At 60.8% G+C, this 450384-nt stretch carries 440 protein-coding genes, 20 tRNA genes, 2 rRNA genes, 1 other RNA gene, 1 pseudogene and 2 riboswitches (1 of these 466 only partly in view); of the genes and pseudogenes, 194 read left to right on the top strand and 270 right to left on the bottom strand.

The genetic code is table 11. The annotated features are described in order from the left end of the window. Positions 1-759: the 5' portion of a penicillin-binding protein 1B gene (gene mrcB / locus ACB032_RS11650; protein WP_371137979.1), read on the bottom strand. 1563 nt of this gene lie to the left of the window's left edge; 759 of the gene's 2322 nt are visible here — the first part of the coding sequence; it begins with the start codon at positions 757-759; its stop codon lies off the left edge, out of view. Positions 760-1013: 254 nt separating this feature from the next. Beyond that, complete coding sequence (hrpB, locus tag ACB032_RS11645; RefSeq protein WP_371137978.1) at positions 1014-3461, bottom strand: ATP-dependent helicase HrpB; 2448 nt, start codon at positions 3459-3461, stop codon at positions 1014-1016. A 156-nt stretch (positions 3462-3617) separates the two neighbouring features. Here hrpB and thpR point away from each other — a divergent pair, with 156 nt between their 5' ends. The 8 genes from thpR (at position 3618) to panC (ending at position 10523) form a co-directional block, all read left to right on the top strand. Further along, the gene (gene thpR, locus ACB032_RS11640; protein ID WP_162517982.1) at positions 3618-4145 is read left to right on the top strand and encodes an RNA 2',3'-cyclic phosphodiesterase; all 528 of its coding nucleotides are present in this window, start codon (positions 3618-3620) and stop codon (positions 4143-4145) included. A 42-nt stretch (positions 4146-4187) separates the two neighbouring features. Continuing rightward, positions 4188-4931, top strand: coding sequence for a DNA/RNA nuclease SfsA (gene sfsA / locus ACB032_RS11635; RefSeq protein ID WP_101150632.1), 744 nt, complete (start codon positions 4188-4190; stop codon positions 4929-4931). A gap of 119 nt (positions 4932-5050) precedes the next feature. Continuing rightward, positions 5051-5500, top strand: coding sequence for an RNA polymerase-binding protein DksA (gene dksA / locus ACB032_RS11630; protein WP_005304459.1), 450 nt, complete (start codon positions 5051-5053; stop codon positions 5498-5500). 113 nt (positions 5501-5613) lie between these two features. Continuing rightward, positions 5614-6522: a tRNA glutamyl-Q(34) synthetase GluQRS gene (gluQRS, locus tag ACB032_RS11625; RefSeq protein ID WP_371137977.1), complete on the top strand. Its 909-nt coding sequence runs from the start codon at positions 5614-5616 to the stop codon at positions 6520-6522. 144 nt (positions 6523-6666) lie between these two features. Continuing rightward, positions 6667-8166: a polynucleotide adenylyltransferase PcnB gene (pcnB, locus tag ACB032_RS11620; protein ID WP_017411017.1), complete on the top strand. Its 1500-nt coding sequence runs from the start codon at positions 6667-6669 to the stop codon at positions 8164-8166. Positions 8167-8177: 11 nt separating this feature from the next. Next, the gene (gene folK, locus ACB032_RS11615; RefSeq protein WP_011707280.1) at positions 8178-8687 is read left to right on the top strand and encodes a 2-amino-4-hydroxy-6-hydroxymethyldihydropteridine diphosphokinase; all 510 of its coding nucleotides are present in this window, start codon (positions 8178-8180) and stop codon (positions 8685-8687) included. After that, a complete protein-coding gene (panB, locus tag ACB032_RS11610) occupies positions 8684-9478 on the top strand; it encodes a 3-methyl-2-oxobutanoate hydroxymethyltransferase (RefSeq protein ID WP_011707281.1) in 795 nt (264 codons plus the stop codon). Before folK (ACB032_RS11615) ends, panB begins: the two co-directional genes overlap by 4 nt. Before the next feature lie 187 nt (positions 9479-9665). Continuing rightward, the gene (gene panC, locus ACB032_RS11605) at positions 9666-10523 is read left to right on the top strand and encodes a pantoate--beta-alanine ligase (protein ID WP_206818761.1); all 858 of its coding nucleotides are present in this window, start codon (positions 9666-9668) and stop codon (positions 10521-10523) included. Between the two features lie 64 nt (positions 10524-10587). On the opposite strand, the gene ACB032_RS11600 is transcribed toward panC, so the two are convergent. The 3 genes from ACB032_RS11600 to ACB032_RS11590 all read right to left on the bottom strand — a co-directional run bounded on the left by ACB032_RS11600 (position 10588) and on the right by ACB032_RS11590 (position 12066). Next, positions 10588-11115: a rhodanese-like domain-containing protein gene (locus ACB032_RS11600; RefSeq protein ID WP_039214507.1), complete on the bottom strand. Its 528-nt coding sequence runs from the start codon at positions 11113-11115 to the stop codon at positions 10588-10590. 1 nt (position 11116) lies between these two features. Then, on the bottom strand, positions 11117-11539 hold the full coding sequence (locus ACB032_RS11595; RefSeq protein WP_371137976.1) for a MauE/DoxX family redox-associated membrane protein: 423 nt from the start codon (positions 11537-11539) through the stop codon (positions 11117-11119). Between the two features lie 119 nt (positions 11540-11658). Then, positions 11659-12066: a CesT family type III secretion system chaperone gene (locus ACB032_RS11590; RefSeq protein WP_371137975.1), complete on the bottom strand. Its 408-nt coding sequence runs from the start codon at positions 12064-12066 to the stop codon at positions 11659-11661. Positions 12067-12308: 242 nt separating this feature from the next. Between ACB032_RS11590 and ACB032_RS11585 the strand changes: the two genes are divergently transcribed. After that, positions 12309-14420, top strand: a complete 2112-nt coding sequence (locus ACB032_RS11585) for a hypothetical protein (protein WP_371137974.1) — start codon at positions 12309-12311, stop codon at positions 14418-14420. 72 nt (positions 14421-14492) lie between these two features. On the opposite strand, the gene ACB032_RS11580 is transcribed toward ACB032_RS11585, so the two are convergent. From ACB032_RS11580 to hpt, 6 genes are all read right to left on the bottom strand, one after another. Continuing rightward, complete coding sequence (locus tag ACB032_RS11580) at positions 14493-14750, bottom strand: DUF3343 domain-containing protein (protein ID WP_323884885.1); 258 nt, start codon at positions 14748-14750, stop codon at positions 14493-14495. Next, positions 14747-15529, bottom strand: coding sequence for an acyl-CoA dehydratase activase (locus tag ACB032_RS11575; RefSeq protein ID WP_371137973.1), 783 nt, complete (start codon positions 15527-15529; stop codon positions 14747-14749). The genes ACB032_RS11580 and ACB032_RS11575 overlap by 4 nt, the downstream gene beginning before the upstream one ends. A gap of 9 nt (positions 15530-15538) precedes the next feature. Then, positions 15539-16690, bottom strand: a complete 1152-nt coding sequence (locus ACB032_RS11570) for a double-cubane-cluster-containing anaerobic reductase (protein WP_371137972.1) — start codon at positions 16688-16690, stop codon at positions 15539-15541. A gap of 234 nt (positions 16691-16924) precedes the next feature. Then, entirely contained in the window at positions 16925-17698 is a 774-nt protein-coding gene (locus ACB032_RS11565) for an ABC transporter permease (protein ID WP_324004585.1), read from the bottom strand. Then, a complete protein-coding gene (locus ACB032_RS11560) occupies positions 17695-18612 on the bottom strand; it encodes an ABC transporter ATP-binding protein (protein ID WP_254201615.1) in 918 nt (305 codons plus the stop codon). The genes ACB032_RS11565 and ACB032_RS11560 overlap by 4 nt, the downstream gene beginning before the upstream one ends. A gap of 111 nt (positions 18613-18723) precedes the next feature. Then, on the bottom strand, positions 18724-19254 hold the full coding sequence (gene hpt, locus ACB032_RS11555; RefSeq protein WP_011707288.1) for a hypoxanthine phosphoribosyltransferase: 531 nt from the start codon (positions 19252-19254) through the stop codon (positions 18724-18726). Positions 19255-19454: 200 nt separating this feature from the next. Between hpt and ACB032_RS11550 the strand changes: the two genes are divergently transcribed. Then, complete coding sequence (locus ACB032_RS11550) at positions 19455-20069, top strand: TetR/AcrR family transcriptional regulator (RefSeq protein ID WP_011707289.1); 615 nt, start codon at positions 19455-19457, stop codon at positions 20067-20069. A gap of 74 nt (positions 20070-20143) precedes the next feature. On the opposite strand, the gene ACB032_RS11545 is transcribed toward ACB032_RS11550, so the two are convergent. Beyond that, positions 20144-20755, bottom strand: coding sequence for a flavin prenyltransferase UbiX (locus tag ACB032_RS11545; RefSeq protein WP_371137971.1), 612 nt, complete (start codon positions 20753-20755; stop codon positions 20144-20146). Next, entirely contained in the window at positions 20752-22122 is a 1371-nt protein-coding gene (mpl, locus tag ACB032_RS11540; protein ID WP_011707291.1) for a UDP-N-acetylmuramate:L-alanyl-gamma-D-glutamyl-meso-diaminopimelate ligase, read from the bottom strand. Before mpl ends, ACB032_RS11545 begins: the two co-directional genes overlap by 4 nt. 178 nt (positions 22123-22300) lie before the next feature. Between mpl and ppa the strand changes: the two genes are divergently transcribed. Continuing rightward, on the top strand, positions 22301-22831 hold the full coding sequence (ppa, locus tag ACB032_RS11535) for an inorganic diphosphatase (protein ID WP_011707292.1): 531 nt from the start codon (positions 22301-22303) through the stop codon (positions 22829-22831). A 25-nt stretch (positions 22832-22856) separates the two neighbouring features. Here the strand turns inward: ppa and ACB032_RS11530 are convergent, their stop codons facing one another. Then, the gene (locus ACB032_RS11530; protein WP_254197988.1) at positions 22857-23219 is read right to left on the bottom strand and encodes a hypothetical protein; all 363 of its coding nucleotides are present in this window, start codon (positions 23217-23219) and stop codon (positions 22857-22859) included. Positions 23220-23343: 124 nt separating this feature from the next. On the opposite strand from ACB032_RS11530, the gene ACB032_RS11525 reads away from it, so the two are divergent. From ACB032_RS11525 to ACB032_RS11475, 11 genes are all read left to right on the top strand, one after another. After that, positions 23344-24222: a hypothetical protein gene (locus ACB032_RS11525; RefSeq protein ID WP_219255656.1), complete on the top strand. Its 879-nt coding sequence runs from the start codon at positions 23344-23346 to the stop codon at positions 24220-24222. A 257-nt stretch (positions 24223-24479) separates the two neighbouring features. Next, positions 24480-25022 (top strand): YtfJ family protein, encoded by a 543-nt coding sequence (locus tag ACB032_RS11520; protein ID WP_011707296.1) that lies wholly within the window; start codon positions 24480-24482, stop codon positions 25020-25022. Positions 25023-25066: 44 nt separating this feature from the next. Then, positions 25067-25357, top strand: a complete 291-nt coding sequence (locus ACB032_RS11515) for a hypothetical protein (RefSeq protein ID WP_146061086.1) — start codon at positions 25067-25069, stop codon at positions 25355-25357. A gap of 35 nt (positions 25358-25392) precedes the next feature. Next, entirely contained in the window at positions 25393-25995 is a 603-nt protein-coding gene (locus tag ACB032_RS11510) for a DUF2796 domain-containing protein (RefSeq protein WP_371137970.1), read from the top strand. Positions 25996-25999: 4 nt separating this feature from the next. Further along, positions 26000-26689, top strand: a complete 690-nt coding sequence (locus ACB032_RS11505; protein WP_101616995.1) for an ABC transporter ATP-binding protein — start codon at positions 26000-26002, stop codon at positions 26687-26689. A 76-nt stretch (positions 26690-26765) separates the two neighbouring features. Then, a complete protein-coding gene (locus ACB032_RS11500) occupies positions 26766-28013 on the top strand; it encodes an ABC transporter permease (RefSeq protein WP_011707300.1) in 1248 nt (415 codons plus the stop codon). A gap of 29 nt (positions 28014-28042) precedes the next feature. Next, complete coding sequence (locus tag ACB032_RS11495) at positions 28043-28522, top strand: DUF3299 domain-containing protein (RefSeq protein WP_139706133.1); 480 nt, start codon at positions 28043-28045, stop codon at positions 28520-28522. A gap of 139 nt (positions 28523-28661) precedes the next feature. After that, on the top strand, positions 28662-29528 hold the full coding sequence (locus ACB032_RS11490; RefSeq protein ID WP_371137969.1) for a TIGR03899 family protein: 867 nt from the start codon (positions 28662-28664) through the stop codon (positions 29526-29528). A gap of 262 nt (positions 29529-29790) precedes the next feature. Next, positions 29791-31419 carry a PAS domain-containing methyl-accepting chemotaxis protein gene (locus tag ACB032_RS11485; protein ID WP_371137968.1) on the top strand — a complete coding sequence of 543 codons (1629 nt, stop codon included), beginning with the start codon at positions 29791-29793 and terminating at the stop codon, positions 31417-31419. Positions 31420-32017: 598 nt separating this feature from the next. After that, complete coding sequence (locus ACB032_RS11480; RefSeq protein ID WP_371137967.1) at positions 32018-32956, top strand: alpha/beta hydrolase family protein; 939 nt, start codon at positions 32018-32020, stop codon at positions 32954-32956. 181 nt (positions 32957-33137) lie between these two features. Beyond that, entirely contained in the window at positions 33138-33905 is a 768-nt protein-coding gene (locus ACB032_RS11475) for a hypothetical protein (protein ID WP_371137966.1), read from the top strand. Positions 33906-34082: 177 nt separating this feature from the next. Here the strand turns inward: ACB032_RS11475 and cysC are convergent, their stop codons facing one another. From cysC to cysG, 5 genes are all read right to left on the bottom strand, one after another. Next, on the bottom strand, positions 34083-34676 hold the full coding sequence (gene cysC / locus ACB032_RS11470; protein WP_371137965.1) for an adenylyl-sulfate kinase: 594 nt from the start codon (positions 34674-34676) through the stop codon (positions 34083-34085). Positions 34677-34821: 145 nt separating this feature from the next. Beyond that, positions 34822-36546: an SLC13 family permease gene (locus tag ACB032_RS11465; protein WP_371137964.1), complete on the bottom strand. Its 1725-nt coding sequence runs from the start codon at positions 36544-36546 to the stop codon at positions 34822-34824. A 4-nt stretch (positions 36547-36550) separates the two neighbouring features. Beyond that, positions 36551-37978: a sulfate adenylyltransferase subunit CysN gene (gene cysN / locus ACB032_RS11460; protein ID WP_371137963.1), complete on the bottom strand. Its 1428-nt coding sequence runs from the start codon at positions 37976-37978 to the stop codon at positions 36551-36553. Positions 37979-38002: 24 nt separating this feature from the next. Then, a complete protein-coding gene (gene cysD, locus ACB032_RS11455; protein ID WP_039214485.1) occupies positions 38003-38911 on the bottom strand; it encodes a sulfate adenylyltransferase subunit CysD in 909 nt (302 codons plus the stop codon). Positions 38912-39019: 108 nt separating this feature from the next. After that, positions 39020-40432, bottom strand: a complete 1413-nt coding sequence (cysG, locus tag ACB032_RS11450; RefSeq protein ID WP_371137962.1) for a siroheme synthase CysG — start codon at positions 40430-40432, stop codon at positions 39020-39022. Between the two features lie 197 nt (positions 40433-40629). On the opposite strand from cysG, the gene ACB032_RS11445 reads away from it, so the two are divergent. Further along, complete coding sequence (locus ACB032_RS11445; protein ID WP_011707311.1) at positions 40630-41550, top strand: SPFH domain-containing protein; 921 nt, start codon at positions 40630-40632, stop codon at positions 41548-41550. After that, positions 41547-42002 (top strand): NfeD family protein, encoded by a 456-nt coding sequence (locus ACB032_RS11440; protein ID WP_269384920.1) that lies wholly within the window; start codon positions 41547-41549, stop codon positions 42000-42002. The genes ACB032_RS11445 and ACB032_RS11440 overlap by 4 nt, the downstream gene beginning before the upstream one ends. Before the next feature lie 83 nt (positions 42003-42085). Here the strand turns inward: ACB032_RS11440 and ACB032_RS11435 are convergent, their stop codons facing one another. Then, on the bottom strand, positions 42086-42496 hold the full coding sequence (locus ACB032_RS11435) for a CBS domain-containing protein (RefSeq protein ID WP_011707313.1): 411 nt from the start codon (positions 42494-42496) through the stop codon (positions 42086-42088). 153 nt (positions 42497-42649) lie between these two features. Between ACB032_RS11435 and ACB032_RS11430 the strand changes: the two genes are divergently transcribed. Genes ACB032_RS11430 through ACB032_RS11420 form a run of 3 tightly spaced genes read left to right on the top strand, consistent with a single transcriptional unit; the run spans position 42650 to position 45862 of the window. Continuing rightward, positions 42650-44560, top strand: coding sequence for an ABC transporter ATP-binding protein (locus tag ACB032_RS11430; protein WP_371137961.1), 1911 nt, complete (start codon positions 42650-42652; stop codon positions 44558-44560). Next, a complete protein-coding gene (locus tag ACB032_RS11425; RefSeq protein WP_371137960.1) occupies positions 44553-45014 on the top strand; it encodes a DUF2390 domain-containing protein in 462 nt (153 codons plus the stop codon). The genes ACB032_RS11430 and ACB032_RS11425 overlap by 8 nt, the downstream gene beginning before the upstream one ends. Further along, positions 45008-45862 carry a 23S rRNA (adenine(2030)-N(6))-methyltransferase RlmJ gene (locus ACB032_RS11420; RefSeq protein WP_371137959.1) on the top strand — a complete coding sequence of 285 codons (855 nt, stop codon included), beginning with the start codon at positions 45008-45010 and terminating at the stop codon, positions 45860-45862. Before ACB032_RS11425 ends, ACB032_RS11420 begins: the two co-directional genes overlap by 7 nt. A gap of 50 nt (positions 45863-45912) precedes the next feature. Here ACB032_RS11420 and ACB032_RS11415 read toward each other — a convergent pair whose 3' ends face one another. Beyond that, on the bottom strand, positions 45913-46842 hold the full coding sequence (locus ACB032_RS11415) for a LysR family transcriptional regulator (protein WP_371137958.1): 930 nt from the start codon (positions 46840-46842) through the stop codon (positions 45913-45915). A 109-nt stretch (positions 46843-46951) separates the two neighbouring features. Here ACB032_RS11415 and ACB032_RS11410 point away from each other — a divergent pair, with 109 nt between their 5' ends. Beyond that, on the top strand, positions 46952-47551 hold the full coding sequence (locus ACB032_RS11410; protein WP_371137957.1) for an FMN-dependent NADH-azoreductase: 600 nt from the start codon (positions 46952-46954) through the stop codon (positions 47549-47551). A 97-nt stretch (positions 47552-47648) separates the two neighbouring features. On the opposite strand, the gene ACB032_RS11405 is transcribed toward ACB032_RS11410, so the two are convergent. Further along, the gene (locus ACB032_RS11405) at positions 47649-47855 is read right to left on the bottom strand and encodes a hypothetical protein (RefSeq protein WP_269384946.1); all 207 of its coding nucleotides are present in this window, start codon (positions 47853-47855) and stop codon (positions 47649-47651) included. A 186-nt stretch (positions 47856-48041) separates the two neighbouring features. Here ACB032_RS11405 and ACB032_RS11400 point away from each other — a divergent pair, with 186 nt between their 5' ends. The 4 genes from ACB032_RS11400 to ACB032_RS11385 all read left to right on the top strand — a co-directional run bounded on the left by ACB032_RS11400 (position 48042) and on the right by ACB032_RS11385 (position 52278). Continuing rightward, positions 48042-48404 (top strand): DUF2061 domain-containing protein, encoded by a 363-nt coding sequence (locus tag ACB032_RS11400; protein WP_226009378.1) that lies wholly within the window; start codon positions 48042-48044, stop codon positions 48402-48404. Between the two features lie 457 nt (positions 48405-48861). After that, positions 48862-50331 (top strand): DNA/RNA helicase domain-containing protein, encoded by a 1470-nt coding sequence (locus ACB032_RS11395; protein ID WP_371137956.1) that lies wholly within the window; start codon positions 48862-48864, stop codon positions 50329-50331. Positions 50332-50736: 405 nt separating this feature from the next. Next, on the top strand, positions 50737-51198 hold the full coding sequence (locus ACB032_RS11390; RefSeq protein WP_371137955.1) for an NUDIX pyrophosphatase: 462 nt from the start codon (positions 50737-50739) through the stop codon (positions 51196-51198). 258 nt (positions 51199-51456) lie between these two features. Further along, the gene (locus ACB032_RS11385) at positions 51457-52278 is read left to right on the top strand and encodes an alpha/beta fold hydrolase (RefSeq protein WP_371137954.1); all 822 of its coding nucleotides are present in this window, start codon (positions 51457-51459) and stop codon (positions 52276-52278) included. A 121-nt stretch (positions 52279-52399) separates the two neighbouring features. On the opposite strand, the gene putP is transcribed toward ACB032_RS11385, so the two are convergent. From putP to ACB032_RS11335, 10 genes are all read right to left on the bottom strand, one after another. Further along, positions 52400-53917, bottom strand: a complete 1518-nt coding sequence (gene putP / locus ACB032_RS11380; RefSeq protein ID WP_371137953.1) for a sodium/proline symporter PutP — start codon at positions 53915-53917, stop codon at positions 52400-52402. A gap of 290 nt (positions 53918-54207) precedes the next feature. Continuing rightward, positions 54208-55134: a L,D-transpeptidase family protein gene (locus ACB032_RS11375; RefSeq protein ID WP_016351926.1), complete on the bottom strand. Its 927-nt coding sequence runs from the start codon at positions 55132-55134 to the stop codon at positions 54208-54210. A gap of 187 nt (positions 55135-55321) precedes the next feature. After that, positions 55322-56563, bottom strand: a complete 1242-nt coding sequence (locus ACB032_RS11370; protein WP_024945798.1) for a mechanosensitive ion channel family protein — start codon at positions 56561-56563, stop codon at positions 55322-55324. 132 nt (positions 56564-56695) lie between these two features. Next, positions 56696-57895, bottom strand: coding sequence for an acetate kinase (locus ACB032_RS11365; protein WP_024945799.1), 1200 nt, complete (start codon positions 57893-57895; stop codon positions 56696-56698). A 174-nt stretch (positions 57896-58069) separates the two neighbouring features. After that, the gene (locus ACB032_RS11360) at positions 58070-58540 is read right to left on the bottom strand and encodes a YhcH/YjgK/YiaL family protein (protein WP_371137952.1); all 471 of its coding nucleotides are present in this window, start codon (positions 58538-58540) and stop codon (positions 58070-58072) included. 310 nt (positions 58541-58850) lie between these two features. Next, entirely contained in the window at positions 58851-59957 is a 1107-nt protein-coding gene (locus ACB032_RS11355; protein ID WP_011707330.1) for a 1-acyl-sn-glycerol-3-phosphate acyltransferase, read from the bottom strand. Positions 59958-60117: 160 nt separating this feature from the next. Further along, the gene (gene cueO, locus ACB032_RS11350) at positions 60118-61767 is read right to left on the bottom strand and encodes a multicopper oxidase CueO (protein WP_371137951.1); all 1650 of its coding nucleotides are present in this window, start codon (positions 61765-61767) and stop codon (positions 60118-60120) included. Between the two features lie 253 nt (positions 61768-62020). After that, positions 62021-62713: an aspartate/glutamate racemase family protein gene (locus ACB032_RS11345; RefSeq protein WP_371137950.1), complete on the bottom strand. Its 693-nt coding sequence runs from the start codon at positions 62711-62713 to the stop codon at positions 62021-62023. Between the two features lie 157 nt (positions 62714-62870). Continuing rightward, a complete protein-coding gene (locus ACB032_RS11340; RefSeq protein WP_017411093.1) occupies positions 62871-63461 on the bottom strand; it encodes a LysE family translocator in 591 nt (196 codons plus the stop codon). A gap of 124 nt (positions 63462-63585) precedes the next feature. After that, positions 63586-64182, bottom strand: a complete 597-nt coding sequence (locus ACB032_RS11335) for a LysE family translocator (RefSeq protein WP_016351932.1) — start codon at positions 64180-64182, stop codon at positions 63586-63588. Positions 64183-64299: 117 nt separating this feature from the next. Here ACB032_RS11335 and ACB032_RS11330 point away from each other — a divergent pair, with 117 nt between their 5' ends. From ACB032_RS11330 to ACB032_RS11310, 5 genes are all read left to right on the top strand, one after another. After that, complete coding sequence (locus tag ACB032_RS11330; RefSeq protein WP_371137949.1) at positions 64300-65676, top strand: PLP-dependent aminotransferase family protein; 1377 nt, start codon at positions 64300-64302, stop codon at positions 65674-65676. A gap of 42 nt (positions 65677-65718) precedes the next feature. Next, a complete protein-coding gene (locus ACB032_RS11325; protein ID WP_371137948.1) occupies positions 65719-66183 on the top strand; it encodes a hypothetical protein in 465 nt (154 codons plus the stop codon). A gap of 93 nt (positions 66184-66276) precedes the next feature. Then, the gene (locus ACB032_RS11320) at positions 66277-68343 is read left to right on the top strand and encodes a hypothetical protein (RefSeq protein WP_371137947.1); all 2067 of its coding nucleotides are present in this window, start codon (positions 66277-66279) and stop codon (positions 68341-68343) included. Beyond that, on the top strand, positions 68313-69038 hold the full coding sequence (locus ACB032_RS11315) for a DUF3142 domain-containing protein (RefSeq protein WP_371137946.1): 726 nt from the start codon (positions 68313-68315) through the stop codon (positions 69036-69038). Before ACB032_RS11320 ends, ACB032_RS11315 begins: the two co-directional genes overlap by 31 nt. Before the next feature lie 110 nt (positions 69039-69148). After that, positions 69149-70774, top strand: a complete 1626-nt coding sequence (locus ACB032_RS11310) for a hypothetical protein (protein ID WP_371137945.1) — start codon at positions 69149-69151, stop codon at positions 70772-70774. Between the two features lie 21 nt (positions 70775-70795). On the opposite strand, the gene ACB032_RS11305 is transcribed toward ACB032_RS11310, so the two are convergent. Beyond that, positions 70796-72109, bottom strand: a complete 1314-nt coding sequence (locus ACB032_RS11305; protein ID WP_029304843.1) for a sodium-dependent transporter — start codon at positions 72107-72109, stop codon at positions 70796-70798. 454 nt (positions 72110-72563) lie between these two features. On the opposite strand from ACB032_RS11305, the gene ACB032_RS11300 reads away from it, so the two are divergent. Continuing rightward, entirely contained in the window at positions 72564-73280 is a 717-nt protein-coding gene (locus ACB032_RS11300; RefSeq protein WP_371137989.1) for a substrate-binding periplasmic protein, read from the top strand. Here ACB032_RS11300 and ACB032_RS11295 read toward each other — a convergent pair whose 3' ends face one another. Together ACB032_RS11295 and ACB032_RS11290 are read right to left on the bottom strand one after the other, a co-directional pair. Then, positions 73281-74594, bottom strand: a complete 1314-nt coding sequence (locus ACB032_RS11295; protein ID WP_324017720.1) for a sodium-dependent transporter — start codon at positions 74592-74594, stop codon at positions 73281-73283. It lies immediately after the preceding gene. A 213-nt stretch (positions 74595-74807) separates the two neighbouring features. Then, entirely contained in the window at positions 74808-75647 is an 840-nt protein-coding gene (locus tag ACB032_RS11290; RefSeq protein WP_323901180.1) for a 2OG-Fe(II) oxygenase family protein, read from the bottom strand. Positions 75648-75855: 208 nt separating this feature from the next. Here ACB032_RS11290 and ACB032_RS11285 point away from each other — a divergent pair, with 208 nt between their 5' ends. Next, positions 75856-76419 (top strand): DUF2799 domain-containing protein, encoded by a 564-nt coding sequence (locus tag ACB032_RS11285; RefSeq protein ID WP_011707344.1) that lies wholly within the window; start codon positions 75856-75858, stop codon positions 76417-76419. Between the two features lie 56 nt (positions 76420-76475). Here ACB032_RS11285 and ACB032_RS11280 read toward each other — a convergent pair whose 3' ends face one another. Together ACB032_RS11280 and ACB032_RS11275 are read right to left on the bottom strand one after the other, a co-directional pair. Next, positions 76476-77297 (bottom strand): Cof-type HAD-IIB family hydrolase, encoded by an 822-nt coding sequence (locus ACB032_RS11280; protein WP_371137944.1) that lies wholly within the window; start codon positions 77295-77297, stop codon positions 76476-76478. Positions 77298-77599: 302 nt separating this feature from the next. Then, on the bottom strand, positions 77600-78841 hold the full coding sequence (locus tag ACB032_RS11275; protein ID WP_371137943.1) for an MFS transporter: 1242 nt from the start codon (positions 78839-78841) through the stop codon (positions 77600-77602). A 166-nt stretch (positions 78842-79007) separates the two neighbouring features. Here ACB032_RS11275 and ACB032_RS11270 point away from each other — a divergent pair, with 166 nt between their 5' ends. Further along, positions 79008-79628 carry a metalloregulator ArsR/SmtB family transcription factor gene (locus tag ACB032_RS11270; protein WP_011707347.1) on the top strand — a complete coding sequence of 207 codons (621 nt, stop codon included), beginning with the start codon at positions 79008-79010 and terminating at the stop codon, positions 79626-79628. On the opposite strand, the gene ACB032_RS11265 is transcribed toward ACB032_RS11270, so the two are convergent. After that, positions 79604-79819 (bottom strand): hypothetical protein, encoded by a 216-nt coding sequence (locus ACB032_RS11265; RefSeq protein ID WP_135318988.1) that lies wholly within the window; start codon positions 79817-79819, stop codon positions 79604-79606. The genes ACB032_RS11270 and ACB032_RS11265 overlap by 25 nt on opposite strands. A 117-nt stretch (positions 79820-79936) precedes the next feature. Between ACB032_RS11265 and ACB032_RS11260 the strand changes: the two genes are divergently transcribed. Continuing rightward, on the top strand, positions 79937-80413 hold the full coding sequence (locus ACB032_RS11260) for an Lrp/AsnC family transcriptional regulator (protein WP_005304871.1): 477 nt from the start codon (positions 79937-79939) through the stop codon (positions 80411-80413). Positions 80414-80489: 76 nt separating this feature from the next. On the opposite strand, the gene ACB032_RS11255 is transcribed toward ACB032_RS11260, so the two are convergent. The 3 genes from ACB032_RS11255 to ACB032_RS11245 all read right to left on the bottom strand — a co-directional run bounded on the left by ACB032_RS11255 (position 80490) and on the right by ACB032_RS11245 (position 81641). Further along, positions 80490-80807, bottom strand: a complete 318-nt coding sequence (locus ACB032_RS11255; protein WP_005304873.1) for a hypothetical protein — start codon at positions 80805-80807, stop codon at positions 80490-80492. A 145-nt stretch (positions 80808-80952) separates the two neighbouring features. Further along, positions 80953-81180 (bottom strand): hypothetical protein, encoded by a 228-nt coding sequence (locus ACB032_RS11250; RefSeq protein ID WP_371137942.1) that lies wholly within the window; start codon positions 81178-81180, stop codon positions 80953-80955. Between the two features lie 35 nt (positions 81181-81215). After that, positions 81216-81641: a MarR family winged helix-turn-helix transcriptional regulator gene (locus tag ACB032_RS11245; protein WP_016351946.1), complete on the bottom strand. Its 426-nt coding sequence runs from the start codon at positions 81639-81641 to the stop codon at positions 81216-81218. 142 nt (positions 81642-81783) lie between these two features. On the opposite strand from ACB032_RS11245, the gene ACB032_RS11240 reads away from it, so the two are divergent. The 4 genes from ACB032_RS11240 to chrA all read left to right on the top strand — a co-directional run bounded on the left by ACB032_RS11240 (position 81784) and on the right by chrA (position 85376). After that, positions 81784-82230, top strand: coding sequence for an organic hydroperoxide resistance protein (locus ACB032_RS11240; RefSeq protein ID WP_371137941.1), 447 nt, complete (start codon positions 81784-81786; stop codon positions 82228-82230). An 82-nt stretch (positions 82231-82312) separates the two neighbouring features. Further along, on the top strand, positions 82313-83317 hold the full coding sequence (locus ACB032_RS11235) for an NADP-dependent oxidoreductase (protein ID WP_371137940.1): 1005 nt from the start codon (positions 82313-82315) through the stop codon (positions 83315-83317). Between the two features lie 157 nt (positions 83318-83474). Next, positions 83475-83918 (top strand): NUDIX hydrolase, encoded by a 444-nt coding sequence (locus ACB032_RS11230; RefSeq protein WP_371137939.1) that lies wholly within the window; start codon positions 83475-83477, stop codon positions 83916-83918. 306 nt (positions 83919-84224) lie between these two features. Next, a complete protein-coding gene (gene chrA / locus ACB032_RS11225) occupies positions 84225-85376 on the top strand; it encodes a chromate efflux transporter (RefSeq protein ID WP_371137938.1) in 1152 nt (383 codons plus the stop codon). A gap of 80 nt (positions 85377-85456) precedes the next feature. On the opposite strand, the gene msrB is transcribed toward chrA, so the two are convergent. The 4 genes from msrB to malQ all read right to left on the bottom strand — a co-directional run bounded on the left by msrB (position 85457) and on the right by malQ (position 92496). Further along, positions 85457-85849 carry a peptide-methionine (R)-S-oxide reductase MsrB gene (gene msrB, locus ACB032_RS11220; protein WP_011707354.1) on the bottom strand — a complete coding sequence of 131 codons (393 nt, stop codon included), beginning with the start codon at positions 85847-85849 and terminating at the stop codon, positions 85457-85459. Between the two features lie 56 nt (positions 85850-85905). Next, on the bottom strand, positions 85906-88047 hold the full coding sequence (glgX, locus tag ACB032_RS11215) for a glycogen debranching protein GlgX (protein WP_371137937.1): 2142 nt from the start codon (positions 88045-88047) through the stop codon (positions 85906-85908). Beyond that, positions 88047-90224, bottom strand: coding sequence for a 1,4-alpha-glucan branching protein GlgB (gene glgB, locus ACB032_RS11210; protein ID WP_139750007.1), 2178 nt, complete (start codon positions 90222-90224; stop codon positions 88047-88049). Before glgB ends, glgX begins: the two co-directional genes overlap by 1 nt. A gap of 82 nt (positions 90225-90306) precedes the next feature. Continuing rightward, complete coding sequence (gene malQ, locus ACB032_RS11205; protein ID WP_371137936.1) at positions 90307-92496, bottom strand: 4-alpha-glucanotransferase; 2190 nt, start codon at positions 92494-92496, stop codon at positions 90307-90309. 346 nt (positions 92497-92842) lie between these two features. Between malQ and gap the strand changes: the two genes are divergently transcribed. Further along, positions 92843-93838, top strand: a complete 996-nt coding sequence (gene gap, locus ACB032_RS11200; RefSeq protein WP_029302200.1) for a type I glyceraldehyde-3-phosphate dehydrogenase — start codon at positions 92843-92845, stop codon at positions 93836-93838. Between the two features lie 115 nt (positions 93839-93953). After that, positions 93954-94820, top strand: coding sequence for a D-hexose-6-phosphate mutarotase (locus ACB032_RS11195; RefSeq protein ID WP_219255583.1), 867 nt, complete (start codon positions 93954-93956; stop codon positions 94818-94820). A gap of 69 nt (positions 94821-94889) precedes the next feature. On the opposite strand, the gene nadA is transcribed toward ACB032_RS11195, so the two are convergent. Continuing rightward, positions 94890-95963, bottom strand: a complete 1074-nt coding sequence (nadA, locus tag ACB032_RS11190) for a quinolinate synthase NadA (RefSeq protein WP_319898976.1) — start codon at positions 95961-95963, stop codon at positions 94890-94892. 140 nt (positions 95964-96103) lie between these two features. Between nadA and ACB032_RS11185 the strand changes: the two genes are divergently transcribed. Beyond that, positions 96104-98209: a methyl-accepting chemotaxis protein gene (locus ACB032_RS11185; RefSeq protein WP_371137935.1), complete on the top strand. Its 2106-nt coding sequence runs from the start codon at positions 96104-96106 to the stop codon at positions 98207-98209. Positions 98210-98258: 49 nt separating this feature from the next. Here the strand turns inward: ACB032_RS11185 and ACB032_RS11180 are convergent. The 19 genes from ACB032_RS11180 to ruvA all read right to left on the bottom strand — a co-directional run bounded on the left by ACB032_RS11180 (position 98259) and on the right by ruvA (position 110500). Then, positions 98259-98334: transfer RNA gene (locus tag ACB032_RS11180), tRNA-Val, on the bottom strand. 16 nt (positions 98335-98350) lie between these two features. Beyond that, positions 98351-98426 (bottom strand) — tRNA-Lys (locus tag ACB032_RS11175). 22 nt (positions 98427-98448) lie between these two features. Beyond that, a tRNA-Val gene (locus ACB032_RS11170) sits at positions 98449-98524 on the bottom strand. Between the two features lie 21 nt (positions 98525-98545). Then, positions 98546-98621 (bottom strand) — tRNA-Lys (locus ACB032_RS11165). Between the two features lie 48 nt (positions 98622-98669). Next, a tRNA-Val gene (locus tag ACB032_RS11160) sits at positions 98670-98745 on the bottom strand. Between the two features lie 31 nt (positions 98746-98776). After that, positions 98777-98852: transfer RNA gene (locus tag ACB032_RS11155), tRNA-Lys, on the bottom strand. Between the two features lie 174 nt (positions 98853-99026). Beyond that, entirely contained in the window at positions 99027-99836 is an 810-nt protein-coding gene (gene ybgF / locus ACB032_RS11150) for a tol-pal system protein YbgF (RefSeq protein ID WP_371137934.1), read from the bottom strand. 158 nt (positions 99837-99994) lie between these two features. Then, positions 99995-100519 carry a peptidoglycan-associated lipoprotein Pal gene (gene pal / locus ACB032_RS11145; protein ID WP_005304908.1) on the bottom strand — a complete coding sequence of 175 codons (525 nt, stop codon included), beginning with the start codon at positions 100517-100519 and terminating at the stop codon, positions 99995-99997. A gap of 49 nt (positions 100520-100568) precedes the next feature. Then, positions 100569-101894 carry a Tol-Pal system beta propeller repeat protein TolB gene (tolB, locus tag ACB032_RS11140; RefSeq protein ID WP_011707363.1) on the bottom strand — a complete coding sequence of 442 codons (1326 nt, stop codon included), beginning with the start codon at positions 101892-101894 and terminating at the stop codon, positions 100569-100571. Between the two features lie 94 nt (positions 101895-101988). Continuing rightward, positions 101989-103152, bottom strand: a complete 1164-nt coding sequence (gene tolA / locus ACB032_RS11135) for a cell envelope integrity protein TolA (RefSeq protein WP_011707364.1) — start codon at positions 103150-103152, stop codon at positions 101989-101991. A 5-nt stretch (positions 103153-103157) separates the two neighbouring features. After that, positions 103158-103604: a protein TolR gene (gene tolR, locus ACB032_RS11130; protein ID WP_011707365.1), complete on the bottom strand. Its 447-nt coding sequence runs from the start codon at positions 103602-103604 to the stop codon at positions 103158-103160. Further along, the gene (tolQ, locus tag ACB032_RS11125) at positions 103604-104281 is read right to left on the bottom strand and encodes a protein TolQ (RefSeq protein ID WP_211274729.1); all 678 of its coding nucleotides are present in this window, start codon (positions 104279-104281) and stop codon (positions 103604-103606) included. Before tolQ ends, tolR begins: the two co-directional genes overlap by 1 nt. Position 104282: 1 nt before the next feature. After that, complete coding sequence (gene ybgC / locus ACB032_RS11120) at positions 104283-104690, bottom strand: tol-pal system-associated acyl-CoA thioesterase (protein ID WP_011707367.1); 408 nt, start codon at positions 104688-104690, stop codon at positions 104283-104285. Between the two features lie 105 nt (positions 104691-104795). After that, positions 104796-105107, bottom strand: a complete 312-nt coding sequence (locus ACB032_RS11115; RefSeq protein ID WP_371137933.1) for a cyd operon YbgE family protein — start codon at positions 105105-105107, stop codon at positions 104796-104798. Continuing rightward, positions 105094-105210, bottom strand: a complete 117-nt coding sequence (cydX, locus tag ACB032_RS11110) for a cytochrome bd-I oxidase subunit CydX (protein WP_005304933.1) — start codon at positions 105208-105210, stop codon at positions 105094-105096. The genes ACB032_RS11115 and cydX overlap by 14 nt, the downstream gene beginning before the upstream one ends. 14 nt (positions 105211-105224) lie before the next feature. Then, positions 105225-106361, bottom strand: coding sequence for a cytochrome d ubiquinol oxidase subunit II (gene cydB, locus ACB032_RS11105; RefSeq protein ID WP_371137932.1), 1137 nt, complete (start codon positions 106359-106361; stop codon positions 105225-105227). A 12-nt stretch (positions 106362-106373) separates the two neighbouring features. Further along, entirely contained in the window at positions 106374-107930 is a 1557-nt protein-coding gene (gene cydA / locus ACB032_RS11100; RefSeq protein ID WP_371137931.1) for a cytochrome ubiquinol oxidase subunit I, read from the bottom strand. Between the two features lie 936 nt (positions 107931-108866). Continuing rightward, positions 108867-109877, bottom strand: a complete 1011-nt coding sequence (ruvB, locus tag ACB032_RS11095; RefSeq protein WP_011707371.1) for a Holliday junction branch migration DNA helicase RuvB — start codon at positions 109875-109877, stop codon at positions 108867-108869. An 8-nt stretch (positions 109878-109885) separates the two neighbouring features. Further along, on the bottom strand, positions 109886-110500 hold the full coding sequence (gene ruvA / locus ACB032_RS11090) for a Holliday junction branch migration protein RuvA (RefSeq protein ID WP_011707372.1): 615 nt from the start codon (positions 110498-110500) through the stop codon (positions 109886-109888). Positions 110501-110738: 238 nt separating this feature from the next. Between ruvA and ACB032_RS11085 the strand changes: the two genes are divergently transcribed. Both ACB032_RS11085 and ACB032_RS11080 read left to right on the top strand, forming a co-directional pair. Then, positions 110739-112748, top strand: coding sequence for a methyl-accepting chemotaxis protein (locus ACB032_RS11085; protein ID WP_371137930.1), 2010 nt, complete (start codon positions 110739-110741; stop codon positions 112746-112748). 135 nt (positions 112749-112883) lie between these two features. Next, positions 112884-114608 (top strand): proline--tRNA ligase, encoded by a 1725-nt coding sequence (locus ACB032_RS11080; RefSeq protein ID WP_324013821.1) that lies wholly within the window; start codon positions 112884-112886, stop codon positions 114606-114608. 86 nt (positions 114609-114694) lie between these two features. On the opposite strand, the gene ACB032_RS11075 is transcribed toward ACB032_RS11080, so the two are convergent. The 3 genes from ACB032_RS11075 to ACB032_RS11065 all read right to left on the bottom strand — a co-directional run bounded on the left by ACB032_RS11075 (position 114695) and on the right by ACB032_RS11065 (position 116602). Beyond that, complete coding sequence (locus ACB032_RS11075) at positions 114695-115372, bottom strand: SDR family oxidoreductase (RefSeq protein WP_011707375.1); 678 nt, start codon at positions 115370-115372, stop codon at positions 114695-114697. Between the two features lie 64 nt (positions 115373-115436). Then, positions 115437-116066 (bottom strand): TIGR04219 family outer membrane beta-barrel protein, encoded by a 630-nt coding sequence (locus ACB032_RS11070; RefSeq protein ID WP_011707376.1) that lies wholly within the window; start codon positions 116064-116066, stop codon positions 115437-115439. Positions 116067-116161: 95 nt separating this feature from the next. Continuing rightward, on the bottom strand, positions 116162-116602 hold the full coding sequence (locus ACB032_RS11065; RefSeq protein WP_011707377.1) for a copper chaperone PCu(A)C: 441 nt from the start codon (positions 116600-116602) through the stop codon (positions 116162-116164). An 89-nt stretch (positions 116603-116691) separates the two neighbouring features. On the opposite strand from ACB032_RS11065, the gene ACB032_RS11060 reads away from it, so the two are divergent. Further along, positions 116692-117441, top strand: coding sequence for an enoyl-CoA hydratase-related protein (locus ACB032_RS11060; protein ID WP_371137929.1), 750 nt, complete (start codon positions 116692-116694; stop codon positions 117439-117441). Between the two features lie 3 nt (positions 117442-117444). Here the strand turns inward: ACB032_RS11060 and ACB032_RS11055 are convergent, their stop codons facing one another. Continuing rightward, positions 117445-117873 (bottom strand): DUF2753 domain-containing protein, encoded by a 429-nt coding sequence (locus ACB032_RS11055; RefSeq protein WP_011707379.1) that lies wholly within the window; start codon positions 117871-117873, stop codon positions 117445-117447. 290 nt (positions 117874-118163) lie between these two features. Between ACB032_RS11055 and ACB032_RS11050 the strand changes: the two genes are divergently transcribed. Then, positions 118164-118829: a CatB-related O-acetyltransferase gene (locus tag ACB032_RS11050; protein ID WP_371137928.1), complete on the top strand. Its 666-nt coding sequence runs from the start codon at positions 118164-118166 to the stop codon at positions 118827-118829. A gap of 51 nt (positions 118830-118880) precedes the next feature. Here ACB032_RS11050 and ACB032_RS11045 read toward each other — a convergent pair whose 3' ends face one another. Beyond that, complete coding sequence (locus ACB032_RS11045; protein ID WP_011707381.1) at positions 118881-119588, bottom strand: ParB-like protein; 708 nt, start codon at positions 119586-119588, stop codon at positions 118881-118883. Positions 119589-119760: 172 nt separating this feature from the next. Between ACB032_RS11045 and ACB032_RS11040 the strand changes: the two genes are divergently transcribed. Then, positions 119761-121365 (top strand): ABC transporter substrate-binding protein, encoded by a 1605-nt coding sequence (locus ACB032_RS11040; protein WP_371137927.1) that lies wholly within the window; start codon positions 119761-119763, stop codon positions 121363-121365. 112 nt (positions 121366-121477) lie between these two features. Then, a complete protein-coding gene (locus tag ACB032_RS11035; protein ID WP_042064670.1) occupies positions 121478-121789 on the top strand; it encodes a hypothetical protein in 312 nt (103 codons plus the stop codon). A 54-nt stretch (positions 121790-121843) separates the two neighbouring features. On the opposite strand, the gene ACB032_RS11030 is transcribed toward ACB032_RS11035, so the two are convergent. From ACB032_RS11030 to ACB032_RS11010, 5 genes are read right to left on the bottom strand one after another with little or no spacing between them, the layout of a single operon-like run. Then, the gene (locus ACB032_RS11030; protein WP_011707384.1) at positions 121844-122263 is read right to left on the bottom strand and encodes a DUF4426 domain-containing protein; all 420 of its coding nucleotides are present in this window, start codon (positions 122261-122263) and stop codon (positions 121844-121846) included. An 18-nt stretch (positions 122264-122281) separates the two neighbouring features. After that, a complete protein-coding gene (gene yggU / locus ACB032_RS11025) occupies positions 122282-122581 on the bottom strand; it encodes a DUF167 family protein YggU (protein ID WP_011707385.1) in 300 nt (99 codons plus the stop codon). Then, complete coding sequence (locus tag ACB032_RS11020; RefSeq protein WP_017411214.1) at positions 122581-123132, bottom strand: YggT family protein; 552 nt, start codon at positions 123130-123132, stop codon at positions 122581-122583. Before ACB032_RS11020 ends, yggU begins: the two co-directional genes overlap by 1 nt. A gap of 40 nt (positions 123133-123172) precedes the next feature. Further along, positions 123173-123997, bottom strand: coding sequence for a pyrroline-5-carboxylate reductase (gene proC / locus ACB032_RS11015; RefSeq protein WP_371137926.1), 825 nt, complete (start codon positions 123995-123997; stop codon positions 123173-123175). A 58-nt stretch (positions 123998-124055) separates the two neighbouring features. Continuing rightward, positions 124056-124757, bottom strand: a complete 702-nt coding sequence (locus ACB032_RS11010) for a YggS family pyridoxal phosphate-dependent enzyme (RefSeq protein ID WP_323977338.1) — start codon at positions 124755-124757, stop codon at positions 124056-124058. 39 nt (positions 124758-124796) lie between these two features. On the opposite strand from ACB032_RS11010, the gene tapT reads away from it, so the two are divergent. From tapT to yaaA, 3 genes are read left to right on the top strand one after another with little or no spacing between them, the layout of a single operon-like run. Next, positions 124797-125831 carry a type IVa pilus ATPase TapT gene (tapT, locus tag ACB032_RS11005; RefSeq protein ID WP_011707389.1) on the top strand — a complete coding sequence of 345 codons (1035 nt, stop codon included), beginning with the start codon at positions 124797-124799 and terminating at the stop codon, positions 125829-125831. Positions 125832-125859: 28 nt separating this feature from the next. Then, a complete protein-coding gene (gene tapU / locus ACB032_RS11000) occupies positions 125860-126969 on the top strand; it encodes a type IVa pilus ATPase TapU (protein WP_011707390.1) in 1110 nt (369 codons plus the stop codon). 31 nt (positions 126970-127000) lie between these two features. Then, positions 127001-127774, top strand: a complete 774-nt coding sequence (yaaA, locus tag ACB032_RS10995; RefSeq protein WP_011707391.1) for a peroxide stress protein YaaA — start codon at positions 127001-127003, stop codon at positions 127772-127774. Positions 127775-127950: 176 nt separating this feature from the next. On the opposite strand, the gene srmB is transcribed toward yaaA, so the two are convergent. Continuing rightward, positions 127951-129174 (bottom strand): ATP-dependent RNA helicase SrmB, encoded by a 1224-nt coding sequence (gene srmB / locus ACB032_RS10990; protein WP_016351974.1) that lies wholly within the window; start codon positions 129172-129174, stop codon positions 127951-127953. Positions 129175-129302: 128 nt separating this feature from the next. On the opposite strand from srmB, the gene ACB032_RS10985 reads away from it, so the two are divergent. The 3 genes from ACB032_RS10985 to brnQ (ACB032_RS10975) all read left to right on the top strand — a co-directional run bounded on the left by ACB032_RS10985 (position 129303) and on the right by brnQ (ACB032_RS10975) (position 133183). After that, positions 129303-130013 (top strand): tRNA1(Val) (adenine(37)-N6)-methyltransferase, encoded by a 711-nt coding sequence (locus ACB032_RS10985; RefSeq protein WP_371137925.1) that lies wholly within the window; start codon positions 129303-129305, stop codon positions 130011-130013. A gap of 191 nt (positions 130014-130204) precedes the next feature. Continuing rightward, positions 130205-131512 carry a branched-chain amino acid transport system II carrier protein gene (gene brnQ, locus ACB032_RS10980; protein WP_011707394.1) on the top strand — a complete coding sequence of 436 codons (1308 nt, stop codon included), beginning with the start codon at positions 130205-130207 and terminating at the stop codon, positions 131510-131512. A gap of 393 nt (positions 131513-131905) precedes the next feature. Then, positions 131906-133183, top strand: coding sequence for a branched-chain amino acid transport system II carrier protein (gene brnQ, locus ACB032_RS10975; protein ID WP_065475653.1), 1278 nt, complete (start codon positions 131906-131908; stop codon positions 133181-133183). A 70-nt stretch (positions 133184-133253) separates the two neighbouring features. Here the strand turns inward: brnQ (ACB032_RS10975) and ACB032_RS10970 are convergent, their stop codons facing one another. The 3 genes from ACB032_RS10970 to zur are packed head-to-tail and all read right to left on the bottom strand — an operon-like array spanning position 133254 to position 134398. Next, positions 133254-133484, bottom strand: coding sequence for a hypothetical protein (locus ACB032_RS10970; protein WP_029304812.1), 231 nt, complete (start codon positions 133482-133484; stop codon positions 133254-133256). Positions 133485-133488: 4 nt separating this feature from the next. Then, positions 133489-133950, bottom strand: coding sequence for a chemotaxis protein CheX (locus ACB032_RS10965; protein WP_016351979.1), 462 nt, complete (start codon positions 133948-133950; stop codon positions 133489-133491). Then, complete coding sequence (gene zur, locus ACB032_RS10960; protein WP_029302181.1) at positions 133940-134398, bottom strand: zinc uptake transcriptional repressor Zur; 459 nt, start codon at positions 134396-134398, stop codon at positions 133940-133942. Before zur ends, ACB032_RS10965 begins: the two co-directional genes overlap by 11 nt. A gap of 138 nt (positions 134399-134536) precedes the next feature. Between zur and dusA the strand changes: the two genes are divergently transcribed. Together dusA and ACB032_RS10950 are read left to right on the top strand one after the other, a co-directional pair. Next, positions 134537-135523, top strand: a complete 987-nt coding sequence (gene dusA / locus ACB032_RS10955; RefSeq protein ID WP_371137924.1) for a tRNA dihydrouridine(20/20a) synthase DusA — start codon at positions 134537-134539, stop codon at positions 135521-135523. A 2-nt stretch (positions 135524-135525) separates the two neighbouring features. After that, positions 135526-135675 carry a hypothetical protein gene (locus ACB032_RS10950; protein WP_011707400.1) on the top strand — a complete coding sequence of 50 codons (150 nt, stop codon included), beginning with the start codon at positions 135526-135528 and terminating at the stop codon, positions 135673-135675. Between the two features lie 79 nt (positions 135676-135754). Here ACB032_RS10950 and ACB032_RS10945 read toward each other — a convergent pair whose 3' ends face one another. From ACB032_RS10945 to ACB032_RS10935, 3 genes are all read right to left on the bottom strand, one after another. Beyond that, complete coding sequence (locus tag ACB032_RS10945; protein ID WP_011707401.1) at positions 135755-136180, bottom strand: hypothetical protein; 426 nt, start codon at positions 136178-136180, stop codon at positions 135755-135757. 101 nt (positions 136181-136281) lie between these two features. Then, a complete protein-coding gene (gene hupA / locus ACB032_RS10940; protein ID WP_005305063.1) occupies positions 136282-136554 on the bottom strand; it encodes a nucleoid-associated protein HU-alpha in 273 nt (90 codons plus the stop codon). 58 nt (positions 136555-136612) lie between these two features. Next, on the bottom strand, positions 136613-136798 hold the full coding sequence (locus ACB032_RS10935; protein WP_130631666.1) for a hypothetical protein: 186 nt from the start codon (positions 136796-136798) through the stop codon (positions 136613-136615). 97 nt (positions 136799-136895) lie between these two features. Between ACB032_RS10935 and ACB032_RS10930 the strand changes: the two genes are divergently transcribed. Both ACB032_RS10930 and ACB032_RS10925 read left to right on the top strand, forming a co-directional pair. After that, on the top strand, positions 136896-137378 hold the full coding sequence (locus tag ACB032_RS10930) for an Rsd/AlgQ family anti-sigma factor (RefSeq protein ID WP_045525486.1): 483 nt from the start codon (positions 136896-136898) through the stop codon (positions 137376-137378). A 101-nt stretch (positions 137379-137479) separates the two neighbouring features. After that, positions 137480-137860 carry a PilZ domain-containing protein gene (locus tag ACB032_RS10925; protein WP_011707404.1) on the top strand — a complete coding sequence of 127 codons (381 nt, stop codon included), beginning with the start codon at positions 137480-137482 and terminating at the stop codon, positions 137858-137860. A gap of 71 nt (positions 137861-137931) precedes the next feature. On the opposite strand, the gene radA is transcribed toward ACB032_RS10925, so the two are convergent. Further along, the gene (gene radA, locus ACB032_RS10920) at positions 137932-139296 is read right to left on the bottom strand and encodes a DNA repair protein RadA (RefSeq protein WP_011707405.1); all 1365 of its coding nucleotides are present in this window, start codon (positions 139294-139296) and stop codon (positions 137932-137934) included. Positions 139297-139396: 100 nt separating this feature from the next. Between radA and ACB032_RS10915 the strand changes: the two genes are divergently transcribed. Further along, on the top strand, positions 139397-141775 hold the full coding sequence (locus ACB032_RS10915) for a PilZ domain-containing protein (RefSeq protein WP_371137923.1): 2379 nt from the start codon (positions 139397-139399) through the stop codon (positions 141773-141775). Positions 141776-141901: 126 nt separating this feature from the next. Here ACB032_RS10915 and ACB032_RS10910 read toward each other — a convergent pair whose 3' ends face one another. Further along, on the bottom strand, positions 141902-142807 hold the full coding sequence (locus tag ACB032_RS10910; RefSeq protein ID WP_029304809.1) for an alpha/beta fold hydrolase: 906 nt from the start codon (positions 142805-142807) through the stop codon (positions 141902-141904). 49 nt (positions 142808-142856) lie between these two features. After that, the gene (gene serB, locus ACB032_RS10905; protein ID WP_371137922.1) at positions 142857-143867 is read right to left on the bottom strand and encodes a phosphoserine phosphatase SerB; all 1011 of its coding nucleotides are present in this window, start codon (positions 143865-143867) and stop codon (positions 142857-142859) included. Between the two features lie 120 nt (positions 143868-143987). On the opposite strand from serB, the gene ACB032_RS10900 reads away from it, so the two are divergent. Both ACB032_RS10900 and ACB032_RS10895 read left to right on the top strand, forming a co-directional pair. Then, positions 143988-144596 (top strand): AhpA/YtjB family protein, encoded by a 609-nt coding sequence (locus tag ACB032_RS10900; protein WP_017411238.1) that lies wholly within the window; start codon positions 143988-143990, stop codon positions 144594-144596. Between the two features lie 53 nt (positions 144597-144649). Beyond that, the gene (locus ACB032_RS10895) at positions 144650-146896 is read left to right on the top strand and encodes a PAS domain S-box protein (RefSeq protein ID WP_371137921.1); all 2247 of its coding nucleotides are present in this window, start codon (positions 144650-144652) and stop codon (positions 146894-146896) included. Between the two features lie 69 nt (positions 146897-146965). Here ACB032_RS10895 and deoD read toward each other — a convergent pair whose 3' ends face one another. The 7 genes from deoD to ACB032_RS10860 form a co-directional block, all read right to left on the bottom strand. After that, positions 146966-147682 (bottom strand): purine-nucleoside phosphorylase, encoded by a 717-nt coding sequence (gene deoD, locus ACB032_RS10890; protein ID WP_011707410.1) that lies wholly within the window; start codon positions 147680-147682, stop codon positions 146966-146968. Between the two features lie 77 nt (positions 147683-147759). Continuing rightward, positions 147760-148968, bottom strand: coding sequence for a phosphopentomutase (locus tag ACB032_RS10885; protein ID WP_024945853.1), 1209 nt, complete (start codon positions 148966-148968; stop codon positions 147760-147762). 14 nt (positions 148969-148982) lie between these two features. Beyond that, positions 148983-150314 (bottom strand): thymidine phosphorylase, encoded by a 1332-nt coding sequence (deoA, locus tag ACB032_RS10880; RefSeq protein ID WP_257686171.1) that lies wholly within the window; start codon positions 150312-150314, stop codon positions 148983-148985. A gap of 109 nt (positions 150315-150423) precedes the next feature. Beyond that, the gene (gene deoC / locus ACB032_RS10875; RefSeq protein WP_371137920.1) at positions 150424-151197 is read right to left on the bottom strand and encodes a deoxyribose-phosphate aldolase; all 774 of its coding nucleotides are present in this window, start codon (positions 151195-151197) and stop codon (positions 150424-150426) included. Positions 151198-151588: 391 nt separating this feature from the next. Next, a complete protein-coding gene (locus tag ACB032_RS10870; protein WP_005305103.1) occupies positions 151589-151759 on the bottom strand; it encodes a XapX domain-containing protein in 171 nt (56 codons plus the stop codon). Positions 151760-151882: 123 nt separating this feature from the next. After that, positions 151883-153157, bottom strand: a complete 1275-nt coding sequence (locus ACB032_RS10865; RefSeq protein ID WP_011707414.1) for a NupC/NupG family nucleoside CNT transporter — start codon at positions 153155-153157, stop codon at positions 151883-151885. Between the two features lie 213 nt (positions 153158-153370). After that, positions 153371-154159: a TatD family hydrolase gene (locus tag ACB032_RS10860; protein ID WP_371137919.1), complete on the bottom strand. Its 789-nt coding sequence runs from the start codon at positions 154157-154159 to the stop codon at positions 153371-153373. 40 nt (positions 154160-154199) lie between these two features. Between ACB032_RS10860 and tppF the strand changes: the two genes are divergently transcribed. Beyond that, on the top strand, positions 154200-154817 hold the full coding sequence (tppF, locus tag ACB032_RS10855; protein ID WP_371137918.1) for a type IVa pilus pseudopilin TppF: 618 nt from the start codon (positions 154200-154202) through the stop codon (positions 154815-154817). Here the strand turns inward: tppF and ACB032_RS10850 are convergent. The 4 genes from ACB032_RS10850 to ACB032_RS10835 all read right to left on the bottom strand — a co-directional run bounded on the left by ACB032_RS10850 (position 154786) and on the right by ACB032_RS10835 (position 158855). After that, positions 154786-154968, bottom strand: coding sequence for a DUF5363 family protein (locus tag ACB032_RS10850; RefSeq protein ID WP_073351758.1), 183 nt, complete (start codon positions 154966-154968; stop codon positions 154786-154788). The genes tppF and ACB032_RS10850 overlap by 32 nt on opposite strands. Before the next feature lie 224 nt (positions 154969-155192). Beyond that, positions 155193-156545, bottom strand: a complete 1353-nt coding sequence (rlmD, locus tag ACB032_RS10845) for a 23S rRNA (uracil(1939)-C(5))-methyltransferase RlmD (RefSeq protein WP_371137917.1) — start codon at positions 156543-156545, stop codon at positions 155193-155195. 335 nt (positions 156546-156880) lie between these two features. Next, entirely contained in the window at positions 156881-158317 is a 1437-nt protein-coding gene (amt, locus tag ACB032_RS10840; RefSeq protein WP_016351995.1) for an ammonium transporter, read from the bottom strand. 452 nt (positions 158318-158769) lie between these two features. After that, positions 158770-158855 (bottom strand) — tRNA-Leu (locus tag ACB032_RS10835). Positions 158856-158998: 143 nt separating this feature from the next. Between ACB032_RS10835 and ACB032_RS10830 the strand changes: the two genes are divergently transcribed. Beyond that, the gene (locus tag ACB032_RS10830) at positions 158999-159520 is read left to right on the top strand and encodes an RDD family protein (protein WP_016352039.1); all 522 of its coding nucleotides are present in this window, start codon (positions 158999-159001) and stop codon (positions 159518-159520) included. Positions 159521-159714: 194 nt separating this feature from the next. Here the strand turns inward: ACB032_RS10830 and lptG are convergent, their stop codons facing one another. Further along, complete coding sequence (gene lptG / locus ACB032_RS10825; RefSeq protein ID WP_011707420.1) at positions 159715-160785, bottom strand: LPS export ABC transporter permease LptG; 1071 nt, start codon at positions 160783-160785, stop codon at positions 159715-159717. A gap of 141 nt (positions 160786-160926) precedes the next feature. Then, positions 160927-162039 (bottom strand): LPS export ABC transporter permease LptF, encoded by a 1113-nt coding sequence (gene lptF / locus ACB032_RS10820; RefSeq protein WP_005305138.1) that lies wholly within the window; start codon positions 162037-162039, stop codon positions 160927-160929. A 172-nt stretch (positions 162040-162211) separates the two neighbouring features. On the opposite strand from lptF, the gene pepA reads away from it, so the two are divergent. From pepA to pbpG, 6 genes are all read left to right on the top strand, one after another. Then, positions 162212-163720, top strand: coding sequence for a leucyl aminopeptidase (gene pepA / locus ACB032_RS10815; protein WP_011707422.1), 1509 nt, complete (start codon positions 162212-162214; stop codon positions 163718-163720). Between the two features lie 162 nt (positions 163721-163882). Next, entirely contained in the window at positions 163883-164338 is a 456-nt protein-coding gene (locus tag ACB032_RS10810; protein ID WP_371137916.1) for a DNA polymerase III subunit chi, read from the top strand. 65 nt (positions 164339-164403) lie between these two features. Then, positions 164404-167256: a valine--tRNA ligase gene (locus tag ACB032_RS10805; protein ID WP_371137915.1), complete on the top strand. Its 2853-nt coding sequence runs from the start codon at positions 164404-164406 to the stop codon at positions 167254-167256. A 186-nt stretch (positions 167257-167442) separates the two neighbouring features. Further along, positions 167443-168735, top strand: a complete 1293-nt coding sequence (locus ACB032_RS10800; protein WP_029302168.1) for a hemolysin family protein — start codon at positions 167443-167445, stop codon at positions 168733-168735. 18 nt (positions 168736-168753) lie between these two features. Then, complete coding sequence (locus ACB032_RS10795; RefSeq protein WP_371137914.1) at positions 168754-169419, top strand: DedA family protein; 666 nt, start codon at positions 168754-168756, stop codon at positions 169417-169419. Between the two features lie 139 nt (positions 169420-169558). After that, positions 169559-170386, top strand: a complete 828-nt coding sequence (gene pbpG / locus ACB032_RS10790) for a D-alanyl-D-alanine endopeptidase (RefSeq protein WP_011707427.1) — start codon at positions 169559-169561, stop codon at positions 170384-170386. A 362-nt stretch (positions 170387-170748) separates the two neighbouring features. On the opposite strand, the gene ACB032_RS10785 is transcribed toward pbpG, so the two are convergent. From ACB032_RS10785 to pncC, 10 genes are all read right to left on the bottom strand, one after another. Further along, positions 170749-170825 (bottom strand) — tRNA-Arg (locus ACB032_RS10785). A 28-nt stretch (positions 170826-170853) separates the two neighbouring features. Then, a tRNA-Arg gene (locus ACB032_RS10780) sits at positions 170854-170930 on the bottom strand. 99 nt (positions 170931-171029) lie between these two features. Further along, positions 171030-171106, bottom strand: a tRNA-Arg gene (locus ACB032_RS10775). A 3-nt stretch (positions 171107-171109) separates the two neighbouring features. Next, positions 171110-171202, bottom strand: a tRNA-Ser gene (locus tag ACB032_RS10770). A gap of 214 nt (positions 171203-171416) precedes the next feature. Then, on the bottom strand, positions 171417-171605 hold the full coding sequence (csrA, locus tag ACB032_RS10765; RefSeq protein ID WP_005305164.1) for a carbon storage regulator CsrA: 189 nt from the start codon (positions 171603-171605) through the stop codon (positions 171417-171419). A 93-nt stretch (positions 171606-171698) separates the two neighbouring features. Further along, a complete protein-coding gene (locus ACB032_RS10760) occupies positions 171699-172946 on the bottom strand; it encodes an aspartate kinase (protein ID WP_371137913.1) in 1248 nt (415 codons plus the stop codon). A gap of 16 nt (positions 172947-172962) precedes the next feature. Next, positions 172963-175587: an alanine--tRNA ligase gene (gene alaS / locus ACB032_RS10755; protein ID WP_371137912.1), complete on the bottom strand. Its 2625-nt coding sequence runs from the start codon at positions 175585-175587 to the stop codon at positions 172963-172965. A gap of 492 nt (positions 175588-176079) precedes the next feature. After that, positions 176080-176580 (bottom strand): regulatory protein RecX, encoded by a 501-nt coding sequence (locus ACB032_RS10750; protein WP_029304798.1) that lies wholly within the window; start codon positions 176578-176580, stop codon positions 176080-176082. A gap of 41 nt (positions 176581-176621) precedes the next feature. Next, on the bottom strand, positions 176622-177686 hold the full coding sequence (gene recA / locus ACB032_RS10745; protein WP_011707431.1) for a recombinase RecA: 1065 nt from the start codon (positions 177684-177686) through the stop codon (positions 176622-176624). Between the two features lie 79 nt (positions 177687-177765). Then, positions 177766-178257: a nicotinamide-nucleotide amidase gene (pncC, locus tag ACB032_RS10740; protein ID WP_106551743.1), complete on the bottom strand. Its 492-nt coding sequence runs from the start codon at positions 178255-178257 to the stop codon at positions 177766-177768. A 753-nt stretch (positions 178258-179010) separates the two neighbouring features. On the opposite strand from pncC, the gene yhhA reads away from it, so the two are divergent. From yhhA to ACB032_RS10715, 5 genes are all read left to right on the top strand, one after another. Beyond that, positions 179011-179229: a YhhA family cyclophane-containing RiPP gene (yhhA, locus tag ACB032_RS10735; RefSeq protein WP_371137911.1), complete on the top strand. Its 219-nt coding sequence runs from the start codon at positions 179011-179013 to the stop codon at positions 179227-179229. Between the two features lie 9 nt (positions 179230-179238). Next, complete coding sequence (gene yhhB, locus ACB032_RS10730; RefSeq protein ID WP_213393658.1) at positions 179239-181413, top strand: cyclophane-forming radical SAM/SPASM peptide maturase YhhB; 2175 nt, start codon at positions 179239-179241, stop codon at positions 181411-181413. After that, on the top strand, positions 181370-182380 hold the full coding sequence (locus ACB032_RS10725) for a hypothetical protein (protein WP_213393659.1): 1011 nt from the start codon (positions 181370-181372) through the stop codon (positions 182378-182380). Before yhhB ends, ACB032_RS10725 begins: the two co-directional genes overlap by 44 nt. After that, on the top strand, positions 182377-182895 hold the full coding sequence (locus ACB032_RS10720; RefSeq protein ID WP_213393660.1) for a GNAT family N-acetyltransferase: 519 nt from the start codon (positions 182377-182379) through the stop codon (positions 182893-182895). Before ACB032_RS10725 ends, ACB032_RS10720 begins: the two co-directional genes overlap by 4 nt. A 103-nt stretch (positions 182896-182998) precedes the next feature. After that, entirely contained in the window at positions 182999-183574 is a 576-nt protein-coding gene (locus ACB032_RS10715; protein WP_213393661.1) for a class I SAM-dependent methyltransferase, read from the top strand. 185 nt (positions 183575-183759) lie between these two features. On the opposite strand, the gene ACB032_RS10710 is transcribed toward ACB032_RS10715, so the two are convergent. Then, entirely contained in the window at positions 183760-185442 is a 1683-nt protein-coding gene (locus tag ACB032_RS10710; RefSeq protein WP_371137910.1) for a hypothetical protein, read from the bottom strand. 236 nt (positions 185443-185678) lie between these two features. Between ACB032_RS10710 and ACB032_RS10705 the strand changes: the two genes are divergently transcribed. Both ACB032_RS10705 and ACB032_RS10700 read left to right on the top strand, forming a co-directional pair. Continuing rightward, entirely contained in the window at positions 185679-186716 is a 1038-nt protein-coding gene (locus ACB032_RS10705) for a nucleoid-associated protein (protein ID WP_213393663.1), read from the top strand. Beyond that, a complete protein-coding gene (locus ACB032_RS10700) occupies positions 186688-187890 on the top strand; it encodes a hypothetical protein (protein WP_371137909.1) in 1203 nt (400 codons plus the stop codon). Before ACB032_RS10705 ends, ACB032_RS10700 begins: the two co-directional genes overlap by 29 nt. Positions 187891-189177: 1287 nt before the next feature. Here ACB032_RS10700 and ACB032_RS10695 read toward each other — a convergent pair. The 3 genes from ACB032_RS10695 to ACB032_RS10685 all read right to left on the bottom strand — a co-directional run bounded on the left by ACB032_RS10695 (position 189178) and on the right by ACB032_RS10685 (position 192418). Further along, the gene (locus tag ACB032_RS10695; protein WP_213393467.1) at positions 189178-189990 is read right to left on the bottom strand and encodes a hypothetical protein; all 813 of its coding nucleotides are present in this window, start codon (positions 189988-189990) and stop codon (positions 189178-189180) included. A gap of 185 nt (positions 189991-190175) precedes the next feature. After that, the gene (locus tag ACB032_RS10690; RefSeq protein ID WP_213393466.1) at positions 190176-190373 is read right to left on the bottom strand and encodes an AlpA family transcriptional regulator; all 198 of its coding nucleotides are present in this window, start codon (positions 190371-190373) and stop codon (positions 190176-190178) included. Between the two features lie 722 nt (positions 190374-191095). After that, positions 191096-192418 carry a site-specific integrase gene (locus tag ACB032_RS10685; RefSeq protein ID WP_081086464.1) on the bottom strand — a complete coding sequence of 441 codons (1323 nt, stop codon included), beginning with the start codon at positions 192416-192418 and terminating at the stop codon, positions 191096-191098. 213 nt (positions 192419-192631) lie between these two features. Between ACB032_RS10685 and mutS the strand changes: the two genes are divergently transcribed. Continuing rightward, entirely contained in the window at positions 192632-195187 is a 2556-nt protein-coding gene (gene mutS, locus ACB032_RS10680; protein ID WP_371137908.1) for a DNA mismatch repair protein MutS, read from the top strand. A gap of 93 nt (positions 195188-195280) precedes the next feature. On the opposite strand, the gene ACB032_RS10675 is transcribed toward mutS, so the two are convergent. Then, positions 195281-196879 carry a BCCT family transporter gene (locus ACB032_RS10675; RefSeq protein ID WP_011707434.1) on the bottom strand — a complete coding sequence of 533 codons (1599 nt, stop codon included), beginning with the start codon at positions 196877-196879 and terminating at the stop codon, positions 195281-195283. A 9-nt stretch (positions 196880-196888) separates the two neighbouring features. Continuing rightward, positions 196889-197416 (bottom strand): hypothetical protein, encoded by a 528-nt coding sequence (locus ACB032_RS10670; protein WP_011707435.1) that lies wholly within the window; start codon positions 197414-197416, stop codon positions 196889-196891. A gap of 163 nt (positions 197417-197579) precedes the next feature. On the opposite strand from ACB032_RS10670, the gene ACB032_RS10665 reads away from it, so the two are divergent. Continuing rightward, positions 197580-198059 carry a MarR family winged helix-turn-helix transcriptional regulator gene (locus tag ACB032_RS10665; RefSeq protein ID WP_011707436.1) on the top strand — a complete coding sequence of 160 codons (480 nt, stop codon included), beginning with the start codon at positions 197580-197582 and terminating at the stop codon, positions 198057-198059. 48 nt (positions 198060-198107) lie between these two features. Here the strand turns inward: ACB032_RS10665 and ACB032_RS10660 are convergent, their stop codons facing one another. Beyond that, complete coding sequence (locus tag ACB032_RS10660; protein WP_011707437.1) at positions 198108-198689, bottom strand: YjaG family protein; 582 nt, start codon at positions 198687-198689, stop codon at positions 198108-198110. 162 nt (positions 198690-198851) lie between these two features. Between ACB032_RS10660 and ACB032_RS10655 the strand changes: the two genes are divergently transcribed. Further along, positions 198852-199796, top strand: coding sequence for a D-2-hydroxyacid dehydrogenase (locus ACB032_RS10655; RefSeq protein WP_017411249.1), 945 nt, complete (start codon positions 198852-198854; stop codon positions 199794-199796). Between the two features lie 66 nt (positions 199797-199862). On the opposite strand, the gene mepM is transcribed toward ACB032_RS10655, so the two are convergent. Beyond that, the gene (gene mepM / locus ACB032_RS10650; RefSeq protein WP_016352056.1) at positions 199863-201200 is read right to left on the bottom strand and encodes a murein DD-endopeptidase MepM; all 1338 of its coding nucleotides are present in this window, start codon (positions 201198-201200) and stop codon (positions 199863-199865) included. A gap of 260 nt (positions 201201-201460) precedes the next feature. On the opposite strand from mepM, the gene ACB032_RS10645 reads away from it, so the two are divergent. Beyond that, positions 201461-202753, top strand: coding sequence for a LapD/MoxY N-terminal periplasmic domain-containing protein (locus ACB032_RS10645; protein ID WP_324013226.1), 1293 nt, complete (start codon positions 201461-201463; stop codon positions 202751-202753). Further along, entirely contained in the window at positions 202753-203694 is a 942-nt protein-coding gene (locus ACB032_RS10640; RefSeq protein WP_371137907.1) for a TAXI family TRAP transporter solute-binding subunit, read from the top strand. The genes ACB032_RS10645 and ACB032_RS10640 overlap by 1 nt, the downstream gene beginning before the upstream one ends. Here the strand turns inward: ACB032_RS10640 and ACB032_RS10635 are convergent. Together ACB032_RS10635 and znuA are read right to left on the bottom strand one after the other, a co-directional pair. Next, positions 203689-204363, bottom strand: a complete 675-nt coding sequence (locus ACB032_RS10635) for a transglutaminase-like cysteine peptidase (protein WP_201904132.1) — start codon at positions 204361-204363, stop codon at positions 203689-203691. The genes ACB032_RS10640 and ACB032_RS10635 overlap by 6 nt on opposite strands. Positions 204364-204448: 85 nt before the next feature. Continuing rightward, the gene (gene znuA, locus ACB032_RS10630) at positions 204449-205363 is read right to left on the bottom strand and encodes a zinc ABC transporter substrate-binding protein ZnuA (protein WP_371137906.1); all 915 of its coding nucleotides are present in this window, start codon (positions 205361-205363) and stop codon (positions 204449-204451) included. 94 nt (positions 205364-205457) lie between these two features. On the opposite strand from znuA, the gene znuC reads away from it, so the two are divergent. After that, complete coding sequence (gene znuC / locus ACB032_RS10625; protein ID WP_371137905.1) at positions 205458-206222, top strand: zinc ABC transporter ATP-binding protein ZnuC; 765 nt, start codon at positions 205458-205460, stop codon at positions 206220-206222. Between the two features lie 21 nt (positions 206223-206243). Then, a complete protein-coding gene (gene znuB, locus ACB032_RS10620) occupies positions 206244-207023 on the top strand; it encodes a zinc ABC transporter permease subunit ZnuB (RefSeq protein WP_011707445.1) in 780 nt (259 codons plus the stop codon). A 91-nt stretch (positions 207024-207114) separates the two neighbouring features. Here znuB and ACB032_RS10615 read toward each other — a convergent pair whose 3' ends face one another. Further along, entirely contained in the window at positions 207115-208032 is a 918-nt protein-coding gene (locus tag ACB032_RS10615; RefSeq protein ID WP_219305949.1) for a LysR substrate-binding domain-containing protein, read from the bottom strand. Positions 208033-208123: 91 nt separating this feature from the next. On the opposite strand from ACB032_RS10615, the gene ACB032_RS10610 reads away from it, so the two are divergent. After that, positions 208124-208981, top strand: a complete 858-nt coding sequence (locus ACB032_RS10610) for a DMT family transporter (RefSeq protein ID WP_371137904.1) — start codon at positions 208124-208126, stop codon at positions 208979-208981. A 10-nt stretch (positions 208982-208991) separates the two neighbouring features. Here the strand turns inward: ACB032_RS10610 and ACB032_RS10605 are convergent, their stop codons facing one another. Further along, on the bottom strand, positions 208992-209573 hold the full coding sequence (locus ACB032_RS10605) for a uracil-DNA glycosylase family protein (RefSeq protein ID WP_102987937.1): 582 nt from the start codon (positions 209571-209573) through the stop codon (positions 208992-208994). Between the two features lie 102 nt (positions 209574-209675). On the opposite strand from ACB032_RS10605, the gene rarD reads away from it, so the two are divergent. After that, positions 209676-210578 (top strand): EamA family transporter RarD, encoded by a 903-nt coding sequence (rarD, locus tag ACB032_RS10600; RefSeq protein WP_371137903.1) that lies wholly within the window; start codon positions 209676-209678, stop codon positions 210576-210578. On the opposite strand, the gene ACB032_RS10595 is transcribed toward rarD, so the two are convergent. After that, on the bottom strand, positions 210560-211267 hold the full coding sequence (locus ACB032_RS10595; RefSeq protein WP_371137988.1) for a substrate-binding periplasmic protein: 708 nt from the start codon (positions 211265-211267) through the stop codon (positions 210560-210562). The two genes, rarD and ACB032_RS10595, sit on opposite strands and share 19 nt — an antisense overlap. Before the next feature lie 55 nt (positions 211268-211322). Here ACB032_RS10595 and ACB032_RS10590 point away from each other — a divergent pair, with 55 nt between their 5' ends. Next, the gene (locus ACB032_RS10590) at positions 211323-211712 is read left to right on the top strand and encodes a GIY-YIG nuclease family protein (protein WP_371137902.1); all 390 of its coding nucleotides are present in this window, start codon (positions 211323-211325) and stop codon (positions 211710-211712) included. A gap of 343 nt (positions 211713-212055) precedes the next feature. Here the strand turns inward: ACB032_RS10590 and pspG are convergent, their stop codons facing one another. From pspG to ACB032_RS10570, 4 genes are all read right to left on the bottom strand, one after another. Beyond that, positions 212056-212274 carry an envelope stress response protein PspG gene (pspG, locus tag ACB032_RS10585; RefSeq protein WP_010636066.1) on the bottom strand — a complete coding sequence of 73 codons (219 nt, stop codon included), beginning with the start codon at positions 212272-212274 and terminating at the stop codon, positions 212056-212058. Between the two features lie 42 nt (positions 212275-212316). Next, on the bottom strand, positions 212317-212523 hold the full coding sequence (locus tag ACB032_RS10580) for a PspC domain-containing protein (RefSeq protein ID WP_017411260.1): 207 nt from the start codon (positions 212521-212523) through the stop codon (positions 212317-212319). A 2-nt stretch (positions 212524-212525) separates the two neighbouring features. Next, positions 212526-213188 carry a phage shock protein PspA gene (gene pspA / locus ACB032_RS10575; RefSeq protein ID WP_043127157.1) on the bottom strand — a complete coding sequence of 221 codons (663 nt, stop codon included), beginning with the start codon at positions 213186-213188 and terminating at the stop codon, positions 212526-212528. A gap of 206 nt (positions 213189-213394) precedes the next feature. Further along, positions 213395-214123, bottom strand: a complete 729-nt coding sequence (locus ACB032_RS10570; protein ID WP_011707454.1) for a 1-acylglycerol-3-phosphate O-acyltransferase — start codon at positions 214121-214123, stop codon at positions 213395-213397. Positions 214124-214299: 176 nt separating this feature from the next. On the opposite strand from ACB032_RS10570, the gene ACB032_RS10565 reads away from it, so the two are divergent. The 13 genes and pseudogenes from ACB032_RS10565 to ACB032_RS10505 all read left to right on the top strand — a co-directional run bounded on the left by ACB032_RS10565 (position 214300) and on the right by ACB032_RS10505 (position 224895). Next, positions 214300-214680: a hypothetical protein gene (locus ACB032_RS10565; protein ID WP_042064825.1), complete on the top strand. Its 381-nt coding sequence runs from the start codon at positions 214300-214302 to the stop codon at positions 214678-214680. A 54-nt stretch (positions 214681-214734) separates the two neighbouring features. Next, positions 214735-216777 (top strand): protein-disulfide reductase DsbD family protein, encoded by a 2043-nt coding sequence (locus tag ACB032_RS10560; RefSeq protein ID WP_371137901.1) that lies wholly within the window; start codon positions 214735-214737, stop codon positions 216775-216777. A 10-nt stretch (positions 216778-216787) separates the two neighbouring features. Then, the gene (locus tag ACB032_RS10555; RefSeq protein WP_371137900.1) at positions 216788-217543 is read left to right on the top strand and encodes a DsbA family protein; all 756 of its coding nucleotides are present in this window, start codon (positions 216788-216790) and stop codon (positions 217541-217543) included. Between the two features lie 32 nt (positions 217544-217575). Continuing rightward, positions 217576-217707: pseudogene (locus ACB032_RS10550) on the top strand (copper resistance protein); the annotation flags it as partial. A 3-nt stretch (positions 217708-217710) separates the two neighbouring features. Then, positions 217711-218238, top strand: coding sequence for a protein disulfide oxidoreductase (locus ACB032_RS10545; protein WP_371137899.1), 528 nt, complete (start codon positions 217711-217713; stop codon positions 218236-218238). Positions 218239-218517: 279 nt separating this feature from the next. Then, positions 218518-218802 (top strand): DnaJ domain-containing protein, encoded by a 285-nt coding sequence (locus ACB032_RS10540; RefSeq protein ID WP_005343121.1) that lies wholly within the window; start codon positions 218518-218520, stop codon positions 218800-218802. 23 nt (positions 218803-218825) lie between these two features. Continuing rightward, on the top strand, positions 218826-219368 hold the full coding sequence (locus tag ACB032_RS10535; protein WP_371137898.1) for a hypothetical protein: 543 nt from the start codon (positions 218826-218828) through the stop codon (positions 219366-219368). Between the two features lie 12 nt (positions 219369-219380). Next, the gene (locus ACB032_RS10530; RefSeq protein WP_201909733.1) at positions 219381-220148 is read left to right on the top strand and encodes a hypothetical protein; all 768 of its coding nucleotides are present in this window, start codon (positions 219381-219383) and stop codon (positions 220146-220148) included. 11 nt (positions 220149-220159) lie between these two features. Further along, positions 220160-221062, top strand: coding sequence for a hypothetical protein (locus ACB032_RS10525; protein ID WP_371137897.1), 903 nt, complete (start codon positions 220160-220162; stop codon positions 221060-221062). A 215-nt stretch (positions 221063-221277) separates the two neighbouring features. After that, positions 221278-221661, top strand: coding sequence for a hypothetical protein (locus ACB032_RS10520; RefSeq protein ID WP_371137896.1), 384 nt, complete (start codon positions 221278-221280; stop codon positions 221659-221661). Between the two features lie 634 nt (positions 221662-222295). After that, positions 222296-223783: a peptide MFS transporter gene (locus tag ACB032_RS10515; RefSeq protein ID WP_371137895.1), complete on the top strand. Its 1488-nt coding sequence runs from the start codon at positions 222296-222298 to the stop codon at positions 223781-223783. Between the two features lie 368 nt (positions 223784-224151). Beyond that, the gene (locus tag ACB032_RS10510) at positions 224152-224310 is read left to right on the top strand and encodes a DUF5993 family protein (RefSeq protein ID WP_005343116.1); all 159 of its coding nucleotides are present in this window, start codon (positions 224152-224154) and stop codon (positions 224308-224310) included. Positions 224311-224319: 9 nt separating this feature from the next. Further along, positions 224320-224895, top strand: a complete 576-nt coding sequence (locus tag ACB032_RS10505) for a disulfide bond formation protein B (protein ID WP_371137894.1) — start codon at positions 224320-224322, stop codon at positions 224893-224895. A 613-nt stretch (positions 224896-225508) separates the two neighbouring features. On the opposite strand, the gene ACB032_RS10500 is transcribed toward ACB032_RS10505, so the two are convergent. The 14 genes from ACB032_RS10500 to nudF form a co-directional block, all read right to left on the bottom strand. Further along, positions 225509-226567, bottom strand: coding sequence for a hypothetical protein (locus tag ACB032_RS10500; protein WP_371137893.1), 1059 nt, complete (start codon positions 226565-226567; stop codon positions 225509-225511). Then, positions 226567-227712, bottom strand: coding sequence for a hypothetical protein (locus ACB032_RS10495; protein ID WP_371137892.1), 1146 nt, complete (start codon positions 227710-227712; stop codon positions 226567-226569). Before ACB032_RS10495 ends, ACB032_RS10500 begins: the two co-directional genes overlap by 1 nt. 783 nt (positions 227713-228495) lie before the next feature. After that, entirely contained in the window at positions 228496-229317 is an 822-nt protein-coding gene (locus ACB032_RS10490; RefSeq protein WP_371137891.1) for a hypothetical protein, read from the bottom strand. Positions 229318-229393: 76 nt separating this feature from the next. Then, positions 229394-231688 carry a DNA topoisomerase IV subunit A gene (gene parC / locus ACB032_RS10485; protein WP_371137890.1) on the bottom strand — a complete coding sequence of 765 codons (2295 nt, stop codon included), beginning with the start codon at positions 231686-231688 and terminating at the stop codon, positions 229394-229396. 173 nt (positions 231689-231861) lie between these two features. Next, complete coding sequence (gene parE / locus ACB032_RS10480) at positions 231862-233772, bottom strand: DNA topoisomerase IV subunit B (protein WP_371137889.1); 1911 nt, start codon at positions 233770-233772, stop codon at positions 231862-231864. 114 nt (positions 233773-233886) lie between these two features. Further along, a complete protein-coding gene (locus tag ACB032_RS10475; protein WP_371137888.1) occupies positions 233887-235896 on the bottom strand; it encodes an FUSC family protein in 2010 nt (669 codons plus the stop codon). A 1-nt stretch (position 235897) separates the two neighbouring features. Beyond that, a complete protein-coding gene (locus ACB032_RS10470) occupies positions 235898-236764 on the bottom strand; it encodes an HlyD family secretion protein (protein ID WP_270813703.1) in 867 nt (288 codons plus the stop codon). Beyond that, entirely contained in the window at positions 236757-237026 is a 270-nt protein-coding gene (locus ACB032_RS10465; RefSeq protein WP_371137887.1) for a DUF1656 domain-containing protein, read from the bottom strand. Before ACB032_RS10465 ends, ACB032_RS10470 begins: the two co-directional genes overlap by 8 nt. A gap of 66 nt (positions 237027-237092) precedes the next feature. After that, positions 237093-237494, bottom strand: coding sequence for a GFA family protein (locus ACB032_RS10460; RefSeq protein WP_049046069.1), 402 nt, complete (start codon positions 237492-237494; stop codon positions 237093-237095). A gap of 37 nt (positions 237495-237531) precedes the next feature. After that, a complete protein-coding gene (locus ACB032_RS10455; RefSeq protein WP_371137886.1) occupies positions 237532-238155 on the bottom strand; it encodes an NUDIX hydrolase N-terminal domain-containing protein in 624 nt (207 codons plus the stop codon). 2 nt (positions 238156-238157) lie between these two features. Next, positions 238158-238745, bottom strand: coding sequence for a YqiA/YcfP family alpha/beta fold hydrolase (locus ACB032_RS10450; RefSeq protein WP_011707474.1), 588 nt, complete (start codon positions 238743-238745; stop codon positions 238158-238160). Positions 238746-238754: 9 nt separating this feature from the next. Beyond that, entirely contained in the window at positions 238755-239573 is an 819-nt protein-coding gene (cpdA, locus tag ACB032_RS10445) for a 3',5'-cyclic-AMP phosphodiesterase (protein WP_011707475.1), read from the bottom strand. Between the two features lie 26 nt (positions 239574-239599). After that, complete coding sequence (locus tag ACB032_RS10440; RefSeq protein WP_371137987.1) at positions 239600-240001, bottom strand: DUF1249 domain-containing protein; 402 nt, start codon at positions 239999-240001, stop codon at positions 239600-239602. A gap of 46 nt (positions 240002-240047) precedes the next feature. Next, entirely contained in the window at positions 240048-240689 is a 642-nt protein-coding gene (gene nudF, locus ACB032_RS10435; protein WP_016352088.1) for an ADP-ribose diphosphatase, read from the bottom strand. Positions 240690-240993: 304 nt separating this feature from the next. Between nudF and tolC the strand changes: the two genes are divergently transcribed. Next, positions 240994-242319 (top strand): outer membrane channel protein TolC, encoded by a 1326-nt coding sequence (gene tolC / locus ACB032_RS10430; RefSeq protein WP_024944694.1) that lies wholly within the window; start codon positions 240994-240996, stop codon positions 242317-242319. A 103-nt stretch (positions 242320-242422) separates the two neighbouring features. Here tolC and hldE read toward each other — a convergent pair whose 3' ends face one another. Continuing rightward, complete coding sequence (hldE, locus tag ACB032_RS10425) at positions 242423-243850, bottom strand: bifunctional D-glycero-beta-D-manno-heptose-7-phosphate kinase/D-glycero-beta-D-manno-heptose 1-phosphate adenylyltransferase HldE (RefSeq protein WP_024943164.1); 1428 nt, start codon at positions 243848-243850, stop codon at positions 242423-242425. A 305-nt stretch (positions 243851-244155) separates the two neighbouring features. Between hldE and lpxL the strand changes: the two genes are divergently transcribed. Both lpxL and ACB032_RS10415 read left to right on the top strand, forming a co-directional pair. Next, positions 244156-245079, top strand: coding sequence for an LpxL/LpxP family Kdo(2)-lipid IV(A) lauroyl/palmitoleoyl acyltransferase (gene lpxL, locus ACB032_RS10420; protein WP_371137885.1), 924 nt, complete (start codon positions 244156-244158; stop codon positions 245077-245079). Positions 245080-245231: 152 nt separating this feature from the next. Continuing rightward, positions 245232-245699 carry an energy transducer TonB gene (locus ACB032_RS10415; protein WP_102987919.1) on the top strand — a complete coding sequence of 156 codons (468 nt, stop codon included), beginning with the start codon at positions 245232-245234 and terminating at the stop codon, positions 245697-245699. 109 nt (positions 245700-245808) lie between these two features. Here ACB032_RS10415 and ACB032_RS10410 read toward each other — a convergent pair whose 3' ends face one another. Next, entirely contained in the window at positions 245809-246768 is a 960-nt protein-coding gene (locus tag ACB032_RS10410) for an inorganic triphosphatase (RefSeq protein WP_371137986.1), read from the bottom strand. Between the two features lie 169 nt (positions 246769-246937). Between ACB032_RS10410 and ACB032_RS10405 the strand changes: the two genes are divergently transcribed. The 3 genes from ACB032_RS10405 to ybaK all read left to right on the top strand — a co-directional run bounded on the left by ACB032_RS10405 (position 246938) and on the right by ybaK (position 249516). Then, complete coding sequence (locus tag ACB032_RS10405) at positions 246938-247618, top strand: TIGR00153 family protein (protein ID WP_005305357.1); 681 nt, start codon at positions 246938-246940, stop codon at positions 247616-247618. A 23-nt stretch (positions 247619-247641) separates the two neighbouring features. After that, complete coding sequence (locus tag ACB032_RS10400; RefSeq protein WP_371137884.1) at positions 247642-248907, top strand: inorganic phosphate transporter; 1266 nt, start codon at positions 247642-247644, stop codon at positions 248905-248907. 147 nt (positions 248908-249054) lie between these two features. Then, a complete protein-coding gene (gene ybaK, locus ACB032_RS10395; protein ID WP_029302130.1) occupies positions 249055-249516 on the top strand; it encodes a Cys-tRNA(Pro) deacylase in 462 nt (153 codons plus the stop codon). A gap of 48 nt (positions 249517-249564) precedes the next feature. Here ybaK and ACB032_RS10390 read toward each other — a convergent pair whose 3' ends face one another. The 4 genes from ACB032_RS10390 to ACB032_RS10375 all read right to left on the bottom strand — a co-directional run bounded on the left by ACB032_RS10390 (position 249565) and on the right by ACB032_RS10375 (position 252684). Then, positions 249565-250827 (bottom strand): DUF1479 domain-containing protein, encoded by a 1263-nt coding sequence (locus ACB032_RS10390; protein ID WP_371137883.1) that lies wholly within the window; start codon positions 250825-250827, stop codon positions 249565-249567. 222 nt (positions 250828-251049) lie between these two features. Then, positions 251050-251772 carry a GNAT family N-acetyltransferase gene (locus ACB032_RS10385; RefSeq protein ID WP_371137882.1) on the bottom strand — a complete coding sequence of 241 codons (723 nt, stop codon included), beginning with the start codon at positions 251770-251772 and terminating at the stop codon, positions 251050-251052. Continuing rightward, positions 251762-252199, bottom strand: a complete 438-nt coding sequence (locus ACB032_RS10380; protein WP_371137881.1) for a rhodanese-like domain-containing protein — start codon at positions 252197-252199, stop codon at positions 251762-251764. Before ACB032_RS10380 ends, ACB032_RS10385 begins: the two co-directional genes overlap by 11 nt. A gap of 17 nt (positions 252200-252216) precedes the next feature. Beyond that, entirely contained in the window at positions 252217-252684 is a 468-nt protein-coding gene (locus ACB032_RS10375; RefSeq protein WP_045788948.1) for an OsmC family protein, read from the bottom strand. 128 nt (positions 252685-252812) lie between these two features. On the opposite strand from ACB032_RS10375, the gene ACB032_RS10370 reads away from it, so the two are divergent. Next, on the top strand, positions 252813-254240 hold the full coding sequence (locus tag ACB032_RS10370) for a PLP-dependent aminotransferase family protein (RefSeq protein WP_371137880.1): 1428 nt from the start codon (positions 252813-252815) through the stop codon (positions 254238-254240). A 15-nt stretch (positions 254241-254255) separates the two neighbouring features. On the opposite strand, the gene ACB032_RS10365 is transcribed toward ACB032_RS10370, so the two are convergent. Beyond that, on the bottom strand, positions 254256-255149 hold the full coding sequence (locus tag ACB032_RS10365; RefSeq protein WP_371137879.1) for a LysR substrate-binding domain-containing protein: 894 nt from the start codon (positions 255147-255149) through the stop codon (positions 254256-254258). Between the two features lie 127 nt (positions 255150-255276). On the opposite strand from ACB032_RS10365, the gene ACB032_RS10360 reads away from it, so the two are divergent. The 4 genes from ACB032_RS10360 to ACB032_RS10345 all read left to right on the top strand — a co-directional run bounded on the left by ACB032_RS10360 (position 255277) and on the right by ACB032_RS10345 (position 258332). Further along, on the top strand, positions 255277-255678 hold the full coding sequence (locus ACB032_RS10360; RefSeq protein ID WP_011707491.1) for a CidA/LrgA family protein: 402 nt from the start codon (positions 255277-255279) through the stop codon (positions 255676-255678). Beyond that, entirely contained in the window at positions 255671-256360 is a 690-nt protein-coding gene (locus ACB032_RS10355; RefSeq protein WP_011707492.1) for an LrgB family protein, read from the top strand. The genes ACB032_RS10360 and ACB032_RS10355 overlap by 8 nt, the downstream gene beginning before the upstream one ends. A gap of 102 nt (positions 256361-256462) precedes the next feature. Continuing rightward, positions 256463-257377 carry a hypothetical protein gene (locus ACB032_RS10350; RefSeq protein WP_139390710.1) on the top strand — a complete coding sequence of 305 codons (915 nt, stop codon included), beginning with the start codon at positions 256463-256465 and terminating at the stop codon, positions 257375-257377. Between the two features lie 76 nt (positions 257378-257453). After that, complete coding sequence (locus tag ACB032_RS10345) at positions 257454-258332, top strand: hypothetical protein (protein WP_371137878.1); 879 nt, start codon at positions 257454-257456, stop codon at positions 258330-258332. An 82-nt stretch (positions 258333-258414) separates the two neighbouring features. On the opposite strand, the gene ACB032_RS10340 is transcribed toward ACB032_RS10345, so the two are convergent. Beyond that, positions 258415-259653, bottom strand: coding sequence for a multifunctional CCA addition/repair protein (locus tag ACB032_RS10340; protein WP_016352105.1), 1239 nt, complete (start codon positions 259651-259653; stop codon positions 258415-258417). Between the two features lie 272 nt (positions 259654-259925). Here ACB032_RS10340 and exeA point away from each other — a divergent pair, with 272 nt between their 5' ends. From exeA to mltC, 5 genes are all read left to right on the top strand, one after another. Next, positions 259926-261572, top strand: a complete 1647-nt coding sequence (exeA, locus tag ACB032_RS10335; protein ID WP_371137877.1) for a type II secretion system protein ExeA — start codon at positions 259926-259928, stop codon at positions 261570-261572. Next, complete coding sequence (exeB, locus tag ACB032_RS10330; protein ID WP_371137876.1) at positions 261572-262252, top strand: GspB family T2SS assembly factor variant ExeB; 681 nt, start codon at positions 261572-261574, stop codon at positions 262250-262252. Before exeA ends, exeB begins: the two co-directional genes overlap by 1 nt. Before the next feature lie 60 nt (positions 262253-262312). Beyond that, positions 262313-263374 (top strand): A/G-specific adenine glycosylase, encoded by a 1062-nt coding sequence (gene mutY / locus ACB032_RS10325; RefSeq protein ID WP_371137875.1) that lies wholly within the window; start codon positions 262313-262315, stop codon positions 263372-263374. An 8-nt stretch (positions 263375-263382) separates the two neighbouring features. Continuing rightward, entirely contained in the window at positions 263383-263655 is a 273-nt protein-coding gene (locus tag ACB032_RS10320) for an oxidative damage protection protein (protein ID WP_005305420.1), read from the top strand. Between the two features lie 93 nt (positions 263656-263748). Next, the gene (mltC, locus tag ACB032_RS10315) at positions 263749-264849 is read left to right on the top strand and encodes a membrane-bound lytic murein transglycosylase MltC (RefSeq protein ID WP_005305423.1); all 1101 of its coding nucleotides are present in this window, start codon (positions 263749-263751) and stop codon (positions 264847-264849) included. Positions 264850-264916: 67 nt separating this feature from the next. On the opposite strand, the gene ACB032_RS10310 is transcribed toward mltC, so the two are convergent. After that, the gene (locus ACB032_RS10310) at positions 264917-265297 is read right to left on the bottom strand and encodes a YgiW/YdeI family stress tolerance OB fold protein (protein ID WP_011707500.1); all 381 of its coding nucleotides are present in this window, start codon (positions 265295-265297) and stop codon (positions 264917-264919) included. Between the two features lie 237 nt (positions 265298-265534). Here ACB032_RS10310 and ACB032_RS10305 point away from each other — a divergent pair, with 237 nt between their 5' ends. Beyond that, positions 265535-266551 (top strand): SGNH/GDSL hydrolase family protein, encoded by a 1017-nt coding sequence (locus ACB032_RS10305; RefSeq protein ID WP_371137874.1) that lies wholly within the window; start codon positions 265535-265537, stop codon positions 266549-266551. A 59-nt stretch (positions 266552-266610) separates the two neighbouring features. Here the strand turns inward: ACB032_RS10305 and ACB032_RS10300 are convergent, their stop codons facing one another. Further along, positions 266611-267345 (bottom strand): ABC transporter substrate-binding protein, encoded by a 735-nt coding sequence (locus ACB032_RS10300; protein ID WP_043164613.1) that lies wholly within the window; start codon positions 267343-267345, stop codon positions 266611-266613. 233 nt (positions 267346-267578) lie between these two features. On the opposite strand from ACB032_RS10300, the gene ompA reads away from it, so the two are divergent. Further along, positions 267579-268637 carry a porin OmpA gene (ompA, locus tag ACB032_RS10295; protein WP_011707503.1) on the top strand — a complete coding sequence of 353 codons (1059 nt, stop codon included), beginning with the start codon at positions 267579-267581 and terminating at the stop codon, positions 268635-268637. An 85-nt stretch (positions 268638-268722) separates the two neighbouring features. On the opposite strand, the gene ACB032_RS10290 is transcribed toward ompA, so the two are convergent. The 3 genes from ACB032_RS10290 to ACB032_RS10280 are packed head-to-tail and all read right to left on the bottom strand — an operon-like array spanning position 268723 to position 272211. Then, the gene (locus ACB032_RS10290) at positions 268723-269292 is read right to left on the bottom strand and encodes a membrane integrity-associated transporter subunit PqiC (RefSeq protein ID WP_029304753.1); all 570 of its coding nucleotides are present in this window, start codon (positions 269290-269292) and stop codon (positions 268723-268725) included. Further along, complete coding sequence (gene pqiB / locus ACB032_RS10285; protein WP_011707505.1) at positions 269292-270938, bottom strand: intermembrane transport protein PqiB; 1647 nt, start codon at positions 270936-270938, stop codon at positions 269292-269294. The genes ACB032_RS10290 and pqiB overlap by 1 nt, the downstream gene beginning before the upstream one ends. Beyond that, a complete protein-coding gene (locus tag ACB032_RS10280) occupies positions 270931-272211 on the bottom strand; it encodes a paraquat-inducible protein A (RefSeq protein WP_011707506.1) in 1281 nt (426 codons plus the stop codon). The genes pqiB and ACB032_RS10280 overlap by 8 nt, the downstream gene beginning before the upstream one ends. A gap of 177 nt (positions 272212-272388) precedes the next feature. On the opposite strand from ACB032_RS10280, the gene hfq reads away from it, so the two are divergent. After that, positions 272389-272751, top strand: a complete 363-nt coding sequence (gene hfq / locus ACB032_RS10275; protein ID WP_011707507.1) for an RNA chaperone Hfq — start codon at positions 272389-272391, stop codon at positions 272749-272751. A 139-nt stretch (positions 272752-272890) separates the two neighbouring features. Here hfq and ACB032_RS10270 read toward each other — a convergent pair whose 3' ends face one another. From ACB032_RS10270 to dapA, 4 genes are all read right to left on the bottom strand, one after another. Continuing rightward, positions 272891-273481, bottom strand: a complete 591-nt coding sequence (locus ACB032_RS10270) for an HAD family hydrolase (protein WP_371137873.1) — start codon at positions 273479-273481, stop codon at positions 272891-272893. A 65-nt stretch (positions 273482-273546) separates the two neighbouring features. Further along, positions 273547-274650, bottom strand: coding sequence for an EAL and HDOD domain-containing protein (locus tag ACB032_RS10265; RefSeq protein ID WP_011707509.1), 1104 nt, complete (start codon positions 274648-274650; stop codon positions 273547-273549). A gap of 4 nt (positions 274651-274654) precedes the next feature. Continuing rightward, positions 274655-276295 (bottom strand): diguanylate cyclase, encoded by a 1641-nt coding sequence (locus tag ACB032_RS10260; protein WP_065475442.1) that lies wholly within the window; start codon positions 276293-276295, stop codon positions 274655-274657. 94 nt (positions 276296-276389) lie between these two features. Further along, entirely contained in the window at positions 276390-277262 is an 873-nt protein-coding gene (dapA, locus tag ACB032_RS10255) for a 4-hydroxy-tetrahydrodipicolinate synthase (RefSeq protein WP_060390637.1), read from the bottom strand. A 280-nt stretch (positions 277263-277542) separates the two neighbouring features. Between dapA and rsmC the strand changes: the two genes are divergently transcribed. The 9 genes from rsmC to ACB032_RS10210 all read left to right on the top strand — a co-directional run bounded on the left by rsmC (position 277543) and on the right by ACB032_RS10210 (position 282531). Then, entirely contained in the window at positions 277543-278571 is a 1029-nt protein-coding gene (gene rsmC, locus ACB032_RS10250) for a 16S rRNA (guanine(1207)-N(2))-methyltransferase RsmC (RefSeq protein WP_371137872.1), read from the top strand. Positions 278572-278720: 149 nt separating this feature from the next. Beyond that, entirely contained in the window at positions 278721-279938 is a 1218-nt protein-coding gene (glgC, locus tag ACB032_RS10245; protein ID WP_011707513.1) for a glucose-1-phosphate adenylyltransferase, read from the top strand. Further along, positions 279928-281388, top strand: coding sequence for a glycogen synthase GlgA (gene glgA, locus ACB032_RS10240; RefSeq protein WP_171279807.1), 1461 nt, complete (start codon positions 279928-279930; stop codon positions 281386-281388). The genes glgC and glgA overlap by 11 nt, the downstream gene beginning before the upstream one ends. Before the next feature lie 116 nt (positions 281389-281504). After that, positions 281505-281590 (top strand) — tRNA-Leu (locus ACB032_RS10235). A 55-nt stretch (positions 281591-281645) separates the two neighbouring features. Next, positions 281646-281731 (top strand) — tRNA-Leu (locus ACB032_RS10230). A gap of 44 nt (positions 281732-281775) precedes the next feature. Then, positions 281776-281861: transfer RNA gene (locus tag ACB032_RS10225), tRNA-Leu, on the top strand. A 45-nt stretch (positions 281862-281906) separates the two neighbouring features. Beyond that, positions 281907-281992, top strand: a tRNA-Leu gene (locus tag ACB032_RS10220). 71 nt (positions 281993-282063) lie between these two features. Beyond that, positions 282064-282149: transfer RNA gene (locus ACB032_RS10215), tRNA-Leu, on the top strand. Positions 282150-282258: 109 nt separating this feature from the next. After that, the gene (locus ACB032_RS10210; protein ID WP_016352123.1) at positions 282259-282531 is read left to right on the top strand and encodes a late competence development ComFB family protein; all 273 of its coding nucleotides are present in this window, start codon (positions 282259-282261) and stop codon (positions 282529-282531) included. Here ACB032_RS10210 and ACB032_RS10205 read toward each other — a convergent pair. Further along, a complete protein-coding gene (locus ACB032_RS10205) occupies positions 282526-282735 on the bottom strand; it encodes a hypothetical protein (protein ID WP_011707516.1) in 210 nt (69 codons plus the stop codon). The genes ACB032_RS10210 and ACB032_RS10205 overlap by 6 nt on opposite strands. A 299-nt stretch (positions 282736-283034) precedes the next feature. Between ACB032_RS10205 and nhaC the strand changes: the two genes are divergently transcribed. The 7 genes from nhaC (at position 283035) to ACB032_RS10170 (ending at position 291145) form a co-directional block, all read left to right on the top strand. Continuing rightward, positions 283035-284444, top strand: a complete 1410-nt coding sequence (gene nhaC, locus ACB032_RS10200; protein ID WP_371137871.1) for a Na+/H+ antiporter NhaC — start codon at positions 283035-283037, stop codon at positions 284442-284444. A gap of 106 nt (positions 284445-284550) precedes the next feature. Then, positions 284551-285474 (top strand): LysR family transcriptional regulator, encoded by a 924-nt coding sequence (locus tag ACB032_RS10195; RefSeq protein ID WP_118880324.1) that lies wholly within the window; start codon positions 284551-284553, stop codon positions 285472-285474. A 191-nt stretch (positions 285475-285665) separates the two neighbouring features. Continuing rightward, positions 285666-286811, top strand: a complete 1146-nt coding sequence (locus ACB032_RS10190) for an ABC transporter substrate-binding protein (protein WP_016352126.1) — start codon at positions 285666-285668, stop codon at positions 286809-286811. Positions 286812-286883: 72 nt separating this feature from the next. Next, positions 286884-287897 carry an ABC transporter ATP-binding protein gene (locus tag ACB032_RS10185; protein WP_029302107.1) on the top strand — a complete coding sequence of 338 codons (1014 nt, stop codon included), beginning with the start codon at positions 286884-286886 and terminating at the stop codon, positions 287895-287897. Then, positions 287894-288862, top strand: a complete 969-nt coding sequence (locus ACB032_RS10180; RefSeq protein WP_024944801.1) for an ABC transporter permease — start codon at positions 287894-287896, stop codon at positions 288860-288862. Before ACB032_RS10185 ends, ACB032_RS10180 begins: the two co-directional genes overlap by 4 nt. A 7-nt stretch (positions 288863-288869) precedes the next feature. After that, complete coding sequence (locus tag ACB032_RS10175; RefSeq protein WP_019840685.1) at positions 288870-289685, top strand: ABC transporter permease; 816 nt, start codon at positions 288870-288872, stop codon at positions 289683-289685. A gap of 29 nt (positions 289686-289714) precedes the next feature. Next, positions 289715-291145, top strand: coding sequence for a gamma-aminobutyraldehyde dehydrogenase (locus ACB032_RS10170; protein WP_371137870.1), 1431 nt, complete (start codon positions 289715-289717; stop codon positions 291143-291145). Positions 291146-291301: 156 nt separating this feature from the next. Here the strand turns inward: ACB032_RS10170 and ACB032_RS10165 are convergent, their stop codons facing one another. Together ACB032_RS10165 and ACB032_RS10160 are read right to left on the bottom strand one after the other, a co-directional pair. Further along, positions 291302-291634 (bottom strand): hypothetical protein, encoded by a 333-nt coding sequence (locus ACB032_RS10165; RefSeq protein ID WP_016352131.1) that lies wholly within the window; start codon positions 291632-291634, stop codon positions 291302-291304. Positions 291635-291969: 335 nt separating this feature from the next. Further along, positions 291970-292836: a DMT family transporter gene (locus tag ACB032_RS10160; RefSeq protein ID WP_050490575.1), complete on the bottom strand. Its 867-nt coding sequence runs from the start codon at positions 292834-292836 to the stop codon at positions 291970-291972. Positions 292837-292939: 103 nt separating this feature from the next. On the opposite strand from ACB032_RS10160, the gene ACB032_RS10155 reads away from it, so the two are divergent. After that, complete coding sequence (locus ACB032_RS10155; protein ID WP_039214000.1) at positions 292940-293398, top strand: Lrp/AsnC family transcriptional regulator; 459 nt, start codon at positions 292940-292942, stop codon at positions 293396-293398. A gap of 118 nt (positions 293399-293516) precedes the next feature. On the opposite strand, the gene ACB032_RS10150 is transcribed toward ACB032_RS10155, so the two are convergent. The 4 genes from ACB032_RS10150 to treR all read right to left on the bottom strand — a co-directional run bounded on the left by ACB032_RS10150 (position 293517) and on the right by treR (position 298425). Then, positions 293517-294122 (bottom strand): sugar O-acetyltransferase, encoded by a 606-nt coding sequence (locus tag ACB032_RS10150; RefSeq protein WP_371137869.1) that lies wholly within the window; start codon positions 294120-294122, stop codon positions 293517-293519. Between the two features lie 3 nt (positions 294123-294125). Continuing rightward, positions 294126-295787 (bottom strand): alpha,alpha-phosphotrehalase, encoded by a 1662-nt coding sequence (gene treC, locus ACB032_RS10145; RefSeq protein WP_371137868.1) that lies wholly within the window; start codon positions 295785-295787, stop codon positions 294126-294128. 68 nt (positions 295788-295855) lie between these two features. Then, on the bottom strand, positions 295856-297286 hold the full coding sequence (treB, locus tag ACB032_RS10140) for a PTS trehalose transporter subunit IIBC (protein ID WP_016352136.1): 1431 nt from the start codon (positions 297284-297286) through the stop codon (positions 295856-295858). Positions 297287-297477: 191 nt separating this feature from the next. Further along, a complete protein-coding gene (gene treR / locus ACB032_RS10135; protein WP_026080282.1) occupies positions 297478-298425 on the bottom strand; it encodes a trehalose operon repressor TreR in 948 nt (315 codons plus the stop codon). Positions 298426-298706: 281 nt separating this feature from the next. Here treR and ACB032_RS10130 point away from each other — a divergent pair, with 281 nt between their 5' ends. From ACB032_RS10130 to ansB, 3 genes are all read left to right on the top strand, one after another. Further along, positions 298707-299657 (top strand): AEC family transporter, encoded by a 951-nt coding sequence (locus ACB032_RS10130; RefSeq protein WP_371137867.1) that lies wholly within the window; start codon positions 298707-298709, stop codon positions 299655-299657. A gap of 318 nt (positions 299658-299975) precedes the next feature. Next, complete coding sequence (locus ACB032_RS10125) at positions 299976-300170, top strand: heavy-metal-associated domain-containing protein (RefSeq protein WP_024944793.1); 195 nt, start codon at positions 299976-299978, stop codon at positions 300168-300170. Between the two features lie 132 nt (positions 300171-300302). Further along, positions 300303-301361: an L-asparaginase 2 gene (gene ansB / locus ACB032_RS10120; RefSeq protein ID WP_011707533.1), complete on the top strand. Its 1059-nt coding sequence runs from the start codon at positions 300303-300305 to the stop codon at positions 301359-301361. 90 nt (positions 301362-301451) lie between these two features. Here ansB and ACB032_RS10115 read toward each other — a convergent pair whose 3' ends face one another. After that, positions 301452-302438 carry a sodium:calcium antiporter gene (locus ACB032_RS10115; protein WP_371137866.1) on the bottom strand — a complete coding sequence of 329 codons (987 nt, stop codon included), beginning with the start codon at positions 302436-302438 and terminating at the stop codon, positions 301452-301454. Between the two features lie 89 nt (positions 302439-302527). Next, positions 302528-302634: riboswitch (yybP-ykoY riboswitch) on the bottom strand. Between the two features lie 195 nt (positions 302635-302829). Between ACB032_RS10115 and ACB032_RS10110 the strand changes: the two genes are divergently transcribed. Further along, a complete protein-coding gene (locus ACB032_RS10110; RefSeq protein ID WP_010635988.1) occupies positions 302830-303417 on the top strand; it encodes a superinfection exclusion B family protein in 588 nt (195 codons plus the stop codon). A gap of 60 nt (positions 303418-303477) precedes the next feature. Here the strand turns inward: ACB032_RS10110 and ACB032_RS10105 are convergent, their stop codons facing one another. The 4 genes from ACB032_RS10105 to ACB032_RS10090 form a co-directional block, all read right to left on the bottom strand. Next, positions 303478-303936: a methylglyoxal synthase gene (locus ACB032_RS10105; protein ID WP_010635987.1), complete on the bottom strand. Its 459-nt coding sequence runs from the start codon at positions 303934-303936 to the stop codon at positions 303478-303480. A gap of 88 nt (positions 303937-304024) precedes the next feature. Further along, positions 304025-306130 (bottom strand): DUF885 family protein, encoded by a 2106-nt coding sequence (locus ACB032_RS10100; protein WP_371137865.1) that lies wholly within the window; start codon positions 306128-306130, stop codon positions 304025-304027. A gap of 202 nt (positions 306131-306332) precedes the next feature. Next, positions 306333-306812, bottom strand: coding sequence for a bacterioferritin (bfr, locus tag ACB032_RS10095; RefSeq protein WP_043160597.1), 480 nt, complete (start codon positions 306810-306812; stop codon positions 306333-306335). A gap of 142 nt (positions 306813-306954) precedes the next feature. Then, a complete protein-coding gene (locus ACB032_RS10090; protein ID WP_016352142.1) occupies positions 306955-307161 on the bottom strand; it encodes a bacterioferritin-associated ferredoxin in 207 nt (68 codons plus the stop codon). Between the two features lie 137 nt (positions 307162-307298). Between ACB032_RS10090 and ACB032_RS10085 the strand changes: the two genes are divergently transcribed. Together ACB032_RS10085 and ACB032_RS10080 are read left to right on the top strand one after the other, a co-directional pair. Continuing rightward, positions 307299-307610 (top strand): HlyU family transcriptional regulator, encoded by a 312-nt coding sequence (locus ACB032_RS10085; protein ID WP_282465060.1) that lies wholly within the window; start codon positions 307299-307301, stop codon positions 307608-307610. Then, a complete protein-coding gene (locus ACB032_RS10080) occupies positions 307607-309673 on the top strand; it encodes a tRNA(Met) cytidine acetyltransferase TmcA (RefSeq protein ID WP_371137864.1) in 2067 nt (688 codons plus the stop codon). The genes ACB032_RS10085 and ACB032_RS10080 overlap by 4 nt, the downstream gene beginning before the upstream one ends. On the opposite strand, the gene ACB032_RS10075 is transcribed toward ACB032_RS10080, so the two are convergent. Next, positions 309660-310379 carry an SDR family NAD(P)-dependent oxidoreductase gene (locus tag ACB032_RS10075; protein WP_371137863.1) on the bottom strand — a complete coding sequence of 240 codons (720 nt, stop codon included), beginning with the start codon at positions 310377-310379 and terminating at the stop codon, positions 309660-309662. The two genes, ACB032_RS10080 and ACB032_RS10075, sit on opposite strands and share 14 nt — an antisense overlap. A 206-nt stretch (positions 310380-310585) precedes the next feature. On the opposite strand from ACB032_RS10075, the gene ACB032_RS10070 reads away from it, so the two are divergent. Continuing rightward, on the top strand, positions 310586-311599 hold the full coding sequence (locus tag ACB032_RS10070) for a chemotaxis protein (protein WP_011707542.1): 1014 nt from the start codon (positions 310586-310588) through the stop codon (positions 311597-311599). A 60-nt stretch (positions 311600-311659) separates the two neighbouring features. On the opposite strand, the gene ACB032_RS10065 is transcribed toward ACB032_RS10070, so the two are convergent. Next, the gene (locus tag ACB032_RS10065; RefSeq protein WP_371137862.1) at positions 311660-312832 is read right to left on the bottom strand and encodes a nucleoside recognition domain-containing protein; all 1173 of its coding nucleotides are present in this window, start codon (positions 312830-312832) and stop codon (positions 311660-311662) included. A gap of 343 nt (positions 312833-313175) precedes the next feature. After that, positions 313176-313691 carry a ClbS/DfsB family four-helix bundle protein gene (locus ACB032_RS10060; protein ID WP_371137861.1) on the bottom strand — a complete coding sequence of 172 codons (516 nt, stop codon included), beginning with the start codon at positions 313689-313691 and terminating at the stop codon, positions 313176-313178. Positions 313692-313803: 112 nt separating this feature from the next. Between ACB032_RS10060 and ACB032_RS10055 the strand changes: the two genes are divergently transcribed. Continuing rightward, positions 313804-314052, top strand: coding sequence for a hypothetical protein (locus tag ACB032_RS10055; protein ID WP_371137860.1), 249 nt, complete (start codon positions 313804-313806; stop codon positions 314050-314052). A 27-nt stretch (positions 314053-314079) separates the two neighbouring features. Here ACB032_RS10055 and ACB032_RS10050 read toward each other — a convergent pair whose 3' ends face one another. The 6 genes from ACB032_RS10050 to plsY form a co-directional block, all read right to left on the bottom strand. Then, positions 314080-315423 carry a potassium channel family protein gene (locus tag ACB032_RS10050; protein ID WP_371137859.1) on the bottom strand — a complete coding sequence of 448 codons (1344 nt, stop codon included), beginning with the start codon at positions 315421-315423 and terminating at the stop codon, positions 314080-314082. Between the two features lie 259 nt (positions 315424-315682). Then, positions 315683-315758 (bottom strand) — tRNA-Asn (locus ACB032_RS10045). Between the two features lie 45 nt (positions 315759-315803). Continuing rightward, positions 315804-315879: transfer RNA gene (locus ACB032_RS10040), tRNA-Phe, on the bottom strand. 3 nt (positions 315880-315882) lie between these two features. Next, a tRNA-Thr gene (locus ACB032_RS10035) sits at positions 315883-315958 on the bottom strand. 52 nt (positions 315959-316010) lie between these two features. Then, a tRNA-Phe gene (locus ACB032_RS10030) sits at positions 316011-316086 on the bottom strand. 47 nt (positions 316087-316133) lie between these two features. Next, positions 316134-316796 (bottom strand): glycerol-3-phosphate 1-O-acyltransferase PlsY, encoded by a 663-nt coding sequence (gene plsY / locus ACB032_RS10025; RefSeq protein ID WP_016352149.1) that lies wholly within the window; start codon positions 316794-316796, stop codon positions 316134-316136. Between the two features lie 176 nt (positions 316797-316972). Between plsY and folB the strand changes: the two genes are divergently transcribed. The 3 genes from folB to ACB032_RS10010 all read left to right on the top strand — a co-directional run bounded on the left by folB (position 316973) and on the right by ACB032_RS10010 (position 318463). Next, positions 316973-317344: a dihydroneopterin aldolase gene (gene folB / locus ACB032_RS10020; protein ID WP_011707547.1), complete on the top strand. Its 372-nt coding sequence runs from the start codon at positions 316973-316975 to the stop codon at positions 317342-317344. Beyond that, positions 317344-317853, top strand: coding sequence for a 2-amino-4-hydroxy-6-hydroxymethyldihydropteridine diphosphokinase (gene folK / locus ACB032_RS10015; RefSeq protein ID WP_017409458.1), 510 nt, complete (start codon positions 317344-317346; stop codon positions 317851-317853). Before folB ends, folK (ACB032_RS10015) begins: the two co-directional genes overlap by 1 nt. Positions 317854-317974: 121 nt before the next feature. Then, positions 317975-318463: a YbaK/EbsC family protein gene (locus ACB032_RS10010; RefSeq protein ID WP_371137858.1), complete on the top strand. Its 489-nt coding sequence runs from the start codon at positions 317975-317977 to the stop codon at positions 318461-318463. 21 nt (positions 318464-318484) lie between these two features. Here the strand turns inward: ACB032_RS10010 and mdtD are convergent, their stop codons facing one another. The 4 genes from mdtD to ACB032_RS09990 all read right to left on the bottom strand — a co-directional run bounded on the left by mdtD (position 318485) and on the right by ACB032_RS09990 (position 323207). After that, a complete protein-coding gene (gene mdtD / locus ACB032_RS10005; protein ID WP_371137857.1) occupies positions 318485-319873 on the bottom strand; it encodes a multidrug transporter subunit MdtD in 1389 nt (462 codons plus the stop codon). Between the two features lie 61 nt (positions 319874-319934). Next, entirely contained in the window at positions 319935-321062 is a 1128-nt protein-coding gene (locus ACB032_RS10000) for a GTP-binding protein (protein ID WP_199268973.1), read from the bottom strand. 9 nt (positions 321063-321071) lie between these two features. After that, positions 321072-322466 (bottom strand): D-arabinono-1,4-lactone oxidase, encoded by a 1395-nt coding sequence (locus tag ACB032_RS09995; protein ID WP_371137856.1) that lies wholly within the window; start codon positions 322464-322466, stop codon positions 321072-321074. A 123-nt stretch (positions 322467-322589) separates the two neighbouring features. Then, complete coding sequence (locus ACB032_RS09990; protein ID WP_011707553.1) at positions 322590-323207, bottom strand: LysE family translocator; 618 nt, start codon at positions 323205-323207, stop codon at positions 322590-322592. 76 nt (positions 323208-323283) lie between these two features. Here ACB032_RS09990 and ACB032_RS09985 point away from each other — a divergent pair, with 76 nt between their 5' ends. Then, positions 323284-324192 (top strand): LysR family transcriptional regulator, encoded by a 909-nt coding sequence (locus ACB032_RS09985; protein ID WP_371137855.1) that lies wholly within the window; start codon positions 323284-323286, stop codon positions 324190-324192. Positions 324193-324196: 4 nt separating this feature from the next. Here the strand turns inward: ACB032_RS09985 and ACB032_RS09980 are convergent, their stop codons facing one another. From ACB032_RS09980 to ACB032_RS09970, 3 genes are all read right to left on the bottom strand, one after another. Beyond that, positions 324197-325771, bottom strand: coding sequence for an EAL domain-containing protein (locus ACB032_RS09980; RefSeq protein WP_371137854.1), 1575 nt, complete (start codon positions 325769-325771; stop codon positions 324197-324199). Positions 325772-325932: 161 nt separating this feature from the next. Then, positions 325933-328530, bottom strand: coding sequence for a bifunctional aconitate hydratase 2/2-methylisocitrate dehydratase (gene acnB, locus ACB032_RS09975; RefSeq protein WP_029302077.1), 2598 nt, complete (start codon positions 328528-328530; stop codon positions 325933-325935). Between the two features lie 228 nt (positions 328531-328758). Then, on the bottom strand, positions 328759-331017 hold the full coding sequence (locus ACB032_RS09970) for a patatin-like phospholipase family protein (protein ID WP_371137853.1): 2259 nt from the start codon (positions 331015-331017) through the stop codon (positions 328759-328761). A 237-nt stretch (positions 331018-331254) separates the two neighbouring features. Here ACB032_RS09970 and ACB032_RS09965 point away from each other — a divergent pair, with 237 nt between their 5' ends. The 3 genes from ACB032_RS09965 (at position 331255) to ACB032_RS09955 (ending at position 335268) form a co-directional block, all read left to right on the top strand. Next, a complete protein-coding gene (locus tag ACB032_RS09965; protein ID WP_371137852.1) occupies positions 331255-333162 on the top strand; it encodes a methyl-accepting chemotaxis protein in 1908 nt (635 codons plus the stop codon). A 133-nt stretch (positions 333163-333295) separates the two neighbouring features. Further along, positions 333296-334942: a methyl-accepting chemotaxis protein gene (locus tag ACB032_RS09960; protein WP_029304719.1), complete on the top strand. Its 1647-nt coding sequence runs from the start codon at positions 333296-333298 to the stop codon at positions 334940-334942. A gap of 143 nt (positions 334943-335085) precedes the next feature. After that, on the top strand, positions 335086-335268 hold the full coding sequence (locus ACB032_RS09955; protein WP_011707560.1) for a hypothetical protein: 183 nt from the start codon (positions 335086-335088) through the stop codon (positions 335266-335268). Between the two features lie 67 nt (positions 335269-335335). On the opposite strand, the gene lpdA is transcribed toward ACB032_RS09955, so the two are convergent. From lpdA to ampD, 5 genes are all read right to left on the bottom strand, one after another. Continuing rightward, positions 335336-336763: a dihydrolipoyl dehydrogenase gene (lpdA, locus tag ACB032_RS09950; RefSeq protein ID WP_017409445.1), complete on the bottom strand. Its 1428-nt coding sequence runs from the start codon at positions 336761-336763 to the stop codon at positions 335336-335338. A gap of 149 nt (positions 336764-336912) precedes the next feature. After that, positions 336913-338814, bottom strand: coding sequence for a pyruvate dehydrogenase complex dihydrolipoyllysine-residue acetyltransferase (aceF, locus tag ACB032_RS09945; RefSeq protein ID WP_371137851.1), 1902 nt, complete (start codon positions 338812-338814; stop codon positions 336913-336915). Positions 338815-338927: 113 nt separating this feature from the next. Continuing rightward, on the bottom strand, positions 338928-341588 hold the full coding sequence (gene aceE / locus ACB032_RS09940) for a pyruvate dehydrogenase (acetyl-transferring), homodimeric type (RefSeq protein ID WP_011707563.1): 2661 nt from the start codon (positions 341586-341588) through the stop codon (positions 338928-338930). A 79-nt stretch (positions 341589-341667) separates the two neighbouring features. Further along, the gene (gene pdhR, locus ACB032_RS09935) at positions 341668-342432 is read right to left on the bottom strand and encodes a pyruvate dehydrogenase complex transcriptional repressor PdhR (RefSeq protein WP_011707564.1); all 765 of its coding nucleotides are present in this window, start codon (positions 342430-342432) and stop codon (positions 341668-341670) included. Positions 342433-342707: 275 nt separating this feature from the next. Beyond that, complete coding sequence (gene ampD, locus ACB032_RS09930) at positions 342708-343280, bottom strand: 1,6-anhydro-N-acetylmuramyl-L-alanine amidase AmpD (protein WP_371137850.1); 573 nt, start codon at positions 343278-343280, stop codon at positions 342708-342710. Positions 343281-343426: 146 nt separating this feature from the next. On the opposite strand from ampD, the gene ACB032_RS09925 reads away from it, so the two are divergent. From ACB032_RS09925 to yacG, 9 genes are all read left to right on the top strand, one after another. Further along, positions 343427-343897: a TIGR02281 family clan AA aspartic protease gene (locus tag ACB032_RS09925; RefSeq protein WP_024944772.1), complete on the top strand. Its 471-nt coding sequence runs from the start codon at positions 343427-343429 to the stop codon at positions 343895-343897. A 5-nt stretch (positions 343898-343902) separates the two neighbouring features. Continuing rightward, entirely contained in the window at positions 343903-344760 is an 858-nt protein-coding gene (nadC, locus tag ACB032_RS09920) for a carboxylating nicotinate-nucleotide diphosphorylase (RefSeq protein WP_371137849.1), read from the top strand. Between the two features lie 322 nt (positions 344761-345082). Continuing rightward, positions 345083-345514 carry a prepilin-type N-terminal cleavage/methylation domain-containing protein gene (locus ACB032_RS09915; RefSeq protein ID WP_324013619.1) on the top strand — a complete coding sequence of 144 codons (432 nt, stop codon included), beginning with the start codon at positions 345083-345085 and terminating at the stop codon, positions 345512-345514. 3 nt (positions 345515-345517) lie between these two features. Further along, complete coding sequence (gene tapB / locus ACB032_RS09910; protein WP_029302067.1) at positions 345518-347224, top strand: PilB family type IVa pilus assembly ATPase TapB; 1707 nt, start codon at positions 345518-345520, stop codon at positions 347222-347224. 115 nt (positions 347225-347339) lie between these two features. Continuing rightward, the gene (locus tag ACB032_RS09905; RefSeq protein WP_252476355.1) at positions 347340-348581 is read left to right on the top strand and encodes a type II secretion system F family protein; all 1242 of its coding nucleotides are present in this window, start codon (positions 347340-347342) and stop codon (positions 348579-348581) included. Positions 348582-348603: 22 nt separating this feature from the next. Next, entirely contained in the window at positions 348604-349476 is an 873-nt protein-coding gene (locus ACB032_RS09900) for an A24 family peptidase (RefSeq protein ID WP_206818893.1), read from the top strand. Between the two features lie 18 nt (positions 349477-349494). Then, the gene (gene coaE / locus ACB032_RS09895) at positions 349495-350109 is read left to right on the top strand and encodes a dephospho-CoA kinase (RefSeq protein ID WP_371137848.1); all 615 of its coding nucleotides are present in this window, start codon (positions 349495-349497) and stop codon (positions 350107-350109) included. A gap of 37 nt (positions 350110-350146) precedes the next feature. Next, positions 350147-350869 carry a cell division protein ZapD gene (zapD, locus tag ACB032_RS09890; protein WP_024945431.1) on the top strand — a complete coding sequence of 241 codons (723 nt, stop codon included), beginning with the start codon at positions 350147-350149 and terminating at the stop codon, positions 350867-350869. Between the two features lie 9 nt (positions 350870-350878). Then, the gene (gene yacG / locus ACB032_RS09885; RefSeq protein ID WP_005305661.1) at positions 350879-351073 is read left to right on the top strand and encodes a DNA gyrase inhibitor YacG; all 195 of its coding nucleotides are present in this window, start codon (positions 350879-350881) and stop codon (positions 351071-351073) included. Between the two features lie 60 nt (positions 351074-351133). Here the strand turns inward: yacG and mutT are convergent, their stop codons facing one another. From mutT to ACB032_RS09785, 20 genes are all read right to left on the bottom strand, one after another. Continuing rightward, a complete protein-coding gene (gene mutT, locus ACB032_RS09880) occupies positions 351134-351547 on the bottom strand; it encodes an 8-oxo-dGTP diphosphatase MutT (protein WP_016352173.1) in 414 nt (137 codons plus the stop codon). A gap of 8 nt (positions 351548-351555) precedes the next feature. Beyond that, positions 351556-352740, bottom strand: a complete 1185-nt coding sequence (locus ACB032_RS09875; RefSeq protein WP_371137847.1) for a tetratricopeptide repeat protein — start codon at positions 352738-352740, stop codon at positions 351556-351558. Between the two features lie 74 nt (positions 352741-352814). Next, the gene (gene secA, locus ACB032_RS09870; RefSeq protein WP_011707576.1) at positions 352815-355535 is read right to left on the bottom strand and encodes a preprotein translocase subunit SecA; all 2721 of its coding nucleotides are present in this window, start codon (positions 355533-355535) and stop codon (positions 352815-352817) included. A gap of 59 nt (positions 355536-355594) precedes the next feature. Continuing rightward, positions 355595-356500: a M23 family metallopeptidase gene (locus ACB032_RS09865; RefSeq protein WP_016352175.1), complete on the bottom strand. Its 906-nt coding sequence runs from the start codon at positions 356498-356500 to the stop codon at positions 355595-355597. Positions 356501-356640: 140 nt separating this feature from the next. Continuing rightward, entirely contained in the window at positions 356641-357564 is a 924-nt protein-coding gene (gene lpxC, locus ACB032_RS09860; protein WP_011707578.1) for a UDP-3-O-acyl-N-acetylglucosamine deacetylase, read from the bottom strand. Positions 357565-357665: 101 nt separating this feature from the next. Continuing rightward, positions 357666-358817, bottom strand: coding sequence for a cell division protein FtsZ (ftsZ, locus tag ACB032_RS09855; RefSeq protein WP_005305686.1), 1152 nt, complete (start codon positions 358815-358817; stop codon positions 357666-357668). 40 nt (positions 358818-358857) lie between these two features. Next, a complete protein-coding gene (gene ftsA / locus ACB032_RS09850) occupies positions 358858-360117 on the bottom strand; it encodes a cell division protein FtsA (protein ID WP_005305690.1) in 1260 nt (419 codons plus the stop codon). Beyond that, a complete protein-coding gene (locus ACB032_RS09845; protein WP_017409434.1) occupies positions 360098-360850 on the bottom strand; it encodes a cell division protein FtsQ/DivIB in 753 nt (250 codons plus the stop codon). Before ACB032_RS09845 ends, ftsA begins: the two co-directional genes overlap by 20 nt. A gap of 97 nt (positions 360851-360947) precedes the next feature. Continuing rightward, positions 360948-362402, bottom strand: a complete 1455-nt coding sequence (murC, locus tag ACB032_RS09840) for a UDP-N-acetylmuramate--L-alanine ligase (RefSeq protein ID WP_010635950.1) — start codon at positions 362400-362402, stop codon at positions 360948-360950. Next, the gene (gene murG, locus ACB032_RS09835; RefSeq protein WP_029302060.1) at positions 362399-363484 is read right to left on the bottom strand and encodes an undecaprenyldiphospho-muramoylpentapeptide beta-N-acetylglucosaminyltransferase; all 1086 of its coding nucleotides are present in this window, start codon (positions 363482-363484) and stop codon (positions 362399-362401) included. The genes murC and murG overlap by 4 nt, the downstream gene beginning before the upstream one ends. After that, the gene (gene ftsW, locus ACB032_RS09830) at positions 363484-364665 is read right to left on the bottom strand and encodes a cell division protein FtsW (protein ID WP_016352178.1); all 1182 of its coding nucleotides are present in this window, start codon (positions 364663-364665) and stop codon (positions 363484-363486) included. The genes murG and ftsW overlap by 1 nt, the downstream gene beginning before the upstream one ends. Then, positions 364662-365945: a UDP-N-acetylmuramoyl-L-alanine--D-glutamate ligase gene (gene murD / locus ACB032_RS09825; RefSeq protein ID WP_017409430.1), complete on the bottom strand. Its 1284-nt coding sequence runs from the start codon at positions 365943-365945 to the stop codon at positions 364662-364664. Before murD ends, ftsW begins: the two co-directional genes overlap by 4 nt. A gap of 3 nt (positions 365946-365948) precedes the next feature. Next, positions 365949-367031, bottom strand: a complete 1083-nt coding sequence (mraY, locus tag ACB032_RS09820) for a phospho-N-acetylmuramoyl-pentapeptide-transferase (RefSeq protein ID WP_011707583.1) — start codon at positions 367029-367031, stop codon at positions 365949-365951. Beyond that, on the bottom strand, positions 367025-368380 hold the full coding sequence (gene murF, locus ACB032_RS09815) for a UDP-N-acetylmuramoyl-tripeptide--D-alanyl-D-alanine ligase (protein WP_323967657.1): 1356 nt from the start codon (positions 368378-368380) through the stop codon (positions 367025-367027). The genes mraY and murF overlap by 7 nt, the downstream gene beginning before the upstream one ends. Continuing rightward, positions 368377-369861, bottom strand: coding sequence for a UDP-N-acetylmuramoyl-L-alanyl-D-glutamate--2,6-diaminopimelate ligase (gene murE, locus ACB032_RS09810; protein ID WP_017409428.1), 1485 nt, complete (start codon positions 369859-369861; stop codon positions 368377-368379). The genes murF and murE overlap by 4 nt, the downstream gene beginning before the upstream one ends. Then, on the bottom strand, positions 369842-371596 hold the full coding sequence (locus ACB032_RS09805; RefSeq protein WP_011707586.1) for a peptidoglycan glycosyltransferase FtsI: 1755 nt from the start codon (positions 371594-371596) through the stop codon (positions 369842-369844). Before ACB032_RS09805 ends, murE begins: the two co-directional genes overlap by 20 nt. Further along, positions 371593-371907 carry a cell division protein FtsL gene (gene ftsL / locus ACB032_RS09800; RefSeq protein WP_005305726.1) on the bottom strand — a complete coding sequence of 105 codons (315 nt, stop codon included), beginning with the start codon at positions 371905-371907 and terminating at the stop codon, positions 371593-371595. The genes ACB032_RS09805 and ftsL overlap by 4 nt, the downstream gene beginning before the upstream one ends. A gap of 3 nt (positions 371908-371910) precedes the next feature. Further along, positions 371911-372849 carry a 16S rRNA (cytosine(1402)-N(4))-methyltransferase RsmH gene (rsmH, locus tag ACB032_RS09795; RefSeq protein WP_011707587.1) on the bottom strand — a complete coding sequence of 313 codons (939 nt, stop codon included), beginning with the start codon at positions 372847-372849 and terminating at the stop codon, positions 371911-371913. Next, the gene (mraZ, locus tag ACB032_RS09790) at positions 372850-373308 is read right to left on the bottom strand and encodes a division/cell wall cluster transcriptional repressor MraZ (protein WP_130631551.1); all 459 of its coding nucleotides are present in this window, start codon (positions 373306-373308) and stop codon (positions 372850-372852) included. A 240-nt stretch (positions 373309-373548) separates the two neighbouring features. Next, complete coding sequence (locus tag ACB032_RS09785; RefSeq protein WP_017409426.1) at positions 373549-373845, bottom strand: hypothetical protein; 297 nt, start codon at positions 373843-373845, stop codon at positions 373549-373551. A 257-nt stretch (positions 373846-374102) separates the two neighbouring features. Between ACB032_RS09785 and ACB032_RS09780 the strand changes: the two genes are divergently transcribed. Beyond that, entirely contained in the window at positions 374103-374957 is an 855-nt protein-coding gene (locus ACB032_RS09780) for a lytic transglycosylase domain-containing protein (protein ID WP_371137985.1), read from the top strand. A gap of 380 nt (positions 374958-375337) precedes the next feature. Here ACB032_RS09780 and lafU read toward each other — a convergent pair whose 3' ends face one another. The 10 genes from lafU to lafA (ACB032_RS09730) form a co-directional block, all read right to left on the bottom strand. Next, positions 375338-376285, bottom strand: coding sequence for a lateral flagellar motor protein LafU (gene lafU, locus ACB032_RS09775; RefSeq protein WP_371137846.1), 948 nt, complete (start codon positions 376283-376285; stop codon positions 375338-375340). Next, positions 376285-377142, bottom strand: coding sequence for a lateral flagellar motor stator protein LafT (gene lafT / locus ACB032_RS09770; protein WP_017409423.1), 858 nt, complete (start codon positions 377140-377142; stop codon positions 376285-376287). The genes lafU and lafT overlap by 1 nt, the downstream gene beginning before the upstream one ends. Positions 377143-377189: 47 nt before the next feature. Continuing rightward, positions 377190-377903: a lateral flagellar system RNA polymerase sigma factor LafS gene (gene lafS, locus ACB032_RS09765; RefSeq protein ID WP_043126889.1), complete on the bottom strand. Its 714-nt coding sequence runs from the start codon at positions 377901-377903 to the stop codon at positions 377190-377192. A gap of 7 nt (positions 377904-377910) precedes the next feature. Beyond that, on the bottom strand, positions 377911-378369 hold the full coding sequence (lafF, locus tag ACB032_RS09760) for a lateral flagellar basal body-associated protein LafF (protein WP_039213955.1): 459 nt from the start codon (positions 378367-378369) through the stop codon (positions 377911-377913). Positions 378370-378407: 38 nt separating this feature from the next. Continuing rightward, the gene (lafE, locus tag ACB032_RS09755; protein WP_371137845.1) at positions 378408-379496 is read right to left on the bottom strand and encodes a lateral flagellar hook-length control protein LafE; all 1089 of its coding nucleotides are present in this window, start codon (positions 379494-379496) and stop codon (positions 378408-378410) included. Next, a complete protein-coding gene (locus tag ACB032_RS09750; RefSeq protein ID WP_139388333.1) occupies positions 379487-379825 on the bottom strand; it encodes a LafX in 339 nt (112 codons plus the stop codon). The genes lafE and ACB032_RS09750 overlap by 10 nt, the downstream gene beginning before the upstream one ends. A gap of 123 nt (positions 379826-379948) precedes the next feature. Beyond that, a complete protein-coding gene (lafC, locus tag ACB032_RS09745; RefSeq protein ID WP_371137844.1) occupies positions 379949-380341 on the bottom strand; it encodes a lateral flagellar export chaperone LafC in 393 nt (130 codons plus the stop codon). Positions 380342-380395: 54 nt separating this feature from the next. Then, complete coding sequence (lafB, locus tag ACB032_RS09740; protein WP_254201383.1) at positions 380396-381679, bottom strand: lateral flagellar capping protein LafB; 1284 nt, start codon at positions 381677-381679, stop codon at positions 380396-380398. A gap of 114 nt (positions 381680-381793) precedes the next feature. Continuing rightward, entirely contained in the window at positions 381794-382657 is an 864-nt protein-coding gene (lafA, locus tag ACB032_RS09735) for a lateral flagellin LafA (RefSeq protein WP_171281668.1), read from the bottom strand. A 173-nt stretch (positions 382658-382830) separates the two neighbouring features. Next, positions 382831-383694, bottom strand: coding sequence for a lateral flagellin LafA (gene lafA / locus ACB032_RS09730; RefSeq protein WP_254201350.1), 864 nt, complete (start codon positions 383692-383694; stop codon positions 382831-382833). Positions 383695-383903: 209 nt separating this feature from the next. Between lafA (ACB032_RS09730) and fliB the strand changes: the two genes are divergently transcribed. Then, a complete protein-coding gene (gene fliB / locus ACB032_RS09725) occupies positions 383904-385067 on the top strand; it encodes a flagellin lysine-N-methylase (RefSeq protein ID WP_371137843.1) in 1164 nt (387 codons plus the stop codon). A gap of 57 nt (positions 385068-385124) precedes the next feature. Here the strand turns inward: fliB and ACB032_RS09720 are convergent, their stop codons facing one another. The 12 genes from ACB032_RS09720 to lfgB all read right to left on the bottom strand — a co-directional run bounded on the left by ACB032_RS09720 (position 385125) and on the right by lfgB (position 394909). Then, the gene (locus ACB032_RS09720) at positions 385125-386126 is read right to left on the bottom strand and encodes a hypothetical protein (RefSeq protein WP_171281670.1); all 1002 of its coding nucleotides are present in this window, start codon (positions 386124-386126) and stop codon (positions 385125-385127) included. Positions 386127-386147: 21 nt separating this feature from the next. Then, positions 386148-387047, bottom strand: coding sequence for a lateral flagellar hook-associated protein LfgL (gene lfgL / locus ACB032_RS09715; RefSeq protein ID WP_043126871.1), 900 nt, complete (start codon positions 387045-387047; stop codon positions 386148-386150). 10 nt (positions 387048-387057) lie between these two features. Next, positions 387058-388377: a lateral flagellar hook-associated protein LfgK gene (lfgK, locus tag ACB032_RS09710; protein WP_254201349.1), complete on the bottom strand. Its 1320-nt coding sequence runs from the start codon at positions 388375-388377 to the stop codon at positions 387058-387060. After that, positions 388377-388775, bottom strand: coding sequence for a rod-binding protein (locus tag ACB032_RS09705; RefSeq protein ID WP_254201348.1), 399 nt, complete (start codon positions 388773-388775; stop codon positions 388377-388379). The genes lfgK and ACB032_RS09705 overlap by 1 nt, the downstream gene beginning before the upstream one ends. A gap of 8 nt (positions 388776-388783) precedes the next feature. After that, on the bottom strand, positions 388784-389887 hold the full coding sequence (gene fgIL, locus ACB032_RS09700) for a lateral flagellar basal body P-ring FlgIL (RefSeq protein WP_017409408.1): 1104 nt from the start codon (positions 389885-389887) through the stop codon (positions 388784-388786). 8 nt (positions 389888-389895) lie between these two features. Continuing rightward, positions 389896-390567 carry a flagellar basal body L-ring protein FlgH gene (gene flgH, locus ACB032_RS09695; RefSeq protein ID WP_017409407.1) on the bottom strand — a complete coding sequence of 224 codons (672 nt, stop codon included), beginning with the start codon at positions 390565-390567 and terminating at the stop codon, positions 389896-389898. Beyond that, a complete protein-coding gene (gene lfgG, locus ACB032_RS09690) occupies positions 390567-391352 on the bottom strand; it encodes a lateral flagellar basal-body rod protein LfgG (RefSeq protein WP_371137842.1) in 786 nt (261 codons plus the stop codon). Before lfgG ends, flgH begins: the two co-directional genes overlap by 1 nt. A gap of 83 nt (positions 391353-391435) precedes the next feature. After that, positions 391436-392170 carry a lateral flagellar basal-body rod protein LfgF gene (gene lfgF / locus ACB032_RS09685; RefSeq protein ID WP_017409405.1) on the bottom strand — a complete coding sequence of 245 codons (735 nt, stop codon included), beginning with the start codon at positions 392168-392170 and terminating at the stop codon, positions 391436-391438. Between the two features lie 10 nt (positions 392171-392180). Next, positions 392181-393374 carry a lateral flagellar hook protein FlgEL gene (flgEL, locus tag ACB032_RS09680; RefSeq protein WP_371137841.1) on the bottom strand — a complete coding sequence of 398 codons (1194 nt, stop codon included), beginning with the start codon at positions 393372-393374 and terminating at the stop codon, positions 392181-392183. Between the two features lie 18 nt (positions 393375-393392). Continuing rightward, the gene (locus ACB032_RS09675; RefSeq protein WP_029304692.1) at positions 393393-394088 is read right to left on the bottom strand and encodes a flagellar hook assembly protein FlgD; all 696 of its coding nucleotides are present in this window, start codon (positions 394086-394088) and stop codon (positions 393393-393395) included. 3 nt (positions 394089-394091) lie between these two features. Next, entirely contained in the window at positions 394092-394517 is a 426-nt protein-coding gene (gene flgCL, locus ACB032_RS09670) for a lateral flagellar basal body rod protein FlgCL (protein WP_017409402.1), read from the bottom strand. A gap of 2 nt (positions 394518-394519) precedes the next feature. Next, entirely contained in the window at positions 394520-394909 is a 390-nt protein-coding gene (gene lfgB / locus ACB032_RS09665) for a lateral flagellar basal body rod protein LfgB (protein WP_005305804.1), read from the bottom strand. A gap of 51 nt (positions 394910-394960) precedes the next feature. Between lfgB and lfgA the strand changes: the two genes are divergently transcribed. The 3 genes from lfgA to lfgN all read left to right on the top strand — a co-directional run bounded on the left by lfgA (position 394961) and on the right by lfgN (position 396553). Further along, positions 394961-395761, top strand: a complete 801-nt coding sequence (gene lfgA, locus ACB032_RS09660) for a lateral flagellar basal body P-ring formation protein LfgA (protein WP_371137840.1) — start codon at positions 394961-394963, stop codon at positions 395759-395761. A 76-nt stretch (positions 395762-395837) separates the two neighbouring features. Next, positions 395838-396113: a flagellar biosynthesis anti-sigma factor FlgM gene (gene flgM / locus ACB032_RS09655; RefSeq protein ID WP_017782423.1), complete on the top strand. Its 276-nt coding sequence runs from the start codon at positions 395838-395840 to the stop codon at positions 396111-396113. Between the two features lie 2 nt (positions 396114-396115). Beyond that, complete coding sequence (gene lfgN / locus ACB032_RS09650; RefSeq protein WP_301271279.1) at positions 396116-396553, top strand: lateral flagellar protein LfgN; 438 nt, start codon at positions 396116-396118, stop codon at positions 396551-396553. Positions 396554-396556: 3 nt separating this feature from the next. Here the strand turns inward: lfgN and lfiJ are convergent, their stop codons facing one another. From lfiJ to rsmI, 16 genes are all read right to left on the bottom strand, one after another. Further along, complete coding sequence (gene lfiJ, locus ACB032_RS09645; protein ID WP_371137839.1) at positions 396557-396973, bottom strand: lateral flagellar protein LfiJ; 417 nt, start codon at positions 396971-396973, stop codon at positions 396557-396559. A 9-nt stretch (positions 396974-396982) separates the two neighbouring features. After that, on the bottom strand, positions 396983-398314 hold the full coding sequence (gene lfiI / locus ACB032_RS09640) for a lateral flagellar FliI-like assembly ATPase LfiI (RefSeq protein WP_106551620.1): 1332 nt from the start codon (positions 398312-398314) through the stop codon (positions 396983-396985). After that, the gene (gene lfiH / locus ACB032_RS09635) at positions 398307-398999 is read right to left on the bottom strand and encodes a lateral flagellar assembly protein FliH (protein WP_043163919.1); all 693 of its coding nucleotides are present in this window, start codon (positions 398997-398999) and stop codon (positions 398307-398309) included. Before lfiH ends, lfiI begins: the two co-directional genes overlap by 8 nt. Positions 399000-399011: 12 nt before the next feature. After that, positions 399012-400040: a lateral flagellar motor switch protein FliGL gene (fliGL, locus tag ACB032_RS09630; protein WP_017409395.1), complete on the bottom strand. Its 1029-nt coding sequence runs from the start codon at positions 400038-400040 to the stop codon at positions 399012-399014. Further along, positions 400027-401769: a lateral flagellar M-ring protein FliFL gene (gene fliFL, locus ACB032_RS09625; RefSeq protein ID WP_371137984.1), complete on the bottom strand. Its 1743-nt coding sequence runs from the start codon at positions 401767-401769 to the stop codon at positions 400027-400029. The genes fliGL and fliFL overlap by 14 nt, the downstream gene beginning before the upstream one ends. A 17-nt stretch (positions 401770-401786) precedes the next feature. Further along, positions 401787-402113, bottom strand: coding sequence for a lateral flagellar hook-basal body complex protein LfiE (gene lfiE / locus ACB032_RS09620; RefSeq protein WP_017409393.1), 327 nt, complete (start codon positions 402111-402113; stop codon positions 401787-401789). 12 nt (positions 402114-402125) lie between these two features. Then, positions 402126-403502, bottom strand: a complete 1377-nt coding sequence (gene lafK / locus ACB032_RS09615; protein WP_371137838.1) for a lateral flagellar response regulator transcription factor LafK — start codon at positions 403500-403502, stop codon at positions 402126-402128. 138 nt (positions 403503-403640) lie between these two features. Next, positions 403641-403728: riboswitch (cyclic di-GMP riboswitch) on the bottom strand. A 196-nt stretch (positions 403729-403924) separates the two neighbouring features. Next, on the bottom strand, positions 403925-406000 hold the full coding sequence (gene lfhA / locus ACB032_RS09610) for a lateral flagellar biosynthesis protein LfhA (RefSeq protein WP_026080271.1): 2076 nt from the start codon (positions 405998-406000) through the stop codon (positions 403925-403927). A 3-nt stretch (positions 406001-406003) separates the two neighbouring features. Beyond that, on the bottom strand, positions 406004-407140 hold the full coding sequence (flhB, locus tag ACB032_RS09605) for a flagellar biosynthesis protein FlhB (protein WP_039213938.1): 1137 nt from the start codon (positions 407138-407140) through the stop codon (positions 406004-406006). Beyond that, positions 407137-407919 carry a lateral flagellar biosynthetic protein LfiR gene (lfiR, locus tag ACB032_RS09600; RefSeq protein WP_017409389.1) on the bottom strand — a complete coding sequence of 261 codons (783 nt, stop codon included), beginning with the start codon at positions 407917-407919 and terminating at the stop codon, positions 407137-407139. The genes flhB and lfiR overlap by 4 nt, the downstream gene beginning before the upstream one ends. Then, on the bottom strand, positions 407916-408185 hold the full coding sequence (locus ACB032_RS09595; protein ID WP_146061452.1) for a flagellar biosynthetic protein FliQ: 270 nt from the start codon (positions 408183-408185) through the stop codon (positions 407916-407918). Before ACB032_RS09595 ends, lfiR begins: the two co-directional genes overlap by 4 nt. 1 nt (position 408186) lies before the next feature. Further along, positions 408187-408921 (bottom strand): flagellar type III secretion system pore protein FliP, encoded by a 735-nt coding sequence (gene fliP, locus ACB032_RS09590; RefSeq protein WP_017409387.1) that lies wholly within the window; start codon positions 408919-408921, stop codon positions 408187-408189. Next, positions 408921-409298 carry a lateral flagellar motor switch protein LfiN gene (gene lfiN / locus ACB032_RS09585; RefSeq protein WP_017409386.1) on the bottom strand — a complete coding sequence of 126 codons (378 nt, stop codon included), beginning with the start codon at positions 409296-409298 and terminating at the stop codon, positions 408921-408923. Before lfiN ends, fliP begins: the two co-directional genes overlap by 1 nt. A 7-nt stretch (positions 409299-409305) precedes the next feature. Beyond that, positions 409306-410181, bottom strand: coding sequence for a lateral flagellar motor switch protein LfiM (lfiM, locus tag ACB032_RS09580; RefSeq protein ID WP_029302030.1), 876 nt, complete (start codon positions 410179-410181; stop codon positions 409306-409308). A 227-nt stretch (positions 410182-410408) separates the two neighbouring features. Continuing rightward, positions 410409-410795: RNase P RNA component class A (gene rnpB / locus ACB032_RS09575), an RNA gene on the bottom strand. A 113-nt stretch (positions 410796-410908) separates the two neighbouring features. Further along, positions 410909-411742, bottom strand: a complete 834-nt coding sequence (gene rsmI / locus ACB032_RS09570; protein ID WP_011707588.1) for a 16S rRNA (cytidine(1402)-2'-O)-methyltransferase — start codon at positions 411740-411742, stop codon at positions 410909-410911. Between the two features lie 199 nt (positions 411743-411941). On the opposite strand from rsmI, the gene ACB032_RS09565 reads away from it, so the two are divergent. From ACB032_RS09565 to dolP, 4 genes are read left to right on the top strand one after another with little or no spacing between them, the layout of a single operon-like run. Next, a complete protein-coding gene (locus tag ACB032_RS09565; RefSeq protein ID WP_253627436.1) occupies positions 411942-413729 on the top strand; it encodes a penicillin-binding protein activator in 1788 nt (595 codons plus the stop codon). Next, positions 413650-414042: a YraN family protein gene (locus ACB032_RS09560; RefSeq protein WP_274277505.1), complete on the top strand. Its 393-nt coding sequence runs from the start codon at positions 413650-413652 to the stop codon at positions 414040-414042. Before ACB032_RS09565 ends, ACB032_RS09560 begins: the two co-directional genes overlap by 80 nt. Before the next feature lie 9 nt (positions 414043-414051). Then, positions 414052-414642, top strand: a complete 591-nt coding sequence (locus ACB032_RS09555) for an SIS domain-containing protein (protein WP_005305871.1) — start codon at positions 414052-414054, stop codon at positions 414640-414642. A gap of 4 nt (positions 414643-414646) precedes the next feature. Continuing rightward, positions 414647-415225: a division/outer membrane stress-associated lipid-binding lipoprotein gene (gene dolP / locus ACB032_RS09550; protein WP_043163936.1), complete on the top strand. Its 579-nt coding sequence runs from the start codon at positions 414647-414649 to the stop codon at positions 415223-415225. A 52-nt stretch (positions 415226-415277) separates the two neighbouring features. On the opposite strand, the gene ACB032_RS09545 is transcribed toward dolP, so the two are convergent. The 8 genes from ACB032_RS09545 to zapE all read right to left on the bottom strand — a co-directional run bounded on the left by ACB032_RS09545 (position 415278) and on the right by zapE (position 421451). Further along, on the bottom strand, positions 415278-415703 hold the full coding sequence (locus ACB032_RS09545) for a ClpXP protease specificity-enhancing factor (protein WP_017409380.1): 426 nt from the start codon (positions 415701-415703) through the stop codon (positions 415278-415280). After that, complete coding sequence (gene sspA / locus ACB032_RS09540; RefSeq protein ID WP_011707594.1) at positions 415700-416329, bottom strand: stringent starvation protein SspA; 630 nt, start codon at positions 416327-416329, stop codon at positions 415700-415702. Before sspA ends, ACB032_RS09545 begins: the two co-directional genes overlap by 4 nt. 87 nt (positions 416330-416416) lie before the next feature. Next, the gene (locus ACB032_RS09535; protein WP_011707595.1) at positions 416417-417151 is read right to left on the bottom strand and encodes a cytochrome c1; all 735 of its coding nucleotides are present in this window, start codon (positions 417149-417151) and stop codon (positions 416417-416419) included. After that, complete coding sequence (locus ACB032_RS09530; protein ID WP_011707596.1) at positions 417148-418365, bottom strand: cytochrome bc complex cytochrome b subunit; 1218 nt, start codon at positions 418363-418365, stop codon at positions 417148-417150. The genes ACB032_RS09535 and ACB032_RS09530 overlap by 4 nt, the downstream gene beginning before the upstream one ends. Positions 418366-418367: 2 nt before the next feature. Then, positions 418368-418958 carry a ubiquinol-cytochrome c reductase iron-sulfur subunit gene (gene petA / locus ACB032_RS09525; protein WP_011707597.1) on the bottom strand — a complete coding sequence of 197 codons (591 nt, stop codon included), beginning with the start codon at positions 418956-418958 and terminating at the stop codon, positions 418368-418370. A 295-nt stretch (positions 418959-419253) separates the two neighbouring features. Further along, a complete protein-coding gene (rpsI, locus tag ACB032_RS09520; RefSeq protein ID WP_005336286.1) occupies positions 419254-419646 on the bottom strand; it encodes a 30S ribosomal protein S9 in 393 nt (130 codons plus the stop codon). Positions 419647-419661: 15 nt separating this feature from the next. Then, on the bottom strand, positions 419662-420090 hold the full coding sequence (rplM, locus tag ACB032_RS09515) for a 50S ribosomal protein L13 (RefSeq protein WP_005336289.1): 429 nt from the start codon (positions 420088-420090) through the stop codon (positions 419662-419664). A gap of 266 nt (positions 420091-420356) precedes the next feature. Next, a complete protein-coding gene (gene zapE, locus ACB032_RS09510) occupies positions 420357-421451 on the bottom strand; it encodes a cell division protein ZapE (protein ID WP_166464200.1) in 1095 nt (364 codons plus the stop codon). 140 nt (positions 421452-421591) lie between these two features. Here zapE and ACB032_RS09505 point away from each other — a divergent pair, with 140 nt between their 5' ends. The 12 genes from ACB032_RS09505 to ACB032_RS09450 all read left to right on the top strand — a co-directional run bounded on the left by ACB032_RS09505 (position 421592) and on the right by ACB032_RS09450 (position 432470). Next, positions 421592-421972 (top strand): YhcB family protein, encoded by a 381-nt coding sequence (locus ACB032_RS09505; RefSeq protein WP_011707599.1) that lies wholly within the window; start codon positions 421592-421594, stop codon positions 421970-421972. Between the two features lie 81 nt (positions 421973-422053). After that, positions 422054-423415, top strand: a complete 1362-nt coding sequence (locus tag ACB032_RS09500; protein WP_011707600.1) for a Do family serine endopeptidase — start codon at positions 422054-422056, stop codon at positions 423413-423415. Between the two features lie 89 nt (positions 423416-423504). Then, positions 423505-424626 carry an outer membrane-stress sensor serine endopeptidase DegS gene (gene degS / locus ACB032_RS09495; RefSeq protein WP_011707601.1) on the top strand — a complete coding sequence of 374 codons (1122 nt, stop codon included), beginning with the start codon at positions 423505-423507 and terminating at the stop codon, positions 424624-424626. Positions 424627-424934: 308 nt separating this feature from the next. Further along, positions 424935-425297: a transcriptional regulator gene (locus ACB032_RS09490; protein ID WP_011707602.1), complete on the top strand. Its 363-nt coding sequence runs from the start codon at positions 424935-424937 to the stop codon at positions 425295-425297. After that, a complete protein-coding gene (locus ACB032_RS09485) occupies positions 425298-425663 on the top strand; it encodes a glycine-rich SFCGS family protein (protein WP_011707603.1) in 366 nt (121 codons plus the stop codon). Next, positions 425663-425959, top strand: a complete 297-nt coding sequence (locus ACB032_RS09480) for a DUF4312 family protein (RefSeq protein WP_011707604.1) — start codon at positions 425663-425665, stop codon at positions 425957-425959. Before ACB032_RS09485 ends, ACB032_RS09480 begins: the two co-directional genes overlap by 1 nt. Positions 425960-425999: 40 nt before the next feature. Further along, positions 426000-426776: a DUF4311 domain-containing protein gene (locus ACB032_RS09475; RefSeq protein ID WP_016352193.1), complete on the top strand. Its 777-nt coding sequence runs from the start codon at positions 426000-426002 to the stop codon at positions 426774-426776. An 11-nt stretch (positions 426777-426787) separates the two neighbouring features. Next, positions 426788-427438 (top strand): DUF4310 family protein, encoded by a 651-nt coding sequence (locus ACB032_RS09470; protein ID WP_371137837.1) that lies wholly within the window; start codon positions 426788-426790, stop codon positions 427436-427438. Positions 427439-427481: 43 nt separating this feature from the next. After that, positions 427482-428621 carry an amidohydrolase/deacetylase family metallohydrolase gene (locus ACB032_RS09465; RefSeq protein WP_371137836.1) on the top strand — a complete coding sequence of 380 codons (1140 nt, stop codon included), beginning with the start codon at positions 427482-427484 and terminating at the stop codon, positions 428619-428621. Continuing rightward, positions 428605-429720 (top strand): DgaE family pyridoxal phosphate-dependent ammonia lyase, encoded by a 1116-nt coding sequence (locus tag ACB032_RS09460; protein WP_219281039.1) that lies wholly within the window; start codon positions 428605-428607, stop codon positions 429718-429720. The genes ACB032_RS09465 and ACB032_RS09460 overlap by 17 nt, the downstream gene beginning before the upstream one ends. Continuing rightward, positions 429720-430460 (top strand): KDGP aldolase family protein, encoded by a 741-nt coding sequence (locus ACB032_RS09455; protein WP_043163957.1) that lies wholly within the window; start codon positions 429720-429722, stop codon positions 430458-430460. Before ACB032_RS09460 ends, ACB032_RS09455 begins: the two co-directional genes overlap by 1 nt. 105 nt (positions 430461-430565) lie before the next feature. Continuing rightward, positions 430566-432470, top strand: coding sequence for a transcription antiterminator (locus tag ACB032_RS09450; RefSeq protein WP_371137835.1), 1905 nt, complete (start codon positions 430566-430568; stop codon positions 432468-432470). A 15-nt stretch (positions 432471-432485) separates the two neighbouring features. Here the strand turns inward: ACB032_RS09450 and npr are convergent, their stop codons facing one another. The 10 genes from npr to ACB032_RS09400 form a co-directional block, all read right to left on the bottom strand. Further along, on the bottom strand, positions 432486-432758 hold the full coding sequence (gene npr, locus ACB032_RS09445; protein ID WP_005305943.1) for a PTS phosphocarrier protein NPr: 273 nt from the start codon (positions 432756-432758) through the stop codon (positions 432486-432488). A gap of 20 nt (positions 432759-432778) precedes the next feature. Next, positions 432779-433645 (bottom strand): RNase adapter RapZ, encoded by an 867-nt coding sequence (gene rapZ, locus ACB032_RS09440; RefSeq protein WP_011707611.1) that lies wholly within the window; start codon positions 433643-433645, stop codon positions 432779-432781. Positions 433646-433687: 42 nt separating this feature from the next. Then, positions 433688-434134, bottom strand: coding sequence for a PTS IIA-like nitrogen regulatory protein PtsN (ptsN, locus tag ACB032_RS09435; protein WP_005305951.1), 447 nt, complete (start codon positions 434132-434134; stop codon positions 433688-433690). 2 nt (positions 434135-434136) lie between these two features. Continuing rightward, positions 434137-434424, bottom strand: a complete 288-nt coding sequence (gene hpf / locus ACB032_RS09430; protein WP_005305957.1) for a ribosome hibernation promoting factor — start codon at positions 434422-434424, stop codon at positions 434137-434139. Positions 434425-434445: 21 nt separating this feature from the next. Next, positions 434446-435885, bottom strand: coding sequence for an RNA polymerase factor sigma-54 (locus ACB032_RS09425; protein ID WP_011707612.1), 1440 nt, complete (start codon positions 435883-435885; stop codon positions 434446-434448). Positions 435886-435950: 65 nt separating this feature from the next. Beyond that, positions 435951-436676, bottom strand: coding sequence for an LPS export ABC transporter ATP-binding protein (lptB, locus tag ACB032_RS09420; RefSeq protein WP_011707613.1), 726 nt, complete (start codon positions 436674-436676; stop codon positions 435951-435953). Between the two features lie 3 nt (positions 436677-436679). Continuing rightward, positions 436680-437207, bottom strand: coding sequence for a lipopolysaccharide transport periplasmic protein LptA (gene lptA, locus ACB032_RS09415; protein WP_016352198.1), 528 nt, complete (start codon positions 437205-437207; stop codon positions 436680-436682). Then, the gene (lptC, locus tag ACB032_RS09410; protein WP_011707615.1) at positions 437194-437754 is read right to left on the bottom strand and encodes an LPS export ABC transporter periplasmic protein LptC; all 561 of its coding nucleotides are present in this window, start codon (positions 437752-437754) and stop codon (positions 437194-437196) included. The genes lptA and lptC overlap by 14 nt, the downstream gene beginning before the upstream one ends. Further along, positions 437751-438305 carry a 3-deoxy-manno-octulosonate-8-phosphatase KdsC gene (gene kdsC / locus ACB032_RS09405; RefSeq protein WP_017409370.1) on the bottom strand — a complete coding sequence of 185 codons (555 nt, stop codon included), beginning with the start codon at positions 438303-438305 and terminating at the stop codon, positions 437751-437753. The genes lptC and kdsC overlap by 4 nt, the downstream gene beginning before the upstream one ends. After that, entirely contained in the window at positions 438305-439300 is a 996-nt protein-coding gene (locus tag ACB032_RS09400; RefSeq protein WP_371137834.1) for a KpsF/GutQ family sugar-phosphate isomerase, read from the bottom strand. The genes kdsC and ACB032_RS09400 overlap by 1 nt, the downstream gene beginning before the upstream one ends. 207 nt (positions 439301-439507) lie before the next feature. Between ACB032_RS09400 and mlaF the strand changes: the two genes are divergently transcribed. The 7 genes from mlaF to murA are packed head-to-tail and all read left to right on the top strand — an operon-like array spanning position 439508 to position 444028. Continuing rightward, on the top strand, positions 439508-440308 hold the full coding sequence (gene mlaF, locus ACB032_RS09395; RefSeq protein ID WP_011707618.1) for a phospholipid ABC transporter ATP-binding protein MlaF: 801 nt from the start codon (positions 439508-439510) through the stop codon (positions 440306-440308). After that, the gene (gene mlaE / locus ACB032_RS09390) at positions 440308-441087 is read left to right on the top strand and encodes a lipid asymmetry maintenance ABC transporter permease subunit MlaE (RefSeq protein WP_011707619.1); all 780 of its coding nucleotides are present in this window, start codon (positions 440308-440310) and stop codon (positions 441085-441087) included. The genes mlaF and mlaE overlap by 1 nt, the downstream gene beginning before the upstream one ends. A gap of 7 nt (positions 441088-441094) precedes the next feature. Next, complete coding sequence (gene mlaD / locus ACB032_RS09385; RefSeq protein ID WP_011707620.1) at positions 441095-441586, top strand: outer membrane lipid asymmetry maintenance protein MlaD; 492 nt, start codon at positions 441095-441097, stop codon at positions 441584-441586. 9 nt (positions 441587-441595) lie between these two features. Further along, positions 441596-442228: a phospholipid-binding protein MlaC gene (mlaC, locus tag ACB032_RS09380; protein WP_011707621.1), complete on the top strand. Its 633-nt coding sequence runs from the start codon at positions 441596-441598 to the stop codon at positions 442226-442228. Continuing rightward, positions 442225-442497, top strand: coding sequence for a lipid asymmetry maintenance protein MlaB (locus ACB032_RS09375; protein WP_016352203.1), 273 nt, complete (start codon positions 442225-442227; stop codon positions 442495-442497). Before mlaC ends, ACB032_RS09375 begins: the two co-directional genes overlap by 4 nt. Beyond that, positions 442497-442754 carry a BolA family iron metabolism protein IbaG gene (ibaG, locus tag ACB032_RS09370; RefSeq protein WP_005306001.1) on the top strand — a complete coding sequence of 86 codons (258 nt, stop codon included), beginning with the start codon at positions 442497-442499 and terminating at the stop codon, positions 442752-442754. Before ACB032_RS09375 ends, ibaG begins: the two co-directional genes overlap by 1 nt. A 17-nt stretch (positions 442755-442771) precedes the next feature. Beyond that, a complete protein-coding gene (murA, locus tag ACB032_RS09365) occupies positions 442772-444028 on the top strand; it encodes a UDP-N-acetylglucosamine 1-carboxyvinyltransferase (RefSeq protein WP_011707623.1) in 1257 nt (418 codons plus the stop codon). A gap of 85 nt (positions 444029-444113) precedes the next feature. On the opposite strand, the gene pmbA is transcribed toward murA, so the two are convergent. Beyond that, the gene (pmbA, locus tag ACB032_RS09360; RefSeq protein ID WP_135318854.1) at positions 444114-445457 is read right to left on the bottom strand and encodes a metalloprotease PmbA; all 1344 of its coding nucleotides are present in this window, start codon (positions 445455-445457) and stop codon (positions 444114-444116) included. A gap of 113 nt (positions 445458-445570) precedes the next feature. Here pmbA and yjgA point away from each other — a divergent pair, with 113 nt between their 5' ends. Beyond that, positions 445571-446095 carry a ribosome biogenesis factor YjgA gene (gene yjgA, locus ACB032_RS09355; RefSeq protein ID WP_010635921.1) on the top strand — a complete coding sequence of 175 codons (525 nt, stop codon included), beginning with the start codon at positions 445571-445573 and terminating at the stop codon, positions 446093-446095. Positions 446096-446181: 86 nt separating this feature from the next. Here yjgA and ACB032_RS09350 read toward each other — a convergent pair whose 3' ends face one another. The 4 genes from ACB032_RS09350 to ACB032_RS09335 all read right to left on the bottom strand — a co-directional run. Continuing rightward, positions 446182-449265: a transglycosylase domain-containing protein gene (locus ACB032_RS09350; protein ID WP_011707626.1), complete on the bottom strand. Its 3084-nt coding sequence runs from the start codon at positions 449263-449265 to the stop codon at positions 446182-446184. 217 nt (positions 449266-449482) lie between these two features. Continuing rightward, the gene (tmaR, locus tag ACB032_RS09345; protein ID WP_016352207.1) at positions 449483-449800 is read right to left on the bottom strand and encodes a PTS system regulator TmaR; all 318 of its coding nucleotides are present in this window, start codon (positions 449798-449800) and stop codon (positions 449483-449485) included. Between the two features lie 294 nt (positions 449801-450094). After that, a 5S ribosomal RNA gene (gene rrf / locus ACB032_RS09340) occupies positions 450095-450209 on the bottom strand. A gap of 83 nt (positions 450210-450292) precedes the next feature. Next, a 23S ribosomal RNA gene (locus ACB032_RS09335) occupies positions 450293-450384 on the bottom strand; the annotation flags it as partial.

Below are 450384 nucleotides of genomic sequence, written 5' to 3'. Positions count from 1 at the left end.
CACCGCCATGTAGGCTTCCTGCGCCTTGCGCCACAGGCTGCGCTCCCGGGTCAGGAAGAAGTTCTTGGCCAGCTGCTGGGTCAGGGTACTGCCCCCCTGCACGGTGCGACCCGCCAGCAGGTTGGCCGCCATGGCCCGCATGATGGCCACCGGCGAGACGCCGCCGTGCTGGTAGAAGTCGCGATCCTCGGTGGTGAGCAGGGTGATCAGCAGGCTGTCCGGCACCTCGGCGATGCGCACCAGCAGTCGGTCTTCCCGATCCTCGGTGTTGAGGCGATCGAGCAGCACCGGGTCCATCTGGGCGTAGCCGAGCTGACGCTGGTTCTCCAGCGACTGGATCCCCTCCAGCCGCGCGCCGTTGAAGGTGAGGCGCAGGCCACGGGCGGCATCGGCCCCGTCATGGAATTCGAATGGCCGGCGGATAAGCTCGATGCGGTTGCCGCTCACCGCATACTCGCCCGGGGTGTGGGGCTGGCGCACCTGCTTGTAGCTCAGCATGTTGAGCTCGCGCAGCATCTGGGCCTGGGAGAGGCGCTGGCTGGGATAGAGTTCCAGCGGCCGGCTGTAGACCATCACCGGCAACTGCCACTTCTCGCCGTCGAAGCGTTCACGCACCTTGGTATCGAGGTAGATGCCAAACACCACCATGAAGGCCGCTCCCACCAGGGAGAGCTTGAAGCCCAGCCAGAACAGCGTACGCCAGATGGTGTGTTTGGGCGCCGCCTTCTTGGGGGTGCGCTTGCGTCGTTGCGTTGCCATAAATCCTCTTTGCTTTCCTTTCTACTTGTTATGTCGCGTTCGCGAACGTCCGATCGGGCTTAACCAATTGGATCTGGATTCCGGGTTCGCTCCGCCAGACAGATGGATAGATGTCTCCCCCCTCATCCCCGGCCCTTCTCCCACAAGGGGAGAAGGGAGCAAACACCAACCTCGATCAGTTCCCTCTCCCTCTGGGAGAGGGCCAGGGTGAGGGTCATCTGCTGGAGTAGGGCTACGTTATTCCCTGCACCAACCTACATCCCCATCTTCTTCTTGGTGACCCTGGTCGGCATCGCCTCCAGCGGATTGTCCGGCCAGTAGTGGCGGGGGTAGCGTCCCTTCATCTCTTTTTTCACCAGCTCGTAGGAGCCGGCCCAGAAAGCGGCCAGATCGGCGGTGATCTGCAGCGGCCGCTGAGCCGGGGAGAGCAGCTCCACCACCAACGCCACCCGGCCATCGGCCACGCACGGGGTCGCGGCCTGGCCGAACATCTCCTGGATGCGCACCGGGATCACCGGCGCCTGGCCCGGCTGATAACGGATCCGCACCCGGCTGCCGGTCGGCGCGCTAAAGTGGCCGGGCAGCGCCTCGTCCAGCCGCTTGGGCAATGGCCAGGGCAGCGACTGGCGCAGGATGTCGCTCATATCGAGCTTTTTCAACTGCTCCAGCCGGGTCATACCGCTCACCGCCGGCAGCAGCCACTGCTCGAGGTCGGCCAGCAGGCTCGCCTCGTCCATGGCTGGCCACCCTTCATCGGGCAACCAGTCGCGGGCGCAGCGCAATCGGGCCAGCAACCCCTCGCTGGCATCATCCCAGGGCAGCACATGCAACCCCTTGCGCCGGATGCCCTGCAGCAGGCAGCGCCCCTTCTGTTCATCGGAGAGATCGGTCAGCGGCCGCTGGCTCAGCACCAGCTCGCCGAGCACCTGCTGGCGCTCGGCCCGCACCCGCTCCTCACGCTCGTCCCAGTCGAACCACTGGCGCTCGCTCACCAGCTCGGGCAGCTGGCGCACCAGCTCATCCAGCTCTATCGGTTCGGCGATGAAGATGCGGCTGCCGCGCTCGTTCTGACCCATCTCGATGGCAATGAGCGCCCCCTGCCCCTGACAGGGGTGACCTTCTACCAGATCGCAGCTCACCCCGCCACTGAGCTGATAGCGGCTGCCGCTGCGCAGCTTGCCGATGCGATCGGGCCAGGCGAGGGCGCACAGCAACCCCAGCCATTGCCCCTGAGCACTGGCGGGGCGGGCGCCGAGCAGCTCGAACCAGCGGGCTGCACTCTGGCGCAGGGCCCCCTGGCGGCGGTGGAACAGCACGGAGAGCCGCTCCGATCCTCGCAGATCTTCTTCCAGCAGCGCCACCAGGAAAGCCGCATCGGCGACAATCCCTGTCAGACCCTCGGCCTCCAGCTCGCGCGCGCGCAGCAGCATGCGGGCAAGCCGGGGATGGGTACCGAAGGCCGCCATGGCGCGGCCGGCCGGGGTAAGTTGTTGCTCACCCTCCGGCTTCATGGCGCCGAGGCTCACCAGCAGCCGCTGGGCACTGGCGACGGCGGCGGCCGGCGGCATGTCCAGCAGCGGCAGCTCTTCGACCTTGGCTCCCCACTGGGCGGCGTCCAGCAGCAGGCTGGTCAGCTCCTGGGTGAGGATGTCGGGCGGGCTCTGCTCGGCGAGGCGCTCCTGCACCTCGCTGCTCCAGAGCCGGTAGCAGACACCGGGGCCGAGACGACCGGCGCGGCCCGCCCGCTGGGTGGCGGAGGCTTTGGCGATGGGGCGGGTCTCCAGCCGGGTGACGCAGCTCTTGATGTCGAAGGAGGCGCGTCGCTCCAGCCCGCTGTCGACCACCACGGAGATCCCCTCGATGGTGAGCGAGGTCTCCGCCACATTGGTGGTGAGCACCAGCTTACGGCGCCCCGCAGGGGCCGGCTCGATGGCCGCCTGCTGGGCCGCCATGTCGAGGCGACCGTAGAGGGGGGCGAGGGTCACCTCGTCCGGCAGCCGCCCTTCCAGCCACTGCGCCAGCCGCTCGATCTCCCCCTGGCCCGGCAGAAACACCAGCAGGCTGCCGGCGTGGGCGGCCAGCGCCTCCAGTACCACGGCGCCGACCTGGGGCTCCAGCCACTGCTGGCGATTGGCGGGGCGATAGTGGTAGTCGATGGGAAAACCGCGCCCCTCCGAGCGAACCACCGGGGCCTCCGGCAAAAGCCGCTCCAGCGCCATGCCATCCAGGGTGGCGGACATCACCAAGAGCTTGAGGTCATCGCGCAATCCCTGCTGGCTCTCGATGGCGAAGGCCAGCGCGGTATCGGCGTGCAGGCTGCGCTCGTGGAACTCATCGAAGATGACCAGGGAGACGCCGGTGAGCTCGGGATCCTGCTGCAGCATCCGGGTCAGCACCCCTTCGGTGACGATCTCGAGCCGGGTGGCTGCGCTGGTGCGGCTCTCGCCGCGCACCCGCAGACCGATGCGCTCGCCCACCTTCTCCCCGAGCTGACGCGCCAGAAAGGCAGCGATGTTGCGCGCCGCGAGACGTCTGGGCTCCAGCATGATGATCCGTCCGGGCAGCCGGTTCTGGCGCACCAGCTCCAGCGGCAGCAGGGTCGATTTGCCCGCACCGGGCGGCGCCTGCAGGATCACGCTGGCATGGTTGTCGATGGCGGCAAAGAGTGCGGGCAGCACCGACACTATGGGGAGGGAAGACAAAGGGATCTGCACCTTCTTGTTGCAAGTCGTAAAGCGGCGCCTATTCTGCCACAGCCTGGCCGGCCACCGTGAGCGGATGTCGGCCGGCGAGACAGGATGGAGTGGCTGCCCTAGAATGGGCCACCCTGTCTGCATGAAAGAGGCATGCTCACCCGAATGGCCAAACTCTTCTTTGCCCTGCCCGCCGAGGCGCTGGCACCCGATCTCGTCGCCTGGCGCGACCAGCTGCCCTGGCCGGGTCAACCGGTGCCCGCCGCCAATCTCCACCTGACGCTGGCCTTCCTCGGCGAAGCGGATCCGCTCACCACCACCCGCCTGATGGCCGCCGTCGAGCGCCAGCACTGCCCGCCGCTCACCATAGCGCTCAATGAAACCGGCTGGTTCGGCCGCGCCAAGGCCGCCTGGGTTGGCCCGACGGAGTGGCCCAACGAGCTCACCGTGCTGGCCAGGGCGCTGCGTCGCCACGGTGAGAAGCTGGGGCTTGGCAACGGCGAGCAGGGCTATCGCCCCCACGTCACCCTGTCGCGCAAGGCGAGCGAACCGCCGGCGCTGCTGCCCGCCCCCGATTTCGTGCTGCAGGCCGACCGCTTCTGCCTCTATCAATCCCTCTCCACTCCGGACGGGGTGCGCTACGAGCCCCTCGCCTGCTGGCCGCTGCGGGCCAGAGAGAAAATGGCATCCTGACCGGCGGCCATGCCCAGACTCATCGATTAAGAGAGCCATACCATGATCTTCGATCCCCCCCTGCAATCCGGGCAGCTGATCTCCCGTTACAAGCGCTTCCTGACCGACGTGCAGCTCGACAACGGCGAGGTGATCACCATCCACTGCGCCAATACCGGCGCCATGACCGGCTGCGCCGAGCCGGGCACCCGGGTCTGGTACTCCACCTCAGACAATCCCAAGCGCAAGCTGCCCCACAGCTGGGAGATCGCCGAGAGCCCGGCCGGTCACTTCATCTGCGTCAACACGGCCCGCGCCAACCAGCTGGCTCGCGAGCTGATCGAGCAGGATGCCCTCGCCCCGCTGCGCGGCTATGCCAGGCTGCGCACCGAGGTGAAATACGGCGAAGAGAACAGTCGCATCGATCTGCTGCTGGAAGATGACCACCTGCCGGCCTGTTATATCGAGGTGAAATCGGTGACCCTGCTCGACGAGCGGGAGCAAGCCGGCATGGGCTACTTCCCCGATGCGGTCACCACCCGTGGCGCCAAGCACTTGCGTGAATTAATGGCCATGAAGGCGGCAGGCCACAGAGCCGTGCTGTTATTTATGGTTTTGCACTCCGGAATCGTGAGAATGCGCCCGGCAGCGCATATAGATCCGCACTATAGTCTGCTTATTGAGCAAGCAATTACGGCAGGGGTTGAAATTTTATGCTATCGACCCCATGTTGGGGTGCAGAGCATGGTGGCCCAAGATTTTATCCCGTTTGAATCTTGTCACCTGCTACCCGAGGGCAGCGAATAAATGTTGGAGTGGGTAACATTATTGGTACGGCTTGTTTGCCTCCAAGTTACCCTTCTGCTATAGATGTCGCCCTCAATTTATGGATGGCACGGGTAGCGTGCTGAATTAGGAGACAGGGCATGCCAACAGGCGAAAACAGGAAATCTCTGGGCCCCCTGGCCATTGCGGGTGTGGCGCCTTACCAGGAAAAACCGGGTGAGGAGTACATGAATGACCAACAAAAGGCACATTTTCGCAAGATCCTGGGAGCCTGGCGCAACCAACTGATGCAGGAAGTTGACCGCACCGTTGACCATATGAAGGATGAGGCTGCCAACTTTCCGGATCCCGTGGATCGCGCCGCGCAAGAAGAAGAGTTCGCTCTTGAACTGCGTACCCGCGACCGTGAGCGCAAGCTGATCAAGAAGATCGAGAAAACCTTGCTGCTGCTCGAAGACGATGACTTCGGCTACTGCGAACACTGCGGTATCGAGATCGGTATCCGCCGTCTGGAAGCCAGACCCACCGCCGACCTCTGTGTCGACTGCAAGACCCTGGCTGAAATCAAGGAAAAACAGATGGCCGGTTGATACCGACCTCTGGCATAACAGAAAAAAGGGAGCTCGCGGGCTCCCTTTTTTATTGAGCTTTTGGCCGGGCCGTCCCAGAATGCAGCCTCAATGTCCCGTTTGCCCGAATCCGCATGCCCGTGAATACCATCCCCTCGTCCCAGACCCGCCCTTATATCGGCCGCTTTGCCCCCTCCCCCTCAGGCCCGCTTCACTTCGGCTCCCTGATCGCGGCGCTCGGCAGCTTCCTGCAGGCCAGGGCACGGCAGGGACGCTGGCTGGTGCGCATCGAAGATATCGATCCACCGCGGGAGATGGCGGGGGCCGCCCCGCTCATTTTGCAGACGCTGGAAGCCCATGGCCTGCAGTGGGATGGCGAGGTGATGTACCAGAGCCGGCGCCACGGCCGCTATGACGAGATCATCGACCAGCTCTACCGGGCCGGCGATCTCTACTGGTGTCGCTGTACCCGGCGCGAAATCATGGCGAGCGGCGGCTTTTACAACGGTCACTGCCGCACCCTTGTTCTCACGGCGGAGGGTTGTGCCGCCCGCGTGCGCCAACACCACCCGGTGTACGATTTCGAGGATGGGCTGCAGGGCCGCATTGCGGTGCCGGCGGCGCTGGCCGAGGAAGATTTCATCGTGCGCCGGCGCGATGGGCTCTATGCCTACAACCTGGCGGTGGTGGTGGACGACATGGACTGCGGCATCACCGAGATAGTGCGCGGTGCCGATCTGCTGGAGCCGACGGTGCGCCAGATTGCCCTCTACCAGACGCTGGACGCCCCCGTGCCCGCCTGGGTGCATCTGCCGCTGGCGGTGCAGGCCGACGGCAACAAGCTTTCCAAACAGAATCACGCACCGGCGCTGGCACAGGACGAGGTGCGCCCGGCCCTGTGGCAGGCGCTGCACTTTCTCGGCCAGTGCCCGCCCCCCGAGCTGATGGCGAGCCGGGTGGACGAGATCGTCGACTGGGGCATCGCCCACTGGCAGCTGGCCCGGGTGCCTGCCAGCGAGAAGATCCAGCTGGCTGATTACTGAGTCGCGCAGGCAATTTTGGGTTGATTGAACGTAAATCGCCGCTGTTGGCCGTGATTTTACCGGGATGATCCGTTTCAAACGAGATCAATTGCCAGCACGGTTTTTCATTTGGTTAGGCGTGAGCTATGATAGGCCGCTATTTTTTTGGCCTCCCGTCAATTTGAAGTCATAACGAGGTGTACCATTTTTTCCCAGATCGCAAACTTTTGCCGCAAAGTGCTCGGCAAGGAAGACGGCGAGCAGTCGGCGGAGTCCCCCATTCCGGCCCGTGTCGCCGGACAACGTCGTACCTTGAGCCGTGACCAGCACCCGATTTCGCGCAAAGAGATCAGCGAGAATGCACTCAAGGTGCTCTATCGCCTGAACAAGGGCGGCTACGAAGCCTACCTGGTCGGCGGCGGAGTCCGGGATCTGCTGCTCGGGAAGACGCCCAAGGATTTCGACATCGCCACCGATGCGACGCCGGAGCAGATCAAGTCACTGTTCAGCAACTGCCGCCTGATCGGCCGCCGTTTCCGGCTGGCCCACATCGTCTTTGGTCGTGACGTGATCGAAGTGGCCACCTTCCGCGGTCACCACCATCAGGTCAATACCAGCAAACATGTGTCGGCCCAATCCGATGAAGGCATGCTGCTGCGCGACAACGTCTACGGCACCATCGAAGAGGATGCCGAGCGTCGCGACTTTACCGTCAACGCCCTCTACTACAGTGCCAAGGATTTCACCCTGCACGATTTCGAGGGCGGGCTGGAAGACTTGGCCGAGCGCAAGCTGGAGCTCATTGGCGATCCCGAGACCCGCTACCGCGAAGATCCGGTGCGGATGCTGCGCGCCGTGCGTTTCGCCGCCAAGCTGGACATGACCATCAGCCCGCGCACCGCCGCCCCCATCAAGGAGCTGGCGCCGCTGCTGCAGGATATTCCGGCGGCCCGCCTGTTCGAGGAAACCCTCAAGCTGTTCCTGGCTGGCGATGGCCTGGCCACCTACAAGCTGCTGCGCGAATACGGCCTGTTCCAACAGCTGTTCCCGCAAGTAGCGGCGCTGTTTACCCCGCACGGCAACTCGCCCTACGAGCAGTTCATCGAGCAGGCGCTGATCGATACCGACACCCGGGTCCGGGAAGACAAGCGCGTCACCCCCGCCTTCCTCTACGCCACCCTGTTGTGGGGCTGTGTCGAGGCCCGCGGCCGGGTGCTGGAGAACGAGAGCGGCCTGCCCTGGTATGACGCCTTCATGCTGGCGATCAACGAGGTGCTGGACAACCAGGTGCGGATCATCGCCGTCCCGCGCCGCTTCACCACCGATGTACGCGACATCTGGGCCCTGCAGCAGCGGCTGACCCGCCGTCAGGGCCGCCACCCCGAGCGGGCCATGGAGCATCCCAAGTTCCGCGCGGCGTTTGACTTCCTGTTGCTGCGCAACCGGGTCGAGCGCGGTCTGGGCGAGCTGGCCAGCTGGTGGGAACGCTACGTGGAATCCAATCCGGACGTGCGCCCGCAGCTGCAACGGGAGGCGACCCGCCGCCCGGCAAGCGGTGAGCGCGGTCAGGCCGGTGAGGCCCGCAGCAACGATGGCGAGAAGCGCAGCAGCAACAGCCGCAACCGTCGTCGCCCCCGTCGCCGCAAACCGAAAGCGGCCGAGTGACAACTGACGTGATGACCGAGGTCTTCATCGCCATTGGTTCCAACCTGTCTGACCCGCTCGGTCAGGCTCGTCGCGCCGTCGCCGCTCTGGCAAGGTTGCCGGGATCCGTGCTGGTGCAGGCCTCGTCGTTTTACAGCAGCCGCCCCATGGGCCCTGCTGACCAGCCGGACTACGTCAATGCCGTGGCCCGGCTCAACACCCGGCTGACGCCGCTGGCGCTGCTGGATCAACTACAAAGCATCGAGCTGGAACAAGGACGTGTGCGCAAGGATGAGCGATGGGGGCCAAGAACCCTGGATCTCGATCTGCTGCTGTTTGGCGATCAGATCATCAGGCATGAACGCCTCATCGTTCCCCACTACGGCATGAAGGAGCGGGAGTTCGTGCTGCTGCCCCTGGCCGAGATTGCACCCGCTCTGGTACTGCCTTGCGGCACCCCACTCGCAGAACTGGTTGCCCGCTGCCCGCACAATGATCTTGCCATCATTGCCCCCGGTGCAGACGAACAGGAGCCTCTATGAGCAAGATCACCACCACCAACCTGCTGAAGATGAAGCAGGAAGGCCAACGAATCACCGCCATCACCGCCTATGATGCCACCTTTGCCAAGCTGTTCGATGACGAGGGCGCCCACGTGCTGCTCATCGGCGACTCGCTGGGCATGGTGCTGCAGGGGGGTCAGGATACCCTGGGCGTCAGCATGGATGAGATGGTCTATCACACCCGTTGCGTGGTGCGCGGCACCACCAATGCACTGGTGGTGACCGACATGCCGTTCATGAGCTATGCCACCCCGGAGCAGACCTATCAGAACGCCGCCCGGCTGATGGCGGCCGGTGCCCGCATGGTGAAGATGGAAGGGGGCGACTGGCTGTGCGACTCCATTCGCCACCTGACCCGCAACGGCGTGCCGGTGTGTGGCCACCTCGGCCTCACCCCGCAATCCGTGCACGTATTCGGCGGCTTCAAGGTGCAGGGACGCGACGAATTCCAGGCCCAGGAGATCTACCGTCAGGCCCTCGAACTGCAGGCTGCCGGCATCCAGTTGCTGGTGCTCGAGTGCGTGCCCACTTCGCTGGCCGAGCGCATCAGCAAGGCGCTGCGCATTCCGGTGATCGGCATCGGTGCCGGCCCCGCCACCGACGGCCAGATCCTGGTGATGCACGATGCCTTCGGCATCACCTCCGGCTATGTGCCCAAGTTCACCAAGAACTTCCTGGCCGAGACCGGCGACATGCGCGCCGCCATCCGGCTCTATGTGAAGCAGGTGAGCGAAGGCACCTTCCCGGGCCCGGAACACTGCTTCAACTGATCCGATAGCGTGACGAGAGCGGGGGCCTGCGCCCCCGCTGCGCCCTCTGGTGCTGACTGAGCAACCCGTCTCTTGATGACTCATCCCAAGGTGACCTGCCGATGATGCTGCCCGTTGCCACTCCTCTCTTACCCATGCGGGCCCATAACGCCCGCCTCTCTTTGATCTTTTCGAAGGTGAACTGCTGATGTTGGTCGTTAACAACCCCGCCGCTCTGCGTGAACAGATCGGCCAATGGCGCCGTGAAGGGCTCACAATCGCATTCGTGCCCACCATGGGCAATCTGCATCAGGGCCATCTGACCCTGGTGAAAGAGGCGCACCACCACGCCGACAAGGTGGTGACCAGCATCTTCGTCAACCCGATGCAGTTCGACAAGGCCGAGGATCTCGCCAACTACCCGCGCACCCTGGAGCAGGACTGCGCCGCGCTGGAAGCAGCCGGGGTGGACATGGTGTTCACGCCGACCCCGGAGATCATGTATCCGCAGGGGCTGGCCAGCCACACCTTCGTCGAGGTGCCGGGCCTCTCCGGTCTGCTGGAAGGAGCGCTGCGTCCGGGTCACTTCCGCGGCGTCAGCACAGTGGTGACCAAACTGTTCAATCTGGTGCAGCCGGATGTGGCCTGCTTCGGCCAGAAGGATTTCCAGCAGCTGGCGCTGATCCGCAAGATGGTGGCCGACATGGCGATGCCCATCCAGATCGTCGGCGTGCCCACCGTGCGGGCCGAGGACGGGCTGGCGCTCTCCTCACGCAACGGCTACCTGACCGCGGCCGAGCGGGCCCTGGCCCCTGAGCTTGCGCGCACCATGAACTGGATCGCCGAGCAGATTGAAGCGGGTGACCATCACCTGCCCTCCCTGGTGGCCCAGGCCAGCCAGCGCCTCGACAAGGCCGGTTTTCGGACCGACGCCATCGACATCGTCGATGCCGCCACCCTGGAAGCCGCCACCGACCAGAGCGAGCAGCTGGTGATCCTGATGGCGGCGTATCTCGGCAAGGCCCGCCTCATCGACAACCGGGTGGTGACGCTGGCCCGCTCCTGAGCCGCAACGCCACTGACAACAAAGCCCGCATGTGCGGGCTTTGTTGTTTCTGAGCGTATCCGGCCTACTCGGCGGTGACCGGGTAACCCGCCCCTTTCCAGGCGAAGATGCCGCCCGGCACCCGATAGACCTGCTGATAGCCCTGGGTGACCGCCCAGGCGGCTCCGTTGTGGCTGCGGCCGCACTTGACGAAGCCGCAGTAGAACACCACCGGACGGGTCTTGTCGTCGCCCAACAGGGCCAGCAGCTGCTCGGGCGTGCCGCTCCCCTCGACGATCTGGCTCCAGTCATCGCCGGACTTGGCCTCCTTCACGAAGGCAAAATTCTTGGCCCCCTGGATGTGCTCCTTCTTGTAGGAGTCCTCAAACGGCATGGTGTCGATGATCACCAGCGCCTCGCCTTTATCCATCCGGGTCTTCAGCTCGGCCACGGTCAGCAGCTGATAACCCCCCTGCTGGGTCTCCTGGGAGAGCTGTACCGCCGCCTGCTCCAGCTTGGTCTCCTGCTCGAACTGGTTGTCGCCACAGCCACCGAGGGCAAAGCTGGCCGCAATCAGCGAGGCCATCAGGGTGCGGGATTGCAATCTCATCATGTCACTGCTCCTTTGGAACGGTAAAAATGGGGCGGGAGTGGAGCAGCAAGGCGCCCGCAAGCGTCAACAGCAGCAGATCCCGCAAGAGGGCCTGTGGCAGCGAGCTGAGATCAGCCCTGCCAAGACAGCCGCAAGAGATGTCGAGCCCGATGGCGATGCCATAGCCCAACACCGGAATAAACAGGGCGAGCAGCCCGATCACCAGCCAGAGTCCCCAGCGCCGGTTGGCGATCACCGCAAGTCCGGCGCAGAGCTCCAGCCCGATAAGCCCCCACACGGCAAGGGGAATGAACGGCGACCAGAGCAGGCCGAAGGCGCCGATCTGCTCGGCGAACAGCTCCGGCGCCGCCAGCTTGAACCCGGCGGAGGCGACGAAGAATCCCCCCAGCGCCAACCTGGCCAGCACCCGCAGATAAACGGTCACAGACCATCTCTTTATGGATACTCACCTATTCTGACAATCCCCGATTGAGCCGCAATGGTCTGACCACGAGAGGTGCGACAAATTCTGTTGCTGCTGGCGGCGTACCGGTAAAGCAGGCGTTACACACGGATACCGCCTGCTTGCCGGGCTGACGGTTCAGCCGCGTCATGCTGCTGCCGGTCGTGTTGGTGGGTCAGCAACTCGGCGGCGAGTTCGACGGCTCGCTCCAGCAAGATCAGCAAGCTCTCCGGCGTCAGGTGATCGAGCCACTCGCGAGTCCAGATGAGGGTCTCTCCCTGTTCTGTCTGATCCAGTAGAAAGGCAGGGTCGACACCGAGGTGGTTGAGCAGGGGGGTGTTGGGCATGGCGTGGCCTGGCAGCAACAGATAGATCACCAGATGCCCCTCATCTTCCGCCAACGTCAGTACCAGCTCTTCGTTGATGGCAAGGGTGGTGACGGACTGGTCGCGGGCGGGCAAGGGCAGGCCAAGTTCGGTGAAGAGAGCGGTGATGAGGACGTGATACATGGATGAACCTCTGGCAGGGGGAGAGTCACACCCTAAGTAGCTGGCCCGCAGCTGATTATCACCTGAAGCCAACTTTTTTTAGGCAAGAGTCGGCAGAGGGAGAAAGATGCCGGAATTGTGAGCAGACAGACATCTTTCGAGGGGTTGTCCGAATCCTAAAAAAGGTGGGCCAAGAGTGACAGGGGGCGTATTTGGGCTGGCGTAGGCTGGAGCTCTTTCCTTTCCAAGTTAGGATCACAGCCATGCCCGAGATGAGAATTGCGCCACAGGACTTGAATCCCGCTCGCACGTTACCCTGCGGGGGCGAACCGGCCCAGCCCGCGACCGCACATCTTGGCAACGCCAGATTGCGGCTGCTGAATGCCGGCGACCGCGAATTCGAGCGGGGGATCCGCCGCGGGATCGGACATGTGCAAAGCAGTGAGCTCAAGGCGGTCAGGCAGGCGGTGCGTCAGTACCAGAACGGCAAGAGTCCTTCACTGGCCGGGCTGGCGAAAATCGAGCAGGCGCTGCAATTCTGGCTCGACTCGGGCAAGAACCGCTCCCGCCAGCAGGATCCCGTGTTGCAGAAACTAGTCGATGACATCGCCGCCCGTCGTCAGACCCTGAATCAGGGAGGACGCGCCCCCTCGTTTCAGCTGTCGTGGCTCTGCAACGCACAGGGGCTGGTCAATCAACCTATCGAGAGCAACCAGCAGATCCGCCAGTGGTGCAGCGAGCTCGCCGGTCTGCAAAAAGTGGGGTCACATGATCTGTTCCACCACGAGCTGCAGAGGGGGATCGATCTGGTGTACGGGGTGAGCGAGACCATGACGGCGCAGCGACTAGAGCGTGCCCCTACACGGGAGGAGGTGATCGACAGCCACGAGTGGAAGACCTTCTGCGGCCTCTTGCGGGATCGTTTCCCCGATGAGTTGACACTCAAGCCGCAAGCCACCGCCGAAGAGAATGGCCTCGATATCCTGCTGACCCACAGCCAGCTGCTGGAGCTGGGCCACCTCAAGGAGGTGCTGGAACTCGGCATTGAACAGAAGGTGAGCCAGCAGGGGGAGATCGGATTGCTAAGAACCGAGCTGCTAACTGCGCTGGTGGATGGATTGGAGGAGCCTTGGCTGGCGCGTGAGGCGCAGGAGAAAGCGCTCTGGCAGGGGACGGCCACATCAGGCAAGCACTACCAGACCGGCGTGCGGGCTGAGCTCAAGAGCCCCCTCTCCGCTGCCAGCAAGGAGTTGAAACCGGGCGAACCGTTGAGCCAGAAGGCATTCAGCGGGCTCGGCCTGGTCAGCGCCAGCGCGTTGGTAGAGGCCTTCGCTAAGATCGAGATTGGCAAGTGGGAGGGGAGCCGCGATACACCGGTAGGAGCATTTACCGGCAAGGTGGCCCTGACGCAGGAGAACAAGGCGAGTGCCAAGGCGGAGCTGGTGGTGGGCAAGGCTGAAGGCTCATTGGCGTTCAATCCTGCACCCAAGATCGTCAATGATACCGAAGGGAAACGTTATACCCCGGGTCGCCATGACCTTAATCTGTTGCGCATCGGTGCCAGTGCCGAGCTGGTGAGCAAGCTGGGATTGTCGGCAGAGGGGAGCTGGACCATCGGCAATCTACTCAACGCCAAGCTGGCAGGCTCGGCCGAGGTGGGGGTCAACGCCAGGCTGGAGGCCGGGGCTGCGGCCATCATGACACCCAATGGGCCAGTGGTCAGCGTGACGGCGAACGCCTCGGCCTTTGCCGGCCTGAAGGCGGAGGGGAGTGCCCAGCTTAACCTGCTCAAGAGCCAGTATGCCGATGCCTACAGCCTCTCGGCCAAGGTCCGCGCCTCAGCCAATCTGGGGGTTGGCGCATCGGCCGGGGCCACCGCGGCCGTCGGGCCGGAAGGTGCCAAGTTCCATACCACCCTTGGCGTGACGCTGGGAGTGGGTTCCGATGTTAGCTGGGAGGGGGGCGTCAACGCCATGGCAACCAAGGCCTATGCGCTGGAGCTAGCCGCCCGCGCCATGACGAACTTTGATCAGCGCAAAGGGGAGCGGCTCGATGGACTGGCGATGGCGGCAGGGAATGAAAACCGTCTCCTCGAGCTCGCGCTGCGGATCGATAGCCGGATTAGCACCCTCGGCGGCCAGCTGGATGAACTGCAGCAGGCAGCCAGCGAGAACCGGATCCGTATGCAGGAGAGTCTGAGCGATCCCGATATCGCCGCTGGCCGCACCGCCATGGCGCAGGCCATCGACGATGCCTTCGGGCAGGATCGGGTCGATGAGCAAGGGGGCGTCATGGTGCCCGAGCGGGCTGCCGAGCGCAACGAGAAGCTTGCGCTCACCGCCCGGCTGCTGCGGGATCACGCCATCAAGGTGTAACTGTCCGTTCTGGCTGAGGACAAAAAAGAGGGGCTCCCGCGCGGGGCCCCTCTTTCATTCTGGTGTGTTACCTCAGCATGCAGGGTAGCGGGCCAGCTCCTGATAGTCGCCGTCCGCTTCGCAGCGAAAAACGGCGGCGGTTTCGCCGCACTGGCACCACTGCTGCCACTCCTCGGGCGGGCAGTGCAGGCGGATGGCGAGGCCGCAGCCGGCGCTGAGCCGGCGCGGTACGTCGCAGACCCGAAAGGCGTGGGGCTGCTGCTCCAGCCGCTTGCGCAGCCTGACCGTGCCGAGGGTGGAGTGGAACAGGTAGAGGAACTCTGCGTTCATGATTTGCCTCCCGTGCGGGCACGCGCACCGAACAGGGCCGCCCCCAGCGCACCGGCAAACTGGGCGTCCGGGTGGGTGGCCACGTCGCAGCCCAATCCTTGCGCCAGATAGTGGCGGAAGGTGGCGCAGTGGCTGACGCCACCGGTAAAGAGCACTGTGGGTCTGGCACCGAGGCGGCCGATGAAGTTGGCGCTGCGCCGGGCCATGGAGCGGACGATGCCGGCCAGGATCGACTCGGCGGGAATGCCCGCCGAGCGCAGGCTGATCGCCTCCGATTCGGCAAACACGGTGCACATGCTGCTGATGTCGTGGGGCTCGGCCCCTTGCAGCAGCTCGTCGAGCTGCTCGACCCGCGCCCCCAGGGTGCGGGTGATCACCTCGAGAAAGCGGCCGGTACCGGCGGCGCACTTGTCGTTCATCAGAAAGTCGGTGAGGTTGCCCTCACCATCGAGCTGGATCACCTTGCTGTCCTGGCCGCCGATGTCGATGACGGTGTGTACCGATGGGCAGAGCAGGCGTGCCCCCAGCCCGTGGCAGGAGATCTCGGTGACCCGCCGATCGGCGAACGACGCCAGATCGCGGCCATAACCGGTCAGGGTCAGATGGGGGCGCTCTGGCAGCGCGGCCGAGAGCGTCTCCCAGCCTTGCTCGATGGCGGCCAGCGGACGAAAGGGGGTCGGCACCAGAAAACGGCGGACGATGTGCCCGCCCTCTCTGTGGTCGAACAGGATCCCCTTGGTCGCGGTGGAGCCCGAGTCAATCCCGATGGTGAGTGACACTGCACCTCCTCACAGCATTTCGATAAAGGCCGCCAACCGGGTAGCCAGTTGTCCCTTGTCGGCGCTGGAGTAGTCGGTCTCCACCGCCATGTAGGGGATGCCGTGGCGATCGCGTACGTGGCGCTTGATGGCGAGCGACTCCACCGCATAGGTGTGACAGGCCTGCAGGATCACGTCGATCACCCCGTCCGCCTGATACTCCTCCACCATCTGGCTCAGCAGCTTCATGCGCTGGTGGTTGGGGGAGATGCAGGAGCAGCCGATGGCCAGATACTTGTCGGTCAGCGCATCGAACAAGTCGCCCTCCTCGCTGACGCACTGCTCGGTCGCCTTGGCGCCGGTGCAGTTCTCGTAGCCCACCACCCAGCCGCCGTGCTCCTCGATGAGGCGCACCACCTTGTCGGCGGCGCCACCGATAGGGCAGCCGGTGATGAGGATGCGCGGACGGGCATCGAGCCGTTTGCCCTCGGCGTACTCGGCCTTGATGCGGTGGGTCATATCCTGCAGCTCGCTGATGAGCTGCTCCTTGTCGAAGCGGAAGGTGGCGCCATAGACCACCTTGAGGAGGTCGGTGCCGCTCAGCGCCGGTGGATTGAGCTGGCCCAGCCGGTAGAAATCGGCCAGCGCGCGGCGCTCGCGGTTCTTCAGCACGATGGCGTCGCGCAGCGCCTGCTCGCTGATGGGGTTGCCGAACTGCTGCTCCAGCAATGCCTTGAAGCGAACGATTTCGCTGCGCCACAGGGTGCGGGAGGCCTCGTCATCGGCACGGTTGGGCAGCTGCATCACGTGCACTGGTTTGAACTCGGCCATGTACTCGTACATCTTCTTCTTGCCATCGCAGGTGGTTTCGCCCACCACCAGATCGGAGAAGTAGAAGTAGGGGCACTTGTCGGTCTTGCCGAAACCGTAGCTGCTCTTGATGAGCGGGCAGAGGTTGCGGGGCAGATCTTTCTCGGCCTCCTCGATGGTCTCGTCGCTGGTGGAGCAGAGCGATACCACCACGGCGCCGGCGGCCATCGCCACCTCTTGCGGCATGAAGGTGCAGTAAGTGCCGACCAGGGGGATCTGTCGCTCCTTGAGTGCCATCACGGCCAGAAAGCCCTGACGGCGGGCATCTGAAAAACTGTCGAAAATGGCTGGCAACTCGGTGATCAGTGACATAGGCGATCCTGCCCTGGTGAGAAAAAGAAGAGACGGAGGGCCTCCATGGTGCAGACCTTCCAACCGCGGAAATTATACCTTTGGGGGTAATCTGAAAATTGCGGTGGATCACAAGGTGCCGGATAAAACCTTGATAAGAGAGCGGTTATTGACCCTGTTCGAGAGGGAGCCAGCACAGGAGAGGTAAAAGAGGCGGCAAAAAAACGGGCACCCCAGGGTGCCCGTTGCATTGCATTAGTGGCGCAGCCCGGTGCCGCGGGAAATGAGCCACCAGGCCAGACCGTAGAGAGCCACGATGAAGCCGATGATGATGAGATAGGCGGTACCGAGCGGCACGTCGGAGATCCCGAGGAAGCCGTAACGGAACGCGTTCACCATGTAGATGATCGGGTTCACCTGGGAGACCCCCTGCCAGAAGGACGGCAGCAGGCTGATGGAGTAGAACACCCCGCCCAGGTAGGTGAGCGGCGTCAGCACGAAGGTGGGGATGATACTGATGTCGTCGAAGGTCTTGGCAAACACCGCGTTGATGAGGCCGCCCAGTGAGAAGAGGATCGCGGTCAGCAGCACGGTGAAGCAGACGCTGAACAGGTGGTGGATCTGAAGCGGCACGAAGAACAGCGACACCAGGGTGACGATGAGACCGACGCAGAGGCCGCGCGCCACGCCACCGCCCACGTAGCCGGCGATGATGACGTAGTTGGGCACCGGTGCTACCAGCAGCTCCTCCACGTTGCGCTGGAACTTGGCGCTGAAGAAGGAGGAGGCGACGTTGGAGTAGGAGTTGGTGATCACCGACATCATGATGAGGCCGGGCACGATGAACTCCATGTAGCTGAAGCCCCCCATATCACCGATGCGGCCGCCGATGAGGTTGCCGAAGATGACGAAGTAGAGGCTCATGGTGATGGCGGGCGGCACCAGGGTCTGGATCCAGATCCGGGTGAAGCGGCTGATCTCCTTGGCCAGAATACTCTTGAAGGCGATGTAGTAAGTGGTCAGGTTCATGCTTTTCTCCCCTCCTCGACCAGGGTGACGAACAGCTCTTCCAGCCGGTTGGCCTTGTTGCGCATGCTCAATACCTGCACCTGCTGGCTCGACAACTGATCGAACAGGCTGTTGAGGGACTGGCTCTTGTCCAGATCCACCTCCAGGGTGCGTTCGTCTTGCATGCGGCCGTTGAACTCGGGCACGTTCGGCACGGCGGAGCCCGGCGCTAGATCCAGCATGAAGGTCTCGCGGCCCAGCTTGCCCAGCAGATTCTTCATGCTGGTGTTCTCGATCAGGCGGCCCTTGTCGATGATGCCGATGTTGCGGCACAGCATCTCGGCCTCTTCCAGATAGTGGGTGGTGAGGATGATGGTGACCCCCTGCTCGTTGAGATCCTTGAGGAAACTCCACATGGAACGGCGGATCTCGATGTCCACCCCGGCGGTCGGTTCGTCGAGGATCAACAGCCTGGGCTCGTGCATCAGGGCGCGGGCGATCATCAGCCGGCGCTTCATGCCACCGGAGAGAGTACGGGCCGGCATGTCGCGCTTGTCCCACAGGTCGAGCTGGCGCAGGTACTTCTCGGCGCGGATCTTGGCCTCGGCCCGCGGCACGCCATAGAAGCCGGCCTGATGGGTGACTATCTGGATCACCTTCTCGAACTGGCTGAAGTTGAACTCCTGCGGCACCAGCCCGAGCTGGGCCTTGGCCTCTTCCAGGTGAGTGTCGATGTCGTAGCCGAACACCTTCACCTTGCCGGCGCTCTTGTTCACCAGCGAGCTGATGATGCCGATGGTGGTGGACTTGCCCGCCCCGTTGGGGCCGAGCAGCGCGAAGAAATCCCCCTGCTTGACGGTGAGATCGATGCCTTTAAGGGCTTCGACGCCCCCCTGATAGGTCTTTTTCAGGCCGCTGATTTCCAGTGCGTTCATTGCAACCCCTGTGATGGCGCATCCCATCTCGAGACAGAAAAGGCGGCCAAGGCCGCCTGCAGACAGAAAATGGCGCTCTGCCACCTCGCCCGTGATATTCCTGAACCTTGCTTACTCTTGCGGTACTACCTTGCCGATGAACTTCAGATTGCGGTACTTCTGGGCATAGTCGATGCCGCAACCCACCACGAATTCATCGGGAATGGAGAAACCGATCCAGTCTACCGGCACCTGCACTTCGCGGCGGGACGGCTTGTCCAGCAGGGTGCAGATAGCCAGGGATTTCGGCTCGCGCAGAGAGAGGATCTCACGCACCTTGTTGAGGGTGTAGCCGGTATCGATGATGTCTTCGACGATCACCACGTCCTTCCCTTTGATGTCGTCATCCAGATCTTTGAGGATGCGCACGTCACGGGTGCTGTGCATGCCGGAGCCATAGCTGGAGGCGGTCATAAAATCCAGGGTGATGGGCAGCTGGGTCTGGCGGCACAGGTCGGCCAGGAAGATGCAGGAACCACGCAGCAGGCCGATCATGACCACTTCGTCAGAGCCCTGATAACGGGCGGTGATCTCTTCACCCAATTTGGCGATCCGGGCGGCAACTTCAGCCTCGGAGATCATCACCTCGACAGTGTGTTTCATCACTTACTCCATAATGGCCAAAGCGAATTTGGCCGTTCATTAACGTCAAAACCGATGATTCTACCATTCAAGCCGAAGGGCGTCAGGCATACGTGATGCTTTTATCGGCTTATTTTAATTGATAGAGTTAGCAGGCCCTCGGGCATTATCGGTGACAATACTATAAACACCATAATCAATAACTATTAGATGAAAAAACTATGGAACCACGCGCAGAAATAAGACGTCGAACCCGGCTTTCGCCGGAGGCCCGACGCAATCAATTGATGGAATGTGCCATCGAGGTGTTCTCCCGTCGCGGCATTGGCCGTGCGGGTCACGCCGAAATCGCAGAACAGGCCAAGGTCTCGGTTGCTACCGTGTTCAACTATTTCAACACCCGTGAAGAGCTGGTGGATGAAGTGTTGGCCGAGATCGAACGTTTCGTGCATCAGATGCTGGAACAGGCCTACACCGGCCAGGGCCCGGTCAGCGACAGCATTCGCCGCCACGTGAAGCTGTTTGTCGACGCCGCCTACGATCAGCCTGACCACGCCAGCATCTGGCTGGAGTGGAGCTCATCGGTGCGGGAAGAGGTCTGGCCCCGTTACGCCAAGCTGCTGGACAAGGCACTGGAGCGCATTGCACCCCACCTGCAACGCGCCATGGATGCCGGCGAGATCCAGAGCGTGCTGTCCGCCCAGGACTTGGCCCGCTCCCTGACCGGTTTTGGTTACGTCATGATGCAGATGATCAATCAGCCACAACGCCCGGACCGGGAAGAAGTGACCGATTTTCTGTTCAAGTACGTGACGGCCCCGATCCAGGCAGCCTAACCCGCTCCGTCAAAATAAAGCGGCGCCGAACTGTTCAGGTCGGCGCCGCTTTTGTTTGTCCGCAATCTCTCAGCTCACCCTTTGGCGTAGCCCCAGCGGCGGGTCAGATCGTGCTCGATCTCCAGATGATCGAGGATCCTCGCCACCATGAAGTCCACCAGATCCGCGATGCTCTTTGGCTCATGATAAAAGCCCGGCGCCGCCGGCATGATGGTCACCCCGAGCCGCGCCAGTTTCAGCATGTTCTCCAGGTGGATCGCCGAGAAGGGGCTCTCGCGGGGCACCAGAATGAGCTGGCCACGCTCCTTGATCACCACGTCCGCCGCCCGCTCCAGCAGGTTGTCGGAGGTGCCGTTGGCAATGGCCGACACGGTCCCCATGGAGCAGGGACAGACCACCATCTGCCTGGGCGCCGCCGAGCCGGAAGCCACCGGCGAGAACCACTCCTCCTTGCCGCAGGCCACTATCTGCCCCTCCTTGGCGCCATATTGACGACAGAGATAGGCAGAGAGCTCTTTGGGCGAGCCGGGCCACTCCTGCTGCTGTTCGGTCTTGAGCACCACACGAGCCGCCGAGGAGGCGAGCAGGTAGACCCGATAATCCGCCTGCACCAGGCATTCCAGCAGGCGCAGGGCATAAGGGGCGCCGGAGGCGCCGGTCAGCGCCAGGGTGATCGCTTTGTTCATAGCTGGCCGTGATAGTCCTTGAGGCGGGCGATCAGCTTGTCATGAATGCCGCCGAAGCCACCGTTGCTCATGATCAGAATATGATCGCCATCGCGGCACTCGGCCACCAGTCGGTTGATCAGAGTTTCCAGATCGTTGAACACCTTGGCCGGTCGGGTCATATGGGCGGTCACCTCGCCAAGATCCCAGCCGATGTTGGGCGGCTGGAAGAAGAACACCTCGTCGGCGCCATCGAAACAGCCGGCCAGCTCCTCCTTGTGAACCCCCAGCTTCATGGTGTTGGATCGGGGCTCCAGCACCGCCAGGATGCGGGCCTTGCCCACCTTGGCGCGCAGTCCGCCAAGGGTAGTCTCGATGGCGGTGGGGTGGTGAGCGAAATCGTCATAGACGCTGATGCCGGCCACCTCGCCTTTGAGCTCCATCCGCCGCTTGGGGGACTTGAACTGGCAGAGGGCCGCAATGCCGTGCTCCACCATGACGCCGGCGTGGCGGGCGGCGGCAATGGCCATCAGACCGTTGTTGACGTTGTGCTCGCCGATGCACTCCCAGTGCACCTCGCCCTGCTTCACTCCGTCCAGCCACACCTCGAAGGCGGAGCCGTCGTCTGCCAGTTTGACCGCCTTCCACTGGGCATCGTCCTGACCCACCAGCTCCACTTCGCTCCAGCAGCCCATCTTGCGCACGGCAGCGAGGTTCTCATCCCCCTTGGGGAAGAGCACCCGGCCGTTGCTCGGCACGGTGCGCATCAGGTGGTGGAACTGACGCTGGATGGCGGCGAGATCCGGGAAGATATCCGCGTGGTCGAACTCCAGGTTGTTCATCACCAGAGTGCGCGGGTGGTAGTGGACGAACTTGGAGCGCTTGTCGAAGAAGGCGCAGTCATATTCGTCCGCCTCAATGACGAAGAAGGGGGCGGAGCCGAGGCGGGCGGAGACCGGGAAGTTGCCGGGCACGCCGCCGATGAGGAAGCCGGGCTCCAGCTTGGCGTATTCGAGCACCCAGGCCAGCATGCTGGCGGTGGTGGTCTTGCCGTGGGTGCCAGCGACGGCCAGTACCCAGCGATCCTGCAGCACGTGTTCCAGCAGCCACTGGGGGCCGGAGATGTAGGGCAGATTGCGGTCCAGCACATACTCCACACAGGGGTTGCCGCGGCTCATGGCATTGCCGACCACCACCAGATCCGGCGCCGGATCGAGCTGGGAAGGGTCATAGCCTTCGGTCAGTTCGATGCCCTGTTGCTCGAGCTGAGTACTCATGGGGGGATAGACGTTGGCATCCGAACCGGTCACCCGGTAACCAAGCTGTTTTGCCAACACCGCCAGACCACCCATGAAGGTGCCGCAGATCCCGAGGATGTGAATGTGCATACCGCTGCCTTTTCCAGTAAAGGGAGTGCGCATTCTAGCAAGGTGACGGCAATTTGGCAGACCCAAGCTGTGCGGTATCCACCAACTCTGTCGCAGTGGCCCTGAAATATGGTCATTTGACGCGACATCGCTATAATATCGGCCTGCAAACTTGACTCCAACACTCAAAGGAAACGTCATGAGCCTGAACCTGGTCCCGGCTGGCAAGAGCCTGCCCGACGACATCTACGTCATCATCGAAATCCCGCAGAATGCCGACCCGATCAAATACGAAGTCGACAAGGACAGCGGTGCCATCTTCGTTGATCGCTTCATGTCTACCCCGATGTTCTACCCGTGCAACTACGGTTACGTGAACGCCACCCTGTCTCTGGATGGTGATCCGGTCGACGTGCTGGTGCCGACTCCCTACCCGCTGCTGGCCGGCTCCGTCATTCGCTGCCGCCCGGTTGGCGTGCTGAAGATGACCGACGAATCCGGTGAAGATGCCAAGATCGTGGCCGTTCCGCACTCCAAGCTGACCAAGCAGTACGATCACATCAAGGATGTGAACGACCTGCCCGAGCTGCTGCGCGCCCAGATCCAGCACTTCTTTGAGCGCTACAAAGAGCTGGAAGCAGGCAAGTGGGTCAAGGTTGAAGGCTGGGGCGACAAGGCCGCTGCCGAAGCCGAGATCATCAGCTCTGCCGAGCGTTACGCTGCCAAGTAAGCGTATCTCTCGTGAAAAAGGCGCCTCAGGGCGCCTTTTTTATGGGCTGTTGCGGGCGCTGACCCGGCGTCACACCCGCAGGCTCCCCCTGGATATAGATGTCGCGCCCATCCTGTCGATAGGACCGATAGTAATCTCCTCCGCAGCGATAGCTGCCATCCTGATCGCTCATCAGCTCGCAGTTCACCGGCAGCACCTCCAGCCACTTGATGGCCTGCTGGAAACGCAGCCACTCCTGCCACTCATGCTCCCGCGCCAACTTGTCCCGCAGGGCAAAGGTATCCGCACTGGACATCCCCTGGTTGACGATGACCGGCCCCGCCGCGGCCGGCAAGGCGGCCAACAGCAGCAACAACGGTGTGATTCGCTTCATGACGGTTTCCTGCATGACTTATTTCCAGAATTAAATTAAAAGCCCGATCAATCTGTTATCAAAATCACAAATGCCAGACTCATCCAAAATCGGCCAGCTCACCTAGTTGTTTATTATCACCCTGAGCAGGATGCACATCATGAAACTGGCACAAGGTCTGTTGTTGAGTCTAGTGTTCGCGTCCATGGCCGGGGCCAACGAGGTCACCCTGAGCTGGCAGTGGCAATCGGCCGACGGCCAGCAGAAGCATCTGCTACTGAACACGGATGAGCGGGTCATCTCCGCCAGCCGCCACGAGATGAGCCTGCTCGATGCTTCCCTCAACTATCCGCTGGAGACCCTCTACTCCTACATCAGCCCACGGCTCTACAACAGCATCAATCTGATCAATCAGACCAGCCCGGAGACCGCCACCAAGTTTCGCAATCTGGAGCAGGCTTTCACCCTGCACGACGACAGCATGGAGTCGACCCTGTTCTGGCAGGCCTATCAGCAATATCAGGACGACGCCTTTTATCAGATGCGGGTGGTGCCCTGCGTTCATCCCGCCAATCGCAAGCTGCCCTGCGTGCGTCCCAACTATTCGCAGCTGTTCTACCAGTTCAAGGGCGACCTGAGGCCCCTGGCGAAACAGTTCCTGGCCAAGGATCTGGCCACCAGCATCGGCCTGCTGCAGGAGTGGCTGAGCGGCATTCCGACCCCGCCCGAGCAGATGGACCACTTCGCGCCGCCGCTGCAAGCCTTGCAGAGCAACAAGGCCGACAGCGACGAGAAGGCATTGCTGATGGCCAGCCTGCTGGCCGAGCTGGCCCCCCAGTACATGCTCAGCATCATCTACCCGAACATCAGCATCGGCAGCGTCTCGCCGGCCTGGCTGGCCATCACCGCCGACAGCGGCCTGAAAGGGGATACCGTGGTGATCGGCAACCAGCGCCACGTTCTGCTGACCGGCTCGCCCCTGCTGGCCCAACAGATGACCATGGCCAAGATCCCGCTGGTAAGCGAACCGCTCTACTGAACCCTCCCCCTCACCTCCTGTCTGGCTGCAGGCCGCAGCCAGACTCCTCAAACCAGTTGATAAGCAATTGATTTTTATCGACTGCGTGCCATCCTAGCCGCCTTTGCCAGCCAGGTCCCGCGCTGGCGGGCAGGCAAGCGGGCCAATCACACGTTTATTTAACACTTCTTAAACAGATCCGATCAGTTTAGGATGAGTACTGCCCCATTCCCTCAATGCAAAAATCGTTATAACATAACAAAAGGAGTGTCATCAGGATGAAACATCTCGTACTTACTCTGGCGCTGCTGCCAACGCTGGCTCTGGCTCACAACATCAAGGAGTCAGCCCAGGTGCCGCTGGTCAACATCAGCGACAAGGGTGAACTGGTTCTGAAAGAGAAAGAGATCAGCTATCAGCCCTGGCAAAGCAAGGTGCTGGCCGGCAAGGTCTTTCTGATCCAGCACATCGCCGGTCGTTCCAGCGCCAAGGAGCTCAACGCCCCCATGATCGAAGCGATCAAGGCGGCCAAGCTGCCCCACGACAAGTACCAGACCGTCACCATCATCAACAGCAATGACGCCATCTGGGGCACCTCCGGCTTTGTGAAGAGCAGTGCCGAGGACAGCAAGAAGGAATTCCCCTGGTCCGCCATGGTGCTGGATGCCAAGGGCATGGCCCGCAACGCCTGGGATCTGGCGCCGGAAAGCTCGGCCATCATCCTGCTGGACAAAGAAGGCAAGGTGCTGTTTGCCAAAGATGGCCAGCTCGATGCCAACAATATCGCTACCGTGATGGGGCTCATCAAGTCCCATCTCTAAGTCAGAGAGAAGGGGCGCTGATGGCGCCCCTTTGATAGGGGTCTATGGGTCGTACCAAGCTGAAAATCTGGTTGTTGCTGCTGGGCTGGTTGTGGTTGCAACCGGTGCTGGCACAACATCCGCTGGAAGCCGACCTGCCCGGCCACAACCACGCCTGCGTCCTCTGCGCCCTGCATCTGGATGGCAAGCTGGCACTCACCCCAACCCTGGTCATCCCGTCTTCACAAGTGGTCATCGGCAAGCTCGTTGATGCCGCCTTCCCCAAACCTCATGCCACCCCGTCAGGCCAGTGCCGCATTCGCGCGCCGCCACTGTTTCATCGCTTATCCGGCTAAATCCATTTTTCAATAAATTTTTCAAAGGATTAACGATGAAAGCAGTCACCCTGTTACTGGCGGCCGCCGCATTTGGCGTGCAGGCAAACCACGATGAACACGACGGTCACGGCCACGGCGCCCACGAGCACGGCCACGGCCACCTCAATCTGGTGCTCGATGGCAACCAGCTGATGATCGAGCTGCAGGCCCCCGCCGCCGATCTGGTGGGCTTCGAGCACGCCGCCAAGAGCGACGAGGAGAAGGCGCAATACGCCAAGGCCATGGCTCAACTCAAGCAACCCGACGCCCTGTTTCGCTTCGACCCGGCCGCTGGCTGCAAGCTGACCCAGCAGGAGCTGCAGGCCGCCAAGGAAGATCACGACCACGATCATGACCATGACCATGACCATGACCATGACCATGACCACCAGAAGTCTGACGGCAAGCACGACGAACACCAGCACGACGACGCCGGTCACGCCGACATGGGCGCCATGTACACCTACACCTGCGCTACCCCGGCCAAGCTGACCGGGCTGGAGGCCACCCTGTTCAGCGTCTATCCGAGCCTGGAGAAGCTGAGCGTGCAGGGTATCCTGCCCAGCGGCCAGACGGCAGCCGAGCTGACCCCCTCCGCCAACAAACTGAGCTGGTAACGCCATGAAAAATGCCGTGGTTGAGATCCGCGATCTGGCCTTTGCCTGGCCGGGTCACGAGGTTGTACTCGATCTGCCCGCCCTCACCATCAGCAAGGGAGAGCGGGTGTTCATCAAGGGACCGTCGGGCTCCGGCAAGTCGACCCTGCTCGGCCTGCTGGCCGGGATCCAGACCGCCAACCACGGCACCCTGGAGGTGCTGGGCCAGCCGCTGGCCCGGCTCTCCGGCCGTGCCCGTGACCACTTCCGGGCGGCCAATCTGGGTTACATCTTCCAGCAGTTCAACCTGCTGCCGTTTTTATCCGTGCAGGACAACGTCACCAGCGCCCTCACCTTCTCCCCCGAGAAGCGGGCCCGGCTGCAGGGCAGCCCGGCCGACGAGGCGCGCCGCCTGCTGCGGGAATTGCAACTGCCCGAGGAGGCGCTGCACAGACCCGTTCATGCCCTCAGCATCGGCCAGCAGCAACGGGTGGCCGCCGCCCGCGCGCTGATCGGCTCACCGCCGCTGGTGATCGCCGACGAGCCCACCTCGGCCCTCGATACCGACAACCGGGCCGCCTTCATCAAGCTGTTGTTCGAGGAGTGCGACAAGCAGGGCTCGACCCTGGTCTTCGTCAGCCACGACCCCTACCTCGAACCGCTCTTCCCGCGGGTGGAAAACCTGCAACAACTGAACAGGAGGGCCGCATGCTGATCCCCCTTCCTCACTGCATCGCCCCGCTCAACGCCAGGCGCCCCCATGCGGCACGACCACAAAACCGGAGGGCATCATGCTGAAACTCGCCCTGCAAAGCCTCTGGGCCCGCCGCCTCACCGCCGGGCTCACCCTGCTGGCCGTCGCCATCAGCGTCACCCTGCTGCTCGGGGTGGAGCGGGTACGCAACCAGGCGCGCGAGAGCTTCGCCAATACGGTGTCGGGCACGGATCTCATCGTCGGCGCCCGCTCCGGCCAGGTGAACCTGCTGCTCTACTCGGTGTTTCGCATCGGCAATCCCACCAACAACGTGGGCTGGGATGCCTATCAGGCCATCAAGAACCAACGCGGCATCGCCTGGACCATCCCGCTTTCCCTTGGCGACTCCCACAAGGGGTTTCGCGTGCTTGGCACCAATGGCGACTACTTCACCCACCTGAAGTACGGCCAGCAGCAGGCGCTGGAGCTGCGTGAAGGGCGAGCGTTCGACACCCCGTTCGAGGCGGTGCTCGGCGCCCAGGTGGCCGAGAAGCTCGGTTATCATCTGGGGCAGTCCATCGTCATCGCCCACGGCGCGGGCAACACCTCCTTCAGCCAGCACGACAACCTGCCATTCAAGGTGGTGGGGATCCTGGCACCGACCGGTACCCCCATCGATCGCACCATCCACGTGCCGCTGGCCGGCATCGAGGCGATCCACCTGGGCTGGGACACCGGCCGTCACAGCAAGAACGTGACCGCCGAGCAGGCGCTGGCCCAGGATCTCACCCCCAAGACCATCACCGCCTTCATGGTGGGGCTCAGCAACCGGATATTGGCGTTCCAGCTGCAGCGCAGCGTCAACACCTACCGGGGTGAGCCGCTGATGGCGATCCTGCCGGGGGCCGCCCTGCAGGAGCTGTGGAGCCTGATGAGCGTGGCGGAGACGGCACTGTCGGTGATCGCCGGCTTCGTGGTGGTGGCGGGCCTCATCGGCATGCTGACCACCCTGCTGGCCGGTCTCAACGAGCGGCGCCGGGAGCTCGCCATCTTGCGCTCTCTCGGCGCTGGCCCCGCTCACCTGTTCCTGCTGCTGGCGCTGGAGGCGATGGCTCTCACCACCGCCGGCATCGCGCTCGGGGTGGCGGTGCTCTACCTGGGGCAGGGGCTTGCCACCCCCTGGCTGCTCAGCCACTATGGCCTGCAATTGAGCCTGGGGCTGCCGAGCGCCCACGAGTGGCTGCTGCTGGGGCTGGTCTGGCTGGCCGGCATGGTGATCGGCCTGTTGCCTGCGGCCCGCGCCTATCGCTACAGCCTGAGCGACGGCATGAGCATTCGCGTCTAACCAGACGCCCATAAAAACGAGAAGGACAGATGATGAAGTGGAAAATTGTGGCGCTGCTGGCCGCCCTGCTGGCGCTGCCGGCCATGGCCGTGGAGTACAAGACCATCGACTGGGATGTGCTCATTCCCGCAGGTGAAAAACTGCTGCCGCCCCCCCAGGTGAGCCACGACGGCAATCTTGCATCGGTGCCGCAGCCGGTGGGCGGGGTCAACCAGAAGCTGGACAACCAAGCGGTGCGCATCCCGGGCTTCGTGGTGCCGCTGGAGGGGGATGCCAAGAAGATCACCGCCTTCCTGCTGGTGCCCTACTTCGGCGCCTGCATCCATGTGCCGCCCCCGCCTACCAACCAGGTAGTCTACGTGAGCTACCCCAAGGGGGCGCCGGTGGACGACCTGTGGGACGCCATCTGGGTGAAGGGCAAGATGCGCACGGTCAGCTCCAGCCACGAGATGGCCACCGCCTCCTACTCCATGGAGGCGGTCGAGGTGAGCGTCTACGAGGAGCAGTAACCAGCCACACACGGCCTCCCTCGGGAGGCCGTTTTGTTATCCGCGACGACCAGATCCCGGCCAGCCCCTGCCTGAGGGATTGCCCGCCATCCCGGTTGGAGTAACATTCAAGGCTAGACCTTGCGATCACGGAGCCAGCATGGCTGACCTGCCCCCGCCCAAGAAAGAGAGTTCCATCCTGAGCAGCCAGGAGCAGACCCTGCGCCTGGCCCGCAGCCGCGGTATCGACGGCATGCTCACTCGCAACAGCGACAGCACCTTCGAGCAGCGCGCCACCTTTCGCCAGCTGGCGGATCAGGCCGCCCGCCAGCGCAACCTGGAAGCCATCATGGTGATGGCCTCCCGCCACTGCGAGGAGACAGCCGCCGGCGGCGAGATGGACAGCGACTGGCTGACCCGCTTCCTGCAACTGGCGGAAGATATCAGCATGGTGCCCATGCAACAGCTGTGGGGCCGCATCTTCGCCATCGAGATCGCCACCCCGGGCCGCTTCTCCATCCGCGCGCTCTCCACCCTCAAGGAGATGACCCAGCGCGAGGCCCAGCTGTTCCAGCGCATCTGCTCCCTCTCCTGCCACTACGTGGGCAGCGACGAGCAGCGCCTGCTGTTGGGGCTGCACAAGGGGGCCAGCCTGCTCAGCCGCGCCCGGGTGACCCGGCTCGGCCTTGGCAAGTACCGCATCCCTTACAACGCCCTGCTGCAGCTGTTTGAACTCGGCCTGCTGCACCGGGGCGAGCTGGAGTCCGGCCCGCTGCCCGCTGACGGGGTGGAGCTGGAGTTCGGCGATCAGCGCTGGCGGCTGCAGCGCAAGCAGGCCAACATCACCCTGCTCTACTACCGGCTGACCCCGGTCGGCAACGAGATCGCCCAGCTGCTGCAGGAGCCGCCGCTGGAGGAGTACCTGCAGGATCTGAAAACCGTGCTGGTGCAGGGACTGCAGATCGAGACCATGATGCTGACCCCGCCCGCCGGACCGGAGCCTGCCCCGGTCGACCCTGCCCCCTGATCCCCTGGAGCCCGCCCCGGGCTCCGTGGTTTCGCACACCGCCGCAGCATCTTGCGAAATATCGACCAGCCGTTGCCAAAACGGTTCTCGAAATGCGAATCCTTCTCCATTTCGCTGCCAATAATTGCCCTCCTGGCTGAGCCAGGCTGACTCGTTTCACCTTCATCACCCGCTATTCATAAAATAATCATCAATCTCTGCGCGCTGGCTCATGACTTGCATTTGTCATACATCTTTCCAGCAACCCTGTTCCGGAGCCACCATGAGAATCAATCAACCCGTTACCCAGCGCGAACGCCTCTATCCGGAGCACCAGAGCCTGATCTCCACCACGGATCTGGAGAGCCGCATCACCTATGCCAACGACGAGTTTTGCCATATCGCCGGCTTCAATCTGGAGGAGCTGCAAGGGGAGCACCACAACCTGGTGCGCCACCCGGATATGCCCAAGCAGGCCTTCGCCGATCTCTGGCACCATATTCGGGCCGGCAAAAGCTGGATGGGGCCGGTGAAGAATCGCTGCAAGAATGGCGATCACTACTGGGTCAGCGCCTTCGTCACGCCGATCAAGGATGCCCACGGCAAGGTGGTGGAGTATCAATCGGTGCGTACCGCCCCCAGTGAGGAGATCAAGCAGCGGGCCGAGCGTATCTATGCTGGGCTGCGCGCTGACAAGGCCCCGCTGGCGCTCCGGCTGCCGACCTTCTCCCACACCCTGGCGATCGGGCTCTGCCTGCTGCTGAGCCTGACGGCCATGGTTGCGCTGGGGTATCAACAGGCAGCGCTCTGGCAGCTGGCCCTGGCGGCCGTACCGCTGCTGCAGGCAGCCATGATCACCCATGCCCTGGCCCGTCGCCTCGGCAAGCTCGACAAGATGGCCCGCAGCCGTTTCGACAACCCGCTGATGCAGTTGCTCTACACCAACAAGGTCGACAACATCGCCGCCATCGAGCTCGCCATGCTGATGAATCAGGCCGAGTTCAACGCCGTGCTGGCACGCACCCAGCAGACCTGCAGCCGGATCCTTCGTTCGGCCGAAGGCGATCTGCGCAATGCCGAGTCCATCACCAGCAACCTGCAGCAACAGCAGGCCGAGACCAATCAGGTCGCCACCGCCATCACCCAGATGGCCGAGTCAATCCACGAGGTCTCCCACAGCTCCACCGCCGCCTCCGGCCTGCTCGATGAAACCGCCGAGCTGTTCCGGGAGGGCAACCGCAGCGTGCAGGAGACCATAGGGGCGGTCGAGGGGATGCACAGCGAGCTCACCACCTCAAAAACGGTGATCCACACTCTGGCGGCACAGTGCCGGGACATCGACGGCATTCTCGATGTCATCAACAGCATCGCCAACCAGACCAATCTGCTCGCCCTCAATGCAGCCATCGAGGCAGCCCGGGCCGGCGAGGCGGGCCGCGGCTTCTCGGTGGTGGCGGATGAGATCAGATCCTTGGCCATCAAGACCCAGTCCTCCACCGGCGAAATCCAGAAGATGATCACCCTGCTGCAGGCCAGTGCAGGCAATGCCGAACTGGCGATGGAGAAAGGGGGGCAACTCTCCGCCAGCTGCCAGCAGAAGGCCTCCGCCACCGGCACCATACTGCAGCAGATCAACAGCATGTTGCAGCAGGTCGCCTCCGGCAGCAGCCAGATAGCCCAGGCCGTGCAGGAGCAGTCCCAGGTCACCGCCGATATCGATCGCAACGTGCTCAGCATCAAGACCCTGGCCGATGACTCAAGCCAAGGCAGCCAGCATGCCGTACAGGGCATCAACCAGCTGGTACGACAGCTGAGTGACCTGGATCGGCTGGTACGCCAGTTCCAGCAGCAGCCCGTCCCCCATCAATTCGACAACCCCAGACCCAGCGGCCAGGTAGTGCTGGCCCGCTGACCCCAAGACCGTGCGCTAACAACAAAAAAAGGCCCCTGTCGTCACCGGCAGCGGGCCCATTTATCTCTTGTGGATCATGCAGAGCTGACCGCATGGAGACACCCACCCCATCACTGGCCCAACCTTGATGCCCTCACCCTGGCATCTGTGCTGCGCCTCACTCAACAGCGTCACGGCCCCGCAGTTCATTCCCCCGTCCAAATGCGCAGCGAGCATTTAACAAACAAGGGCGCGGAGCTCCCCCATCGCTCGACCGCCACCCCATGCAGCTCAATTTATTGATCCTGCTCGAGAAAGCACTCACTCCCCCTTCCCTAAAAGGCTCCGTTCGGTAACATAACCATCAGATCACCTCTTGTCGGAGTCAGCCATGTACCAGACCAGAGCAACACCGCAGGGAAAGCGCAGCAGACTGGAGGCTGAAATTCAGGGGCGGTAGCCTTGCCCGATGAAATAGATAAACGAGTGGCAGCACAAATACATTCAGATACCAGGGAATGTGAGTTTTCAGCCGCTGCTATAAAAGCGATAAAATTATTCAAGTTGTCGGGTTATCGGATCATTAATAACTTCCATCTTATTACTGCCAGGGGCCAAAATGAAAATTCGAGCGATATTTTTACTTTTGCTCTTTTTGACATTCACTAGTAATGCTGAAGATATCACCACCCGCACAGCCAGCAGGTGGGATGGCTCGCCTATCTCCTATTATTTGGCCCAACATTCCCACGATGCAGAGACACTGCTGTTGATTCTGCAAGGCTCTGATTGCAACAGTGTGCTTAACATTGATTCGATACTTTCCGACTATAAAAATGTTTGGCCAGAAGCTGACCTGTTGTTAATCGAAAAATATGGCATTGATAGCAAATTAAAATACAGTACCGATCCGGCACGCAAGGATTGTCCTGCTCAGTACCTTGAAAAGGACAGCCCTGCGCAGCGGGTAGCAGATATCAAGGTTGTGCTCGATACCGTTCGAAAAGATGGTCAATATAAGAAATTAATTCTCCTGGGCGGCAGTGAAGGGGCTGTGATCGCCAACCTGGTGACCGCAGATGTTAACTATATCGATGCCACCATCGCATTTAATGGTGGTGGCCGCTGGTTTATCGATGACGTCTCACACAGCATCGCGGTAAAGCATAAAAACCCCGCAGCGGCGAGAAAAGAGGTCGATGACTTTAAAGGGTTTGCCGAGCATGTTCTTAACAGCAAACCCTTTGAGCTTGAGGTGAGCGGACATGGCTATCATTGGTGGCAGCAGATGCTCTCCATCGATCAGCTTGATACCCTGCAAAACATAAAATCTCCTTTGCTGATCATTCAGGGTGGAATGGATACCTCGGTATCACCGCAAAAAACAGATGAAATGATGCAGCGCCTTAAAGAACTCGGGAAGAACAATATCGAGTATCGGCGTTATGAAAAACTCGATCATGGATTGAAGAACAGTGACGGGAAAAGTCAGCGCAAAGAGGTCGTCAGCGATATGAATATGTGGTTAAAGTCGAAGTTAAGTAACCCTAACCAATAAACTTGGTGGGGCTGCCTGGTAAATCACCTCTTTATACTGGCGATAAGCCACTTATTAATACACTACTCTCTTTGCCATCACTTATTGTCGATTTATAACATAAAATGGAAAACCTAACAAAAAGCAATGCGGGCCACTTCGTGGCCCAAAAATTAAAAACTGGCCTCTTAAGGATAAATCTGTGTCAAAACTTAAAATGACTCTACTCGAAAACTCAGTGAGTTTTTTCATTGAATCAGTCAAAAAAGCAATTAATGCAGAAACTGCAACGCAAGATTGGAAGCTGGCTATATTTTTACTCGTGCAAGCAATAGAGTTAATCCTTAAGGAAAAACTTAAAAACACTCATGAAATTCTCATCTATAGCAATATTGATTCACCAAAAAATACTGTAGACTTAAATTCAGCAATTAATAGATTAGCAAAAATTGATAACATTACATTGACAGCTGCCGATAAAGAAACATTAGAAAGTGCGGCAAAAATTCGCAATCAGATCGTACATTTTGAGTTTGAAGTCCCACTAGAACAAATTAAATCGCACTATATAATCCTTATGGGTTTTTACACTTCATTCTGTAATTCTCATCTTGACGTTGATGTGCTTGCAGAGTTAACTACTGGATTACACAAAAAACTATTGGCATTATCTAAATATCTTGATGAATTAGAAGCAAGGGCAATGCAACGATTTAAGCATGAAAATATTTCATCTGCTTCAATCTGCCAATGCCCTGCTTGTCAGCGTGAAACATTTAATCTGGAAAATAGAAAGTGTTATGTATGTTCCATAGAAAGATGGACATACCAATGCATTTATTGTTCTAAATTATCAATCGAAGATAATTGGAGTGTATACATACCTTTCGAAGAAATACCTGGCAAAATAAATAGATTCAAAAACATCTGCCCTGAATGTGAAATACATGTTCACTTAGGGAAAAAGTGAATGTGTATCCTATGAACAAAATATTATAATTTTAGCTATTTAACATCAACGGATTACCGGTGGGTGTTTCCGTGTTATGTGACTTGTTCGCAACTTACCAAGGGAAATATTTGGTAGGCAATAAACCAGGGAGCAAACGCCCCCTTATTTATCAATATTCGGTGCAGACAATCGACCTTAATCGATCAAGCCCCGCTGCCGCAGGGCGGTCAGCAGCTCATCCACCAGCGCGGCGACCGGCTTGCCGGCGTTGAGCAGATGGATTTCCGGCTGCTCCGGTGCCTCATAGGCGGAGTCGATACCGGTAAAGTTGCGAATTTCCCCTGCCCGCGCCTTCTTATAGAGCCCCTTGGGGTCGCGCTCCTCACAGACAGCGAGCGGCGCATCGACAAAGACCTCGACAAACTCCCCCTCGCCCAAGAGACTGCGCACCAGCTCGCGCTCGGCACGGAACGGCGAGATAAAGGCGGTGAGCACGATAAGGCCCGCATCCACCATCAGTTTTGCCACCTCGCCGACCCGGCGGATATTCTCCTGACGGGCGGCGTCATCGAAGCCGAGATCGCCGCAGAGGCCGTGGCGCACATTGTCCCCATCCAGCAGATAGGTGTGCTTGCCTTGCGCGGCCAGCGCCTGCTCCAGTGCCCCCGCCAGGGTGGACTTGCCCGCCCCGGAGAGCCCGGTAAACCAGATCACCAGCGGCTTTTGTCCCTTCTGCTCGGCCCGGCTCTGTTTGTCGACGGCATGGGCATGCCACACGATATTGCTCATTCACACTCCTTGCTTGGCGCGCGCGCCTCAATGCTGAAACGGTCTGGCTCCTTGAGCTCAGCCTCTGGCCACTTGCCACAGACGGGGCCATGGTCGTCGTGTATTCCTATTTCCTGCAAGGTACCAGGCCCCCAGTTGCGGCGCCTTAAAACGGAAACAGCAGGGGCACCATGACGATCACCCCGATGCTGTAGGCCAGGGAGACCGGCAGGGCCAGCTTGAGATAATCCGGCATCTTGTAGTTGCCCGCCGCATAGACCATCAGGTTGGTCTGGTAGCCGTAGGGCAGAATAAAGCTGGAGCTCGCCCCAAACAGCACCGCCAGAATGAACGGCATGGTGGAGACATCCATGCTGAGCGCCAGCTGATAACCCATGGGAAAGGCCAGCGCCGCGGCGGCGTTGTTGCTCATCAGCTCGGTCAGCACCAGGGTGAACAGGTAGATGCCGATAAAGGCGATCAAGGGGCTGGCCCCGTTGAACTCTCCCATCAGCCAGTCGGCGATGACCCGGGCCAGCCCGCTTTTTTCCAGCTGATCGGCGATGGCCAGCGCCCCGCCCACCACCAGCCAGATATCCAGCGGAAAGCGGCGGCGGATCTCGTCCAGGGTCAGGATGCGGGAGAACAGCAGCACCACCAGCATCACCAGCAGCCCCTTGAACAGCGGCACCAGGTCGAACACCGACAGCGCCAGCACCCCGAGAAAACCACCCACCACGGCGGCGCTGCGCGTGGCATCGAGCCGGGTGGAGGCTTCCAGCCCGCTCACCACCACGAACTCGCGGGAGAGGGACTTGTTGCCGGCAAACTTGGGGCCGGGGGCCAGCAGCAATGTGTCCCCTGCGTGCAGCTCAATCAGGCCGAGGCCACCGGTGAGCTGGGTCTCGCCCCGGCGCACCGCCAGCACCACCGCATCGAAGTGGGTGCGAAACTCCGCATCCTTGATGGTCTGGCCCACCAGCCGCGAACTGTGGCTGACGATCACCTCCACCAGGTGCTGGCCGTTGAGGCGGTGCTGGCCGTAGAGATCCAGCCCCTTGAGCTCCTGCAGCACGCCGACACTCTCCACATCGCCGCAAAACAGCAGCATGTCCCCCTCGTGCAACTCGTGTTCCGGCTGCACCGGGCAGATCACCTGGTTGCCGCGAATGATCTCGGCGAGATAGAGGCTTTTCAGGCTACGCAGGCCGTTCTCCTTGACGCTGCGCCCGGCCATGGGCGAGCCGGGGCCCACCTTGGCCTCGAGAAAGTAACCAGATTCGCGGCTCATCTCGGTGTCCTGCTCCGGCAGGTGGCGGGCAAACAGCAGCACGGCAATGAGGCCGGTCAGCAGGGTCCCCGCCCCCACCATAAAGAAGTCGAACATGCCGAGCGGCTTGGCCCCCATCTTGATGAGGAAGCTGTTGACGATGAGGTTGGTGGAGGTGCCGATCAGGGTCAGCACGCCACCAAAGGTCGCCGCGAAGCACATGGGCAACAGCAGCCGGGACGGCGCATGGTTGGGGTTGCGTTTGACTGCCCCCAACATGGAAGCCACCACGGCGGTGTTGTTGACGAAGGCCGACAAAAAGGCGGTGGAGAACCACACCTTGACCAGCACCTTGTTGAACGAGCCGGTGCCCACCAGGTTGGCGAACCAGCTCATGACCCGGGTCTTCTCCACCGCGAGCGATACCAGCAGCAACAGCACCAGGGTCAGCAGGGCGCTGTTGGTGTAGCCCGCCACCACGGCGTTGATGTCCGCCAGGCCGCTCAGATAGGTGATGAGCACGGCGCCCGAGAAGAGCAGCGCCGGCCTGAGTTTGCCCTGGATCAGCAGGACGACGAGGGCAGCCAGCAGACCCAGCACCAGGGATTGTTGCCAGGTCATGGGCTTATTCCTTGCTTGCGTCGTTGCTGATGGTCAGCGCCTGCCAGTGGGGGAAGTGCTTGCGCACCAGGGCGTTGAACTCGACTTCGAACTCGCTGTAGTGCCCTGTTGCCACTTTAGCGGCCAAGCCCTCCACTATCATGCCGGCACCGACGGTGACGTTGGTCAGCCGGTCAATGAGGATGAAGCTGCCGGTATCGCGGATCTCCTGATACGGGTCGAACGCCACCGGGTCGGTCAGGCTCAGCTCGCACAGGCCGATCTCGTTGAGCTTGAGTTCGCTCGCATCCAGCTCATCGAGCTTGTTGATCTCGATGCGGTGGCGGATGGCCTCCACCTGGCCGCGACTCTTCTTGGTGGCCAGCTTGACGTCGTAGACCCGGCCCGGTTGCAGGGACTCCTCCCCCATCCAGACGATGTGGGCCAGCAGGTTCTGGGTCACCAGCGGCTTTCTGGCGGCATCCACCAGCAGATCGCCACGGCTGATGTCAATTTCGTCGGCAAAGGTGACCGTGATGGCCTGACCCGGCAGGGCGTACTCCAGATCCCCGTCGAAGGTGACGATGCGGGTCACCGTACTCTCTTTGCCGGATGGCAGCACCGCCAGCTTGTCGCCGACCCGCAGGATGCCGGAGGCCAAGGTCCCCGCGAAACCGCGAAAATCGAGGTTGGGGCGGTTGACGTACTGCACCGGCAGGCGCACCGGGTGGCGTTCCAGCTCGCGCTCCACTTCAGCTGTTTCAAGCAGGGCGAGCAGGGTTTCGCCCTGATACCAGGCCAGCTTGTCGCTTGGGTTCACCACGTTGTCACCGTCCAGCGCCGAGACCGGCACGATATGGATGGTGTCGACGCTGAGCTTCTTGGCGAATTCGCGGTACTCCAAGCTGATACGCTCGAACACCTCCTGGCTGAACTCCACCAGATCCATCTTGTTGACCGCCACCACGAACTGCTTGATGCCAAGGAGGCTCGCGATAAAGCTGTGGCGGCGGGTCTGATCCAGCACCCCCTTGCGGGCGTCGATCAATATGATGGCCAGATCGCAGGTGGAGGCGCCGGTGGCCATGTTGCGAGTGTACTGCTCGTGGCCCGGGGTATCCGAGATGATAAATTTGCGCTTGGCGGTGGAGAAATAGCGGTAGGCCACGTCGATGGTGATGCCCTGCTCGCGCTCCGCCTGCAGGCCGTCTACCAGCAGCGCCAAGTCCAGCTTCTCGCCGGTGGTGCCGAGTTTCTGGCTGTCGGACTCCAGCGCTTTCAACTGATCTTCATAGATCTGCTGGGAGTCGTGCAGCAGGCGGCCGATGAGGGTGCTTTTGCCGTCGTCGACGCTGCCGCAGGTGAGAAAGCGCAGCAGGCTCTTGTGTTGCTGGGCGTGCAGGTAGGCTTCAATGCCCTGTTCGCTGATGGCGGTCTGAATGTGGTTGTTCATGTTGCGATTCCTTAGAACATTTTTTTAGAAATAGCCCTGACGCTTCTTCTGCTCCATGGAGCCGGCCTGATCGTGGTCGATGAGCCGCCCCTGCCGCTCGCTCGAGGTGGTGAGCAGCATCTCTTCGATGATCTCCGGCAGGGTGGTGGCAGCGGATTCGATGGCACCGGTCAGCGGGTAGCAGCCGAGGGTACGGAAGCGCACCAACTCTTGCTTCACCTCATCTTCAGGGCCGATGGGCATGCGCTCGTCATCCACCATGATCTTGATGCCGTTGCGCTCCACCACCGGGCGATGGGCCGCAAAGTAGAGCGGCACTATGTCGATGTTCTCGAGGTAGATGTATTGCCAGATGTCGAGCTCGGTCCAGTTGGAGAGCGGGAACACCCGGATACTCTCCCCCTTGTTGACCTGGCTGTTGTAGACGCGCCACAGCTCCGGGCGCTGGTTTTTCGGATCCCAGCGGTGAGACTTGTCGCGGAAGGAGTAGACCCGCTCCTTGGCACGGGACTTCTCCTCGTCGCGGCGGGCACCACCGAAGGCGGCGTCGAAGCCGTATTTGTTGAGCGCCTGCTTGAGCCCCTCGGTCTTCATGATGTCGGTGTGCTTGCCGCTGCCGTGCACAAAGGGGTTGATGCCCATGGCGAGGCCGTCCGGGTTCTTGTGGACGATCAGATCCAGCCCGTACTTTTTGGCGGTCTCATCGCGAAACTTGATCATTTCCTTGAACTTCCAGTCGGTGTCGACGTGCAGCAAGGGGAACGGGATCTTGCCCGGATAGAAGGCCTTGCGGGCCAGGTGCAGCATGACGGAGGAGTCCTTGCCGATGGAGTACATCATCACCGGGTTTTCAAATTCGGCAGCCACCTCGCGGATGATGTGGATGCTCTCGGCTTCCAGCTGCTGCAAGTGGGTCAGTCTTTCACGGTCCATGTCTGGGTCCTCGGTTCATTGCTAACGCGCTTGGTCAGGGCGCGGTGTTGGTTCAGGTCGGTGCCGCCATGGCCGCACCGTCAAATCGATGGATGTCGCTGCCAGCGCTCAGGCCAGGCTCACCAGCTTGAGGTCGCTGGTGCCCTGCTGTTGCCCCTCGCCAAACCAGGCGAGCCGCTCGCGCAGGGCGACCACTTCGCCGATGACGATAAGGGACGGGCTCACCGCCTGTTTGGCCAGCTCCGCCAGATCCGCCAGCGTGCCGGTCAGCACCCGCTGGCGGGATGTGGTGCCGCGCTCGATGATGGCGATGGGAGTAGCGCTGCTGCGGCCATGGCTCACCAGCTGCTGCTGGATGTGCTCGGAGCGCATCAGCCCCATGTAGATCACCAGGGTCTGGCTGGTGGCGGCGAGCTGCTGCCAGTCGGGCTCCTTGCCCTCTTTCTGACAATGGCCAGTGATGAAGACGGCGCTCTGGGCATGGTCGCGGTGGGTAAGCGGAATGCCGGCATAGGCGGTGGCACCGGCAGCCGCCGTGATGCCGGGCACTACCGAGAAGGGGATGCCTTCGTCGGCCAGCACTTCCAGCTCTTCGCCGCCACGGCCGAACATGAAGGGATCGCCCCCCTTGAGCCGCACCACCCGGTTGCCCGCTTTGGCGAACGTAACCAGCAGGCGATTGGTCTCCTCCTGCGGCACGCTGTGGGCGCCGGCCTTCTTGCCAACCGACACCAGGGTGGCGTCGCGGCGCACCAGATCCAGGATCTCTGGCGAGACCAGCTGGTCATAGAGCACCACTTCAGCCTGCTGAATTTGTTGCAGCGCCTTGAGGGTCAGCAGGCCCGGATCGCCGGGGCCCGCCCCCACCAGCACCACCTCGCCCACTTCGCTTGTCGCCTGGTCGAGGCCATCGTTCAGCCACTGCTCGGCCCCCTGCCAATCCTCTTTCTCAATCAGACCGGCCAGGGTGTTGGAGGCAAAGGCGCGCTCCCAGAAGCGGCGACGATCGGAGATCGAGGAAAGCACCCGCTTGGCCTGATCGCGCACCCGGCCGGAGAGCTCGGCCAGCCCACCAAGATGGCGCGGCAGCAGGCTCTCGAGCCGCTCGCGCAACAGGCGTACCAGCACCGGCGCCTTGCCGCCGCTGGAGACGGCCACCATGATGGGGCTGCGATCGATGATGGAAGGGAAGATGAAGCTGGAGCGCTTGGGGTCGTCCACCACGTTGACGAACAGACCGAGCTGGTTGGCGCTCTGATAGACCAGGGCGTTCACCTCGAGATCGTCGGTAGCGGCCACCACCAGGATCTGGCCGGTCAGGTGGGCCGGGGTGAAGCGCTCCGCCAGATGGGTGAAGCGACCGGCAAATTGATGGAAGTCGGGTTCAAGCTCGGGGGAGACCAGGGTCAGCCTGGCACCGGCCGCCAGCAGCAGGCGCGCCTTGCGCAGGGCCACTTCGCCCCCGCCCACCAGCAGCACCGGGCGACCGTCCAATTTGGCAAACATCGGCAAATAATCCATTTCGGCCCATCCCTCGGAACACGACTAATATGGGGCGACTATAGGCAGGGCTGCTTATCCCTCAAAATAATAAAAAATGCTTTTTAATGCGTTTTAGTAATTAACAAAGCCGTATGATGACAAAGGTGAAGCAAGGCGCTTGTGGTGCCAGGCGCAAGGCCATAGGCTAGTGAAAGTGTTTCATAAGGAGCTTAATAATGAATGAGTCATTGATTGTGCTGGGGATCTTCGTGTTTCTGGTGCTCGCGACCCTGAGCGCCGGCATCAAGATAGTGCCGCAGGGCTACAACTGGACCGTGGAGCGCTTCGGCCGCTACACCCGCACTCTGGTGCCGGGCCTCAACCTGCTGATCCCCTATGTGGACAGGGTCGGCCACAAGATCATCATGATGGAGCAGGTGCTGGACATCCCGGCGCAGGAGGTGATCTCTCGCGACAACGCCAACGTCACCATCGACGCCATCAGCTTCGTGCAGGTGGTGGATGCCCGCAAGGCGGGCTATGAGGTCAACGATCTCACCAGCGCCATCCGCAATCTCACCATGACCAACATGCGGACCGTGCTCGGCGCCATGGAGCTGGACGAGATGCTCTCCCAGCGCGACACCATCAACGAGAAGCTGCTGCGCACCATGGATGCCGCCACCGCCCCCTGGGGCATCAAGGTGACCCGGATCGAAATCAAGGATGTACGTCCGCCGCTGGCACTGGTCGAAGCCATGAACGCCCAGATGAAGGCCGAGCGCCAGAAACGGGCCGAGGTACTGGAAGCGGAAGGGGTGCGCCAGTCCAAGATCCTGAAAGCGGAAGGGGAGAAGCAGTCCCAGATCCTCAAGGCCGAGGGTGAGCGTCAGGCCGCCTTCCTCGCCGCAGAAGCGCGCGAGCGGGCCGCCGAAGCGGAAGCCAAGGCGACCCACATGGTCTCCAAGGCCATCGCCGAAGGGGATCTGCAGGCCATCAACTACTTCGTGGCCCAGAAATACACCGAGGCGCTGGCCCGCATCGGCGAAGGCCCCAACAGCAAGGTGGTGATGATGCCCTTGGAGGCGGGCAGCCTGATCGGCGCCGTCGCCGGCATGGCCGAGCTGTTCAAGGATGGCAAGGGCGGCAAGTCATGACAGCCCTGTTCGAGGGGCTGACCCACTGGCACTGGCTGGGGCTCGGCTTCGCGCTGCTGGCCATCGAGGTGCTGGGCTCGGTGGGCTTTCTGCTCTGGACCGGCATCGCCGCGCTGGAAGTGGGCCTGCTGCTGCTGGTCTGGCCCTTCGGCTGGCAGGCGCAGCTGCTGCTGTTTGGCCTGCAATCCCTGCTCACCACCTGGGCCTGGTGGCGCTGGCAGCATCGCCGGGATCGCTCCAGCCGGGATGCCGCCGCCCCCATCAACGAGCGGATGCAGGGCTATCTGGGCCGCGAGCTGGTGCTGCTGGATGACGTGTCTCAGGGGATGAGCCGGGTGCACCTGGACGACACCGCCTGGACGGTGCGCTGCAACCAGCCACTGCTCGCCGGCAGCAAGGTGCGGGTGACGGGGCATGACTCCCATATCCTGCTGGTGGAACCGCTGCCCTGACACAGGGGCAAGGCGCCATGACCGCCAACAATAAAGGGCTCCTCAGAGCCCTTTTCGCTGTCTTGCAAACTGTGCCGGCGGGCCTAGAAGGCGTCGCTGTCGAGGGCGGCGCGCAGCAGATCCTTCCAGCTGATGATGCCGACCAGGGCGCCGTTTTCCAGCACCGGCAGGCAGGAGACGTTCTTCTCCAGCATCATCTTGACCCCGTCCCGCACCGTGAGCTGGGGGGCGATGGTGATGGGATGGCGGCTCATGATCTGGTGGGCGCGCCGGTTGAGGGTCTCGGTGTCGCGGCTCATCTCGGCCTCGGAGTCCAGATAGGGGCTGATGGCGCGGAACAGATCCCGGTCTGAAATGACCCCCACCAGCTCCTCCTCTTCCAGCACCAGCAGGTGGCGAAAGTGAGCCTGCTCGAAGATCTCCTTGATGACATTGAGCCGGTCATCCATGGAAACGGTGGCGACCCGGGTCGTCATGATGTCCCTGATAAGCATGCTAACCTCCCCAACCCTGACTGATTGCTCTGTTATGGCATGTTTTTGCCCCCCCAGCCAGTGGTTGCCCCCCGCCTCAAGTGCAAATCTGCGCCGTTTCACGTAAGATCCGCGCCAGTTTTTCTCCTCCATTTGAGCCAAGCAGACCAATCCATGATAGTTGCCAGTCAAATCGAACTGATCCGCGGCGGCCGCAAGCTGCTGGACAACGCATCCGCCACCATTCATCCCGGCCACAAGGTGGGTCTGGTGGGCAAGAACGGCTGTGGCAAGTCCACCTTTTTTGCACTGGTACGGGGCGAGCTGGCCATCGACAGCGGCACCTTCAGCCTGCCCACCGGCTGGCAGATTGCCGGCGTGGCGCAGGAGACCCCGGCGCTGGACTGCTCCGCCCTCGACTACGTGATTGACGGCGACAAGGAGTTCCGCGCGCTGGAAGCCCAGCTGGCCCAGGCCGAGCAGGATGACAACGGCCTGCTGGTGGCCGAGCTGCACGGCAAGCTCGACACCATCGGCGCCTACAGCATTCGTGCCCGCGCCTCCGAGCTGCTGCACGGCCTCGGTTTCAGCGACGAGCAGCTGAGTTCGCCGGTACGCAGCTTCTCCGGTGGCTGGCGCATGCGCCTGAACCTCGCCCAGGCGCTGCTGTGCCGTTCCGATCTGCTGCTGCTCGATGAACCGACCAACCACCTGGATCTCGACGCCGTCATCTGGCTGGAGAAGTGGCTCAAGGCCTATCAGGGCACGCTGGTGCTGATCTCCCACGACCGCGACTTCCTCGATTCGGTCATCAGCCGCATCATCCACATCGAGAACGGCAAGCTCAACGAATACACCGGCGGCTACTCCGACTTCGAACTGCAGCGCGCCGAACACCTGGCCCAGCAGCAATCCATGTACGAGAAGCAGCAGCGCGAGATGTCCCACATGCAGGCGTATGTGGACCGCTTCCGCTACAAGGCTTCCAAGGCCCGCCAGGCCCAGAGCCGGCTCAAAGCGATGGAGCGGATGGAGAAGATCCTGCCGGCCCACGCCGACTCCGAGTTCAGCTTCGAGTTTCGCGAGCCGTCGGCCCTGCCGACCCCGCTGATTGCCATGGAGAACCTCAGCGCCGGTTATGGCGACAAGGTGATCCTGGAGAAGATCAAACTCAACCTGGTGCCCGGTTCGCGCATCGGCCTGCTCGGTCGCAACGGCGCCGGCAAATCCACCTTCATCAAGATGCTGTCGGGCTCCAACCCGCCGCTCTCCGGCAAGCTCGAGGTGAGCGCCGGGGTCAGCATCGGCTACTTCGCCCAGCATCAGCTGGAGACCCTGCGTCTGGACGACTCGCCCCTCGATCATCTGGTGCGCCTCGCGCCGGACAAGACCGAGCAGGAGCTGCGCAACTATCTGGGCAGCTTTGGCTTTCACGGTGACAAGGCGCTCGACAAGGTGGCTCCCTTCTCCGGCGGCGAGAAGGCGCGGCTGGTGCTGGCCCTCATCACCTGGCAAAAGCCCAACCTGCTGCTGCTGGATGAACCGACCAACCACCTGGATCTGGAGATGCGCCACGCCCTGACCATGGCGCTGCAAGGCTTCGAGGGCGCCATGGTGGTGGTCTCCCACGACCGGCACCTGCTGCGTACCACCACCGACGACTTCTATCTGGTGCACGGTGGCCGGGTCGAGCCGTTCGACGGCGATCTGGACGACTACCACAAGTGGCTCGGCGAGCAGGAGAAAGAGGCCAACGCCAAACCGGACGACGGCCCTGTCTCCGCCAACTCGGCGGTAGCGCGCAAGGATCAGAAGCGGCGCGAGGCGGAGTTCCGGCAAGCGACCCGGCCGCTGCGCCAGAAGCTCGAAAAGCTCGAAACCAGCATGGAGAAACTGCAGGCCAAGCTGGCCGCGGTGGAAGAGCAGCTGGCCGATCCCGCCATCTATGAAGAGAGCGCCAAGCAGAAGCTCTCCGAGCTGCTCAAGTCCCAGGGCCCCATCAAGGAGGAGCTGGAAGGGGTGGAGCTGGAGTGGATGAGCCTCTCCGAGGAGCTGGAAACCATGGAGCAGGCCTTCTTTGCGTGACGAACAGCTGATGGCGAGTGAGCGGATCGCCGCCCACGAACTGCCGGGCCCGCTCGACTTCTGGCAGTGGAGCGGCGAGGTGTACGGTGCGCGCAGCCAGGACTGGCTCAGCGTGCAGGCGCAGGGGGGCAACGTCAATCTGGCCCTGCTGCTGCACCGGCTGGATCTGTGCGGGATCCCGGTCGATCTGACCGACCTGCAACCGGCGCTGGTGCAGACCGAGGCGGTGCTCGGCCCCTGGCGCACCCTGCGCTCGAGCGCCAAGGCGCGGCTCGGCGAGCAGGAGTATCAGGCCATACTGGCCCATGAGCTGGAGCTGGAGCGGCTGCAACAAGGGGTGCTGCTGCAGACCCTGCGCAGCCTCACCCTGTTTCGCGGCAACAGCCGAAACTTGTTGAACTATCTATTGTTACTGGGGGCCCAGCAGGGCCCCCTCAGAGACCTAATATGCTGAGTTATCGCCACGCCTTTCACGCCGGCAACCACGCCGACGTGCTGAAACACACCGTTCAGGCCCTGATCATCGAGTCCCTCAAGAAGAAGGAGAAACCCTTCATCGTGCTGGACACCCACGCCGGCGGCGGTCTCTACGACCTGCGCGGCGACAGGTCCCAGAAGAAGGCGGAATATGCCGACGGCATTGGCCGGCTGTGGGACGAGCGGGCCCAGTGGTCTGCCATGGCCCCCTATCTCGGCGTCATCGAGGAGATGAACAGCGATGGCCAGCTGCACTACTACCCCGGCTCGCCGGAGCTGTCGCGCCGCCTCGCCCGCGAGCAGGACAAGCTGGCGCTGATGGAGCTGCACAACAACGAGGTGGAAGACCTGCGCGCCAACATGGGTTACGACCCCCGCGTCGCCGTGCACCATAGGGACGGCTTCGAGGGGCTGGTGGCCCTGCTGCCGCCCACGCCGCGCCGCGGCCTGGTACTGATCGACCCGCCCTATGAGCTCAAAGAAGATTACTTCGCGGTGGTCGATACCCTGAAAAAGGCGCAAAAACGCTGGGCCACCGGCATCTACGCCCTCTGGTATCCCATTCTGGGGGAAGAGGCGGACAAGTCTCGCGACATGCTGCGCGCCATCAAGCGCGAGAACTTCGGCAACGTCCTGGTGGCCGAACTGGAAGTGGCCGGCCAGACCAAGGACTGGGGCATGAACGGCTCAGGCATGCTGATAGTGAGCCCCCCCTGGCTGCTGGACGAGCAGATCGAAGCCTTCCTCAAACCCCTCTGCGCCAAGCTGGCGCAGGGCGCCGGTGCCCAGTACAAGGTCGAGTGGCTCAACAAGGTTGAAGCGTAACGCCTTGCATCACTCGCACACCGCCAAGGGCCTGCCACTGCAGGCCCTTTTTATTGGTCATGGCTGCCCGCCCCCGCCACGCTGGCAAGCCGCTCCGGCAGCCGGCTCGCCAACCAGTCGATGGCCATTCTGGTCTTGAGCGGCAGGTGCGGGCTGTGGGGCCAGAGGGCATTAATGGGGTAGCTCCGCCCCTTGAGCGAACCCAGCACTTCGCGCAGTTCGCCTCGCTCAAGGTGCGGGCGCGCCAGCCAGGTCGGCAACCAGGCCAGGCCAAAGCCCGCGATGGCCGCCTGGGTGATGACGTGCAGATCGTCCAGCTGCAGGCGCCCCGTCGGCCGCACCGATTGCCACTGGCCATCCAGTTGCCACTGCCACGCCAGCACCCGCCCCTGTCGCAGATAGGCGATGCCTTCGTGCTCGGCCAGATCCGCCAGCGTCATCGGTTCGCCCCGCTCGGCCAGATAGCTGGGCGCGGCGCAGAGCGTCATGCCGTGCTCGCCGAGCCGGCGCGCCGCCAGATCCAGGCTGTCCGGCGGCTCCCCGTTGCGGATCACCAGATCGAGCCCCTCCTCCACCAGATCCACCTTGCGATCGCTGAACGACAGCGACAGCGCCAGCCCGGGATGGGCCTGCGCCAGCTCCAGCAGCAGGGGCGCCACGCACAGCTGACCGAACAGCACCGGCATGGAGACCTTGAGGCTGCCGTTGAGGGTGAGCTTGTTGCTGGCCAGCGCCGCCTCACCGAGGCGCACCTCCTCCAACGCCCGCAGGCAGTGGCGATGGAACAGTGCCCCCTCCTCGGTCAGGCTCTGGCTGCGAGTGGTGCGGTGAAACAGCTGGACGCCGAGACGCTGCTCGAGTCGGGCAATCCCCTTGCCCACCGCCGAGCGGGTGAGGTGAAGCCGCTCGGCGGCCTGAGCGAAACTGCCCGCCTCCACCACGCTGGCGAACAGATCGAGGCCATTGAGGCTGTTTGCCATCTATTGCATACCTTGTGGAACCAATATGGCGAAATAGTATCAGCACTGCGGAAAAAAATGACTGATAAGCTCCCTCCATCCCCACACTTTGTCAGATGGAGTTCACCTCATGAGTCAGATCCTGCTGCTGCAATCCAGCCTCAACGGCCCCGCGTCCCGTACCAACCAGTTGATGGAGCGCTTTCTGCAAGCCCGCCGGGAGCAGGGCTACCAGGACCAGGTGGTGGTACGCGACCTGCCCGCCCTCGCCCTGCCGCCACTGGACAGCGCGCTGTTTCACGCCCTACGGGGCAGCGAGCCGGCCAGCGAGGCCATCCGCCAGGCGGTGGCGCTGTCGGATCAACTGATTGCCGAGCTCAAGGCCGCCGACCTGCTGCTGATCGGCGCCCCCATGTACAACCTCAACGTGCCGACCCCGCTCAAGAACTGGTTCGATCTGGTGGCACGAGCCAGGGTCACCTTTCGCTACACCGACAGCTACCCCATGGGGCTGGTGGAGGGGGTAAAAGCCCTGGTGTTCAGCAGCCGCGGCGGCGTACATCAGGGACAGGCAACGGATGCGGTCACCCCCTACCTCGAGTCCGTGCTCGGCCTGATGGGCATTGCGGAGGTGGAGTTCATCTACGCGGAAGGGATGGACCTGCGCCCCCACGGCGTGGAGCAGGGCATGCGCCAGGCCCATGAGCGGATCGCCGCCCTCAGCCGGTGAGCCCCTCCCCCGCCTCTTGCCACCCCAACCGTCAGCTGCGCGGGAGACGCCCAAATAAAAAAGCCCCGTCACGGGGCTTTTTGCATGCCGGCCAGCCTCACGTTTTGCCTGGGAGATCCCGCCAGAGCGCCAGAATGAGCAGCGCCAGCAGGGCGAAAGGCGGGGCCAGACTAAGCAGCATGCACAGCACGGTGATCAGCGCCGGATGCTTGCTCTTGCGGCGGGCCAGTCGCCAGGCCACGACGCCGACGATGATCATCAGCAACAGGATGAACTGCCCCAACAGGGTGGCGTTGATATTCATATGCATGAAAGCTCCTTTTTCATGGCAAAGGCTCACTCTAGCGCCGCTGTGGCCCCAGGCAACTCCCAATCCGGTGAGGGCGTTCTCACTTGATAGGCTCTCCCTATTCGATCATTAGATGAGAATAGTTTTCATTTAATGCAATTTAGGGGGATACTCTGCTCATCACCAGAGGGAGCCGCCATCATGAAAAAGACCATCAGCTTTGCCGTTTTGCACTTCACCGTGGCCTTCACCGTGGCTTACCTGCTGACCGGTGAACTGCTCACCGCCAGCCTGATCGCCTTGATCGAACCCGCCGTCAACACGGTCGCCTTCTACTTCCACGATCTCGGCTGGCACAAGCTCAAGCCCGACCACAGCCTGCAGGCCAAGACCAGCAGCTTCGCCCTGGTGCACTTTTCGGTGGCCTTCGGCGTCGCCTATCTGCTGAGCGGCGAGCTGCTCACCGGCGGCGTGATGGCGATGATCGAGCCTGCCATCAACACCGTCGTTTTCTTCTTCCACGAGCGGCTGTGGCGCGCCCGCCAGTCGCTGGCACTGGCCTGAGGGAGGGGCTGCGGCCCTTCCCCACGCCTGAACAAGCTTCTCTCCCCCGGCAAGGGCCCCCCTTGCCGTACTGACCAATTTGTTGATCCCGCCCCAACATTTATCACCTCGCCCTTCCCCTGCGCCCCTCTCTCGCTACCATACCCGAATGGCAATCCAAGCCTCATCGGAGTCATCCATGAGCCCTCTCCGCCACCCCGTTGGTTACAAAGCAGCAGACTGGAGGCTGTAATTCAGGGGCGGTAGCAATTCCGATGTTTAAACACAATATTCTCGTACAGGGATATTCCCTAGAGACACTCCATTAGAATGGAGCCACAACAAATCAATTAGTTACATGAGTACACGTTAGAATATCTCCCCCCCACAACACTAAGTAATTAGTTTCAGAAAGTCATCATATTAGCTAAAAATCACCCGTTAACAGATATAATTTTAGATACCATAGGTTTAATAAATGAAAAGCATAAATATCTTATCTCTTATACAGGCCTACTCATCCCTTTCCTCTGATGAATACAATAGTTTTATAAAAAACTATAACATTGATATAAAAAGAAATGAGGTTGACGATCTAAAAACATTATCAGCTGAAATGTATGAAATTCTTCCATTTGTGAGTATATTTAACAACTTCTACATAGGATATAAAATACAACACATCAGCAAAGAATTTGATTTATTAAGGTTTGGAAGCAACTATATAATTAACGTTGAGATCAAAAAAATTAGTACGACAGAAAAAATAAAACGACAACTTAAAAGAAATAATTACTATCTTGGTCACATAAATAAAGTCATACATAACTTTTGTTTTATCTCCCAAAAAAAGACACTTTACAAGTTAAATTCTGTCGGTGAGATAGAGGTTGTTGAGTTAACACATTTAGTTAAGTTGTTAACCCAGCAAAACTTGATGAACCTAGACAATCCTGACAATTTATTCAATCCATCAGAATACCTAGTGTCACCGTTCAACTCCACAGATAAGTTTATAAACAATCAATACTTTTTGACGAGTCAGCAGGAGGTAATCAAAGATAAAGTTATCGATGCAATAGAAAATAATACAACAAAATTCATGGCTATTACTGGTGGACCAGGCACAGGAAAAACGCTATTAACATATGATGTTATAAAAACCATTAGGAAGAAAAAACGCACATTAATAGTACATTGTGGACAATTAAATGATGGGCATGCTCGCTTAATAACAAAAGGATGGAATATTACAGCCATAAAGGAATTAAAAAATCATGATTTAAGTAGTTTAGATCTAGTTCTAATAGATGAAACACAACGGATATATATATCCCAATTTAATAAAATACTTGATGATGCCGAAACTAGTAACTTTCAATGTATCTTTTCGTATGATAAACAGCAAACTTTATCTGTATCAGAAACCAATACAGATATTGACAGCAAAATAAATTCCATCAGAGGCATAGTTAAATATGCTCTATCAGATAAAATCAGAACAAACAAAGAGATCGCAAATTTTATTAAGTTATTATTCAACAATCAGAGGAATGATGTCGTCCTATCAAGTTGTGAAAATATAAGCTTTGATTATTTCACTGATTTAGAAAATGTCAGGGACTATATTTCACTAATAAGTGATGATGGATGGGAAGTTCTGAGACTGACCCCGTCACAATATAAGAGAGAACATCATGAATCATATTCTCACATAGAAAGTAAAACATCACACAAAGTAATTGGACAAGAATTTGACAATGTTGCTGTCGTTATAGACAAGCATTTTTATTACCATAAAACAGGTAGACTTCTATACAATTCAAATACCTACTACGACACTGTAAAAATGTTATTTCAGAATATAACCAGAACGAGAAAAAAGCTAAAACTAATTGTCATAGATAACAAACAAGTATTGAGCAGATGTTTATCCATTCTAAATTAAAAAATATAGCTAGCAGGACAATCGAAAATAACCCCACCACAACATAAGCAGGGATCGGAAGATCCCCTTACTAAGTTGATATCGACCGTTTTGGTTCGACCCAAGGCGCACCGATGCCACTATAAGCTGGATTTATGGGTTTTTCGATAATGACCCAACTTTTTCTTATAGTGGCTATCGCCAGCCTGAAAGAGCCCACTTACCGGCAGCAGGGCGTTTATCATATACCTTCCCGATCCTGTGACACGCCGGGACAGCGTGGATATGCAGTCACAGACTCACTCTTTTATCGTCAACGGCAGCGGGCAGGCAGCTTTTGCCAATACGTTGCAGGAGTGGCTGACAAAACAGTAAATAACAGCAGCCTCATGGTTCCGGTTTGACGTTATCGGTTTGGGGACAAATATGAGAACAGCAAAGCAGGCATTGGTCATTCCCTATGTTATTCGGGATGCCATGTTGCAGATGGTGATTTTAAAACGTGCCGATCTCGATATATGGCAGTGGGTAGCTGGAGGTGTCGAGGAGAACGAATCTCTTGATGAGGCCGCGCGACGCGAGTGCAGCGAAGAGCTCGGTATAGCATGCAGTGACAATCCACTCTTGCCACTCGAATCTCACTGCACAATCCCCAAGTGTCACTTTGATTTACAGGGCGCAGATTATGAACATCTATATACCGTCACCGAGTATGCCTTTGCTATCGAGTTAAAGGTGAGTGACAAGATTACGCTGAGTGAAGAACATGCAGAATATCTGTTGATCACTTACCCGCAGTTAAGAGACCTAAAAACATGGGACAGCAATAGAACCGCCGCTTGGGAATTACACCAGCGTTTGCTGGATAACCATCTCATTGTGGCCTGATATCATCTTGGATAATCGCGAATACACCCACCATCACATAAGCAAAGATCGGAAGATCCCCTGGTGGCGCTGCTGCCGACCTATTTGGCACGGCTCAAGGCGCACCGGAGCCACTATAAGCTGGATTTATGGGTTTTCCGATAATGACCCAACATTTGCTTATAGTGGCTATCGCCAGCCTTAAAGCGCCTACTTACCAGCCGCAGAGCGCTTGTCATATACTCTTCCGCTCTTACGACACGCCGAGGAGGCGTTGATATGCAGTCACAGACTCACACCTTTATCATCAATGGCAGCCCAATGCCCTGCCTGCAGGCCGGTTCGGGTGAGCCGCTGCTGCTGATCCATGGCGCGCTGGCTAACCACACCCTCTGGGTCGAACATATCGAGCAGCTCTCACAGCACTACACCGTCTATGCTCCCACCCTGCGCCACTTTGGCGAGGCGGGCAAAGAGGGACCTTTCGGTCTTGAGACCCATGCCGGCGACCTGCTGGCGCTGTTGGCACAGCTGGCGTGCGGGCCTGTCCATCTGGTCGGCTGGTCTTATGGCGCAGATGTAGCGCTGACCGCCGCCTTGCAAGCACCGGAGCACGTCCGAAGCCTCTATCTGGTGGAGCCGGGCTGCCCGGGGGCGCTGGATGAGCAGGGGCTCGCCGCCTTTATGGCCGATGCCGGCGCCATGTTCGGCCCCGTGTTTGGTCAGGTTGAAGCTGGACAGTTGCAAGAGGCGGTGGCCACCCTGATCGATGGCTCAGGGGGGCGTCAGGGCTATTTTGCCGCGCAACCCCTCAAGTGGCAGCAGGCCCAACTGGCGGAGGCCGCCAGCCTGCCCAAGCAGCTGAGCCAGAGCGAGCGGCCGGATTGGTCGCCGTCGCGCCTTGCCGCGCTCAGCGTGCCCACCTGCATCGTGCAGGGCGCACAGACCAGAGCGCTGTTTGCGCAAGTGTGCGAGGCACTTGGCAACGCCATTCCCGCCTGCCAGCGCCTGCAGGTGGCGGATGTTGGCCATCTCTACCCCATCGAGCAGCCCGCGCTGTTTATGCAGCAGCTGCAACGCTGGCTCGCCGCGCAAGGGTAGGCAGAGATCCCTGCAGACCGGTCTGCTATACACCAGTCGCACCTCAGGCAGGCTATGCTCACCTGAGCGCCATAAAAAAGCCCCGCATTGCGGGGCTTTTTTGTTATGCATAGTATCCAACTCAGTTGACGGCAACCGGCTGACCCAGCGCATCCGGCGGGGTCTGGAACTCGCGCTCGGCGTCGTCGAAGCGCTCCAGCATGGCCTTGGAGGGGGCCTTGTCCAGCAGGCTGAATACCAGGATCGCCAGGCCGGAGAAGAGGAAGCCTGGGATGATTTCATAGAGCCCCAGCCAGCCAAACTGCTTCCAGACGATGACGGTCAGGGCACCCACCAGCATGCCCGCCAGGGCGCCGTTGCGGGTCATGCGCGACCAGAGCACGGAGAGCAGCACCACGGGGCCGAAGGCGGCACCAAAGCCGGCCCAGGCGTAGCTCACCAGCCCCAGCACCCGGTTCTCCGGGTTCATGGCGACGGCGATGGCGATGAGCGCAATCACCAGCACCATCATGCGACCGACCCACACCAGCTCTTTCTGGGAGGCGTTCTTGCGCAGGAACGGCTTGTAGAGATCCTCGGTGATAGCGCTGGAGCAGACCAGCAGCTGGCAACTGAGGGTACTCATCACCGCCGCCAGGATGGCGGAGAGCAGCACGCCGGCGATCCAGGGGTTGAACAGGATCTTGGACAGCTCGATGAAGACCCGCTCCGGGTTGCCGGTAACGCCGGCCGCCTGCTCGGTGAAGGTGGAGAAATAGGCCAGGCCGAAGAAGCCGATGGCCACGGCGCCACCCAGGCAGAGCACCATCCAGGTCATGCTGATGCGGCGGGCATTGGCCATGGAGTGGTGGGAATCCGCCGCCATGAAGCGCGCCAGGATGTGGGGCTGACCGAAGTAGCCCAGGCCCCAGGCCATCAGCGAGATGATGGCGATGAAGTCCAGGTTCTTGAACATGTCGAGGTTGCTGGCGTTCTGCGCCGCCACCTGCACCATGGCGGTGTCGATGCCGCCCACCGCGATGATGACGAACACCGGGGTGAGGATCAGGGCGAAGATCATCAGGGTGGCCTGCACCGTATCGGTCCAGCTCACCGCGAGGAAGCCGCCGAAGAAGGTGTAGGTGATGGTGGCCGCAGCGCCGACCCAGAGGGCGGTGTCATAGCTCATGCCGAAGGTGCTCTCGAACAGGCGGGCACCGGCCACCACGCCGGAGGCGCAGTAGATGGTGAAGAACAGCAGTATCACCAGGGCGGAGAGGATGCGCAGCACCCGGCTCTTGTCCTCGAAGCGGTAGGTGAAGTAGTCCGGCAGGGTCAGGGCGTTGCGGTTCTTCTCGGTATGCACCCGCAGCCGGCCGGCGACCCAGCGCCAGTTGAGGTAGGCACCCAGGGTGAGGCCGATGGCGATCCAGCTCTCGGAGATGCCGCCGATGAAGACGGCGCCCGGCAAGCCCATCAGGAGCCAGCCGCTCATGTCGGAGGCGCCGGCGGAGAGGGCGGTCACCCAGCTCCCCATCCGGCGGCCGCCGAGAATGTAGTCGTCAAAGTTGCGGGTGGCGCGATAGGCGATAAAGCCGATCAGGACCATCCCGAGGATGTACACCAGAAAGGTGATGAGCATGGGTGTGCTGGCTGTCATTCAAAACTCCGTTATGTGACGTGTGTACCCGTTCTGACGACGGGCTCTTCCTTAAAAAAACCGCCCTAGCTTAATCAGCAGATCCCATGACCTCAACCTTTTTTAACAAACAGAAAACACAATATAAACGTTTCATCTTTAACCAACAGACCAGCTTTGCCCCGTTCCGCCAGATTTTATCCTGACGCAGCAACTGCTTATCCGCCGGGCACGAGCAGCGGCAGAGCCCCGCCACGACCGCAAAAAAAAAAGCCCCGACCAGAGGTCGGGGCCATGTCGGCAAGCACCAATCAGCGATTGATCGCGATCGGCATGCCGCTGCGCTGCTCCAGCGCCTGCTTGACCAGCTGGGAGTCGCTGTCGGCATGGGCGATGAAGCGGGTCACTGCCGGGGTCATCGGCAGCGGCGCAGGCAGGCTGGAGTTGAACTCCTCCTGATTGCGGGAGAGCGGCTGATGCACTTCCAGGTAGCGGCGGCCATCCGGCTCGACACTGGCCTTGATCGGCTGGTTGACGAACTGGACGCGGGTACCGACCGGTACCTTCTTGAACAGGTACTCGATGTCGTCGTTGCGCAGCCGCACGCAGCCATGGCTCACCCGCAGGCCGATGCCGAACTGGGCGTTGGTGCCGTGGATGGCGTACATCTTGCCGATGTAGAGCGCGAACAGCCCCATGGGGTTGTCCGGGCCGGCCGGCCACACCGCCGGCAGGCTTTCGCCACGGGCGGCATATTCGGCATGCATCTTGGCGGTCGGGGTCCAGGTCGGGCCCGCCTTCTTGCGCTGCACGCTGGTCACCCAGTTTTCCGGGGTGTCGGTGCCGAGCTGGCCGATGCCGATGGGCAGCACTTCTACTACCTTCTTGCCTTTCGGGTAGTAGTAGAGGCGCATCTCGGCCACGTTCAGCACGATGCCTTCACGGGGCGCATCCGGCAGGATCAGCTGGTGCGGCACGATCAGCTTCTCGCCGGTCTGCAGCAGCAGGGGATCCGCCTTGGGGTTGGCCTCCAGCATGTTGGTCAGCCCCAGCTGGAATTTGGCGGCGGCGGCCTCCAGCGGCTGGCCGTTTTCTTCGGCCGGGACCACGTATTCCAGATTTTCACCCACCAGGCGGCTGTTGGCCGCAGGCAGGGCGTATTCAACAGCGAGCGCAGGCGCGGCGCCCAAGAGGAGGCTGCAGCACAGCGCGGCCGCAGTAGTGTGGAGGAGCTTCATAACTTTCCTGTAATGGATGACGTGGTTCAAGACTCTGGGCTGACCCGGGAGCGGCAGGCGATCCGGGGGGCGAAGAGAAGGCCGCCATTTTTCTCCTCTGCCGGACAAATTTCAACTGACAAGTGGCGGCGGGTCGGCGATTAATATCGCTTTTTTTATCCGCCGCCAGCCCCTGCCTATCGGTGGTTTACCCCTTTTGCCAGGCGCGCATATCGTAACCTGTGGGAGATTGGTGCAACCGCAGATGAAATTGCTCAATGATGGCAAAGATGTGGTCGAAAATGTCGGCCTGGATCCCTTCGTAATCGGCCCAGGCGGTGGTCGCCGTGAAGCAGTAAATCTCCAGCGGCAGGCCGTCCGAGGTCGGTGCCAGCTGGCGCACCATCAGGGTCATGTCCTTGCGGATGCCGGGGTGAGCGCGCAGGTAGGCGTCCAGATAGGCGCGCAGGGTGCCGAGGTTGGTGAGGTGACGACCGTTGATGGGGCAGCTGATGGCGTCGCTCAACTGCTGGTTGTAGGCGCTCAGCTCCTGCTCCTTGCGGCTCAGATAGGGCGCCAGCAGCTGGGCCTGCTTGAGCTGCAGCTGCTCCTCCGCCGTCAGGAAGCGCACGCTGGTCATGTCGATGTTGACGCTGCGCTTGATGCGCCGGCCACCCGACTCCGTCATCCCCTGCCAGTTCTTGAAGGAGTCGGAGATGAGGGCATAGGTGGGGATGGTGGTGATGGTCTTGTCCCAGTTCGACACCTTGACCGTGGTGAGACCGATGTCGGTCACCTCGCCATCGGCGCCGTACTTGTCCATCTGCAGCCAGTCACCGACGCTCAGCATGCGGTTGGCGGAGAGCTGGATGCCGGCCACCAGCCCGAGGATGGGATCCTTGAACACCAACATCAACACCGCAGTCATGGCACCCAGACCGCTGAACAGGAACAGCGGCGACTTGCCGAGCAGCAGGGCGATCATCAGGATGCCCACCAGGATGCTGCCCACCAGCTTCACCCCCTGGAAGATGCCGCGCAGGGGCAGATCCCGCCCGAGCCGGGTATAGCGGCTCACCGACAGCATGCAGTCGAGCAGGGCGAACAGGGAGAGCAGCAGGAACAGCAGGATCCAGAGCTGGGCCACCATCTCGATCAGTTGCAGGCTGTCGGAGTTGCGCGGCAGCCAGATCTCGGCCTGACCGAGCAGCACGGCCCCCTGCAGCACGAAGGCGAGCCGGTAGAACAAGCGTTGCTGCAACTGGGGCGGCAGCCACACCTGCTTGGTCTTGCCGAGCACCCCCACCAGCCGCACCAGCAGCACCCGGTGCAGCAGCATGTGCAGCAACAGCGAGGTAAGCACGATAAAGCCCAGAGCGATCACCAGCCCCATCATGCCGGTTACCTCCAGCCCGAGCCCGGCCAGCCAGCGAAAAAACATCTCCTTCATCCCATCCTCCTGTGCGTGAAACTGCGGTCAGGGTACGTATCTGCCACCCCATGTCAAATGACAGCCGGCGCCACGGCCGCCACAAACGACAACGCCCGGCAGGGGCCGGGCGTTGTCTGGGAGCGAGGGGCGTTAGCCGACCAGGCTCAGGGCATCGCGGGCGATGACCAGCTCTTCGTTGGTGGGCATCACCAGCGCCAGGCGGCTGCCTTCGGCCGTGATGGGGCCTTCACCACCCAGCACCGCGGCGTTGTTGGCTTCCTTGTCGATCTTGAAGCCGAACAGGGCCAGACGGGCCAGCACCATCTCGCGCACCATGGCGGCGTTTTCACCGATGCCGCCGGTGAACACCAGGGCGTCCAGACGACCATCCATGGCGGCAGCGTAGGCGCCGACATACTTGGCCACCCGGTAGGTGAACACGTCCAGCGCACGCTTGGCACCGGCGTCGGTGGCGTAGTTGGTGGTGACGTAGCGGCAGTCGCTGCTCGCCTCGGTCATGCCCAGCAGGCCGGACTCGCGGGTCAGGGTGTGGTTGATCTGCTCCACGCTGTAACCGAGCTGGTCGTGCATGAAGAAGACTACAGCGGGGTCTATGTCGCCGGAGCGGGTACCCATCGCCAGCCCTTCCAGCGGGGTCAGACCCATGGAGGTGTCGACGGATTCGCCGCCACGGATGGCGCAGACGGAGGCGCCGTTACCCAGGTGGCAGTTGATGATGTTGAGCTCGGAGAGCGGCTTGCCCAGCGCCTTGGCGGTCTCTTCCGCGATGAAGCGGTGGGAGGTGCCGTGGGCGCCGTAACGACGGATGCCGTTCTCTTTGTAGAGCTTGTAGGGCAGCGCGTAGAGGTAGGCTTCCTGTGGCAGGGTCTGGTGGAAGGCGGTGTCGAACACGGCCACGTTCTTCTCTGCCAGCGCCGGGAACACCTTGAGCGCGGCACGGATGCCGATCAGGTGCGCCGGGTTGTGCAGGGGGGCGAACGGAATGGCGGCTTCGATGCCGGCAATCACGCCGTCATCGATGCGAACGGAACGGGAGAACTGCTCGCCACCGTGCACGATGCGGTGACCGATGGCCACCAGCTGCTCGGCCAGGGTCGGATCCTGCGGCAGGATGTGACCCACGATGTGGTCGAGGGCCTCCTGGTGCGCGGCGCCCGCGCCCAGCATGGCTTCGCCCTTGACCCCGTGGAGTTTCCATTTGATACGTGCATCATCCAGATTGAAGCATTCGGCCAGGCCGGACAGCATGTCCTCACCTGTTTCGGCGTCCATTACGGCAAATTTCAGGGAAGAGCTACCGCAGTTAAGGATCAATACCAACTTGCTCATGTTCTACATCTTCCTGTGCTTCGGCTTTATGCCGACAGTGTCGTGTCATCCAAAATGGATGGGATTCCCCTGCCGGGGGCTTATGGTCGCAGGAAAGTGCGCCCAATTTTTCAATATGTTAAGTGCAAATCCGGATCATTCCGGGCACTCGTCTCAGCCAGGCTGCGCCAGCGGTTACAGGCCGACCAGCAGATCCCGGTGCACCTTGACCACCAGCTTCTTCACCTGAGCCGGCTGGTTGGGGGTACAGAGGGGGCGATGCAGTTCTCCCGGCCAGAAGATGGCGAAGTCGCCGGGCTGCAACGCCAGATAACTGGTCTGTTCGTCCTCGACGAACCAGAGGTCGGGATGGGGATGATCGGCGCCTTCGGCAACATAGCCATGGGGCCCGACCCCGATCCACTCTTCACCACGCAGCAGCAGCTGGATGTCCAGATACTGCTGATGGAACTCGCCACGGCGATCCGCGGCCGGCTCGGTCAGCTCTTCGCTCACCAGGCAGAACAGCGTGAGACCGTCGATCTCCTGCTTGCCGAGCGGCGCCTGCAGCCACTGTTCGACGCTTTGCACCACCTCGACCATGATGCGGTCCAGCGGGGCGGGCAGCGGCGTGCGCTGCAGGGTGTTCAGACTGCCGGTGATCATGGCGCTTCCTTAGGTGTATTCAGGCGACATCTTAGCCGCAAAATGAAAAAGGACCCTGTTGAGGTCCTTGTGTCACACCGCCTGCAATCCGTGCAGACAGAGATAGAGCATTTGCTCGTATCAAGCGGGATGAGTGCACTGTTACACACTCATCTGCGGCTTGCCAAGAGGCGCAAGCGCGTTCGCCCAGTGATCGTACCAGCTGAAACAATATTATTCACTACTCCAGCACCGCCGACTTTGACCAGACGCAAAAACGGGAGCATCTGCTCCCGTTTTTTTCGCATCACCTGGTGGTAACCGGTGCCATTCAAGCCTTGCCGGCGTTCTCCACCGGCTTGGCGTACATGGCGCGCCAGATGGCCTTGTGCTCTTCCGGCACCTCCGACTGACGGCTCAGGAAGGCAGCCTGCTCGATGGTGTTGGCCTTGCCGGACACATCTGCAGCCAGGTAGTTGCCCGGGAAGAGGCGGTAGTTGCCCCAGATCGCCTTGTCGATGAGCGCAGCCAGTTCGTCCGGATCGCTGAAGCCCTCGGTGATGGGGGCGCCGAAGGAGACATGTACCCGCCCCTTCTGGCCGACGATGCCGGCGACGATGCTCTCGATGTCCTCGAACTCGCCCTTCTCGTAGCTGCCGTTGACCGACTTCTCGTACAGCTCGCGCGCCTTGGCCTTGTCGGTGGGATCCAGCTCGTAGCTGATGCTGACCGGCACGATATTGAGGCTGCGCATGTAGTCGACGAACTCGATCTTCTGCTTCTTGCCGTCCACGTAGAACATCTTGAGGATGGCTGGATCTGTCTTGTCATCGCCGTTCTTGGCGCGCCCTTCCTTCTGGGCGATCCAGATGGAGTGGCCTTCGTGCACCGACTGGCCGATGTAGGCCGACAGCTCGCCGAGGGCCTTCATCATCTCCCGCGGCCCCTTGGCGGAGCGCTTGACGATGAAGCTCTTGTTGAGCTTCATCAGCTCGGTGGCGCAGGGTTTGCGCAGCAGGTTGTCGCCGATGGCAATGCGCACGGTATCGAAACCGTGGGTGTGCAGCCCCCAGTTGACGAACGCCGGATCCATGGCGATGTCCCTGTGGTTGGAGACGAACAGGTAGCCCTGCTCCTTCTTCAGATGCTCGAGCCCGGAGAAGGTCACCCCCTGGGTGGAGGTGGCGATCATCCGGCTCATGTAGCGGGTCACCCCCATCTGCACCTGATGGATGGTGGTCACCTTGGACCACTTGTAGCGCAGGAACTGGCGGATCAGCGGGCGGATGGCCCAGCCCAGCCAGCTCATCAGGGAGCCGAAACGATACTTGGCGATGGCGCCGACAAATTCATCATCCCGGATCAGCCGTTCGATGGCTGCCGGCACTTCCTCATCGCGGTAGGGGCGAATGTCCGCGAATCTATCTACTTCAGTCACAGTGTCAGCCTTGCAGGTAAGGAGTCGCGGCCAGCGCGCGCTGGCCGGAAAATTCAGGGCGCAATTTTACACGCTTTTATGCCGAGGGGTATGTGGCGTGCGTAGATAGTGAGATCTGACCAGTGAAATGAACAAATGGCCCCGTTCGGGCCATTCTTTTTTACTCTTCCACCGTGAACGAGAGCATCATGCCGGTATCTTCGTGCTCCAGCAGATGGCAGTGGGCCATGTAGGCCCGCTCCTTGGGCGCCGTGTGATCGAAACGCACCAGCACCTCGCTGCGCCCGCCCTCCACCTTGACGATATCCTTCCAGCCGGCGCGATGCGGGGCCACCGGCTGACCGTTCTCGCTCAGGATCCGCAAGCGGGTGCCATGGATATGGAAGGGGTGCAGCATCATGTCCCCCTCCCCCGAGATGATCCAGCGCTCGGTGCGGCCGCGCTTGACCGCAAACTGCGGGTCGTTCATGGCGAAGGGCTGGCCGTTGATGCGGTTGCCGCCGTGCAGATCCAGCGGCTTGACACTGCCCTTGTCCTCCTGCATCCCGGCCATGGTGTCGTGCTGCATCTCGCCCGCTGGCATGACCATGTCGCCATGATCCATCCCCGCCATCCCGTCGCCCTGCCCGTCCATCTTCATCCCGGCCATGGCGCCCGTATCGCCGTGGGCCATGCTCATGCCCGCCATGGCGCCGTGGCCGTAGCGGCTCATCAGCGCCTGCATCCCCTGCCGATCCAGCTCGGGATCCATCGACAGGGCCAGGGTGCGGCTCGGCAAGCCTTGGGTGGCGGGCAGCGCCGGCAGCCGGGCCAGGCTGTCCGGCAAGCGGCCCTTGCCCTCGATCAGGGAGGGCCGGATCCGCAGCAGCGGCAGGGCCACATCGAACGGCGCCAGGGTCATCCCCATCTGGCGTACCGGCAGGGTGAGCAGGTCGAACACCTTGCCGTTGCGGGCATCCACCATCACCTCGAAGCGCTCCCCCGGCAGCAGCGCCAGCTCGCTCAGTGCCACCGGCTCCGCCAGCAGGCCGCCATCGCTGCCGACCACATACAAAGGGCGGCCGTCACTGATCGCCAGCGTGAGGGAGCGGGCATTGCAGCCATTGAGCAGCCGCAACCGCAGCCAGCCGCGAGGCGCGTCGTGGGTCGGATAAACGGCGCCGTTGGTCAGCATCAGATCGCCGAACCAGCCGACCGCGGCGCTCATCACGTCCAGCCGGTAATCCACCTGATCCCGCCCATCGAGCCGTTTGTCCTGCAGCACCAGCGGGATGTCGTCCACGCCCCAGCGCTGGGGCAGCGGCAGCCGCAAGCTCTCCTCGTCGTCGAGGATGAAAAGCCCGGCCAGCCCCATGGCCACCTGATGGCCGGTCTGCCCGTGGGTATGGGGGTGATACCAGCAGGTGGCCGCCGGCTGCTCGATGCGAAACGCCGCCTGCCACTCTTTGCCGGAAGGGATGCTGGCCTGCGGGCCGCCATCGGCGGTGCCGGGCACCTCCAGCCCGTGCCAGTGCACCGTGGTGGTCTCCGCCAGCTGGTTGGCGACCCGGACTCGCACCGCCTGCCCCTGACGGGCACGCAAAGTGGGGCCAAGCAGGTTGCCGTTGTAGCCCCAGCTGTGGGTCGGCTGGCGTCGCCACTGCATCTGGCCCGGCTGGGCCCTGAGCTGGAACACGCCGCTGGCATCCGCCTCCAGCAGCGCGGGAATCGGCAGGGCTGGGCGCTCGGCGGCAACCGCCCGACCCCACCAGGGCAGGGCGCTGGCAATACCGACGGCGGTGGAGAATTTGAGAAAATCGCGACGCTGCATGAGTCGTTCCTCGTTGGCCAAAGCGGACCTTCAGCCTAAGCAGCAACCCTGCGGCAAGGTCAAGCCCTGTCGAGCCGGCGGCCGGACAATTTCTGGCTTATCCGCTTGCCAGCAGCCCCCTGTCGTCAAGCCAGCGCCAGGGTTACCGCTGCCTCGGCGTGAATCGCCATGGTTGTGTCGTAGAGAGGCACCCTGGTGGCGGCATATTCCAACCCACTGTCTGCCTCACCTGCTTGCCAGCAGGCCCCTGTCGTCAAGCCAGCGCCAGGGTTACTGCCGCCTCGGCGTGAATGGCAGTGGTGTCGTAGAGCGGCACCGCGGCCTCGGCCTCCCCCACCAGCAGGGCTATCTCGGTGCAACCGAGGATCACCGCTTGGGCTCCCGCGTCGGCCAGCCCCTCGATAATGGCCAGGTACTCGGCCCGCGATGCATCGCGAATGTCGCCAAGGCACAGCTCGTCATAGATGATGCGGTGTACCCGCTCCCGCTGCGCCTCGCCGGGCACCAGCACCTCCAGCCCGAACTTGTCCTGCAGACGCCCCTTGTAGAAATCCTGCTCCATGGTGAAGCGGGTGCCGAGCAGACCGACCCTTTGGACTCCGTCCGCTTGCAGCTGACGCGCGGTGGCATCGGCGATATGGAGCAGCGGGATGTCGATGGCGGCCTCGATCTCGGGCGCCACCTTGTGCATGGTGTTGGTGCCGATCAGCAGAAAATCGGCGCCGCCGGCCTGGATGGCCCGCGCCTCGGCCGCCAGCAGGCGGGCGGTGGCGGGCCAGTCCCCGATGTGCTGCAGCCGCTCTATCTCGGCAAAGTCGACGCTGCTCAGCAGCACCCGCGCCGAGTGCAGGCCACCGAGCCGCTCGCGCACGCCCCGGTTGAGCGCCTGATAGTAGCTGACGGTGGACTCCCAGCTCATGCCACCCAGCAGACCGATACATTTCATGGGACCTCCTTGTGTAAAACGATCATGCAAACCGAGTGTGTGAATCGATCGTGCAAACCGAGCGAAGGGCGGCGCGCGTCATCGCGCCGCCCCGTGAATAAAAAAGGCCCCGCAGGGCCAACAAGACAGCCGGTAAAGGCCCGGGCGCAGGCCCGGACTAAATCCAGATCATCAGCACGCAGGCCGCCGTGGCGACCCCCATGCCGAGATTGAAACGACGCCAGCCTCTGGCGGTGCGGATGAGGCGGCGCACCTGGGCACCGAACAGCACCCAGAAGGCCCCGGTATAGAGGCCGGTCACGAAGAAGATGCCGAGTACCCAGATGGCGGAGGGCCAGTAGGCCTCCCCCGCCAGGGTAAAGCCGCTGATGGCGGAGAGCGCCATCATCCACGCCTTGGGGTTGAGCAACTGCAGCATGGCCCCCTGATGGGCCGGGATCAGCGGCCGGTTGCCCTCGGCCGGGCCGCTGGCGGTCGCCACCTTCCAGGCCAGCCAGAGCAGGTAGGCCGAGCCGATGAGCTTGAGCCCGTCGTGCAGCAGCGGCAGCTGCTCGAACATCACTCCCAGCCCGAGCGCCGTGGCCAGGATCATCAGGTTGATCCCCCCCACCACCCCCACCAACAGGGGCACGCTGCGGCGAAAGCCCTGGGCCGCACCGGCGCTGGTGAGCAGCATGTTGTTGGGGCCCGGCGTACCGCAAGTGATGAGGGCAAAGCCCGCCAGGGGAAGCAACCAGTTCAGATCCATCTCAACCTCTTGATGATGCAGGGCGCCGACTCGGCGACAAGCCTTCTAATATGCAGAGCCGGTGCCCGTCAGACAAGGCCGCAGATGCACTTTCTTCGCATCTTTATGCGGCCCCTGGCAGCACTCAGTACCAGAGCATCACCACGCAGAGCGCGGTCAGCGCCCCCAGGCTGCCGTTGAGCCGGCGCCAGCCTCTGTCAGAGTTGATCCAGCGGCTGAGCTGATGACCGAACAACACCCAGGCAAAGCAGACTGGCAATCCCGCCATGGGGAAGACGGCCATGATGCCCCACAGACTCGGCCAGTAAGCACTGCCCGGCAGACTGAACAGACTGATGGCGGAGATCCCCATCATCCAGGCCTTGGGGTTGAGGAACTGAAAGCCCAGCCCCTCCAGCAGGGTCAGCGGGCGCGAACGTCGTTCCGGATCGCCGGGGGCACCAGCCACCGCGATGCGCCATGCCAGCCACAACAAATAGAGGCTGCCCAGCACCTGCAGGCTCAGCTTGAGCAGCGGCCAGCGCTCGAACAGGGGGTAGAGCCCCAGCGCCAGCACCAGTTGCAGGACGGGTTGTCCCACCACGACACCGATCAGATGAGGCAGGGTGCGACGCACCCCGAAGTTGGCGCCGGAGGCGGTCAGCATGAGGTTGTTGGGGCCCGGCGTGCCGCAGGTGAGCAACGCAAAGCCAAACAGGGTGGCATACCATTCGATCGTCATCTTTGTACTCCTGAACTGCGCACATTGTATCGATACAATGTGCCACTTTTGGTTGTTATCGGGTTCAAATTCACGCTATATTGCCGATACATTTCGATCAATGGATTTATTGTCACCATGACAATCTGGACCCCGGACCTCACCCCCTTCGCAGGCCCCCTCTACCTCAAACTGGTGAAAGCCATCGAGCAGGCCATTCAGGACGGCTCCCTGCCGCCCGAGACCCGGCTGCCCACCCACAGGGCGCTGGCGGACAAGCTGGGGGTCACCGTCGGCACCGTCACCCGCGCCTATGGCGAGGCGGAGCGGCGCGGGCTGCTGGCCGCCCGGGTGGGGCACGGCACCTGGGTCAAAGGGGATCATGAGGATCCGGCCAACGCCTGGGTGATCCGCAAGGAGGAGGGGCATCGCATCGAGTTGTGGCAGAACCTGCCGGTACAGCTGGATCGAGCCGCCATTATCCGCCCCATGCTGGCGGAAGTGGCGGACGGGGATCTCAACGCCCTGCTGGGTTATGACAAGGAGGCGGGCCAGCCGAGCCAGCGCCAGCTGTTCATCGACTGGCTGGCCGAGCAGGGAGTGGCGGGCAGCGAGGAGTATCTGATGTTCAGCCACGGCGCCCAGCACGGCATCATGCTCTCCCTGCTGGCCACCGGCTGCGTGGGGGAGACCCTGTTCTGCGAAGGGCTCAGCTACCCCGGCATGCTGGGCAACGCCCGTCAGCTGAAGAATCAGGTAGTGGGGCTGGCGATGGATGCAGAGGGACTGCTGCCCGACGCGCTGGAGGCGGCCTGCCGCACCCGCCGCGCCAAGCTGATCTACCTCACCCCCACCCTGCAAAATCCCACCACCGCCACCATGAGCCTGGCGCGGCGCGAGGCCATCGTCGCCATCGCCCGTCGCCACGACCTGCTGATCATCGAGGATGACGTCAACGGCCTGCTACCCCAGCAACCGGTAACACCGTTGGTCAACCTGGCGCCGGAGCGGGTCATCTATCTGGGCAGCCTGGCCAAGATCGCCTGTGGCGGCCTGCGGGTCGGCTTCGTGCTGACCCCGCCGGCCCTGCGCGGTGCCTTCGCCCAGGCGATGCGACTGTCGAGCTGGATGGTGAGCCCGCTGCTCATCGAGCTGGCCTGCAAGCTGGTGAGCCAGCGCCAGATCATGCCTCTTGTAGAGCAGCAGCGGCAGATCCTGGCACGTCGCGGCGAGCTGCTGCGCCACCTGCTGCCGGGGGCTTGCTGGCAGGCGGGCTCCATGCACGCCTGGCTGCCGCTGCCGGAACCCTGGCGCAGCCAGGAGTTCGCCGAGGCCGCCAACGCCCTTGACGTCGGCGTGGCGAGCGGGGAACACTTCGCCGCCGGCCAGTTCGCCGCGCCACAGGGCGTGCGGCTGAGCCTGAGCCAGCCGGCCACCGACGCCCGCGTCGCCGAGGGGCTGGAGCGGCTCGCCGGTCTGCTGCGCGCCGCGCCGCCCACCAATACCCTGCTATAGTCAGCCCCGGCCCAGCCTATCCGTGCGCTCAAAGGAGAGCCCATGCACCCGACCCGCGCCCCCTTGTTGCTTCTCACCCTGCTGCTGGGAGGCTGCGCCACCCCCGGTCATCAGCAGCTGGGGGCCGCGCTGAGCGGGCTGGAGGGGGAGTTGCAACGGCTGGAAGAGGAGCTGGCGGCCATGAACGGCCTGCACTACCAGAAGGCGATCGATGCCCCCCTCAGCCTGCGCCGCCGGCTGAGCGCCCCCGTCCCCACGGCAGAGGGGCTGCTGCCCAGCCGCAGCACGCTGACAGACGGCCCCCTACTGCGCTACCACTACCGGCTGCCGGCCGGCATGGCCAGCCTGCCCCTCGCCGAGCCCTGTCTGCGCTACGAATTCGAGCTGCGCCACCTGGGCCGCCTCGGCCAGCTCACCCTGCACTGGCAGGGGGCGGCGGGCTCGGGGGAGCAACTGATCCAGCAGCGCGACTGCCCCTTCTCGGCCAAAGGGCCCGGCCTGCAGTAGGCCCGCCGCCAGCCGACCTGCCCCTATGGTCAGTTGAAAGGGGTGAAGCCATCTTGTAGCGTGCCAGCATCCCGACTCCTGCTGGAAGCGCCCATGAAACTGACTCCCCTGTGGCTGGCCCTGTGCAGCCTGCCCGCACTGGCCTGCGGCCCGGATGGCTGCGAGACGCCGCTCACCCTGCAACTGACCGCCGCCCAATGCCATCTGAACGGGCTGCCGTTCCTCTCCCCCGACAACGACACCCGCACCAACCTGGCGCTGCTGCTGGCCGATGAGCAGGCCTTCTCGCTGCCCAAGGCGCCGCTGCTGCTGCCCTTTGCCATCGAGGATCTGCTCAACCCGGCCCTGCTCAACCCAGCCCAAGCCGAGCCGGCCCCCACCGGGCCGGATCCCCTGCTGGCGCTGGCCGCCGGTCTCGGCATCGAGCAGAACACCACCCAGGCCGCCCTGGAGCGGGCCGCCGGCTGGAGCGAGGGGCGCTGCATCAGCAACAATCCCATCGCGGCCGAAGCCTTCCTGCAGGCGCTGGTCGACACCCCGGCGCTGGGCGCCGACGAGCGCAGCCAGCTGGCTCGCCAGCGGCTGGCCATGCTGGGCCAGTGTGCCCAGCAGGTCGAAACGGCCACGACGCCGGAGGACAGGTCCACACCGCTGTCGGCCGCCGGCCAGGGCTTTGCCGACTACCTGGCCGCCAGCCAACTCTTCTATCAGGGGGAGTTCGCCCAGGCCGATACGCTGTTTGCCGCCCTCGCCGGACAGGATCAGCCCTGGCTGAAAGAGACGGCGGATTACATGCGGATCCGGGTCGCCCTCAACCAGTCCCAGCAAAGCGCCTTCGATGACTGGGGCACTCTGGATCGCAACCAGATTGACCAGGCCGCCGTGCAGCGCGCCGAGCAGTTCATCGCCGACTATCGCAGCCGCTACCCAGAGGGGCGCTATCTCGACTCCGCCAACGGGCTGCTGCGCCGGCTTGCCTGGTTCAAGGGGGACGAGGCGGCGCTGGCCGGCCTGTTCCAGCAGGCGAGCCGCCAGCCGGGCAACCCGGAGCTGCTCAACGAAATAGACCTCAAGCTGCTGATGCAGCCCGGTTTCACCGGCTCAGCCGCCATGCCGCAGCTGACCCTGGTGCAGGATCTGCGCCGGCTGCGGTTGCACGAGAGCTGGGACGAGTGGCAGCCGCTGCAACCCGACGAGCTGGCGCAGCAGAGCGCCCAGTTTGCCAGCAACCCGGCCTGGCTCGCCTATCTGCAGCAGGCCGAGCGCTACTATCTGGCCAAGGATTATGCCGCCGTCATCGCCGCCGCTCCCGCCCTCGGCAAGGGGCCACTCGATAACCTGGCCTTCAGCCAGCAGGTGCTCAAGGGCATGGCGCTGGCGGCCAGTCAGGCGCTGCCCGAGGCTGAGCAGCAGTGGCGCGCCCTGCTCGCCAGCCAGCCCACCCCCTTGCAGGATCAGCTGTTGCAGCTGGCACTGGCCATGACTCTGGAGCGGGCCGGCCGGCTGGAGCAGGTGTTCGCCAAGGAGAGCCCCATCCAGAGCGATCACTACCGCATTCCGCTGCTGGAGTACGTGGCGCCGGCCCCGCTGCTGCGCCGCATGGTGCAGGATGAGCAGGCCTCCGACACCCTGCGCCAGCGCGCCGGCCACACCCTGCGCTACAAGCAGCTGACCCACGGCGACTACCGGAGCTTCCTGCAGGATCTGGCGCTGGCCCCGCTGGCCGCCCCGTTCGACTGGCAAGGGAGCCAGGAGTATCAGTGCCCGGCCCTCACGGCCGTGGTCACCACCCTGGCGGACAACCCCAAATCGCCCAAGGCGCTCAACTGCCTCGGCGAGTTTTTCCTGAGCCAGGGGCTGGACTGGGATCCGCTCATGCAGCGGCCGGGCGCCGACACCCTGGCGGGCAGCCGGGATCTGTTTGCCGGCCAGCAGCGCAGCCGGCTCGACTGGTATCAACAGGTGATCGCCAGCCCCAAGGCCGCCAAGGAGGAGAAGGCCTACGCCCTCTACCGCGCCATCAACTGTTACGCCCCGAGCGGCAACAACAGCTGCGGCAGCCAAGAGATCCCCCTAAGCCAGCGCAAGGGCTGGTTCAACACCCTCAAACGCCAGCACGGAACGAGCCAGTGGGCCAAGCAGCTCAAATATTATTGGTGATGCTGGCGCTGCTGGGCGCCAAGGCCAGCGCCGCCGTCGAGGCGAGCCACTACCGCCAGTTCTGGCTGTGGGCCGGGGTCAGGCCCCAGCCGGTGCTGCAACAGGCCGAGCGGCTCTATCTGCATCAGGGGGAGATAGGCCCGCTCGATGCGCGCCAGCCCGTGCATTTTCAGGGGCAGGGCATAGCGCCGAGCAAGCTGCCGGTAAAGGAGCTCTGGCTCGCCTATCGGGTGGAGCGGCTCGACTGGGATGAGGCCCTGCTCAAGAGCCTGACCAACCAGCTGGCGGCCTGGCAGCGCAAGGGCAATGGGGTGCGCGGCGTCCAGATCGATTTTGATGCCCGCACCCACCGGCTGGCGGATTATGGCGACTTCCTGCGCCAGCTCCGCCGCCAGCTGCCCGCCGACTGCGCCATCAGCATCACCGGCCTGCTGGACTGGACCCGCACCGGCGACGTCGCCACCCTCAACGCCCTCGCCGGCGTGGTCGACGAGCTGGTGGTGCAGACCTATCGCGGCCGCCGCACCGAGCCGGGCTACGCCCGCTACCTGCAGGCGCTGACGCGGCTGACCCTGCCCTTCAAGGTGGGGCTGGTGCAGGGAGGCGAGTGGGATCAAACTTGGGAAAGCAGGCTGGCCGACTCGGCGGCCTATCGCGGCGCTGTGGTGTTTCTCATCAACCCGCCAGGTGCCTGACGCCGGGGAGGAATTGACCGCCCCCAGGCTGGCGTCGAGCGTGGTAGCTCTTTGACTCCGGCAACATGCCATACTTGTCCGTACCCTGAACCAGCCAAGGAGCGCCAAGGATGCAGATCCTCCTGATCGAAGATGATGCCATGCTCAGCACGGCCCTCTCCCGAGGGCTGAATGAGCAGGGGATCACCCCCGCCCAGCTGATCCACTGCAAGGAGCTGGCGACCCTGCCCACCCTGCTGCGCCAGCAGTCGTTCGATGTGGTCATCTGCCGCCAGTATCACCATCAGGCCCGTGAGGGGGTGCGCTTGCTGCAGGAGGCCCACTATCTGGGTCTGCTCGAACCGGGCTGCGTGCTGCTGTTGCTGGACGAGGATCACGATCAGCTGCTGTTTCCCCCTTCCGACCTCTACTTTCCGTTGCTGCTGCCCATGCCGTTCACCGCCGATCAGCTCACCGCCAGCCTGCACGAACTGGTGCAGCTGACCGGGCTGACCCGCACCCTGCCCGCCCCGATGAAGCTCAGGGAGTGGCAGGTCAGCTGCGCCCTGTGCGAGGACCTGCTCTACCAACAGCAGAAGTACCGGGAACTGGGGCCGCTGCTGGACAGGATCAAGGGCTACATGCTGCTGCAGCAGCAGGATCACTTTCACGCCGCCCAGCACTACGCGGTCTGCACCACGGAACACGACGCCTGGTGGCCGCGCAAGGGGTTGATCCACGCCCTGCTGGGGCTGAACAAGCTGGAGAGTGCGCGCAAGGATCTGGCCCGCAACCGGGAACGGCTGCCAGCCCCCCTGCAACTGGAACTGGCGCTGGCCTGTCTGCTGCACGAGCGGCAGTGGGAAGGAGCCTGGGACGTGCTCACCCTGCTGCTGCAAAAGCAGGCCTGGCAACCGGAGTGGCGCCAGGCGGCCATTCTGCTGGCGCTGCTGCTCAAGGACGAGGGCAAGGCGCTGGAGCAGGCCAACGCCCTCAGCCTGCGCTTCTTCGGCGATCACAAATTCCGGGTGTCCATCGATAACTTCATCCTCAATGCCAGCCTGGCGGTGCTCTGGCACTACCCGAGCGCCGCCCGGATCAGTGCCTTGCAGCAGGAGTATCGCTACCTCAGCCAGGCGGTGACCCTGCGGGCCCACGAGGAGGCCCTGCTCAAGGCGCTGATGCTGAGCCTGGACTATCGCTTCGACGAGGCCCTGTTGCTGCTCGCCAAGCACCCGCCGGAGAGCGCGCGGGATCACCACCTCAACCAACTGCTCGGCTTTGCCGTCAGCCAGTTCTGCGGCCTGCCCCACCACGCCCAGCGCTACCTGAGCCAGCTCAGCCAGTATCAGGCCAGGGTCGCCCCGGCCCCGCTGGTGCAGCAGCTGTTCAAGCAGGTCATCGGCGATTTCATGAAACAGCTGGAGCGGCGCGAACTGCGGCTGACCTACCTGCGCCAGGAACGGCAGCGGGCCAGCGCGGCGGGCCAGCACCAGCTGGCCGTGCAGTATGCGCTGACCCTGCAGGAGGAGTTCCCCGCCCTGCCCGGCGATGCCTGGCAACTGCTGGAGTTGCTGCAACTGTGCTGGCCGGCCGGCATGGCCGCCCCCAGGGTGGCCCTGCTGGTGGATCGGCTGGAACGGCGCCTCAACCACAGCGCCTCCTTCATGGAGCACCACGCCGAGGAGTACCACAAGACCCTGTTGCAGATCCGCTCCCACCTCAATCCCCGCCTGCCCACCACGCCCCCCAACTAGGCCCGGTCAGCCGGGCTGCTGTTACAACAGCCCGCGCACCAGGATGCCGGCGATCAGCAGCGGCGCCACCAGCCGCCAGCACCAGAGCAGGCAGCCGCGCAGCAGCGGCGACAGGCCATCAGGCAGCACGGACTCACCCAGTCGCCAGCCCAGCAGCAGGGTCAGCACCAGGCCGAACAGCGGCATCATCAGGTTGGAGGTGAGGTAGTCCAGCAGATCGAAGATGGTCTTGCCGAACAGGGTCAGCTCGCTCCAGGGGCCGAACGACAGGCTGACCGGAATGCCGGAGGCCATGATCAGCAGGGTCAGCACCCGGCAGGCGCCACGCCGCGACCAGCCCCACTCCTCGGTGGTGAAGCGCACCAGGTGCTCCAGCATGGATATGGAGGAGGAGAGCGCTGCCACCAAGAGCAGCAGGAAGAACACCACCGCCAGCCCCTGGCCGAACGGCAGATGGTTGAACACCGCCGGCATGGTCATAAAGGTGAGCCCTGGCCCGGCAGTGGGATCGATGCCGGTGGAGGCCAGCACCGGGAAGATCATCAACCCCGCCAGCACCGAGATGAGGCTCGCCAGCGTCACGACCCAGACGCCGGAGCGCAGCACGCCCTCGCTGCTGGGCAGATAGGCACCATAGGTGGTGTGCACGCCAAGCCCGATGGAGAGGGAGAAGAAGGCCAGTCCCAGCGCGTCCAGCACGCCCTGGCCGGTCAGCATGGAGAAGTCCGGCAGCAGGAACTGGCGCACCCCGGCCATGGCGCCCGGCATGGAGAGGCCAGTCACCACCAGCAGCATCATCATCACAAACAGGGCCGGCATCATCCAGCGCAGCGCCCGCTCCACCCCCTTCTGCAGGCCCCCCTGCACGAACCACCAGGTGAGGCCGGCAAACACCAGATGGGTCAACACCGGCCACCAGGGGTGGCTGACATAGCCATTGAACAAGGCGGTCAGCGCCGTGCCCTCACTCAGGTTGAGCTGCCCGCTCACCGCCAGCGCCGCGTAACCCACGGTCCAGCCGCCCACCACGCTGTAGAAGCTGTAGATGAAGAAGCCGCACAGGATCCCCATGTACCCCATCCAGCGCCAGTTCGGCCCCACCAGCTTGTGGAAGGCACCGAGCACCCCGCGCTGACTGCGGCTGCCGAGCAGGGTCTCACCCACCAGCACGGCCACCCCCAGGGTGAAGCTGAACAGCAGAAACATCAGCAGGAAGGCACCGCCGCCGTTGGTGGCCGTCACATAGGGAAACTTCCAGATGGCGCCAAGGCCGATCGCCGAACCGGCGGCTGCCAGCACATGACCGATACGGGAAGACCACTGAACCTGGCTCATACAACCTCCGGGCAAGACAACATCACATCGATACTCCATGGGTAACCGCGCTGGGCGGGGCAACAAAAAAGGCCGCCTGGTGGCGACCTTTGCAATGAACATTCAGACAAACTGCGCGTGCAAGGTCACCTCTCTTGCGAGCTAAAAAATCGACCGAACAGGGCAACGCGACGTGACATGAATAATCTGATCTGAATGCTGAAAAGGGATCACAGCCTAAACCATGGAAAGAAAAATTGACACAACATGACCAAACTTTTTTTCATGTGGCCAAAAAAAGTTTGTTTTCACCCGGCCGGCGCCAAAAATCAGCGCCGCTGCCTCCCCGCCCACGGCCTTGAACGATAATAGTCTTAGCTTGGACGAGGTCGACATGACCGATGGGACCGACCTGCCCTGCCACTCCCTTGCGCAACATGGATGTACCGACGTGACGCACCTGACCGGATACTGGATGAAATGGCTGCTGCCCTGGCTACTGTTGCCCACCCTGGCGCAGGCCACGCAACCCCCGCTGACCCTGCTCAGCCACGAGCTGCCCCCCTTTACCCACACCAGCGACGGCAAGCTCGGCGGGCTGGCGGTGCAACTGGTGCAGGAGGCCCAGCAGGAGATGGGGGTCAACTACCCCATCAAGATCTACCCCCTCAAGCGGGCGCTGGCGCTGACCCGGGTCGAGCCCGGCTTCGCCCTGTTCGTCATTCTGCGCACGCCCCAGCGGGAGCCCCAGTTCAAGTGGGTAGGGCCGCTGTTTCTGAACCGGGTGGTGATCTACCAGACCAGGGGCAGCCAGCCACTGACCGATCTGGCTCAGCTGCGCCAGCTGGCGCGGGTCGGTGTGCTGCTCGGCAACGCCGATGACGAGCTGCTCACCCGCGAGGGCTACACCAACCTGGTGCGCTGCCAGACCATCGAAGACGCCATCGAACGACTGGTGCTCGGCAAGATCGACGCCTTCCCCATGGGGGAGCAGATCATGCCGGCCATCCTGGCCAAGATGAAGTTCTCCCCCCGCAGCGTGGTGAACTCCGGGCTGCTGCTGCAGGAACACTGGCTCTACATCGTCTTCTCGAAGAGCGAGGATGACGCCGTGATCGCCCGCTGGCAGGCGGCCATCGACAAGGTCAGGGACCGTCACCAGCAGGCTCAGCAGCCCATCCGCCAACCCTGATTACACCAGCCCGCGCACCAGGATGCCGCCGATCAGCAGCGGTGCCAGCCAGCGCCAGCAGCCCATCACCAGAGTACGCCAGTGCAGCGCCAGCCCGGCGGGCAGCGCCTGACGCCCCAGTTTCCAACCCAGCAGCAGAGTGAGCGCCAAGCCGAACATGGGCATCATCAGGTTGGAGGTGACGAAATCGAGCAGCTCGAAGATGTTCTTGCCAAACAGGGTCACCTGCGCCCAGGGCCCGAACGAGAGGCTGACCGGAATGCCGCCCGCCATCACCAGCGCGGTGATGAGGCCGCAGGCGGCCCGCCGTGACCAGCCCAGGCTCTCGCTGACGAAGCACTGCAGATGCTCCAGCAGCGAGATGGCCGACGACAGCGCCGCCACTACCAGCAAGGCGAAGAACACCACCGCCAGCCCTTGGCCGAACGGCAACTGCTGGAACACCGCCGGCATGGTCATGAAAGTGAGACCCGGGCCGGAGGCGGGATCGATGCCGGTCGCCGCCAACACCGGGAAGATCATCAAGCCCGCCAGCACGGCGATGAGGCTTGCCAGCAGCACCACCCAGAGGCTGGAGCGGCCGACCCCCTCACTGGAGGGCAGGTAGGCGCCATAGGTGGTGTGAATGCCAAGGCCGATGGAGAGGGAGAAGAACGCCAGTCCCATGGCGTCGAGCACGCCGGACATGCCGAGCTTGCTGAAGTCCGGCATCAGGAAGTGGCGCACCCCGGCCATGGCGTTGGGCAAGGTAAGGCCGAAGGCCACCAGCATCAGGATCATGATGAACAGGGCCGGCATCATCCAGCGCAGGGTGCGCTCCACCCCCTTCTGCACGCCTCCCTGCACGAACCACCAGGTGAGCCCGGCAAACAGCAGGTGGGTCAGCACCGGCCAGAGCGGATCCCCCACATAGTCGTTGAAGCGGGCGGTGAGGGCCGCGCCGTCACCGTGCTGCAGACTGCCCGCCAGCGCCATGCCGGTGTAGCCCAGGGTCCAGCCGCCCACCACGCTGTAGAAGCTGTAGATGAGCAGGCTGCTGAGCAGCCCCATAGCGCCGACCCAGCGCCAGCGCCTGCCCATCAGTTCACCGAAGGCCCCCACCACCCCGCGCCGGCTCAGGCTGCCGAGCAAGGTCTCCCCCATCAGCACCGCCACCCCCAGGGTGAAGCTGAACAGCAGAAACACCAGCAGGAAGGCGCCACCGCCGTTGGCGGCCGTCACATAGGGGAACTTCCAGATAGCGCCGAGACCGACTGCGGAACCGGCGGCGGCCAGGATATAACCGAGCCGGGATGACCATTGGGACTGCTTCATAAGAACTCCAACCGTGGGCCCGCCACAAGGGGCCAAAAATGACGCTCAGAGTACGGGTGGGGCTGCGCAATCACAACGCCGCTTATCTGGATAAAGCGCGCATTATTGGCATCATTGTCTAATTAAATTCCATTTAACGCGCAATCCTGCCAACAAATAAAAACCGGAGCAATTTTGCTCCGGTTTTACAGGGTGGTGAGCCAGCTTCGGGGACTAGATCACCCCCAACTCCCGCAGCCGCTCCATCAGGTAGCTGTGGGCGGTGTGACGCTCGGAGAGCACTACGTCCGGGCGCGGGTGGAGGAACAGCGGCAGGGAGATGCGGGACTTAGCGGCGCTGCCGCCGGTCGGGTTGATGACGCGGTGGGTGGTGGAGGGGTAGTAGCCGTGGGAGGCCTCCTGCAACATGTCACCGATGTTGATGATGAGGGTGCCAAAATCGCACGGCACGTCCATCCACTCGCCATCGGAACCCTTCACCTGCAGGCCCGGCTCGTTGGCGGCGGGCAGTATGGTCAGCAGGTTGATGTCTTCATGGGCGGCGGCGCGGATGGCACCCGGCTCCTCGGTGCCATCGAACGGCGGATAGTGCAGCACCCGCAGCAGGGTCTTCTGGCTCTCTTCGATCATGGAGGAGAGCGGGCAGCTGTAGTGGGCGGCGATGTCGCTCGGGGTGTACTGCTCGACCCAGCCCAGCAGCTCGGCTGCCAGGTCGTTGGCGAGGCGGTAGTACTCCATCGCCTGCTCTTTCAGCTCCGCCGGCATCTGGCCCCAGGGGTAGAGGTGGAAGTACTCCTTGATGTCCTTCTGGCTGTGGCCCTTGGCCACCTCGGACACCGACGGCGGGAAGTAGCCGTCCTGGGTCTCGCGATTGAACAGGAAGTCCTGCTTCTGCTCGCTCATGAAGAAGCGATACCAGTTGTCATAGATGGACTGCACCAGCTCTTTCGGGATGGGGTGATTGGTCAGTACCCCGAAGCCGGTGGTCCGCAGGGATTCGGTGAAGCGCTGCGCCGCATCGGGCGAGCGGTAATCGACGGTCAGGACTTTCATTATTTTTGTTACGCGCCAGTTAAAAGATGGCGCAGTTTACCCCGTGACCGGCAACAAGGAAAGGGCGCGGGTCGCCACGTCGCCAGCCCGTGCAAATAGTGACAAACCGCTCAGAAAACGGCGCCGGCCAGCACCGTTTTTCATCCCTTGTCCTGCCCCGGCATCCTCTCTAGAATGCCCCCATCATCCCTCTCGGAGCCCGTCGTCCATGTCCCCCAAGATCCTGTTGCTGACCCTGCCTTTCCTGCTCGCCGGTTGCAGCTCGCTGTCGGAAGAAGAGTGCCGCACCATGAGCTGGTACAACCTGGGTTATCAGGACGGCGAGCAGGGCAAGACCCGGGCCGCCACCCGCGACTACGTCTCGACCTGCGGCGAATACGGCCTCAAGGTGGACGAAGCGGAGTGGAAACGGGGATATGCCAAGGGGCTGGAGCTCTACTGCATTCCGGAGCTCGCCTACAGCAAGGGCAAGTCCGGCGCCGAGTATCAGGGCGTCTGTCCCAACGATGCCAGCTTCCTGACCCAGTACGATCGCGGCCGCCAGGAGTACCTGGTGGAGAAACAGCTCAGCGACCTCAAGAGTGACATGGAGCGAACCGAGCGCGACATCGAGACGCTGGAGCGCCAGATCCGCAACGAGAACGACAGCAAGCAGCGCGACTACTACCGCGCCCAGCGCGAGCGCGCCATCCGTCACTACGAGGGGCTGCGCCGTGACTACAACCGGATCCGCTTCCCGGATCGGGTGATCCAGTTCTCCTTCGGGAACTGACAAACAAAAAAGGGGCCGACATGGCCCCTTTCTGTTGCTGTTGCTGTTTCTGTCCCTCAGGCGGGCAGAACCCAGCGCTGCAGCGCCAGCGCGATGCCATCTTCGTTGTGATCGGCGGTGACCCGATCCGCCAGCGCCTGGATCTGTGACGCCGCGTTGCCCATGGCCACCGCCAGCCCCACCTGCTCGAACATGCTGATGTCGTTGTTGTTGTCGCCAAACGCCACCACGTTCTCCATCGCGATCCCCTCGCTCGCCGCCCACTGGGCTAGCCGGTTGCCCTTGCTGCAGCCGGGTTGCACCAGTTCCACCGCATAGGGCGCCGCCCAGTCACGGGTAAAGGGCAGTTGCTCCACCACCTCTGCCATGAAGTGATGGAGCAGGGCGGGATCCTGGTTGAACAGCTCCAGCTTCCAGACCGGCCGGCTGAGCCAGCTCGCCAGATCCTCCGCCGGCAGCAGGGAGATCTTGAGATGATCCGGCTGGCTCGCCGACCAGCGGCGCATCCGGGTCACATGCTCCTCGCAGCCGAGGTAGCCGATCCCCTCGTCGAGGTGGAACAGGGCCCCCATCTGGTGCGCCTGCACCTCCGCCAGCAGCCGGCTGAGGGGGGCCACCGCCAGCGGATCCCCAACCAGGATCTGCTCCTGCACCGAATCATAGAGATAGGCGCCGTTGCTGCAGATGATGGGGGTGTCGAGGGCCAGCTCGTGATGGAAAGGACGGGCCGTCATGAAGTGGCGCCCCGTCACCAGCAGCACCTTGATGCCGTGGGCGCGGGCCTGGGCCAGCGCGGCCCGGGTGGCGGACGAGATCTTGTGATCCCGGGTCAGCAGGGTACCGTCCATGTCCAACGCAATGGCCTGAAAACGACTCATATCACCTCCAAAATGTCGAAACGGCTGGGGTACCATACAGTCCCGCTTCCAGTGCAATGGCCTGAAAACGACTCATGTCACCGCCAACATGTCGAAACGAATGCGGCGCCATACCAACCCGCTTTCAACGTAATGGCCTGATAACGATCCATACCATCGCCAAAGGCTGAGTATCGCAAGGTGCATGATGGAGCAAGGGAGCACCGGGCGATCGGGCAAGCAAGGCAAAGAGCCATACCGTCCCAGAGTCGGCGCCACGATGCAAGCGCCGGTTGCCCCCTTCGCGTCGTTCTGTGATCCCGTCAGCCGGCTTCTACCTGGACGTCGAGCCGCTGCCGCCGATCCGCCGCCCGGCGCAGGCCATAGAAGCCGACGGCACAGAGCAGGCTGCACAGCGCCGCCAGATAGAAGGGCCACTCGGTGCCCGCCAGCAGCACCAGACTGCCGACCACCACCGCCAGGATCTCGCTGCCCACCGCCAGCCCGCGATAGAGCCCCATCGCCTGCCCCTGCTGCTCGGCATGGCTGCGGTTGGAGACCGCCACCGAGGTCGCCAGCTCTCCCAGGCTCATGCCGATACCGGTGGGAATAAAGGTGAGAGCCAGCCCCCACCAGTGGCCGGGCAGCACGAACATCAGCATGCCCGCCGCCATCACCAGATGGCCGACCACCCCCAGACTGCTGCCACGCCAATGACGAGCCAGACGTGAGCCCAGCCAGGATCCCAGGATCATGGGCACGCTCACCAGCACGGCGGCCTGTGCCAGCTGCACCGGATCCCAGGCCAGCCGCTCCACCAGCCAGACGTTGAAGTAGGTGAAGTAGAGCTGCACCGCGCCGTAGCTGAGCAGGGTCAGCACGAAGTAGGGCAGCAGCGCCGGTTGCAGCAGCAACTGGCGGGAAGAGAGGGCCGGTGCCGGCTGCTCACTGCGGGCCGCCGCCGGCCGATTGGGCAGCAGCCAGAGCACCAGCAGCAGATTGACCAGGGTCATGGCCACCGCCAGCCAGGCCGCCAGGCTGTAATCGCCGGACACCACGGCGGCATAGCCGCCGATCATGGGCCCCACCACCCAGCCCAGGTTCATGCCGATGTTGATCCAGGCGAAGCTGCGCGCCTTGGTTTTGGCAGTGCTCATGTCGGCCGCCATGGCCTGCACGATGGCGATGTCACCGTTGAAGAAGCCCTCCACCACCCGGCTCAGCAACAGCAGCGGCAAGGAACGCCAGGCGATCCCCAGCGCCATCAGGGCGTAGCCCACCAGCACGCCCACCAGACAGAGGGTCAGCACCGGCTTGCGGCCATGACGATCGGAGAGCTTGCCGAGCCAGGGAGCCCCTACCAGCTGAAACAGCGGATAGAGCCCCATGATGACCCCCAGCCACACCTTGCGGCTCCAGTCCGACGCTTCCGGCGTCAGCATGCCCTGGGCCGGATCCAGCATCAGCGGTGCCAGCACCGGAGACGGCAGACTGAAGCCCGCCACCGCCAGCGTCACCGTCATCACCAGTACCCACAGGCTGGCCTGCCCCTTGATCCCTTCCATGTTCGCCCCATTAAATAAAGTTATTGATTTATTTATGTTGGCAATCAATCCTGATTAAGTAAAGCGAATTGTTGATTTAAAAAATCCCCCTCCCCATAATGCTCTTATCCATGCCAGAACCGCTGCCGCGCAAGCGGTCGCACCTGCCGACGATGAGAGCCTTGCCATGAACGCCAGCACCGACAAGATACTGTTTTTGCTCAAGAGCCACGGCCCACAGAGCGCCGCCGAGCTGGGAGAGCAGTTGCAGATGACCTCCATGGGTGCCCGCCAGCACCTGATGACGCTGGAGGCCGACGGCTGGGTGAGTTTCAACGACGAGGCCCGCGGGCGCGGTCGACCGGTACGGTTGTGGCACCTCACCGAACAAGCTTGGCAACGCTTCCCCGACAGCCACAGCGAACTGACGCTGCAGCTTATCGACAACATCCAGCAGCTGTTTGGCGAGGTGGGCATGGAGCGGCTGATCGCCCAGCGAGAGCAGCAGCAGCTGGCCCGCTATCAGGCCGAGCTGACCCAGCCGGCGCTGGCCGACAGGCTGGCGGCACTGACGGCGCAGCGCACGCGAGAGGGCTATATGGCGGACTTTCGCCAGGAGGAGGATGGCAGCTGGCTGCTGTGGGAGAGCCACTGCCCCATCTGCGCGGCGGCGCGGGCCTGTCGGGGCTTTTGTCGCAGCGAGCTGGAAATGTTTCGCCGCTTGCTGGCGCCGGCCGGGGTGGAGCGGGAGCAGTATCTGCTGGAGGGGGATCACCGCTGCCTCTATCGCATCAGGCCGCAGCCCTGATCCACGAACGCCAGAAACAACAAAGCAGGCGCCGGGATGCCTGCTTTGTTGCCTTCGGGGAGGGGATGCTCTCGTTCCAGCCCGTCGTTGCCTGATAAGGTGAGACGGCTGATGGGGTTGTTGACCCGGTAAGGTCCTTCACCACAGAGACCGGGTTGGGTTTCTGTCTTGCCACCGGAAGATGTAACCATGGTATCCCTGCCGGCACGGTGAGTGGTTGCGAAGTAGCATGTATTTTCAGTTGTTTTTGCAATAGTTCACCCTTAATCTAGGAAAAGTGAATTAGTAATTGCAACGAGGAACGGAGAATGCTGAAACTTGATCGCATAGACAGGCATATTCTGGAGTTGATGCAGGAGAATGGCCGCATCAGCAATCTGGAGCTGGCCGAGCTGGTCGGGCTCTCCCCCTCCCCCTGCTCCCGCCGGGTCAAGGCGCTGGAGGATGCCGGTCTCATCGACACCCACGTCACCCTGCTCAACGCCCGCCAGCTGGGGCTGACCCTCACCGCCTACATTCACATCTCCATGGACCGGCACACCCCGGAGCGGTTCGAAAATTTTGACCGCGCCATCAGTGAGCTGCCCGAAGTGCTCGAGTGTGACCTCATCACCGGCAACGACGCCGACTACCAGCTCAAGGTGGTGGTGCGGGACATGGAGCACTACCAGCACTTCCTGCTGGACAAGCTGACCCACATTCCGGGGGTGACCGGGGTGCGCTCCAGTTTCGTGCTGCGCCGGATCAAGCACAAGACGGCGCTGCCGCTCAACCATCTGGGCTGACCGCCGGCCCTGAACGGATAAAAGAAGAGGAGGCCACTGGCCTCCTCTTCTTTTATCTGCAGTCAGCAGCCTGCACTCAGACCGCTACCTGGCTGACATCCTGCACCTGCAACAGCCAGCCGGCCTGCTCCTGCTGGGGCTCGCCGCTGACCCGCAGCCGCTCGCCGGTCGGCACCCACTGCCCCTGGGGCAGGGAGACCAGCAGGCTCTCGCTGCCGTTGTCGAACAGCCAGCGATCTTCACCCAGCGACTCGATCAGATAACCTTCCATCTCCACTCTGGACTCGGCTTGCCAGGATGGCGCAACGGAATCACGGCTCTCGATGAAATCCCCCTGAACACCAAAACTGGCCAGCCCCCACAGAATGGAGAGCCCAACCAACGATGATTGCATCTCGTCTCTCCTCTTTTGGAACTGTAGGGCCAGTATGGGAAGAGAAAACTGAGCGCACCATGAACAAGATGGCAAAGTGCCGACGGGATCGCGAAAAAAACCGGCCAGTCGTCCGGTTGTGTCATTTTATGGCGTCTGGATCACACTATTTGGCGGCTTCCTCTGCCATCCGTGCGGCTCTTGGCTTATTCGTCCACATGGCAACACCGCGATGATCCGCGCAGATCCCCTCCTCCAACACGGCCCGCACCTGGGTACCGTCCTTGCAGATAGCCTGCCAGGCATCGGCATCATCGATGGCCATCGAAGGGGCATGGGAACCGGTACTGCAGGCGGTCAGCAACAGGGCAAACAGGGGCAACAGAAGTTTCATGGGGTGGATCCTCAGGCTGGATGGATGGGCCGCACTCAGCGCCCCAGTTGCGCCGAGATGCGATCGCAGAGCTGCTTGAGCTGGGCCAGTTCAGCATCGGCGAGATCCACCTGATTGCGCAAGTTGTCCGCCAGACAGCACTCCCTCACCTCCTGCTGCAACTGACGCCCCGCCTCGGTCAGGCCGATGCATTTTTGCCGCTCATCCTCGCTGGAGACGGTGCGGGTCAACCAGCCCTTGCTCTCCAGCCGCTTGACGATGGGGGTCAGGGTGCCCGCATCCAGCCCGGTCTCCTGACCGATCTCCTTGAGGCTGACCTCGTCCCGCGCCCACAGCGACAGCATCACCAGATACTGGGTGTAGGTGAGATCCAGCTTGTCCAGCAGCGGCCGATAGGCCCGCATCACCGCGTTGGAGGCGCTGTAGAGGGCAAAACAGACCTGCTTTTTCAATTCACTCATGGGGCACCTCGCTGACGACTGGGGCCAGTATACCCCAGGAAAATCGGGGGTCGAATAATTTGCACACAAAATAGTTGTCAGCCTGCATTTTCGGGATTAGTCTGGATTTACTTTGCACACAAACAAAATCAGAGACCCCGACATGAAGACGCTCTATCGCACTCAAGCCATCGCCCAGGCCGGCCGCAACGGTGAGGTTCACACCCTGGACAACAGCCTGCAGCTGGCACTGGCCCTGCCGACCACCCTCGGTGGCAACGGCAAGGGCAACAACCCGGAGCAGCTGCTGGCCGCAGGTTATGCCGCCTGCTTCTCCAATGCACTGATCCACGTTGCCCACAAACTCGGTGCGCCCCTCTCCAGTGCTCCCGTCACCGCCAGGGTCGAGTTGCTGGCGCTGGACGATGGCCGCTTCAACTTCGCCATCACGCTGGACGTCGCGCTCGCCGCGACCCAACCTGAACAGGCGGCGCAGGCCGAGCAGATAGTGCGGCTGGCCCACCAGACCTGCCCCTTCTCCAACGCCATGCGGGGCAATGTGGTCACCCGGCTGCTGCTCAACGGCGCCCCGCTGGATGAAACGGCGTGAACCCGTTCAGCTTCAACCCCTTGGAAATAGCCATGCTGGCGGCTCGCAGGTTGCCAACCCCCCTCACCCTGGAGAAAAAACCATGAATCAGTCCAGCCATCAGATCCAGCTGCTGCGTCGCCCGGTCGGCCTGCCCAGCCTGGCCGATTTCACCCTGACCGAGGTGGCTCTGCCCGAGCTGCAAGAAGGAGAGGTGCGGGTCGCCAACCAGTGGCTGTCGGTGGATCCCTACATGCGCGGTCGCATGAGCGAAGCCAAGAGCTATGTGCCCCCCTTCCCCCTCAACGGCCCCCTCGATGGCGGCGCCATCGGCGTGGTAGAAGCCTCCCGTCACCCGGACTTCGCGGTGGGCGACCGGGTGAGCAGCATGCTGGGTTGGCGCGATCGCTTCGTCGCCAACGGCGCCCAGCTGACCCGCCTGCCCGACACCCGCTTGTCGCCCCAGCTCTTTCTCGGCGCCCTTGGCATGCCGGGCATGACCGCCTGGACCGGGCTCAACCGCATCGCCAAACTGCAGGCCGGTGAAACCGTGCTGGTGTCGGCCGCCTCCGGCGCCGTCGGCTCCATGGTGGTGCAGCTTGCCAAACGGGCGGGGGCCCGCGTCATCGGCTCCACCGGGTCGGCCGACAAGGTGGCCTACCTCAAGAGCCTGGGGGCCGATGAGGTGATCAACTACCGTGAGACCCCGGATCTCGATGCCGAGCTGGCCCGGCTGGCACCGGACGGGATCCACGTCTACTTCGAGAACGTGGGGGGCGCCATGCTGGACGCCGCCCTCAACCACATGGTGGTGCACGGTCGCATCGTGATGTGCGGCCTCATCGAGCAGTACAACGGCCAGAGCGAGGCGAGCGGCCCGCGCAACCTCTCCCAGGTGATCCGCAAGCGCCTCACCATGCAGGGGCTGATCGTGTTCGATCACTGGCAGCACTACGGCGAGTTTCTGGCCGAGGTGACCCCGGCCTTCGATGCCGGCACCCTGCAGGCCGAAGAGACCGTCTATCAGGGGCTCGCCAGCATGCCGCAGGCCTTCATCGGGCTGTTCGAGGGGCGCAACACCGGCAAGATGCTGGTCAAGCTGGCGTGATCCGCAGCACTGGTGCCTGACACCGCAGACTGCTTGCATGACGGGCCCATCCGCCCTAAGGTGGGCCCGTTTTTCATGGTGCAATTCGCCGCTTGTGCAAGGAGCCGATCATGGATTCCCTGCTTGTCTCGCGTCATCCCTGCAAGGAGCCCTTCTTATGTCTACCCCCTATCCCCGCGTCGGTGTCGGCGTGATCCTCATCAACCGCCAGGGTCAGGTGCTGCTTGGCAAACGCAAGGGCAGCCACGCCCCCTACTGGTCCATCGCCGGCGGCCATCTGGAGCTGGGAGAGACGTTCGAATCGGCAGCGATCCGGGAGGTGGCCGAGGAGACGGGTTTTCAGATCAGCAACCCCAGCGTCATCGCCGTCACCAACAACCTGGAGACCTGGCGTGAGAGCGGCCTGCACTATGTCTCGGTCACCCTGCTGGCCGAGGTAGAGGGAGAGCCCCAGTTGCTGGAGCCGGAGAAGTGCGAAGGCTGGATCTGGTGCGACCCGCGCAATCTGCCGGAGCCCCACTTCGATGCCAGCCGCCAGTCCATCGCCTGCTGGTTGGCGAATCGTTGCTACCTGCCAACCTCAAGCCAGCCGGCCCCATAAACCATCGCCTGCTGGCTGGCGAATCGTTGCTACCTGCCAACCTCGAGCCAGCCGGCCCCATAAGCCATCGCCTGCTGGCTGGCGAATCGTTGCTACCTGCCGACCTCAAGCCAGCCGGCCCCATAAGCCATCGCCTGCTGGCTGGCGAATCGTTGCTATCTGCCACAGCCAGGTCAGCCGATGGAGTGATCATTGCCTGCGGCTGACAAGGTGCGGCTACCTGCCAGCAGCCCCCTGATTTGTCATAAAAAAGTCACCGCGTTGTCATATCATCGGGGGCGATGATGACAACGAGGGAGCGATGAGGTGGGACAGGTATTCATGCAATTTCTGTGGCTGGGCTGCATCAGTTTTGGCGGACCCGCCGCCCATATCGGCTACTTCCAGCGCACCTTCGTCGAGCGGCTGGGCTGGCTGACCCAGGCCGAATTCGCCCAGTTGCTGGCCCTCTGCCAGCTGCTGCCGGGCCCCGCCTCCAGCCAGCTCGGCTTCGCTATCGGCCGCCAGCGGGCCGGACTCGCTGGGGCGCTGGCCGCCTTCGCCGGCTTCACCCTCCCCTCCTTCCTGCTGTTGCTGGCCGCCGCCATCGGTCTGGGCCAGCTCGGCAACAACATCTGGCTCGATGCCGCCCTGCACGGCCTCAAGCTGTTGGCGCTGGTGGTGGTCGCCGATGCGGTGCTCACCATGAGCCGCCAGTTCTGCAAGACGACGCGCAATCAGGGGATCATGGTCGCCACCGCGGCCGCCCTCTGGTGGCAGCCCGGCCTGCTCACCCAGCTCGTCATGCTGGCGGGCGCGGCCCTGCTCTGTGCCCGCGTCGGCGCGCCGCAAACACAGGACCCACAGCCCTCACCCGCTCAGTCCATCCCTGTCCGCCACCCCCACTGGCCCACCCTGCTGCTGTTTGCCCTGCTGTTTGTCGGTCTGCCACTGCTGGGGGGCCCCGTCGGCCAGCTGGTCGCCGACTTCTATCGGGCCGGCAGCCTGGTGTTCGGCGGCGGCCACGTGGTGCTGCCCCTGCTGGCGGAGAGCTTGGGCCACAGCCTCAATCAGCAGCAGTTCCTGACCGGCTACAGCCTGGCCCAGCTGGTGCCCGGCCCCATGTTTACCCTGGCGACCTATCTCGGTGCCCAGTTGCTGCCGGCGAGCCCGGTAGGCGGCGCCCTGCTGGCCACCCTGGCGCTGTTCCTGCCCGGCTTTTTGCTGCTGTGGGCCATGGGCCCCTGCTGGCAGAGCTGGCTGGCCCGCCCTCGCCTCGCCGGTGCCGTGGCAGGCATCAACGCCGCCGTGGTGGGTCTGCTGCTGGCGGCGCTCTATCAGCCGGTCTGGCAGAGCGCCGTGCTGGCCCCCACCGATCTGGCGCTGGCCGCCGTCGGCTTCTACCTGCTGCGGGTACTCAAGCTGCCCATTCTGGCGCTGGCCACCCTGCTGGTGGTCGCCACCCTGCTGCTGGCCTGATAGGCCCAGGCAGCGGTCACAAAGAAACGGCCCCCTGCCAAGGCAGGGGGCCGTTTTTGCATGCATGCCGGGCGCCAGACTCAGGACTCGGGATCGAAATCCAGACTCAGGCTGTTGACGCAGTAGCGCTGACCGGTTTCGGTCGGCCCGTCCGGGAAGACGTGGCCGAGGTGGGAGCCGCACTGGCTGCAGGTGATCTCCACCCGCTTCATGCCGTGGCTGCCATCCTCGGTGTAGGTCACGGTCCCCTCGATGGCCCGATCGAACGAGGGCCAGCCGCAGCCCGAGTCAAACTTGGCATCCGAGTGGAACAGCACCTGCTTGCAGCAGACGCACAGGTAGTCGCCGCTCTTGCGGTTGTGGAGCAGGGCGCCGCTGTAGGGACGCTCCGTGCCCTTCTCCCAGCAGACGTGATACTGCTCGGCGCTCAACTGCCGGCGCCACTGCTCGGGGTTAGGGGTGTTGCCGCTCATACTGACTCCTTGCCGTGAATATCGGTGCCCAGCATACCCAGTCAGGGCGCCGCGCTCTACCCCGCCAGCGGGAACTGTGATCCGCTTGGCAACACGACGGCAACATCCGGGGTGGCGACCACTCCCTCCTCGGCCAGCGCCACCGCACTCAGGGCGACCCGCTCCAGCAGCTTGAGGGAGTGAGCCCGGCCCACCGCCACCTGCCGCTTGATGTCGTCGGGCAGGAACGGCAGCCCGTCGTTGGTGGCGGTGTCGATGGTCTGGATCCACTCCAGCCCCTCACCCGGCGGCGGCAGACGGAACTGGATGTCGTAGTCGCTGGCGTTGAACAGCACGTACCAGCGCTCACCGCCGCAGCCGATCATGCCGATGTCCATGGCGAACGCCTGCCCCATGGGGGCGTGCCAGTCCTGATCGGTGAGCTGATGGCCGTCCGGGTGATACCAGTTGACCTGGTGGCAGCTGCTGGGAGCACCGTTCCAGCTGTCGTCGCTCAGTTGCAGGTTGGAGAAGACGGTGGACTCCGCCCGCAGCGCCAGCATCTGCTGGGTGAAGGCGAGCAGCCGCTCGTCCTCCGGCCGCCACTGCCAGTTGACCCAGCTGATCTGGTTGTCCTGGCAGTAGGCATTGTTGTTGCCGAGCTGGCTGCGGCCCATCTCGTCGCCGGCGAGGAAGTGCGGGGTGCCTTGCGACAGCAGCAGGGTGGCGATCAGGTTGCGCTTCTGCTGCTGGCGCAGGTTGTTGACCCGCGGATCCAGGGTCGGCCCTTCCACCCCATGGTTGTTGGAGAGGTTGTTGCCGTGACCGTCGCGGTTGTCTTCGCCGTTGGCCTGGTTGTGGCGCTGGTTGTAGGAGACCAGATCCTCCAGGGTGAAACCGTCGTGATAGCAGAGGTAGTTGACGCTGGTATGGGGGGAGCGCCAGTTCTTCGGGAACAGATCCCGTGAGCCGACCAGCCGGGTGGCAAAGTCCCCCATCTTGCCCGCATCACCGCGCCAGAAGGCGCGCACCGTGTCGCGGTAGCGGTCGTTGATCTCCAGCCACTGGCTCGGGAACTGGCCGAGCCGGTAGCCGAACGGGCCGATATCCCAGGGCTCGGCGATGAGCTTGACCCGCGCCAGCACGGGGTCCGCCATCATGGCCTTGAAGAAGGCCCCCATGGGATCGAACTCGCCCGCCTCGCGCGCCAGGGTGACCGCCAGATCGAAGCGAAAGCCATCCACCTGCATCTCGGTGACCCAGTAGCGCAGGGCGTCGAGCACCAGCCGCAGGCTGTTGGGGTGATCCAGATTGACGCTGTTGCCGCAGCCGGTGACGTTGGCGTGGCGAGTGTAATCGGGGCCGTGGGCGCCCGCCTCGAAGGCGTAGTAACCGGCGTTGTCAAAGCCCTTGAAGGAGAGCATGGGGCCGTCGAAGCCCGACTCCGCGGTGTGGTTGTAGACCACATCCAGGATCACCTCGAGCCCGGCCCTGTGCAGCTCGCGCACCATGGTCTTGAACTCGGCCACCGCCTCCTGCGCCGCATAGCGCGGCTCGGGGGCGAAGAAGGCGATGGGGTTGTAGCCCCAGTAGTTGGTCAGCCCCAGCTGCTCGAGCCTGGGCTCGGACATGAAGGCCGCCACCGGCATCAACTGCACCGAGGTGATGCCGAGGGACTTGAGATGTTCGATGATGAGCGGGTGGCAGATGCCCAGATAGGTGCCGCGCAGCTCGCTCGGCACCCCCTGATGCTGGCGGGTGAAGCCCTTGACGTGGGTTTCATAGATGACGGTGCGGGCCGGCTCGATGGCGGGCTTGCCCACCCCCTGCCAGTCGAAGGCGTCATCCACCACCACGGACTTGGCCACCATGGCCGCGCTGTCACCCTGATAGAGGGCATCATCCCAGTGGGTCGGGCGGCTGAGCGCCTTGGCGTAGGGGTCAATCAGCAGCTTGTCCGGGTCGAACAGCATCCCCTCCTGCGACGTGCCGTGCACCCGGTAGCCGTAGCGCTGACCGGCCTTGACGCCGCGCACATGGCCGAAGCGGTACTGACCGCGCCGGCCGGGCAGCTCGAGGCGGGCCAGCTCCCGCTCCTGCTCGTCGAACAGGCAGAGCTCCACCTTGTCCGATTGCGGTGCCCAGACGCAGAAGTGACAACCCGTCTCGTCGAGCAGGGCCCCCAGCGGATGGTCCTGCCCCTTTTCCATTGCGAACATCAAGACTCCTGTTTGATGAACAAGGTCGCGAGCGGCGGCAGATCCAGCACTATGCTGTGCGCCATCCCCTGCCAGGGGGTCGGCTCGGCGACGAAGACCAAACCCACATCATAGTTGCTGCCCCAGTAATGCTCGCTGTCGGTGTTGAGCACCACCCGGTAGTGACCGGCCGCCGGTATCCCAAGCCGATAGGCAAGCCGCGGCACCGGCGTGAAGTTGCAGGCCACCACCAGCGGGTTGGCCCCCTGCTTGTCGGCCCGCAGCCAGGCAAAGATGCTGTTGTCAGCGTCGTTGTGATCCAGCCAGCGGAAGCCGTTTTGCTCATAATCCGCCTGATACAAGGCAGGCTCATGACGGTAGAGGTGGTTGAGATCGTGGATCAGCCGCTGCTGGCCGCCGTGCTTGGGATACTGCAGCAGGTGCCAGGGCAACTGGGCATCGTGATTCCACTCATTGCTCTGGGCGATCTCGGTGCCCATGAAGTTGAGCTTCTTGCCGGGATGGGCATACATGAAGCCCATGTAGGCGCGCAGGTTGGCCGCCTGCTGCCACTCGTCCCCCGGCATCTTGTAGAGCATGGAGTGCTTGCCGTGCACCACCTCGTCGTGGGAGAGCGACAGAATGAAGTTCTCGTCATAGTGGTACACCATGGAGAAGGTCATGTCGTTGTGGTGGTAGCGACGGTGAATGGGCTCTTTCTGCATGTAGGTGAGGGTGTCGTGCATCCAGCCCATATTCCACTTGAAGCCAAAGCCCAGGCCACCCAGGAAGGTGGGACGGGAGACCCCGGCGAAGGCGGTGGACTCCTCGGCGATGGTCATGGCGTGGGGGTACTTGCCGTACACCTCCTCGTTGGTCCACTTCAGCAGGCTGATCGCCTCGTAGTTGTGGTTGCCGCCATCGACGTTGGGCACCCACTCGCCGGCGTTGCGCGAATAGTCCAGATAGAGCATGGAGGCGACCGCATCCACCCGCAGGCCGTCAACGTGGAACTTGTCGAGCCAGAACAGGGCGCTGGCCACCAGGAACTGGCGCACCGTATTGCGGCCGAAGTCGTAGATGTAGGAGTTCCAGTCCGGGTGCCAGCCGCGGCGCGGGTCCTCGTACTCGTAGAGCGGGGTGCCGTCGAAGCGGGCCAGCCCGTGGGCATCGGACGGGAAATGGGCAGGCACCCAGTCGAGGATGACGCCAATGCCGGCCTGGTGGCACTGATCCACGAAGTATTTGAAATCATCAGCCGTGCCGTAGCGGCTGGTGGGCGAGAACATGCCCACCGGCTGGTAGCCCCAGGAGCCGCTGAACGGGTGCTCTGAGACCGGCAGCAGCTCGATGTGGGTGTACTCCATCCCCTTGACGTAATCGACCAGCTCCACCGCCAGTTCGCGCCAGCTCAGGCTGTCGCCGTTGGGGTGACGCTTCCAGGAGCCGACGTGCAGCTCGTAGATGGAGAGCGGCTGCTCGCGCTTGTCGTTCAGCTGGCTCTCGCGCCAGGCGGCATCCTGCCACTGGTACTGGTCGTGGTCATAGACCACGGAGGCGAACGAGGGGTACTGCTCGCAGTAGAAACCCACCGGGTCGCTCTTGTGCGGCAGCCGGTTGCCGGCCGGGTCTTTCAGTTCGAACTTGTAGCGATCCCCGGCCTTGAGGCCCGGTACGAACAGCACCCAGTGACCGCACTGGCTGCGCTGCATCGGATGACGGCGGCCATCCCAGAAGTTGAAATCGCCGATGAGGCTCACCGCGGTGGCGCTCGGCGCATAGACCGCAAAACGCACCCCCTCCACTTGCTGGTCCAGGTGCACCACGGTGCGCAGCTGGGCACCGAGCGTGTGGTAGAGGTTTTCCGGCTGGTAGGTGAGTTCCGCCAACCCGGCCCAACCCGCATCCTGGAACTGATAGGGGTCGATGACCTCGACGGTGGCATCTGGGTAGTCGGCAAGCAACTGGTAGGGGAAGGGATTTTTACGGCGGGTGAAAACAGTTTCAAAGAGGCCCGAATCATCGGTAGGCGCCAGGGTGGCAACAATCTTGCCCGACTTGAGATCCCTGACCCGTACGGCCTGGGCATCGGGTAACCAGACGGTCAGCTTGAGGCCGGGCCCATCCGGATTGGCCTGCAGGCCTAAGTGGGAGAAGGGATCGGAACAGCGGGCTGCAACCAAACGTTCAACGAGCATCGAGATTTCCTTTCATAGCTGAGCATCCGCTCCGGCCTGGGCCGAAGCGGATGTAAGTGAGTCACGTTTTGTCGGCAGTGGCTCAACGACTGGCCTCGTCACGGGCCTGGCTCATCTTGCCTGCCAGCGCCTTGAGCGCCTCATTGGCAAAAATATCCTCCAGATCGGTAGACAGCTTGCGGCGCCAGTTCGGGTACTCGTAACTGGTGCCCGGCACGTTGACCGGCTTATCCATCTCCAGCCAATCCTCCAGCTGGGTGCTGAACAGGGCGCAGCTGCCGCGAGACATGTGCAGTTGCAGACCGTGGTTGAGCTCGGTGTTCATTCCGACCCAGTTCACGTCGTGGCTGATGTTGCCGGAGATCACTCCGTGGCCGTGCAGGCTGTCGAGGATCCGCTGCTTGGCCTGGTGGCGATCAGCATACAGGGTCTTGAGTACGTCTTCATCCGGATACAAGCCCAGCTCGCGCCCCAGCGCCAGATCGTCGCAATGCCAGAAGCCCTTGAGGGTCGGCATGTCGTGGGTGGTCAGCGCCGACATCGCCTGCTCGGCGTAGTGAGCCGGAGAGATGAAGCCGCCATCGGCCTTGGAGCGCTCGAAGAAGAACACCTTGTAGGAGTGGACGCCGTTCTCTTTCAGGGTCACGTCGATCCCCTCCGGCACGGTACCGAGATCCTCGCCGATCAGCAGACACTGATTGCGGTGGGACTCGAGGGCCAGGATGCCGAGCAGGTCGTTGACCGGGTAATAGATGTAGGCACCCTTGGCGGCAGACTCTCCGGGCGGCACCCACCACAGGCGCAGCAAGGCCATCACGTGGTCGATGCGCAGCGCGCCGCAGGAGCGCATGCTGGCACGGAACAGATCCACCATCGGCTGGTAGGCCGCCTCGAACAGCTGGTTCGGGTTCATGGGGGGCAGGCCCCAGTTCTGGCCAAGCGGACCCAGAATATCGGGCGGCGCACCGACCGAGGCTTTCGGGCAGTAGAGATCCCGGTTGGCCCAGATCTCGGTAGAGCCTTCGGAGACGCCCACCGCCAGATCGCGGTAGATCCCCATCACCATGCCGGCCGCCTTGGCACGGGCGTCGGCCCGGGCCAGCTGCTCGTCGGCCAGGAACTGCAGATAGAGGTAGAAATTCACATCCTGACTGTGCTCGGCCATCCAGGCCGCCACTTCGGGATTGTGGTAATCACGGAACGGCTCCGGCCACACCGGCCAACCCCAGGCATTCTCGCCTTTGGCGTAGAAGTGGGCCTGCAGGGCATCGAAGGCGGCCTGTTGCTGCAGGCTGTCGCCGCCGGCGGCAACGAAGGCATCGAAGGCGGCCTGACGCTCGGCGCTCAGGCTGGCCTGGTCGAACACCTGACGCAGCATGCCGAGTTTGGTCTCGATCACGCCGGTGTAATCCACGTTGCCCTTGGCACGCAGCTCGCTCAAGTGCTGCTGGAAGGCGGGATTCGCCACCTCGGCCTTGAGCCGGGCATTGGCCAGGAATTCGGGCACCGCTTCCACATCGATGTAGGCCACGTTGAGCCAGCGTCGGGATGAGGGGCTGTAGGGACTGGCGCTCTCCGGGTTGGCCGGATAGAGGGCATGAATCGGGTTGAGACCGACGAAGTGGGCGCCCCAGGCGGCCATCTTCTCGACCAGCTGGCCCAGATCGCTGAAATCGCCGATGCCCCAGTTGTGGCGGCTGCGCAGGCAGTAGAGCTGCACGCTCGGGCCCCACACCTTGCGGCCATTGGCGATGGGAGGCTGCTTGTAACACGCCTTGGGCGCGACGATGAGGCGCATGCTGGCGAGCGGCTCGTCATTGCCCTCCTCCAGCAGGATCAGATCGTGATAACCCAGCTCGGGTTGCACAGCCAGGGCCACGCGATAGGCCTGGCACTCCATCTCTTCGAATTCAGCCACGCCGACCAGCTCGCCGTCGATGGGGGTGAGCTGACCGGACAACACACCGCCCTGCTCCAGCTTGAGCTGCCAGCTGAGGGCGTCGTTGACGAATTCGATGGGCAGACGGACTTCGAGGGTAATGGGCTCGCCGCTGCGGACCACCATCACGGGATCCAGCGCACGCAGCCAGTGCTGGCGGTGCTCCTGCTCAAGCTGTTCGGTCAGGGCGGCCTCGTCATCGACGCGGTAACCCATGGCGCCCAGCATGGCGGCCTTGCTCTCTTCGGATACCTGAGCCGGGTGGCCCCAGGCATCAACATACTCGCTGGCGATACCTTTGGCGGCAGCCAGCTGTTCAATCAGGGTGGTCATAGTTTGAGAATTCCCGCTGTGGATTCTATCTATACTATTTTGATTAATTTTTATGGGTGGTACTTGAACAGTGGCTCTATGGGCCATGCTAAACCGCGCACATTTTTACACATCTGCCTGGCTGGTTGTGTGACCGAGCAGGCACTATTGTTGATAACCGCACCGCCAGGAGATAGATAGTTATTTCGACAAAAGCTGGTAGTCAGTTACATAAACAGAAAATAAATTTCACAGTTTTTCATGATATAGCGCAATTTCAGACAGATTGTTGGTTGACTCACGGGGGAGTTCTAGTAAATTTACAAACGGAATTTTCTTTGACTACTGAACAGTTAGGTAACCAATTATGACTATCAAAGTAGGTATTAACGGTTTTGGCCGCATCGGCCGTTTCGTCTTCCGTCTGGCCGCTGAGCGTGCTGACATCGAAGTGGTTGGTATCAACGATCTGATCGACGTTGACTACATGGCCTACATGCTGAAGTACGACTCAACTCACGGCCGCTTCAAGGGCACCGTTGAAGTCAAAGACGGCAACCTGGTTGTCAACGGCAAAACCGTACGTGTTACCGCTGAGCGTGACCCGGCCAACCTGAAATGGGGCGAAATCGGTGTTGACGTTGTTGCCGAAGCTACCGGTCTGTTCCTGACCGACGAAACCGCTCGCAAGCACATCGCTGCCGGCGCCAAGAAAGTCGTTCTGACCGGTCCGTCCAAAGACGCTACCCCGATGTTCGTAATGGGCGTTAACGACGCTACCTATGCTGGCCAGGACATCGTTTCTAACGCTTCCTGCACCACCAACTGCCTGGCTCCGATCGCCAAGGTTCTGAACGATACCTTCGGTATCGAGTCCGGCCTGATGACCACCGTTCACGCTACCACTGCTACCCAGAAGACCGTTGATGGTCCGTCTGCCAAAGACTGGCGCGGTGGCCGCGGTGCGGCTCAGAACATCATCCCGTCCTCTACCGGTGCTGCCAAGGCTGTTGGCGTGGTTATCCCGGAACTGAAAGGCCTGCTGACCGGTATGGCTTTCCGCGTTCCGACTCCGGACGTGTCTGTTGTTGACCTGACCGTCAACCTGAAGAAAGCTGCCACCTACGCAGAAATCTGCGAAGCGATGAAAGCGGCTTCCGAAGGCGCCATGAAGGGCGTTCTGGGCTACACCGAAGACGAAGTGGTTTCTACCGACTTCCTGGGTGAGCGTCAGACCTCCGTATTCGACGCCAAGGCTGGTATCCAGCTGAACGACAAATTCGTTAAAGTTGTATCCTGGTACGACAACGAAATGGGCTACTCCAGCAAAGTTCTGGACCTGATCGCTCACATCTCCAAGTAATTTGGGATACGCAATCAAGTAGCTTGAAAAAGGCGGCCATGGGCCGCCTTTTTGTATTCTGGACCGGGATTTTTCCAACCCTCTCTTCTGAATGTGCGCGAGCACAGGAGTCCTCATGCAACCGACACGCTCTCTGACTGCCCACTGTACCCTCAGCCACCACCCGGCTGGCCAACCCCTGCTGACCGTCGACAACGGCTACGCCAAGGCACAAATCAGCCTGTTTGGCGCCCACGTGCTGAGCTACCAGCGTCACGACGAACCCGCCTCCATCTGGCTCAGCGACAAGGCAGTGCTGGATGGCAGCAAACCCATCCGCGGCGGCATTCCCCTCTGCTGGCCCTGGTTCGGCCCGGCCCCTGCCCGCGTCGGCAGCGGCAAGCCCTCCCACGGCTTTGCCCGCACCAGCCTGTGGACGCTGGACGGTGTCTCCGATCACGGCGATGGCACGCTCGTCCATCTGTCTCTGCGTGACAACGAGGCAACCCGTCAGCTCTGGCCTCATGCCTTCGAGCTGGAGCTGGACGTGCTGGTCGGCAAGGAGCTGGCCCTGGTACTGACCACCCGCAACACCGGCAAAGCGCCGCTCGTCTACAGCGGCGCCCTGCACACCTACCTGCAGATAAGTTCACCGGAGTCAGTGAGCGTCAGCGGCCTTGGTGAGCCCTATGCCGACAAACTGACCGGCCAGAATGGCCAGCAGCAGGGTCCTCTGACCCTGAACGGCCCGCTGGATCGGGTCTATTGGCAGCCTGCGGCCCACGTCAGCATCCAGGATGGTGAACGCGAGACCCGGGTAGTCAGCGGCAACCACGACAGCGTGGTGGTCTGGACTCCCTGGCTGGAAGGTGCCCACGCCATGGCTGACATGAGCGATGACGGTTATCGCACCATGCTCTGCGTTGAAGCCGCCATCGCCAGCGAGGCAGGCGTGACCGTCGCACCGGATGAAGAGCACAGCTTCTCCACCGTGATCATCTGACGATACGCTGAACAGATAAATAAAGAGGGCTCCCGCGGGAGCCCTCTTTGCATCTCTTTGTCTTGGTGATCAGGCATTGCCCTGGGTCTTGAGCCTGAGCTCGGCGGCGAAGTTGAGCATGCGGTCGAGCGGGATCAGGGCCTTCACCCGCAGTGCCTCGTCCACCAGGATCTCATGGCGCTCGGCGCCATCAGTGAGGGCCTCCTTGATGGCCACCAAGCCGTTCATCGCCATCCAGGGACAGTGGGCACAACTGCGGCAGGTGGCGCCATCGCCACCGGTCGGCGCCTCCACCATCTCTTTCTCCGGGCAGGCCTGCTGCATCTTGTAGAAGATGCCGCGATCGGTCGCCACGATCAGCTTCTGCTGGGGCAGCTCCTTGGCCGCCTTGATCAGCTGGCTGGTGGAACCCACCGCATCGGCCAGCTCGATCACCGAAGCAGGGGACTCCGGGTGGACCAGCACGGCGGCATCCGGATTCTGCGCCTTCAGCTCGCGCAGGGCGTGGGCCTTGAACTCGTCGTGGACGATGCAGTGGCCCTGCCAGCGCAACATCTCGGCGCCAGTCTTCTTTTCGATGTAGGCACCGAGGTGACGGTCCGGGCCCCAGATGATCTTGTGACCCTGGCTGTCCAGATGTTCGACGATCTCCAGCGCGATACTGGAGGTGACCACCCAGTCCGCCCGCGCCTTGACCGCAGCCGAGGTGTTGGCGTAGACCACCACGATATGGTCGGGATGAGCGTCGCAGAAGGCGGAGAACTGCTCGATGGGGCAGCCCAGATCAAGCGAGCACTCGGCCTCCAGCGTCGGCATCAAGACTCGCTTGTGGGGGCTCAGGATCTTGGAGGTCTCTCCCATGAAGCGTACCCCGGCGACGATCAGGGTCTGTGCGGCGTGATCACGGCCAAAGCGGGCCATCTCGAGGGAGTCGCCAACAAAACCACCGGTCTCCTCCGCCAGCGCCTGGATCTCGGGATCCGTGTAGTAGTGGGCGACCAGCACCGCCTTGCGCTCCTTGAGCAGTGCCTTGATGTCTGCGATCAGGGTCGTCTTCTGCTCGGCGCTCAGGGGAAGGGGCTTGGCCGGAAACGGATAGTCCATCTCGACTACCGGCGGGACATTGTTCAGTGCATTGCTCATTGCGACTGTTCCATCAACGCTTGGAAAGGCAAAAATTATAACCAGAAGCCGCGCACAAACCCATCAACAAATCCGGTGCTGCGCAAGTGTCCGAATATACTCAAGTAATTCGTTGTCATTCTTGCCAAAGGAGTTGTCGAATGAAACAACGTTCCCTCAAAACCAAGCTGCTACTGCTCACCATGGGGCTGTTTCTCGCCAGCGGCCTCGCCATGACCCTGATGCAGTCCTCCTCGCTGAACACCCTGCGCAGCAACATCGTCAGCCAGACCCGGCAGGCGCTGGAACAGGAAGTCTCCCGTACCCTGCAGTTCCAGGCCGAACGCTATGCGGTGCAGATCGCCGACCTGCTGCAGCAGTCCTATCAGGTGCCGCTGGGCATGGCGGCCCAGCTGGAGGGCAGCATGGCGCAGCCGGACAGGCTGCTGAGCCGCCCCCAGGTCGAGACGCTGCTTCACAGCCGACTGCAGCAAGCGGGCGGCATCAGTTCCATCTATGCCCAGTTTGAACCCGACGGGTACGACGGCCAGGATGCCAGCTGGCAAGCCGGCGCCTCCCACTCCGTCGTCGGCAAGGGCAGCCTGGAGATTTATTTCACTCGCGACCAGGGCGGCCAGATCAGCCAGCAGCCGGTGGATGCCGCCACCAGTGCCGCCAAATACGACACCTCGGTCAACGAGTTCGGCATCCGCAACAGCGAATGGTACCTGTGCGGCCGCGACACCCTGCGCCCCTGTCTGATGGAGCCCTACCTCTACGAGATAAGCCCAGGCAACAAGATGCTGATGACCAGCCTGACGGTGCCCGTTCTGAAAGCCGGCAAGTTCGCCGGCATCACCGGCGTCGACATGAACCTGCCCATCTTCCAGCAACTGGCTGAGAACCTCGGCAAGAGCCTGTATGACAACCAGGCCGAGGTCACTCTGGTCAGCAAGATGGGCCTCATCGTCGGCAGCAACCGTCACGCCGACAAGCTGGGGCGGCCGCTGACGGAAGCCGGCCTCACCGCCCCCACCGGTCAGGAGCAGGACACCGAGACCGACTTCATCCTGCAACAGCCGGTCAGGATCGACGCCGCCGACACCCAGTGGTGGCTGATGCTCAAGGTGCCCAAGGCGCTGGCACTCAGCCAGGCCAACACCATCAGCAACCAGCTTGGCGACTTGCTGCAGGCCACCCAGCAGCAACAGCTAATTGCCATCGTCGTCATCACCCTGCTGGCGCTGGTACTGCTCATCTGGTTCATCCAGACCATCACGGCCCCCCTCTCCCTCATCAGTCGCCATGTGTCCCACCTCTCCAGCAACGAGGGGGATCTGACCCAGCAGATGAGGATAGACACCCACCAGGAGCTGATCGAGCTGGGCGGCCACCTCAACGCCTTCCTCGGCAAGTTGCGCGGCATGGTGCAGGGCAGCAAGCAGATCGGCCAGCAGGTGCACCAGCAGGCCCAGGGCATGAAGCAGACGGCCGACACCATGCGCAGCAGTCTGGACGAGCAGAGCCTGGAGCTAGAGAGCGTGGTCAGTGCCATGCATCAGATGAGCACCACGGCGGTCAGCGTGGCGGGCTATGCCGAGCAGGCAGCCCAGGAGTCGGAGACGGCCACCCATCACATCAGCACGGCCCAGCAGACCCTGAGCCGGGCCCGCACCGAGATCCACACCCTAGTTGAAGACATGCACCTCGCCGACAAGGCCGTCGCCCAGGTGGCCCAGCGCAGCACCAACATCAGCCGTATTCTCGACGTGATCAGGGCCATCGCCGAGCAGACCAATCTGCTGGCGCTCAATGCGGCCATCGAGGCGGCGCGGGCCGGCGATATGGGGCGCGGCTTTGCCGTGGTAGCGGACGAAGTACGGGCGCTGGCCAACAAGACCCGGGAATCCACCGACGAGATAGGTCAGCTCATCGGCAGCCTGCAGACCGAGGTCAACAGCAGCCAGCAGTTGATGAGTACCGGCATCACTCGCTCGGCCAGCACGGTGGAAGGGACGGAGCAGGCCTTTGAGGCCCTCAATCAGGTGGTCACCCAGATCCAGCAGATCCACGATCACATCAGCCAGGTGGCCACGGCGGCCGAGCAGCAGAGCGCCGTCAGCGACACCATCAACCAGAATCTGATGCGGATCGGCGACGCCGCCACCACCCTGGGGCAGGAGGCCAACGCCAGCCATCACCTGAGCGAGCAGCTGGAGCAGGCCGCCACAGCACTGGCCACCCAGCTCGAGCGGCTGAGAACCTGATGCCGAACGGCCATAAAAAAAGCCCGCATTGCTGCGGGCTTTTTCAATCTGGTGGTCGTTACTGGGATCGAACCAGTGACCCCCTCCTTGTAAGGGAGGTGCTCTCCCAGCTGAGCTAAACGACCTGGGATTCTGAAATGATGGTGGGTCGTGCTGGATTCGAACCAGCGACCAATTGATTAAAAGTCAACTGCTCTACCGACTGAGCTAACGACCCATCTAAATCATTTTTACAAACTTGGTGGTCGTTACTGGGATCGAACCAGTGACCCCCTCCTTGTAAGGGAGGTGCTCTCCCAGCTGAGCTAAACGACCTGGGAATTCTTGTGGCCAGATTGGTGGGTCGTGTAGGGATCGAACCTACGACCAATTGATTAAGAGTCAACTGCTCTACCGACTGAGCTAACGACCCACACCGATTTGCCTGGCACACTGCTTGCCGTGGCAAACAGTTTAAAACTGGTGGTCGCTACTGGGATCGAACCAGTGACCCCCTCCTTGTAAGGGAGGTGCTCTCCCAGCTGAGCTAAGCGACCTGGGAATACTGTCTCCACCTGGTGGAGAGAATGGTGGGTCGTGCTGGATTCGAACCAGCGACCAATTGATTAAAAGTCAACTGCTCTACCGACTGAGCTAACGACCCTCACCACGACCAGGACCGACTGCAATACTGCACCGGCTCTGACGGCGGCCTATATTACGGATTTATCATCCTGGCGCAATAGAAAAATCTTAAATTCAATCTGTTTGTTCATTGCGCATACAAAGCGGGGCTGTATTTACAAGACTGTTACGAAAACAGTGACATGCAGCAATGTTACAGCTTGCTCAAACTCTGCTTGGCCAGTTGGGCCGGCGAGGTGTTGGGATAGCCCTTGATCACCTGCTCATAGAAGTTCTTCGCTTCCGCCTTCTTGCCGTCAAGCTGTGCCAGCATGCCCAGCTTCAACAGCGCATCGGCTCGCTTGGGCGACTTGCTGAACTTGGTTGCCACCGTGGTGAACTGGGCAGCAGCGCCGGTCCGGTCACCCTTGTTGAACAACAGCTGACCCAGCCAGTAGTGGGCATTGGGGACATAGCTCGAGCTTGGATACTGTTTGATGAACCCTTCGAAGGCGGGGATGGCCTTGTCGTAGTTCTTCTCCTTGAGCACCATGTTCACGGCCGCATCGTAGGCCTGGTTCTCATTCAGGTTGGTCGAGTAGTTGGCCGCAGCTGCCGGTGTCGCGCTCGCAGCGGCGACTGCCGGGGCTGCTGGCGTAGCAGCAGGCTGGCTGTTGGCCACCTTGTCGAGCTCCTGATAGAGCTGGCGCTGACGCTCTTGCGACTGTTCCATCTGGTAGGTCTGCTGTTCCAGCTGACCGCGCAGCTCGGAGACCTCCCCTTGCAGGGAGTCGACCTGCTGCTGCAATTCGGCTTGCAGCCGCAGACGGGCATTGAGGGTGCGTTCCAGCAGGGCAACCCTGTCTTCCAGGCTGCCGGTGGGCACGATGGCGCCGTTGTTGCCGCTAAGGACAACACCGCCACCCGAGTCACCGCTCAGATCGCTGACGGGAGCCGCCGCCTGCGCATTCAGAGCAACCAATACGGCCAGCGCAACAACAGCTTGCTTGTACACAGATTTCATTCGGATCAAACCTTAGCGTTTAGGGCAAATAAAACGGCCAGCGCCATCGTCGCTCGCTTATGCAGATTTCATTCGGATCAAACCTTGGCGTTTAGTGCAAATAAAACGGCCATCGAAATGGCCGCTTGCATATAAACGAACTTTGTTCGGTTTAAACCTTAGTAAACCAGAACCGCACGGCGGTTTTTGGCAAAGGCATCCTCGGTGTGGGACATGTCCAGCGGCTTCTCTTCGCCATAGCTGACAATGGAGAGCTGCTCGGCCTGCACACCCAGGGTTTGCAGATACTTGGCAACGGCCTTGGCACGACGCTCGCCCAGGGCGATGTTGTACTCCGGAGTACCGCGCTCGTCGGCGTGACCTTCGATCAGGACTTTCACGCTCGGGCGCTCGCGCAGGTAGCTGGCGTGGGCATCCAGCAGATCAGCATACTGACCCTGGATATCGTAACCGTCGAACGGGAAGTAGATCACGTTGTCACGTTGCAGCGCTTCGAACTTCTGACGCATCTGCTCTTCCGGGGACAACATGCCGTTGGCGCCGCCGGTTTGTACACCGCCCATGCCGTCGGTCATACCTGACTCAGCGCCAGCGGCGTCAGAATCAGAAGAAGAGCTACAAGCGGCCAGGGTGAACAGTGGCAGTGCGATGGCCAAACCCTTGAGCAGTTTATTGAGTTGCATGCTATTTCCTTAAACCTTTATAACAAAACAAAAAACAATTGGATTTTTATCAATTCAAGAAGGGCGACCAAGCTGGTGCACGAATTTCACCGCTACTGGTCGGAAGCACAGCCTTGAAGCGACCATCAGTCGACACCAATGCGAGACTCTTACGACCCTGATAGATGGTGGCATAAATGATCATGCTGCCATTGGGAGCCACACTTGGCGACTCATCCAGCGCACTCTGGGTAAGGACCAGCAGGGCATTGTTTTCCATGTCCTGGCGGGCAATACGGTACTGCCCCTGAACACGAGTCACCATCACCATGATTTTGCCATCAGGAGTGATGGATGCGCCCTGGTTGGATTCACCTTCCCAAGTCATCCGGCGAGTCATACCAGTCGCCAAATTTACGCTATAAATCTGGGGTTTGCCACCACGTTCAGAGGTGAACAACAAATTTTGCCCGTCCGGCATCCAAGAGGGTTCGGTGTCGATCACCCGGCTGGTTGTGACGCGGGTCAGCTGCTTGCTAGCGACATCAACCACATAGAGGTTCGGTGAACCATCCTTGGAGAGAACGATAGCCAGACGACGACCATCCGGAGACCACTCAGGCGCACCGTTGATCCCGCGGAAACTGGTGATCAGGCTGCGCTGCTGGGTGTAGATATCCTGCACGTAGATCTCGGACTTCTGGTTCTCGAAACTCACGTAGGCCAGCTTGCTGCCATCCGGCGACCAGGCCGGGGACATCAGCGGCTCGCGAGAGCGCAGCAGGGTCTTCTCGTTGTAACCGTCGTAGTCGGCGATGCGCAGCTGATACGGGAACTGGGTGCCCTGCTGGACGGAGACATAAGCCAGACGGGTCAGGAAGGCCCCACGCTCGCCGGTCAGACGCTCATAGACGATGTCGGAGATGCGGTGAGCGAACTGACGCATCTGGGCGCCCGGGATGGTCGCCATGCGGCTGTCCAGGATGTAGCCGTTGCTCTCGCCACCTTGCGCCTTGGCCAGCTGGCCCTTCAGCACGTCGACCAGCTCGAAGTTGATCTTGTAGGTACCGTCACCGACAGCGGCAATGGAACCGACCACCACAGCCTCGACCCCTTGCGAAGCCCAGGGTGCGAAGTTGATTTCGCCGCTGGTGCTCGGCGTCTGCGGCATCTGGCCACGAGCCAGCGGCTTGAACTTGCCGCTGCGCATCAGGTCGTTGGAGACCACTTCCGCGATGTCCTGCGGCAGCTGGCCATTGCCTTCCCACTTGAAGGGGGCGACCGCAATGGGTCGGGCACTGTCGATACCGCCAGTGATGACGATGTCCAAGGCCGCCTGGGCACTCTGGCCCAGCAACAAACAGCCAACCAAAGCAAAAAACACTTTTCTTATCATGGCTTAAATACTCGGTTCCAAAAAAATGAGAGATTAACTTCCTTTCTCGGCAAGATGCTGCCAACCACGCTACACGATTTACCCTACCCAGGCCTTAGATGCTCGGTTCCAACTTGAGGTTGAACTCCTTCAACATCTCGAACGCCGCAGGATCCTTCGGCACCGGCAGTTGGTTGGCCTTCAATACGGCCGCCTTGCCGGAACGACATACCGCCGGGTCACCCTGGCCGTTATCTACCGAAATGACAAAGCCAGTGCTCGCAAGACGTACGCCGATAGTACATGTTTTGCCCCGCATGGTGGGATCCAAAATCATATATCGCTCAACAGTCGCCTTGATGAGTGCCGCGTATTTGTCGACCTCGCCCTGCGCTGCAGCAGATGCCGCCTGACTGCGGGCATTGGCCTCAGCCGCCAGCTGCTGCTGCATCATGTCTTCCATTTCTTTTTGCAGCTTGGCCTCCTCGGCCGCCTTGCGCTTGCGCTCTGCCGCGATCTTGGCCTGCTTGTCGGCCTCCGCCTTGGCTTTCTTCTCTGCGTCAGCTTTTGCCTTCTTGGCGGCCTCTTCCTTGGCCTCCTTGGCTTTCTTGTCGGCTTCGGCCTTGGCCTTTTTCTCGGCCTCCGCCTTGGCTTTCTTGTCCGCTTCGGCCTTGGCTTTCTTCTCAGCCTCCTGCTTGGCCTTCTTCTCGGCTTCCGCCTTCTTGGCTGCGTCCGCCTTGGCCTGCTTCTCTTCGGCCTCTTTCTTCTCTTGTTCCTTTTTCTTCTTCAGCGCCAGCGCCTTGCTCTCTTCTTCCGCGGCCTTGCGCTCGGCTTCCACCTTCTTGGCTTTCTGCTCTTCCAGCTTGCGGGCTTCCTCGGCCTTCTGGGCCTTCTCTTCCGCCTGCTTCTGCTCGGCTACCTTCTTCTGCTTTTCAGCCTCGGCCTTGCGGGTGGCCTCTTCGGCCTCCTTGCGCTTGGTCTCGGCGATACGCAGCCGCTCCTGCTGCTGGGCCAGCTCGCGCTTGGCGATGTCCGTGTCTTCCTTATCCTTCTCTTTCTCTACCTTCTGCGGCTTGGGCTGAGACTTCTGCTGCTGGATCTGCTTGGCCTGCTCGTTGAGGAAATTCTCGTCGAGCATGACGGCATTGACGATCTGCCCCTTCGACTCGGGTCGCTTCGGCTTGCTGAAGTCGAGCCCGACAAACAGGATGATGCCGATGATCAGGTGCAGCAGAAGCGACGCGATGAGATAACCGGAAATACCACGCTTCACATCCATCTCCGTCAGTTCACCGGATCCGTCATCAGGCCGACCTGAGGCACACCCGCTTTCTTGAGGGCCACCATCAGCAGGATCACCTCTTCGTAGCGCACCGACTTGTCGCCGGCGACCACCACGGGGGCGTTCTGGTTGATGGCCAGATAGCCCATGGCCTTCTCGGTGATGTATTGCTGCATCGCCTCGGGAGTACCGGCAGGCACCGGCTCGTCATCGGCCTCGCCGGCCTTGATGACGTACTCACCTTCGGTGTTGACGCTCACGATGAAGGGCGGCTTGGCATCTTCCGGCAACTGCTCGGATTCCGCCTGCGGCAGGTCAACCTTGACCCCTTGCGTGATCACGGGCGTCACCGCCATGAAGATGATAAGCAGCACCAGCATGACGTCGATATAGGGAACCACGTTGATCTCGGCCACCTTCTTGCGCCGGATCCGCTGATAGGTTTGCATTACTGATCACCCTGCTGCTGAGCAATTTGACGGTTCAGAATGGTTGTAAACTCGTCCATGAAGTTGGCGTAGGCGTTTTCCAGCCGCTCGACCTTGTTGGAGAAGCGGTTGTAGAAGATAACGGCCGGGATGGCGGCAAACAGACCCATGGCGGTGGCGATCAGCGCTTCCGCGATACCGGGTGCCACCATCTGCAGGGTGGCCTGCTGTACCTGACCCAGGGCGATAAAGGCGTTCATGATCCCCCAGACGGTACCAAACAGACCGATGTAGGGGCTGATGGAGCCGATGGTCGCCAGCACCGGCAGGTTGGATTCCAGTTCGTCCACGGCACGGGAAAGGGAGACCCGCATGGCACGGTAAGTACCGTCCATCACTGCATCCTGACCACGGGCACCGGCCTTGAGCAGACGGGCGTACTCCTTGAAGCCGGAGTAGAAGATGTCTTCCATGCCTTCGATGTCGTCGCGACGGGAGGAGGACTCCTGGTAGAGACGGTTCAGATCGACCCCGGACCAGAATCTGTCTTCAAATTGCTCCGATGCGAGATTGGCTGCCTTGATGGCCTTGGAACGCTGGATGATCAGCGCCCAGGAGACTACCGACATACCCATCAGGGTCATCATGACCAGTTTTACCAGCAGGCTGGCTTGCCAAAACAGGCCAATAAACGAAATTTCAGCGTGCACTTAACAGCACTCCCTTCACATTTTCAGGTATTGCAACAGGTTTCATATGCGGATGACTGACACAGGCTATCTGTACCATGGCCTGGGTGATCAGTCGTCCATCAGCCGCCAGTATCCGTTGTGAAAAACGCATGGAGGCGCGTTTCACTTCAGTCACTTGCGTTAATACAGTCAAAAGCTCATTAAATCGGGCCGCCGAGCGGAAATCGATCTCTGTTCGACTCACCACAAACGCGAACCCGTCGCGCAGCATGACATCCTGTTCGATGCCGCCGCAGCGCAGGAACTCGGTGCGAGCACGTTCCATAAACTTGAGATAATTGGCGTTGTAGACGATGCCCCCGGCATCGGTGTCTTCGTAGTAGACCCGTACCGGAAACTCAGAGACTTCCCCCATAACAATCTGTGATCCATTCGACAGTCAGATGGGGGGCTATCATAGCGCAGGGCTGAATAGGAAAGAAGCAGGGGGAAGCAGGGAAATCCTGCCTCCCCCCGTTTTTTATGAAAGGAAATAGCCTTGGGTCAACCAGAGCCCATATAACAAACTGGGCCAGGCGAGCCAGGGGCAAAACAGCACACGACCGATGAGACTATGGGGATGAAATCCCAGCCCGTGCATGACGCCACAACAGACCGCCCACATCAGCCAGGGCGCGAGCCAGAGCCCGTGCTCGCTGGTATTGGCGGCCACCAGGTTGGGAGCCTGTAAAATGGCGACGGCCAACAGGGCCGCCGCCAACAGCATCAACCCCTGCCAGGGTTGGCGCTCCAATGGAGCGGCCAACCAGGCGAGTCGATCACTTGTTCTCATCGATCTGGCGATCCATGTTTTCGGTGTGCTCCAGCCAGAGCGCATTGATGATGCCGAATGCGCAAGCCAGCAACAGACCCAGGATCCAGGTGAAATACCACATATCAGGGCACCTTCTTAGTAGAGCGATTGTTGGTTGTCTTCGATGTGCTTGCTGGTCACCCGGCCGAACATCTTGATGTAGGTCCACAGGGTATAACCCAGCACAATCGGTACAAAGATGGCTGCCGCCACCGTCATCACCTTGAGGGTGTTGAAGGAGGCTGTGGCATCCCACATGGTCAGGCTCAGTGACGGCTCAAGACTGGAAGGCATCACGAACGGGAACATGGAGAAGCCTGCAGTCAGGATCACGCCGGCAACCGCCAGGGAGGAGGTAGTGAACGCCAGCCAGCCCTTGTTCAGTTTGGCGAACAGCGCGGTCAGCAGGCTCATGGCCAGACCCAGCACAGGTGCTGCAACCATCCAGGAATAGAGGCTGTAGTTGTTCATCCAGGCTCCGGCCTGACGCACCACTTCCTTGTTCATCGGATTGGAAACGGCATCGGTCGCGGCCGCCTTGACCACCACATAGCCTTCCATGCCGCTGACCCAGAAACCGGCCAGACCGAACAGCACCAGCGTCAGCAGCGAGCAGATCATGGCGGCAGTGCGGGAGCGGGCCAGCACTTCACCGTCGGTCTTCATCATCAGCCAGGTCGCCCCCTGAGTGACCAGCATGAACAGGCTCACCAGACCAGCCAGCAGACCGAACGGATTGAGCAGACCGAAGAAGTTGCCGTGATAGGTCAGCATCATGAACTGGTTGAAGTCGAACGGTACGCCCTGCAGCAGGTTGCCGAATGCCACGCCGAACACGATGGGCGGCACAGCACTGCCGACGAACAGCGCCCAGTCCCAGTTGCTGCGCCACTTGGCGTCTTCACGCAGGGAACGGTACTTGAAACCGACCGGGCGGAAGAACAGGGCCATCAGCGTCAGGATCATGGCGATGTAGAAGCCGGAGAAGGCTGCGGCATAGACCATGGGCCAGGCGGCAAACAGGGCACCACCGGCAGTCACCAACCATACCTGGTTACCTTCCCAGTGCGGGCCCATGGTGTTGAGCATCACCCGACGCTCGACATCCTTCTTGCCGACGAAGGGGAGCAGTGCGCCCACCCCCATATCGAAGCCGTCGGTGATGGCGAAACCGATCAGCAAGACACCGACCAGCACCCACCAGACCAGACGCAACATTTCGTAATCAAACATGGGTTACTCTCCTTATGCCTTGCTCTGTTCGAAGTGGTACTTGCCCGTCTTCAGGCTGCTTGGGCCCAGACGCGCGTACTTGAACATCAGGTACATCTCGATGATCAGCAGTACGGTATAGAACAGGCAGATCCCGATCAGGGAGAACCAGATCTCGGACGCCGGCACATTGGATGCAGAGACGGAGGTCGGCAGCACTTCGGCGATGGTCCAGGGCTGACGGCCATACTCAGCGACGAACCAGCCACACTCGATGGCGATCCAGGGCAAGGGGATACCGTACAGCAGTGCCTTGAGCAGCCACTTGCGCTCGCCGATCTTGTGACGGGTGCTGTCATAGAAGGCCAGACCGATCAGCAGCAGCATCAGCATGCCGCAGGCAACCATGATGCGGAAGGCAAAGAACAGCGGCGCAACCTGCGGGATGGAGTCATCCACGGCAGCCTTGATCTGTTCGTCGGAGGCATCGGTGACGTTGTTGGTGTAGCGCTTGAGCAGCAGACCGTAGCCCAGATCCTGCTTCACTTCATCGAAGCGGGCACGGGTATCGTCGGACTTGTCGCCGGATTGCAGCTTGGTCAACAGGTCGTAGGCGGTCATGCCGTTGCGCACGCGCAGCTCATGCTCGCTCTTCAGATCCTTGAGGCCGGTGACCTGACCATCCAGGGAACGGGTAGCGATGATGCCGAGCGCATAGGGGATCTTGATGGCGTAGTCGGTCCGCATCTCTTCCTGATTCGGAATGCCGAACAGGGTAAAGGAGGCAGGTGCCGGCTCGGTGTTCCACTCGGCCTCGATGGCCGCCAGTTTCACCTTCTGCACTTCACCGGTCTCGTAACCGGACTCGTCACCGAGGATCAGCACGGAGAGGATGGAAGCCATGCCGAAAGCGGCTGCGATGGCGAAGGAGCGACGGGCAAAGGCCACATCACGATTCTTCAGCAGGTAGTAGGAAGAGATACCCAGCACGAACATGGCGCCCGTGGTGTAGCCGGCCGCGACGGTATGCACGAACTTGACCTGGGCAACCGGGTTGAACACCAGCTCGGCGAAGCTCACCATCTCCATCCGCATGGATTCGAAGTTGAACTCGGCACCGACCGGGTTCTGCATCCAGCCGTTGGCCACCAGAATCCAGAGGGCGGAGAGGTTGGTCCCCAGTGCCATCAGCCAGGTCGCAGCCAGGTGCTGACGCTTGGAGAGGCGATCCCAACCGAAGAAGAACATACCGACGAAGGTGGATTCCAGGAAGAAGGCCATCAAGCCTTCGATGGCCAGCGGGGCCCCGAAGATATCGCCGACGTAGTGGGAGTAGTAAGCCCAGTTGGTACCGAACTGAAACTCCATGGTCAGCCCTGTGGTGACCCCAAGGGCAAAGTTGATACCAAACAACTTGCCCCAGAACTTGGTCATGTCCCGGTAGACAGGGTTGTTGGTCATCACATAGACAGACTCCATGATCGCCAGAATGAAGGCCATTCCGAGCGTCAGGGGCACAAACAGGAAGTGATAAAGGGCCGTCGCAGCGAATTGGAACCGCGATAGGTCTACCACATGCTCAGCAATCATGATGTTTCCTCACCGATTATTGGCACGGCTATTTTAAGTTTTAAGGACAAAGCTTCCGTTGGAAGTCCCCGAATTATCGGTCATGTTCCAGTTTTGCACTGACGACCGGATTCGACTGCCACCACATTAACAACAAGGCAATAATAGGGAACAAAAAAAGCTAATGTTTAACAATTACAAAACAATCCAGCTTGCTTTATTCCCGCCCATAATGACCTGCGTTTTATATCACCTTTATTTGATTGAAATCAATGTAAAACCATCATGAATACATGCCTTTTAAAGGCATTTTAACGACCGATGAGATTTATTTTAGAGAGCTGCATCACAAAAAAACAAAGATCGCAAATCATTGATTTAAATCAAATTTATATTTATCACCAATTAGTAATGGTTCTGTTAAAAAACAACTGACAAGGTCGTTTTCATAATGTTTCCTGTGGCTGTGCCGGGTCCGAATAAAACTAATTAAAAACCACTAAAAACGCATGTTCATGCTAATTCCACAAGCCGGCAAAATGATTAGTTAATCTAATCTGAGATAGGTAATTTTTCTTGTTTGTCCGAGTCCGATAGAGCTCCTACAATGCGCCTCGCAGTGAGGGCATACCCTTGGATACAGGCCGGTCAATCTGGGTTCCCGGTACGTATTCGATGAACATTTCGAACCTGTTTATTGGAATCAAAGATGAAAAAGTTTGTTGCTAAAACCATCCGTTACTACAAGCTTTCGTTCGTGCAGCTCTATCAAATGAACCGACTCTGAGGCCTCGCGACGGCTCCTCTGTTTTTTTACCGGTCTGTCTCCAGACGCACTCACTGTCTGTGAACATCCATCCTGAATTGTCTTTGCCCACCGCATCCGCAGTGGGCTTTTTTTTACCCGGATAACAAAAAACCGCCTCTGGCGGCGGTTTTTTGTTCAATCAGCTATTTTCACCCTTCATCTGGCCGTTGCAGGCCAAAATGCGCATAAGCTCTTGGTGTCGCGATCCGCCCTCTGGGTGTACGTTGCAGATAGCCCTGCTGGATCAGATAAGGCTCGAGTACATCCTCGATAGTGTCCTTCTCCTCCCCGATGGCAGCCGCCAGGTTGTCGAGCCCCACCGGCCCGCCCAGAAACTTGTCTATCACAGCCAACAATAACTTGCGGTCCATGAAGTCGAAGCCTTCATTATCCACGTCCAGCATGTCCATAGCTCGGGCCGCTATGGGTCCATCGATGCGGCCGTCAGATTTCACCTGGGCAAAATCGCGCACCCGGCGCAACAAACGGTTAGCAATTCGCGGCGTACCGCGCGAACGACGCGCCACCTCCAATGCACCGTCTTCCGTCATGTCGAGCCCGAGGCAACGGGCGCTGCGCGCGACGATGTCGGTCAGATCCTTGACGTTGTAGAACTCGAGCCGTTGCACTATGCCAAAACGATCCCGCAGCGGACTGGTGAGGGAGCCAGCCCGGGTCGTGGCACCGATCAGGGTGAAGGGTGGCAGATCGAGCTTGATGGAACGGGCGGCGGGCCCCTCCCCAATCATGATGTCGAGCTGGTAATCTTCCATCGCCGGATAGAGCACCTCCTCCACCACCGGACTGAGGCGGTGGATCTCGTCGATGAACAGCACGTCGTTTGGTTCGAGGTTGGTGAGCAGCGCCGCCAGATCACCGGCCTTCTCCAGCACCGGGCCGGAGGTGGTCTTGATGTTGACCCCCATCTCGTTGGCCACGATGTTGGCCAGCGTGGTCTTGCCAAGCCCCGGCGGGCCGAAGATCAACAGGTGATCGAGCGCCTCGCCGCGCTGGCGCGCCGCCGCGATGAAGATCTCCATCTGCTCGCAGACGGGATCCTGACCGGTGTAATCGGCCAGCAGCTTGGGCCGGATGGCCCGATCGATGACTTCCTCTTCTCGCCCGCCGGAGGCGGAGATGAGACGATCCGCTTCAATCATTGTCTACCTCACACCAGGCTGCGCAGTGCTTCACGGATGATATCTTCCACCGACATGCCATCGGCAGCGACCTTGCTGACGATCTGGCTGGCCTGCTGCGGCTTGTAGCCAAGCGCCACCAGCGCGCTGGCTGCCTCTTCGCTCGAATCCGGCGCTCGCAGGGCACTCTCTCTGGCAGGCAGAGTGATCTCGGCCGGCGAGAAGAGATCGTGGCTGACCCAGCCCTTGAGCCGGTCCTTCATCTCCACCACCAGCCGCTCGGCGGTCTTCTTGCCTACTCCCGGCAACTTGACCAGGGAGCTGATCTCTTCGCGCTCGACGCTCAGCACGAACTGGGTGGCGGTCATGCCGGAGAGGATGGCCAGCGCCAGCTTGGGACCGACCCCGTTGGTCTTGATCAGCTCGCGAAACAGCGCCCGCTCCTGCTTGTGATTGAAGCCATAGAGCAACTGGGCATCTTCCCGCACCACGAAGTGGGTGTGGATGGTCGCCTCCTTGCCGATCTCGGGCAGATCATAGAAGCAGCTCATGGGCATCTGTACCTCATAGCCCACGCCCCCGACCTCCAGCAGTACCTCGGGGGGTTGTTTCTCAATGACTACGCCTCTCAAGCGACCAATCACGGCTCTCTCCTCGCCAAACCAGCTATCTGTAAATTGGCTCATAGCATAAAGAATAACTGGATAAGTATCCAGCATAGGGCGGTGAGGATCGGGGCGGATTCTCGGCACGTTCGCCTGTTGCCAGCCATGCTTGGATCCGGGCATGGAAACAACTTTATTTTTCATCGGGAATGGCGGATTCCTGCCATTGATAAAACACTGAATTGGGTTTGTTCGGAGCCAAGGAAGGTCCTGCATCATGAAAATTGTCACCACATCGAATCTCGGGCTGACCATTCTGCTCAGCTGCACGCTGGGGATGGGCATCGTCGGCTGGTATGGCAGCCAGCGACTGGCGGATCTGCTCTCCTATGTATTGGGCGCCGCCTGGCAGACTGCCGATGGCGCCATGGAAGGATCCATCGAGCTCGGCAACCAGTCGCTCTACATCCAGAAGATGCTCAGAGGCATGCCGCTCGACGAGCCGGAGCTGCAACGCGCCAGAGCGGCCACCGCCGATGCCATGCGCCGGGTGGGGGAAGGCCGGCTGATCGACGCTACCGCCATCAGCGCGATGGAGCAGCAGCATCTGGCCTATCAGCAGCAACAGGAGCAGTTGCTGGCACTCTACCGGGCCTTTACCAGCGTCGATCAGGCGCTGCGCGCCAGCTCGGAGCACATGTCCCGCCTCTCGACCCAGTTTGAGGTGGTGGGGGACGGCACGGTCGAGAGCCTGACCCAGTCGCCGGATCAGGCCATCAGCTGGAATGGCGGTCTGGCTACCCGCTGGCATGCCGCCGATGGCGGCATGGAGGCCAACATCGGCTTCTTGCGCCAGCTCTATGCGCTGGAGAAGATGCAGAGCGAAGGCCCTACCCCCGCCATCCAGGCCGAGATGAAGGAGGCGACCCGCTTCTATCAAGAGGCAGTCGACGCCATGCTGGGCAGCGGTATGTTTGATGTACCCGGCGAAGGGGAATTTGCCGGCCAGTCGCTGGCAACCCAGTACCGCACCTTGCAAACCGAGGTGCAGCGGCTGATGGTGCAGTGGATGGCGGCACTGAGCGAGTATCAGGGTCAACTGGTCAACTATGAACGCAGCGCCGACCAGCTCAAGCAGCAACTGGTCGAGGTCGAAGCCAAGGGGGATGCCACGGTCGAAGATCAGGTAAACCAGCTCAACAGCATCATCAGCCACACCAAGAACCTGCTGCTGGGAGGTCTGCTGTTGAGCCTGCTGCTCGTGACCCTGTGCGGCTTCTGGCTGGTGCGCACCATCGTCAAACCCCTGCTGCAGGTCAATCAACGCATGCAGGATATCGCGGCAGGAGAAGGCGACCTCAATGCCCGCATCAATCTCAAGCGCGACGACGAGATTGGCTCGCTGGCCGGCAGCGTGGATCGCTTCATCGAGAAACTGCAGAAGATGATCAGCTCCACCATGGACAACAACCAGCACATCAGCGAGCACGTCCACACCTCGGTCAACCGGGTCGAAGCCATCAGCCAGAGCAGCCGCCAGACCGCCGAACACGCCCAGGCACTGCACCACGACAGCGAGCAGATGGTCCAGGTCGCCACCTCCATCTCGGACAACTGCAGCCTGGCGGCGCAAAACGCCAACGAGGTGCGCCAGCTCACCGCCGAGAGCAGCCAATACGTGACCTCCGCCAGCAACGGCATGCAGCGGGTAGTGGTGGAAGTGGGCGAGTGCGCCAACGCCATCAACGCCCTCAAGGAGCAGGCCAGCCAGATTGGCCAGATCATCTCCACCATCAGCAGCATCTCGGAGCAGACCAACCTGCTGGCGCTCAACGCCGCCATCGAGGCGGCCCGGGCCGGCGAAATGGGTCGCGGCTTTGCCGTGGTGGCCGACGAGGTGCGCACCCTGGCCAATCGCACCGCCTCCTCCAGCGCCGAAATAACCGAGGTGATCAACAACATCCAGCAACAGACCGAGAAAGCCTATCTGATGATGCAGCGCAATCTGAAGACGGTGGAATCCGGCATGGAGGACTCCGACAACACCAGGCAGATCCTGTTCAAGGTGGAAGAGGCCATCGACCATCTGGCGGACATGGTGCAACAGGTAGCGGATGCCACCGGCCAGCTCTCCCATACCCTCAGCCACACCTCGGACAAGGTCTCCGGCATCAGCCTGCAGGCCCAGACCGGCGAGCAGGAGGCGCAGGAGTGCCTGCAGCTCGCCTCCTCCCTGCATCAGGCCAGCCTGCTGCAACAGCGCCTGCTGTCGCAATTTCGGGTCTGACCAACGCGGGGGCGATGCCCCCGCTTTCTCCCGTAGTACGAATTTAGCCCTTGGGCCGCAGGGTCCGGCCTGTTAAAATTCCGCTCTTGAAATTATCCAGGGCCCAGCCGCCCGTCTTAGCTAAGGTCTACCGCGATGCGTACCAGCCAATATCTGCTTTCCACTCTCAAGGAAACCCCGTCCGATGCCGAGATCGTCAGCCATCAGCTGATGCTGCGCGCCGGCATGATCCGCAAACTGGCCTCCGGCATGTATGCCTGGCTGCCGTCCGGTCTGCGGGTTCTGAAAAAAATCGAGAACATTGTTCGCGAAGAGATGAACAATGCTGGTGCCATCGAAGTCTCCATGCCGGTGGTGCAGCCCGCCGAGCTGTGGCAGGAGTCCGGCCGCTGGGATGACTACGGTCCCGAGCTGTGCCGTCTGACCGACCGTCACAACCGCCCCTTCGTGCTGGGTCCGACCCACGAAGAGGTGATCACCTCGCTGGTGCGTTACGAAGTGAATAGCTACAAGCAGCTGCCGCTCAACCTCTACCAGATCCAGACCAAGTTCCGCGATGAAGTGCGTCCCCGCTTCGGCGTGATGCGCGGTCGCGAATTCCTGATGAAGGACGCCTACTCCTTCCACATCGACAAGGCTTCGCTGATCGAAACCTACGAGCGGATGCACGCCGCCTACTGCGCCGCCTTCACCCGCATGGGGCTGAACTTCCGTCCGGTGCAGGCCGATACCGGCTCCATCGGTGGTACCGGTTCCCACGAATTTCAGGTGCTGGCCGAGAGCGGTGAAGATCTGATCGCCTTCTCCGATACATCAGATTACGCCGCCAACATCGAGATGGCCGAAGCGCTGGCACCGGCTGGCGAGCGCCCTGCCGCCACCGCGGCCCTGACCAAGGTTGCTACCCCGGCCGTCCACACCATCGACGAAGTGGCCGCCTTCCTGAACGTGGCACCGAGCGCCATCGCCAAGACCCTGCTGGTGCTGGGCGAAGAGGACGAGCACGGCAAACAGGCCGTCATCGCGCTGGTTCTGCGTGGCGATCACGAGCTGAACGAAATCAAGGCCGAGAAACTACCGGGTGTTGCCAACCCGCTGACCTTCGCCAACGACGAGCAGATCAAGGCTGCCGCCGGTTGCGACGCAGGCTCCATCGGTCCGGTCGGCTTTGCCGGTCGCATCATCGCCGATCGCAGCGCCGCCCATCTGGCGGACTTCGTCTGTGGCGCCAACGAGACCGGCTTCCACCTGACCGGTGCCAACTGGGATCGCGACATCACCGCTTACGAAGTTGCCGACCTGCGCAACGTGGTAGAAGGCGACCCGAGTCCGTGCGGCCAGGGCAAGCTGCTGCTCAAGCGCGGCATCGAAGTGGGCCACATTTTCCAGCTGGGTACCAAGTACTCCGAAGCCATGAAGGCGAGCGTGCTGAACGAGGGCGGCAAGTCCGTCACCATGGAGATGGGTTGCTACGGTATCGGGGTTTCCCGCCTGGTGGCTGCCGCCATCGAGCAGAACAACGACCAGTACGGCATCATCTGGCCGGAAGCCATCGCCCCGTTCGAAGTGGCCATCGTGCCGATGAACATGCACAAGTCCGAGCGCGTGGCCGAGCAGGCTCAGCAGTTCTACACCGAGCTGAAAGCCGCCGGTGTGGATGTGCTGTTCGATGACCGTAAAGAGCGCCCGGGCGTGATGTTCGCCGACATGGAGCTGCTGGGTGTGCCGCACGCCATCGTCATCGGCGATCGCGGTCTGGACAACGGCGTGGTGGAGTACAAGTGCCGCCGCACTGGCGAGAAGCAGGAAGTGGCGATCAGCGACATCGTTGCCCTGCTCAAGGCCAAGCTGGGCCGTTAATTACGCCCCCTTGCCCCCATAAAAAAGCGCGCCATTAGGCGCGCTTTTTGTTTTCTGCCGCAGGGCAGAGGCGAGGCTGGCCGCAACTAGTTGCGGCCGATGAAGAGATCGGTCACATGGCAGCTACTTCTGGCTTCCAGCGCATCCAGCATGTAGGCGGCGGCGTCTTCCGGGGTCATGAAGCCGCTGCTGTCCACATGATCCGAGTTGTCCCAGAATTCACTGCGGATCCCGCTCGGATAGAGGTTCACCAGCCGCAGCGGCGAGCCTTTCAGCTCGGCCCGCAACGACTCCAGAAAACCGCGCATGCCCCATTTGGAGGCGCAGTAGAGGCTCTCGTTGGCCTTGCCCACCTGGGCAGCGGAGGAGAGCACGTTGGCCAGCACACCGCCCTTGTCGCCGATGAGGCGCACCGTCTGCTGGGCCACCAGAATGGTGGAGATGAGGTTGCTCTCCACCACCCGGCGGATCTGCTCGGCGGTATAGACGCCGACCGGGCCGAACTCGCCCACGCCGGCGCAGTGCAGCACCAGCTCGGGCAGGCCGCCCCACTCCACCGCAGCGGCAAACGCCACGTCCACTTCCTCGTGGTGTGCCAGATCGGCGGCGATGCCGATCACCGCCTTGCCGAGCAACTCCTCCTGCTCCTGCAGCCTCTGATAACGACGCCCCATCATGGAGACCTGATGACCGCGTTCAACCAGACCTATGGTGAGCGCCCGGCCCAGACCGGACCCCGCCCCCGTCACTATGATATGACCCATGCTCTTTCCTCGTCGGATGCCGCCATCGGGATGATAGGGCCATCGTCATCAGCCGTTGCCGGTATTAGAAGGTGAATTCGCCACCGATGAACCAGCCGTCGACCCGCTGGTCAACGCGGTCGAAGTCCATGCTCGCATCACGCCAGCCGGCACGCACCTTGAGCGGTACGGTCGCGAACTTGTAGGAGCCACCCAGACGGTAGTCGTAGTTGTCGGCATCCTGCACGCGGGCATCACCGAAGGCGGCAAAGCCAGTACCCGGGATGCGCACTTCGGCGCCGGTGTAGGCCATCAGCACGTCCTTGTCATAGGAGTAGTGCTGGGTGTTGAAATCACCATCGTAGCGACGACCGGTCAGACCCAGATCGATCTGGAACAGGTCGTTGTTGAACAGGCGATAGTAGAGGCTCAGGTCATAAGCCATCAGATCGTTGTTGAGGGCGCCGCCGCTGGTACCGAAATCGGAGATCTCGAACTTGGCGTTGGGCAGCAGGATGATGCCGTGCTCCAGTTGCAGGTAGCCGCTCCAGTTGTAGTTCTCGTCGTAGCTGCCGTTGGCCCCGACACCGTTGATCTGGCCGCTGCCCTGAGCATTCCATACATCGGTACCGGCAGCGAAACGCCAGTCATCGGCAGCCATGGCTGCCTGGCTGAACAGGGCCAGTACGCAACCGGCAATCAAGGTCTTCTTCATCACGTCACTCTCTATCTATGGACTGGAAAGGCCATCATTTTACCCAGTGCGACGGGAATACACAGTGTAAAAAACTGAACAAGCGTCCATTAATGTCAGTGCTGCATGCCGGCCATGGGTTCAATCGGCTTCACCGGCAGGCTCAACTCCAGCTTCTGGCCATCATCCATGGTCAATGTCAGCGGAAAAGGGGTGCCCTGGGAGAGCTCGCGTACCTCGAACAGCATGATATGAAAGCTGCCGGGTTTGAGCGCCACTTCGCCCTTGGCCGGCACCTCTATGCTCTCGACCTGGCGCATCTTCATCACACCGTTCTCGTGCAGATGGGTGTGCAGCTCGGCGCGGCCCACCTCGGGCGAGGCGGCAGCCACCAGCTTGACCGGTTGATCCGCATCATTCTTCAGCACCAGAAAGGCGGCGGTGTTGGGCGAGCCCGGCGGCAGCAGGCGCACATAGCCGTCGACGGCCTCGACCTTGGCCAGGGCGGGAGCAGCCAGCCCCAGGGCCAGCAGGGAATAGAACGCACGTTTAAACATGGTTGAAATCCTTTTATGATGTTGTTAAACGCCGCAAAGATTACCGCAGTGGTAAGCTTTTGACAGCCAGCAATAACAAGGATTTAGACATGGACCCCATTATCATTGTCGAGCAGCAGGATGGCTTGCTCACCCTGACCCTCAATCGTCCCGACAAGCGCAATGCCCTCAATACCGCCATGTATCGTGGGCTCACCGACGCCTTGCGACAAGCGACGGAAGATGACGCCATCCATGCCCTGCTCATCCAGGGGCAGAGCGACTGCTTTACCGCCGGCAATGATCTGGCCGACTTCGTGGGGAAAGAGGCCTTGGAGGCCGACGATCCCATCTTGCAGTTCCTCCACACCCTGGCCGACTTCCCGAAACCGGTGATCGCCGCGGTCGGCGGTGCGGCGGTCGGCATCGGTACCACCCTGCTGCTGCACTGCGATCTGGTCTATCTGGCCGACAATGCCCGCCTGCAACTGCCCTTCGTCGAGCTGGGGCTGGTGCCGGAGTTTGCCTCCAGCCTGCTGCTGCCGCGCAGCGTGGGCAACTTGAAGGCGGCGGAGCTGTTGCTGCTGGCCGAAGCCATCGATGCCGACGAGGCACTGCGGTTGGGGCTCGCCAACCGGGTGCTGGCGGCCGAAGCCCTGCTCCCCTTTGCTCGGGAGCAGGGTTTGAAGCTGGCGGCCAAGGCGCCGAAGGCGCTGCAAAAGAGCAAGGCGCTGCTCAAGCAGGAGCTCAGGCAGGCGGTGCACTTCGTCATCGATCTGGAGGCGCGCGCCTTCTCCCTCGCCCTGCAGGGGGAAGAGGCACAAACGCGGATCGCCCAGCGCCTCAAAGGCCGTAAATGACCCTCAGTTGAGGCGAAAACGGCCGATCAGCTCGCAGCCCTGCACCTGATCCTGCAATTGGATCAAGCGGGCGATGTCGGGATTGGGGTGGCGCTTGAGGAAAGAGAGCAGCGCCGCCCGACAGCAACCCAGTTCGCTGATGAGGGATTCGCACTCCTGGTTCGGGCACTGGGGTACCAACGCCGTCACCAGCTCGGAGGCCAGCTTGAGGTAGCGCAGCTCGTAGGCCGGCTCCTCCATGGCGCGCCAGAAGTCGGCCAGCCGGTGGCAGGTGGCCACCCGCATGCTGGCCAATTCATCAAGCTCACCGTCACTCAGTTCGTATACCTCGGCGAGGGCCTGCTGATAGAGGCAGATGGCGGTCCCGAGCGCGCCCGCGCCCAGTGCGTTTTCAGCCTCCAGCATGTAACGCTGCCAGATTTGATGGGTCATGCCGATCTCCCAGGTTGATGGGTGGGACTTTTATCATGCCCAGTTGAGAATGAATATCAACCCGATATTTCGTGCAGGTTTTGACCAGATAGCGATGCTTGGCTTGGCCCCCATCCCCATATGGCTTACCATGCCGATCCGCCCTTCAGGACCCGCACACTCCATGCTGCGACCCCGTTTGCCCCAGGATCTGGGCTGCTCGACCCTGTGCGTGCCCCGCCTGCTGGTCTGGATCTATTAGCTGCGCTCCTCGCGCCATCCACCCTATCCATTTGAACGAGGAGACAACCATGAAACCCTGCCAACACTGGTCGCAGGTCGAGTACCTGCACCTGACGGTGAGCAACCCCAATATCCACCTGAAGGGGTGCCACAGCTACTACTCCGGCGCCTGGGACGGCCCGTTTGAAGAGGCCGCCGTGCGCTATCTGCACGGCGACAGCTTCAGCCGCAACCCAGAGACCGGCTGGGAGCCGCTCTGGCACATCGATCAGCTTCATATCGGCGACTATGTGCAAATAGCCGCCGGGGTGAAGATCCTGATGGGCGGCAACCACACCCACAATGCCGACTTCATCAGCACCTATCCGTTTGCCGATCTCGATGCCCTCCAGCGCAGCTATCGCCCTGCCGGCGACACCCGCATCGGCAACGATGTCTGGATCGGCATGGACGCCATGATCATGCCGGGGGTCACCGTCGGCGACGGGGCCATCATAGCGGCGCGCGCCCTGGTCAATCAGGATCTGCCGCCCTATGCCATGGTGGCTGGTACCCCGGCCAAAGTGATCAGGATGCGCTTTGCTGAGGAGGAGATCGCCCGCTTGCAGGCGCTGGCCTGGTGGGAGTGGCCGGATGCCCAGGTGCAGGCCTTGCTGCCGCTGATCCAGCAAGGCGAAGTGGCCCTGCTGGAACAGGCCGCCGCGCACTGGCAGCAGGCCCTGCAGCCATCATGACGAAGCGGGGGGCATAGGCCCCCCGCAATTGCTTTGATAGCGGCTACCCGCTCAGTTGCCGCTGCGCGACTGATTGACCCGGCACTGCTTGCCCGGATAACCGGGCAGATCCGCCGCCTTGCTGCTGCATGCCAGCCGCTTGGCCTGATAGAGGCGATCCGCCAGATTGGCGCTGTCGACCGGCAACCAGTCCATCTGCTGGCCGAGCCAGCTGGCCCAGGCAAACTCGACGAAGTAGACCTGCTCCCGCTTGTCGAAATAGCCCGCATCCTGCAGCAGCCCGGCCACCGTCCGGTAGGGGTAATCCGGCAGTTCGCCGATGTGGGCCGGCAGTTGCTGCGGCGTCAGTGCGCCGCCCTTTTCATCCTTGAGCCAGGCCCAGTGGTTGCACTGCATCTGGCTCCAGAAGTTCTCCTTGTCCTGCAACCTGGCGATCACCTTGACCCGCACCTGCTTCACGCCAGACTGCCACAGCGCCTTGGTCAGATGGTGCCTGTCCACCAGCCAGTAACCGCCATCGGGCGCAATGACGATGGGGATCTCTTTCTTTTTCATCAACTTGTCGAGCTGCTTTGCGCTCTTGCCCGCCAGCTCGGCCTGGGTGTTGTCGACCTGGATCTGGCCCACGCCGCCCTGGGTCGGATGCAGCTGATCTATGTTCACCTCGCACCAGCTGCCAACCTGGCTCTCGCGCTCACACGGCGCCAGCGCCCAGGCCCCTTGACTAATGGCCAGGGCCAACAGGATCCATGTTCTCATTGCTTACTCCTCTGCCCGAATGGCGGGTCAAATAAGATGCCGGGGAGTCCCCTCATCCAAGGGACTCATACTGGCGGTCTGACCAGCAAACGGGATATCATGATTTCCCGTCTGTCGGCGATCACTTCTCGCCGAGTTTTCACCCCGCTTCACACTATTTGAAGGATCAATCATGAAAGGATGGAGTCCCCTGCTGGCCCTGCTGGGCTGTGCCTGTGTCCAGGCTGCCGATGTTCCACCCGGCACCCAGCTCGCCGCCGAACAGGCCGTCGTGCGTCATCTGAAAGACGAGCCGGCAAGCCTGAGCCCGCTCAAGCTGGTCGGCCTGCCCGAGTTGCAGGTACTGCGGGATCTCTACGAGGGGCTGCTGACCCAGGGACCGGACGGCAAGGTGCAGCCCGGGGTAGCCGCCAGCTGGGACAACCAGAGCAATCAGCGCTTCACCTTCCATCTGCGACCGGACGCCCGCTGGTCCAACGGCGATCCCGTGCAGGCCGCCGACTTCGTCTACGGCTGGCGCAAACTGGTGGATCCCAGGGAGGCCGCCACCTTTGCCTGGTTCGCCCAGCTGGCCCGCTTCGACAAGGTGGACGACATCGTGGCCGGCAAGCTGCCCCCCACAGAGCTCGGGGTGAAGGCCCTCGACCAGCATACCCTGCAGGTGACCCTCTCCCAGCCGGTGCCCTACTTCCTGAGCCTGCTGACCCACCCCAGCCTGTCACCGCTGCATCGCGCCAGCATGGAGCAATACGGCAACCAGTGGACCCAGCCCGGCAAGCTGGTCGGCAACGGCGCCTTCGTGCTGAGTCACCGGGTAGTGAACGAGAAGCTGGAGCTGACCCCCAACCCCTACTACTGGGATCGCGCCCATACCGTGCTGACCAAGGTCACCTTCGTGCCCATCAATCAGGAGAGCGCGGCCACCAACCGCTACCTGGCCGGCGACCTGCACATCACCGAGTCCTTCCCCAAGGAGCAGTATCACAAGCTGATGCAGCAGATCCCGGGCGAGGTCTATGCCCCGGATCAGCTCGGCACCTACTACTACGCCTTCAATACCCAGCGCGCGCCCCTCAACGACGTGCGGGTGCGCAAGGCGCTCTCCTACACCATCGACCGTGGCCTCATCGCCAGCAAGATCCTGGGCACCGGAGAAAAACCGGCCTATCACTTCACCCCAGACGTGGTTGCCGGCTTCGAGCCCAAGGCCAACCTGCTCTCCAGCAGCAGTCAGCAGGAGCTGGACGACAAGGCCAGAGCCCTGCTCAAGGAGGCGGGCTATGGCCCGGCCAACCCGCTCAAGCTGACCCTGCTCTACAACACGGCCGAGGTACACAAGAAGATGGCGCTGGCCATCGCCAACCTGTGGAAACAGAAGCTGGGGGCCCGGGTCGAGCTCACCAATCAGGAGTGGAAAACCTATCTCGACAGCCGCCAGAGCGGGGAGTTCGAGGTGATCCGCTCCTCCTGGGTGGCCGACTACAACGACCCGTCCGCCTTCCTCGGCCTGTGGGGTTCCCACCACAGCGGCAACATGGCCCGCTTCGCCAATGCCGGCTACGATGCCCTGCTGGCCAAGGCTGCCAGCAGCCAGGATCCCCGTGAGCGGGCCCGCCTGTTCGATGAGGCCGAAACCATACTGCAGGACGAGGCGCCCATCGCCCCCATCTATCAGTACACCAACGCCCGGCTGATCAAGCCCTGGCTCAAGGGCTATCCCATCAACAATCCGGAAGACGTGGCCTACAGCCGCCAGCTCTACCTCGTCAAACACTGACCCTGTGGGGGCCGGCCATGCCGGCTCCCTCTCTTCCCCTGTTCATGCTCAAGTTTTCGGCATAGAATGCCGCCCTTTCAGACAACCACCCCCCTCAGTCACCGATGTTGTTATGCGCTATTTATTGATGATCGCCCTGCTGGCGGCCCTGCCCGTCCAGGCTGCCAGCGAGGCCCAGTGCCGCCAGGCCTTCACCGAGTGGATGCTGGCCCAGCACAAGCAGTTCAGCGACCGCAAGGCCAGCAAGATGGAGCGGCGCAGCGCGGAGCGGGCCATCGATCAGGTGCGCAGCGAGTTCTCGAAGCGGGAGAGCTTCTGTCAGGCCATGGAGTGGGTGGAACACAACCGGGATCAGGATCCCCGCTTCACCCCGCGGATCGGGGAGATCCACGACTTCACCCCGCCGGCCGACTCGCCGTCATGAAAAAAGCCCCGAACCTGCGTTCGGGGCTTTTTCTGGGCATGACAGGCACCAATATCAGTCGACGTAGAAGGTCTGCTGAAAGGTCAGCGTCTGTTGCTGCCCCTCCCCCATGATCTTCAGGGTGAACTGGTAGGTATCCTCGTTGCGATAGGGCAGCACCGCCAGGTAGTAGATGGCATCCCCCTCCTTGACCTCCTGGAAGCTCAGGTTGCGGATGGTGCCGGTGAGGTTCTTGGCCTCGCCGCTGATCCCCACCGCCTGGGCGACCCCCTGCTTGTTCTGCACCGCGATGTTGACGATGCCGTTGTAGCGGCTGCGCTCCAGGCCGTAGGCCTTGGCCACCTCGGGGGTGAGAAAGCTGGAGTTGAAGGCGCTGTAGTGCACCTGCCAGGGACCCAGTTCCTTCATCTGTTCGGCCCGCAGGGGCAAGGTCAGCAGCAGTGCCAGCAGGCAGCTTATCCAGGCTGTTTTCATGGTGTCATCCTTCTCGTGTTAACCCTGATTGTCCAGCAGGGCACTGACCTCGGCGGGGATCTGCCTGGGCGCCTCGATGGCGACCGTCTTGTGCCGCCCCAGCTCCCCTCGCACGATGCGAACCTGCCCCTTGGCCACCTTGAACTGCTTGGCCAGATACTTGATCAAGTGGCTGTTGGCCTGGCCATCCACCGGCGGCGCCGTGATGGCCACTTTCAACTCTTCTCCATGCAATCCGACGATCTGATCCCGACTTGCCTTGGGCTGGATCATCAGATGCATTATCAGCTCATCCCCTTCCCGCAGGACGGCTGCCATCAAATCATCCACCACAGCTGGCCGAACAGATCGCCCAACAGATAGTTTATGGCCTGCAGCCCGATAAAGGCGACCAGCACGGAGAGATCCAGCCCGCCCAGTGCCGGCAGAATGCGGCGGATGGGGGCCAGGAAGGGCTCGGTCAGCTGGTGCATCACGTACTCGATGGGGTTGCGACCCTGGCTGACCCAGCTCAGGATGGCGCGGATCAGCAGCACCCAGAAGATCATGGAGCCGGCCTTCTTCAGCACTGTCAGGCCGGCAAACAGGCTGAGGGTGAGCCAGTCGGCCAGCAGCACGTTCATGCTCTTGAGCAACGCCAGCTTGGCGAAGGCGATGATGATGGCCAGCAGCACAGAGGCCATGTCCAGCCCGCCAAACCCGGGAATGATCCGGCGCAGCGGCACCACCAGCGGATTGGTCAGCTTGACCACCATCTGGCTCATGGGGTTGTAGAAGTCTGCGCGGGCCCACTGCAGCCAGACGCGCAACAGCACCACCATAAGATAGAGGTCAAAAATCGTGTTAATCAGAAAGTAAGCAGTGTTCATCTGGGCTCCAGGTTGAGACAGAGAGTAAGAGAAATCGGGTTCAGAACAGGGTTTCCATTTCGCCGGCCCGGGCAACGGCCGCCTGCATGGCGTGTGCCGTCAGCGGCATCAGTCCCTGCTGCTGGAAAGTCTTGATCGCCTCGGCGGTGGTGCCGCCCTTGCTGGTCACCTGCTCGCGCAGGGTCTGCAGCGACAGCTCGGGATTCTGCTCCACCATGGCGGCCGCCCCAAGAGCGGTCTGCTGCACCAGCAGGCGGGCCTGCTCGGGGGAGAAGCCCATTGCCTCGGCCTCCTCGGCGATGGCCTGCATGAACAGGAAGAAATATGCGGGCGCACTGCCGGCCACGGCGATGACGCCGTTGATGGCGGACTCCTGCTCCACCCAGAGGGTTTTGCCCACCGCCTGCATCATCTGCTCGGCCAGCTCGCGGTCGACCTGCTCGATGCCGGGCGGGGCGTACAGCCCGGTCATACCCAGCCCCAGCAGAGAGGGGGTGTTCGGCATGGTGCGGATGATCCGGCCGTGGCCGCCCGCCATCTCGGCCAGCCGCGCCACCTTGATGCCGGCGGCGATGGAGATGAGCAGCTTGCCCTCCAACGTGCCCAGCTGTGCCACCAGCGCGCTCAGCATGGCCGCCATCAGCTGCGGCTTGACCGCCAGCACGATCACCTCCGCCGCCCGGGCCGCCTCGGCGTTGTCCTGGGTGATGCGGATGCCGTAGTCGTTGACCAGCGCATCCAGCTTGGGCCGACTGGGGTTGGCGGCGATGATCCGGTCGGCCGGATAGCCCGCCTGAACCAGACCGGCAATGATACTGCGGCTCATGTTGCCCGCCCCGATAAAGGCGAGGATTCTATGCTGCATCAAACGCTCCTGTTATCTGAAAAAAGCACTGCCCGATGCATCGCATCCCGGCCCTTGCTCATGAATAGTCGCGGGCACCGAAGATGGCGGTACCGACCCGCACCATGGTGCTGCCGTGGCCGATCGCCAGTTCGAGATCCTCGGTCATCCCCATCGAGAGGGTGTCGACGCCCGGGTATTGTTGCGCAAGCTCGGTGAACAGAGCCTGCATGCGCACCATCTGGGCGGCCAGCACCGCCTCGTCGCTGGTGTGCTCCGGAATCGCCATCAGGCCACGCAACCGCAGCCGTTCACAGCGGGAGACCAGTTCGGCCAGGCGGAAAATCTCTTGCTCCGACGTTCCGGATTTGCTGCTCTCTCCGCTAATATTGATTTGCAGACAGACATTTAGCGGTGCGAGCCCGCTCGGACGCTGGTTGTTCAGGCGTTCGATCAGCTTCTCTCTGTCCACGCTCTGCACCCAGTCGAAACGCTCGGCCACCAGCCTGGATTTGTTCGATTGCAGCGGGCCGATAAAGTGCCACTCTATGTCTGCACAGGCCCCTTGCTCACGCAGGGTATCTATCTTGGTCGCCGCTTCCTGGGCGTAGGATTCGCCAAAGCGGCGCTGACCGGCGGCATAGGCCTCGCAAACGGCCTCCAGCGGTTTGGTCTTGCTGACCGCCAGCAGCTGGATGTGATCGCGGCTTCGGCCCGCGCGACTGGCGGCTTGTACAATACGTTCCTTGACCTGAAGCAGGTGCTCGGCAATCTGGTTCATGTTTCGTTAGTGATCTTGTGATGGGAGAATGACAAATCTATGGATATCACAGAGTTATTGGCTTTCAGTGTAAAACATAAAGCCTCGGATCTACACCTCTCGGCCGGGGTTCCCCCGATGATCAGGGTTGATGGCGAGGTTCGCAAGATCAATTTGCCCGCCCTGGAACACCGGGAAGTGCACGCCCTCATCTACGACATCATGAACGACCACCAGCGCAAGGAACTGGAAGAGAACTTCGAGGTGGACTTCTCGTTCGAGGTGCCGAACCTCGCCCGCTTCCGGGTCAACGCCTTCCAGCAGGCGCGCGGCTCCGGCGCGGTATTTCGGACCATCCCCAGCACGGTGCTGAGCCTCGAAGATCTGGACGCCCCGGAGATCTTTCGCAAGATTGCCGAATACCCGCGCGGCCTGGTGCTGGTGACCGGCCCGACCGGCTCGGGTAAATCCACCACCCTGGCGGCCATGGTCAACTACATCAACGAGAACTTTCATCACCACATCCTCACCATCGAGGATCCCATCGAATTCGTGCACGAGAACAAGCGCTGCCTGGTGAACCAGCGGGAAGTACACCGCGATACCAAGAGCTTCAGCAACGCCCTGCGCTCGGCGCTGCGGGAAGACCCGGACATCATCCTGGTGGGCGAGATGCGTGACCTGGAGACCATTCGCCTCGCCATGACCGCGGCCGAAACCGGCCACCTGGTGTTCGGCACCCTGCACACCTCGTCGGCCGCCAAGACCATCGACCGGATCATCGACGTCTTCCCCGGTGCGGAAAAAGACATGGTGCGCTCCATGCTCTCCGAGTCGCTGCGGGCGGTCATCTCCCAGACCCTGCTCAAGCGCATCGGTGGCGGCCGGGTGGCGGCCCACGAGATCATGATGGGTATTCCCGCCGTGCGTAACCTCATCCGGGAAGACAAGATTGCCCAGCTCTACTCGGTGATCCAGACCGGGATGACCCACGGCATGCAGACCATGGACCAGAGCCTCAAGCAATTGGTAAGCCGCGGCGTAGTGGCGGCGCTGGATGCCAAGGCCAAGGCGGTTGATCCCAACACCATCTAACCACGACGAATCTAGGGAAGGAGTCGTTATGAATCTGGATGTCCTGCTGACCGAGCTGGTCGCCCGCAAAGGCTCGGATCTGTTCATCACGGTCGGCACGCCGCCGACCCTCAAGGTCAACGGCCATCTGCAGTCGCTGGCAGAAGCCCCCCTCGACAAGGCAAGGGCGCTGGCGCTGGTCAAGGAGACCCTGAGCCAGGAGCACTTCGAGCGCTATCTGCATACCAAGGAGGCCAACTACGCCATCCACCGCGAGGAGCTTGGCCGCTTTCGGGTCAGCGCCTTCTGGCAGCAGGAGCTGCCGGGCATGGTGCTGCGCCGTATCGAGACCCGCATCCCCACCTTCGACGAGCTGGCGCTGCCCCCCATCCTGCAGGAGATCGCCCTGGCCAAGCGCGGGTTAGTGCTGTTCGTCGGTGCCACCGGCGCCGGCAAATCCACCACCCAGGCGGCCATGATCGGCTATCGCAACCAGCATGTGGACGGCCACATCCTGACGGTGGAAGATCCGGTGGAGTTCGTGCATCAGCACGGCCGCAGCCTGATCACCCAGCGCGAGGTGGGCATAGACACAGCGTCGTTCGACGTGGCGCTGAAAAGCTCGCTGCGCCAGGCCCCTGACGTGATCCTGATCGGTGAAATCCGCAGCCAGGAGACCATGGAGTTTGCCCTGCAGTTTGCCGAGACTGGCCACCTCTGCCTCGCCACCCTGCACGCCAACAATGCCAACCAGGCGCTGGACCGCATCCTGCACCTGGTCCCTCAGGAGAAGCACCGCCAGTTCCTGTTCGATCTCTCCTTCAACCTGCGTGCCATCGTGGCCCAGCAACTGCTGCCCAGCCTGGACGGTCGCCGTCGCTGTGCGGCCTTCGAGGTGCTGCTCAACACCCCGCTCATCACCGATATCATCCGCAAGGGGGAGATGCACCGGCTCAAGGAGGTGATGACCAAGTCCACCGAGCTCGGCATGCAGACCTTCGATCAGGCGCTGTTCGCCCTGTTCTGTGCCGGCCAAATTGGCTACAGTGAGGCCCTTGCCCATGCCGACTCGGCCAACGACCTGCGACTGCTGATCAAGCTGTCGGGGCGCGAGCAGCTGGGTGCAGGCACTCTCGACAACGTCACCCTGGATGAATGAGGGGCGTGCGTCACCGCTATAAAGGATCGTTATGCTGATTGTGGTTTCCCCGGCCAAGACGCTGGACTACGAGTCGCCGCTGGTGACTTCCCGTTTCACCCAACCCGAGCTGCTGGACCACTCCGCCGAGCTGATCGGCCGGGCCCGCCAGCTGAGCCCGGACCAGATCGCCAGCCTGATGAAGATCAGCGACAAGCTGGCCGGCCTCAATGCCGCCCGCTTTGCCGACTGGCAACCCGACTTCAGCCCGGCCAACGCCCGCCAGGCGCTGCTGGCCTTCAAGGGGGATGTCTACACTGGGCTGGCGGTGGAGGATTTCAGCGAGGCAGATCTCGACTTCGCCCAGGCACACTTGCGCATGCTCTCCGGTCTCTACGGGGTGCTGCGTCCGCTCGATCTGATGATGCCTTACCGGCTGGAGATGGGGATCCGCCTCGACAACGGGCGTGGCAAGGACCTCTACCAGTTCTGGGGCGACATCATCACCGCCCACCTGAATAAGGCGCTGGCCGCTCAGGGAGACGAGGTGCTGATCAATCTCGCCTCCGACGAGTACTTCAAGTCGGTACGTCCCAAGGCCCTGCAGGGGCGCATCATCACGCCGGTGTTCAAGGACGAGAAGAACGGCCAGTTCAAGATCATCAGCTTCTACGCCAAGAAGGCGCGCGGCATGATGGCCCGTCACATCATCAAGCACAGACTCACCAAGGTGGAGCAGCTGACCGGGTTCAACGCCGATGGCTACTACTTCGTAGCGGAAGAGTCCGACGCCAATACCCTGATGTTCAAACGCGCTGAAAATTAATTACAACCCGAGGGAACCAAATTCAGGATCCCCAAGTCTGAATAGGTGAATCCTCTGTTGTAAGCACTTTTTATTGGCCGACGTTTATACGTCGGCTTTTTTCTTTTCTGGCCCCCGTCGAGTGGGCAGCAGATAGCACAACGGCCATCCGGAGATGGCCGTTGTGGCGGGCAGGCTTACTTCTTTTTCTTCTTGGCCGACTTCTTCTTGTCGTCCTTCGGCTTTTTCTTCTTCACCGGCACCCGCGCTTCCTTGTGTTTGGGGCGCAGTTCGTCGATCACCCGACGCTTGAGGCGCTCTTCGGTGTAACGCTCGATCTTGGCGACCATCGCCATGTCGTGGGCTTCCACCAGGCTGATGGCGCAACCACGGTTGCCGGCACGGCCGGTGCGGCCGATCCGGTGGACGTAGACATCGGCGCCGTAGGGCATGTCATAGTTGATGACATGGCTGACGTTGGGCAGGTCGATGCCGCGGGCGGCCACGTCGGTGGCGATGAGGAAGGGCACTTCCCCTTCATGGAACTTGCGGATCGACTCGATGCGCTTGCTCTGCTCCATCTCGCCGCGGATCCAGGCGCAGGAGACGCCAGCCGCCTGCAGCTGACCGGACAGCTCCGCCAGCCGCTCACGGGTCTTGACGAAGATGATGGCTTTCTGGGTCTCGGGATCTTTCAGGATGTGCACCAGCAGGGCCAGCTTGTGAGCGGCATCGTCGGCTAGGTGCACCCACTGGGTGATGGGGCGACGTTCGCTGCGGGGCGGCTCGGCGTGCAGCTCCACCGGCTCCTTCAGGATATCGTTGGCGAACTTCTCGAGACCGGCCCCTTCCAGGGTGGCGGAGAACAGCATGGTGTGCTTGCGATAACGCGCCTCTTCCACGATGCGGTTCACATCCTTGATGAAGCCCATGTCCAGCATGCGGTCCGCCTCGTCCAGCACCAGCACCTCGATGTCGTGGCTCTCGAACTCCTCTTTCTCGATGTACTCGAGCAGACGACCCGGGGTGGCCACCACGATGTCGGTGGTTTTGGTCAGGGCCGGCAGTTGCTCTTCATGGCTGACGCCGCCGATGATGGTCTCGATGCTGAGGTTGGTGTGAGCCGCCAGCGCCTTGGCGTGGGCGGTGACCTGCAGCGCCAGCTCGCGGGTCGGGGTCAGCACCAGCATGCGGCACGGGCCCGGCTTGCGGCGCGGGAAGTCCAGCAGGTGCTGCAGGGCTGGCAGCAGGAAGGCAGCGGTCTTGCCGGTACCGGTCGGGGCGGATGCCAGAATATCGCGGCCGTCCAGGGCTGGCTCCAGCACCATCTGCTGAATGGTGGTGGGGCGGGTGAAACCCATCTCGGCCAAGGCCCGGTTGAGGGCTGGATTCAGGTCGAAATCATCAAAGGACTGGCTCATGGCAATACTCGGTCATTAAGGAAACGGCAGATTATAGGCGATTATGTCGTCGGCTCCTATGGCGACTGTGGCTTAGTCGCTATAATCGCCGACCATTTTCTGCGGCGCTGGCACAGGACGGGAGTCGGATGGGACGAAACAGCGGTTTTACCTTCAAGCAATTTCACGTCGCGCACGATCGCTGCGCCATGAAAGTCGGCACCGATGGCATCCTGCTCGGCGCCTGGGCACCTGTCACCAACGCCCGCCGGGTGCTCGACATTGGCAGCGGCAGCGGCCTCATCGCCCTGATGCTGGCCCAGCGCAGCCCTGCCGACTGCCGCATCGATGCGGTAGAGCTGGATAGCAATGCAGCCCGGCAGGCTCGCGAGAATGCGGCAGCCTCCCCCTGGCATGGGCGGATCACCGTCATCGAGAGTGCCATTCAAACCTATCAGGCCGCCCCTTACGATCTCATCGTCTCCAACCCGCCCTACTTCGTGGCTGGCCAGTCATTTCGCGATCCGGCCAGGGCATTGGCACGTCATACCGGCGGCCTCGACAGCCGGGATCTGCTGGCCGCCTGTGACCGACTATTGGCCCCCAGCGGCGAGGTTGCGCTGGTCGTGCCAACGGCCATGGCCGATGAAATTTTATGCATCTCGGCAGATTATGATCTGCACGCCGTTTGTTATACAGCTGTTATCACCAGAGCGGAAAAAGAGGCAAATCGTGTTTTATTGCGACTTGGTAGAGTATTAAACAAGTGTGAGCAGGGTGAAATTGTGATCCATTCTGCTGATGGAACCTATTCCGACAGATACATCCAACTAACCAGCCCCTTCTATTTGAAGATGTAAATTTCGTCTTGAACTATTTTTTCACGCCATTATGCTGACTCCTAAACGAGCGCCCGCTCAAGACCAGCTCAAACCACTGGTTGCGATGAAAAAACAAGCGGGACTCCTTTTTTTTACCCCTGAACAATATCGGTCACTGACCAATAAAAAACTATAACAAGCAATAGTTTACAAGACAGACGAGGTTGAACTTGACGAAATCACTCACATTGTCCGACGTGCTCGGATTGGGCTTCATGACCTTCGCCTTCTATCTGGGCGCCGGCAACATCATCTTCCCGCCACTGGCCGGTTACATGGCAGGTGAGCACCTCTCTCTTGCCATGCTGGGTTTCCTGGTCACTGCCGTCGGTCTGCCCCTCATCACCATCATCGCCGTCGCCAAGGCAGGCAACGGCTGGGCCGGCATGACCAAGCTGCTGCCGGCCGGCGTCGCCACCGCACTGGCCGTCGCCATCTACATCATCATCGGTCCGGCCTTCGCAGCCCCCCGTACCGGGCTGGTAGCCTACGAAATGGGCCTCAAGCCTTTCATCGGTGACATGGGGCAGGCCGGTCTGGCGGCCTATACCGTACTGTTCTTCGGCGTGGCCATCCTGGTCTCCATGAATCAGGGCAAGCTGATGGATGCCATCGGCAAATACCTGACCCCGGTGCTGATGCTGTTGCTGCTGACCCTGGCCATCGGTGTGTTCGTCGCCCCTCAAGGTGATATGCCGGCCTCTTCCGGTGACTATCAGAACGGCCCCTTCGTGAAAGGGATCCTGGAAGGCTACAACACCATGGACACCCTGGCGTCCCTGATGTTTGGCGCCCTGATCGTCGACCTGCTGCGTCAGAAAGGCATTCATGACTACCAGAGCCAGTTCAAGTACCTGGCCATTGCCGGCATCATCTCCGCCATCGGTCTGTCCGTGGTCTACGTCTCCCTGTTCCAGCTGGGCAACACCGCAGCCGGTGTCGCCACCGACATCAGCAACGGCGGCGCCATCGTCAACGCCTACGTGTTGAGCCTGTTTGGTCAGCCGGGTCAGTTCATCCTGGCCGCCATCATCACCCTGGCCTGTTTCACCACCGCCGTGGGCCTGATCTCCGCCTGCTCCGACTTCTTCCACAACTTGACCGGCATGAGCTACAAGAAGCTGGTGGTGTTGCTGGGGGTCATCTGCGCCGTGGTCGCCAACGTGGGTCTGAGCCAGCTCATCAGTCTCTCCATCCCGGTGCTGGTCGCCATCTACCCGGTTGCCGTGGCACTGGTGCTGGTCACCTTCCTGAAGGGTTACTTCGGTCGCCCGCGCCTGGTGTTCCGCGCCGTGCTGATGGTTGCCTTCCTGTTCGGCTGCCTGGACGGTCTGGGCGCCGCCGGCATGAAGATGGATGCATTTGCCTTCCTGCCGCTGTTCGACAAGGGCCTGGCCTGGCTGCTGCCGACACTGCTGGCCTGTGGCCTCGGCATGGCGGTACGCTCCGGCGAGAAACTGGCTGCCGAAGCCGCCTGATTTCACTCCCGCCCATCTCAAAGAGCCTGCCTTGCGCAGGCTCTTTTGTTTGTCTGCCAACAGCCTTTTACCACCCGTTACCCCTTTCCTGCTGCCAGCCCCCTGCCGCCATGCCGACCGCCTTCACTGCTGCCAACCGCTGGCTAATCGGTGATTTATTCTGGCCAATTAAATTGTTTCAAGATATTAATATGTGATTGAGATCAAATTTCTCTTCTTTATGCTCAGAAGAGTGCTCCTTTATCGATGTGCTCATCGTGGAGGAGAGGGAAGCATTGTTATCCGGTTATCTGCCAGGCAGTGGGTGCAATCAACAAGAACAAGCTGATAAGGCAGATGAGGTCAGGTTTGACGAAATCACTGAAGTTGTCCGACGTATTCGGACTGGGTTTTATGACGTTTGCTTTCTATCTGGGGGCAGGCAACATCATTTTTCCACCGCTCGCCGGTTTCATGGCCGGTGAACATTTGATGCCAGCCATGGTCGGCTTTCTGCTGACGGCGGTGGGTCTCCCTCTGCTGACGCTGGTCGCCGTTGCCAGAGGCAGCGCCGGACAAGGCAGCAGCGGCTGGACGGCGATGACCCGCTATCTGCCGACCTGGGCGGCCACGGCGCTGGCCATCGCCATCTACATCATCATGGGGCCGGCCTTTGCCACCCCCCGCACCGGGCTGGTGGCTTATGAAATGGGGCTCAAACCCTGGCTCGGCGAAGCCGGCCAACACGGGCTGCTGCTCTACAGCCTGCTCTTCTTCGCGCTGGTGATCCTGGTATCGCTGGATCGGGGCAGGCTGCTCGATGCGGTGGGCAAGTACATGACGCCTGTCTTGATGGTAATGTTGCTGATCCTGGCGGTCGGGGTCTTGGTTGACCCGCAAGGCACCCTGCCAGAGGCCAGCGGTGACTACACGGATACGCCGCTCATCAAGGGGATGCTGGAAGGGTACAACACCATGGATACCCTCGGCTCGCTGATGTTCGGTGCCCTCATCATCGGTCTGCTGCAACGCAGGGGCATCGAGGACTACCCGAGCCAGTTCAAGTACCTGACCATCGCGGGCCTCATCTCGGCAGTTGGCCTCTCGGCGGTCTACATCTCCCTGTTCTACCTGGGCAACAGCGCGGCGGGCGTGGTGACCAACGTCGACAATGGCGGCGCCATCGTCAACGCCTATGTATTGAGCCTGTTCGGCCACTACGGCCAGTTGATCCTGGCCGCCATCATCACCCTGGCCTGCTTCACCAGCGCAGTCGGCCTGCTCTGCGCCAGCGCCGACTACTTCCACGGTCTGGCCGGCTGGACATACCGCAAGTGGGTACTGCTGATGGGGTGTGTCTCCATCCTAGTGGCCAACGTCGGGCTGAGTCAGCTCATCAGCCTCTCCATCCCGGTGTTGGTCGCCATCTACCCGGTCGCCATCGCACTGGTGCTGGTGACCTTTGTGCAGGGCTACTTCGGCCGGCCACAGCTGGCGTTTCGCGCCGTGCTGTTGGTGGCGTTTCTATTCGGCTGTCTGGACGGGCTGGGCGCGGCCGGCATGCAGATGGATGCGTTCGCCTTCCTGCCGCTGTTCGACAAGGGGCTGGCTTGGCTGCTGCCCACCCTGCTGACCTGCGGCTTCGGCATGTTGCTGCGCCCCCGCGAAGATCTGGCCGCCGAAGCGGCCTGATCAACCGGGCGACCAACGACAAGAGGCCAGCATCAGCTGGCCTCTTGCATTGCATCTGTCACCCTGGCTGCTACAGCAGCGGGTCTACCTGCTTGGGTCTGCCTGCCAGACCATACCAATGGGCCTCAACCCGCCCGGCATGCCACTCAAAGGTGCCCCAGGGCTGGTCTGCCTGCCAGCGCGGAAAGTTCACCACCACCCGGTTGTCTTCGTACTTGTAGAGCGAGGTGGTGATCTGGAGATCAGACAGGATGAGCAGCAGGGCCCAACCGATGAAGAACCATTTCAGCGCTTTCCACATAGGGTTACTCGAAACAGATCTCGATGGTGGCACGACCATAATCTGATTCGAATGGCATCATGATCTTGGTGCCATCGGCGCGATGGGTGATGGTGTGATTGGGGCCGGAGACGATGATGGGGGTCGCCATGTCGAACTCATACCCCTTCTCCCCCAGCATGCGCTTGGCGCCGCCGGTCACCATGTTGGTGATCTCGCCCACCATGTCGGTCACTTCTTCATTGATGGTGGCCGGAGCCTCGCCCAGCATCCGGCGCATGATCTCCAGCGCCAGCCCCTTCTCGAAGCTGATAGAGAGCGAGCCACGGGTCTGCGGGCCGACCATGCCGATGAGACCAGAGACATCGCCACGCGCCAGCTCGTCCATCTTGCGTTTGGGTTTGCCCGGCTTGAGCTCGAGCTGTGCCATGGTGGAGAGCACATTGAGCAGGGAGAGCAGGAACGGGTTTACAAAATCAGCCTTCATGTTGACTTCCTACGGTGGGCGTACAGCGAGCACATTGGCCATGTGCCTCTATTGTCTTATTGGTAATAGTAAAGCCATGCAAGTGGGCTTGCTCGGAAAACGCGCCATCGATCGCCGAGTCATGCAACTCGACCACCTCGCCACACCGATCGCAGATGAGCAGTTGCATCGGGTGGGCATGATCGAAGTGACAGCAGAAAATGAAGGCGTTGAGCGACTCCACCTTGTGGGCAAAGCCCTGTTCGAGCAGAAAATCCAATGCCCGATAAACGGTTGGCGGCTTGGCATGGGCCTCGGTCTGCTGCAACTGGGCCAACAGATCATAGGCGCTGATGGCATTGCCGTGGGCAGCCAGCAGCCTGAACACCTGACGCCGGGTAGGGGTGAAGCGGATCCCGCGTTGTTCGCAGAGTCGTTCGGCTCGTAGTAAAAGTTGGTCTTGATTCATGATCACGCAATTACCCTTTTTATTAGCCGGATACTATCACAGGGCCCCCTTTGACGCGGTGACAAAATTCATTTTCTGGGGCTGCCTCACGTTGTGGTAAAATCCGCCCCCTTTGTTTAGCCAACCCGGATGATTTTTATGCAGGCGCAGCGTTTTTCCATCGCCCCCATGCTGGACTGGACCGATCGGCATTGCCGTTATTTCCATCGTCTGATGACTCGCCAGACCTTGCTTTATACCGAGATGGTGACCACCGGCGCCATCATCCACGGCAAGGGAGATTATCTGGGTTACAGCGAGCAGGAGCACCCCATCTCCCTCCAGCTAGGAGGCAGCAATCCGGCCGATCTGGCGCGCTGCGCCAAACTGGCCGAGGAGCGCGGCTATGACGAGGTGAACATCAACGTCGGCTGTCCCTCTGATCGGGTGCAAAACGGCCGCTTTGGTGCCTGCCTGATGGGCGAGCCAGCCTTGGTGGCTGACTGCGTCAAGGCGATGCGCGATGTGGTCGATATCCCGGTGACGGTGAAGACCCGCATCGGTATCGACGATCAGGATTCCTACGAATTTCTGCAGGCCTTTATCGAACAGGTACGCGATGCCGGTTGCGACACCTTCATCGTCCATGCCCGCAAGGCGTGGCTGAGTGGCCTGAGCCCCAAGGAAAACCGCGAGATCCCGCCGCTCGATTATCCCCGCGTCTATCGGGTCAAACAGGATTACCCGGATCTCACCATCGCCATCAACGGCGGCGTTACCTCCATGGAGCAGACCCTCGAACATCTGCAACACCTGGATGGCGTCATGATGGGGCGCGAAGCCTATCAGAATCCCTACATTCTGGCGCAGGTGGACAATCTGGTATTCGGCCAGAACCACGCCGTGCCGAGCCGCCACGAGGTGGTGCGGATGATGCTGCCCTATATCGAGCAGGAGCTGGCCAAGGGCAACTATCTCTCCCACATGACCCGCCACATGCTGGGGCTGTTCCAGAACATGCAGGGGGCTCGCGCCTGGCGCCGCCATCTGAGTGAAAACGCCTGCAAGCCGGGAGCGGATATCCAGGTGGTGCTGGATGCCATGGCCAAGGTGCCGGAATTCGCCACCACGGAGACGGTGGAGTAACCATGTACCGTTTCACCGGCTCCTGGCTGCACAAGGCCATCGTCCGGCTCTGCGCCGGCCTGCTCGCCATTCTGGGCATCAAACTCAGCGCCTTCTACTTCCTCGGCTTGCTCATCGTGCTGGGGCTGCATCGGGATCAGCTGCTCGGCTGAGTTAGCCCCACGTCGTCGACCAATAAAAAAACCGGCAACACCCAGTGTTGCCGGTTTTTTTATTGTCTCTTCAGCCTCGCTAATCGCCTTTGTCCACGAACTGCAGCTCGGGCGCTCTGGACGTCAACACATCGGCGCAATAATCCCAGGTCGAGATGCGGTAGTGCTGCAGATCCTCGTCCAGATGTAGACCATCCGACTCCTGATGGAACCAGCTGGCAAATCGGGACGGGGTGATGAGCTGGATCTGCTCCTCGATGGCATGGCTATCCTTGCCCTCCGCCAGATCACAATCCTCCATCACCCGCACTGCGTAGATATGCCGGAAATAGACCCGACAGAGGATTTGCGGCGGCAGATCGATGCTGCGAGCCCTGCCCAGCATGATGGTGAGGGAGTCGCTCCAGATATCCTGATGAAGTTCGGCCACAACCAGACCAGGGGGGAGTTGGCGGGACGGAGCCCAAGGTACGGCAACCTGCCGAATGGCATTTTTCTGTTCCATCATCCACCTCACTACGGCGCACGCCATATCTTGAGTGTATCTGAAACAATTTCCGCTGACGATGGCAATAAAAAACCCGGCTGGCGCCGGGTTTTTGGGGATTACTTGACGGCGTCTTTGAGCGCCTTGCCTGCCACAAAGGACGGCACATTCGCGGCTGCAATCTGGATCTCTTTACCAGTTTGCGGATTGCGACCGGTACGGCCAGCACGATGGTTCACCTTGAAGGTGCCAAAACCCACCAACTGCACAGCATCACCTTCTTTCAGGCTCTGGGTAATACCATTGATGATCTCTTCCAGAGCGACTTTGGCCTGAGCTTTGCTCAGATCTGCTTTGGCTGCAATTGCATCGACAAGTTGAGCTTTGTTCATAACATTTCCTTTATGATCGGGCATTTAGCACCGGGCCACTCTATTCAAAAAAAAACACTCAGGCAAAGGCTTTATCAGCCGGATTGGCTTGAATGCTGGGGTTTTCATCAAGATCTGCGGAAATAGTCACATATCTCGCCCCTTCGTGATCGTAATTGACGGGAAGAGGAGAGCAAATGATGGTGCCTTGTAACCAAAACGCCACCCGGTGTAACAATATCCCCATGCCCCTATTGACGGTCAACTGGATTTTCCCTAGTTATAGGAGGGTGTCGTCAGTCAATAAAAAGGCCGGAGGCCCGTCACGATAGCACTCCATGCCTATGCCCCACGGAGGGACTATGTTAACTGAACTGGAACAAACCAAACGCGCATTGGCAGGAAAGCACAGAGCTATCGACGACTGGCTGGATGCCAGGCAGGCATTGCTGGTCGAGTACATGCGGCTTGCCGGACTGACTCCCGCCCGCACCAAGCAGCGTTCGCTGCCCGGCCATGTGGAACTGCAAGGCTTCTGTGAACGCCTGGTCGACTACGTCAGCGCCGGACACTTCGAGATCTACAACCATGTGGTGACCGCCTTCGAACAGGCCAGCGGCGACAAGCTGGAACTGGCGAAACGCATCTACCCCCACATCCGGGCCTGCACCGAGTTCGCGCTGGAGTTCAACGACAAGTACAGCAATGCCGATGAGGCTCAGCTGCTGTTGCTGGATGAGGATCTTAACCAGCTGGGCCCCGTGCTGGAAGATCGCTTCAAGCAGGAAGATCGGCTGATCAAGGCACTGCAGGTCGTGGAGTCACTCAGCACCCAGCAGGTTTGATATCCAATTTCGGAGCCAGTTCAAGATCCTGATGTGCAAGGTGCATTACACTCTATGTCATGACCTTTAGCTCCAATTCCTATTGCTGACAGGAGATGAGAATGTCCGAGCGTCGCCGTTTTTCACGGATCCTCTACTTGACCATGGCCGACCTCGTCCAGGGAGATAAGAAATGGCGGACCCAGCTGGTGGATATCTCCCTGCAGGGCGCCCTGTTGATCCGGCCCGATGACTGGGAAAGTCACGACAACAAAGAGTATTCACTCAGCTTTGTGCTGAGCGGCAGCGACATCGAGATCAAGATGCAGGTCATGCTGACCCATGAAGCCAGCAAGAAGCTGGGGTTCTACTGCCATCACATCGACATCGACAGCGCTACCCACCTCAAGCGGATGATCGAGCTCAACGTCGGCGATGAAGACTTGCTGCACCGGGAGCTGGAGCAGCTGCTGAGCGAACATCTCGAACACCCTCACCCCTGAGCGGTATACCCGATGTAAAAAGGAGCGCCATTGCGCTCCTTTTTATTGCCAGCCTGCGGCCACTATGCCGATTACAAGGCCTCCAGGGCATCGGCCAGTTTCTTGACCGGCACCACTTCCATGCCTTCGATGGGATGCTTGGGCGCGTTGGCGTGCGGCACTATGGCCCGGCGGAAGCCATGCTTGGCGGCCTCCTGCAACCGCTCCTGGCCGGAGGGCACGGGCCGGATCTCGCCAGACAGCCCCACTTCCCCGAACACCACCAGATCCTTGGGCAGGGATTGATCCCGGAAACTGGAGACCATGGAGAGCAGCAGAGCCAGATCCGCGCTGGTCTCTTCGACCTTGACCCCGCCGACCACGTTGATGAAGACATCCTGATCCGCCATCTGCAGGCCGCCGTGACGATGCAGCACCGCCAGCAACATGGCGAGACGGTTGTGATCCATCCCCACCGCTACCCGGCGCGGGTTGGAGAGCTGGGAGTAATCCACCAGCGCCTGCAGTTCCACCAGCAGGGGACGGGTACCCTCCCAGATCACCATCACCACCGACCCCGGCGCCTGCTCTTCACCGCGGCTGAGGAAGATGGCGGAAGGGTTGCTCACCTCCCGCATCCCCTGCCCGGTCATGGCGAAGACACCGAGCTCGTTGACCGCCCCGAAGCGGTTCTTGTGGGAGCGCAGGGTCCGGAAGCGGGAATCGTGGCCGCCATCGAGCAGCACGGAGCAGTCGATGCAGTGCTCCAGTACCTTGGGGCCGGCCAGGGTGCCATCCTTGGTCACGTGGCCCACCATGAAGATGGCGACGTGATTCTGTTTGGCATAGCGGGTCAGCAGGGCGGCGGCTTCCCGCACCTGAGATACGGAACCCGGCGCCGACTGCACATCCGCCACATGCATCACCTGGATGGAGTCGATGACCATGATCTGCGGCTGCTCCTGCTGGGCAATCAGGCAGATCTGCTCGACCGAGGTCTCCGACAGCATGCGCAGCTTGTCGGTCGGCAGGCCGAGGCGCGAGGCCCGCATCGCCACCTGCTGCAACGACTCCTCGCCGGTGACATAGAGGGTCTTCATCCGCTCCGCCAGACCGCACATGGTCTGCAGCAGCAGGGTCGACTTGCCCGCCCCCGGGTTGCCACCGATCAGGATTGCCGAGCCCGGCACCACCCCGCCACCCAGGACCCGGTCCAGCTCCTTGAAACCGGAGGAGAAACGGGGGATTTCGGTGGTGGCGATCTCCGCCAGCGTCTGCACCTGGCTGCCGATGGCGCCGGCATAACCGGTATAGCGGGCGCTCTTGCCCGGGGTCACCGAGCCGAGGCGCACCTCGCTGATGGTGTTCCACTCCTTGCACTCACTGCACTGGCCCTGCCAGCGTGTGAAGTCGGCGCCACATTCGGTACAAACATAGGCAGTTTTGTTTTTGGCCATGGATAACTCGGGGACAGGATGAATTCCTGCTTGATATACTTGTTTGCGACCGACAGATCAAACCCAGAATCGGAAAAGTGACTTTCCGTGGCAGGAACACATGGATTCAGAACAACAACAGCACCTTATTGAACAGCTCATCCCCCTGCTCAGAGAAAAGGATTTCGATGACATCTTCAATCGCCTGACCCAGGACGAAAACAGCAACAGCCGTTTTCTGATCAAGATGGAGATCAAGCGCAGATGCACCCCCTGCCGTCGCGTGATCGACATGCGGGACGAACTGGGTGACGAGTGTCTGGTCCATGAATCCGACGGGATCACCCACTTCATGCCGGCCGAGGCCATCGGTCTGTTCCAGTCCCAGTGCTATCTCTACAAAGACGATTACACCCTCGGAGTCTACGAGGCACTGCAATACTGGCAGAAACACCACCATGGCAAGAGTGATGGCCCGCTGCAGCCCCCTGCCAGCCCGTTTCGCCAGTACGACGTCAACCCCATCGCCTTTGCCAGCTACTATGGCCGACGCCAGGAGCGGATGCACTTCAGCTCCCCCGTGCTCATCAAGTTTGCCGATGGCGACAAGCTGTTTGCCAAAAGCTCCGATCTTTCCCTCGGCGGGATCCGGGTCTCGGTGCCCTATCTGCCCAACTACCAGACCGGCGCCCAGGTCGAGGTGTTCTTCACCGGGCTGGAGCGGGATCATGCCAACCCGGTCCTGCACCATTCGGTCAGCTACCAGATCCTCGGGGAAGAGAGCAAGGAGGGCAAGTTCTGGCTCAGGCTGGTCAAAACCGGCGAACACCCCGGCTTCGACCAGTTCCTGAGCGAGTTCATCGAGAGCAACAAGAGCCGCTATCGGGTCAGCGTCGACTACCTGCTCTCCGCCGCCATCATCAAGGGGTATGAGCAGTTCTATCTGCCGCGCATGACCGGGATGCCGCTGTTTTTCGGTTCGGGCGACAGCCCCAGCCTCGAGATCGCCCTGCGCACCGAGAACAACCAGCACATCCTCGAATACTGGCGCGATGCCAAGAACCGCGACATGCTCGCCAGCCTGTTTTCCGTCACCCGCATGCAATCCCTGCTGCCGGCGGCGGGTGAGCTGAAAGAGACCCTGATCTACTGCTTCACCCACTCGGTACGCAGCCACCTCTACTTCTTCTCCGCCACCCGGGAAGAGCTGTTGCAGAGCGGGCTGATGTCGCTCTTCTTCCAGGTCGGCGCCCGGCGCCCCAGCTGGCGGGTCTACAAATTCAGCCTGGAGCGCTGTGACCTGCACGAGGCCGATCTGGCCAGCCAGCAGAGCAAGGAGAGCCCCCAGCTGCAAGACATGCTGCTGCAGGAGCGGCTCAAGCAGATAAGCTATGTCGGCCTGCTGCAGGATGTCGGCCTCGACAGCCAGCGGGAGGAGTTTCAGTACGATGCCAGCGCCCAGCACAATGCCAACGAACTGCAGCGTTTCGGCCACGACAGCAGTGCCGCCCCCTTCGAGATCGAGACGCTGCACTATGTCCAGCTGCGCAAGGAGGCTCGCTACATCCACAAGACGGCCGTGGCCATCAAGCACAATGGTCGCGCCTGGCTCGGCTGGACCCGCGACATCTCGGCCCACGGCATGCAGATCGAGCTGGAAGAGCCGTTCGAGGGGGTGAAGGACGACATCGTCACCATCGCCCTGCCGCGCCTGCAGGAGCTCTCCAAGAGCATGGATCTGCAGCGTCTTCCCTACCGGCTGGTCAGCATCAACCTGACCCGCACCGTGCTGCACCTGTGCATCGAGGGCGATCCGGAGCGCCACACCGGCCGCCAGTTCTTCAAGCTGCTGATCGAGAGCAACCAGAACAAGCTCAAAGCAGCCCAGGAGCAGCGCCGCTATCGCGGCATGGCACGGGCGCTGCGCAACATCTACACCCACCATGTCTTCAGCACCCCGGTCTACATCAACAAGCTCAAGGGCGCCCCGAGGCCAGCCTCCATCGGTCATGCCCCGCAGCCGCGCAGCCTGTCGCGGCTGCTGAAAGCCTGTGCCGAGCAGGGCGACCAGGACAACCTCTATCCCCTGTTCCAGGGCGAATTGCTCAAACAGCTCATCATGAACCCGCTGCGGGCCATCGAACGGGAGGATCAGCCCCAGGAAGAGGAGGTCTACATCGCCAGCCTGCAGACGGCGGCCGGCCTGCCCATCTTCACCAGCCGGCTCGCCAGCAGCTTCAAGAATGTGGCGGAGAAGCGCAGCTTCATCGAACAGGCGCTGCGTCAGGGGGAGTTCTACTCGGTGTTGGTGGGCATCTCCCGCACCGGCCGCCCCGACACCAACTTCATCGCCAACGAGCTGGACTACATTGCCAAGTTCGCCATTCACAAGGCCAAGAAGCTGGAAGAGGAGCTGTGGAGCGTGGTGGGGGTGGGCGAGCTGACCGATACCAGCCAGGCGACCCTGTTTCGGCTCGGCATCGCGGCGCCCGTCAATTGAGCAGGCCCCTGCAAACCAAGGCCCTCAACCCGGCGGGCAGGCAATAAAACCATGGCAGGCCTCTGGCCCGCCATGGTTCATCCATCAGAACACCGGATAGTAACCCGCTCCGCCAACCGGTCTTTGTCAGGCCGCCTGCGGGTTGAGCAGCCATTCGAGGATCTGCGGGAAGTGATCTTCCTGCGCCTGCGGAGCGGTCAACATATTGATGTGGTCGTAATCGAGCCGGTTGCCATTGTCCCGGCCGAGGCGGGTATGGCGTGCGGCCGAGCCCATCTCGGCGCTGAAGCGGCGCACGTCGGTCGGGTGACCCAGCACCTTGTCCGCCTTGGCCGAGATCATCCAGAGCGGTGGCCAGTTGACCCGGGCGGCCGCCTCGTCGTAGGCGAACCCGTCGCTGGGATCTTGCCAGGGGCCGCATTTGACCCAGGGGATGGTCTCCTGCAGGTAACGCAGCGGCTCGTCGTCCGCCCCGATCTTCAGACTGCGCGCGGCCAGAAAGCCGTTGCGCCTGGCCAGCCAGGGGGCCAGCCGGTTCCAGATCAGATCCACCTTCAGCCAGCGCTCCGGATTTTGTACCGACACGCCGCGCTTGGTGCCAAAAAACACCAGGCTGGCCACCTGATCCGCCAACTCGGGGAAGCGCACCAGGGTCGACGCCATGATGACACCGCCCCAGGAGTGGGCCATCCAGTGCAGCTTGAAGCCGGCATGGCGGGCGGCAATCCAGCGATGCAGGGCCGGCAGATCCTCGGTGATGAGCTCATGCTGGCCATGTTCGGCCTGCTCGGCGATGGCTGGCGTGCTGAGCCCCCGTCCCCGCAGGTCAGCCACATAGACCTGATAGCCGTGGCGGGCCAGAAAGCAGGCCAGCCCCTTGCCCGATTCGGTGTAGAAGATGCGGCCGTTCTCTATGGCGCCGTGCACCATCAGGATCGGCTCGCCATGTACCGCGACCCGAGGCTGAATGTGGCGCACGTGCAACCGATGTGCGCCGCAGGGAATAAACAGGGATTGCTGTAACAGTTCCATTTTGAGACTACGTCCTCCGTGACGTGAGGGTCTTGCCGAGGCGCCGGGACTAGCGGCGATCCCAGCGCTGCTGGCGGCAGGCCAGGGCGCCGAGCAGGCAGATCACCCCTTCCAGATCGTGGTGATTGAGGGTGGCCGCCGCCTGCGCCCGCACCAGCGGCTTGGCATGGATGGCGATGCCGAGTCCGGCCACCCCCATCATCTTGAGATCGTTGGCGCCATCGCCGACAGCCACGGTCTGGCCAGCGGCGATGCCGTACTCCTGCGCCAGCTGCTGCAGTACCTTGGCCTTGACGGTGGCATCGACGATGCGCCCGCTCACCTTGCCGGTCAGCTGTTGCCCCTCCACCGCCAGCTCGTTGGCGAAGATGGCGTCCAGCCCCAGCTCCCGCTGCAACTGGCCGGCAAAACGGGTGAAGCCACCGGAGGCGATCGCCACCTTCCAGCCAGCCTGCTTGAGGGTATCGACCATCAACTGCAGGCCCGGCATCCAGGGCATGTCGGCCGCCACCTGGTCGAGAAGGCTGACCGGCGCCCCTTCCAGCAGGGCGACCCTGGCCCGCAGGCTGTCGGCAAACTCCAGCTTGCCCTGCATGGCGGCTGCCGTGACCGCCGCCACCTGCTCACCGACCCCGGCCAACCGGGCAATCTCGTCGATGCACTCGATGCGGATGGCGGTGGAGTCCATGTCCATCACCAGCAAACCGGGCTCGGCCAGGCTGGGCAGGGCCGGCAGATGACACAGATCGATGTCCCACTCCTCATCCTTGAGCGCCTGTACCAGAGCGGGCGAGAAGCGATCCGTGCCCAGCAGCAGCAGAGGCACCCCGGCCGGCATGGCGGGCGGATAGAGCCTGGCCTGCAACGCGTGCTGTGCCAGCAGCCCGGCCAGACGCCCGAGATGATGACCGGCCAGCGCGCGCCCGAACAGCACCAGCCAGGCGCCATCCAGCGCACTGGCGGCAGGCAGCAACGCCTGCGGCGTCGCCTCCCACCAGGGGGCGCCGGACAGGCACTCGGGCCACTCTGAAATCTCTGCGGGCAATTGGGACAACAACATAGGGATAACGCCTTCCTTGGTGATCATGGGGTTAACAATGCTGGCCCAGAGTAGCGTATTGCTTTTTGTACAGGCAAGCGCCAAGATCCCGCCACCCCTTGTCAGCAAAAGGCTCAACGCTTGCGTCATCTCCCCATCAAACGTGTGCTCAGTCTCGGTGCCGGCGTCCTGCTCGGGCTCTGGGTACTCGCGGTACTCATCCACATGCAGGGTGAGAGCCAGGCTTCGCTGCACAGCGAGGCACGCAACCGGGCCCAGGCGCTGGTGGCCTACGCCGCCCGCGACATGAAACGCTGGCTCAAGGAGGACAAGAACAGCGAGCTGGAGCGGCTGGCCCAGGATCTGGCTGCCGAGCCCGAGATCCTCGATGTCACCCTCTACGATGCCCGCGGCATCCCCCTCGCCCAGTCGGACAATGCGGTGCCGCTGGACAGCCTGTTGCCCATCGGCGACAGCAACAAGTCGATACCGGAACAGGGCAAGGGACGCATCCAGTTCGTGCAGGAGATCCTGGATGGGGAGCAGACCCTGGGGTATCTGCGCATTACGCTGGAAGAGCAGCAGATGCTGGCGGACAAGGATACCCGGCTCAAGGTGGTACAGGAGAAGCAGCGGCTGATGCTGCTGGTCGCCCTGCTGGCCGGGTTGCTCATCTCCTACGGGATCCGTCGCAACTACATGCGGGTGCGCAAGCACAAGAAGAAAAGCAAACCGGTCGAGCCGCAATAAGGCGGCGCGATCCCCCGACCCGAAACTGGCAATGCCACCAGCAGGAGCGCTGTATGATTGCCCCCTCTCTGCCGCTGGATGAAGAGAGTCGACTGGAACGACTCCGCATCCTCGGCCTGCTTGACCGCGAGCCCATCGATCAGCTGGATCGCCTGACCCGGCTCATTACCCGCCATTTCTCGCTGCCCATCGCCATGGTCTCGCTGACCGACGTGAACCGGCAGTGGTTTCTTGCCCGCACCGGCGTCGCCCTGTGCGAGATCAGCCGGGAGCACTCCTTTTGCGGCCATGCCATCCTGCGTCCCGACATCATGCAGGTGCCGGATGCCCGGCTCGACCCTCGATTTGCCGACAACCCGCTGGTGACCGAGGAGCCGCACGTGGTCTTCTATGCCGGGCGACCACTGCGGGCGCTGGATGGCGTGGTGCTCGGCACCCTCTGTCTGGTGGATCATGCCCCGCGCCACCTCGACCAGGAGGCCTGCCGCGATCTCGATGACTTCGGCCGCCTGGTGGAGAACACCCTGCACGATCTGGAGCGGCGCCATCAGGTGCGCAGCCTCAATCAGGTGCTGGAGGACAAGGATCACCTGTTCACCCTCACCTTCAACCAGTCATCGGTGGGCATGGCCCTCTCCTCCCTCGAAGGCAAGTGGCTGCGGGCCAACCCGGGGCTGGAGCGGCTGCTCGGCTACAGCGAGCAGGCGATGCTGAGCCGCACCTGGCACGCCATGACCCATCCCGAGGATCTGCCGCGTGAGCTACCCCTGTTCAACGCCCTGCTCGCGGGGCAACGGCAGGACTACCGGCTGGAGAAGCGGATGATCCGGGCCGACGGCAGCCAGTGCTGGGTCCAGCTCAGCGTGACCCTGTGCCATAGCCGCACCATGGCGCCACACCTGATCGCCGTGTTCGCCGATCTCACCGAGCGCAAGCAGGCCGAAGCCGAGCTGCTGCAACTGCAGCAGGGGCTCGAGCGGCAGGTCCGTGAGCGCACCCGCGAGCTGTCGAGCACGGTGGAGCAGCTGCATCGCGAGATGCAGGAGCGCGGCGCCATGCAGCAGCGCCTGTGGCAGGAGCAGCGCCGCCTGCAGCACATGCTGGAACACACCAGCAACGCCTTCCTCGAACTCGACGAGGCGCTGGTCATCACCGGCTGGAATCCGGCCTCCACCACCCTGCTTGGCTGGCACCCCGAAGAGATGCTGGGGCGTACCCTGCCCGCCCTGCTCGGCAGCGCTCACCCCCTGCTGGCCCAGCTGACCCATCCCCAGAGTGCTGCGCGCCGGCTGGAGTGCGAGATCGGCACCCACGACGGCCGGCGCATCCCGGTGGAGGTGATTGCCGAGCGCTACCAGTTCGACAGCAAGGTGCGCATCGCCCTGTTTTTGCACGACATCACGGCTCGCCGCCAGGTGCTGGCCGAGATTGAGCGCGGGCGGGCCAGGTTGCGGGCCATCACCGACGGCCTGCCGGTCACCATCAGCATGGTCTCGCCCGAGGGGCGCTATCTGTTCGCCAACCAGGCCTACTGCCGCTACTTCGGGCTCGATGCCGAGCTGATGCGGGAGATGAGCGTGCGGGAGGTGATCGGCGACGCGGCTTATGGCCGGGCCATCGCCCATCTGGAGCGGGCCCTCGCCGGCGAGCAGGTGAGCTTCGAGAACCGTTTCGAGCTGCCCATCGGCCCGCGCGATCTCAGGATCACCATGATCCCGAGCCGGGGCGATGAGCCGGGGGTCTACATCCTTGGCAGCGACATCACCGAGTTCAAGGCGCTGCAGAACCAGCTGGAACACGAGGCGGCCCACGACCCCCTCACCGGCTTGCCCAATCGGCGCGCCTTCACCCTGCGCCTCTCCCGGGAGCTGGAGCGGGTGCGCCAGAATGCCGAGACTCTGGGCCTGCTGTTTCTCGATCTCGACGGCTTCAAGCGGATCAACGATCAGCTCGGCCATCACGTCGGCGACGCCCTGCTGCAACGCTTCGCCAGCGTGCTGAGTGCCGAGGTGCGCCCCGGCGACATGGTGGCGCGCCTGGCTGGCGACGAGTTCACCATCATACTGCCGGCCCTGCGCCAGCCGGAGCTGGAGCTGCCCGCCCTGTGCGAGCGGCTGCTGGCGGCCATGGCGGTGCCGGCCGACGTGGCCGGCCACCTGTTGCCCCTCGCCGGCAGCATCGGTGGTGCGCTCTGCCACTCGGGCCAGTATTGCCACATCGACGATCTGCTGCACCGGGCCGACTGCGCCATGTACCAAGCCAAGCAGGCCGGCAAGGGGCGCTTCGCCCTCGACCTCTGATCTGCCATCCTTGAAATGCAAAACGGCGGCCCGAGGGCCGCCGTTGTCATTATTCATGCGCGAGGGGGATTAGTTGTCGCCCAGCAGGACGGAATCCAGCGCGATTTCGATCATGTCGTTGAAGGTCAGCTGACGCTCTTCGGAGGTAGTCTGCTCACCGGTACGGATATGGTCGGAGACGGTGCAGATGGTCAGTGCCTTGGCACCGTACTCTGCGGCCACGCCGTAGATACCGGCGGCTTCCATCTCGACACCCAGGATGCCGTACTTTTCCATGACATCGAACATGGAGGGATCCGGGGTGTAGAACAGGTCGGCGGAGAAGATGTTGCCCACGCGCACGGCAACGCCCTTGTTCTTGGCGGCCTGTACGGCATTGGCAACCAGATCAAAGTCGGCGATGGCGGCGAAGTCGTGATCCTTGAAGCGCAGACGGTTCACTTTGGAGTCGGTGCAGGCACCCATGCCGATCACCACGTCACGCAGTTTCACGTCTTCACGCACGGCGCCGCAGGAGCCAACGCGGATCAGGGTCTTCACGCCATAATCGGTGATCAGCTCTTTTGCATAGATGGAGCAGGACGGGATGCCCATGCCGTGACCCATGATGGAGATGCGACGACCCTTGTAGGTGCCGGTGAAACCGAACATGTTGCGCACGTCGCACACCTGCTCGACGTTCTCCAGGAAAGTCTCGGCGATGTACTTGGCGCGCAGGGGGTCGCCCGGCATCAGCACGGTATCAGCAAAGGCGCCATCTTTCGCATTGATATGAGGAGTTGCCATTCTCTTGATTCCTTCACACTAGGTTGAGTTTTATTGTCTTTATTGGTTGCCCGCCGCCGAGGCGGCGGGCGGGTAAATTACAGGAAGCTGGTACCGTATGCCAGTTTGGGCAGGCCGTGGTACGCCGCGATGCTCTGGCCGATGTCGGCGAAGGTCTCGCGACGACCGACGGAGCCGGCCTTGACCGGCTTGCCGTAGAACAGCACCGGAATGTACTCGCGGGTGTGATCGGTACCACCCCAGGTCGGATCGCAGCCGTGGTCGGCGGTCAGCACTACCACGTCGCCATCTTCCAGCAACTCGAACAGCTCCGGCAGGCGGGAGTCGAAATACTCCAGCGCATCGGCATAGCCCTTCACGTCGCGACGGTGACCGTAGGAGGAGTCGAAGTCGACGAAGTTGGTGAAGACGATGGTCTGGTCACCGGCCGCTTTCACCTCTTCCAGAGTACGATCCCACAGCTCGGTCAGACCGGTTCCCTTCACCTGCTTGGTGATGCCCTGCTGGGCATAGATGTCGGCGATCTTGCCGATGGAGACCACCTGGCCACCCGCTTCCTTCATGTAGTCCAGCACGGTCGGTGCCGGCGGCAGTACGGAGTAGTCGTGGCGGTTGCCGGTGCGTTTGAAGTTGCCCTTGCCGCTGCCCACGAACGGACGCGCGATGACGCGGCCGATGTTGTAGGGCTCCAGCAGCTCGCGCACGATGTGGCACAGCTCATAGAGCTTCTCGAGGCCGTAGGTCTCTTCGTGGCAGGCGATCTGGAACACGGAGTCGGCAGAGGTGTAGAGGATCGGCTTGCCGGTGCGCATGTGCTCTTCGCCCAGATCATCCAGCACCTGGGTACCGGAGGCGTGGCAGTTGCCCAGATACCCTGGCAGACCAGCCTTCTCGACGATGGCATCCAGCAGCTCCTGCGGGAAGCTGTTGTGGTGGTCATGGAAGTAACCCCACTCGAACAGCACGGGCACACCGGCGATCTCCCAGTGACCGGACGGGGTGTCCTTGCCGGAGGAGAGCTCCTGGGCAAAGCCGTAGGCGCCGACCACCTCGATGTCCTTGTTCAGACCCGCCGGGAAGGTGCCGCTGGCGAGTTCGCCCGCGTGACCTAGACCCAGCTTGCTGAGGTTCGGCAGATTGAGGGCGCCACGGCCTTCGATCTCACCGGCGGCGCAGGCCTTGGCGATATGGCCAAGGGTATTGGCGCCCACATCTCCGAACTTGTCGGCGTCGGCGGCAGCGCCAATACCGAAAGAGTCCATCATCAGAATAAAGGTACGTTTCATGGGACTTCCCCTTGTTACAAATCAGCCAGACCGATGCGACGGTAGACCTCGGGCAGCGCCTCTGGTCGGGTGTCACCGATCTTGACGGCGGCCTGCACCATGCTGGCAGCCTGAGCGAATTGCTCTTCAGTTTGAGCGTGGATCAGGGCGAGCGGCTTGTCTGCCTCGACGCTTTGACCCAGGCGGATAAAGTCGGTCAGACCGACCGCATAATCAAGTTTGTCACCGGCAGCGCGACGGCCACCGCCCATGGCGACCACGGCCAGACCCAGTTCACGGGTGTCCATGGCAGTCACAAAACCGCTGTTGGCGGCATAGACGGGGCGCACGATGGCGGCTTTCGGCAGGTGATGATCGTAGCGCTCCATGAAGTCGCTCGGGCCACCCAGGCCGGTCACCATGCGACCGAAGAGCTCGGCCGCCTTGCCATTGTCCAGCACGGCCTGCAGCTTGCGGCGGGCCTCACCGTCATCGCTGGCCAGGCCGGCGGAGATCAGCATCTCGGCACACAGCGCCATGGTCACGGCGTGGATGCGCGGGTTGCGGTATTCACCGGTCAGGTAGCGCACCGCTTCGCGCACTTCCACCGCGTTGCCGGCACTGGAGGCCAGCACCTGGTTCATGTCGGTCAAGAGTGCTGAAGTGCGGCAGCCGGCACCGTTGGCCACCGCGACTATGCTCTTGGCCAGCTCTTCGGAGGCTTCAAAGGTCGGCATGAAGGCACCGGAGCCCACTTTCACATCCATCACCAGCGCTTCCAGCCCGGAGGCGAGCTTTTTGGAGAGGATGGAGCCGGTGATCATGGCAATGGATTCGACGGTGGCAGTAATGTCCCGTACCGCATAGATACGCTTGTCGGCCGGGGCGAGATCGCCGGTCTGGCCGATGATGGCGACACCAGCCTCTTTCACCACTTTCAGGAAACGATCGTTGTCGACCGAGGTCTGGTAGCCAGGAATGGCATCCAGCTTGTCGAGGGTACCGCCGGTGTGGCCCAGGCCACGGCCGGAGATCATCGGCACGAAACCGCCGCAGGCGGCAACCATCGGGCCGAGCATCAGGGAGACGACGTCACCCACACCGCCGGTGGAGTGCTTGTCGACGATCGGGCCACCCAGATTGAGGTGGTCCCAGGTCAGTACCATGCCGGAGTCGCGCATGGCGCAGGTCAGGGCGACCCGCTCATCCATGGTCATGTCTTTGAAGTAGACCGCCATCGCCAGCGCCGCAATCTGGCCCTCGCCGATGGTGTTGTTGGTAATGCCCTGAACGAAGAACTGAATCTCTTGGGTACTGAGCGCTTCACCGTTGCGCTTCTTGCGAATAATTTCTTGAGGCAAAAACATCTTTCATTCCCTCCGCCATTGCTGGCGTTACACAAGCCTGAATCCTTGCCCGCACACCGCATGGTGGGGGCGAAACAGGGCGGACCAGGTCCGCCCTCTCATCAACCTATTAGTAACCGCTGGTGTTGGCCGGCTTGTCGCCATGCCCCAGTGTGGCCAGCAAGCTGGCCAGCAGGCTGGATGCACCAAAGCGGAAGGTGCGGGCGGATACCCAGTCCTTGCCCAGGATCTCTTCGGCCATGGCCAGGTACTGACCCGCCACGGCGGCGTCTTTCACGCCACCGGCCGGCTTGAAGCCGACTTTCGGGTTCTTGGCCTTGATCACTTCCATCATGATGCGCGCCGCTTCCGGGGTCGCATTGACCGGCACCTTGCCGGTGGAGGTCTTGATGAAGTCGGCACCGGCGTCGATGGAGATTTCAGACGCGCGGCGGATCAGCGCCTCTTCTTTCAGCTCGCCGGTTTCGATGATCACTTTCAGCAGGGCTTGGGTACCACAGGCTTCCTTACAAGCTTTGACCAGATCGAAGCCGACCTGTTCATTGCCGGCCATGAAGGCGCGGTACGGGAACACCACGTCCACTTCATCGGCACCGTAGGCCACGGCGGCGCAGGTTTCGGCCACGGCGATCTCGATGTCGTCGTTGCCGTGCGGGAAGTTGGTCACGGTCGCAATGCGCACGTCGGCGGCGCCGATTTCACGCAGGGTCTTGCGAGCGATGGGGATGAAACGGGGATAGATGCAGACGGCGGCGGTCAGGCCGGCCGGTGACTTGGCCTTGCGGCACAGGTCGATCACCTTCTGATCGGTGTCGTCATCGTTCAGAGTGGTCAGGTCCATCAGGTTCAGGGCGCGCTGGGCGGCCAGTTTCAGATCAGTCATTCTGTTCTCCAAAGTCTCGATTTAGTCCGGATTCCAGGGCATGGGTCCGCCTGTCGCAACGCAACCGGCAAGACACGACTCCCAAAGAAACGGGAATGGAATTGCAGCGCAATTGCACGGGCAATGAGGCTGCAAATAAGGCAAGAGCCCTGTCACTTTCTTACAAAAGTGCGGACTTGGTTCCATGAAGACTTGAGAAAGGCAGACAAGGTCTGACCCGACTTCCCAATCAATTCCATTTGACCGCCAACACCCGATTTCATCGGGCATTAGTCAATGCCAGCACCCTGCTGGCAATGCCTATTTCAGCCGAGATACCCCTTGTTTGCAAGCCGGATTTGCCATTTTCAGAGGTACCTCACATCTGGCAAATCCGGTACTGAAAAGTGCGTTAAGAGAAGAAGCGAGTGAGTATCCAGGAGTATGCCAGCCCCCCCAGATAGACTCCGACGATCCCCATTACCCCGGACAATACGGGCGGGGCCGGGATCGGCAATTTGAGGAAAGAAAACAACAAGCCAACGATAAAGCCGGCCGCCATCGCCAGTAGCACTTCATTCATATAACCTCCGATTTGACTCATTTTATTATTAGTTTAGAAAGGAAAACGGTTGTCACCGCCCCAAACGCGAACGCCACAGCTTCTCGCTGTGGCGTTCGTCTTTACCCTGACAGTCAGGCGATATTACATGCCGGACAGCGCCAGGAAGAAGCCTGCGATGGTCGCAGACATCAGGTTGGACAGAGAGCCAGCCAGTACGGCTTTCAGACCAAATTTGGCAATGGTGCCGCGACGGTTCGGTGCCATGGAGCCCAGACCACCCAGCAGGATGGCGACGGAGGACAGGTTGGCAAAGCCGCACAGGGCAAAGGAGATGATGGCCTTGGTGTGGTCGGACATGGCCACGCCATTGATCAGCACTTCATCTTTCAGATACGGAGCAAAGTTCAGGTAGGCCACAAACTCGTTGACCACCAGTTTCTGACCGATGAAGGAACCGGCCACGATGGCTTCGCTCCAAGGTACCCCGATCAGGAAGGCCAGCGGGGAGAAGATCCAGCCCAGCAGCAGTTCCAGAGAGAGCTGAGGATAACCGAACCAGCCACCCACACCGGAGAAGATGCCGTTGATCATGGCGATCAGGCCGATGAAGGCCAGCAGCATGGCACCGACGTTCAGGGCCAGTTGCAGACCGGCAGAAGCACCGGCGGCAGCGGCATCGATCACGTTGGCAGGCTTGTCTTCCAGCTCGCCATCGGCATTGTTCTCGTCGTAGCTCGGGGTCTCGGTTTCCGGCACCAGCAGCTTGGCGAACAGCAGACCACCCGGGGCAGCCATGAAGGAGGCGGCGATCAGGTATTCCATCTTGACGCCCATGGAGGCGTAGCCAGCCAGTACGGAACCGGCAACGGAGGCCAGACCACCACACATGACGGCAAACAGCTCGGAGTCAGTCATCTTGGAGATGAAGGGACGCACCACCAGCGGGGCTTCAGTCTGACCCACGAAGATGTTGGCAGTGGCAGAGAGGGATTCGGTACGGGAAGTGCCCAGTACTTTTTGCAGACCACCACCCAGCAGTTTGATGACCCACTGCATGATGCCCAGGTAATAAAGAACGGCGATCAGCGAGGAGAAGAAGATAATGACCGGCAGTACGCGGAAGGCGAAGATAAAGCCGCCGCCACCGAATACTTCGAACATCTTGTTGCTGACCAGACCACCGAACAGGAATTCGATACCGTTTTGGCCATAACCGATGACGCTGGAAACGGCATCGGATACACCCACCAGAATATCTCGGCCAACCGGGACGTACAGCACGAATGCACCCAGTCCAGCTTGAATTGCAAAGGCACCGACAACGGTGCGAATTTTTATTGCTTTGCGATTACTGGAGAACAGCACCGCGATAAGGACGAGCGTTGCCATCCCTACCAGACCCATTATCAAATTCATTATTAACACTTCCTCTTTAGTAGCACCTTCCAGCTTGTTAACAACTTGTATCTCAAAGCTATCAATCAAGGGTGCGCATTATACTAATTACGGTGCGACAAAGTAGAATGCTGGTCACATTTTATAAGCATGAAATGCGCTAGGGGTCGTCAAATTAGACCGCAAACGATTTTTACTTACCCCGTTTTTTATCATGCCGCTATCAATAGTTAATCAGCTGTTAATTTGTGACTTGCCCAGCTGGAAAGCCTGCAAAGTGGATTCACGTAACACCGAGGCAACATGGGCCAGCGATTGTTGCCGTAAATCGGCCAGCAGTTGCGCAATTTTTGGCAGGTTGGCGGGGGTGTTGGGCGCCCCCTGCTGACCCTGCAGCGGCATGTCGGGGGCGTCGGTTTCCAGCAGCAAGGATTCCAGCGGCATGTCGCGCACCGCCTCCCGGGTCTTGTTGGCCCGCTCGAAGCTGATGACCCCGCCGATACCGAGCCGAAATCCCAATTGCCAGAACGCCTCTGCCTGCTGCAGAGAACCGCTGAAGGCGTGGATGACGCCCCCTCTGGCCGGACGCACGCGCCTGAGGATCTTGGCCACAGTGTCGTTGGCGCGCACCGAATGGACAATAAGGGGCAGCTCATGCTCCATGGCCAGCACGATCTGGGCCTCGAACATCTCGAGTTGCCCCTCCTGCGGCACATGGGAGCGCAGATCCAGCCCGCACTCGCCCACCGCCACCAGCCCGCGTGGACGCTCGGCCAACAGTCGCCGCAGCCGGGTCAATACCACCGGAGTCTGCCCCCCCACATACCAGGGGTGCACACCCAGAGCATAGGAAATACCATCGTGCTCTGCCGCCAGCGCCATCACCCGGCCCCAGTTTTCCTCTCCCACGGCGGGAATGATATACTCGCTCACCCCCAGCTGGCGGCACTCGGCCAGCAGCGCCGCCCGATCGGGATCGAAGACTGGAAAATCGAGATGGCAATGGGTGTCGATCAGTTGCATGTCGCTCTCACCTGTTTGTCGTAATTAATGGGTCCATATCATGATGAAACGCACAAGCCACGGCTTTACCCTGATAGAACTGGTGCTGGTCATCATAGTGCTGGGGATCCTGGCCATCACCGCCCTGCCCCGTTTCATCAATCTCAAGGATGAGGCTCTCAAGAGTACGGTCGCCACCACCGCCACCAGCTTCGCCAGCGCGGTGCAGCTGGCTCATGCCGGCTGGGCGGTCAAGGCGCAGGATCAGGCGCTCTACAATCTCGGCAGCATGGGGCAGCGCAATCTCGACATCAACCGCTATGGCTGGCCCGCCGGCACCGACGAAGATCAGGGCCGCAAGGGGATAGATGAGCCCTATGTCGCAGGTCAGGGAGACTACATCTCGGTGAGCAACCAGTCAGACTGTCGCCTGCTGTTTCAGGGGCTGCTGGACAGCAGCTATACCGTCGCCTCGGTCGATCAGGATCCCGAGATCCAGCTCAACGCCGACTACCTGTCCAGCGAACTGCCTGCCAACCAGGTAGATGCGGATGGGGAGCCGCACAGCAACTGCCGCTATACCCTGCGCGACTCCATTGGCCGCTTCCCGACCTATCCGACTGGCCTCTCCTTCGACTACAACAGCGTCACTGGTGCCGTGACCCGCAATTTCCAGTGAGCGATTCCGACTCGCCCTGCTGCTCCGTCTGCGGCGCGTCATCCTGCTCGCTGCGTACCGGCACGCAGCAGCGCCGGTTCTCCGGTGTGAGTCCCCACTCCTCGCACCAGCCATCGTAGCGAGCCAGCCAGCGTAACAAGATGCCTTTCATGGTCTGCTCCTCGTCTCTCTCGTCCCCTTGCCGTTTCTCCCTATCGGCTCCGAATCCGCTAATGTCACGGCTAGATACCGGAATGACAGGTATAAAAAAACGACTCCATTTGGAGTCGTTTTTATCAGAGCCATCTGGCTAATTCAATTCACGCCTGGGTGGGCAGGCTCAGTCGAGCAACGGCCTCCACGTGCATGACGCAAGGGGAACATGTTCACCGGCGATCAGGCCTTGGCCGGCAAACTCAAGCGGGCAACCGCTTCCACGTGCATGGAGTGCGGGAACATGTCGACCGGCTGCACCTCGTCCAGTACGAAACCCTGCTTGACCAACCAGGCGAGATCGCGGGCCAGAGTCTGCGGGTTGCAGGAGACATAGACCAACCGGCGCGGCGCCATGGCAACCAGGGTCTGCAGCACGGCCTTATCACAACCCTTGCGCGGCGGATCCATCACCACCACATCGGCAGTCACACCCTGCGCATGCAGCTCGGGCATCAGCTGCTCAGCCTTGCCGACATGGAACTCGGTGTGCTCGATGCCGTTGAGGGCGGCGTTGCGACGGGCATCGCTGATGGCACTCTCCACCGACTCGATCCCCACCACCTTGGCGGCCTTGCCGGCCAGGAACAGGGAGATGGTGCCGATACCGCAGTAGATGTCGAACACCGTCTCGTTGCCGGTCAGTTCCGCATACTCGAGGGCGCTGGAGTAGAGCACATCGGTCTGGCTCGGGTTGTTCTGGAAGAAGGAGAGCGGCGAGATCTCGAACTCGAGCTCGTGGATCTTGTCGTGGATCACCCCTTCGCCCAGCAGCACCCGGTTGGTGGCCCCCAGGATGCGGTTGGTGCGTTCCTCGTTGATGTTCTGCACCAGGGTGGTAACCGGCAGATCACTCAGGGCGGTCAGCAGCTCGGCTTCGAACGGCAGCTCCTCGCTCAGGGTCACCAGCACCACCATCAGCTCGCCGCTCTTGAAGCCCTTGCGGGTCATCAGGTTGCGTACACAGCCGGTGTGATTCACCTCGTCATAGGCGGCGATGTTGTGTTCGCGCATCCAGTTGCGTACTCGAGCGTTCAGCTCGACGTGCAGGGAATCTTGCACCGCGCAGTCATCGGCGGTGATGAGGTCATGGGAGTGCTTGCGATAAAAGCCGATCTCGGCGCCGGCGTCGCAACCGCGCACCGCATATTGGGCCTTGTTGCGATAGGCAAACGGGCTATCCATGCCGAGGATTGTCCTGACGGTGGTATCACCCAGCCCGGCCAGTTCCAGCGCACTCTCCACCAGCGCCTGTTTGAGCTTGAGCTGGGCCGGATAGGCCAGCGGGCGCACCTGGCAGCCACCACATTCGGTGTTGGGGCAGAAGTCGGCGACCCGATCGGCGGAGGGCTGGAGCAGCTCGGTCACCTTGCCGTGCAGATAGTTGGGCTTGACCTCGGTCAGCTCCACCAGCGCCTGCTCACCGGGCAGCAAACCTTCCACAAACAGGGGGCGGTCGAACAGGCGTCCTTTGCCATCTCCTTTGTCGGTCAGTTCCAGGATCTCGATCTGGTGTTGATGTCCCACTAACGGCATGAGCGGCTCCAAAAGTACATATAAAGAGGGGTAATGGAGCCGGCCCGGCCAGCCCCATCAAGAAAAGGTGGCAGAGTTTAGCGGAGATCTGGCCAAATTGCAGGCATAAAACAGCAACAAGACCGAGGACATTGCCCCGCCTGGCGTTATCTGCCGAAAAAGCCGGAATCCCCCGGCGAGATTCAGGGGCTGTCCTTATAAGAGAGCATGGTGACCACGGACGGGCCATCATCTCCGCCGGCCCAGCCATCAAACCGGCCCCCAACCCTGACAGCACCACATAAAAAAGCCGCCGGCATGGCCGGCGGCAATATTGCTGACTAACAGATGGCGGTTTACAGGCTGTAGGCCTTCTCGCCGTGGGTGGTGACATCCAGCCCCTCCCGCTCCGCGTCTTCTTTCACTCGCAGGCCGATCAGCAGATCCACCAGCTTGTAGGCCACCACCGAGATGATGCCGGACCAGAGGATGGTCACACCGACCCCGATGGCCTGAATTTTGACCTGCGCCAGGATGGAGTAGCCCTCCGCCACCTGGTTGGTGACGTAGTCCCACACCCCGGTACCGCCCAGATCCGGGCTGGCGAAGACGCCGGTCAACAGCGCCCCCAGGATGCCGCACACCCCGTGCACACCGAACACGTCCAGGCTGTCATCGGCGCCCAGCAGCCGCTTGAGACCGTGGACCCCCCACAGCCCGGCAACACCGCTGATGAGGCCCATCACCAGACCGCCTCCCACTCCGACGAAGCCGGCCGCCGGAGTGATCACCACCAGCCCGGAGACGGCGCCGGAAGCCGCACCCAGCAGGGAGGGACGACCCTTCATCACCCACTCGGCCAGGGTCCAGGAGAGGGCCGCCGCCGCCGGCGCCACCCAGGTATTGATGAAGGCCAGTGCCGCCGTGCCGTTCGCTTCCAGCGCGGAGCCGGCGTTGAAACCGAACCAGCCGAACCAGAGCAGAGAGGCCCCGATCATGGTCATGGTGAGGCTGTGCGGAGTCATGGGGTCACGGCCATAGCCCAGGCGTTTGCCCACCAGATAGGCACCGACCAGACCGGCCACCGCCGCGTTGATGTGCACCACTGTGCCGCCCGCAAAATCCAGCGCACCGTGCTGGAACAGATAACCGGCGGTCGCGGTGGCCGCTGCCGCAGCATCGGCCGTAGTATAGGCATCCGGCCCCGCCCAGTACCACACCATGTGGGCCAGCGGAATATAGGCGAAGGTGAACCAGATCACCGAGAACAGCAGCACGGCGGCAAACTTGATGCGCTCGGCGAAGGCCCCCACGATCAGGCCGCAGGTGATGGCGGCGAAGGCGCCCTGGAACACCACATAGATGAACTCGCTGATGCCGACCCCCTTGCTGAAGGTGGCGGCGATGGAATCAGGGGTGACTCCCTTGAGCAGCGCCTTGCTGAAGGAGCCATAAACGCTGTTGCCCTCGGTAAAGGCCAGTGAATAGCCGTAGAGGATCCACAGCACGCAGATGAGCGAGAACAGGGTGAACACCTGCATCAGTACGCTCAACATGTTCTTGCTGCGCACCAGGCCGCCATAAAACAGGGCCAAACCCGGAATGGACATCAGGATAACCAGGGCTGCCGACAGCAGCATCCAGGTATTGTCCCCCTTGTTGATGGTCACTACTGCCGGTGCCGCAGCCTGCACGACCTCGGCCGAGGCGGCCACTACCTCTTCAGCCCAACTGGGGGCGGCCAGCAAGGCGGCAAGCGCCAACAGGCCAGTCATCACGAGTCTCTTGAGCATACAGCCATCTCCTTCCCTGTCGTCCCGGCTCCCGGCCGGGTCCATTTCCTGATATGAACATCGAAACCGACGATTCACGTACATCCACATTCGCTACACACTGGTGACCGCCCCGCCCATCATTCCTCGGATGAGCGGCATCATGGCGACATAAGTGCTTCAAAGCACAAAGCAGGCCAACTTAATAAATAGATTAAAATCATTGATTTATGCTGGTGCCGGCGAAGTAACGCACCAGATTGGCGCACGGGACGCGCTAACTTGAGCAAGTGCGCACTTCCGCTGTGCACACACATACTGCCGCACCGAAATAGCGCAGAGGGACGCCATGCGGACATAGACGAGTAGCCGGCCTGCCGATATCAGCCAGAGAATGGAAGAGCGATGAGAAAGGGGAAAAGCGGAAAAACAAAAGGCCATCATTGCTGATGGCCTTTTGTCTTGGAATTTGATGGTGCCCGGGGTCGGACTCGAACCGACACGGTTATTCACCGGCGGATTTTGAATCCGCTGCGTCTACCGATTTCGCCACCCGGGCAACTGCGAGGGATTATACGAATGGCGCTTGGGCATGCAAGGTGTTTTTCTTGCTCTCACAGTCGTTTGCTCATTTATTCAACGCCTTGCCGAGGCTGGGTCAGTTACATAGAATGCCCGCATCATATTAATGGAATAAAAACGATGGCCAAGCGTAAATCCGTCCAACCGACACCGACCCCTCCCGCGACTGCGCGCTACCCTTCCGCCGGCCTGCTACGCCGGCTCGGCGCCCTGCTCTATGACTATCTGGTGGTCATCTCATTGCTGATCATCGCCGGCTTCATCGGGATGGGGGTGGCACACTTGCTGCTGGCAACCGGCATGGCGACCGTGCCCGAAGGCAAGGACGCCGCCTGGCTGCTGACCAGCCCCATCTACAGCGCCTGGCTCGCCTTCATCATCTGCGGTTTCTACACCTGGTTCTGGACCCGTGCCGGCCAGACCATCGGCATGCGGGCCTGGCGTCTGCGCATCCAGAATGCCGACGGCAGCAACATTCGCATCACCCAGGCCCTGATCCGGCTGGCCACGGCGGCCTTCGGCCTCGGCAACCTGCTCTGCCTGTTCAACCACAAGTCACCTCGCGCGTTTCAGGACATCTGGTCCGAATGTGAAGTGGTGGTGCTCGGCAAGCAAGAGAACCTGGAACAGCTCAATCGCTGATCCTGTGGCAGCAACGAAAAAGGGCACCCCGAGGGTGCCCTTTTTGCTGGCCGACACGCTTACTGCTTGCGGCTCAGGATATAGAAGGAGATACCGCCGAACAGCAGTGCAGCAGTGCAGCAGTGCAGCAGTGCAGCAGGAGCGATGGCCGCCTTTTGTCAGCAGCGCCACCGCCCTCACAGCCCTTCAGGCCGCTACTGCTTGCGGCTCAGGATATAGAAAGAGATACCACCAAACAGCAGGCTCGGTGCGATGGCCGCCAGGATCGGCGGTACCGCATACACCAGGCTGATGGGCCCGAACACCCGATCGCTGACGTAGACGGCAAAGCCGGTCATGATCCCCATCAGCATCCGCGCCCCCATGCTGACCGAGCGCAGCGGGCCGAAGATGAAGGAGGAGGCCAGCAGGATCATGGCCACCACCGAGAGCGGTGACAGCAGCTTGCGCCACATCTCCAGCTTGTAGCGCCCGGCATCCTGCTTGTTGGCATCCAGATAGCCGATGTAATCCAGCAGTCCCGCCACCGGCAGGTTTTCAGGATCGATGCTCACCACACCCAGCTGTTTGGGCGTGAGCTCTGAGCTCCACTCCATCTGGGGCTGAGTCTCGCTCATGATCTGCCTGGGGTCATCGAAGCGGGTCACCTGTACCTGCTTGAGCAGCCAGTGATGCTGCTCGAACACCCCTTCCTGCGCCTGCAGGATATCGATCAGCTTGCGCTCCGGGGTGAAACGGTAAAGGGTGATGCCGGTCAGCGCGCCATCGTTGCGCACCCCGTTGATATTGACGAAGTTGTTGCCATCGCGGGCCCACACCCCGTAAGCCGACACGGTCAGCCGCCCCTCAGACAGGGCGCCCGCCTTGATGTCGTCCGCCATTCGCTTGGCGATGGGGGCCACGTACTCTCCCATCAGCCCAACCAGGATCATCAGCGGGATGGCGGTCTTGAGAGCCGCCATCACTATGCTGATCTTGGAGCGGCCCGCCGCCTGCATCACCACCAGCTCGGAGCTGGTCGCCAGCTGGCCCAGACCGATCAGGCCGCCCAGCAGGGCCGCCAGCGGGAAGAAGAGCACCGCCTCTTTCGGCATGGAGAGCAGCACATAGTAGAGGGCGCTGAGCATGTCGTAGTTGCCTTCCCCCACCGACTTCAGCTGCTCCACGTACTTGATGAGCGCCGCCAGCCCGACCAGGGTCAGTTCGCACAGCAGGACCGACATGAAAATAACACGGCCGATATATCTATCGAGAATGCCAAACATCAGCAGAGACCCCCTTGTTGCAGCATCATGCTGATTTTTTCCTCAAATACAGACGTATGGAACGGGGGCGACATCAAAATGACCCGGTCGCCATGTCTATCGAGAATGCCAAACATCAGTAGAGACTCCCAGATGGCAACATCATGCCGATTTTCTCTTGAAATAGAGGGTCTTGACCCCGTTCCACCAGCTGGTGCCCTGCAGGTTGAGCGGCAACCCGATCAGCAGCAGATAGACCAGCGGCACCAGGAACATGCCGGGCCAGTGCGGCAGCCGGCCGCTGTCGATGGCAGAACGGGCGGCACTGAGCAGCAGGAAGTAGGAGAGGTAGAGCAGGATGGCCGGCAACAGCTTGGCATAGCGGCCCTGACGGGGGTTGACCCGCGCCAGCGGTACCACCAGGAAGGTCAGCACCAGAATGGAGAGCGGCAGCGACAGGCGCCACTGCAGCTCGGCCATCAGCTGGTTGTCCTGCGTACCCAGCAGCTCCATGGTCGGCTTGGCCGCCGCCTTGCGGTTGGAGCGCTCCATCTCCTGCTGGCGGATCACCAGGCTGTACTCGTCGAACTCGGAGATCTGGAACTGGCGGGTATTGAAGTGCCCCTCGTAGCGGGAGCCATCCTTCAGGGTCAGCCACTGCAGACCGTTGCTGTCGACCGTGACCACCCCTTCGGTCGCCACCACCACCGACGGCGGCTTGCCATCCTGAGAGCGTTGCAACACGAAGATTTTCTGCAGTTTGGAGCCCTTGTCGTTGAGATCCTGGATGTAAGCCACCAGCCGTCCCTTGTCGAGCTCCATAAAGCGGCCGGCCTGCAGGAAGGAGATACCCGGATCGGCCTTGAACTCGTCGATCACCTGGTACTCGCGCTCCTTGGCCTGCGGGGCCACCCAGCCGGTGTTGAAGGCGGCAACAGCCGCCGTCAGCAAGGCCAGCACCATGGCGCTGCGCATCACGAAACGGTGGCTGAAGCCCACCGCATGCATCACCGTCATTTCGCTTTCGGCGTAGAGGCGCCCGTGAGCGAACAAGATGGCCAAAAACAGGCTGATGGGCAGCATCAACAGGGCCATGTTGGGCAGGTTGAGCAACAGCAGGGTGGAGACCAGGCGCGTCGGCACCTCACCATCGGCGGCGTCGCCGATGATCTGGATGAATTGCTGGCTGACGAAGATGAGCAGCAGCACGAATAATACCGCCAGCTGGGTTTTCAGGGTTTCCCTGAACAAATATCGGAAAACGATCACAGTCATTCCCAAGTAAACTTGTGTTTTTAGTCGAATGCCTGAAAAATAGGGCCGTATATTGGATTTTTACCAGTTTGAACTGCGGAGCCAGTGCCTGTTCGCTCCGCCTCTGATACCCCAACAAGCACCGCATTATTCAATAAAAGGTGCCTTTTGTCTTTAGGATGTAGGAGATTCCATGGAGTTCAGTGTAAAGAGTGGCAGTCCTGAGAAGCAACGCAGTGCCTGCGTCGTGGTCGGCGTATTCGAGCCGCGTCGCCTCTCTCCGGTTGCCGAACAACTGGACAAGATCAGCGATGGCTACATCAGTTCGCTGCTGCGCCGTGGCGACCTGGAAGGGAAACCAGGCCAGATGCTGTTGCTGCATCAAGTACCAGGCGTGCTCAGTGAGCGCGTGCTGCTGGTCGGTTGCGGCAAGGAGCGGGAACTCGACGAACGCCAGTACAAGCAGATCATCAACAAGACCATCACCACCCTCAACGAAACCGGCTCCATGGAGGCGGTCTGCTTCCTGACCGAGCTGCATGTCAAGGGACGGGATACCTATTGGAAGGTGCGCCAGGCGGTGGAAACCACCAAGGCGGGCCTCTACAGTTTCGATCAGTTCAAGACCAACAAAGCCGAGCCGCGCCGTCCGCTGCGCAAGCTGGTATTCAACGTGCCGACGCGTCGGGAACTGACCATTGGTGAAAAAGCCATCGCCCACGGCCTGGCCGTGGCGAAAGGGGTGCGCGTCTGTCGCGACGTGGCCAACATGCCGCCCAATGTCTGCAATCCGGCCTATCTCGCCTCCCAGGCCCGTCGTCTGGCCGATGCCTTCGACAACATCACCACCAAGGTGATCGGCGAGCAGGAGATGGCCGAGCTCGGCATGAACTCCTATCTGGCGGTGGCTCGCGGCTCCGACAACGAAGCCATGATGGCCATCATCGAGTACAAGGGTCATCCGGATGCCAAGCCCATCGTGCTGGTCGGCAAGGGACTGACCTTCGACTCCGGCGGCATCTCCATCAAGCCGGCCGAGGGCATGGACGAGATGAAGTACGACATGGGTGGCGCCGCCTCCGTGCTCGGTACCATGCACGCCCTGGCCCAGCTGCAGCTGCCGATCAACGTCATCGGCGTACTGGCGGGCTGCGAGAACATGCCGGGTGGCAACGCCTATCGCCCGGGCGACATCCTCACCTCTATGTCCGGCCAGACCATCGAAGTGCTGAACACCGATGCGGAAGGCCGCCTGGTGCTGTGCGATGCGCTGACCTATGTGGATCGCTTTGATCCGGAAACCGTGATCGACGTGGCCACCCTGACCGGTGCCTGCATCATCGCCCTGGGTCACCACACCACGGGTCTCTTGGCCAACCACAACCCGCTGGCCCACGAGCTGCTCAACGCCTCCGAGCAGGCGGGTGATCGCGCCTGGCGTCTGCCGCTGTTCGACGAGTATCAGGAGCAGCTGGAGAGTCCGTTTGCCGACATGGCCAACATTGGTGGCCGCCCGGCCGGTACCATCACCGCCGCAGCCTTCCTGTCACGCTTCACCAAGAAGTACAACTGGGCCCACCTGGATATCGCCGGGACCGCCTGGAAGAGTGGCAAGGAGAAAGGCTCCACCGGGCGTCCGGTGCCTCTGCTGACCCAGTTCCTGCTGAACCGGTCAGGGGTGGTCATCGAAGAGAAGGAGTAACCCTTTTATCCCGTTCGATGCGTGCATCAAACGGGATAGCGTTACCCTGAATCACAAGGAAGAGGCCCGCCTCTTCCTTGTTTCATTGAGAGTTGGCAGGAATATCCCCTGCCCGTCCTTACCGGCGGTCAATAGTCCGTCACCGCAAACGGGATCAACCTGATGAGCCAAGTGACCTTTTACCTGATGAGCGAACAGGATGACGCGCAGGCTTCGGCCGTCGAACGCCTTGCCTGCCAGCTCGTAGCCGATAGCTGGGGTGCGGGCCATCTCTACCTGCTGTGCGACGACGAAGCGCAGGCCCTGCGCCTCGACGAGCTGCTGTGGCAGCTGCCGCCGGAGCGCTTCGTGCCGCACCAGCTGCAGGGCGAGAGCGGTCAGGCACCGGTGGAGATCGGCCATCAGCCGCCACGGCGGCGCTATGCCCGCCTCATCAATCTGGCCAAACAGACACCTTTGTTTGCAGGACACTTCGCTCAAGTGGTAGATTTTGTCCCCACTGACGAAACACAAAAGCAGCAAGCCCGCGAGCGCTACAAGCACTATCGCCAGGCAGGCCACACCCTCGAGATGAGGGATCAGCCCGTCCTTGCCGCACCGGATCCGACACAGCCCTGACTGTGCCACCCTCGATCCACGACGAATCAACACCAGAATCCATCCATCCAGAATACGGCGAGACCATGGAAAAGACTTTTAATCACAACGCCATCGAACAGGCGCTCTATCAGCACTGGGAAGCCCAGGGTTACTTCAAGCCCCACGGCGACACCAGCAAAGACTCCTTCTGCATCATGATCCCGCCGCCGAACGTCACCGGCAGCCTGCACATGGGTCACGCCTTCCAGCAAACCCTGATGGATACCCTGATCCGCTACAACCGCATGCAGGGCAAGAACACCCTGTGGCAGGCGGGTACCGACCACGCCGGTATCGCCACCCAGATGGTGGTTGAGCGCAAGATCGCCGCAGAAGAGGGCAAGACCCGCCACGATTACGGCCGGGAAGCCTTCATCGACAAGATCTGGCAGTGGAAGGAAGAGTCCGGCGGCACCATCACCCGCCAGATGCGCCGTCTGGGTGACTCCGTGGATTGGGAGCGCGAGCGCTTCACCATGGATGAAGGCCTCTCCGCCGCCGTACAAGAAGTGTTCGTCCGTCTCTACGAAGATGGCCTGATGTACCGTGGCAAGCGTCTGGTGAACTGGGATCCGAAACTCAACACCGCCATCTCCGATCTGGAAGTGGAAAACCGCGAGATCAAGGGCCACATGTGGCACCTGCGCTACCCGCTGGCCAACGGCGCCAAGACTGCCGAAGGCCAGGATCACCTGATCGTCGCCACCACCCGTCCGGAAACCATGCTGGGTGATACCGCCGTTGCGGTAAACCCGGAAGACCCGCGCTACAAGGTGCTGATCGGTCAGCACATTCTGCTGCCGCTGGTGAACCGTCTGATCCCCATCGTCGCCGACGAACACGCCGACATGGAGAAGGGCACCGGCTGCGTGAAGATCACCCCGGCCCACGACTTCAACGACAACGAAGTGGGCAAGCGCCACAACCTGCCGATGATCAACATCTTCACCCTGGACGCCCACGTGCGTGCCGAGGCCGAAGTGGTCGACAGCAACGGCAACCCCAGCACCGCCTATGACGCCGCCCTGCCGATCGAGTTCGCCGGGATGGAGCGCTTCGCGGCCCGCAAGGCCATCGTCGCCAAGCTGGACGAGCTGGGCCTCTTGGCCGAGATCAAGGATCACGTGCTGCAGCAGCCTTACGGCGATCGCGGTGGCGTGCCCATCGAGCCAATGCTGACCGACCAGTGGTACGTGCGCGTGGCGCCGATGGCCAAGACCGCCATCGAAGCGGTGGAAGATGGCCGCATCCAGTTCGTGCCCAAGCAGTACGAAAACATGTACTTCTCCTGGATGCGCGACATTCAGGACTGGTGCGTCTCCCGTCAGCTGTGGTGGGGTCACCGCATCCCGGCCTGGTATGACGATGCCGGCAACGTCTACGTGGGCCGCAACGAAGATGAAGTGCGCGCCAAGCACAACATCCCGTCCGTGACCGTGCTGCGTCAGGACGAAGACGTGCTCGACACCTGGTTCAGCTCCGCCCTGTGGACCTTCTCCACCCTGGGCTGGCCGAACAACACCGAGGCGCTCAAGACCTTCCACCCGACCGACGTGCTGATGAGCGGCTTCGACATCATCTTCTTCTGGATTGCCCGGATGATCATGATGACCATGCACTTCATCAAGGACGAGAACGGCCAGCCGCAAGTCCCGTTCAAGACCGTCTACATCACTGGCCTCATTCGTGACGAAGAAGGCCAGAAGATGTCCAAGTCCAAGGGCAACGTGCTGGATCCGCTCGACATGATCGACGGCATCTCGCTGGAAGATCTGCTGGAGAAGCGCACCGGCAACATGATGCAGCCGCAGATGGCCGAGAAGATCGGCAAGCGTACCGCCAAGCAGTTCCCGGAAGGGATCGAAGCCCACGGTACCGACGCCCTGCGCTTCACCCTGGCGGCGCTGGCCTCTACCGGTCGTGACATCAACTGGGACATGAAGCGCCTGGATGGCTACAACAACTTCTGCAACAAGCTGTGGAACGCCTCCCGTTATGTGCTGATGAACACCGAAGATCAGGATTGCGGTTTTGCCGGTGGCGAGATGCAGTTCAGTCTGGCGGATCGCTGGATCCAGTCCCAGCTGCAAGTGGCCATCCGTGACTTCCGTACCGCGCTCGATACCTACCGCTTCGACATCGCGGCAGGCGTGCTGTACGAATTTATCTGGAACCAGTTCTGTGACTGGTATCTGGAGCTGACCAAGCCGGTACTGACCAAGGGTTCCGAGGCCGAGCAGCGCGCTGCCCGCTACACCCTCGTCAACGTCCTCGAGACCCTGCTGCGCCTGGCCCACCCGATCATCCCGTTCATCACCGAGACCATCTGGAAATCGGTCGCCCCGCTGGCCGGCGTGCACGCCGACACCATCATGATTCAGGCCTTCCCGGAGTTCGACGCTGCCAAGGTGGACGAAGCCGCGATGGCGGATCAGGAGTGGGTGAAGGAGTTCATCGTCAGCATCCGCAACATCCGCGCCGAGATGAACGTGGCGCCGAGCGTGCCCCTCAATGTGCTGCTCCAGTGCGATGCCAAGGATACCCAGCGCGCCGCTGACAACGAGGCCTTCCTCAAGTCGCTGGCCCGTCTGGAATCTATCCGCGTACTGGCGGATGGTGAAACCGCCCCGCTGTCGGTCAAAAAATTGATCGGTGCGACCGAGCTGATGATCCCGATGGCCGGTCTCATCGACAAGGATGCCGAGCTGGCTCGTCTGGCCAAAGAGGTTGCCCGTCTGGTGGGCGAGTGCGGCCGCATCGAAGGCAAGCTCGGCAACGAAGCCTTCGTCGCCAAGGCGCCGGAAGCGGTCATCATCAAGGAGCGCGAGAAGCTGGAAGATTACCGTCTCCAGCTGACCAAGCTGGAAGCTCAGCAGGCCGAGATCGCCGCGCTGTAAGCCGGATTTGACTTGGTAGAAGCCCCCTCCTGCAGGGGGCTTTTTATTGCCCGTCCGCCGCCACCCCGCGCTTTTTGCGCTTCTTCATGCAAAATTAGCGAGCCAAATCACCCGCTTTCACAAGCGCATCGCCCCCAAATTCATTACACTGCCAGCGATCTTTTCTACTCGGAGTGCTGTTGCAGTATGGAAATATTGATCCTGTTTGGATTGATTTTGCTTAATGGCGTCTTCGCCATGTCGGAAATCGCCATCGTCACCGCGCGCAAGGCCCGCCTCAGCAAGATGGTCAGCGAAGGGAGCCGCTCTGCCGCCATCGCCCTCAAACTGAGTGAAGATCCGACCCATTTTCTCTCCGCAGTGCAGATCGGCATCACCAGTATCGGTCTGCTCAACGGTATCTACGGCGAATCCCTGCTGGCCCAACCACTGGCGCTCTGGCTGCAGGAGTGGGGCATGGCCCCCAAGAGCAGCAGCCTGCTCGCCACCGTACTGGTCATCGTGGTGGTCACCTATCTCTCCATCGTCATCGGCGAGCTGGTGCCCAAGCGGCTCGGCCAGCTCAGCGCCGAACGCATCGCCTGCTTGGTAGCCCGCCCCATGATGTGGCTGGCGGCGCTCACCCGCCCCTTTGTCTGGCTGCTGTCTGCTTCAACAAAGGCCAGCCTGCGCATCCTGCGCGTCAGCCAGGACGGTGGCGCCAACGTGACCCAGGAGGAGATCCACGCCATGCTGGTGGAAGGCTCAGAGGCCGGGATCATCGAGGATCATGAGCACACCATGCTGCGCAATGTGTTCCGCCTCGACGAGCGCAGCCTCTCGTCACTGATGGTGCCGCGCAGCGACATCCGTTATCTCGACCTCGCCCTGCCGCTGGAGGTGAACCTGCAGCGACTGGTGGAGTATCGCCACAGTTTCTTCCCGGTTTGCGACGGCAGCCTGTCGGAACTGGTGGGCATCATCAACGTCAGCAAGGTGCTGCACGCCTACATCAAGGGAGAGCCCATCGATCTGGCGGCGCTGACCCAGGATGGCAGCCTGCTGCCGGAGACCCTCAACGGCCTCGAGCTGCTCAACCACTTCCGTACCCACTCCGAGCACATGGTGCTGGTGGTGGACGAATATGGCGAGCTGCAGGGGCTGGTTACCCAGCAGGATCTGCTGGAGACCCTGGCCGGCGACTTCCAGCAGGAGGACGGCGACGACAACTGGGCATTCCAGCGTACCGACGGCAGCTGGCTGCTCGACGGCCTCATTCCGCTGCCGGAGCTGAAGGACTGTCTGGGACTGGTTCGGCTACCGGAAGAAGAAAAACATCACTATCACACCCTCGGAGGGCTTATCATGCTGCTCCTTGGCCGCGTTCCCCAGACCGGAGATCTGGTCACGCTGGAACAGTGGCAACTGGAAATTGTTGACATGGATGGTCTGCGCATCGACAAGGTGCTGGCCATGCCCTTGCTTGATCAACCCAGCTAACCTGCGGAGTTTGCAACTATGGAGCAGTTTTACCAACTGTCTCACGCCTTTATGCATCAGGATCTGGTGACGCTATCCGATCCCAAGATGGCCTTCATGGTCTGCGGCGTGTTATTGACGTTTCTGGTGCTGGAGAATGGCTTCATCCCCACCGCCTTTCTGCCCGGCGACAGCCTGTTGATCCTGACCGGCGTGCTCATCTATCAGGACGTACTCTCCCTTGGGGTGATCCCGCTGCTGATCCTGGCCACCTTTGTCGGCACCTGGCTCGGCTACATGCAGGGGCGTTTCCTGGGCCATACCCAGCTCTACCACCGGCTGCTGTCCCATGTGGAAGAGAAGCACCAGCAGAAGGTCTACTACCTGCTGGACAAATACGGCATAGTGACCCTGATCACCGCCCGCTACATCGCCTTCGTGCGCACCGCCTACCCCTATATCGTCGGCGCGACCGAGCTGCCGCAGGGGCGCTTTCTCATCGTCAATCTGGTCAGCTCCATCATGTGGATCTGCCCGCTGGTCGGCTTTGGCTACTTCCTGAGCCACACCAAGCTGGCGTCCGAGTATCAGTCCCAGTTTCTCAGCATCATTCTCTGCCTGCCGATCGTACTGCTGGTCGGCGGTCTCATCGCGCTGATCTGGCGCTGGCTGAGCAAACGCAAAGCCAGTGCGCCACGGGATTGAGACAAATACACAGGGCCATCGCAAGATGGCCCTTTTTTTAGCTAAATAATGGCGATTTACCCGCTGGCGCTCTTGTCAAGCGAGGGTAAAAATGAGTGAATCTAGCGCCTTTTTTTTCGACGTGAATGGAGTCGGTAGTATGCGGTGTCGGGTTAGCGCTATGGCGCTGGTTTATGCATTGGTTGGACTGCTGGGATTGCCAGCAGCATTGGCTGCCCCCAACCCGGCCAAACTGCAGCTGCAATCGAGCAGCGCGCTGGTGATGGATGTCGGTACGGGCAAAACCCTGTACCAGAAGAATGCCACCCGGGTGCGCCCCATCGCCTCGATCACCAAGCTGATGACGGCACTGGTGGTGCTGGATGCCCGTCAGGATCTCGGCCAGACCCTGACCATCGATCAGAACGACAGAGACGCCATCAAGCACACCTATTCGCGGGTGCGCATGGGCACTCAGGTATCACGCCGCGATGCCCTGCACTTGGCACTGATGTCGTCGGAGAACCGCATGGCCTCGGCCCTGGCCCGTCACTATCCCGGTGGACGCCCCGCCTTCGTGCGGGCCATGAACAACAAAGCCAAGCAGCTGGGCATGCGCAACAGCCGCTTCTATGACTCCACCGGCCTGTCGACTCGCAACGTCTCCACCGCCCAGGATCTGGCCAAGCTCATCGCCGCCGCCTATCGCCAGCCGTTGATCCGCGAGTTCACCCAGGACACCAGCAAGGACATGCGCTTTCGCACCCCTGCCTACAGCCTGATGTTCAACAACACCAACCCGCTGGTGAAGAACCCGGACTGGGATGTGCGCCTCTCCAAGACCGGTTTTACCGACGAGGCGGGCCGTTGCCTGCTGATGCGCGCCAAGCCGGACAACCGGGAGCTGGCCATCGTGCTGCTCAACTCGGTGGGCAAACGCACCCCGGTCGGCGATGCCAACCGCATTCGCAAGTGGCTGAAAAGCTGATCCCGCGCCACGGGGATGAAAAAGGATGCTGCGGCATCCTTTTTTATTGCCCGCAAACCGCCTCTGTGCCCATCCGGACGCAGCAATCACAAAAGAGGATGGACGATTGCTTCAGGCTAAAAGACGGCTATACGACGCGATACCGTGTGCGTGAGGGGGGGAAAGATGGCAAGGATGCGCGACAGGGGAGCGCGTCATGCAGGCATAGGAGCCTTCGTCACGCTGTTGTTGGGCTGAGGGCAAGACGGATGACGGCTGTCGAGCCAAACGGTAGGAGACCAAGAGCTGAGGCGTGCCAGCCCTTCCGGTAGCATGGCCATATAAAAAAACAGCCCCGACCGAGGTCGAGGCTGTCTTCTATATGGTGCGCCCGAGAGGATTCGAACCTCTGACCACCTGGTTCGTAGCCAGGTACTCTATCCAGCTGAGCTACGGGCGCTCATCAACTTTTGGTACTGCTTTCAATATGGTGCGCCCGAGAGGATTCGAACCTCTGACCACCTGGTTCGTAGCCAGGTACTCTATCCAGCTGAGCTACGGGCGCCCTGATTTAAAGCGATAAAAAAAGCTTACTCAACAGTAAGCCTTTTTCAGGTGTACCGGCTTGCTGATTGCCAGTACATGACTCATCGTGAGTCTAATATGGTGCGCCCGAGAGGATTCGAACCTCTGACCACCTGGTTCGTAGCCAGGTACTCTATCCAGCTGAGCTACGGGCGCAAATGGCGGAGAAGGGGGGATTCGAACCCCCGATGCGGGTATAAGCCGCATACTCCCTTAGCAGGGGAGCGCCTTCAGCCTCTCGGCCACCTCTCCGTTTGCGGGGCTGATAATACTTCACAGGGATTTTTAGTCAAACACTTTTTTGGAGAAAAAAGCGCGTTCGCTCAGCATTTGGCCAAAGCGTGGAATATTCAAGCAATATCGGCACTTATCCCGCTCTTTTGCTCCCTGCGACGCGATTTTCAGCACCCCAGAAAAACAAAAGGCGACACATGAGGTGTCGCCTTGTCACAGCCATTAACGCCGCTTAGAAGCCGGATTGGCCCGGAACTTTCTCGGCCTGGATGCGCTGGTAGATCTCTTCGCGGTGTACGGAGACCTCTTTCGGTGCGTTCACACCGATACGAACCTGATTGCCTTTTACGCCCAGTACGGTGACAGTCACTTCGTCACCAATCATCAGGGTTTCCCCTACACGACGAGTCAAAATAAGCATTCGCTTGCTCCTGTATCCTGTTTTGTATTTATATCGATATGCGACATTATCTTACAAAGATACCGATATGGTAAATGGTTGAAACTAAATCAATCAGGGATTGTTTCCCAAGGGCTGCTCATGAGGCTCCTGATCCAGCCCAAAAGCGGAGTGCAAGGCACGCACTGCCAGCTCCAGGTACTTCTCGTCAATCACCACGGATATCTTGATTTCAGAGGTGGAAATCAACTGCATGTTGATCCCCTCCTCGCCCAATACCTTGAACATGGTGCGGGCGACGCCAGGATGGTTCCACATCCCGACTCCGACGATGGAAACCTTGGCGATCTCACCGTTGCCCTGCACGCAGGCGGCCCCCAGCTCGCTGGCGGTCTCCTCCAGCAGGGCGCGCGCCCGGCGATAGTCATCGCGATTCACCGTGAAGGTGAAGTCGGCGGTCCCATCGCCCAGCGTGTTCTGCACTATCATGTCGACATCAATGTTGGCGTCGCTGATCGGATTCAGGATCTGCGCGGCCACGGTGGGCCTGTCCGGCACACCCAGAATGGTCAGGCTCGCCTCGTTGCGATTGAACGCTATCCCGGATACCAGGGGAGCTTCCATCCTCTCACCTCCATATGTGATTAAGGTTCCCTCTCCATCGACAAAGCTCGACAGCACCCGCAGCGGTACGCGGTACTTGCCCGCGAACTCCACCGAACGGATCTGCAGCACCTTGGCGCCGAGACTGGCCATCTCCAGCATCTCCTCGAAGGTGATGGTATCGAGACGGCGCGCCTTGGGCTCGATGCGCGGATCCGTGGTATAGACCCCATCCACATCGGTAAAGATCTGGCATTCATCGGCCTTGATGGCCGCCGCCACGGCAACCGCCGTGGTGTCAGAGCCACCGCGGCCCAGCGTCGTGATGGCGTTATGCTCGTCACGGCCCTGGAAGCCGGCGATCACCACCACCTTGCCCGCGCCCAGTTCAGCCTGAACCTGCTCGGTGTCGATGTGGGTGATGCGCGCCTTGCCATAGGCGGAATCGGTATGAATGCGAACCTGATCGCCGGTCATTGAGACCGCAGGACAACCGCGTTTGTTCAACGCGATCGCCAGCAGCGCTATGGTGACCTGTTCACCGGTGGAGACCAGCACATCCATCTCGCGCCGGTTGGCATCAGGATCCAGCTGCTGGGCCATGCCCAGCAACCGGTTGGTTTCGCCCGACATGGCGGAGACCACCACCACCACGTCATGTCCCTGGGCGCGGGTCTGCCCGACCCGCTCAGCTACCGCCTCGATCCGCTCCAGCGTGCCGACCGAGGTGCCGCCGTACTTCTGTACATAGAGTGCCACAGATCACCTCGCCCGATTACAGGCGCTCTTCCAGCCAGGAGTGTACGGATTGCAGGGCTGCCGGCACTGCCTCGGGCTGGGTACCACCCGCCTGGGCCATGTCGGGACGACCGCCGCCCTTGCCACCGACCTGCTGGGCGACCAGATTGACCAGTTCACCGGCCTTGACCTTGCCGGTCAGGTCGTTGGTGACGCCCGCGATCAGGTTGACCTTGCCCTCGCCACTGGTGGCCAGCAGCACGACACCGGACTTCATCTGGTTCTTCAGTTCGTCCAGCATGCCGCGCAGGGATTTCGGATCGGCCCCTTCCAGCGCTGCAACCAGCACCTTCTGACCCTTGATCTCGATCACCTGACCCAGCAGGTCGTTACCGGCCTGAGCGGCCAGCTTGGCCTTGAGCTGCTCCAGCTCGCGCTCCATCATCTTGGCCTTGTCCAGTACCTGACGTACCTTGTCGGCGATGCAGAACTGGTCACCTTTCACCAGTGCGGCAGCTTCTTCGATCTGCTCGCCGACCTGATGCATGAAGTCGATGGCGGCCTTGCCGGTCACCGCTTCGATACGGCGCACACCGGCGGCGATGCCGCTCTCGGCGATGATCTTGAAGAAGCCGATGTCACCGGTACGCTTGGCGTGGGTACCGCCGCACAGCTCAGTGGAGTAGTCGCCCATGCGCACTACGCGCACGTCGTCTTCGTATTTCTCACCAAACAGCGCCATGGCACCGACCGACTTGGCGGCTTCCAGATCCATCAGCTGGGTGGTGATTTCGTGGTTGGCGCGGATCTGGTTGTTGACCAGCTCCTCGACCCGGCGAATGGTCGCCATGGTCATCCCCTCGAAGTGGGAGAAGTCAAAGCGCATGCGCTCGGCACCCACCAGAGAGCCTTTCTGGGTCACGTGCTCACCCAGCGCCTGACGCAGGGCAGCGTGCAGCAGGTGGGTCACGGAGTGGTTCAGAGCAATGGCCTGACGACGCTCGCCATCGACCACGGCTTCGACCTCAGCCCCTTTCTCCAGGGTGCCCAGCTCCATGTAACCCTTGTGGATGATCGCCTTGCCCGCTTTGACGGTATCGGTCACGGCAAAGATGCCGTCATCCACTTTCAGGGTGCCGCTGTCGCCGATCTGGCCGCCGGACTCAGCGTAGAAGGGGGTCTGCTCCAGCACAATGACCGCTTCGTCACCGGCGATAAGACCGCTCACCTCGTCCACGCCCTTGTAGATGCCGACCACACGGGTGCGTTCGGTCAGGGTCTTGTAACCGGTGAAGGGGGTCTCGAAGTCGAGCTTGAGCATCTCGTTGTAGTTCACGCCGAAGCTGGAAGCCTCTTTGGCGCGAGCACGCTGCTTCTCCATCTCGGCCTTGAAGCCCTCTTCGTCGATGCCGATCTCGCGCTCGCGCACCACGTCGGCAGTCAGGTCGGCCGGGAAGCCGTAAGTGTCATACAGCTTGAACACCACTTCGCCCGGAATGACCTTGGCATCGCCGAGATTGGCCAGCACGTCTTCCAGCAACAGCAGGCCTCTGTCCAGAGTGCGGACAAACTGCTCTTCCTCGATGCGCAGCACGCGCTCGACCAGCGGCAGCTGGGCGATCAGCTCGGCGGCGACATTCTTCATCTGTGCCGCCAGCTCGGCAGCCAGTTTGTAGAAGAACACCTCGGTGGCACCCAGCTTGCGACCGTGACGCACGGCGCGGCGGATGATGCGACGCAGCACGTAGCCGCGACCTTCGTTGGACGGCATCACGCCATCTGCCACCAGGAAGGCGCAGGAGCGGATGTGGTCCGCGATGACGCGCAGGGACTGGTTGCTCAGATCGGTGGTGCCGACGATCTCGGCTGCTTTCTTGATCAGCGCCTGGAAGATGTCGATTTCGTAGTTGGAGTGCACACCCTGCATGATGGCGGAGATACGCTCCAGACCCATGCCGGTATCCACGGACGGACGCGGCAGCGGTTCCATGGTGCCGTCAGCCTGACGGTTGAACTGCATGAACACCACGTTCCAGATCTCGATGAAACGGTCACCATCCTCTTCCGGTGAGCCGGGACGGCCACCCCAGATGTGATCGCCGTGGTCGTAGAAGATCTCAGTGCAGGGACCGCACGGACCGGTATCGCCCATGGCCCAGAAGTTGTCGGAAGCGTACGGAGCGCCTTTGTTGTCACCGATGCGCACGATGCGATCAGCCGGCACACCGACCTCTTTTTCCCAGATGTCGAAAGCTTCATCGTCAGTCGCGTAGACGGTCACCAGCAGGCGCTCTTTCGGCAGTTGCAGCACCTCGGTCAGGAAACCCCATGCAAACTTGATGGCATCCTGCTTGAAGTAGTCGCCGAAGCTGAAGTTGCCCAGCATTTCGAAGAAGGTGTGGTGACGAGCGGTATAGCCGACGTTTTCCAGATCGTTGTGCTTACCACCGGCACGCACGCAACGCTGGGAGGTCGTCGCGCGATTGTAGGCACGCTTGTCTGCGCCAAGGAACACGTCCTTGAACTGGTTCATACCCGCGTTGGTAAACAACAGGGTCGGGTCGTTATGCGGTACCAGCGAGCTGGAGGAGACAACCTGGTGCCCCTGGGAACGGAAATACTCGAGAAACGCGGCGCGAATCTCTGACGTGGACATATACATGGAAAATCCTGCTTGATTCGAATACGGACTTTTAACCGCATTAATGTAAGTTTTCTGCGGGGTAAAGTAAAACGGACAGGGCCGCCACGGGTGAAAAAGCGCGCATAAATGGGGGCTGTGAGAAAAGGGAGACAAACCGGGGCGTTTTCAGCCATGGTTCTGGCCGATGACAGCGGAAAATCGGCCTGCCACCGAGGAGCCTTCCACCGCGTCTGCCACCAGGATGCAAGTTGTTGAATCCACAGACACCAGCGGCAAAGGGCATGCCACCATGTCCATGGTGGCGACGGGAAAGACGATACGGACAACCCGAGCAACAGGCATCATGCGAGATGCAGAACTGCGCCATGACAATCTTGGATGCTGGGTGTTTGGTATTTGGTATTTGGTATTTGGTATTTGGTGTTGGGGCTAGGCAGCAAGCGCGCCACCATCAACCCTGCAGGCCATCAACAGGCTGCGATGGCTTGCAGAAGAACAGAAACGGAGTGATTACAGCTCGCGCTCCTGCAAGGCGCTCAACGCATAGCGTCCCTGCTCCTGGGTAAAGCCGCGTCCCAGCAGGTATTTGAGCCACTTCATCCGCAGCTTGAAATCGGCAAGGTCGGCCACGTTGGCTCGCCGCGCCAAAAGATCCAAGGCCAGTTCAAACCAGTCCAGCTCCGGCTGCTCGAAGGCGGCATCAATCTGGTTGTCATCCAGCCCCTTGCGGCGCAGCTCGAAACGGATCTTGATGGGACCGTGCCCCTTGGCCGCCCCGGCTCTTACCGCCATGGCGCCATAGCGCTCGTCGTTGACCCAGTTGTAACCCCGGCAATAATCGACGACAGCCTCGATCACCTCTTCCTGATAGCCCTGCTGGCGCAGCCGTCTGGCCAGCTCGGACTCGGCGCTTTCGCGACGAGCAAGACTGCGCATGGCAAAGGCGCGGGCCGCCGCCAGTTGCTCTTCAAAAGTGAGTTCGACCGGTTTGTCAGCAGATTCATCAACCATAAATAACAAGGCCGGGTATCAACCCGGCCTTCCTTTGTTCCTTATTCGAACTCTTGTTCGCTTTCGGCATCGAACTCTTCTGCCTCAACCGGTGCAGCCTTGTCATCGACAGGTACGGCACCGGAGAGCAGCAGCTCGCGCAAACGGGCTTCCACTTCGCCAGCCATCGCCTTGTTCTCGGCGAACAACTTCATGACGTTGGCCTTGCCCTGACCAATCTTCTCACCGTTGTAGCTGTACCAGGCTCCAGCCTTGTCGATCAGCTTGTGCTTGACGCCCAGATCCACCAGCTCTCCCTCTTTGGAGATGCCGGCGCCATAGAAAATCTGGAACTCGGCCTGCTTGAAGGGCGGGGCCACCTTGTTCTTGACCACTTTGACGCGGGTCTCGTTACCGACCACTTCGTCGCCTTCCTTGATGGCGCCGATGCGACGGATATCCAGACGGACGGAGGCGTAGAACTTGAGGGCGTTACCACCCGTGGTGGTCTCCGGGCTGCCGAACATGACGCCAATCTTCATCCGGATCTGGTTGATGAAGATGCACAGGCAGTTGGCGTTCTTGATGTTTGCGGTCAGTTTGCGCAGCGCCTGGGACATCAGACGGGCCTGCAGGCCGACGTGGGAATCACCCATCTCGCCTTCGATTTCCGCTTTCGGGGTCAGGGCTGCCACGGAGTCGACGATGATGACGTCAACGGCGTTGGAGCGCACCAGCATGTCGCAGATTTCCAGCGCCTGTTCACCGGTATCCGGCTGGGAGATCAGCAGGTCGTCGACGTTGACGCCCAGCTTGGCGGCATAGATGGGATCCAGCGCGTGCTCCGCATCGACGAAGGCGCAGGTCTTGCCCTTCTTCTGCGCTTCGGCGATCACCTGCAGGGTCAGCGTGGTTTTACCGGAAGATTCCGGGCCATAGATCTCGACGATACGACCGCACGGCAGGCCACCGATGCCCAGCGCCACGTCCAGGGAGAGGGAGCCGGTGGAGATGGCTTCGATATCCATGGTCTTGCTGTCGCCCAGACGCATGATGGAGCCTTTGCCAAACTGCTTTTCGATTTGACCCAGCGCAGCCGCCAGTGCCTTCTGTTTGTTCTGATCCATGCCAATCTCCGCTGGAAATCGTGAGTAAAAATGAAGTTGGGCTAAGTATACTGTCTATTCATACAGTATCAAGCCCAATTTATCTGAGCAGGGCCAACAGACCCGACAAGGCCTGTCTCACCGCCTGCTGGCGCACCTGCCGGCGATCCCCGTCGAAACGGGCCAGCAGGGAGTGATGACGGCCGGATCGATCAGCCCAGGCGAACCAGACGGTGCCGACCGGCTTGCCCGGTGTCGCGCCGCCAGGGCCGGCGATGCCGCTGATGGCGACACTGATGGCGGCAGAGGAGTGTGCCAGCGCACCACGGGCCATCTCCAGCACCACGGCTTCGCTCACCGCGCCGTGTTGCTCAAGGCTCTCGCCGCTCACCCCCAGCATCTGCTGCTTGGCTTCGTTGGTGTAGGTGACAAAACCGCGGTCGAACCAGCCTGAGCTGCCCGCGATGTCGGTGATGGCCGTCGCCACCCCGCCACCGGTGCAGGATTCGGCGGTCGCCGCCAGCCAACCGCGCTGACCGAGGGCCCGACCCAGCTCGATGGCAAGGTGCTCTATCTCTGCATCCAGTTTCATCACGGCTCCTGCTGATTCGTTGAAGAGGCACATTATGCGATCCCGTCACTGCCGCCCGCAACCGCCGGGCAGACCCCCACCGACATCGATGTGCAGCACCAAGACCCGCTCAGCCAGAGACAACCCCGGAACCCGACCTCCCCCGCCGCCCTGCTTATGTGTAGAATGGCACCATCAAGTTCAAGGCTCATCACCGCAGACACTGGCCCGCAGAGGCCCCTTCTGGAATCGCACATGACCGCACAACACCTAGCTACCGGCACCGCGCCTGGCGCCAATCTCAGCGCCCACACGCCCATGATGCATAGGTGTTATAAGATTGATTAACAAGTTGTTTTTATCAGTTCATTTTAAATCCTACACTTAAACCTATACTTATTTTCTTGACCCTTTCCCAAGACCCACTCACTCTCAACAAAATTCCTTCCTTTAAAACCGCAATACCTTCTCACCACTTAACTGCCTCTCAATCTGAGACCTTTATCCGGTGGTAAATCCTCGTGTCTAGCCGTGTATCCATGCTGATGGGCCTGATAAACCGCGAGAAGCGTTGGTCGAGGTATCTAGCTACTTCTACTCGGTGTCACGTGCGCTTAAGCATACTGAAGAGGGAGAGCTATTCTAGCGATGAAAAACCAACGAAAAGCGCTGAAAATGCATCTATAAGTTATTAAAATCAGTCACCCAGCCTTGATTTAACCCGCCTATTACAAAATTAACAATTACCCTTGAAATTCTGTGCGCTAATCAGCCATGATAGTGACACTTCAACATGTCAAGGAATACGTGATGTCATCTGCTGCAATCAAAATTGAAGAGTCAACTCCGTCGACAATTCGCCATAGCCTGACTAAAGGGCAGAGCACAAACCCTGCAATCCAACGTTTGCGTTTGCGCGTATTGACTGAGTCAGACGCGAGCCAAGTCATCACCAGTTACGATCGCATGCACCACCGGCACAACCGTTCGTGAGTCATCGGCATGGACGCTGCTAAGTTCTCGTCGTTTTTGGTAAAAGTGGCATCAAGGTGCAACCTCGATTGTGATTATTGCTATGTCTACCACCACGCTGACCAGAGTTGGCGCTCCATGCCAAAACTCCTCTCCGCAGAACATCGTGAGGCGTTTGCCCGACGACTCGCGGAGTATGTGAACCAAGGTGGACTGAAGCGCTGCGCAGTGATTCTGCATGGTGGTGAGCCGTTACTGGCTGGAGCCCAAACACTCGCTGACTTTGCAAGTCTGCTTCGCGAAACTTGCAGCATTCCAGTGGATGTCAGTCTACAAACCAACGGACTGCTATTAACTGACGAAGCTTTGGTAATTCTTGCTAAAGCTGATATTGGGGTTTCGCTTAGCCTCGATGGCCCCAAGTCTGCTAACGACAAGCATCGTTTGACACGGAAGGGAAACTCCAGTTTCAAGCAAACGGAGCTCGCTCTTAAGCGCCTTCAGCAGTATCCATCGATCTTCGCTGGCGTCATTGCTGTGGTAGACCCCTCGACCAGTGCAACTGAACTGTTCGAATATTTCGATCACTTCAAAATTCCACGTCTGGATTTCCTGCTGCCGGACGCCCATTGGCTTCGCCCTCCACCAGGACGCAACCAAAATCAAGGACTGTATGAGGAATGGTTGGTCAACGCATTTGATGTCTGGTTTGATCAATACGCTCATATACCATTGAGAACATTCGAAGCGTTGCTGGACGTTTGTGCCGGGTTGCCTTCCAGCACTGATGCTTTTGGCTTTGGCGATGTGAGTTTGTTGTCTATCGAGACTGATGGAAGCTACCACGACCTAGACGTATTGAAGGTCACACAAGATGGAGCGACCAGGCTTAAGGGCACCGTTGCAGACACCCCCATTGCTCAAGTAGCTCTTTCGCCCGCCATTGCACAACATCGGCGCTATCTGCGTCGGGAAGGGCTGTCTGAAACTTGCCAATCGTGTGACATCGTAGAAATCTGTGGCGGTGGCTCACTGCCTCACCGCTTTGGTGAAAATGGCTTCATTAATCCTACTGTGTACTGTCACGAAATGAAGCGCTTGGTCACCCATATCAACAGTCGTCTCAAAGAACACCTTTCTTCTGATATGCAAAAAGAGGTGCTAGCACCTCTCCCTGATGTGTTCGACCTGACCAATTTCGAGCTAGCAGAAACGTCGGCCCCTCAACTAAGCTGGCTTTGCGCCAGCGCAAAGGAAGACGCGATTCAGCGGCTGAGAGAGTCATTGGGTTTCTTTCCTGATGATAAGCGAGCTGCCAAGCTCAGTTCTATGGATGAAGCAGTTTTCGAGCAAGTTGCTCTCCATCCTGGTGCTATCGCCTGGTCAAATGCTGTATTGGCCAACAAGCGTGGACATGTCTTGCTGACTGTGGATGGTCAAGTCATTACGGCGACTCCAGACTATTTGGACATGCTGCTCGAACATGCGCCCCCGCAAATGGGTAACATCCAACTTGATGTGGGCCGTAATGACGCCTGGCTGAGGGCTCCCTTCGGTGGGGCTATCATCTTTGAAGATGATGAACTTGCAGATGTTGGACGCCCTCTCATTGAGTGCGCCATGGCTATTGTCAGGACCTGGCGCCCAGCTCTAGCAATGGAAATATTGGCCGCATGCCGTGCAATTCAGTTCATTCGTGATCCCTCGGCAGATCCACGCAAAATCGTATCATTCAGTGATAATTCCGTCCCTGGAGCGCTTTACGTATCAATTTCACAAGGTGACGGGTTGATCGATCCTTACGATCTGGCGGACTCACTGATTCATGAACACCGTCATCAAAAACTCTACCTGCTAGAGAGGCATGCACCAACTGTAGAGAGCACATCTGTCCAAGTCGTTTCTCCTTGGCGTGAAGACTTGCGTCCACCTTCGGGCTTACTCCACGCAGTGTTTGTGTTTGTCGAACTCAGGCGCTTTTGGTTGTACGTACGTGATCATGGACCTACTAGCCACAAGTCACGAGCGGTGCACCAGATTGCAGATACCGATCTGCACCTAAAACAGGCGTTTGCCACGTTGAAAGAATGTCCATTGACAGAAATTGGATTGAGCCTCGTTGAGGTTTTGAGACGTGCCACCAAGGAAGGGGGAGACCCTAATGAGCTCGAGCATCACCATTCCGCTATCCCGTTTATCACTTGACCCGCAGCAACGGCACGCACAACTGCGGGATTACTTCTGTGATAAAGACGCGGTAGCTGCCCAAATTGGTGACCAATGGGCTTTGGTACTGGGATGGTCAGATGACCCGCACCGTTACGTCGATCCTCAGCTTGATAAGGGATTGGCTTGGTGGGGCAGTCACCTTCGGTACCAAGATATGGCTCTGGCTCGCAAGCGTAGGGGCCGACTGTTGTTATCATTAAACGATACTTGGACGTTGGAAAGTTGGAGCGAGTGGTTGGCTAGCAACCCTCAACACCCGCACATTACTGTACTACACGTAGATGATCACAAAGATTTGGGTGCCCCTCGAATTTTCAAACGTGCTGATGGCTGGTTTGATCCCATCACAGGACAAACCTTTAGCCTCCAACATCCCAGCTCTGTAACAAACGCGATCAAGAGTGGTGCATTGGGAATGGGAAGTTTCTTGACACCTTTTCTCCACTACGCCCCAGATACTGATGTTCGTCACCTTTGCCAAGGGCCAAAATGTGTCGGAACTGTCGATTCAACCATCAAGCTGGAGTTCTTGCCAGATACCTTGCTGAATCCCGATGAACGTCGGCCTGGGATTTCTCTCATTCCTGATGACAAAAATGTGGGGCTCGGGCGCTATCGGTTCACCAATGATCTCGAGGCTTGGCTTGAAGGGCTTAGTAGTGCAGCTGGAAAGGATACAGCTATCCTGCTTCACATTGACATGGACTACTTCTGCAATAGATACGATGGTGACAGCGACTCTATAGAACATCCAGGCCCATTGGACTGTTCCTTGCCTGAGGTGTTGACTCGAGTCGACGAACTAACCCAGTCCTTGCACAGGCACCACATAGTGGATCGCCTCGCTAACATCGTAATTGCCTTTTCTCCAGGATTTTTCCCAGCTGAATTTTGGGCTAAGAGTTGCGATCGCCTCCTTGCCGGCTTAGGAGAGTCACTATGACTCGATCATTGAATAAGTCGAAACCAAAAGCAGCCAAACAGAAGACTCCCAACCCCCCGATTGTAAAAGCCAAATCGAAGCTGGGCCCCGTAACAACTGATGCAGTTGAACTAATACGGACCCCTGGCTCACGTGAACGTGGGGGAGGACCTGGGGGTGAAGCATGGATTATTTTGGCCAATGGCAAGCGGGCAGGAACTGCTTATATAAATATGGTTGATGACCCGATCCGAGGCCACCACCCATCTTTTCACGTATTCCTGAATCGACCTAGTCAGGGGCGACAAATCGGTCGTATTGCGTATCAGTATTGTTGTGAACTCAGCCGGTATGATGTCGTCTATGCGCACATGCGTAAGTCTAATACCGCATCGCGTAAGGCTGCTGAACATGCCGGATTTGTTGATACAACGGCACCTGAAGATTCTCAACTGGTACTAGTTTGGCATAGGCAGGCTCTTGTTCTTGATAAGATCGGGGAGCTGTCTGCTGCTACCGATATCCCTAGACGGTGAAAATGAAGGATCACTGTCGTCGCATGAAGGCTCTTACTATCTAGCTGTCCTCTCAACGAATCCAATACCCAATACAGAAAGGCACCAAATGAGCTCCATTAGGTTGAAGTTTGACGAAAAAAATCAGAACGTGATTATCTGGAATGGGCTGGTAGTCATGTCGCGTACTGAGGAGGCCTACTTCCAGGCCATATTTCAACGGCTCGCCTATCTTAAACCCGACGCTGTATTGGAAATTGGTTATGGGCTTGGAATTTCAGCAGCTCTCATCCAGAAACATCTGAAACCTACACGGCATGATATTTTCGAGATAGAGCAGGCCATATACCAAGATCTGGTACGTTTTGCAGAGGTTCATCCTTCGGTGCATCCTTACTGCGGAGATTGGAAGCAGTCTGCTGTCAATCTGCGGTATGATTTCATCTTTTTTGATCCGTTTGATTACATGCCAAGCGGACAGGATGTTGGGGAAGATCGTGCACATAATGCCGAGCGAATGAGGCGCCTTATGAATCCTGGCGGGATTCTATGTCACCCACACTTTGGCGACGGTGACGTGCCTAACTTGCCTGGATTTACGACAGTTATCATCGAGCGTCTCAAGGTTTCACCTATCAGAATGGCCGATGAAACATCCTGCGATGACGTTGCTATTGTTTATCATCAGCCAGTCAATTAGTGCCCCAACTCTGGTAGCTATACTTTGCCACATGGCTGTTCGATTTTTGAACACACTATAAGACAGCTAGTTTTGCGAGTGCGGTCATAAAGCACGTCCTCGCTGAATATCCCCACACAAACAGACCCCCAAGACCAGAATGTTCAGGAATACGGACAGTGCAAGAATTCGGGCGTCTTTCGGCGCTACCTTATGTGTCTGAACAATAGTCCAGTAGGCGAGTTTCGGCGTACTTTGTCCTCAGCCGATATCTCCTTGAATTTGGTCTTAATGTCCTTCAGGTTTGGGAGACCAACAACCCCGAGAGCACCAGAGATTGCGCCCAAGGTTGGGTTGGCTGTCAATGCAGCGGCTACTGCCACGGCGCCAGTCGCTACACATGTGCCCACGTCAATGCCGTAAAGCTTGAGTTTCTTCTGTCGTGCCTCTATCAGCGCTTGCTGGTGCTTACGGAATGCCGAGTCTAGATTGTCCACGACTTGATCGGCTGTACGGAAATAGTTGTCGGGATTAATACCGACTAGATTCGATACGCCATGCCCGAGTAATTCACGTAATTCTTCAGCCAACCCACGCCTGCGAATCTCAAGCACTGTCTCGGGGGGGACATTGCCAAGCCATTCGAGATTGTTGTGTGCCTCAGATACCAATGCACGCACCACATGCATGCTATGGCGACTGGTCATATCATCCTCTCGGGGTCCGCCCTGATATTCCAGCAGCCACGTATAGTGCAACCAAGAGGTCTCTGCGTTGATAAAAGGCGATCCACCAAAGTGGTTAGCTGCATTCTGTGCACCCATTGCTTGCGGCATTCTCCCAATGCTTGTAGTAAAGACGTGGAAGCCCGCATGCGGCTCATTAGGATCCATTCCTAACAGGTGTGAATTCTCCTTTATCGACATTGAAAGTTGTTGAACAGGGTCATGTCCCCACTCTGTGTCGAAGATCAGACGGTCAGGGCGCTTCAACTCCTTCATAACCTCTCCAACAGTCCTCAAATGGAGGCAGAATTCCTGAAGTTCATCGATGTTTTCAAAGGCCCGATCGAAGAGGTACTTGGCGTGAGCACATATCGCAGGGGTCGCACGAAGGATCAACTTGTTACGATCTTCATCGTCTGTGTCGTCAGGATTAGGGACGATCATCGCAATCGGAGGGTCAACATCGGCGAGAGCGATGTCTCTGTATGTCATCGCTGTGAGGACATGCTTTATGATCGTCTTGACCACTTCCTTGGAGGGAGCAGTCTTCTGGAGCATGCCTAACCGGGTAATGGGACAGGGCAGGATGATCGTGTCGATATACAGCCCTGCGGTTGAAACTGCATTCTCCCAATGGGCAGGGAAAATATCCCCGGCGAACACAGCCTTTAGTTGTCGACTATCTTGAAGGTGATAGCCAGCAGCCTCGCCGACTATAGACCAGAACTCCCGAACCGCATCTACCATCTCTGGCAACACTTTGGAAATGTCCTGCATCATGTCATCATGCCTCGAGAAGGCTTCGGCCACCTCGAATGGCGCCGATTGAGACTCAACCATCTGATCATACAACCAGCCGAACTCTCGAAAAAGGAAGGCAAAATACTCTTCTTGTATTCGGGCCAAGCTCATCGACTTCTTGGTATCTTCGCGCTGCTTCATTGCGACCAATGCCAAAGTTGATGCGCGAATACGTCCGTCGAGGGAAGTGGGGTCTACCTTGCCATCGGGCCTAAGCCGAATGGCTTCGTAACTACGACGAAATCCATCAGCCAGCTCTTGGTTGGCGAAATGCATCTTGCCAGCTTCTAATCGTTCCTTCAGGAGAAAGACACGGTCGGTCAGGTCTTGGATTTCATCTTCGGTGTAGGTTCTAGATGACATAGATCGTCCTGATTACTTAGCGATAGAGGGTGCAAAGGGCAATAAGGAGTAATTCGGCAACATGCTATCAAGCTTATACAAATGAGCCTTGCAGGGCTATGGGATGAATCACATCAAGCCATTGTCTCCAAAAAGCGAGATTAATCTTGTCAGTTGGTATTTGTGATGAACTCAATAGTTGGGAAATAGCATACGTTGTAATCTTCTGGCTCTTTCGTAACCGAGGAAAACGATGGATGTCACTAGCAATTCACCACGCAATAATTCACAAGCTCGATAAAACCGAAGGTAGCCCCTCGACTCTTGGGCTAGCACCCGGGGTTTTGCCAACTGACGATGATCCATTAAAGCAGTTAGTAAGTGATGTTCACTCGGTATACAGCAGCAGGCAAAGCAAGAGCTATGGTGTGTTTGACTCTGAGCTCTCCAACGTATCAGCAGAGCCGCATCTACGACGCTTACGTGATGAAAATGATGCTGATTTTTACCAGATCTCTATTGCATTGATGCAAGTTCTTAAGTCCCGTGCTGACGAGCGTAATTTCGTTGGCGGGCATGTGCTGATGTTTGATTATACAGTCAGCAGCTACCGCTGGTTTGTTGTCGCGCTAGTCAGTAGTGCGACAGGAGCCATGGTTGATGAAAACTATAAAGTGGTAACTGCACCGCACTTGGATGTGGCAGGTATCCGTTTCGCCGGACGAGTAAACTTTGACCAATGGCAGCAAAACGAACAGCGCTATATCAGTTTTCTAAGCGGTAAAGGGGCTGAGATTTCACAGTATTTTCAAAAATTTCTGGGATGTTTAGCCCCGCAGAAGGATCTGGAAGATACAAAGAACCTTGTCAAAGTCGTCAAACAATTTGCAACCGATCAGAATCTGGATGACGCCTCACGAGAGCTTCTGCTGACAGAGGTGAATCGATTTGCCATGGAGAAGGCTGACAGCAAAGAACCTCTGATCTTGGGCGAATTGGCCAACCGAGTATGGCCAACATCTCCGGAACAGCTGAATACCGCATTTGCCGAAGCAGACCCTCCAATCGCCGATGGCTTTGTACCACGTAAACGTGGGCTTGATGGACTGGTTCGCTTCAAGGCGAAAACAACGAAATGGGCTCTGGAGTTCGAGCGAGAGGTTATCCAAAATCAAACGATAACCGTCGATCCAGATGAACGAACACTCATAATTAAGGATTTACCTGATGATTTCTTGGCTCGCTATAAGCATGAGTTTTTAACCGATGCCAGCACGGATGATCACACTAGCTGAACTGGTGATATTGTTCCGACAGATGCCTGACCGTAGCTGGGATAATGGATGTCTGTGCGGAAACCTACTTGTTCCGGATCAGAAAACCGCTGATTTTCTTCAAGACTTGCTTTCAGAAGAACGAGCTGAAGAGTATCCATGTGGAGTCGCTCAGGGAGACCCAGACAACGTCTGCGTAGGCGACTCATTTGAGCTTCGCTTTCGTTCTCCACGAAGCGCTGTCGGCCTCATCGTCCCAGACCTTAACACCCTGTTACGTAATCAGCAGATAGCCCTAGGTTTTAAGTCTATCCCTTGGTATATAGCGGAGCGAGATGAGGCAAGCTGGGAGTATGAGGGCGATATCCCTGGCCGGTTGAAGATGGTTCACCAGCTAGTAAAAGCATTGGAGGGCACGGCCTCTATCGTCGATGAACGCAATGCTCGACTCATTTTCTTACGAGATGGCCAACTGGATATACCGCTTTCGTTTGACAGCCAAGCCTTGCTTGTTTTGGATATACCGCTGGCAACAGAGTTGATTGGACTACTTGCTGCCCAAGATGGCCACACCAAACAGCGCCATGAAATCTGTGCGACGGCCATCTTCGATATGTTGTCCAAACTTCCCAAAGAGCAGCGATTTTCAACCTTGCTAGGCAACATAGCCGAACTCCACCAACGCTTCGTGGATGGCTATAAACTATTTGCGGCTTCTTTCTCTTTCGAGAAAGTGCGAGATCAAGCGGAGTCTATAAAGCTCGAGTATTTGGGCAAGATCCACAAAACCTTTTCAGACATTCAAGGACAGCTTCTGGGGATCCCAGTATCTACCATTGTCGTAGCGACACAATTTAAAGACATAGCGTTACTTACCGAGTCAGCCAGAATGGGACAGATGTGGCTCAATGTTGCAATCCTCGCCGGAGCCTTCATATTTTGCATTTTACTGACCTGTGCTGTGCTCAACCAAAAGCACACATTAGATGCACTTGAACAAGAAATAGAGCGCCACAAAAGATCGCTTGAGAGTGATCATGCAGACCTCAAAGATCGTTTGGGAGATGTTTTCCAAAAGCTAACCGACCGAGCATGGATACACCGTATTGGTCTATACGTGGTCTTGGTCGTCTGCTGGGTGGCTTTTAGTATTGGTGGTATCGTTTTCTGGATGCTAACCAAAACGGCTTTCTGAAACCAGCAGCGCTCCTCTTTGTGAGAAACCCAAATGGCCCTTGTCTATAAACATTTAGTTAACAGCAAGTAACTACTCGTAGCGAGTAGTATCATGTCTGGGGATCAAAACGTTTAGAGTAAATAGCCACCACCAGCAGCAAGGGCCGAAAACAGGGGTAAAACATGCGAGGAACCAAGATCCCCTTCGGTGAACATGATGGTGTTCTGTTGCGAGCCTTCGAGGTTGCAAACGGGCTTGCATGCAACTGTGTCGGTCCTGGATGCCGGAGACCGTTGAATGCCGTTAACGGAGGGCTAAAAGTCATTCCTCACTTTCGACATGCCCAAGCAGAAGATTGCGTTCAAGGCTACAAGGAAGGTGTACGACGTGCAGCGGTCGCTCTGATTGCCGCCCAGCGACGCCTGGTTCTCCCAGCCTACTATCACCAGATCAGCAACACAACTTATTCAGGACACAGTCACCTTCCCCTCAGAGGCCATTATCGCCGACAAGGTTGAACGGTTCGTGGACTTTGTGGAGGTGAAGGCTCACGCGCTAATACCGAACCCAGCGCGAACGCCGCCAGCACCTTGCCAACATTGAAGCTTCATCAATGGAGCTCGATCTCAGTGGGCTAACTTTTGAACAGATCAACAACCCAGCAGCATTCGAGTATGCGGTTCTTTCCAATCCAGACAACAGAGATTGGATTTGCTCTCTGCGCGAGGAGAAAAAAGGAGCAACAAGTGGCGGAGAAGATTGCACATGACGTTGCAGCCGATAATGCTCAATGGGAGCATGAAAAGGCTCGCCATCGGGCGTTGGAAGAGACTCGACGCGCGGAACATGAAGCCAAGTTAGTGGCCGCAGCCAAAGTACTTTCGGCGCAAAATAAGCTACTGTCGGCGACTGTTGAGGTCCAACGTGCCATGAACCAAAATGCAAGTCTGCAACGTTCAGAACCGCTCATTAGTCAGGTACTTCGTGCGGCCTGGGCTGGGAATGGGGTGGTGAGGCTGTCGAATGCTCAAAATGTTACCTACTTAGTCCCGCAAGTACACAGTCCTGCCCCCACTGTACAAATGGCGCTAGTTCGTTGTCTCCCTTTCCGGTATCAGCTGACTATGCGGCCACAATCCACCATCGAATGCGTTGCTCGCCCAGACCGAATTGGTCAGTACAAGCGGTGCCGAACCTGCGAACTCAGCCTGAGCAATCAGATGAGTAGTGTTGACCACCTAATATAGCTAGTAGATAGCTCTATAGCACTGTATGGATAATCTAACCACATGGAATAGCAAAGTGTTATTTTTCACCACGGACAGTCTCTTTTAAAGTTGAACCGTATTGGTGGATACCATGCATGAACTGAATATCTGATAATTTTAATGAATCCAATTTCAGTAATGAATTAACAAAATTAACTTTTTTCAGCCTTAATTTACGAGTCATTCTTTCCCCCTCGACATAATAAGACTCAACTCTCATCCATTTTATTTTGCAAATATATGAAATTAGTCCCAATGGGTTTTTCAGCCTCTTGACCAAAGTAGGCCTACGAACTTCAATGTTTACATCATTATTTTTACCACATTTGTTGAAACAATCTCGCAGCTTCCGCCACGTTATATTTCTTGTACTATCACACCGGACTAATAGGTGAAAATGTGGCATCCAACGCTGGTATTCAGGATGATAGTCTACCTCAAAGAAACCAATCAAGACATCGGATATTCCTGAACGATTCAACTGTTTACGAAGCCTACCTATCAAACGTTGAATATTCAGTTCCCCCAGAGTCGAAGTCATCCTGTCATAATATATAATGGTGACAAACTTCCAAGCTTGATAGTCTTCACATAGCAATGCTAGCTGACTGATTTTTTTGACTCTAAATTCTCGAACACATACAGGACAGGAAAAACTAAAACATGGTTCCTCTTCATCACAGTCTGAAAGTTTTTCTGCAAGCCGCCGAGCCTTTATCAACTCTGAACGAGAGAGTGTATTTACTCTTAATTGTTTCTCTTTGTAGCACTCCTCTTCCGTTTCAAATTTTGGAAGAAGTGACTTGATAGCTAATGGTGAGCACGCTTTAGCGCTAAGGAATTTTTTCATTTTTAAGACCTATAAATTTGCGATTGAATAGTTGAAGCCTATTCATCAGCAACTAACAACATTTAGAACTGTGGCGGTTCTCTGTTGATAAGATTGCGATGTAGTTGATATTGTTTGTTAATGACACATCGTGAGTAGAAGTACAGATAAATTTCATACTGACTATTAACATGAACGGGGAGGGGTTATATTGTGCCGGTGTATTGCAGAGCATTCATCCATGCTTGTATATCAGAGGAACGCCATGCAACTCGACGACATCCTTGCGCCTTAACTGATCTCGGAAAATTTCCCTGCGCCATCAAACGATAAATGGTTGCGCGAGAAATCGTGCAACATTCGATAACTTCAGCCAAATTCAGCAAACATGTTTCGTGTTTCATAAATGACTCCTTTGTAATAGTCAGAGTCCATTTACAGATTTCGAAAACAGCGAAAGCATGATGCGCTCTCTCCCTCTATGTCGGCTCAAATAACGACGCATCAAATACGAAAGAGGCAATAACGAGCGCAACTTTTTGAACTGCACAGCACATCTACAGCGCACGATATGGTTCGGTGAACACAGGGGTTGGGCGGATGCGATTGAGAGTCCACGTTGTCGATTTTTTTAATTGATGCGCGTGAGATTAACGCGCGTTATAGAGGGGGACATGAATTACGTCGTACAAAAATGAAATAAATTCATATTAATCAATAAGTTCAACGTTCAACTTTTCAACGTTCAACGTTCAACGTTCAACGTTCAACGTTCAACGTTCAACGTTCAACGTTGAACGTTGAAGTTTGTAACTTGCCGCACGTCCAGATGCGGAACAGGTCACATTGTTGACCGCAAACCAACTCTACACTGGTGTCAGGGACCTAGAGCGATCAGTTCTACAAGCAAACTGCAAATCGTGCTGCACAACATCAAACCGATTCTTGATGAGCCAGCTCGGACGTACGGCGTGTTACAACGAAGTTAAACCGTCATTCCAACCAACGTGAACACCTGAGCTTTCCAACTTGAACCGGAAGGAGTATTCGCGTTGGTCAGATATAGATTTTCACGTTTCATCAGAATCGGCGTCAAAGATCAAATGGAATAGACAGCTCTTACCATCTATACCGACAGACCAGACGCGGCTGTCGGTTTTGTCGCACGTAATAATGCATCCAAGTGATCTGCCCAACGTTGCAGCCACTCTCGACTTTGCTCGGTGTACTGATGAAGATCATATGTACCAGCTAACGCTTTCTTCGTATGACCGAGAATAGATTCTGCAACCTCAGCTGGACATTGCAAACGAGAAAGACCCGTTCTAACAGTACGCCGGAGATCATGTGGCGTCCAATGTGGAAGATCTATCATTACATTCCCACACCTCATAACCCAAGTAGTTTCCGTCAACTGCTTTTGTTTTATAGGCTTACCTGTTCGCTGAGATGGAAATAAGTACAGCTCATTGCCAATTTTATTTTCTTTAAGAAAAGTTATACATTGCCGTGGAAGTTGAACCTCTCTTACCACCTCCGTCTTAGACTCCCGAATGTGAAATACACCTTCGTCAAGATCTATGTCACGCCAAGCAGCTTCACATATTTCTCCAGTGCGACATCCAGTCCACAGTGTCATTCTAAGTATATTTTTCTGTACATCAGTGAACTTTGATGTTGGTAGCCAATTCAAAAATATTTTCAGTTCATCATTACTAAAAAATCGGCTGCCTTTCTTAGAAGTTAATTTGACCTTGGTTCTAACCAAACTAACCTTAGCTTGGAGTGCTGGATTGATAAAGTTATCATCAAATTTACCAATCCCAATTGAGTATTCATATGCAGCCAACATCTCCCGCAACACATTGCCCGCCTGAACATTGGCGCCTCGTTTTATAATTGACATAATAAGGTCAATTATATCTTGTCGACTTACATCACGAACTAATCGGTCACCAAGCATTGGAACCGCATCACAGTAAAGAGTGCGCCTAACCTCAGCCTGACCTTTCTTTTTCCTTGCTCCACTCTTTATCGTACCATTAGGTAAACGTTGATCTTCGATAAGGTTCTGTAGATAAAGCTCGATCATCGCTTGAAGCGTAAATTTCCCTAGCTCACTTTCATTCTTGATTTGCTGTTTAAGCTCAAGCGCGGCAGCCCTCGCTTCGGTAGCTGGACATCGGCCTTGCTGCCTGATGAGCTTGAGCTCCCGTAGTTTTATACGGGCCTGCTCTAAGGATACGGCTGGAAATACCCCAATTGAGATCTGGATTAACTTATTTGTTACTGGACTGGTATAACGATAGAAAAATGTCTTTTTACCTGTCTTCCCGCAAGTAACACGAAGCCCTCTGTTGACTCCATTATCAGCCTTATCGCTATCCGATGGCTTCATGACTTCAATTGCTCTAAAGGACAGTGCTTTGTTACCCTTGTCCGCTGGCATAACCGACCTCCTATGGCTGATGCATACGCTCTCCTAGCTTGGCCGCATGCAATAGGGCTTAATGTCACTGTAGGCTACAAAATCAAAACCTACACTTCAACCTACATTTTCGCCTGCGATTGGGTGAGATCGAGTGAGACTCTCAGAGCAAACAAGAGACCACGCAAACACCATAAGCCATTGTAATATAAGCATGTAAAGAGAGATAACTACATGTCAGCAATAGAGAATCTCCACAATCACACACCAATGATGCAGCAGTATCTGACCCTCAAGGCCGAGAACCCGGAGATCCTGCTGTTCTATCGGATGGGCGACTTCTACGAGCTGTTCTATGACGATGCCCGCAAGGCCTCCCAGCTGCTCGACATCTCCCTGACCAAGCGCGGCCAGTCGGCCGGCAGCCCCATCCCGATGGCGGGCGTCCCCTATCATGCCATCGAGGGTTATCTGGCCAAGCTGGTACAGCTCGGCGAATCGGCTGCCATCTGCGAGCAGGTGGGGGATCCCGCCACCAGCAAGGGGCCGGTGGAGCGCAAGGTCATTCGCATCATCACCCCGGGTACCGTCTCCGACGAAGCGCTGCTCAGCGAGCGACAGGACAACCTGATCGCCGCCGTCTACCACGATGGCCGCCGCTTCGGCTACGGCACCATGGACATCGGCTCCGGCCGCTTCTTCATCAACCAGTTCGAGAAAGAAGAGACCCTGCTGGCGGAGCTGCAGCGCACCAATCCGGCCGAGCTGCTCTACCCCGAATCCTTCGCCTTCCTGCACCATGTCGAGGGTCGCCGCGGTCTGCGCCGCCGCCCGGAGTGGGAGTTCGAGCTGGGCACCGCCCGCAAGCTCTTGTGCCAGCAGTTCGGTACCCAGGATCTGGTGGGCTTCGGCGTCGAGCAGAGCGAGACCGCCCTGTGCGCCGCCGGCTGCCTGATGCAATACGTGAAAGACACCCAGCGCACCGCCCTGCCCCACATTCGCAGCGTGCGCCTCGAGCAGCCGGATCACGCGGTCATCATGGATGCCGCCACCCGCCGCAATCTGGAGCTGACCCAGAATCTGGCCGGCGGCCACGACAACACCCTCTCCGCCGTGCTGGACTGCACCGCCACCCCCATGGGCAGCCGCTTGCTCAAGCGCTGGATCCACCAGCCGATCCGCGACCGGGTGATCCTGAAAGGTCGCCAGAGCACCATCAAGGAGCTCATCGAGCAGAACCTCTATGACGAGCTGGGCGGCCTGTTGCGCCAGGTCGGCGATGTGGAGCGGGTGCTGGCGCGCCTGGCCCTGCGCTCGGCCCGTCCGCGCGATCTCACCCGGCTGCGGCAGGCCTTCGCCCAGCTGCCTGAGCTACAGCGCCTGCTGGCGGAGAGCGAGCATGAGGCGGTGCAGCAGCTGCGCGAACGCGCCAGCACCTTCCCCGAGCTGCTGGATCTGCTGGAGCGCGCCGTGATGGAGGTGCCGCCGGTGCTGATCCGCGATGGCGGCGTCATCCGTGACGGCTTCAACCAGGAGCTGGACGAGCTGCGGGATCTGGCCAACGGCGCCACCGCCAGCCTGGCCCGCATCGAGGAGCGTGAGCGGCTGCTAACCGGCATCAACACCCTCAAGGTGGGCTACAACAAGGTGCACGGCTTTTACATCGAGGTGAGCCGCGCCAACAGCCATCTGGTGCCGGCCCACTACATCCGCCGTCAGACACTGAAAAACAACGAACGCTACATCATCGACGAGCTTAAAAAGTACGAGGACAAGGTGCTCACCGCCCAGGCCCAGGCGCTGGCGCTGGAGAAACGCCTCTACGAGGAGCTGCTCGATGCTCTGCTGCCGCATCTGGGCGATCTGCAGGAGTCCGCCGCCGCGCTGGCGGAGCTGGACGTGCAGGCCAACCTGGCCGAGCGGGCCGAAACCCTGGACTACCGCTGCCCGACGCTCATCAACGAGGATCAGATCATCATCGAAGCGGGCCGCCATCCGGTGGTGGAGCAGGTGATGACCGACCCCTTCATCGCCAACCCCATTCGGCTGGAGCGGGAGCGGCGGATGCTGATCATCACCGGCCCCAACATGGGCGGTAAATCCACCTACATGCGCCAGACCGCGCTGATCGTGCTGCTGGCCCACATCGGTGCCTTCGTACCGGCCGACAGCGCCCGTATCGGCCCCATCGACCGCATCTTCACCCGTATCGGGGCGTCGGATGATCTGGCATCGGGAAGATCCACCTTTATGGTGGAGATGACCGAGACCGCCAACATCCTCAACAACGCCACCGCCCGCAGCCTGGTGCTGATGGACGAGATCGGCCGCGGCACCAGTACCTATGACGGCCTCTCGCTGGCGTGGGCCTGCGCCGAGCAGCTGGCAAGCAAGATTGGCGCCTACACCCTGTTCGCCACCCACTACTTCGAGCTGACCCGTCTGCCGGAGCTGATGGAAGGGCTGGCCAACGTCCACCTCGATGCGGTGGAACACGGTGACACCATCGCCTTTATGCACGCGGTGCAGGAAGGGGCGGCCAGCCGCTCCTACGGGCTGCAGGTAGCTGCGCTGGCGGGGGTGCCCAAATCGGTGATCCAGCAGGCCCGTCACAAACTGCACGAACTGGAAAGCGCCACCCCGGTGGCCGCTGGTGAAAGCCGCCCAGCCCCGGTGGCCATGGCGCCCCAGAGCCATCCGGTGGTCGATGAGCTGGAAGCAGTGCGCCCGGACGAGCTCACTCCGCGGCAGGCGCTGGATCTGCTCTATCGCCTCAAACAGATGCTGTGACCAGCGGCAGCTGATCAGCCATGAAAAAGGGGAACCGCGAGGTTCCCCTTTTGTTTGGCTGTTTGATGGCAGCCTGAACAGGATGAAGCAACGTCAGGCTGGCCCGATCCGCTCCAGCAGGCTCATGTGGGTTGAACCGTCGTGGCGCTTGAGCTTTTGCCGGTATTCGAACTGGTGCTGGCTCTCCTGCTTGAGCCCCAGCATCAGCGAGTAGCACATGGCCAGCATGATCACCGAGAAGGGCAGCGCCGCTATGATGCTGGCGGCTTGCAGGGCGGCCAGCCCGCCGGAGACCAGCAGGATGGCGGCCACCAGCCCCTGACCCAGCCCCCAGATGGCGCGGTGCAGCACGGGAGGATCCTGATCGCCGATGGAGAGCAGGGTCGTAATCACCAGGGTACCCGAGTCACTGGAGGTGATGAAGTAGGTACAGATCAGCAGGGTCAGCACGCCCTTGGCGATCCAGCCGAAGGTCTCCCAGTGCAGCAGTTCCACCGTCTGGTAGAGCGCCAGGGTCACGTCCTGATTGACCGCGGCTACCACGCCGCCACCGCCGAACAGCTCCAGATTCATGGCGGTACCGCCAAACACGGTGAGCCAGAACATGCCGAGCAGCGAGGGCACCAGCAGCACGCCAAGCACGAATTCGCGGATGGTACGCCCCTTGGAGATGCGGGCGATGAACATGCCGACAAACGGCGCCCACGCAATCCACCAGCCCCAGTAGAAGGCGGTCCAGCTCGACTGCCAGGCCGAGGTGCCATTGGCCTCGGTGTTGGTCCAGAAACTCAGCTTGACGATGTTTTGCAGGTAATCGCCGATGTTCTGCACATAGGCGTTGAGGATGTAGGTGGTCGGCCCCAGCACCAGGAAGAGGCCCAGCACGAATACACTCAGCCAGATATTGAGCTCGGAGAGCAGCTTGACCCCCCGTCCGACCCCGGAGACCGCCGACAGGGTGGCGATCAGGCTGATGCCGCCGATGAGCCAGAGCTGGTTCGCTTGCGATACCTCCATGCCGAACATCTGGTTGAGACCTGTGTTCATCTGGGAGACCCCCAGGCCAAGAGAGGTGGCCACCCCGAATACGGTGCCAAACACCGCCAGCACGTCGGCGGCATGACCCCAGAAGCCGTAGATGCGATCGCCGAGCAGCGGATAGAGCACGGAGCGGATGGCCAGCGGCAGCTTGCGCCGATAACTGAAGAAGGCGAGCGACAGGCCGACGATCACATAGATGGCCCAGGGATGCAGGCCCCAATGGAAGAAGGTGAGGCGCATGGCGATCTGGGCCGCCTCCGGGGTCATCCCTTCGGTGATGAAGGGGTTGCCCTGCAGGTGGTTCATCGGCTCGGCGATGCTCCAGAACACCAGGCCTATGCCCATGCCGGCACTGAACAGCATGGCAAACCAGGCGAAGTAGCCGAACTCCGGTACCTGGTCGTCGTCACCCAGCCGGATGCTGCCAAAGCGGCTGAACATCAGGTAGACAGCGAAGAACAGGAACAGGGCAACCACCAGAATGTAGTACCACTTGAACCCGGCAATGATCTGATCCTTGGCGCCGACAAACCAGCTGGCGGCGGTTTCGGGGACGAACACCCCGAACAGCAGGAACAGGGTGATGACGGTGAGCGCCGTCATGGCCATAGTCGGGTTGAGGCCTTTGAATAGCCCTTTGCTTGCTCTCATCTGGCCTCCTTAGTCGTTGTTGAAAAAGTCTTCACCCACGTGATCGCCGGCACCACCGATGGCGCGGTAGACCAGCTTGCCGGCCGTCTGCACCCGGTGGTCCACCAGGCTGACCGAAGGCTGGCCATTCACCGCATGACGCTTGCCGAGGAAGATGGCCATGGGTACGCCCAGGTTGGAGATGCCGCTGGTGATCCAGAGCCGGTTGAAGTCGTAGGAGCCGCCGATGAACTCCAGCTGGGCCAGACCGGTATCAAGGCCGGTCAGATAGAAGTTCATCGCGCTCTCGTCCGGGAAGAGGTGCACCAGCACATAGGCGTAACGCAATTCATTCACCAACTCCTTTAGGTTGAAAGAACCGGTCTCACTGCAGGAGAGAGGCAGCTCACCATCGTAGTGGTGCACCTTGAGGTTGTTGGGGTCTTCGTCATAGGCAGGCTGGTAACGCACGAAAGCCGAGGTATCAGGCAGTTCATAACGCACTCTGACCACCCGAAGGTCGGCCGCCAGCGACTTGATGTCCAGTTCGTCACTCATCATCTTGCTCCTCAAAAGTCGGGTCAAAATTCGGAAAATGCCCGCTAACCTAACACAAAAATAATTAGAGCAGAAATCATTACAGTAAAAACCATATTGACCTTGTGACGAATTAGGCGGAGAATTTTGCGCCTCTCAACAGCCCCTCGACGATTCGTTCCCCATGGAAAAACATGATGAAGTGCTGGTCGCCCTGCGCCAGATAATTCGTGCCATCGACATGCACTCCAAGCGCTTGATCAAGGAGGCCGGCCTGACCTCGCCCCAGCTCTTGCTGCTCAAAGGGATCGACGAGCTGGGCCAGATTTCCATGCGCCAGCTGGCGGATCACACCAACATGAGTCAGGCCACCGCCACCACCATCATGGACCGCCTCGAGAGCCGCCAGCTGGTGCAGCGCATCCGCAGCGAAACCGACAAGCGCAAGGTGCATGCGACGCTGACTGACGCAGGCCGCGCCCTGCTGGCCCAGGCACCCACTCCGCTGCAGGAGCGCTTCATCCAGCGCTTTCAGGCACTTGAGGTCTGGGAGCAGACCCTGTTGCTCTCTTCCCTGCAGCGCATCTCGGCCATGATGAATGCCGACGAGATAGACGCGGCCCCGGTGCTGAGTGTCCGACCCCTCACCGAGGAGCGGGCATAAAAAAAGCTCCCATTCGGGAGCTTTTTTTATGGGTCGGGGAGAGTGCGATCACTCTTCCAGACTGATGCCGATATTGGAGACGCCATCCTGGGCCGCAAAGGTGCGGATAGCCAGAATGCGGTCGCTGTCGCGCTCATGGGCAACCCGCTTGAGCAGCTCGACCTGGAACTCCAGCTCGGCTTCCATGTATTCGTGCTCGTAGAGCTCCTCGTCGGTGAGGTCGCGCTCTTCCAGCATCTCGATGAAACCGGCCACGGTACCGACCGACGCATGGCTGGCATCGTTGGCCTCTTCACCCACCCGGCAGATCACCGAGTTGTAGGCACAGCCCAGCGCCACGCAGGCATCCAGCGCCGGATAGGCACCGTAGGACTCGAATTTGCCAGGCTCGGGAATATAGACTTCAAACGCCTCCAGGATCGCCCCCAGATTGACGCGGGACCCCTTCACCGTCAGGTAATTCCACATCTGATCCAGGGCGTGGCGAAATGCCTTCGCATCCCCGAAACCGGAGGCCTGGGAAAACAGCGCATAGTTGGGGTACATGCGCTCTGCCAGCGCCAGGGTGTAGACGGTCTGTTGCCAAGGCTGTAGCTCGGCCAGTCGCTTATAAAACTTGTCACCAAACACTGGAGTCGGATCCTTTGCAAAATGTGGGGCAGATTGTAGCCCACGAGGGGCCGCGCGAAAACGAAAAAGCGGCCTGGTCGGCTATGTTGGCCGGTCAACTCGGGTAAGATGAGGACAGAGCGGCCTCTCTCCCGCGCCGCAAATCTGATAAGGAACAAGAGTATGAGTCAACGTACCCTTCTTTTGCTCAGCCAGGACAATGCTCACTACGAGCGCCTGCTCAAGGCGGCCCACCTCCCCCATTTGCGCATTCTGCGGGCCGACAACCAGGGCGAGGCCGAGAAATTGATCGGCGAAGCCCACATCCTGATGGCAGAGCCGGCGCGGGCCAAACCGCTGCTGGCCAAGGCCGGCAAGCTCAGCTGGCTGCAGTCCACCTACGCCGGAGTCGACGTGCTGCTGGATGCCAGCTGCCGCCGCGACTATCAGCTCACCAACGTGCGCGGCATCTTCGGCCCGCTGATGAGCGAATACGTGTTTGGCCATCTGCTCAGCCTGATGCGCCAGCTGCCGCTCTATCGGGAGCAGCAGAAGCAACGGCTGTGGCAAAGCCACCCCTATCACGGCCTCAAGGGACGCACCTTGCTCATCTTGGGCACTGGCAGCATAGGCCAGCACATAGCCCACACCGGCAAGCACTTCGGCATGAAGGTGCTAGGCATCAGCCGCAGCGGCCGCGAGCGGGCCGGCTTCGATCAGGTGTATCAGCTGCCGGCCCTCAACAAGGTGCTGGCGCAGGCCGACGTCATCGTCAGCGTCCTGCCCGCCACCCGTGAGACGCATCACCTCTTCACCGCTCCCCGTTTCGAACACTGCAAACCGGGCGCCATCCTGTTCAACGTGGGACGCGGCAACGCCATCCACGAAGGTGACCTGCTCACGGCGCTGCGCACCGGCAAGCTGGGCATGGCAGTACTGGACGTGTTCGCACAGGAGCCGCTGCCCGCCGACAGCCCGCTCTGGGGCCAGCCCAACCTCATCATCACGCCACACAACAGCGCCTACAGCTTCCCCGAAGATGTGGCCCAGATCTTCGTGCGCAACTACATCCGCTTCATCGACGGCCAGCCGCTGGACGGCAAGATAGACTTCGACAAGGGCTATTGATGGCCATCAGCCAATAAAAAGGCCCCGCCAGAGTGGCGGGGCCTTTTTATTTCAGCGAGAGAGGCATCAACCGGCCTCCATCTCCTTGCGATAGCTCTTCACCTTGGCGAGGAACTGGCGCTTCTCCTTGCCGGAGAGCGGTTCAGCCATCGGCAGCTTGACCTTCATGGCATCGACCGGACGGTTGTTGATCCGCACTTCGTAGTGCAGGTGGGCACCGGTGGAACGACCGGTGTTGCCGGAGAGCGCAATCTTGTCACCCATCTTCACCTTCTGGCCCGGCTTGACCAGCAGCTTGCTCAGGTGCAGGTAGCGGGTCATCAGGGTACGACCGTGCTTGATCACCACATAGGTGCCGGCCAGCGGGTGGCTGGTCGCCTTCAGCACGACACCGTCGCCGGTTGCCATCACGGGGGTGCCGACCGGCAGGGCAAAGTCGGTGCCCTCGTGGGGGCGTACCTGGCCGGTGATCGGATGGCGACGGTTCGGGTTGAAACTGGAGCTGACCCGGTAGCGGCTGTGAGTCGGATAACGGCGGAAGCCGCGCTCCAGGCTGTTGCCCTGGCCATCGTAGTAGTTGCCATCTTCAGACAACCAGGCAGACACGCTCTGGCCCTGGCTGAACACTTCTACCCCCAGCAACTGGGTATTGCCGGTGCTCTTGCCCTCGACCGTCTCCTGGCGCACCAGCACCTTGAACTTGTCGCCCTTTTTCAGATCCTTGGCGAAGTTAAGCCGCCACTGGAACAGGTTGGCAATCTTCTGGATGTGGTTGGCCGGGATCCCCGCATTGCGGGCACTGACGTAAAAACTGCCGTTGATGACCCCGTCATACCCCTTCTTCTGCCACTCCACCTCTTCATTGAGCATGTTGGCGCTGTAGGTGTCGTCGGTACGCTCCAGGATCAGGGTCTGCTTGATATTCAGACGAATCTTCATCTGCTGCAGTATGTTGTCCTGATCGATCAGCAGCTCGATAGTTTGACCGGGCTTGAGACGTGCCAGATTGTTCTTGGTATCGGCATCCAGCACCTTATAGAGGGTGGTGGTGGAGAGACCCAGGTTGTTGAAGATGGTGGTCAGGTTTTCGCCGTTTCGTACCCGATAATCCTGCCACTGGGGGGTGGCATCGGTCGGGATATCATCTTCCGGGGTCGCGGCTTCCACCAGCTCGTGATCCGGGATGTCGTTGAAGTCCGTATTGTCTTCGTTGGTTGCGGTGCCGTTGGTGGCGATCGGCAACTCCAGACGCAATGGCCGCTCCAGGATGTCACCCGGCGCTGGCAATATGGCTACCGCTGACAGCGTCATCGCGGTCAGCAATAGCATGGCGTAAAAGTGTTTGCGGGGAACCGGGGGTTCCCAATTGGCGGCCTGCGCTACCAAGGGACGGAGACGTTTCATCCGCTATCCTGTCATTAGATCTAAAGGTGTTAGTGGTCAGTTTGTTTGTTATGAAACCGTATAAAACTGATTGTTTGACCTAAATACTCACAATTAGTTCATAGCAATCTGCATGAACCTCACATTTTATGCATAACATTCCTTTATGGGCAGAAATGATCGTCTTTTTTAACCATTTTTTTCCTATTTTTAAGAGCCGGGTCCGCTCACATCAGACCCAAGGTTTCAGCATGTTGCGATAACTTTTCCATGGAGTGGATATGTCGTTAGCGAAACTGTTAAATCGAATCATCCTGATCTTGTTCCTGGCCGGGGCCATCCTGCTGTTCATGCTGGAGGTCACCACGGTACGCCAGTCCATCCTCGATCAGATGTCTGCCAATCTGGAAACCGCCATCACGGCCCTCGGCCTGGTGCTGCAGGGCACCCTGCTCAACGATGACAAGGTACTGGCCGAAACCATCGTCAACGCCATGTTCGACGGCGGCTTCGTCAGCGCAGTCACCCTGCTGGATCCCGATGGCCAGGTGCTGTTTCAGAAGGTCTTCCACACGGCGCAGCAAAACGTACCGACCTGGCTTCCCTCTGTTATCGACATGCCGCCGGTAAAAATTGAGCAGGAGCTGACCGATGGCTGGCGCATGCTGGGCACCCTCACCCTGGAAGGACACACGGGTTATGCCTACCAGCACCTATGGAATGCCATCAGCCGTACCGGCACGGCACTGCTGGCCGGTCTACTGGTATTCACCCTGGTGATCTCCTGGGTCTGCAACCGGCTGCTGCGCCCGCTCGAGCAGATCAACCAGCAGTTGGTGAAGATCCGCAAGCGCCAATTCAGCGGCAATCTGGCCTCCCCCTGGCTGCAGGATCTCAAGGAGCTGGTTGCCTCGGTCAACCAGCTGGTGTCCGAACGAAAACGGGATCTGCTGCAACAGCGGCTCAAGATCAGCCAGCTCAGCAAACAGGTCGCCATATCAAATCAGCCGCTGCAAACCTTGGCGGAGGCGGGAGAAGGCCTGCTGCAACAACATTTCTTCTCGACCCAGGGCAGCATTCGCCTCTACAGCCGCCTCATTCCGGAGGTCACCCCCTCGCTGGACAGCTCGCCGGACGAGATCCGGCACCTGCTCGATCTGTGGTTGCACCACACGGTCGAGGGACTGCAACTGCCGCTCAGCCTGCTCGGTCACGCTGACTGGACGCAATTTTCTGCCCTGCTGGCCAAGGGCAGAGGCAAGACCCTCGACTGGCGCTGGGATCAGGAACATGTGCCGCCCCTTGCCCAGGAGCGGCTGGCCGCCTTGCAGGAACAGGGCGTGGAGATGGCCTTCAGCGCCATCCCGATGACCAACGAGACCTTCAATCAGCTCGACCCCATCAACCCTGTCTTCATCAGCTGCCAGCCAAGCCAGGCCCCGCTCTACTGGAATCTGGTGGCCCAGTGCCTGCACAGCGCGGGCTACACCCTGCTGGCAGAGGCCGGCGACATTCAGGATATCGATACCCTGCGCAACTGGGGCATCGATGGCTACGCCAGCAAGGAGGCATGATGAACAAGACCGGATTGTTGCTCGCTCTGCTGTGCCCACTGCCGCTGCTGGCCGACACCATGACCATCGCCACCGGCGGTGAGCAGGGGATCTATCACCAGATCGCCAAAGAGTTCTGCCGGCTGGCCAACAAGAGCGATGCCGGATTGCAGTGCAAGCTGCAGGCGACCTCGGGCTCCATCGAAAATCTGCGCCAGCTGAAAAGTGGCGAGACCCGCTATGCGCTGGTGCAGTCGGACTGGCTTTACCAAGCCAGTCACGGCCTGGGTCTGTATGCCAGTCAGCCGCAGCCAGAGCTCAGAGCCATCTTCGCCACCCACGCCGAACCTTTCACCATAGTGGTGCGGGCCGACGGCGATATCACCAGCCTGGAGCAGCTCAAGCTGGCCCCCATCGACATGGGGCTCAAGAGCTCAGGCACCCGCCAGACGGCGCTCGCCCTGTTCAACGTGCTGGGCACCAAGGAGCAGGATCTCGATCTCAAGAGCGTGGCCAATCTGGCCGAGTCGCTCTGCAGCAAGCAGATCGATGCCTATGGCCTGGTGATGGGCCACCCCAACCGCATCGTGCTGGATACAGCCAAACGCTGCGCCGTGCGTTTTCTGCCGATCGAGGGGGAAACCCGGGATCAGCTGCTCAAGGGGGTGAAGTATTACCAGCGCAGCCAGGTGCCTGCGCGCATCTACCCGGGCAACCTCAAGGCGACGCCGACCTTTGCCATCGCAGCTACCCTGGTGACCACCGCCAGCACGCCGGAAGCCGATGTTTACCGCCTGACCAAGGCCATGCTGGCCCAGCAAACCAAGTTCAATGAGCAGACCTACGGCTACGCCAACCTGTTCCACCAGGCACGCAATAAGACCGGCCCGGTGCTGAGCATCGACCAGCATCCGGGTGCGGCCAAATATTTCGAGGAGTTGAAAACCGCGGGCAAACTATAGCTCGCGGCGGGGGGAGCGCAGTTGCTCGCTGGAGAACCGGGTCTTCATCGACGTCCACTGCGCCAACCTGTCGGCACTGCCTGCCAGCGTCCCTTCACGGCGGGACTTCATGATCCAGATGCTTTTGGCATCAAAGCTGTAAACGGGGATAAGGTCGGTCCGCTTGCTGCCGGGCAGGATCCGGCTGTTGATGTTGTCGAGTACCAGCGGATCCGACTTGGGGGTCGCGAAGTAGAGCGTCACCATGTGGAACTGGTTGTAACGCACCGCCTTGACGTAGGCCAGCCGCAACTTCTTCTCGTCCACCCCCAGCTCCATCAGGGTGTAGTACTTGGAGATGCTGTAATCCTCGCAGTCGCCACCGCGGGCGCCGATGAACTCCAGCGGATTGGCCCAGTAATCCGCTTCTCCCCACAACCTGGGATCATCGCTGTAGGTCAGGTTGTTGAAGTAGTTGTTCACCAGCTCGATCTTCTGCTGATCCGTGGTACCGGCCCTGGGCGTGAGCAGGCGCGAAAATGCCTCGGCCCGCTGAATGGCACGACCACCATACACTTCCTGCAATTTTGCCCGCAACTCGGGGCTGGCAATGTATTCGGAGAGGCGGGATGCCTGCACGCTGGCACAGCATAGCGCCAACGTGCAGGTGGGAACGAGCAGCCATTTCATACAAGACACTCCCTGTCAGATGCTGGAGGTCAGTATAGTTGGCTGCGCTCGCCCCATCGATGAGCACGGCGGCTCGGCGGGTCTGTCAGCGGCACTCGGCGAAAGCGTCGGCCAGTTGCTGCATGAACCGGGGATAGCCATCCGGGCCAAGCGGCACCTGCTCACCCACTTCATCCAGCAGCAGCACCTTGGCACCGGTATTGCGGGCCACCGACTCGATCACCGCCGGCGAGAATTGCGGCTCGGCATAGATGCAGCTCGCCTTTTTCTCTTCCAGCGCCTTGCGGATCTCCACCAGGGTCTTGGCGCCGGGGCGTCGCTCCGGGCTCACGGTAAAGTGGCCCTTGGAGCTCATGCCGTAGTGGCGCTCCCAGTAGCCATAGGCCTCGTGAAATACGAAGTAGCCCTTCCGGTTCACCGCCTTCATTTGCTCGGCAATCACCTTGTCCTTGGCCTCCACCTTGGCCTTGAACGCCAGCAGGTTGGCGCGATAACGCTCGGCGTTGGCCGGATCCTGAGCGCTCAGGGTTTCGCTCAGGGCATTGGCAATGACCAGCGCCTGGGTCGGTCCCAGCCAGATGTGGGGGTCGACGCCCTCGTGGTGGTGCCCCTCATGACCGTCGTGGTCATGGCCTTCATGCGCCTCGTCGGCGTGTTCTTCGTGACCGGCCTGCTTGCTGTAATCGAACAGCGGCATCCCTTCGACCCGGGTCAGGGTCAACACATGGGGATGCTTGGCCAGCGGTTTGGCCATGAAGCCTTCCAGCTCGGGGCCGACCCAGACCACCAGATCGGCCTCATTGATGCTGCGAATGTCGGAGGGGCGCAGGGAGAAATCATGGGGCGAGGCGCCGGTCGGCAGCAGCACCTTGGGCTCGCTTACGCCGTCGGTGATGGCGGCCGCGATGAAACCCAGCGGCTTGATGGTGGTCAGCACCTCGAGGGCACGGACAGGCAGACTCACCGCCAGCAGGGCAGTGATCAGGGCAAGAATTCGCATAGAGATCTCGTCAGGAAGTGTGTGTGTGATAATATAACAAACCAACATTATTGTTATATTATAACTCTCACAGGCTGTAAACCCCGGAGCTGTCATGACCCAACTGGTGGAGCTGAAAGAGGTTTGTCTTTCATTTGATGGACGATCCGTGCTCGACAAGGTCTCCTTTACCCTGAACAAAGGCAAAATCACTACCCTGGTCGGTCCCAACGGGGCGGGCAAGAGTACCCTGAGCAAGCTGGTACTGGGCCTGCTCACGCCGGATTCGGGCCAAATCACCCGCAGCCGCGACCTGCGGGTCGGTTATGTGCCCCAGCGCCTCTATCTGGATCCCACCCTGCCGCTGACGGTGCGCCGTTTCCTGCAGCTTGGCAAGAATGGCCGCCTCCCCATCGAGGAGGCGCTGAACCGGGTCGGTGCGGAAGATCTCTTGGACAACCGGATGCAAAAGCTCTCCGGCGGCGAGATGCAGCGGGTGCTGCTGGCCCGCGCCCTGCTGGTCAAACCCGAGCTGCTGGTGCTGGACGAGCCGGTGCAAGGGGTGGACATCAACGGCCAGATCGAGCTCTACGCCCTCATCAGCCAGCTGGCCGCCGAGTTCAACTGCGCCGTGCTGATGGTCTCCCACGACCTGCACCTGGTGATGGCCAGCACCCACGAGGTGATCTGCCTCAACCGCCACGTCTGCTGTCACGGCGAACCGGAGAGCGTGGCCCGCCACCCCGAATTTGCCCGTCTGTTTGGCCGACCGGAGCAGGAGGTGCTGGCGGTCTACACCCACCATCACCACTGCGACGGCGAACACCATCATCATGAACCGCAGGCCCCCGTCATTCGCCTGCCCTCCCGCAATCAATAACGTACCCGACAGGATCATCAAGTGGACAGCTTTCTGTTATACGCCCTCGCGGCCGGCCTCGGCATCGCCCTGCTGGCCGGCCCTCTCGGCAGCTTCGTGGTGTGGCGCAAGATGGCCTATTTTGGCGACACCCTCTCCCACGCCTGCCTGTTCGGCATCGCGCTCGGCATCCTGCTGCAGGTGGATCTCACCCTGGCGGTGGTGGTCTGCTGCCTCGCCATGGCGATGCTGCTGGTGATCATGAGCCGCAACCAGCAGGTGGCCACCGACACCCTGCTCGGCATTCTGGCCCACAGCGCCCTGTCGCTGGGTCTGGTCACCTTGAGTTTCATGGACAACGTGCGGGTGGATCTGATGGCCTACCTGTTCGGTGACCTGCTCTCGGTGCAGCCGATGGACCTGCTCTGGATCTATGGCGGCGGCGCCCTGGTGCTGCTCACCCTGTGGCGGTTGTGGGATCCCCTGCTCTCCATGACCATCTCGGAAGAGCTTGCCCGGGTGGAAGGGGTAAGGGTCGATGTGCTGCGCTGCGTGCTGATGCTGCTGATTGGCTTGGTGATCGCGGTGGCGATGAAGTTCGTCGGGGCGCTGATCATCACCTCCTTGCTGATCATCCCTGCGGCAACGGCCCGCCGCTTCAGCCGGACACCGGAACAGATGGCCGGCTTTGCCGCCCTCATCGGCTGCCTTGCCGTGCTCGGCGGACTGCTGCTCTCCTGGTATCAGGACACACCGGCCGGCCCTTCGGTGGTGGTCTGCGCCACCAGCCTGTTTATCCTGAGCCAGTTCAAGAAAGCCTGAACCCAAGTGGCCTGAGCCTTGCCGCCAGGCCACTCCATCTCTCGGCCCTTCGCTGGATCCCCGCCACCAGCCCTGCTAGTGCAGAGCCTATTCAAACACGCCTGAGTGGTTCATTCTCGCCGGGACGCAGGCTGGCTTGCGCCTCCTGCCAAAGCCATTGGCGCAGCCGGCTGATGGCGGGCTCATGGACACGCGAGCGCTTGCAGACGAAATAGAAGTTGTCCCCGGTCTCCAGTGCATGCAGCGGCAGTCGCACCAGACCGGGATCCTCCGGCTGCAGCATATAGTCGTTGATGAGCGCCACCCCCTGATCCCAGTTGGCCGCCTCCAGTGCCAGCAGAATGTGGCTGAAATGGTGCATCCTCGCCTCGGGGGCGATCGTCAGCCCGCCCACGTCGGCCCAGCGCCGCCAATCCTCCCCCTTCTCCTTGTAGATCGCCTGGATGGAGAGCAGCGGCAGTTGCCACAGGGCTGCGGGCCACTCCCCCTCCACCTGCTGCCACAGCCGCCGGCTACATACCGGCATCAGCCGCTCCCGATAGAGCAGATCGTGCATATAACCGGGTCCCTTGGGAGAGACGGTGATGAAGCAGTCCGCCACCCGATCGGAGAGCTCGGGATCCTCCGCCACCATCTCCAGGCTGAGATCCAGCTCGGGATAGAGCTGGCGCAGCCCCGCCAGGCGCGGGATCAGCCACTTCACCGCAAACGAGCTGTAGACCGCGAGCCGGATCCGCATTTCGCCGCCACCGCGCAACTGCTCGCTGCTCTGGGCAATCTGGCCGAGCCCGGCGGAGATCCCCTCGAAATAGACTTCCCCCTGCGCCGTCAACGACAGCAGCCGGCCCTGGCGCAGCAGCAACCGCTCACCCAGAAAATCCTCCAGCAGGCGGACCTGGTGGCTGACCGCACTCTGGCTGACGTTGAGCTCAACCGCGGCGCGAGAAAAGCTGAGCAGGCGGGCAACCACTTCGAAGTATTGAACGGCACGCAGGGGGGGCAGCTTCATTATCCAAAATTCTCATGCATGGTGATTTTTTATCATTTTACTGGATAACGGCACGCGGGCTACCCTTCCCTCATCAAACATGGGAGGTGGTATGAATGCAGTGGGGATCGGCATCCTTTATCTGGTGCTGGGCAATATGGTGGCGGTCTTTTCCGACGCGCTGGTCAAGGTGCTGGAGCCGGACCAGCCGGTGTTCCAGTTCGTCTTCTTCCGCCAGCTCTCCGCCGCCATCCTGCTGGCCCCCTGGCTGCTCTGGTCATGGCGTCGCAACCCGCCGGTGGCGCTCAAGTGGCATCTGCTGCGGGCCCATATCTGGGCCGTCGGCGTCTGCCTGATGGTGATCGCCCTCACCCGGCTGCCGCTTGCTACCGCCAACGCCCTCTTCTATGCGGCGCCGCTGATGATGGTGCCACTGGCGGTGTGGCTGGCGGGGGAAGCGATCTCGCGCCAGAAGGTGCTGACCGCCTTTATCGGCTTTGTCGGGGTGCTGATCGTGCTGCGCCCCACCGAGGTGAACTGGGCGGCGCTGGCGGCGCTCGGGGTGGCGCTCTCCATGGCGCTCAACAATCTGCTGATCAAGCGGATCCCGCTCCAGCAGCCCATCGCCCAGACCCTGTTCTTTACCAACGTATTGAGCATGCCTTTCATCATGGCGCTGGCCTGGTGGGAAGGGGGCAACTGGCAGTGGCAGATGTGGTGGCCCGCCTTCGGCTCTTCGGCGCTGATCATGGTCTATGCGGGATTGTGCGTGGTGGCCTATCGCAAGGCGGAAGCGAGCAAAATAGCCTCCGCAGAGTACACCGGCCTGCTGATGGCGGTCGCCATCGGGGTGTGGCTGTTCGATGAGCAGCCGGGCCTGCCGCTGCTGCTGGGGTGCCTGTGCATCATACTGCCGCTCATCGCCATGGCCCGCAGCAAGCCCAAACCGCAGGTCGAACCGGCTCTCTAACCAGCGAGGGTCACCCCAGCAGTGGGGCGACCCTTTGTTGCAGATGGGGGATCACATCCTGCTCGAACCAGGGATTCTTCTTGAGCCAGAAGGTGTTGCGCGGTGACGGGTGCGGCAGCGGCAACCAGGCCGGGCCGTAGTCTGCCCAGCTGCGTACCGTCTCGGTCAGCGACCCTTTCGCCGCATCCCGCAGGTAGTAGGCTTGCGCATACTGGCCGATCAGCAGGGTCAGCTCGATGTTGGGCAGCAGCATCAGCACCTTGTCATGCCAGGTGGGCGCACATTCGGGGCGCGGCGGCAGATCTCCCGACTTGCCCTTGCCGGGGTAACAGAGCCCCATCGGCATGATGGCGATACGGGATTCATCGTAAAAGGTGGCCTTGTCCACCCCGAGCCACTGGCGCAGGCGATCGCCCGAGGGATCGTCCCAGGGGATGCCGCTGGCATGTACCCGGGTGCCAGGCGCCTGGCCGATGATCAGCAGACGGGCGCGCTCGCTGCCACGGATCACCGGTCTGGGCCCGAGCGGCAAGTGTGCTTCGCACAGGCGGCAGGCCCGGATCTGTTCAAACAAACTGTCGAGTCGGTTCATGGGCCCGATAGTAGCAGAGTTTTCCGCCGGATCCTGCTTGTGAAAGATTCAGCAGATACTTATCATGCAGCCACATTTGTTTAATTTAATAAACGGAGCGAGATGAAGAACTGGATGGGCACCGGCAGCGCGGCCCTCTCATTCGTGCTGTGGGGCATGCTGCCCCTCTATTACCAGTTCATGCCCGCGGTCAACATGTGGGAGCTGCTCTCCCACCGGGTACTCTGGTCGGTGGTGCTGCTGGGCGTCCTGTTCCTCCTCATCGGCTACCGGGTGCCCTGGACGCGACTGCGCAGCGAACCGCGCCAGCTCGGTCTCATCCTGCTGGCCGGCCCCGTCATGTCCATCAGCTGGTGCATGTTCACCTGGTGCCTCACCACCGGCCAGGTGCTGGCCACCAGCCTCGCCTTCTTCATGACGCCGCTGTTCAACATCGTGTTTGCCGTGTTGTTCCTCAAAGAGAAGCTCACCCCGCAAAAACACCTGGCAGTGGCGCTGGCGCTGGCGGGGCTGGCCTACATGCTGTTTTCTTACGGCCAGCTGCCCTGGTTCTCCCTCATCATGGGGGCCAACTTCGCCCTCTACGGTCTGCTCAAGAAGAAGGTCCACTATGACGCCGGCGTCAGTCTCTATCTCGAGGCGCTGGTGCAGTTGCCCGTCGCCCTGCTGATCATCGGCGCTCTGGCGGTGAGCGGCGCCAGCCAGTTCGTGGCCGGTGACTGGACCGATCGACTGCTGCTGATGGGCAGCGCCCCCGCCACCCTGCTGCCGGTGGGGCTGTTCTGCTACGGCATGATGCGCACCCGCATGAGCACGGTGGGTCTGCTGCAGTACATAGAGCCCAGCCTCGCCTTCCTGCTCGCCATCTTCTGGTTTGGCGAGACGCCGGATCCGGTGAAATCGGTGGGGTTTGCCTTCGTCTGGGCCGGCCTGCTGGTGAGCCTGCTGCCGCTGCACAAACTCAGACGCGGGGCCGGCAACCCTGCTCAGGGCCTGCCACGATAGGATTCCAGGATGGCATGCCACTTGGGATCCCGGTCCATCTGCTCGGCGATGTTATTCAGCCGGCTGTGCAGTGCGCTGCGGGATTTTGGCAACAAGATGTGGCGGGTATAGCTGGACTGGGCAAAGGGCGAGACGAACAGCTTGCCCTCGAAGGCCGGGTCATGGGTGAAGAAGGTGAGCGCCGAGCCCGGCACCAGGGTCACGTCGATGCGACCGCGCACCAGCAGGCTGAAGTTGGTTTTGACCTTCTTGGCATCGACCCGCACCAGATCCCCCCTGGCCGCCGCCTCGTCGATGCCCTGATAGCGATACCCCTCGATGCCGCCAAAGGTCATCCCCTTCAGTGAATCGGGCCCGCGATAGATGACCGGCCTGGCGACGCTGGAGATGAGCTCGTTGGTATCGCGCATGATGGGGAAGGTCCAGAGGTAGAGCTCGCGCTGGGGATCTCCCACCCAGGCGGGATTGACCCAGGCCACCAGGCCGTCGAAGCCGGGGTCCGACATCTCCAGCGCCAGTCTGGCCCGATTCACCAGCCAAAGTTCCAGCCTGGGTTCTCCGCCAAGCTTTTCATTGAGATACTTGACCAGATCCCGGCTCAGACCAGTCTGATCCCCGGTCATGAAGGGGGGGTGCTGATGATAGTCGTAGAGACGCAGCGTCTCGCCATGAGCCGATATCGACACCACCACGCTCGCATCGCACCTCCTTGAGCTGCTCTTGAGTGTGGCACAGAGAGATCGAATGAGAGAACCCGCTCCCGGCGCTGAACCGCCCGCCAGCCACTGGTTCATCTACATGGTGCGCACCGCCAGCGGCCTGCTCTATACCGGGATCAGCACGGACCCGCTCCGCCGCCTGCGCCAGCATCAGAGCGGCAAGGGATCCCGCGCCCTGCGTGGCAAGGGGCCGCTGACCCTGGCTTGGCAGCAGGCTGTCGGCGAGAAAGGGGCGGCACTGCGCCTCGAATACCGGCTCAAGCAGCAGAGCAAGGCCTTCAAGGAGCAGCTGATCACCCAGCCGGAGCGCTGGCTCGCCTGCAGCCAGTCATGGCTGGCCGACACCCGCACACAAAAAAGGCCGCGGTACGCAGCAGCCAAGGAAGGATCCGATAACAGGGAGTGTCAACGGTAGGTGTTGATTAACCTGTTTGCGCCGGCTGCTGAAACCAGCACTCCACCAGCAGACGCAAAAAAGGCCGCTGCACGCAGCGACCAAGGAAGGATCCGGTAACAGGGGAGTGTCAACGGTAGGTGTTGATTAACCTGCTTGCGCCGACTGCTGAAACCAGCACACCACCGGCAGACACAAAAAAGGCCGCAAAACGCAGCGGCCAAGGAAGGATCCGGTAACAGGGGAGTGTCAACGGTAGGTTGATTAATCTGCTTGCGCCGGCGGCTGAAACCAGCACTCCACCAGCAGACGCAAAAAGGCCGCTGCACGCAGCGACCAAGGAAGGATCCGGTAACAGGGAGTGTCAACGGTAGGTATTGGCCTGCTTGCGCCGGCTGCTGATGAACCAGCACACCACCAGCAGCACCAGCAACCAGGGCGCCAGCTTGATGATGAGGGCAAACATGCCGGCCAGGGCGCCAAACAGCACGAAGACGCCGCTCACCAGCAGCATGGCCAGCACGGTGAACCCGGCCAGCGCCATGCCGACCAGAACCAGCATCAAGACGATAAATTCCAGCATGTTTTGCTCCTCACTGGGTTAATGCCGCTGAGTGACCCGGGGTCAATCCAGCCAGCGCTTCAATTCACGACGGGGCGGCATGATCAGCACCGCCAGCAGATAGGCGGCCAGCGCCAGGGGTGGCATCAGGATCAACGCCATCAAGGCCGCGACCCGCACCGTCACCCTGGAGAGCCCCAGCCCGTTGGCGATGCCGGCACAGACCCCGGTCAGCTTGCGATGGGCAAGATCCTTCGGCCAGGGCGTCATGGTTATGCCTCCACCTTTTGACCCTTGAGGCGGGCCAGCTCCCGTTCAATCTCGTCGTTCAGCTCCAGCTCGCGGAACTGGGCCTCCAGCGAGGGGTTCTGCCCCAGGGTTGCCGCCTCCAGCTGGGCTTCCAGCTGATCGACCCGGCCCTGAAAGCCGTCAAAACGGGCCATCAGCTCGTGCATGCGCTGGTTGTCTACCTGGGCACGGGCCCGCAGCCGGCTGTGAGCGGTTTGCTCGCGCAGGGTCAGCAGCTTCTGCTTCTCGCGCGCCTCGGTCAGCTTGGCGGCCAACTGCTCGCTGTCGGCGGTGAGCTGGGCCAGCACCTCGGCGACCCGCGCCTTGTCCTGCTCCAGTTGTTCGCATTTTTTGGCCTCGGCCAGCTTCTCGGTCAGCGCGGCCCGGGCCAGATCCTCGCGCCCCTTCTGGATGGCGAGTTCGGCCTTGGCCGCCCACTCCAGGATCTGGTGTTGCAATGCCTGCTGATGACGCTCCAGCTGCTTCTGTTCGGCAATGACGCGGGCAGCCTGGGTTCTCATCTCGACCTGGACCTGTTCCATCTCTTCGATCATCAGCCGCAGCATCTTCTCCGGCTCTTCGCTCTTGTCGAGCAGGCTGTGCAGGTTGGCATTGATCACGTCGGTCAGGCGGCTAAATACGCTCATGGTCTGGCTCCTTGTTGATGGGATGGCTATCTCTTCCCATGACATTACAAGAGCCGTGCCAAAATGATTTTTCCTTTACTTACATATAGATGAGGTTTTATCAGGTATTTTCAATATCGTCTTGGTGGCGAAAAATACCGATCCTGTGGTGATTTTCACCAATAAAAAAGGGAGCCGGCGGCTCCCTCATGCAATCAGCGGCGTACTCAGGCGGCCCGGGGATGACCGAGCTGGCTGTCCAGCTCGGCCAGCTTGGCCTCCATCCGGGCGCGGCAGTTGTCGGAGAGGTCGCGAATGCCGGCGGCGCCGTGCTCCTTGCTGCAGACCGGGGCCATCACTTCCAGCAGCACCTCGCCGTTGTCCCAGCGGTTGAGATCGATCTGGCCGAAGTAGCTGGAGCAGACGATGGGCACCACCGGCACCTCGGCCTGTACCGCGGTGTGGAAGGCCCCCGCCTTGAACGGCAGCAGGCCGCGCCCCTTGGAGCGGGTCCCCTCCGGGAACATCCAGATGGAGGTGCCGCGATTCTTGATGCGCTCCACCACCTGGCCTATGGTGCCGATAGCGCGGGAGCGGTTGGAGCGGTCGATCAGCACGTTACCGGAAAGCCAGAAGATGAGGCCGAAGAAGGGCAGCCACAGCAGGCTCTTCTTGCCCACCGCCACCACGCCGGGCTGCACCGCACCGGTCACGGTGAAGATGTCGTAGTTGCTCTGGTGGTTGCAGACGTAGACCGCCGGCCCCACCGATTTGACCTCGTCGGCCACCGTCACCCGGACCTTGAGCCCGATCAGCGGGCAGACAGCATGATACATGCGGGCGAAGACATAGACGTTGTTGGGATGGCGCGGACGCACCAGGCAAAGCAGCAGACCGAACAGGAACCAGAAGATGAGCAGCAGACCAAGCAGCAGCACACGGGCAAGTTTGAGCATCGAACACCTCGGATTTTGACTCGGCGCAGTATACTGGTCCCCCTTTTAGCGAACAAGCGTTCGCCAAACAGAACCGACCACCCCTGCCACCCGCCCCTCTGCCTTAAAACGGACGGCGGCTTGCCCCACCCGGCGTTGGCCGTTAGGATGTGGCCATCTTGATGAACGGGGCGAGCATGATTCACCAACAACGCGTGGCGAAACGACTCCTGCTGCTGGTCTGCCTGCTGGTGCTCAATTGCGCTGCCCAGCCGCTGGCCCGGCTGGCCCTGCTCGATCACGCTCTCAGCTGTCAGGCCCTGCCCTCCTTCGTCACGGCCGACGACCAGGCCGACAAGAGCAAGCCCGCCAGCCCGCAGCCCAGCAGTTGCCAGCTCAACGGCAAGTGGCTGAGCGCCACCACCCTGCTCTGTCTCGAACAGCTGTTCTTTGCGGTGGCCCTGCTCATCGCGCTGCTGGCCCCGCTCTGGCGCTACACGCCGCCACTGCCGCCGCCACGGGCCGTGTCGCCACCCGAACGACGACTTCACCTCACCCTCTGTGTCTGGCGGGAATGAGTTCAGCCGCGCTTTTTCGGCCTGCTGTCATTCATTTTTTGCGAGACAACATCTATGTCAACTCTCTTCAAGGCGAGCCTGCTGCTGGGCTGCCTGCTGTGGCAATCCAGCGGATTGGCCAGCGATACGGGCTGGCTCACCAGCCCCCAGAACGATCACGCCAAGGTCCGGCTGCAAGCCGACCGCAGCGCCCCTGACCACACCCGCATCCTGCTCGAGGTGGCCCTCGAATCCGGCTGGAAAACCTACTGGCGCAGCCCGGGTGAAGGGGGCATAGCGCCCCAGATCCTGTGGGATCAGCCGGTCGGCGACTTCCAGTGGCACTGGCCCACGCCGCGCCCCTTCGAGGTGGCTGGACTCAGCACTCAGGGTTATCAGCAACAGGTGCGCTTCCCCCTGAGCCTCGACTACCCGACCGGGCAGCCGCTCAAGGGCACCTTGCGCCTCTCCACCTGCAGCAACGTCTGCATCCTGACCGACTACCCCTTCACCCTGGCGGTGGATGGACAGGCACCGGCCGGTTTCGACTTCGGCTGGGCCCAGACCATGAGCACCTTGCCGCAGACGCTGCCCGCCGACACCCGGGTCGAGCTCGGCTACCAGCACAACCAGCTGCAGCTGCGCGCCGAGCGGGCGGAGGGATGGCAGGAGCCTGCGCTCTTCATCGATGCGCTGGAGGGGGCCGAGTTCGGCAAGCCCGCGCTCGAGGTGAACGGCAACATACTGATTGCCCGGGTCCCGGTCAGCGATGGCTGGCAGGGGGATGCCCCTGACTTGCGCGGCCAATCCCTCAGCCTGTTGCTCGGCAGCGGCGATGAGGCCTGGCAGACCCGCGCCACCATCGCCGACCCCCTCTCCCTGCCGACCCCAGGCCAGCCTCTCATCTGGCTGCTGGGGGCGGCGCTGCTCGGCGGCCTCATCCTCAACCTGATGCCTTGCGTGCTGCCGGTGCTGGCCCTGAAACTGGGCACCGTGCTGCAGCAGCAGGAGAGCGAACAGCGACAGGTGCGCAAGCAGTTCCTCGCCGCCAGCGCCGGGATCATTGCCTCCTTCTGGGTGCTGGCGGCCATGAGCAGCCTGCTGCGCGTGTCTCAGGGCGCCGTCGGCTGGGGGATCCAGTTCCAGAGCGCCGGTTTCATCGGCTTCATGGTGGCGGTGACCCTGCTGTTTTGCGCCAACCTGCTGGGGCTGTTCGAAATCCGTCTGCCCAGCAATCTCAGCACTCGCCTCGCCACCAGCGGCGGCAAGGGGCTCGGTGGCCATTTCCTGCAGGGGAGCTTCGCCACCTTGCTGGCCACCCCCTGCTCGGCCCCCTTCCTCGGCACCGCGGTGGCCTTTGCGCTGGCGGCGCCGCTCGGCCAGCTCTGGCTCATCTTCACGGCGCTCGGCCTTGGCATGAGCCTGCCCTGGCTGCTGGTGGCGGCCCTGCCGCGCCTCGCCCTCTGGCTGCCCAAACCGGGCCGCTGGATCGGGCGACTACGCATCCTGCTCGGGCTGATGATGCTGGGCTCCAGCCTCTGGCTGGCGAGCCTGCTTGGCAACCATCTGGGCAGCACGGCCACCGGCTGGCTGATGGCCGCCATGCTGCTGGCGCTGCTGATTGGCATCCTCTGGCGTTATGGCATGCGCGGTTTCACGCTGGCCCTCTCCCTCTCGGCACTCATCGGCGGCGCCCTGTTGCTGGGTGGCGCCCTCACAGCGCAGGGGTCGGGCAGCGTCGATCGCATTGCCTGGCAGCCGCTCTCCGAACAGGCCATCGTCGATGCGCTGGCCCAGCGCAAGCGGGTCTTCGTCGACGTCACCGCCGACTGGTGCGTCACCTGCAAGGCCAACAAGTACAACGTGCTGCTGCGTGACGAGGTGCAGAGCGCCCTGTCGGCCCCGGACGTGGTGGCCCTGCGCGGCGACTGGAGCCGGCCGAGCGATGCCATCTCCGCCTTCCTGCGCCAGCGCGGTGCGGCCGCCGTCCCCTTCAACCAGATCTACGGGCCCGGCCTGCCAGAGGGAGAGATCCTCTCGCCCCTGCTGGACAAGGCCAACTTGCTCGACGTGTTGCACCAGGCCGGCCTCGTCCAGGCCGATGCCCCCCACTTTTAAGGAGAATCCCATGACCCTGCGTACCCTGAAACTGCGCACCCTTACCCTCTGCACCGCCCTGGTTGCCGGCACCCTCTGCGCCCCCTTGCTGCAGGCGGCGCCCTTCACCCCGGAGCAAGAGGCACGCATCAAGGAGCTCATTCGCGAGACCCTGGTCGCCAACCCCAAGATCCTCGACGAGGCGGCCGAATCCTGGGAGAAGCAGAACGCCGCCGCCCAGGAGACCCAGCTCGGCGACTTCATCAAGGGCAATCAGGATGTGCTGTTCAACAGCGCCACCAGCCCGCGCCTCGGCGCCAAGCACCCCAAGCTGACCCTGGTGCTGTTTACCGACTACAACTGCCCCTACTGCAAGCAGTTCGATCCCCAGCTGACCAAGCTGCTCAAGGCCTATCCCGACGAGCTGGGGCTGGTGATCAAGCTGCTGCCGTTCAAGGGACAGAGCTCCGCCAAGGCGGCCCAGTACAGCCTGACCCTGTGGCAGCAGGAGCCGGCCCGCTTCCTCGCCCTGCACGACAAGCTGATGAGCAAGCAGGGAATGCTGACCGAGGCGGACATCAACAAGGCGCTGGCGGCCACCGGCAACACCGCCCTCAAGCCCGATGCCAAGGCCACCGAGGAGCTGCGCAATAGCCTTCGCATCGGCACGCTCCTGGGGGTGCAGGGCACTCCGGCGACCCTGATCGGCAACCAGCTGGTGCCGGGTGCCGTGCCCTATGACGAGCTGGAGCAGCTGGTGAAAGCCGAGCTGGCCAAGCGGGTATGAGGAGGCCAGTGATGGATCTGCGACCACACCGACTGCGCATCGGCACCCTTCTTGGCGTGCAGGGCACCCCGGCAACGCTCATCGGCAACCAGCTGGTACCGGGCGCCGTGCCCTATGACGAGCTGGAGCAGCTGGTGAAGGCCGAGCTGGCCAAGCGGAGCTAAACCATGGCGGAAGATGCAGTCGTAAAGCCACCACGCTGGCACCGCTGGGGCAAGGAGGCGCTCTGGCTGCTGCTGATGGCGCTGGTCATCTCCACCCTGCTGGATCTGTGGCGCAGCCCCACCCTGCCGGCGGGGGCCATGGAGGCCCCCTTCACCCTGCAGGATGGCACCACCACCAGCCTGGCCGAACAGAGCCGCGGCAAGCCGCTGCTGGTCTACTACTGGGCCAGCTGGTGTGGCGTCTGCCGCTTCACCACCCCCACGGTGGAGCAGCTCTGGCAACAGGATGAAAACGTGCTGACGGTGGCGCTGCGCTCCGGCAGCGATGACCAGTTGCGCGCCGGGATGGCGAAGAAGGGGCTCGCCTTTCCCACCCACAACGATGAGCGAGGAGATCTGGCCGCTCGCTGGCAGGTGGGGGTCACCCCCACCTTCCTCATCATCAAGGATGGGAAGCTGGTGAGCAGCACCACCGGCTGGAGCTCATGGCTCGGGCTCAAGGCCCGCCTGCTGTGGGCCAGCCTGCGCTGAACCATGACCTCGACGCCCGGCCAGTCCGGGCGTTTTTTCAACCCCTGTCACACATGGGTCGCCATGGAACTGACAAAATAGTCACAAACGGCCCCAAACCGCCCCTGACGAGGCCCCGCACGACGCCACCAGCTCGCCCATCTGTTCGCTTCCTATCCATGGCGATGGCGGCCTGTTTGCGTTAAAATGTCGGGTTTTTGCCGAGCCTGGTTTGCCAAGAGCCCCGCCGCCAGGCCAGCGCAGGGTCAATTCCACGATGCCAGTGAGGCAGGATCCGTCATGAACAACTACTTCCGGGTGTTGGGCGTCAAGTCCAACGCCAGTGAAAACGACATCAAAAAAGCCTATCGACGGCTGTCGAACCAGTACCACCCCGACAAGCTGCACGGGGCCAGTGAAGAAGAGAAAGAGCAGGCAGCCATCAAGCTGCACCAGGTAAAGCAGGCCTATGAAGTGCTGTCCGATCCGAAACAGCGGGCCGCCTTTATCAAGGATTTCAACAACGTCATCGTGACCGACCCCGCCTCCGCCATGCAGGAGATGTGGGATCAGTTCTACCCCTGAAACAGCAGGCAGAAAGAGCAACTATGCAAAAGAGATGGGACCAGGCGCGGCTCAAGTCGCTGCAAAGCGATGCCAGCGAAAACATCGAATCCTACCGGGATCAGGACGACCCCAAGGGGCTGGAACAGTTCACCGACCAGATGAAGAGCCTGCTGCTGGCCGATATGAGCATGCTGGAGTTTATGCCCGAGTATCTGCCGCTGGCCCTCTATGGCCGGGTGCAGTTCCCGGCCAAGGCCAAGGGGCAGTGGAACAAGTGGCTCGCCAGCGGCGAACAGCCGAGCTGGGACGAATTCAAAGTGAGCGTCGGCTTCAACAACGCCGTCCTGCCGCTGGTCAAGGCGGTGCGGGCCCAGAGCGAAGAGCAGCTAATGGAAGCCTGCGCCGTGCTGTTCCTGCTCGACAACCCGCTGCCGCGCGGCAGCCACCGCGGTGATGACGACGTTGATCTGCGCGACGAAGAAGAGGAAGACGGGGAAGATGCCGACGCCGACTACCATGGCGGCAGCGACCGCTATGGCGATGACCAGGGCGAGCAGGATATGTACGACGAAGTCCGTTTCTAATTGGGGCAAGGCATGAGCAACAGTCTGATAGAAATTACCGCCATCGAGATCAAAGAGCTGGCCGTTATCGAGCCGAAGCAGGCCAGCGAGAAGTTCGAGCTGATCGCCAAGACCATGTCTGACGACCAGCTGGCAGAAGTGATTGAAAACATTGATATCGTTACCCTGACCCAGATCAACGGCCAGCACGACATCTCCTTCCCTTCCATCATCTCCGAGCTGATGACCCCGGAGCGGATCCGCGACATCGTCTGCCAGCAGCCGCTCTACTGGGAAGAGGCGATCAAGAACAACGCCGACGAGCTGCAACAGCACACCTTCGACTTCCTCAACTACCTGATCCGCACCCAGGATAGCGAAGCCAAGCAGCGGGAGATCCTCGAGTGCGTGGCCGAGGATCCAGCCGGTCTCTTCTACCTCGCCATCCCCTTTATCGAGTTCTATCGCGGCGATCGCTATGAAGAGGACGAAGGCTATCGCGACGTGCTGCACGCCGAAGAGGAAGATCTTGAAGAGTCTCTGCGCTACAGCGAGCGCCAGCAGAGCGAGGATGTCCACGACTACGCGCTGGACGACCCGCGCAGCCTCTTGATGCTCATTCGCGAGCTGGCCCCCGAGGTGGAGAAAGCCATCAAGGCGCTGCTGCGGAGCGAACACTCCAGCTGGGACGGCATCATCAACAAGTTTGCCGCCGAGCTGGTGATGCAGGCCAAAGAGAAGAACAAGGTCGAGGAAGACGAGTACGGCGACGTCGACGACATGTTCAGCTTTCTGGATTAAGGAGCCCATTCATGCAGTTAGTCATTCGCGATGCCAACCAGGGCCCCTTTCTGACCCAGGTGCTGCGCTTTGGCCGCGACAATGAACGTTTGAGCGAGCAACAGCTGGCCGCAATCAAGGGCAAGGCGGTGCTGATGAGCCTCAAATTCGCCGACAAGTACTACAACAAGTACAAGATGCACCTGCTGGAGCAGGCCGCCCACGACGTCATCGGCGTGGTGAGCCTCGGCCTGCAGGAGCTCTCGGCGCGGGATCCGGCCAAGGCACTGGCGCTGCTGCAGGCGCCGGAAGGCCCCATCAAACCGTTCCAGAAGGGCTGGTCGATGCTCATCACCGTCAGCCCCAAGCAGGCTGGCAACAGCCTCTACGGTGATGTGGATGCGCGCCTCTTGGACAAGATCTCGAGCCCGCCCGATGTGGAGGAGTGGCAAGGGTGGCAGGAGTACGAGAAGGCGCTGAGCGAGCACAACAAGAGCCGCCTGATGGAACTCATCGACCAGCACTTCTTCGCCTGCGAGAGCGACCACCCCACCATGGAGGACAAGCTGGCCGAAGCGCTGCTCTACCGCATCCTCTGCGGCAAGGGCAGTGGCGCCGCCCCGCTCAAGGTGAAGCAGGATCTCAAGCGCAAACTGGCGCGGGAGATTGAGCTCGACGAGAGCTGGTATGACACCGACTACCTCGCCGCCCAGCTCGCCCTGATGCTTAGCGCACTCCCCGCCGACATGGCCGCCACCCTGCGCCAGGAGCTGAGCCCGGGCTTTGTGCCCAACCTGCTGCACACCCTCGGCTTTGTGCGCCAGTACCAGCTGCTGCAAAAAGAGAACGCCTCGCCGGAGAAGCTCGACAGCATCGAGATGCGCGCCGGTCTCAAGCACCCGCTGCTCGGCTGGCCGCTCTACCACAACTTCTAGGGCGCGCTTCGCCGCCTCTTTTGTTGCCCCCAATGTGGGATAACCCAACGCCCGGCCCGCCGGGCGTTGTTCTATCTACCCCATCAGCCCCCACGATTGACGTAACAAATCGGGATGCAACCAGCTCAGATGGCTTCATTCAAACCTTGTTCGCAGCTATACTGCGCCCCTGATTCAGGGCTGAATAAACCGGTCATAATACAGGTCAGATTTTTATGCTGCTGCCACTTTTAATACTTATCAGCGCCAATACTCCGCTACTGTCAGATACCCGCCTTTATCGAGAAGTCGCCAATAATTGTAAAAATGTAGATTTGGAAAATTGGCAACATCCGACCAGAAAGGTATTACTGGAACGAGGCGTTATATTAAAAAAAGTCGAGTTATGTAACGATGGTAAATATCCAATCTATCATGTTCGACTCCCGTATGACCCGGGTGGTCAGACTCAAGATTATTTCAACCCACTCTATGTGGCCATGTATGGAGCCAACGGAAAATGGCCATATGCCATGGTCGATGAGGAAGGAACCATTGTGTATATGACCTATCGGAAAGGTTCTATTATCACACCGGACTACGAGCTTTTCTCACCATAATCAGATTTTATCTCTGAGGAAAATACTCAAAGAATGCAAAGGAAATATATTTTCATAAAGGATAGCATCACGATTCCCGGCCCCAAAATGCTCTGATTGATATATTATCAGGCTATCTTAAGTCACCTATCTGTCGAAACTAATCTGTATCACGTTATTACAACAAGAATATATATTAGCCCCTGCGATGAAACGCTCAAAAATTCCTCATGTCATCAGGTTCTGATCAAGCCCTCATTTTCAATATTTATTCACTCAAAGGGTGAAACTGAATAAATAAGCTGCCACTCAACATGCCGGCGGCAATGGCGAAAGAGCAGCCAAAAGCGGGATGGCGATCTCACTATCAAATCAGTTCATGTCAAAAAAGGCTCCATTCAACCCCGCCCGCTCTGATACCTACCCAGCCAGCGCCAGCTTCTCAGCAGTCAAAACCGCATAAAAAACCGGAATAGATCAATAAAAGACAATTAATCTCGCCAGATTAAATTTCAGGTATGGCTATTTGCACCGCTTGGCCGCTAAATGACAGACCGGCCTTCAGACCAGCATGGAAGCGCACAAGGCTAGCCGGCAGCAGACCGGTACGCTCTCAGGACGAGTTATGACTTTCTTCTCTCACAGGAGACAGACCGTGAGCGCTTCGAATCAACACCCCACCATTCCCCCCGGCTCCGGGGCGCTGTTCTTTATCCAGACCTTCTCGACCCTGGGGTTTGCCGTGCTCTACTCCACGCTGGTGCTCTACGCCACCAAGCGGCTCGGCTTCAGTGAATCCCAGGCCAACGCCATGATGGGGGTCTTCGGGGCCTTCAACTATGGCCTGCACCTGTTTGGCGGCTATCTCGGCGGGCGCTACCTCAGTAACCGCAACCTGTTCGTGATGGGGATGGTGCTGCAGGTGATCGGCTGCTACTTCATCGCCGAGATGGGGATCACCGGCCTCTACTGGGGGCTCGCCATGTTCCTTACCGGCAGCGGCCTCAACGTCACCTGCCTCAACATGATGTTGACCCAGCGCTTCGCCCCGGATGATCACCGCCGCGAGAGCGCCTTCCTGTGGAACTACGCCGGGATGAATCTGGGCTTCTTTATCGGCTTCACGGTAGCGGGCTACTTCCAGCTCACCGAGGATTACCGCACCCTGTTCCTGTTTGCGACGCTGGGCAACATCATCGCCATCATCGCCACCTTCGCCTGCTGGCCGATTCTGGCGGATATCAGCACCCCGCTGCGCCATGTCAAAGGGAGCAGCTTCTACCGCCGCATGCTGGCCGGGATCGCCATTCTGGCCATGCTGGTGCCGGCGCTGCGTCTGCTGCTGACCCACGCCAGCTTCAGCGGCAGCTTCGTGCTGATCCTGGGGGCCGTGGTGCTGGTGCTGCTCTGCGTAATGACCGCCCGCCACCCGGACGCCGCCGAGCGCAGCCGCATGGTGGCCTACCTGATCCTCGCCCTCGGCTCCCTCATCTTCTGGTCGCTCTACCAGCTGGCGCCCATGGGGCTGATGCTCTTCTCCGAGCACAACATCAACCTCAATGTGTTCGGGCTGCGGGTCGCCCCCCAGTGGATCCAGAACATCAACACTATCGTCATCGTCATCGGCGGCCCGCTGATGGCGCTGCTGTTCAAGCGACTGCGCGAGCAGAGTTGGAATATCGACATCCCCTCCCAGTTTGCCGCCTCCCTGTTCTGCATGGGGCTCGGCATGCTGGTGCTGCCGCTCGGCATCCATCTGGCGGGGGCCGACGGGCTGGTCGCCTTCAAGTGGATCGCCATCAGCTATGTGCTGCAGAGCTTTGGCGAGCTGCTTATCTCCCCCATCGGTTACGCCATGATAGGCAAGCTGGCCCCCGCCAGCCTGCAAGGCCTGCTGATGGGTTGCTGGATGATGGTGACCGGCGTTGCCTCGGTGCTGGCGGGCTATGTCTCCAGCGCCATGCCGCAGAATATCGGCAGCTCTCCGGTGGCCACCAACCCGGGCTACAGCTCGGTGTTCAATATGCTCGGCTGGGGCTCGATGGCGGGCGGGATCGTCCTGCTGTTGCTGGTGCCCCGCCTGCGCCTGCTGATCGCCTCGAAGATCACCCCGCAACCGGCGGCGACAGCTATCCCCGTCTGATCGGTTTGAACCGCTTGGCGGCGTGAGCCGCAGAGAAGACCAGAGGCCCCGCAATCATGGATTGCGGGGCCTCTGCTTTTGGCGGGATGGTGGGTTCGTTTCTGGCTGGTGGTGCGATGCCCATGGTTATTTTTGCACCAAAGAAACCAATTTATTTTTTACTGTCGCACTGATGAAACAATCGCGCAGATCGGGGGGTAAGAGGATTGTGCACAGCATCATCAGCCCGGTAGGTATTTCCCGCCGACAGGGGTACGATGAGTGAAGTCGGAGCCATATAGCGACGGCTGTTAGCCGGGTCGCCCTGTGCCGCCCGCCATATACTCAAAGCCTTGTGAGCCCGGCTCACCACGATAAGGAGAGATGAGATGTATATGTTTTTACCCTTCCTGCTGGCGCTGATAACGGGGATCAGCATCTTGCTGAACAAGCGTGGCGCCTCCTATCTGCTCTGGGCTCTGTTGCTGGTGGTGACTCTGCTCTCCTTTATGCACCATGTGACCGACCCGCTAACCCTCTCGTTCTAGGAGCCCGCCATGAGCCTTTCGACCTCTGCCACCGCCGCGAAGAGTGACCTGCCACAGCTGCTCGATACGCTGGGGCTGGCGGGCATCTGCCTGACCCTGATCGTCGCCTTCTATTACCAGCTCTATCTGGCCGAACTCCCCTGCCCCTTGTGTTTATTGCAGCGGGTCGGCCTGGTCGTCGCCGGTTTCGGCTTTATGTTCAACCTGCAATTTGGCGCAAAAGGGGCCCACTACGGCATCGTGATTGTCGGCGCCCTGGCCACCGCCATGATCGGCACCCGGCAGGTGCTGCTGCATATTCTGCCCGGCGATCCCGGCTATGGTTCCACCTTTCTCGGGCTGCACTTTTATAGCTGGTCGCTGGTCAGCGCCCTGCTGATCATCCTGGCCGTCGCCCTGATATTGATGGTGCGGGACGGGCTCGCTATTGCGCTGCCCAAGCTGGATCTGGCGCGCTGGGGGCGTATCGCCTCCCTGCTGTTTGTCTTGCTGATTGCGGCAAACCTGATCTCTACCGTGCTGGAGTGCGGCGCGGGGCAGTGCGCCGATAATCCCATTATCTATGAGCTGCTGAGCCTGCGTTAATCCCCCTCAAGGCGGCGGCCAGTCCGCCACCTTTTATTGCCGCCCTATATTGCCGAAAGGCGCAACAAACCCGGCCTATTGCATCGGCAACCTCGCGGATTCAATAGCGGTGCAATTTCATTGCACCCTACGGTTACCTCCCCTCACCCTGACCCTCTCCCAAAGGGAGAGGGAACCAGCGCCTGCCAACCTGTAGCCATAGCTGTCACCCTTAGCTATCACGCCATACCACGGTCACTATCAATGGCTGCGATCTCTGCTCCCTTCTCCCACTCTTTGCCATAGATAAGGGAAGAAGGGTCGGGGATGAGGGGGAACAAACCATCACAACAGAAGCCACCGACAAGCAGCAGAGCGTTAAATCAAGCAGGAGCACGTAGGGTCGATTAGCGAAGCGTAATCGTCCGCACCGTAACATCAGCAACAAAGAACCGTTTGAGAATCATCAAAAATAACGACAACTTGTTTTCTCGATCGCCTGATTATGCTTCACTAATCAGACCTACTGGCTTGGAATAAATAAAATCCATTACTACCAATTTTCCACAAAAATCTATTATAGGAAACTAAATATAATATCAAGAGAGGGGCATATTTAGCTTTCAAGCTACGTCTATTCAATATCAAGCAATTCAGACTCATATTTAGAATATAAGGTTCCGATCATTTTCAACACAAAAAATATCAATTCCTCTAAAATATCTTCATCTAACGGAAGCTCCTTCTCTGGACTAAACTGATGTACAAGTTGATTCCGATACTTATATAGTCTATTGGCTGCGGCCTCAACTTCACAACTTGCCATAAACCTAGCCCAATGAATATATTCTTTCAGGTCTGAGTCTAATTCAAACACTTCTTTTACTAACAAAGATAGTGAGTCCTCTTCTTTTCTTCTCCATGATAAATCATCTGAACATTGCCTTGCTAAATCAATAACTTTTCCATTATAAGAAATAGACCTTTTTAAATTACCAACTCTCGGCATTGGATAAATCCATTCTATACATCTATACGCCTCTAGAAATGCGTGCTTTTTGTGAAAGCTGGTCATGGAAATAAAGATGTTCGCATAAGAAACATTACCGACATTTAAAAACAAATCCTGAAAAATAGAATTAAGCCTAGAACTTTGAAATGCTGACACCTTAGTATTAAATGCCAAAAGGTAATACAAAATTCTTTCTAAACTAAAACCATCATAAATAGACTGTTTTTCAAAGCTAATTACGACTATGTCATTATAGTAGCTAGTTATATCTGAAAGCGATGTTCCTCTATAGTCACTATCATCTGGTTGATGTACAAAGCCTTCTTCTAGGTCAGACTTTGATATATTGCTTCTAACTTTAAGGTCTATTCTTCTAGCCGAAAAAACAAAATGAGCACAGTCTACTTCAACAAAATCAAAGTCATCAGGGAGGACAAAATCAGCCTCTTCCACTCCAGAAATACAAATATATACGTTTTCTCTATCACCATATTTAAAACCCGAAACGGAGTAGAGAACATCAAATTTCTTTGATGCTTCTGTTAAGCTCTTGTATAGCGTGAACTCCGCTCTCGAGCTATCCGTTTGTACAAACTTAAATTTATCCTTACCCGAGATATGCCCAGCAGATAGGAGCAATGTCTCAAAAATGTAGCCAGAGTCCTTGTCAAAATTTGCCATTATTTTGCCAACCAACAAACCTGAAAATTAGGCATTTTATCAGAGAACTTAAATAGAGCTTCAAATGCTTTATAGAAAAATTCCCTCTCAAAAGTACCTATTTTAGCTGATTTGACACTTAGTTTTTCATTTAGAAGATCAAATTCAAGAAACTCTATAAGTTCTTCATCACTCATGCTTGCCAACTTTAAGATAAATTTACAGAGTCTCTCATCAAAATCTTTTAAGTTTACTAATACACCGGCATGATCACAGTCGAGCCCCTTAACACCATAGATATACTCTGCGGCAGCAGAAACGAAACCAGCACCAACAGGAATACTAGTAAATAAGTCTTTGCCAGACTTAAATCGACCGGTACCAATGTCTTTCACTCTAGAAATCTGATCATCAAGCTCCAACATTCTCTTAATAACCAAACTAAAGTTATTTAGTGAGTCATTTTCTGATGCTGCCGAAATTGTATCTAATCGAGCAAAATCTTCAGATACTTTATCCTTTAGATCTACGTCAACCTTTCTAGTAGTGAAGCATAAATAATATTCTATCAATTTACTGCTCTGATACTGACTTGAGGATGTGCGTTTTTTAGGCTCATCAAGAACTCGTAAATCTAACGTGGGTATATCATTTTTTAATTTCTGTGCTATAGGCTCATATATAGTATCAAGTTGCCTTTTAATATCCCAAGGAACCTGACCAGTATTAAGCACCAACATTCTATATATCAGACTATTCATAGAGTCAGATACCCAAAACTCTACTCTCAACTCGTTGTCGATAATCGTAGCTTTTTTTTCTAAGGCTTCCTTTATTGCCGTCGTCCTTTGCATTCCATCTATCAGAGATATATTCTCACCTATAACATCAAAGATACTCAATTTTTTATCTGATAGCTTTCTATATTCCTCCGGTTCGACAATGAGACCAACAACCATTGGTGGTAATATCGCGCCCAGTGAAATATCCTCTACCATTCTTGATCTGATAGTTTGTGCAGTTTTTGTTTTAAGAGGCATACGCTGACCATTTATCCCTCCTTTCTTGCTATAAGCCGCATTAATAATATCTAAGTACTGCTTTACTTTCAGATTTTCTAAAATAGATAAGCAGTTGGATTTTTTGTCTTCTAATATGTTGTTCACACTGACACCTCTTAATATTAATTCTTAGTAACTATCTCATATTTATAATGTTTTTTGAACTACTTTATGACAGAACTCTTCTGTCAGCTTGATATACGCAAGGGAAGCAATTCTGGGCCCCCCATCGTTGTGATAGCCGCCTAGTGGGGCGTTATGGCGAAGGGGACCTCTATTTCTCACCCGAGAGTGAAGCTGCTTTTGAAAGGCTTGTGGCTGCCCTTGGGCTTGCCGTGGGTGGGATGGTGGGTCAGCTGCATTTGGTGTGGCGATCTTGGTTACTCCACCTTTCGTTTGCCCACTCTGTAAAGCAGTCATGGCCGCAACGTCCGGAAGAGGAGGAAGTGGCTACACTTCGGCGTTTTTTGACTAAATCCGATAACCTCTCAACAAGTCAGGCTGACTTTTCAAGATATCAAAAAGGTGAGTCTGCCAGATTTTATCGCTAAAAACGTTTCGCTAATCAAACCTACGCACCCTCCCAAAGATAGAAGGAACAACTCAATGTCAACCTCAGGCTGTGGTGGTCATGCATCACCTAACGGAGATGAGGGGGGAGCAAGCCATCACTGCAGAAGCAATTAACGAGTAACTGTACGTTAAAGAGAACTGTGGTGTCGATTAGCGAAGCATAATCGTCCGCGGTGGCTATGGATATAGAGAGCGGCTGGAATGCCTACAAGGTGGCTATAACTGGTTTTCGCAATCGTCTGATTAGGCTTCGCTAATCAACGACTACATATTAACATTGCATATAAAAATAATTAATTTTATTTACAATGCATATCAGTTATTTTCATCTACGCTCACTGTTATTTTTGCTTTTTTGAAAGTATATGCAAGTAATAATTGGTTTATGAACAGGCTTACCCTAAAGTGATCAATATCATTCACGCCTTTTACCTTATCGGAGATTTTGTATAGTGCTACGTATACCATCCAAGCCATCAGTCGTATTCCTACAACAGAGGCAAATATACCAAAAGCAATTGTTGCATCTAATATAAAAAACTGATACCAACCAGTTTCCTGTATAAAAGAAAAAACATCATTAATATTAGAGCCGGCGGAAATGCTTAAAGCCACAGTAGCCGCAGACACTGAAATAAACAATGCCAATATACGATTCTTTGCATCTGACGTGTAAATGAGGTGAACGATAGTTTGTAAAGATGGCGAAAAATTATTGTTATGCTTTTTACGTAAGTCCAATAACTGATCTAGTTCCTTAGCTAAGGATAAATAACTATCCATTCCGACCCCAACTGTCTTCTGCAGCCAAATTAATTTTAACTTACTAAGTTTTTTCTCATTGGTTTTTAACTTTTTCTGCATTCTAGATACAACTATTTCATCCCTTAGCAAATTCAAACTAAAACATGACATCAAAAAACAAAACTCAAGCAAGAAAATAAAAATAGTTCTATTCGACAAACTAACATTAGCATGTGGGATAGCAAAAGCTTCAAATCGCCATAACATAGCCAAGATAAAAAAAGCTAACGATATAAGACACAACCAAAATCTAATTGTTTTAAATGTAAAAACACAATCATAAGATTCAAAATCTTCATAATAGGTATTTACCACTCTAAAGACTTGGCTCATATCTACCCCATAAATTTATAATCTTAATACGTGATTTTTAATAATAGAAGGGCGCTTTCGCGCCCTTCTATATTAATTACCCTTCCTGATTTTCCCCGGCTACCGGTTCGGTTCCGGCTGCGGGTTCAATCTCGATACGATCGACGCGCTGCAAACCCCGGGGCAGCTTGGCGCCGCGGCGGCCGCGCTCGCCACGGTAGTAGTCAAGGTCAGACGGTTTGAGGGTGAGCTTGCGCTTGCCGGCAAACAGGGTGACCGACTGGCCTTGCGGGATGACGGCGGCCATCACCACAAACTCCTCCCGCGCCTTCACGCGAGCAGAGGGGATGCTGATGAGCTTGTTGCCCTTGCCCTTGCCGAGCACCGGCAGGGTATTGAGCGGGAACAGCAACATGCGCCCCTCGTTGGAGATGGCCATGCAGAGATCCGTGTCCGGCGCGCCTATCCTCTGGGGCGCCATGACGATGCCCCCTTCCGGCACGGTCAGCAGCGCCTTGCCGTTCTTGTTCTTGGCCGTCAGGTCGTCGTATTGGCAGACGAAGCCGTAACCGGCGTCGGAGCAAATGAGATACGGCTCGCCCTCGTTACCCATCACCAGATGACGCACCTCTTCACCGGCCCCCAGCGCGAAGCGGCCGGTGAGCGGCTCGCCCTGACTGCGGGCAGAGGGCAGAGTATGGGCCTCCAGCGAGTAGGTACGTCCCAGGGTAGAGAGGAACACCGCCTGCTGGTTGCTGCGGCCATGGGCGTGGGCGAGATAGTTGTCCCCCGCCTTGTAGGAGAGGCCCTCCACATCCACGTCGTGACCCTTGGCGGCGCGTACCCAGCCCTTGTCGGAGAGGATCACGGTCACCGGCTCGCTCGGGGTGAGCTCCTTCTCGGTCAGGGCCACGGCGGTGGCGCGCTCCACCAGCGGGGTGCGGCGATCGTCGCCGTACTTCTCGGCATCCGCCAGGATCTCTTTCTTGAGCAATGTGCTGAGACGACGCTCGGAACCCAGGATCAGTTCCAGCTTGTCGCGCTCTTCGGCCAGTTCGTTCTGCTCGGCGCGCAGCTTGAACTCTTCGAGCTTGGCCAGGTGGCGCAATTTGAGCTCGAGGATCGCCTCGGCCTGGGTCTCGCTGATGTTGAAACGCTCCATCATCACCCGGCCCGGCTCCTCTTCGGTACGGATGATCTCGATCACCTCGTCGATGTTGAGGTAGGCGATCAGCAAGCCTTCGAGGATGTGCAGGCGGGCCAGCACCTTGTCGAGACGATATTGCAGGCGACGGCGCACCGTCTCACGGCGAAAACTCAGCCACTCGGTGAGGATGGTCTTGAGGTCTTTCACCTGGGGCCGATTGTCCAGACCCAGGATGTTGAGGTTGACCCGGTAGTTCTTCTCCAAGTCCGTGGTGGCGAACAGGTGGGCCATCAGCCCCTCCACGTCCACCCGGTTGGAGCGCGGCACGATCACCAGACGGGTCGGGTTTTCGTGGTCCGACTCATCGCGCAGATCGGTGACCATGGGCAGCTTTTTGGCCACCATCTGGGCGGCAATCTGCTCCATGATCTTGGCGCCTGAGGCCTGATGAGGCAGCGCGGTGATAACGATGTCGCCATCCTCCTCGTTCCACACCGCCCGCTGCTTGATGGAGCCCTTGCCGGTCTCGTAGATTTTGCGGATGTCGTCGCGGGGCGTGATGATCTCGGCGTTGGTCGGGTAGTCCGGCCCCTGCACATGGGCCATCAGCGCATCCAGGCCGGCATTGGGGTTGTCCAAGAGCTCCACGCAGGCGTGGGCCACTTCCCGCGCGTTGTGGGGCGGGATATCGGTCGCCATCCCCACCGCGATGCCGGTCACCCCGTTGAGCAGGATGTGCGGCAGGCGGGCGGGCAGCACCACCGGCTCTTTCATGGTGCCGTCGAAGTTCGGCGTCCACTCCACCGTGCCCTGTCCCAGCTCGGAGAGCAACAGCTCGGAGAAGCGCGACAGCCGCGCCTCGGTATAACGCATGGCGGCGAAGGATTTGGGATCATCCGGCGCCCCCCAGTTGCCCTGACCGTCCACCAGCGGGTAGCGGTAGGAGAAGGGCTGGGCCATCAACACCATGGCCTCGTAACAGGCGATGTCGCCGTGGGGGTGATATTTACCCAGCACGTCACCCACGGTACGGGCGGATTTCTTGTGCTTGGAGAGGGCCGACAGACCCAGCTCGCTCATGGCGTAGATGATGCGCCGCTGCACGGGCTTGAGGCCGTCGCCGATATGCGGCAGGGCCCGATCCATGATGACGTACATGGAGTAGTTCAAGTAAGCCTGCTCGGTAAAGGTGCGCATTGGCTGGCGCTCGACCCCGTCCAGACTGAGCTCGATAGCATCACTCATAAGGTTGTTCTCTTGCTATGGCACGCCCTCAGAGGGCACGCCGGAAATGCGGGTCGGCAGGGGGCCGACGGTGAATCACAAGACCCCCTCCCAACCTCCCCCTCCATGAGGGGGAGGAGAGGCTTGGCCCCCTCCCCTTGCGAAGGGGAGGGCCGGGGTACTTGCGACTCGCTTTAGATGATGGCGAGGTTGCCCTTCTCTTCTAGCCATTCGCGGCGATCACCGGCGCGCTTCTTGGCCAGCAGCATGTCCATCAGTTGCAGGGTCTCGCCCCCATCTTCCCCTTCTGCCCCTCCTTCCGCGCCCATGGTGAGCTGCACCAGGCGGCGGGTGTTGGGATCCATGGTGGTTTCCCGCAACTGCTTGGGGTTCATCTCACCCAGCCCCTTGAATCGGGTCACCATCACCTTGCCCTTCTTCTTCTCGGCCTCGACCCGTTGCAGCACGCCGTTCTTCTCGTCCTCGTCGAGGGCGTAGAAGACCTCCTTGCCGATGTCGATACGATAGAGGGGCGGCATGGCCACATAGACATGGCCCTTCTCCACCAGCGTGCGGAAGTGCTTCACAAAGAGGGCGCAGAGCAGGGTGGCGATGTGCAGACCGTCCGAGTCGGCATCCGCGAGGATGCACACCTTGCCGTAGCGCAGGCCACTGAGGTCGTCGGAGTCGGGGTCGAGCCCGATCGCCACCGAGATGTCGTGTACTTCTTGCGAGGCGAGCACCTGACCGGCCTCCACCTCCCAGGTGTTCAGGATCTTGCCGCGCAGCGGCATGATGGCCTGGAATTCGCGGTCGCGCGCCTGCTTGGCACTGCCGCCCGCGGAGTCACCCTCCACCAGGAAGAGCTCCCCCTGCATGGGATCGGCGCAGCCGCAGTCGGTGAGCTTGCCGGGCAGGGCCGGGCCCTGGGTTATCTTCTTGCGCACCACCGTCTTGGCGGCGCGCATCCGGCGCTGGGCGCTGGAGATGCAGAGCTCCGCCAGCTGTTCGGCCAGCTCGGTGTTGCTGTTCAAGTAAAGGCTGAAGGCATCCTTCACCACGCCCGACACGAAGGCCGAGCTCTGGCGGGACGACAGACGCTCCTTGGTCTGGCCGGCAAACTGCGGGTCCTGCATCTTGATGGAGAGGATGTAGGCGCAGCGATCCCAGATGTCTTCCGGGGTGAGCTTGACCCCGCGGGGCAAGAGGTTGCGGAACTCGCAGAACTCGCGCATGGCGTCGAGCAACCCCTGGCGCAGGCCGTTGACATGGGTGCCACCGAGCGCGGTGGGAATGAGGTTCACATAGGATTCGGCGAGGCATTCGCCCCCTTCCGGCAACCAGCACAGGGCCCAGTCCACCGCCGACTGCTCGGAGCTGAAAGAGCCGACGAAGGGCTGCTCCGGCAGGCAGGTGAACTGCTTTACCGCGTCGATGAGGTAATCCTTGAGGCCGTCTTCGTAGCACCACTCAAGCTTGATGCCGGTGTTCTTGTCGAGGAACTTGATGGTGAGGCCCGGGCAGAGCACGGCCTTGGCTTTGAGCAGGTGCTCGAGCTTGGAGACCGAGAAGCGCGGCGAATCGAAGTAGCGCGCCTCTGGCCAGAAGCGCACCCGGGTGCCGGTGTTGCGACGGCCGCAGGTGCCGGTGATGGTCAGATCAGACACCTTGTCGCCCCGCTCGAAGGCGATGTCATAGACCTGGCCATCGCGGCGCACCGTCACCTCGACCCGCTCGGAGAGGGCGTTCACCACCGAGATGCCCACCCCGTGCAGACCGCCGGAGAACTGGTAGTTCTTGTTGGAGAACTTGCCGCCCGCGTGCAGCTTGCAGAGGATCAGCTCCACCCCGCACACCCCTTCCTCCGGGTGGATGTCGACCGGCATGCCGCGGCCGTCGTCGATCACCTCGAGGGACTGATCTTCATACAGGGTCACCTCCAGGGTACGGGCGTGACCCGCCAGCGCCTCGTCGACGCTGTTGTCGATGACCTCCTGGCCGAGGTGATTGGGCCGGGTGGTGTCGGTATACATGCCGGGGCGGCGACGCACCGGTTCAAGGCCATTGAGGACCTCAATGGCATCCGCATTGTATTGAGTAGACATGGAGGGCCTTGCGAATTGACGTTTGGGGAGAATCTTACTCGTTGGGAGGGTATTGGACAAACCCGGCGGCGGCAAAGCTTGATCCGGACGGGGTAAGTCGCCCCGCCTGCCCGTTCAGCGCGCCTCGGCCGCCACCGGCAGCGCCTGCTGCAACTGGGAGAGCGAGCTGTGCAGCCGCCACACCATGCCGGCCAGCTCCCGCGCCGTCGGCTCCCTGTGGTTGGCCAGGGCCGCGCTGATCCGCTGCAGCTCGCCCAGGGTGCGATCCAGGGAGGCGTGCTGCACTCCCTGCTCGGTGAGGATCCCCTGCAGAGAGCGGATGCAGTTGTCGCGCACCAGATAGAGGGGCTGATCCTCGCCGCGCCACTGACGCAGCTGCCAGACGATGTGGCTGCAGTTGAGCAGCACCACGCCCCAGCGCAGCACCCAGAGGCGGGCGGTCTGATCCTGGCTCTGGCTGAGCTGGCTGATGCAGTGATAGATGAGCGATTCGAACTGGCTCTCGCTCTGGCGCGGGGCCGGCTCCAGTTGATCCATGAAGTGGCGGCGCAGGGAGCGGATGAGGCGGCGGCTCTTGCGCCGATCCGAGCTCGGTCGCAGCAGCTGGAACGCCAGTCCGGCGCCCATCCCCCCCAGCGCCTGCCCCAGGCTGCCGTTGATGTACTGCAGGTAGTCGTAGCTCGGCGGATTGGTGATGGCGAGAAAGGAGCCGAGCAGCACGATGAGCTGGCCCCACAGCACCGCCTGCCTGGGCTGTTGCTGCTTGAACAGCTGCATGGTGATGAGCACGGGGAACAGCAGGGCGCAGAAGAGCCAGAAGTCGTCGAGCCGGATCATCAGGCCGAACTTGACCGCGAAGCAGATGAGGCTGAGCAGCAGGATCGCCTTGAGCATGGTGTTGGCCCCCTTGGCCGGCGCCGGGGTGGCCGAGTAGAGCACGCAACAGATGGAGAGCAGGGTCAGCGCAGAACTGCCCGCATCCCACTGGCTGTGGATCCAGAAGGCGCAGCCCAGCAGCACGCAGAGGAAGGTGCGCCCACCGTTGTAGGCCGCCTCCAGCGTATCGGTGTGGCTGGTGAGCGAAGAGTGGCGTGGCGGCGCCGGCCACTCCTGATCGTCGTAACGGGCCAGCCGATCCAGCCAGCGCTGACACTCCAGATAGCTCCAGCAGAAGTGGCGCAGCCGTCGCCAGAAGGTGTGCAACCGGTAGTCGCTGGCCGCCGTCGGCACCAAGGGGGCCAGCAGCCGGGCGATGCGGTACTTGTCACAGCCGGGCTGGCCCAGCTCGACCAGCAGCCGCTCCAGCAACGCCTGCAGCCCCTCCGGTTGCGTCGGCCAGTTGTGCAGCATGCGGCGCTGGCTGGAGATGAGGCTGATGAGCCGCAGCTGGCGGTGCAGCAGGAAGTTGAGCAGCCGGTTGTGGCGACGCAGCCGATGGTGGCTCCAGACCGCCTGGATGCGTAGCACGTTCATGGTGAGGATCTGGCCGATCAACCCCTCGTGGGCGGTGCGCACCTCCGGGCTCGCCTCCCCCAGCCAGAGCAGCTGGGCATGCTCCAGCAGTCGGGCCTGGGTCTTGTGCAGCGACTGCAGCAGGGTCTCACCATCCGAGGTGCTGGGCAGGATCATCATCAACAGGCCACCGCAGAGGATGCCGATGATCACCTCGCTCACCCGCGCCTGGGCGATGTCGAAGATGTGTTGCGGGTCGGTCACGTTGACGCAGGAGAAGGCGATGATGGCGGCGGTGTAGCCCGCCAGCGCAAAGGCGTAGGAGACGTTGTTCTGATGGTGGTTGGAGATGTAAGTGCAGAGCGCCAGCCAGAGCGCGATGAGGAAGCTGAACAGCCAGGGGTCGCTGATGCCAAGGCCGGTGATCACCACCGCCGCCATGGCACCGATGAGGCTGCCCACCACCCGTCCCAGACTCTTGCTGATGACCCCCCCCACGGTGGGAAAGCTCACCACGGCGGCTGAGGTCATCGCCCAGTAGGGGGAATCCAGCTCCAGCACGAAGGCCAACCAGAGCGACAGGCACATGGCCAGGCTGTTGCGCAGGGCATAGCGCCACTGGCCGCCATTGGCCTTGCCCCAGGGGGTCTGGCGCCAGAGCGAGGCGGCCACCTTACTCCCCTATGGTGATGGTGCAGGTGGTGCCCGCAATCAGCGTCAGCCCGGGCGGCACCTCCAGCAGCTTGATCCGCACCGGCACCCGCTGGGCCAGCCGCACCCAGGGCACATTGGGTTTGACGTCCAGCAGCAGGTTGTCGGCCCCCTCCACGCTCTGATCGTGGATGGCGCGCCCTATGCTCTCCACTTCGCCGCGCAGCCGCTGCTCCCCGCTGTAGAGCACCACCTCGGCCGGTTTGCCCGGCGCTATGTGCCTGAGCTTGGTCTCCTCGAAGTAGCCCTGCACGTAGAAGGAGTGGATGTCCACCAGTGCCACCAGCGGCACGCCGGCGCTGGCATAGTTGCCGACCCGGGTCTGCAGGTTGGTGATGTAGCCGTCGCTCGCGGCATGTACCCGGGTCTTGGCCAGCGACCATCTGGCCTGCTCCAGATTGGCCTGGGCCACCTGGTAGGCCGCCTTCATCGCCTGGGCATTGAGGCGGGCCTCATCCACCGCCTCGGCGGAGATGACGCTGCGCGACAAGCCGCTGCGCCGGCTCGCCTCGTGCTCTGCCTTGTCGAGATCCGATTTGGCCTTGGCCAGCGCCGCCTGGGCGTTGTCCAGCGTGATCCGGTAGGGCTCGGGATCCAGGGTAAAAATCTCCTCCCCCGCCTTCACCAGCTGGTTGTCCTTCACCGCTATCTTGATGATCTTGCCCGACACCTCGGGGGTGATGCTGACCAGCTCGGCCCGCACCTTGCCATCCCGGGTCCAGGGCCCCTGCATGTAGTAGTTCCACAGCCACCAGCCCGCCGCCAGCGCCAGCGCGCAGACCAGCAGGGTAGAGAAGTATTTGAGGGTCGCGAGGGGTGATTTAGCCATGTAGCAATATCCATAGGGCGCCGCTGACGGCGAGGATAAACAGGGAGAGATCCATCAGCAGGGGATGCCAGACATCCCCGCCGTAGAGCCAGCCACGCAGCAGGTGGTGCACCGGCAGCCAGCCCAGCAGGCCGAGCAGAACCGCCTTGAACAGGGGGGGAAAGTAGAGAGAGGCGCCCAGGATCAGATCCGGCAGTGCTGAAGTTGTCACAAGCGGGCTCCCTGTTGGCAAGCGAGAGAATGCGGACTCAAGGCCCGCCATGCGGCGGGTCTGGCAAGACTATCACAGCCCCGCAGGGTGCTACAGGAGCAGATGAGACCCTCCCGGTCAGACCAGCCGGTCCGCCGGATGGTTGATGCCATCGAGCAGCGGCACCTCGCCCAGCTCGAACGGATTGACGCCTTCAAGGCAGGCGAGGTTGTAACCATACTGGGCCGGATTGGAGCGGCGCTGATGGTGGGTGTAGATGCCGCAGATGCTGCAGAAGTAGTGCTTGGCGGTGTGGGTATTGAACTGGTAACAGCTCAGCACATCCTCCCCCTGCAGGATACGGATGCCGGACAGCGGCACCGAGGCGACGATGGCGCCCCGGCGTCGGCAGAGCGAGCAGTCGCAGCGGCGCGGATCCACCACGCCATCCGGCAGGGTCAGCTCCAGCACCACGGCGCCGCAGTGGCAGCTGGCCTTGTGTCGCTCCTGAATGGGGGTATTGCCGATGCGCTTGATCATGCTGCCTCCTTGCAGACGGGCTCAGGTTCCGAGCCAATCAATCAAACAGGGTATCCTGCCGCCCCTGCAAAAGATGGTCGTACAGGGTGCGCAGCTGGGACGCCACAACCCGATGGCGAGAGAGCGGGGGCAAGTTGTCGATGGGGAAGTACCCCGCCCCTTTGGTTTCATCGGTTTCGTCCAGCAGCTGGCCGCCGGTCGCCTCGCACAGAAAGAACGCCTTGTGAGCGTGGGGCAGCTGGGGTGGATGAGGGTGCTTGAGCTTGTCGAACAGCGCCAGCAGTTGCACGGCCCGACACGCCAGGCCGGTCTCCTCCACCACTTCGCGCACCACGGCCTCCGCCGGCGAGTCACCGATGTCGCACCAGCCCCCTGGCAGGGTCCAGCAGCCGTCGCTGCGCTCCTGCACCAGCAGGATATGGCCTGCATCGTTCTGAATGAAGGCCCGCACATCGAGCTTGGGGGTGGGATAACCGCGATCGAGGGCGATCCAGCCGCTGATGGCTTCCGGTGCCAGCTCGCTCTGGCTGGCGATGAGCGCCACCGTGGCCGCTCGCAGCGCCTCGAAGCGGCCGATGTCGAAGGGATCTTTGGAGTAGGTGAGCCCAGCCTGCGCCGTGGCCAGCACCTGTTCCAGAAAGGTGGCCAACGGCGGCTGCATGGCTAGAGCCCGAGGAAGCGGACGATCTGGGCGGGGTAGCGTTCGAACGCCACGAAGGCGTGATCGCCACCGCACTCCAGCGAGAGACGGGCAAAGCGGTATTCGTCCAGCGCCTTGCGATAGTCGAGCACCTCGTCTTCCTGCTGTTGCAGCACCCAGAGTCGCTCGGGGGCGCTCACCGGCACCGCCAGCGCCCGCAGCTCATTCATGTGTTCAGGCAGCAGTTGATACTGCTCCCCCGTGTAGGGGTTGGTCTGGGGGCCGAGGTAGTCGCAGAGCAGCTCGTGCGGGCGTACCGCCGGGTTGATCAGGGCGGCGTGGCAGCCGTAGCGCTCGCTGACCCGGGTCGCCATAAAGCCGCCGAGGGAGCTGCCCACGGCGCCAAGCTTGAATTCGTTGCCATAACGGCTCTGCAGATCGGCAATGGTCTGCTCGATGGCCGCCCAGGCCGCCGCCGGCGTGTTGGGCTGGGCCGGGATCACCACCTCGATATCGGGTCTGTGTTCAGCCACCCAGGCAGCCATCTGCTGCGCCTTGGCAGAACCGGGCGAGGAGTTGAAACCGTGCAGGTAGAGGAGAACGGGCTTCATCTCAGCTCCTCAATAACCGGTGGCATTGGGGTCGGGCACAAACTGCCCCACCGGCAGACGCCACACCTGGCTGGCGATACGGCCATCCGGGTAGAGGGTGAGGTAGCGCCAGCCCGGGCCGGATTCGTCCAGCGCGAAGCCATCAGAGAGCGGTTTGAACTGGATGCAGGTGGAGGGGCTGGCGATCAGCCTCACCCCGCGGTGCACCTCGTCAAACTCCTGGTGGACATGGCCGAACAGAATGGTCTTCTGCTGCGGGTGGCGGGCCAGCACGGCAAACAGGTCGTCGGCATTCTTGAGATTGTGCTGATCGAGCCAGGCACAGCCCACCGGCACCGCCTGATGGTGCAGGGCGATCAGGGCATGACGCTCGGGATGCTGGCGCAGCGCCTGATCCAGCGCCGCCAGCTGGTGATCCCCCAGCACCCCGTGGGGTTTGCCGCGCACCTGGGTGTCCAGCAGGATCACCTGCCAGTGCTCGCCTACCAGCTGCTTGGCCTCGCTGATGCCGGCCGCATGCAGGTATTCGGTCATCAGGGGGCCGTCGTCATGGTTGCCGGGCAGCCAGTAGATGGGGCGCGCCAGCGGCGCCATCATGGAGGCGAAGCGCTGGTAGGACTCCGGACTGTGATCCTGGGAGAGATCCCCGGTGGCGAGGATCAGATCGAACGGATGGTCATTGGCCTGCACCCGTTCCAGCACGGCAGCCAGGCTCTCGGCAGTGCGCACGGCCAATAGCCGCCCCTCGGCACTCGCGAAGAGGTGGGTGTCGGTAATTTGCAACAGGCGCACACTGCCGTCCTGCGCCTGGGGTAGCTCTGTTTCCAAAATCACGCTTCTTTTTATGAGTTCAACTAGAGGATGTTTATCAGGCTGGTACCATGTCTGAGACAAAATTTTAGCCAATCGGCCAGAAACAGGTTTACCTGCTCCTTTTCATCCCGCTGGTGCATATTTTTATTGGGATAATCATAACGTGGTTGCAACCTTGAAATCTGTTGCGCCGCACACACTTCCGCCATCCGCACGTCATGGTACAAACGAATCTCTATCCGGACCTGCAAATAACTCGGCAATTCCGGGTTGTGCTGGGCCAGGATCACCTGGCTGGTGAAGCGACTCTCCTCGCTCACCGTGAGCTGAAACTGCAGGCCGTTGCCCACCTGATAGCGGCGTTCGGCGCCGACACTGCCGCCCGGGGGCAGTAGTTTCATCAGGGTCATGTAGTTGACCTCGCAGGTACGCTGCAGGGACATCAAATCAGGCACATAGCGCTTGGCCTGGGTATGAACGAGTGCCACCTTAGCGCCCCGCCAGCCAGCGGGCACGCAGCTCGCCGTGATTGAGAGCCAGCCACTGTAAGGCGATGACGGAGGCGGCGTTGTCGATGCGCCCCTCTTTGAGCCAGGCATAGGCCTGCTCGCGGCTCACCACGTGGACCCGGATGTCTTCCCCCTCTTCCGCCAGACCGTGGATCCCCTCGGCCTTGCTGGCATCCACCTCGCCCACATAGACCTCGATACGCTCGGTGCTGCCGCCCGGGCTCACCAGATAGCTGATGGCGTGCTCGCAGCGGCCGACCTCGATGCCCGCCTCTTCCACCGCTTCGCGCCGCACCACCTCTTCAGCGACCTCACCCGGGTCTATGATGCCGGCCACCAGCTCCAGCAGCCAGGGGGTGGCGCTGGTCTCGATGGCGCCGATCCGAAACTGCTCCACCAGCACGATCTGGTCGCGCACCGGGTCGTAGGGCAACAGGGCGGCGGCATGGCCGCGCTCGAACAGCTCGCGGACGATGGGCTCGTTCCAGCCCCCTGCAAATAACCTGTGCTGCAGACGATAGACGTTCACTTTGAAGAACCCGTTATATCCTGCTGATTTATCGATAATTTTCACGTCATCGGCAGAGTAGTGACGGGTTTGGGGCAAGGCTTGCTGCGACATACGAGACTCCCGCCAGCTTGACTTGGCTCGGTTAGGCCATAAAATTCGGGAACATGAATGAACATTCATTCACTCACTCCCGTCGGAGATGAGGGACGGATTTTAGCAGCCACAGGACATTTGGCTAGGCACGAGGGGGAGAAAACTCACCCTCGTTCTTGACGTTCCTGTCGCTGGAAAAGAGACAGTTATCATAAAATTTTGCTTATAGTAGAGTGATTAAGCTGCAATCAAGCTTGGTCGGTGACAATATTTGCCCTCTCCAGCAACCAGTTTGGGTTACTACATAAGGTTAAATCGATCTATGAAAAGAACACTTTTGTCCGTCATGGTGTTGCTGGGCGTCAGTGCCGGTGCCCATGCCGAAAACCTGCTCGACATCTACCAGCAAGCCCAGATCAAAGACCCGCAGTTGCTGCAGTCCAAAGCCGTTCGCGATCAGGCCTTCGAGAAGATCAACGAAACCCGTGCCCCTCTGCTGCCCCAGATCGATCTGGGTGCCGGACTCAATTATCTGAAAAACAAGAACGATACCCAAAGCAACAACAACGCCAAGGGTGAAGTGACGCTGTCGCAGTCCCTCTATCGTCGCAGTAACTGGGTCAATCTGGATATCAGCGAGAAGCAGGCCACCCAGTCTGATGTTGCCTACAACCTCGAGATCCAGAGCCTGATGCTGCGTACTGCCCAGGCCTATTTCAACGTGCTCAAGGCGATGGACACCCTGGAGTTCGTGCGCGCCAACAAGGTTGCGGTAGAGCGTCAGCTGGAACAGACCCAGCAGCGTTTCGAAGTGGGCCTGACCGCCATCACCGACGTCCACGAAGCCGAGGCCTCTCGTGACCAGGCGCTGGCGGACGAGATCAACGCCGAGAACTCGCTGGACAACAGCTACGAGACCCTGCGCGAGCTGACCGGCATCGATCACCGTCAGCTGGACGTGCTCAACACCGATCGCTTCAGCCCGCAGAAAACCGCCTTCGGCTCCGACAAGTGGCTGGAGCTGGCGCTGGACAAGAACCTGCAACTGCACAGTGCCCGTATCGGCAAGGACATCGCCAAGGAGCAGATTGACCTGGCCAAGACCGGCCATGAGCCGACCCTGGATCTGGGTGCCGGACTGCAAACCAGCAATACCGATTACAAGCTCGATAGCATGCCGGGCGGCAATGACAATCAGGCCAACATCGGCCTGACCTTCAAGCTGCCGCTCTACAGCGGTGGCGCCACTAGCTCCAAAGTGAAGCAGGCTCAGTACAACTACGTGGCGGCCAGCGAACTGCTGGAGAAGAACTTCCGCTCGGTGCAGAGCACGGTGCGTTCCTCCTACAACAACGTGAACGCCAGCATCGGCTCGGTACGCGCCTACAGCCAGTCCGTCATCTCCGCCGACAGCGCCCTCAAGGCGACCGAAGCGGGTTACGAAGTGGGTACCCGTACCATCGTCGACGTGCTGGACTCCACCCGCAAGCTGTACGAGGCCAAGCAGAAGCTCTCCGAAGCCCGTTACAACTACATCCTCAATATCCTGAGCCTGAAACAGGCCGCCGGGGTGCTGGAAGCGCAGGATCTGGTGGAAGTAAACCAGGGTCTGATGCCTGCCACCGCAAAAGCCAAGACCAAAGTCTGATAGTCGTTATCGGGAATGAAAAAGGCGACCATCAGGTCGCCTTTTTGTTATCCGGGTGTCGTCGCTTGCTGGCGATGGCCCCGGATAAACGGAGCCAGCAGTATTAGCCGCGTTCGCGGATGGTCTTGATGATGTCGCTGGTGGAGCAGCCATCCTCGAAGTTGAGGACCCGCACCTCGCCGCCGTTGGCGGTCACCTCGGCGTAACCGGCAATCTCTTCCGGCTTGTAGTCGCCGCCCTTGACCAGCAGGTCCGGCAGCACCTCGGCGATCAGTCGCTGCGGAGTGTCCTCGGAGAAGGGCACCACCCAGTCCACGGCCCCCAGCGCAGCCAGCACGGCCATCCGGCGCTCGGTCGGATTGACCGGACGACCCGGCCCCTTGAGGCGACGCACCGACTCGTCGGTGTTGACCGCCACGATCAGGCGATCCCCCAGCTTGCCGGCATTGGCCAGGTAGGAGACGTGACCGGCATGCAGGATGTCGAAGCAGCCGTTGGTCATCACCACCTTCTCGCCACGCAGACGGGCGGCCTGCACGGCAATCTTGAGCTGGGCTTCGGACATGACGCCAAAGCCGGTCTCCTGCTCGGTGTAGAGGGCGTTGGCCAGCTCAACCGGGCTGACGGTGGAGGTCCCCAGCTTGCCGACCACGATACCAGCGGCGGTGTTGGCCAGGGCACAGGCTTCGTCCAGGCTCTTGCCGGCGGCCAGCGAGGTGGCCAGGGTGGAGATGACGGTATCACCGGCACCGGTCACGTCATACACCTCGTGGGCCTGGGCCGGCAGGTGCAGCTCGGGTTGGCCTTCGCGGATCAGGGTCATGCCGTTCTCGGAACGGGTGACCAGCAGGGCCTCCAGTTCGAAACGCTTGACCAGCTCCAGCCCCTTGGCAACCAGCTCCTCTTCGCTCTTCACCTTGCCCACCACGGCCTCGAACTCGGACATGTTGGGGGTCAGCAGGGTAGCGCCGCGGTACTTCTCGAAATCGGTCCCCTTGGGATCGACCAGCACCGGGATGCCGGCGGCGCGGGCGCGCTGGATCATGCCGGGCACGTCGTTGAGGGCACCCTTACCGTAGTCGGAGAGGATCATCACGTCGCTGTGCGGCAGCGCCTGCTCGACCTTGCCCATCAGCAGGGTGGAGTCCACATCGTGGAAGGCCTCTTCAAAGTCCAGACGCAGCAGCTGCTGGTTGCGCGACAGCACGCGCAGCTTGGTGATGGTCGGGTAGTCGGCCAGACGAACGAAGTCACAGGCGACCTTGACGCCGGCCATCTGGCCAGCCAGGGCATCGGCGGCCTCATCCTGACCGGTCAGACCCAGCAGCACGGCGTGGGCGCCCAGCGCGGCGGAGTTGAGCGCCACGTTGGCGGCGCCACCCGGGCGCTCCTCAATGTGTTCGACCTTGACCACGGGCACCGGTGCCTCGGGCGAGATCCGGCCGGTGGGGCCATGCCAATAACGGTCCAACATGACATCGCCAACGACCAGAACGCGGGCTTTTTCAAACTCGGGCAGGGTGATCTTCATCTGTATCGACTCTCAAAACCTGAAAAATCAGTCGCCGATTTTATCACACTCTTTTATTTGAGGGAGAAAAAGCAAACCTGCGGCTTCCATTTAAAGAAACCGGTAGTGACGATTCCCGTCACGCCAGTGAACCACCATCAGCCCCTCTGACCAGCACATAGCCATTCGCCCCCGACCCCGCTTTTCGGCTAGAATCCCCGCTTGCGAATAAAACGATCCGTTCAGGATCCCCACGTGCCTTTATCGCCTCCCCTTATTCGACCGGGCTTGCCTGGTGCATGGCGATTGCGAACAAGAGACTTTTCATGGCCCACGACAATGCTCCCCGCCTCGAACCCCGCCTGTTTCATCCCCGCTACTGGGCCAGCTGGTTCGGCCTCAGCCTGCTCTGGCTGCTGGTGCTGCTGCCCTGGCGCAGCCAGATGTGGCTGGGATGCCAGCTCGGCAGTCTGGCCCGCAAGCTGCTGAAATCCCGCGTCAAGATTGCCCGCCGCAATCTGGAGCTGGCGATGCCCGAGCTGACCAAGGATGAGCGCGAGAAACTGCTCAAGCAGAATTTCGAGAGCGTGGGCTGCGCCATCTTCGAAGTCGGCATGGCCTGGTTCTGGCCGGATTGGCGGATGCGCAACCTGATGAAGGTAGAAGGGGAAGAGCACGTCATCGCCGCCATGGAGAAGGGTCAGGGCATGCTGCTGCTCTCCTGCCATTTCCTCACGCTGGAGCTCAACGCCCGCTGCTTCGGCCTGGTGCGGCCCGGGGTCGGCGTCTACCGTCCCAACACCAACCCGGTGCTGGAGTATGCCCAGTACCACGGCCGCTGCGCCTCCAACAAATACCTGGTGGACCGGATGGACGTGAAGGGGATGATCAAGGCGCTGCGCAACGGCGATGCGCTCTGGTATGCGCCGGATCATGACTACGGTGCCCATGCCAGCGTGTTCGTGCCCTACTTCGCGGTCGAGCAGGCCGCCACCATCACCGGCACCGCCACCCTGGCGCGGGTGAAGAACACCGTCACCCTGCCTTGCTACAACATCCGCACCAGCGAGGGTTACACCCTGCATATCGGGGCGCCGCTCGCCGACTATCCGAGCGGTGACGACCTGGTCGATGCGGCCCGTGCCAACCGCGAGATAGAAGCCGCCGTGCGCAAGGCGCCGGAGCAGTACATGTGGCTGCACCGCCGCTTCAAGACCAGGCCCAACCCGGACGATGCGGGCTATTACTGAGTGGGAAAAAACCGAAAAAGCCGCCGAAAGGCGGTTTTTTCTGGCCTGTTGCCGGTAAAGGGTTTTCATTCGTGGCTGAATATTTTATTAATGGCCCTGCCGAGCGGCGGGCCCCGGCCCGCCAGCAATACCAATAACGAAGGGAAGCGAACATGAAAGCCACTCTTTTGCTGGGCGCCCTGTGCGCATTGACCGGCTGCAGCCAGCAGACCCACAGCGTCCATCTGACCTCCCTCCCCTTAAGCGATCTCAAGGACGTGAACGCCCAGTGGAGCCCGCTCACCCGGATGGAGTCCCGCTACCCCAAAGAGGCCATCCTGGCCGGGCAGACCGGTTGCAGCTCGCTCGAGTACGTGATCAACCCGGCGGGACGGGCCGAACAGATCCGGGTGCTGGACAGCAGCGACCCGCAGTTCAGCGACGCCGCCATCGCCGTGCTGCAGCAGTGGCAATGGCAGGCTACCCCCACCAACTCGCAGCACATTCCGGTAAAATCCCGTACCCGCTTCGAATTCTGCATCGAGCACAACGGCCAGCCCTGCGACACCAGCGAACTGGAACTGCGCTGCCAGGGGGAAGACGTGGTGCGCAGCACCGGGCTGATCTACACCCAGGTCTGAATCAGCCACGCAGGCCTTCGTTGCCAGCCCGCTGGCCCTATCGACAGCCAAAGAAAAAGGTGAGCCAGGCTCACCTTTTTGCATTGCAAGCGCTGCGGCGCGCGGCTCATCACCCTTGCCGGTGCAGCCAGGCGGCGATGGCCAGTTGCAGGCGCACATAGTCGGCCTGAAGGAACAGGGCCGGCAACGCCTGCTGCCAGTCGGCCTGTCCGGCGACCGAGGCCAGCCGCGGCCCGAGCCCGGTCAGCTCAACCAGCCAGTCCGCTGCCGGCAACATGCCGGCCGCCTCGGCAATCAGGTCCATGCCCAGGCGCAGCTGCTGCAACGCCAACCCCTGTGCCTCGGCGTCCGTCTGTTCCAGCCAGTACAGCTCGTGATGCTGCCAGTGCTGCAGGCCGAGGGCGATACGCTCGGCCGCACTCAGGTCAGTCAATGCAGGCAAGGCTTGCAGCGCCAGCGGCTTGCCGAGCCCCGCCAGCCGATAACCACGCTGGGCCTTGGACTGAGCCCCGAGCCGCAGGCCGCCAAGCCCGGCCAGCTGCTCTGCCAAGCCAAACAGGGCGCTCGCCTCGCCGGATTTGAGCTCCAGCTCCAACTCGTCGATGAGGCTCTTGCCGAGCACGCCGACAATCTCCCCCTGATCCCAGGCCAGCTCGATTTCGGCTCCCGCGAAGGCGATCAACCAGTGGCGACGCAGGAAGTCGGTACGAAACTGGGCCACCAGGGCGCCCTGGATTGCATCACGAGCGGAAAGACTCGGCCAAATCTCGTCAGGAAAAGCGTCAAGCGCGGGCATATCGCCAGCGACCGGGGCATTGTATTCGGGTCTGGCATGCAGTCCGCCCACCGCCTGGCCCCGACATTTAATCGTCTGTTCGGCGAAATCATCGCTGCGACGGATCCGCAAACCCATCTCCAGGCGGCGCAAATCCAGCGCTGGCGTATCAAAATAGACATTGCCGAGCTCGGCTTGAGAGTTGGATATAATTTCCAGTGAATTCAGAAGGTTGAAAAAAGGCTGTCGAATATCTCGGGAGACAAAAAACTTTATCTCGATCTCAGTTTGCATAGTCATTCCGGGCTGGCAGGCAACTTTGGGGGGCGTGATGCTAAGCGCGAGGATATAATGCCTGCGATACATCAGGATTAATTCACGGTTTTATTGATGGCGCAGTTCGGTTACCATGCGCCCCTCATAAAATCGTATCGAGTGTTTTTTCACCGACACAGGTTTGGCCATGCCAGTAAATACTATTTTGGGGCTTTTTGCCAAGTCCCCCATCAAGCCGCTGCAGAAGCATATCGTCAAGGTTCACCAGTGCTCCCAGCAGTTGGTTCCCTTCTTTGATGCCGTTGCCGAAGACCGTTGGGAAGATGCCGAGAAGATCCGGCAGCAGATTGCCCAGCTGGAAAAAGAAGCGGACATCCTCAAGCGTGAAATTCGTCTGAAGCTGCCTCGCGGCCTGTTCCTGCCGGTTGCCCGTACCGACCTGCTCGAACTGCTGACCCAGCAGGACAAGATTGCCAACCGTGCCAAGGATATTTCCGGCCGCATGCTTGGCCGTAAAATGGAATTCCCCTCCGAGATGCGTGCCGATTTCATGGCCTATCTCAAACGCTGTATCGATGCGACCGCCCAAGCCGAGAAAGCCATCGGAGAACTCGATGAGCTGCTCGAAACCGGCTTTAAAGGACGTGAAGTTGAAATGGTTGCCGAGATGATCCACCAGCTGGATCTTATCGAGGACGATACTGACACCATGCAGATCGGGCTGCGCCAACAGCTGCAAGCCGTTGAGCAGAAATACAATCCGATCGACGTTATGTTCCTCTACAAGATCCTCGAATGGGTAGGTGACCTGGCAGATCAGGCCGAGCGCGTTGGCGCCCGTCTGGAACTGATGCTGGCTCGTTCGTAATCGACTGACTGGGTAAACACTGAATGGACATTATCGCGAATTACGGCACCACCCTGGTGCTCGTGGCGGCGTTGTTCGGCTTTTTGATGGCCTGGGGTATTGGCGCGAATGACGTCGCCAACGCCATGGGCACGTCGGTCGGCACCAAATCCCTGACCATCCGTCAGGCCATCATCATCGCCATGATCTTCGAGTTTGCCGGTGCCTATCTGGCCGGCGGCGAAGTGACCGCTACCATCCGCAACGGCATCATCGACAGCAACGCCTTTGCCGATACCCCGGATCTGCTGGTGCTCGGCATGATAGCCTCCCTGCTGGCTGCCGGCGCCTGGTTGATCCTGGCCTCCTACTTCGGCTGGCCCGTCTCCACCACCCACTCCATCATCGGCGCCATCGTCGGTTTCGCCGTGGTGAGCATTGGCCCGGAAGCGGTGCAGTGGAGCAAGTTCGGCGGCATCGTCGGCTCCTGGATCATCACCCCGGCCATCTCCGGCGTCATCGCCTACTTCATGTTCATCAGCGTGCAGAAGCTCATCTTCAACACCGATGATCCCCTCAACAACGCCAAGCGCTACGTGCCCTTCTACATGTTCCTGACCGCGCTGGTGATCTGTCTGGTGACCATCAAGAAGGGGCTGACCCACGTCGGTCTGCACCTGACCAACGGCGAGGGCATCCTGCTCTCCATCGCCATCTCCATCGCGGTGGCGTTTGCCGGCTGGCTCTACATTCGCGGCCAGCAGTACAACCCGCAGGATGACAGCAAGATGCACTTCGCCAACGTGGAGAAGGTGTTCGGCATCCTGATGATCATCACCGCCTGTGCCATGGCCTTTGCCCACGGCTCCAACGATGTGGCCAACGCCATCGGCCCGCTCTCCGCGGTCGCCTCCATCGTGGCCGCCGGCGGCGAGATCGGTGGCAGCTCCCACATCGCCTGGTGGATCCTGCCGCTCGGCGGCATCGGCATCGTCATCGGTCTGGCCACCATGGGTGAGAAGGTGATGGCCACCGTCGGTACCGGCATCACCCACCTGACCCCAAGCCGTGGCTTCGCCGCCCAGCTGGCTACCGCCGCCACCGTGGTGATCGCCTCCGGCACCGGTCTGCCCATCTCCACCACCCAGACCCTGGTCGGTGCGGTCATGGGCGTGGGTCTGGCGCGCGGCATCGCGGCGCTGAACCTGGGCGTGCTGCGCAACATCGTGGTCTCCTGGGTCATCACCCTGCCTGCTGGCGCCATCCTGGCCATCGCCATCTTCTACGTGCTGCAGATCTGCTTCTCCTGAGGCGCGCTGCAATGAAAAGCCCGGGTCATTGACCCGGGCTTTTTTTATCTCGGCGCACTCATCCACACCTTGGGGACGCGAGCAACTTGCATCACCCGCCCCACAGGCGCAGACTGTTTGGCCTTGTTTCGACTCAAGGCACCCATCATGACGCCAGCCATCAACCTGCTGAAGAAGCTCAAGATTCCCCACAAGCTCTACCCCTACGAGTGCGAAGCCCACGACGACTTCGGCAAGCATGCCGCGACCCAGCTCGGCCTGCCGGAAGCTCAGGTGTTCAAGACCCTGATCGCCCATCACGACAAGCAGGCGGTGGTGGCCATCGTCCCCTCGTCCGGCCTGTGCAGCCTCAAGCAGCTGGCCAAGGCCACCGGTCTCAAGAAGGTGGAGATGATGAAGCCGGCAGAAGCAGAGAAGCTGACCGGCTACAAGGTCGGTGGCATCAGTCCGCTGGCCCAGAAGAAGCTCTTACCCACCGTGCTCGACGACTCGGCCATGCAGTTTGACGAGATCCTGGTGAGCGGTGGCAAGCGCGGCCTCTCGGTGGGGGTAGCGCCCGCTGACATGCTGCGCCTGATGAAGTGGATTGCCGCCCCCATCGGGGAATAGAGGCGTGAGCGGGCCTGCCACTGCGCAGGCCCGCCCGGCCACTCTCGTTTACGGGAGCATGCCCAGTGCGCGGCGGCCATGGTCGTTCAGATCGGCCAGGGTGAAGCGCCCCTGCCAGTCGGCCTCGTAATCTTCGCGGGGGAAGTCGCCAGGCGAAGTTCCCTGCTCCAATGCCTGCCGCACCAGGCGCGCATAGGCCAGGTTCTTCTCGCAACGGGGCGCCGCCGGAATATACATGACGTTGCCCCACCCCTGCTGCTGCTCCACCGGCGCCACGCCGTGGATCAGGTCGCAGTGCCACCAGACCGAATCCCCTGCCGTCACCGCCGGGATCGAGCTCATCGCCCGCAGCAACAGCGAGTGCCAGGTCTCGGAGACCGGCAGCACCTTGCCCGGTGCGACACCGCACAACTCATCCTCCGGTACGTCCGGCTGCAGCGGCCGCAGCAACACGTAGGCCATCGCCTCGGGGATCGGCACCACGTGCAGCAATCCCTGCCCCGACAACATGTCGGAGAGCGCCGTCCACCCCTGGAAGGTACGAAATACCGAGCACTTGGTGGTGTTCTCCACACTGTACTCCTCGACCTCGGTGCGATGGGCCGCATCCCAGGGATCGTAGGCGGCTATGTCCCCCCGGAAAATCGACGCAAACACCTGCTGGTAGGCCGGCAGCAACCAGCGCTCGAGGGCCCCCGAGTCGGTATGGGCACCCAGCCCGCGAGAACAGGTACCGGGCAGACGGCGGCGAATGCGATCGGGATAGATGATGCTCACGTCCGGGTCGAACCAGTGTGTCCCATCCGGCCGCTCGAACTGCCACAGGCGGTTCAGGAACGACTGCACGGTCGCCATCTCGTCGCTCTGGCGCGCCTCCATCTGGGCCCGTGACCAGTAGATGGGATAAATCTCGGGGCGCGACGCGGCAAGGGAGCCGAAGAAACTGTCGCCGGGACCGCGATACAGCGCATCAAAGCGGTTGAGATCCAGGTAGTCGAGCATGTCGCGATCCCAGGCCAGCGCCCGTTCGCGAGCAAAGTGCCCGCGGATCACCAGGCAGCCGCGCCGCCGTATGGCTGCACGCTCGGCCTCGCCGACCTGGCCCGCTGCCAGCGCCTGGTAATCCAGTTCTGGCCACACCGGCTCACCACGGGCACGCAACGCTTCCACCTCGGCCACCCGCGCCTCGATGCGGCGGCTGACCTCGGCAAAGACCGCCTCCACGTCGCCGAGTTGTGCGCGCAGGGCTTGTTTCATCTGACGGATGGCCGCCTTGTGATCGGCGGGCAACTGGGTATGGGTGACGCTCATCTTGCCTCCTGGATAATGGGTGAAAGTCAGCAAGCAACCTTCGTTCGAAATAATATTTAATTTCAAAAACAAGATACATTAAAAAAATGTTAATACAATCCTCGCCGCACCCGGGTGGTGAAGGCGCAGCGAGAAGCAGTGCAGAGAGAGAAGCGAAGGGAGAGCAGCAGCGAGCAGACAAGACGGCAAAAACAACAGGGCGGCCATGGCCGCCCTGTTTATTCAAGCACCGCGCAAGGCGGCCGTGAGGGTCGAGAAGCGCAGGCGCTGGAGCCCCTGCTCATCGAAGTTGTCAGGCGCCAACCAGCGCGCAAAGCAGGTCTGCAGCGCCGGCCACTCGCTGTCGATCACTGAGAACCAGGCGGTATCGCGCGTGCGCCCCTTGTCCACCCGGCTCTGGCGAAAGGTCCCCTCGTAGCTGAAACCAAGGCGCAGCGCCGCCTGCCAGGAGGGCTGGTTGAAGGCATTGCACTTCCATTCGTAACGCCGATAACCGAGGGCAAAAGCATTGGCCATCATCAGCACCATGGCCGCCGTCGCCAGCCGCGAGCGCTGCAAGGCGGGGGAAAAGTGCAGCCAGCCCACCTCGATGCTGCCGGCCAGGGGGTCGATACGCAGGTAGCTGGCCAGCCCCAGCGGCTGTTCACCATCCTGGTCGAAGATGGTGTAGAACTGGGGGTCGCTCTTGACGGCGCACTCTCGCAGCCAGACCAGCATGTCCGCCTCTGTTGCGTATGGGCCTGTGGTCAGATAGGTCCACATGGCCCCGCTGTCGGCACTGAAAGCCTGCCACAGGCCGGGACCGTGACGCTCAGGATCCAGCGGCTCCAGCCGGCAGTCCCAGCCGTTGAGGGGGCGATGGGGCGGAAACTCGGCGCCCCGCCAGTCGGGCAGCGGCGCACCGACCGGCTGGCCGAACTCGTTCAGATGGATGTCAGCAGCCACAGGCAATCCCTCCCGTTTGCAGCACGCCCGGTTCGCTACCGGTGACGACGGCAAAGCCGTCCTGCCGCCACCAGTGCAGCCCGCCGATCAGCTCCTTGACCTGAAAACCGAGCGCCGCCAGCTTGCAGGCGCCCCGGGTCGAGCCGTTGCAACCGATGCCGTCGCAATAGCAGACATAGACCTTGTCCCGCGCCAGTGCGGCCGTGGTGGCCGGGGTCATGGTAGCGTGGGGAAAGCTGATGGCGCCGGGGATGTGTCCCTCGGCGTAGTGACCGGCAGAGCGGGTGTCGATGACGACGATCCGCTCTTCGCCGGCCAGCAGATCGGCAGCCAGATCCGCCGGGTCGGTGCGAAAGGCCAGCTGGGCCTCGAAGAACAGGCGGGCTTGTTCGGCACTGGCCAACCCGCTGCTCAATACATGACTCATAGTGACACTCCTTGTACTCAAACCCGGATCCGGGTGGTGATGTCGGTGGTGACCGAGTTGGCGATGAAACACTCCTCGTGTGCCTGGTGGTGCAACTGCTCCAGCGCGGCCAGCTCCGGCTGACGTTCACCGCCGAACTGCACCAGCGGCTGCAGGGTGACCCGGGTGATGGCCTGACGACCTCGGGCATTAGCTTCCATGATGCCCACCGCCTCGTCCCGGTAGCTCTCCACCAGATAGCCTGCCCTGGCCGCCAGCCAGAGGAAGGTGAGCATGTGGCAACTGGAGATCGCTGCGACGAAGGCCTCTTCCGGGTCGACGTTCTCGGCCACCGACCAGGGCAGCGGCACCACGTGGGGAGACGAGGAGGCGGGCACCCTGACGCCGCCGTCGAACTCCCACCAGTGGGCCCGGCTGTAACCTTGATCGACGAAGGGCTCGCTGGCCCCGCGCTGCCAGCTGATGGTGGCGCTGTACTCCGACATGCAGACTCCTTTCATTGCCAATAGTTGTGAATCCCGAACCTTGAGCCTCAATGTAGCGACATAATGGCCTTGCCACGCCGACCAATTTTGCCAATATGAGCAGACCAATTAGCGCCCGGGAGATCCCCATGCCTGCCCTGCCCACCCTGTTTGCCACCCAGCAAGCCAGCGATCTGCCGCTGCACGAACAGCTGGTCCGCACCCTGCGCTCGGCCATGCTGGCCGGCCACCTGCCCCAGCACAGCCGGCTGCCCGCCAGCCGCATGCTGGCCGCCGATCTGGGGGTCTCCCGCAGTACGGTGGAGCTGGCCTATGGCCGGCTGGAGGCGGAGGGCTATCTGGTGCGCAAGGTGGGGGCCGGCAGCTTCGTGGCACTGGCCGCGGTCTCTCCGACTCCGCGCCCGCCCCAGTCGGCGGCCGGTCTGTCGCGCCGAGGTCAGGAGATGGCCGACAGCGGCGCCTGTCACGACGTGCCCGAGGTGGGCCGCTCCTTTGCCTCCAGCCAGCCGGATCCCCGCCTCTTCCCGCAGGCCCTGTGGGGCCGGTTGATGCAGCAGCAGTGGCGCCGGCACGCCGGCGACTGGATGAATTACGGGGAGCCGCAGGGGCTGGAGGCGCTGCGCGGCGCCATCAGCAGCTATCTGGTGCAGTCACGCGGCGTGGTATGCGAGCCGGACCAGATCCTGATCCTCACCAGCTCCCAGCAGGGGATCCTGCTGGCGACCCAGCTGCTGATCGATGCCGGCGACACCGTCTGGGTGGAGGATCCCGGCTACCCCGGGGCCCGCACCGCCATGGAGAGTGCCGGTGCCCGGGTGCACCCGGTGCCGGTGGATGAAGAGGGGCTCAACCCGCAAGGGGAACACCCGGCGCCGCGGCTCATCTACACCACGCCCGCCCACCAGTATCCTCTCGGCGTGCCCATGAGCCTGCCGCGGCGGATGGCGCTGCTGGCCGAGGCCGAGCGGCACGGCGCCTGGATCCTGGAGGACGACTACGACGGCGAGTACCAGTACGATCAGCGCCCGCTCCCCGCCCTGCAGGGGCTGGATGGTCAGGGGCGAGTGCTCTACGTGGGCACCTTCAGCAAGGTGTTGTTCGGCTCGCTGCGCCTCGCCTACCTGGTGCTGCCCAGGCCGCTGATGGAGTCCTTCTGCCGGGCCCGGGCCGCGGTCGACGGCCACAGCAACCAGCTGCTGCAGGCGGTCACCGCCGACTTCATCCGCGCCGGCCACTTCGCCACCCACCTGCGCCAGAGCCGGCTGGTCTACCAGAGCCGCCGCGACCTGCTACTGGCCGAGCTGGCCAGCCACTGCCCCGCCCTCACCCCCATCCACAGCGGGGCTGGCCTGCAGTGCGCCGTGCTGCTGCCCCCCGGCGGCGAGGCGCGCTGGACAGAGACCGCCAACACACAGGGGCTGGGGCTACGCCCCCTCGGCCAGTTCTACCTGGGCCCACCGACGCAGGAGGGGTGGCTGCTCGGCTTTGCCTCCCTCGACAACCAGGCCCTGCGCCGTCTCTGCCGCCAGCTGGGCAGCCTGCTGGCCACCCGCTGAAGGGGGCCCGTCTGCTCAGCCTTGGGGGCCGGTTTGCCCCTGCTCGCGGCAGAGCGCCAGCCAGGCCTCGGCGGTGCGGGAGAGGTAGCGCTCGCTCGGCCAGATCACCCCGAGCCGCCAGCTCAGCTCGGGCACCAGCGGTCGCAACACCAGGCCGTCCGGCGCCAGCCGCCGGCAGATGGGCTCAGGCAAAAAGGCGACCCCCATGCCGCTGCGTACCATGGCGGTGAGAAAGTCCCACTGGCTGCTGCGCGCCGCCACCTGGGGCTCGAAGCCAGCCGCTCGGCACGCCTGCTCCAGTCGCTCGCTCAGGGTGAAGGCCTGGGTGTAGAGCAAGAAGGGCTCGTCGCAGAGCGCCTCCAGCCGGATTTCAGGGCAGTCGCGCCAGCGCGGCAGGTCGGGCAGCACCACCTGGATCGGGTACTGGTCCAGCTCCAGCGCACTGAGGGCGCCCCCCTCCCTGGTCGGCAGCATGGTGATGGCGAGATCCAGCTCCCCTTCCAGCACCGCCTGCTCGATACGCCGGCCGCCGTACTCGACGATGGAGAGATCGACCTTGGGGTAGCGACTGCGGTAGGCGCGGATCAGATCCGCATAGACGTGGCCCACCATGGGCGGAATGCCGAGCGCCAGCCGGCCGAATTGCAGGCTCTGCAGATCGGCGAGCTCCGCCTCCAGCTGCTGCATCTCAGCCAGAATGGTCTGGGCCCGGTTGAACAGCACCCGGCCACTGTCGGTCAGGGTGAAGCGGCGCCCCGCGCGGCTCAGCAGCGGCTGACCAAGCTCCTCCTCCATGTTGCGGATCATCTTGCTGATGGTGGGCTGGGTGACGAACAGCTTCTCGGAGGCGCGGGTGAAGCTCTGTTCCCGCACCAGTTCGACAAAGTAACGCAGGGCGCGGATGTCCATGGCTCTCTCCTGACGGACGGCAAAACCTGATCATGCCTCTTTGGCATAATTTTGATAATTTAAATTCATTTTTTGCAGGTTTGGCCTCTCTCTATACTGTGAGCAAGTTCACAGAAAGACCTAGATCATGAAAGCCCTCTGTATTCGCTGGTTCCAGACCCCCTTCCAAATCGCCCTGCTGGCCGCCATCTGGCTGCTGGCCGATCTGGCGGTACGTACCTTCCATCTGCCGCTGCCTGCCAACCTCACCGGCATGCTGGCCCTGCTGGCCTTGATCCTGCTCGGCGTGGTCAAGACCCACTGGTTCAGCGCCGGTGCCCGCTGGCTGCTGGCCGAGATGCTGCTGTTCTTCGTGCCGGCGGTGGTGGCGGTGGTCAACTATCAGGATCTGCTGCTGCAGGAGGGGTGGCGCATCATGGTGGTGCTGCTGCTCAGCACCATACTGGTGCTCGGCACCACGGCGCTGGTGGTGGACCGGGTCTATCGCCTCGAGTTGAAACTGGCCCGCCGGAGTCGTCGTCATGTCTGATACCCTGCTCGGCCTGCTCTGCTTCGCCCTCACCCTGCTGTTTTACTACGCCAGCAAGTGGCTCTATGGCAAGAAGCGCATCCTGCCCCTGATGCCGCTGCTGCTGGCCCCCACCCTGCTGGTGGCGGTAGTGATGCTGTTCCACATCCCCTATCAGGACTACATGGCCGAATCCCACTGGCTGCTGTGGCTGCTGGGGCCGGCCACCGTCGCCTTCGCGGTGCCGGTCTACGAGAACCGCCAGCTCATTCGCCGCCACTGGTTGTCGTTGTCGGTGGGGGTGGTCGCCTCGGTGGTGATGGCGGTGGGCAGCACAGTGCTGCTGGCCCGCTGGCTCGATCTCTCCGACATGCTGCAGCGCAGTCTGGCGATGCGCTCCATCACCACCCCCTTTGCGGTGGAGGCGACCCGCGCCATCGGCGGCCAGACCGATCTCACCGCCCTGTTCGTGGTGCTGACCGGCGTCATCGGCATGGCGGTCGGTGAAAGTGTGCTCACCCTGCTGGCCATTCGCAGCCGCCTCGGCAAGGGGGCGGGGTTTGGTGCCTCGGCCCACGGCGCCGGCACCGCCAAGGCCTATCAAATGGGTAATGAAGAGGGAGTGGTCTCCAGCATGGTGATGATGATTGCCGGCATGGTGACCGTGCTGCTGGCGCCCCTGCTCGGCCAGCTGTTCTGGTAACCCGCGCGTCGGTAAAAGCCACGTTTCCCGGGCCCGGGCCCGGGCCCCCAGCCTTGGCGCCACAGCCGCTACACTCAACTCAATGTGACAGCAGTGAGCGGTATGATGAACCACAGAGTGATGATCCTCGGGCTGCTGGCCGGCAGCCTGTTCTTCTCCCCCCTTCTGCCGGCCCTGGACATAGTGACCCACGTCAGCCCGGAGAGTGAGCGGGACCTGCGCACCCTCTACGGCCAACAGTTGCTGCAACTGGCGCTGGAGAAGACCCGCGACAGCTTCGGCGACTACGAGCTGCGTCCGGCCCCGCCCATGAGCCGAACCCGGCTGCGCCAGGTGCTGCAGTACAACCTCTATCCCAACCTGCTGGCCATCGACAGCTTCCCGCGCCCGGAGGGCAGCCACAATCTCGACTACGTCCGCTTTCCGGTGGATCTCGGCATCCTCGGCTATCGCATCTGCTTCGTCAGCCCCAAGCAGCAGCAGGCCGTGGCCCGGGTACGTACCCTGCACGAGCTGCAGCAGTTCAGCCATGGCCAGGGCCGCGGCTGGCAGGATGCCGACATACTGCGCAGTGCCGGCTTCAAGGTACAGGAGGTAGAGGGGTACGAGCGGCTGTTCAAGCTGGTGGTGCGCGGCCGGGTGGATCTGTTCTGCCGGGGGGCCAACGAGCTGCTGACCGAACTGGATACGCACCGGGATCTGGGGCAATTGACGGTCGACCAGCATCTGGCGCTCTACTACCCCTTCATCCACCTCTTCTACAGCCACAAGGACAACCAGCACGCCCTGCGCCGGGTCCGGGCCGGCCTGCAACTGGCCTGGCAGGACGGCTCCCTGCAGGCGCTCTGGCTCAAGACCTTCAAGCCGGCGCTGGATTTCGCCAGGCTGGACCAGCGGCTGCTGTTCAGGCTGGACAACCCCTTGCTGCAAGGGCTCGACTTCGATTACCAGCCCTACCTTTACGATCCCCTCACCCAGCGCTTCGGGCCCGGCGAGCCGGCCAGCGGCAAGCAGTGACCCTAGCGGCTCCCCGCTCGCCGCCGGGGAGAGCCACTACACTCAGAGGAGTCTCAGCCTTTCACAGGAGCTCATGATGCACTGGACCCCGCTGCTTGCCCTGCTGCTGGCCCTGCCCGTGCTGGCCAGCCCGACCCTGTTCACCTACATGAGTCCGGAGAGCGAGCACGATCCCAGAAGCACCTATGATCGCGAGCTGCTGCGCCTGGCGCTGGAGAAGACCCGCGCCAGCCATGGCGACTACCGGATGCAGGCCGCGCCCCCCATGACCCTGGCCCGGATGTGGGTCAGCCTGCGCTTCAACGACTACCCCAACCTGTTCGCCATGGACAGTTACCGCTCCGACCGGGACATGAGCGGCATCGACTACGTGCGCTTTCCCATCCACCTCGGCATCGTCAGCTACCGCATCTGCTTCGTCAGCCCCGAGCAGCAGAGCGCCGTCGCCGGAGTGACCAGCCTGGAGGGGCTCAAGCGCTTCGACATCGGTCAGGGCAAGGGCTGGCTCGACGTGCAGATCCTGCAGCGGGCCGGTTTCAAGGTGCAGGAGGTGGAGGGCTACGAGCAGTTGTTCAAGATGGTGGCGCGTGGCCGCTTCGCACTCTTCTGCCGCGGGATCAACGAGTTGCCCCAGGAGAAACTGAACCATAGGGATGTACTCGGGCTGGTGATGGATGAGAACGTGGCGCTCTACTATCCGCTGCCCAGGGTCTTCTTCACCCACAACAGCAACCAACAGGCCATCACGCGGGTTCAGCAGGGGCTCAAGGCCGCCTGGCGCGATGGCTCCCTGCAGGCGCTCTGGCTCAAGACCTTCAAACCCTCCCTGAGCTTCGCCCACCTCCATACCCGCCGGCTGTTTCGGCTGGAGAATCCCTACATCGAGGGGATCGACTTCAACTATCAGGCCTACTTCTACGATCCCGTGCGGGAACGCTTCGGCCCAGGTGAATAGCCGCCTGCCGTGCAAGCGCAGCAATGAAAAAGCCCGGGTCAGTGACCCGGGCTTTTTTGTCCATGCTTCGTCTCCTGCCTCGTCAATCCTCGAGGAAGGTCCACTCGTCGCGCACCCGGCTGATGGCGTCGAGCCGCCGCTTGGCCAGCTGCTCGCGAATAGCCTCCCCCTTGAACCCGGCCGCCACTATCTCCTTCACCGGCACGGCCTGGGCCGCCGCCAGCGCCTGCGCCACATAGTCGGGCTCGGCATAGACCCGCTCCTCGAAACCGGTGCGGCCGTGAAAGTCGGCGCGGCAGGCGTCCAGCAGCTGGGCGAAGCGCTCCGGCCTGCGCCAGGCATCGGCCTTGTCGAACACCTTGAGCAGGGTCGCCGGCTTGAGCTCGAAGGCGATATGGATATGGGTGTGCAGGTCACTCACCAGCAGCGCCAGATCGCGGCACTCGTTCGGTACCCGGAACCGCTCGCAGAAATCGCGGATCAACGGCAAGCCCTTCTGGCCGTGGCCGTGGTGGCTCGGCCAGAACTCCGGCGGGGTCAGCCCCTTGCCAAAGTCGTGGCACAGCGCCGCGAAGCGCACCGCCAGTTCGGGTGAAAGCCGGCAGGCCTGTGCCAGCACCATCATGGTGTGGATGCCGGTATCGATCTCCGGGTGCCATTTGGCGGGGGCAGGCACCCCGAACAGGGCATCCAGCTCGGGGAACAGCGCCGCCAGGGCGCCGCACTCGCGCAGCACCTCGAAGAACACCTGGGGGGTCGGTCCCAGCAGTACCTTCTCCAGCTCCTTCCAGACCCGCTCCGGGGTCAGGTGGGCCAGCTCGCCGGCCTCGGTCATCTCGCGCATCAGCGCCAGCGTCTCGGGGGCCACCACGAAGCCCTGGGCGTGGAAGCGGGCGGCGAAGCGGGCCACCCGCAGAATGCGCAGCGGATCTTCGGCAAAGGCGGGGGAGACGTGGCGAAGCAGCCGTTGTTTCAGATCCTCGATGCCGCCATAAGGATCGTGCAGTTGTCCCGCCTCATCCTCGGCGATGGCGTTGACGGTGAGATCCCGGCGCAGCAGATCCTGTTCCAGCGTCACCTCCGGCGAGGCGTGGCAGACGAAGCCGGTATAACCGCGCCCCTGCTTGCGCTCGGTGCGGGCCAGCGCGTACTCCTGCTGGGTCTTGGGGTGCAGGAACACGGGAAAATCGCGGCCCACCTGGGTAAAGCCCAGCGCCAGCATCTGTTCCACGGTCGCCCCGACCACCAGGTGATCCCTGTCGCCCTGCGGCAATCCCAGCAGGCGATCCCGCACTGCGCCCCCAACCAGATAAGTCTGCAAGCTGTGTCTCCCTTGATAAACCTGTCCCGATTATACCGGTTTGGCCGGTGGAGACTATGGCTGCCCCATGGCCCCGTCGGCGGGGACGAGCCCATGACGGCCCCATGAGAGGCAAAACGCCCCTCGTTACCCGCCTCGCCAGCCAACCCGGCGGCACCCTTTCTCCCGCCGGCAAATCAGGGTGCGCGCTGGCCCCCCTTATGGCATCCGGGTCTTTGACATCCCTTTGGGGAGGCTTTAACCTGCCGCCCATAACAACGGAATGGATCCTTATGTACACACAGTTCTTCGGTCTGTCGGAGCACCCGTTCTCCATCTCGCCCAATCCCAAATACCTCTACATGAGTGAACGCCACGGGGAAGCCCTCGCCCACCTCAACTACGGGTTGCAGGATGGGGGCGGCTTCGTGCTGCTGACCGGGGAAGTGGGCACCGGCAAGACCACCGTCTCCCGCTGCCTGTTGCAGCAGTTGCCGGCCGAGACCGAGATCGCCTACATCCTCAATCCATCCCTGACCGAACGAGATCTGCTGGCGGCCATCTGCGACGAGTTCCAGCTGGCCTATGGCCAGGATGCCGGCCTCAAGCAGCTGTTCGACCTCATTCGCGATCACCTGCTGGCTAATCTGGCGGCAGGCAAGCGCAGCGTGGTGCTGGTGGACGAAGCCCAGCACCTGCTGCCCGGCGTGCTGGAGCAGCTGCGCCTGCTCACCAACCTGGAGACCGACGAGAAGAAGCTGCTGCAGGTGGTGCTCATCGGCCAGCCCGAGCTGCAGCAGATGCTGCGCCAGCCCCTGCTGCGCCAGCTGGCCCAGCGCATCACCGCCCGCTACCACCTGCTGCCGCTCTCCTGCCAGGACGTGGACGCCTATGTCCGCTTTCGCCTGCAGGTGGCCGGCTGCGTGCAGCCCATCTTCACCCCTAAAGCTATCCAGACCCTGCATCGCCTCTCCGGCGGCATCCCGCGCCTCATCAACCTCATCTGCGACCGCGCCCTGATCGCCGCCTTCGCCCGCGGCAGCCACAAGATAGTCCACGGCGACATCAGCCTGGCGGCCTTCGAGGTGAGCGGCATCCGTGACGAGGGCACCTGGCAGTCCGGCTTGATGGTGGCGCTGGTCGGCGCCTTGCTGGTGGCCACCGGCTGGTGGGGCTGGCAGTTCTTCGGTTTCTTCCCGACCCGCCCGGTGGTCACGGTGGAGGTGCCGGTCAAGGTGGACGACACCCCGGAGCAGCAGGAGCAATTGACCCGCGCCATCAATCAGGCGCTGGAACCGGACAGCGCCATGCAGAATCTCTACAAGGTGTGGGGCTACCAGACCGAGCTGGAAGAGGCGACCTGCGACAACGCCCCGCGCGCCGGCTTGCGCTGCCAGGAGGGCGAGGCCTCCCTGGCCGATCTGCAGGCCCTGCAGTATCCCGCCCTCGTCAGCCTGACCGACGAGACCGGCGGCACCTATTACGCCACCCTGGTCAACCTCGGGCCCGACAAGGCCAACCTGCTCATCGGCAACCAGAGCTGGCAGGTGGACAGACAGTGGCTGAGCGATTACTGGGGCGGCAGCTACACCCTGCTGTGGCGCATGCCCAAGGGTGGCGTCACCCTGATCGGTAACAACGCCGGCCCCAACCAGGTGCAGTGGCTCGACAACGCCCTCAGCCGGGCCCTGCAGCAGCCGGATCGCAAGGTCCGCCGCTTCGATGCCGAGCTCAAGACCAAGCTGCAGCAGTTCCAGCGCGCCCAGGGGCTGAACCCGGACGGCATCGCCGGCAGCAACACCCTGCTGCGCCTCAACGTGATGGCTGGTGAACCCATGCCCAAGCTGGAAGACCCTGCCCAGCGGGCCAGCAAGCCGGCCAAGCTGGATCCGGCAGAGGATGACGAGGCTATCAACACACTGTCGGAGGAGGCTTCCTGATGTCCACCCTGCTCAAGGCGCTGCGGCGGGCCGACCAGCCCCAGTTCACCCCGCACATCCCGGCGATGGGGCTGCCGGTCAGCCAGGAAGAGGAACAACCCAGGCGCTGGATCTGGTGGCTGCTGGCCCCGCTGGCACTGGTGATGGGGGCCGCCGCCAACTACGGCTGGCACCTGCTCAACAACCGCCCCATCGAGAAGACGGTGGAGGTGAAGGAGGTGGTGACGCCGCCCTTCGTGCGGGTCGAGCCCAGGCCGATGATCACCCGTCCGCTGCCACCGCCGCCGCCCGAACCCGTGGTCATCCCCAAGGCCGATGCCCAACCCGCACCGGCACCCGCCGACAGCAGCCAGGGGCTGGCCGAGCGCATCCTCAATGCCCTCAACAACACCCCGTTGCAGCAGAGCACGCCACCGCAGGTGCCTGCCGAGCTGCAGGCCACGCCGCTCAACGCCCTGCCGCAGGCGCTCCGCCAGCAGGTGCCGCCGCTGGCCTACGGTGCCCACGTCTTCTCCTCCAACCCGGCCAACCGGGCCGTGACCCTGAACGGGCGCACCTACCGGGAAGGCAGCGAGGTCGCCCCCGGCGTCACCCTGCTCGCCATCGCCCAGGATTACATCATCCTGCAGGTGGGCGGCCAGAACGTCAGCCTCAAGGCGCTGCAGGACTGGCGCGGCTGAACCACCATTTCAAGAGGGAGCCTGAGAGCTCCCCTTTTTAATCAATAACATGAGAACAACGTGAGCAATCCGAACAACACCACCTTCGCCACCAGGATCCTGGACTGGTATCAGCTCCACGGCCGCAAGACCCTGCCCTGGCAACAGGAGAAGACCCCCTACCGGGTCTGGGTCTCGGAAATCATGCTGCAGCAGACCCAGGTCGCTACGGTCATTCCCTACTATCAGCGCTTTATGGCCCGCTTTCCCGACGTGCTGGCACTGGCAGACGCCCCCATCGACGAGGTGCTGCACCACTGGACCGGGCTCGGCTATTACGCCCGTGCCCGCAACCTGCACAAGGCGGCCCAGCAGATCCGCGACCTCCATGGTGGCCTCTTCCCGGAACGGCTGGAGGAGGTGATGGCGCTGCCGGGGATCGGCCGATCCACCGCGGGCGCCGTGCTTTCCCTCTCCCTTGGCCAGCCCCACGCCATTCTGGATGGCAACGTGAAGCGGGTACTCACCCGCTGGCTGGCCCTGCCCGGCTGGCCCGGCCAGAAGCAGGTGGAGAACGATCTGTGGGAGCTGGCCACCCGCCTCACCCCCAAGCTCGGGGTGGCCCACTACAACCAGGCCATGATGGACATGGGGGCCACCGTCTGCACCCGCAGCAAGCCCGCTTGCGAGCGCTGCCCGGTGCGGGAGGATTGCCAGGGGCTGTCGCAGGGCAACCCCACCGCCTACCCCAACAGCAAGCCCAAGAAGAGCATCCCGGCCCGTACCGGCATCATGCTGCTCATCCGCCACGGCGATCAACTGCTGCTGGAGAAGCGGCCACCGCAAGGGATCTGGGGCGGGCTCTACTGCTTTCCCCAGGTGGAGTCGGACGCCGAGGTAGCAGGGCTGCTGCAGCGGCTCGGCCTGACCGGCAGCGAACCCCGTGAACTGGCCGGTTTTCGCCATACTTTCAGCCACTTTCACCTCGATATCCGGCCCATGCTGCTCGAAACCGACGCGCCGCCGGCCCCCCTGCTCATGGAAGCGGATAACCGACTCTGGTATAACTTACGCCATCCTGCAGAGGTGGGTCTGGCGGCCGCCACGGCCCGTCTGCTCGCCTATCCGGACTTACAACCATAGAGGTCAACATGAGCCGTACCGTATTTTGCCAGCGCCTGAAAAAAGAGGGCCCGGGTCTCGATTTCCAGCTCTACCCCGGTGAACTCGGCAAGCGCATTTTTGACAACATCAGCAAGGAAGCCTGGACCGAGTGGCAGAAGAAGCAGGTGATGCTGATCAACGAGAAGAAGTTGAACATGATGAACCTCGAGCATCGCCAGCTGCTGGAGAAAGAGATGGTGAACTACCTGTTCGAAGCAGGTGAAGTGGCCATCGACGGTTATACCCCGCCCAGCAAATAATCCGTGAACGGGGCCGGCCTGCGCAGGCCGGCCCCGCCGACTCACGGCAACGACGGAAGTGACGGGCGGCCCGCCGCCCAGTTTGAGGACTCTATGGGCCGAATTTTCTGGCTGCTGTGCACCCTGCTGTTTCTCTCTGCCTGCTCATCCTCCCCCAAGCCCAATGGCAACGAGGATGACGATCTCGTCAACGGCAAGGACATCCGCGGTTTCGAACACATGATCAGCGCGCTCTCCCACAATGTGAACGAGATATGGGGGCGTGAGGCGCTGTTTGCGGGCAAGTTTGACTACGTCAAATACACGGATCAGTACAAGAGCCGGGCCCACATCGACTTCTCCAGCGGCCACATCATGGTCGAGACCGTCTCCGGCATCGACCCGCGCTCCCACCTGCGCCGCGCCATCATCGAGACCCTGCTCACCCCGGACGACCCGGCGGAAGTGGATCTTTACTCCGACGCCGAGATCCTGCCCGGCGGCGAGCCTTTCCTTTACGGCCAGGTGCTGGACAACCAGGGCCAGCCGATCCGCTTCGACTGGCGCGCCGAGCGCTATGCCGACTACCTGCTCAACACGGCGATGAAGAAGCGCACCCTCGGCATTCGCACCATCTTCTTCGTCGACATCCCCATGGTAGCCAACCACGAGGATCGACGGGGCTACAAGTACGCCAGCCTGATCCGGGAAGCCTCCCGCAAGTACGGGGTGGCCGAGAGCCTGATCTACGCGGTGATCAAGACCGAGAGCAGCTTCAACCCCTATGCGGTCAGCCATGCCAACGCCTACGGCCTGATGCAGGTGATCCCGGCCACCGCCGGGCGGGACGTCTACGTGCGGGTCAAGGGCAAGAGCGGCCAGCCGACCCGGGAGGACCTGTTCAACCCGGCCTACAACATCGACGTCGGGACCGCCTACCTGCACCTGCTGCAGACTGTCTATCTGGTGGACATCCAAGATCCGCGCTCGCGCCGCTACGCCGTCATCTCCGCCTACAACGGCGGCGCCGGCGGGGTGCTCAACACCTTCTCCAGCGACCGCAAGGCGGCGCCCGGCATGATCAACCAGCTCTCGCCCGAGGCGGTGTACCAGATCCTGACCGAACAGCACCCCAAGGCGGAAGCCAGACGCTATCTCTACAAGGTCAATCAGGCCGAGAAGGGGTTCAAGCGCACGCTGGCCCGCACCGGCTAAGCAGACCAACAGCAAAAGGGCGCCTCATGGAGGCGCCCTTGTTACGTCTGGCGTAGGAATTCAGGCCTTACTTGGCGATGAAACCGCCCTTGCTCTGCGGAGCGGCGCCCACCTTCTCCAGGCTCTCCACTTCCACTTCGGTCTTGTTCCAGCTGTGGTCCACCTCGCCACGGATGCGGATCAGATCGTCCGGGCCCACCTCGGTGCCGCGCCACACATCCTGATCCACTTCCACTTCCACCTCGCCACTGGCGTCGCGGAACATGTAGTTCTCGCCGCCCAGGTGCTTGACCAGCTTCCCTTCCAGGGTGGCCCAGCTGTCATCGGCCAGATCCTTCAACTGCGCGACGGACACCTTGTTCTGCTCCTGCGGGCCGGTATAGGCCGCCATGGCGAAAGAAGAGATGGACATCAGGGTCAACAGACCGATTACGCTTGCCTTGTTCATTTCATGCTCCTGTCATTGGGTACGGGAGCAGTGTGCCGGCCGGTGCGTGAAACAAACGTGAAGCCTCCCCATCTGGGGGACAGCGGTGTGACCGTAATCGATTTAATCCATATCGCATACTGCGAAATTAAATTCGGCTAGATACCCTGCAAGATGGCAAAACAGCTTCCCAGCACCTTTGCCTATCGAGGAACAGCCTGCAGGCACCACCTGCTTCCAACCAATGAGAACAACAAGATGAAGAAATGGTTTGTGTGTTTATTGGGACTCTTCGCGCTGACAGTTCAGGCAGCCGACAGTCGCCCCGCCTTCTCCCGGATCGTGATGTTTGGCGACAGCCTCTCCGATACCGGCAAGATGTACAGCAAGATGCGCGGTTATCTCCCCTCCAGCCCTCCCTACTATCAGGGTCGCTTCTCCAACGGGCCGGTCTGGCTGGAGCAACTGACCCAGCAGTTCCCGGGGCTGACCATCGCCAACGAGGCGGAAGGGGGCGCCACCGCGGTGGCCTACAACAAGATCTCCTGGAATCCCAAGTATCAGGTCATCAACAACCTGGATTACGAGGTGACCCAGTTCCTGCAAAAGGACAGCTTCAAGCCCGATGATCTGGTGATCCTCTGGGTCGGCGCCAACGATTACCTGGCCTATGGCTGGAACACCGAGCAGGATGCCAAGCGGGTGCGCGACGCCATCAGCGATGCGGCCAACCGCATGGTATTGAACGGCGCCAAGCAGATTCTACTGTTCAACCTGCCGGATCTGGGCCAGAACCCCTCGGCCCGCAGCCAGAAGGTGGTCGAGGCGGCCAGCCATGTCTCCGCCTACCACAACCAGCTGCTGCTGAACCTGGCACGCCAGCTGGCCCCCACCGGCATCGTCAAGCTGTTCGAGATCGACAAGCAGTTCGCCGAGATGCTGCGCGAACCGCAGAACTTCGGTCTGAGTGACACCGAGAACGCCTGCTACGGCGGCGGCTATGTGTGGAAGCCGTTTGCCTCCCGCAGTGCAGCCAGCATCGCCAGCGACAGCAGCCTCTCCGCCTTCAACCCGCAAGAGCGGCTCGCCATCGCCGGCAACCCGCTGCTGGCCCAGGCCGTTGCCAGCCCCATGGTGCGGCGCAGCGCCAGCACCCTCGACTGCGAAGGCAAGATGTTCTGGGATCAGGTGCACCCCACCACCGTCGTGCACGCCGCCCTGAGCGAGCGGGCCGGCGCCTTCATCGAGGCTCAATACGAGTTCCTCGCCCACTGATGAAAAAGGGCCGACGACAGTCGGCCCTTTTTATTGTGCGGCCCCGGCGGGCCCACCGCTCAGCGGTAGCGCTTGACGATGCCGTCGTAGATGCCGTTCTGCTTGATGGTGGCCAGCGCCTCCTGCAGCCGCTTGATCACCTCGGGCGGCGTCTTCAGACTCGCCGCCACGTACAGATCGCCCCCGGTAAAATCCTCGATGTCGTGCACTATCTTGAGGGTCTCAGGCCCATAGCCCGCCTGGCGCGCGTAGTAGTTGGCCGTCTCCTGCGAGACCGGCCAGAGATCGATGCGCCCCATCAGCAGTTTGAGCATGTTGGCCTCGTGGTTGTTGTTGCGTTGCAGGTTGGAGAACTTGCGGCCGATCAGGTACTGCTCCAGCGCGTCGTTGCGCACCGTACCGATGGACCAGGCCCGTGCCTGCGACAGCTGGCTGAACGGCTTGATGTCGTCCCGCTTGGCCAGGGCGAAGACGTGAAAATTGATCTGCGCTATCGCCCCGATCCACTGGAACTGCGCCTCACGCTCGGGGAAGCGGCTGATGCTGTAGATGAGCACGTTGGGGCGGCTGCGCGCCAGAGAGATGGCCCGCGCCCAGGGGTAGATGTCCAGCGTGTATTCGAAGCCGGCCTGCTCCAGCATGGCCTCCACCACCTCAGTGCCGAGCCCTTTGACGTCGGCCTCCTCCAGATAGTTGTAGGGCGCATAGTCCTCGGTCACCACCTGCAGGGTCTCGGCCGCCCAGCCCGGCGCCAGCCACAATGCCCAGCACAGCCATATCCATCTGATGTTCATGCCCACCTCGCAGCAAATCCGCCTCGGTTAACTATTGCGCTCCCTCGCCAGAGCGCAAATCCCCGCGGCAAATTGCGGCAATGGTAATCACATTATGTTTTATATCAGTTGGTTGAGAACCTGCTTAAAGCGACTACCCTTAATCTGTTGTGGCTGTGCTATAAGCCCCGACCCATAAGGAGAGGCGACCCTATCAACCTCCCCCCAACAATATGAAATTGCAGAGGCTCAACATGAATAAAACACTGATTACCTTGCTGGTTTCAGGCTTGCTTGCGGCCAACGCCCAGGCAGCCGGACAGGACAACACCTGGTATGGCGGTGCCAAGCTGGGTTGGTCCAACTTCTATGGCGTCGATCACAACCAGGCTATCAAGGACGACTACGCCATCAGCGAAGAAGACAAGAATGACGTCGGTGCCGGCGCCTTCCTCGGCTATCAAATCAACCAGAACCTCGGTGTCGAGCTCGGTTATGACTGGCTCGGCAAATACAAGTACACGGCGACCGACAAGCTGATCCCCACCGACATCAGCCGGGACGAGATCAAAGCCCAGCTGGCCCAGCTCACCATGAAGATCGGCCTGCCGGTCAGCGAGAGCCTGGATCTCTATACCCGCCTGGGGGGCGCCTACGCCTGGACCGACAGCAAGCAGCTGGACAATGACAACGGCGCCGCCTTCGTCGGTGCCCTAGGCGCCGAGTACGCCTTCAACCGCGACTGGGCCGCCCGTCTCGAATACCAGTACACCACCCCGCTCGGCGACAAGGCGCTCGACAAGACCGGGGCCGAACTCGACAACGGCCTGCTGGCGGTCGGCGTGGTCTATCGCTTCGGTCAGGTAGCCCCCGTGGTGGCCGCACCGGTGCCGGCCCCGGCGCCCGAGCCGGTAGTGGTCGACAAGCAGTTCACCCTGAGCTCGGACGTGCTGTTCGACTTCAACAAGGCCACCCTCAAGCCGGCCGCCGGCCAGGCGCTGGATAACCTCTACAGCCAGATTGAGCAGGCCAGACCCAAGGATGGCGTCGCCACCGTGATCGGCTATACCGACCGCATCGGCTCCGATGCCTACAACCAGAAGCTCTCCGAGCAGCGCGCCCGGACCGTCGCCGACTATCTGGTCGGCAAGGGCCTGCCGGCAGGCAAGGTCAACGTGGAAGGTCGCGGCAAGGGCAATCCGGTCACCGGTGACAGCTGCACCAGCAAGTCCAAGAAAGAGCTGATCGTCTGCCTGGCCCCAGATCGCCGGGTTGAGGTCAAGGTCGAAGGGATCTCGGAAGTTCAGCAGTGATCCTCAAGCGTGGTTGAAAGCCACAAATAAAAAACGGGAGGCCAAGGCCTCCCGTTCCATTTTGGGTCGCTGTATCGGCACAGCGTCAGGCGCTCTTGCGCACCTCTGCCGCAATCTGGTCGAGCAGCTGCTGCCAGCCAGCTCCCAGCTCGCTCACCAGAGTGCCGTAGCCATCGGCCGGCAATACCCGCACCTGCTGGAAGGGGACGTCACGCAGTACCGTGCCCTCTTCGGTCAGCAGGCGCCAGCGCCCGCTCAACACGGCGCGCCCGTCGTGGCGCCCCTGGAAGCGCTCCACCGAAATGGTCAACACCGGCCCCTTGCGGGCACCGTCCTGCCGCACCACCCAACCCGGCAAGCGGCTGGAGAGGCCGTTCAGGGTCAGCTGATCGAGCTGGGCATCCAGCGACCCCGCCCAGCGATGGTACTCGGCGAAGTGCAGTTCCTTGCCCTCCAGCTGATAGACCAGGCTCATCCGATCCAGCTGGCCGGAGAGGGACACCGGCTTGAGCACCAGCTGGTGCTGCGGCTGAGCCACCACCGCGGCCGCTTGCTGCGCCTCGGCGTCGAGGGAGTAGTAGTGCAGCTGCGTCGGCGCAGAACTGCAACCCGCCAGCAGGCCCAGCAAGGCCAGCGCCATCATCTGTTTCTTCATCATTGACCTCGCTTGGGCTCGGGATCACGGGGACGAGCCCGATCGAAAATCAACGAGCTCGGCTGCTCGTTGAGCGAATGCACCAGCGGCTGCAACTCGCGCATCAGCTGGTTGAGCGACTGCACCGACTGCCGCAGATCCTGGTTGGTCTGGGAGTTGGCGTCATACTCCTGCAGCGTGCTCTGCAACTGCTTCAGGCTGTCGTTGAGAGACGCCGGCAACTGCTGGGTCGCACTCTGACCGGTGAACTTGTCCAGATTGGCGCTCACCGCGCTGACGTTCTTCAGGGTCTGCTCCAGGGTCACCAGGGTGTGGTTGACCTGGTTCAGCGTCTTGGCGGTGTCCATGTCGACGAACTTGTCGAGGATCTGGTTCACCTTGCGCTCAATCTGATCCAGCCCGGCCTGTACGGTCGGGAACACCTGATAGCCCGCCAGCTTGGTGGGCTGGAACCTGGGCGCATCCGGATAGAAGTTCAGATCCACCACCTTGCCCCCGGTCAGCAGGCTGGAAGTCTTGAGCGTCGCCCGCAACCCCTCCTTGAACTGCCGGCCGAACAGCGCACGCCACTGCTCCTTCTCCGCATTGGCATAGCGGTGGGAGAGGCGCTGCACCTCGATCCGCGCCAGTACCGGGATCTGCCGGCTCTGGAACATCTGCACCCCTTTCTCATCGATGAGATAGGGGGCCGAGATAACGGTGCCGACCCGGATGCCGCGATACTCCACCGCCGCGCCCGGGTGCAGGCCGCCGACGCTGTCCTCGAACAGGAACACGTAGTCGATGAACTGATCCAGGCTACCGGCCAGTACGCTGGCCTGATCCTGGAACAGGGTGAAGTCGTCCATCTGCTTCACCGGCTCGCCGGGCGCCCAGCCGGGCGGCAGCCCCATGGTGATGCCGCCGTCCAGCAGGCTCTCCAGCGAATCCATCTTCACCTTCATCCCCTCGCTGCTCATGGAGACCTCGAAACCCGGGGTCATCCAGAAGCGGGAGTTGCTGCTCACCAGCACGTCATAGGGGGCGTTGATGAAGATCTGATACTGCATCTCGCTCTTCTCGGGCAGGAACTTCGCCTCTTCCACCTGGCCTATGGTGAAGCCCTGATAGTTGATGGGCGAGCCGACCCCGAGCGCCCGGGTGTCGCGGCTGCTCAGCGATAGTCGCAGCCCCTTGGCGTCCTGGGAGGCCAGTGGCGGCTTGTCCAGCATGGCGTACTCGTCGCGCGCCTTGCCCTTCTTGCCGGGTGCCAGTTCGATGTAGGCGCCGGAGAGCAGGGTGCCGAGGCCGGAGACCCCCTCCCGGCCGACCCTGGGCTTGACCACCCAGAACTGGCTGTCCTTCTTGAGCATGCCGGCGGCGGCGTTGGTCAAACGGGCCTTCAGCACCGCATGGCTGTAGTCCTCGCTGAGCTCCACCGCCTCGATGCGGCCCACTTCCACCTCGCGGGAGCGGATCACCGTCTTGCCCGCCACTATGCCTTCGGCCGTCGCCACCGTCAGGGTGAAACTGGGACCTTGTGAATACCAGTGCTGGAACAGCATCCAGATCCCGATGAACAGCGCCAGCAGCGGCACCATCCAGATAGCGGCGGCCGAGCTCAGAAAATCAGAGCCGGGTTTCCACCTTTTCTTACGCTCACTCACGTTCGCGTTCTCCTTGTTGTAAATCCCAGATCAGGCGGGAATCGAAGCTCATGGCTGCCACCATGGTGATCAGCACCACACCCGCAAAAGCGACGGCCGCAGGGCCCGGATAGATGGTCATCAGGTTGTCGAGCCGGATCAGGCCCGCCAGGATGGCCACCACGAAGACGTCGATCATCGACCAGCGTCCCACGAATTCAGTCATGCGATAAAGCTTGAGCTTGCCAAGGGGCGATGCCCCCTGGCCACGCTGCACCATGTAGCAGAGCCACAGCAGCGCCAGGATCTTGACCAGCGGCACCACCACGCTGGCGAAAAAAATCACCGCGGCAATGGGATAGGAGCCCATGGCCCACAGCAGCACTACTCCGCCGAGAATGGTAGAGGGGCTGTCATCCCCGAGGAAGACGGTATCCATGATGGGATAGAGGTTGGCCGGGATGTAGAGGATCACCGAGGTGAAGAGCAGCGCCCAGGTCCGATTCAGCCCACCCGGTTTGCGGCTGTGCAGATGATCGCCGCACCGTTTGCAACTGTCGGCCCCGGCCTCGCTCAGGGCGCCGCAGATGTGGCAGCCCACCAGCCCGGAGGTCATGGCGCTGGCCTCGTCATCCTCCACCGTCAGCCCGTGCAGCTCGCTCGGCCCGAACAATCGTTGCCACAGCCACATCCGGTCCAGCGACGAGATCATCTTGATCAACAGCACCGTGTAGCCGACGAACGCCCAGAACGACAGGCCCATCTTGATGTCGGCCATCCCCATCAGCTTGACCAGCGAGATGAGCACCCCGATGAGGAACACATCCACCATCAGCCAGGGCTTGATCCGGCACAGCAGCCGGCCGAGGGAGCGCAGGGCATTGCTGTGCAGATCCTTGTCGACCCGCCACAGCACCAGCATGATGGAACCGATATAGACCAGCGGCAGGCCGATCAGGGTCAGGCTCAGCACGGCCCCGAGGAACAGGTAGCCCTGATCCACCAGGGTGGTGATGCACTGCAGAAAGGTCATCTCCTGCCCCACCCCTTTGGCGGAGAAGGACATGAAGGTAAAGGAGTTGGAGAGCACGAACATGATGATGGCTGCAAAGCCGTAGGCGATGGGCCTGCGCTCCTGCTCCGGCAGATGGCGGCTCAGGGTATGACCGCAACGCGGGCAGCTGCTCGCCTCCCCCACGGCCAGCGTGGTGGCCGGCACCAGCAGGTCGCACTCTTCGCACGCGGTGGCGTCATGGGTATAGGTGGGTTGGTGTTGGTGTGAAACCGGATGCAAGATGAAACCCCAGCATGAGGCCCGCCACGGGGCCAGAGCCGCCAATTATTACAGCAGCGGCCCGCGCCGACCAGCCCTGTCGTTGCACCATCCGGGTCAGGTGTGAGAATGACTTTGACAAGCAAGTGACCATTTAGCACAATCAAACGCCACTTTTTTTCCGCGGGACAATAATTTATGACAACTGAATCCCCAAGCTACTCCACGATTGAGCAAGCCTTCTCCCTCGGGAACGGGCAAGATTCTGCCCTCAACTGGTTGCGCAAGAATCGCAGTCAGGTCGCCATCTTCCTGGTGAGCGGCATCAAGCTGGAGGGGACCATCAGCGGTTTCGACCAGTACAGCGTGCTGTTGACCGATGCCCACGGCAATCAGCAGCTGGTCTACAAGGCCAAGATTTCCACCATCGCCATGCACTCCGGCCGGCCGCAGGTCAGCATCCAGCGTGCCCGCAAACCCCGCGTCTCCATGGCGCCGCGCCCCCACGGTGCGCCCGGTCGTTATGACGACAACCAGGGCGGCGGTAGCAGCGAGCAGTAATGCTCTTGCCTGAGTCACCCCGACGCCATTGCTGCGTCAAAGGGTGACCGAGTCCATTCTCATGTATCATGTCTGTCCCGTATGAGAATGGACTCCACTCTTCCTCCGAGTGGATCCATCCGTTTTCTCTCTCTTCCCTTCAATACTGCAAGTCGACCGGTCTGCCATCCCTGACCATGCAGGTCTGCATCCCCGCAGCCTGACCGGCCTGCACGCCGATCCCCGTATCCTCGAATACCAGACAGCCTGCCGGCTCGACAGCCAGCCGACGCGCGACCAGCAGAAACGTATCGGGATGGGGTTTGTGCAGCTCCACGTCATCGGCGGTCACCACCACGGGGAAGTAGCGGTCCAGCCTGGTGTTGCGCAGTACGGCCTCGGCATTGATACGGGGCGAGCCGGTGCCGATCCCCATCGGGATGCGGCCATGGTAGCGCTCTACCAGTTCCAGCATGGCCGGGAAGACGGTCGCCTTGTGCAGGTTGGCCACGTAGTGTTCGGTCTTGCAGCGGGTCACGATGAGCGGATCCAGCGCAATCTGCTGCTGCTCGGCCACCAGCAGGGCGATTTTGCGGCTCGGCATGCCACCCAGCTCATAAAACCAGTCGGCATCGAAGTGAAAGCCAAATTCGCGGGCCGTGTGCGCCCAGGCGGCGAGGTGCAGCGGCATGGAGTCCACCAGGGTGCCGTCGAGGTCAAATACCAGGCCTTGAAATCCGGATAGGGTCATGTGCGGAGTCTGTCTCTGAACAAAGGGCCCTCATTCTAGCCAGAGCCATCTTTGCTCGCCACGACCTAGGTGGCGAGAAACGCTTGCCCCCACATTTGTGCCTGAAAATAGATGGGCGTCAGTCTGGCGGGCTCCAGCTGATAAGTGGGCGCCAGCTGGGCCAGCAAGGGCCAATCCCCCTGTTCATAGCTCTTCACCAGCTGGAACAGATGAAAGAGCGGCCCCTCGCGAGACTCCAGCGCCCGCCTCACGTCCTTGGGCAGGTGGGCCTTGAGCTGCTCGGAGAGCAGCGAGCCATCCAGTACCAACCCCACCAGAAAGGCCCAGCTGGCAGCCGCCTTGCCGAGCGCATTCAGGGCGATCAGCTCGCAGAAGCGGCCGCGGGCGATGGCCATGCGGGTGCAGGCCTCCGGCATGTGCTGGCTGACCCTGGCCAGCCCGTAGATGAGCACGAACTTGCGGATCTCCTGCTCCCCCAGATAGGAGAGCGCCCGGGTGACCGAGACGATGGGGCTGGCGTGATCGAAACCGGGGGCATTGACATAGCTCAGCAACTGCCCCGGCAACCAGGCATCCTGCTCCAGCAGGGTGGCCACCCGGGCGAAGGAGAACTCCTCGCGGCAGATCAGTTGCAGTATCTCCTGCACCAGCTTCATGTCCGGCTGGGCGGCGCGCTGGTTGACCAGCTCCGGGCGGGCGAGAAAACCGCCGGCGAAGAAGTCGACTCCCGCCTCCTTGAGCGGCAGGAAGTCTCCCCAGGTCTCTATGTCGAGCGCCATCCGCTTGTGTTCGGTCGGCTGGCGGATCCCCTCTTCACCCATCCAGAACACCAGCAGCCGGGAGGCGTTGAACCAGCGCGGCTCGCGCTGGGCACCGTGCACCGCCAACCGGCGCCGGTAGTCGCGCCACTGTTCCAGCACGGGGAAGGAGGCGGGCAGCCGATCGGCTGAGGCCTCGACCAGCGGTATGGTGTCCTGATCGAACAGCAGGGGGCGCAGTTCATCGAGCTGCTCGTGAGTGAAGGGCAGCAGGTATTGCCGCCCCTGTGCCAGCAGCCGGCACTGGGCCGCCAGCAGCGTCCATTCGGACGGGTCGGCAAGCTGATAGTCGATGCCATAGGCGACGAGGGCGAGGCGGCGGTTGAAGATGGGATAGCGACGTAACAACATGGGCTCACCGATAGGCTAGCGTACACGCCCTCCCCTGCGATTTGGCATGATAGAGCGCCTGATCAGCCTGTTCGGTCAAGCTCTGCCATGTTCCATCCAGCGAGGGAACCAGATAGCTAAAGCCTATGCTAACCGTAATGAAATCAGCAACTCGGGAGGCCGGATGCGGGATCTTTAATTCGCTGAGCCCCTGGTGAATCTGCTCCGCCAATCTCTCCGCCTCGCCGGGTTGCGGACCGCACAACAGGATCACGAACTCCTCGCCGCCATAGCGGGCCACCAGGTTGGTGCGCCGCCGCTCCGCCTCCTGCAGCAGACCGGCGACCTGTTGCAGACATTGGTCCCCCTTGGCGTGACCGAAGTGATCGTTGTAGGACTTGAACTCATCCACATCGATCATCAGCACCGCCAGCAGATTCTGATGGCGGCGCGCCCACTCCCACTCCCGCTGCATGGTGAGATCCCAGTGGCGGCGGTTGGCGATGCCGGTCAGCGGGTCCTCCAGCGACAGCAGCGACAGACGCTTGTTGGCCTCCTCCAGCGCCCGGTTGGTCTCCGCCAGCTGCATGGTGCGCTCGCTGACCCGCTGCTCCAGTTCACGATTGAAACGCTCAAGCGCCTCCTGAGTGCGCTGGCGGATCAGTAACTGGGAGAGCATGGCCGCATACTGCTTGAAGATCTCGCTCTGATAGGCCTTGAGCGGTCGACGCCACAGCAGGTTGTCGGCCGCAATCCAGCCGATCGGGGTGGCGCCGTCCCACAGCGACACCATGGCGTTCCAGCCGCGCCCCACCTCCTGCTTTTCGTAGTAGAGCGGCGCATCCTCCAGCACCAGCACATAATCCTTGCGGCGCAGCGCCTCCTGCACCGTGGGGTGATCCGGAATGGGACTGATGAAGTGATGTTCGTCGATCAGCTCGCCCGCTTCGTTGGTACCCCAGGTCCCGTGCATGGTCTTGAACTCGGCGTCGACCAGGAAGATGGCGATGCGATCGAACTGCAGCTCCTGGCGGGCCAGCACCACGGCCTCGCGCAGCAGTTGATGCTCGCTGTCGCAGCGGGAGAGCTGAACCCCCACCTGATGCAGCGCCTGCAACATGCTGAGGAAGGAGCCTTGCAGCGCCTGGCTGCGGATGAGATCGGCCTGGGTATGCAGTCGTTGATCCCGTTCCAGATCGATCTGGCTGGCGAGCAACCGGCTCTCCAGCTCGGCGGCAAGATAGTGCATCAGCAGTTGAATGCTCTGTTGCTGACGACGGGAGAGACGATCGAGGCGGCGGCGGGTCTCCAGATAGACCACTGCCTCCAGCCCCTTGTGGCGCTTGAGCGGGAAACAGGCGCGCAGGCGTGTCGTCTGCGGTTCAACCGTCTCCCAGATGTCGTGAGGGTGGGCTAGCTGCTCCACCACCAGCTGTCCCTTGTCGAGGGCATGCTCGATGAAAACGATTGGCAGCTGGAGCGTAGCAAGGGCGTCGGCAGTCAGGCAGACCAGCCCCTGTTCGAGCTGAAAGCTGTATAGCTGGGACTCGGGCGCCCGCAGCCACAAGTAGATCTGTTCGGCTTCGGTTTTTTCCCTGACTGCCGCCAGCGTCACTTCACAGAGATGTTCAAAACTGGTGAAGTGCTCTGGATCCCATTCCTGCATGCCTGTCATCCTTGGTTGTATCCAAGCGAGTATATCGGCAAACATTGCACTTTAATTGACTAGCCAGTCAAAAGCGCGATCCAGAGCCCACTTTTTATAACAGATTCAACGCCTGCATCGCGTCACGGATGCGGGTGCGCGTCGCCTCGGACAGCGGCATCACCGGCAGACGGCACTCCTCGCTGCAAAAGCCCAGCAGGGAGACCGCATACTTGGCACCGGCGGGGCTCGGCTCGGCAAACATCGCCTGATGGAGCGGAATCAGCTTGTCTTGCAGCTCACGCGCGGCTTGCCACTGGCCGGCCAGCGTGAGGTTCTGCACTTCGGCCACCAGCTTGGGGGCCACGTTGGCAGTCACCGAGATGCAGCCCTGACCGCCGCCGATGTTGTAGGCCACGGCGGTGGCATCTTCACCGGACAGCCAGGCAAACGGCTTCCTGATCAGCTGGCGTTCGGTCCAGGGGCGGGCCAGATCGCCGGTGGCGTCTTTCACCCCGGCAATGCGCGGCAGCTCGGCCAGTCGGGCCAGGGTGGCCGGTTGCACGTCGACGATGGCGCGCGGCGGGATGTTGTAGACGATGATCGGCTTGCTGGTGGCGTCGTGCACCGCCTTGAAGTGGTGGTAGAGCCCCTCCTGGTTGGGGCGGTTGTAGTAACCGGCCACGTGCAGGGTGGCATCGGCCCCCGCCTGCTCGGCATGACGGGTGTACTCGATCGCCTCGACCGGGTTGTTGGAGCCGGCCCCGGCAATCACAGGAATGCGGCCCGCCACCAGCTTGACCACCAGCTCCACCACCCGGCAGTGTTCGTCATGGGTCAGGGTCGGGCTCTCACCCGTGGTGCCCACCGGCACTATGCCGTGGGTACCCTGTTCGATATGCCACTCCACCAGACGCGCCAGCGCCTCTTCATCCAGCTTGCCCTGTCGAAAGGGGGTAATCAGGGCGACGATTGAACCTTTGAACATGGAATTTCCTTCTCCGTTGACTCATGAATGTGGCAATAAAAAACCCCGGTACGATGTGCGCAACCGGGGTTTGAATCTGCTCAGGGATGAGAGGTTACGCGCGAACGTCGGCAGGCCCGAATGTCAGGCTCTTTTTATGCTTTCGTTTCAACCCGTTGAACCGCATTGCGTCATCTCTGCTCAAAAAATGGTGTCTGGGCATATTTCGGGAACACGGCATAAATGTCAAGGCGAAAGCGGCTATGTATAATGGCCGCCCAAAATTGCGTGGAGAGACCCGATGAGCAGCCCGATCAGTGCCGTCAGCCAGATGCTGGAACGAAACCAAGCCCTCTTTGTCGGCAAGCGGCTGCTGGTGTGCGGCGCGCTGGAGGATGACTATCCCCTCCAGCTGGCGACCCTGACCCACTCCCTCACTGTCTTTACCACGGATTACTGCTACTACCGCAGCCAGCAGGCCGCGCTGGGGGATACCATCCTGTTCGACCATCAGCTCGGCGGCGCCCCCCGTTTCGATGCCCTGCTGCTGCTGATGCCCAAGGCCAAGGCCGAGGCCCAGTATCTGCTGGCCATGATGACCCCACTGCTGGAGGCCGGTGCCGAGCTGTTCCTCGCCGGTGAAAACCGCGGTGGCATCAATGGGGCCGACAAGCTGCTGGCCCCCTATGGCGACAAGCCGGTCAAACGTGACTCGGCCCGCCGCTGCTCCCTCTATCACGGCGAACTGAGCAAACCGGTTGAACCGTTCGAGCTGGATGGCTGGTTTGGCCGCTATCAATGCCAGGCTGGCGAGACTGAACTGACCGTGCTGGCGCTGCCCGGCGTGTTCAGTGCATCCGAACTGGATCTGGGCAGCCAGATGCTGCTGGCCAGCCTGCCGGCCATGCAGGGCTCGCTGCTCGATTTCGGTTGCGGTGCCGGGGTGATTGGCTCGGTGCTGGCCAAGCGCAATCCCGAACTCAGGGTCACCATGGTGGATATCAACGCGCTGGCGCTGGAGTCCAGCCGCCGCACCCTGGCCATCAACGGCCTGCAAGGCGAGGTGCGGGCATCCGACGTCTATTCCGACATTCAGGGGAAATTTGACCGCATCGTCTCCAACCCGCCGTTCCACGCCGGTCTCAAGACCTTCTACGCGGCCACCGAGACCTTCCTGGCCAAGGCACCGGATCATCTGCAGTCCCAGGGCTCGCTGACGATAGTTGCCAACGCCTTCCTGCGATATCAGCCTATACTGGAGACGCACTTCAAACGGACTGAAGTGATCAGCAGCGATGCCAAATTCAAGGTCTATCTGAGCAAAGTGTAAATAAGTGTAACCAGTCACCGGAAACAGGTAGAGAGCCCCATACGGGATCTGATAAGGTAATTGTCACACCTCAAACCACCCCTTTAGGGGTGTTTTTTTGCATCAAGCTGAAAACCTTTTCATAGTATGAATTCAGGGAGAGAAATACGATGGCAGGCATACTCACCATGATCCTGGCCGGCGGCGAAGGTACTCGCCTCCAGCCACTCACCACCACCCGCAGCAAGCCCTCGGTTCCCTTCGGCGGCAGCTACCGACTGATCGACTTCGTCCTCAACAACTTCGTCAACGCTGACTTCCTGCGCATCTACGTATTGACCCAGTTCAAGTCCCAGTCCCTCTATCTGCATATGAAGAAGGGCTGGAACATCGTCGGCATCACGGACCGCTTCATCGACCCGATTCCGGCCCAGATGCGGATGGGCAAACGCTGGTATGACGGCACCGCCGACGCCATCTACCAGAACCTGCGCTTCATCGAGATCTCCGACCCCGAGCACGTCTGCATCTTCGGCTCCGACCACATCTACAAGATGGACGTGAGCCAGATGGTGACCTTCCACAAGCAGAAGGCCGCCGCCCTGACCGTCGCCGCCCTGCGCATGCCTATCGAGGAGGCGAGCGCCTTCGGGGTGATCGAGGTGGATCAGGAGGGCCGGATGATCGGTTTCGAAGAGAAGCCCAAGCGACCCAAGCACATCCCCGGCGATCCCACCCAGGCGCTGGTCTCCATGGGCAACTACATCTTCGAGACCGAGGCGCTCTATCGCGAACTCAAGCGCGATGCCGCCGAGGAGAACTCCAGCCACGATTTCGGCAAGGACATCATCCCCAGCCTGTTCCCGCGCGCCCCCGTCTATGTCTATGACTACAGCACCAACGTCATTCCGGGCGAGAAGCCCAACGTCTACTGGCGCGATGTGGGGACGCTGGACTCCTACTGGCAGGCGCACATGGACCTGGTGGCCGACGATGCTCCCTTCTCTCTCTACAACCGCAAGTGGCCGCTGCATACCCACTACCCGCCGCTGCCGCCCGCCACCTTTGTCGACACCGACGACTGCAAGGTGAAGATTGCCAACTCGCTGATCTCCGGCGGCTGCTTTATCCAGGGCAGCCAGATCCAGCGTTCCATCCTGGGTTTTCGCTGCAACGTGGGGCCTTGCAGCCACATCAGCGAGTCGGTCCTGCTCGGGGACGTGAAGATCGGCGAGGGCTGCTCCATTCGCCGTGCCATCATCGACAAGAATGTTGAAATTGCGCCCGGCACCGTGATCGGTGAAAATCTGGACCATGACAGAGAACGATTTACCGTGTCCGAAGGCGGTATCGTCGTGGTACCTAAGGGAGCAAGAGTTGGCTATTAACCCACTGAAAATCCTGTTCGTTGCCTCGGAAGTTGAGGGGCTTGTGAAGACCGGGGGTCTGGCTGACGTGGCCAGAGCCCTGCCGCTGTACCTGGCCCAGAAGGGGCATGATGTCAGGATCATGCTGCCCTTCTACAAGACGATAAAGCGACGGGATGAGGCCAAACTGCTGGTCTCGCGCTGGCTGCCAACCCACCCAGGCCTGCCGGATATCGGCTATCGCATCTATCAGATGGATCTGGAGGGAGTCTGCGTCTACCTGCTCGACTGCCCGCAGTACTTCGACCGCCCTCAGCTCTACGCCGAGAACAACCAGGCCTATCCGGACAACGGCGAGCGCTTCGCCTTTCTGGCCGCGGCTGCGCTGCACGCCAGTGAACAGCTCGCCTTTGCACCCGACATAGTGCACTGCAATGACTGGCACACCGGCCTGCTGCCACTGCTGCTGAAAACCCGTCACGCCCACAACCCCTTCTTCCAGCACACCCGCAGCGTGATCAGCATTCACAACGCGGCCTTTCAGGGGGTATTCGAGCGCCAGCAGTTCTGGGCGGTGCCCGAGATTGCCGACTACGAACAGCGCATCAGCTACGACTACGGCCACGTCAACTTGCTCAAGTGCGGCGTGCTCTATGCCGACAAGATCAACGCGGTCAGCCCCAACTATGCCAGCGAATTGCTGACCCACCTTGGTGCCCACGGCATGGCCAGCATCTTCCAGCAACGGGCGGCGGATCTGCGCGGCATCCTCAACGGCTGTGACTATCAGGACTGGGATCCGGCGTTTGACGACTTCCTGCCGGCCACCTATGACGTCGACAACCTGGCCGGCAAGCGCATCTGCAAGCAGAGCCTGCAACAGGAGACCGGCCTGCCGGTGGCGGATCTGCCCATCTATGGCATGGTGTGCCGGCTGACCGAGCAGAAGGGCGTTCACCTGCTGCTGCCGGTGCTGGACAAGTTTCTGCATCACAAGGTGCAGGTGGTGATCGTCGGCTCGGGAGATCCCTCCCTCGCAGCCCAGTTGCAGACCCTGGCGCAGCAATTCCCGGACCGGCTCGCCTTCATCAACACCTATGACGACCGGCTCGCTCATCTGGTGGAAGCGGGTGCCGACTTCTTCCTGATGCCCTCCCTGTTCGAACCGTGTGGACTCAACCAGATGTACAGCCTGGCCTATGGCACCCTGCCGCTGGTGCGGGCCGTCGGCGGCCTGAAAGATACGGTGGTGGACTGGGATGCTGACCCGGAGCACGCAACCGGCTTCTGCTTCAACGATCCGACCGCCAACATCTTGCTCGATGCCATGCGCCGTAGCCTGCTCTACTACCTGCAGGATCCCGAACAGTTTGCCCTGGTGCAGCGCAATGCCATGAACACCCGCTTCAACTGGCCGGATTCGGTCACTCAGTACGAGCAGATGTATCAGGACGCACTGGCCCGCCACTGAGGCAGATTGCTGAAGTTTTGTCCCCTTGATGCTGCTTTGAACGTCAACAGCGAAAAAAGTCCCCTTTGGCTGTTGACGCTCCTTCAAAACTCTATAGAATCCCCCACCGCAGTGATGCGAAGGTGGCGGAATTGGTAGACGCGCTAGCTTCAGGTGTTAGTGTCCCACGGATGTGAGGGTTCGAGTCCCTCTCTTCGCACCATACTGCAACATGCTTTATCAGACAGCATGTCAATCCAGACTGATAACCCGAATGTGCGAAGGTGGCGGAATTGGTAGACGCGCTAGCTTCAGGTGTTAGTGCCCCCCGGGTGTGAGGGTTCGAGTCCCTCTCTTCGCACCATGCTTCTCCAGACAGCATGTAAATCAAAACTGGTAACACAATGTGCGAAGGTGGCGGAATTGGTAGACGCGCTAGCTTCAGGTGTTAGTGTCCCACGGATGTGAGGGTTCGAGTCCCTCTCTTCGCACCATGCTTTATCCAGACAGCATGTAAAACCAGACTGGAAACCCGATGTGCGAAGGTGGCGGAATTGGTAGACGCGCTAGCTTCAGGTGTTAGTGCCCCCCGGGTGTGAGGGTTCGAGTCCCTCTCTTCGCACCATGCTTCTGGCATGTAAAACGCAGAAAATGCGCTCCAACCGCATTTAAAAACCAGCTGGAGAAAATCAGTGTGCGAAGGTGGCGGAATTGGTAGACGCGCTAGCTTCAGGTGTTAGTGTCCCACGGATGTGAGGGTTCGAGTCCCTCTCTTCGCACCATTCATTATGCAAAAGGCCCATCACGAAAGTGATGGGCCTTTTGTTTTTAGCCCTTGTTATGACTATGCTTTTGACGACTCACCGCCCATCGTCATGCCAAGGAACGCATATGATACTGGATACCGACATTCACAACTTCTACGAGCATCTGGTGCTCAAGGAGATTGAGAGACAGGGGCTCAACCAGAAGCTGAGCGCCAACCAGATGGCCGATCTCTGCTGCCTGACCCTGAACCAGCTGCCCTCCCACTACATTCGTCACGACGTCGACATGATCTACTTCCTGACCGATGCCAAGCGTACCGAGATGGAGAAAAACGTCATCGAGTCGCTCAAGCTGGCGCAAGAAAAGGTGCAAAGCGCCCCGGCTACCTCGTCATAACCAGGGCTGTTGCCAGATCAGGGCCGCGACTCCCGTCATACCGGCCACCGGCAGCAGGATCAGCGCAGGCCTCAGCCTGGGTTCCAGCATGACCCAGGCGGCCAGCAAGAAGCCCAGGCTCCACATACCGTACGCCTTGTCCTGACCCCAGATCAGGATCGCCAGCAGCCCGATCAGCAGCATGGCTCTCACTATCCATCTCATGACACACTCCCCTCCAACAATTGATAACAATTATCATTTGTATTTTAGGAGTATGCAATCGGACTTTTCTATCGGAGTCGAATGTCCCATCGGGGCAAACAGAGCACTCAAAAACGGGTTATGAGATCAACTAATTTGTAAGTTTTTCAATCAAAACTGCATTTTTGCTAAATCAGTTGGGATTTGCCCCCCCAGGTTTGTGGTAGATTGCGGCCTCTTTTTGGGTGGGCCCCTCGGGATACGTGTATCCACAGGACGAGAGGGACTGACCTTGGCGAGCAAGAGTTTAGGAAGTATCTATGCAAAACCAACAAAACCACATCCGATTGCCGGGCATGTCGCAAGTGTTTGCCTGCCTGGCTATTTTCCTGGCCCTGGCCTTCTCCTTCACCAGCGTGCTCGACCTGCCAATCCAGTTGGCACTGTTCATCGCCTGGTTCGTCATCATGGGGCTCGGTATCAAGCTTGGCCATGATTACAAATCCCTGGAGCAGGCCGCCGTCGACGGCGTAGCCAAGGGGATGGGGGCCATCCTGATCCTGGTCTCCGTCGGGGCGCTGGTGGGCACCTGGATTGCTGGCGGCATAGTCCCCAGCATCATTTACTTCGGCCTCAAGGTGATTCACCCGTCCATCTTCCTGCTGGCGACCCTGATCATCTGCTCCCTCACCTCGCTGGCCACCGGCACCTCCTGGGGCTCGGCTGCCACTGCCGGCATCGCCATGATGGGGATCGGCCACAGCCTCGGCGTGCCCGCGCCGCTGGTGGCGGGGGCCGTGCTCTCCGGCGTCTACTTCGGTGACAAGCTCTCCCCGCTCTCCGACTCCGTGGTGCTGGCCTCGACCATGTCCAACGTCGACGTGATGGAACACATCAAGGGGATGCTGCCCATCAGCCTGTTCTCCTATGTCATCACCGCCGCCCTGTTCACCGTGGTCGGCATGCAGTACTCCGGCAACGTCAGCCTGGAGCAGGTCAACCTGGTGATGGAAGCGCTCGACAAGCAGTTCAACATCACCCCGCTGGCCATAGTCCCGGTGGTGCTGGTGCTGGGCCTCTTGGCCAACCGCAAGCCCGCCTTCCCGGTGATCAGCTTCGGCGCCCTGCTGGGCCTTGTCTGGGCCATCCTGTTCCAGGACATGGATCCGGTCAAGGCGATGCACTCCGCCTACAGCCCGTTTGCCATCACCTCCGGCGTCGACTTCATCGACAACATCCTGGGCCGCGGTGGCATGGAGTCCATGCTGGGCTCGGTGGCCGTCATCATCTTCGGCTTGGGATTTGGCGGTCTGCTGGAGAAGGTCGGCATTCTGGAAGTGATCGCCAGCGCCTTCGAGAAGCGCATCAACGGTGCCGGCAGCCTGACTACCCACACCATAGGCACCGCCTTCCTGGCCAACGTGTTCGGCTCGGCCATGTATGTGTCGCTGATCCTGACCCCCAAGATCATGGCCAAGAACTACGACCGGCTGGGGCTGGCACGCAAGAACCTCTCCCGCAACGCCGAGTTTGGCGGCACCCTCACCTGCGGCATGGTGCCCTGGAGCGACAACGGCATCTTCATGGCCGGGGTACTGGGGGTGGCGACCCTCGACTACCTGCCCTACATGTGGCTCAGCTTCACCTGCATCATTGTGACCATCACCCTCGCCTACATGGGCAAGGCGGTGAACCGGATCCCGGTGATCGAGGCGGCCAGCTCCCGCTAACCGCCGGAAAAACCATGACAAAAGGCGCCAGCACGGCGCCTTTTGTCTGGCCGCGATTCGAGGGTAAGCTGGCAGTCATCTTGATCACACGCGGCAGGACGCCCAGATGAACTTCACCTTTCGCCAGATCCGCTATTTCGTGGCGGTGGCCGACAGCTTCTCGGTGAGCCGCGCCGCCGCCGAGCTGCACATCTCCCAGTCGGCGGTTACCAGCGCCATCCGCGAGCTGGAGACCGAGCTCGGCGCCGCCCTGTTCGAGCGCAATCCGCGCGGCGTCAGCCTCACCACCCAGGGCCACCAGTTTCTGCTGCACGCCCGGCGCATCCTCGGCGCCATGACCGAAGCCGGCCAGTCCCTCAAGGCGGTGGCCCAGCAGGATCAGGGGCGGCTCACCATAGGCGTGACCACGCTGGTGGCCGGCTACTACCTGTCGGAGGCACTCGGCCGCTTTCGCCGCGCCTTCCCGGCGGTGCAGATCGAAGTGAAGGAGGATGAACAGCCCTACCTCGAGCACCAGATCGTCAATGGCGAGGTGGACGTGGGGATCCTGATGACCAACCGCACCATCCGCCAGGAGGCGTTCGATACCGAGCTGCTGACCCGCTCGCCGCTGCGGGTCTGGCTCGCCGCCAACCACCCGCTCTGCGCCGAGTCGACCCTCTCCCTCAAGGCGCTCGGCGAGGAGGCCATGATCTCGCTCACCGCCGACCAGCTGGATCAGATCATCGGCGGTGGCCTGCGCCGCTACGGCATAGCGCCACGCATCGTGCTGCGGACCGCCTCGGTGGAAGCGGTGCGCAGCCTGGTGGCGAGCCAGCTCGGGCTCGCCCTGCTGCCAGACTTTGCCTACCGCCCCTGGTCGCTGGAGCAGGAACGGGTCGAGGCCCGCGCCATCAAGGAGCCCATCCCCGCCATCGACATCGGCCTGGTGTGGCGGCGCGGCTCGCGGCTGGAGTGGACCGCCCGCGAGTTCATCGACATAGTGCGGGATCAGAGCCGGCTGCGGGCCCGTCAGCAGGTTTCTCGCTAACCGTTTCCGGAGACCGTATTGCCATAGAAATTCAGATTCATCTGCACTCGATATCGATTTAGAAGATACCTCTGGCGTTAAAAATTGAAATTCTCATTGCTCACGGCTTCTCCTACGCTCATGACTGGTTAACAGGATGTTAATTGTCAGCGTGGCATCACAACCGTGCCCGCCTCAGCAAGGAGAGCAAGATGAAACTGACCCCCCTCACCCTGGCCCTGATCCCCGCCCTGCTGGCAGGACAGACCCAGGCTGCCCCCACCACCCTCGGCAAGGGTGAAGGCCAGCTCAACATCGTGGCCTGGGCCGGCTACGTGGAGCGCGGCGAGACCGACAAGAACTACGACTGGGTCACCGGCTTCGAGCAAGAGACCGGCTGCAAGGTCAACGTCAAGACGGCCGCCACCTCGGACGAGATGGTGGCGCTGATGAACGAGGGCGGCTTCGATCTGGTGACCGCCTCCGGCGACGCCAGCCTGCGCCTCATCGCCGGCGGCAAGGTGCAGGCACTGAACCTGGCGCTCATCCCGAGCTACGGCAAGATAGACCCCCGCCTGCAGAATGCTCCCTGGCACACGGTGGACGGCAAGCACTACGGCGTGCCCTACCAGTGGGGCGGCAACATCTTGATGTACAACACCAAGGTATTCCCCAAGGCGCCCGACTCCTGGAGCGTGGTGTTCGAAGAGCAGACCCTGCCGGACGGCAAGTCCAACAAGGGGCGGGTGCAGGCGTTCGACGGCCCGATCCACATCGCCGATGCGGCCCTCTATCTGATGAGCCACCAGCCGGCGCTCGGCATCAAGGATCCCTACGAGCTGAACGAGGATCAGTACAAGGCCGCCCTCGACCTCTTGCGCCAGCAGCGTCAACTGGTGGGACGCTACTGGCACGACGCCTTCGTCCAGATCGACGACTTCAAGAACGAGGGGGTGGTGGCCTCCGGTTCCTGGCCGTTCCAGGCCAATACCCTGATCGCCGACAAGCAACCCATCGCCACCACGGTGCCCAAGGAGGGCGTCACCGGCTGGGCCGACACCAGCATGGTGCACAGCGAGGCCAAGAACCTGACCTGTGCCTATAAGTGGCTGGAGCACTCCCTCAACAACAAGCTGCAGGGGGATCTCGCCTCCTGGTTCGGCTCCGTACCCGTAGTGCCGGCTGCCTGCGAGGGCAATGCCCTGCTCGGGAAAGAGGGGTGCAAGACCAACGGCATCGACAACTTCGATCGAGTGCGCTTCTGGCGTACCCCCGTCACCCAGTGCAAGAGCCAGGGAACCTGCGTGCCTTACTACCGCTGGGTCTCGGACTATATCGCCATCCTGGGTGGTCGCTGAGGTGCCTCAGTAAATGCCGATATGGGGCCGGACAGGAGTCCGGCCCGCTTCCCACACAGACAAGGACGCCCCATGAATGCCGTACAATTTGACCGGGTCAGCCGCCACTATGGCGAGGTGAAGGCGGTCGACGACATCTCCTTCCAGATCCCGGCCGGCGAGTTTTTCACCCTGCTGGGGCCGAGCGGTTCCGGCAAGACCACCTGCCTGCGGATGATCGCGGGCTTCGAATACCCGAGCGAGGGGGAGATCCGGCTGTTCGGCGAGCCCTGCTCCACCGTGCCCCCCTACGATCGCAACCTCAATACCGTGTTTCAGGACTACGCCCTGTTTCCCAACATGGATGTGCGCGACAACATCGGCTACGGCCTGATGCTCAAGGGCGTCGCCAAGGCGGAGCGTTACCGCAAGGTGGACGAGATGCTGGAGCTGGTGCGCCTGCCCGGCGTCGGCAACCGCAAGCCGGGCCAGCTCTCCGGCGGCCAGCGCCAGCGCATCGCCATCGCCCGGGCGCTGATCAACCAGCCACGCATCCTGCTGCTGGACGAACCGCTCGGGGCACTCGACCTCAAGCTGCGCGAGCAGATGCAGCTCGAACTCAAGGCTTTGCAGCGCCAGCTCGGCATCACCTTCATCTTCGTCACCCACGATCAGCAGGAGGCGCTCTCCATGAGCGACCGCATCTGCATCTTCAATCAGGGCAAGATCGAGCAGATAGCCGCGCCGGATACCATCTACGACGCCCCCGCCACCCCCTTCGTCGCCCGCTTCGTCGGCACCGTCAACCTGTTCGAGGGGGAGCAGGCCCGCCGGCTGTGCGGCGATGCTCGCCAGATGATGGTGCGCCCGGAGCGGATCCGGCTCGCCGAGGCCGGCACACCGGGCTGGTCCGGGGAGGTGCGCGAAGTGGAGTACCTCGGCCCCTTCGTACGCTACCGGGTCGATCTCGGCGAGCAACTCGAGCTCATCGTCAACCACCCCAACGAGGGCCAGGCCCGCCTGCCCCGTGGCGCCCGGGTCAGCCTCAGCTGGCCGGAGCAGGCGATCCATCGCCTGCACACCGCCCCTCAGGGAGCTCAACCATGAGCGCCCCCCACAGTGCGAGCCTTGCCATGAGCCAACCCACTGCCCCCCTCTCCTATCGGCCGCTGCGGCGCCTCTCCACCCTGCTCTACGGGCGGCCGGGTCTGTTGCTGGCCATCCTGCTCGGGCCACCGCTGCTGTGGCTCGGCATCATCTATGTCGGCTCCCTGCTGATGCTGCTCTCCAACGCCTTCTTCGGGCTGGACGAGTTCAGCGGCCAGATCCGCCACGAGCTGGGCCTGCAGAACTTCGTCGCCCTGCTGCGGGCGGAGAACCTGGACGTGATCCTGCGCACCGTCGGCATGTCGCTGCTGGTGACCCTGGCCTGCGCCCTGCTCGGCTTTCCGGTGGCCTACTACATGGCGCGCTACACCAGCGGCAAGACCCGGGCCCTGTTCTACGTCGGCATCATGCTGCCGCTCTGGTCCAGCTATCTGGTGCGGGTCTACGCCTGGAAGCTGATCCTGGCCAAGGAGGGGGTCATCAGCTGGCTGGCAGACACCTTGGGGCTGGACTGGCTGCTGGACGCCATCCTCTCGCTGCCGGTGATCGGGGGACCATCGCTGTCATTCTCTCGCATCGGCACCTTCATCGTGTTCGTCTACGTCTGGCTGCCCTTCATGATCCTGCCCATCCAGGCGGCGGTGGAGCGGATCCCGCGATCCTTGCTGGAAGCGAGCGGCGATCTCGGCGCCACCCCGGCCCAGACCTTTCGCACCCTGATCCTGCCGTTGGCCCTGCCCGGCGTGGTGGCGGGCTCCATCTTCACCTTCTCCCTGACGCTGGGGGACTACATCATCCCCGGCATCATAGGCAACTCCACCATGTACATAGGTCAGGTGGTCTACATGCAGCAGGGCACGGCGGGCAACCTGCCCTTCGCCGCCGCCTTCTCGCTGGTGCCGATCCTCATCATCGCCATCTACCTCACCATCGCGAAACGCTTGGGGGCCTTCGATGCACTCTGATACCTCCATGAAACGGGACCATGGCAGCCAGCCTTCCGGCCTGCTCAAGTACGCGGCCATCGGCGGCCTCTTGTTCCTGCACTTTCCGATCCTGTTCATCTTCCTCTACGCCTTCACCAGCGAGAGCAAGAGCTACCAGTTCCCGCCGCCCGGGCTCACCCTCAAGTGGTTCGAGGTGACCCTCAACCGCCCCGACGTGTGGCGTGCCATCCAGCTGTCGCTGGAGGTAGCTGGGCTGGCGACGCTGGCCGCCATGGTGCTCGGCACTCTGGCGGCGGGGGCCATCGCCCGCAGCCGCTTCTTCGGCCAGGAGGTGGTATCGCTGTTGCTGGTGCTGCCCATCGCCCTGCCCGGTATCGTCACCGGCATCGCGCTGCGCTCCGCCTACGGGGTGATGGAGATCCCCTTCAGCTTCTGGACCATCGTCATCGGTCACGCCACCTTCTGCGTGGTGGTGGTCTACAACAATGCGCTGGCGCGCTTTCGCCGCACCAACCAGAGCCTTATCGAGGCGTCGATGGATCTCGGTGCCGACGGCTTCCAGACCCTGCGCTACGTGATCCTGCCCAACCTCGCCACCGCGCTGCTGGCGGGGGGCATGCTGGCGTTCGCCCTCAGCTTTGACGAGGTGATCGTCACCACCTTCACCGCCGGCCAGCAGACCACGCTGCCGATCTGGATGTATCAGGAGCTGATCCGGCCACGGGACAGGCCGGTCACCAACGTGGTGGCGCTCATCATAGTGGCCTTCACCACCATTCCCATTCTGCTTGCCTACTACCTCACCCGCGACGGCCAGGACGTCGCCGGCAGTGGCAAATAACGACTCAACGCGTGCGCAAGGATGCAACCATGAAACTCTCTACCCAACTCTTGATCGACGGTCAGTTCGTCACCGGTGATGGCCAGGCCGAGCCCATCCTCAACCCGGCCACCGGCGAGCTTCTCGCCTCGGTGCCAGAAGCCTCGTTCGAGCAGGTTAACCGGGCAGTGAACGGTGCCCAGCGCGCCTTCGCCCAGTGGAGTCGCACCACCCCGGCCCAGCGCAGTACCCTGCTGCTGCGCCTGGCCGATGCCATCGAGCGCCACGCCGAGGAGTTTGCGGCGCTCGAATCCCTCAACTGCGGCAAACCCTATCTGGCGGTGCTCAATGACGAGCTGCCGGCGGTGGTGGACTGCTTCCGCTTCTTCGCCGGCGCGGCCCGCTGCCTGCAGGGGCCACTCGCCGGGGAGTACATCGAGGGGCACACCAGCATGATCCGCCGCGATCCCATCGGGGTGGTGGGCAGCATTGCCCCCTGGAACTATCCGCTGATGATGGCGGCCTGGAAGATGGCCCCCGTGCTCGCCGCCGGCAATACGGTGGTGCTCAAGCCCTCCGAGCAGACCCCGCTCACCGCCCTGCGCCTGGCGGAGCTCGCCAGCGAGCTCTTCCCGCGCGGCGTCATCAACATCGTCTGCGGCCGGGGCGAGAGCGTGGGGGCACCGCTGGTGGAGCACCCGCTGGTGCGCATGGTGTCGCTCACCGGTGACATCGCCACCGGCCAGAAGATCCTGCAGAGCGCCGCCCGCACCATGAAGCGCACCCACCTTGAGCTGGGCGGCAAGGCGCCGGTCATCATCTTCGACGATGCGGATCTGGAGGCAGTGGTGGCGGGCATTCGCACCTTCGGCTTCTACAACGCCGGCCAGGATTGCACCGCCGCCTGCCGCATCTACGCCCAGGGCAAGATCTACGACAAGTTCGTCGCCGCCATGACCGAGGCGGTCGCCTCCATCAAGGTGGGTGGTCCGCGCGAGGAGGGGGTGGAGATGGGGCCGCTCATCTCGGACCGGCAGCGCAACCGGGTGGCCAGCTTCGTGGAGCGGGCCCAGAGCAGCGGTCACGTGGAGGTGACGGCGGGGGGCAAGATCCGCCCCGGCAACGGCTTCTTCTTCGAGCCGACCCTGATCGCCCATGCCCGTCAGGAGGATGAAATCGTGCGCCGCGAGGTGTTCGGCCCGGTGGTGTCGGTAACCCGCTTCAGCGACGCCGAGCAGGTGGTGCAGTGGGCCAACGACTCGGACTACGGCCTCGCCAGCTCGGTCTGGACCCGGGATCTCGGCCTTGCCAGCAAGGTGGCCTGCCACCTGCAATACGGCTGCACCTGGATCAACACCCACTTCATGCTCACCTCCGAGATGCCCCACGGCGGCATGAAGATGTCCGGCTACGGCAAGGATCTCTCCCTCTACGCGCTGGAGGACTACACGGTGCCGCGCCACATCATGCTCAAGCTGTGAGACCCGGCCCACCGAACACGAAAAGCAGAAGGCCCCGCATGGCGGGGCCTTCTCTCTGAGCACTCAGCATCTTCACGCCGCTGTGGCAATCATGGCCGGGGAGGGTACCGGTCGACCCGGTGCGGTCTGCGGCCATCGCGCCAGGGCGTCGTCGGCTTAGCGCTGCTTGCCGCTGCCGATACCGAACGGAATGCGGTAGTCGCTGCTCTGATCACCCAGGCTCACGGTCAGGTTGCCCTGGGTGCGGCTCGGGATCTGCACTTGCTGGGTGCCCATCAGGTTGGCATGGACGGAGGCAACCACGTCGCCAGACTCGTCACGCACTTCCAGCATGGGGTTGGCCTTGCCTTCGACGGCGGCGGTCGCGTGCCAGTTCACAAACAGCACGCCCGGGGCGGCGTTGAAGTCAGCCGGAACGGAAGCCTGGGCGAAGCCTGCGGTCATCAGGCCTGCAACGGCCAGCATCTTGATTACGTTTTTCATGTTCATTCACTCTCTTGGTTTTTATGTCATTGCCTGGGCCGACGGGCCCGAATCAATGCATCCTTGCAAGAGGTTATTCAAATAGTGTGTTGTTCTTTCACCGACATCCGGCACCCAGTTTGAGAGTGCCACAGCCTTGAACGACCAGTTATTTGGCCGCTTGGCGTTCCTGCCTAAGCGTTGAGTGAATATTAAACATCCAGGCCCGCCATTGTTAGCGAGATAAACTGGCCTAGATGTTCAAAAAATCTGAAGTGGCTGTACATCCCGGGTTCAGCGAACGGCAGACCCCCACCGGCAAGGTAATGAGCGTAATCCGGCTCCCATACGGGTCCGGCAGATCACGCCGGCTCGGTGCGCCGGCGCCCGCCTTGCCAGGTGGTGCCCATGGAGGCGACGATGATCGCCGCTATCCCCAACCACTGGGCCGGGGGCAACTGTTCCCCCAGCAACAGCAACCCCATCAGGGCCCCCATGGCAGGTTCACCGCTGGTCAGAATGCCGTAGCTCTTGAGCGGCAGCCGGCGCAGGGCAAACATCTCGAGGGAGTAGGGAATCGCGCTGGAGAGCAGCCCTACCCCCACGATGGTCAGCACCACGGGCAGGGTGAAGGTGGCCTCGCTCGCACCACCGAGGCCGAAGGGCAGTACCAGCAAGGCCCCCACCCACATGCCCAGCGCCGGCGCCTGCGCCCCCAGCAGGGCACCGGCCCGCTTGCCGGTCAGCATATAGAGCCCCCAGAACACCCCGGCGCCGAGCGCCAATGCCGCCCCCAGCGGATCGAGGGTCTGTTCGGCCGCCCGCAGCGGCAGCAACAACAGCAGGCCGACGATGGCCAGCGCCAACCAGAGGAAGTCTGCCCGATGGCGCGAGCCGAGCAGCGCCACCGTCAAGGGGCCGATGAACTCGATGGCCAGCGCCACGCCGAGGGGGATCCGCTCGATCGCCAGATAGAAAAGCAGATTCATTGCTCCCAGCGACAGCCCATAGGGGATGGCCCCCAGCAGGGTGCGTCGATCGAAGGGCATTCGCCAGATCCGAAACACCAGCGAGAGGAGCAGGGCGGCGCATCCCAGTCGGAACAAGGTGGTACCGGCGGCCCCGATCAGGGGAAACAGGGACTTGGCCAGCGAGGCGCCGAGGGTAATCGACAGCATGGCGAGGATGACCGCCAGCAGGGAGGAGAAAGCAGTGGTGTTCGGCGGCATCTTGTTCAAACCTGAGCAGACAATGAGAAGTAAAATATATCTGGCGACGGCTGTAATTTCGGTCTAAAACTGGCCCTATTCGATAATTTTTATCTCTCTCCTTATGACCGACAAATTCGATCTGCTCATCCTCGCCGAACTGCAGCAGGATGCCCGCCTGCCGATCCCCGAGCTTGCCCACCGGGTCGGCCTCTCGGCACCGGCCTGTTACCGCCGCGTGCGGGCGCTGCGGGAGGCAGAGCTCATCGAACGGGAGGTAGCGCTGGTGGCACCGGCCACCATGGGCTGGCCCATCACCATGCTGGTGCTCGTGACGCTGGAGCGGGATCACGGCCGCATCGTCGATGAGATGATCGCCAGCCTGCAAGGGGAGCCGGAGGTCATGGACCTCTGGTACGTCACGGGGGAGCAGGACTTCGTGCTGCAGGTCGCCGCACGGGACATGCAGAGCTACGACCTGTTTACCCGGCGGGTGCTGCATGCTAGGGAGCAGGTGCGCAGCTTCAAGACCCTGGTGATCATGAAACAGCACAAACGCTGCGGAGCCTTGCTGCCTGCCTGAGGTGAGAACGCACTGCCCGGTCGGGCCCGCACGCCCTTGGGAAAAAATCAGATGAAGGATGGCGCCTTGAGCGCGGCGCCAGATCTCAACCGGGGCGGGATTGCCCGCCCCGGCTGGGTCAGACCGCCGCCAGCTCCTCCGCCGTCATCGGCCGCAACACCTTGCAGGGGTTGCCGGCCGCCACCACGCCCGCCGGCACATCCTTGGTCACCACCGAACCCGCGCCAATGACGCTGTTGTCCCCTATGGTGACGCCGGGGCAGATGACGACGCTGCCACCGATCCAGACGTTGTGGCCGATGCGTACCGGCTTGCCGAACTCCACCCCCTTGATGCGCGGCGCCACCGCCACCGGATGAGCGGCGGTGTAGATCTGCACTCCGGGCGCCAGCAGCACGTTGTCGCCGATGTGCACCTCGCACACGTCGAGAATGGTGCAGCCCACGTTGGCGTAGAAGTTCTCCCCCACGAAGATGTTGGTACCATAGTCGCAAAAGAACGGCGGATTGATGGCGCACGCTTGGCCACGGCCACCCAGCAGTTCATGGAGCAGGGCATCCCGCGCCGGTTTCTCCTGCCAGCTGGTGTTGAAGGTGTGATAGAGCCTGCGGCAGCGCTCGCGCGCCGCTTTCAGCTCAGGGTCGCCTGCATCATAAGGCTCCCCTGCTACCATCTTCTGCCACTCGGCGCCACGCACCGCCGTCTTCGTCATCACCTCGTTCATCGCCTACTCCACCAGCCAGATCAGGGATTCATAAGGGCGCAGCATACAGGACTGCGGCCGGGCCGGGCTATCCGGGTAGTTGCCCAGCAGCAGGCGCCCCTTGCCGGTGGCCAACTCGTCCGGCAGGGCGAAGGTGGCCGGCTCGCCGTAGAAGTTGCTCACCACCAGCAATGTCTGGCCGTTGGCGCGGCGGGCATAGGCCCAGATCTGCGGGTGCCCTGCCAGCAGCTCCTGATAATCCCCCTGGGTAAAGATGGGGTGTGCCTTGCGCAGGCGGATCAGATCCCGGTAGTGCCAGAACACCGAGTGCTGGTCGGCCAGCGCCGCCTCGGCGTTGATCTCGGGGTAATTGGTGGCAGGCGTGAGCCAGGGCGTTCCGCTGGTGAAGCCGGCGTTGGCCCCAGCGCTCCACTGCATCGGGGTGCGCGAGTTGTCGCGGGACTTGGCGCCGAGAATGGCCAGGATCTCGGCCTCGCTCATCCCTTCCGCCTGCTTGATGGCGAAGATGTTGCGGCTCTCCACATCCTGATAGTCATCTATACGCTGATAGCCGGGGTTGGTCATGCCGATCTCCTCCCCCTGATAGATGTAGGGGGTGCCCTGCAGGCCGTGCAGTGTGCTGGCCAGCATCTTGGCGGCCACCACCCTATGCTCACCCTCGTCACCGAAGCGGGAGACGATGCGCGGCTGATCGTGGTTGCACCAGAACAGCGCCGACCACCCCTTGCCGTGCATGCCGCTCTGCCAGTGGTTGAAGATGCGCTTGAGCTCGAGGAAATCGAACGGCGCCTTGGTCCACTTGTCGCCGTTGGGGTAATCCACCTTGAGGTGGTGGAAGTTGAACACCATGGAGAGCTCGGAGCCATCCAGCGCGCCGTAACGCTGGCAGTGCTCGAGACTGGTTGAGGACATCTCCCCCACCGTCATGGCACCGACCGGGGCAAACACGTCGCGGCTCACGTCCTGCAAAAATTCGTGGATGCGCGGCCCGTCGGTGTAGAAGCGGCGGCCATCACCCACCTCGTCATTCGGGAACGCCTGATCCTTGGAGATGAGATTGATGACGTCGAGCCGGAAACCGTCCACCCCCTTCTTGGCCCAGAAGTGGATGATGTTTTTCACCTCGGCGCGTACCGCCGGGTTTTCCCAGTTGAGATCCGCCTGCTCGCGGGCAAACAGGTGCAGGTAGTACTGACCGGTGGCTGAGTCCAGCTCCCAGGCGCTGCCGCCAAACTTGGATTGCCAGTTGTTGGGCACGCCGCCATCCACCGGATCGCGCCAGATGTAGTAGTCGCGGTAGGGGCTGTTTTTATCCCCCAGCGCCGACTTGAACCAGGCGTGCTCGGTGGAGGTGTGGTTCACTACGATATCCATCACGATGCGGATGTCGCGCGCGTGGGCGGCAGCCAGCAGCGCCTCGAAGTCGACCATGGTGCCGTAGGCGGGGTCGATGGCAAGGTAGTCGGCGATGTCGTAGCCGTTGTCCACCTGCGGGGAAACGTAAACCGGAGTCAGCCAGAGGGCATCGACACCGAGGGTCTTGAGATAGTCGAGGCGGGCCATGATCCCCTTGAGATCGCCGGTGCCACGGGCAGCGGAATCCTGAAAGCTCTTGGGGTAAATCTGGTAAATCACGGCGCTCTGCCACCAGGGTGTTTGGCTCATGGGTCTTGCTCTTGTCTCGAATGAAAAAGGGAGAGGGCGACCCCTGCGGGTCGCCCTGATGCGTGGAATCAGGCGCTGGCCTGGGCCAGCTTGCCGGCCGCCTGCTGGCGCTTGTAGACCAGCAGGGTCAGCACCACAGGCACCACGATGGCCACCAGCATGGCGAGGGAGTAAACGGCCCAGTATTGCGGCTGGATGGAGAGGATGCCCGGCAGGCCCCCTACCCCGATGCCGTTGGCCATCACCCCGGCGAAACCGCAGATGAGGGCCGCAAGGCTGGAACCCACCATGGCGCACAGCATGGGGAACTTGTATTTGAGGTTGATACCGTACATGGCCGGCTCGGTCACCCCCAGGTAGGCGGAGATGGCGGCAGGCACCGAGATCTCCCGCTCGTTCTCCTTGCGGCTGATCAGAATGATGCCGACGACCGCAGACGCCTGGGCGATGTTGGAGAGGGCGATCAGCGGCCAGATCGGGGTACCACCCATGCTCTGCATCAGCTGCAGATCCACCGCGTTGGTGGTGTGGTGGATGCCGGTGATGACCAGCGGCGCATAGAGGAAGCCGAACAGGGCGGCTCCGATGGGAGCAAACGAACCTGTCATGGCGGCCTTGGCGGCAAAGCCGACGCCGTCACCCAGCCAGCGACCGAACGGACCGATAAAGGCGTGGGCCACGATCACCGCCAGCAGCAGGGAGATGAAGGGGACGATCACCAGATAGAGATAGGCCGGAATGATGCGCTTAAGGTTGGTCTCCACCCAGGCCAGGAATACCCCCGCCAGCAGGGCCGGAATGACCTGGGCCTGATAACCCACCTTCTGGATGACGAACAGGCCGAAGTCCCACACCTCTGGGGTCTGCTGACCGATGCCGTAGGCGTTCATCAGTTGCGGGGAGACCAGGGTGATACCGAGCACGATACCCAGGATCTCGGAGCCACCCATCTTCTTGACCGCAGACCAGCAGACGCCCACCGGCAGGAAGTGGAAGATCGCCTCGCCCAGCAGCCAGAGGAAGGCATGCACCTGAGCCCAGAACTGGCTGATCTCGGTGAGGGTGTGAGTGCCATCGTCGAACATCTTGATGTCGCCGATGACGTTGCGAAAGCCCAGGATCAGACCGCCGGTGATGATGGCGGGCAGCAGCGGCACGAAGATCTCGGCCAGATGGGAGATGCCCCGCTCCAGCGGATTCATGTTCTGGCGCGCCGCCTGCTTGGCGGCCTCCTTGCTGCCGCCGCTGACGCCGATCTCTTCGGTCAGCGCCTTGTACCACTGCTCTACCTCGTTGCCGATGACCACCTGAAACTGGCCACCCTGGGTGAAGCTCCCCTTCACCGCCGGGATGGTTTCGATGGCCTTGCTGTCGGCTTTGGCCGGATCGTTGAGGACGAAGCGCAGCCGGGTCAGGCAGTGGCTGACGGTGGCGATGTTCTCCTTGCCACCGATCTTGTCGATGAGCGTGGCCAGGTGTTGTGCGTTGATCTTGGACATGAGTCTTCCCTCTGTGACTCCATTGATATTGGTCTGCGTCGCCCTTTTGGGCCAGTCAGTGGGCCCGAGCGTTTTTGGTATCGTTCCCATTTAGCATGCCGACAATCTGGCCAGATCAAAATGGGAACGTTCCCATTTCGTGGCCGAGCTCACAAAAAGCACAGTTTTTGTGCAGGACTAGGTGATGGCAATCACAGAGGGTGGCTGGGGGCTATGGTCGCCAGCGGAGGCAGATCCTGCTCGATCTGGCCGAGCAGCTGACGGGCCGCCTGCTCGCCCGCCCCCTTGTAGCCCAGATCCAGGCTGAGGGCGTTGGGGAAGAGAAAGCTGAGCATGGGGTTGTTGCCAAGACCGGTCACCAGCACCTCGCTGCGCCCCTGCTCCTGCAGGTATTTCGCCGCGCCGATGGCGAGGGTGTCGCTGGCGCAGACCAGGGCGCCGGTAGTCGGGGTGAGCAGCTCCCCCGCCAGCCGGTAGCCGCTCTGCAGGCTGAGATCGCCGAGGGCGCTGCGCGCCGCCAGCCCCTGTTCGGCACAGTAGCCGAGGTAGGCGTCGAGCCGGCGCTGGCCGGTGGTGAGGTCGCTGGTATCCACCCCCAGGTAGGCGATGTCGTGAATGCCGCGGGCGGCGAGTTGGTCCAGCATGGTGTGCACCGCACCGGCGTCGTCAAAACAGACCGAGGAGAAGCCGGGATGATCGCGGGCGACCAGCACCAGCTTATCCCTGAGCGGCGCCATGGCGGCATAGTCCAGGTCGTTGAAGGCGAACAAAATGATGCCATCCACCCCCCGCCGCTCCAGCACCGCCAGATGCTCCTGCACCTTGGCGGGCGAGAACTTGCTCTCCATCAGCACGGCGTCGTAACCGCGCTGGTAGAGGGTCTCCAGCATGCCGCGCACCGCCTGGTTTTCCGAGCTGGAGTCGAGCCGCGAGACGATGATCCCCACCACCTGCTGGCTCTGGCTGCGCATGGCTCGCGCCGACTTGCTCGGCACGAAGCCGTGTTCGGCGATGATCTGCTCCACCCGGTCACGGGTCGCCTGCTTCACCTTGGGATCCTGATTGAGCACCCGGGAGACGGTCGACTTGCCGACACCACTGAGTCGGGCGATATCGAGGATGGTCAGTTTTTTGTCCATGAAGTGGCTCACAGGGGCTCGGCGGTGGAATTGCCCACATTGTTGTGATTAACCCCTGTGAATACAAGCCCATGGCGTTAGAATGCCCCTTTGGCCCCGGCGAACGCCGTGCCATTCGCCATCGCACAGGACGCGCATCATGGGTCTATTCACCAGTCTGCTTCCATCTCTCTCCGTCACGGGCCCCGTCTATCGCACAGGAGATCCATCATGACTCTGTTGGCCAGTCTGCACTTCTCCCTCTCCGTCACGGGCCCCGTCTATCGCACAGGAGATCCATCATGACTCTGCTGGCCAGTCTGCACTTCTCCCTCTCCATCACGGGCCCCATCTGCGTGGTGCTGCTGCTCGGCATCTGGCTCAAGCAGCTGGGTCTGTTGCCCGACAGCTTCGTCGAGTCCGCCTCCCGCCTGGTGTTCCAGGTCACCCTGCCCGCCCTGCTGTTCCTCAGCATGGTGCGCACCGACTTTTCCACCATGCCGAGCCCCTGGCTCATCCTCTACGGCCTGCTCGGCACCCTCACCGGCTTTCTGGTGCTGGAGCTGTTGGCGGCCCGCTTCATCCCCGAGCAGCGCCAGCGCGGCATCTTCGTGCAGGGCAGCTTTCGCGGCAACATGGGGATCATGGGGCTGGCCTATGTACAGAACGCCTACGGCGCCGAGGGGATCGGCGCCGCCGCCCTGCTGGTGGGTTCGGTCACCGTGCTCTACAACGTGCTCGCGGTGATCACCCTCACCCGCAGCCTGGGAGGCAGCAAGGGGATCAAGCCGATCCTCAAGGGGATCGCCAAAAATCCGCTGATCATCGCCATTCTGTCCGCCCTGCCCTTCGGCCTGCTCGGCATCGAGCTGCCCCAGCTGGTGATCACCACCGGCAACTACTTCGCCAACATGACCCTGCCGCTGGCCCTGCTCTGCACCGGTGCCTGCCTCAACCTCAAGGCCCTGCGCGGGGGCGCCCTGCTGACCGGCTGGGCCACCGCCAATCGGCTGTTCTGCATCCCGGTGCTGCTGGTGATGGGGGCCTGGGCGCTGGGCTTCAGCCCGCAGGCGCTCGGTATCCTGTTTCTCATCAGCTCCACCCCCACCGCCGCCGCCAGCTATGTGATGACCCGCGCCATGGGGGGCGACAGCGTGCTGGCAGCCAACATCATCGCCACCACCACGCTGGGCTCTCTGGTCAGCACCAGTTTGGGCGCCGCCCTGATGAACTACCTGGGACTGATGGGCTAGCCAGCAGCAAACGTGCTGGCCTTCCATACAATCATCGCCACCACCACGCTGGGTTCTCTGGTCAGCACCAGCCTGGGCGCCGCCCTGATGAACTACCTGGGACTGATGGGCTAGCCAGCAGCAAACGTGCTGGCCTTCCATGCAATATCATCGCCACCACTACGCTGGGTTCTCTGGTCAGCACCAGCCTGGGTGCCGCCCTGATGAACTACCTGGGGCTGATGGGCTAGCCAGCAGCAACAAGGAAGCGACGGGTGACTTGACCTTGCCGCGGGCGGCAGCTTTACGCTGACTGCCTACCAACAGAGGAGATACCCCATGACCATCGAACTCACCGTCTCCGGCATGTCCTGCGGTGGCTGCGCCGCCAGCCTGCAAAAAGCCCTGCTGGCCCAGCCTGCCGTCAGCAGCGCCAGCGTCGACTTTGCCAGCAGCAAGGCCGTCATCGAGAGCGAACTGAGCAAGGCCGAGCTGATCGCCCTGATCGAAGCCAAGGGCTTCTCGGCGAGTTAAATTATCTCCATATAGGTATAAAACAGGTTAAAATTCTGTACCCAGCTGTTTTTTGGTGAGAGTCATCACAAACCCCGGCAACAGAAAGCGCAAACTTGCTGCAATTTTTCTCACCTCAGAAGGATTTGCTGCATGACTCTCCCGATCCGCAAGACCCTGCTCGCCGCCGTCCTCGGCCTGACCCTCTCCCCGATGGCCATGGCCCTGCCCAACGTCCATATCCTGGCCACCGGCGGTACCATTGCCGGGGCGGGACAGTCCGCCACCCAGTCCAACTACGAGGCCGGCAAGGTGGCCATCGAGACACTGATCGCCGCCGTACCCGAGATGAAGAACGTGGCCGACGTGCAGGGTGAGCAGGTGGTCAAGATCGGCTCCCAGGACATGAACGACGAGGTGTGGCTCAAGCTGGCCAAGCGGGTCAACGAGCTGCTGGCCAAGGATGACGTGGACGGCATCGTCATCACCCACGGCACCGACACCATGGAAGAGACCGCCTACTTCCTCAACCTGACCGTCAAGAGCGACAAGCCGGTGGTGCTGGTCGGCGCCATGCGCCCCTCCACTGCCATGAGCGCCGACGGCCCGATGAACCTCTACAACGCCGTGGTGACCGCCTCTGACCCCGCCTCCAAGGGGCGTGGCGTCATGGTGGCGATGAACGACACCGTGCTCGATGCCCGCGACGTCACCAAGACCAACACCACCGGGGTGCAGACCTTCGCCTCCCCCAACTTCGGCCCACTCGGCTACATCCACAACGGCAAGATCGACTATCAGCGCAGCCCGGCCCGTCTGCACACCAGCAAGACCCCGTTTGACGTGAGCAAGCTCGACAAGCTGCCGCAGGTCGGCATCGTCTACAGCTACGCCAACGCCACCGACCTGCCGGCCAAGGCGATGGTGGATGCCAAGTTCGACGGTATCGTCAGCGCCGGGGTGGGCAACGGCAACCTCTACCACACCCTGTTCGACACCCTGGCCAAAGCGAGCAAGGATGGTATCCGCGTCGTGCGATCCGCCCGCGTACCGACCGGCTCCACCACCCTGGATGCCGAGATCGATGACGCCAAGTACGGCTTCGTCGCCGCCGAGACTCTCAACCCGCAGAAGGCGCGGATCCTGTTGATGCTCTCGCTCACCCAGAGCAAGGATCCGGCCCAGATCCAGCGCTGGTTCCAGCAGTTCTGACCTCCTTGCCGGCATCGGCCGGCATGGGGTGATGACAACAAAAAGGGCGGGACAAGGTCCCGCCCTTTTGCATGTGGTGTGGCTGGTGCCTCAGTTCGCCATCAGCCAGCCGCAGAAGCCAAGATAGATAAGCCCCACCCAGGCGAGCCTGCCCGCCGTCATCCGCTCCCGACTGAACCCCCACCACAGCAGCACGACCGCCAGCAGCGTCACCAGCGAGGAGACCATCATGGTGCTGTCCAGCAGCCAGGGGGTGAACAACAGGCAGAACGCCTTGGGAATGGTGCCCTGGATCATCATGGCCCCCGAGATATTGGCCAGTGCCAGCCGGTGCTTGCCCTGCCGCACCCAGATCAGCACGTTCATCAGCTCGGGCATCTCGGTCGCCACCGGGCTCAGCAACAGGGCCGCCAGCACCGGCGAAAGGCCGAACAGCTCGCCCATGCTCTCCAGCTGGTGAACGAACAGCTGGGCCGCCAGCGCCACCACCACCAGCGCCACCAGGGTTTGCAGCAGCACCTTGCCGAGCGCCGGGATCTCGGCGCCTGGATCCAGCTTGAGGGGCTCTGGCAACTCGACCTCGTGGCTGTCGGTCTGTTTCAGCTCGCGCCGCACATAGACCAGATACACCAGCACGAACAGCGGGGCCAGCCAGGTTTTACCGGTGAAGGCCACCATGCCGAGGGCCACCGCCACCAGGAAAATGCCGACGAACCAGGCCTGATCGCGGCCTATCTCGCGCTGCACCTCGCCATCGATGGCCCTGTGCTCGCGGCTCATGCACAGCAGCAGGGTCACGCCGACGGCGGCATAGCCAATGGTGGAGAGTACCAGCGGACCGCCGAGGGCGGCGCCTATCCCGATCTGCTGCTGAGCGGGAGCATCCCCCATCAGCAATGCGGTCAGGGTGACGATGCATTCGGGCAGGGCCGTGCCGAGGGCCGCCAGCAGGGAGCCGGTGGCACTCTGGGAGAACTTGAAGTGGTAGCCGGTCCATTCGATGCCGTTGACGAAATATTCGCAGGCCAGATAGATGGTGACGGCAGAGAGCAGAAATAACAGCAGGGTGATCAGCATGATGAGTAACCGCCAGGCGAGCAGAACAACCAATGGACCCGATACGGCTCGCCCGGCTGGCTTGCATATCGAGGCCAAAGGTCTTGCAGAGCGATGGATGCCATCGCCGCCCATGCCATGGATCTGAGGATCCAAGAATGTTGACATGAGCCCTGCCCGGATCACGGGCGGGTTGCTACTCCCCTATGACAGTGCGGGCTTTTTACCAAGTTGAGCGCCGCCTCACAAGGCAAACTAATGATCATTCGCTCAACAAGTTGTAAGGGAATGTAACCGCCCTCTCCACCATCTTTGCCATCCGGATCCACTCCCCGGCCGGTGAACGCTCCGCCTTGGCACACCGTTTGCTATGAGATGACTACTGTCCACACTGATTTGGGAAGGGTGAACGATGAAACGGTGGATCCAACATTTCTATCAACTGAACCGCCTCAACTGGCTGATGGTCTGGCTGCTGCTCTGCTGCAGCATCATCCTGCTGTTTCCGGCCGGTTTGATGAAGGGGGCCGTCAGCCAGTGGGCCGCCACACACGCCGCCTGGCTCGGCGTCGGCATGCTGATCGCCATCTCCTACTTCTGCAGTCAGGGCTTCCTGATCGCCTGGGAGTGGGCCTGCGACGAGTGGCAATCCCGCCGCCAACAGGATCAGCTGGCCCAGATGATCTCCTTTCTCGACTTCAACGAGAAGGCAGTGCTGCGCGAGTTCGTGCTGCAACGCAAAAGCGTCATAAACTTGCCGATCACCGAGCCTGCCGTCAAAAACCTGATGGATGCCGGCGTACTGACCTATGCCTATGGCAAACCGGTGCGCGAGAAAGAGGACGAGAACCAGATCCGCGCCCTGATGATCGCCCTGCCGGCCCGGCCGCTGCTCACCTACAAGGTATTGGGGCTGTCGCGCGGCAAGATGAGCGACGAGCAGGTGGAGCAGATCATGAATGCCAGACCCAAGTTCGCGCAAAAAAGCTTCCAGCGCTGATCTTCGTTCCCGCCAATAAAAAGAGCCGGCCCTGTGGCCGGCTCTGTCGTTTCTGCCCCGTTACTGGGTTCTGGCCTTGAGATAACCGGCGTAGTCCGGGATCTGCACGCTGAACGCCTGGCGCATGTGGGGGCTGTCCATGATGAAATCGGCGGTCGCCTCGTTGGTGGCGACCGGGATGTTCCAGACTGCCGCGAGGCGCAACAAGGCCTTCACGTCCGGATCGTGGGGCACCGCATTGAGGGGATCCCAGAAGAAGATCAGCACGTCGATCTTGCCCTCGGCGATCAGGGCGCCGAGCTGCTGGTCGCCCCCCATGGGGCCGGAGAAGAGACAGGTGATGGGCAGTTGTGCCTGCTTGCCGAGCATGGTGCCGGTGGTACCGGTGGCGTAGAGGTGGTGGAGCTTGAGCTCCTCCTTGCGCCGCATCACCCAGTTCAGCAGGGGGGTCTTCATGTTGTCGTGAGCCACCAGCGCCACTCGCTTGTGGGCCGCCATCTCACGGGCGATCTGTTCCATGGACATCATCCGTAGCAGTGTTGTTTGAATAGAGCCGTATCCTAATCGAAAGCGGCGCCCGTTGCCTTGCCGGGCGCCGTAACTGTGATCACTTCGACTGTTCAATCCACTGCTTGTTCTTCTGCTCCAGCACCGAGATGGGCAGCATGCCGTATTCCAGCACATGGTGGTGGAACGCCTTGAGGTCAAAGCCTGTGCCCAGCGCCTGTTCGGCCGACTCCCGCATCCGGATCAGCGCCAGCTGGCCCGCCTTGTAGGAGGTCGCCTGGCCGGTGTAGGCCATGTAGCGCGGCACCTCGGAGCTGATGTCCCCCGCCCCCAGCGCCGAGTTCTCCTTCATGTAGTTGACGGCCTGGTCGTGGCTCCAGCCATACCAGTGAATGCCGGTATCCACCACCAGCCGCATGGCCCTCAGCATCTCTTCGTTGAGGCGGCCGAAGTACTGCAGCTGGTTGTTGAAAGCGGACGAGCCCTCGACCTTCACGTCCCCCACCGCCGGATCATAGAGACCACGCCCCTGATAGAGCCCCATGTCGTGATCCGCCAGGTATTCGGTGTAGAGCGCCCAGCCCTCCGCATAGGCGGTGTAGGAGGCGTTCGCCACGTACTGCGGGAAGTCGGGATCCTTGGCGGCCAGCTCCTGGGCGATGGTGATCTGGAAGTGGTGGCCCGGCGCCGCCTCGTGGGCCAGCAGGGTGCTGATGTTCCAGCTCTGCAGACCATAGGGGTAGTAGGTGTTGAGGAAGAACTGCCCCTTGCGACCGGTCTGCGGGTTGCCGTCCTGATACCAGGCGACCCCGCCGTATGGCGCATCCGCATAGGAGACGGGCACCACCTCGTAATCCAGCTTGGGAATGGTGCGCTCGGCATCGAAGAAGTCTGGCAGCACCAGCGCCGCCTTGCTCTTGAAGACGTTGTACTCCTGCAGTGCCCGCTCGTGTTCGGCCAGCGCCTGCTGCTGCGGCCCGCTCAGGGTCGCCCCGGCTGCATTGTCCGGGTTGAGGCCGGCCGACCAGACCGCCAGCGGGTTCTGATAGAAGAAGGCCGGCTCGTTCAGATAGCGGAAAAAGGCGTAGATCTGGCCGCTCTGCTTGCTCTGGGTCACGTCGTCGCTGTCACACTTGCCGACGGTATGGCACACCTTGACCATGGCGCCGAAGATCCGCTCCACCTCGCTCAGCCCCAGCGCATGTACTTGCTCCGGCGTCATGTCGGTGGTGGTGTGCTTCTTCAGCAGCCAGCGATACCAGTCGCGCCCGTTGGTCATGCCGCAGAAACCGTCGTCGCACTCGCCGCTGCCAAGGCGCACCGCATAGGCGCCGCCGTGCCGGTAATCCAGGTAGTCGCGCAGCGCCAGATAGCGGCCGTTGATGCTGTCCAGCACCCCCTTGTACTCGCTGCGCAGCGCCTCGTCCGCCTCTCCCGGCAGTTGCTGCCAGCCGAGATAGGCGCCGGCGATCGCCTCCCCATCCAGCTTGCTGTTGAGCTGGGCCAGCAGCCGGTCCACCAGCTCGTCCGGCAGGGTGTTGCCCTGGGCGCTGCCCAGTTCGAACTGGTGCTTCACCTCGGCAAGGTAGCTGTCGTAGGCCTTGAGCCAGGTGAGGTGCTCCTGATACCAGGCCAGTGGCGCGGTGGCAGCCCTCGCCTTGCTCACCGGAATAGGTGCGGCGACCGGGCGATCGATATCGCGCCGCCAGGCGGCATCCCCCGGTGCGACCCGCTCGGCCGAGCTCTGCTCGAAGTAGTCGAAGCCGCCCTCGACGGTGCGGGCGGCCCTGCCACTGGCCGGAGCGGCCCCCACCTCATCGGCCAGATCCACCACCCGGTTGCGGAAGTGATGGATCGGGATCTGGGACTGGGGCAGATCGTAACCCGCCAGGTTGATCTGCAGATCCCAGCGGATCATGTCGTAGAACAACCGGTCCCGTTCGCTCAACACGCTCGAGTCCAGGGCATCCAGCCGTTTGAGCAGAAAACTGTCGAGGGCCTTGCGCTTGGCGATGCTGGCGGCATCGATGGCAAAGCCGTAGGGGTCGAGCGCCTGGCCCTCGCGCAGGGCCTCGTCCATGGTCTGCATCAGAGAGGCCTTGGTGGCGGCGGGATCCGCCGGGGCGTTGGAGCTGTTGTCATTGCAGGCAGCGAGCGAGAGTGCGATGGCGCAAGCCAGCGCCAGCTTGTTGGGCAAGAAGTGCATGGTGTAGTCCTTTAACCGTTGTTATTGTTTGTCCCCCATAAGGGGTTCCAATAGTGCATCTCTCCCGCGGACTTTTTTGCGACCTAATTAACAAAAATAAGCTTACTTTTCATGGTGATAAGCCTCATGAAAAGCTATGCAGCCAGACATTAAAAAACCCGCCGCAGCGGGTTTTTTAATCGTTTTTTCATGCCATAACTATTCAGGAGCCGCCGTGATGCAGCTGGGACTGCTGATAGTTCTCCAGCCCGATGCGATCGATGAGATCGAGCTGGGTCTCCAGCCAGTCCACGTGCTCCTCCTCGTCTTCCAGGATCTCCTGGAACAGGTCGCGGCTGATGTAATCCTGCACCGACTCGGCGTAGGCGATGGCGATCTTCAGGTCCGGGATGGCATCCATCTCCAGCGACAGGTCGCAGCGCAGCATCTCCTCCACCGTCTCACCGATGCGCAGCTTGCCCAGATCCTGCAAGTTGGGCAGCCCTTCCAGAAACAGCACCCGCTTGACCAGCTCGTCGGCGTGTTTCATCTCATCGATGGACTCGTGGTACTCCTTGTGACCGAGCGCCTTGAGGCCCCAGTCATCGTAGATGCGGGCATGCAGAAAATATTGGTTGATGGCTATCAGCTCATTGGCCAGCACCTTGTTGAGGTGGGCAATGATCTTGGGATCTCCTTTCATCGACAGTGCTCCTTGGTTCGTGCCTTAGGCCTCGATCGTTAGAGCTTAGTCCAGAAAAGTGACAACAAGAGGTCCGGCGAGCCAGCTCGCCTGCGGGAAGGGATTGAAAAGACGGGCCAGTTTTACTGGCGACAGGCCCTGCTCAGGCCACCTCGTAGTAGAGCGGCGCCTGTTCCAGCTCGGCCTTGTCGAGTTCGGCGGCGATGATCTCCATGGTCATGCGCACGCATTTGCCACACTGGGCACCCACTTCGAGCGACTGCTTGAGCTGGCGAAACTCGGTCTTGCCTGCCTGTACCGCCTTGCGGATCTGGGAATCTGTGATGCCGCGGCACAAACAGACGTACATAGTGTTTACCTCATGCTGGACTGCCATGAAATCTAAATGAGAATGGTTCGTAGTGCAAATAACGATTGGTAATAAGATCCCCCGCTTGCCAGCCATCAACCCCTTGGTGACAATGCCCTGTCACTGAGGGAAACATCATGCTCAAGAAACTGTTCACTGCCCTGTTTGGCGGCCAGCCCGCTGCAGTCGCCGAAGTCACGCCCACCGAATACGCCGGCTACCTCATCTATCCCGAGCCCATGGCCGAAGGGGGCCAGTATCGGCTGGCAGGCCGCATCACCAAGGAGCTGGATGGCGTGCTGCAGACCCACCGCTTCATCCGCTCCGATCTGTTTGCCAACCCCGCCGACGCGGAGCGCTTCATGGTGCAGAAGGCACACACCTTCATTGACCAGATGGGGGACCGCATGTTCGAGCCCCGCAAACCGGCCGACAGCCCCGCCTCATGATGCCGGCTACGCTCGACGAGTTGCGCCAGGCGCTGGCCCATACCGGCGAACGGCGGCTGATCTGGCTGGAAGGTGATGAGGCCGATTGCATCACCCGAGCCGAGGCGCTGCTAAGCGGCGTCAGCTACTGGCTGGGGGACGGCCCGAGCGAGCACCACCCACAACCGGCGGCCAAGGCGTTGCAACGGCTCGGTCAGGAGTGCGACACGCTTGTGTTTAATACTTTCAGCGGTTTTCACCCCGACGCATTCGGGGCGCTGGCGGGCACCTTGCGGGCAGGCGGTCTGCTGCTGTTGCTGACCCCGCCGCGGGCCCAATGGCCAACCTGGCCGGATCCAGACCGGGTACGGCTGGTGGCACAACCGGAAGACATGGTGCTGGCGGGTCACGGCTTTCTCGCCCGGCTGGTGCGGCTGCTGGCAGGCGATCCCGCCCTCGAGCTGACGCCCCCAGCCACGACGACCCCGTGGCATCCGGTTGGGCCAGCGCAGCCGCTGAGCTGTGATCAGGCACGCGCCCTGCCCGCCATCCACAAGGTGTTGCACGGTCACCGCCGCCGCCCGCTGGTGTTGAGCGCGGATCGGGGCCGCGGCAAGAGCAGCCTGCTGGGGCTGGCCGCCGCCGAGCTGCTGCGCCAACAACCCGATCTGCAGATCGTGGTGACGGCCCCCTCCCAGGCCACGGTCGCCACCCTGTTTGCCCACGCCGCCCGTGCCCTTGAAGACGCGCCACAGCTGCTGGCAAGGCTCAGCTACTGCTCGCCGGATCGGCTGGTACATGAAGAGCTGCAACCCGATTTACTGCTGGTGGATGAAGCTGCCGCCATTCCGACCCCGCTGCTCGAGGCCATGCTGGCCCGGCACGGCCGCATCGTCTTCGCCACCACAGAGCACGGCTACGAGGGCACCGGGCGCGGTTTTCGCCTGCGCTTCAAGCGGGTACTCGATCGCGAAACGCCCGGCTGGCAGGAGATCCACCTGGCCGAGCCGATCCGCTGGAGTAACCGGGATCCGCTGGAGCCACTGGTGTTCCGGCTGCTCGGCCTCAACGCCGAGGTCGAGACGCCGCCAGCCCCCACCCAGCCTGGCTGGCGCCGGCTCGAGCAGGATGCACTGGCTGCCGACGAGGGGCTGCTCCATCGGGTGTTCGGCCTGCTGGTGCTGGCCCACTACCAGACCACACCGAGCGATCTGCGCTACCTGCTGGAAAGCCCGGCCCTCGACATACACCTGCTGGAGCAGGGCCCACATCTGCTCGGGGTGGCACTGGTGGCCCGGGAAGGAGAGATAGCAGACGAGCTGGCCGAGGCGATCTGGGCCGGCCGGCGGCGCCCGCGCGGCCATCTGCTGCCCCAGTCGCTGCTGGCGCACGCCGGCTTCAAAACCGCAGGCGCGCGCAGCTACGCCCGGGTGATGCGCATCGCCATTCATCCGGCGCTCCATCGCCACGGGCTGGGGTCGCTCCTGCTGACCCACCTCGAACAGCATTATCAGGCGGCAGGGCTCGACTATCTGGGCTCCGCCTTCTCGGCCAGCGCCGACTTGTTGCCCTTCTGGCGCAAGGCCGGGCTCAAGGTGCTGCGCATCGGCCTGCAGCGAGATGCCGCCAGCGGCAGCCACGCCGCCCTGCTGCTCAAGGCGCTGCAACCGGCCCGCACCGCCGAACTGGCCGACTGGCATCGGCGTTTCGCGCGCCAGCTGCCCACCCTGCTGGCGGGCGAGCTGAAAACCCTTGAATCCGAGTTGGTGTGGCAGTGTCTGCAAGATGGTGAGGCCAGCTCGAGCGGGCTCGATGAATTTGATCAGGATGAGCTGGCCTGCTTTGCCCACCACCACAAGCCGTTCGAGCTGTGCCAGCCCAGCCTGCAGCGCTGGCTGGCGGGCAGCCTGACACAACTGGCAAAGCTTGACGCCGCCGAGCGGCAACTGCTGATCGCCACCATCTGGCAATATGCCGACTGGGGAACGCTGGCGGCCAGGCTGCAACTGGCAGGCAAGCCGGCGGTCATCAAGACGCTGCGCAGTTTGCTGGCCCGGCTGCTGCCGCCCGCTACCACTCGATAGGCTCGCCTCGCCAGTCGAGGTAGCTCAGCTCGCCATCCGGCGTCAGCCGCGCCATCAGCGTCACCAGATGCGCGGCAGCCTGTTGCGGGCTGTGCAGGCTGCCGGCGGCCAGGTTGCCGTGAAACGGTCGCGAGAGCGCGGTATCCACCGTGCCCGGATGAAACGCCAGCAACTTGACGCCGGGCGCCCGTCTGGCGAGCTCGATGGCGGCACACTTGAGCAGCATGTTGAGAGCTGCCTTGGCGGCGCGATAGCCATACCAGCCCCCGGCGCGGTTGTCGCCAATGCTGCCAACCCGGGCGCTGAGCACCGCCAGGGTACAGGGGCTCGACCCCAGCAGGGGCAGCAGCTGGCTGATCCAGCGCAGCGGCAGCAGAGCGTTGGTCTGGTAGAGCTGGGTCATGGCCTCAAGGTTGAGCGCCTCGAGCCGCTTCTCAGGCCGGATGCTTCCCTGCTGCAGCAGGCCGTTGCAGATCACCAGCCAGCGCGGCCTCGGCGCCAGCTCGCCGATGCGGGCCACCACCTCTGCCAGCTGTTCATCACTGTAATCGCAGCGCAGCCAGTGCAGCCTGCTGCTGTTGAGCCCCACCGGTTGCGGCTGGCGACTGACGGCGATGACGGGCGCGGCGCCCGCCGCCAGCCAGTGCTCGACCAGGGCGCTTCCCAGCCCTCCGCCGGCGCCGATCACCACGACACTCTCTTCCATGACGAGCCCCCTTGTGGCGAGTGTGATGGCCTTCTCCATCGCCCCGCGCTTTTCCTGATAGGCTGATACGCGCCTTCCAGCCTGCGGGATCAAGCGGTTATGGAGGCGATCTTGTGTGGATCCCGCCGTCAGCGGCGGATCCATTCCTATACTGAGGGAAAACCGCAGCGGGTGCTGCCAGCGCAACCAGAAGCACGAGAGTGACCATGATGTCCAAAGACGGGGAAGAGCGTAAATCCATCCTGACCGAGAGCGGCACCAACGAGCTCGAGATCATCGAATTCCACCTCAAGAAGCAGCTGCCCGATGGCCGCGAAAAAATAGCCTATTACGGCATCAACGTCGCCAAGGTGCGCGAGGTGATCCGGGTGCCGGAGACCACCGACTACCCCAATGCCCAGCGCCACATGGTGGGGGTTTTCTCCCTGCGCGAGCGGCTGATCCCGCTGGTGGATCTGGCCGGCTGGCTCGGCATCCGCACCAACCCGGACAACAGCAACAAGGTGGTCATCGTCACCGACTTCAACAAGATGGCAAACGGCTTCCTCATCGACAGCGTCAGCAGGATCCACCGGGTCTCCTGGGAGGATGTGGAGTCCCCCAGCCAGTTCCTGGAGGCGGGCGAGAATGACTGCGTGGTGGCGGTGGTCAGGCGCGACGGCAACCTCATCATGATCCTCGACTTCGAGAAGATCATCGCCGACATCAACCCAGAGCTCAGCATGGAAAAGTACGATGTGACCCAGGATCGCAAGGTCATCATCGACGATCGCATGATGGCCATGCGCCAGGCCAAAACCATCCTGGTGGTGGACGACTCCGCCTTCATCCGCAAGATGATCGAGACCACCCTGCGCACCGCGGGCTACAACGTGGTGACCGCCAAGGACGGGGGTGACGGGCTGGAGATGCTGATGGAGTTCGATCGCCTGTCGCAGGAGGAGAAGATCCCGGTAGCCGAGTTTGTCAGCGGCATCATCACCGACGTGGAGATGCCCCGCATGGACGGCATGCACCTGCTCAAGCGGCTGCGCGATACCCCCGCCTTCAAGACCACCCCCATCGTCATGTTCTCGTCGCTGATGAGCGATGACAACCGCCACAAGGCTCTGCAGCTGGGCGCCAACGACACCATCACCAAACCCGAGCTGGGCCGCATGGTCGGCATGATGGACAACTTCCTGCTCGGCATCCCCATCCCCAGACCCGGCAACCTGTGAGGCCGCCGGACGGCCACACAAGCAAAAGGGCGCCGAGGCGCCCTTTTGCTGCTTGATGGCTCAACCCAGCCAGAGATAGAGCTGGTGAGCCGCCACCCCGGCGCACAAGCCGCCGATGGTGTGGGCCACGATGGCGCGGGAGGTGAGATGGCGATAGCCGAGCGCATCCAGCATGGCGGTGTGGGTGCTCAAGAAGCCGCTCCAGCACATGCCCATGGCGGTGAACACCGCCACCTCGTTGCCGGTGATCCAGCCCTTGCCGATGAAAGGGGGCACCAGTGACATGGCGGCCCCGACAGCCCCCAGCGAGGTGACCGGGAAAGCCACCAGCTCGGCGTGGGTGAAGCCGAACAGCAGCTCGAACAGCCAGCCCACCTTGGCCGCCAGCACCGGCAGCAGCGCCACCCCCTGGAAAGCCTCACCGCTGTAGCCCTGCTCACCCGGGCCGAAGGTCAGCAGCATCACGAAGGTGCTGATGATGAGCACCCCGGGGATCACCGCCATCCCCAGCTCCACCCCGGACTTGCCACCGTCCAGCAGGGCGTTGAGCACCCGCAGCCAGGTCGGGGCAGCTTCCTGGCTCAGACCCGGTTTGGCCCCCACGCTCGCCACCTCGTCGGTGATCGGGGTTTCCCCCACCAGCGGGCGGATCATCCGCTGCATCAGCCGGGTCGACACCACGGAGCCGATGAGGGCGCCGAGCAGGCCGATCAGCGCCGCGCTGGCGGTGGACTCGCCGCCCGGCAGTTGCAGGGTGGCCATGAAGGTCACCACGATCAGCCCCATGCCGAAGGCGGTGCCGAAATTGGTGAGCGACACCAGCTGCCAGGGGGTGAAGCCCTTGCGAAAGCGGCTGTCCTTGGCGAGGCTGATCACCGCCGGGTTGTCGGAGAAGAAGGTCATCAGGGCCGCCAATGCGGTGCGCCCCGGCAGCCGGAACACCGGTTTCATCAGCGGTGCCAGCAGCACCTCCAGCAGGCGGATCACCCCGAACTCGCTGAGCAGCTGGCTGAGCGCGCCCGACAGCACGGTAATGCCCATGATGAAGAGCACTGTGTTGAGCAGCAGCTGGTGGGCGGTGTTGAACAGGGTGTTGACCAGGGCGGAGAGGCCCATCTGGCTGCTGAGGTAGCCAAACAGGCTGCCGAGGATAACCAGCACCAATACCGGCTCCAGCCAGCGGCGAAGGGAGGCGGCCCCCTGGTGAGAATCTTTAACTGCTTGATTTTCCATACCAATCCTGAAATCTGTCGCTGTGTGGTGAGTATTGTTGTTATGGCACCCATAAAGCAGGAGCCCTTGTCTTGCGACAAGGGCTCCTTGAATGACTCTTCCTGCTGGCCGCGAACCCGTGCCATACGGATTGACGCTTCGCCGCGCTCGCGGCTGAACCAGGGAGGAAATACGGGTGGCCGGACGATCCTGTCCAGTCTGCCCGTCTCGCGTCAGCACGCCGGCCCACGGCCAGCCCGGCGACGAAACGGGGCGGCAGTATAACAACTGGGGCCTGCCAGCGAAACAAGGGGGGAGACCTGCGCCTTGCCACCCCCTCGCCTGTGCTCGCCGCCAACGAGCTCTACGGCTTCATGCCTTCGCTCTTCAACCACTTGCGCAGCCGGCCGTTGGCGTTGTGATAGGGCGAGGCGGTATTGAACTGGATCATCCGCCCCAGCGGCCAGCGCTCATGCCAGGGGCGACCGTACAGCTCATCGTCGCTGCGCTGCCCGATCAGCTCGACGATGCGGGCCCTGGCCGCCACCAGTCGGGTCAGCAGCTGCGGGTAGGTCAGCCCCTCATAGTCCCGATAGAACTTGTGCGCCAGCCCGCCCAGCTCGTTCCATTTAAAACCGGTCTCGGGAAAATCCACCGGCAGACCCGCCGCATCCCGCTCGATCCACTTGATCACCAGCTCGTTCCAGCCGATGAGGTAGGCCACCAGATTGGCCACGCTCATGGGGGTGCCCTTGCCGTGCCCCTCCATCACCGGCTCTTGTGTCAGGCCCTCGGGGACGGCCTGCAAGGCCTTGAACAGCTTGCCAAAGTTCGTCTCGATGGCGAGCAGCAGCTCGGCCTTGTCAGCAGGGATCCCCATCACTTTTCTCCTGAATGCCCGCCACCCGACAAGCGGCGGGCGAGATTGCCGTCCACGGCCGGCGCGGGTAAGCTCGCCCCATCGGCCATCCATCTACTCATCCAGCAGCACCATGAACGACCTCGTGACCTACATCAGGGCCATCCATCGCCAGGCGGGGCCGGCGATCATCGTCCGCCAGCAGAGTGAACAACACAGCGAGCAGGACGAAGAGTCCTCCCCGCAGCTCTGCCCGGAGTGCTGGATCAGCTACCGGGTGGTCACCAGCCCCATTCCCATCACACCCGCCCGCAAGCTGTTCCACAACCCCTGCCAGGAGGCCTTCTGGCTCAAGATGCAGGAGATTACGCCAGCCGTCTGACCCGCTCGACCGGCCGCCGACGCCCCATCAATACTGCTTGGTCTTGGAAGCAAATCCCGCCAGGAACAGCCCGGTCAGAAACATGCCGCAGAAGGCCTCGATGGCCGACAGCAGCTGGAGCGGGGAGGAGGTCTGGGAGATGTCGCCATAGCCCAGGGTCACGAAGGTGACAATGCTGAAGTAGAGCGAGCGGCCCAGGTGGTGGTAGGTAACCGAGGCCGGCGCCAGAAAATAGGTCAGGGTCGCCAGCAGGATCACCCCCATCGACAGCAGCAGGCTGCGGATCGGCCGCTCGCCAAAGCCCCAGGTGATGAAGCTGATGAACTTGGCCGCGCACTTCAGGTAGCACAGCAGGGTGAGCCAGCCTTTCTTGAGCCAGCCACTGCGCAGCCAGCACTCCTTGAACAGCTCCCTGGGGCTCGCCAGCGACTTCATCTCGTGCAGCTTCTCCTTGTAGTAACACTCGCCGGCATCGACGGTATCACCCACGCTGGAGAAGAGCCGTTTGGCATTGCGGTAGAGCTTGCTGGCCTCGCTGTGATCGACCCGGCCATTCTCGTTGTAGGCCACCTGCACCTTGTCCAGGTTGGTGTGCTCCATGGTGGCGTCGAAGTTCTTGGCCCGCACGTTGAAATTTTTCAGCACTGCCCGGGAGGAGTGAAAACGGATCTCCTCGCACTCGATGGTGAAGTCCTGAAACACTCCGTCCTCCAGCGCCAGCTCACGTTTCTTGGCCCAGGCCCTGTGGTCCCACAGCAGGGAGTCGAACAGATCGAGCCCGATCACCCCGCCGTTGACCCTCACCCCCTTGGCCGAGCAGTGCCACAGATAGACCTTGGAGTTGTTGACGGCGCCATCCAGCGAGAGCTCGTCCAGGCAGGTGAAGTCGAGCAGCCGGCCGGAGATGATGGGGCTTTGGAGCTCGACGCCGCCGATGTTGAGCAGGCGGTGCTTGCCCAGCACCTGGGCCTCCCCCTTGTTGTTCTCGGAGACCGAGAGCAGGCTCTGCACCCGCTTCACCTCGTCCTTGCCGTACTTGCCGGCCAGCCACATGCAGTAGGGTTCAAAGCGCGTCTCGGCACGGATCAGCCCGCTCTTGCGCAGGGACTCCAGCGCGCTCGAGGCGGTCTCATAGAGCCTGATCTTGTCATCACTCATGTAGAGGCACAGGCTCAACACGCAGCGGGAGCTGATGAAGCGGGCGATGCCGATCTGGAAGATCACCTGCTTGTCGATCTTCTGCTCCGTCATCCAGTCGTCGAAATGGGGCAGTGACGCCATCAGCAGATCCCAGATCAAGGGATAGTCGTTGGCCCGGCGCCACTCGTTGAACTGCTCGGGGGAAAGCTGCCAAAGCTCTGTTGCATTCATGGATGACCTCGCTCAAGAAACGGTTCCGTTTGCCTGCACCGGGCCTGGTACCCGATAAGCCTGCATGACCCGAACCGGGCAGGAGACGGACTCAGCAAGCCATCATACTAGCCGAGCCGACGAAGTCACTGATGGGGAGGGGACAGGGTGAGCCATGCGACAACTTGGCGCCGGTTGGCCCATTTATTGTCCGCAGTGAGTGCCAGACAGCGGCAAACGGGCAAAGAAAAAGCCCAGCATTGCTGCTGGGCTTTTGAATTGGCTCCTCCTACTGGACTTGAACCAGTGACATACGGATTAACAGTCCGCCGTTCTACCGACTGAACTAAGGAGGAATTGTACTTTGGAGACCAGATATCGCTATCTCATCGCCTTTATTGTGGTGCCCAGAGACGGAATCGAACCGCCGACACGGGGATTTTCAATCCCCTGCTCTACCGACTGAGCTATCTGGGCAAATGGTGCCGGCTACCGGAATCGAACTGGTGACCTACTGATTACAAGTCAGTTGCTCTACCTACTGAGCTAAGCCGGCACACTTTAAACCATTGTGCATGAACAAGTTTTTATTTCATGGCACCAAAATTTGGTGCCCAGAGACGGAATCGAACCGCCGACACGGGGATTTTCAATCCCCTGCTCTACCGACTGAGCTATCTGGGCGTGGGCGCTATTAAACGGATTTTAAGGCAGGTGGTCAACGGGAAATTTCACTTTTTGTCTCGTTCGTCTCTTTTTTGCTCAGGATCATCCATTTCCAGCACTTCTTCCTGCTCGGCGCGATTCTGGCGGCCCCAGACTCTGGGTTCCTCCCCCTTCAGCAGGCGGGCAATGTTCTCGTGATGGCGGATCAGAATGAGGCAGGAGAGCAGCGACACCGGCAACGTGTATTCCGGCTTGAGCAGGTAGGTAAAGAGCGGCGTCAGCAACACGGTAATGATGGAGGCCAGCGACGAATAGCCGCTCACCAGCAGCACCAGCAGCCAGGTGCCGATCACCGCGCCCCCCATGGTGAAGCCGATGGGCATCATGGTGCCGAGCGCCGTGGCCACTCCCTTGCCGCCACGAAAGTGGAAGAAGATGGGGTACATGTGGCCGAGACAGGCAGCCACCCCGATAAAGCCGAGGTAGACGGGTTTGATCTGCAGATACCAGGCAAGGTAGACGGGAGCGGTGCCCTTGAGCACATCGAGCAGCAGCACCACCACGGCCGCCAGCCGACCACCGAGGCGCAGCACATTGGTGGCCCCCGGGTTGTGGGAGCCGTGATCACGGGGATCCGGCAGACCCGTGATGCGGGAAACCAGCACCGCACTGGACAGCGAGCCGCCCAGGTAGGCCAGAATAATCATCAAAATCGTCAGGGCCGTCATCTTGGTCGTTTTTACCACGATATGAATGGGGTATGATGCGGGCCACATTCTCTGGCGCCGGCGTGGGGTTGCCCAACGCGTGTCGCCCAAACCGGCCGCCGGCACTCATCCGCTGGCCAGGCCTGCATCCCTGCGCTGTCATCACAGCCCATCAAGAGTAAAGAAGAAGTACTGTCATGGACAAGGTGTTTATTCGCGGACTCGAGGTTTTGACCACTATCGGTGTATACGAGTGGGAGAAAGGCATTCGCCAGAAGCTCTGTTTCGACCTCGAGATGGGGTTCGACAACCGCCCCGCCGCCGCAACCGACGATATCAAGCTGGCACTGGATTACGCCACCCTCTCTCGCAAGATCTGTGATCACGCCTCCAGCAAGGTGGTGGAGCTGGTCGAAACCATGGCCGAACAGGTCGCCATGCTGGTGCTGGCCGACGAACGGGTACAGTGGGTCAAGGTCACCCTGACCAAACCGGGCGCCGTCCCCAATGCCGCCGGCGTCGGTGTCGAGATCCTGCGTCACCGCACCCCGGCCGCGAGCGCCAACTGATGACCCGCATCTATATCAGCCTGGGTTCCAACATCGAGCGGGAACGCCATATCCGCGCCGGCCTCGATGCGCTGCAGGCCGAGTTTGGCGAGCTGCAGGTCTCCCGGGTGTTCGAGAGCGAGGCGGTGGGCTTCAACGGCCGCCCCTTCTACAACCTGGTGGTGGGCGCCGATACCGAGCTGCCGCTGGCGACCCTGTGCCAGCGACTGCGCGCCATGGAGTTTGCCCACGGCCGCGAGCCGGACGCCAAGAAGTTCGCCCCGCGCACCCTGGATCTCGATCTGCTGCTCTATGGCGAGCTGGTCTGCGAGACGCCGCTGGTGCTGCCGCGCGGCGAGATCCTCAGCAACGCCTTCGTGCTCTGGCCGCTGGCCGAACTGGCCCCCACCCTGCGCCATCCGCTGGATGGGCGCACGCTCGGTGAGCTGTGGGAGCGTTACGACAAGGCCTCCCAACGACTCTGCCCCATCCCCTTTCACTGGGCCGCGGGCGAATTGCAGCACCACTGAACGACAAGGGCACCTCGCGGTGCCCTTGTTGTTGATGGACGGAGCTGATAACGGATAAGAAACCGTGATTGGGCCTGCGCCGGTGCAAGTGGCAGGATGGCCGCCATCACAGGAGAACCCCATGCCACTCGATACCATTCACGACTTCAACTGCCGGCTGCTGGCCGGGCTGCCCCACCAGCGCTTCGAGCACGAACCCATCCTCGATTACGCCACCGATGAAAAGGTGAGAGCCCGCCTCGGCTGGCAGGCCGAATTCAGCAAGACCCTGTTTCTCAAGTTCAAGGATGGCCGCTTCGCCCTGCTGCTGACCCACAGGGACGGCCGGCTCGACAACAAGGCGGTCAAGGCGGCGCTCGGTGCCAAGCCCTCCATCTGCACCGCCGACGAGATGCAGGCGGAGATTGGTTGCCTGCCGGGCGCAGTCTGCCCCTTCCTGCCCCGCACCGATATCCCGCTGCTGGTAGACCTTCAACTGATGGGTCATCACTCCTTCACCTGGACGCCGGGCCACCCGGAGCAGACCTTTCTGCTGGAGACGGCCCATCTGGCCCGGGTGCTGGAGCAACTGCCCTGTCAGGTCAGCTACCTGCCTGCGCCATCGGCCTGACTGCCGACGGCACAACCCCGCTCACCCCTTGTCCCGCGCCAGCTGGGCGAAGATCAGCGCCGCCAGCATGGACATGAGACCGATGCAGAGATAGGTGAGGTGGAAACCTCCCAGCCACTGGCCATCCGCCGCCGACGAGCCGGCCGAGAAGAGCCCCAGCAGGCTGGCGGCGATGGCCACCCCCAGGCTCATGGAGAGCTGCATCACCACTGACAGCAGGCCGTTGCCGCTGCTGGCAAACTCCGGGCTGAGATCCTGCAGGGTCAGGGTGTTCATGGCGGAGAACTGCAGCGAGTTGATGGCACCGAACACCATCAGCCAGCCCAGCAGCACCCCGTAGGGGAGCTGATTGTCGATGAGGGAGAAGCTGGCGATCATCACCCCGAGCGCCAGGGTGTTGCCAATCAGGATGCGGCGATAGCCGATGCGCGGAATGAGCTTGTTCACCAGCGTCTTGGTCAGCATGGCCCCCAGCACGGTGGGGATCATGGTCATCCCAGCCTTGCTCGGCGAGAAGCCGAGCCCCAGTTGCAGAAACAGCGGGGTGAGAAACGGCATGGCGCCGCTGCCGAGCCGGGCAAACAGGTTGCCCCAGATGCCGATGGCGAAGGTGCTGGTCTTGAACAGCCCCAACCCGAACAGCGGCTCCTCGGCATTGGCGGCGTAGAGCCAGTAGCTCGCCATGGCGGCCAGCCCGAACAGCAGGGCAAACAGCGCCCAGCCGGTGGAGATGCTGTGCTCTCCCAGCCCCTGCAGGCCCACCGACACCAGCACCATGCCGGCGCTGAACATCACGAACCCCTGCCAGTCGAACTTGGCCGTGCTCTGGCGCAGATCCGGCATGAAGTACCAGCTGGCGATAAAGCCGAGCAACCCCACCGGCAGGTTGATGAGAAACACCCAGTGCCAGCTCGCTACCTCCACCAGCCAACCCCCCAGTGCCGGGCCGATCAGCGGCCCCACCAGGCCGGGAATGGTGACGAACGACATCACCCGCAGCAGCTCGTGCTTGCTGTAAACCCGCAGTACCGCCAGCCTGCCCACCGGCATCAGCAGGGCGCCACCAATCCCTTGCAGCACCCGCGCCGCCACCAGCATCGGCAGGGAGTTGGCAGCGGCGCAGGCCAAAGACCCCAAGGTAAACAGCAGGATGGCGGCCAGATAGATGCGGCGGGTGCCAAATCTATCCGCCAGCCAGCCGGAGGCGGGAATGAGCAGCGCCACCGTCAGCATGTAGGCGATGATCACCGACTGCATCTGCAGCGGGCTCTCGCCCAGGGTCTCGGCCATGCTGGGCAGGGCGGTGTTGAGGATGGTGCCATCCAGCGTCTGCATGAAGAAACCGACCGCCGTGAGCGGCGGCAGCCATTTGCGCTGGGCAGGGGTCACCATGTGTGTGCTATCGGGCATCTGCAGCCACCTCCTCTTCAGACAAAAAAAGACCCGCACAAGCGCGGGTCATCTCATTACATCAGGCATCAGGCTGGCCGAGCATGGCTCTAAGCTGCTCTTCCAGGCTGGGCTCGGGCGCCTTGAGCGTATCCAGGAACAACCGCTCTATGCCCGCCTTGTCCTGACTCTTCACGATGAACACCAGCCGGGACTGGGCCTTGCCTTCCGGCCACTCTCCCAGCGCCTGCAGCGGATAGAGCTGACCATGGACGCCGTGGATCACCACCGGCTGGCTCTCTCCCTCCAGCTGCAATATGCCCTTGAGCCGCAGCAGCGCATCACCGTATTGCGCCAGCACCGCATCGATGGCGGCCAGCAGGCGGGACGGCTTGAGCGGCTCGCCGATGCGCAGGGCGAAACTCTCGATATTGCCGTGCTCGAAGTGGGTCGGCGCGGCCGTACCCACCTTGGCGGCGAACGGCTTCATCTTGGGCTGCATCGGCGAGGCCAGCCCCTGTTTCGGGGCTTCGGTGCGCAGCCAGGCCAGCAGCTGGCGTACATCGCGCCCGGCCGCTTCGTTGTAGGCACCCAGCTTCTCCAGCACCGCAGGCGAGAGCACCCCGTTGCTGACCCGTTCGATCGGGGCAGCTGGGTTGAGGGCCGCCAGCTGGGCTTCAACCCGCTCCAGCTGCTCGCCATCCACCAGGTCGCCCTTGCTCACCACCAGCAGATCCGCCAGCGCCACCTGTTTCACCGCTTCATACTGAGCCGCCAACTGTTGCTCGATATGGCCGGCATCCACCACGGTGACGGTACCATCGAAGCGGTAACGCTGGGCGATAAAGCCCTCCTCCCTCAACGTGAACAGCACGGGGGCCGGATCGGCGAGGCCTGTGGTCTCGATGATGAGTCGCTTGAACGGTTTGATCTTGCGCTGAATGGCCTTCATAAACAGCCCCTGCAGCGCCTCCACCAGAGAGCCCTGCACCGAGCAGCAGATGCAGCCGGAATCGAGCAGCACCACCTGCTCGTCCACCTGCTGCACCAGGTGGTGATCCAGCCCCACCGAGCCGAACTCGTTGATCAGCACCGCGCACTCGCCGAGCTCGGGCTGCTTGACCCAGTGGTTGAGCAAGGTGGTCTTGCCGCTGCCGAGAAAGCCGGTCAGCAGAGTCACTGGGATACGGGTATCTTGCATATCGGTCATGTCAGATCCTTACCGGTTGGCAAACAGGTCGGCGAGCCAGCGGTTTTCGAAACGGCCGTGGGGGTCGAGCTCGCCCTTGAGGGCCAGGAAGTCGTGCCAGCGCGGCAGCAGCGCCGGGAAGTCATAGAGATCCATCGCCAGGTGCTTGCCGAAGTGCGGGATGCCGCCAAGCGGCACCAGCAGTTGCTGCAGCTCGCGCATCTGCTCCATGGAGCCGTTGACGAAGGTGCCGTCCGCCGCCAGATAGACCAGGAACCCGATCCAGCAGACCGACTGATCATAGGCGGCGCTGAGCCAGGCCTTGGAGGGACCGGTACAGCGCAGAATAAAGGGGTAATGCAGCACGCCGGGGTTGGCCTGCTGCCACGCCTGCAGGGTCTCCAGCGCTTCGTTCATGCGATGCAGCGGCACAGCCACTTCACAGTTGATCTGGGGCGCCGGGATCCCCTTGCAGAGGATCTGGTAGACGTTGCCCACCAGATCCGAGGCGTCCTTGAAGCGGCGCACCGTCTCGAAGTGCTCGCCGGCCAGCGCCTCATCCTTGGTGTCCTTGGCCATCTTCTGCAGAGTCGCATCTATGGTGGCATTCATGCGGGCGTCGATGTCGCCCTCCAGCAGCAGCGGCTCGCTGCCACCAGCGCGGTAACGGGCCACCTCCTCCTCGGAGGCGGGATCCACCAGCCAGATGTGGCTCTCGCCGGTCCAGGCGAACCACCAGCTCTTCACGAAGGCGTGCTCGCGGTTGAGCCGCTCGTTGTGCGCCAGCAGGAAGGGATAGTCGGTGGTGAACTTGGTGCAGCGCATGATGCGGTTGGGCACGGTCTGCAGGGTGACGTCGAGCAGGATGCCGAGCATGCCCATGCCCATCACGAAGGCGCCAAAGCGCGAGTCGGTGCGATCCACCCGGATGATCTCGCCACTGGCCAGCATGACTGTCATGGCCGCCACCGCATCGCACAGGGCGGACTGGTGCAGCCCCTGGCCGTGGGTGCCGGTGCTGAGCGCACCGCCCAGGGTCTGGATGCCGATGACGCCGGGGGAAGCAGGCAGCATCCGCTCCATGGCGATGAGATCGGCGTAGACGGTGTCCAGCGGAGTGCCCGCCTGATAGGTGACGGTGTCGGCGGTCTGCCCTAGCTGGCCACGCAGGTGGTGCAAGTCCACCAGCAGCGCCTGGTTGCCCTCGGCATAGACGCTGTGGATGGGTTCGAAGGAGAGGCCGGAGCCAATGAGGCGCAGCTTGCGCTCGGGGTTTTCCCGCAGCAGTTGCTGCAGTTCGTCGCGATTCTTCGGACGCCACACCTGCTCCAGTGCGCCGAGCGGATTGGTCCTGGACCAGTTGAACAGCACCTCCCGCTGACCTATCGCCTTGATGCTGTGAAATGCCTGGAACCTGACCGTCATACCGCCCCTCATCTTTATTGACGTCAAAATGAGCGCCAATTCTACCGAAAAGCGGACCACAAGGCATGAAAAACAAGCCCCTACAGTCGGGGGTGGATAGGGGAGATCGCCTCTCCCCTCGCCTCAGCGCGTCTGCTGGGTCAGTGCCAGCAGCATACCGAATCCCACCAGCAGACCGCCAAACACCCGATCGATCCAGTGGCGCACCGCCAGCAGCCGACCCCGCACCGAGTCGGTGGAGAAGAAGATCGCCACCGCGCTGAACCAGACGGCATGGGCCAGCACGATGAAGGCGCCGTAACCGAGCTGGACCGCCAGCGGTGTCTGCGGCTGCACCACCTGCATGAACAGGCTGACGATGAAGATGGTGGTCTTGGGGTTGAGCACATTGGTCAGAAAACCGGTGCGCAGCGCCCCCAGGCTGGAGAGGGCGGGCTGCTCGGCCAGCACCTCGGCGCTCACCGGCTTGGCCCGCAGCATCTTGATGCCGAGGAAGATGAGGTAGGCGGCCCCCGCCAGCTTGATGAGATTGAACAGCCAGAGCGACTGCTGGATCAGCAGCCCCACCCCGAGCAGGGTGTAGGTGACGTGCACGCATACCCCGGCGCCGATGCCCAGCGCCGTCAGCACCCCGCTGCGGCGCGAGAGCAGCAGGCTGTTGCGCGACACCATGGCGAAGTCGGGCCCGGGGCTGATGACGGCAAAGAAGGTAATGGCCACTACGGCTAACAGTTCGGTCATGAAAATAGTCCTGATCACATGGAATATCGGCTATTTTATTTGGCCATAGCACCAATAACGAACGATAACTTCTGACATGAACGGTGAGAATAATTCACAGAAAAGCCTGTCACTGCCCGCCCTGACCGCGCTGCGCTGTTTCGAGGTGGCGGCCCGCACCGAGCACTTCAGCCGCGCCGCCGACGAGCTGCACCTCACCCACGGCGCCGTCAGCCGGGCGGTACGGCTGCTGGAGGAGGATCTGGGAGTTATGCTGTTCGAGCGGCGCCAGCGCCGGGTCTTTCTGACCGAGGCGGGCGAACGGCTCTATCAGGCGGTCAGGGAGGGGCTGGGCGGTATCCGCCAGACGGCGCAGGCACTGCGCCAGCAGGGGCGACCACCCTCATTGGTCATCTCCTGCGAGCCGACCCTGCTGATGCGCTGGCTGATCCCGCGCTGGCCCGCCTTCCAGACCCTACATCCCGAGCTGGATGTGCACCTGATGGCCGGTGGCGGTGCCCTCAGCTTCGGCAGCGGCATCGATCTCGCCATCCGGCGCAACGACTTCCAGTGGCCGGCCGAGCTCTACAGCCAGCCGCTGTTCGAGGAGCTGACCGGGCCGGTCTGCCAGCCGGGCAAGGTGGCACAGTTCTTCGAGACGGGGGCCAACGGCCCGGCCCTGCGCCCTGCAGCCCCCCGCCTGCACACCAAGACCCGGCCGGGAGCCTGGCAGGAGTGGTTGCAGCACGCCGGCCAGTCCGCCGGCGAGGAGGCGCCGGGGCAGACCTTCGAGCATTTCTACTTCAGCCTGCAGGCGGCCGTCGCCGGGTTGGGGGTCGCCATCGGCCCCTACCGGCAGGTGTGCGACGACATCGAGGCCGGCCTGCTGGTGGCGCCGCTCGGCTTTTGTCCCGACGGCACCGGCTACCACCTGCTCGCCCCCGCCCCGCCCGCTCCCGGCAGTGCCCACGCCAGACTGGCGGAGTGGCTGCAATCCCTCACCTGATGGCTCAGGCCGAGACCGCCGGCGCCGCGGGCTCGGCCTGAGGCCGGCCCAGCGCAGCCTGAAAATCGCGCAGCGGCAGCGGGCGGCCAAACAGATAGCCCTGCAGGTAGTCGACGCCCTTGCTTTTCAGGTAGTCGGCCTGCTGGCGCGTCTCCACCCCCTCGGCAACCAGCGCGAGGCCGAGCCGGGTCCCCAGATCGATCACGTTGTCGACTATGTGCTCGGACAGGGATTCGGTGCCGATCCTGCCGATAAACGACTGATCTATCTTGAGATAGTCCACATGGAACTGCTGCAGGTAGTGCAGGCTGGAGTGGCCGGTGCCAAAATCGTCCATGGCCAGCCTGACCCCCATCTCGTCGAGCTGGCGAAACAGCGCCAGGGTCTGGGGATCCGCCACCAGCAGCTCCCGCTCGGTCAGCTCCAACACCAGTACTACCTGGCCCGGCGCGAAGTGATCGAGGAAGCGCCGGCACTCGGCAAGCAGCGCCATGTCGCGGCAGTGGGCGGCACTGATGTTGAAGCTGATGTGAAACCCGTCGGGTACCAGGTCGCGCTCCATGCTCAGCTCGCGAGCCACCTCCTCCATCAGCAGGCTGGTCATCGGCACGATCAGACCGCTCGCCTCCGCCTGGGGAATGAAGAGATCAGGGCGGATCAGCCCGGCCGTCGGATGCTGCCAGCGCATCAACACCTCGGCCCCCATCACCCGTTCGTTTCCCGCCGCCACCAGCGGTTGCAAATAGGGCACAAACTCCCGATTGCGCAGGGCGCGAGCCAGCTCCACCACGGGAGAGCGGGGCCGTCCCAGCAACCACCAGATGAGCAGGGCAAAGCCGAAGCAGAGCCCAAACAGCACCATAATGGCCCACTGCCGGGCCTGCCACAGGGAGGACCAGAGCGAGGGGATCTCGTGTCCGGCATAGATCGAGAGCGGATAGCGGTCGGAACGGACTTCATGGCTGGCCAGGGTTGGCAACGGCTGACCCCCTTCGCTCAGTACGCCCCGCTCATCCAGCCACTGCTTGCCCACGTGCAGCAGCAGGGTGCAGGGCCGCCCGCTCAGCACCAGCATGAAGCGCAGGTAATCGCCGTCTATGGTGCTGAAGGCAGCCCCCCTGCCCTCGCTGTCACGCAGCGCCAGCAGGGGGTGATCGGCCCGCACCTGATTGCCCGCCAGCAGCCGTAACCGTCCGTCGCTGTAACTCTCGGCCCGGTCCGGCCACTGGATGGCACCGAACAGCGAGTTGCAGTAGATCCCCTGCTCCCCCACCAGGTTGACGGTACGCACGAAGGGCACCAGCGCCACCTGCTGACGCAGGGTGAACAGGGCCTGTTCGCACGGCTGTTCGACGAAGGGCAGCAAGGTACGGTTGGCGCTCTCGGCGTGGGCCAGCATGGTCTCCATCAGGGTGACCGCCTGCCGGGCCGAGCGCTCTGACTGACGATCCAGCATCTGCAGGTGACCGTTGTAGAGCATCCACAACCCGAGTGCGAGGGGCAGCGTGAACAGCAGCAGGGTACACCCCAAACGCAGCCAGGGACGGGAGAAATCCAGGTTGGACAGTGATATCGGCATAGCGGGACCAGACAGCAAAGATGGCCGCCCACCTTAACAGCCGATGCTGAATTGGGCCCTAATGAGAGCAAAAAACAAGCAGTTGATGAGAATGCAAACAAAAGCCCCGGCACGGGCCGGGGCTTTGCATCAACACGGGAGCGCCATGGCGACGCCGACCCTTATACCGCTTGCTGCAGGATCACCGCATCGGCCTTCTTAGTGTAGGAGGCGATCTCGTTGAAGTTGAGGTAGCGATAGGTGTCGGCCGCAGTGGCGTCCAGGGTCTTGGCGTACTGCAGGTACTCGGCCACCGTCGGGATCTTGCCGATGATGGCGGCAACCGCAGCCAGCTCGGCAGAGGCCAGATAGACGTTGGCACCCTTGCCCAGACGGTTCGGGAAGTTGCGGGTGGAAGTGGAGACCACGGAGGCCCCTTCCGCTACCCGCGCCTGGTTGCCCATGCACAGGGAGCAGCCCGGGATCTCGATGCGGGCACCAACCCGGCCGAAGATGCCGTAGTAGCCCTCTTCGGTCAGCTGATCCTTGTCCATCTTGGTGGGCGGGGCGATCCACATGCGGGTCGGCAGCTCGCCCTGATACTTCTCGAGCAGTTTGCCGGCGGCGCGGAAGTGGCCGATGTTGGTCATGCAGGAACCGATGAACACCTCGTCGATCTGGTCACCAGCCACGTCGCTCAGCAGGCGGGCATCGTCCGGATCGTTCGGCGCGCACAGGATCGGCTCCTTGATGGTGGCCAGATCGATCTCGATGATTTCGGCGTACTCGGCATCCTTGTCCGCTTCCATCAGCACCGGGTTGGCCAGCCACTCTTCCATCCCCTTGATGCGGCGGGTGATGGTGCGTACGTCGCCGTAGCCTTCGGACAGCATCCATTTCAGCATCACGATGTTGGACTTCAGATACTCGATGATCGGCTCTTTATCCAGCTTGATGGTGCAACCAGCGGCGGAACGCTCGGCGCTGGCGTCCGCCAGCTCGAACGCCTGCTCCACCTTCAGGGTCGGCAGACCTTCGATCTCGAGGATGCGGCCGGAGAAGATGTTCTTCTTGCCCGCTTTCTCGACGGTCAGCAGCCCTTTCTGGATGGCGGCGTAGGGGATGGCATGGACCAGGTCACGCAAGGTGATGCCCGGCTGCAGCTCGCCCTTGAAGCGCACCAGCACGGATTCCGGCATGTCCAGCGGCATCACGCCAGTGGCGGCGGCGAAGGCCACCAAACCAGAGCCCGCCGGGAAGGAGATGCCGATGGGGAAACGGGTGTGGGAGTCACCACCGGTACCCACGGTATCCGGCAGCAGCATGCGGTTCAGCCAGGAGTGGATGACGCCGTCGCCCGGACGCAGGGAGACACCGCCGCGGTTCATGATGAAGTCCGGCAGGGTGTGGTGGGTCTGTACATCGATGGGCTTGGGATAGGCCGCGGTGTGGCAGAAGGACTGCATGGTCAGATCGGCGGAGAAACCGAGGCAGGCCAGGTCTTTGAGCTCGTCGCGGGTCATCGGGCCAGTGGTGTCCTGGGAGCCGACCGTGGTCATCTTGGGCTCGCAGTAGGTGCCGGGGCGAATGCCCTGCACGCCGCATGCCTTGCCCACCATCTTCTGGGCCAGGGTGAAGCCTTTGCCGGTATCGGCCACCGGCTGCGGGCGACGGAACACGGTGGAGAACGGCAGACCCAGCGCTTCGCGGGCCTTGTCGGTCAGGCCGCGACCGATGATCAGCGGAATACGGCCACCGGCGCGCACTTCGTCGATCAGCACGTCGGTTTTCAGTTCAAACTGCGCCAGCACCTGGTCGGTGCCGTGCTTGCAGATCTTGCCGGCAAACGGGTAGATGTCGATCACATCGCCCATCTCCAGCTTGGAGACGTCCACTTCGATGGGCAGAGCGCCGGCATCTTCCATGGTGTTGAAGAAGATCGGGGCAATCTTGCCGCCGAGGCAGACACCGCCGGCGCGCTTGTTCGGCACGTGCGGAATGTCGTCGCCCATGAACCAGAGCACCGAGTTGGTGGCGGATTTGCGGGAAGAACCGGTACCGACCACGTCACCCACGTAAGCCAGCGGGAAACCTTTCTCTTTCAGCGCATCGATGGTCTTGATCGGGCCGATGACGCCATCCTTGTCCGGGGTGATGCCGGGACGGGCGTTCTTCAGCATGGCCAGCGCGTGCAGCGGAATGTCCGGGCGGGACCAGGCGTCCGGCGCCGGCGACAGATCGTCGGTGTTGGTTTCGCCGGTTACCTTGAACACGGTGACGGTGATCTTCTCGGCCAGTTCAGGGCGGGAGAGGAACCACTCGGCGTCGGCCCAGGATTGCATCACCTGCTTGGCGTGGGCATTGCCCGCCTTGGCCTTCTCTTCCACGTCGTGGAAGGAGTCGAACATCAGCAGGGTATGGGAGAGGCCCTTGGCGGCAAGAGGAGCCAGGGTCGCGTGGTCCAGCAAGTCGATCAGCGGCTGAATGTTGTAACCACCCTGCATGGTGCCCAGCAGCTCGACGGCTTCGGCAGCGCTCAGGATGGGAGAGTGGGCTTCGCCCTTGGCGACGGCGGTGAGGAAGCCGGCTTTGACATAGGCCGCTTCATCAACACCAGGGGGAATACGGGAGGACAACAGCTCTTTCAGAAAGTCTTGTTCGCCAGCGGGCGGGTTCTTGAGCAGCTCAACCAGGGCGGCGACCTGCTCTGCGTCCAGAGGTTTGGCAACCACGCCTTCGGCGGCACGTTCTGCGACGTGTTTACGGTATGTTTCAAGCACGACTAATTCCTCTTTGGTCTTTTTTTGGGGTTCGCCCACGCTCGCGGCGATCGTCCTTGCGGGACACCCGTAGGGTGCCCCCCACTATATAAGTTTTAACGACTAATTAAAATCCAAAGCCTGTACAGATATTCATCAAAACAACATAACCATCTAAAGTTGCTGGTGTTTTACAAACAGATAAATGGCACACCAGAAATAAGTTAACAAAAAGGCATCATTTGGCCGTTATTCGAATGTGCTGCCCAATTGCAGATAGAACATGTCGTTGCCCCCCTCCGCCATGCCGTAGCCGAGGAAGATGGGGCCGAGGAAGCTCTCCACCCCCACGTAGACGGAGCCGGCAGTGAAGGAGCTCTCCATGCTGATGTCTTCCCCCTTGTCCCACACCCCGCCCTGCTCGAGGGAGCCGCCCAGATAGAGCGGCGCCCGCAGCGCACCGAAGTCGTTGTCCGCCACCCGGTAGATGTAGCGCAGCCCGCCAAACAGGCTGTAGCGGCCGCTCAGCTGATAGCGCTGGAAGCCGGACATGCGGAACAACCCGCCCAGATCCTGCACGAACAGCGGCAGCTCTTCCTGGGAGGTGGAGCCCCCGCCCTCCAGCAACAGGTTGAGGCTGTGCCTGTCCCAGGACCAGGGCTTGACCATCGCCAGGTGGTAGTTGAGCCCCTCATAGCGCTCGTTGAGCGTGTCGTTGTCATCCAGCCGGACGGAGGAGTACCCCCCCTTGATGTCCCAGTAGGCGCCCTGATAGGGGAAGTAGCGGCTGTCGAGGGTATCGTGCTCGAAGCGGACATAGGGGCCCCAGGAGGAGGCATCCACCTTGGCATCCGCCACGTTGCGCACGTCGATGTCGCCCACCTTCCCCTCCAGCCCGAGCGAGAGGCGGCTCCAGGGCTGGCGATTCCAGCCCACCGCCAGATCGACGTTGGTGAAGTTGTACTCGGAGTCGACATAGCTCACCTCATTCGCCGCCCGCGTCTCCTCGGGGATGAAGATACGACGCTGGGTCTTGTCGTAGGCCAGGCTCGCCTCGCCGAAAAAGGTCTGGGAGGGCTCCAGCGGGGTGTAGAAGTCGGTCTTGAAGTGCTTGGCGGTACCGAGTGATGCCTCGGTCAGCCACTCGGCCCCCCAGTCGTTGACGTTGGTGAGGGTGTAGGACATGCCCACGTTGTAGTTGGAGCTGCTCTCGAAGTCATCGGAGAAGCCAAACTGGAAGTTGAGGTAGCCCGGCCCCCAGTTCTTCTCGCTGGCGTTGACCACCAGCACGTTCTCGCCGCCCCGCTCCTCCACCTCGTAGGTGATGCGATCGAACGACTCCAGCGCATAGAGCCGGCGAATGCCCGCCTCCAGGCTCTCGTTGGTCTGGATCTTGTCGGGCCGCACCTTCAGCATGGCGCGCACCGTCTCGTCGGAGAGACGGGACTTGTTGATGATCTCCACCTTGTCGATGTAGTAGGCGGGCTGGCCGCTGCGCTCGGCGCGCCGGCTCAGCTTCTGGTTGCGATAGGCGGCATAGGCGGCAGGCGAGAGGGAGAGCGCATCGAGCTGGGCCGAGGCGCGGTTGGCCACCTGCTCCCCGAGCTTGATCCCCTCCGGCATCAGGGCGAAGTCGGCGATGCCCATGTTGCCGAACTCAGGCGTCAGCAATACATCCCTGGGCCCCATCAGCGCCTTCTGTTTCTCGGTGCCGACCTGGGTCATGTAGGTGGTGAGCTGATCGATCATGGCCAGCCCCGACTTCAAGGACTCGCGGGTGCGCAGCTTGGCGCTGATGTCCACCGCGATCACCACGTCGGCCCCCATCGCCTTGGCCACGTCCACCGGCATGTTGTTGACGGTGCCGCCATCGGCCAGGATGTGACCCTCCCACTCCACCGGCTTGAGGGCGCCGGGAATGGACATGGACGCCTGCATCGCCTTGGCGAGGCTGCCGTGGTCCAGCACGAAGGGGGTCACCGTCTCCATGTCGGTGGCCATGGCGCGGTAGGGAATGGGCAGATCGTCGAAGCTCTTCTGCACCGGCAGGTTGGAGGTGGCGTGGCGCAGCAGGCTGGCCATGGACTGGCCCTGGAAGAAGCCGTCGGGGAACTGGACCGAGTCGCCATTGACGCCGATGTCGGTACGCAGCTGATACTGCTCGCTCTGCTGCTTCTTGCGCAGGGAGAGCTCGTCACGCCCCACCTTGTCCTGATAGCCCTTGTTCCAGTCGATGGCCAGGGTGATGCGCTCCACCTCTTCAGCGCTGAGCCCCATGGCGTACATGCCCGCCACGTAGGAACCCATGCTGGTGCCCACTATGATGTCGACCGGGATGCGCTTCTCTTCCAGCACCTTGAGGATGCCGATGTGGGCCGCCCCCTTGGCGCCGCCGCCGCTGAGCACCAGGGCAATTTTGGGCCGCTCGGACTGGGCCGCCGCCATCAGCGGCAGACAGGCCAGCAATATCAGGAACAGGGGGTTCCATCCTCGACGAAAGATGCGCATATGATTTTCCATTGAATCCAGGGCGAGCCAGCTAGGCAGTGAAGCCTACTATAAGGGGCGGCCGGCGAACCGCAACAATTGGCAGGGGATATCGGCACGCATTGCGACGCTGGCCGCCCATGCGGCGATGTGAGCGCAAACGTAATCCGTCAATAAAGTGGGTCGGCCTATCAAGGGTGACGCCGGGCTGCCGCTAATATGTCCTCAATCCCGTGTTCACACACCCGAGTCACTCCTATGCTTGCAAGCCTGACACTCAAACAGAAAATCCTGGCCACGGTCACCCTGGCCGTGGTGCTCTCCTGCCTGCTGGTAGGCTACTTCAGCCAGCGCTCGGCGCAGCAGCTGATCGAAAGCCGCATGTTCGAGCAGGAGCTGCCCAACCTGACCCAGCGCATCGGCAAGGAGATCGAGAAGGATCTCACCTCGGTCGCCGGCGCCGCCAGACAGCTGGCCAACGATCGCTTCGTGCTGGACTGGGTGGCCCGCGGCATGCCCAAGGAGCAGGAGTCGATCCTGATCGACCAGCTCAAGGACATGGCAGCCCAGTACGGGCTGGTCACCGCCTCTTTCGCCGATCGCCAGAGCGCTGCCTACTACAACCAGGATGGCTTCCTGCGCAACCTCACCCCGGAGCAGGATGCCTGGTTCTACGGCTACACCAAGAGCCAGCAAGACCTGATGCTCAGCATCTTTCGCGAGAGCAACGGCGAGGTGAAGCTGTTCGTCAACTTCCAGCAGCTCAATGGCCGCGGCCTCGCCGGCCTCGCCAAGTCCCTCGACAGCATGGTCAGCATGCTCGCCAACTTCCGCATCGGCGACAGCGGCTTCGTGTTCATGACCGACGGCAGCGGCAAGGTGAAACTGCACCCAGACGCCAGCCGCATCGACCGTGACAGCCTGACCCAGCTGGCAAGCGGCAGCGGCAACCTGCTGAACAAGCAGCCCTTTGCCGCCACCCACGCCGAGATCGACGGTCAGCCGGTGGTGCTGGCCAGCAGCTATATCCCGCTGCTCGACTGGTATCTGGTGGCTCAGGTGCCGGAAGCGGAGATCTATGCCGAGCTGGACCGGGCCCGCCTGCATATCCTGCTGGTGAGCCTGGCCATCGCCGCCGGCATGGGGCTGCTCGGCATGCTGCTGGCCGGCTCGGTCAGCCGCCCGCTCAACCAGCTGGCCCGCCTGTTCCGCGAACTCGGCAGCGGTGACGGCGATCTGACCCAGCGTCTCAAGGTGGAGGGGCGGGATGAACTGGCCCAGGTGGCCACCGGCTTCAACAACTTCGTCGCCAAGATCCACGGCTCCATCGAGCAGGTGGCGAGCAACTCCCGCCAGCTCGCCGCCACCGCCAACGAAGTGGCCGCCAAGGCCCAGCTGACCCAGCACAACTGTACCGCCCAGCGCGATCGCACCGTGCAGGTGGCCACCGCCATCCACGAGATGGGCGCCACCGTGAGCGAAATCGCCGGCAATGCCTCGCTGGCGGCCGATGTGGCCAAGCAGGCCAACGAACAGGCCGACGCCGGCGCCCTGGTGGTCGCCCAGGCCCGTCACGGCATCGTCGGCCTCTCCGGCGAGATTGAACAGGTGGCCGGGGTCATCGAGTCGCTGGCCAGCCAGACCGACTCCATCGGTAGCATCCTCGACACCATCCGCAGCATCTCGGAGCAGACCAACCTGCTGGCGCTCAACGCCGCCATCGAGGCCGCCCGCGCCGGGGAGCAAGGGCGTGGCTTCGCGGTGGTGGCCGACGAGGTGCGCAATCTCGCCAGCCGCTCCGCCGCCTCCACCGCCGAGATCCAGGGCATGATCAACCGGCTGCAGGAACAGAGCGCCCGCGCCGTCAGCGCCATGGCCCAGGGCCGCAACCAGAGTCTGGAAGTGGTGACCCAGGCCGACGAGGCCAACGGCGCCCTCGGCCAGATCACCGCCCACATCACCCAGATCAGCGACATGATCATCCAGGTCGCCACCGCCACCGAGGAGCAGTCGAGCGTGGTGGGTGAGATCAACCGCAACGTGGAAGACATCAACCAGCTCACCATGGAGACCGCCGACATCGCCCACCAGCTGACCGAGTCGAGCCGCAGCCTGCAGCACCTCTCCGGCGAACTGGACAAGCTGGTCGGCAACTTCCGGCTCTAAGACTTCTGACATCATAAGGGGCGCTATGGCGCCCCTTTTTGTTGGTCGTTTGTTAACAAAAACTCAAGTTGGCGCCAAATCCGTCGATTTATACTCTGATAATTCACATCGTCATGATCAGCGAGGAAAACCCATGCTAGAAGGTAAACTGACGCTCAAATTGCAGCTGATCCTGGCTGTCACCGTGCCCTGTCTCGCCCTGCTGCTGGTGGGCGGTGCCAGCCTCAAGAGCATGGGCACCATCCAGCAACAATCCACCGAGCTTTACCAGAACACCGCCACCCCCATGCGCGCCATGGCGGAGGTGGTCTCGCGCATTCCCCGCATGCGGGTCGGCATCGACATGATGCTGCTGCAGGATACCTCTCTCAAGGATGCGAAGGGGGTGATCACCAGGGTCAAGGAGAGCCGGGAGGAGGACATTCCCGAGATGCGTCAGGCCATGCAACAGGCCGTCACCGCCCAGACCGACCCCGCCGCCAAAGCCAATGCCCAGCAGCTGCTCAGCCAGTTCGAGGGAATGGCGAGCAACGAGCTGGCTCCCATGTTGCAGGCGCTGGAACAGGGGGATATGGAAGCGGCAAGGGGCATCTATCGGGATCGCTATACCGTCACCTACGGCACCATGCGCAAGGATGCCAACGCCCTGCTCGACGGCCTGATCCAGCAGGCCCAGCAGCGCCATCAGCTCGGTGAACAGAGCTATGCCAGCGGGCGGCTGCAGATGATCAGCATCATCACCGGCGCCATCCTCATCTCGCTGCTGGTCTCAGTACTCATCCTGATGAACCTCAAGCGCCGGGTCGGCTTCCTGCAGCAGTACATCGGCTATGCCGCCGAACACCTGGCGCTGGATTCCCGTGCCCAGCTGAACGGCAATGACGAGCTGGCGGAGATCACGGTGAGCTTCAATCACTTCGTCAGCAAGATCCACAGCGCCATCGAGCAGGTGGCCCGCAACTCCCACCAACTGGCCGCCACGGCCGACGAGGTGGCCGCCAAAGCCCAGCTGACCCAGCAGAACTGTACCGCCCAGCGCGATCGCACCGTGCAGGTGGCCACCGCCATCCACCAGATGGGTGCCACCGTCACCGAGATCGCCGGCAACGCCTCCCTCGCCGCAGAAGTGGCGAGACAGGCCAACGAGCAGGCGGATGCGGGTGCCGGCGTGGTCGCCCAGGCGCGCCACGGCATCGTCGGTCTCTCCGACGAGATTGCACAGGTCGCCGGGGTGATCGAGTCACTGGCGACCCAGACCGACTCCATCGGCAGCATTCTGGAAACCATCCGCAGCATCTCGGAGCAGACCAACCTGCTGGCACTCAACGCCGCCATCGAGGCGGCCCGCGCCGGTGAGCAGGGTCGCGGCTTCGCCGTGGTGGCCGACGAAGTGCGCAACCTCGCCAACCGCTCCGCCGCCTCCACCGCCGAGATCCAGGGCATGATCAACCGGTTGCAGGAGCAGAGTGCCCGCGCCGTCAGTGCCATGACCCAGGGCCGCAGCCAGAGCTTGGCCGTCGTGACCCAGGCCGACGAGGCCAACGGCGCGCTCGGCCAGATCACCGCCCACATCACCCAGATCAACGACATGAACATCCAGGTCGCCACCGCCACCGAAGAGCAGTCGAGCGTGGTGGGCGAACTCAACCGCAACGTGGAAGACATCAACCAGCTCACCATGGAGACCGCCGACATTGCCCACCAGCTGACCGATGCCAGTCGCGGCCTGCAGCAGCTCTCCGGCGAGCTGGACAAGCTGGTCGGCCACTTCCGCCTGTAGCCTTTGGCTGCCTCGACACAACTTGTCAGAGGGCGCTGCGGCGCCCTCTGTCGCCACCACGGCAGGCCGTGACGCAGGGGCTTTGCGCCGCCGCCACCCGCCTCTGAAAATGCCCCATAATCAGGAAAATGAGAGGAGGTGTTATGGGCAAGCTGGTAGTGATGATCTTGCTGAGCGGTCTGCTCAGCGCCTGCAGCAGCGGGCCGGTGCGGGTGCACGGCGCCGACGTGAGCGTGGACGATACCCGGATCCGGGTCAGCGACGGGGATCGGGGGGGCTACGGTACCTTCTGTCCACCTGGGCAGGCCAAGAAAGGGCGCTGCTAAACCGCCAGCAGACGCTGAAAAACAAAAAGCCGCTCGATTGAGCGGCTTTTTTACAGGCAGAAGCGAATTACTTCTTCTTCTTGGCCTTGGCGTTCGGCAGGTCGGTGATGGAGCCTTCGAACACTTCGGCTGCCAGGCCCACGGACTCGTGCAGAGTCGGGTGAGCGTGGATGGTCAGCGCGATGTCTTCGGCATCCGCACCCATCTCGATGGCCAGACCGATTTCACCCAGCAGTTCACCGCCGTTGGTACCCACGATGGCACCACCGATGACGCGGCCGCTCTCCTTGTCGAAGATCAGCTTGGTCATGCCGTCGGAGCAGTCGGACGCGATGGCGCGACCGGAAGCCGCCCACGGGAAGGTGGCGACTTCGAAGTTCAGCCCTTGTTGCTTGGCTTCCTTCTCGGTCAGACCAACCCAGGCCATCTCTGGCTCGGTGTAGGCGATGGACGGGATCACTTTCGGGTCGAAGTAGTGCTTCTTGCCGGCGATGACTTCGGCAGCCACGTGGCCTTCGTGCACACCCTTGTGAGCCAGCATCGGCTGACCCACGATGTCACCGATGGCGTGGATGTGAGCCACGTTGGTACGCAGCTGCTTGTCCACTTCGATGAAACCGCGCTCGGTCACGGCAACGCCGGCCTTCTCGGCATCCAGCATCTTGCCGTTCGGCACACGACCTACGGCAACCAGCACGTTGTCGTAACGAACCGGCTCGGCCGGGGCGTGCTTGCCTTCGTAGGAGACGTACAGGCCGTCTTCACGGGCTTCAACTGCGGTGACCTTGGTCTCCAGCATGATGTTGAACTTCTTGGCCACGCGCTTGGTGTAGATCTTGACGATGTCTTTGTCGGCAGCCGGTACCAGCTGGTCGGCAAATTCCACCACGTCGATCTCGGAACCCAGGGAGGAGTACACGGTACCCATCTCCAGGCCGATGATGCCACCACCGATAACCAGCAGCTTGCCAGGAACGGTAGTCAGCTCCAGCGCATCGGTAGAGTCCCATACGCGCGGGTCGTCATGCGGGATGAACGGCAGCTTCACCGGACGGGAACCGGCAGCGATGATGGCGTTGTCGAAGGTCACGGTGGTCTTGCCGTCGGCACCTTCTACTTCCAAGGTGTTCGGGCCGGTAAACTTACCGAAGCCGTTAACAACCTGTACTTTACGCATCTTGGCCATGCCAGCCAGACCGCCGGTCAGCTGGTTGATGACTTTCTCTTTCCACAGACGGATCTTGTCGATGTCGGTCTGCGGGGCACCGAAGACGATGCCGTGCTCGGCCAGCGCCTTGGCTTCTTCAATGACTTTGGCGACGTGCAGCAGCGCCTTGGACGGGATGCAACCCACGTTCAGACAGACGCCACCCAGGGTGGAGTAACGCTCGACGATAATAGTATCCAGACCCAGATCGGCTGCACGGAAGGCAGCGGAATAACCGGCAGGGCCAGCACCCAGTACTACGACCTGGGTTTTGATTTCTTTACTCATCATGACCTCTTTGTCGTTCTTATATCCCCGGACAGCGCAGTCTTAAACCAGAACGAGGCGGCTGCAGCCGTGAAAAAAACGGGGCAAGTTTACAATCCTGTTAACGAAATGAGAAGTAAAAAGGGCAGGCTCTGGGCCCGCCCTCTCACTTACAGGACCAGTCGACGGATGTCGGACAGTACGCCGTTCATGGTGGTGATGAAGCGGGCTCCATCGGCACCATCGATGACGCGGTGGTCGTAGCTCAGGGCCAGCGGCAGCATCAGGCGCGGTGCGAACTCTTTGCCGTTCCACTTCGGCTTCATCTCGGACTTGGAGACACCGAGGATGGCCACTTCCGGCGCGTTGACGATCGGGGTAAAGCTGGTACCGCCGATGCCACCCAGGCTGGAGATGGTGAAGCAACCGCCCTGCATGTCGGCAGCGGTCAGCTTGCCGGCACGGGCCTTCTTGGAGATCTCGGCCAGATCGCGAGACAGCTCCATGATGCCCTTCTTGTTGACGTCGCGCACCACGGGCACAACCAGGCCGTTGGGGGTATCCACCGCCACACCGATGTGGATGTACTTCTTCATGATCAGCTTGCTGCCATCTTCGGACAGGGAGCTGCAGAAGCGCGGATGGGCTTCCAGCGCCTTGGCAGCGGCTTTCAGGATGAACACCAGCGGGGTGATCTTCACGTCAGCCTTCTGCTTCTCGAGCATCGCGTTCTGCTCTTTGCGGAACGCTTCCAGCTCGGTGGTATCAGCTTCGTCGAACTGGGTGACATGGGGGATCATGACCCAGTTGCGGTGCAGGTTCGGACCGGAGATCTTCTGGATCCGGGTCAGATCGACCTCTTCCACATCACCGAACTTGCTGAAATCGACCTTCGGCCACGCCAGCACACTCATGCCGTTGCCATTGCCAGTGCCTTGACCTGCAGCCGGAGCGGACTCGGCGCGCTTGACCGCATCCTTCACGTAGGCTTGCACGTCTTCTTTGACAATGCGGCCCTTGCGACCGGAGGCTTTCACCTTGGCCAGGTTGACACCGAACTCACGAGCCAGACGGCGCACGGCCGGAGAGGCGTGTACGTAGGCATCGTTGGCAACGAAGTCGGAGGCGGCAGCAGCCTGGGCAACCGGAGCCGGAGCAGCGGCAACAGGGGCAGCGGCGACCGGGGCGGCAACCTGAGCAACCGGGGCAGCTGCGGCGGCCGGAGCGGCACCAGCCACTTCGAATACCATGATCAGGGAACCGGTGGAGACCTTGTCACCCGCCTTCACCTTGATCTCTTTGACCACACCGGCGAACGGCGCAGGCACTTCCATGGAGGCCTTGTCACCTTCCACGGCGATCAGGGACTGGTCGGCTTCAACCTTGTCACCCACGGCGACCATGATCTCGGTGACTTCGACTTCGTCGCCACCGATATCCGGTACATTGACCTCTTTGGCAGCGGCGGCAACCGGGGCAGCAGCCACGGGAGCGGCAGCCTGGGCCGGTGCAGCAGCAACGGCAGGAGCGGCGCCAGCCACTTCAAAGACCATCACCAGGGAACCGGTAGAGACCTTGGCGCCAGCGGCGACCTTGATCTCGACCACACGGCCCGCGAACGGTGCCGGTACTTCCATGGAGGCCTTGTCACCTTCCACGGCGATGATGGACTGGTCGGCTTCAACCATGTCGCCCACGGCAACCATGATCTCGGTCACGTCCACTTCGTCGTCACCGATGTCCGGCACGTGCACGTCTTTGCGAGCGGCAGCAGCAGGGGCGGCGACCGGTGCGGCTGCAACCGGGGCAGCGGCCTGGACCGGCGCAGGTGCGGCAGCACCTTCGGCTTCGAAGATCATGATCTGGGAACCGGTGGCAACCTTGTCACCCACCTTGATCAGGATCTCTTTGACGATACCGGCGGACGGGGCCGGTACTTCCATGGAGGCCTTGTCGCCTTCTACCGCGATGATGGACTGATCGAGTTCGACCTTGTCACCCACGGCCACCATGATCTCGGTGACTTCAACTTCATCGGCGCCGATATCCGGCACCATAATCTGTTTGGACATTGTGCTTTATCCTCTTGCGTGCATCCGCGTGACCGACTGCTGTCACGCGTCTCTCGCGTTAACCTTTGCAAGGCCGTGCCGGGCAGCGAGTCCCGGCACGACACTTGATCCTCTTACGCGTACAGCGGGTTGACCTTGTCGGCATCGATGCCGTACTTGGCGATGGCGTCAGCCACAACCTGCTTGTCTACCTCGCCGCGCTTGGCCAGTTCGGTCAGGGCAGCAACCACCACGTAGAATTCGTTCACTTCGAAGTGACGACGCAGGTTGGCACGGCTGTCGGAACGGCCGTAACCGTCGGTACCCAGCACGCGGTAGTTCTCGGTCGGTACGAAGGCACGCACCTGATCGGCGAAGGACTTCATGTAGTCGGTCGCGGCGATGGTGGCTTCGGAACCCAGTACCTGAGCGATGTACGGTACGCGAGCATCGGCGTTCGGGTGCAGCATGTTCCAGCGATCCGCGTCCTGACCGTCACGAGCCAGCTCGTTGAAGGAAGTGACGCTGAACACGTCGGAGCCGATGCCGTACTCGCTGGCCAGGATCTGGGCGGCGGTGCGCACGTGACCCAGGATGGAGCCACAACCCAGCAGCTGTACCTTGGCCTTGGTGCCGGCCACGGTTTCCAGCTTGTAGATACCCTTGCGGATGCCTTCCTCGGCGCCTTCCGGCATGGCCGGCATGGCGTAGTTCTCGTTCAGGGTGGTGATGTAGTAGAAGACGTTCTCCGGCTTCTCACCGTACATGCGACGCAGACCATCCTGTACGATCACCGCTACTTCATAGGCGTAGGACGGGTCGTAGGAGACGCAGTTCGGGATGGTGTTGGCCAGGATGTGGCTGTGACCATCTTCGTGCTGCAGACCTTCGCCGTTCAGGGTAGTACGACCGGAGGTCGCACCCAGCAGGAAGCCACGGGCTTGCTGGTCACCGGCTGCCCACGCCATGTCGCCGATCCGCTGGAAGCCGAACATGGAGTAGTAGATGTAGAACGGGATCATCGGGCAATCGTTGGTGCTGTAAGAGGTCGCAGCAGCCAGCCAGGAGGACATGGCGCCCAGCTCGTTGATGCCGTCTTGCAGAACCTGACCCTGCTTGTCTTCCTTGTAGTAGGAGACGATGTCGCGGTCTTGCGGGGTGTACTGCTGACCGTGCGGGCTGTAGATACCGATCTGGCGGAACAGACCTTCCATACCGAAGGTACGGGCTTCGTCAGCCAGGATCGGGACGATGCGCTTGCCGATGGACTTGTCTTTCAGCATCACGTTCAGGGAACGCACGAACGCCATGGTGGTGGAGATTTCGCGCGCCTGCTCACCCAGCAGCGGACCGAAAGCATCCAGCGCCGGGATTTCCAGCTTGGTGGTGCTCTCACGCAGACGGGTCGGTACATAGCCCTTCAGCGCGGCACGGCGGGCGTGCAGGTACTTGTGCTCTTCGGTACCCTCTTCGATCTTCAGGTACGGCAGGGTTTCCAACTGCTCGTCGGTGACCGGCAGGTTGAAACGATCGCGCAGGTGACGCACGGAGCCCAGATCCATCTTCTTGACCTGGTGCGCGATGTTCTTGCCTTCGGCCGCTTCACCCATGCCGTAACCCTTGATGGTCTTGGCCAGGATCACGGTCGGCTTGCCCTTGGTCGCTGCAGCCTTGGAGAAGGCGGCGAACAGTTTGCGAGGATCGTGACCACCGCGGTTCAGGGCGAAGATCTCCTCGTCGGTCATGTCTTTGACCAGCGCGGCGGTTTCCGGGTAACGGTTGAAGAAGTGCTCGCGCACGTAGCCGCCATCGCGGGACTTCATGGTCTGGTAGTCACCGTCCACGGTCTCGTTCATCAGCTGGATCAGCTTGCCGGACGTGTCTTTCTTCAGCAGCTCATCCCACTTGCGACCCCAGATCACCTTGGTGACATCCCAGCCGGCGCCGGAGAACAGGCCTTCCAGCTCGTTGATGACCTTGCCGTTGCCGACAACCGGACCATCCAGACGCTGCAGGTTGCAGTTGACCACGAACACCAGGTTGTCGAGCTTTTCACGCACGGCAACGGTCAGGGCGCCCTTGGCTTCCGGCTCGTCCATCTCGCCGTCACCCAGGAAGGCGTAAACAGTCTGCTCGGAGCAATCCTTGATGCCACGGTCGGTCAGGTACTTCAGGAAGCGAGCCTGATAGATGGCGGCGATGGGGCCCAGACCCATGGAGACGGTCGGGAACTGCCAGAAGTCCGGCATCAATTTCGGGTGCGGGTAGGAAGGGATACCCTTGCCATCCACTTCCTGACGGAAGTTGTCCAGCTGCTCTTCGGTCAGACGACCTTCGGCGAAGGCACGGGCATAGATGCCCGGGGAGATGTGACCCTGGAAGTAGACCAGGTCGCCACCGTCCTTCTCGCTGCGAGCGCGGAAGAAGTGGTTGTAGCAGACTTCGTAGATGGTCGCGGAAGAAGCGAAGGAAGACATGTGACCACCCAGGTCCAGGTCTTTCTTGGAAGCGCGCAACACGATCATCATGGCGTTCCAGCGGATGATGGCGCGAATGCGGCGCTCCATCTCCAGGTCGCCCGGGTAGTCCGGCTCTTCGCTGGACGGGATGGTGTTGATGTAATCGCGGTTTGCCTTGGCAGCCACGTCAACACCGCTTGCGCGGGCTTTCTCGGCCAACTGTTCAAGGATGAACTGAGCGCGTTGGGGACCCTCTTCACGCAGCAGGGATTCCAGAGAGGCAAGCCACTCCAGCGTTTCTATCGGGTCCACATCGTTCTTCAGGATATCAGACATGGCTGGTTCCTATTTTGTTGTGATTGCACGGCATTGCACGGCGAAGGGCGCAAGCATTCGACAATAAAGCCTTGTGGGATTAGTTTTCCTGCTGACGGATCCGACGCATGGATCGCTGGATCCGGCTGTCTTCCCTCTGCATATCCAACAAGGTGTCCTCGATAAAGGCCAGGTGCTCATGACAAGCTGCCCTGGCCCGCTCCGGAGCCCCCGACAGGATAGCCTCGATCAGATGCGCGCGATGGCGACGGATCTTGGCGACCACTCCCGGACGGCGATTCAGAATTTCGTTATTGCGTAAAATGTTCTGCTCAAGCATCGGGCCCATGGCCCGCAGCAGATGCAGCAGCACCACGTTGTGGGACGCCTCGGCCACCGCCAGATAGAACTGGGTGACGGCAGCAGATTCGCTGACCAGCGAGCCCTGCTGGCCGGCCTCCTCGATGGCGGACTGCACCTGACGGATGCGCTCGAAATCGGCGTCCGTACCCCGTAACGCAGCATAGTAGGCGCAGATGCCTTCCAGTGCGTGGCGAAACTCCAGCAGGTCATACTGGGCTTCCGGGTGGGTGCTGAGCAGCTCGAACAGGGGATCGGCGATCCCTTTGCTCAAGGCGTTTTGTACGTAAGTGCCGCCGCCCTGACGACGATACAAGAGTCCTCTTGCCTCGAGGCGCTGGATGGCTTCGCGCAGCGAGGGGCGCGACACCTGAAACTGGATGGCCAGTTCCCGCTCGGGCGGCAACTTCTGGCCCGGCTGCAAACTGCCTTCCAGAATCATCTGTTCCAGCTCGGCGACAATGGCGTCGGCCAACTTGGGTTGAGTAATCTTGAGATAGGGCATGAGGCTGCTTTGTTAAATTGGTATTACCAATTTCATGAATGGGGCGAAAATTAGCAGAGGGCATGGGAAAAGTCCACCCAAAAGATGATCTGAATCAAGAATCAACCTTGCCACTTAAGGGGTAAAGAGAGGGATTTATGATTTAGCTCATAGAAATTGGTCAGACCAATATTTTTGACATCGCTCACAGGCAACATTTGATCAACAGCCAACAAAAATGGCCTGCTATAAAGGCAAGCCATTGTTTTAAAAACACAAACTTATTTTTGGAATAATTACTTAAAGTTGAGCGCCTGACGGTAGCGAAGCCATTCGAAACTGTCACCCGGATCAGTCTTGCGCCCCGGTGCTATGTCGCAATGGCCGACGATACGATCCGCCGTAATGGCGGGATAATGGCTGGACAAGGTTCGGCTGAGCCCGACCAATGCCTCGTATTGTGCATCCGTGTAGGGCTGCACATCGGTCCCTTCCAGCTCGATCCCGATGGAAAAGTCGTTGCACGCCTCTCGCCCCTGCCAGCTCGATATTCCCGCATGCCAGGCTCTGGCACCAAACGGCACATACTGCACCAGCTCACCGTCGCGCCGGATCAGGCAATGTGCCGAGACCCGCAGCTGATGGATACCGGCAAAATAGGGGTGAGCGTCGGGATCGAGCCGCCCAAGGAAAAGATCATCGATGAAGGGACCGCCAAACTCGCCAGGCGGCAGGCTGATGCCATGCACCACCAGCAGGGAGATATCGCTCGGGGTGGCCCGCTCGTTGTGGTGCGGTGACGGCACCTTGCGGGCTTGCTCACACCAACCGTCTGAATCAATGGAAAAAACTATTTTAGGCTGAGTCATTGTCTACTCGCTCTGCAATGGGATGGCGCATCTGGCAACACTGGACGGGCAACAAGGCGATCCACCTCTCAGGCTCATCGCAGTCACCTCATGACAGCGGGCAACTGTGATAGGCTGGGCCATCTTCCGCTGACTCAGGAAAGGATATGCACCCGATGGCACGCCGCTTCTGGTTGCTGGCCTGGCTCTCCCTGATGGGATTGCTGACCCTCTATTTTCATGCCCGCGAACAACCGTCGGTGACCGCCAGCGGCGACCTGCTGCTCAAGGCCGATGCCAGCGGCCACTATCGTCTGGAGGGTGCCATCAACGGTCAGCCGGTGCAACTGCTGCTCGATACCGGTGCGACCCGCATTACCGTGCCACAACAGGTCGCCGAGCGGCTTGGCCTGACCGCCCGCGGCAGCAGCCAGGTCAATACGGCAGCCGGCTTTATCCGGGTCGGCAACGGCACCATCGAAACGCTGGCGATGGGACCACTGACCTTGTACGATCTGGCCATCTTCATCAATCCGGCAGCGGCTGGCGACGAGGTGCTGGTAGGCATGAACGCCCTCGGCCGGCTGGAGCTGGTTCAAAAGGAGCGGCAGTTGCTGCTCAGACCTTTGCAGGAATAAAAGGCATGCTACAACAGGACATCCGCCGCGCCGTGCGCGCCGCACTACTCGAAGACTTGGGCGATGCCCTCACCCCGTTGGATCAACCGGATGCAGGTGCCGACATCACGGCCCAGCTGATCCCGGCGGATCGCCTCGCCAGCGCCAGGGTCATCACCCGCGAGGCTGGCGTATTTTGCGGCCAGCCCTGGGTCGATGAGGTGTTTGTCCAGCTTGGTGGCGAAGTCAGAGTTGAATGGCTGGTACAAGATGGCGAAATGCTCTCCCCCAATCAGGAGCTGTTTCGCCTGCACGGCCCGGCCCGTGTGTTGCTGACCGGTGAGCGCAATGCCCTCAACTTCGTGCAGACCCTCTCCGGAGTGGCCTCTCTTACCGCTCGCTACGTGGCCGAGCTGGCAGATACCGATTGTCGGCTGCTCGATACCCGCAAGACCCTGCCGGGACTGCGCAGCGCCCAGAAGTACGCAGTCACCTGCGGCGGCGGCAAGAACCACAGGATCGGCCTGTTCGACGCTTACCTCATCAAGGAGAACCACATTCTCGCCTGTGGCGGCATCGCTGAAGCAATCAACGAAGCCCGCCGTCTCAACCCGGGTAAACCGGTAGAGGTAGAAGTCGAATCCCTGGTCGAGCTGGAGCAGGCCTTGGCTGCCAGCGCCGACATAGTGATGCTGGATAACTTCGACATTCCCATGATGCGCGAGGCAGTTGCCCTCAATCAGAGCCGGGCCAAGCTGGAAGTATCTGGCAATGTCACGCTGGATACCCTGGCGGACTATGCCGCCACCGGCGTCGATTTTATCTCAGTCGGCGCCCTGACCAAGCATGTCCGCGCCCTGGATCTCTCCATGCGATTCATCTAGCCGCAGAGGCATCATCATGCCCCCGTCTTGTCGCTGACATATAACAAGATGAAGGACTTGCAAAAGGCGCCACGGGCGCCTTTTCTTTAAGGCAGGATCCCTCGGCAAAGGAGTGTGAGATGGACCCATCCCCGCCAGTAAAAAAGAGTCGATAGGGACTCTTCATCCATGATTTATATCAAAATTTTCGCAAATGACAGAAAGATTGTTAACAAAGACCCCGGCCTCTGTTGCCAAGTCAAACAGCTCGGATAAGATACTGACGTGTGGATAGTTTTCCACCGGCACTTCCCAGGAACCAAGGACAAAAAGGATATTTGAAATGAAGAAACAATCAGGCTTTACCCTTATCGAATTGATGATCGTGGTCGCGATCGTCGCCATCTTGGCCGCCATCGCGCTGCCGGCGTATCAGACCTATACCAAAAGGGCTAAATTCTCAGAAGTGATCGCCGCTGTTGGCCCAGCTAAAACAGCAGTTGAAGTCTGCGTACAAGGCTATACAGGCTCCAGTCTCGCATCCGATTGTGCCGCTGCGGGCAATGCCGCTGTTAGTGGTGCCTTCAATACGGCTATTGTGAATACAGTTGGAGTTAGCACTACAACATTAGCCATCACAGGTACAGGACAGTCAGCTGTTTTCGGTCAAGCAACTACCTATGTTCTCGCGGTATCAGGCGGTGTCGTTCCCTCTGCAGGTTCCAATATAATCTGGCAAATATCTGGTTCTTGCAGAACTGATGGTCTTTGCTAACGCATGACCTCTAGCCCCAATAGCGGCCTGGCATTAAGCCTGGCCGCCTCTTCCCTACTCAGTGAGTCCGACTCACAACGCTACCTGAGTCAAGCCAAGGCCCAGCGTAAACCTTTTGTGACCTTTCTGATCGAAAACGAAATCCTCGACAGCAAGGCACTGGCTGACTTCTGCGAGCTGGAGTATGGGGTACCTCTGCTGGATCTTGCCGCCTTCGACCTGGCCGAGATCCCGCAGAAATACCTCAATCAGAAGCTGATTGAAAAACATCACGTCCTACCCATCTATACCCAGGGCCACACCCTCTATATCGCCATGTCAGACCCGACCAATGTGTCTGCACTGGAGGATTTTGGCTTCAGCTTCGGGTTGCATACCGAGGCGCTGCTGGTCGAGGAAAACAAGCTCACCACGGCCATCGGCAAGCTGATGGAGAGCGATCAGGATGCCCTCGGCATGGAGGACATCGACGAGTCCGAGATTTCCGAGCTGGAAGTGTCAGATGAGGGATCGCGACTCGACGAGAGCGTCAATACGGCCGACGACGACGCACCCATCGTCAAATACATCAACAAAATCATGATGGATGCCATCAAGCGCGGAGCCTCCGACCTTCACTTCGAACCCTATGAGACCAAATATCGCATCCGCTTTCGGATAGACGGGATCCTGCATGAAATAGCGACTCCGCCAGTCAATCTGGCCAACCGCTTCTCGGCTCGCCTCAAGGTGATGGCACGGCTCGACATCGCCGAGCGGCGACTACCCCAAGATGGTCGCATCAAACTCAAGCTGTCGCGCAACAAGTCGATGGATATGCGGGTCAATACCCTGCCCACCATGTGGGGCGAAAAGATCGTTATCCGTCTGCTCGACTCCTCCGCCGCACGCCTCAATATCGAGCAGCTCGGTTTCGACGATCGCCAGAAGGCGCAATATCTGCGAGCCCTCTCGAAGCCGCAAGGCATGATCCTGGTGACCGGCCCTACCGGTTCGGGCAAGACGGTTTCACTCTATACCGGCCTCAATATTCTCAATACCACCGAGGTCAATATCTCCACCGCCGAAGATCCGGTGGAGATCAACCTGCCCGGTGTCAACCAGGTGCAGGTCAATCCCAAGGCAGGACTGACCTTCGCGAGCGCCCTGCGCTCTTTCTTGCGCCAAGACCCCGATGTGGTCATGGTGGGGGAAATCCGGGATCTGGAAACCGCCGAAATTGCCATCAAGGCCGCCCAAACCGGCCACCTGGTGCTATCCACCCTGCACACCAACTCGGCGGCAGAAACGCTGACCCGGATGATGAACATGGGGGTGCCCGCCTTCAATATCGCCTCCTCGGTCACCCTGATCATGGCTCAGCGGCTGGCGCGCAAACTGTGCGATCACTGCAAAGCTCCCGAAGTGGTGCCAGAGGCTGAGCTGCTTGAGCTGGGTTTTACCCAGCAGCAGCTGGCCGCAGGCTTGCGGCTGTTCAAACCGGTTGGCTGCAAAGAGTGTTCAGGTGGGTACAAGGGCCGGGTCGGCATCTACGAAATCATGCTAATGTCTGAAAACATCGCAAAATTGATCATGCAAGGGGCCAACTCTCTGCAAATTGCCGCCATTGCCCAGAAGGAAGGGATGCGTACCTTGCGCACCTCCGGCCTTGAGAAGGCCCGCCTGGGGGTGACCAGTCTGGCGGAGATAAACCGGGTAACAACCAACTGACAGAGTCTTTCGCTCAGCCGATTCATCCAGGTGCCGCCGGCCCTGGCGATTTCCATCAGGCCGAGGCTGCTTCTCCTCATGACGAGCAACTCGAGCCCCATTGCAGGACGCAGTGATGGCAACGCTAACCCAGAAACAGAATGCCCCCAAGAAAGTCTTCGCCTTTCGCTGGAGCGGGGTAAATCGCAAGGGCCAGAAGGTCTCCGGCGAATTGCAGGCCGACAGCATCAACACGGTCAAGGCAGAGCTGCGCAAACAGGGTGTCAACGTCACCAAGGTGAGCAAGAAGAGCCAGGGGCTCTTCTCCAAGGGCGGCGCCAAGATCAAGCCAATGGACATCGCCGTCGTCTCCCGCCAGATCACGACTATGCTGTCAGCCGGCGTACCTCTGGTCCAGAGCCTGCAGATCATCGCTCGCAGCCACGAGAAGGCGGCCATGCGCGAGCTCATGGGCCAAATTGCCGCCGATGTGGAGACCGGCACCCCCATGTCCGAGGCACTGCGCCGTCATCCCCGCCACTTTGACGATCTTTATTGCGATCTGGTGGAGGCTGGCGAGCAATCCGGCGCGCTGGAGACCATCTACGATCGCATCGCCACCTATCGCGAGAAATCGGAAGCCCTCAAGTCCAAGATCAAGAAAGCCATGTTCTACCCCACCATGGTTATCCTGGTGGCCATTGTCGTCACTTCCATCCTGCTGTTGTTTGTCATTCCCCAGTTCGAGGACATCTTCAAGAGCTTTGGTGCCGAGCTGCCCATCTTCACCCAGTTCGTCATCGGCATCTCCCGTTTCATGCAGAACTGGTGGTATGTGATCTTTGGCGGCATAGCGCTCGCCATCTTTCTCTACGTGCGCGCCTGGCGCTCCTCTCAGAAGGTCAAGGACAACACCGACAAGTTCATATTGACCATCCCGGTGGTTGGCATGATATTGCACAAGGCCGCCATGGCCCGTTTCGCCCGTACCCTCTCCACGACCTTCTCCGCCGGTATTCCACTGGTGGATGCCTTGGTCTCTGCGGCAGGCGCCTCTGGCAACTATGTCTATCGCACTGCCGTCATGGCCATTCGTAACGAGGTGGTGGCCGGCATGCAGATCAACGTGGCCATGCGCACCGTCGATCTGTTCCCGGACATGGTGATCCAGATGGTGATGATCGGCGAGGAGTCTGGCGCCATCGATGATATGCTCTCCAAGGTCGCCACCATCTTCGAGCAGGAAGTGGACGATCTGGTCGACGGCCTCACCAGCCTGCTGGAGCCTCTCATCATGGTGGTGCTGGGGGTGCTGGTCGGCGGCATGGTGGTCGCCATGTATCTGCCCATCTTCAAACTGGGATCGGTGATCCACTGATCCCCCATCAATCCGAGACTCAATGTTGCTGATCACTGACGTTTTTCACAGCCTGCCCTGGCTCTATTTCTCGCTGGTATTCCTCTTTTCTCTGATGATCGGCAGTTTTCTCAACGTGGTCATCCATCGCCTGCCCATCATGCTGGAGCGGGAGTGGCAGGCCGAATATCTCGGCTATTTCAATCCGGAAACACAGCCGCAGCAGGAAGATCGTTACAACCTGATGGTGCCGCGTTCAGCCTGCCCTCATTGCGGCCACGCCATCACGGCCATGGAGAACATCCCCCTGCTCAGCTGGCTCTGGCTCAAGGGTCGCTGCCGTGAATGCCAGGCACCCATATCGGCCCGTTATCCTCTGGTGGAATTGCTGACGGCCCTGCTCTCGCTGGTCGTCGCAGCAACATTCCCACCGGGCTGGGCTTTGCTGGCCGCCCTGCTGCTCACCTGGGTACTGGTGGCGCTTACTTTCATCGATCTGGACAAAATGCTGCTGCCGGACCAGCTGACCCTGCCACTGTTGTGGGGCGGCCTGCTGTTCAACCTGGCAGGGGGATTTATACCGCTGGCCGATGCGGTGATCGGCGCCATGGCCGGCTATCTGGTGCTCTGGAGCCTCTACTGGGCCTTCAAGCTGCTGACCGGCAAGGAAGGGATGGGGTATGGCGACTTCAAGCTGCTGGCGGCGCTGGGCGCCTGGCTCGGCTGGCAGGCACTGCCCATCGTGTTGCTGCTCTCGTCGCTGGTTGGCGCTTTCATCGGGATTGGCCTCATTCTGCTGCGCAACCATCATCAGAACAAACCCATCCCCTTCGGCCCCTACTTGGCCATCGCCGGCTGGATCGCGCTGCTGTGGGGCGATACCATCACCCGCTGGTACCTCACGACGTTTCTCTGACCAAGGCAGCACTGACCCATGTATGTAGTCGCAATCACCGGCGGAATTGGCAGCGGCAAGACCACGGTTGCCAATCAGTTTGCAGAGCTGGGCATCGAAGTAGTGGATGCGGACGTCATCGCCCGCGAGGTCGTCGAGCCCGGTACCCCGGCCCTCGCCGCCATCGCCGCCCATTTTGGCTCAGAAGTCATCACCCCCGATGGCCAGCTCGATCGCCGTCGGCTGCGTGAGCGGGTTTTCACTGACCCGCAGGCCAAGGGCTGGCTCAACGCTCTGCTCCACCCCCTCATTCGCACCGAGATGCAGCGCCAGTGTGCGACCGCTCGCTCCCCCTATTGCTTGCTGGTAGTGCCCTTGCTGGTGGAAAACCGGCTCACTGCCCTGGCCAATCGGGTACTGGTGATCGACGTGGACGAAGCGACCCAGATTGAGCGTACCTGCCGCCGGGACGGTGTGAGCCGCGAGCAGGCCCAAGCCATCCTGGCCGCCCAGGCGAGCCGGACCGAACGGCTGGCGGCAGCCGACGATGTGCTGGACAACCAGAATGGCACGCCCGAGGCGATAAAGAGCCGAATTTTAGCGCTGCACGAGACATATCTGGCATTTGCCTCTCAACAAGCCCGCCAACTGTGAGTACACTAGGCCGGTTTATGGCTGGCCAGGATTAGGCATGATTTACGATTTTCCCCTCAATGAAAAAAGCCGGACCTATCTTCGTCTGGAGTCCCTGTTTTCCCAGATCCGCGACAATCTGGAGAGCGACCAGTCCTGGGCACATATCGCCTTTTTCAAGGGGCTATTCGACCTGCAGGAGTTGCTGGAACGCGGCGACCTGCGCGCCGATCTGATCAAGGATCTGGAGCGCCTCGGCCAGCGCCTGAGCCACTGGGCCAGCCTGCCCGATGTCGACCTGGAGCAGATCAGCCAGATGCAGCAGGAGAGCGCCCAGCTCTCCCGCAACCTGCTGAGTGCCCCGCGTCCCGGTGCCCGCCTCAAAGAGGATCGGCTGCTCGGCTCCATTCGCCAGCGCTTCTCCATTCCGGGCGGGTTGTGCGCCTTCGACGTGCCGCAACTGCACCACTGGCTCGCTACCCCGGCCATCGCCCGTCATCAGCAGATGCAGCTGTGGCTGAGCGACATCAACCTGTTGATGAACGCCATCTCCCTGCTGCTGCGGCTGTGGCGTGAGTCCGGCAACTTCAGCGAGCAGGTTGCCGTCAACGGCTTCTTCCAGGATACCGCCGAGAGCGCCGAGCTGATCCGCATCCGTCTGACCGGCACCCAGCAGTGCTACCCCACCCTGAGCGGCCACAAGAACCGGTTCGCCCTGCGTTTCCTGCCCACCACGGAGCAGCAGATCGGTGATGTCCCCTTCCAGCTTGCCTGCTGCTGAGGAGTATTCATGGTGACCAAAGTAAAGTGCCCGACCTGCCAAACCGAGCTGGAATGGGGCCCGCAAAGCCCGTTTCGCCCGTTCTGCAGCAAGCGCTGCCAGCTGATCGATCTCGGCGAGTGGGCCGACGAGGAGAAGCGGATCCCGGGGGAAATAGACCCGGAGCTGCTGCCCTACCCCGAAGAAGGGGAGCAGTGGCAGTAAGCCAGCGAGCAAAAAGGGCCGATACGGCCCTTTTTGTTTTGGTATGCACTGCGATTCACATCAGCCCTGTGCGGCCAGCGATGCCTGCAGGCGCGTCACGATCGGGCCATTGGCGTCGGGGAAATGGTACTCGTGCAGCGAGGCAAGCGGCACCCAGCGACACTCCTGCCCCTCCTTGCCGAACGGCTCGCCGCTAAAGCGGGTCACCTTCCAGATATCCAGCAGCACCTGCTTGTCCGGGTAGTCGTGATGCAGTTCCATGAAGGGGGCGCAATCCTGCACCCGGATCCCGATCTCTTCCCACAGTTCGCGATCCAGCGCAGTAAGCAGATCCTCCCCGGCTTCCACCTTGCCGCCTGGAAACTCCCAGCGATCCCCCTGATGGCGATCGGCGGAGCGCTTGGCGATGAAGATATCGCCCCGTTCGTTCTCGATGACGCCGACCGCCACCCAGATCCGTTTCTTCTGTTCCATCATTGTCCTCAACGTAAACACGGCAAACGGGCAATCCAGGGCGCCAGCCGATGGGCCTGCGGCTCCCTTTGTGCCGTAAAGATATCCTGCCCCACATGTTCGCTCCCGCCAGGGGCGGGCTGCGGCCAGGGAATGGCACCTGGCGGCGTGAAGCAGCGATCGTGCACCAGACAGCTCTGCGAGAGATAATCCCAGAGCCGATCGCGCAAAAACCATTGGTCGATGTTCGGCGTCTCCATCACATCGGGCTGATAGCCTTCGAGCAGGGGCGCCAACGGCGGCAATACGCCGGCCACCCCGCCCCACATCCCCGCCAGCACCAGATCGGTATGACTCCACCAGTCGCGCATGATATGAAACCAGCGCGTCGATGCAAGCCACTCCTGTACCGCCAGTCGCTCGCGCACGCCCGGCACCGAATCCACATCCCGCACCAGGAAGCGCCCCACCAATGGATCATTGGCCACCTGGAAGCGCCAGCACAGACGCTGACGCAAAGGCTGACCGGCAGGTTGCAACAAGAGATCTGCCCCCAGTTCGCGCAGCGCAGCGAGCAACTCGGCAGGCACGCTCTCATCCACGTAGAAACGCACCCGCCAGCCCGGGTAGAGATAGGCCGCCGCCAGCACGTTGTCGATGGCCCCCCGCAGATAGCGAGGATCGCTGCCCCACAGGGAAAAAGCGATGACATCCGGTTTGCGACTGCCATCGGCCAACCAGACGGCCGGTTCTGCCGCAGGCAATGACCAGGATGGTGGCGCCTTGCCCGCCGACCGGGCCTTCAGGGTCAGTGAGCGGGTTCCCGCCTGGGCAGCCTCATCGTGGCGATCCAGCTTGGCCAGCGAGGCGCAGAGGGCGTCCAGCGCGTGGAAATCGTTGGGGGCGCGCTGCAGCAGGGTCTGCAAGCGTGCCACTGCCAGCTCGTACTGACCGGCCCGCGACAAGCAAGCACAGAGGTTGCGCAGCACCTCGTCATTGCCGGGTTCGGCCTTGTGGGCCATCTCCAGCACCTGCGCCGCGGAAGCCGGGTCGTCGCACAGAAATAGGTAATAAGCAAACTGCAGCTGCAAGGCAATCGGCTTGGCCGTGCTGCCGTTGAGCCGAGCCAGCAGTTGCTGGATGGCAACCTGGCGCTGGCCGGCCAGCCAGCTGTTGTGGGCAGTGGTATCCCATCCTGTCGGCATCTTGCTCATCGCACGGCTCTCCCTCTTTGCCTGCCGGAAATGAATGCACCGCCCGGAGGCGGTGCATCATCGTCATTGCGCTATCAGGTCAACTGACCGTGGCAGTGCTTGTATTTTTTGCCTGAGCCGCACGGGCAGGGGTCATTGCGTCCCACCTTCTGCTCGTCCCGCACGAAGGTAACCGGCGCCGCTTCGGCCTGGGCCTCGTCATCAGCCAGCTGGTTGTCGGCCGCGGCATGGGTGTAGGTGCGGGGAGCGGCTTCGGCCTGCTGGCGCTGCTGCTCTTCCATCGCCTCCACATCACGCTCCTGAACCTGTACCCGGCTCAGGATGCTGACCACGTCGCGCTTGAGGGTTTCCAGCATCTGGGTGAACAGATCGAAGGACTCGCGCTTGTACTCCTGCTTGGGGTTCTTCTGGGCGTAACCGCGCAGATGGATGCCCTGACGCAGGTGATCCATGGCCGCCAGGTGCTCTTTCCACAGGCCGTCCAGGGTTTGCAGCATCACCGCCTTCTCGAAGTTGCGCAGCACTTCCTTGCCGACCAGCTCTTCCTTGTGGGCATAGAGCTTGGTGGCTTCATCCAGGATGCGCTCGCGCAGCTTCTCTTCATAGAGCTTGTCGTCTTCCGCCAGCCACTGCTGCAACGGCAGATCCAGTGCGAAGTCAGACTTCAGGCGGGCTTCCAGACCCGGCACGTCCCACATCTCTTCCAGGGACTGCGGCGGGATGTACTCGTCGATGATGGCGCCATAGACATCGTCACGGATGACGTGGATGGTCTCGGAGATGTCGCTGGTGTCCAGCAACTCGTTGCGCTGCTCGTAGACCACCTTGCGCTGGTCGTTGGCAACGTCGTCAAACTCCAGCAAGCTCTTGCGGATGTCGAAGTTGCGACCTTCCACCTTGCGCTGAGCGTTCTCGATCGCCTTGGTCACCCACGGGTGCTCAATGGCCTCGCCCTCTTCCATCCCCAGCTTCTTCATCATGCCGGTGACGCGATCGGAGGCGAAGATCCGCATCAGGGTATCTTCCATGGAGAGGTAGAAACGGGAGGAGCCCGGGTCACCCTGACGACCGGAACGGCCGCGCAACTGGTTGTCGATACGACGGGATTCGTGGCGCTCAGTACCTATGATGTGCAGACCGCCGGCGGCCAATACAGCATCGTGACGCACCTGCCAAGCCGCTTTCAGCTCGGCGATTTGTGCCTCGGTCGGGTTCTCCAACTGGGCGATCTCTGCCTGCCAGTTGCCCCCGAGCACAATGTCGGTACCACGACCGGCCATGTTGGTGGCGATGGTGACGGCACCGGTCTGACCTGCCTGGGCGACGATCTCCGCTTCCATGGCGTGGAACTTGGCGTTCAGCACCTTGTGCGGGATGTTTTCCTTGGTCAGGATGCCGGAGAGCAGCTCGGAGTTCTCGATGGAGACGGTACCGACCAGCACCGGCTGGCCGCGCTCGACGCAGCCGCGAATGTCTTCGATGATGGCGGCATACTTCTCGTTGGCGGTCAGATAGACCAGATCGCCCATGTCTTTGCGCACCATCGGCTTGTTGGTCGGGATAACCACGGTATCCAGGCCATAAATCTGCTGGAATTCAAAGGCTTCGGTATCAGCAGTACCCGTCATGCCCGCCAGCTTGTCGTACAGACGGAAGTAGTTCTGGAAGGTGATGGAGGCCAGGGTCTGGTTCTCGTTCTGGATCTTGACCCCTTCCTTCGCCTCGACCGCCTGATGCAGACCATCGGACCAGCGACGACCCGGCATGGTACGGCCGGTGTGCTCGTCGACGATGACGATTTCGTCCTTCTGGACGATGTAGTCGACGTTGCGTTCAAACAGGGTGTGAGCACGCAGGCCGGCATTGACGTGGTGCAGCAGGCTGATGTTGGTGGCGGAGAACAGGGAGTCATCCTCGGCCAGCAGCCCCTCTTTCTTGAGCAGCTCTTCCACGAAGATCTGGCCGTTCTCGGTCAGCAATGCCTGACGGTTCTTCTCGTCCACCGTGTAGTGGCCGTCTCCGGTGTACTCTTCAGAGTCTTCCTTGTCCTGCTTGACCAGCAGCGGGATCAGCTTGTTGACACGGATATAGAGCTCGGAGCTGTCTTCGGCCGGACCGGAGATGATGAGCGGGGTACGGGCTTCATCGATGAGCACCGAGTCCACCTCATCCACCAGCGCATAGTTGAGCGGACGCTGCACGCGCTGCTCGGGCGAGAACGCCATGTTGTCGCGCAGGTAGTCGAAACCGAATTCGTTGTTGGTACCGTAGGTGATGTCGGCGGCGTAGGCGTCACGCTTCTGGGACGCGTCCATGCCGGGCACGTTGCAGTCGACGGTCATGCCGAGGAAGGCGAACAGCGGGCGGTTCGCCTCGGCGTCACGCTTGGCCAGATAGTCGTTCACGGTCACCACGTGCACACCACGACCGCTCAGGGCGTTCAGGTAGGCCGGCAGGGTCGCGGTGAGGGTCTTACCTTCACCTGTCTTCATCTCGGCGATGCGGTTGGAGTTCAGCACCATGCCACCGATCAGCTGCACGTCAAAGTGACGCATGCCGAACACCCGGCGAGAGGCTTCACGCACGGTGGCAAAAGCCTCCGGCAGCAACTGCTCCAGTGTCTCACCCTGCTCCAGACGCTGACGATACTCGGCCGTCTTGGCCTGCAGCTGTGCATCGGACAGAGCTTCGAACTGAGGCTCCATCGCATTGATCTGTTTTACAATTTTGCGCAGAGCCTTGAGCGTTCTGTCGTTCCGGCTGCCGATAATCTTGGTAAGCAGTGTGCTAATCATGGGTACCAACTATTTCTGGTTATATAAGTGTTCCGTCACTGGAACCTGGAGAAAAAAACCTAACCCCGTCTGGCATTGAGAAAACGCGCGGGGTCCACCTGACGACCATCTTTCAACACTTCGTAATGCAAATGGACCCCGGTCGCGCGACCGGTGCGTCCCATCAAGGCAATTTTCTGGCCCTCATCGACCAGGGTACCCACTTCGACCAGCAACTTGGAGTTGTGGGCATAGCGGGTCACCAAACCATTGCCGTGGTTGATCTCCACCATGTTGCCAAATTCCGGATGACGGCCCGCCCAGCTCACAACCCCTGGGCCCGTCGCCAGAATGGGGGTGCCGGGCTTGCCACGGAAATCCACCCCTTTGTGCATCTTGGCGCGACCGTTGAACGGATCGACCCGGCCACCGAAGCCAGAGGAGACCCAAACCCGCTCCTGCTTGACCGGTGTTCCGGAAATAAAGCCGGCATCGGTTATATGGTGATTCATGATGAAAGATTCAAGTACCGACAGCTGCTCTTCACGACTGCTGAGCTGCTGGCTGAGATGCTTCATGGAGTCCTGCAGCTCGTTGAGGCTGACTTCCAGATCCGCATCATAGGAGGGGCCGCCCATGGGAGGCAGCTCCTTGAAATTGAACTCTTCGGGATCGAGGTCAGCCTTTTCGGTCAGCCGCTCGCCGAGCGCGTTGAGACGACCCAGCTGCCCCTGCATGGTGCCCACCTGGGCGGCCAGCATGGCAAGCTGTTCGCGGGCTTCATCTGCCCCTTGCGTGGATTTTTGCTGTTCGGCCATGGCCAGCGCGACTTCCAGCGCCTCCATTTTTTGATGCCAGCTCTGCCAGAGCCAACCACCACTCAAGGCCAATACAGTGAAGAAGATACCGCCGACCCAGGCCAGACGTTGTTTCGGTAAGTGCAACTTGCGTCGCTGCTTGCCATTGAGGATCAGGGTAATGCTCATAGAAATCAGTCTGCTCGGTCAGGTGTGGCCATTGGCCCGCACGGGAAATAAAACCGGGAGATAATCGGTATTACAGAATGGAGTAAACAAATGACGGAACGTCGGTGCGGAGAGAGGACCGACGTTCCGTTGCACAGCTATCAGGCCAGAACCAGACCGTTATCGTAGTAAGCGATGGGCGCTTTGTCGCCCTCACCCTCGAAGGTCACCAGTTCCCAGGCCTCCTGCTTGGCCAGCAAGGCACGCAGCAGCTTGTTGTTCAGGGCATGGCCGGTCTTGTAGGCACGGAATTCGCCGATGATACTGCGGTTACACATATAAAGGTCACCGATCGCATCCAACATCTTGTGTTTGACGAATTCATCTTCATAGCGCAGGCCATCTTCGTTCAGTACCCGGTAGTCATCCAGCACCACGGCGTTTTCCAGGCTACCGCCCAGCGCCAGGTTCTGGGAACGCAGGTACTCGATGTCACGCATGAAACCGAACGTACGAGCACGGCTGATCTCTTTCACGAAAGAGGCACCAGAGAAGTCCAGCACACAACGCTGATTGCGTCCTTCAAATACCGGATGCTGGAAGTCGATCTCGAGATCCATTTTGAAGCCGTTGCGATAGGGGTGGAATTCCGCCCACTTGTCGCCGTCTTCAACCCGGATGCTCTGCTTGATCCGCACAAACTGCTTGGGCGCATTCTGTTCACGGATACCGACTTCTTGCAGCAGGTAGATAAAGGGGTGCGCACTGCCGTCCATCACCGGGATCTCGGGCGCGTCAACCTCGACATAGAGGTTGTCGATGCCCATCCCGGCCAGCGCGGCAGAGAGGTGCTCAATGGTAGAGACTCGGACACCGGCTTCATTGACCAGAGCGGTACAAAGCACAGTATCACGCACCTGATCGGCATTGGCTGGCAGCTCTACCACAGGATTCAGATCGGTACGCAAGTAAACGATCCCTGTGTTAACAGGCGCCGGACGGAACGTCATTGTGACTTTCCGGCCCGAATGCAGGCCGACACCGGTGGCCTGGACACTCGTTTTCAAGGTTCTTTGTCTAATCATGGGCGTATCCGCTTAACAGCTCAAATTCCTGACCAGATGGTCGTTGCCGGGCCATCTTAGCACATTCCTTAAGCAACAAACAAACCAGCGTCATTAGAGGCTTAGTCAGCTTGCTTGCGCAGGAACGCAGGAATATCGAGATAATCCGGTTCGCGACGAGCTTGCGGCTCGGCGTTGACCACCTTGGCCGGGGCCTCTTCCATCACGCGAGACTGCAGGGCTTCGCTGATCAGGGGCTGACGGGCCGGACGCTCTTGTACCATGTTGTTCTTCACCAGCGTGATGTCCGGCTTGCGCTCGGCACCGATACCGGTGGCAACCACGGTCACGCGCAGTTCGTCGTGCATTTCCGGGTCGATTACGGTACCCACCACCACGGTGGCGTTCTCGGAGGCGAAGGCCTTGACCGCGTTACCCACGGTTTCGAACTCTTCGATGGTCATGTCCATACCGGCGGTGATGTTGACCAGGATGCCACGGGCACCGGCCAGATCCACGTCTTCCAGCAGCGGGCTGGAGATGGCTTTCTCGGCCGCTTCTTCGGCGCGGTCATCACCGGAGGCGGAACCGGTACCCATCATGGCGGTACCCATTTCACGCATCACGGTACGCACGTCCGCGAAGTCGACGTTGATCAAGCCCGGACGGGTGATCAGCTCGGCAATGCCCTGTACCGCGCCAAGCAGCACGTCGTTGGCAGCCTTGAAGGCGTCCAGCAGGGAGATGCCGCGGCCCAGCACCTTCAGCAACTTGTCGTTGGGGATGGTGATCAGGGAGTCGACGTTCTTGGACAGCTCTTCGATGCCGTGAGCCGCGAAGCCCATCCGCTTCTTCCCTTCGAAGGAGAACGGTTTGGTTACGACAGCAACTGTCAGGATACCCATCTCGCGGGCCACTTCGGCCACGATCGGTGCAGCACCGGTACCGGTACCACCACCCATGCCGGCGGCGATGAACACCATGTCGGAGCCAGTCAGCAACTCGCGCAGCGCTTCCCGATCTTCCATGGCCGCATCACGACCCACTTCCGGATTGGCTCCGGCACCCAGACCCTTGGTGATGCCACCGCCGATCTGCAGGGTTGTGTTGGCGCTGGAGTTACGCAGAGCCTGGGCGTCGGTGTTGACGGTAATGAATTCAACGCCTTCGATGTTTTGACGAACCATGTGCTCGACCGCGTTGCCGCCGCCGCCACCCACACCAATCACTTTAATGACGGCTTCGTCAGTGTGGCTATCCATAAATTCAAACATGTTGTCTCTCCGCTTTATTTGCCTGACTCAGCAAAATCTTTTAGAACTCGCCACGCAACCAGTTGCTGACCCGTTTGACCAGCCCACCTACGCTTGCCTTGGCGGCATATTCCTTGCTACTGCCAGTGGATTGATGGGTGCGGCCATACTGCAGCAACCCGACCGCGGTCGAGTACACAGGTGCCTGCACATAATCACTCAATCCCCGGATATTCATGGGCTCCCCTACCCGGACCTGGCTCTGGAAGATCTGCTCTGCGCACTCCACAATGCCTTCGATCTGGGCAGCGCCGCCGGTCAAGACCACACCGGCTGCAAGCTGATGCTTGACCCCCTGCGCTTTCAATTCGCTTTGTACCCGCACCAGCTCATCATTCACCATGGAGAGCAACTCGGTGTAACGGGGCTCAATCACTTCAGCCAGTGTCTGCCGCTGCAGGCTGCGCGCCGGACGACCGCCGACACTGGGTACTTCAATATTGTCTTCCTTGCTGACCAGCCGACCGAGGGCGCAGCCATAGCGCACCTTGATCGCCTCCGCATCCAGTGGCGGGGTGCCGAAGGCATAGGCGATATCGCTGGTCACCGTGCTGCCGGCGTACGGGATCACCTTGGTGTGACGCAGGGCACCGCCGGTAAACAGCGACATGTCCATGGTGCCACCACCGATGTCCACCACGCAGACACCCAGCTCCTTCTCGTCTTCGGTCAGCACGGCGTAGCTGGACGCCAGTGCGGAGAAGATCAACTGATCCACCCGCAGACCCACCTTCTCCACGCATTTCTCGATGTTGCGAGCCATGTCGTTGTGGCAGGTGATCAGGTGCACCTTGGCCGCCATCCGCACGCCGGAGAGGCCGACCGGGTTCTTGATCCCTTCCTGGTAGTCGATGGCGAACTCCTGGGGCAGCACGTGCAGCACCCTCAGCTCATCGGACAACCGTACCGACTTGGCGGTGTGGATGACGTTGTCCACGTCTTCCTGGGTCACCTCTTCATCGGAGATGGGTACCATGCCGGTTTCATTGCGACAGTCGATATGCTTGCCGGACAACCCCAGATAGACGGAGCTGATCTGGCAGTCGGCCATCATTTCCGCCTCTTCCACCGCGCGACGCAGGGACTTGACCACGGAATCAAGATCGTTGACCCCGCCCTTGTCCATGCCGCGAGAGGCGTGACTGCCCATGCCGATGACATTGAGCTCACCGTCTGGCAGCACTTCGCCAACCAGAACCGCCACCTTGGTTGTGCCGATATCCAGCCCGACAATCAGATTTCTATCTGCGGTTTTGGTCATTCACTTTCTCTTCGTTCTTCTTCCAGCCAACTGCCATTCCGGTATCGTATCGAAGATCCACGTAAGCAACCCGCTCACGAGGTTCGATGACCGGAAAGGCATCGATAAACCGCTGCAGTCGAAGCGCGATATCCGAGCGCCCCAAAAACAGCTGAATGTTGCCATCCAGGGTCAGTTCCCAGGCATGGCGGGGAGTCAGATTCACCCCCAGCAGCTTGTACCCTCTGGCCGCCAGCTGCGCCTCGTATTGGCGGCTGGCCTCCAGCACCTTGACGGCCTGATCTTCTGGCCCGGACAGCTGCATCAGAGGAGTCTTCACCCTGTCCGGCGCACTGAACACCTCACCCTTGGTGTTGACGAAGCGGTTGCCATTCCAGCGGGCCGCAACCGCCTGTTCGGTGAGGTAGACCTTGATCTTGTTGGGCCACTTCTTGCGTACCGAGACCTGGGCCACCCAAGGCAAGGCGTTCAACCGCGCCTGCAATTCGTTCACATCCAACTCGAAGAAGTTGCGCAACTCGGCGCCATCCAGCACGGCGCTGCGCAGTTCATCGGTTTGCAAATACTGGTGTTGCCCCTGCAGCAACAGCTCGCTCATGGGCAACCGATTGGCATCCGTCAGCCAATCTTTAACATCCAGCGCGGTCTGGTAGAGGCCCCACATGACCAGGATGAAAAATCCCACCCCGGCGATGAAGCCCCCCTTGGTGCGCCCTTGTGCCCTTGCCTCCACCCGATCGATCCCCGTTTAACGCGCCATGCCGGCCCTTTGCAGACCGGTTCGCCATTATATAGGCCCCGGCTTGGCGGTCAAAATACTCATTGGGCCCTCAGGCGCCGGATTTCATGCTCTCGATGCTCAATTTCATCTCGCCGAGACGGCGAGCCAGTGCGCCGACGTTCCCTGCCCCCTGGGTCAATACCAGATCGCCCTCGCCGACCAACCCGGCCAGCACCGCCGGCACATCGTCCGGCGTCGCGACAAAGATGGGCTCCAGGCTGCCGCGGGAGCGGATGGAGCGGCACAGGGCACGGCCATCGGCGCCCGGAATTGGCTCTTCACCGGCGGCATAAACCTCCAGCATCACCAGCACGTCCACCTTGGAGAGCACATCCGCGAAGTCTTCGTAGAGATCGCGGGTACGGGTGTAGCGGTGCGGCTGGAACACCATCACCAACCGCTTCTCGGGCCAGCCGGCGCGAGCTGCGTTGATGGTGACCTTGACCTCGCTCGGGTGGTGACCGTAGTCGTCCACCAGCATGGCCTTGCCGCGACCGGTCTCGAACTCGCCATATTGCTGGAAGCGGCGACCCACCCCTTCAAACTTGGCCAGCGCCCGGATGATGGCATCATCGCCGATCCCGTCCTCGGTGGCGACCGCAATCGCCGCGGCGGCATTGAGCGCGTTGTGGATGCCGGGCAGATTGAGGGTCACCTCCAGCTCGCCGGCATCTTTGCGGCGCACCCGGAAGCGACTGCGGTTGCTGGTCTGCACGAAGTCCAGCACCTGCACGTCGGCATCATCACTCAGGCCGTAGGTGATGGTGGGACGGGCGATCTCCGGCAACATGCCGCGGATCACAGGATCATCCACGCACACCACGGCCAGCCCGTAGAATGGCAGGTTGTGCAGGAAGTCGATGAAGGTGGCCTTCAGCTTGGAGAAGTCGCCACCATAGGTGTCCATGTGATCGGCTTCGATGTTGGTCACGATGGAGACCATCGGCTGCAGATGCAGGAAGGAGGCGTCGCTCTCATCCGCCTCGGCAATCAGATAGCGGCTGCTGCCCAGGCGGGCATTGGTGCCGGCGCTGTTGAGCAGGCCACCGATGACGAAGGTCGGATCCCGGTCCGCTTCGGCATAGATGCTCGCCACCAGACTGGTGGTGGTGGTCTTGCCGTGAGTACCGGCGATGGCGATGCCGTGGCGAAAACGCATCAGCTCGGCCAGCATCTCGGCGCGGCGCACCACGGGGATGCGCAGCTCGCGGGCGGCCAGCAGCTCGGGGTTGTCCTGCTTGATGGCGGTAGAGACCACCACCACGCTCGCCTCGTTCACGTGCTCGGCACTGTGGCCGACGAAGATGTGGGCGCCAAGGGACTCGAGTCGCTCGGTCACCGCATTGCGGGCCAGATCCGAGCCGGTTACCTGATACCCTTCGTTGGCAAGCACTTCGGCGATACCGCCCATCCCGGCACCACCGATGCCGATGAAGTGGATGCGACGCACGCGGCGCATTTCAGGGATAACGGTACGCAGTTTTGCCAGTTCAACCTTGGTCATAGTTCTCTCTCAATCTGCCCGGTCGCCAGGCGTTTGCATTCGTCGGCAACCCGCTCGGCGGCATCGGTAATGGCCACGCGACGGGCGGCCTGGGCCATGTTCAATAGGGTTTCCCTGCGCCCGGCAAGCCAGGAGAGACGGGCGGCCAGCGAGGCCGTCGTCAGCTCGGATTGGGGCAGGAATTCAGCCGCACCGCCGTCGACCAGGGTCAGGGCGTTGCGGGTCTGGTGATCATCCACCGCGTGAGGCAGCGGTACAAAAATGGCGGCGACCCCGGCGGCAGCCACTTCGGAGACGGTCAGCGCCCCCGCCCGGCACACCACCAAGTCGGCCCAGGCATAGGCATCAGCCATGTCCTTGATAAATTCGCTCACTTCGGCCGCAACGCCCTCTTTGGCGTAGGCTTCGGCCACGGCATCGCGATTGCCCTTACCACACTGGTGACGCACCTCGATGGGCACGCCGGCCGCCGCCACCGCTGGCGGCACCTGCTCGTTGAGCACCCGGGCCCCCAAGCTGCCACCGACGATCAGCAGCCGCAGTGGCTCAGCGCCGCTGCGCAGTTGAGGATCCGGCAGCGCCACCACTTCGGGACGTACCGGGTTGCCCACCACGGCAGTGCGACGGCTCGGCGCAAAGGCGCCCGGAAATGCCATCAGCACCCGCTTGGCGAGGCGAGCCAGCAGCTTGTTGGTCAGGCCGGCCGCGGCATTCTGCTCGTGCAGCAGCAGCGGGATGCCGGACAGCCAAGCCGCCACGCCACCCGGGCCGGAGGCAAAGCCACCCATGCCGAGCACCACGTCGGGACGAATGGTCTTGAGCACCCGGCGTGCCTGCAACACGGACTTGACGATGCGATAGGGCGCCACCAGCAGACGCTTGATGCCGTTGCCACGCACCCCTTGGATATCGATGAAGGAGATGGGGTAACCATGGGCAGGCACCAGTTCGGCCTCCATCCGGTCGGCGGTGCCGAGCCAGTGAATGGTCCAGCCCTGGGCCTTGAGGCGATCAGCTACAGCCAAGCCGGGGAACACATGGCCCCCGGTACCGCCTGCCATCACCAACAGCGTCTTGCTCACTAAACCTCCCGCACGCGCGCCTGGGCACTGGCCTGGCGCAACTCGAAATCGATACGAATTAACATGCTCACCGCCACCATCATGATGATGAGGCTCGAACCACCATAACTGACCAGCGGCAGGGTCAGCCCCTTGGTCGGCATCATGCCGCTGGCTGCCCCCACGTTGACGAAGGTCTGGAAGCTGAACCAGATGCCGATGCCGATGGCCAGATAGCCTTCATACAGTCGCTCGGCCACCAGCGCCTGGTGCCCCAGCTTGAGCGCCTTGATTGCCAGCGCAAAGATGAGAAACAGCGCGCCAAGCACGCCCACATAGCCCAGCTCTTCACCCAGGATGGCGAACACGAAGTCGGTGTGTGCCTCCGGCAGGTACTCCATCTTCTGGATGGAGTTGCCAAGCCCCTCGCCAAACCAGCTGCCACGGCCGAAGGCCATCAGCGACTGGGTCAGCTGGTAGCCGCTGCCGAACGGATCGGCCCAGGGATCGAGGAAGGAGGTCACCCGTCGCATCCGGTACGGCTCGGCGATGATCAGGGTCACCACCGCGCTCACCCCCACCAGGATGAGACCGATGAACTGCACCAACCGGGCGCCGGCCAGGAACAGCATGCCGAGCGAGGTGACGAACATCACCACCACCGAGCCCAGATCGGGCTGGGCCAGCAGCAGGATGGCCACCACGAACAGCACCGCCATCGGCTTCATGAAACCGATGAAACGCTCGCGCACCTCGCTCTGGCGGCGCACCAGGTAGCCCGCCAGATAGACGAACAGCGCCAGCTTGCCGAACTCGGCCGGCTGCAGGTTGAAGGGGCCAAGCGGCAACCAGCGCACCGAGCCGTTGACGCTGCGGCCCACCAGCAACACCAGCACCAGCATGACGATGGCCAGCAGCAGCATGGGGCCGTTGTAGTGCTGCCAGCGCGCCATCGGCACCTGCAGCACGAACCAGGAGATGCCGAGCGCCATCAGCAGAAACAGGCCGTGACGCTTCACGAACATGAAGGGATCGTTGTTGATGGCGATCCCCTCCGGGATCGAGGCGGAGGCCACGATCACCAGACCCACCGCCATCAGCGCCAGCGCCAGCACGACCAGCTGCCGGTCATAGAGACCGGCAGGGCGCGCCGGCAACAGCCAGCGCTGCAAGAAGCCTGCGACTGCGCGAAGGGCGTTCATAACTTCTGTACCAGCTCGGTGAAACGATCACCGCGCGCTTCGAAAGACTTGAATTGGTCCAGGCTGGCGCAGGCCGGCGCCAGCAGCACCCAGTCGCCGGGTCTGGCATCGGCAGCCGCCTTGGCGACCGCGGCGTCGAGATCTGCGACCCGCTCGGTCTGCTCACCCAGCGCCAGCAGCACCTCGGCATCCTGGCCGAAACAGTACATGTGATCGATCTGGCTGCCGAGCAGCGCCTGCACCGGGCCGAAATCCTGGCCCTTGCCCTGGCCACCGGCCAGCAGCAGCAGACGGCCCTTCACCGATTCGCGCACCCCGGCCACGGCAGCCAGGGTCGCCCCCACGTTGGTAGCCTTGGAGTCATTGATCCAGCGCACCCCGTTCACCTCCCGCACGAAGCGGGCACGGTGAGGCAGCCCCTCGAAACGGCGCAGTACTCGCAACTGCGGCTCGCGCGGGATACCGACCGCATCGCACAGGGCCATGGCCGCCAGCGCGTTGGCCTGGTTGTGGGCGCCGACGATCTTCATCTCGTCCACCGCCAGCAACGGCTCGCCGTGCAGGGTCAGCCAGTGACGGCCATCCAGCTCGCAGCGGCCATAGCCGTTGCAGTCAAGGCCAAAGCTCTGCCACACCTGACCCACGTCGGGCAGGGTCTGAGCATCGTCGCGATTGATCAGGATGTGCTGGGAGTGCTGGTGGATCTCCATCTTGGCGGCGCGATAGTCGGCCATGCCCTGATAGCGATCCATATGATCTTCACTGAGGTTCAATACCACGGAGGCGGCGGCGCGCAGGCTGTGGGTGGTCTCCAGCTGGAAGCTGGATAGCTCCAGCACGCAGAGATCCATCGGCTGCTTGAGCAGCTCCAGCGCCGGCGTGCCGATGTTGCCGCCTACCCCGACCTTGAGGCCGGCCTCTGCAATCATCTCGCCCACCAGGGTGGTGACCGTGCTCTTGCCGTTGGAGCCGGTGATGGCGATCACCGGCACCTGGGTCTCGCGCACGAACAGCTCGATGTCGCCGACGATGCGCACCCCGAACTCGGCGGCCGCTTGCAGTTCGGGGGTTGCCAGGGCAATGCCCGGGCTCGCCACTATCATGTGCGCCTGCTTGAGCAGCTCGCCATCCAGCCCGTGGATGAGCTCCACCTCGGCAGGCAGTTGATCCCTGCCGGGCGGGTTGGCGCGGGTGTCCATCACCAGCGGCGTCACGCCACGGCCGAGGAAGTAGTCGACGCAGGAGAGTCCGGTTTTGCCGAGTCCGATGATGATGACCATGGCTTACCTCACCTTCAGGGTGGCGAGGCCGAGCAGCACCAGCATGAGCGTGATGATCCAGAAGCGCACGATGACGCGCGGCTCCGGCCAGCCCTTCTTCTCATAGTGGTGATGGATCGGTGCCATGCGGAAGATGCGCACGCCGCGCAGCTTGTAGGACCCCACCTGCAGGATCACCGAGACGGTCTCCATCACGAAGACACCGCCCATGATCACCAGCAGAAACTCCTGGCGCACCAGCACGGCGATGGTGCCGAGCGCGCCGCCCAGCGCCAGGGAGCCCACGTCCCCCATGAATACCTGGGCCGGATAGGTGTTGAACCAGAGGAAACCCAGACCCGCCCCGACGATGGCGGTACAGACGATCACCAGCTCGGAGGTATAGGGCACATAGGGAATATGCAGGTAGTTGGCGAAATTGACGTTGCCGGTGGCCCAGGCGATGAAGGCGAAGCCCCCCGCCACCATCACGGTCGGCATGATGGCCAGACCATCCAGGCCATCCGTGAGATTGACCGCGTTGGAGGTGCCGACGATGACGAAGTAGGTCAGTACGATGAACATCAGCCCGAGTTGCGGCATCACGTCCTTGAGGAAGGGCACCACCAGCTGGGTCTGACCGTCGTGCGTGGCGGTGGCGTAAAGGAACACGGCCACCCCCAGCGCAACGGCAGATTGCCAGAAGTACTTCCAGCGGGCGATCAGGCCGTCGGTGTTCTTGCGCACCACCTTGAGGTAGTCATCGGCGAAGCCGATGGCGCCATAGGCGCCCAGCACGAACAGCACCAGCCAGACATAGGGGTTGTCGAGGCGACACCAGAGCAGCACCGAGATGAAGATGGCGGCGATGATCATCAGGCCGCCCATGGTCGGGGTGCCTTTCTTGCTCAGGTGCGACTCGGGACCGTCATTGCGGATCACCTGGCCGAATTTGAGGATCTGCAATCGGCGGATGAGGCGCGGCCCCATCCAGAGCGCCACCACCAGGCCGGTGATGATCGACAGGATGGCGCGAAACGTCAGGTAGGAGAAGACGTTGAAGAAGGTGAAGTGCGGGGTGAGCAGTTCCGCCAGCCAGACTAGCATGTGGCTGACTCCTGACGGTCTTTGACCATCTCGACGATATCTTCCATGCGGGAGCCGCGGGCACCCTTGACCAGGATCGCGATTTCTTGATGTGTATTTATCATTTGCGCAAGCACTTCAAACAACGACGCCTTGTTATCGAAATGTCGGCCAGCCGCGGCATCTGCGGTGTGGCGACTCTGTTCCCCTACGGTCAGCACGGCATCGAGGCCGCGCTCGCTGGCGTGGCGTCCGACCCGGGCGTGCTGCTCGGCGGACTCCTCACCCAACTCCTTCATGTCACCGAACACCAGCACCTTGTAGCCGCTCATGGCGGTCAGGGCATCGATGCCCGCCAGCACGGACTCCACGCTGGCGTTGTAGGTGTCGTCCACCAGGGTGAGACCACCCCAGCGCTGGACGCAGAAACGGCCCTTGACCGGTGCCATCTGCTCGAGTCCGGCCTTGACCGAGGCGAGCGAGGCACCGAGCGCCAGCGTGCCGGCGGCGGCGGCCAGGGCGTTCGCCACGTTGTGGCGGCCCGGGATGGCCAGGGTCAGGTTCACTTCGCCCTGCGGCGTCACCATGACGAACTCGGCACAACCCTGCTGGTTGATCACCACGTTGCTGGCGTGGAACGGCTGGCGCTGATCCTCGATGGAGAAGGCGCAGTGGATCCCGCGGGCCTGCCACTTCGGCCAGAATTCGTTGTCGGCATTGACGATGGCGCAGCCACCTTCACCCAGCCCCTCGAAGATTTCGCTCTTGGCGTGGAATACCCCTTCCAGCGAGCCGAAGCCCTCCAGGTGGGCGGCAGCCACGTTGTTGATGATGGCGGCATCGGGTTTGGCCAGCGAGGTGGTCCAGGCAATCTCGCCCGGGTGGTTGGCCCCCAGCTCCATCACCGCAAACCGGTGTTGCGGCTCGAGGCGCAGCAGCGTCAGCGGCACCCCCACTTCGTTGTTGAAGTTGCCGGCGGTGGCCAGCACTTCCCCTTCCTGACGCAAGATGGCCGTCGCCATCTCCTTCACCGTGGTCTTGCCGCAGCTGCCGGTGATGGCCAGCACTTTCGGGTTGATCCGCTCGCGCACCAGCCGGCCGAGGCGACCCAGCCCCTTGAGACTGTCGGTCACCACCAGCTGGGGGATCGCCAACGGCAGTTCACGCTCGACCAGCAGGGCCGATGCCCCGGCGGCCACGGCCTGCTCGCAGAAATCGTGGGCATCGAAACGCTCGCCGCGCAGCGCAACAAACAGCGCGCCTGCGCCCAGGGTACGGGTGTCGGTGCTGACAGCCGTGATCGCTCCGTCTTCACCAATCAGACGGGCATCGAGTACCTGCGCCAGCTCGGCAAGCCTGAGGGTCATCATGCGAATGACTCCAATAATGTGTGCAAGGCGGCCGCGACGGTTTCCCGGTCGCTGTAGTGCCGCTTGTCGGTTCCAATGATCTGATAATCCTCGTGACCCTTACCGGCCACCAGGATGATGTCCTGTTTGCTCGCCTGGCTCAGTGCCAACTGGATTGCCTTGGTCCTGTCGTGCTCGATCTGCACGGCGCCGGGATCGCGAAGACCCGCCACCATGTCGGCCATGATCCGGGCCGGCTCCTCGGTACGGGGATTGTCATCGGTCAGGATCACGCGATCCGCATGCAGCTCGGCCATGGCGGCCATCATGGGACGCTTGCCGCGATCCCTGTCGCCACCACAGCCCACCAGGCACCAGAGCCGCCCTTCACAGTGCACCCGCAGGGCCTGCAAGGCCTTCTCCAGCGCATCCGGCGTGTGGGCATAATCGACCACGGCGAGCGGCGCCTTGCCGCCACCGAAGCACTCCATGCGGCCGGTTACCGGCTGCAGTTGCGGCGCGCTGGCCAGCAGCTCGTCGAAGTCATAACCGAGCACCAGCATGGCGCCCATCGCGGCCAGCACGTTGCTGACGTTGAAGCGCCCGAGCAAGGGGGCGGATAATACACCATTCCCCCAGCTGGAGTTAATCTGCGTGCGAAAACCTTGCTGGTGGAAATGGGGATCCTGCGCCGTCAGCTGTCGCCCCGGGTGACCGGCCACCGGGCCGTGCACGCTGAACGCCACGGCGGCCGGATAGGCGGCCAGCCACTGGCGGCCCAACCGGTCGTCGGCATTGAGCACGGCGCAGGGTTCGTCCACCAGTTTCAGCAGCTCTTCCTTGGCGGCGCCGTAGGCCTCCATGGTGCCGTGATAGTCCAGATGATCTCGGCTCAGGTTGGTGAACACGGCGGCAGCAAACGGCAGGGCCGCCACGCGATGCTGTACCAGGCCGTGGCTGGACACCTCCATCGCCACCAGATCCGCCCCCTGCGCTTGCAGAGCGGCCAGATTGGCCTGCACCTGCACCGCGCTGCCAGTGGTGTTTTCCGCTTCCACCAGCTCGCCGAACAGGCCGTTGCCGATGGTGCCCATCACCCCGGCCTTGCCCCCCAGCAGGGTGCGCCAGTTGGCCACCAGCAGCGCCGTGGTGCTCTTGCCGTTGGTGCCGGTGATGCCCACCAGATCCAGCTTGCTGGCAGGCTGGTCGTAGAAATAGCCGGCCAGCTCGGAGAGCCTGGCTGGCAGATCCGGGATCCCGAGACAAGGCACGCTCAGCACCGGTGCCACGAATTCACCGTCCTCTTCAAACAGTACGGCGGTCGCTCCCTGAGCCACCGCCTGTTCGATAAACCGTCTGCCATCCACCTGATGCCCGCGAATCGCCACGAAGAGACAGCCGGGCCCGACCCGCCGACTGTCCAGCTGGATGTCGGTAAGCGCGAGCGCCGGGGCAGTAATGCCAAAGGGGCGCATCAGTTGATCAAGTGCGCGGGACAACATTGGAAGCCTCCGTACGGGCAAGTTTGGTGGGCACCGCAGGCGGCACCGCGTCGGGACGAATATTGAAGAGCTGCAGTACCCCGCCCATGGCCTCGGCAAACGGCGGCGTCGCCACGGCACCACCGTAGTAGGCGTCGCCCTTGGGCTCGTTGATCACCACGACCATGACGAAACGGGGATTGCTGGCCGGGGCGAAACCGGCGAACCAGGCCATGTAGTCCTTGCCGTAGCCACCCGCGACCGCGACCTTGGCGGTACCACTCTTGCCGCCGACCCGGTAACCGGGGATCTGCGCTTTCGGAATGGCATTGCTGACCACGTACTCCAGCGCCTGCAGCATGGCGGTGGCGTTGTTGTGGTCGATGACCTGCTCCCCTTTGGGAGGCTCGGTCACCTTGACGATGGAGAGCGGCACCCGCTTGCCCTTGTTGGCCAGGGTGGCATAGGCGGAGGCCAGCTGCAGCGGGGTGACCCGCAGGCCATAACCGAACGACAGGGTGGCCCGTTCGATGTCGGACCAGCGCCGGCGCTGGGGCAGCATGCCGCTGCTCTCACCCATCAGGCCGCTGCCGGTGTCCATCCCGAAACCCACCATGCTGAGGGTGTTGATCATCTCCTGCGCCGGCATCCGCAGCGCGATGCGCGACATGCCGATGTTGGAGGAGTAGCGCAGGATGTCGTACAGGTTGGTCGCCTTGTGGATACTCACGTCGCGGATCTGCTTGGCCCCGATGAACAGCGGGCCACCCGGAATGGTGTCCTTCCAGCTGGTGACACCGGCCTGCAGGGCGCTGAGCAGGATCAACGGCTTGACGGTGGAGCCCGGCTCGTAGGTATCGGTCACCACCCGGTTGCGCACCCGGAAACTCTGGTACTGACCGCGGTTGTTGGGGTTGTAGGAGGGGGTGTTGACCATGGCGAGCACTTCGCCGGTCTTGACGTCCAGCATCACCATGGAGCCGGAGGTTGCCTTGTTCTCGTCGGTGGCGCGCTTGAGCGCCCGGTAGGCCAGCGCCTGCACCCGTTGGTCGATGCTCAGTTGCAGGTCGTTGGCGTTCTTGCCCTCTTTGACCAGACCAAGCCGCTCGATGACCCGGCCCTGCCTGTCCTTGCGCACCCGCATCTCGCCAGGGGTTGCCGTCAGCCACTCGTTGTAGCTGCGCTCAATCCCCTCGATGCCGCTACCGTCGATGTTGGTTACCCCCACCAGGTGGGCGCTGATCTCGCCAGTCGGGTAGAAACGGCGCGCCTCGGGGCGCAGATAGATGCCACCCAGCTTGAGGCCCTTGATGTATTCTGCCACCGCCGGCGTCACCTGACGCTGCAGGTAGACGAAGCGCTTGCTCGGGTTGGAGATGCGGTGCTTGAGAGTATTGATGTCGAGCTTGAGCACGGCGGACAGGGCCAGCCAGGCCCGCTCGTTATGGATGGCCCCAGACTCGTGCACCGTCTTGGGATCGGCCCAGACGGCTTCCACAGGCACCGACACCGCCAGCTGTTCGCCGTTGCGATCGGTGATCATGCCGCGCACCGCCTGAGTGGCGGTGGTACGCAGCGAACGCATGTCCCCTTCCTGGCGCAGCCGATCCGGGTCGATCACCTGGATCCAGGCCAGTCGCAGGATCAAGCCGGCAAACGCAATGCCGATGAAGAACACCAGCGTGCGAAAGCGCCACGGATAGAGTGACGGAGCTTTGACCTTGGGTTGGGCCTTGGCGGAAGCCTTGCGTTTCATGGTTGTGTAATTACCTTCTCGGTGGTTACCAGCGGGCGAGCCATCTGCAACTTGTCCATGGCCAGACTCGCCACCCGGGAGTGCTCGGCCAGCGTGCCCTGCTCCAGCAACAGGTGCCGCCATTCGATGTTGAGGCGATCCTCCTCCGCCATCAGGTCGTTCTGCTTGGCCGTCAGACCGCGGGTCATGTTGGTCACCAGGATCACCGCAAAGGCGGTGATCAGCACGGCGATGGCCAGCACCACCTGCAGCTTGTGCCGCCAGAGATCACCGAGGATCTCCCTGGCCAGATGAACGCGCACCTCGCTCATGGCTTACTCCGCCAACCGCTGGGCGACCCGCAGCACCGAGCTGCGGGATCGGCTGTTTTCATTGACCTCGTGCTCGGAAGGCTTGAGCGCTTTGCCGACCGACTTCAATTTGCGACCGCCGGCCAGCTGGGCCTCGGTCAACGGAATGCCGTGCGGCACTTCCGGGCCTTTCTCATGCTTGCGAATGAAATGCTTCACCAGCCGATCTTCCAGCGAGTGGAAGCTGATGACGGAGAGACGACCTTCCGGTGCCAACACCTGCAGGGCCCCGTTGAGCGCGGTCTCGATCTCGTCCAGCTCGCTGTTGATGTAGATGCGGATGGCCTGGAAGCTGCGGGTAGCGGCGTGCTTGCCCTTCTCCTTGCTCGGATTGACGCGGGCAATCATCTCCGCCAGTTGACGGGTGCGGACATAGGGCTCGGTCACCCGATCGTGCACGATGGCACGGGCGATCTTCTTGGCAAAACGCTCCTCGCCGAAGGTCTTCAGCACCCAGGCGATGTCGTCCACATCGGCGCGAGCCAGCCATTCGGCGGCGCTCTGACCGGAGGTGGGGTCCATCCGCATGTCGAGCGGACCGTCCTTCATGAAGCTGAAACCGCGCTCGGCATCGTCCAGCTGGGGAGAAGAGACTCCCAGATCCAGCAGGAAACCGTCTACCTTGCCCAGCAGGCCGCGTTCATCCAGATAGGAGGCAATGCCGGAGAAGGGGCCGTGCACGATTTCGAAACGGGGATCCTGGATCTTGGCCGCTTCGGCAATGGCTTGGGGATCCCGGTCGATGGCGATCAGCCGGCCGTTGGGACCAAGCTGCTGGAGAATGAGACGAGAGTGACCACCCCGGCCAAACGTACCGTCGACGTAGATGCCGTCCGGCTTGATGGCCAGCCCTTCAACGGCTTCGTGCAGCAGCACTGTGATGTGTTCAGCGGCTTGGGTCATTTATAAAGAGAAATCCTGTAGTCGTGGCGAGCTTGCCCAGTCATCTTCGGGCAGGCCCTGAATGTCATCATTGACCTGTTGTTGCCAGCGGGCTTCATCCCACAGCTCAAACTTGTTGAGCTGGCCCACCAGCATGATCTTCTTGTCCAGCCCTGCATGGCTGCGCAGTGGCTGGCTGAGCAGCAGACGGCCATTGCCGTCCAGCTCGCATTCGGTCGCATGCCCGAGCAACAGCCGCTGTAGGCGGCGCTCAAGGGGATTCATGCTGGAGAGTGTCTTGAGCTTGCGCTCGATCTCTTCCCATTCGTTCAGGGGGTAAAGCAGCAGGCAGGGATGGGCAATATCGATGGTGCAGACCAGCTGGCCCTCGCTTTCGTCGCGCAGCCAATCACGATACTTGGTCGGAATCGCCAATCGCCCCTTGCTGTCGAGGGTGATGGCATGCGCACCACGCAACAAATTGCAGTCCCTGAAAATGAGTTAAAGGGGGCAAACCGCCCGATAAAAACCACTTTGATCCACTTTTCCCCACCTTGAAGTTTAAGGACGTGCTGAGGGCTTTTCAAGCGAGGATCTCGGGCATGGGGAACATATTGACGCAGCGTTTCAGCAGCGAGGATTAAATGAGTTGATTTTCCACAAGTTATTTGAACAAGAGGTGTATCGATTAATTCGCTGCCGGCCTGAATGCCGACTCTGTCAGGGGGAAATAATGAAACGGAACAACACCACGGCACACAAGATGATGCTAACACCAACCACGGGATAAATGATGTAGCCATCCCCAGCACGTCGAGCCCGCAGGCAGACCAGCTGGCAAAGCAGCAGATTGTAGATAATCAGCAGGAACGTCAGCAGGATATTGGTACCAAATGCCAGCTCTCCGGCATGCACGACATAAAGTCCCATCAATACAAAATTGGCGAGAATCAAATACAGTAGAAATTTCTGGATCGCCTTGCCCGCTTTTGGGGTCTTTTTTACTCGTGCTATCATGCTTATCACATCCTGGATTCCACATGAACAGTCGACAAAAACTATCGAAAACTGTTGAGATACATCATGTTTTTATTTTTTAGCGCAGCCTGTCTTTCCCCCGTATCATGACTCGAGCTATCCATTGGCTAGTTAGCGTACTGCTAATGACACCTCCTTATTGTTATTCCTATCATAACTATCATTGGCAGGCTGGTTTTCCTACCCCAATACAAGGAAAAGGAGCCGACCTGGTCACTCAGCAAACCCAGTTTCTGTTGAAGCAACGAGGTCACCTGCAAAGGCGGCTGGCACAATCCCAGCCAATGATCCGCTGGGTGGAACAGCAGGTTAGCGCTCGCGAGTTACCCAGTATGCTGGCCTTTTTGCCATTGATTGAGAGCAGTTATCGGCTGGATGTGGTATCGACAGCGGGAGCCGCAGGTCCCTGGCAGTTGATGCCGGACACAGCCGCACGCTTCTCCATTCCCATGATGCCAAGCTTTGATGGCCGCTACTCCTTGCCCCTTGCGACCGATGCTGCGCTTTCCTATCTCAGCTGGCTTCATCAATTCTTTGGGCAGGACTGGTTACTGGCGCTGGCGGCCTATAACGCGGGGGAGGGCCGAGTACTGAAAGCTGTGCTCAATGCAGGTACGCGCAATGTATGGGAACTGCAGTTACCCACGGAAACACGCCTCTATGTGGCTCGCTTTATCGCGCTCGCCCAATTGCTTGATCGAGCAGAACAACACCAGCTCACCCTGCCCCCCTGGCAAGCAGGAGAAAATATTCAGGTAGCCATGCATCCTGGCAGTTGTTCCCTGTTGCAGTGGGCCATGACAAAGGGGGTAGCGATGAATGAAGCAAGTCGCTGGAATCCGGCATGGCAGCTTCCCGATGCTCCTGGCATCACCAACTGTCCCATCGTCTACAGCCGGGGAGGCTCTCCTGCCCCGGCACACCAGAACAGCAAAGTTGTGTTTCGCAAGGCAGTGTCACTGGAAAGCTTGCATGACCCCTTGTTGCTGCAAGCGGCAAGAGGATTGGATATGAGTCGGGGTAAGATCAAGCTGGATGCGTTACAGGATCCACTGGGGCTGGACACGAGGCGCCCACCCCTGTTGCCATGAAACAGTGACGCCAATGGCTGAGTACCGGTGAGAGATCGACTGACTCAGGTACCGACCAGCGGGCACCATAGAAACTGAGATATTGCCCGATGGCTCGTCGATGGGTGATACGACAATCGAGCACAATCCGGGGGGAGAGAGACAAACTGACAGTCTCGGGCAGAATGAAACGGGCAGGAGCCAGAAAACCAACACCGCCCGGCCCAATATCCTTGATCACTGCCCTGCCGATGCTCTTGTCAAACAGCAAACCAGAGACCATCAGCCGCGCGGCAATGCCGCAGCTTTGTGATTCCAAGGGGGTAGTACCGTCGTGTAGATACCAGCGGGGTACCTTGCGGCGGGGATCATTGAACTCACTCGGTTCCGACAGCGCTACTTCAAGGTTGTCCATGGGAAGTTTCGTCCTTGGCCTGCTTCACGGCGGCTTGCGTTTGTGCGCTAAACAGTTGTTCCAGGTTCTTTTCTGCCTGACTGGTCATCACCAGCAGCTCAATCCGGCGATTCTGGCTGCCCCGTGGGTCAGCCGTATTCTCCAGCATGGTATCCGACATGGCGACGACCTGCCCGACTCGTTCCGGAGGCATGCCACCGGCCAGCAGTACCCGCCTTGCCATCATGGCGCGGTCGGATGACAGCTCCCAGTTACTGTAATTATCCCCCGCAAAAGGGGTGCTGTCGGTATGACCAGAAATCATGACTCGATTTTCGACGCGTTGAAAAATCGGAGCCAGCGCCATCAGCATATGCCTGAAGAAGGGGCTGATGCGAGCACTGCCACGGCTGTACATCTCCCGCTCGTCATCATCACGAATGAGGATCCGCAGACCCTGCGGGACCAGCTGTAACTCCAGATTATTTTTGGCCTGCATCTGCTCAGCCAGCGAGCCAATGAAACCGGCCAGCTGCTTCATCTGTGCCTCGCCTTCAATTTTTCCGACCAACAGGCTTTCATAACCACCGCTGGCACCATCAGAAAAAATACTGCGATCCCGCTCCATGTGCCTCGGCATCCTCTGCCCTTGTTCTACGAACTTGGGACTGAGTTCTTCCAATACAGAAGGATTACCACCCAGATCAACCGGATAGGGACTATTTCTGATATCGAATGGATTGGCCTCGCTGTCCATGATGCTGTAATCACGCAAGCGGCTGGCAACGACTTCACGCTCCTCCTGGCTGGAAACAGCCAGGATCCAGAGCACCATGAAAAATGCCATCATCGCCAAGGTAAAATCAGCAAAGGCGACTTTCCAGGCTCCGCCTCCCTTGGGCGCATTGTTACGCCGTTGCTGGCGTTTGATGATGATCTGTTCGTGATTGCGCATTACATGGCCCTGTTGGTCACCCAATCTTCCAGTTCAAGGAAGCTGGGTTTCACATCGGGCTCCAGCATCTTGCGACCCGAGTCAACCGAGATCAGCGGGGTTTTGCCGCGCAGCTGGGCGATCAGGATGGACTTGATGCACATGAGCAGCCCGATCCGCCGTTTGACCATCTCTTCCATGGCATTGCTGATGGGCTCAAGCAAGCAGTAACAGAGGAAGATACCGATGAAGGTGCCTACCAGTGCGGCTGCAACATGCACACCGATATTGCTCAACGGACCGTCCAGTTGCTGCATGGTGATGATGATCCCCATCACGGCGGCCAAGATGCCGAAACCGGGACAAGCCTCCCCCGTCTTGTGCAGTGCGTGCGCCGGCTTGAGCATGTCTTCCTCGATGGCCATGATCTCCTGTTCCAGCACGGTATCCAGCTCATGCGGCGTGATCTTGCCCATGCCCAACAAACGCAGGTTGTCGATGATGAAACCGAGCAACTGGGGATCTTCCGATATCTGGGGATACATCAGAAACACCGAACTCTGCTGCGGGTTCTCAATGTGCTCATCCAGCGCCTTCATGCCCTTGTTGCGCGTCTCCTCCAGCAATTGATGCATCAGGGTCAGCAGCTCGCGATAGATCTCTTTTTCATCCTTGTTGGATTTGAAGCACAACTTCATCTGCCGCCACATCTCATGCATCACTTCCTTTGAATTGCCAAGGAACATGGAGCCCACCGCAGCCCCGATAATGATGATCAGCTCGGCAGGCTGCCACAAGGCAATGGGCTTGCCACCCGCCATCATGAAACCACCCAGCACACATATGAAAATGACGCCAAGGCCTATCTGTTTTTGCATGAACGCTCCCGCAGAATTCAAGGATCCTCACCAGGGATGGTGAAGCGTTAATAAATGGAGTCGACCAAACGCTGCTTGAGCTGAAGGACACACTGCTTGTGCAACTGACAAACCCGAGACTCCGTCAACCCCAGCACCAGGGCAATCTCTTTCATGTTCAGTTCTTGCTGATAGTAGAGGGAGAGCAGCAGTTGCTCACGCTTGTCCAGCGAGGTCAGCGCCTTGCTGATGGTCATCGCCATATCGACGTCATCGGATTCGGTAGCTGGCGCCTTGCCACCGTTCTCCAGCCACTCCTCCAGGCTATGCAGCGCTTCAGCCTGACTGGCGTAGGCCAGTTGACGCACTTCCTCGATGGAGCACTCCAATACCGTGGCCAACTCCTGCTCTGATGGAGGTCGTCCCAATCGGTTGTGCAATTCGCGCTGGGCCTGGTTATGACTGTGTACTTGCTGCCGCAGCTGGCGCGGCCGCCAATCCAGGCGGCGAAGCTCATCCAGCATGGCCCCACGGATCCGCTTGAAGGCATAACTCTCAAACTGAGCATCAGGCTCGCTGTCGTATCGGCGCCAGGCTTCCAGCAGCCCCATCATGCCAACCTGTTCCATATCCTCCTGATCGAAGCAAGCCGACACCTGACTGCGCAAGTGACTGGCCGCTCGCTTCACCAGCGGCAAATATCGGGTCAGTATGGCCTGCTCGCCCGTACGGGGAGGAGAAGCACTGAACTCGTGCGGGGTATCCCAGTCGACATCGGTCATATATGCGTTACTGCACCAGCACTTTGGTGATCAGCACCTCATCCAGATAGGTCTTGTAACCGTAACTCTGCAACGTGGTGACCAGCTTGCCCAGTAGAGAACTTTGCAGTGCAGTGATGTTCTGCAGCTCTTTCTTCACGTCATCGTGGGTACGGTGACTGAAATACTGCACCATCGCATTGCGGATCAATGGTGTCAGCTCATTGAGCGAATTGAGCTGTGCCGGATTGTGGGTCACCAAAGCCAACTCGAGCACGAGATAATGGGACTCAACTCCCCCTTCCAGGCTAATGACAAAGCGCTCCATCGGTTTGAACAGCGGAGTGGCACTGAGCTCGGGTTTTGGCTCAGCCAATCCCAGCCATACGGCAACCAGATCTCGCTTCAGATAGGCCCCATAGGCCAGCACGGCCAGCAAGCACAGAGCCATCACGCCCATCATCAACCACTTAACCACTCGCCGCATAATATGAAACCACTCTTGCTATTGCCGGATAATAAAAATCAAACCAGGGTGTTCAGCCAGTCACGTCCACTACCATCGGCAGGCTCGAACTCTTCCTGCCATTGACGTCGCCCGGCCATGATCTGCTGTTGTTGCCATTTACCCTGCCGCTCTTGCTCACCACCCTGCCCCACGTTGACCTCGACTCCCCCCGCATGATGGGGAGCCAGGCTCATCCGCAAGCGTTCCATCGACTGGATCAATGCCTCGCGCACCGCAGGATTGGTTACGTTGAGCTGAACATTGAGGCGATCCCCCTCAAGACGCACAGTCAACTCGAGTCGACCCAGTTCGGGGGGGTCAAGGCGGATATGGGCCTGCTTGATATGCTGGTTGACCTGAAGCTCCACCTTGTCTTTCAGCACATCCATCAGCTGCTGTCCCCACTGAGCGGGGTTGTCGGCCAACTTCACAGGAGCCCATTGATACTCGGCTGATTTGGGGGCTGTCACAGGCGCCAGATTGCTGATCACACCTTTCACATCGGCAAAGGTGGATTCACGTTCACCGGCACCGTCGCTAGCAAGCAGGGGCTGCACACTGGCAATCACCTTGTCACGCAATACCGGGTCCATCGTCTGCCCAGCAGGCTGTGTGCCCATGCGGTTGGATGCATCCGTACTGGAGACGAACACCTGATTTTCACTCCGAGGACCCGCCGTCTCCCCTGCTACCTTGTTGTAATCAGAACGACCATAGGCAGACAGTGAACGCAATACCGCCGAGACAGCTGACGACCCGTCAGGTCGGACAGACTCAACCCCTTCGCCAGTCGTTGCGGCTACAGGTTGTGCCTGGCGCAACATCGACAATCTCACAACATCATCGGTCAAGAGGAAAACGGGGGGCTGGTTGCTGAAAGAATCCAACTGCTCTGTGACATCATCTCGCAGCTCATCAGTCACATCCGGCGCTTTCTCATCGATGGTTTCAACTGGCAAAGGCAATGCCGCCAGCTCTTCCATGAATGGCAGGTCCAGCGGCTGATATGTGTCGCCCTGGCCGTCAGGCTGCCGGGAAAGACGACTGAATCCTGCGGAATCAAGCGCAGCCAAGCCATCAAGACCTGGGAATTGAATCATGCCCATTCCTGTACCTCACCATAGGCTTGCAGCCCCTCCCGCTTCTGGGACAGCTCCTGCCACTCCCGCTTACGCAAGGCTGTCTCTTGCTGGCAAAGCAGCAGTGCCTCCTGCTGCCAGGAACGCACCTGATCCCTGGCAAGTTGCATAGCGGCCCATAATTCTGGCTGCCCTTGCATATGCTGAATGAACTGGAACAATCGGCTATCAGCCAAACGAACGGCATCCCACTGGCCGGCACGGGCCTGCTGCAATATCAGGCGTCCCAACCCCAGCAGCTGGCGCTGGCGAGTCTCATGCTCTGCAGTAAGTTGCTTAGTTCCGGTTACCGACATGGTGATGGCCCCCAATGAAAATGACCTTGCCAGCTAGCAAGGAGCAGGCCAGCTGAGAAATACAGGAATTCAGGAGAATGCTCAGGGATCAGGCCGGGGGAAGAAGGAAGTATCACTTCCGCATCAGCGAGGATGACGCGCCATTGCTTCCCAACCTTCCTTCAGCTCCAGCAGGATACGACGCACTTCTGCGAACCCGGCCACATCGTTCGACACGCTGATTTCAAACAGGCGCTGACCACAATAGTCGTAGAGACGATGCAGGTTGACTGCAAGCTCCCCGCCCTTCTCCATGTCCAGTGCACTGTCCAGTCCACCCAGGATCTGCAGGCATTTGTTGATAGCTTGTCCTTTTCGCTCAAACTGCTTGGCCAGAATATGGCCTTCCGCCCGGGCCATTTCATCGAGCAGCCCATCCATCAACATCAGCACTAGCTGATGTGGGTCCGCACCCGCCGCTTTGGCCTGGGTAGCGGCGAATTGGTAGGCATCGTAGCCGTCTTGATCTTCAAACATGTACAACTCGCTTGTTCTGGATAAGATGCCACAGACAGCAGGAAGCGTGCCGATTTAGAGAGCACCCATAGTCTGCATCATCTGGTTCATAGTGGTGAACTGATTGAGGTAGCGCTTATACGCGGATTCCATACGACGATCCAGCGCATCCATCCGCTCGGTTACCCGTTTCTCACTTGCTTCCAGGCCGGTCTTGCGCCCCTTGAGGGCACCATCCCTCTTAGTGTAAGGATCGAGCGAATCACTCATCTTCTTGAGCAGACCATTATCGCCCATAAGAGCCTTACCAAGCAGCTCGGGATCTTTCTCTAGCGCCTTGTTGAAGTCGGTCTCGTTGAAGGAGAGCTTGCCCATCTTATCGGTCTTGATGCCGAGACTGCTGAGGCTAAATCCATCTGGCAGGTCCCGCACACTGCGAGACAGGGTGCTCTTGAGACTGCGCACACCGCTGTCAGAAGAGAGGGCTCCCGGCGCCTTGGGGTCGCTGGAGGTCATCTTGGCCAGCTCATCGATCAGCTCGTTATAGCTGTCAACAAACTTCTTGAGAGATCCCGTCACTGCTTCTTTGTCCTGATCTATGGTCACCATTAGAGGGGCATCACCCGCCTTCTGGGCCTTGGTCAGCTGGAAGGTCAAGCCGTCAACGACGTTTTCTATCTTGTTGCTGGCGGAGGTGATGGTCAGCGGATTGTCGCCCCCCATTCGCAACTTGGCATCCTGTGCCTGGGTGATGTCCTTCTTACCGGCAACGGCCGTACCCAGAGCATTGGTGCCATCTCCGCTATAGCTCAGCGTGATGGCATTCTCCACCCCACTCTCCTTACTGGTCAGCACCATGCTGACCTTGCCGTCGGTACGCACCAGGGTTGCCTTCACACCTGGGTTGTCCTTGGCATTGTTGATATGGGAGACCAGATCCTTGGCGGTTGAGCCTGCAGGCAGGGTCGCCAGATCGATGTCGATAGTCTTTCCCTTGACAGTGAGCGAGAAGACACCATCGGTCGGCAGTGGGGTGGTGTCGCTGTCGAGCTGTAGACCCACCTGATGAGACTGGGCCAGCTGCTCCACGAAGAAGTTGTACTGACCCGAACTGGCCTTGCCGTTGCTGGTGACCGTCATGACCCCCTCTTGAGACATACTGGCCTTTTGGGCTTGCAGATTGCTCGCCTTGTTCAAATCCTTGAGCATGGTCTGGAAGGTCGACAGCTTGGTGGTGAGCGTGCTGATGGCGCTCTGCTGTCCCTTGACACTGTCCAACTGCTTCTTCAGCAGCTTATCCATGTTCTGGCGCTCTATGGCTACCAGTTTCATTGCCATGCTGGCCGGATCTACTTGCATCATCACATCCCTATCAATTTATCGGTGGCATGCTCGTTGGAAAAAACCGAGTCGGTGCTTTCCAACGGACAAACAATAACAAAGCCACCCCTCTCGAGGTGGCTAGGCAACAGATTAACGCAGCAGGGAAGTCACCATGCCGGTCATCTGGTTGGAGTTGGACAGCACAGACATGCCAGCCTGCATCAGCATCTGGTTCTTGGTCATGTTGGTGCTTTCCTGAGCGAAGTCGGCATCCATAATACGGCCGTTCGCCAGATCGGTGTTCTCTTTCATGTTGGAGAGGTTGTTGACTGTGTGTTCCAGACGGTTGATGTTGGCACCGAAGGCGGAACGCGCCTCGCCGATCCCCTTGGAGAAGGTGTCCAGCTCGGCCATGGCGGCGGTGGCTTTGGCCTGATCATCAATGCCAGCGGCGACGGCGGTACCCTTGGTACCCTTGTCATCGGCAATCACGCCCTTAAGAGCGGTGGCCAGGGCACCATCATCCTTCAGCTCCAGTTTCTCGGCGGCAGTGCCACCGATCTGGAAGGTCACGGCTTTCTGGAAACCTTGATCCTTGGCCAGCAGAGTCTGACCACCAAAGGTGGTGTTGTTGGTGATGTTGTCCAGCTCGGCGCGCAGTTCGCTGAACTCGGCATTCATCGCCTTGCGATCGTCAGCGGTGCTGGTGCCGTTGGCAGACTGAGTAGCCAGATCCTTCATGCGCTGAACGATATTGCTCATCTCGTCCATGGCGCCTTCGCCAGTCTGCATCATGGAGATGGCATCCTGGGAGTTGCGCATGCCTACTTTCTGACCGCTGGACTGGGATTGCAGACGGGTCGCCATCTGCAGACCGGCGGCGTCATCGGCGGCGGAGTTGATGCGCAGACCGGTGCCCAGACGTTGCATAGCGGTGCCCAGCATCTTGTTGGTGGAATTCAACTGGCTCTGAGTGGTCAGGGAAGCGAAATTAGTGTGAATGGACAAGCCCATGATTTACTCCTTAAAAAGCTGCGATGCAGCGGGTAACCCTATGGGAATGAAAAGCGACGGGAATCGGCCAAGACTTGAATGGAGATCGGGAAAATATGCGGAAAAGCGGAAAGAAGGTAGAAGAACAGAAGGAAGAGGGCACTCATCCAAGGATGGGATGAGTGCCACCTGAATTAACGCAGCAGGGAAGTCACCATGCCGGTCATCTGATTGGAGTTGGACAGCACGGACATGCCAGCCTGCATCAGCATCTGGTTCTTGGTCATGTTGGTGCTCTCTTGGGCGAAGTCAGCATCCATAATACGGCCGTTTGCCAGATCAGTGTTCTCTTTCATGTTAGAGAGGTTGTTTACTGTATGTTCCAGGCGGTTGATGTTGGCACCGAAGGCAGAACGAGACTCACCGATCTTCTGGGAGAAGGTATCCAGTTCAGCCATGGCGGCAGTTGCCTTGCCCTGATCGCCGATACCTACCTTGACGGCTGCACCATCGGTACCCTTGCCGGTACCCACAACTTCCGCCAGCGCCTTGGCCAGGGTGCCAGTCTTCTTCAGTTCAAGCTTCTCGGCACCGGTACCGCCGATCTGGAAGGTCACATCTTCCTGGAAACCTTTGCCGGTCTTGAGCAACTCTTGTCCACCGAAGGTTGTGTTGTTGCTGATGTTGTCCAGCTCGGCACGCAGCTCGGTGAACTCGGCATCCATGGCTTTGCGGTCTTCAGCTGTGCTGGTGCCGTTCGCAGACTGGGTAGCCAGATCCTTCATACGCTGAACGATGTTGCTCATCTCATCCATAGCGCCTTCACCGGTCTGCATCATGGAGATGGCATCCTGAGAGTTACGCATACCCACTTTCTGACCACTGGACTGAGATTGCAGACGGGTCGCCATCTGCAAGCCAGCGGCGTCATCGGCGGCGGAGTTGATGCGCATACCGGTACCCAGACGCTGCATGGCGGTGCCCAGCATCTTGTTGGTAGTGTTGAGCTGGCTCTGGGTGGTCAGAGAAGCGAAGTTGGTGTGAATGGACAAGCCCATGATGTATTCCTCGATATGACGCTGCACAGCAGCCTGTTAGGTGGACATCAGATATAGGCGACCTCTTTCTCGCAGAAATGTAGACAGCTTGACGCATATTTTTTTGCACTTCCTTCACCCCGTCGTAGTCAACGATCTCTGTGGCAGAATCAGAGTATTCGGCATGGTTATTGCTTTTATCACGGCACCTCTCTTTACCGGACAGCGACATGGCAGCCTTTCTCTATACCCCTCACTTTGTTAAACATTTCCAGTGCATAGGAAATCGCTGCGAGGACAACTGCTGTCATAGCTGGACCATCAGCATCGACAAGTTGACCTTCCGAAGCTACGAGAGGCACCCTGACCCCACAGTCCAGTCCCTCAGCAAATTACATATCCGCAAGGTCAAACAGAGCAATGAACATTGGGGGGAGATCCAGCTTGACGAGCAGGGAGCCTGCCCTTTCCTTGATGAGAATCGTCTTTGCCAAATTCATAGCAAGGCTGGTGCCGAAGCGCTGAGCCATACCTGCAAAACCTATCCAAGATCCCATTCACGCATAGGCAACCAGGTCCGGAAATCCCTGATGCTCTCCTGCCCCGAAGTCAGCCGGCAGTTGTTGCTCGATCCGATGGCAATGCAAACCGAGGTCACCGAGCTGGATCAACGCCTGCCGTTCGTATCCCCTCCCTCTACCGCTATGGCCACTCTGCACAGCTTGAGCATCCATGTACTGGCTGCCACGGAGGTTCCCGTCGAAATACGGCTGTGGCTCATCGGCATGCTGGTCCACCGGGATCCAGCACAGCTGTCACACGAAGCCTTTCTGGATCAGGTGGCCGTACTGGCTGAACGGGGAGAGCTCCTCACCATGTTCGAGCAGCTGCCGGTCTTGCCACGGTTGCAATGGTGGGGACTGCGGACCATCACCCATCAATTGCTGTCCTACTCACAGGGAAGGCGTGGGCGGCAAACCATGCAAGGCTGTCTCGACAAGATCAACCGGCTGCTGGAGGGGGTCTATGATGAGGAAAAACTCGCACAGCTGCAGCAGGCCTGGTATGGCAAGGTTGTTCCCTTCTTGGCGGCACGCCCCCAGATCATGGACAACTACCTGCTCTATTACGTCTACCACCATAACTTCCCGCAGCAGCAGAGCACCCCGGCCCAAGCCTATCAATTGCTGGTTATCGACTACTTCCTGCTGCGCAGCTACCTGTGCCTGCTGGCCATGGATAAGGAGCTAGAAGAACAGGATATCATCAACCTTTTCTACAGCTATCACACCATACGCCAGCACAATGCAGGTTTTATCAAGACCATAGAACAAGGATTGAGTGAGTCTGGTTTTGCATCGGATCTGAGCCTCTACGCCCTCCTCAAACCTTGAAATAAAAACCGCCAGCAAAGCGCTGGCGGTTTTTTAGATCGGTGCACTCGTCCGGACTCAGGTCAACAGGGCAACAACGTTCTGGCGCGATACATTGGCCTGGGCCAGCAAGCCGGCCATAGTGCCCATGAAACCACCGTCCTTGAGTTGCTGGCTGAGCTTGCCCTGCAACTGCTCAAGCTCTTCCTGCTTGAGGTTCTGGCTGCGTGCTTTCACTCGGTCAAGCTGCTTAACCATCTTTTGGCGAAACAGCTTAAGTTCTCGTACCGACTGTTCGATCTCGCCGAGCAGCCTCTTTAGCCGCTGCTGCTCCTGCTTGATCTCCCCCTTGTCAATACCTTCCCCCAGCTGGGTCAACTGCCCAGGCTTGGGTTTGAACTGCACCGGAACAGGATTGCCTGCTGGAATACGGATCCCCTCACCACTGAGCAGAACCGGTTCATCCAGTTTGCGTCGATGCAGTTCGGGGACGGTCAGTTCCAACTTGCCCAGTTCATTCAGTCGAGCCTGAATATGCTCTTTGCGCAGTGCCCGATCCAGTCGGGTAACCGCTTCCGTCTCATTGGCGCCAGCAGGAAGCATCACCTCGACGGCACTGCTGGTCTGCGGGAAGGAAAAGACTAGGCGTTCGGCACTCGCCTTGGGACTAAGCAGATCAATCCGCTCCGAGCCATAACTTACCCGGCTCTCCCCTGCTGAAGCGAGCAAGCGGGGCTTCAACTCTGTGGTCAGCGGTGCCTGGGGTTGAGTCAGCTTCTCTTCCAGCAACTTGAGGCGTGAGACCAGATCACCGCTGGTGGCACGGCTTTGACCAAGCTGCTGTTCGAGACGCTTCAATTCACCCCAAACCTGGCTCAAAGCCTGCTCTCCCCCTTGGGCATGAGCGATCCGCTGCTGCGCCGTACCGATCAGGGCCCAGCGATCTAGCCGGACTATATTGGGATGACGTTCTGTTTTGGTGGCTGGTTGGGACGCACTCTGAGCAGTCACGCGCCCGTGCAGTCTAGGCTGGGCTGGCGTTTCGGCCACGCCGCCCAAACGGGTTTGTTGAATCTGCATCATGGCTCCCTGAAACTGGATTTATGGCATGTAATTGAACAGGCTCAGCCCATTGACCTTGGCAAAGGCCTGCTGCTGAACTTGCAGAGCCATCAGCACATGGGCCTGTTGGGTGACGGCACTTGCATAGTCGAGAGACTCTATCTGATTGCTCACCTCCTTGCTATAGACGCTCTTCTCAGCATGCCCTTCATCCACCTGGTCGAGCAGATTGATGCGGGCACCAATGGTGCTGACCATCTGGCTGATATCATCTTGCAGGGTCAGACTGCGATCCAGCATAGCCCTGGCCTTATCGGCAGAGTCCGCAGCACCACTATCGAAAGAGGCCACCATGTCGTCGAGCTGCTTAAAGAAGTCCCCGTTCTGGATGAACAACTTGTCTGCGGTATGGTTAAGCTCCACCGTCACTCCCTTGGCGATGCCGACTTCGCGCACCAAGTTATCCCCCTGGTAGACATAGTTACCGCTCAAGTCTTTCACTATGGCGGTCTTATCTACCTGGCTGCCGCTAAACAGACTGGAGCCACTCTCGTTGCGGGCATTGGCGAGGTCCAGCAAACCATCCTTGATTATGGCCAACTCGCTGGAAACAGCCCGACGATCATCTTCGGAAAGGGAGCCGTTGGCAGCAGTCTGGGTCAGATCACGCAATCGACTCAGCATGTTGGTCATAGTGTCAAGCTGGATCTCCCCTTGAGAGAGCTGGCTCTTGGCATTGGCAATATTCTTCTGATACTGCTCCATGGCCACCTGCTCTTTCTTCAATCCGAGCAGACGCACACTCCCCACCGGGTCATCAGAAGGCTGCAGAATACGCTTGTTGGTGGAGATCTGACGATCGAGGCGGGCATATTCACCGAAACCATACTGTAGGTTATCGAGCATGCTGAGTTGAATCTGGTTGGTACTGATGCGCATGATCGCTCCGCTAGAACATGTTCAGGATGGAGGTGAAAAGTTGCTCTGAAGTGCTTATCACCTTGGCGTTGGCCTGATACGCCTTGGTATAGGCCATGATCTTGATCCCTTCCTCATCCGTGTTGACCCCGCTGACGCTGCTCAGCTTAGTGGCCAGCTGTTTCTCCATATTCGCATCAGCCATCATGGTGGCCTTGGCCTGACCACTTTGTACCGCCATCCGGCCCAGCAAGGCGCTGTAGGCATCATATTGATCATCCTTGATGGTCAACAGGTCCTGCAGATTGCGGTTGTCACCACTGCCGCCGCCGGCCTTGGCAAAGGCGAGATCATCGCCAGTGAAGCCATCGGCAATCTTCAGAGTGCCGGACGGGTTGAGGGGATCGTAGGTGAAGAGCGGCTTGCCCGGATTACCATGCAAGTCGACACCGCCACCCTGCTTGGCATTGAAATCATCCGCCAGTTTTTTCGCGATCTGGTTGAGCTCGTCGCGCAGCGGGCGCAGAACTGTCGTCCGATATTCCATAACCCCCGCCAGACTGCCACCATGCAGCTTGGGAATATCGAACGATTGCGGACCGAAGCTGAGACTGAGCTTGTCACCCGCCAGCGAGAGTGTACTGCTGCTGCCAGCCAGCACCAACGGCTGACCCTGAGGCAGGCTCAGTGAGAACGAACCGTCACTTTGCCGGTTGACCCTGACTTCCATGAAGGTCGACAGCTCACGTACGATCTGCTCGCGACTGTCTTCCAGCACCGAAGTATTGACGCCCTTGGACGCCTGCTCGCTGATCTGAGTATTCAGCTCAGCAACCTGTTTCAGATAGCTGTTGACCTGAGAAACGGTACTGTTGAGCTGATCATCGATCTGCTTCTCCTGGGTCAGCATGCTTTCGTTCAATTGGCCAAAGCGGTTGGCCAGCGCCCCCGCTGAGCTGACGATCTGGCTGCGCTGAGCCGGCGTTTCCGGGCTGTCTAGCGCTGCACTCAGAGAGGCGAAGAAGCTGTCCAGCCCCTTGGCGATGTTCATCGACTCACTGCCCAGCAGCTGTTCGGTGGTATTGATGTATTGATGGAAAGAGTAAGAGGCACCGGTTGCAGAGCGGCTGCGCCAATGTTGGGAGACCAGATAGTCATCCGTGATCCTGCGAACACCGGTTACCTCTACCCCCTGGCCATTATCCAATCGGCCAAAACCGGACAGGCTGCCCATCATGGCTTCCTGGCGGCTATAGCCGATGGTATTGACGTTGGCGATATTCTGGGCGGTGATATTTAACGCGATCTGGGCCGAGTTAAGTCCGCTAAAACCGATATTGAGCAGCGACATCAGTCAACTTTCCTCATTTTTGCCGAATTCAGAGGCTGACTGAAGGCAGCCAGGGTCTGCTGTTCTGAAGCGACCATCGACTCGGCATTCTTTAATGTCGGCGCCAATTGGCTGACCATCTGCTCTTTCAACCCGATGCCGCCGCGCTTGACCATGCTCATCGCCAGCTGGCTGTCATACATGTCGCGATAGAGCTCCTGGCCCTTGACGAGCTTGTCATCCTCGTCCTGCATGGCATCGGAGGCTGAACGCATGTGCTTGAGCACGGTTTGCAGAAAGCTCACTTCAAATTGGCCGGCGGCCGCATCCAGTGCGGCACGCTGATCCGGGTTGCTCTTTATCTGCTGCAGTTCGTTGAGATCCTGATAAAACCCAGGTTCCGAGGTTATTCTGGTCATAAAGATCCTTAGATGACCACCAGCTCTCCCTCGAGGGCACCAGCCTCATCGAGTGCTTGTAGGATGGCCATGACGTCATCGGGGGTTGCCCCGAGCGAGTTGACTGCCTTGACGATCACCTCCAGTGAGGTGCCATCCGGCCAGACAAACATGTTGTTTCGTTCCCGATCCACCTGGATCTTCGAGTTGGGGGTCGTGGTGGTCTGCCCATTGGAGAAGGCATTGGGCTGACTGACTGTCTGGCTCTCGCCAATGGTCACCGTCAGACTACCATGGCTGACCGCCGCTTTGTGAACCTTGACCCCTTGACCCATGACCACGGTTCCGGTCCGGCTGTTGAAGACGACCCGGGGGCGCTCCTTGCCCATATCGACCTGAATGTCCTGCAGCAGCGCCATGAACGAGATCCGCTGGCTCTCGTCCTTGGGAGCCGCCACCTGGATCCGCCCCGCACTGACCGCCCTGGCCACCGGCCCCAGCTGACGATTGATCTCCCGCTCCACATTGCGAGCGGTCTTGAAGTTGGGCTGGTGCAGATTGAGCGTCACTTCGGGCTTTTCCGCAAAGTTGCTGGCCACTTCGCGCTCTATGATGGCGCCGTTGGGAATGATCCCTGCGGTCGGCACGTTGATGGTCACCGACGAACCGGACTGCCCCTCGGCCTTGACCCCGGCCACCACCAGATTGCCCTGGGCGACGGCATACACTTCCCCATCGATACCGCGCAGTGGCGTCAGCAGCAGCGAACCGCCGCGCAGACTCTTGGCATCCCCGATCGAGGTGACCGTTACATCCACCATCTGCCCCTTGCCTGCCAGAGCCGGCAAATTGGCCTGAACCGACACCGCCGCAACGTTCTTGAGCTTGGGATCGATATCATCCGGTAGTTGGACCCCAAACTGCTTGAGCATGTTGGCCATCGACTGGCCGGTGAACTTGACCTGACTCTTGTCACCCGTGCCGGACAAACCCACCACCAACCCATAACCCACCAGCTGGTTGGTCCGCATCCCCTGCACATCGGCGATATCCAGCAAGGCCCGCTTGGCGGGTGCGGCATTGGCCCACCAGGGCAGGCAGAGGCAAAGCAGGGTGATAAACCATCTGTTCATGTAAGACCTCAAAAGGGGGCGAATGCGGAGCTGAAGAAACGCCCCAGCCACCCCATCTGGTTGCTGTCGGCAAGGGCTCCACGCCCGGCATAGGTGATGCGGGCATCGGCGATGCGCTGGGATGAAATACGGTTGCTCTGGTCTATATCCTCAACCCGTACCATGCCACCCAACCGGATATACTCATCGCCCTGGTTGAGCCTGATCCACTTCTCGCCGCGGATCCCCAGCACCCCGTTTGGCATCACTTCGGCCACCGTCACCGTGATCGAGCCGGCCAGAGTATTTTGCTGGCTGGAAGTCGCACCGCCATCAAAGTCACGATCCGCGCTGAGTGACGCCCCCCAGTCAGAACGCACCTTGCCACCTATGGTCGGTGCCGGCACGTTCATGCTGCTGTTCTTGCTCATACTGGTGTTGGCTTTCTTACTCGACTGGGTACGCTCTTCCAGCACTACGGTGAGAATATCGCCAATACGATAGGCTCGACGATCCTGAAACAGGGTCATCATGTAGTCGCCGCGATAGAGGCTGCCGTCTTCCCCCTTGGCCGAGACGGGCAACTTGGGGCGTGAAGGCGCCCACTTCTCCTCACCCGGTTCGGGAGCCTTGAGCTCATAGGTGGCACAGCCGCCCAACAGCAGTACCACCCACAGATAACGCCACATCGTCTTCATCATCACAGCGCTTGGGTAATGAACTTGAGCATCTGGTCGGCCGACGAGACGACCTTGGCGTTCATCTCATAAGCCCGCTGGGTAGTGATCATGTCGACCATCTCTTCCACCACGTTGACGTTGGAGCTCTCCAGCGTGAACTGCTTGATGGCCCCCATGGCCTCTTCACCGGGCACACCTTCAATGGCCTCACCAGAGGCGCCGGTCGCTCGATAGAGGTTGCCACCGAGCGCTTCCAGGCCGGCAGGGTTGGCAAAGTTGGTTAGGGTGATGCGACCCAGCTCCACATTTTCCTGCTGGCCCGGCAAAGTCGCACTCACGGTTCCATCGGTGCCAATGGACACCTTGGTCGCATTGTCCGGGATCTGGATCTGCGGCAGCATGGGCAAGCCATCGGAGTTGACTAGCAGGCCTTCGGCGTTGCGATGCCACTGACCATTGCGGGTATAGGTGGTCTCACCGTCAGGGCGTTCCACCCCGAAGAAACCGGCCCCCACGACCGCCATGTCCAGCTCCTGGTTGGTGTTCTGGAACTGGCCGGGAGTGAACACTTTCTGGGTACCGACCACACGAACCCCGTTACCCATCTGGATGCCGATGGGAGACAGGTTCTGTTGATCCTGCTGGGCCCCGGGCTGGCGTTGCACCTGATAGAACAGATCTTCAAACGCAACCCGATCGCGCTTGAATCCGACCGTGTTTACGTTAGCCAAGTTGTTGGAAATACTGGCCATTTTGGCATCTTGCGCCGACAGACCGGTTTTACTTACCCAAAGTGCCGCGTGCATCTTCGTCTCTCCACCTGATTCATGAGGACATCAACGCCCCCTCAATGCGAATTGGCCGTGGCGGGCAGCAAGCCCGCCACTCATCAGCCCTGGCCGGAAATCAACCGGGCACCTTGCCGGGCCTGATCGTCCGCTGTTTTCATCAATTTGACCTGCAGTTCGAAATTGCGGGTCAGCGACATGCTGCTGATCAGCTCGTCGACTGCATTCACGTTCGCCCCTTCCAGAAAGCCGGACGCCAGTACCACCTGCTCGCTGGCCTCGGCATCCCCGCCCTGACGCAACCGGAAGAGACCATCCGGCCCCTTGACCAGTTCTGCCGGGTCCGGGTTCACCAGCTTGAGACGCCCCACATCCAGCCGGGCACCGCCGCCGGGCGGTGTGATACTGAGTGAACCGTCCTTGCCAAAACTCAGATCCCGATAGGCAGGAAGGACCATTTCCCCGCCTTCCCCCAGTACCGGACGACCATTGAGCGTCAGCAGACCATCGGCATCACTCTCCAGATTGCCGGCCCGGGTATAGGCCTCTTTGCCATCGGCGGTCTGGACCGTGATAAAGCCTTCACCACGGATCGCCACATCCAGCTTGCGGCCCGTCTGCATCAAGGCTCCCGCCTTGAAGTCGGTACCGGCCAGCTCCTCGCGGGCCATTACCCGGCTTGGATAGCCATCACCGGCCAGGGCATAGGCCGACACGCGCTCGAAGTCAGCCCGAAAGCCGGCCGTGTTAACGTTGGCCAGGTTGTTTGCCCGGATTTGCTGGGCCATCAGGGTATGCTGCGCCCCCGACATGGCGGTATAGATAAGCTTTTCCACGCATCAAGCCTTAGAAGGAGTTGAAGAGAACCTGAGTCATCTTGTCAGCGGAGCTGATGGTCTTGGCGTTGGCCTGATAGTTGCGCTGAGAAGTCATCAGGCTGACCAGCTCCCCGGTCAGATCCACGTTGGAGCCCTCATAGGCCCCTGCGGTCAATGACCCCATGGTCCCTGTGCCAGGGGCACCCAATACCGGCTGGCCAGAGCTGAACGATTGCTGCCAGGTGGTGTTGTTGGTTTGCAGCAGGCCGTTGGGGTTGGTGAAGTTCGCCATCACCACCTGGCCCTGCAACAGGCTCTGACCGTTGGTAAAGGTGGCATAGACACCACCATCGGCATCCACCCGCACCCCGGTCAGATCGCCGGCCGCATAACCATTTGACTGGTTGCGCGTGGCGTTGAAATCTGAGGCGTACTGACTGACACGGGCGATATCGACCTGCAGGGAGATCTTTTCAGCGCCGGGCGGGGTCAGGTCCAGGACCGGGGAGGTCGTCGGAGACTTCAGGGTACCGTTGGTGTTGAACTCCAGCGTCACTGGTGTGCCTGTCTTGGTGCCATTGAAGGCATAGTTGACCTGCCAGGTGTTGTCGGCCGTCTTGACGAAATACTGGGTGACGGTGTGCTCAACCCCCAGAGAATCATACACCTTGCTGGACTGGGAATAGCTGAAGCTGTCCGACTTGGCTGGGTCGAACGGATGGGCTGTCTGGTCGATCACGCCGGCATCGGCCTTGAGGTTGGCGACGAACTCCAGCTTGTCGGATGGTTTGGCAGGCAGGCTGCCAGCCTTGACCTGAATGTCTCCCACCACGCCGGACTGCAGTTCGCCCGCATCATTGGTGGTGTAGCCTTGCAGCCGGGTACCGCTGGCGGTGGTCAGGTAATTGTTAGGATCCCGCTGGAACATGCCTGCCCGGGTATAGGAGGTCTGACCGTTGCTGTCCTTGAGTACAAAGAAGCCGCTGCCCGAGATCGCCAGATCCAGCCCTCGACCGGTATGGGTCACGTCACCATTGCGGTCGAAGTTCTGGGAAACGTTGTTCATCTCGACCCCGCCCGCCTGACCGCCACCATAGATGGCAGCAAACTCGGCACGGCTTGACTTGAAGCCGGCCGTGCTGGCGTTGGCCACGTTGTTGCTGATGACACTCAATTCCTGGTTTACGGCGCGCAGGCCGCTCAATCCGATACTGAAAGACACAGTTTCGCTCCTATCTGATTACGCCGATTTGCCGAACTGGATGGCGCTGAAGAGAGGGACATCGCCCACTCCGGCCACCTGTAACATGATTTCGCCTGTACCAGGCAGGGTGACCCGCTCTACCGTGCTGGCCACATAATTCTTGGTAGTGGTCGCCACACCGTTGAGCGAGGCTTTGACCTCGAAGCTATATTCACCGGCAGGCAAAGGCGGCAGTTCATAGTCGAGGCCACCGGCCTTGCTCTCACCCCAGTTCTTGGTTGCAACCAGGGTGCCGTGCTCGTCATACACCTTGAGCTCAACCTGATCGGCTGCACCGGCCAGCTCCACCTGCCCCCGGATCGCTTTTTCATCGCTCTTGGTCAGTGTCTTGCTCGGAACCATCACTTCCTTGTCGATCAGGTCCGTACTCTGCAGTACCTGCTGGGTATCCATCATGTTGATGGACTTCTGCTGCAGGACTTTCAGGCTTTCCACCCCTTCCACCATGCTGAACTGGGCCAGCTGGGTAACATACTGGGCACCATCCAGGGGGTTGGTGGGATCCTGGTTCTGGATCTGGGCAACCATCATCTGTAGGAATTCGTTACGCAACTGCATACCGCTCTGAGCATTCTGGCCGGCAGCCGTGTTATTAGGGGCTATCTCCGGTGTCGTGTTGCGCTGGCTGGTGCTGCGGGCCGTATCCAGACTGCTTACCTGAGGCAGGCTCATGGCTTACACTCCCTGACCCAGGCGCAACAGACCCTGCTGCATGCTGTTGATACGGTTGATCACCTCGACGGAGGTTTCAAACCCACGGGAGGCACTCATCATGTCGGCCATCTCCTCCACCGCGTTGACGTTGGAGTAGTAGACAAAGCCGTCCTGATCAGCCAGGGGGTTGGTGGGCTCAAGACGCTTCTCGACCTGACGATCCGATTGCACTATGCCGGCAATCTGCACCTGGGCCGACCCCAGCGACTCGGCATCCTGCACCCGCTGATAGAGGGTGGAGAACACCGGCTTGATGGCACGGAAGGCAGCCTCTTCACTGCCCGCAGCACTGTCCACGTTCGCCAGGTTGGAGGCAACTGTGTCCAGACGAACGGTTTGTGCTCGCATTGCACTACCGGCAATGTCATAGATGCGATTGAACGACATAATCAGCGGCCCTCGATCGCCTTGGCGATCCCGGTAATTTTCATATTCAGAAAGGTGAGACTGGTCTGGAAATCAGTAGCATTGTTGGCAAACTTGCTCTGCTCGACGCTAAGTTCGGCGGTGTTGCCATCCATCGATACCTGATAGGGAATGCGATAGAGAGGATGCTGCATGTCATTGGCCATGCTGCCCTGTGCAATGGCGGCACTCTCGTCTCCCGCTGCAACTTGCTGCGCGACACGCCCCAGAATCGTCTTATAATCGACATCCCGGGCCAGATAACCTGGGGTATCTACATTGGCCAGGTTGCCTGCCAGGATACGCGCCCGATCCGCCCGCACATCGAGGGCATAAGGGTGTACACCCAAAGCGCTGTCAAATGAGATACTCATGCTTCATCCTTCTATGAATCAGTCAGACCGGTGCACTCTTTATCAAGACTCATGCCAACCATGAAGAACCTTTATTTCCGCTGGTTACAGCGTCAACAGTGGCTGATAACACGGATAAAAGGGGAAGCACTGTTTCCCGTATGGAAGCGAAGCAACGTGCTGGCCCTGTGGCTACTGTCATGGCCACTGCTGGCCGAGCCAACCGCCCTGACCCGGCAGCTTGAAGCGCTGTTGCAGGAGGATGCCAGCCAGGCCCTGCATGCCTATCTGCAGCAGCAGGGCTGGCCAGCGCCCGAAGCGGAATATCAGGTCTGGATCTCCCCGGCAGTCACCCATCTACCCGACTGCTCGCAACCTATCCGCCTGCAGGCCGGCGGTCAGTACCGTCAGCCCTGGGGACGACGACCCTATCTGGCAAAGTGCGTCGACCCGGCCTGGCAGATCAGGGCCAGGGTCGAGGTGACACTGATGCTGCCGGTCTGGGTGACGGCGCAGGAGTTGCCGAGAGGCCATGTCATCCGACCGGGCGATCTCATCGAAAAATCACTTGAGGTCAGCCGGTTGCAACGTGGCTTTGTGCCCACCTCAGAGTCTCTGGTGGGCAGCAAGAGCAACCGCAACCTGCGGATGGGTCAGCTGATTGGCGAACTGGATTTGCAGAAAGCCTGGGCCATACGGGAAGGTGAAGGGGTGTTGATCCGGGCTAGCCAAGATGGATTTTCCGCCACCACGCGGGGCCGAGCCCTGGCGAACGGGGCCATCGGCGAGGGAATTCGGGTGAAAAATCTGAGTTCAGGCAAAGAAATCCAGGCCTGGGTGATCGACAAGGGGGAAGTTGAAACCCGTTTTTAACGCAAAGCACAGGTTTGATTTAAGTTACATCGACCTTGGGTCGCTTGTCATAGATAGACCATCAGGAATTGACGTTATGAAGATCACACGCACCGACCCGCTCTATGTTCAGGCCCAGCTGCAACGCAAGCAGGAAGCGCCATCCACCCCGTCGCAGCCACGCGCCAGCCAAGCTGATGCCCAGATCAGCACCACGGCCCAGTTCGTGAATCAGGCGAGGGCCGAGCTGGCTACGACTTCCGACGTGGATATGGACAAGGTCAACCGGATCCGCCAGGCCATCAGCGAGGGCAAGCTCGAACTCGACATGGATGCGCTGGGTCAGGCCATTCTGGACATGCATCGTCGATGAGCATGGACGCCAAGCAAAGGGTCAAAGAACTGATCCTGGGCATTCAGCAAGACAGCACCCGCTATGTCGCCCTGCAACAACTGCTGCTGCGCCAGCATAGTCTGCTGGCAGCTCACGACGTCGACGCGCTGGCTGAACATAATCAGCAGCAAACACAACTGATGATGCAGGTGCAGCAACAGGCGCAGCAACGCTGTCAGCATCTGCTGGCGCTGGGATTGAAGCCTGATGAAAAGGGGATGGCGGCACTCATCGAAAAACTGCCTGCCAACCTGCAACACAAGGTTGCCAAACAGTGGCTGCAGCTGGAACAGCTGTTGCAGCAATGTCTGCGTCAGAACGAGCTCAACGGCCGCTTGCTGGCCGGCCAGATAGAAACCATCAATACGCTGCTGGGTCAGGAACCCGCCTATGGGCAGCAGGAACGCTTTCCGGATTAATCCCTACTCCTCTTTCATCATGCGATGTCGCAGACTGGCCAGCTCATCCAGCTGGCGTTGATCGCGCGACTCCAGCTGCCGCTGCTGTGCCTGTTCACGTTTATCCAACAGCAGTTCCAACCCTTTGACCCGACCAAACTGTTTAAGCACCTCTCCCTCGTGTCGCTCCAGATCGAGTCTGGCCAGAGCAGACTGCTGCATTTGATGGGCCAGCAGTTGCCGCAGCTGACCATCCATCTGATGCTTGTTCTGCCACAACAGAGGGTGAAAAGTTGCCGAACCACAGTGCAATGAGCCAATGACCTCCTGCAACCGCAATGCCCGCTGCTCTTCCCGCATGGCATCTTCCCGCAGTCGTTGGCGCTCCTTGCCCATGTTTTCCAGCGCATCCTGCTGCAAACCAAGATAAGACTTCAGCACGGTAGCCCCTTATTGCCTTCCGAGCACTTGTCGGAGCCCGGTGGTGACCTGAGCGAGGGGAGTCTCTTCGTGGATGCCTTGCTGCAGGAAGGCGGCAATAGCTGGATAACGCTGCACGGCTTCATCCATCTGGGGATCGGCGCCCGGCTGATAACCACCTAGCGGCAGCAATTCACGCACCTGCTGATAGCGACCCCACAATTGACGCAACGTGACGGCCAGTTGTTGCCATTCGGCAGGCACCACTTGCGGCATTACCCGGCTGACCGAGGCACCAATGTCGATGGCTGGATAGTGACCTTCCTCCGCCAATCTGCGGGTCAACACTATGTGACCATCCAGAATGGCGCGAGCCGAATCCACGACCGGATCCTGCTGATCATCCCCCTCCGCCAGCACCGTATAGAAGGCGCTCAGGGAACCATCCGGGTGCGTACCATTACCGGCTCGCTCCACCAGCTGGGTCAGCATGCTGAATACCGAGGGTGGATAACCTCGAGTCGCGGGCGGTTCCCCTATTGCCAGGGCTATTTCACGCTGGGCCTGGGCATAGCGGGTCAGAGAGTCCATCAACAGCAACACATCCTGACCCTGCTCACGAAAGTACTCGGCGATACGGTGGCACAGCTGAGCCGCCCGCAGCCGCATCAGTGGTGACTGATCTGCTGGCGCCGCTATCACCACGGCGCGAGCCAGCCCTTCCGCCCCCAGGCTGTGCTCGATGAACTCGCGTACCTCGCGTCCCCGCTCACCAATCAGGCCGACGACGACTATCTGGGCGGTGGTATTGCGGGTCATCATGCCGAGCAACATACTCTTGCCGACCCCCGAGCCCGCAAACAGGCCCAGCCGCTGCCCCTTGCCGACCGTCAGCAAGCCGTTGATGGCACGGATGCCGACATCCAGCGGCTCACGGACCGGTGTACGCAGCAAAGGGTTCGGGGGGGAAGAGAACAGCGCCACATGCTCCCCCTCATCGCGCAGCGGCCGGCCATCCAGTGGTTGCAGCAGGCCATCGACGACACGACCCAGCAGGTGTTCACCGACCCGAATCGTCTCTTCACCGTCGATGGGTAGCACCCGGGCTCCGGCATAGAGACCGCCCATCGGTTGCAGCGGCATCAGATAGGAGACATCGCGGTTGAAGCCCACCACTTCAGCCAGCAATGGCGTGCCTGTCGCAGTATCGACCCGGCAACGCTGACCCATCACCAGCTGGCAGCCCACCACCTCCAGCGTCAACCCCGTCACCCGCACCAGCCGGCCATAGCGGCGAAAGCCGGGGACATCGTCAAAGCTGTCCAGCGCCGATGTGAGCGCCTGTTGCAGGGCTTCATGCATCCTGGGGCAATTCCAGTGTGCTGTTGAGCTGCTCCATGCAGGCGGCAAGACGTTCGCTCGTGTTGACCTCTATGACCGCCGCCCGGGTCTCCAGGCGTGCATCGCCTATGCCCAGTGCCGGGTCCACCTGCAATGGCCACCCCTCGCAGCGGGTCACCCCCTGCTCTGCCAGTCGCTGCCGATCCCCTTCGCTGAGATAGATCACCAGTTCTTCCGAGGTAGCGGGCAGGCTCGCCAACGCCTGTTCTACCTGTTTGAGCACCTGTTGCGGATTGAGCGTAAATTCGGCCTGGATCACCCGCTTCGCCACCTGAGCAACCAGCTGGGCCACCAGTTCCTTCTGTTCCTGCATTCGACTGCGGGTCAGGGATTCCCACTGCGCCTGCAATTTGGCAAACGGCACCATGGCCTGATCGAAAGAGGCTCGCCCTTCCGCCAGTCCCTGGGCAAACCCGCGGGTTTGCCCTTGTTGTAGCCCCTTCGCCTCCCCTTCCACCAGCCCGCTGGTCAGGCCCTGCTGGTATCCTGACTGATACCCTTCATCGTGTCCTTGTTCCAGCCCCTGCTGATAGCCGAATTCGAATTGCTCCTGCTGGCTCTGTGCCTCTTCTCCACTCTGTCCCAAGGATGGGAAACGGTAGAGGCGGGTGGCTCCCGCCGCCAACTTGCGCACACTGTGGCTCATGGACGCCTCCTGTTAATTGACGGTGGGTTCTTCGAATAGCTGGAATTCGACTTCACCCTGCTCCACCAATTCGCGGACCAGCTGCATCACCTCTTCGCGGGCCTGTTCGACCTTGCGCAGAGAGACGCTGCCCTGTCCCTGGATCTGGGCTTCCAGCGCCTGTGCCATCCGCTTCGGCATGGCTCCCAGCACCACCTTGCGGAAGCTGGCCTCGGTATTTTTCAGTGCCAGTGCCAGCAGATCGCCTGGCAGTTCCTGCACCAGACGCTGCAGGGTTTCGTCGGTCTGACGGCGCAGCGCCATGAAGTCGAACATGTTTTTCTCGATTTCCAGCGCCATGTCGCCATCGTGTTCGCGCAGCAGAGAGAGCATCTGCTCCTTGTCACCCTGATAGCGGTTCAGAATGTCCGCAACCTGGCGCACCCCGTTGACCTTGGCTCCCGACTGATCGGCAACATAAGCCAGACAACGGTCCAGGGTCAGACGCAATTCTCCCAGCACGTGTTCGCTGACACTGTTGAGACTGGCGACACGAACCAGCAGATCGTCGTGCACCGAACCCGGCAGAGCATCCAGCACGGCGGATGCCGTCTGCGGGGGCAGGAAGGCCAGCAACACTGCCTGCATCTGTGGATGTTCATTGCGGAAGAAGCGGGCAAGCACCTCGGCAGGCACCCACTGCAAACGCTGGATGTCCTGGCTCATCACGTCGCCATACAGGCTGTCGAGCAGGCTGCGGGAGAGACGCTGACCCAGCGCCAGATCCAGCGTCTGTTCCAGATACTCGCGTGAGGCGCTGCCGATGCCGCTCTGTTCACGGTACTGATTGAAGAACTGCTGCAGCGTCCACTTGGCTTCCATCGAACTGACCCCAGACAGGCCAGCCATCTTGGAGATAAGCCGTTGTACCTCATCACGGGACAGCTTTTGCATCACCTTGGCGGCGGCCTCGGTCCCCATGCTCAGCAGCAGAATCGCGGCCTTCTCCAGATTGTCGATGTCGATATCGACGGCGTTTTGGTTCAGGTTAACGTTGTTCATTGCCACTCACCCATGATCTGACCACTTCCGCGACGCGCGCCGTGTCTTTTTCCACCAGCAGTTGCAGGTGTTTGAGCTGTACTTCAAGTTCGGAGCCAGGCTCTGGCAAAGCCTCCAGATCCAGTGAGGAGAACTGCGGTTCCATCTGGTTGTCAGAGCGGATCAAACCATTGCCCATCGCGGGGGCAGCCAGAGCCGCATCATCATCCCGGCGCATGGAAAGACCCACTGTCGGTTCCAGCTGCTCATCCTGCTCTTCGGTCGCGGTTTCCTCCGGCAACTGCTGGGTACGCACCAGATGTTTGACCAACGGTCTGATGCCGAAGAACACCAACGTCAGGCCAAGCAGGCCGCCCACCAGGTAACGCAGAGAGTCTTGCCAGTACGGGGTTTCCCACCAGCTCGACTCGGGCGGGGCGATCGGCACGGCACCGGTAAAATCGAATACCTGCAGGCTGATCTGATCGCCACGGGTATCGTCAAACCCTACCGAACGTTCCACCATCTGCCGGATCTGCTCCAGCTGCTGCTCATTCCAGCCACCCTTGGGGGCACTCTGCAGGTTCAGCAAGATGGAGACATTCATCTTCTCCAAACGACCTTGCTGGTAGCGGGTGTGCACTATGGTGCGGCTGTTTTCGTACTGCTTGTTGACCTCTTGGCGCTCGGAACGAGAATCGTTCTTCTGGGCTTCTGCACTGGCCGCCCCCTGATTCTGGGCTGGTTGTTCAGTCTTGGGTGTCGTTTCGGGCGGGCGATTGGACAAGGCGCCGGGGATCCCCAATGCCAACGCATCGATGGTTTTATCTGACTTGCTGGACTCCTTGGTGACCACGCCCTGTGGATCCAGCTGTTGCTGGGTCTCCTCTACCGCATTGAAGTTCACGTCGGCAGCAATCTGTACCCTGAAGTTGCCGGTACCCAGCATGGGATAGAGCATGTCGTTGGCGCGCTGACGGATGTACTGCTCCAGCTTGCGTACATACTCCATCTGCTGCACGCTCTGCTTGCCAAAGCCAGCCTTGTCCCCCAGTTCGGCGCTGAGCAGCTGACCAGCCTGATCCACTATGGTCACCGCCCCCGGCTTCATGCCGGAGATGCTGCCAGCGACCAGATTGGCGATCGCTTCAACCTGTCCAGGCTCCATGGCCTGACCAGGCTGCAGGTCCAGCATGACGGACGCACTGGGCTTCTCTTCATCCCGGCCAACGAACAGTGTCCGCTTGGGGATCGCCAGATGCACGCGGGCGCTGCGCACTGCATCCAGTGAAATAATGGTTCTCGCCAGCTCCCCTTCCAGCGCATGCCGGTAACGGGCTCCCTCCATGAACTCGCTGGTCCCGAGGCCAGTCACATTGTCCAGCCCTTCCAGACCGGCTGGCATAGCGGCCCTCACCCCTCTAGCCGCCAGCGCCATGCGCACATGGGCAAGCTGATTTTCCGGCACCAGGATCTGGCCGGAGCTCTTCTCCAGCCTGAATGGTACCTGCTCTTTCTCCAACATCTCCATGATGTTGGCCGTGTCATACAACTCCTGCTTGCCGTAAAGAGGGACGTAGTTCTTGCTGGAGGTCCACAGGATCACCACTATGGTGCCCGCCACGATGGCGGCGAGCAGCGCTATGGTCAGGATGGATTTGTTGTCGCGGGACAGACTGCGCCAGTTGCGCAACCCCTCCTGGACGCGTGTTCTGAAGGAATCCGAAGCCCCTTGCGGGGACGTTACCAGTTCAGTCATCACTTACCTCAGAGTGGCATACGCATAATGTCGTCGAAACCGGTCATCAGTTTGTTTCGCACCTGCATGAGGGCGGAGAAACTGAGGCCCGCTTTCTGGCTGGCAACCATGGCACCAACCAGATCATCGCTCTGACCCGCATCCACGGCAGTCATCAACCGTGAGGCGATATTTTGTTGTTCGTTGACCCGGCCAACCACATCGCGCATGGCGTCACCGAATGATACGTTCGAGACATCATTTGATTCGATAACAGGGGTTTGGCTGGCGACTCGCTGCATCTCCTGCATCTGCTGCAAGAGCGTCACCTGTGATGACATCATTTCAATCTTCACTCGGTTTATCCCTTAGTTTTGAAGCTGCTGCTCAATATCTATGCCCTGCTCACGCATGGCCGCCAGCTTGTATCTCAGTGCCCGGGTCGTCATCCCAAGGGCTTCAGCCGTGCGGGTCCGATGGCCGCGAAAGCGGCGCAAGGTCTCTAGTACAAATTGAAATTCTGCGTAGCGGCGAGTCTCACTCAGCCCTTCCGGGGCGGAAAGCACTTCCGACAACGCATCGTCGGATTCAATGGTGTAACTGGGCAGCATCAAATCGACGGCCTGAATATGCAATCCGCGAGCCATGATTAATGAACGTTGTATGACATTGTCCAACTCCCTGACATTGCCGGGCCAGCCGTATGTCAGCAGTTGCTTGCGTGCATTTTCACTGAGGCGATAGCCCTGCTGCGGGGCATGCAGTTCAATGAAGTATTCCGCCAGCGGTAATATGTCGTCGGGGCGCTCGCGCAATGCAGGCCAGCTCATGGGTAGCACATCGAGGCGGTAAAACAGATCCTCCCGAAACTGACCTGCCGTGACGAGGGTGCGTAGATCCTTGTTGCTGGCGGCGATGATCCGGACATCCAGCGCAATGGTTTGGTGGCTGCCGAGCCGTTCAACTTCTTTCTCCTGCAAGACCCGCAGCAATTTTGCCTGCAGCGTCAACGGCAGTTCGGAGATTTCGTCGAGCAGCAGCGTGCCTCCCTGGGCCTGCTCGAATTTCCCGGCCTGGGCTCCCGTTGCACCGGTAAACGCGCCCTTGTTGTGACCAAACAGAATGGACTCGAGCATGGATTCGGGGATAGCTGCGCAGTTGATGGCAACGAATGGTCGACCGGACCGGCTGGACATATCGTGGATATAACGGGCCAATCGCTCCTTGCCGGTACCGGACTCACCACCAATCAGAATGGTGGCAGGGGTCTTGGCCGCGCGGCGGGCCAGTTGCAGTACCTGCAGGCTCATGGCGGAGACAGCGATCAGATTGGGAATGGATTGACGCAAACGCAGCGCCCCCTTCACCGCATCAACCATCTGCTGGCCACTGAAGGGTTTGATGATGTAGTCGATGGCCCCCGCCCGCATCGCTTCCGCTGCAAGATAGGCTTGATGTTCGTTGACCAGCACCATGCAATCAGTACCACTGAAATCATGTACCAATTGCGGACCAGCTTCGGTCATGGCATCCATATCGAGCAGGATCAGATTAACTGAATTATCAGCGAGAATTAATTTTGATTTGCTGATGGAATCGACACAGGAAATGTTATAGCCATGGGCCAACAATATTCCTGCAATATCGTTTCCATTTGATAACGAAGAGCCAATCAATAACAAATGGGGAGCACTCTCAATAGCGGTTGGCCTTGAGTTTTTTTTAGTAGATAAATCCGAAAGCATAGGAACCCGAACCCGTGATTGTGGACAAACCAATCAACAGAACTGATGTGTCAAAAATAAAAGCGCACCATCCCCAAAAGGCGCCAAAAAAGACGTCATCTATTGGGTGAGAAGTGATATCAAGGCGGTGACAATGGCCTTGGTAACCCCGCTATCATTAGCATTCCTGCTATTAGACCGGAGGCTTTGCGTCCTGACTTTTCAGTTCAGTTTGCCTTTATCATGCGACTGTCCGTATTGGGACAATGCGGCACCACCTATTCGGTGGGAGCTGCATGGCACATGTGAATTGTTATATTTGTTATTTATCTTTAACATCAACTGCGTCAAAAACAGTCACATCATAACGGCTTCCAATGACAATTCAAGTAGATATGCGGAATATCATCTTCCCGTCAGTTCATTAACATGGCAGTTCCGCTTCAGCCCAAGGTGCCAATAACTTCCACCCGTAAATCCTCCGGAATTTCATTATAAGAGAGCACTTTGAGGCCTTTTGAAAATGAACGGGCATAGCGTGCCATCAAGGGGCGAAGTTGAGGCATGACCACCAACACGGGAGCATGTCCCTGCTGTTGCAATTGCTCCTTCACCAGCGGCATGTTTTGCTGCAATTGCGCCAGCAACTGGGGATCAACCGGAAAACTGTCCAGCTGGATCTTGCCTTGCTGCTGGGACTGGTTCATGGCCGCCAGCAAGGTTTGCTCCAGCCGATCATCCAGCGTAAAGGTGGCCAGTACATCCCGGTTGCCGATGGCCTGTCTGACAATCTGGCGCTTGAGTGCACAACGCACATCGGAGGCCAGCAGAACCGGATCCTTGGTCAACTCACTCGCATCCAACAAGGTAGTGGCAATAGTGCGGATATCGGTCAGACTGATCTGCTCCTTGAGCAGTTGACGAAAAACTCGCAATTGCTGCATTTGGGTCAGCGCCAGATTCAGTTCTTCCGCCAGCCGAGGAGACTGGGTAGCCAGGTGCTGGCCAAGCTTGCCGACCTCGTCATGACCGAACAACCCATCCAGCTGCTCCCTGAGCAGCTTGCTTGCATGAGTGGCGATGACGGTCGCAGAATCAACCACCGAGTAGCCCAGGTTCAGCGCCTTGGCCTTGTTCTCAGGCGAGATCCAGACTGCACTCATGCCATAGGCCGGATCCTGAGTCAGCTCACCGTCCAGCGCACCATAGGTTTCACCACTGCTGATCGCCATCAACCGCTGGCAATCTACGTTACCGGTCGCCAGCCCTACACCTGACAGCTTGATCCGGTATTGATCCGGCTGCAGTTGCAGGTTGTCACGTACCCGGATTTCGGGCAGCAGAAAACCATACTGTTCTGACAAGGTTTTACGAATGCCCCGCACCCGCGCCAGCAATTCAGCCCCCTTGTCGGCCTCAGCCAGTGGTACCAGCCGGTAACCCAGTTCAATGGCAACCGCATCGACCGGCAGCAAATCCTGCCACTCCAGCCCCTGCGGTTCCGGCTGGACCAGCTGACGAGTCAATTCTTGCGCGGCATCCAGATCCGGTTCATTGGCCCGACGCTTGCTCACGCTCCAGCCAGCCCAGGCCAGTACGGCAGCGAAGCTGAGGAATGCCAGCATGGGCATACCGGGTACCAGACCCAGGATCAGCATGATGGCAGCCGCAGTGTAGATTACCCGGGGCGATGCCAGGATCTGCTGACCCACCTGATCAGACATCTCTCCTTCATCACTGACCCGGGTCACTATGATGGCCGCTGCAGTGGACATCAGCAGGGAGGGGATCTGGGCAACCAGACCATCACCGATAGTGAGCAATGCATAGCTCTGGAACGCTTCAGCAACAGGCAGAGAGTGCTGGAAAATACCGATGGCCAAACCGCCAACCAGGTTGATGATGAGTACCAGCAGACCGGCAATGGCATCACCACGCACGAATTTGGACGCGCCATCCATCGCACCGTAGAAATCCGCTTCCCTCGCGATCTCATCACGCCTTGCTCGCGCCTGATGCTGATCCATGGTGCCGGCATTGAGATCGGCATCGATCGCCATCTGTTTGCCCGGCATGGCATCCAGAGTAAAACGGGCGGATACCTCGGAGATCCGCTCTCCCCCCTTGGTGATCACCACGAAGTTGATGATCATCAGGATCACGAAGACCACCAGACCGACGACATAGTTGCCACCGATCACTACCTCACCAAAGGCTTGAATGACCTTGCCCGCGGCCTCATGCCCTTCATGACCATGCAGCAACACCACCCGGGTAGAAGCGACGTTCAGCGACAGTCGCATCAAGGTGGCAACCAGCAGCACGGTCGGAAACACGGAAAAATCGAGCGGTCGACGAGCCGAGACAGAAACCAGCAACACCAGCACTGCCAACACTATGTTGAATGTAAACAGAGCATCCAGCAGCCAACCCGGCAGAGGCAGGATCATCATGGCCAGAATGGCCAGGAGCATCATGGGGATCGCGGTATAGGATTTGGTCAATACACGCCAGTTCACAACTTACCTCTCAGGTTGACGTAACTCGGGCGGCACATGCAAAGGCGCAAGAGGATTGGGTTTTTTCCCCTTGCCAGCCGCATAGGCCCGTAACTGCAATACATGGTTCAGCACATAGGCGACCGCGGTATAGAGGCCTGCCGGCACCTCCTGGTCCACCCGGGTGGAGTAGTAAATGGCCCGGGTCAGCTCAGGCAGACTCATGACCATCTTGTCGTGCTGCTTTGCGACCTGACGGATCCGTTCCGCCATGCCGTCGACCCCTTTGGCAATCACATAGGGTGCATTGGCCCGGGCAGGGTCATACTTGATGGCCACCGCATAATGGGTCGGGTTGACGATGATCACATCAGCCTGCGGCACACGCTGTTCAATGCGCGCCCTGGCAAGCATCCCCTGAACCTGGCGGATCTTGGCCTTTATCTCGGGTCGGCCTTCGCTATTCTTGTGCTCATCCTTGACCTCCTGCTTGGTCATGCGCAACTGCTTGTTCAACGACCAGCGCTGATAGGGCACGTCCAGCACGGCAATCAGCATCTGCACGGAACCAAGCAAAATAAATGCCTGCGAAAGAATGCGCAGCGCCTGCTCCATCGCAGCCTGGGGAGGCATACGGTTCATCATCATCAGCAAGGGCCACTGGTGCTGCAACATCAAGGCCAGCGTCGAACCAATGAGCAGGATTTTGAGTACCGACTTGAGCAGTTCCATCATGCTGTGAGACGAGAACATCCGTTTAAGCCCTTTGAGCGGATTGATTTTTTCCGCACTGGGCAGGAGTTTCTTCCAGGTCAGTACCATGCCGCCCGGAACAATGCTGAGCATCACCAGCAGCAAGGCCAGAAAACCGAACAGAGGCAGCAATACCCACAACATGCTGAGCAGGGCTTCTGCCGTCCAGTGAAGCATCATCTGGGGATCCCGGGCCCCCTGCCAGTCGAAACGCTGGGGGCGTTTCATCAACTCGGCAAAGAAGTTGCCGAAGCTGGGCACCATCCATTGCATGGCTAGCCCCCCCAGCAACAGCAGCCCGGCCGAGCTCAGCTCCTTTGAGCGCGCAATTTGCCCCTCTTCCCGTGCCTTGCGCAGTTTCTGGGAGGAGGCCTCTTCGGTTTTGTCCTGAGCGCTGTTCTGGCTCATGAAGGTGTCAATGCCCTGAGCTGTTCCAGCACATAGGTCACCAGATCAAGGTAACGAGCCGGTACGCCGCTGATGGAAATGGCCATGGTCAGCAGGCCCAGCATCAGTGTCATGGGAAAGCCCAGCGAGAAAATATTCAGAGAAGGGGCAGTTCTGTTCATCACCCCGAAGGTAAGGTTGACCATCAACATGGCAACCACGGCCGGCAGAGTCAGGATCAGGGCGGCCCCGATACTCCAGCCAAACAGACCGATGACGCCCTTCATATCCAGCAGATCGAGCGAGGAGCCGGGTGGCCAGCTCCGCAGGCTCTGCACCAGCACGTCCAGTGTAACCAAGTGCCCGTTCAGGCCGAGAAACAACAATGAGCAGAAGATAAGCATCAGCTGGCTGACGATGGGGGCCGTATCTCCGTTGCTGGGATCATTCATCACCGCCATCGCCAGACCCATCTGCATGGAGAGGATCTGACCGGCCATGGTCATGATCATGAACAGCATCTGGACACAAAGCCCGAACAGCAGTCCAAACAATAACTGCTCTATGGTCAGCACCAGCGCGCCCGTGCTGAAAGGGTCGACCACGGGCATGCCCTTGAGCATGGGCGCCAGCAGCAGGCTGATGATGAAGGCAAGAAATAGACGAACCTGAGGCGGCAACCGGCCATCACCGAAGATGGGCATCACCCAGAAGGCGGTGGCGATCCGGATAAACGGCCACCACCACTGCCCCAACCAGGCCGTCAGGTCGGCTGCGCTGAGGGACAGCAGAGAATTCATCCGATCAGTCCGGGTATCTTCAAAAACAGATCGTGGAACAGGGTAGTGATTTGGGAGAGCAGCCAGTTTCCGGTAAAGATGAGCGTCATCAGGGTTACCAAAAAGCGAGGCAGAAAGCTGAGGGTCTGCTCCTGGATCTGTGTTGCGGCCTGGAACACGCTGACGATGAGGCCGATGACGAGGCCAGGAATTATCAGCACCGACACCATCACCACGACCAGGTTGACGGCACCGCCAACCAGCGCAACACTCTGCTCCGGCGTCATGTCAGCCTCCCCCGCCAAAACTGGCCGCCAGCGTACCGACCGTCATCGACCAGCCATCTACCAGCACGAACACCATCAGCTTGAATGGCAATGAAATGATAAGAGGGGACAACATCATCATCCCCATCGCCATCAGCACGCTAGCCACTACTAGGTCGATCACCAGAAAGGGGATAAACAACATGAATCCGATCTGGAATGCCGTATTCAGCTCGCTCAGCACAAACGCCGGCAACAAGACACCAAACGGGACGTCGGCCTTGCTGAGGGTGGTGGGTTCACCGGAGATCCGCAGCATCTGCTCCAGATCCGGCTCCCGGGTCTGGGCCAGCATAAAGTGACGCAGCGGTTTTTCAGCCCGGGCCAGCCCTTCCGACAAGGTAATTTCGTTCTGATCGTAGGGAACAAACGCGTTCTGATACATATCGGTCCAGACCGGACGCATGATCACCAACGTCAGGATCAGGCTGATGCCGATCAACACCCTATTGGGCGGGCTTTGTTGCAATCCCATCGCCTGCCGTAAAATAGCCAACACTATGATAATACGAGTAAAACTCGTCATCATCAGCAACAGTGTCGGCAGCAATCCCAACAGGGTCATGAAGAAGAGGATCTGCAACTTGATGTTGTAGTCCTCGCCGCCACCAGCCCCAGGCAGTACTGAGAACAGCGTCATATCCGCCCCCCAGCCGGGCAGCGAAAACAACAGCAGAGCAAACAGCAGATGGCGCATCAGTCGTCCATGCCACCCAGCAGATTGGTGTCGATCACATCTACCAGACGCAGGCCATATTTGCCGTTGACCACGACCACTTCGCCTTTGGCAAGCAGTCGGCCGTTGACTCGAACATCCAGCGGTTCACCAGCCAACTTGTCGAGCTCGATCACGGCCCCTTCTTCAACACGCATCAAATCACCAAGAGGTACTTCGGTGCTGGCCACTTCCAATGTCACTTTGACCGGGATCTGGCGAAAAAAGGAGAGATCACGCTGCTTGCTGCTACTGGTGGGGGACATGTAATCGGCGGCACTCGGCATGCTGATATCATCACCAAACAGTTGATCCAGTCCATCCAGGTCCAGCGGGTCGTTCATATTGTGCTCGTTCATGATGTGATTATTCCTCTACAACTGTCGCGACCTGATAGACCAGGTTGCCTTTATGTTCGGCGACTCGTCCGCTGAAACAGGAACGATTGCCAATCAGGGCCGGAACTACCTCCGGTAGATCCAGCGAGAGCACATCGCCTACCTTGAGGCACTCCAGATCGGCCAGTGTCATGGAGAGTTGCCCCATGACCACGCGCAACCGCACTGGCACATGTGTCAATGCCTGCTCCAATGCTCCATCCTGCAAATCATGTCCCACAGAGCAACCGTTACTCTCGGCAGGTGGTACCAACCAGAGCCGCCAATCATGGGCAAAACTGCCCACGGTCAGGTTGGCCTCTGCCATCCACAACCGTGATTGCGGTAATGCATCGCGGGTAATCAGGGTCAGCTGCCAATCAAGATCGCCCAATCCCAGACATGAAGACCAGATGTCGACCTGATATTGGCAAAGACGCAGCATCAGTCGCTGCTCGGTATCGGTCAGCCCTTTACCATGGGAGGGAGCCTCGCTCTGGTCGCGCAATGCACCACCAAAAAAGAGCACGGCCAGGCGATATATGACGGCAGGCGAGATAGAAAAATAGGCAACCCGATGCGCATCGAGTGCACTGCGAGCTTCAACCCAGATCAGACCGTCGTCATGCTCCGGGGATGCCAGCACGGTGAACTCCTGATAATTCAGCTCACAATCTGCACTATTGAAAAGTTGGGCCATACACCCTGCCGCTTGCAGAGAAAAGGTTCCCAACAGGGCATTGATTTGTTTGAGTCGTTCCTGGTCGGCACGTTCAATACCAAGAAGATCGTAATGGGGAAGAGTTTTGCCCCGCTGTGCACAGAGCAACCGGGAAGGTGTGAGCATTACGCCGCTTGATGACATTCAAAATCCACCTTAGCCATTCTTATTTCACCTTACAGCCACAAAGGCGTCTATCAGGCCAGTCATGTGATCGGTACAGATAGTCCAGCCGACTTAGAGCGACCAGAATGGGCGAGAACTTTATTACAAAACCCTAAAAGGCGCCACGCACCAGGCCCGCAACTCCATAATAAAAATCCCGGCACCAGAAGGTGCCGGGATTGGTTGGTATTTGCATACCTTGAATAGGTCGGAGTCGGCCTGTAAGCCGGGTTCTGTACCGGGTTGCCCCGGGTAGCAATCATTCCTCTAGGCCAGCAATCGCTCGCTGGCTCAAGCAACCTACCCGCCCCCAACGCGGGCCGCGCCAATAGGGGCCTATTTGGTCTTGCTTCGGGTGGAGTTTACCGTGCCACGAACTGTTGCCAGTCGCGCGGTGCGCTCTTACCGCACCCTTTCACCCTTACCTGATCCCTTGCGGGCCATCGGCGGTTTGCTCTCTGTTGCACTGGTCGTAGGCTCACGCCCCCCAGGCGTTACCTGGCACCCTGCCCTATGAAGCCCGGACTTTCCTCCCCTCCGCCCGTCTGTCCCGAGGGACACAACGACGAAGCAGCGATTGCCCAGCCAACTCCGGGCGCGGATTATAGCCTTGTCCGGCACCTCGGGTAAACCTGCAATTGAGTTTTGACCGAGTTAATCGCATTCGGGGCCAGGCCAGACGGCCTCCGGCCTGCATTTATCCGCCTCAGTAATGTTCGAGACCGTACTTGTAGAGCGCGTTCTTCTTCACCCCGTGGATCTCGGCGGTGAGCGCCGCCGCTTTCTTCAATGGCAATTCGGCCACCAGCAGCCCAAGGGTACGGATCGCCTCGGCCGGCAGTTCCTCTTCCGTTTTATTGGCGCCCGCAACCACCAGCACGATCTCGCCGCGGCAGCGATTTTCGTCCTCACCCAGCCAGACCAGCATTTCGGAGGCTGGCAGACCGTGGATCGACTCAAAGGTCTTGGTCAGCTCGCGGCACACCACCACCTGGCGTTCGCCGAGAATGCGGGCGATTGCTTCCACCGTGTCCTGCACCCGACGCGGGGATTCGTAGAACACCAGTGAGCGAGTATCTTCGATCACTGCCTGCAAACGGTCGTCACGGCCCTTGCTCTTGGCAGGCAAAAAACCTTCGAAGGCAAACCGGTCGGTGGGCAGCCCGGCCGCGGAAAGTGCCGTGATGGCAGCGCAGGGGCCGGGCAGCGGTACTACCTTGACCCCGGCTTCGCGACAACGGGTGACCAGGTGATAACCAGGGTCGCTGATGAGTGGCGTACCGGCATCGGAAACCAGAGCCACGCTCTTGCCCTCTTTTATCCGGCCGATCAGCACGTCCGCCTTCTGCTGCTCGTTGTGATCGTGCAGCGCGAAGGTGGGCACCGAGATTTGATAGTGGCTGAGCAGGATGCCGGTATGGCGGGTATCCTCGGCTGCCACCAGATCGACACTGCGTAAAATGTCCAATGCACGCTGGGTAATGTCAGCCAGATTGCCGATCGGGGTGGGGACTATGTACAGGGTTGGGATGTCACTCATGGGAGCTCCGAGTGTCCCGACAATTGTGTCGCCATATTGGCCCGTTTACACTATGGAGAATTTCAACACTGGTCGGGGAATGAACTTGAACCGGGTTACAAAGCAGCTAAGTGTATCACGACTCTTCGGCATCCTACTCGCGGCAGTACTGCTTGCCGCCTGTGCGTCGGAGCCCAATCAATCAGCCGGACAATCCGGCATGCCGTCGGCCTTCTCGGATCTGACCAAGAATGCCCAGTGGTATCTGGCACAGGTGGACCCGGCCAAACCAGCCGAAGCCTTCACCTGGCAGGTGATGGCGGCGCGCAGCTATCTGGCGCTCGGCCAGGCCAAGCCGGCCGCGGCCCTGTTCCAGCAACTGCAGAAGCAGGGCCAGAGCGCCGAGCAAAAGGCCCAGTTGCAACTGTTGCAGGCTCACCTGCTGCTCGCTCAGGGCAACGCCAACCAGGCGCTGATCCTGCTGGAGGGCAAACCCGAGGTGGCGCTGGATGCCGATACCCAGAAGGACTGGTATCGCCAGCGGGTGGTGCTACAACTGGACATCAACAACAAGTTCGGGGCCGCCAAGTCGCTGATCCTGCTGGAGCCCTATCTGGCCCAGAATGAGCTGGCCACCAATCATCAACAAATCTGGTCACTGCTCAAAAGCATGACCCCCTCCACCCTGCAGGCACTGGAAGAGGCGCCGGCTCCCGACGTGACCACCGGCTGGCTGCGACTGGCAGCGCTGGTGAACGAGTTCGGCGCCCAGCCCAATCAGCTGGCGCGCCAGCTCGCTGGCTGGAAGCAGGCCTTCCCGAACCACCCGGCCCAGAAAGACATGCCGGCGGGTCTGGGTGATCTGGCGACCAGCAACATCAATACCCTGCAGCAGATCGCCGTGTTCCTGCCGCTCTCGGGCAACCTGGAACCGCAGGGCGCCGCTATCCGCAACGGCATGCTGATGTCTTACAAGGAGAATCAGGGCCAGTTCACCCTGAACTTCTACGACACCCAGACCAAGGCGATGGGCGAGCTCTACAAACAGGCGATTCAGGAAGGGGCCAACATGATCATCGGCCCGCTGCTCAAAGACCGGGTCGAGGAGCTGCTCAAGTCCAATCCGACCGTGCCGGTGCTGGCACTCAACGAGCTGGACAAGCCGATCGTCAATGACAACACCTTCTACTTCTCCCTCTCCGCCGCCGCCGATGCAGCGCAGGCCGCCCAGTACCTCTACGGTCAGGGCTATCGCAAGCCCCTGCTGATCGCCGCCCAGGGCCGGATCGGTTATGGCAGCATCAAGGCGTTCGAACAGGCCTGGGCCACCGTGAGCCAGGACAAGCCGGTCGTCGCCACCTTCGGCGCTCGCAACGAAGTGCAGGGCATGGTCAAGAACGCCCTGAGCGGTCGCTCCACCACCCGGGCCGGCGAAGTGGTGCAGCTTGCTGACACTGCGCCGCGCAGCATCGACGTGGTCTATGTGGTCGCCAACAGCCTGGAGACCCGGATGATCAAGCCGTATGTGGACATCTCGGTCAATCCGATGGGCAGCCTGCCGATCTACAGCAGCTCGCGCAGCTATGACAGCGCCACCACCGAAGTAGCTTCCGAGCTCAACGGCATGCATATCTCCGACATGCCGCTGCTGCTGGGTGGTTACGAGAAGCAGCGCGAACAGATCGCCCTGCTCTGGCCGCAAACCCAGGGTGACCTGCTGCGTCTGTTCGCCCTGGGCTACGATGCCGTGGCGCTGGCGGAAAACCTGCAGCAGATGCGCAAGGTCAATGCCATGCAGCAGCCGGGCATGAGCGGCCAGCTGAGCGTGGATGCCAGCGGCAACATAGTGCGGGTACTGGACTGGGCCACCTACCAGAATGGCAAGCTGGTCAGCGACAGTGCTATGCCTCAGCTCGAGGGAGCCCCCCATGAAGGGTCTATTGGCACGGATGCACCAGCAGTGGCAGAACCTGTTCCCGTCAGCACCGAGCAAGGGACAGCACTTTGAACAGCTAGCGGAACGCTGGTTGCAGGCCCGCGGCCTGCAACCCGTGACCCGCAACTACCGCTGCCGGGGCGGCGAGATCGATCTCATCATGCGCCAGGGGGAGACCCTGGTGTTTGTTGAGGTCCGCTACCGTGCCCAGACCAGCCATGGCGGCGCCGCCGCCTCGGTCACCCGGCGCAAGCAGCACAAGATCGTGCTGGCAGCGCGCCACTATTTCAAGCAACATGCCATCAACGAGGCCAGCCAGGCCTGCCGATTCGATGTGATCGCGTTCGAGGGCGACCAGCCAGACTGGCTCCAGAACGCATTTTAAGAGGACCCCATGACTGACCGCATCAAAGAGAACTACACCGAGAGCATCCAGACCAAGATAGCCGCCGCCGAGGCGCTGCCGGATGCCATCCATACCGCAGCCCAGATGCTGACCATCTGCCTGCTCAATGGCCACAAGGTGATGGCATGCGGCAACGGTCCTTCCGCAGCGCTGGCCCAGCTGTTCATCTCGGAATTGGTCAACTGCTACGAAACCGAGCGCCCTTCCCTGCCCGGCATGGCGCTGACCCCTGACATGGCCACCATCAGCGCCATCGCCACCGACCACGGTTTTGAAGAGGTGTATGCCAAGCAGATCCGGGCACTCGGTCAGCCCGGCGACATCCTGGTGGTCATCACCACCACCGGCAACAGCCGCAGCCTGATCAAGGCTGCCGAGGCCGCCCTCTCCCGCGACATGACCATAGTGGTGCTGGGTGGTGGTGACGGCGGCGAGATCGCCGGCCTGCTCGGCCCCAACGACGTGGAGATCCGGGTACCGTCGGCTCGTCGACCCCGCATTCTGGAAGTGAACCTGTTGACCCTGCACTGCCTGTGTGATCTCATCGACCAGACTCTTTTCCCGCAACAGGAAGATTGAAACCATGAACAAGCAAATACTCCTGCTCGGCCTGCTGGCCGGCACCCTGCTGCTGCAAGGTTGCGCGGCCGTAGTGGTAGGCGGTGCTGCCGGCACCGCCAAAGCCTCCGGCGATCGCCGCACCCTGGGCGCCCAGTGGGACGATCAGGCCATCGAGCTGAAAGCGGCCAACCTGCTGGCTGACAACAAGCCACTCAGCGCGGCCAGCAAGATCAGCGTCTACAGCAACAACGGCCGCGTGTTGCTGGTCGGCCAGACACCTTCTGACGCTTACAAGCTCGAAGCTGGCAAGATAGTGGCCCGCATCGAGGGGGTGCGCCACGTCTACAACGAATTGCGCCTCGGCCAGCCGGTCAGCATAGGGGTTCGCAGCAACGACTCCTGGATCACCTCCAAGGTGCGGGCAGACATGCTGGGCGCCAAGAATTTTGACAGTGCCAAGGTCAAGGTGGTCACCGAGAATGGTGAAGTATTCCTGATTGGCCTGGTCACTCGCCAGGAAGGGGATCACGCCGTCGAGATCGCCCGCCACGTCAGCGGCGTGAAGCGCGTGATCAAGGCCTTCGAGTTCGCCCAGAACTAACACTGACTACCGACGCTCGGCATAAAAAAACGCAGCCAGTTGGCTGCGTTTTTTATTTGATGACCTTCAGGGTCGGACGACCGCTCGGACGCGGCGGTTCCGGCTCGGGTTCCACCGGCGCTTCGGCCTGCTCCAGCCAGAGGTCATAACCCGGCTCGGGCGGGAACAGGGTTCCCACGCCATTTTCCCGGGCATGGATGGCCAATACGGCCGCCATCGGGATGTAAACCTGCTGGGAGACACCACCAAAACGGGCGCTGAAGCTGATGGCTTCATTGTCCATGTGGAACTGCCCTACCGCACGGGGGGCGATGTTCAGCACTATCTGTCCATCCTGGACAAACTGCATCGGCACCATCACATGAGGGATGTTGACGTTGACCACCAGATGCGGGGTCAGGTCATTGTCCAGCAACCAGTCAAAGAACGCCCGCAGCAGGTACGGGCGACTGGGTGTCATTGTCGGTTCCATGCTCATACGCCGGCACGGATCTCGCGCTCGGCTTCAGTCAGGGAAGCCTGGAAAGACTCGCGCTCGAACAGACGAACCATGTAGGCCTTCAGCTCTTTGGCGCCACGACCGGTGAAGTCGATGCCGAGGCTCGGCAGACGCCACAGCAGCGGGGCCATGTAGCAGTCGACCAGGCCAAACTCTTCGCTCATGAAATAGGGCATTTCACCGAAGATCGGGGCGATGGCCAGCAGGTTGTCCCGCAGTTCGGCACGTGCCGCATCCACGTCGGTACCCGCCATGATCTTGTCGGCCAGAGAATACCAGTCCAGCTCGATGCGATGCATCATCAGACGGCTGTTGCCGCGGGCCACAGGGTAGACCGGCATCAGGGGCGGGTGCGGGAAGCGCTCGTCCAGATACTCCATGATGATGCGTGAGGTGTACAACGCCAGCTCGCGATCGACCAGGGTCGGTACAGTGTTGTAGGGGTTCAGCTCGGCCAGCTCATCCGGCAGGTTGCTTGGGTCAACCTGGCAGATATCTACGCTAACACCCTTCTCCGCCAGGACAATGCGCACCTGATGGCTGAACATATCGTTGGCACCGGAAAACAGCGTCATTACCGAACGCTTATTGGCAGCTACAGCCATTGAACCCTCCCGTCATTAAAAAGCAGAAACGGCAATGAAGCCTCTTGGTCTTCATTGCCGTGCATTATATTACCCGGATCTGGTCGCTTAGTGAACGTCGCGCCAGAATTCCTTCTTCAACAGCACAGTGAAGATGAAGAAGATCACGATGAAGCCAAGTACCCAGAAGCCCATGCGTTCGCGCTCCTGTTGTACCGGTTCAGCCGAGTAGACCAAGAAGTTTACCAGATCCAGTACCGTCTGATCATACTCTTCGTTATTCATTTCACCGTTGCCGTCAGATTTGACACTGACAACCTGCTGTACTTCCACTCCGTCGACGGTGTGGGTCGCGAACTCGGCGCGGGGCGTGCCTTGCAGCGGCTCCAGTACATGGGGCATGCCCACGGACGGGAATACCACGTTGTTCACGCCAAACGGACGGGTCTCATCCACGTAGAAGGAGCGCAGGTAGGTGTAAATCCAGTCGGCACCACGTACCCGGGCAACCAGCGTCAGATCGGGGGGCGGCGCACCAAACCATTTGGCCGCATCCTTGTCCGGCACCGAGTTTTCCATCAGATCGCCGATCTTGGCACCATTGACGATCAGGTTGGCCGCCATCAGATCTTCCGGAATACCGATGTCTGCCGCCACCCGGTTGTAACGCTGGTACTGGGTGCTGTGACAGCCAAAGCAGTAGTTCATGAAGGTGGCCGCACCACGCTGCAACGACGCCTTGTCGTTCAAGTCGTAGTTGGCCTTGTCCAGGTGCACTGCCCCGGTGTTGGCAAACACCAGCGACGGCAGCAGGGTCAGCACTGCAAAAATTATTCTTTTCATTTAAATGTCACCCTCTCCGGCAGCGGCTTGGTGCTTTCATTCTTGCTGTAGAAGAACAACAGGACGAAGAACCCGAAATAACCCAGGGTACAGATCTGGGCGATCAGCGTCAGGGTCGGAGTCGATGGCAAGACGCCGAGCACCCCGAGAATGATGAAGCAGACCACGAACTGGGCGATGTTCAGCTTGTGCAGGGTACTGCGATAGCGCACCGAACGTACCTTGCAGCGATCCAGCCAGGGCAGCAGGAACAGCACCACGATGGAGAGCCCCATCATGATGACGCCCAGCAGCTTGTCAGGCACCGCCCGCAAGATGGCGTAGAAGGGGGTGAAGTACCACACAGGCGCAATGTGGGCCGGGGTCTTCAGACCATTGGCCACTTCAAAGTTCGGCTTCTCGAGGAAATAACCCCACATGTCCGGCTTGAAGAAGATGATGGCGCAGAACAGGAACAGGAAGCCTGCAACGCCGATCATGTCCTTGACGGTGAAGTAGGGGTGGAATGCCACCGCATCCAGCGGCCAGCCGTTCTCGTCCTTGTGCTTCTTGATATCGATGCCGTCCGGGTTGTTGGAACCCACTTCGTGCAACGCCAGAATGTGCATGGCAACCAGCATAACCAGTACCAGCGGCAGGGCGATGACGTGCAGCGCGAAGAAGCGGTTCAGGGTAGCGCCGGAGATGACGTAGTCACCGCGGATCCACAGGGTCAGATCGTCACCGATGACCGGAATGGCGCCAAACAGCGAGATGATGACCTGGGCACCCCAGAACGACATCTGACCCCACGGCAGCAGATAGCCCATGAAGGCTTCCGCCATCAGGCAGAGGAAGATCAGCATGCCGAAGATCCACAGCAGCTCGCGCGGCTTCTGGTAGGAGCCGTAGATCATGCCGCGGAACATGTGCAGATAGACCACGATGAAGAACGCAGACGCGCCGGTGGAGTGCATGTAACGCAGCAACCAGCCGTAGTCCACATCCCGCATGATGTACTCCACGGAGGCGAAGGCACCTTCGGCGGAGGGGTTGTAGTTCATGGTCAGCCAGATACCCGTGATGATCTGGTTGACCAGCACCAGCATGGCGAGCGAGCCAAAGAAGTACCAGAAGTTCAGGTTCTTGGGCGCCGGATACTTGGCCATGTGGTCGTTGTACATGGCAGTGAGCGGAAAGCGGTAGTCAATCCAGCCCATCAGTTTGGCAAACATGGTCAGGCCTCCTTGCCATCGGCACCGACCAGGATGGTGGTGTCGCTAAGATATTTGTACGGCGGAATGACCAGGTTCAAGGGTGCTGGCACCCCCTGGAACACTCGACCAGCCATGTCGAACTTGGAGCCATGACAGGGGCAGAAAAAGCCTGAGGTCACGCCCTGCACCTGCTCGCCAAAGCTGTCCGGCAGATAGGAGGGGGAGCAGCCCAGATGAGTGCAGATCCCGACGGCTACGAAGATCTCCGGCTTGATAGATCTGTAACCGTTGTGGGCATAGTCGGGTTGCTGGGGCTCGTCGGAAGCCGGATCGCGCAACTTGTCGTCGTGCGCGGCCAGGGCATCCAGCGTCTGTTTGGTGCGTTTCACCACCCAGACCGGCTTGCCTCGCCACTCAACACGGATGAGCTGGCCTGGTTCCAACTTACTGATATCCACTTCTACCGGAGCACCCGCCGCTTTGGCTTTGGCACTCGGGTTCCATGACTTAATAAACGGCACTGCGGTAAAAGCAGCTCCTACCCCACCAACGGCGACCGTTGACCAGGTAAGAAATCTGCGGCGACCGGTATCAACTGGCGCATTGCTCATCCAAAAACTCTCCCATGTGGACTCCGCACATTCTTATTGTGTCCCTGTTCCCCTTTCTTCCGTGACAACAGCGGCGGAAGCGGAGTTACAATTGTCACAGAAAAACCGAGGGAATTTTAAAGAAAAGATAACAACTTGACAAGAAAGAGAAGCGAAGGTCAAAAACAATAAATACACAATTTTTTGTCTTTTGTGACGTGGTGTTAGCAATGCCGTTGGTAATATTACCAATAAAAAAAGCCTGGCACATGGCCAGGCTTTTTTGACACTCGTGAGAGTGCGTACCAAAAGCGAATTAACGCTTGGAGTACTGCGGACGCTTACGAGCTTTGTGCAGACCGACTTTCTTACGCTCAACCTTACGGGCATCGCGAGTAACAAAGCCTGCTTTACGCAGTTCGGAACGCAGGGTTTCATCGTACTGCATCAGAGCACGAGTGATACCGTGGCGGATCGCACCAGCTTGACCGGAGATGCCACCACCGTTAACGGTGATGTACAGGTCCAGTTTCTCGGTCATCTCAACCAGTTCCAGCGGCTGACGAACTACCATGCGGGCAGTCGGACGGCCGAAGTACTGCTCCAGGGAGCGCTGGTTGATTACGATTTTACCGCTACCCGCTTTGATAAATACGCGAGCAGTGGAGCTTTTGCGACGGCCGGTACCGTAGTATTGATTTTCTGCCATTGTTGCCAGTTCCCGTTAGATATCCAGTACTTGAGGTTGCTGAGCAGCATGAGCGTGCTCGGCGCCTGCGTAAACTTTCAGCTTACGGAACATGGCACGGCCCAGCGGCCCCTTCGGCAGCATGCCTTTAACGGCAGCTTCGATTACCATTTCCGGTTTACGCTGAATCAGCTTGTCGAAGCTGATGGACTTGATACCACCCGGGAAACCGGAGTGAGCATGGTACATTTTGTCGGTAAATTTCTTACCGGTTACGTGTACCTTCTCAGCGTTTACAACGATGATGTAATCACCGGTGTCAACGTGCGGAGTGTACTCAGCTTTGTGCTTACCACGCAGACGAGCAGCGATCTCGGTTGCGATACGACCCAGAGTTTTACCTTCTGCGTCCACAATGTACCAGTCACGTTTTACGGTTTCTGGCTTGGCAACGAAAGTTTTCATTAAGTTAAACCCAATTACCTGTTACAGACCCAATTGCTTATGGGGGCTCTCCCACAAACAACAAACGATGGCCTACCTGTACCCCTTCGAATACAAGTAAAGCTTAAAGTGTTGCTGTCTTATCGACAGCTGTAACGTGGGCCGGGCGATTATAAGTGAAGTTGCCTTAAATATCACCTGCTAATTTCACTGCCATGAAGCTAGCAAATGTCGCCCGGCCCTACCTGCCGCAGATGCCCATCCGACTGGCAGGCGCGGTATTGTGACTAAGGAAGGTGTACTCTGGCAAGGTATTCGTGCGATTGCATTTCCTGAAGCCGTGAAAGACAACGTTTGAACTCAAAATTCAGCAGCCCGTTGCCATAGAGTTCCTGCATGGGCACCGCCGCCGATATGATCAGCTTGACGTGCCGCTCATAGAACTCGTCCACCATGGCGATGAAGCGGCGCGCCGCGTCATCCGTGCCCGCACCCATTGGCTGCACATTGGCCAGCAGGACGGTGTGAAACAGCCGGGCCAGCTCGATGTAATCGCCCTGTGAGCGGGGAGTACAGCAAAGTTGCTCAAACTCCATATAGAGCACACCTTCCCCCATCCCCAGCGACGCCAGTTGACGGTGATTGATCTCGACACTGCCAGCCCGGGCCTCTTCCAGCCCGGTCAACTGCCAAAAATAGCGATCCAGATTGGATTTTGCCTGCTGATCCAACGGGAAGTGATAAATCTCCGCCTGCTCCAGCGTACGCAGGCGATAATCGGTGCCGCCGTCCACGTTAAGTATCTCGCAATGGCGCTCGATGAGCGCGATCGCCGGTAGAAAACGGGCCCGCTGCAGACCATTTCGATACAAATCTTGCGGTGGTATGTTCGAGGTCGCCACCAGCACGACCCCGTGGCCGAACAACTCCTGGAACAGGGTCCCCAACAGCATGGCGTCGGTGATGTCGGAGACGAAAAATTCGTCGAAACAGATAACGTCGGTTTCGCCGGCCAGCTTGCTGGCGATCAGCTTGAGTGGATCGGCCTGACCGGTCAGCCCCTTGAGCTCATCGTGCACCCGGTGCATGAAACGGTGGAAGTGAATGCGCAGCTTGCGCTCTCCCGGCAGGCTGTCGAAAAAAGTATCCATCAGCCAGGTCTTGCCTCTGCCCACTCCGCCCCACATATATAGACCCAGGATGGGCGTGCGGGGTTTCGGCTTTTGCAGCCAGCCCAGCAGGCCGCGGGATCTGGTCGGAGTCGGGGTTTGGCACAAATCCTGATAGAGTCGCTCCAGACGGGCCACTGCCATCGCCTGGGCGGGGTCGGCCACGAAGCCGGGGCGCTGCAAATCCTGCTGATACTTTTGCTGCGGGGTCATCCTGTCGATTGCCTTCAAGTCCCTGAATGAAGGACAAAATGGTATCACGCTCTCGGGGTGCACGGTATAGTGCCATCAAGGCGTAGCGGCCGCTTTGGCCGCATCAACCCACATTGATTTAGCTGTAACAAGGAGCATCTATGAGTCTGTTAAACGGGATCCTGCTGGCTGTCGCCGCCTTGATTATCGGTGTCATCATCGGCCGCTTCACAGTGCGCAGCCGGGATGCCGGCCGTCTGGAACAAGAACTGAAGAAGGCTCACAAGGAACTGGAAAGCTACCAGGGCCAGATCAATACCCACTTCGCCGACAGCGCCGCCCTGATGGAGCAGCTGGCCGAGCAGTACCAGACCCTTTATCGCCATATGGCGGAGCAGAGCAAGTTCCTGGCCAAGGCTCAGGAGCCGCTGTTCCGTGAAACCCTGCTCGACGAGAGCAGCGATGTCCCGGCCAATGAAGAACCGGGCGTACCACCCCGTGACTATGCAGGGGCCTCCGGTCTGCTCAAACAGTCCAGTTAGTTCCCTGCGGAACTAATTGCGCGGTAGCGTGGTCAGACCTTGACGATTGCATTGCAACTTTTTCTGGGAGCTGTTTTTCATATGCGTAAACCTCTTTCTGTGCTCAGTGTGTTAGCCCTCAGTGTCGGTATCGCCATGTCTGCGGCCCCTGTACAGGCTGCACTGCCCTCTCTGCTGGCGAACAATCAGGAGATGCCGAGCCTGGCGCCGGTGCTCGAGCAGGTCACTCCTGCCGTGGTCAACATTTCAGTCTCCGGCAAGAAGATCACCCGCCAGCGTCTGCCGGAACAGTTCCGTTTCTTCTTCGGCCCCAACATGCCCGACGAGCAGGTGAGCGAGCAGCCCTTCCAGGCGCTCGGCTCCGGCGTCATCATCGATGCCAAGAAGGGCTACGTGATCACCAACGCCCACGTGGTGCACGAGGCGGACGAGATCAAGGTCAACCTGAAGGATGGCCGTGAATACGCCGCCAAGAAGATCGGCGAGGACAAGCAGTCCGACATCGCGCTGCTGCAAATCAAGGCCGAGGATCTGGTGCAGATCAAATTTGCCGACTCCGACGAACTGCGGGTCGGTGACTATGCGCTGGCCATCGGCAACCCGTTTGGCCTCGGCCAGACCGTCACCTCCGGCATCGTCAGTGCGCTTGGCCGCAGCGGCCTCAACATCGAAAATCTGGAAAACTTCATCCAGACCGATGCGGCCATCAACTCCGGCAACTCAGGTGGCGCCCTGCTCAACCTGCGCGGCGAGCTGATCGGCATCAACACCGCCATCCTGGGCCCGAACGGCGGCAACATCGGCATCGGCTTCGCGATTCCGTCCAACATGGTACGCGACCTGTCCGAGCAGATCGTGAAATACGGGGAAGTGCGCCGCGGCCAGCTGGGTATCACGGGCACTGAGCTCACCTCCGAAATCGCCAAGACCTTCGGCTACAACAAGAAGGATGGCGCCTTCGTCAACCAGGTCATGCCTGACTCCGCCGCCGCCAAGGCAGGCATCAAGGCCGGCGACATCATCATCAGCATCGATGGCAAGGCCATCCGCTCGTTTGGTGAGCTGCGCGCCAAGATCGCCACCATGGGGGCTGACAAGCAGGTCGCTCTGGGCCTCATCCGCGATGGCAAGGAGCAGACCGTCAAGGTCACGCTGAAGAAGGCGGATGACAGCGAGATCCTGGCCAGCGCCCTCCATCCGGCACTGGAAGGGGCCAAGCTGAGCACCACCGCCGAGCCGGTGACCGGCGTGGCCGTGGCCGACATCGATCCGCGCTCGCCTGCCGCCGCTTCCGGCCTGCAGAAGGGTGACATCATCATCGGGGTCAACCGCCTGCGCATCAACTCGCTGGAAGAGCTGAGCAAGGCGTTGAAGAACAAGCCGGATGTGCTGGCGCTGAACATCCAGCGCGGGGAATCCTCCCTCTATCTGGTGATCCGTTAACTGCCTCTCACCCGCGGCCCTCGCCGCGGGTGATTTTTATCCACCGATAGTGTTATTCTCTGCGCGCTGTATGTACGGATGAGAATGACATGAAAATCCCCCCTCTAGTCAGTTACTTGGGCAAGTCTGTCGGCTTCGGTCTCACCGTGGCGGCTCTTCTGTTGCTGCTGTTTCCCAATTTCCGTGGCGGGGCCCAGCTGCCCGGCCTCATCACCAATGCCCGTGAACTGAGTTTCTCCTACGCCGCCCACCGCGCCGGGCCGGCAGTCGTCAACATCTATACCCGCAGCTTCGCCCGCAACCAGGGCAATCAGGCCGAACTCAGGCCGCAGGGGCTCGGCTCCGGCGTCATCATGAGCCAGCGTGGCCACGTGCTGACCAACTATCACGTCATCGCCGATGCGGACCAGATCATCGTCGCGCTGCAGGATGGGCGGGTATTCAGCGCCGAGCTGGTTGGCTCCGATCAGCTGACCGATCTGGCGGTGCTCTACATCGAGTCGGACAATCTGCCGGTGATCCCGCAGGATCCGGAGCGCCTGCCCGACGTGGGCGACGTGGTGCTCGCCATCGGCAACCCCTACAACGTCGGCCAGACCATCACCCAGGGCATCATCAGCGCCACTGGCCGCATCGGCCTCTCCAGCATGGGCCCGGACAGCAACGGCCGGCAGGATCTGCTGCAGACCGACGCCGCCATCAACGAGGGCAACTCGGGGGGCGCCCTGGTCAATGCCCGCGGCGATCTGGTGGGCATCAACACCGCCGCCTACCACCTCAACGGCAACCAGGAGAGCTACGGCATCAGCTTCGCCATCCCCTACAAGCTGGCCAAGCGCATCATGGATGAGCTGATCGCCAACGGTCGGGTGATCCGCGGCTACCTCGGCATCTCCAGCGTCGAGATCAACCCCATCGTCGCCCGCATGATGAACCTGGGCGATCTGCGCGGCCTGGTGGTGGAGAGCCTGGATCCCAACGGACCGGCCACCAGAGGCGGGCTGAAGCGGGGCGACGTGCTGCTCAAGATCAACGGCGAGGCCATCAGCGGCGTGCGCACCGCCATGGACAAGATCGTCGAGAGCCGGCCGGGCACCAAGCTCACCATCTCGGTGATCCGTGACGGCAAGCCGCTGGAGGTGGAGGTCACCATCGAAGAGGATCTGCGCTACCAGAACCGGGCCAGCGCGAGCGCCGCCACCGCCAGCTGATCCCGCCAATCCCCTTCGACAGGGGCGGTAAACCGCCCCTGTTTGCTTCCCCCATACTCCCCCATCCGTGAGGCGACTCACAGTTTCCAGCAAGCCTGCTCGGCCCGGCTCGACGGGCCAAGTGCGCCCTCGATCACACAAAGTCAGCCCCGATAGCAGCCCTTTGCCCCTCCACCCCACAAAAATCACCGTTTTCAGCCCAAGCGTGCGGGAATTTCCGCTTCGAATCGGAAAAACAGTGCCTCCTCTCTCCTCTACTGCCGGCTTAGGGTAGCGCTATCCCTTCTGCCAGCCTTGGAGAGCAGACCTTGCACACAGAGACCCATGACCAGAACCTGACCCCGGATAGCCCGGCGTTGCTGCGCCAGACCGACCACACGCTGGCGCGCATCCACACCCTGCTCGGCGAGCAGGGCATCCGCCCCAACGAGGTACAGCAGCAGATGCTGGCCTCCCACGTCAAAGCCATGGTGTGGCGCTCCTACAGCGGTGAATCGCTGCCGGAGGTCGATCTCAGCCTGTTCGAGGAGATCTCCCCCCTCTCCCTGCGCCTGGCCGAACAGGTCGTCGCCTGGCTGGACAAGCTGGCCTATGAAGAGGCCCATCTGCTGTCCGTCCATTTCGAAGTTGCCAAAGAAAACGAACTCAGCTCAGTGAAAGGAGAAAGCTAAATGACAGCCATCAAACTCGTGATCGGTGATCGACTCGGCAAGGGCCAGAAAGTGGGGGCAGGCGCGGAAACCGCCGGCGCCAGCGTGACCATCATCCCCGGCATGGCCGCCGACATGAAGCTCGGTGACGTGATGAACAAGGAGCAGGCGGATCTCGGCATCTCCTTCTGCGGCAGCGGTGGTGCCGGTGCCATCACGGCCCAGACCAAGTACGGCTACAAATGCCGCTACGGCATGCGATCCATCGAAGAGGGCGTGACCGCCATCAACGAAGGCTGCGTGGTGCTGGGCTTCGGCTTCATGGACAAGGAAGAGCTGGGTCAGAAGCTGATCGAAGCCTTCGCCAAGAAACACGGACGCGCCTGATGAAAGAGGACTTCACCACCCAGGTCATGGTCAGCGGCAAGGGGCCGACTCGCCAGCAGGCGTTCGCCGCCGCCCTCAGCCAGGTGCAGCCAACGCTGCTCAAGGACAACCCGCGGGTGATGCTGCGCATCGAGCCGCTCGAGGTGCAGGTGCTCAAGGCCGAAGAGTCGGCCCGGGTGGAGAAGTTCCTGTTCTTCTTCCTGCCGCGCCAGCGCCGCGAATTCCGGGTCCAGCTGGCGATCACGGTCAAGGTCACCAGCCTGGATGCCGAGCAAGTAACGTTCACCCTGGTGTGACACCGCCCGCAGGTACCACCCCACAAGAAGGATACGTTGGATGTTTCTAATCATATTTATCAAGTCACTCATCATCGGCGGCCTGGTAGGCGTCGGGGTGGGGGCCGGCGCAGCACGGATGTTCCACGCGCCGACCGTACAGGGCATGGGCGCCTTCCGTACCCTGGGTGAGCTCAACTCCTGCGAAGGGGACCCCGCCTCCCACTTCTCGTTTGGTCTGGGCTTCTTCTTCAACGCCTGGGCCTCCACCGTGGCGGCCGGCGCTTTCACCCAGGATGTGGACCACCGCATCATTCCGCACTGGGCCACGGCGGCACTGCTGTTCAAGAACCGGGATCTTGCCACCACCCTGCACGACCCGAAGAAGATGGCCATTGCCGGCGGCATCATAGGTGCCATCGTGGTTGCCTTCCTCAACAGCACGGCCGCCGCCGTACCGGCTGCCCTGCAGGTCACCGCGGTCAAGGTGCTGGTACCGGCCGCCAACCTGCTGGTCAACACCGTCATGCCGGTGATCTTCTGGCTGGCCGCCATCGAGGCGGGCAAGAAGTCCGGTTTCTGGGCCACCATCTTCGGCGGTCTGGCCCAGCTCATCATGGGCAACGCGGTACCGGGCCTGGTGCTCGGCATCCTGATTGGCAAGGGCGTGGAAGAGAGCGGCTGGAACCATGTCACCAAGGTGATGATGGCAGCCATCGTCCTGCTGTTCGTGCTGAGCGGCTTCTTCCGCGGCTTCGACATGAAACTCATCGAGTCCTTCCATCTGGGTGTTCCCCTGTGGCTGGAAAACGTCCATAACCTGCTGAGCGGCAAATAAGGGGTCACACCGTGGATGAGAAACTGAAAAACAACTTCTGGTACGCCGACTGGTCCTTCCCCATCTTTGTCGGCCTGCTCTCCGCCGGGGTCTTCACCGGTACCCACATGTTCTACCTGTACGGGGTCGGCGCCTTCAACGAGGTGGCCTTCGTCGCCATGCTCAAAGCAGGCATGGATACCGGTGCCTATGGCGCGGTGGCGGCCTTCGGCGCCAGCTTCCTGTTTGCCCGCATCATCGAGGGCTCCCTGGTGGGGATCCTGGATATCGGCGGCGCCATCCAGACCGGGGTCGGTCTCGGCGTGCCCGCCCTGCTGCTGGGGGCCGGCATCGTCTATCCGGTGGAGAACTTCGGTGCCTCCCTGGCGACCGGCATGGGGATTGGTCTGGCCATCGGCTACGTCATCATTCTGGCGCGCAAGTTCACCATCAACCAGAGCAACTCCACCTACGGCGCCGACGTCATGATGGGGGCTGGCAACAGCTCGGGCCGCTTCCTCGGCCCGCTCATCATCCTCTCCGCCATGGGCGCCTCGATTCCGATCGGTATCGGTTCCCTGCTGGGTGCGCTGCTGTTCTACGTGTGGGGCAAGCCCATCACCGGCGGCGCCATCCTGGGGGCCATGCTGCTCGGCACCTTCTTCCCGGTTGCGCTTGCATAACCATCCGCCGCCCTGCGGGGCGGCGCTCGAGAGGCCATCTAGCATGTACGACATCATCATCAAAGCGGGGCGCCAGGGAGATGGCCAGCTCGTCGATATCGCCATCAGGGAGGGCAAGATAGCCGCCATCGGCACCCTGCCGGAGACGGTAGCGGCGCGGCAGATCCTGGATCTCGGCGGCCGGGTGCATGTGAGCGCCGGCTGGATCGACGGCCACACCCACTGCTACCCCGCCTCCCCCATCTATCACGATGAGCCGGACAAGGTGGGCGTGGAGTCCGGCGTCACCACCGTCATCGACGCCGGCAGCACCGGAGCCGACGACGTGGATGACTTCCAGCGTCTCGCCGCCGGCTGCAAGACCCGGGTGCATGCCCTGCTCAACATCTCCCGCATCGGCCTGCTGCGCCAGAACGAGCTGGCCGACAGCCGGGATCTGGACATGGATCTCGCCTCGGCGGCCATTGCCCGCCACCCCGGCTTCATCGTCGGCATCAAGGCACGGATGAGCGGCAGCGTAGTGGGTGAGAACGGCCTGCAGCCGCTGCGCATGGCCAAGGCACTGCAACAGGCCCACGGTCGGCTGCCGCTGATGGTACACGTGGGCAACACGCCGCCGGATCTGGACGAGATCGTCGCCCTGCTGGGCGATGGAGATCTGCTGACCCACTGCTTCAACGACAAGCCCAACCGCATCCTGACCCCGGCCGGCGAACTGCGCCAGGCGGTGCGTGAGGCGATGCAGCGGGGACTCTTGCTCGACATCGGCCACGGCGGCGCCAGTTTCAGTTTCGAGGTGGCGGAGCTGGCCATTGCCCAGGGGATCCTGCCCCGCACCATCAGCTCCGACATCTACTGCAAGAACCGCATCAAGGGGCCGGTCTACAGCCTGGCCCACGTGATGTCGAAGTTTCTCGCCATCGGCATGACCCTGGAGCAGGTGCTGGCCTGCGTCACCCACCATGCCGCCGATGCCCTGCACCTGTCCGGCAAGGGGCGACTCGAGGTGGGCGCCGATGCCGACCTGACCCTGTTCGAGGTGAGCTGCGGCCCCACCCTCTTTACCGATACCGAAGCCGGCGCCCGCAATGGCGATCGGCAGTTGCTGCCCCTCGCCGCCCTGGTCGGTGGCGAACTGGTTCTGACTCACTATGGGAAATCACACCATGCCTTCTGTGTATGAGAAATATCAGCTCAAACCGGTGATCAACGCCTCCGGGCGCATGACCATTCTCGGCGTCTCCACCCCCGAGCAGGAGGTGGTCGACGCGGTCAACTTCGGCCTTGGCCACTACTTCGAGGTGAAGGATCTGGTCAACAAGACCGGCGCCTACCTGGCCGGCTTGTTGGACGTGGAAGATGCGGTGGTGGTCTCCTGCGCCAGCGCCGGCATCGCCCAGTCGGTGGCCGCGGTGATAGTGCGCGGCGACCCCTACCGCCTCGAGCAGTTACACGCCCATGCCCACCATGTGCCGAGCGAAATCGTGCTGCCCAAGGGACACAACGTCAACTTCGGCGCCCCGGTCGGCACCATGGTCAACCTGGGTGGCGGCAAGGTGGTGGAGGCCGGCTACGCCAACGAGTGCTCTGCCGCCCAGCTGGCCGCCGCCATCAATGCCAACACTGCAGCCATCCTCTACATCAAGTCCCACCACTGCGTGCAGAAGAGCATTCTGTCGGTGGCCGAGGCAGCCGAGGTGGCCAAGGCCCACGGGCTCCCGCTCATCGTCGATGCGGCGGCCGAGGAGGATCTGCGTCTCTACTACAACCAGGGGGCGGATCTGGTCATCTACAGCGGCGCCAAGGCCATCGAAGGGCCCACCAGCGGGCTGGTGCTTGGCAAGCGCCAGTATGTGGAGTGGGTCAAGCAGCAGGCCAACGGCATCGGCCGTGCCATGAAGGTGGGCAAGGAGGGGATCCTCGGTCTGACTCACGCCATCGAGCGCTATCTGGCCAAGGAGAAGGAGAGCGGCGCCGCCATGGTCGCCAAGATGACCCCCTTCATCGAGCGCCTCAACCAGCTGCCCGGCGTCAGCGCCAAGGTGGTGTGGGACAGCGCGGGGCGCGACATTGCCCGAACCGATATCGCCTTCGATCACCAGCAGATCGGCATGACCACAGTGCAGGTCGTCGCCCGTCTGCAGCAGGGCACGCCTGCCATCTACTGCCGCGGCTACAAGGCCAACGAGGGGCACATCGAGATAGACGTGCGCAGCGTCACCGTGCCCCAGCTCGACCAGATCCATGCCGCCATTACCCACCTCGTTCAGGAGAACAACTGATGTCTTTGACTCCCAATTACTACCGCGATCGGGTCTGTCTCAACGTGCTGGCCGGCTCCCGACAGAATGCCGTCGACATTTATGAAGCCGCCGAGGGCCACGTGCTGGTCGGCGTGCTCTCCAAAAACTACCCGGATGTGCCCTCCGCCGTCGCTGACATGCAGGCCTACGCCAAGCTTATCGACAACGCCCTCTCCATCGGGCTGGGGGCCGGCGACCCGCGCCAGTCCGCCATGGTGGCCGAGCTGGCTCGCCAGCTGCAGCCCCAGCACGTCAACCAGGTGTTCACCGGGGTCGGCGCCAGCCGGGCACTGCTTGGTCAGTCTGACACCCTCGTCAATGGCCTTGTCTCCCCCACCGGCACGCCGGGGATGGTGAAGATCTCCACCGGTCCTCTGAGCAGCCAGCAGCCCGACGGCATCGTCCCCATCGACACCGCCATCGCCCTGCTCAAGGACATGGGCGGCAGCTCGGTCAAGTTCTTCCCGATGGGCGGACTGGCCTGCCGCGCCGAGTATCAGGCAGTGGCCGAGGCTTGTGCTCGCCACGGCTTCTGGCTGGAGCCCACCGGCGGCATCGATCTCGACAACTTCGAGGAGATAGTGCGGATTGCGCTGGATGCCGGGGTCGAGAAGGTGATCCCCCACATCTACAGCTCCATCATCGACAGCGCGAGCGGTCAGACCCGTCCCGAGGACGTGCGTACCCTGCTGGCCACGGTGAAGCGGCTGCTGGCCTGACAGCCCTTCAGGCACCGGTCCGATCACTGACCGGTGCCTGGCTTGTTAATGACTCGCTTGTTAACATCGATTTTTCATTCCGCGACAGGAGTCCGTTCCCCCCTCATGATCAAGCTGCCCCACCCCAGACTCCATCAACTACTCACTCTGCTCCACGCCGAGCCGCTGCCGCAGGAGGAGCTGGCCCGCCGCCTCAATGTCTCCACCCGCACGGTGCGCACCGACGTGGCGACCCTGAACGAGCTCATCGCCACCCGGGGCGCTCACCTGATCCACCAGCGCGGCAGCGGCTATCAGCTCAAGATCTACAATCAGGAGCTGTTCGAGGCGCTGCTGGCGGCCCAGGAGCAGGAGAGCGGCTTGCCCCGTACCAGCCGCGAGCGAGTGCTGCACCTGCAGATCCTGCTATTGACGGCGGAGCAGGGCATCAAGCTCGACGAGCTGGCGGACACCTGGTATCTGAGCCGGGCGGCACTGCAGGGGGACATGGCGGAAGTACGGGAGCGGCTCGCCCACTTCGGACTCGCCATCGACAGCAAACCCAGGCAGGGGATGCGGATCCAGGGGGGCGAGACGGCCATCCGCGCCTGCCTCACCCAGCTGCTCTATCAGGAGCTGCTGCACAGCAACCCATTGCAAAGCCTGCTGCCCAACCTCTGCCCCAGCAAGACGCTGGAGGTAGTGGGCAATCACATCCACGAGCAGCTCGGCCGTCATCAGCTGCGCCTGGCCGATGAGAGCCTGCAGCAGCTCGCCATCTACTGCGCCGTCGCCCTGCTGCGCCAGGCGGCCGGCCACGAGCTGCGCCAATTCACCAGCGAGGATCTCACGGCGCCTCTGCTGGCGGTTGCCCGCGACATCTATGGCGAGCTGCCGACCCTGACTCCGCCGGGGGAGGAGGAGATAGCCTGCCTCACCATCCAGATCCAGGCCCGCCTCACCGCCGATGCCCCCCAGCTCAGCCCGGCCATGGCGGCCGAGAGCGAACAGCTGGTGGAGCATCTGCTGGCCTACATCCACCAGCACTACCCCTATGACCTGCGCGGCGATCTGCAACTGCGGGCCGACCTGCAGACCCATATCAGCGCCATGCTGCTGCGGGTCAAATACCAGATCGGCAGCCACAATCCGCTGGCGGACCACATCAAGCAGTACTACCCCCTCGCCTATGACATCACGCTGGCGGCCATCTCGGAGTGGATCAGGCAGACTCCCTATCGGCTGACCCACCACGAGATAGGCTATCTGGTGATCCACATCGGGGTCGGACTGGAGCGTCACTACGACATCGGTTACACCCGCCGCCCCCAGGCGCTGCTGCTGTGCGATGCGGGCAACGCCACCTTCCGGGTGCTGGAGGCCCGCATCAAGCGGGAGTATCCCCAGTTGCAGCTGACCATGCTGGAGTCGGTGCGGGATTACGAAGGGCTGGCGCGGATCGAGCAGGACTTCGTCATCAGCACCGTCAAGGCCGGCGAGAAGAACGTGCCCGTGGTGCAGGTCGCCCCCTTCCCGACCCAGTACCAGCTGGAGCAGCTCGGCAAGCTGGTGCTGGTCGATCGCACCCGCCCCTACCTGCTCGACAAGTACTTCGATGCCGACCACTTCATGGTGGCTACCGAACCGCTCAGCCAGGCAACGCTGTTTGATCGCATCTGCAGCCAGCTGGAGGCGGAGGATCTGGTGGAGAGCGGCTTTCGGGGATCGTTGCAGGAGCGGGAGCGGATCGTCTCCACCATGCTGGGGGACGGCATCGCCCTGCCCCACTCCCTCGGCCTGCTGGCGCGCCGCACCCTGGTCTATACCGTGCTGGCCCCGCAGGGGATCGACTGGGGCAACGGCGAGAGCGCTACTCTCGTCTTCGTGCTGGCCATCGCCAAGGCCGACTACGAAGAGGCGATGGGGCTCTACGACCTGTTCCTGGCGCTGATGAACGAAAAAGCCAGCAGGAGTCTGCTGGCTTGTCGGGATTTTGCCGCCTTCAAGGCGCTGGCACGCAGCGCACCTTGAGCATGCCGAGGTGCGTTACTCCTCGTTGAAACCCGAGGTGAACAGCGCCACCACGGCGGCCAGGGCCTCCACTTCCTCGGGCCCTTCCACCTGGACTTCCACCTGCTTGCCCTGGGCGGAGTCCAGCATCAGCAGGCCGATCACGCTGTCCGCGTCGGCCTCGACCCCCTCTTCGTTGCGCAGCAACACGTGGGCATCGAACCCCTGCACCAGCTCGAACAGCATCATGGCCGGTCTGGCATGCATGCCCAGTTTATTTTTCACTTCCACCGAGGCTGAGACGGTCATCTGATCTTCCTATTGGTCCATCAAAATTGCGGCGCACTCTTGTCGAGGGTGCGGTGGCGGATCTGGACGTTCTTGCCCAGCAGGCGGAAGGCGCCAGCCAGCTGCTCGGCAATGAATACCGATCGGTGCTGGCCACCGGTGCAACCGATACCGACTGTCACATAGCTGCGATTGTTGCGCTCCAGATGGGGCAACCAGGTCGCCAGCATGTTCTCGATCTGCAGGATGAACTGCATCACGTCGGGCTGGCTGGAGAGGTAGCGGGCCACCGGCTCATCCTTGCCGGTGAAGGGTTTGAGCTCGGGGATCCAGTGCGGATTGGGCAGGAAGCGGGCGTCGAACACGAAGTCGGCATCCTTGGGAATGCCGTACTTGAAGCCGAACGACTCGAACACCAGCACCAGCTCGTTTTCCTTCTTGCCGAGCACCCGGGTCTTGATGAGCTCGCTCAGGTCGTGAATGCTGAGGTTGGTGGTATCGATGCGCAGGTCGGCCGTCGAGGAGAGCGGTGCCAGCAGGTGGGTCTCTTCCCGAATCGCCTCATCCAGCGACAACTGATTGCGTGACAAGGGGTGCAGCCGGCGGCTCTCGCCGTAGCGCTTGAGCAGGGTGGAGTTTTCCGCATCGAAGAAGAAGCTCGAGAACTCCACCCGCCCCTCGTTGCGAACCTGGGCCAGCAGGGTTTCCAGCTTGTCCGGGCTCGCCGGCAGGTTGCGCACGTCGATGCTGACCGCCAGCTTGTCATACTGGCTCTCGACCGAGACGATCAGCTGGGGCAGCAGGTTGACCGGCAGGTTATCCACGCAGTAATAACCGAGATCCTCCAGCACACGCAGGGCAACTGTCTTGCCCGAGCCGGAGCGCCCACTCACCACTATTAATTGCATCTTGTTCCCTCACCGCTTGGCGTCATTGCAAGGGCCTGCATCTCAGGCCGATGTCATGATCTGATAGAGTTCTTCGTCGCTGGTTGCCTGGCGCAACTGGCGGCATACCGCCTTGTCGCCCAGCTTGGATGCCATCAGGGAAAGGGTCTTGAGGTGCTGCTTGCACTCGCTTTCCGGCACCAGCAGGGCGAACAGCAGGTCAACCGGTTGATTGTCGATGGAATCGAAGGGGATCGGCTCTGCGAAGGTCATCAGGATGGCGGTCGGCGGAAACTCGTCGCCGATCCGGCCGTGGGGAATGGCGATACCGGCACCGATCCCGGTACTGCCCATTTTTTCTCGCGCCAGCAGGCACTCGAAGAGCACCTGACGAGAGGTCCCCAGACGCTCAGCGGCTAACTCGCTGATGATCTCCAGGGCGCGTTTCTTGCTGGTACAAGGGACCGCACTTTTGGTGCAGTCCCGACTCAGTATGTGTTCAAGTTGCATGGTTATTTTTGATTTAACTTATCTTTGTGCTTGATGATCTGCCGATCCAGCTTGTCCAGCAGGGTATCAATCGCAGCGTACATGTCGGCATGCTGCGAATTGGCGAACACCTCACCCCCGCTGACATGCAGCTTGGCTTCGGCGATCTGGTTCAGTTTTTCTACGCTCAACACCACATGAACATTGTTGATGTGGTCAAAGTGACGCTCGAGTTTGGCAAATTTGTTGTTCACATAATCACGCAGAGCTTCGGTGATCTCGACATGGTGTCCGGTCAGGTTAATTTGCATAACGTCTTCCTTTTGTTTTGCCTAAACCAGGCGTTTGCGCTGATTGGATGGCGGGATCAACAAGGATTCACGGTACTTTGCGATCGTGCGTCTCGCCACCATAATACCCTGTTCGGCCAGCAAATCCGCGATCTTGCTATCACTTAGCGGCTTGGCGGGATTCTCCGCCGTGACCAGCTTCTTGATAAGCGCGCGAATTGCGGTCGATGAGCACTCTCCTCCTCCCTCCGTGTTGACATGACTGGAGAAAAAAAACTTCAGTTCGAAGATGCCGCGCGGTGTATGCATGTACTTCTGGGTCGTGACCCGCGAGATGGTCGACTCGTGCATCTCCACCGCTTCGGCGATGTCGTTGAGCACCATGGGTTTCATGGCCTCTTCACCGTATTCGAAAAAGCCCTGCTGCTGCTCGACGATACAGCTGGCCACCTTGAGCAGGGTGTCGTTGCGGCTCTCCAGGCTCTTGATGAACCACTTGGCTTCCTGCAGGTGGGAACGGATGAACTGGGTATCCTGGCTGGTGCGCGCCTGACGGGCCATGGCGGCATAGGTCTCGTTGACCCGGATGCGCGGGGCCGAGTCCGGATTGAGCTCGACCACCCACTTGTTGCCCTTCTTGACCACGGAAACATCCGGGATCACGTACTGGGATTCGCTCTGGATGACGCCGTTGCCGGGTCTCGGCTCCAGCTGCTGGATCAAATCCAGCACCTCCTTGAGGTCGCTCTCCTTGAGCCGGGTCTTGCGCGCCAGAGTGCGGTAGTCGCGATTGCCGAGCAGGTCCATGTGCTCGAGGATCACCTCCTTGGCCTCGTTGAGCCAGGGCAGGTCCGGGGAGTATTGGCCCAGCTGGATCAGCAGGCACTCCTGCACCGAGCGGGCGGCAATGCCGACCGGATCGAAGTGCTGCACTCGCTTGAGCACCGCCTCCACTTCATCAAGCTCCACCTCGACATCCTCGCTGCTTACCGCAGTCTGGATATCTTCCAGCGACACCGTCAGGTAACCGGATTCGTCGATGGCGTCGATGATGGCGAGGGCAATGGCGGCATCCACGTCGCTGAACGGCGTCAGGCGCATCTGCCACAGCAGATAATCCTGCAGGTTTTCGGTGGTTTCGCCCTGATAGATGCTGTCTTCACCGTCGTGGATCGGGCCCGCACTCTGGGCCGTGCCGGCCGAGTAGACCTCTTCCCAGGTGGTATCTACCGGCAGTTCGTCCGGCATGTTGTCCTGAGACATGGCATCGCTGGAGTCGAGTTGGCTGGCATCGACCGGCTCTTCCGGGCTGGTCTCCTGCACATCATTTTCCTCTTGCTCCAGCAAGGGGTTGTTGTCGAGCGCTTGCTGAATTTCCTGCTGGAGTTCCAGAGTGGAGAGCTGGAGCAGACGAATCGCTTGTTGTAATTGCGGCGTCATGGTCAGGGACTGGCCGAGACGCAACTGTAATGTCGGCTTCATCTACGTCGGGATATCCTTATGTTCAGCGAGGCAGTCGTCACAGGAAATGAAGAGATGCCCCCTTACTATAGACTGAATTGATCGCCCAAATAGACGCGCTTGACCTGTTCGTCGGCCAGTATGTCGGCCGGTGCACCTTCGGCAATCATCTTGCCGTGGCTGACGATATAGGCCTTCTCACATACGTCCAGAGTCTCTCTGACGTTGTGGTCGGTGATCAAGACGCCCAGGCCTCTATCTTTGAGATGCTGGATGATCTTCTTGATGTCTATCACAGAAATGGGGTCGACCCCGGCAAAGGGTTCATCCAGCAGGATAAAACGCGGCTCGGCAGCCAGTGCCCGGGCGATCTCGACCCGGCGCCGCTCCCCGCCCGACAGGCTCTGACCCAGGCTGTCACGGATATGGGTGATGTTGAACTCTTCCAGCAGTTGCTGGACCTTGTCCTCCCGCTCTTCGCGACTCAGCCCCTTGCGGGTCTGCATGACCCCCATCAGGTTGTCGAACACCGACAGGCGACGGAAGATGGAGGCCTCCTGCGGCAGATAGCCGATACCGTTGCGGGCACGGATATGCATGGGCTGCAGGCTGATGTCCTGATCATCGATGGTGATGAGGCCGGCATCGCTCTGCACCAGCCCCACGATCATGTAGAAGGAGGTGGTTTTGCCGGCCCCGTTCGGCCCTAACAACCCGACGATCTGGCCGGTTCCCACTTCCAGGCTCACATCGCTCACTACCATGCGGCGCTTGTAACTTTTTTGCAGGCCGGCTGCTTTCAACACTGCCATGGTTTATTTTCCCTGCTTCTTCTGATCGGCCGGCTTGTCGAAATTCTCTACCTGATCCGGCAGGAACACCGTCTTGACCCGCTGGTTCGGGGTCTTGCTCTCGGCAATCATCTTCTGTTTGACGATGTCGTAACGGATCAGGTCGCCATTGACCTGGCTGTCTTCCTGCTTGAGCTGACCGTTGCCGGTGATGGTCACCAACCGGTTCTTCAGCTCATAGCGGATGCTGTTGCCATGGGCATTGACCGGCTTGCCGTTGTCCAGGATCTGGAAGAAGGTGGCAGGCTTGCCATAGGCCGTCATCACCTCGGCCCCCTTCTCGCCGGAGCGGATCACCACCACCTTGTCCGCCTTGATCTTGATGGTGCCCTGAGTGATGGTCACATCCTGCTCGAAGGTGATGCGGTTGTCCTGCATCTCGGCCACCTGCTTGACCGCATCCACATAGACCTTCTCGGCAAAGTCGGACTCTTTGGCGCTCACGGTGCCGCACAGCAGCAGGGCCGCGAGGGCCAGATTAGCGTTTTTCATTGAAATAGATGGCATGGCCCTGATCCAGTAATTCAAAATATTTGCGTTCCAGATGACCCTTCAGGCCGACGCCCTCGGTCTGGAAATCCTTACCCACTATGCTGACCTGCTGATTGCTTCTCACGTTCTGGGTCACCAGATCCAGCTCCAGATAGGGGGTATCCAGCGTGGAGATGAAAGAGGTGGGCAGCAAGCCGTCCAGATGCACCTTGTCCCGCAGGATCACGTTGTCATCGGTGTTGAGCACGCCGGTATCGGCGGTGACCTTCCACTCGGCCTCCCCCTGCTTGTCGAACATGTAGACCACTGGCTTGTCAAAAGTGGCCTGCTCGAGGATCTGGTAGTACTCCGCGTAGCGGGACTCCAGCCGCTCGGTGCGACGTCCCTCGACATCAAAGCGGGTCGTCACCAGATTTTTGGCGGTGAAGTCCGGCTGATAATTCTCCACCTTGGTGGTCGGCTCCGGCGCCAGTTCGATGTCGCCGAGCTGCCAGGCGGCCAGCGCAACCAGGAACAGCAGGGCGAACAACAGGGTCTGTCTGCTCATACCGAGGCCTCTGGCTGATAGTCACCCAGCCCCTGGGCCTGCAAAATGAGATCGCACACCTCGCGCACCGCGCCCACACCGCCGGCCAGTCGGGTCACCATGTCAGCCCGCGCCAGCACCAGCGGATGGGCATCGGCCACGGCGATGCCGAGGCCACAGGCCTGCATCACCGGCAGATCGATGGTGTCATCGCCGATATAGGCCGCCTGCTCGGGGGTCAGTGCCAGCTTGGCCAGCAGCGCTTCGAAGTGGGGCAGCTTCTGATCTGCCCCCTGTACCAGGTGCTGCACCCCCAGGCTCTTCATCCGATCGCTGACGATGCGGGAGTTGCGCCCGGTGATGATGGCAATCTCGATCCCGGCGTTGAGCAGCGCCCGCATGCCGGCACCGTCGCGGGTACAGAAGGTCTTCAACTCTTCGCCGTCATTTCCCATGTAGATGAGGCCGTTGGAGAGCACCCCGTCCACATCGCACACCAGCAGGCGGATCTGCGCCGCCTTCTCAAACTGGCTGCGCGTCACCGGACCATAGAGGGTCGGTACGTTTTGCATCAAATTACTCCGGCTTTCAGCAGGTCGTGCATGTTGAAGGCACCCAGCGGGCGCTTGTCGCCATCCACAACCAGTAATCCATTGATCTTTCTGGTTTCCATCAGTTTGACAGCCTCGGCTGCCATCATCTCAGGTCCCACGGTAACACAGTTGACCGTCATCACGCGGCTGATCGGGGTGTGGTGGATATCCACCTGCAAATCCAGAATGCGGCGCAGGTCGCCATCGGTGAACAGGCCGGCCAGGCGGCCATCGGCATCGGCCACGGCCGTCATGCCGAGCCCCTTGCGGCTCACTTCCAGCAGTGCCTGGCTGATGGTGGCATCTATCCCCACCTGGGGCAACAGCTCACCGCTGTGCATCAGATCGCCGACCCGCAGCAGCAATCGCTTGCCAAGGGAGCCACCCGGGTGAGAGAGGGCGAAATCATCGGCGGTAAAGCCGCGGGCTTCCAGCAGGGCCACCGCCAGCGCATCGCCCATCACCAGGGTCGCGGTGGTACTGGACGTGGGCGCCAGCCCCAGCGGGCAGGCTTCTTTCTCTACCTTGATGCACAGATGCACGTTGGCTTCTTTCGCCATGGTGGAGACCGGGTTGCCGGTCATGCAGATGAGCGGGATACCGCGGCGCTTAAGCACCGGCAACAGGGCCAGGATCTCGTCGCTCTCGCCGGAGTTGGAGATGGCGATGATGAGATCGCCGCCGGAAATCATCCCCAGATCGCCGTGGCTGGCTTCACCCGGATGGAGGAAGAAGGCGGGAGTGCCGGTGCTGGCCAGGGTGGCCGCAATCTTGCTTCCGACATGACCTGACTTGCCCATGCCGGTGACCACTATCTTGCCACTGCAGCACAGTATCATCTCGCACGCCTGATCGAAGGCATCGTTCAGGTACTGGTAGAGTCCATCAATCGCTTGTTTCTCGATGTCCAGCACGGTACGGGCGCTGCGACGAAAATCGAACAGTTCAGACACTTTTTCAGACTTTACAGACATAAAGGCACAGCTCCGGGCTGAAATTTGCTGCGGGATTATAAAAAAGTCTGTCGAGATAAGCGAATCGGATACTTCCCGACCTGAAAAGAGAGACAATTGGTTACAAAAAACTGTCGCGCGTCTGGACAGGCAGGCTGTTCAATAGTTGTTCCTTGCTGTTGCTTAGACCTAGACTAGCCCATAAAATTCGCTCTTCATTTACACCGGATGGACAATTGTTTGAACGATGACCTGATCACCATCTCCGACCTGACCTTCAGTCATGGAGATCGGCTGTTATACGACGGGATAAACCTGACCATTCCCCGTGGCAAGGTCACTGCGGTCATGGGCCCCAGCGGCATCGGCAAGACCACCTTGCTGCGGTTGATCGGCGGCCAGCTCAAGCCCGAATCCGGTCATATCCTGTTTGACGGGGAAGATATCCCCACTCTCTCCCGCTCGCGCCTGTACGAGGTACGCAAGCGGATGAGCATGCTGTTCCAGAGCGGCGCCCTGTTTACCGGCATGACGGTGTACGACAACGTGGCCTTCCCGCTGCGCGAGCACTCCGGCCTGCCCGAGGAGCTGATACACACCATCGTCATGATGAAGCTGCAGGCGGTGGGCCTGCGCGGCGCGGCAAGACTGATGCCGTCCGAGCTCTCCGGCGGCATGGCCCGGCGCGCGGCGCTGGCCCGTTCCATCGCGCTGGATCCGGACCTCATCATGTATGACGAGCCGTTCGTCGGCCAGGACCCCATCACCATGGCGGTGCTGGTGAAGCTCATCAAGGATATGAACGATGCCCTCGGCATCACCTCCGTCATCGTCACCCACGACGTGAAAGAGGTGCTGAGCATTGCCGACTACGCCTATATCATCGCCAACCGCAAGGTGGTGGCGCACGGCACGCCAGCACAGCTGCGCGAGGAGCACAATCCCGAGGTCGAGCAGTTCCTGAAAGGATTGCCCGACGGTCCTGTTCCGTTTCATTTTCCGGCAGGCGACCTGCTACAGGATCTCTGATGTTGACAAGCCAGGTAAGCAAACTGGGGCGAAGCGGGGTGCGGTTCATCAGCGCCATCGGCCGCGCCACCATCATGTTGTTTCACGCGTTGGCGGGCAAACCCGCACCGCGCAAGCACTTTCCGCTGCTGGTGCAGCAGTTGTATGTGGTCGGGGTGCAGTCGGTCGCCATCATTCTGGTGTCGGGCCTGTTCATCGGCATGGTGCTCTCGTTGCAGGGCTACAACGTACTGAAAGACTTCGGTGCCGAGCAGAGTCTGGGGCCGCTGGTCTCCCTCTCTCTGCTGCGGGAGCTGGGCCCCGTGGTGACCGCGCTGCTGTTTGCCGGCCGCGCCGGCTCGGCCCTCACCGCCGAGATCGGCCTGATGAAGGCCACCGAACAGCTCTCCAGCCTGGAGATGATGGCGGTGGATCCGCTGCGCCGGGTGGTCGCGCCGCGCTTCTGGGCCGGGGTCATCAGCATGCCGCTGCTGGCCTTCATGTTCAGCCTGATCGGCATCTTCGGCGGCAAGCTGGTCGGTGTGGACTGGCTGGGGGTGGATGAAGGCAGCTTCTGGTCCGCCATGCAGGCCTCCGTCGACTGGCAGGATGACATCATGCAGGGCGCCATCAAGAGCCTGATCTTTGCCCTGGTGGTCACCTGGATTGCGCTCTTTAACGGTTATGATGCCAAGCCGACCTCGGCCGGGATCAGTCAGGCCACGACCCGTACCGTGGTCCACTCCTCCCTGGCCGTGCTCGGCCTGGATTTTATACTCACCGCAGTCATGTTTGGATAAGGTAAAGATGAAGTTCAGCAAAGTAGAATTCCTGGTTGGCGCTTTCATGCTGGCCGGCATCGGTGCCATTCTGGCGTTGGCACTGCAAGTGGCAGGTTTGAGTTTCAAACCGGAAGGAGAAACCTATACCCTGCGCGCCCATTTCGATAATATCGGCGGCCTGAAAGTGCGCTCACCGGTCAAGGTGGGCGGCGTGGTGGTCGGTCGGGTCAGCGACATCACTCTGGACGCCAAGAGCCAGGTGCCGATCGTCTCTTTGCAGATGCAAAAGAGCGCCGGTGAGTTCTCCGAGACCAGTACCCTCTCCATCCTGACTTCGGGGCTGCTCGGCGAGCAGTACATAGGCCTGATGCCCGGCTTTACCGATGAGGAGATGGGCACCAGCATGCTCAAGGATGGCGACATGATTGAAGACACCAAATCCGCCATTGTGCTGGAAGACCTGATTGGCAAGTTCCTCTACAGCCAGTCTTCCGACACCAAATCAGACAGCAAGTAAGGAGTAACCATGTTCAAGAAGATCGCCCTGCTGCTGGGCCTGATGACCAGCATGCTGTTTTCCCTGACCGCGCAAGCCACTGATGCCACCGATCCCTATGCCCTGGTGGATCAGGCGGCCAAGCAGACCTTCGCCCGCCTGAAGGCCGATCAGGCCCAGGTGAAGAGCAATCCGGACCACCTGCGGGTAATCATTCGCGAAGAGCTGCTGCCCTACGTGGACAACCGCTTCGCCGCCTACAAGGTGCTTGGCAACCAGATCAAGCAGACCACCCCGGCCCAGCGTGACGCCTTCGTCGAGGTGTTCACCGAGTACATGGTGAGCTCCTACGCCGACGCCCTGGCCCATTTCGACAAGCAGACCGTCAAGGTCGAGCCCGGCAAGGCCGCCGGTGACAGCAACATCACCGCGGTCAACGTCAGCGTGAAAGAGGCCGGCAAGCCGGACATCTTCCTCGAGTTCAAGCTGCGCAAGAACAACAAGACCGGCGAATGGAAAGCCTTCGACATGGTCGCCGAAGGGATCAGCCTGCTCTCTGCCAAGCAGAACGAGCTGGGCGGCCTCATCCGCCAGAACGGCATCGATGCGGTGATCGCCCAGCTGCGCGCCCACAATGCCAAACCGCTGGTACTCAAGAAATGAGACTGAGCGGCGAGCTGCAGGCAGCCCAGGTCGTTGAGTTGTGGCAACGGCGGGCCGACTGGTGGCAGGAAGACCAGATCGAGCTCGGCGACGTCACCACTCTGGATTCGGCAGGGCTTGCCCTGCTGGTCAAATGGGCCAAAGCCGCTCTGGCACGAGGCGCCACACCGCAACTGGTGGGCGCCTCCACTGATTTTTATACCCTGGCCAACCTGTACGGGGTGGCCGGATTGTTTCAGTCAACTCCGCTCACAACTGAGGACGCATAATGCAAGTCTCTGAAATTGAAGCGATACTCCTCGAGGCTCTGCCATTGTCCGAAGTCCATGTCAAAGGGGACGGCAGTCACTACCAAGTGATCGCCGTCGGCGACATGTTTGACGGCATGAGCCGGGTCAAGAAGCAACAGGCCATCTATGCCCCGCTGATGGACAAGATCGCCAGCAACGCCATTCACGCACTCTCCATCAAGGCTTTTACCGATGCCGAGTGGAAACGCGAACGTAAATTCCTACTGCCCTCCTGATTTGGTATCAAACGTAAATGGACAAATTCAAGATCGATGGTCGTTGTACTCTCAACGGCGAAGTGACCATCTCTGGCGCCAAGAACGCCGCTCTGCCGATCCTGTTCGCCACCCTGCTGTGTGATGAGGAGATCCACCTCTCCAACGTGCCGCGTCTGAAAGACGTGGGCACCACCATCAAGCTGCTGGAGATGCTGGGCGCCACCACCAAGGTGAACGGCAACGTCACCGTGCTGACCGGCGCGGTGAACAACCATGTCGCCCCCTACGAGCTGGTGAAGACCATGCGCGCCTCCATCCTGGCGCTGGGCCCGCTGGCCGCCCGCTTTGGCGCGGCTGACGTCTCCCTGCCCGGCGGCTGCGCCATCGGTGCCCGTCCGGTCAACCTGCACGTGCACGGTCTGGAGCTGATGGGTGCCAAGATTGCCATCGAGGATGGTTACATCAAGGCTCGTGTCGATGGCCGCTTGAAGGGTGCTCACATCCTGATGGACATGGTCTCCGTCACCGGTACCGAGAACCTGATGATGGCCGCCACCCTGGCTGACGGCCGCACCGTGATCGAAAACGCCGCGCGCGAGCCGGAAGTGGTCGATCTGGCCAACTTCCTCAACGCGCTGGGCGCCAAGATCCAGGGCGCGGGCACCGACACCCTGACCATCGACGGTGTCGAGCGTCTGCATGGCGGCAGCTACAGCGTCCAGCCCGACCGTATCGAAACCGGTACCTTCCTGGTAGGCGCAGCGGTCACCGGCGGCAAGATCACCTGCCGCAAGACCGATCCGACCCTGCTGGAAGCGGTACTGGTCAAGCTGGAAGAGGCTGGCGCCCTGATTGAGAAGGGGGAAGACTGGATCACCCTCGACATGACCGGCCGTACCCTCAAGCCGGTCACCATCAAGACCGCCCCCTACCCGGCCTTCCCGACCGACATGCAGGCCCAGTTCACCGTGCTGAACGCGGTGGCCAAAGGCACCGGCATGGTCACCGAGACCATCTTCGAGAACCGCTTCATGCACGTGCCCGAGCTGGTCCGGATGGGCGCCGACATCGAACTGCAGGGCAATGTGGCCATCTGCCGCGACACCCAGCAGCTCAAGGGTGCCCAGGTGATGGCGACCGACCTGCGCGCCTCCGCCAGTCTGGTGCTGGCCGGCTTCGTCGCCGAAGGCTCCACCATCGTCGATCGCATCTACCACATCGACCGTGGCTACGAAGACATCGAGCACAAGCTGCAAGGCCTTGGCGGCCGTATCGAGCGCATCAAGGGCTGATTGCCGCCCCTGAGCACGCCGATACAAAAAGGCCCCTCGCACTGCGAGGGGCCTTTTTCATGGCTGCAATCCGCTGATGCCGGGATCAGTGGCCGGCCAGCTTCATGCTCTCGACCAGCACCGAGCCGGTCTTGAGGCTGGAGCGCTCATCTTCGTCGCTACCCACTGCCACGATATGGCTGAACATCTCGGCCAGATTGCCGGCGATGGTGATCTCTTCAACCGGATAGGCTATCTCGCCATTCTCCACCCAGAAACCGGCAGCGCCGCGGGAGTAATCGCCATTGACGATGTTGACCCCCTGCCCCATCAGTTCGGTCACCAGCAGGCCGGTGCCCATCTCCTTGAGCATGCCATTGAAATCCTGGCCGGTGCTGGAAACCTGCCAGTTGTGGATGCCGCCGGCGTGGCCCGTGGTGGTGAGCCCCAGCTTGCGGGCGGAGTAGGAGGTAAGCAGCCAGCTCATCAGCTCGCCATTGCGCACTATGTCCATGTCGCGGGTCAGCACGCCTTCGCCATCGAACGGAGTACTGGCTAGCCCCCCCAGCAGATGGGGGAACTCCTGAATGGTGAGCCACTCGGGCAGGATCTGCTTGCCCAGCTTGTCCAACAGAAAGCTCGACTTGCGGTAGAGATTGCCACCGCTGATGGCCATCACCAGATGACCCCACAGACCGGCCGCCGTATCGGGATGGAACAGCACGGGAGCGTGGCGAGTGCTGATCTTGCGGGCACCTAGGCGAGAGAGAGTGCGCTCCACCGCCTCGTCGGCGATGCGCTGCGGGCTCCAGAGCCCGTCCAGGGTACGGCTGGAGGAGTAGCCGTAATCGCGCTGCATGTCGCCGTCCTGCTCGCCGATCAGCACGCAGCTCAGGGAGTTGCGCGATGCCGCGTAGCCTTTGACGAAGCCATGGCTGTTGCCATACACCTTGATGCCGAGGTGACTGGAGAAACCGGCGCCGTCGGAGTGCTTGATGCGGGCATCGCGGCCCAGCGCCAGTCGTTCACACTCGATGGCCAGTTCGATGCCGCGCTGCGGATCCAGCTCGATCGGATGACACAGTTGCAGATCCGGGGCATCCCAGGCCAGCAACTCGGCGTCCGCCAGACCAGCACAGGCATCCGGCGAGGTGTGCCGGGCAATCTCCATGGCCGCTTCGACGGCGGCACGAATGGCCGACGGGCTCAGGTCCGTGGTGGAGGAAGAACCCTTGCAGCCATCGCGATAGACGGCGATGCCGAGCGCCCCGTCCTTGTTGAATTCGATGCTTTCCAGTTCACAACCCCGGGTGTTCACCGATAGCCCGGTCTGCTTGCTGATGGAGACTTCGGCAAGCCCGGCACCCAGTCCCTTGGCAATCTCCAGGGCCTCGGCAACTACGGCTTCAAGATGGGCTTGATCCTGGCGGATTTGGTCTTGCTGATCCATAACTCACATCTGTATGAAGGAAGGAAAGGGGCTAAGCATATCAGACCCCTGCGCCCAGCGGGAGAAGCTGGTAACATATCCACCAAACGTGAATGACAGGAATCAAGAGACCGATGAGTCAATATCAAGACGACAACGAGTGGGAAGACTGGGGCCCCAGCAAAAGCCAGCTCAAGCGCGATGCCGAAGCCTTGCAGAAGATGGGGGAGGAGATAGTCTCCCTCAGCCACAGCGAGCTGGAGAAGATCCCGCTGGATGAAGAGCTGGCCGAAGCGGTCGAGCTGGGCCGCAAGCTCAAGCCGAAGAAAGACGAGTCTTTCCGTCGCCACCTGCAGTTCATCGGCCGATTGATGCGCAGCCGCGATGTGGAGCCCATCGTCGAGGCGCTCTCCATCATCAAGAATCGCCACTCCACCGTGAACGCCCGCCTGCACCGGCTGGAACAGTGGCGTGAGCGGCTGATCAATGAAGGTGACAGCGCCCTCAACGAGCTGATGTCCCAGTTCCACGAACTGGACCGCCAGAAGCTGCGCCAGCTGATCCGTACCGCCAACAAGGAGCGGGAGCTGAACAAGCCGCCGGTGGCCTATCGCGAGATGTACCAGTACCTGCGCGGCGAGATCGAAGATCTGCTGTAAGTGATGACTCACCTTCGCCGACCGGCGATGAACAGTACGAAATAAAACGGGGCCTATATGGCCCCGTTTTCGTGTCGCCGCAGCTGTCAGCTGCCCGCCATGCACTGGGTATGAGTGCCTGGCTGCAGATACGGCATCAGCAGCGGGGCCATTCCCTTGAGCACCTGCACCGGCAGGGCCGAGGTGAAGCGGAACTTGTCGGACTGGCTACCCGGCACATAGGCCGTCAGGGTGCCGAAGTGATCCTCTCCCAGATAAAAGACGAAGGTGGCGGTCCGGTTGCGAGCCAGCGAGCTGGTCACGTTGCCGTAGCGGCCGACCGTTTCAATCCGGTTGTCGCCCGTCCCCGTCTTGCCCCCCATCTGCAGCACGGTACCGTCCGGCAGGGCAAAGGCACCGGCAATGCGTCTGGCCGTGCCCCCTTCCACCACCTTCGACAGCGCGTTGCGCAGTGCGGTAGCCACCTCGACCGGCAGCACCCGGGTCCCCTCGGTCTGCGCTGGTTGGAACTCGGTTTCGAACGGCGTGCCCTTGGCAAACGACAAATGCTCGATGCGTAGGGTCGGCGCACGAATGCCGCCGTTCTGGATGATCCCCATCAGCTCGGCCAGCGCAGCAGGGCGGTCGCCCGAGCTACCCAGAGCCGTTGCCAGCGACGGCACCAGGTGATCGAACGGGTAGCCCAGTCTGGCCCAGCGTTGATGGATATCGAGGAAGGCCTCGACCTCCAGCATGGTGCGGATCCGGCTGTCGCGGGCGCTGCGGTGGCGGGTCTTGAACAGCCAGCTGTAGACCTCTTGCCGCTCGTCCCGGCTCGCCTCGACGGCATCGGCGAAAGTCGCCTTGTCGAACTCCTTGAGATAGGAGAGCAGCCACAGCTCCAGCGGGTGCACCCGAGCGATATAGCCTTGATCCGGCAGCGAATACTTGCCGGGACCATAGCTGGTATAGAGCTGCTCGATACGACGATCGCTCAGCTTCTCCCGCGGCAGACGCTTCGCCAGGAAGGCAGCGAAGGTCTCCTGCGACGCATCCGGCATCAGGTAGCGGTGTACGGCGGCCAGGCGCACGGCGCTGGGCTTGAGACCATCCAGGAAGGTATCGAGCTGTTCATCCGCAGTCTTGCCACGGTATTTGCGCCAGAAGCGCAGCAGATAGGTCTGCCCCTCTTTATCCGCAAACTTGGCCAGATACTCGGTACGACGCGGATCCTTGTCATCCTTGAGCAGCTGGGCACGGTTGCCCTCCCGGTAGAGGCTGTAGCGAACGATGTCGCGCATCAGACGCACGAAGGGCAGGTTGATGGACTCGCGCAGCGCGTCGCGAATGGCCGGGATGCGGCCATTGTCCTCACGCCGGAAGTTGTTGAAGGTGTGCATGCCACCGCCGGTGAAGAATCCCTCGTTCGGGCTGGCGGAGTATTTGCGATCGAGCGCGGCCTCCAGCATGGGGGGCAGGCTCTTGTCCTTGGCGGTCATCAGGTAGGAGACGGCCCAGCGACTGATGTTGTCCTGCTCCGATACCTCTATCTTGCGCAGGCTCTCGGCCGACATGTCCGCGTAGTTGTCGTGCAGCTCGGAGACGATCTCCAGGTAAGTGGTCAGCACCCGCAGCTTGGCGGTTGATCCCAGTTCCAGCTTGCTGCCCTCGTTGATGTCAAACGGCTGATCCGTGTTGTCGGTCTGCACCCGCACCTTGAAGCCCTGCGGGGATTTTTCGAACAGTGTGAAGCTGTACTTCACGTCTCCCGTCTTCTCCGGCGAGAGCAGGCGCTCACCAAACAACCCGACCTGAGCTGCAAACGTAGGATCGGCCAGCTGCTGCAGGTAGCGAGAAACCTCGTTTTGCAGCGGCATGTTGAGGCTGGTATCGGCCGTCAGATCGAGTCGGTCCAGATCGTAGAGCTGCACCCCGAGCTGACGGCTCAGACGGGTGCGGGCAACTTGCAGGCCCTTGTTGTTGTTGACCTTGGTCACCGCCGGGGACTGCAGGAAATCACGGAATGAAATTTTGGCTTTCAGCGCAGCTTCCATCAGCGGCGGCGTGATCATCCCCTCCTGCACGAACAGCCGCAGATAGCTGTCGGTCAGGGTCGCCAGTGCATCACGCCCCTGCGCCAGATAGTAGGAGGGTCGGCGATGGGCAATCATCAGCGAGACCACCTGGCGCAGCGCCAGTCCCTGCTCCGCCAGCGAAGCATCCTGGTTGCGCGCAGGGTCCAGCAGCCGGTTTACCTCGTCCACATTGGCACCAAACCATACCCAGAGACCATCCCCCAGGCCGTGCACCTCCCCATAGCCGGGAGCCGCAGAGAGCGGGACCGAGTTGAGATAGGCCCAGGCGACCAGCTTACGCGCCTCCAGCGTCTTGGGTCCCAACCGGTAGGCCCGCACACTGGCGGACGCCATCTGACGGATCTTCTCGGTGGGTGACAGCGTCAGGCCATCCGGCGAGTGGCGATACTTCTCGACCTGAGTCGCCAGCGTGCTGCCACCGGCCGACTGATCCTGCATATCGAGCGCCTTGCCGACCTGCGACATGGCTGCCTTGGCAAAACGGGGCCAATCCACGGCCGGGTTGGCCAGCGGCTGCTCATTGCTGAGCAGGTCGCGGTTCTCGATGAACAGGAGCGACTGGATCACCAGCGGCGGGATGGAGGCAAAATCCGGGTAATAGTGGGTCGGATACTTGAACTGATAGAAGGGTTCCGCCCGACAGTCATGCAAGGTCAGGCCGGCTTGCACCTTCTCGGTATAAGGCACGAAAAAACCGCGACTGGCATAGTCATACAAGGCGTCGGAGAAATGTACCTGCTCGCTGACCTGATAACCCCGTTGCAGCAAGCGCTCCTGCATCATGGGCAGCAGCACATAGCCGAGCCGCTTGTCGAAGGGACCGTCTTCGGGGAAAGCAATCTGCTTGCTGGGGCCCGGTTCGACCTGATAAGTCAGCTTGGCCGCATAGCGGGAGATCTCCTGCGACTGCAGGCGGGAAGTCTGCATCTCATAACCGACCAGAGCAATCACCGCAGCCAGGCACAGCAAAAAGAAAAAGCAGAACAACCAGCGCCACCAGGAACGACGCTTGCGCTTGTACTTGCCGTCCGCGCTTGGGACAGATGAATCCTGAGATGCCACTTTGTTCAAATCCGTCTGTTCTGATGCGCCCATATCAGCCCCACCATGGTTGCGCAATTTATTGTGTTTCACTCAAGCTTAGTCGTTTCAAGTCAATGGCTTGAAAACTATTGACCGCTTTGTAGTGATGGTAACAGGGCGATCATAAAAAGGGGAGCCGATTGTTGCAGCGCGGTGAGAGATCCGAGCTGATGACAGAAAGCAAAACACCGGCCCTATGGCCGGTGTTTTGAGAAGACAGTGAGCAGGCTTATTTGCTGGAGCTCATTGCCTTGAGCTTGGTGCTCAGCTCTTTACGCTCTTTGGACAGCTCGGCATTCTTGATGATGTGGTCGTCCACACGCTCTTCATAATCAGCCCGCATGTTGGCGATGATGGCTTGCACCTCATCGATGCTCATGCCTGGTTTGATGTAATCACTCAGGTTGTCGAGCAGCAGCACCCGCTTCTGGTTGTCACGGACCTTCTTCTCGTTGTCCGCAATTTCACGCTTGAGTTTGTTCTGACGACGGGACATACGCACATATTCCAGTACATCGCTGAAGGTGGACTTGTTTACTTGTTCCATATCGATACCACTGACGTAAGGTTGATAAAAGCAGGCCAAGTTGCATCCGTACTAAAGAAACCAGCATGAGAGAGTACGGGCCAACCCAAGATGCCTTTACTCTACCGAGTTATGAGGCAGATACAACCCTAATTGCAGGCCTGACGCCGGGTTTCGGCACGAGAGAGCCGAGTGAACAACAGGGTGGAAAGCAGTGCAGACTCTCCATCCAAAGGCGCATATCAGGGGTGAGATAAGACGAATTTCAGGCAATAAAAAACCCCGCTCAAATGAGCGGGGTTTCTCGTGTTGGGTGCCTGGCAGTGTCCTACTCTCGCATGGCGAATGCCACACTACCATCGGCGCTACCGCGTTTCACTTCTGAGTTCGGCATGGGTTCAGGTGGTTCCACGACGCTATGGCCGCCAGGCAAATTCTTCAATCTAAGAAAGCTGATTTTGTTGTTCGTTCTCGGTATCTGCTACAAGCCTTAGAACACTTCTTGGGTGTTGTATGGTTAAGCCTCACGGGTAATTAGTATGGGTTAGCTCAACACGTCGCCGCGCTTACACACCCCACCTATCAACGTTGTGGTCTCCAACGGC

Origin of the sequence: Aeromonas sp. S5(2024) (assembly GCF_041403025.1) — a bacterium.
Taxonomy (GTDB): Bacteria; Pseudomonadota; Gammaproteobacteria; order Enterobacterales; family Aeromonadaceae; genus Aeromonas; species Aeromonas hydrophila.
Note: the sequence above shows the minus strand (reverse complement) of the source record. Positions and strands in the feature narration are given on the sequence as shown.

Excerpts from the sequence above, each read along its gene's own strand:
- thpR (WP_162517982.1), top strand. The coding sequence starts at position 3,618 with ATGGCCAAACTCTTCTTTGCCCTGCCCGCCGAGGCGCTGGCACCCGAT.
- sfsA (WP_101150632.1), top strand. The coding sequence starts at position 4,188 with ATGATCTTCGATCCCCCCCTGCAATCCGGGCAGCTGATCTCCCGTTAC.
- dksA (WP_005304459.1), top strand. The coding sequence starts at position 5,051 with ATGCCAACAGGCGAAAACAGGAAATCTCTGGGCCCCCTGGCCATTGCG.
- gluQRS (WP_371137977.1), top strand. The coding sequence starts at position 5,614 with ATGCCCGTGAATACCATCCCCTCGTCCCAGACCCGCCCTTATATCGGC.
- folK (WP_011707280.1), top strand. The coding sequence starts at position 8,178 with ATGACCGAGGTCTTCATCGCCATTGGTTCCAACCTGTCTGACCCGCTC.
- panB (WP_011707281.1), top strand. The coding sequence starts at position 8,684 with ATGAGCAAGATCACCACCACCAACCTGCTGAAGATGAAGCAGGAAGGC.
- panC (WP_206818761.1), top strand. The coding sequence starts at position 9,666 with ATGTTGGTCGTTAACAACCCCGCCGCTCTGCGTGAACAGATCGGCCAA.
- ACB032_RS11600 (WP_039214507.1), bottom strand. The coding sequence starts at position 11,115 with ATGATGAGATTGCAATCCCGCACCCTGATGGCCTCGCTGATTGCGGCC.
- ACB032_RS11590 (WP_371137975.1), bottom strand. The coding sequence starts at position 12,066 with ATGTATCACGTCCTCATCACCGCTCTCTTCACCGAACTTGGCCTGCCC.
- ACB032_RS11585 (WP_371137974.1), top strand. The coding sequence starts at position 12,309 with ATGCCCGAGATGAGAATTGCGCCACAGGACTTGAATCCCGCTCGCACG.
- ACB032_RS11580 (WP_323884885.1), bottom strand. The coding sequence starts at position 14,750 with ATGAACGCAGAGTTCCTCTACCTGTTCCACTCCACCCTCGGCACGGTC.
- ACB032_RS11570 (WP_371137972.1), bottom strand. The coding sequence starts at position 16,690 with ATGTCACTGATCACCGAGTTGCCAGCCATTTTCGACAGTTTTTCAGAT.
- ACB032_RS11565 (WP_324004585.1), bottom strand. The coding sequence starts at position 17,698 with ATGAACCTGACCACTTACTACATCGCCTTCAAGAGTATTCTGGCCAAG.
- ACB032_RS11560 (WP_254201615.1), bottom strand. The coding sequence starts at position 18,612 with ATGAACGCACTGGAAATCAGCGGCCTGAAAAAGACCTATCAGGGGGGC.
- hpt (WP_011707288.1), bottom strand. The coding sequence starts at position 19,254 with ATGAAACACACTGTCGAGGTGATGATCTCCGAGGCTGAAGTTGCCGCC.
- ACB032_RS11550 (WP_011707289.1), top strand. The coding sequence starts at position 19,455 with ATGGAACCACGCGCAGAAATAAGACGTCGAACCCGGCTTTCGCCGGAG.
- ACB032_RS11545 (WP_371137971.1), bottom strand. The coding sequence starts at position 20,755 with ATGAACAAAGCGATCACCCTGGCGCTGACCGGCGCCTCCGGCGCCCCT.
- mpl (WP_011707291.1), bottom strand. The coding sequence starts at position 22,122 with ATGCACATTCACATCCTCGGGATCTGCGGCACCTTCATGGGTGGTCTG.
- ppa (WP_011707292.1), top strand. The coding sequence starts at position 22,301 with ATGAGCCTGAACCTGGTCCCGGCTGGCAAGAGCCTGCCCGACGACATC.
- ACB032_RS11530 (WP_254197988.1), bottom strand. The coding sequence starts at position 23,219 with ATGCAGGAAACCGTCATGAAGCGAATCACACCGTTGTTGCTGCTGTTG.
- ACB032_RS11525 (WP_219255656.1), top strand. The coding sequence starts at position 23,344 with ATGAAACTGGCACAAGGTCTGTTGTTGAGTCTAGTGTTCGCGTCCATG.
- ACB032_RS11520 (WP_011707296.1), top strand. The coding sequence starts at position 24,480 with ATGAAACATCTCGTACTTACTCTGGCGCTGCTGCCAACGCTGGCTCTG.
- ACB032_RS11515 (WP_146061086.1), top strand. The coding sequence starts at position 25,067 with ATGGGTCGTACCAAGCTGAAAATCTGGTTGTTGCTGCTGGGCTGGTTG.
- ACB032_RS11510 (WP_371137970.1), top strand. The coding sequence starts at position 25,393 with ATGAAAGCAGTCACCCTGTTACTGGCGGCCGCCGCATTTGGCGTGCAG.
- ACB032_RS11505 (WP_101616995.1), top strand. The coding sequence starts at position 26,000 with ATGAAAAATGCCGTGGTTGAGATCCGCGATCTGGCCTTTGCCTGGCCG.
- ACB032_RS11500 (WP_011707300.1), top strand. The coding sequence starts at position 26,766 with ATGCTGAAACTCGCCCTGCAAAGCCTCTGGGCCCGCCGCCTCACCGCC.
- ACB032_RS11495 (WP_139706133.1), top strand. The coding sequence starts at position 28,043 with ATGATGAAGTGGAAAATTGTGGCGCTGCTGGCCGCCCTGCTGGCGCTG.
- ACB032_RS11490 (WP_371137969.1), top strand. The coding sequence starts at position 28,662 with ATGGCTGACCTGCCCCCGCCCAAGAAAGAGAGTTCCATCCTGAGCAGC.
- ACB032_RS11485 (WP_371137968.1), top strand. The coding sequence starts at position 29,791 with ATGAGAATCAATCAACCCGTTACCCAGCGCGAACGCCTCTATCCGGAG.
- ACB032_RS11480 (WP_371137967.1), top strand. The coding sequence starts at position 32,018 with ATGAAAATTCGAGCGATATTTTTACTTTTGCTCTTTTTGACATTCACT.
- cysC (WP_371137965.1), bottom strand. The coding sequence starts at position 34,676 with ATGAGCAATATCGTGTGGCATGCCCATGCCGTCGACAAACAGAGCCGG.
- ACB032_RS11465 (WP_371137964.1), bottom strand. The coding sequence starts at position 36,546 with ATGACCTGGCAACAATCCCTGGTGCTGGGTCTGCTGGCTGCCCTCGTC.
- cysN (WP_371137963.1), bottom strand. The coding sequence starts at position 37,978 with ATGAACAACCACATTCAGACCGCCATCAGCGAACAGGGCATTGAAGCC.
- cysD (WP_039214485.1), bottom strand. The coding sequence starts at position 38,911 with ATGGACCGTGAAAGACTGACCCACTTGCAGCAGCTGGAAGCCGAGAGC.
- cysG (WP_371137962.1), bottom strand. The coding sequence starts at position 40,432 with ATGGATTATTTGCCGATGTTTGCCAAATTGGACGGTCGCCCGGTGCTG.
- ACB032_RS11445 (WP_011707311.1), top strand. The coding sequence starts at position 40,630 with ATGAATGAGTCATTGATTGTGCTGGGGATCTTCGTGTTTCTGGTGCTC.
- ACB032_RS11440 (WP_269384920.1), top strand. The coding sequence starts at position 41,547 with ATGACAGCCCTGTTCGAGGGGCTGACCCACTGGCACTGGCTGGGGCTC.
- ACB032_RS11435 (WP_011707313.1), bottom strand. The coding sequence starts at position 42,496 with ATGCTTATCAGGGACATCATGACGACCCGGGTCGCCACCGTTTCCATG.
- ACB032_RS11430 (WP_371137961.1), top strand. The coding sequence starts at position 42,650 with ATGATAGTTGCCAGTCAAATCGAACTGATCCGCGGCGGCCGCAAGCTG.
- ACB032_RS11420 (WP_371137959.1), top strand. The coding sequence starts at position 45,008 with ATGCTGAGTTATCGCCACGCCTTTCACGCCGGCAACCACGCCGACGTG.
- ACB032_RS11415 (WP_371137958.1), bottom strand. The coding sequence starts at position 46,842 with ATGGCAAACAGCCTCAATGGCCTCGATCTGTTCGCCAGCGTGGTGGAG.
- ACB032_RS11410 (WP_371137957.1), top strand. The coding sequence starts at position 46,952 with ATGAGTCAGATCCTGCTGCTGCAATCCAGCCTCAACGGCCCCGCGTCC.
- ACB032_RS11405 (WP_269384946.1), bottom strand. The coding sequence starts at position 47,855 with ATGAATATCAACGCCACCCTGTTGGGGCAGTTCATCCTGTTGCTGATG.
- ACB032_RS11400 (WP_226009378.1), top strand. The coding sequence starts at position 48,042 with ATGAAAAAGACCATCAGCTTTGCCGTTTTGCACTTCACCGTGGCCTTC.
- ACB032_RS11395 (WP_371137956.1), top strand. The coding sequence starts at position 48,862 with ATGAAAAGCATAAATATCTTATCTCTTATACAGGCCTACTCATCCCTT.
- ACB032_RS11390 (WP_371137955.1), top strand. The coding sequence starts at position 50,737 with ATGAGAACAGCAAAGCAGGCATTGGTCATTCCCTATGTTATTCGGGAT.
- ACB032_RS11385 (WP_371137954.1), top strand. The coding sequence starts at position 51,457 with ATGCAGTCACAGACTCACACCTTTATCATCAATGGCAGCCCAATGCCC.
- putP (WP_371137953.1), bottom strand. The coding sequence starts at position 53,917 with ATGACAGCCAGCACACCCATGCTCATCACCTTTCTGGTGTACATCCTC.
- ACB032_RS11375 (WP_016351926.1), bottom strand. The coding sequence starts at position 55,134 with ATGAAGCTCCTCCACACTACTGCGGCCGCGCTGTGCTGCAGCCTCCTC.
- ACB032_RS11370 (WP_024945798.1), bottom strand. The coding sequence starts at position 56,563 with ATGAAGGAGATGTTTTTTCGCTGGCTGGCCGGGCTCGGGCTGGAGGTA.
- ACB032_RS11365 (WP_024945799.1), bottom strand. The coding sequence starts at position 57,895 with ATGAGCAAGTTGGTATTGATCCTTAACTGCGGTAGCTCTTCCCTGAAA.
- ACB032_RS11360 (WP_371137952.1), bottom strand. The coding sequence starts at position 58,540 with ATGATCACCGGCAGTCTGAACACCCTGCAGCGCACGCCGCTGCCCGCC.
- cueO (WP_371137951.1), bottom strand. The coding sequence starts at position 61,767 with ATGCAGCGTCGCGATTTTCTCAAATTCTCCACCGCCGTCGGTATTGCC.
- ACB032_RS11345 (WP_371137950.1), bottom strand. The coding sequence starts at position 62,713 with ATGAAATGTATCGGTCTGCTGGGTGGCATGAGCTGGGAGTCCACCGTC.
- ACB032_RS11340 (WP_017411093.1), bottom strand. The coding sequence starts at position 63,461 with ATGGATCTGAACTGGTTGCTTCCCCTGGCGGGCTTTGCCCTCATCACT.
- ACB032_RS11335 (WP_016351932.1), bottom strand. The coding sequence starts at position 64,182 with ATGACGATCGAATGGTATGCCACCCTGTTTGGCTTTGCGTTGCTCACC.
- ACB032_RS11330 (WP_371137949.1), top strand. The coding sequence starts at position 64,300 with ATGACAATCTGGACCCCGGACCTCACCCCCTTCGCAGGCCCCCTCTAC.
- ACB032_RS11325 (WP_371137948.1), top strand. The coding sequence starts at position 65,719 with ATGCACCCGACCCGCGCCCCCTTGTTGCTTCTCACCCTGCTGCTGGGA.
- ACB032_RS11320 (WP_371137947.1), top strand. The coding sequence starts at position 66,277 with ATGAAACTGACTCCCCTGTGGCTGGCCCTGTGCAGCCTGCCCGCACTG.
- ACB032_RS11310 (WP_371137945.1), top strand. The coding sequence starts at position 69,149 with ATGCAGATCCTCCTGATCGAAGATGATGCCATGCTCAGCACGGCCCTC.
- ACB032_RS11305 (WP_029304843.1), bottom strand. The coding sequence starts at position 72,109 with ATGAGCCAGGTTCAGTGGTCTTCCCGTATCGGTCATGTGCTGGCAGCC.
- ACB032_RS11300 (WP_371137989.1), top strand. The coding sequence starts at position 72,564 with ATGAAATGGCTGCTGCCCTGGCTACTGTTGCCCACCCTGGCGCAGGCC.
- ACB032_RS11295 (WP_324017720.1), bottom strand. The coding sequence starts at position 74,594 with ATGAAGCAGTCCCAATGGTCATCCCGGCTCGGTTATATCCTGGCCGCC.
- ACB032_RS11290 (WP_323901180.1), bottom strand. The coding sequence starts at position 75,647 with ATGAAAGTCCTGACCGTCGATTACCGCTCGCCCGATGCGGCGCAGCGC.
- ACB032_RS11285 (WP_011707344.1), top strand. The coding sequence starts at position 75,856 with ATGTCCCCCAAGATCCTGTTGCTGACCCTGCCTTTCCTGCTCGCCGGT.
- ACB032_RS11280 (WP_371137944.1), bottom strand. The coding sequence starts at position 77,297 with ATGAGTCGTTTTCAGGCCATTGCGTTGGACATGGACGGTACCCTGCTG.
- ACB032_RS11275 (WP_371137943.1), bottom strand. The coding sequence starts at position 78,841 with ATGGAAGGGATCAAGGGGCAGGCCAGCCTGTGGGTACTGGTGATGACG.
- ACB032_RS11270 (WP_011707347.1), top strand. The coding sequence starts at position 79,008 with ATGAACGCCAGCACCGACAAGATACTGTTTTTGCTCAAGAGCCACGGC.
- ACB032_RS11265 (WP_135318988.1), bottom strand. The coding sequence starts at position 79,819 with ATGGTTACATCTTCCGGTGGCAAGACAGAAACCCAACCCGGTCTCTGT.
- ACB032_RS11260 (WP_005304871.1), top strand. The coding sequence starts at position 79,937 with ATGCTGAAACTTGATCGCATAGACAGGCATATTCTGGAGTTGATGCAG.
- ACB032_RS11255 (WP_005304873.1), bottom strand. The coding sequence starts at position 80,807 with ATGCAATCATCGTTGGTTGGGCTCTCCATTCTGTGGGGGCTGGCCAGT.
- ACB032_RS11250 (WP_371137942.1), bottom strand. The coding sequence starts at position 81,180 with ATGAAACTTCTGTTGCCCCTGTTTGCCCTGTTGCTGACCGCCTGCAGT.
- ACB032_RS11245 (WP_016351946.1), bottom strand. The coding sequence starts at position 81,641 with ATGAGTGAATTGAAAAAGCAGGTCTGTTTTGCCCTCTACAGCGCCTCC.
- ACB032_RS11240 (WP_371137941.1), top strand. The coding sequence starts at position 81,784 with ATGAAGACGCTCTATCGCACTCAAGCCATCGCCCAGGCCGGCCGCAAC.
- ACB032_RS11235 (WP_371137940.1), top strand. The coding sequence starts at position 82,313 with ATGAATCAGTCCAGCCATCAGATCCAGCTGCTGCGTCGCCCGGTCGGC.
- ACB032_RS11230 (WP_371137939.1), top strand. The coding sequence starts at position 83,475 with ATGTCTACCCCCTATCCCCGCGTCGGTGTCGGCGTGATCCTCATCAAC.
- msrB (WP_011707354.1), bottom strand. The coding sequence starts at position 85,849 with ATGAGCGGCAACACCCCTAACCCCGAGCAGTGGCGCCGGCAGTTGAGC.
- glgX (WP_371137937.1), bottom strand. The coding sequence starts at position 88,047 with ATGTTCGCAATGGAAAAGGGGCAGGACCATCCGCTGGGGGCCCTGCTC.
- glgB (WP_139750007.1), bottom strand. The coding sequence starts at position 90,224 with ATGCTCGTTGAACGTTTGGTTGCAGCCCGCTGTTCCGATCCCTTCTCC.
- malQ (WP_371137936.1), bottom strand. The coding sequence starts at position 92,496 with ATGACCACCCTGATTGAACAGCTGGCTGCCGCCAAAGGTATCGCCAGC.
- gap (WP_029302200.1), top strand. The coding sequence starts at position 92,843 with ATGACTATCAAAGTAGGTATTAACGGTTTTGGCCGCATCGGCCGTTTC.
- ACB032_RS11195 (WP_219255583.1), top strand. The coding sequence starts at position 93,954 with ATGCAACCGACACGCTCTCTGACTGCCCACTGTACCCTCAGCCACCAC.
- nadA (WP_319898976.1), bottom strand. The coding sequence starts at position 95,963 with ATGAGCAATGCACTGAACAATGTCCCGCCGGTAGTCGAGATGGACTAT.
- ACB032_RS11185 (WP_371137935.1), top strand. The coding sequence starts at position 96,104 with ATGAAACAACGTTCCCTCAAAACCAAGCTGCTACTGCTCACCATGGGG.
- ybgF (WP_371137934.1), bottom strand. The coding sequence starts at position 99,836 with ATGAAATCTGTGTACAAGCAAGCTGTTGTTGCGCTGGCCGTATTGGTT.
- pal (WP_005304908.1), bottom strand. The coding sequence starts at position 100,519 with ATGCAACTCAATAAACTGCTCAAGGGTTTGGCCATCGCACTGCCACTG.
- tolB (WP_011707363.1), bottom strand. The coding sequence starts at position 101,894 with ATGATAAGAAAAGTGTTTTTTGCTTTGGTTGGCTGTTTGTTGCTGGGC.
- tolA (WP_011707364.1), bottom strand. The coding sequence starts at position 103,152 with ATGGATGTGAAGCGTGGTATTTCCGGTTATCTCATCGCGTCGCTTCTG.
- tolR (WP_011707365.1), bottom strand. The coding sequence starts at position 103,604 with ATGCAAACCTATCAGCGGATCCGGCGCAAGAAGGTGGCCGAGATCAAC.
- ybgC (WP_011707367.1), bottom strand. The coding sequence starts at position 104,690 with ATGGGGGAAGTCTCTGAGTTTCCGGTACGGGTCTACTACGAAGACACC.
- ACB032_RS11115 (WP_371137933.1), bottom strand. The coding sequence starts at position 105,107 with ATGAGAACAAGTGATCGACTCGCCTGGTTGGCCGCTCCATTGGAGCGC.
- cydX (WP_005304933.1), bottom strand. The coding sequence starts at position 105,210 with ATGTGGTATTTCACCTGGATCCTGGGTCTGTTGCTGGCTTGCGCATTC.
- cydB (WP_371137932.1), bottom strand. The coding sequence starts at position 106,361 with ATGTTTGATTACGAAATGTTGCGTCTGGTCTGGTGGGTGCTGGTCGGT.
- cydA (WP_371137931.1), bottom strand. The coding sequence starts at position 107,930 with ATGATTGCTGAGCATGTGGTAGACCTATCGCGGTTCCAATTCGCTGCG.
- ruvB (WP_011707371.1), bottom strand. The coding sequence starts at position 109,877 with ATGATTGAAGCGGATCGTCTCATCTCCGCCTCCGGCGGGCGAGAAGAG.
- ACB032_RS11085 (WP_371137930.1), top strand. The coding sequence starts at position 110,739 with ATGAAAATTGTCACCACATCGAATCTCGGGCTGACCATTCTGCTCAGC.
- ACB032_RS11080 (WP_324013821.1), top strand. The coding sequence starts at position 112,884 with ATGCGTACCAGCCAATATCTGCTTTCCACTCTCAAGGAAACCCCGTCC.
- ACB032_RS11075 (WP_011707375.1), bottom strand. The coding sequence starts at position 115,372 with ATGGGTCATATCATAGTGACGGGGGCGGGGTCCGGTCTGGGCCGGGCG.
- ACB032_RS11070 (WP_011707376.1), bottom strand. The coding sequence starts at position 116,066 with ATGAAGAAGACCTTGATTGCCGGTTGCGTACTGGCCCTGTTCAGCCAG.
- ACB032_RS11065 (WP_011707377.1), bottom strand. The coding sequence starts at position 116,602 with ATGTTTAAACGTGCGTTCTATTCCCTGCTGGCCCTGGGGCTGGCTGCT.
- ACB032_RS11060 (WP_371137929.1), top strand. The coding sequence starts at position 116,692 with ATGGACCCCATTATCATTGTCGAGCAGCAGGATGGCTTGCTCACCCTG.
- ACB032_RS11055 (WP_011707379.1), bottom strand. The coding sequence starts at position 117,873 with ATGACCCATCAAATCTGGCAGCGTTACATGCTGGAGGCTGAAAACGCA.
- ACB032_RS11050 (WP_371137928.1), top strand. The coding sequence starts at position 118,164 with ATGAAACCCTGCCAACACTGGTCGCAGGTCGAGTACCTGCACCTGACG.
- ACB032_RS11045 (WP_011707381.1), bottom strand. The coding sequence starts at position 119,588 with ATGAGAACATGGATCCTGTTGGCCCTGGCCATTAGTCAAGGGGCCTGG.
- ACB032_RS11040 (WP_371137927.1), top strand. The coding sequence starts at position 119,761 with ATGAAAGGATGGAGTCCCCTGCTGGCCCTGCTGGGCTGTGCCTGTGTC.
- ACB032_RS11035 (WP_042064670.1), top strand. The coding sequence starts at position 121,478 with ATGCGCTATTTATTGATGATCGCCCTGCTGGCGGCCCTGCCCGTCCAG.
- ACB032_RS11030 (WP_011707384.1), bottom strand. The coding sequence starts at position 122,263 with ATGAAAACAGCCTGGATAAGCTGCCTGCTGGCACTGCTGCTGACCTTG.
- yggU (WP_011707385.1), bottom strand. The coding sequence starts at position 122,581 with ATGGCAGCCGTCCTGCGGGAAGGGGATGAGCTGATAATGCATCTGATG.
- ACB032_RS11020 (WP_017411214.1), bottom strand. The coding sequence starts at position 123,132 with ATGAACACTGCTTACTTTCTGATTAACACGATTTTTGACCTCTATCTT.
- proC (WP_371137926.1), bottom strand. The coding sequence starts at position 123,997 with ATGCAGCATAGAATCCTCGCCTTTATCGGGGCGGGCAACATGAGCCGC.
- ACB032_RS11010 (WP_323977338.1), bottom strand. The coding sequence starts at position 124,757 with ATGAACCAGATTGCCGAGCACCTGCTTCAGGTCAAGGAACGTATTGTA.
- tapT (WP_011707389.1), top strand. The coding sequence starts at position 124,797 with ATGGATATCACAGAGTTATTGGCTTTCAGTGTAAAACATAAAGCCTCG.
- tapU (WP_011707390.1), top strand. The coding sequence starts at position 125,860 with ATGAATCTGGATGTCCTGCTGACCGAGCTGGTCGCCCGCAAAGGCTCG.
- yaaA (WP_011707391.1), top strand. The coding sequence starts at position 127,001 with ATGCTGATTGTGGTTTCCCCGGCCAAGACGCTGGACTACGAGTCGCCG.
- srmB (WP_016351974.1), bottom strand. The coding sequence starts at position 129,174 with ATGAGCCAGTCCTTTGATGATTTCGACCTGAATCCAGCCCTCAACCGG.
- ACB032_RS10985 (WP_371137925.1), top strand. The coding sequence starts at position 129,303 with ATGGGACGAAACAGCGGTTTTACCTTCAAGCAATTTCACGTCGCGCAC.
- brnQ (WP_065475653.1), top strand. The coding sequence starts at position 131,906 with ATGACGTTTGCTTTCTATCTGGGGGCAGGCAACATCATTTTTCCACCG.
- ACB032_RS10970 (WP_029304812.1), bottom strand. The coding sequence starts at position 133,484 with ATGTGGAAAGCGCTGAAATGGTTCTTCATCGGTTGGGCCCTGCTGCTC.
- ACB032_RS10965 (WP_016351979.1), bottom strand. The coding sequence starts at position 133,950 with ATGAAGGCTGATTTTGTAAACCCGTTCCTGCTCTCCCTGCTCAATGTG.
- zur (WP_029302181.1), bottom strand. The coding sequence starts at position 134,398 with ATGAATCAAGACCAACTTTTACTACGAGCCGAACGACTCTGCGAACAA.
- dusA (WP_371137924.1), top strand. The coding sequence starts at position 134,537 with ATGCAGGCGCAGCGTTTTTCCATCGCCCCCATGCTGGACTGGACCGAT.
- ACB032_RS10950 (WP_011707400.1), top strand. The coding sequence starts at position 135,526 with ATGTACCGTTTCACCGGCTCCTGGCTGCACAAGGCCATCGTCCGGCTC.
- ACB032_RS10945 (WP_011707401.1), bottom strand. The coding sequence starts at position 136,180 with ATGGAACAGAAAAATGCCATTCGGCAGGTTGCCGTACCTTGGGCTCCG.
- hupA (WP_005305063.1), bottom strand. The coding sequence starts at position 136,554 with ATGAACAAAGCTCAACTTGTCGATGCAATTGCAGCCAAAGCAGATCTG.
- ACB032_RS10930 (WP_045525486.1), top strand. The coding sequence starts at position 136,896 with ATGTTAACTGAACTGGAACAAACCAAACGCGCATTGGCAGGAAAGCAC.
- ACB032_RS10925 (WP_011707404.1), top strand. The coding sequence starts at position 137,480 with ATGTCCGAGCGTCGCCGTTTTTCACGGATCCTCTACTTGACCATGGCC.
- radA (WP_011707405.1), bottom strand. The coding sequence starts at position 139,296 with ATGGCCAAAAACAAAACTGCCTATGTTTGTACCGAATGTGGCGCCGAC.
- ACB032_RS10915 (WP_371137923.1), top strand. The coding sequence starts at position 139,397 with ATGGATTCAGAACAACAACAGCACCTTATTGAACAGCTCATCCCCCTG.
- ACB032_RS10910 (WP_029304809.1), bottom strand. The coding sequence starts at position 142,807 with ATGGAACTGTTACAGCAATCCCTGTTTATTCCCTGCGGCGCACATCGG.
- serB (WP_371137922.1), bottom strand. The coding sequence starts at position 143,867 with ATGTTGTTGTCCCAATTGCCCGCAGAGATTTCAGAGTGGCCCGAGTGC.
- ACB032_RS10895 (WP_371137921.1), top strand. The coding sequence starts at position 144,650 with ATGATTGCCCCCTCTCTGCCGCTGGATGAAGAGAGTCGACTGGAACGA.
- deoD (WP_011707410.1), bottom strand. The coding sequence starts at position 147,682 with ATGGCAACTCCTCATATCAATGCGAAAGATGGCGCCTTTGCTGATACC.
- ACB032_RS10885 (WP_024945853.1), bottom strand. The coding sequence starts at position 148,968 with ATGAAACGTACCTTTATTCTGATGATGGACTCTTTCGGTATTGGCGCT.
- deoA (WP_257686171.1), bottom strand. The coding sequence starts at position 150,314 with ATGTTTTTGCCTCAAGAAATTATTCGCAAGAAGCGCAACGGTGAAGCG.
- deoC (WP_371137920.1), bottom strand. The coding sequence starts at position 151,197 with ATGACTGATCTGAAACTGGCCGCCCAGCGCGCCCTGAACCTGATGGAC.
- ACB032_RS10870 (WP_005305103.1), bottom strand. The coding sequence starts at position 151,759 with ATGAATGAAGTGCTACTGGCGATGGCGGCCGGCTTTATCGTTGGCTTG.
- ACB032_RS10865 (WP_011707414.1), bottom strand. The coding sequence starts at position 153,157 with ATGAATTTGATAATGGGTCTGGTAGGGATGGCAACGCTCGTCCTTATC.
- ACB032_RS10860 (WP_371137919.1), bottom strand. The coding sequence starts at position 154,159 with ATGCAACTGATCGACACCCATTGCCATCTCGATTTTCCAGTCTTCGAT.
- tppF (WP_371137918.1), top strand. The coding sequence starts at position 154,200 with ATGATGAAACGCACAAGCCACGGCTTTACCCTGATAGAACTGGTGCTG.
- ACB032_RS10850 (WP_073351758.1), bottom strand. The coding sequence starts at position 154,968 with ATGAAAGGCATCTTGTTACGCTGGCTGGCTCGCTACGATGGCTGGTGC.
- rlmD (WP_371137917.1), bottom strand. The coding sequence starts at position 156,545 with ATGCCGTTAGTGGGACATCAACACCAGATCGAGATCCTGGAACTGACC.
- amt (WP_016351995.1), bottom strand. The coding sequence starts at position 158,317 with ATGCTCAAGAGACTCGTGATGACTGGCCTGTTGGCGCTTGCCGCCTTG.
- ACB032_RS10830 (WP_016352039.1), top strand. The coding sequence starts at position 158,999 with ATGGCCAAGCGTAAATCCGTCCAACCGACACCGACCCCTCCCGCGACT.
- lptG (WP_011707420.1), bottom strand. The coding sequence starts at position 160,785 with ATGTTTGGCATTCTCGATAGATATATCGGCCGTGTTATTTTCATGTCG.
- lptF (WP_005305138.1), bottom strand. The coding sequence starts at position 162,039 with ATGACTGTGATCGTTTTCCGATATTTGTTCAGGGAAACCCTGAAAACC.
- pepA (WP_011707422.1), top strand. The coding sequence starts at position 162,212 with ATGGAGTTCAGTGTAAAGAGTGGCAGTCCTGAGAAGCAACGCAGTGCC.
- ACB032_RS10810 (WP_371137916.1), top strand. The coding sequence starts at position 163,883 with ATGAGCCAAGTGACCTTTTACCTGATGAGCGAACAGGATGACGCGCAG.
- ACB032_RS10805 (WP_371137915.1), top strand. The coding sequence starts at position 164,404 with ATGGAAAAGACTTTTAATCACAACGCCATCGAACAGGCGCTCTATCAG.
- ACB032_RS10800 (WP_029302168.1), top strand. The coding sequence starts at position 167,443 with ATGGAAATATTGATCCTGTTTGGATTGATTTTGCTTAATGGCGTCTTC.
- ACB032_RS10795 (WP_371137914.1), top strand. The coding sequence starts at position 168,754 with ATGGAGCAGTTTTACCAACTGTCTCACGCCTTTATGCATCAGGATCTG.
- pbpG (WP_011707427.1), top strand. The coding sequence starts at position 169,559 with ATGCGGTGTCGGGTTAGCGCTATGGCGCTGGTTTATGCATTGGTTGGA.
- csrA (WP_005305164.1), bottom strand. The coding sequence starts at position 171,605 with ATGCTTATTTTGACTCGTCGTGTAGGGGAAACCCTGATGATTGGTGAC.
- alaS (WP_371137912.1), bottom strand. The coding sequence starts at position 175,587 with ATGTATATGTCCACGTCAGAGATTCGCGCCGCGTTTCTCGAGTATTTC.
- ACB032_RS10750 (WP_029304798.1), bottom strand. The coding sequence starts at position 176,580 with ATGGTTGATGAATCTGCTGACAAACCGGTCGAACTCACTTTTGAAGAG.
- recA (WP_011707431.1), bottom strand. The coding sequence starts at position 177,686 with ATGGATCAGAACAAACAGAAGGCACTGGCGGCTGCGCTGGGTCAAATC.
- pncC (WP_106551743.1), bottom strand. The coding sequence starts at position 178,257 with ATGAAACTGGATGCAGAGATAGAGCACCTTGCCATCGAGCTGGGTCGG.
- yhhA (WP_371137911.1), top strand. The coding sequence starts at position 179,011 with ATGATAGTGACACTTCAACATGTCAAGGAATACGTGATGTCATCTGCT.
- yhhB (WP_213393658.1), top strand. The coding sequence starts at position 179,239 with ATGGACGCTGCTAAGTTCTCGTCGTTTTTGGTAAAAGTGGCATCAAGG.
- ACB032_RS10725 (WP_213393659.1), top strand. The coding sequence starts at position 181,370 with ATGAGCTCGAGCATCACCATTCCGCTATCCCGTTTATCACTTGACCCG.
- ACB032_RS10720 (WP_213393660.1), top strand. The coding sequence starts at position 182,377 with ATGACTCGATCATTGAATAAGTCGAAACCAAAAGCAGCCAAACAGAAG.
- ACB032_RS10710 (WP_371137910.1), bottom strand. The coding sequence starts at position 185,442 with ATGTCATCTAGAACCTACACCGAAGATGAAATCCAAGACCTGACCGAC.
- ACB032_RS10705 (WP_213393663.1), top strand. The coding sequence starts at position 185,679 with ATGTCACTAGCAATTCACCACGCAATAATTCACAAGCTCGATAAAACC.
- ACB032_RS10700 (WP_371137909.1), top strand. The coding sequence starts at position 186,688 with ATGCCAGCACGGATGATCACACTAGCTGAACTGGTGATATTGTTCCGA.
- ACB032_RS10695 (WP_213393467.1), bottom strand. The coding sequence starts at position 189,990 with ATGAAAAAATTCCTTAGCGCTAAAGCGTGCTCACCATTAGCTATCAAG.
- ACB032_RS10690 (WP_213393466.1), bottom strand. The coding sequence starts at position 190,373 with ATGAAACACGAAACATGTTTGCTGAATTTGGCTGAAGTTATCGAATGT.
- ACB032_RS10685 (WP_081086464.1), bottom strand. The coding sequence starts at position 192,418 with ATGCCAGCGGACAAGGGTAACAAAGCACTGTCCTTTAGAGCAATTGAA.
- mutS (WP_371137908.1), top strand. The coding sequence starts at position 192,632 with ATGTCAGCAATAGAGAATCTCCACAATCACACACCAATGATGCAGCAG.
- ACB032_RS10675 (WP_011707434.1), bottom strand. The coding sequence starts at position 196,879 with ATGAGAGCAAGCAAAGGGCTATTCAAAGGCCTCAACCCGACTATGGCC.
- ACB032_RS10670 (WP_011707435.1), bottom strand. The coding sequence starts at position 197,416 with ATGAGTGACGAACTGGACATCAAGTCGCTGGCGGCCGACCTTCGGGTG.
- ACB032_RS10665 (WP_011707436.1), top strand. The coding sequence starts at position 197,580 with ATGGAAAAACATGATGAAGTGCTGGTCGCCCTGCGCCAGATAATTCGT.
- ACB032_RS10655 (WP_017411249.1), top strand. The coding sequence starts at position 198,852 with ATGAGTCAACGTACCCTTCTTTTGCTCAGCCAGGACAATGCTCACTAC.
- mepM (WP_016352056.1), bottom strand. The coding sequence starts at position 201,200 with ATGAAACGTCTCCGTCCCTTGGTAGCGCAGGCCGCCAATTGGGAACCC.
- ACB032_RS10645 (WP_324013226.1), top strand. The coding sequence starts at position 201,461 with ATGTCGTTAGCGAAACTGTTAAATCGAATCATCCTGATCTTGTTCCTG.
- ACB032_RS10640 (WP_371137907.1), top strand. The coding sequence starts at position 202,753 with ATGAACAAGACCGGATTGTTGCTCGCTCTGCTGTGCCCACTGCCGCTG.
- ACB032_RS10635 (WP_201904132.1), bottom strand. The coding sequence starts at position 204,363 with ATGAAATGGCTGCTCGTTCCCACCTGCACGTTGGCGCTATGCTGTGCC.
- znuA (WP_371137906.1), bottom strand. The coding sequence starts at position 205,363 with ATGCGAATTCTTGCCCTGATCACTGCCCTGCTGGCGGTGAGTCTGCCT.
- znuC (WP_371137905.1), top strand. The coding sequence starts at position 205,458 with ATGACCCAACTGGTGGAGCTGAAAGAGGTTTGTCTTTCATTTGATGGA.
- ACB032_RS10615 (WP_219305949.1), bottom strand. The coding sequence starts at position 208,032 with ATGAAGCTGCCCCCCCTGCGTGCCGTTCAATACTTCGAAGTGGTTGCC.
- ACB032_RS10610 (WP_371137904.1), top strand. The coding sequence starts at position 208,124 with ATGAATGCAGTGGGGATCGGCATCCTTTATCTGGTGCTGGGCAATATG.
- ACB032_RS10605 (WP_102987937.1), bottom strand. The coding sequence starts at position 209,573 with ATGAACCGACTCGACAGTTTGTTTGAACAGATCCGGGCCTGCCGCCTG.
- rarD (WP_371137903.1), top strand. The coding sequence starts at position 209,676 with ATGAAGAACTGGATGGGCACCGGCAGCGCGGCCCTCTCATTCGTGCTG.
- ACB032_RS10590 (WP_371137902.1), top strand. The coding sequence starts at position 211,323 with ATGAGAGAACCCGCTCCCGGCGCTGAACCGCCCGCCAGCCACTGGTTC.
- pspG (WP_010636066.1), bottom strand. The coding sequence starts at position 212,274 with ATGCTGGAATTTATCGTCTTGATGCTGGTTCTGGTCGGCATGGCGCTG.
- ACB032_RS10580 (WP_017411260.1), bottom strand. The coding sequence starts at position 212,523 with ATGACGCCCTGGCCGAAGGATCTTGCCCATCGCAAGCTGACCGGGGTC.
- pspA (WP_043127157.1), bottom strand. The coding sequence starts at position 213,188 with ATGAGCGTATTTAGCCGCCTGACCGACGTGATCAATGCCAACCTGCAC.
- ACB032_RS10570 (WP_011707454.1), bottom strand. The coding sequence starts at position 214,123 with ATGCTCAAACTTGCCCGTGTGCTGCTGCTTGGTCTGCTGCTCATCTTC.
- ACB032_RS10565 (WP_042064825.1), top strand. The coding sequence starts at position 214,300 with ATGATTCACCAACAACGCGTGGCGAAACGACTCCTGCTGCTGGTCTGC.
- ACB032_RS10560 (WP_371137901.1), top strand. The coding sequence starts at position 214,735 with ATGTCAACTCTCTTCAAGGCGAGCCTGCTGCTGGGCTGCCTGCTGTGG.
- ACB032_RS10555 (WP_371137900.1), top strand. The coding sequence starts at position 216,788 with ATGACCCTGCGTACCCTGAAACTGCGCACCCTTACCCTCTGCACCGCC.
- ACB032_RS10545 (WP_371137899.1), top strand. The coding sequence starts at position 217,711 with ATGGCGGAAGATGCAGTCGTAAAGCCACCACGCTGGCACCGCTGGGGC.
- ACB032_RS10540 (WP_005343121.1), top strand. The coding sequence starts at position 218,518 with ATGAACAACTACTTCCGGGTGTTGGGCGTCAAGTCCAACGCCAGTGAA.
- ACB032_RS10535 (WP_371137898.1), top strand. The coding sequence starts at position 218,826 with ATGCAAAAGAGATGGGACCAGGCGCGGCTCAAGTCGCTGCAAAGCGAT.
- ACB032_RS10530 (WP_201909733.1), top strand. The coding sequence starts at position 219,381 with ATGAGCAACAGTCTGATAGAAATTACCGCCATCGAGATCAAAGAGCTG.
- ACB032_RS10525 (WP_371137897.1), top strand. The coding sequence starts at position 220,160 with ATGCAGTTAGTCATTCGCGATGCCAACCAGGGCCCCTTTCTGACCCAG.
- ACB032_RS10520 (WP_371137896.1), top strand. The coding sequence starts at position 221,278 with ATGCTGCTGCCACTTTTAATACTTATCAGCGCCAATACTCCGCTACTG.
- ACB032_RS10510 (WP_005343116.1), top strand. The coding sequence starts at position 224,152 with ATGTATATGTTTTTACCCTTCCTGCTGGCGCTGATAACGGGGATCAGC.
- ACB032_RS10505 (WP_371137894.1), top strand. The coding sequence starts at position 224,320 with ATGAGCCTTTCGACCTCTGCCACCGCCGCGAAGAGTGACCTGCCACAG.
- ACB032_RS10500 (WP_371137893.1), bottom strand. The coding sequence starts at position 226,567 with ATGGCAAATTTTGACAAGGACTCTGGCTACATTTTTGAGACATTGCTC.
- ACB032_RS10490 (WP_371137891.1), bottom strand. The coding sequence starts at position 229,317 with ATGAGCCAAGTCTTTAGAGTGGTAAATACCTATTATGAAGATTTTGAA.
- parC (WP_371137890.1), bottom strand. The coding sequence starts at position 231,688 with ATGAGTGATGCTATCGAGCTCAGTCTGGACGGGGTCGAGCGCCAGCCA.
- parE (WP_371137889.1), bottom strand. The coding sequence starts at position 233,772 with ATGTCTACTCAATACAATGCGGATGCCATTGAGGTCCTCAATGGCCTT.
- ACB032_RS10470 (WP_270813703.1), bottom strand. The coding sequence starts at position 236,764 with ATGGCTAAATCACCCCTCGCGACCCTCAAATACTTCTCTACCCTGCTG.
- ACB032_RS10465 (WP_371137887.1), bottom strand. The coding sequence starts at position 237,026 with ATGGCGGGCCTTGAGTCCGCATTCTCTCGCTTGCCAACAGGGAGCCCG.
- ACB032_RS10460 (WP_049046069.1), bottom strand. The coding sequence starts at position 237,494 with ATGATCAAGCGCATCGGCAATACCCCCATTCAGGAGCGACACAAGGCC.
- ACB032_RS10455 (WP_371137886.1), bottom strand. The coding sequence starts at position 238,155 with ATGCAGCCGCCGTTGGCCACCTTTCTGGAACAGGTGCTGGCCACGGCG.
- ACB032_RS10450 (WP_011707474.1), bottom strand. The coding sequence starts at position 238,745 with ATGAAGCCCGTTCTCCTCTACCTGCACGGTTTCAACTCCTCGCCCGGT.
- ACB032_RS10440 (WP_371137987.1), bottom strand. The coding sequence starts at position 240,001 with ATGTCCCTGCAGCGTACCTGCGAGGTCAACTACATGACCCTGATGAAA.
- nudF (WP_016352088.1), bottom strand. The coding sequence starts at position 240,689 with ATGTCGCAGCAAGCCTTGCCCCAAACCCGTCACTACTCTGCCGATGAC.
- tolC (WP_024944694.1), top strand. The coding sequence starts at position 240,994 with ATGAAAAGAACACTTTTGTCCGTCATGGTGTTGCTGGGCGTCAGTGCC.
- hldE (WP_024943164.1), bottom strand. The coding sequence starts at position 243,850 with ATGAAGATCACCCTGCCCGAGTTTGAAAAAGCCCGCGTTCTGGTCGTT.
- lpxL (WP_371137885.1), top strand. The coding sequence starts at position 244,156 with ATGGCCCACGACAATGCTCCCCGCCTCGAACCCCGCCTGTTTCATCCC.
- ACB032_RS10415 (WP_102987919.1), top strand. The coding sequence starts at position 245,232 with ATGAAAGCCACTCTTTTGCTGGGCGCCCTGTGCGCATTGACCGGCTGC.
- ACB032_RS10410 (WP_371137986.1), bottom strand. The coding sequence starts at position 246,768 with ATGCAAACTGAGATCGAGATAAAGTTTTTTGTCTCCCGAGATATTCGA.
- ACB032_RS10405 (WP_005305357.1), top strand. The coding sequence starts at position 246,938 with ATGCCAGTAAATACTATTTTGGGGCTTTTTGCCAAGTCCCCCATCAAG.
- ACB032_RS10400 (WP_371137884.1), top strand. The coding sequence starts at position 247,642 with ATGGACATTATCGCGAATTACGGCACCACCCTGGTGCTCGTGGCGGCG.
- ybaK (WP_029302130.1), top strand. The coding sequence starts at position 249,055 with ATGACGCCAGCCATCAACCTGCTGAAGAAGCTCAAGATTCCCCACAAG.
- ACB032_RS10390 (WP_371137883.1), bottom strand. The coding sequence starts at position 250,827 with ATGAGCGTCACCCATACCCAGTTGCCCGCCGATCACAAGGCGGCCATC.
- ACB032_RS10380 (WP_371137881.1), bottom strand. The coding sequence starts at position 252,199 with ATGAGTCATGTATTGAGCAGCGGGTTGGCCAGTGCCGAACAAGCCCGC.
- ACB032_RS10375 (WP_045788948.1), bottom strand. The coding sequence starts at position 252,684 with ATGTCGGAGTACAGCGCCACCATCAGCTGGCAGCGCGGGGCCAGCGAG.
- ACB032_RS10370 (WP_371137880.1), top strand. The coding sequence starts at position 252,813 with ATGCCTGCCCTGCCCACCCTGTTTGCCACCCAGCAAGCCAGCGATCTG.
- ACB032_RS10365 (WP_371137879.1), bottom strand. The coding sequence starts at position 255,149 with ATGGACATCCGCGCCCTGCGTTACTTTGTCGAACTGGTGCGGGAACAG.
- ACB032_RS10360 (WP_011707491.1), top strand. The coding sequence starts at position 255,277 with ATGAAAGCCCTCTGTATTCGCTGGTTCCAGACCCCCTTCCAAATCGCC.
- ACB032_RS10355 (WP_011707492.1), top strand. The coding sequence starts at position 255,671 with ATGTCTGATACCCTGCTCGGCCTGCTCTGCTTCGCCCTCACCCTGCTG.
- ACB032_RS10350 (WP_139390710.1), top strand. The coding sequence starts at position 256,463 with ATGATGAACCACAGAGTGATGATCCTCGGGCTGCTGGCCGGCAGCCTG.
- ACB032_RS10345 (WP_371137878.1), top strand. The coding sequence starts at position 257,454 with ATGCACTGGACCCCGCTGCTTGCCCTGCTGCTGGCCCTGCCCGTGCTG.
- exeA (WP_371137877.1), top strand. The coding sequence starts at position 259,926 with ATGTACACACAGTTCTTCGGTCTGTCGGAGCACCCGTTCTCCATCTCG.
- exeB (WP_371137876.1), top strand. The coding sequence starts at position 261,572 with ATGTCCACCCTGCTCAAGGCGCTGCGGCGGGCCGACCAGCCCCAGTTC.
- ACB032_RS10320 (WP_005305420.1), top strand. The coding sequence starts at position 263,383 with ATGAGCCGTACCGTATTTTGCCAGCGCCTGAAAAAAGAGGGCCCGGGT.
- mltC (WP_005305423.1), top strand. The coding sequence starts at position 263,749 with ATGGGCCGAATTTTCTGGCTGCTGTGCACCCTGCTGTTTCTCTCTGCC.
- ACB032_RS10310 (WP_011707500.1), bottom strand. The coding sequence starts at position 265,297 with ATGAACAAGGCAAGCGTAATCGGTCTGTTGACCCTGATGTCCATCTCT.
- ACB032_RS10305 (WP_371137874.1), top strand. The coding sequence starts at position 265,535 with ATGAAGAAATGGTTTGTGTGTTTATTGGGACTCTTCGCGCTGACAGTT.
- ACB032_RS10300 (WP_043164613.1), bottom strand. The coding sequence starts at position 267,345 with ATGAACATCAGATGGATATGGCTGTGCTGGGCATTGTGGCTGGCGCCG.
- ompA (WP_011707503.1), top strand. The coding sequence starts at position 267,579 with ATGAATAAAACACTGATTACCTTGCTGGTTTCAGGCTTGCTTGCGGCC.
- ACB032_RS10290 (WP_029304753.1), bottom strand. The coding sequence starts at position 269,292 with ATGAAGAAACAGATGATGGCGCTGGCCTTGCTGGGCCTGCTGGCGGGT.
- hfq (WP_011707507.1), top strand. The coding sequence starts at position 272,389 with ATGACAACTGAATCCCCAAGCTACTCCACGATTGAGCAAGCCTTCTCC.
- ACB032_RS10270 (WP_371137873.1), bottom strand. The coding sequence starts at position 273,481 with ATGACCCTATCCGGATTTCAAGGCCTGGTATTTGACCTCGACGGCACC.
- ACB032_RS10265 (WP_011707509.1), bottom strand. The coding sequence starts at position 274,650 with ATGTTGTTACGTCGCTATCCCATCTTCAACCGCCGCCTCGCCCTCGTC.
- ACB032_RS10260 (WP_065475442.1), bottom strand. The coding sequence starts at position 276,295 with ATGCAGGAATGGGATCCAGAGCACTTCACCAGTTTTGAACATCTCTGT.
- dapA (WP_060390637.1), bottom strand. The coding sequence starts at position 277,262 with ATGTTCAAAGGTTCAATCGTCGCCCTGATTACCCCCTTTCGACAGGGC.
- rsmC (WP_371137872.1), top strand. The coding sequence starts at position 277,543 with ATGAGCAGCCCGATCAGTGCCGTCAGCCAGATGCTGGAACGAAACCAA.
- glgC (WP_011707513.1), top strand. The coding sequence starts at position 278,721 with ATGGCAGGCATACTCACCATGATCCTGGCCGGCGGCGAAGGTACTCGC.
- ACB032_RS10210 (WP_016352123.1), top strand. The coding sequence starts at position 282,259 with ATGATACTGGATACCGACATTCACAACTTCTACGAGCATCTGGTGCTC.
- ACB032_RS10205 (WP_011707516.1), bottom strand. The coding sequence starts at position 282,735 with ATGAGATGGATAGTGAGAGCCATGCTGCTGATCGGGCTGCTGGCGATC.
- nhaC (WP_371137871.1), top strand. The coding sequence starts at position 283,035 with ATGCAAAACCAACAAAACCACATCCGATTGCCGGGCATGTCGCAAGTG.
- ACB032_RS10195 (WP_118880324.1), top strand. The coding sequence starts at position 284,551 with ATGAACTTCACCTTTCGCCAGATCCGCTATTTCGTGGCGGTGGCCGAC.
- ACB032_RS10190 (WP_016352126.1), top strand. The coding sequence starts at position 285,666 with ATGAAACTGACCCCCCTCACCCTGGCCCTGATCCCCGCCCTGCTGGCA.
- ACB032_RS10185 (WP_029302107.1), top strand. The coding sequence starts at position 286,884 with ATGAATGCCGTACAATTTGACCGGGTCAGCCGCCACTATGGCGAGGTG.
- ACB032_RS10180 (WP_024944801.1), top strand. The coding sequence starts at position 287,894 with ATGAGCGCCCCCCACAGTGCGAGCCTTGCCATGAGCCAACCCACTGCC.
- ACB032_RS10175 (WP_019840685.1), top strand. The coding sequence starts at position 288,870 with ATGAAACGGGACCATGGCAGCCAGCCTTCCGGCCTGCTCAAGTACGCG.
- ACB032_RS10170 (WP_371137870.1), top strand. The coding sequence starts at position 289,715 with ATGAAACTCTCTACCCAACTCTTGATCGACGGTCAGTTCGTCACCGGT.
- ACB032_RS10165 (WP_016352131.1), bottom strand. The coding sequence starts at position 291,634 with ATGAACATGAAAAACGTAATCAAGATGCTGGCCGTTGCAGGCCTGATG.
- ACB032_RS10160 (WP_050490575.1), bottom strand. The coding sequence starts at position 292,836 with ATGCCGCCGAACACCACTGCTTTCTCCTCCCTGCTGGCGGTCATCCTC.
- ACB032_RS10155 (WP_039214000.1), top strand. The coding sequence starts at position 292,940 with ATGACCGACAAATTCGATCTGCTCATCCTCGCCGAACTGCAGCAGGAT.
- ACB032_RS10150 (WP_371137869.1), bottom strand. The coding sequence starts at position 294,122 with ATGAACGAGGTGATGACGAAGACGGCGGTGCGTGGCGCCGAGTGGCAG.
- treC (WP_371137868.1), bottom strand. The coding sequence starts at position 295,787 with ATGAGCCAAACACCCTGGTGGCAGAGCGCCGTGATTTACCAGATTTAC.
- treB (WP_016352136.1), bottom strand. The coding sequence starts at position 297,286 with ATGTCCAAGATCAACGCACAACACCTGGCCACGCTCATCGACAAGATC.
- treR (WP_026080282.1), bottom strand. The coding sequence starts at position 298,425 with ATGGACAAAAAACTGACCATCCTCGATATCGCCCGACTCAGTGGTGTC.
- ACB032_RS10130 (WP_371137867.1), top strand. The coding sequence starts at position 298,707 with ATGACTCTGCTGGCCAGTCTGCACTTCTCCCTCTCCATCACGGGCCCC.
- ACB032_RS10125 (WP_024944793.1), top strand. The coding sequence starts at position 299,976 with ATGACCATCGAACTCACCGTCTCCGGCATGTCCTGCGGTGGCTGCGCC.
- ansB (WP_011707533.1), top strand. The coding sequence starts at position 300,303 with ATGACTCTCCCGATCCGCAAGACCCTGCTCGCCGCCGTCCTCGGCCTG.
- ACB032_RS10115 (WP_371137866.1), bottom strand. The coding sequence starts at position 302,438 with ATGCTGATCACCCTGCTGTTATTTCTGCTCTCTGCCGTCACCATCTAT.
- ACB032_RS10110 (WP_010635988.1), top strand. The coding sequence starts at position 302,830 with ATGAAACGGTGGATCCAACATTTCTATCAACTGAACCGCCTCAACTGG.
- ACB032_RS10105 (WP_010635987.1), bottom strand. The coding sequence starts at position 303,936 with ATGGAACAGATCGCCCGTGAGATGGCGGCCCACAAGCGAGTGGCGCTG.
- ACB032_RS10100 (WP_371137865.1), bottom strand. The coding sequence starts at position 306,130 with ATGCACTTCTTGCCCAACAAGCTGGCGCTGGCTTGCGCCATCGCACTC.
- bfr (WP_043160597.1), bottom strand. The coding sequence starts at position 306,812 with ATGAAAGGAGATCCCAAGATCATTGCCCACCTCAACAAGGTGCTGGCC.
- ACB032_RS10090 (WP_016352142.1), bottom strand. The coding sequence starts at position 307,161 with ATGTACGTCTGTTTGTGCCGCGGCATCACAGATTCCCAGATCCGCAAG.
- ACB032_RS10085 (WP_282465060.1), top strand. The coding sequence starts at position 307,299 with ATGCTCAAGAAACTGTTCACTGCCCTGTTTGGCGGCCAGCCCGCTGCA.
- ACB032_RS10080 (WP_371137864.1), top strand. The coding sequence starts at position 307,607 with ATGATGCCGGCTACGCTCGACGAGTTGCGCCAGGCGCTGGCCCATACC.
- ACB032_RS10075 (WP_371137863.1), bottom strand. The coding sequence starts at position 310,379 with ATGGAAGAGAGTGTCGTGGTGATCGGCGCCGGCGGAGGGCTGGGAAGC.
- ACB032_RS10070 (WP_011707542.1), top strand. The coding sequence starts at position 310,586 with ATGATGTCCAAAGACGGGGAAGAGCGTAAATCCATCCTGACCGAGAGC.
- ACB032_RS10065 (WP_371137862.1), bottom strand. The coding sequence starts at position 312,832 with ATGGAAAATCAAGCAGTTAAAGATTCTCACCAGGGGGCCGCCTCCCTT.
- ACB032_RS10060 (WP_371137861.1), bottom strand. The coding sequence starts at position 313,691 with ATGGGGATCCCTGCTGACAAGGCCGAGCTGCTGCTCGCCATCGAGACG.
- ACB032_RS10055 (WP_371137860.1), top strand. The coding sequence starts at position 313,804 with ATGAACGACCTCGTGACCTACATCAGGGCCATCCATCGCCAGGCGGGG.
- ACB032_RS10050 (WP_371137859.1), bottom strand. The coding sequence starts at position 315,423 with ATGAATGCAACAGAGCTTTGGCAGCTTTCCCCCGAGCAGTTCAACGAG.
- plsY (WP_016352149.1), bottom strand. The coding sequence starts at position 316,796 with ATGACGGCCCTGACGATTTTGATGATTATTCTGGCCTACCTGGGCGGC.
- folB (WP_011707547.1), top strand. The coding sequence starts at position 316,973 with ATGGACAAGGTGTTTATTCGCGGACTCGAGGTTTTGACCACTATCGGT.
- folK (WP_017409458.1), top strand. The coding sequence starts at position 317,344 with ATGACCCGCATCTATATCAGCCTGGGTTCCAACATCGAGCGGGAACGC.
- ACB032_RS10010 (WP_371137858.1), top strand. The coding sequence starts at position 317,975 with ATGCCACTCGATACCATTCACGACTTCAACTGCCGGCTGCTGGCCGGG.
- mdtD (WP_371137857.1), bottom strand. The coding sequence starts at position 319,873 with ATGCCCGATAGCACACACATGGTGACCCCTGCCCAGCGCAAATGGCTG.
- ACB032_RS10000 (WP_199268973.1), bottom strand. The coding sequence starts at position 321,062 with ATGACCGATATGCAAGATACCCGTATCCCAGTGACTCTGCTGACCGGC.
- ACB032_RS09995 (WP_371137856.1), bottom strand. The coding sequence starts at position 322,466 with ATGACGGTCAGGTTCCAGGCATTTCACAGCATCAAGGCGATAGGTCAG.
- ACB032_RS09990 (WP_011707553.1), bottom strand. The coding sequence starts at position 323,207 with ATGACCGAACTGTTAGCCGTAGTGGCCATTACCTTCTTTGCCGTCATC.
- ACB032_RS09985 (WP_371137855.1), top strand. The coding sequence starts at position 323,284 with ATGAACGGTGAGAATAATTCACAGAAAAGCCTGTCACTGCCCGCCCTG.
- ACB032_RS09980 (WP_371137854.1), bottom strand. The coding sequence starts at position 325,771 with ATGCCGATATCACTGTCCAACCTGGATTTCTCCCGTCCCTGGCTGCGT.
- ACB032_RS09970 (WP_371137853.1), bottom strand. The coding sequence starts at position 331,017 with ATGCGCATCTTTCGTCGAGGATGGAACCCCCTGTTCCTGATATTGCTG.
- ACB032_RS09965 (WP_371137852.1), top strand. The coding sequence starts at position 331,255 with ATGCTTGCAAGCCTGACACTCAAACAGAAAATCCTGGCCACGGTCACC.
- ACB032_RS09960 (WP_029304719.1), top strand. The coding sequence starts at position 333,296 with ATGCTAGAAGGTAAACTGACGCTCAAATTGCAGCTGATCCTGGCTGTC.
- ACB032_RS09955 (WP_011707560.1), top strand. The coding sequence starts at position 335,086 with ATGGGCAAGCTGGTAGTGATGATCTTGCTGAGCGGTCTGCTCAGCGCC.
- lpdA (WP_017409445.1), bottom strand. The coding sequence starts at position 336,763 with ATGAGTAAAGAAATCAAAACCCAGGTCGTAGTACTGGGTGCTGGCCCT.
- aceF (WP_371137851.1), bottom strand. The coding sequence starts at position 338,814 with ATGTCCAAACAGATTATGGTGCCGGATATCGGCGCCGATGAAGTTGAA.
- aceE (WP_011707563.1), bottom strand. The coding sequence starts at position 341,588 with ATGTCTGATATCCTGAAGAACGATGTGGACCCGATAGAAACGCTGGAG.
- pdhR (WP_011707564.1), bottom strand. The coding sequence starts at position 342,432 with ATGCCCTATCTCAAGATTACTCAACCCAAGTTGGCCGACGCCATTGTC.
- ampD (WP_371137850.1), bottom strand. The coding sequence starts at position 343,280 with ATGACTCAGCCTAAAATAGTTTTTTCCATTGATTCAGACGGTTGGTGT.
- ACB032_RS09925 (WP_024944772.1), top strand. The coding sequence starts at position 343,427 with ATGCACCCGATGGCACGCCGCTTCTGGTTGCTGGCCTGGCTCTCCCTG.
- nadC (WP_371137849.1), top strand. The coding sequence starts at position 343,903 with ATGCTACAACAGGACATCCGCCGCGCCGTGCGCGCCGCACTACTCGAA.
- ACB032_RS09915 (WP_324013619.1), top strand. The coding sequence starts at position 345,083 with ATGAAGAAACAATCAGGCTTTACCCTTATCGAATTGATGATCGTGGTC.
- tapB (WP_029302067.1), top strand. The coding sequence starts at position 345,518 with ATGACCTCTAGCCCCAATAGCGGCCTGGCATTAAGCCTGGCCGCCTCT.
- ACB032_RS09905 (WP_252476355.1), top strand. The coding sequence starts at position 347,340 with ATGGCAACGCTAACCCAGAAACAGAATGCCCCCAAGAAAGTCTTCGCC.
- ACB032_RS09900 (WP_206818893.1), top strand. The coding sequence starts at position 348,604 with ATGTTGCTGATCACTGACGTTTTTCACAGCCTGCCCTGGCTCTATTTC.
- coaE (WP_371137848.1), top strand. The coding sequence starts at position 349,495 with ATGTATGTAGTCGCAATCACCGGCGGAATTGGCAGCGGCAAGACCACG.
- zapD (WP_024945431.1), top strand. The coding sequence starts at position 350,147 with ATGATTTACGATTTTCCCCTCAATGAAAAAAGCCGGACCTATCTTCGT.
- yacG (WP_005305661.1), top strand. The coding sequence starts at position 350,879 with ATGGTGACCAAAGTAAAGTGCCCGACCTGCCAAACCGAGCTGGAATGG.
- mutT (WP_016352173.1), bottom strand. The coding sequence starts at position 351,547 with ATGGAACAGAAGAAACGGATCTGGGTGGCGGTCGGCGTCATCGAGAAC.
- ACB032_RS09875 (WP_371137847.1), bottom strand. The coding sequence starts at position 352,740 with ATGAGCAAGATGCCGACAGGATGGGATACCACTGCCCACAACAGCTGG.
- secA (WP_011707576.1), bottom strand. The coding sequence starts at position 355,535 with ATGATTAGCACACTGCTTACCAAGATTATCGGCAGCCGGAACGACAGA.
- ACB032_RS09865 (WP_016352175.1), bottom strand. The coding sequence starts at position 356,500 with ATGAGCATTACCCTGATCCTCAATGGCAAGCAGCGACGCAAGTTGCAC.
- lpxC (WP_011707578.1), bottom strand. The coding sequence starts at position 357,564 with ATGATTAGACAAAGAACCTTGAAAACGAGTGTCCAGGCCACCGGTGTC.
- ftsZ (WP_005305686.1), bottom strand. The coding sequence starts at position 358,817 with ATGTTTGAATTTATGGATAGCCACACTGACGAAGCCGTCATTAAAGTG.
- ftsA (WP_005305690.1), bottom strand. The coding sequence starts at position 360,117 with ATGACCAAAACCGCAGATAGAAATCTGATTGTCGGGCTGGATATCGGC.
- murC (WP_010635950.1), bottom strand. The coding sequence starts at position 362,402 with ATGACCAAGGTTGAACTGGCAAAACTGCGTACCGTTATCCCTGAAATG.
- ftsW (WP_016352178.1), bottom strand. The coding sequence starts at position 364,665 with ATGAACGCCCTTCGCGCAGTCGCAGGCTTCTTGCAGCGCTGGCTGTTG.
- murD (WP_017409430.1), bottom strand. The coding sequence starts at position 365,945 with ATGGTCATCATCATCGGACTCGGCAAAACCGGACTCTCCTGCGTCGAC.
- mraY (WP_011707583.1), bottom strand. The coding sequence starts at position 367,031 with ATGCTAGTCTGGCTGGCGGAACTGCTCACCCCGCACTTCACCTTCTTC.
- murF (WP_323967657.1), bottom strand. The coding sequence starts at position 368,380 with ATGATGACCCTCAGGCTTGCCGAGCTGGCGCAGGTACTCGATGCCCGT.
- murE (WP_017409428.1), bottom strand. The coding sequence starts at position 369,861 with ATGTTGTCCCGCGCACTTGATCAACTGATGCGCCCCTTTGGCATTACT.
- ACB032_RS09805 (WP_011707586.1), bottom strand. The coding sequence starts at position 371,596 with ATGAAACGCAAGGCTTCCGCCAAGGCCCAACCCAAGGTCAAAGCTCCG.
- ftsL (WP_005305726.1), bottom strand. The coding sequence starts at position 371,907 with ATGAGCGAGGTGCGCGTTCATCTGGCCAGGGAGATCCTCGGTGATCTC.
- rsmH (WP_011707587.1), bottom strand. The coding sequence starts at position 372,849 with ATGACCCAAGCCGCTGAACACATCACAGTGCTGCTGCACGAAGCCGTT.
- ACB032_RS09785 (WP_017409426.1), bottom strand. The coding sequence starts at position 373,845 with ATGATAGCACGAGTAAAAAAGACCCCAAAAGCGGGCAAGGCGATCCAG.
- lafU (WP_371137846.1), bottom strand. The coding sequence starts at position 376,285 with ATGCGCAATCACGAACAGATCATCATCAAACGCCAGCAACGGCGTAAC.
- lafT (WP_017409423.1), bottom strand. The coding sequence starts at position 377,142 with ATGCAAAAACAGATAGGCCTTGGCGTCATTTTCATATGTGTGCTGGGT.
- lafS (WP_043126889.1), bottom strand. The coding sequence starts at position 377,903 with ATGACCGATGTCGACTGGGATACCCCGCACGAGTTCAGTGCTTCTCCT.
- lafF (WP_039213955.1), bottom strand. The coding sequence starts at position 378,369 with ATGCGGCGAGTGGTTAAGTGGTTGATGATGGGCGTGATGGCTCTGTGC.
- lafE (WP_371137845.1), bottom strand. The coding sequence starts at position 379,496 with ATGGGCATGATTCAATTCCCAGGTCTTGATGGCTTGGCTGCGCTTGAT.
- ACB032_RS09750 (WP_139388333.1), bottom strand. The coding sequence starts at position 379,825 with ATGTCGGTAACCGGAACTAAGCAACTTACTGCAGAGCATGAGACTCGC.
- lafC (WP_371137844.1), bottom strand. The coding sequence starts at position 380,341 with ATGTTTGAAGATCAAGACGGCTACGATGCCTACCAATTCGCCGCTACC.
- lafB (WP_254201383.1), bottom strand. The coding sequence starts at position 381,679 with ATGCAAGTAGATCCGGCCAGCATGGCAATGAAACTGGTAGCCATAGAG.
- lafA (WP_171281668.1), bottom strand. The coding sequence starts at position 382,657 with ATGGGCTTGTCCATTCACACTAATTTCGCTTCCCTGACCACTCAGAGC.
- lafA (WP_254201350.1), bottom strand. The coding sequence starts at position 383,694 with ATGGGCTTGTCCATTCACACCAACTTCGCTTCTCTGACCACCCAGAGC.
- fliB (WP_371137843.1), top strand. The coding sequence starts at position 383,904 with ATGGCAGCCTTTCTCTATACCCCTCACTTTGTTAAACATTTCCAGTGC.
- ACB032_RS09720 (WP_171281670.1), bottom strand. The coding sequence starts at position 386,126 with ATGCAGATTCAACAAACCCGTTTGGGCGGCGTGGCCGAAACGCCAGCC.
- lfgL (WP_043126871.1), bottom strand. The coding sequence starts at position 387,047 with ATGCGCATCAGTACCAACCAGATTCAACTCAGCATGCTCGATAACCTA.
- lfgK (WP_254201349.1), bottom strand. The coding sequence starts at position 388,377 with ATGTCGCTGCTCAATATCGGTTTTAGCGGACTTAACTCGGCCCAGATC.
- ACB032_RS09705 (WP_254201348.1), bottom strand. The coding sequence starts at position 388,775 with ATGACCAGAATAACCTCGGAACCTGGGTTTTATCAGGATCTCAACGAA.
- fgIL (WP_017409408.1), bottom strand. The coding sequence starts at position 389,887 with ATGAACAGATGGTTTATCACCCTGCTTTGCCTCTGCCTGCCCTGGTGG.
- flgH (WP_017409407.1), bottom strand. The coding sequence starts at position 390,567 with ATGATGAAGACGATGTGGCGTTATCTGTGGGTGGTACTGCTGTTGGGC.
- lfgG (WP_371137842.1), bottom strand. The coding sequence starts at position 391,352 with ATGCACGCGGCACTTTGGGTAAGTAAAACCGGTCTGTCGGCGCAAGAT.
- ACB032_RS09675 (WP_029304692.1), bottom strand. The coding sequence starts at position 394,088 with ATGAGCCTGCCTCAGGTAAGCAGTCTGGATACGGCCCGCAGCACCAGC.
- flgCL (WP_017409402.1), bottom strand. The coding sequence starts at position 394,517 with ATGTCGTTCAATCGCATCTATGACATTGCCGGTAGTGCAATGCGAGCA.
- lfgB (WP_005305804.1), bottom strand. The coding sequence starts at position 394,909 with ATGAGTATCTCATTTGACAGCGCTTTGGGTGTACACCCTTATGCCCTC.
- lfgA (WP_371137840.1), top strand. The coding sequence starts at position 394,961 with ATGCCAACCATGAAGAACCTTTATTTCCGCTGGTTACAGCGTCAACAG.
- flgM (WP_017782423.1), top strand. The coding sequence starts at position 395,838 with ATGAAGATCACACGCACCGACCCGCTCTATGTTCAGGCCCAGCTGCAA.
- lfgN (WP_301271279.1), top strand. The coding sequence starts at position 396,116 with ATGGACGCCAAGCAAAGGGTCAAAGAACTGATCCTGGGCATTCAGCAA.
- lfiI (WP_106551620.1), bottom strand. The coding sequence starts at position 398,314 with ATGCATGAAGCCCTGCAACAGGCGCTCACATCGGCGCTGGACAGCTTT.
- lfiH (WP_043163919.1), bottom strand. The coding sequence starts at position 398,999 with ATGAGCCACAGTGTGCGCAAGTTGGCGGCGGGAGCCACCCGCCTCTAC.
- fliGL (WP_017409395.1), bottom strand. The coding sequence starts at position 400,040 with ATGAACAACGTTAACCTGAACCAAAACGCCGTCGATATCGACATCGAC.
- lafK (WP_371137838.1), bottom strand. The coding sequence starts at position 403,502 with ATGCTTTCGGATTTATCTACTAAAAAAAACTCAAGGCCAACCGCTATT.
- flhB (WP_039213938.1), bottom strand. The coding sequence starts at position 407,140 with ATGAGCCAGAACAGCGCTCAGGACAAAACCGAAGAGGCCTCCTCCCAG.
- lfiR (WP_017409389.1), bottom strand. The coding sequence starts at position 407,919 with ATGAATTCTCTGCTGTCCCTCAGCGCAGCCGACCTGACGGCCTGGTTG.
- ACB032_RS09595 (WP_146061452.1), bottom strand. The coding sequence starts at position 408,185 with ATGACGCCGGAGCAGAGTGTTGCGCTGGTTGGCGGTGCCGTCAACCTG.
- fliP (WP_017409387.1), bottom strand. The coding sequence starts at position 408,921 with ATGCGCCATCTGCTGTTTGCTCTGCTGTTGTTTTCGCTGCCCGGCTGG.
- lfiN (WP_017409386.1), bottom strand. The coding sequence starts at position 409,298 with ATGAACGAGCACAATATGAACGACCCGCTGGACCTGGATGGACTGGAT.
- lfiM (WP_029302030.1), bottom strand. The coding sequence starts at position 410,181 with ATGTCATCAAGCGGCGTAATGCTCACACCTTCCCGGTTGCTCTGTGCA.
- rsmI (WP_011707588.1), bottom strand. The coding sequence starts at position 411,742 with ATGAGTGACATCCCAACCCTGTACATAGTCCCCACCCCGATCGGCAAT.
- ACB032_RS09565 (WP_253627436.1), top strand. The coding sequence starts at position 411,942 with ATGCCGTCGGCCTTCTCGGATCTGACCAAGAATGCCCAGTGGTATCTG.
- ACB032_RS09560 (WP_274277505.1), top strand. The coding sequence starts at position 413,650 with ATGAAGGGTCTATTGGCACGGATGCACCAGCAGTGGCAGAACCTGTTC.
- ACB032_RS09555 (WP_005305871.1), top strand. The coding sequence starts at position 414,052 with ATGACTGACCGCATCAAAGAGAACTACACCGAGAGCATCCAGACCAAG.
- dolP (WP_043163936.1), top strand. The coding sequence starts at position 414,647 with ATGAACAAGCAAATACTCCTGCTCGGCCTGCTGGCCGGCACCCTGCTG.
- ACB032_RS09545 (WP_017409380.1), bottom strand. The coding sequence starts at position 415,703 with ATGAGCATGGAACCGACAATGACACCCAGTCGCCCGTACCTGCTGCGG.
- sspA (WP_011707594.1), bottom strand. The coding sequence starts at position 416,329 with ATGGCTGTAGCTGCCAATAAGCGTTCGGTAATGACGCTGTTTTCCGGT.
- ACB032_RS09535 (WP_011707595.1), bottom strand. The coding sequence starts at position 417,151 with ATGAAAAGAATAATTTTTGCAGTGCTGACCCTGCTGCCGTCGCTGGTG.
- ACB032_RS09530 (WP_011707596.1), bottom strand. The coding sequence starts at position 418,365 with ATGTTTGCCAAACTGATGGGCTGGATTGACTACCGCTTTCCGCTCACT.
- petA (WP_011707597.1), bottom strand. The coding sequence starts at position 418,958 with ATGAGCAATGCGCCAGTTGATACCGGTCGCCGCAGATTTCTTACCTGG.
- rpsI (WP_005336286.1), bottom strand. The coding sequence starts at position 419,646 with ATGGCAGAAAATCAATACTACGGTACCGGCCGTCGCAAAAGCTCCACT.
- rplM (WP_005336289.1), bottom strand. The coding sequence starts at position 420,090 with ATGAAAACTTTCGTTGCCAAGCCAGAAACCGTAAAACGTGACTGGTAC.
- zapE (WP_166464200.1), bottom strand. The coding sequence starts at position 421,451 with ATGACCCCGCAGCAAAAGTATCAGCAGGATTTGCAGCGCCCCGGCTTC.
- ACB032_RS09505 (WP_011707599.1), top strand. The coding sequence starts at position 421,592 with ATGAGTCTGTTAAACGGGATCCTGCTGGCTGTCGCCGCCTTGATTATC.
- ACB032_RS09500 (WP_011707600.1), top strand. The coding sequence starts at position 422,054 with ATGCGTAAACCTCTTTCTGTGCTCAGTGTGTTAGCCCTCAGTGTCGGT.
- degS (WP_011707601.1), top strand. The coding sequence starts at position 423,505 with ATGAAAATCCCCCCTCTAGTCAGTTACTTGGGCAAGTCTGTCGGCTTC.
- ACB032_RS09485 (WP_011707603.1), top strand. The coding sequence starts at position 425,298 with ATGACAGCCATCAAACTCGTGATCGGTGATCGACTCGGCAAGGGCCAG.
- ACB032_RS09480 (WP_011707604.1), top strand. The coding sequence starts at position 425,663 with ATGAAAGAGGACTTCACCACCCAGGTCATGGTCAGCGGCAAGGGGCCG.
- ACB032_RS09475 (WP_016352193.1), top strand. The coding sequence starts at position 426,000 with ATGTTTCTAATCATATTTATCAAGTCACTCATCATCGGCGGCCTGGTA.
- ACB032_RS09465 (WP_371137836.1), top strand. The coding sequence starts at position 427,482 with ATGTACGACATCATCATCAAAGCGGGGCGCCAGGGAGATGGCCAGCTC.
- ACB032_RS09460 (WP_219281039.1), top strand. The coding sequence starts at position 428,605 with ATGCCTTCTGTGTATGAGAAATATCAGCTCAAACCGGTGATCAACGCC.
- ACB032_RS09455 (WP_043163957.1), top strand. The coding sequence starts at position 429,720 with ATGTCTTTGACTCCCAATTACTACCGCGATCGGGTCTGTCTCAACGTG.
- ACB032_RS09450 (WP_371137835.1), top strand. The coding sequence starts at position 430,566 with ATGATCAAGCTGCCCCACCCCAGACTCCATCAACTACTCACTCTGCTC.
- npr (WP_005305943.1), bottom strand. The coding sequence starts at position 432,758 with ATGACCGTCTCAGCCTCGGTGGAAGTGAAAAATAAACTGGGCATGCAT.
- rapZ (WP_011707611.1), bottom strand. The coding sequence starts at position 433,645 with ATGCAATTAATAGTGGTGAGTGGGCGCTCCGGCTCGGGCAAGACAGTT.
- ptsN (WP_005305951.1), bottom strand. The coding sequence starts at position 434,134 with ATGCAACTTGAACACATACTGAGTCGGGACTGCACCAAAAGTGCGGTC.
- hpf (WP_005305957.1), bottom strand. The coding sequence starts at position 434,424 with ATGCAAATTAACCTGACCGGACACCATGTCGAGATCACCGAAGCTCTG.
- ACB032_RS09425 (WP_011707612.1), bottom strand. The coding sequence starts at position 435,885 with ATGAAGCCGACATTACAGTTGCGTCTCGGCCAGTCCCTGACCATGACG.
- lptB (WP_011707613.1), bottom strand. The coding sequence starts at position 436,676 with ATGGCAGTGTTGAAAGCAGCCGGCCTGCAAAAAAGTTACAAGCGCCGC.
- lptA (WP_016352198.1), bottom strand. The coding sequence starts at position 437,207 with ATGAAAAACGCTAATCTGGCCCTCGCGGCCCTGCTGCTGTGCGGCACC.
- lptC (WP_011707615.1), bottom strand. The coding sequence starts at position 437,754 with ATGAGCAGACAGACCCTGTTGTTCGCCCTGCTGTTCCTGGTTGCGCTG.
- kdsC (WP_017409370.1), bottom strand. The coding sequence starts at position 438,305 with ATGCAAAACGTACCGACCCTCTATGGTCCGGTGACGCGCAGCCAGTTT.
- ACB032_RS09400 (WP_371137834.1), bottom strand. The coding sequence starts at position 439,300 with ATGTCTGTAAAGTCTGAAAAAGTGTCTGAACTGTTCGATTTTCGTCGC.
- mlaF (WP_011707618.1), top strand. The coding sequence starts at position 439,508 with ATGGACAATTGTTTGAACGATGACCTGATCACCATCTCCGACCTGACC.
- mlaE (WP_011707619.1), top strand. The coding sequence starts at position 440,308 with ATGTTGACAAGCCAGGTAAGCAAACTGGGGCGAAGCGGGGTGCGGTTC.
- mlaD (WP_011707620.1), top strand. The coding sequence starts at position 441,095 with ATGAAGTTCAGCAAAGTAGAATTCCTGGTTGGCGCTTTCATGCTGGCC.
- mlaC (WP_011707621.1), top strand. The coding sequence starts at position 441,596 with ATGTTCAAGAAGATCGCCCTGCTGCTGGGCCTGATGACCAGCATGCTG.
- ACB032_RS09375 (WP_016352203.1), top strand. The coding sequence starts at position 442,225 with ATGAGACTGAGCGGCGAGCTGCAGGCAGCCCAGGTCGTTGAGTTGTGG.
- ibaG (WP_005306001.1), top strand. The coding sequence starts at position 442,497 with ATGCAAGTCTCTGAAATTGAAGCGATACTCCTCGAGGCTCTGCCATTG.
- murA (WP_011707623.1), top strand. The coding sequence starts at position 442,772 with ATGGACAAATTCAAGATCGATGGTCGTTGTACTCTCAACGGCGAAGTG.
- pmbA (WP_135318854.1), bottom strand. The coding sequence starts at position 445,457 with ATGGATCAGCAAGACCAAATCCGCCAGGATCAAGCCCATCTTGAAGCC.
- yjgA (WP_010635921.1), top strand. The coding sequence starts at position 445,571 with ATGAGTCAATATCAAGACGACAACGAGTGGGAAGACTGGGGCCCCAGC.
- ACB032_RS09350 (WP_011707626.1), bottom strand. The coding sequence starts at position 449,265 with ATGGGCGCATCAGAACAGACGGATTTGAACAAAGTGGCATCTCAGGAT.
- tmaR (WP_016352207.1), bottom strand. The coding sequence starts at position 449,800 with ATGGAACAAGTAAACAAGTCCACCTTCAGCGATGTACTGGAATATGTG.